The sequence below is a fragment of the Streptomyces sp. NBC_01197 genome, assembly GCF_036010505.1.
In the GTDB taxonomy this organism is placed as follows: Bacteria; Actinomycetota; Actinomycetes; order Streptomycetales; family Streptomycetaceae; genus Streptomyces.
In genome coordinates this window covers 2,316,043-2,774,739 of sequence record NZ_CP108569.1, presented here as the reverse complement: position 1 = coordinate 2,774,739, position 458,697 = coordinate 2,316,043, and the positions used below count along the sequence as shown (strand labels likewise).

The following is a 458,697-nucleotide window of genomic DNA, read 5'->3' as shown; positions in this document are numbered from 1 at the left end:
CGTCGGGGAGCAGCAGGACCACGCCGCTGACCGCGGACTGGGTCCCGCCTGCCCCAACTGCCCGTCCCAGCCTGGCTTCCGGCGGGGCTGGTGCTTGCTGTGCCATAACGGAACAGTCTCAGAAGCGGAGGTGTACTCCACCCTTCCGAACGGTCACTGTTACATATCGACCGGGCGCGTTCTACGCGCGTAGGGGCTAAAGTGCCCAGATGACGAGCCAGACCATGCAATCGCCCACCACGGATCAGATCGGCCGAGCCCCGAAGGTGCTCCTCCACGATCACCTCGACGGGGGCCTGCGCCCCGGCACGATCATCGAGATCGCCCACGCGACCGGGTACACGGCTCTCCCCGAGACGGACGCCGACAAGCTCGGCGTCTGGTTCCGCGAAGCGGCCGACTCCGGTTCGCTGGAACGCTATCTGGAGACCTTCGCGCACACCTGCGCCGTCATGCAGACCCGCGAGGCGCTGGTGCGGGTCGCCGCCGAGTGCGCCGAGGACCTCGCCAAGGACGGCGTCGTGTACGCCGAGGTCCGGTACGCCCCCGAGCAGCACCTGGAGGGCGGTCTCACCCTCGAAGAGGTCGTGGAGGCCGTTAACGAGGGGTTCCGCGAGGGCGAGCGGCTGGCCAGGGAGAACGGTGACCGGATCCGGGTCGGCGCCCTGCTCACCGCGATGCGGCACGCGGCCCGCGCCCTGGAGATCGCCGAACTCGCCAACCGCTACCGGGACCAGGGCGTCGTCGGCTTCGACATCGCGGGCGCCGAGGCCGGCTTCCCTCCCACCCGCCACCTGGACGCGTTCGAGTACCTGAAGCGGGAGAACAACCACTTCACCATCCACGCGGGTGAGGCATTCGGCCTGCCGTCGATCTGGCAGGCGCTCCAGTGGTGCGGCGCGGACCGGCTCGGGCACGGGGTGCGGATCATCGACGACATCGAGGTCGCCGACGACGGCACAGTGAAGCTGGGGCGGCTCGCCTCGTACGTACGGGACAAGCGCATCCCGCTGGAGATGTGCCCCACGTCGAACCTGCAGACCGGCGCCGCCGACTCCTACGGCCGGCACCCCATCGGACTGCTGCGGAGGCTGCACTTCCGGACGACCGTCAACACGGACAACCGGCTGATGTCGGGCACCACGATGACCCGTGAATTCGAGCACCTGGTCGACGCTTTCGGCTACACGCTCGACGACATGCAGTGGTTCACAGTCAATGCGATGAAATCCGCATTCATTCCTTTCGATGAACGCCTGGCCATGATCAACGACGTCATCAAGCCCGGATACGCGGAGCTCAAGGCCGAGTGGCTGTTCCGTCAGACCGCTGTGACCAGTGGTTCCGCGGCTGGGGCGCGCTGACCCTACCGTCGGACGGGCGGCCGGGAACGACCTTTCCGGCCGCTTCGCCGAGTTTGCGGGGGACGGGCCGGGCTGGCTACCTTGCGTAGCCGCTCGATTCCCCCTCTCCTCGCATCACAAGGACGTTCTCCTCATGAAGCAGTCTGCTGCCAAGACCCTCGGTGTCGCCGTTCTCGGTGCCGCTTTCGCCGCGGCCGCCGCCGGGTCCGCCTCCGCGGCCATCGTGCCGGTCACGCCGGATGTGACGGGCACGCTCGGTACGGTCACCAGCACGCTCCCGCTGGACAAGGTCACGTCGAAGATCCCGGCCGGCAAGGGGAACTCCGTGCAGTCCGGGCAGCACGCGGTCGGCGGTGCGAAGCGGGCGCTCCGGGGCGGCAGCGGTGCACAGGGCAACAAGGGCCTCCTCGGCGGCCTGCCGACCGGGACCGTGACGGACGCGGTGAGCAGCATCGGCCGCTGACGCCCGGCTGCCCCCGGCGCAGCCGAAGACGGGGCGCGCACCCAATTCCCAGGGTGTGCGCCCCGTCGGTCGTGTACGGGCCCGGGTCCGGGGTCAGCCGGGCGGCTTCCGGACTACCAGGCCGCCGACGGCGATTTCTCGCCGGGCAGCAGGATCCACAGCGCCAGATACAGCAGGAACTGCGGCCCCGGCAGCAGGCAGGAGACGACGAAGATCACGCGCATGGTGGTCGCGGAGGTGCCGAAGCGCCGAGCCAGCGCCGCGCACACTCCGCCGAGGACACGGCCTTCACGGGGGCGGACAAGACCGGACATGGTGGGCTCCTTCGCGAAGCGTCGCGGGAGCGGCTCCGTCGCGCTCCCTGTACATCCATCATGACGCCCGGTGGCGGAACAAAACATCGCTCTACGGGGCGATCCCGACCCTGGGAATCGTCGGGGTAACTACCTGGGGGGCCTCGTCCGGAAGAACGGCGACCCGTTCCGGGCGCCCCACCCGCCTGCGCCGCAGTCGGCACCGCACGGCAGGCACCACGAGTAGGTGCGCCAGCGCGACGCCCGCCGTGTTGAGCAGCAGCGAGTCGACATCGACCACCTGGCCGGGCACTCCGGTCTGCAGCAGCTCGATGGCCAGCGAGATCAGCGCGCCCGCCGCGACCGTACGGGCCAGCGATGCCCAGGGCGACACCCGCAGCCGGCCGCCGGCCAGCGGCAGCAGCACCCCCAGCGGGGCGAGCAGCAGCAGTGCCTCGCCGATCCTGCGGGCCGCCTCCAGGGGGCTCAGGGCCAGATCCGCTCTGATGCCGGCGAGCGGCGTGAAGTTCGAAGCGGTCACCCACATCACGTCCAGCGGGCGCAGGGTCAGCCAGCCGACAATCAGGAGATGCGCGGCGAGGAGGACAACCCCCACGACACGAAAACGGATGACGGAGCGACCGCCCGTACCTTGACGCACACCTCACAAGACGCGGCTACCGGTGGGATCGGTTCCGCTGACTTTGTCACCGTGCCGTCACCGAATCCACACCGGCCCCGCACCTGCACGGGGCCCGGGGCGGGGCAATGGCGAACGCGGCCCTACCTCCGTACGTCGCCCAGCTCCGGGGCGGCGTCCGGCCGGGTCTTCAGCTGCTGGGTGCAGGAGTACGCGCGCGGAGGGTCCCCGCCCGGGCCGCCGAGGACCACCGAGCCGTCCGTCTCCGCCGCCGCGCTCTCCGCGTACGTACAGACGATCTGGGCCAGCGCGTTGGCCGGCAGGTCCGCCGGGTCGCGGCTCAGCCGCAGCGCACCCGCCGGGTCGCTCTTGCGTCCCTCGCTCACCGAGAGGGACGCCTGCACATCCGTACTGAACCCGGCCTCCTTCTCGGACCCGCTGGGCTTCTCGCGCAGCTCGTCGAGGAGCTTCTCCGCGACCCGCACACCGTCGGAGAGGGTGCGGCCCTCCGCTATCTGCACCGTGCGGTCGACGGGGACCAGCCGGCTCCCGCAGACCAGGTAGACCCGGACCGGGATGCCCTGGGGCGCCGGGGACTCGCCACCGGCTGGGAAGTTGCACGGCACCCGCGACGGCGCGGCGCCGGCGTCCACCGGTACGGAGGTGTTCCGGATGCCGCACCCGGCCGTCAGGGCGCACAGCGCGGCCAGGCCCATCAGTATCGCTGCGGGATTCGCTCGTCCGGCCCTCATGCGCCGTCGCCTTCCTGGGCGTCGCGGGCAGGGTCAACAGGGTCGCGCGGCAGCCGCAGTTCGAAGACCGCGCCACCGTCCGCCGCGTTCGACGCGGTGATGTCGCCGCCGTGGATGTGCGCGTTCTCCATCGCGATGGAGAGGCCGAGCCCGCTGCCCTCGGAACGGGGCCGGGACGCGCTCGCCTTGTAGAAGCGGTCGAAGACGTGCGGGAGCACGTCCTCGGGGATGCCGGGGCCGTGGTCCTGCACCGCGATGACCAGCTCCTCGCCGTCGATCCGCACGGCGACCCGGACCGGCGAACCGCCGTGCTTCAGCGCGTTCCCGATCAGATTCGCCAGGATCACATCGAGACGGCGCGGGTCGAGCCGCACCATGATGCCGCGGTCCGCGTCCAGCTCCACCGCGTCGAGCCAGGCGCGCGCGTCGATGCAAGCGGTGATCTGGTCGGCGATGTCCACGTCGTCGAGCACCAGCCGGGCCGTCCCCGCATCGAAGCGGGTGACCTCCATCAGATTCTCCACCAGGGTGTTCAGCCTGCGGGTCTCGCTCACCACCAGCTCCACGGCGGGCGCGATCATCGGATCGAGGCTGTCCGCCTCCTCCTCCAGGACCTCCGAGACCGCGGTGATCGCGGTCAGCGGCGTCCGCAGCTCGTGCGACATGTCGGCGACGAAGCGGCGGCTGGCCTCCTCCCGCTCGCTCATGTTGCTGACCTTCTCCTCCAGGGCCGCGGCCGTCTTGTTGAACGTCCTGGACAGCTCGGCCAGCTCGTCGGTGCCGGAGACCCTGAGCCGGGTGTCGAGCTTGCCCTCACCGAGCCGCCGGGCCGCTTCACCGAGCCGCTGCACGGGCCGGAGCACCGTCGTCGCCGCTGCCTGGGCGAGCAGCGCCGAGCCGATCAGGGCCAGTGCGGTGGCGATGGCCAGGGACCAGGCGAGCGAGCTGAGGTCCTGCCGCTCCTGGTCGAGCGAGGTGAGCATGTAGCCGGTGGGCCCGCCCCCGATGATCTTCGCGCCGCTCACCAGGTACGGCTTCCCGCGCAGTGTGACGCGCTGCCAGAAGAGGTGATACGTCGAGCGCTCGTCCGAGCCGACCTTCTGCTGCCTGGCCACCGCTTCCTGCAGCTGGTGCGGCACATCGGCGAGCGTGAAGGTGTCCAGGTCGGAGTAGCCGATGACGGGCTTGCCCTTGGCCCGCTCGCCGACCAGCAGCACGCTGTAACCGGGATTGCTGGACCCGGCCATCCGTACCGCCGCGCTCTGCAGCTCGTTCTGCGTCGGCCGCAGCGGCAGCGAGGCCGCGTGGTTCTGCATCTCCTGCCGGAAGTCCTTGAGCGCGGAGTCCTGGGTACGGGTCAGCACCGCCTCGCGGTTGAGCCAGTACGCGATGCCGGAGGCGGAGACGGCGGCCGTGAGCGCGACCAGGGCGAAGACGACGACGAGGCGCAGCCGCAGGCTGGTGAGGCGCAGCCCGTGGAAGGACGGACGAGTCACTGAGGCGTGTCCAGCCGGTAGCCGACGCCGCGGACCGTACGGATCAGGGTCGGCGAGGACGGCACGTCCTCCACCTTGGCGCGCAGCCGCTGCACGCAGGCGTCGACCAGCCGTGAGTCACCGAGGTAGTCGTGCTCCCAGACCAGCCGCAGCAGCTGCTGGCGGGAGAGCGCCTGTCCGGGCCTGCGGCTCAGTTCGAGCAGCAGACGGAGCTCGGTCGGGGTGAGCTGGAGGTCCTCGCCGTTCTTCGTCACGGTCATCGCCGAACGGTCGATGACGAGACTGCCGAAGGCGGCGGAGTCGGTGGACTCACGCTCCCCGCGGCGCAGTACGGCGCGGATACGGGCGTCGAGCACCCGCCCCTGCACCGGCTTGACCACATAGTCGTCGGCGCCGGATTCGAGGCCGACCACCACGTCGATGTCGTCGTTGCGCGCGGTCAGCAGGATGATCGGCAGTTGGTCGGTGCGTCTGATCCGCCGGCACACCTCGAAACCATCGATTCCGGGCAGCATCACATCCAGCACGATCAGATCGGGCCGCTGTTCACGCAGCAGCTGGAGACCGTCCTCGCCGGTGGCGGCTGTGGCCACCCGGTGCCCCTGGCGTGACAGAGACAGCTCAAGAGCCGTACGGATGGCGTCGTCGTCCTCGATCAGCAACAGGAAAGGCACGAGGGCCATTCTGGCCCATGGGACAGGGGAGTTCGACCTCCGGCGGTGGTTACGTGACCGCCGTGACTCTGCGTGGAGGACCCTGTCACCGCGCGCCAGACATCCTGGGGTCCGTCCCGGAGCCCGTCCAGGGACCCGCCGAGAGCCCCCTCTGATGCTCCGCAGACCCCCGGTATGCCGCCTCTGTCACCACTGCCGCCACTCAGGACACCTCCCGCCCCACCCCTTGTGACGCGCCTGTGACAGTCGACAGACACCCTCATGAAACTGCGCAGGCAAGCTCTTCATCAACAGACCGAAGCACGACTCCACGGCGGGGGGCGCGAGATGAACACACTGCACAGCAACAACTCCGGCGCAGTAATCACGCGGCTCCACGACGTGGTGACCGCACGCAACAGTGAGAAGTCCGGTGCCGCGGGAGGGCGGGGGTGCTCTCGTGGCACCGGGCGTCAGCACCCGGCGTACATGACGGTGGTTGACGCACCCGCGGCGGTCGCGAAGGCGGCCGTGCCGAGCCAGGCGGCGGCGCACGGGGAGACCACGGGGGAGCGGTCCTCCGCGTCGGAGGCAGAGTTCACCGCCTACGTACAGGAACGCCGCGCCTCCCTGTACGCCACCGCATACCACCTGACCGGCGACCGTTTCGAGGCCGAGGACCTGCTCCAGAGCGCGCTCTTCTCGACGTACCGCGCCTGGGACCGGATCAGCGACAAGGCGGCCGTCGGCGGGTATCTGCGCCGCACCATGACCAACCTGCACATCAGCGCCTGGCGCAGGCGCAAGCTCAACGAGTACCCGACCGAGCAGCTCCCGGAGACGGTGGGCGACACGGACGCGATGCGCGGCACCGAGCTGCGCGCGGTGCTCTGGCAGGCGCTGGCCCGGCTGCCCGAGACGCAGCGCACGATGCTGGTGCTGCGGTACTACGAGGGCCGTACGGATCCCGAGATCGCGGAGATTCTCGACATCAGTGTCGGCACGGTGAAGTCCAGCATCTGGCGCTCCCTGCGCCGGCTGCGTGAGGACAACGTCCTCAGCTTCGGCCGTGACGAGCAGGAGTCCTTCGGCGCACTCGTCGCCTGAGGGGCCGGGGGAGGGACCGCTGTCCCGGGGGGAGACAGCGGGCGTTATGGGGGCGGGGCACGGGGCCCGGGGGAGCGCGGGGGAAGCGGAAGAGGGCCGGACAGGCCGGGGGCGCCTGTCCGGCCCTCTTCCCTATGTCCGGTCGAGGAGCCGCTTGATGAAGGGGGCGGCGTCCTGCGGCCTGTCCGCCTCGGTGACCAGGCGGTCCATGATCAGCGAGTACTGGTCGATCTCCTCCTGCTTGTCGAGGTAGACCGCGCCGGTCAGCTGTTCCAGGTAGACCTTGTCCGGCAGATCCGGTTCGTCGAACCTCAGGATGGTGATGGGGGTGCCGGCCGCCGCCATCGCGCCCACGCTGAACGGGGCGATCTGCAGTGTCACATTGGGAAGTTCGGCCACTTCGAGGAGATGTTCGAGCTGTCCGCGCATCACCTCGGCCCCGCCGAAGGGGCGGCGCAGGACGGCTTCGTCCACGACCGTCCACAGCACCGGCGCCTCGGTCCTGGTGAGCAGCTTCTGCCGCTCCATGCGGAGGTCGACCAGGCGGTTCACCTTGGACTCGGGAGCGCTCGGGTAGCCGAGGCGCGTGATGACCCGGGCGTATTCGGGTGTCTGGAGCAGGCCGGGGAGGAACTGGACCTCGTAGGTGCGGATGAGGGACGCGGCCTCCTCCAGGCCGACATGCAGCTCGAACCAGCTTTCCAGCACGTCGTTGTACCGGTGCCACCACCCCGGCAGGTTGGCCTGCCGGGTCATCTCCAGGTAGTCGGCCCGGGATTCCTCGTCCAGTACGCGGTAGAGGGTCAGCAGGTCGATGACGTCGCGCTGCTTGAATCCGACCTGGCCGCGTTCGAGCCGGGTGATCTTGGCGTCCGACGCCCGGATCGCCCTGCCCGCGTCCACGCGCGAGACCCCGCGGTCCTGCCGGAGCCGGCGCAGCCGTGCCCCCAGCAGGATGCGCAGGGCGGTCGGACCGGTGTGCTGGTGGTCCAGGTACCGCCTTATCGAAAGCTGTTCACTGGTCGGCCGCTGTATGGCGGTCATGCCAACTCCCGTAAGGCGACTGGACGGACACGAAGAGTGCCAGTCTCCCATCCGCCCCCGGGTCGCGTACAGCAGGATGGTCTCCGCCGCTACCGAGGGGCTCAGGTGGACAGTGCGTCGAACTCGCCGTCCTTGGCCCCGGCGATGAACGCGGCGATCTCCGCACGCGTGTACACCAGCGCGGGGCCCTGCGGGTGACGGGAGTTGCGCATCGCGACGCTGCCGTCGGGGAGCGCCGCGACCTCCACGCAGTTGCCTCCGGGGGCACTGTGCTGACTTTTCTTCCAAAGTGCGTTGTCGATCAGGTCGGATCGTGTTCCGTTCGCGATCTGTCGCATATTGATCACTCCTCGTCGGGGTGCGCACGCCTGACCAGGCGTCATGCATATGCAATTGCAGCTGCACTTGCCGCGGCAATTACGTCAGCCGGAACTGTAATTGCAGATGCAGTTGCGGCACCATCCCTCGGAGGGGGATAGTGGCAGCCGATCAACCCGCTTGTGACGTCTGGCTGCTGCTCCTCGGAGATCGCGATGACATCCCGCTCGACCGGACCAACCGGCTCTTTACCCGGGCCCACGGTGCACCGCCTGCTGGGCCGTGCGCTGTGCGACGCGTTCCGGCACGAGGAGACAGACGCCGCGTCCGTCCGCTTCACGGCCTGCGCGCTGCCGCCCGGAGGTCAGGCGGTCGGCGAGGGTCGCCGGTTCACCGGATCCCTGCTGCGCGACTGGTCGTTGAGCCCGCTCGTCGACAACGCGGCGCTCATCGTCTCCGAACTCCTCAGCAACGCCCTGCGGTACGGGCTCGGGGCCCTTCCCGCATGGTCGGCGCCCGGACAGGCGGTCTGGCTGGGGATGCTGCGCAGGCGTGGGACCGTGCTGTTCGCGGTCTGTGACCCCAGCACCGCCGTCCCGCGGATCAAGGAACCGGACTTCCTGGCCCAGTCGGGCCGCGGTCTGCACATCATCGACTGCCTCAGCGAGGCCTGGGGCTGGACCACTCCGGACAATGACGGGAAGGCGGTCTGGGCCGCGGTCTCGTGTCCTGCCGGGACCGGCCCCGACACCTCACCGGCCGGTCAGCGGGCGGTCGGCCCGTGGCCGGTACCCGCCGTCGGGCCGGTCGCGGCGCGTCGAACGGGCTGATGCCGCGGCACCAGGCCCCGCCCGGGAGTTGGCTGCCGGCCGTGGAGTGTCGAATTCGCGGTTCGAAGGGCCGGCGCCCGATGAGGGTGCGCCGGAGTGCGGCCGGGCTGGGGCAGGCGCTCAGACCGGCCGGGCCGACCTGGCCGGACGGGCGGGCCCCAGGGATCCGGCCGGTGTGCAGGCCGCCGCGAGGCGGCCCAGCGCCTCCCGCTTGTCGCACGGGTGCGCCCCCAGTCCCGACTGCCGTGCCACGATGCCCCGTTCGGACCGCATCAGCCGCCATCCCCGACGCAGCAGGAACGGCACCGACTTGCGCCCCTCGCGCAGATCCCGCATCAGCCGTCGCCGGAACGTGGTGGAAGGCCGCCCGCGCAGACAGAGCGCGTCCGCCAGTACGCCCAGCTCCTCGCACCGCCGCACGATGTCCGCAGCGAAGATGCCCTCCGCGATGAACACGGGTGCCGGGCCGATGCCGAGCGCCTCGCGACCGACGCGGGCGCTGGCGGAGATGTCGTACACCGGTACGTTCGTACGGCCCGTCCGGCACAGTTCCTGGATCGCGGCCACCGCCGCGTCCGCGTCCCACGACAGCGGTGAGTCCCAGTCGATGTCCGGGCTGCCGGGGACCTGCGGCAGCGTCGGGTCGCCGGCTTCCTTGTAGAAGTCGTCCAGGCGCAGGACGGGCAGGCCCGAACGCGCCGCGAGGGACGACTTGCCGGATCCGGAGGGGCCCGCGAGCAGGACGACGCGGGTCGGTATGGACTGGGAGTGACTCACGGAAGACCATTCTCCCGCATCCAGCGGTCCGGGCTACTCCCAGGAGTGAGGTTGCTGCGGTCCTGCTGCGGTCTTTGGAACGGAGGCCGCACAGCAACTACTCTTTGTGCTCATCCTCTTACTCTGCGAGTCAGGAATCCCATGGCATCACATGCAGCGCCCGCGCCCCGGCGGAACGCCCTGCTCCGTATCGGCCTCACCGTCACCGTGGCCGGTGCGGCGCTCGGTATGGGCGGTGCGGCCGCACAGGCCGCCACGCCCGCGGCCCCCGGCTCGGGCGGCCCCACCGCGCTTCTCGGCAGCCTCGGCCCGTCGCCGGTCCGGGTCCTGACCGGTGCCGTCGGTTACGCCACCGCGCCGGTGGCCAGCCTCCAGCTCGACCCGCTGGCCAAGACCGGGGTCGACCCGCTCGACAACGCGGTCGGCACCCAGGTGGCCGACTTCAAGCCCGTCTCGACGGCCCTCCTCACCTCCCCGCTGACCAGCGGCGGTGCGCTCAAGGACCTGCTGCCGGGCCGCTGAACCGGGCAGCAGGCCGGCCCGGTATACGGAGAGGCCCCCGCAGCCGCTGAACTCGGACGTTCAGCGGCGACGGGGGCCTTCCGGCTCCGCCGGCTCAGTACGACGAGCCCGACACGCCCAGGGCGCCCGTGGGGTGCCAGACAGTCTTCGTCTCCAGGAACGCCGTCAGCCGCTCCGTGCCGGGCATTGCCGTGAAGTCCACAGCCTGTGGACGCAGCACCCGCTTGAGGTTGTCCGCAGCGGCGATCTCCAGGTCGCGTGCCAGCTCGGCGTCCGCACCCGTCAGATCGATGGCGTTGACGTCCTGGTGCGCGGCGAGCGGCGCGGCGATCTCCGCCGTCTTCCCGGACAGCACATTGACCACCCCGCCCGGCAGGTCCGACGTCGCCAGCACCTCACCCAGCGAGAGCGCGGGCAACGGGGACGTCGCGGAGGCGATGACGACCGCCGTGTTCCCGGTCGCGATGACCGGGGCGACGACCGACACGAGACCCAGGAACGACGAGTCCTGCGGGGCGAGGACCGCCACCACTCCGGTCGGCTCCGGGGTCGAGAGATTGAAGAACGGGCCCGCGACCGGGTTCGCCCCGCCCACGATCTGGCCGATCTTGTCCGTCCAGCCCGCGTACCAGACCCAGCGGTCGACCGCCGCGTCCACCACGGCACCGGCCTTCGACTTGGAGATGCCGTCGGCGTCCGCCACTTCGCGTACGAACTGGTCCCGGCGGCCCTCCAGCATCTCGGCCACGCGGTAGAGGACCTGGCCCCTGTTGTACGCGGTCGCGCCCGACCAGCCGCCGAACGCCTTGCGCGCGGCGACGACCGCGTCACGCGCGTCCTTGCGGGAGGACTGCGGGGCGTTGGCCAGCCAGTTGCCCTTGGAGTCGGTCACCTCGTACACGCGCCCGCTTTCGGAGCGGGGGAACTTGCCCCCGACGTACAGCTTGTAGGTCTTGAAGACGCTCAGCCGGTTCTGCTGCTCGGTGCTCATCAGCGCTTGCCCTCCGGGCTCGACGGGGCGAGGTACGCCTCCAGGCCGTGCCGGCCGCCCTCGCGGCCGTAGCCCGATTCCTTGTAGCCCCCGAAGGGCGAGGTCGGGTCGAACTTGTTGAACGTGTTGGCCCACACCACACCGGCCCGGAGCTTGTTCGCGACCGCGAGGATGCGCGAGCCCTTCTCCGTCCAGATGCCGGCGGACAGGCCGTACTGCGTGTTGTTGGCCTTGGCGACGGCCTCGTCGGGCGTACGGAACGACAGCACCGACAGCACCGGGCCGAAGATCTCGTCGCGCGCGACGGTGTGCGCCTGGGTGACGCCGGTGAAGAGCGTGGGCGCGAACCAGTAGCCGGACGTGGGGAGTTCGCACGCGGGCGACCAGCGTTCGGCGCCCTCCGCCTCGCCCGTGTCCGCGAGCTTCTGGATACGCGCGAGCTGCTCGGCCGAGTTGATCGCGCCGATGTCGGTGTTCTTGTCCAGCGGGTCGCCCAGGCGCAGCGTGGAGAGCCGCCGCTTCAGCGCGTCCAGCACCTCCTCCTGCACCGACTCCTGGACCAGCAGCCGCGAGCCCGCGCAGCAGACCTGGCCCTGGTTGAAGAAGATGCCGGTGACGATGCCCTCGACGGCCTGGTCAATGGGGGCGTCGTCGAAGACGATGTTCGCGCCCTTGCCGCCCAGCTCCAGGGTGACCTTCTTCTCCGTACCCGCGACGGAGCGGGCGATGGCCTTGCCGACGGCGGTGGAACCGGTGAAGGCCACCTTGTCGACGTCCGGGTGCCCGACCAGTGCGGCGCCCGCGTCCCCGTACCCGGGAAGGATGTTGACGACGCCCTTCGGCAGGCCCGCCTGGCGGCAGATGTCCGCGAAGAACAGCGCGCTCAGCGGGGTCGTCTCGGCGGGCTTGAGCACCACGGTGTTACCGGTGGCGAGGGCCGGGGCGATCTTCCAGGCGAGCATCAGCAGCGGGAAGTTCCACGGGATGACCTGGCCCGCGACGCCCAGCGGCCGGGGGTTCGCGCCGCTGTGCCCGTCTGCCGTCCTCCGGCCGAACCCGGCATGGTCGAGCTTGTCGGCCCAGCCCGCGTAGTAGAAGAAGTGCGCGGCGACCAGCGGGAGGTCCGCGTCGCGGGTCTCCTTGATCGGCTTGCCGTTGTCCAGTGTCTCCAGGACGGCCAGCTCGCGCGAGCGCTCCTGGATGATCCGGGCGATACGGAAGAGGTACTTGGCGCGCTCGGAGCCGGGCAGCGCCGACCACTTCGCGAAGGCCTTGCGGGCGGCCTGTACGGCGCGGTCCACATCGGCGGTGCCCGCGCGGGCGACCTCCGACAGGACCTCCTCGGTGGAGGGGCTGACGGTCTTGAAGACCTTGCCGTCGGCCGCCTCGGTGAACTCGCCGTCGATGAAGAGCCCGTAGGACGGGGCGATGTCGACGACCGAACGCGACTCGGGAGCCGGTGCGTACTCGAACGCGGATGAGAGTGCCGCGGATGAAAGTGCCATGGTGATCAGTCCACCGTCACGTAGTCGGGACCGGAGTAGCGGCCGGTGCTGAGCTTCTGCCGCTGCATCAGCAGGTCGTTCAGCAGGCTGGAGGCGCCGAAGCGGAACCAGTGGCTGTCCAGCCAGTCGGCTCCCGCGGTCTCGTTGACCAGCACCAGGAACTTGATCGCGTCCTTGGTGGAGCGGATCCCGCCCGCGGGCTTCACGCCGACCTGGATGCCGGTCTGCGCGCGGAAGTCGCGGACCGCCTCCAGCATCAGCAGGGTGTTGGCGGGGGTGGCGTTGACCGCGACCTTGCCGGTCGACGTCTTGATGAAGTCCGCGCCCGCCATCATGCCGATCCAGGAGGCGCGGCGGATGTTGTCGTACGTCGACAGCTCACCGGTCTCGAAGATCACCTTCAGCCGGGCGGCCGTGCCCCCGGGCCGTACGCACTCGGCCTTGACGGCCTGGATCTCATCGAACACCGAGAGATAGCGGCCGGAGAGGAACGCGCCCCGGTCGATCACCATGTCGATCTCGTCGGCCCCCGCCGCGACGGCGTCCCGCACATCGGCGAGCTTCACCGGCAGCGCGGCCCGGCCCGCCGGGAAGGCGGTGGCGACGGACGCGACCTTCACGTCCGCGCCGTTCAGCGCGGCCTTCGCGGTGGCGGCCATGTCCGGGTAGACACAGACGGCGGCCGTCATCGGGGCCGTGCGGTCGGTCGGGTCGGGGTGGACGGCCTTGGCGGCGAGCGCCCGGACCTTGCCCGGGGTGTCGGCGCCTTCGAGCGTGGTCAGGTCGATCATCGAGATGGCCAGGTCGATGGCGTACGCCTTCGCCGTGGTCTTGATCGAACGGGTGCCGAGGGCGGCGGCGCGCGCTTCCAGGCCGACGGCGTCGACGCCGGGCAGCCCGTGCAGGAAGCGGCGCAGTGCGCTGTCGGATGCGGTCACGTCGGCGAGACCGCCGGCGGAGGGAGCGTCTCCCGGGCGGGAGGCGGGTCCTTCGCCGGGGGTGCCGGGGGAGGGGGCGGTGGTGGGCATGGTCACCAGATGAGCATATCTACGCGCGTAGCGACCTGTACAGAGGGGCGGTGATCCTCCTGGGCGCCCGGGCTCTTCCGGACGGTGCGCCCCGGCCCCTCCGGACGGCGCCTTCGGGTAGCGCCCCCGATCAGACGTCGTCCCCTTCGTAGGCCGTCAGTGCGGCTCGGCGCATCACGAACAGGCGGCGCAGGGATCCCTGATCCAAGCGCTTCTGCGTCAGTGCGACAGTGGTTCAGCTCACGGCGAGGAGTACGGCGAGCAGGATGGCGCCCGCCACGCTCGGGGCCATGATCTCGTAGGCCCAGCGGACCTCGGGGGTGCCCTGTGCCGTCGGCCGGTCGCTGCCGCGCTCCGAGAGCTCGCGCAGTTCGATGACCGACTGGTCGGAGGGCGCCCGGCCCTGGTCGGCGTCCGCGCCCTGGGCGAACGGATTACGGTTCTGGCGCTGCCCCGGACCGGGTGCGGCGGCCCGCATCTGCTGGATGTTGGCCCGCTTGCGGCGGCGCAGCGAGACCGGCACCGCCCAGAGCTGGTACTTCTTGCCGTCCGCGAACGCCTCGGTGGAGTACGCGGCCCGGATGTCGTCGACGCACGCCCAGGGAAGCGTGATCGAACGGAAGGGGTTACGGATCCTGAGCCGGTCGTCGTTGGCGTACACGGCGGGCCGCAGGGTGAAGGCGACGACCAGCGGGATCACGAAGAGCAGCGCGGCGAGGGCCAGCCAGGGGGTGTTCCCGTGGCCGCTGACCAGGGCGTCGATGCCCAGCCAGAGGGCGAGGGCGAGCAGCAGCACACCACCCGCGAGCCCGGCGAGTGACCGGTAGACCCGGTCGGCGTAGACCGGGTCGGGGGGCTTCGGTGTGGGGTGCTCAGGGGTCATGCACCGATTCTGCCTGACGGGCCGGGCGGGGGCGGCACGGCGGTCGGTGCGGCGGTGGCCGGGCTCCCGTACGCGGTTCTCCGGGTCCGTCGCGTACGTGCTCGGCCGTGCGGCTGCGGATGACAGCCCTCCCGGGGCTCGCCACGATGGTGGGGGCGCCGATCCCGTACTTGCCGGGCGACGCGTCCCAGCGATCTCGGTGTATCTCGGCCTTCGGGAAGGATCCCCATGACCAGCACCTCTGGCGCCGCCGGCATCCTCGCCGGCCTGGACGGCATCCGCGACGATCTTGAGGAGTTCTACCGCGACCTCCACGCCCACCCCGAGCTGGGCCTGGCCGAGCGGCGGACCGCGTCGCGGGTGGCCGAGCGGCTGCGGGAGTGGGGATACCGGGTGACCGACGGGATCGGCGGCACCGGCGTGGTCGGCGTCCTGGCCAACGGGGACGGCCCCACGGTGCTGCTGCGTGCGGACATGGACGCGCTCCCGGTCAGGGAGGACACCGGGCTGCCGTACGCGTCGACGGTGACCACCACGGACGCGGACGGTGCGGAGCTGCCGGTGATGCACGCCTGCGGGCACGACACCCATGTCACCTGCATGCTCGGCTTCGCCCGGCTGATGGCCGCCTCCCCGCAGGCGTGGCGGGGGACGCTGACCGTACTGTTCCAGCCGTCGGAGGAGAACGGCGACGGCGCCGACGCGATGGTCGACGACGGTCTCGTCGAGCGGATCCCCCGCCCGGACGTGGCTCTCGCCCAGCACGTGCTGCCGTATCCGGCGGGCTATGTGGGGGTGCGCCCCGGCTCGTTCCTGGCGGCGGCGGACAGTCTGCGCATCACGCTGTACGGGCGCGGCGGCCACGGTTCCATGCCACAGTTCACCGTCGATCCGGTGGTGCTGGCGGCGCTGTGCGTGGTGCGGCTCCAGACGGTCGTGTCCCGCGAACTCGCCCCCACGGCGCCCGCCGTGCTGACGGTCGGCAGCATCCAGGCGGGCGCGAGCCCGAACGTCATCCCCGACAGCGCCGTCATCCTGCTGAACGTCCGCACGTACGACGAGACGACCCGCCGTCAGGTGCTGGACGCGGTCGAACGCTGCGTACGGGCGGAGGCGACCGCATCGAACGCACCGAAGGAGCCGAGCATCGAGCGCATCACCTCGTTCCCGGCCACGGTGAACGACGCGGAGGCCGCCGAGCGGCTGGCGAAGGCGTTCGCGGCGCACTTCGGCGACGACGCGGGCACGATCGAACTCCAGACGGCCAGCGAGGACTTCAGCCAGATCCCGCGCGCCTTCGACGTGCCGTTCGCCTACTGGGGCTTCGGTGGCGCGGACCCGGAGAAGTACGCGGAGGCGGTCAGGAACGACACGGTGACCCAGGACATCCCGGTCAACCACAGTCCGCACTTCGCCCCGGTGCTGCAACCGACCCTGGACACCGGCGTGGCGGCGCTGACGGTCGCTGCGCTGGAGTGGCTGGGGGCGGGGACGGAATCGCCGGGCGGCGGGCGGGGCTGAGGCGGTCCTGACGCCGAGACGGATGAGGGCAGTTGCCGACGCGCGACCTGAACGCTTCCGTGAGGCGGGCGTCCGTCCGGCGCCCATGGCGAATCCGGCCCACCGACGACGGGGCCGCGCCGCGAGGGGCTGTTGCTAGGAGGCCTTGCTCAGGGCAGGACCGGTGCGCCAGACGCCGGCGAGTTTGGCCAGCGGTACGCCGAGTACCTCGCTGAGCCGGACGATGGTGCCGAACGCGGGCGTCGGCAGCCGGCCGGTCTCGATCTTGCGGAGGGTCTCCGGCGAGATCTCCGCCGCCAGGGCCACCTCGACGAGGCTCTGTCCGGCCCGGGCGGAGCGCAACGCGGCCCCGAGGCGTCGGCCCGCCTCGATCTGTTCGGGGGCGAGCGGATAACGAACCATGCGCACAGGCTAGAGCCGCAGATGTCCGGCGGCAACCACGCCGCCCACTGGTATAAATATACCTGTCGGTCGCCCCGGGGAATCGAGGATCGCAGTGATCGAGCACAAATCGCCCAAAGACATCGAGCGCATGCACGTCACCGGACAGTTCGTCGGCCAGGTGCTGGCTGAGCTCGGTGACCTCGCCGCAGTAGGGGTCAACCTGCTGGACCTGGAGCATCACGCTCGCCGCCGGATCAAGGAGCGGGGCGCGGAGTCCTGCTACTGGGACTACGAGCCCTCCTTCGGCAAGGGCCCGTTCCGTAACGTGGTGTGCCTCTCGGTCAACGATGCCGTACTGCACGGACTGCCACACAGCTACAAGCTGCGCGACGGGGACCTGCTGACCATGGATATGGCGGTGGTCATCGATGGCTGGGCCGCGGACTCGGCCCACTCCGTCATCGTCGGCACCCCGGCCGAGGAGGACCTGCGGCTGATCGAGGCCACCGAGGTCGCCCTCGAAGCCGCGATCAAGGTCGCCCAGCCGGGCAACAGGCTCGGGGACATCTCGGCGGCCATCGGCGCGGTCGCCGCCGAGTATGGCTACCCGGTCAACCTGGAGTTCGGCGGTCACGGTATCGGCCGCACGATGCACGAGGACCTGCACATCCCCAACGACGGCCGCCCTGGCCGCGGTTGGAAGCTGCGCCCCGGCCTGACGATCGCCATCGAACCCTGGTTCGCCGCCGGCACCAACAAGATCGTCTATGACCCGGACGGCTGGACGATCCGCTCGGCCGACGGCTCGCGCACCGCTCATTCCGAGCACACGGTCGCCATCACCGAGACCGGACCGCTCGTGCTCACCCGGCGCCCTCAGAGCAGTAAGGGGCGGGAAGGCCGACGGGAACCATCGGCGACCGGACGCTGACGAGGGCTTCATCGGGGATGAAGCCCGGGTGGCTGACTCCGCCCCGGACCGGCTCGGCACCTGAACCCGGACCGAACACGCACAGCCCTGGCAGAGCGATCTCCGTGCGGGACCCGCCAGGGCTGTCGTGCGCCGTGAAGCGGTACGTTGACGGCCGGCTTCGGGTCGGGTTCCTCAACTGTCAGCAGTGGATCGGCGGGCACGAAGACCGGTTCCGGCGGCGGCGACCGGTCTCAGCGGAACGCGGCCACATTGCGGGCGGCCCAGTCGGCGAAGGGGCGCGGGGCGCGGCCGAGTACCCGCTGGACGTCCGGGCTGACGCGCAGTTCGGCCGGGTTCGGGGAACCGATGATGTCCAGAGTGTCGTCGGCGAGCTCCGCCGGCATGCTCTGCGTCATGGCGGCCTTGGCCTCGTCGCGGGTGAGTTCGTGAAACCTCACCGGCGAGCCCAGTGCGGTGGCGATGGCCTCCGCCTGCCTGCGCGGAGTGATCACCTCCGGGCCGGTCAGCTCGTACACGCCGCCGCTGTGCCGGTCATCCAGCAGGCAGGCCGCCGCGACCGCGGCGATGTCCGCCGGGTCGATGACCGGCACACCGACGTCGCCGAAGGGTGCGGCGACGACCCGTTGCGCGCGGACGGACTCGGCCCACCATAGGGCGTTGGAGGCGAAGCCGCCCGGCCGCAGGATGGCCCACTCAACCCCGGACTCCCGCAACGCGTCCTCCAGTTCGCGCATCGCGATCCGCGTTGAGCCGAAGGGCCTGGTCGCCACGCCCAGCGTGGAGAGCAGGACGACCCGGCGAACCCCGCTGCCCGCAGCTTCGGCGATGAGGTCGGCGTGGCTGGCTCCATGGGCGTGCAGGTCGCCGGAGAGCAGCAGGAACAGCGCCTCCGCCCCGGCCAGCGCGGGTTTGAGCCCGGCCGGCTCGGCCAGGTCGGCCACCATGTGGCGGACGCCGTTCGGTACCGCCGCCGTGTGCCGCGACACCGCCGTCACTTGTCGGCCCGCCTCGGCCAGCGCCTGCGTCAACGGCCGGCCGATGTTTCCGGTAGCCCCGGTAACCACGATCATGATCAGCTCCTTGTCGGATGTCCTCTGTGGTCCTCACGCTAGGAGCGCGGACTAACTCTTCGTAAGGACATACCTTGAAGTAAGCTCATGGCATGACGGGAAGCGTGCAGCACAGACAGGCCGAGGTGGGGCAGCGGTATGACGTGTTTCACACCGACTGTCCCGCGCGCGACATGGTCGACCACGTGACCAGCAGGTGGGGCATCTGGGTGCTGATCTCCTTGCGGAGCAACGAGCTTCGGTTCTACGAACTCCGCGAGAGCATCCAGGGCATCAGCGAGAAGATGCTCGCCCAGACCCTGCGCGCGCTGGTCCAGGACGGCCTGGTCTGGCGGGAGGTCGAGCCGACGACGCCGCCTCAGGTCACCTACGGGCTGACCGAGTTCGGCCGGGACGTCGGCGAGCCGCTGACGGATCTCTTCGACCGGATCACCCGGCGGCTGCCGGCGCGCAGCGCGGGACGGCGCGGCGGGATCGTCGTCCGCCCCACCGCGTAAGCCTGATCGCGGGGAGCTATCAGTCAGTTGTACGGTGCGTGCGCCGTCGCCGTTGCCGGATGGACCAGGTTCCGGAGCTGGTCGACGGCGGTTCGGAGTGCTTCCAGTTCGGCGACGCGTTCCGCGTTCCGCTCGGCGACGGCGGCGTTGAGTCCGGCGAAGAACCGCGTGCGGTAGGCCAGGTCGGACTCGATGCGTTGCAGTTCCGCGAACAGGGCTGGCAGGCCGGGCCGTTGTGGGGCGAGTACGCGCATGATGCGGGGCAGGTGCCGTCGCAGGCGGATCTGCACGACTCCTGCGGCGAGGACGAGCCGGATCAGTGAGTAGGTCACGATGACTGCCCTCCATGGTCGGCCTGCCGGTGCCGCCTGCGCAGAACCCGGCAGTCGGTTTCCCTGCTGGCGTCGCCCTCGGCCTTGGCGACGGCTTCGGCGAGGTCGAACTCCTCGCACCGCGTGCATGGTTCGTCATCAGGTGTGGGTGTGAGTGTCACGATCCCAGCCTCCTGCGGCTCCGGCTCCGGGCATTGACCCGTGCGATCTCAACGGCAAGAAGCTCTATGCGAGTCGGTGTCCGAACCTCCTCGGGGACGGCCTCCCATTCGGCACCGCCGCTCACCGGCCGAAGCGACCAGTACGGGCCGGCCAGCCCCCGAAACTCCCCGGTTCTGTTGCCGTGCCCCGTATCGACCATGACCATGCCGAGATCTGGGACGCACGAGGGATCCTGCCCGTTCGGACTGTTCTGTGCAGCCACTACCACTCCTCTCCGTAGTCATTCCACTACCAAGCGGGCTCAGCGTGACCTACAGTTGAGATCTCTTCAACGTTCTGTATGCGGAGGGCACATTGGTGAACCGCAAGGAATTGAATCCCGAAGCAAGCCCGGCAGAGGCTTTCGGAGCGCGGCTGCGCAGATTGCGCGAGGCGCGTGGCTGGACTCAGGACGAATTCGCCGAGCTGGTCGGCTACTCGGGTAGGCATATTTCGGCAGTTGAAACTGGCCGCAAACCGCCAACTCTACGTTTTACACGCAGTACTGATGTCACGTTCGGGACCGTCGAAACCGCTGACTCGTTCGAGCGTGAATGGCGCGAGATCCGGCACGGCTCGCTACTGGAGGGCTTCCCGCAGTACGTGGGTTACGAGGGCCGGGCGGCGGAGATCCGCATGTTCACTCTTGGGATCATCCCCGGCCTGCTCCAGACTCCCGAGTACGCACGGGTGTTGGCGGACAGTGCCGTGCGGCGGGGTGCCATTACGCCCGACCAGGCGAATGAGCGGCTCTCGTTCCTGGCGGAACGACAGGCCGCACTGGCGCGGCCCCGGCTGCCCATGCTGTTTGTGACCCTGGATGAGAGCTGCATCCGTCGGCCCATTGGCGGTGCTGACGTCATGGATGCCCAGTTGGTCCGGCTGGTCGAGTTCGCCGAGCAGGCCAATACGCTGTTGCAGGTGGCACCGTACGAGATAGGCGAGCGACGCCCGTTCGACATGCCCGTGATCCTCCTGACGTTGCCGGACCGGTCCGTGATCAGTTACGCCGAGTCCCAGGCCCAGGGTTATGTGGACCGAGAGGCGCCATCGGTGATGCCCATGTTGACGGCCTACCATCAACTCCAGGCCGTATCGCTGTCTCAGGAGGCGTCCGTGGCCATGATCAACCAGTTGCGAAAGGGCACCCCATGACGACCGAATCCCCCCGCTGGTTCACGTCCTCGTACAGCAACAACGGCGGCGAATGCATCGAGGTCGCCACCAACCTGGTCACCTCGCGCGGCATGGTTCCCGTCCGTGACTCCAAGAACCCGGGCGGTCCGGTCCTGGGTCTCACCGCTGGTTCGTTCGCTTCCTTCGTTACGGGCGTCAAGGCCGGAGAGTTCGACGCCGTCTGACCGCCCCGGCCCCACGCGTACCGGCTGGGAGTGCCCCATCGTGCGACGGCGCGCGGTGGGGCTTCTCGCTGGCATGTCCCGAGCGCGCGGGGCGCAGACCGGCGGGGAGCCGGGTGCCGCCGTGGGGTCAGTTTTTCTGCGTGGCCCGCGGCTGGAGCGCGACGGGGCACGCGTAGTCCGACTCCGTCATCTTCCACCCGTCCCCGCGTACATGGACGCTGCGGTGCACGGGGGTGCTGCGCGCGGCACCTCCGGCGGCTTCCCCTGCCGGGAGGGGGGAGCCGGTCAGGGGCCACTGCGCCACCGTGCACGCCAGCTGGAGCATGGCCTGATGGTTCAGCGGGGCCCTGACGCCGAGGAGTTGGACGGAGAGGGTGCCGTCTTCGGTGGTGGACACCCGGGGCGCGTCCGTCAGGTGGGGCAGCTCCGTGGTGGCCGTCGCGGCCTCGCTCGCGGTCGGTCCCTCGAACAGCAGACGGACAACGGCTCTGAAGTTCCCGGCGTCGTCGGTCCGGCGGGGGTAGGCCGTCAGGTTTCCGTCGTGCAGGAAAAAGAGGGAGACGGTGGGGGCCGTCGAGCGTTGCGGGCTCGTGGAGAACATGCCGCTCGCCGGTTCCCCGGTCTCGATAACACCGGTCGGGGGGACGCCGCACGCCGCGAGCGTGACCGCGGCTGTGAGCCCGGACAGCAGCGCCGCCACCCGCGAGCCCCTCACCGGGCGCCCCCACCGACGTGGGCATCGGTATCGGCGTCGGCCTCGTCGCGGAGCAGCGGGAGTTCGACGGTGAACACCGCGCCGCCCCGGGGCAGGTTCGCCGCCCGGATGCGCCCCCCGTGCAGGCGCACGTTCTCCGCCGTGATGGCCAGGCCAAGACCGCTGCTCTGGCTCCTGGTCCGTGACGTGCTCGCCTTGTAGAACCGCTCGAAGACGTGCGGCATGGCCTCCTCGGCGATCCCCGGTCCGTTGTCGGTCACCTCGATGACGGCCCACGCCATGTCCGCACTCTCCTCCCGCACCCCCACAGTCAGCCGCACGGGTTGCGCCCCGTGCCGCAGCGCGTTGCCGACCAGGTTGGCCGTCACCACATCGAGCCTGCGCGGATCGACGCGCGTACGGAGCACACCCGGCCCGGGCAGCCGGGTCTCCACCTGCTCCTGCCACCCCCGGGAGGCGAGGGTGCGCCGTACGGACTCGGCCAGGTCGATCTCGTCCCGGTTGAGTTCGACCACCCCCGCGTCGAAGCGGGAGATCTCCATCAGGTCGTTCACCAGTCCGCTCAGCCGGCCCGTTCCCTCGCTGATGAGCCGCAGCGCGTCGCCCGTCTCCCCTCCCAGACTCAGCGCTTTCTCGTCCAGCACGTCGGTGACCGCAGACATCGCCGCCAGCGGGGTGCGCAGCTCGTGGGAGACGTCCGCCACGAAGCGGCGTGCCTGGGCCTCCAGACGGCGCAACTCACTGACGGTACGCTCCAGTTCGGCGGCCGTTTCGTTGAAGGACCGGGAGAGGTCGGCCAGTTCGTCGGAGCCGGTGACGGCCAGCCGTACGTCGAGGTGCCCCGCGGCCATCCGGCGCGTCGCCCCGCGCAACGCGCGTACAGGACGCAGTACGCCGCTCGCGGCGAGCAGCGCCAGGACGACGGCGAGGCAGAACGCCACCGCGGTGGCACGTTCGATGCCGCTGACCATGGCCTTGACGTACGCCTCTTCGGTGTTCTGCGGTACCTCCAGGTACATCACGATCCCGGAGAGCCTGGACTCCCTGCCCTCGCCCCAGGTGTACGTGATGGGCATACCGACGACGAGACGAGGGTGCCCGTCCACGTTCACCCGCTGGAACACCGCGGCACGTCTGTCCCTTACGGATCGGCGCAGTTCGGGGCTCAGCTCGTCGAAATCAGCGCTCGGCGCGTAGGCGCGGAGGCCGCCGTACGTGGCCATGACCCGCCACCCCGACGACGGGTTCGTGTACAGCACCTGGTTCACCGCGGACTGGAGAGCCGACCGGTCCGGGGCGGTGGGGAGGTAGGGCGCGACGGCGTTGACGCTCGTACGGAACTGGTGGATGACGGAGTCCTGGCTCTGCTGGAGCACTCCCGTGCGCGCCTCGCGGAAGGCGAGGAGGCCGGTGCCCAGGGCGCCGGTCATGGCCACCAGGACGAAGGCCGCCAGCAGGCGGGGGCGCAGGCCGCGCAGGGGGAGCGGGATGCGCGCCAAGGTCGCACGGAGGAACCGCAGGGGGTCGGTTCGCCGTACGTGGCCGGTTCCCCGTACGGGGCCCGTTCTCCGGACGGCCTCGTCGGCCTCGTCGGCCGTGGTGGCTTCGTGCAGATGCTCGGCCTCGCGTGCCCGCACGGTTCTCCGCGCTCGCGCGGTCTTCTGCATCCGCGCCGTCTTCTGTGTCCGCGTGGATATCCGGCCGCCGCTCATGGGGTGCCGAAGCGGTAGCCGAATCCGCGTACGGTCTGCACGTACTGGGGATTCCTGCCCTCCGCGAGCTTGTTGCGCAGTCGCTTCACGCAGGCGTCCACGAGCCGTACGTCGCCGTGGTAGCTGTGTTCCCAGACCGCTTCCAGCAGCTGCTGGCGGCTGAACACCTGGCCTGGCGAGGCCGACAGGGTCAGCAGCAGCCGCAGTTCGGAAGGGGCGAGGGCGACGGGTTCGCCGCGGTGCGTCACCACGAGGCCGGCCCGGTCCACGACGAGCTCGCCGTGCGTCTCCAGCCGGGGCCGGGCGCCGTCCGGTACCGACGTGTCCTGTCTTCGCAGTACGGCCCGTATCCGTGCGTCGAGCACCCGCGCCTGCACGGGCTTGACCACGTAGTCGTCCGCGCCGGCCTCCAGACCCACGACCACGTCGATGTCGTCCCCCCGGGCCGTCACCATGATGATCGGGACCTGGTCGCGGTCCCTGATCCGGCTGCACACCTCCAGGCCGGAGATGCCGGGCAGCATGAGGTCGAGTACGACGACGTCCGGCCGGAAGGGGCGGAGCTGTTCCAGCCCCTCTTCGCCCGTTCCCACGGCGAAGACCTCATGCCCTTGATGCCGCAGACCCAACTGGACGGCACTGCGGACATCGTGGTCGTCCTCGACGATCAGGATCCGTGGCATTTCGACAGTCTAAGCAGCTCGGATGGCGTGGCCGTCCTGAGGAAGACCCGCTCCGAGGGCCGTTACACAACGATCACAACGGCCCGGGGGTACGGGTGTTCCGGTCCGAATTGGCCGAAGCCGCCATGAAACCGCACGTCGTTACTCTTTTATTACAGTCCCCGCACATGGCGGTCAACTGAAATGGCCAGTTTGAGCTGCCATGCATTCGGCACGACAGCGGCAATCCGCACCCCCTACCGCCAGCACCGCGTCCGCCCATCGCGTCGGCCGTCGGCGCCGGACCTCCCATCGCCGGGGACACCCGCGCCGCCGGGGCCGGAGTCTGCTGGTCGGTGCGCTGGTGGCCGTCGGCCTGCTGGTCCCGGCGACGTACTTCCTGGGGGGCGGGCGGAGCGACGCGTCAAGCAGTGCGCCGCGCCCGCCGAGCACACACGTCGCCCGCACTCCCGCTCCCACCGCGCCGCCCCCCAAGCCCACCCCCTCTCCCACGCCGCCGCCTTCCCCGAGTCATACCCCGAGCCATCACGGGACCGAGGTCCCCTCGAAGGGCAGCGGGACATTCGTCACCGCGCAGGCCGGTGGCGCGACGGTGGGCAGCGGTTCCCACCCGCTGCGCTACGTGGTGGAGATCGAGACCGGCCTCGACACCTCGGCGTCCCAGGCGGCGAAAGAGATCGCCGGGATACTCGCCGCCCCGCGGGGCTGGACCCACGATCCGGACTACGCGTTCCAGCTGGTGAGCGCGGGGGCGCCGCACGATCTCACGGTGAAGATCGCGACACCGGGCACGGCGGACTCCCTGTGCTGGGCGGGCATCCACCAGGACACCGGAGGCGAGTACAACTGCGAGGTTCCCGGCGGGGTGGTGGTGAACCTCAGGCGCTGGGTCAAGGGCTCGCCCACCTTCGACGGGCCCATCCACGACTACCGGGCGCTGATCATCAACCACGAGATGGGGCACTTCCTCGGCTACTCGCACGTGACCTGCGCGGGCGCCGGACGGCTGGCCCCCGTGATGATGCAGCAGATCAAGGGCTTGCACGGATGCGTCGCCAACGCCTGGCCCTATGACAAGAACGGTGACCTGGTCACCGGGCCGCCCGCATGACCGAGGACGTATGACCGGGACGTATGACCGGGACGTATGACCGAGGCCGGTCACCGGGTCTGCGTCACCGGGTCTGCGTCATCGAGGCCGGTCATACGGGGATGCGTCACTGAGGCCGGTCGCCGAGGCCGGCCCTACGCGGTTGCGCCACCGAGGCGGGCCGCCACGGGGGGCGGCCGTTACAGCTCGGTCATGTGCTGAACCCATGGCCATGAACTGTCGGCGCCACTGTGAACTCCGCGTTCTTCCTAGTGCCTGTCGCGGCACTGGCTCCCAGGAAGCCCCCCCCTCTCGATCGGATGAAAGTCAATGAATCGATCCCGCACTGTCCGGAGACTGGCCGTGGCAGTGACCCTGCTGCCGCTGCTGGCGGCTTGCGGCACCGGCACCGGCTCGGAATCCCACTCGGCGAAGGGAGGGAAGACCACGGCCGGATCGTCGGGGCAGCTCGACATCCCCGCCGACGCGAACGCCGATCTCAAGAAGCAGTACCTCCTGGAGAACGCGATCGCGGCCTGCATGAAGAAGCAGGGGTTCACCTACACCGCCGTGGCCCCCGAGGACCCCGCCGCCTCCTGGACCACTGACGGGGCGGACTACGCGCTGACGAAGAAGTACCGGCAGAAGTACGGGTTCGGCATCTATTCGGGCATCGTCTACCCCAACGACGCCAGTTCACCGGGCAGTACGGCCGCTCAGAAGGACTCGGGCAGGACGCCCAACGCGGCCTACGTGGACACGCTCACTCCCGAGCAGAAGACCGCGTACAACAAGGCGTTGGGCACTCCCCCCGACCCGAAGACCGGGGAGAAGGGCTGGACCGGCTGCCAGGGAGAGGCCGACAGGTCGGTCTACGGCTCAGCGACGGCCCAGGAGCGGAGCACCAGAACCGCGAGCCAGAACCAGGCCAACGCGCAAGCGCTCAACGGCGATCCGAAGCTGGTCGGGCTGGCGCAGTCGTACGCCTCCTGTCTGACGAAGGACGGCATCTCCGTGACGACCACGCAGCCGACCGGCATCGGGGACATGGTCAGGCTCCAGGCGCTCAAGTCCGCTCCGGCCGGCGCCGGTGGTGTCTCCCCGGTCGGCGACGACGGGAACACCCGTAATTCCATGAGCAAGAAGGACGCTCTCCCTCTGCTCACCAAGGACATTCAGCTGGCGATGCAGGACCTGAAGTGCGGCAAGGAGTTCCGGGCCGCCTACTTCCCGAAGTTCCTGAAGGCCCCGACGAGCGGTGGCGGTGCCGGGTGAGGAAGCGCCCCAAGCTGATCGGCACCCGTTCCGGACAGCTGACCGTCGTCGTCGCCGCGGTGGCGCTGGTCGGAGCGGGCGGCTGGTTCGCCGGAACGCGGATGCAGTCGCCTGCGGACGCCGCCGCCGCGCACCGGCCGCCGACGGCGCGTCCGGTCACCGTCACGGTCGAGCGGCGCTCGCTGACCGCGAGTGTGGTGGCCCAGGGCTCGGTCGGGTTCGGCTCGCCGCGGAAAGTGACCCTGGCCGGGCTGGTCGGGTCCCCGGACGCCGGGGCCGGGTCCGGCGATTCGGGGGCCGGCGGCGGCGTCGCCCAGCGGGTCACCAAGGCACCCGCCGCCGGGGCGGAGTTGAAGGAGGGGGATGTGCTGATGCAGGTGAGCGGGCGGCCGGTGCTGGTGCTGCGGGGCACCGTGCCGATGTACCGCACGCTGGGCCCCGGCGCCTCCGGGGACGACGTCAGGCAGCTCCAGCAGGCATTGACCCGGCTGGGCTTCAACCCCGGTTCTGCCAACGGGACGTACGGGCAGTCGGACGCCGCGGCGGTGAGCCGCTGGTACAAGAGCAAGGGCTACCACGCCATGGAGCCCACCGTCGCCGACAAGCAGCAGCTGGGAACGCTCGAAGCGGCCGTGACCACCGCGCAGCAGGCCCTCCTCGCGGCACAGAATCCGGGCGGCGGCTCCGAGAAGACCGGCGGCTCCGATGGGACCGGTGACTCCAAGGGGGCCGGCGCCTCCGGGCGATCCGGCAGCGGCTCAGGCAGCGGCGCGGGCACCGGCGGGGACACCGCGAAGCTACAACTCAAGGCGGCTCAGCAGCAGTTGGACGCCGCCGACGCCGCGCTCTCCGCCTTCCAGGCCGGTTACGGAACCAAGGTCCCCGCCGGTGAGGTGGTCTTCCTGCCCGACCTCCCGGCCCGGCTGGACAAGGTCTCCGCAAAGACCGGGGACACCCCCTCCGGGCCGGTCGCCACGGTGACCAGCTCCAAGGTGGTGGTGCAGGCCGTGGTCCCGGCCGACGACGCCAAGCTGCTCCACAAGGGTATGCAGGCCCGGGTGGAGACCACCGACGGCACGAAGGTGGACGGAGAAGTGGTGGCACTCGCCGGCGACGTGCCGAAGGACGACCCGACCGATGCCGGCAAACAGCAGGGGACCCCGGACGGCGGGAGCGAGGACACCTCGGCTCCCGTACCGGTGCAGATCTCCGTACCGGCGGGGAAGCTGACCAAGAACGCCAGCGAATCCGCGAAGGTCACCATTGAGGTGGGCTCGTCGCACGGCAAGGTGCTTGCGGTGCCCGTCGCCGCGCTGCACACCTCTGCCGACGAGAAGGCCCGGGTGCAGGTCGTGCGCGGCGGCAAGGTGGTGGACGTCTCCGTCGAGGCCGGGCTCTCCGCGGACGGTCAGGTGGAGGTCACTCCGTCGTCCGGTGCCGCCCTGAAGGCCGGCGACCAGGTGGTGGTAGGGCGATGACCGGTCCGCCGTCCTCCGCCGCGCCCGATACGGACACCGTCATCCAACTGAACGCCGTGGACCGGACCTTCGACTCCGAACCGCCGGTGCACGCCCTGCGGGACGTGAACCTGACGGTCCGGCGCGGCGAGCACCTGTCGATCGTCGGCCCGTCCGGTTCCGGCAAGTCGACACTGCTCAACACCCTGGGGTTGCTGGACCGCCCCACCTCGGGCGCCTACTGGCTCGACGGGGTGGAGACCAACGCGCTCGGTGACCTGGAGCGCACCGCGTTGCGCGGCAGCCGGATCGGGTTCGTCTTCCAGTCCTTCCACCTGCTGCCGTACCGGACGGTCGACGAGAACGTCATGCTGGCCGAGACCTACCGCAGGCCGCGCCCCGGGCGCGGCCGGGCGGGCCGCGCCGCCAGGGCCGGGCAGGCACTGGAGCGGGTGGGTCTGGCGCACCGGGCCGGCTTCCGGCCCGACCGGCTCTCCGGCGGCGAGCGACAGCGGGTGGCGATCGCCCGGGCGCTGATGAGCGAGCCCGCCCTGCTGCTCTGCGACGAGCCCACCGGAAACCTCGACAGCGAGAACACCGGGTCGGTGCTGGACCTCTTCGGCCGGCTCGGCGAGCAGGGCATGACGCTGGTGGTGATCACTCACGAGGAGGCGGTCAGCCGGCGGGCCGACAGACGGGTGAGGATCAGCGACGGACGACTCACCGAGGAGCACCGATGAGGTCCCGGACACGCGATGTGCAAGCCGCGGCTGTGCAGGCTGCGGGCGGGCAGGCCGCGGGCCTGCAAACCGCGGACGTGCGAGCTGCGGCTCCCGTGGGCACAGCACGGGCCGGGGGTGCTGTCGAGCGTCCCTGGATGGACCTCAGGGACCTGTGGTCCGAGGCGCTGGCGGGGGTGCTCGCCCGGCCGATGCGCTCCGCCCTGACCACGCTGGGCACCGTGCTGGGCATCACCACCCTGGTCATCACCATCGGAATCTCGTCCACGGCGGGCAACCAGATCGTGGGCCGGTTCGACGCCCTCACCGCCACCTCGGTCACGGTGGGGGTGCCCTCCGTGGCCTCGGCCGGCTCCGGTCCGCTCGTGGAGTGGTCGGGTGTCGACGCGGTACGCAGGCTGGCCGGGGTCGAGTCGGTGGCGGCGATCGCCGACTCCCAGGAGACCGCGAGCGTCGAGGTGCGTTCCAACGACGTGGTCGCTCCCGGCGAGGTCAGCGGCCAGACCATGGCGGTCGTCGCCGCGTCTCCCACGCTGCCCGCCGCGGTACGGGGCGCGATGACCGCCGGGCGCTTCTTCGACGACGGGGACATCGCCCGGCACGACCGGGTGGCGGTCCTCGGCGACCAGGCGGCGCGGCTCCTCGGCATCAGCTCGGTCGAGGACGCTCCCGCGGTCTTCCTGAAGGGCCAGGCGTACACGGTGATCGGGATACTCGGCGGAGTGGAGCGGGAACAGCAGCTCGCCACCGCGGTGATCCTGCCGCCCACGACGGCCGCGGACCGGATGGGGCTGGGAACCGTGACCCGGGTACTGATCAACACCTCGCTCGGCGCGGCGAACCAGGTCGCCCACCAGGCACCGGTCGCGCTGGCCCCCGGCGCCGGGGCCTCCCTGACCGTGACGGCGCCTCCCGATCCGGCCAGGGCCCGCAAGGGAGTGCAGGGCGACGTCAACGGCCTGTTCCTGGTCCTCGGGCTGGTCTCGCTGGTGGTCGGGGCCATCGGTATCGCCAATGTGACGCTGGTGACGGTCATGGAGCGGATCGGGGAGATCGGCCTGCGCCGCGCCCTGGGGGCCTCGCGGCGGCAGGTCGCCGGCCAGTTCCTGGTGGAGTCGACGACCATCGGACTCCTCGGCGGTGTCGTGGGCGCCGCCCTGGGCATGGTCGTGGTGGTGATCGTCTCCGCCGTGAGGGAGTGGACCCCGGTCCTGGACGTCCGCCTCGCCATCGGAGCCCCGGTCGCCGGAGCCCTGGTAGGACTCCTGGCAGGCCTCTACCCATCACTGCGGGCCTCTCGCATGGAACCGGTCGACGCCTTGCGCTCCTAGGAGTGCACCACGGGAGACGGGGCAGGAGCGGTCGGTGAGGGCCGCGCCGGAAGCAGGCCCGCCGAGACCGTTCCGGTGGGGGACACCCCGGCGGACGCCGAAGGCCGGCATGCCACCGCGGTTCGGATGCGCTTGACTCGTACAAGAAGGCGCTGGCCGAACCGCAGAGGAGGAGATCACGAGTGAACTGGAAGCTTGGCGAGGAGTTCGAAACGCCTGAAGGGACGGTGCGGTGGGGAGCCATCGGCAGCGGGGACCCGATCGTGCTGGTGCACGGCACCCCGTACTCCTCTTTTCTCTGGCGGGACATCGCGCCGGCGCTCGCCCGTAGCCGCACGGTCTTCGTCTTCGATCACCTCGGCTTCGGGCAGTCGGACCAGCGCGAGGGCCAGGACCTCAGTCTGGCGGCCCACGCGAGGAACTTCGCCCGGCTCCTCGACCACTGGGAGCTGTCCCGCCCCAGCGTCGTCGCCCACGACATCGGCGGGGCCGTGGCACTCCGGACGCTGCTGCTGGAGGAGAGGGAGTACCGGGACCTGACCCTCTTCGACGCGGTGAGCGGCGGTGACTGGGAGCGAGGGCTCTTCCAGCTCATCCTGGAGCACCCAGACGTCTTCCAGCAGCTTCCCGACTACGCTCACGAAGCGCTCGTCGCCAGCCATATGCGGCACGCCACGCAGGTCGGCCTCCGGCCGGAAGTCCTCGACACGTTCCTCGCACCGTGGCGAGGGGCAGCAGGGCAGGCCGCGTTCTACCGCCAGTACAGCCAGATCAGGCAGGCGGACACCGCCGCGTACGAGAACCTGCTCGGCAGCATGTCGCTTCCGGTGCGACTCATCTGGGGCCGCGAGGACCGCATCCTCCCCCCGCATTACGCGGAGTGGCTGCACGCGCGCATCCCGCACGCCGAACTGCACTGGATCGAGGGCGCGGGCCACCTCCTCCAGGAGGACGCACCGGGGCAGTTGTCGGCCTTCCTCAACGCCGGGTTCCCCTCGGACGGATGAGGGGACGCGCGGGCCGGTAGCCCGCCGACAGACATGTCGGTGGACGGCGGACGACGGGCGTAAAGGGTGGGCGTGGGCCCAGGGCGGAGCGTCGTCCCACGTCCTTGGCGGGACGGAACCTCGGCGCGCCGCATCACGACAGGCTCAGGCCGAGGACAGCTGTTCTGCTATCTCTTTGACCCAAGCGGCCCTCTTCGATGGATCGTTGAGGGAGTTCGCCCACTCGTCCGGGGTCAGCCGGTGGTTGGTGGGGCCTGCTTTGAGAGCGATGAGAAGGGCTCTGGCCGAGTCCCGCATTTCGGCCGTCGTGTCGCCGCTCCCGCTGATGTCAGCGCCCGCCGCCAGCCCGTACAGTTTTCGCGCCATGGCCTGGCGTTCACCGTTCTGCACCTTCTTCCAGAACTTCAGGGCCTCCTTCAGGGCGTCCTCGCGGGATGCGGGCTCGGCCGCGGTCTCGTCCGCCGCCCAGCGTTCGGGGTGGCGGGCCCCGTCGTAGCGCTTCATGCCCGCGCGGCCCGCCTTGTAGGCGGTGACGCCGAGGATGAGGCCGGCCGCACCCGCGGCGAGGCCCCAGCCGACCGGGTTGCTCGCCAGGCCGGCTCCTCCGGCCGTGGCGGCGACCGCCGTCACGATGCCGCCCGCGGCCTTGGTGGACTCGCCCACGGCGGTGAAAGCCTGCTTGCCCATCTTGTTGCGCTGCTTGCCGAGCGCGTACGTGTGCACCGTGTTCATCGTGTTCAGGTCTTCGGCGCGCCGCACGTCTCCGGCGGCGTTCCGGGCGTTACCCATCGCTGCCCAGGCCGTATCGATGGCCTCGGAAACGCGCTCCAGGCGGTCTTCGCCCTCGTGGTCCCAGTGGGCATCCAGTGCGACGTAGGCCTCGGCCGCTGCCCATTCGGCTTCCTGCCGAGCCTGGTTCAGCCGGGCCAGCGCCCCCTCGTCGGTGCGGTCGGGCCTCCGGAGCTCTTTCAGGGCACGGTATTTGCGTGCCGTCAGGCCGAAGCGGCCCGCCGCGCGGGCGCCTTTCACCGCGCCGAAAGCACTGGAGGTGATACCGCTCGCCTCGGCCGCCGACATGGCGTGTGCCGCCTTCTCGGCCTTGGTCAGCTCCTTGGCGATACCGAGGGCGTAGTTTCCCGCGCCTGCGGCGCTGACGAGCGCGTCGCCCGTTTTGGAGTTGGCCTTCTTGGCCGCCGCGTGGAAGGCGGCCCCGCTCTTGTGCTTCTCGGCGTCCTTCTTGGCTTTGGCCGCCTCCATGCCACTGAGAAGGGCGCCGGCGGTCTCCGTGAAGAGGTTCTCGGACGCGGCGGCGGCCCCCGACGAGCCGGCGGAGTGTTTGAGGCCCTCGTTCACTGTGGCGGAGGCTTGCTGGGAGAAGCCCGCGTTGGCAGGGACCTGGACGCCCTTGACGAAGGTGTCGATGAATTCGAGATTCTTCTTGAGTTTGTCGAGGACCGCGGCGATCCGGCCGCGGTAACTCTTCGACCCGGTGGGCGCGTTGCCGTTCTCCGGTGCCTTTTCCTTCGCCCTGCCCCGGCCCCGGGCGCGCTGCACCGCTGCGGTCGCGGCTCGGTTGCCGGCGCTGGACTGGATCTGGAGGAGGGCGCGCTCCGCCGGTTTCCTGGCCGGGCTCCCGGCACGGCTCCGGTCCCAGCGCAGCCGGTTCGGCGTCAGGGCAGCCGCCGGCTGCCGAGTCGAGGTGCGGTGGGCCGGGGTGCTCATGGACGTACCTCTCCTGTGCCGGACCGGGGCGAGTGAAAAGTAGCCAGGCGTAGCCAACAGAAGGGGCACAGCGGGGAAATTCTTCACGGACGGTGTCAGTCGCACCTTCCGGGCCGGGATCAGCGGCCGCTGGGGGTGCTGCCCCGGCGGTTCGGCGGCAGACCGGTCTGACGCTGGAAGAACGCGGTGGAGTCGGCGGCGTCGGTGAAGCCGACGCGCTCGGCGCAGCGGGCGGCGGGCGGCCCGGTCCTCATCCGGGCAGATCCCGGAGGCCGGGCCGCCCCCAATTTGGCTGCTCCGCCGTCAGGCGCGGCAGCGCAGCATCTCGAACGCCGGGTTGGCCCGGTAGTCCGCCCAGAACTCGTCCCCGTACGCGGTGATCCCGGCGGGCGACACCTCGGTCGGTACCCAGGTGATCTCGCTGAACCCCGCCTTGGCCAGGGACTCTTCGAACACCTCGCGGCGTGCCAGGCCGGAGGTGAACGAGATCGGCGCCCCCTCCAGCAACGCCGTGGTCCTCACCCGGGGCCCGGTTCCGAACTCTTCACCCGTCAGCTCGGTGAGGAACCCGTACGCGCGTGGCGACGGCCCGGAAAAGTCGTAGTCCGGCGTCTGGTGGAGCATGAAGAACTCGCCACCGCTCCTCAGGCTCTCGTGCACCTTGCGGCACAGGTGCTCGAACTCATCGGCGGTCTCCGCGTAGTTGAGCAGCATCACCGCGGTCGCTATATCGAATCGCTCCACCGCGAGCGACAGGTCGGCCACATCGCCGACCTCGTAGCGCACACCCAGCGGGTCGGCCTGCTCGATTCCCTGCGCGGCGCCGATCATCTCGCCGGAGATGTCGACGCCGAACACGTCTGCCGCGCCGCGCCGCTTCAGCTCACGGCTGTAGAAGCCGGTGCCGCAGGCCAGGTCGATCACTTTCTTGCCGGCGACGTCCCCGACCAGACCGAGGAAGCTGGGCGCTTCCACGTACTGGGCCAGCGGCAGGGCCTTGAAGACCTCGAACGCCTCACCGATCTCGTCGTACGTCTGCTGTGCGCTCATCGCACACTCCTCCCGTTGTGGTGCCCTTGCCCCCCGGACACCCCGCCAGTCTCTCCAAACGCGGCAGCAGGCCCGTACTGGCAGAAGCTCCAAAGATCGGAGGGCTCGGGCGCCGGTCGCACGAACGCCGGCGGCGGGCTGCTTGGTCTGCCGACCGGCAGGTACGGCTGCGTCAACTGCCGCTGCCTGTCCGCGTGTTGAGCGCGCGGCCGGAGGGTTGGCCCAGGAGCTGTGGTCTACCGGGATGCGTCGGGGTAGACGGCGGTCGCACGGATTTCGACGAGAAGTCCCGGGCTGGCGAGGCCGCTGACGCCGATCAGCGACCAGGTCGGGAAGGGCGCCTTGATGAGGCGCTGCTTGGCTTCGGCGAAGCCGGGCATGTGCTGGTGGATGTCGACGTGGTAACTGGTCACGTCGACGAGGGCGGACAGGTCGAGGTTCTCCAGCCGGAGGATCTCCTCGATGCGCCGGATGGCGATCTCGGTCTGCTCCTCAATGGTGTCCGGGATGGTTCCGTCGGCGCGGCGGCCGATGGTTCCCGCGATGAACAGGAGGCCATCCGCGCGGACCGCGGCGGAGTAGCCGAAGCGCGCGAAGGCGTTGGTGGTCTCTCCGAAGACTTCGGAATCCTCGGGGATCTCGACGGTGTGGGTGGTCATTGCGATGAGTTTCCTTTTTCGTCGACTGGGTTTGTCTTCTGGCTCGGCCATGGAGTCGGGGGGCTCAGTTGCCCCACCGGGAGGAACCGCAGGCATGCTCCAGCCGGGTCTGGCCGAAAGCGTCGCGTTCACGGAGGAGTTCACCGGGAATCGCATACCTGGGCGCGTTCTTCGGATCCTTCGCTGCTTGCGCGACGATCGCGTCGGTGAGTGAGCGGACCATTTCCAGCCGTGGATAAGCGGTGTGGACGGCGTCGGCCTGCTCGTCGGTGACGGCGTCGAGGTGGTCGGTTCCGAGCGGCCCGCCGAAGTCGAGCGCGACGCCCTCGCGGACGAGTACGCAGAGCGTGCCGCGGCGTTCCGCGATGCCGGGCGAGGTGTGCAGGGCGATGGCCTGCCAGACCTGGTCGGCCTCGGCGGTGGACGTCCCCTGCTGAATGAGGAATTCGGCGGCCCGGTCGGCGCCTTCGACCTCGAAACGCTGGCGGTGCGGGCCGTCGGGCGCGACGCCCAGGTCGTGCATCGCGCAGGCGGCGAAGAGCAGGTCGTCGTCGTAGTCCCGGCCGGGGGCCAGGTCGCAGCGGGCGGCCGCCAGCCTGGCGAACAGGTAGGTACGGACACTGTGGTTGAACAGGGAGGGTGTGTGCACCGGCCGGATGAGGTTCACAACGGCGCCGGCGAGAGGTGTGCCGGGCAGTGTGACCAGGTCGGTGGCTTCCTCGTGGAGAGATCCGGTCATGACTTCATCGTCGCCGCGGCCCCGCCGCCCGACCAGTGGCAAAAATCCCTTACTTCGATAGGATTTTGCCACGGCGGCATCGAGTCGCGGTCCCGGCGCCGGACGGGATCACCCCGCCCGTCGCCATGACCGTCGGTCAGGGTTCTGAAGCGTCACCGCCGACGAAGTGTGAACTCGTCGACGCTGTGGCCCGGTTCAGGGTCCCGGGACTGGCTGCTGGGCGCGGTTGGCGCACCAGAAGGTGCGTCGGTAGGCGGTGGGTGTGGTGTCGAGTGCGCGGCGGAAGTGCAGACGCAGGTTGGCGGCTGTGCCCAGCCCGCAGTCGCTCGCCACCCGGTCCACGGGGTGGTCGGTGCTTTCCAGCAGTTCGCGTGCCCGGCTGAGCCGGGCATTGAGCAGCCACCGCAGTGGGGTCGTGCCGGTCTCCTCGGTGAACCGGCGGATGAAGGTGCGCTGCGACAGGCCGGCGTGGCGGGCGAGCACCGGCAGCGTGAGTGGCTCTTCGAGTCGCTGCAGGGCCCATCCCCGGGTCGCGGAGAGCGAGGCCTCACCGGCCACCGCGATGGGAGCGGGTACGTATTGAGCCTGCCCGCCGTCCCGGTGCGGGGCGGCGACCAGGCCGCGGGCGATCTCGTTGGCGATCCCCGCCCCCAGGTCGCGGCGCACGATGTGCAGGCAGAGGTCGATACCGCAGCACACCCCGGCCGAGGTGAGGACGTCCCCCTCGTCGACGTACAGAACGTCGCGGTCGACCGTGACGGCGGGGAAGTCCCGCTCGAGTTCCTCGATGTGTTTCCAGTGGGTCGTGGCGTGCAGGCCGTCCAGGAGGTCCGCCGCGGCCAGCGCGAAGGCTCCCGTGCAGATCGACACCACGCGCCGACCACGGCCGCGGGCCTCGGCCAGCGCGGCGAGCACGGCGTCCGGAGGACGGCCGACCGGCTCGAACCCCGGCACGATCACGGTGTCGGCGGCGCGTACCTGTTCCAGGCCCCCACTTGCGACCAGCGCGAACCCTGCGGTGGTGGTCACCTTCGCGTCGAGCGCGCACAGGGTCATCTCGTACGGGGTTTCCGGCCGGGCGTTGAAGATCTGCGTCGGGATCGCCAGGTCGAGCGGGGTGACCCCGTCCAGCGCGAGGACCGCGACTCGATGTACTGCCATGGCAGAATCCTAATGGAGTGGTGGATTTTTGCCACTGCCCGGAGAGGCCCGGAGAGGCCCGGAGAGGCCCGGAGAGGCCCGGAGAGGTGGGGCACGGCGGAGCCGCCCGGGACCGGCTGCAGGTGGGCCTGACTCCCGCACGAACTGCCGCCGAAGAGCACGAGACAGCCATCGCTCAGCCGGGATTCACGCGGAGTTGGTGTTGGCCGACTTGGATGAGCAGCTGCAGCCCGTACGCCAGGCATGAGCAACTGGAGCCGTACGCCCCAGCATCCGCGCCCACGTGAGGAACTCCATTGACGACCGATCCGGTCACCCCGAGGCCCGAGTCCGAGCCCGGCGGCAGCACCACGACGACGAGCGCCGCCACCCGCCGCCGGTTCCTCCAGAGTGTGGGGGCCACCGCCGGAGCGGTGGCGCTCGGCGGGATCGCCGGTGCGGGCCCCGGGTACGCCGCTCCGAACGCGGGGTACGTCTTGCCGAGGGGCTTCAAGGGCCAGATGTCGGACCTGAAGCACGTCGTGATCCTGATGCAGGAGAACCGGTCCCTCGACCACTACTTCGGCACCTTCCCCGGCATACGCGGCTTCAACGACAAGCAGGCCCTGCGGTTCCAGGACGGCACCACCGTCTTCCAGCAGAAGGACGGCAACGGCACCATCACCACCCCGAAGGCCGACGACGGCGCCTGGGGCAACGACCACGGCGCCTGGGGCGACGCCAACCACCGCAAGTGGGACATGTGGGTGCAGCACTCCGGCGCAAGTTGCATGAACTACCACAGCGACGCCTACATGAGCTTCTATCACTCGGTCGCCGCGCAGTACACCATCGCCGACCAGTACTTCTGCTCCGAGTTCGGTCCGACGGACCCCAACCGGAAGTACCTGTGGAGCGGCACCGCCAACGCTGAGACGGGCAACACCGACGAGTCCAACTACTCCCGTCCCTGGATCACCGTGGCCGAGCAGCTCCAGCAGGCCGGCATCGACTGGCGGCTCTACTCCGACAACAGCGGCAACGGGCGGCAGGGTTACGTCAGCAGCTGGGTCGGCGACTACGGCGACAACGAGCTGAAGTACTTCAAGGGATTCGACCCGGAGGGGCTGAGCGCCGACGACCCCAAGCTGCGGCCCGGCACCGGGCTGATCTGGCGCGGCAACGCCACGTACTACTCCGGCATGACATCACCGAGCGGCGATTCCGAGGCCAACCTCGACGCGGTGCTCAAGGACCTCCACGACGCCTGCCAGCCGGGCGCGGAGCACCCGTTGCCGGCGGTCTCCTGGATCGTGGCGCCGTACGGCTGGTCCGAGCACCCGGGCGCGGACACGATGCACGGCGAGCGCTACGTCAAGAAGGTCCTCGACATCCTGCAGGGCAACTCCGACATCTGGGACCACACCCTCTTCATCCTCAACTACGACGAGAACGACGGGAAGTTCGACCATGTGCTGCCGCCGTGGCCGGAGGCGGGCACGGCGCGGGAGTACGCCGGCGAGTACCCGCTCGGCTTCGGCGCGCGGGTGCCGATGCTGCTGGTCTCGCCGTGGACCCGCGGCGGCCACGTCGCATCGGAGGTCTTCGACCACACCTCGACGATCCGGTTCCTGGAGACCTGGGCTGCCCACCTCGGCAAGCCCTTCACCTGCCCCAACATCAGCGACTGGCGGCGCTCGATCGCGGGCGACCTGACCAGCGCCCTCGACTTCGCCCACCCGCAGCCTGGGCCGGCCGCCTTCGCGGACCCGCTCGCCGAACAGCCAGTGTCGATCAGCGCCGGCCACATGAAGCCGCGCCCGCTGACCTTCCATCCGCACGCGACCCTCGTGGAGGACCACGCGTCGGGGAAGGTCACCGCCACGATGACCCTGACCGGCGGCCCGAAGGGCAAGGCCGTGAGTTTCCAGGTGTTCCCGGACAAGCACCAGGCGTTCTCCAACACGCCGTTCACCGTCACCGCGGGCAAGCCGCGCGAGTACACCTGGGACACCACGGCCACCGACGGCGCGTACGCCTTCTCGATCTACTGCAACGACGGCTTCGTACGCTCCTTCGCCGGGCAGGTGGCACCGGCCGGCGCGAAGGGCGGTGGCCTCCCGCGCGTGCAGGCCGCCCTGCTCAAGGACGAGGGCACCGAGCACGGCGGCCAGGTGAAGCTCAGGCTGCACAACGACGGTACCGAGGCGGTGCGCTACACGCTCACCGCCCACGACTACCTCGGCGGCACCCGTAGCGTCACGGTGCGCGGCGGCAGGACGACGGACGTCAGGTGGCCGACCCAGCAGGGTTACTACGACGTGGTCCTCACCGTGGACACCGACACCAGCTGGACGCAGCGGTACGCGGGACGGATCGCCGTGTCCAGAGAGGGCTGATCAGCCAGAACATCCGTTGCGCGCGGCGTCCCGGCCCGCGCGCAACGGATGCACTCCGCAGCTCGGGGGAGCGGTGTCGGAAGCCTGTCGGCGGTGGTGGGTGATCTGTCGGCGGTATGTCGGTGGAGGGTGCGATCTTGGGCGGGCCGGTGCTCCCCATGAGCGTGCCGGCCCCGAGAGCAAGGAGCCTTTATCGTGTCTTCCGCATCCCAGAGCCGGCCGTGGGACGTTCACCGGCTGCCGACCGCCGAGGGCAGGACCTTCCTGGTCACCGGCGGCAACGCCGGGATCGGCTACTTCGTGGCCGAACAGCTCGCCGCCACCGGGGCCATCGTCGTACTCGGCAGCCGGGACGCCGCCAAGGCCGACGCCGCCATGGCCTCGATCCGCTCGCGCGTCCCCGGCGCGCACGTACGCCACCTTCCACTGGACCTCGCCGACCTGGGCTCCCTGAAATCCGCCGTGGACAGGCTGGACCTCGACCGTCTCGACGCGGTGGTCCACAACGCGGGGGTCGCGCTGGACGACCCGCCGCGCCGGGAAACCGGGGACGGTCACGAGCTGATGTTCGGCACCAACCACCTCGGCCACTTCGCTCTCACCCAGTGGCTGGCCCCCCTGCTGTCGGCGGCACCGGCGGGCCGCGTCGTGACGGTGGGAAGCTTCGCGGCGCGGTCCGAGCGACTGGACCTGGACGATCTGCAGTCGCTCCGGGACTACCGGCCCAAGCGCACCTACGGCCGGTCGAAGCTGGCGCAGATGTCCTTCGCCTTCGAACTCGACCGCCGCCTGCGTGCCGTCGACAGCACGGTGCTCAGCGTGGTGGCCCACCCCGGCGGCGCGCTGGACTCCCTCACCCCGTCCCGCCCGCCGGTACATGCGCGAACCCCCGGCGAGCGGCTGCGCGGCCTGCCCGCCGGGCTCCTGGTGCAGGGCAAGGACGCCGGAGCATGGCCCGTCGTACGTGCAGTCCTCGATCCGGCGGTGCGGGGAGGGCAGCTGTGGGGGCCGAGGGTCTTCGGCCTGCGCGGCACACCACGGTGCGAGCCGGTCCCCTCACATATGGCCGACCGGGCCGTCGCCGCCCGTCTGTGGGCCGCCGGCGGCGAGCTAACGGGCACCGACCCGCACCTCGGCTTCCGGTAGGCGGAGCCGCACGCGGGGGCGGTAACGGCCCGCCCCCGCCGGGGCCCCGTTCCTACAGCCCTGCCGCCCGCGACAGGTCAGCCTTGATCGCCGCCAGGACCCGGTCCGCCCGGGTCCTGGCCGCCGGGACGCCGTCGATGGAGTCCACCGGGAGGACCACCTCCAGGTAGCACTTGAGCTTCGGCTCGGTGCCGCTCGGGCGGACGATCACCCGGGCGCCCTCCAGCTGGTAGCGCAGGCCGTCCGTGGGCGGCAGGTGTTCCGTGCCGTCGGACAGATCCTCGGCGCTCGTTACCTTGAGGCCCGCCAGCTCCGTCGGCGGCTGCTCGCGCAGCCGGCGCATGGCGTCGGTGATCACCGACAGGTCCTCGACGCGCACCGAGAGCTGGTCCGTCGCGTGCAGCCCGTGCCGGACGGCCAGTTCGTCGAGCAGGTCGAGCAGCGTGCGGCCCTCGGCCTTCAGTACCGAGGCCAGTTCGGCGACGAGCAGGGCCGCCGTGATGCCGTCCTTGTCGCGCACGCCGTCGGGGTCGACGCAGTAGCCGAGCGCCTCCTCGTATCCGTACCGCAGGCCCTCGACGCGGGCGATCCACTTGAAGCCGGTCAGCGTCTCCTCGTACGGGAGCGACGCCGCCTCCGCGATCCGGCCGAGCAGCGACGACGACACGATCGACTCGGCGAACGTGCCGGTCACCCCGCGCCGCACCAGGTGCGCCGCGAGCAGCGCGCCCAGTTCGTCGCCGCGCAGCATCCGCCAGTCGCCCTCGTACGGGACGGCCACCGCGCAGCGGTCCGCGTCCGGGTCGTTGGCGATGACGATGTCGGGGGCGGCGCGGCGGGCGGTCGCGAAGGAGAGGTCCATCGCGCCCGGCTCCTCCGGGTTGGGGAAGGCGACCGTCGGGAACGCCGGGTCGGGCTCGGCCTGTTCGGTGACGAGCACCGGCTCCGGGAAGCCCGCCCTGGCGAACGCGGCGAGCAGGGTCTCCGTGCCGACGCCGTGCATCGCCGTGTAGACGGTGCGGGCGGTGCGGGGGGAGCCGGAGGTCAGTACGGCGTCCGTACGGGACAGATAGGCGCCCAGGACGTCATCGCCGAGGATCTCCCAGCCGCTCTCGGGGCGCGGTACGTCGTGCAGGCTCCGCACCGCGTCGATCCGCGCGGCGATCCCGGTGTCCGCCGGGGGCACGATCTGCGACCCGTCACCGAGGTAGACCTTGTAGCCGTTGTCGCGCGGCGGGTTGTGGCTCGCGGTGACCTCGACGCCCGCGACCGCGCCGAGGTGGCGGATGGCGAAGGCGAGGACCGGGGTGGGCAGCGGGCGGGGCAGCACGGCGGCGCGCAGTCCCGCGCCGGTCATGACGGCCGCGGTGTCCCTGGCGAAGTCCGCGGACTTGTAGCGGGCGTCGTAGCCGACGACGACCAGGCCGCCGGCCTGGCCCTGTGCCTTGAGGTACGCGGCGAGGCCGGCCGCGGCGCGTATGACGACGGCGCGGTTCATCCGCATCGGCCCCGCGCCCAGCTCTCCGCGCAGGCCGGCCGTACCGAACTGGAGGGTGCCGCCGAAGCGGGCGGCCAGCTCGGCGGTGGCGGCGCCGCCCTCCGTGTCGCCCGTGGCCGCCTCGATGAGCCGTGCCAGCTCTTCGCGGGTGTCGGGGTCGGGGTCCTCCGCCTGCCAGGTCTCGGCACGGGTGATCAGATCCTGCTGCACGGTGGTCTGCCTTTCGTTCCTCACGGTGGGTAGGGCTGGTGGTGCCCGTGACCGGGGCTCCGCCCCCAGGCCCCGCTCCTCAAGCTCCCCCGGCTACCGCCGGGAGGTACCACCGGCAGAGGCTGAAAGATGTCCTCAATCGCCGGACGGGCTTGATCCTGCTGCCATCGAGGAGCGGGGGCCGGGACGGGCGCGTCAGATCCGCTCCAGGACCTTCGAGAGCAGCGATCCCATCCGCGCGGCCGAGTCACGGCCGGCCTGCAGTACCTCTTCGTGGTTGAGCGGCTCGCCGGTCAGTCCGGCCGCCAGGTTCGTGACCAGCGAGATGCCGAGCACCTCGGCTCCGGCCTCGCGTGCGGCGATGGCCTCCAGCACCGTGGACATGCCGACCAGGTCGCCACCGAGCACCCGGACCATGTTGATCTCGGCGGGCGTCTCGTAGTGCGGGCCGGGGAACTGGACGTACACGCCCTCTTCCAGTGTGTTGTCGACCTCCTTGCACAGCGCGCGCAGCCGCGGCGAGTACAGGTCGGTGAGGTCCACGAAGTTGGCGCCCATGATCGGCGAGGTGGCCGTCAGGTTGATGTGGTCACTGATGAGGACCGGCTGGCCGGGGCGCATCCCGGCGCGCAGACCGCCGCAGCCGTTGGTCAGGACGACGGTCTTGCAGCCTGCCGCGACGGCGGTGCGCACACCGTGCGAGACGGCGGCGACCCCGCGGCCCTCGTAGTAGTGGGTACGGCCCAGGAAGACCAGCGCGCGCTTGCCTCCGACGGCGTACGAGCGGATGCGTCCGCCGTGGCCCTCGACGGCGGGCGGCGGGAACCCGGGCAGTTCTGTCACGGTGAAATCGGCCACGGGCGTGCCCAGGGCGTCGACGGCCGGCGCCCAGCCGGAGCCCATGACGAGGGCCACATCGTGGGTCTCAGCGCCGGTGAGCTCACGGAGGCGGGTGGCGGCGGCGTCGGCGGCGACAGTGGGGTTGTCGGCGGCGACCTGGAGGTCCGGGTTAACTGAAGCGTTCACGCCGAAGAGGGTAACCGTTCTGGGCCTACGCGCGTAGATGTCTCGGTGGACGGACTTGGGATCGTTGTCTTGTCGTTTCCGACGAACGCCCGGCGAGGGCCCCTGCGGGGCGCCCCCGCTGCCCTCAGCAGGGGCGCTTGCGGAGCTCCATCACATAGTCGTGCGGCGCTCCCGCGGACTCGGCGGCGTCGGCCAGCTCACCCAGGTACCGAGCCGACGGCAGCCCGCCCTCGTACCCGTTCAGTACATAGATCCAGGCGGGCTCCTCGCCCTCCATGGTGTCCACCCGGACCCGCATCCGCCGGTATATGTCGAGGCCGACGCCCTCCCAGCGGTCCATCGAGTCCTGGTCCATCGGGGCGATGTCGTAGACAGCGACGAAGACCTGCGAGCGCGGCGCCTCGACCAGGGTGGCGAGCGCGCCCTCCCAGCCCATGTGCTCACCGCCGAAGGTCAGCCGCCAGCCGTTGAGCCAGCCGGTGCCGCGCAGGGGGGAGTGCGGAGCGCGGCGACTCATCAGCCGCGCGTCGAGGTTGCCGGCGTACGCGGCGTAGAGCGACATGCTGTCGAGGGTACGACAGTGGGATTTCGGGGCCGGGTCACTTCGCCGCGACGGCCGTCCGGAAGAGTGCCCCGGGGCACGTCCGACCGGCCGGGGGCGCTCCGGGGGTGCCCCCGGGGTGAAGCATCTTGAAGAGTGCGGGACAATGAAGCACGTACTGCATTCCCCGGGGGCACCCCCCGGACCCCCGGCCGGGGCGGCAGTGCGGCCGGGGTGACAACGCGAGGCGGATTTTTCGTGACCCGGATCGTGATCATCGGCGGCGGACCTGGCGGATACGAGGCGGCCCTGGTGGGCGCCCAGCTCGGCGCGGAGGTGACCGTCGTCGACTGCGACGGACTCGGCGGCGCATCCGTGCTCACCGACTGCGTGCCCTCCAAGACCCTGATCGCCACGGCCGAGGTGATGACGACCTTCGACTCTTCGTACGAGGAGTTGGGCATCATCGTCGCCGACGACACCCCACCGCTGGAACGGGCGGCCCGGGTGGTCGGCGTGGACCTCGGCAAGGTGAACCGGCGGGTCAAGCGGCTCGCGCTCGCCCAGTCCCACGACATCACCGCATCGGTCACCAGGGCCGGCGCCCGGGTGATGCGCGGCCGCGGCCGGCTCGTCGGGCAGCAGGCGATGGACGGCTCCCGCCAGGTGGTCGTCACCGCAGCCGACGGCACCGAGGAGACGCTGACGGCCGACGCGGTCCTGCTCGCGACCGGCGGGCACCCCCGGGAGATCCCGGACGCGCAGCCGGACGGCGAGCGCATCCTGAACTGGACGCAGGTGTACGACCTGGACGAGCTGCCCGAGGAGCTCATCGTGGTCGGCTCCGGTGTCACCGGCGCCGAGTTCGCAGGCGCCTACCAGGCGCTCGGCTCCCGCGTCACGCTCGTCTCCAGCCGTGACCGGGTGCTCCCCGGCGAGGACCCGGACGCCGCCGCCGTCCTGGAGGACGTGTTCCGCCGCCGTGGCATGAACGTGATGGCCCGCTCGCGCGCCGCCGCCGCCAAGCGGGTGGGCGACCGGGTCGAGGTCACCCTGGCCGACGGCCGGGTCATCTCCGGCACCCACTGCCTGATGGCGGTCGGCGCCATCCCCAACAGTGCGGGCATGGGTCTGGACGAGGCCGGGGTCCGGCTGAAGGAGTCCGGCCACATCTGGACCGACAAGGTCTCCCGTACCAGCGCACCCGGCGTCTACGCGGCCGGTGACGTCACCGGGATCTTCGCCCTCGCCTCGGTCGCGGCCATGCAGGGCCGTATCGCGATGTACCACTTCCTCGGTGACGCGGTGCAGCCGCTGAACCTCAAGACGGTCTCCTCCAACGTCTTCACCGACCCGGAGATCGCCACCGTCGGTTACACCCAGGCCGACGTCGACTCGGGCAAGATCGTGGCGCGCGCCGTCAAGCTGCCGCTGCTGCGCAACCCGCGCGCCAAGATGCAGGGCATCAGGGACGGCTTCGTCAAGATCTTCTGTCGCCCGGGTACCGGCATCGTGGTCGGCGGGGTGGTCGTGGCCCCGCGGGCCAGCGAGCTGATCCACCCGATCTCGATCGCGGTCGACAACAACCTGACGGTGGAGCAGATCGCGAACGCCTTCACCGTGTACCCGTCGCTCTCCGGCTCGATCGCCGAAGTGGCACGGCAGTTGCACACCCGGAAGATGGCCGGCGAGGCCTGACGCGAGGGGCGTTCGCGCCCCGTATACCACTTGCTGACCCAATCTGTGCGCAACTTCTGTTTTTCGGCGCAAAGTGCTGAGAACTATCGGCCGGTCAGGTTACTGTCTGTTTCGTGTTCGCTGCTGAACGTCGCCAATTGATCCTTGAAATGGTGCGTGCCAACGGGGCCGTGTCGCTCCGTGAGCTCGCCCGTGTCGTCCAGACCTCCGAAGTGACCGTACGGCGGGACGTGCGGGCGCTGGAGGCAGAAGGACTCCTCGACCGCCGTCATGGCGGTGCGGTACTGCCGGGTGGTTTTACGCGAGAGTCCGGCTTTCCGCAGAAATCCCATCTCGCGACCGCCGAGAAGACGGCCATCGCCGATCTCGCCGCCGGGCTCGTCGAAGAAGGCGAAGCCATCGTGGTGGGCGCGGGGACGACCACACAGGAGCTGGCCCGCCGGCTCGCCCGCGTCCCAGGACTGACGGTGGTCACCAACTCCCTCCTGGTGGCCCAGGCGTTGGCCCATGCCAACCGGGTCGAGGTGGTGATGACCGGCGGCACGCTGCGCGGGTCCAACTACGCGCTGGTGGGCAGTGGTGCCGAGCAGTCCCTCCAGGGGCTGCGGGTCTCCCGCGCCTTCCTCTCCGGCAGCGGGCTGACCGCCGAGCGCGGTCTCTCCACCTCCAACATGCTCTCGGCCAGCGTCGACCGGGCACTGGTGCAGGCCGCCGCGGAGGTGGTGGTCCTCGCGGACCACACCAAGCTGGGCACCGACACCATGTTCCAGACCGTGCCGACGGATGTGATCACCCGGCTGGTCACCGATGAACCGTCCGCCCAGGACGACCGTGCGGCAACGGAGTTGCAGGCGCTGGCCGACCAGGGCGTCCAGATCGCGGTGGCCGGGCAGAGCGGCGGTGCGGGAGGTGAGACCGCACCCGGCGGGCGGCCGCCCCGCAGGGACATGCCGCTCCCCGGGCAGCGGCGTACGCACCCGGGCGGACCGGGCCCGCAGCCGCTGCGCAGCGCTGCCTCGCTCGCCGAGCAGCAACAGCACCAACAGCAGGCGCGGGTGGCCGACATGCGCCGCCGCTAGCTTCTGCCCGGCGGATCACGTGGCTGTCAGGCCGACGGGGTGTTGTGCGCGGCATGGGGCGGGGCTCTCACCCGGTATCAGCCAGGTGGGGAAGCGCTCAGTTGACGCCCCCGTCGAACTGGGTGCTGACGGCACCGCCCGTACCGGGGAACGACTTCTCTCCAGTCAGGTAGGGCTCATACTGCGTCCGGCCGAGCAGGTGGTCAGCGAAGTAGGCGCTCACGTAATCCTTGGTGATCCGGCGCTGCCGCTGCTCCGAGAGTTCCTTCTGATCGGTCTGGGGGGCGGTGGCTCCGAGGAACTGGGACTTGCAGGTGCCTGGCTTGCTGCCGGGAACGGCGTCGTCATGTGCGCTGACCTGGCCGCTGCTGGGTGACCACTGCTTGTTGTAGAAGTCGTGGACACCGCCCCGCACCGTGTACTGGCCTATCGGCGCGCTGTTGTCGTCCTTGTTCCAGTCGAAGAACTCTCCGGTGTTCACCTGGTCGCACGTGCCCCACATCACCGCGAACGATGTCTTGGTGATGGGATCGACGTCCCAGGTGGCGGTGGGCGCGAGAGTGAACGCCGCCTTGACGGACACGCCTTTGGGCCACGTATGACGGCTGCTGTCGGCGATCTCCTGCATCACTCCACCGCCGCCCATGGAGTGCCCGATCAGCCCCACGTTCTGCAAGTCCACATGGTTCTTGAAGTTCACCGGCGACGGGAGTCCGGACGTGGCATCGACGAAGCCGCCGCGCAGCGGGCCCCCGCCCGTCGACGACAGTTGCCGCCACATGCGCAACTGGGCGTTGATCAGTGCCGCGCGCTCCTGATAGACCGTGTCAGCCTGGCCGGGGGACGTCGAGTTGATGCCGTTCGCCCCGATGGAGACAACGACGAACCCCCGGCTTGCCAGATCACGGCCCAGGTAGTCGTATCCGAGATAGCTGGGGATCTGCCGCACCCCGGGTGCGCACGGCCAGGCCGACAGCCGGTCCGAGTCGGCCTTGATGATCGCCTCCTGCTTCGCCGCGTCGGCCGCGTCATCGCTCTGCTCGTCCTTCGCCAGCGCGGCTTGCGCCGCGGTGAGTGACGTGGAGGCGTCGGCGTCGGCGCAGGTATCCCAGAATCCGTGCTCGACCATGATCAGCGGGTGGGTGCCGGAGGAGATGTCGGCGGGGTAGTAAACGGCCCCGTCCAGCTCATTCCCGCCCACGTAGCCGAGAGACTCGGGCGGCTGAAAAGCCTCGTCGCCCAGGTTGTAGTGCACCTCGCTCACTCCGTGCCGCGCAGGCTGAGTACCGGCCCCACCGGCGGCAGCGAACGCCTCCGTCGAGGTGAAGCAAACAGCACAAGCGGTCAGGGGCGCGGCAAGCAGCAGCAATTTCGCACGCCCCGTGCGTCCAAGTTTCATGGGGTGGAGGGTAGGGAGGGAGTGTCAGGAAGCTGTCAGATTGCTGTTCTCAGCTGGTGCCGGGCCGGGCAGCGTGGCCGGCCGGGTTCACCCGACCGACGACCGAGCGAGCCCCCGGCCGGTGTATCCGGCCGGGGGCTCGACTCGCGGCTGCGGCTGACCCGTCGCGTCGTTCCTGCGGGATATCAGTCCTTGATCTCGCAGATCATGGCGCCGGACGAGACGGAGGCGCCGATCTCCGCGGTGAGGCCCTTGATGGTGCCGGAGCGGTGCGCGTTGAGCGGCTGCTCCATCTTCATCGCCTCCAGGACGACGACCAGGTCGCCCTCCTTGACCTCCTGGCCCTCCTCGACCGCGACCTTGACGATCGTGCCCTGCATCGGGGACGCGAGCGAGTCGCCCGAAGCGGCGGAGCCGGCCTTCTTGGCCGCCCGGCGCTTGGGCTTGGCGCCCGCGGCCAGACCGGTACGGGCCAGCGTCATCCCCAGCGAGGACGGCAGCGAGACCTCAAGGCGCTTGCCGCCGACCTCGACGACGATCGTCTCGCGCCCGGCCTCGTCCTCGTCCGCGTCGGACGGGGCGGCGAAGGGCGGGATCTCGTTGACGAACTCGGTCTCGATCCACCGCGTGTGGATACGGAAGGGGTCGGCCGTGAAGGCCGGGTCGGCGACGACCGCGCGGTGGAACGGGATGGCGGTGGCCATGCCCTCCACGGTGAACTCGTCCAGTGCGCGGGCGGCGCGCTGGAGGGCCTGCTCGCGGGTGGCACCGGTGACGATCAGCTTGGCGAGCAGCGAGTCCCAGGCGGGGCCGATGACCGAGCCCGACTCGACGCCCGCGTCGAGGCGGACGCCGGGGCCGGCCGGCGGCGCGAAGGTGGTGACGGTGCCGGGGGCGGGCAGGAAGCCGCGGCCCGGGTCCTCGCCGTTGATACGGAACTCGAAGGAGTGACCGCGCAGCTCGGGGTCGTCGTAGCCGAGCTCCTCGCCGTCGGCGATGCGGAACATCTCACGGACCAGGTCGATGCCCGAGACCTCTTCGGTGACCGGGTGTTCCACCTGGAGGCGGGTGTTGACCTCCAGGAAGGAGATCGTGCCGTCGACGCCCACCAGGAACTCGACGGTGCCCGCGCCCTCGTAACCGGCCTCCTTGAGGATGGCCTTGGACGCGGCGTACAGCTCGGCGTTCTGCTCCTCGCTCAGGAAGGGCGCGGGCGCCTCCTCGACCAGCTTCTGGTGGCGGCGCTGGAGTGAGCAGTCACGGGTGGAGACGACGACGACGTTGCCGTGCTTGTCCGCCAGGCACTGGGTCTCGACGTGCCGGGGCTTGTCGAGGTAGCGCTCGACGAAGCACTCGCCGCGGCCGAAGGCGGCGACGGCCTCGCGGACCGCCGAGTCGTAGAGCTCGGGGATCTCTTCGAGGGTGCGGGCGACCTTCAGGCCGCGCCCGCCACCGCCGAAGGCCGCCTTGATCGCGATCGGCAGGCCGTTCTCCTCGGCGAACGTCACGACCTCGTCGGAGCCCCCGACCGGGTCCGGGGTACCGGCGACCAGGGGCGCGCCGGCGCGCTGCGCGATGTGCCGGGCGGCGACCTTGTCGCCGAGGTCGCGGATGGCCTGCGGCGGGGGGCCGATCCAGGTGAGCCCGGCGTCGAGGACGGCCTGGGCGAATTCGGCGTTCTCGGAGAGGAAGCCGTATCCGGGGTGGATGGCGTCGGCGCCCGAGTCCTTCGCGGCCTGGAGGACCTTGCCCATGTCCAGGTAGCTGGCGGACGGGGTGTCACCGCCCAGGGCGAACGCCTCGTCGGCCGCGCGTACGTGCAGTGCGTCCCGGTCCGGTTCGGCGTAAACGGCTACGCTCGCGATCCCGGCGTCCTGGCAGGCCCGTGCGACACGGACAGCGATCTCGCCACGGTTGGCGATGAGCACCTTGTGCACGATGGCTCCCTCCTTGCTGTGTCATCCCCGCTCGCACCCGAGGCGGGTTTACTCGGCAGGTCATCGTGCCGAAGAGTTCGCTGAAACAAGCTGAGTTTAGGGACTGCCGACACCGCGTTTCGACCTGTCCCCATAGGTGAGCTTCCCCACACACGGTGTGACACGGGCGTCGGCAGTGCTGCGTATTCCCTTGTCACACCACGGTACGGAGGGTTCCCGGAACCCACAGTAGCCCCGCCATGTGGCTTAGGTCTCTGTCAGTCGGAACCGCTGCGGCTCGCGTTTCTTTGTGGAGTCCCTACGAAGGGGCGGGCGATTCTTTGCCGCCCGTTCTGACCGTTCAGACCCCTTGTCCCGGCGACTACCCGTTAGTAGCCTGCGCGGTGTCGCACATACTTGCGGTAACAAGCGGTATCTGACGGGGATTCGACTCGGACCTGAGTGGGATCCGACCGGGATCCGACTGCGATCCGACTGGGATCTGACTGGGGGTGGGCTCATGGCACGCAGGCCGGTGGCCTTGATGGCTGCGATCGTCCTCTTCCTTGAGGCGTTCGGGATCGCCTTCGTGAACCTGATACTCGGCAAGGTCGCCGACAACCAGAACATGTCCATGGCGGGCCTGAAGCCGAGCGCGATAAGCACCGGCTCCTGGGTGGCCGGGGGTGTCTTCGGCGCCTATCTGCTGCTCTGCGCGTTCTTCCCGTTGCGCGCCGGGATCACGGACCGCGCGCCCGGCCGCTTCGGCCGGATCCTGCTGATCACCTGCGCCGTGGTGCACGGCGTCCTGGGCGCGCTCACCTGGGGCCTGGTCGGCTGGCCGGCCTTCGTCGTGATGATCGTGGTGCTCGGGCTGATCGTGCTGACCCTGGTGGCGTACGACAGGGGCCGCCCGGAGCCGGAAACGGCCGGTGGCGAGCCCGAAGCGGCCGGAGGCGCCCCCGCGGCTGTCTGACGCGGTACCAGTGCCGCGGCACTAGGGTCGGCCGGGTGAAGATCCCCCGCCTGCTCGACGGCCGGCTGAAGTTCCGTCATCTGGTCCTCGTCGACGCGCTCTCCCGCCGGGGCAGCGTGGTCGGCGCCGCCGCCGAACTGCATGTGACGCAGCCCGCGGCGACCCGCAGCCTGCACGAGCTGGAGGACATCCTGGGCGTGCCGCTCTTCGAGCGCGGCCCCCGCGGTGTCACCCCGACGGTCTTCGGCGAGGCCTTCACCGCCCACGCGCGCACCGTACTCGCCGAGTTGACGCAGGCGGGCCGCCATGTGGTCGAGCTGGCCGACGCCGACCGCGGCACCGTGATCGTCGGTACTCACCTCGCCGGTTCGAACGTGCTGCTCCCGCGCGCCATCGCCGCGGTCAAGAAGGAGCGCCCCTACCTCACCGTGGTCGTCCGGGAGGCGTCACCCGAGGCCCTGCTGCTCGAACTGGAGGCCGGACGCGTCGACTTCATCGTGGGGCGGCTGACCGTACCGTCCGACGAGCGCACCGTGCGCCGCAAGCTGTACGACGAGTCGGTCGAGCTGGTCGTCAGGGCCTCGCACGCGCTCGCCGGGCAGCGGGCAGTGGATCTAGCCGAGCTGGCGCACTACCCGTGGATCCTGCCGGGTGCCGAGACCGCGCTGCGCCGGGAGATTGAGGAGTTCTTCGCCCGGCACGGGATCGCCCTGCCGATGAACAGGGTGGAGACCACGTCGTTCCTGACTGTGCGTCAACTCCTTCTGGAAACAGACGTGGTGGCGGCGCTGCCGAGCCTGATCATCCGCGATGATCCCAGGATCGTCCGCCTCGGCATCCCGCTGGAGCCGATCGGGCACAGCGTCGGACTGACCCTGCCCGCCGCCAGTACGCCGAGCCCCTCCGCCCGGGCGCTGATCACGGGCCTGGAGGAGGTCGCCGCCGGTATGGCCCCGCAGGGCGCCGGTGGCGACACTCCCGGCTGAGCCGGGTCCGGCCCTCAGCGGGCGGCCGTCCCCAGGAAGCGCTCCGCGTTGCCGTGGGTGATCAGCGCGCGGTCCGCCTCGGTGAGGAAGCCGCTCTTACGGACGACTTCGCCGACGGGGCGTTCGCCCAGCGGGTACGGGTAGTCGCTGCCCACCATCACCCGGTCGGGGCCGACCGTGTCGACCAGCAGCCGCAGCGCGCGGTCGTCGAAGACCACCGAGTCCACGTAGAAACGGCCCAGGTAGTGCGACGGCGGGAACTGCGAGGTGCCGATGACGTCGTGGCGGCCGTGCCACGCGTTCTCCATCCGGCCCAGCCAGAAGGCGAACGACCCGCCGCCGTGCGCGAAGCAGATCTTCAGCCGGTCGTCGATCCGGTCGAAGACCCCGCCCAGGATCAGCGCGAGGATCGACAGATGGGTCTCCGCCGGCATCGCGGTGAGCCACTGCGCCATCCAGCGGTCGAGCCGGGGCGAGCTGGCCATGTCCCAGGGGTGCACGAAGACCGGCACATCAATCGAGGCGCAGTGCTGGAGGAAGGTCACGACCCCTTCGCTGTCCAGGTCGAGATCCCCGACATGGTTGCCGATCTCCACCCCCCGGTGTCCGTTGGCGACGCTGCGCTCCACCTCGCGGCAGGCCGCGTCGGTGTCCTGCAGCGGCACCTGGCAGAACGGGATCAGCCGGTCCGGCGCCGGGGCGACGATCTCCAGGGCCAGATCGTTGAAGATCCGCGCGATCCTGGCGGCCTCGGCGCCGCTGCGGCCGTACTGGAAGAACGCCGGGGTGGGGGAGACCACCTGGGTCCGTACGCCGTCCGCGTCCATGTCGCGCAGCCGGGTCTTCGCGTCCCAGCAGTCCCGCTGGATCCGGCGGAACTCCCGGGTGCCCATCATGATCATGGCCTCGGCCTCGGACTCGATCCGCAGCCACGGCGCGTCCGGCCCGGCGTCGGCCGTCAGGTCCGGCCAGCCGCGCGGCACATAGTGGGTGTGGATGTCGATCGTGCGGTCCACGGTCAGCCCTTCCCGGGGTGGAGGGCGCCGCACTGCGGGCAGCTCCGGGCCTTCTCGTTGTCGTAGAACTCGGCGAACACCGGCGGCAGATCGGCGACGATGTCCCGGACCTGGAGCTCGGTCTCATGGACGAGAGCCGCGCAGTCAGGGCAGTACCACTGGAACCGCTCCACCGTCCCCTCCTCGCGCACCCGCTCGATGACCAGACCGATCGAGCCCGCGTCGGGCCGCTGCGGGGAGTGCGGGAGGCTGCCGGGCAGCAGCCAGGCCTCGCCCTCCTTGATGTGCACGGTCCGCGGGCCGTCCTCGGTCATGACGTTGACGTGCATATCGCCCTTGACCTGGTAGAACCACTCCTCGTACGGGTCGAGGTGGTAGTCGGTCCGCTCGTTGGGCCCGCCGACGATCTGGACGATGAAGTCCTCGCCGAGCGACATCGTCCTGTTGTTCACCGGGGGCTTGAGCAGGTGCTCGTGCTCCGTGATCCAGCCCTGGAAATCGATGACCGGGGGGATGGCGGTCATGAGGGCACCTCCGTGCTGTGCGTGTTCGTGCCGGGTGAGTCTGTGTGGTGCGTACGGGTATCCGTGATGTGCTCTGTGGTGTGCGCGCCGGGTGTCTCCGGTCCGCGCGGCAGATGGGCGATGGCCTGGATCTCTATCAGCAGATGCGGGTGCGGCAGCTGGTGCACCGCCACTGTGGTCCTCGTCGGGCCCTGCTCGTCGAAGTACTCGCCGTAGACCTCGTTGTAGCCGCCGAAGTCGTTCATGGAGACCAGATACGTGGTGAGCTGGGCGACGTCCGCGAGCTCCGCGCCCACCTCGGCGAGGATGGCCCGGATGTTCTCGATCACGGCGCGGGTCTGCGCCCTGATGTCCAGCCGGGTGGTGCCCAGTTCGTCGGCCTCGGCGCCCACGAAGGTGTTGTCCGGCCTGCGCGAGCTGGTGCCCGACACATAGACGGCATCGCCGACGACCTTCACGTGCGGGAACCTGCCGCGTGGGGTGGCCCGTCCCTTGATCACCTGTGCGCCGCCGGTCATCGGATCCCCTTCGGCGACACGGACTTCGCCGGCACGGACTTCGCCGGCACGGACTTCAGCGAGACCGAGCCGAGCCCGGCCACATCGCACGTCGTCACGCCCGCCGCCAGCGGGACCGCCGCCGTCGCCGCGCCCGCGAGAACGACGTGCCCGGCCCGCAGCGGGATGTTCCTTCGGCGGCACATGTCGAGCAGCGCGTGCAGCGCGTGCACCGGGTCGCCGAGGATGGCGGCCGTCGAACCGGTCACCTCGGCCGTGCCGGTACGCAGCCGGACCGCGCGGTTGGCCGCTTCGGCGACCGGGCGCCAGGGGCCGATCACATAGCCGGCCGCCGATGTGTTGTCCGCGACGACATCGCTGTAGGTGAAGCGGAAGTCCCGGTACCGGGAGTCGATGATCTCGATCGCCGGCGCCATCGCGTCCACACAGGACTCGATGTCCGTCAGCGGGTCGGCCAGGTTCACATCGCGGCAGAGCCGGTACGCGACCTCGGGCTCGGCCTTCGGATGGATGAAGCGGTCCAGCGCCACGTCGTCGCCGTCCGCGATCCGCATCGCGTCGGTCAGCCTGCCGACGATCACGTCCGACACGCCCATCTGGGCCATCTTGGCCTTGCTGGTGAAGCCCAGCTTCACCCCGGTGATGTGCTCGCCGCGCGCCTGCCTGAGGGCCAGCAGCGCCGCCTGGACCGCGTACGCGTCGTCGACGCCGAAGGTGTGGCTGTCGGCGAGGCTCCGGGTGTCGGCCCGGGACGTCTGCGCCGCGTCGAGCCGCGCCGCCAGCTCGTCCACGGTGGCCGCGGTGAGGGGATCGGGGCCGGTGGGGGTCGTGGTGGTTTCCTCCGCGGTCACTGGCCGCTCCCGTCCGTCAGGGACCCGCGCCGCGCGGCCAGGTCCAGTGCGATGTCCACGATCAGGTCCTCCTGGCCGCCGACCAGCTGCCGGCGGCCGGCCTCAAGGAGGATCTGCCGGGTGTCGAGCCGGTACCGCTCGGCCGCGCGCTCGGCGTGCAGCAGGAAACTGGAGTAGACGCCCGCGTACCCGAGGGTCAGGGTCTCCCGGTCGACCTGCACCGGGCGGCTGCGCATCGGCCGGACGATGTCGTCGGCCGCGTCCTGCAGCGCGAACAGGTCGCAGCCGTGCTCCCAGCCCATCAGGTCCGCGACCGCGACGAGCGACTCCGCCGGGCAGTTGCCCGCCCCCGCGCCCTGGCCCGCCAGCGCCACATCGACCCGGCGTGCGCCGCGCTCCACCGCTGTCACGCTGTTGGCGACGGAGAGCGAGAGATTCTCGTGGGCGTGGATGCCGATCTCGGTGGACGCGTCGAGCACCTCGCGGTACGCGTCGACCCGGTCGGCGACGTCCCGCATGGTCAGCCGGCCGCCGGAGTCCGTCACGTACACGCAGTGCGCGCCGTACGACTCCATCAGCGCGGCCTGTTTCGCCAGGCCTCCGGGGGAGTTGAGGTGGCTCATCATCAGGAAGCCCGAGACGTCCATCCCGTGCTCGCGCGCCCAGGCGATGTGCTGGGCCGCGACATCGGCTTCCGTGCAGTGGGTGGCGACGCGCACGCTCCGTACGCCCAGCGCGTGCGCCCGGCGCAGATGCTCGATGGTGCCGATACCGGGCAGCAGCAGGGTGGTGAGCTTCGCGTGGACCAGGACATCGGCGGCGGCCTCGATCCACTCCTCGTCGGTGTGCGCGCCGAAGCCATAGGTGGCGCTCGACCCGCCGAGCCCGTCGCCGTGTGCGACCTCGATGGCGGCGACCCCGGCCCGGTCCAGCGCGCCGACGATCCGGCGCACCTGGTCGACGGTGTACATGTGCCCCATCGAGTGCATACCGTCGCGGAGGGTCACATCCTGTACGTAGAGCTTCATGTGGTCACCCATCCTCGGAGTGCGGCGATCTTCTCGGCCGTGCGGACCGCGGCGGAGGTCATGATGTCGAGGTTGCCTGCGTAGCCGGGCAGGTAGTGGCCCGCGCCGACGACCTCCAGGAACACCGAGACCCGCACCCCGGTGACCCGCCGCCCGAGCGCCGGGACCAGGACCTCGGTGATGTCCTCGAACTGCACGTCCTGCTTGAGCCGGTAGCCGGGTACGTACGCACGTACCGCGTCGGCCATCTCCCGCACGGAGGCGGCGATCCGCTCCCGTACGCCGGCCGGCACGGCTCCCTCGACCAGGCAGTGCACCGTGTCGCGCATGGCGAGCGGCGGCTCGGCGGGGTTGAGCACGATGATCGCCTTGCCCACCGCTGCGCCGCCGACCACCCGGATGGCCTCGCTGGTGGTCTCGGTGAACTCGTCGATGTTGGCGCGGGTGCCGGGTCCCGCCGAGCGGGAGGCGATGGAGGCGACGATCTCGCCGTACGCGACCGGGGCGATCCGGGAGACGGCGGCGACGACCGGGATGGTCGCCTGGCCGCCGCAGGTCACCATGTTGACGTCCGGTGCTTCCAGGTGCTCGTCGAGATTGACCGGGGGCACCACGAAGGGGCCGAGCGCCGCCGGGGTCAGGTCGACCATCAACTTGCCGTGTTCTCGGGCGAGTTCGGCGTTACGGACATGGGCTCCGGCCGAGGTGGCGTCGAAGATCACCTTGATGTCGGCGAACTCCGCCATCTCCACCAGGCCCTCGACGCCCCGGTGGGTGGTGGCGACCTTGAGCCGGGCGGCGCGCGCGAGGCCGTCCGACGCCGGGTCGATGCCCGCCATCGCGCCCATGCGCAGCGTCTTCGACAGCCGCAGCACCTTGATCATGAGGTCGGTCCCGATGTTGCCGGAGCCGATGACGGCGACCGGGACGGAGCCGGCGGCCTCGCCGGATACTGATGCGTTCGCTGGGTCTTTCACTGTGTCTTCTCCTCGTCGGCGGTCCCGGCCGCCCCCTCGATGACGGCCTCGACCTCGCCGAGTCCGTCCAGCGCGAGCCGGAACCGGCCGGGCCCGGTGACCGGCACCATCGGCCCGAGCGCGCCGGACATGATCACGTCGCCCTCGCGCAACGGCCGCCCGCGCTCGATGAGTTCGCGTGCCAGCCAGGCCACCGCCACGACCGGTGAGCCGAGGCAGGCGTGACCGGCACCGAACGCGACCGGCTCGCCGTCCCGCTGGAGCGTCATCCCGACCCGGGCGAGGTCGAGGCCGGTCAGTGAGCACGGGGTGGTGCCGAGGACGATCGCGCCGCTGGACGCGTTGTCCGCCACGGTGTCGGTGATGGCCAGGTCCCAGCCGGCGATACGGGAGTCCACGATCTCGATGGCGGGGAGCACGAACTCGGTCGCCCGCAGGACGTCAGCGACGCCCGCGCCCGGCCGGTCGATGTCCCGGCCGAGCACGAAAGCGATCTCGCCCTCGGCGCGCGGCTGGAGGAACCGGCCGAACGGCAGCGGCTCGGTGTGGGCGTACACCATGTCGTCGAAGAGCACCCCGAAGTCCGGCTGGAACACGCCGAACTGCTGCTGTACGACGGGGGCGGTGAGCCCGATCTTGGCGCCGGTGACCCGTGCGCCGGCGGCGCTCCTCGCCTCGGCGAGCTGCCGCTGCACCTCATAGGCGGCATCCAGATCCGTGCTGCCGATGAACTCCCTGACGGGTGCGCACGGGGTACGGCCGGCGGCGGCCTCGGTGAGCCGCGCGACCGCCGAGCCGATCCGCGCGGAGGGCGCGGCGGCTTCCGAGAGGGGTCCGGCAGGGGCTTTGTGGGTGGTGGGGCGATCGTTCACAGCTGCACGCACACATTCGTCGGCTCGGTGTAGAAGTGCATCGAGGACGCGCCGCCCTCCCGGCCGATGCCGGAGATCCCGGTACCGCCGAAGGGGGAGCGCAGGTCGCGCAGGAACCAGGTGTTGACCCAGGCCATGCCGACGTCCATCGCCTGGGCCACCCGGTGGCCGCGGCGCAGGTCGTTGGTCCAGACGGAGGCCGCGAGGCCGTACTCGGTGTCGTTGGCGAGCGCGACGGCCTCCTCCTGGGTGTCGAAGGGGATCAGTGCGGCCACCGGGCCGAAGATCTCCTCCCGTACGGGGCGGTCGGCGTTGGTCAGCCCGGTCCAGAGAGTCGGCTCGATCCATGAACCGCCCGCCAGCTCCGGGCCCAGCTCCGGCACGCCGCCACCGGTGAGCACCTTCGCGCCGGCCTGCTCGGCCAGGTCGAAGTAGCCCAGCACCTTGGCGCGGTGGGCCTGCGAGATGAGCGGTCCTGTGGTGGTCCGCTCGTCGCCCGGTGAGCCGATGCGCAGGGCGCGGGCCCGTTCGGTCAGTCCGTCCGCGATGTCGGCGAACACCGAGCGCTGCACGTACACCCGCTCGGTGCACAGGCAGACCTGGCCGGTGTTGGTGAAGACGGACCTGGCCAGTCCGGTGAGCGCCTCGTCCATGTCGACGTCGTCGAAGACGATGGCGGCGTTCTTGCCGCCCAGTTCGAAGGAGACCGGGCGGACGCGTGGCGCGACGGTCTTCATCACGTGCGAGCCGGTGGCGGACGACCCGGTGAAGGTCACCCCGTCGATCCCCGGGTGGGAGGTCAGGTACGCGCCCGCGGAGTCGCCGCCGAAGCCGTGCACCACGCTGTACGCACCGGCGGGCAGGCCGGCTTCGGCCAGTACCTCGGCCAGCAGGGCCGCGGTGGCGGGTGTCTCCTCGCTGGGCTTGACGACCACCGCGTTGCCGCAGGCGAGCGCCGGGGCGACCTTCCAGGTCAGCAGCAGGAGTGGCAGGTTCCACGGCACGATGACCGCGACGACCCCAAGTGGCTTGCGCACCGCGTAGTTGAGGGCCTGCCGGCCACCGGGGAGGTCGGTGAGGAACGACTCCTGGCCCGCCGCCGCGACCACGTCCGCGAAGGCGCGGAAGTTCGCGATGGCGCGCGGGACGTCGAGCGTCCGCGCCTGGGTCACGGGCTTGCCGGTGTCGGCGACCTCGGCCGCCACGAACTCCTCGAAGCGTGCGTCGATCCGGTCGGCGGCCCGCCGCAGCAGAGCGGTCCGCTCCGCTACGGGCGTGCTCGCCCAGCCGTCGTGGAGGGCCCGCCTGGCCCCCCGTACGGCCCGGTCGACCAGCGATCTGTCCGCCTCGTGCACCCGGGCGAACACCCGGCCGGTGGCCGGGTCCACCGCGTCGAAGCCCCGGACTGCGCTCTTGGCGTCCTCCGGGCCCACGAACCGTCCGTCTACGAAGTTGCGGATCCACCGCCCTGCATCTGCCGTCATGCGTCCCACTGTGATCCGCCGAGCCATGCCGGACAAATGCACTTCCTGTGATTTGCCATAACAGGATCGGTATATCTGGTCAGCGGCCGAAGAGGCCTTGGGGCAACTCCCGGGCAGGCCCGGAGGGAAGCCTCCGCTATACCGAAATAGCTATGGGGTAGTCCGGAATCGGCATTTGTGTGTCATGGCACACGGCGCCACGATCCACGGAACAAGCGAGAGGTCACCCCGTGAACCCATCGAACCCGCCCCCCGTGAACCAGCCGCGCCCGGCGGAGAGCCCGGACGGCGGCGCCCCGTCCACGCCCGCCACGCCCGCCAGGACCGCCGTCGCGACGCTCGCCGGCACGACCCTGGAGTGGTACGACTTCTTCCTCTACGGCACGGCCGCCGCGCTGATCTTCAACAAGCAGTTCTTCCCGTCGCTCAGCCCCGCGGCCGGCACCCTCGCCGCCTTCAGCACCCTCGCCGTCGGCTTCGTCGCGCGGCCCCTCGGCGGACTGGTCTTCGGCCACTTCGGCGACCGGATCGGGCGCAAGGCCACCCTCGTGGTCTCCCTGGTGCTGATGGGGATCGGCTCGACCCTCATCGGTCTCATCCCGAGCTATGCCTCGATCGGCTTCTGGTCGCCGGTGCTGCTCGTCGCCCTGCGCATCGTCCAGGGCATCGGGCTGGGCGGTGAGGGCGCGGGCGCCACCCTGATGTCGATGGAGCACGCGCCTGGGACCAGGCGGAACCTGTACGCGGGCTTCCCGCAGATGGGGACCCCGGCCGGTCTGGTCCTGGCGAACCTCGTCTTCCTGTCCGCCAACTCACTGTTCGGCGACCACACGTTCACCTCGTGGGGCTGGCGGGTGCCCTTTCTGCTGAGCTTCGTCCTGGTCGCGGTGGGCCTGGTGATCAGGCTCCGGGTCACCGAATCCCCGTCCTTCCGCCGGGTGCTCGCCGAGGGCGCGGTGGTCAGGTTCCCGCTGGCGGAGTCCCTGAAAGTCGGCTTCCCCCGGCTGGTGCTGACGCTGCTCGCCGTGGTCGCCAACTCGGCTGTCGCGTACGTGTTCATGGTGTTCACGCTCTCGTACGGCAGCGAACACCTGCACTACGACAAGCAGTTCCTGATCCTGAGCGTGACCGCGGCGGCCGTGCTCTGGTTCGCGGCGATACCGGTGTGGACGACGTACGCGGACCGGCACGGCCGGCGCACGATGTTCATCGCGGGCTCCGCCGCCATCCTGGTCTGGTGCGTGGTCTTCTTCCCGCTGCTGAACACCGGCAACTCCGTGCTCGCCGTGGTCGCGCTCGTGGGGATGGGGCTCATCATCCCGGTGACCCACTGCGTACAGGGCTCCATCATCGCGGACACCTTCCCGGCCCGGGTCAGATACTCGGGGTCCTCGGTGATCCTGCAGAGCGGCGCCATCCTGGGCGGCGGTCTGGCCCCCGTGATCGCCACCGCGCTGCTGAACTCCAGCGGCACGTCCACCGGTGTGACCTGGTATCTCGCGGTGATCTGCGCGGTCAGCCTGGGCGGGGCGGTCGCGCTGTTCCGGCTGGTGCCGGAGGGCGCCACGGCGGACACGGTGGAACCGGCGGACACTGTTGCCGCGGACTCCCTCACCGGCTGACCGCCGGTGACCGACACAGGAGGTACGAGATGACGGGCTCGGGCGCAGGACTGACCGGGGCTGTACCGACCGGGACCGGGCGGACGGGAACCGGGCCGACCGGGACTGGCCCGACCGGTTCCGAGCTGATCCGGACGGGTCCCATCCGCTATGCGACGGCGGAGCGCTTCGGGCGTCCGCGTGCCGTCGCGGCGGGTGACACCCGCCCGTCCGGCGGCGAGATCTGCCCGCAGCCGCCGTCCCGGCTCGACGCGGTGATGGGCCCGCCCCGCGACGGCCGCCCCCAGGGCGAGGACTGCCTGAACCTGACGGTCACCACGCCGGCCAGGGACGGCGGGGCGCGCCCGGTGATGGTCTGGTTCCACGGCGGCGGGTTCAGCAGCGGCGCCGGGCTCATGGACTGGTACGACGGCGGCGCGCTCGCCGCCCAGGGCGACGTGGTCGTCGTGGGCGTCAACTACCGTGTCGGCGCGCTCGGTTACCTCTGTCTCGACGGCGTCAGCGAGGGGAACCTCGGTCTGTACGACCAGCTCGAAGCGCTCCGCTGGGTGCGGGAGCACATCGCGGAGTACGGGGGTGACCCCGGCAGCGTCACCGTCTTCGGCCAGTCGGCGGGCGGGATCTCGATCCGGCTGCTCATGGAGATGGACGAGGCCCGGGGGCTCTTCCGCCGGGCGATCCTGCAGAGCGCCCCGCTGGCGCTCACCGAGCGGTCCCGCGACGACGCAGCCGAGCTCGGCCGGATCTTCGCGGAGTATCTCGCCGCGCGGGGCGAGTCCCCTTCGACAGCGGGCCACGCGGCGCTCCTGGAAGCGCAGCGGGAGACCGCGGTTGCCCATCTGCGCAGGTCGGGCAGTGCGATGGAGCCACCCTTCAGCCCGGTCGACGGGGTGCTCACCCGCAACGGCGCCGCCTTCGCGGAGAACGTCCGCGGCCTGGACGTCCTGTACGGCTGGAACGCCGACGACATGACCGCCTTTCCCGGCGTGGAGGGCGAACCGGCGGAGCTCACCGCGCGGATGTACGCCGCCCCGCTCGCGGAGCTGGGCGGCCGGCTCGTACGGGCAGGCGCCCGCGTGCACGCCTACCGCCTCGACTGGCGCCCGGCGGGCTCGGCCTTCGGCGCCACGCACTGCGTCGAACTGCCGCTGCTGCTGGGCAGCGAGGGGGCCTGGCAGGGTGCCCCGATGCTGGGCAGCACGCCCTGGCCGGAGGTCGACGCGCTCGGCGCCGAGCTGCGCGCCACCTGGCTCGGCTTCGTACGGACCGGCGTTCCGGGCGCGGCGCCCGGACCGCTGCACTGCTCCGAGGGGCCGGTGCCGGGCCGGTAACCGCCGCCGCCCGGGCCCAGCCGCTCAGCCCCAGTTGCCGAGACCTGGCCGCTCAGTCCCGGCCGCTCAGACCCAGAGGTCCGTCAACGACACGTCCAGTCGGGTCAGCAGCTTGCGCAGCAGCGGCAGCGAGAGGCCGATGACATTGCCGTGGTCGCCCTCGATGGAGTCGATGAACGGCGCCGATCGGCCGTCGAGAGTGAAGGCCCCCGCGACATGGAGCGGTTCGCCGCTCGCCACGTACGCGGCGACCTCGGCGTCCGTCGGCTCGCCGAAGCGGACCGTGGTGGAGGCGGTGGCCGAGGCGCTGCGGCCGGTCGCGGTGTCGATCACGCAGTGGCCGGTCTGCAGGACGCCCGCCCGGCCGCGCATCGACATCCAGCGAGCGGTGGCCTCTTCCGCGTCGGCGGGCTTGCCGAGCGCCTCGCCGTCCAGCTCCAGCACGGAGTCGCAGCCGATGACGAGGGCACCGGCAGCGGCGTCGCGGGCGGCCACGGACCGCGCCTTGGCCTCGGCCAGTACGAGAGCCAGCTCGGCGGGGGTGGGCGCGCTGATCGCGTCCTCGTCCACGCCGCTGACGATCACCTCGGGGTCCAGACCGGCATTGCGGAGCAGTCCGAGACGGGCGGGCGATGCGGAACCGAGAACGAGCCGGCGCTGAGCAGTCATGGGCCCATCGTATGGCCCGTACGACCGGCCCCCGGAGCAGCCGGCCGCCTGGTACGGGGGCCGGATCAGCGCAGGCTCAGGACCGCCATCACGAGAATCATCGCCGCAGCGAGCACGAGACCGGCACGGCGCAGCATCGCCTGTACGTCTCGCAGCTCCTTGGGCGGTTTGTTCTCCGGATCGGACCACAGCATGCACTCGATGGTGCGGCCGGGAGGGGGTCCGGCGCCTGAGTACGGGTACTCAACCCGGCCCGCGGGGCCTCCCGCGGCGGGGAGACTCACCGGCGGGCCGCCGGCGAGTCTCCGTGCCCGGAGAGGCCCTACGCCGGCCAGTAGGTGCGAGCCCACGCCCGCGGCCCCGGCTGCTGTATCCGGTGCCGGGCGATACGTGCCGGATCGGACCACTCCTCGGGCGGCAGCGGCGGCCTTGACGGCTCGGCGACCGCAGCGGCGGCCCGTGCCTGGACCACCGCGACGGCGGCGGCCAGTTCCTCCGGGGTCGGGTTTCCCCGTACGACCTTGATCATGGCCGGGGTCCTTTCTAGAGCGGGATGTTGCCGTGCTTCTTGGGCGGCAGGGACTCCCGCTTCGTACGCAGCTGGCGCAGACCCCGCACGATGTGCCGCCGGGTGTCCGACGGCATGATCACCGCGTCGACGTAGCCGCGCTCGGCCGCCACATACGGGTTGAGCAGCGTGTCCTCGTACTCGGACATCAGCCCGGCCCGGGTCGCCTCGGCATCGTCCGCGGCCGCGATGGTGCGGCGGTGCAGGATGCTCACCGCGCCCTGCGCGCCCATCACCGCGATCTGCGCGGTGGGCCAGGCGACGTTCAGGTCGGCGCCCAGGTGCTTCGAGCCCATCACGTCGTACGCGCCGCCGAACGCCTTGCGGGTGATCACCGTGATCAGCGGGACCGTGGCCTCCGCGTACGCGTAGATCAGCTTGGCGCCGCGCCGGATGATGCCGCCGTACTCCTGGTCGACACCCGGCAGGAAGCCGGGCACGTCGACGAAGGTGATGACCGGGACGTTGAACGCGTCGCAGGTGCGGACGAACCGGGCCGCCTTCTCCGACGCGTTGATGTCCAGACAGCCCGCGAACTGCATCGGCTGGTTGGCCACGATGCCGACCGGGTGGCCCTCGACCCGGCCGAAACCGGTGATGATGTTCGGCGCGAACAGGCCCTGGGTCTCCAGGAACTCACCGTCGTCCAGTACGTGCTCGATGGCCGTGTGCATGTCGTACGGCTGGTTCGCGGAGTCCGGGACGAGCGTGTCCAGCTCCCGGTCCACGTCCGAGGTCTCCAGGTCCGCCTCCTCCGGGAAGGCGGGCGCTTCGGAGAGGTTGTTCGAAGGGAGGTAGGAGAGCAGCGACTTGACGTACTCGATCGCGTCCTTCTCGTCGCCCGCCATGTGGTGGGCCACGCCTGACGTGGAGTTGTGCGTCCGGGCGCCGCCCAGCTCCTCGAAGCCGACGTCCTCACCGGTGACGGTCTTGATGACGTCGGGCCCGGTGATGAACATGTGCGAGGTCTGGTCGACCATCACCGTGAAGTCGGTGATGGCGGGGGAGTACACGGCGCCGCCGGCGCACGGGCCGACGATCAGGCTGATCTGCGGGATCACGCCCGACGCGTGCACGTTGCGGCGGAAGATCTCGCCGAACAGGCCGAGCGCGGCCACACCTTCCTGGATGCGCGCGCCGCCGCCGTCGTTGATGCCGATGACCGGGCAGCCGGTCTTCATGGCGAAGTCCATGACCTTGATGATCTTCTCGCCGTACACCTCGCCGAGCGAGCCGCCGAAGATGGTGAAGTCCTGCGAGTAGACGCAGACCGGGCGGCCGTCGACCGTGCCGTAGCCGGTCACCACGCCGTCACCGTACGGGCGGTTCTTCTCGATGCCGAAGTTGGTGGAGCGGTGCCGGGCGAACTCGTCCAGCTCGGTGAACGACCCCTCGTCGAGGAGTAGTTCCACCCGCTCACGGGCCGTCAGCTTGCCCTTGGCATGCTGCTTCTCCACCGCGCGCGCCGAACCGGCGTGTGTCGCCTCTTCGATGCGGTGCTGGAGATCCGCCAGCTTCCCCGCGGTGGTGTGGACGTTGATCTCTTCCGGCTCGGACATCGGGATGCGGCTCCCTGGGTGTTCAGGCGTCTGACAGGGCGTTTTCGGCTTCTGGCCGTAGCGTATCGGCGCTGGTGCGCCTCGGCAGTGCGTCGTTTGCCACACCTACTCTGGGTTGCATGACGTCATCCGATGTACCTGACAACCGCTGGTCGGATCTGGACCGCCCGCCGCTGAACGCCCCGGCCCTGCGCCGCGCGCTGGTGCGGCCGGGGTCCCTGTGGACCTCACTCGACGTGGTCGCGGCCACCGGGTCCACCAGCACCGACCTCGTGGGGCGGGCCGCCGGACTGCCCGAGGGGGCGGTGCTGGTGGCGGAGGAACAGAGCGCGGCCCGCGGGCGGCTGGACCGCAAGTGGTCGGCGCCCGCGCGTTCCGGGCTCTTCTTCTCCGTACTCCTGCGGCCGGCCCCGCGGGTACCGGCCGAGCGCTGGGGGTGGCTGCCGCTGCTCACCGGCGTCGCGGTGGCCACCGGTATCTCCCGGGCGGCGGGGGTCGACACCGCGCTGAAGTGGCCGAACGACCTGCTCGTCACGGTCCCCGAGGACTCCGGCGAGCTTCGTCCGGAGGAGGCCCCGTCCGGCGCCGAGCGCAAGGCGGGCGGCATCCTCGCCGAGCGCACCGCGGACGGGGCGGTCGTGGTCGGGGTCGGCCTCAACGTCTCGCTCCGCGCGGAGGAGCTGCCCGTCCCCACCGCGGGCTCGTTGGCTCTCGCCGGCGCGGTCTCCACCGACCGGGACCCGCTGCTGCGTTCCGTGCTGCGCTCGCTCGAACAGTGGTACGGGGAGTGGCGTGACGCGGACGGCGACCCGGCCGCCTCACGGCTCCAGGAGGCGTACGCGGCGGGCTGCTCGACCCTGGGCCGCACCGTCCGGGCCGAGCTGCCCGGCGACACCTCGCTGACCGGGGAGGCCGTCGCCGTCGACGGCGACGGCCGGCTGGTGCTGGCCACGGAGGACGGGGTACAGGCGGTCGGCGCGGGTGACATCGTCCACCTGCGACCGTTCTGAGACCGGTCTGCACCGGTCTGAACCGCGGCAGGCACGTGAGCTACGGCACACCTGCCGTATGGTTGAGGCGATCCGCGGGCAGATCAGCACGGAGCGTCAGCCAGATCGGCAGGGCAGTGCGCAGGGAATGGGCAGGAGGCGGCAGGTGACCGTCGACAACATCTCGTCGGGCGCGGACGAGGAGCCTCCTTCTTCTCCGTACCGCACCCCCCACCATGAGGTCGATCACACCGCCGAGCCGACCAGTGATCCGCTCGCGATCCGTCTTGAGCAGCTGATCCTCGGCGCCGACCGCCGCTACACCCCCTTCCAGGCCGCGCGTACGGCCGGCGTCTCGATGGAGCTGGCCTCCCGTTTCTGGCGGGCGATGGGCTTCCCGGACATCGGCCAGGCCAAGGCACTCACCGAGGCGGACGTGCTGGCGCTGCGCCGGCTGGCCGGGCTCGTCGAGGCGGGGCTGCTGAGCGAGCCGATGGCCGTGCAGGTCGCGCGGTCCACCGGCCAGACCACCGCCCGGCTCGCCGAGTGGCAGATCGACTCGTTCCTGGCCGGTCTCACCGAGCCGCCCGAGCCGGGGATGAGCCGCACCGAGGTCACGTATCCGCTGGTGGAGCTGTTGCTGCCGGAGCTGGAGGAGTTCCTGCGCTATGTGTGGCGGCGCCAGCTCGCGGCCGCCACCGGCCGGGTCGTGCAGGTCGCGGACGATGAGGAGATGGTCGACCGGAGGCTCGCGGTGGGCTTCGCCGACCTCGTCGGTTTCACCCGGCTGACCCGGCGCCTGGAGGAGGAGGAGCTCGGCGAGCTGGTCGAGGCCTTCGAGACGACCTGCGCCGACCTGGTCGCCGCGCACGGCGGCCGGCTCATCAAGACCCTCGGCGACGAGGTGCTGTACGCGGCGGACGACGCGGGTACCGCGGCGGAGATCGCACTGCGGCTCATCGAGACCATGAGCAACGACGAGACCATGCCGGAACTGCGGGTCGGTATCGCCTTCGGCACCGTCACCACCCGGATGGGCGATGTGTTCGGCACGACGGTGAACCTGGCATCGCGGCTCACCTCGATAGCTCCCAAGGACACGGTCCTGGTGGACGGCGCGCTCGCCGAGGAGCTGGGGCGCCACGGTGACGCCCCGGTCTCCGAGTCGGAGGCGGCGGCCGAGACCGAGCGCGCCGAGAAGAGCGGCGAGGAGCCGCCCGTCTACCGCTTCGCCCTCCAGCCGATGTGGCAGCGGCCGGTGCGCGGGCTCGGTGTGGTCGAACCGTGGCTGCTCACCCGCCGTACGACCTGAGCACCGGGCCGGCCGCCGCTGGGGGCTGACGCCCACCGGATCCGCTGGCTATGGTGCGCGGATGACCTCAGAAATCTCAGATACTGGTACGGACGCGGCGGCCGGGCGGCGGTTCGGCGAGTACGTCGTCGTGCGCCGGCACGGCCATGTCGCCGAACTGGTCCTGGACCGGCCCAAGGCGATGAACGCCGTGTCGACCGCGATGGCACGGTCGATCGCGGCGGCCTGCGACGCGCTGGCGGCGGAATCCTCGGCGCGGACCGTGGTGGTGACCTCCACCCATGACCGGGCCTTCTGCGTGGGCGCGGACCTCAAGGAGCGCAACTCCCTCACGGACGCCGAGCTGGTGCGCCAGCGCCCCACGGCGCGCGCCGCGTACACCGGCGTACTGGAGCTGCCGATGCCCACCGTGGCCGCCGTGCACGGCTTCGCGCTGGGCGGCGGGTTCGAGCTGGCCCTGGCCTGCGATCTGATCGTCGCCGACGCGACCGCCGTGGTGGGGCTGCCCGAGGTGTCGGTCGGGGTGATCCCCGGTGGCGGCGGTACGCAGCTGCTGCCGCGCCGGGTCGGCGCCGCCCGCGCGGCCGAGCTGGTGTTCAGCGCCCGGCGGGTGGAGTCGGCCGAGGCGCGGGAGCTGGGCCTGGTCGACATCCTGGCCGACGACGCCAGGACCGGGGCGCTGGAGCTCGCGAGCCGGATCGCGGCGAATTCGCCGGTCGGGCTGCGGGCGGCCAAGCGGGCGCTGCGGCTGGGGCACGGTCTCGATCTGCGCGCCGGTCTTGAGGTCGAGGACGCGGCCTGGCGGTCGGTGGCCTTCTCCGGGGACCGGGCGGAGGGCGTGGCGGCCTTCAACGAGAAGCGGAAGCCGCAGTGGCCGGGGGAGTAGGGGCCTGCGGGGGCGGTCCCGTACGTCTGCATGTCACAGCCTGTGACGCATAACTACTCAAAAGCCGCACATCGTCCTTAAGCTGAAGTAATGGGTGACGATGTGCGGCTGCGGGCCGTGGTGACGCTGGCGCAGGCCATGGCGTCGGCGCACACCCCGCGTGCGTCCTGGCGGGCGGCGACGCTCGGTGCCTGCGAGGCGCTGGGCGGCAGTTTCGCCGCGCTCTCGCTCTGGGAGCGGGAGCTGGGCCGGCTCAAGGTGCTCGCCAATGTGGGGGAGCGCGCCGAGGACGAGGCCGAGTTCCCCGACGCCGAGACCTATCCGGTGAACCACTTCCCGGAGATCGCCGAATTCCTGCACGAGCGGTGGGCGAGCGGCGGCGAACCCAACGCCTGGGTCGAGACGGCCGACGGGCCGGCCGAGGACTCGGCCGGCTACTGCCATCAGCGGGTGGCCGCGCTGCGCAGGCGGGGGCGCAGCAGCTGTGTGGTCGCGCCGATAGTGCTGCGCGGCCGGGCCTGGGGCGAGCTGTACGTGGCCAGGCCGGTGGGGACACCGGTCTTCTGCCGGGCCGACGCGGACTTCGCTACGGTGCTGGCCGCGGTGGTGGCGGCCGGTCTCGCGCAGACCGAGCGCCTGGAGGAGGTCAGGAAGCTGGCCTTCACCGACCCGCTGACGGGGCTCGCCAACCGGCGCGCGGTCGACATCGGCCTGGACGCCGCTGTGGAGCGGTTCCTGGCCGACGGGACGGTGGTCAGCCTGATGGTCTGCGACCTCAACGGCCTGAAGCAGGTCAACGACACCCATGGCCACGCGGTCGGCGACCGCCTCCTGGAACGCTTCGGCTCGGTCCTCTCGGTCTGCGGCGCGATGCTGCCCGGTGCGCTGGCGGCGCGGCTCGGCGGTGACGAGTTCTGCCTGCTCTCGGTGGGCCCATCGGCGGACGCGGTGATCGCGGTCGCGGATGATCTCTGTGTGCGGGCGGCCGAGCTGGAACTCGGGGACGGGGTGGCGTGCGGGGTCGCGTCCACGGGCGACCCCATCGGGCCGCTGAAGTCCGCCCGCCGGCTGTTCCGGCTGGCGGACGCCGCGCAGTACCGGGCGAAGGCCGCCCGGTCGCCGAACCCGGTGGTGGCGGGGCGCGACGGTGCGGTCATGCGGCTGGCCGACACACCTCCGCCGAGCGGCGACCGGCGCCGCCTGCGGGGCAAGCGGCCGGACCCCGGTACGTAAGGAGGCCCGCCGGACGCGGGCGCCGGTCAGCCGGTACGGGCCCGGCGCGCGTCAGCCGGTGTGGGCCCGGCGCGCGTAGACGGCCGAGGCCGCGCCGATGCCCAGGAACAGCGATCCGCCGACCACGTACCCGGTGGTGTCCGTTCTCCCGGCCGCCGCCGGGAGAGCGCCGGTGTGCCGCTGCGCCTGATGTGCGGGGGCACCACCGGACCGCTGATCGTCTGTGGTGTGTGCCGACGGCACGAACCACAGGGCGCAGAGCAGGGCCCCCGCCGATGCGGCGGTCAACAGCGGCCGGCGGGCTGACACAGGATCGATCTCCCTTACTGCAAAGCTGAATTGGCGCTCCTGCGCGCTGATGCTAGTGAAAGCAGCGGGTCGCGGGAAAGTCGCGGACCCGAGGAGCCTTACGCTCCGTCGCATGACCAACGAAGAAACATCCCGCTATGTACGTCTCAAGGTCGAATTGGTGCTGCAGGTGCACGACGCCCCCGCGCTCTGTGAGGCCGCGCTCGAACGGATCGCGGACGACGCGGAAGGGGCGCAGCCCGGCATGTTCGGTGAGGACCGTACGCATGCCGACGCCGCTGTCAGGGAAGACGCCGCAGAAGCGGTCGCCCACCTGGTGGACCCGCTCGACCTGCTCGGTGAGGTGCCGGGGGTCGAGCTCGTCCAGGCCGGGTGGTCGAGCGAGCAGATCGACTACGACCCCGATTCGCTGGAATGGGACCTGGACGAGGAAGATGTGGCGGACGACGGGGCGGACGTGACTCCGTAACTTGGTAACTCCGTTGTGTGACAAGACATCTGTGTGACAAGGCATCCACGGGGGTAGCAGAACGGGATCCCGGAGTGCGGACACCGCACTCCGGGGGCCGCACTCCGGGGGCCGAGGGGCTTCCGGAACCGCACGTGTTGTTTCACACATCTTCACCGGATGGGGAACCGGCGCACCGGTGCAGATGTTCTTAAAGGGCAGACGTTCTTGAAGGGCAGTGCGGGCACAAGGCAGTGCGGGCACACAGTCACGGCGCTCAAGGTGACCTGCTCGGGGACTTTCGGGGTATTCGGCAACGATGGAGAAGCGTGTGATGACGGAAAGTAGGCGGCGCAAGGGCCTGATGGCTGCGTCCGCTCTGCTCGGCGGCGTACTGGTGCTGTCGGCCTGCAGTGGTGGGGACAGCAAGGCCGGCGGCTCTGACAGCGCGAAGAAGTCCTCGCAGAGCGCGGTCGACGCGGCGGCGGCGCAGGACACGTCCGACGCCCGAATAGCGATCACACCCAAGAGCGGTGCCGACAACGCGGGCATCAACAAGGACGCCAAGGTCGCCGTCACCTCGGGCAAGCTGACCCAGGTCTCGATGACCAGCTCCACGGGCACGACGGTCAAGGGCACCATCTCGGCCGACGGCGCCAGCTGGAAGCCGGACGCCCCGCTGGAGCGCTCGACCACGTACAAGATCGCTGTGACGGCCAAGGACGCCAAGGGCCGTCAGGCCCACGAGAACTCGTCGTTCACGACGGTCTCGCCCGCGCACAGCTTCATCGGCAACTTCACGCCCGAGGACGGTTCGACCGTCGGCGTCGGTATGCCGGTCTCGATCAACTTCGACAAGCCGATCACCAACAAGAAGGCCGTCGAGGACGCCGTCCAGGTGACGTCGAGCAGCGGCCAGGAGGTCGTCGGCCACTGGTTCAGCTCCACCCGCCTGGACCTCCGGCCCGACCAGTACTGGAAGGAAGGGTCGACCGTCACGATGAAGCTGGCCCTGGACGGGGTCGAGGGCGCCAGCGGCGTCACCGGCGTCCAGGACAAGACCGTCAGCTTCAAGATCGGCCGCAACCAGGTCTCCGTCGTGGACGCCGCCGCGCACACGATGAAGGTCACCCAGGACGGCAAGACGGTCAAGACCATCCCGATCTCGGCCGGCTCCCCCGAGCACACCACGTACAACGGCCAGATGGTGATCTCGGAGAAGTACAAGCAGACCCGGATGGACGGCTCCACGGTCGGCTTCACCAACGCCGACGGCAAGGGCGAGTACGACATCAAGGACGTCCCGCACGCCATGCGGCTGTCCAGCTCCGGAACCTTCATCCACGGCAACTACTGGGGTGCCAAGTCCGTCTTCGGCTCGGCGAACACCAGCCACGGCTGTGTCGGGCTCTCCGACACCAAGGGCGCCAACGACCCGAACACCTCGGCCGCGTGGTTCTACAACCACTCGCTCATCGGTGACGTGGTCGTGGTGAAGAACTCCCACGACAAGACGATCCAGCCGGACAACGGCCTCAACGGCTGGAACATGAACTGGTCGGCGTGGAAGGCCGGTTCGCAGGCCTGACCGGACCGGGCGCGAGCCCACCCCGTCCCCGTACGACGGCGGCCCCTCCCTTGCGGACGGGCCGCCGTCGGCGTTTCCCTTGCGGGGACGGGCCGCCGTCGGCGTTCCGGCTTCTCATCGGGCTCTCACACCGGCCTTATCCAGCCATCACGAGCGGGCCCTAATTTCACCGCATGTTCTTCACCTACCTCAGGCGCGAGCTGCGCCGACGCAGAAAGGCGGCGCTCGTCGTCGCCTCCGGGCTGGCCCTCGGGATTGCGCTGGTCATCGTCGTCAGCTCGGTCTCCGCAGGGATGGGCCAGGCGCAGGACAAGGTCCTGCAGTCCCTGTACGGCCTCGGTACGGACATGACGGTCACCAAGGCCGAGGCCCCCGCCGGGACCACCGGGGGCAACGCGCGGCCCAAGTTCCAGTTCGGAGCGAAAGGCAGCGGCGACGACTCGAAGCAGAGCAGCGACCGGGTGATGGTGCAGGGCTTCCAGACCCTGTCGTCGGCGACCGTCGGCAAGGTCGGCGAGCAGAACGGTGTCGCCGGAGCCGTCGGAGGGCTGAGCCTGAACGTGCTGAAGGTCAACGGCCAGTTCAAGCGCGGCGAGTACAAGCAGCGGGCGGGCGGCGGCACTGGCCGCCGGGGCGAGGGCGGCGGCGCCCCGCAGGGCGAGGTCCAGGGCGGCGGCGCCAACTTCGACGTCGACTCGTACACCGTGTACGGGACGGACGTGGCCCACCTCGGCCTGGGCCCGCTCACCTCATCGAAGATCACCAGCGGACGTACCTTCACCAGCGCGGAGTCCGACGCCAAGGTCGCCGTCGCCGACGCCTCGTATGCCAAGAAGAAGAACCTCAAGGCCGGTTCCACTGTGACCATCTCCTCGGTCACGTACAAGATCGTGGGCATCGCCACCCCCGACAGCGGGGACGCGGCGGCCAATCTCTATCTGCCGCTGAAGCAGGCCCAGACGCTCGCCGGTGCCAAGGACAAGGTCACCACGGTGTACGTCAAGGCCACCGACTCCCAGCAGATCTCCGGCGTCAAGTCCACGATCCAGAAGAACGTCCCCGGCACCACGGTCACTACGTCCGCCGACCTCGCGGACACCGTCTCCGGCTCGCTGTCCACCGCTTCCAACCTCGCCACCAACGTCGGCAAGTGGCTGTCGATCGCGGTCCTGATCGCCGCCTTCCTGGTGGCCGGTCTGCTCACCTCGTCGGCCGTCAGCCGCCGGGTGCGGGAGTTCGGCACGCTGAAGGCGCTGGGCTGGAAGAGCAGCCGCGTCACCCGCCAGGTCGTCGGCGAGGCACTGGTCAACGGGCTGCTCGGCGGGGTCATCGGGATCGCGCTCGGGCTGGCGGGCGCGTACATCGTGACCGCCATCAGCCCGACCCTGTCCGCGACGGTCGGCTCATCGGCCGGCGGCGGGCCCCGGGGCGGGTTCGGGGGCGGCGGCTTCGGCGGTGGCAGGCAGGCCGCTTCGAAGGCCCTCGACATCGCGCTCACCGCACCTGTCTCGGTCTCCATCATCGGCGTGGCGGTCGCCCTCGCCGTGGCCGGCGGACTCATCGCGGGCGGCTTCGGCGGCTGGCGCGCCTCCCGGCTACGCCCAGCGGACGCCCTGCGCCGCGTCGAGTAGTACCACCACCTACCTTCCGTACAGCAGGAGTTGAGACCGTTCCATGTACGAACTCAGCGGAGTCACCAAGCGCTACCAGCGCGGCAAGAAGAGCATCGACGCGCTCGCCGGCGTCGACCTGACCATCGAGGACGGCGGCCGGCTGGTCATCCAGGGCCCCACTGGCGGCGGCAAGTCCACCCTCCTCCAGATGCTCGGCGGCCTCGACCGGCCCACCGAAGGCAGCGTCGTACTGGACGGGGTGGACCTCGCGAAGCTCAGCGAGGCCAAGCTCACCAAGGTGCGCGCCCAGAACATCGGCTTCGTCTTCCAGTCCTTCAACCTGATACCGACACTCACCGCCCAGGAGAACGTCGAGACCGCGCTCGTACCGCTCGGCCTCAGGCCGTCCGAGCGGCGCGGGAGGGCGGCGGACGCCCTGGACTCCGTCGGCCTCGCCGAACGCTTCGGGCACCTCCCGTCCGAGATGTCGGGCGGTCAGCAGCAGCGCGTCGCCATCGCCCGCGCGCTGGTCAAGAACCCCAAGGTGCTGCTCGCCGACGAGCCGACGGGCAACCTGGACGAGGGGATGCGCGACGAGATCATGGAGGTGCTGGAAGTGCTCTGGAAGGAGCACGGGCTGACGTTCATCATGGTCACCCACGACACGGCGCTCGCCCGCAGGGCGCCCCGGGTCGCGACCATCCGCAAGGGCAAGGTCACCATCACCGAGAACGCGGCGGCTTAGGGTCTTTCGTTTGAATCATGCCCGGGTCCGCGTGGCGGCGCGGCGGGTCCGGCCTCCTCCGGCAGGCCGGACCTAACCTGTCGGCGGGCCGGCCGCGCGCGAGGCCCCGCACCGCTCGTATCCGCCGCACCCGCCGGGAGAGCCGCATGACCGTCGAGTACATCCGCTACCTGATTCCCGGGGGCCGGACCGCCGCGTTCGAAGCGGCCTACGCGCGGGCCGCCGTCCCGCTGGCCCGGTCCGAGTACTGCGCCGACTACGAACTGACGCGCTGCACCGATGAGCCGGCCGCCTACATCCTGCGCATCACCTGGACCTCGGCCGATGACCATATCGACCGCTTCCGGGGCAGCGAGGAGTTCCGGGCCTTCTTCGCCGAGATCCGGCCCTACGTCGAGCAGATCGAGGAGATGCGCCACTACGAGCCGACGGCGGTGCACGGCAAGGGCGCGGCGGTGCCCACCCTCTACGAGTGGGCCGGCGGTGGCGAGGCGCTGCGGCGGCTGACTGAGGCGTTCTACGTGCATGTGCTCAAGGACGGGCTCATCGGCCCGCTCTTCGCCGGGATGTCCGCCGACCACCCCGCCCATGTGGCCCTCTGGCTCGGCGAGGTCTTCGGCGGCCCCGCCGAGTACACCGAACACCACGGCGGCTACCCCGCGATGCTCGGCCACCACCTGGGCCGCAACATCAGCGAGCCGCAGCGCCGCCGCTGGATCTCGCTGCTGATGGACACGGCCGACGAGGTGGGGCTGCCGGACGACCCCGAGTTCAGGTCGGCGTTCACCGCCTATATCGAGTGGGGCACCCGGTTCGCCGTCGCCAACTCCGCGCCGGGCGCCGAACCGCCGCGCCGCGCGCCCGTACCGCACTGGGGCTGGGGGGTCGCGCCGCCGTACCGGCCGTGAGCCGGGCCGCCGCACCGGGTCGTGGCGATACGGTCCGCACCGGGTCGTGGCCGTACGGTCCGCACCGGGTCGCGGTGCCGCGCCTAGCGGCTGAGGTGCGGTGTCTCGTCCACGCCCCAGGACGCCAGCAGCCGCAGCGCCTCCACCGCGTCCGAGCCCGGTTCCGCGTGGTAGGCGATCAGGCTCTGCTCCTGGTCGCCCGGCAGATTCAGCGTCTCGTACGCCAGCGTCAGTGCGCCCACCAGCGGATGGTGCAGCCGCTTCACACAGTGCCCCTTGTCCCGCACGGTGTGCGCCGCCCACAGCACCCGGAACTCGTCGCTCTTGACCGACAGCTCACCCACCAGTGCGGACAGCTGAGGATCGTCGGGGAAGCAGCCCGCGAACAACCGGAGCGCGCTCACCATCTCGGCGGCCACACACTCCCACTCGGTGAACAGATCACGGGAGTTGGGATCGAGGAACACGATCCGCGCCATATTGCGCTCCTCGGCCGGCAGCGCCGTGAAGTCGCCGAACAGCGCCCGCGCCAGCCGGTTCGAGCCGAGGATGTCCATCCGCCGCCCCAGGACGTACGCCGGCACACCGTCCATCGCGTCCATCAGATGCTGCAGCTCGGGCCGCATCCGCTGGGGCCTGGCCGCAGCGGCCCGCTTCTTCCGCGGCTTCGGACCCGCCAGGTGCGTCAGATGCGCGCACTCCGCGTCCGAGAGCCGCAGCGCCCGCGCCACGGAGTCCAAAACATCGCTGGAGACATTGCTGCCGTGGCCCTGTTCGAGCCGGGTGTAGTACGCCACGGACACCCCGGCGAGCTGCGCCAGCTCCTCGCGCCGCAGCCCGGGAACCCTGCGGTGCCTGCCCAGCGCGGGCAGGCCCACGTCCTGCGGCTGGAGGCGGGCCCGGCGGGAACGGAGGAATTCACTGAGTTCGGCACGCTGGTCCATGCGTCCAGTATCCGTGGTCGTACGCGGACCATCCTGACCCTGCCAGTGGTACGCACGGCGGACGTAGGCACAGCAGGGAGACGGCAGGCTGTGTGTGAACGCTGAACCATCAGGCAGGCTGGGGCGACCACCGTATTTTTTCTGAGGAGAACGTTTCCGGATGACTGTCACCACCGTCGCCGCGTACGCCGCCCCCGCCCCGAAGGCCCCGCTGGAGCGCACCACCGTGCCGCGCCGGCCGGTCGGCGAGCACGACGTCCTGATCGACATCAAGTTCGCCGGTATCTGCCACTCCGACATCCACCAGGCCCGGGACGGCTGGGGCGAGGGCATCTTCCCGATGGTCCCCGGCCACGAGATCGCCGGAATCGTCGCGGAGGTCGGCCCCGGGGTCACCAAGTTCGCCGTCGGCGACCGGGTCGGTGTCGGCTGCATGGTCGACTCCTGCCGGGAGTGCGACAACTGCAAGGCCGGTCTTGAGCAGTACTGCGCCAAGGGCAACACCGGCACGTACAACGCCCTCGACAAGCAGGGTGAGCCCACCTACGGCGGCTACTCCACGCACATAGTCGTCGACGAGAACTACACCCTGCGCATCCCGGAGGGCATCGGGCTCGACGTGGCCGCGCCGCTGCTCTGCGCCGGGATCACCACATACTCGCCGCTCGCCCACTGGAACGCCGGGCCCGGCAAGAAGGTCGCCATCGTCGGCCTGGGTGGCCTCGGCCACATGGGTGTCAAGATCGCGCACGCGATGGGCGCCGATGTGACCGTACTGAGCCAGTCGCTGCGCAAGCAGGAGGACGGGCTGAAACTGGGCGCCGACCACTACTACGCCACCAGCGACCCGAAGACCTTCGACGAGCTGCGGGGCACCCTGGACCTGATCATCTCCACGGTCTCCGCGCCGCTCCCGCTCGACTCGTATCTGAGCCTGCTCAAGACGGACGGCGCGATGATCAACGTCGGCGCTCCCGAGGAGCCCGTCTCGCTCAACCTGTTCTCGGTCATCGGCGGCCGCAAGACCCTCGCGGGCTCCGGCATCGGCGGCATCCGCGAGACCCAGGAGATGCTGGACTTCTGCGCCGGGCACGGCTTCGGCGCGGAGATCGAGGTGATCGGCGCCGACCGGATCAATGAGGCGTATGAGCGTGTGATCAGCAGCGATGTGCGCTACCGCTTCGTGATCGACACCGCGACGATCTGACGTACCGCCGGGCTCCCCACTCCTCCGGGGCCGCGGTCCCGGCCCCGGAGGCGGACGCAGAACAGCAGAGCCCGCTCAGCCCACCAGCGCGCGGTACCCGGAGCCGAGCCGGTAGTCGCCCGGACGCCGCACCGTCAGCCCGGTCCACTGCCCGTGCCGGTGCACCGACCCGCCGCCGCTCGCCCGCAGCCAGGGCGAGTACGCGATCCGTACGGTCACCGTCCCCGGCCGCGGCACATGCACCACCAGCTTCGCGTCGCCGCCGCTCACGACGCTCGCGGGCGCCTCCACCAGCGGCGCCGCGCCGCGTACCCGGTAGATCCGCCAGTGCGCGTCGTGCCAGACCGGCTGGAGCCAGTGCGGCCGCGACCGTACGAGAGCGGCCTCGGCCTCCGCCGGGCCGTCGGGACGGCCGTCGTGCAGCACGACGTACCCGACGGCGAACCGGTCCAGCCAGGCCCGGTACGTGGCGGCGGTCAGCGACCCGTCGTAGAAGAGCCGCCCGCGCTCCACATCGAGCTGCCGGTTCCAGCCGCGGGCCATGTTCACGTGCGGGGCGAGCAGGGTGGCCTCGCGGTGGTTGCGCGCGGGCACCACCTCGACCCGGGTGCGGTCGGCGCGCAGCCCGTCCAGCGCGGTGACGACCCCGTGCGTGTCGGCGGCCCAGGCGGGCACGGTGGTGGAGACCCGCAGATCGTCGGCGGTCTTGTCGGCGAGCCAGTAGCAGTTGAGACAGAGCGCGGCGACCAGCACGGCGCACCGCACCCGGGTGCGCTCGGCGAGTACCGCGACCAGCAGCACCACCGGGCCCACCAGACCGACGAGCCGCTCCACGTTCGTCCCGATGGGCGAGGGGATCAGATACGTCAGGACGACGCCGACGCCGTACACCAGCGCGCTGCACCGCACGAGCCGGTGCCGCGCGGCGATTCCCAGCGCGGCGCACGCGACCAGCGGCATCCAGAGCTTCCCGGCGGCCATCGGCTGCTCGCCCTGGAACGGGAAGGCCAGCGTCGTCGCGGCGACCACCAGGAACGGCGGCAGCGCGAGCCCCAGCGCCCGGCGCCACTGCCGGTCGAGCAGCAGGGCCCCCGCGAGGACCACCAGGAACAGCCCGGCGACCGGACTCGCCATGGTCGCCAGCGCCGCGCACACGGGCGCCGCGACCCGGCGCTCGAGCCACACCACGGCGAGCAGCCCGATCGCCACCCCCACCGCGAAGGTGGTCCGGCCGGACGCGACGTTGCACCAGAGCGCGAGCGCACCGAGCAGGGCGGGCGCGAGCGGCCACCGCACACCGGTGCGTACGACGAGACGGGAGAGCACCCAGGTCCCGCCCAGCCCGGCCAGTACGGAGACGGTCCTGGCACCGCACCAGGCCATCAGATACGGCGTCAGCAGGCTGTAGTTGGCGGTGTGGGTCCCGCCGTACCAGAACAGGTTGTACGCCGACGCCGGATGCCGCGACGCGAAGCCGGCCCAGGCGAACTGGGCGGCCAGATCCCCGCCCCCGGTGGCCAGCACCGCCGCCCACACCGCGTACAGCGGAAGGACACAGCCGGTGGCCACCAGCGGCACGAACCACCACCGGCCGGAAGTCCGTCCGGAAGTCGCTCCGGAGCACCGCCCGGGCCGTGTGTTCCCCCCGGCGCGCAGCCTGACAACGCTCTCAGTCATCCCCACGGGGAAACCCTAGGGGGTGCGGCGCTCGAAGCCCCGGTGGTTCCCGGTCACTTCAGCGCGCTGCCCGCCGTCCACTTGTTCCAGGGGAGGTTCCAGCCGTTGATGCCGTTGTCCGGGGAGACGTTGCCGCCGCCCGCCGAGTTCTTGACGATGACCACGTCACCGACCAGCGAGTTGGTGTAGAACCAGCCGGCCGGGGTGGAGGTGTCCGTACCGCCCTGCGCGTCCCGCATCCCGACGCAGCCGTGGCTGGTGGCCTGCGCGCCGAACGTGCTCGGTGCGGCCCAGTAATTCCCGTGGATGAAGGTCCCCGAACGCGTCAGCCGCTGCGCGTGCGGCACGTCCGGGATGTTGTACTCGCTGCCGAGCCCGACCGTCGTGCTGTCCATCTTGGTCTGCTGGTACTTCTCCGAGATCACCATCGTGCCGTTGTAGGTGCCGTGGGCGGGGGAGCCGCTGGAGACCGGGATGGTCTTGAGCGGGCTGCCGTCGCGCTCCACGGTCATCGACTGCTTCGCCGCGTCCACGGTGGAGATCTGCGACCGCCCGACGGTGAACGAGAACGATTTGTCCTGCACCCCGTACACACCGGGGGAGACCTCGACGCCGGCCAGCTTCAGCCGCACCTCCACGACCGACCCGGGCGTCCAGTACTGCTTCGGCCGGAAGTCCAGCCGCTGCGGACTGAACCAGTGGCCCACGGCCTCCTCGCCGCCGCTCGACGTGATGCTGACGGCCGACTCGACGGCCTTCTCGTTCTTCACCGGTTTGTCGAGGTTGAAGGAGACCTCCATGCCGACACCGACCTTGGCGCTGGGCTCGGGGGTGAAGAACGCGATCACCGAATTGGCCTCGGAGACGGTGGTGAAGTGGGCGATCTTCGCCAGGGTCTTGCCGCCCGGGTCCTTGGCCTTCGCGGTGAGCACATACGGCGTGCCGCGGTCCAGACCCTTCCCGGGCCGCCAGGAGACCTTGGACGTGGCCATCTCACCCGGTACGGCCCGGCCGGTGTTCTGGTCCGTCAGAGTGACCGAGGTCAGGGTGCCGTTCTCGACGGCGGCCTGGATGTCCCCGGTATTGATGCCGACGTTCTTGGCTCCGTCCCCGGGTGTGGTGCTGATCCGGGCCCGGGGCGTACTCGTACTGGTGGGCTGCGGGGTCTTCGTACCGCCGCTGCCGCCGGACCCCGCGGAGCAGGCGGCGAGCGCCAGCGCTCCGATACTGAGCAGGGCCAGGAGTACGGCCCACCGGATCCGAGTGCGGCTGATCGGTATCAAAGCTCTCGCCTCCACTGCGACGAGGAAGGGCGGCCAGGCGAGTTGCCCGGACTTGGCGCGTCCTGTCGGCGTTCGGTTGCCTTTCGGCTGGCTTTCTGTCTGCAGTCTGCGGCAGCTGACGCGGAGTGACACTTCTGGTTGCGCCTACCGGGGGGTGCGTCCGCCCCGGCGGGACTGTCAGTGGCAGCCGGTACGGTCACGGATTCCGGGCGGTCGTCGGCCCGGACCAGCCCGGCAACACCGACAGGGAAGGCGCCCCACCATGGAGTTCCGTACCGACCGCAGCACCTTCGCGGAGACCGTGGCCTGGGCGGCCCGGGTGCTCCCGGCCAGGTCGCCGATGCCCGTGCTCGGCGGGCTGCTCCTGGCGGCGGAAGGCCCCACGCTGCGCGTCTCGGGCCTCGACTACGAGGCGTCGGCCTGCATCGACGTGCCGGTGGACACCGTGCGGCCGGGGAAGGCTCTCGTCATGGGGCGCAGGCTGCTCGACATCTGCCGGGTGCTGCCCGACGGGCCGGTCGAGTGCGCGGTCGAGGCGTCCCGCTTCACGGTGACCGGCGCCGGAACCAGCTTCGGGCTCTCCCTGCTGCCGCTCGGCGACTACCCGGCCCTCCCGGACCTCCCCGAGCTGCGCGGGGTGGTGGACGCGGCCGAGTTCGCGGCGGCGGTCGCGGATGTCGCGGTGGCCGCCGGCCGCGACGACGGCCTGCCGGTGCTGACCGGGATCAGGGTGAGCCTGGAGGGCGGCACGATGACGCTGGCCGCCACCGACCGCTACCGCGTCGCGGTGCGCACGCTCGGCTGGGAACCGGACTCCGGCGCCGCCCCGGCCGATGTCGTCGTACCGGCCCGCCGCCTGGCCGAGATCGCCCGTTCCCTCAGCCGTACGGGGACGGCCCGGGTGGCCCTGGGAGACGGCTCCATCGGTTTCGGCAACGCCGGGATGCGGACGACGGTGCGTCTGCTCGACGGCCGGCTGCCGCGCCACGACAAGCTGTTCACGATGGAGAGCCCGGTCGTCGCGGTGACGGAGCGCGCCCCGCTGCTGGAGGCGGTCCGACGCGTCGCGGTGGTCGCCGATGGCGAGAGCCCCGTACGCCTGGACTTCTCACCCGGAGCGGTCCATCTGCACGCGGGCTACGAGGACGACGTGGCATCGCAGCGCCTGCCGGCCCGCCTGGACGGTGCCGACGACATCACGGTCGCCTTCAACCCGGCTTATCTGACGGACGCGTTGAGCGCCATGGGCAGCCACTCCGTACGGCTCGACCTGCTCGGCCCCGGCCGGCGGGCCCTGCTGACCGGTCTCGCCGCCCCGGACGCCGAACCTGACGTGTCCCACCGGCACTTGCTGATGTCGGTGAAGCCGCTGGTGTGACCGGGGGGCCGGTACGGCGATACGGGGCGGTGCGCGACCGGGCTCCGCCCCTTGCCGCCGGGCGCTGCTCAGCGTCCTCAGGCGTCCGCCGACGGGGCCTTGGCCACACCGATCGGGCAGCTCACGCCCGTCCCGCCGATCCCGCAGTAGCCGGCCGGATTCTTGTCCAGGTATTGCTGGTGATACGGCTCGGCAGCGTAGAACTCGCGCCCCTCGGCCGGCTGGATCTCCGTCGAGATCGTGCCGTACCCCGAGCCCGTCAGGACCTGCTGGTACGCCTCGCGGGACGCGGCCGCCGCGGCGGCCTGGGCCGGGGAGTGGGTGTAGATCGCCGAGCGGTACTGGGTGCCCACGTCGTTGCCCTGGCGGAAGCCCTGGGTCGGGTTGTGGGACTCCCAGAAGATCTTGAGCAGGGTCGTGTACGGGACGACCTCCGGGTCGAAGACCACCCTGACCGCTTCCGTGTGACCGGTGAGGCCGGAGCAGACCTCCTCGTACGCCGGGTTTGCCGTGGAGCCGCCCTGGTAGCCGACGAGCGTCGTCCAGACGCCCTCCGTCTGCCAGAAGATGCGCTCGGCGCCCCAGAAACAGCCGAGGGCGAAGTCGGCGGTCTCCAGGTGCGCGGGGTACGGGCCGGCCAGCGGACTGCCCAGGACCGTGTGGCGGGCGGGCAGCTCGAACTCCGGGGTGTCCCGGCCCTTCAGGACCTGGTCAGGGGTGGGGAGCTGGGGGGTGCGGTTCAGGAACATCGGCTGCGGCTCCTCGGGGAGTATGGGTGCACCCCGTGCAACGCACGGGCCCCGGTCAGGATTCCTGCCGGTCGTCGGACGACGTCCTGCGCTCCAGCCACGCCGCCGTCTTCCTCCTGGACCGGAGCCAGAAGTAGACGCCGAAGCCGATCAGGACCAGCGGTATGAGGCGTGTCATCGGGCTCGCTCATTCCTCTTCGGGTTCCCGCGTGCGGGTGTGCGGTGCGGGTCTGCGCTGCGGCTGGGCGGCGCGGGGTGCCGTGCGGTGTGCCGTCAGCCTACTCAGCGGGGGAGGGTGGCCGGGCTGCCGCCGTTCGCCTCGTACCCCGCGACCGCCAGCGCCCGGTACACCGCGTACACGGCGGCCGGGTCCTGGTCGAGCGTCCACGGCAGCGCCCCCACATGGCCGTCGATGCGGACCAGCTGGTTCATCGCCTCCGACCAGCGTTCGGACCGGACCAGGAAGAGCACCAGCAGATGCCGTACGTGCGCGAGCATCGGGTCGTCGGCGCGGGCCGTGTGCACCGCGTGCATCGCTCCCTCCACCGCCCTGGTGACGACCGCACTCTGGTAGAAGCTGCGCACCAGCGTGACCTCGGGCAGGTGCTCGTACACGGCGAAGAGCGGGAGCGCGGCGAGCAGCGAGCCGCGGGGCGCGCGGGCCGCCGCCGCGTGCGCGAACTCGTCGGCCCGGTCCCGGGAGCCGTGCCACTTCTCGCACCAGTAGTGCAGTGCGGCCAGATGCGCCCCCAGGTGCTCGGGGGCGCGGTCGATCACCTTGGCCCACAACTCCTCGAACTGCGGCTCGGGGTAGGCGAGTCCACGCCCGACGGCCAGCTCCACGATGTACGGGACGGGGTCGCCGGGGGCGAGCAGCGCCGCTTCGCCGCAGACGGTGTGCGCCTCCTCCAGGAGGATCCGGAAGTCGTCAGTCCGGGCGTCGCCGGGTGACTCGGAGCGCCATGCCTGCTGCACCAGGAAGGCGGCGTGCACCTGGGCCGCGCCCGCGTCCTTGGGGGCCTCGGAGCGCCAGTTGCGCAGCCAGGCCCCGCCGACGCCGGGCCGCTGCGACAGTTCGAGCGAGGCCGCCCCCGCGAAGGCCTGCACCCGCTGCCAGCGCACTTCGCCCTGCGCGGCCGTATCCGCCAGCAGCTTGGCGGCGGGCCGCCAGTTCTGGGTGTGCTGCACCACCTCCAGCACATCGAGCAGATCCTGGTCCGGACCCGGCAGCCGGATGTCCAGCTCCTCCTGGCGCAGGAACCCGTAGGCGTCGGGGTCCGCGGCGTCCGGGGAGCCGGGCAGCACCTGGTGGATACCGCCGCGTCCGCGCAGCAGGAACGGGCCGAGCACTGCCGCGAACATGCACACCGCGAGCAGGAACCAGAGAATCTCCATGAGTCAAGCGAACCAGACACGACCGACATCTGACCACTACCCTCGGTGCTCATGAGCGACGAGCACAGCGTGCACCAGAATTTCGAGACCCTCGCCATTCACGCGGGGAACACCGCCGACCCCCTCACCGGTGCGGTCGTGCCTCCCATCTACCAGGTCTCCACGTACAAGCAGGACGGCGTGGGCGGGCTGCGCGGCGGTTACGAGTACAGCCGCAGCGGCAACCCGACCCGTACCGCACTCGAGGAGAACCTGGCGGCCCTGGAGGGCGGCCGGCGGGGGCTCGCCTTCGCCTCCGGCCTCGCCGCCGAGGACTGCCTGCTCCGTACGCTGCTGACGCCGGGGGACCACGTGGTCATCCCGAACGACGCGTACGGCGGCACCTTCCGGCTGTTCGCGAAGGTCGTGTCCCGGTGGGGCGTCGAGTGGTCGGTCGCCGACACCTCGGACCCGGCGTCGGTGCGGGCCGCCATGACCCCCCGTACCAAGGTGATCTGGGTGGAGACCCCCTCCAACCCGCTGCTCGGGATCACGGACATCGCGGCGGTCGCCGACGTTGCGCGCACGGCCGGTGTGAAGCTCGTCGTCGACAACACCTTCGCCAGCCCCTACCTCCAGCAGCCGCTCGCGCTCGGCGCGGACGTCGTCGTGCACTCGATGACCAAGTACATGGGCGGCCACTCGGACGTGGTCGGCGGTGCGCTGGTCGCCAACACCGACGAGATCGGTGAGGAGTTGGCGTACCACCAGAACGCGATGGGCGCGGTCTGCGGGCCGTTCGACGCCTGGCTGGTGCTGCGCGGGATCAAGACGCTCGCCGTACGGATGGACCGGCACAGCGAGAACGCCACCCGGATCGCGGAGATGCTCACCCGGCACCCGAAGGTCAGCGGCGTCCTCTACCCGGGGCTGCCCGATCACCCCGGCCACGAGATCGCGGCCAAGCAGATGCGGTCGTTCGGCGGGATGATCTCCTTCCGCGTCAGTGGCGGCGAGGAGGCGGCGGTCGCGGTCTGCGACCGGGCGAAGCTGTTCACGCTGGGTGAGTCGCTCGGCGGGGTGGAGTCGCTGATCGAGCACCCGGGACGGATGACGCACGCGTCGGTGGCCGGTTCGGCGCTGGAGGTTCCGGGGGACCTGGTACGGCTTTCGGTGGGCATCGAGTCGGCCGACGACCTGCTCGCGGATCTTCAGCAGGCACTGGGCTGACAGCTGCCGGGCCTGGATACGGGTGGTTGCCGGCCCCCAGCCACCCGCGTCCAGGCCGCCCCCGCTTCTCAGTAGCCCTCCACCGGCGGGGTCGTCCGGGCCGGGGGCGGCGCCCACGGCTGGGTCAGCGTCGCCCACACCACGAACACCACGAGCACTGTCGTCAGCAGCAGCCACACCACTCTCCGGGCCACCGTGCGGCGGCGCCGAATCCGGGTGCCGCGCTCCGCCGCGCGGAGCGCCAGGTCGGCGGGGACCGGCGGATGCGGCCCCTTCAGCATCCGCCGGACCATCTCCTCCTTGCGGTCCGGCAGGCTCATGGCGTCGCCACCTCGGGCAGCCGGGGCGCGGCCTGCTGCGGGGTACTGCGCAGGGTCGCCGTCGCATGGCCGCAGATCGCCCGGACCCGCTCGGCAGGCAGCCCCACCGCAGCGGCGACCTGTTCCTCGGCGATCCCCTCGTACAGCCGCAGCACCACGATGAGGCGCTCCTGCGGACTCAGCCGCCCCAGTACGCCGCCGCCCGCCGGGTTCGCAGGGCCGGGTCCGGCCGCCCGTCCCGGCAGGCGGCCCAGCAGCTGCGGCCGGTGGTGGCGCCAGGCGCTGTGGGCGAAACGGGCCGCCAGCTCCTGACGGGTGTGCTCGTACGGGTCGTCGCCGTGCAGCCGGTCCCAGTGCGCGTACGTATGGGAGAGCGCCGCCAGCAGCAGCCGCCGCGCCCGCGGGGTGTCGCCCGCCGGCTCGGCCGTCAGCAGTACGGCCGCATGGAGGAGCCGTCCGGCCGCGCCCGCGACGAAGGACTCGAACTCCTCGTCGCGGCGGCGTTCCCGTGCTGCTGTCCGCTCCCGCACAGTGCCTCCCTGCTCTCATCTGAGAGCAGGCCGCGGCACCCGGTCAAGAGTTCGGCGCGCCCGGCTCCTGGGGGCCTGCCGTACGGGTGGAGAGCGACGAGTTGAAGCGGGTCAGCAACGTGCAGAAGGATTCACGGTCCTCCTGCGTCCAGCCCTCGGTGACCTGGGCCATCAGCTCACGCCGCGAGGAGCGCACCTCTTCCAGGCGGGTCTCGCCGCGCGGGGACAGCTGCAGGACGACCGCACGCCCGTCCTCGGGGTGCGAGGTGCGCTTGACCAGACCGGTGTCGACGAGCGGGGCGACCTGCCTGGTCACTGTCGAGGAGTCGATGCCCATGCTGGCGGCCAGCGCCTTCACCCCCATCGGACCTTCCCGGTCCAGCCGGTTGAGCAGCAGGTAGGCCGCGCGGTCCATCGAGTTGCGCATCTGGCCGACGCCTCCCATCCGGGTCTGCTCGGCGCGACGGGCGAAGAGGGCCACCTGGTGCTGGAGGGCATCGAGGAAGCCGGGGTCGATATCAGAAGTCATGTCCTGAGAAAGGGGCATGGCCGGGGGCTCTCTTCGTGCGGTGGAAGGACAGTGGGGGACAGAGTACGCGGCCCGGAGCGGGCCCGTACCTGCGCTGCTTCAACCGTTGCGAACATGACGGCCGAGCCGTTGCCGGGCCGTCGGCTCCGGCGGCCGGGACGGCGCCGAGCTGCGAGACTTGGCGCCATGAGCTTCGGTACGTCACACCCCCTGCCGCCGCTGATCCTTGACGACGTCCTCGGAGCACAGAAGATGCTCTCCGGGGTGTCACGGACGACGCCGGTCGAGGGCAGCAGACATCTCTCGCGTCTCGTCGGGTCACCGGTCCGCTTCAAGTGCGAGAACCTCCAGCGGACCGGTTCGTTCAAGCTGCGCGGCGCCTATGTGCGGATCGCCGGGCTGACCCCCGAGGAGCGCGCGGCCGGGGTCGTCGCTGCCAGCGCGGGCAACCACGCGCAGGGCGTCGCGCTCGCCTCGTCGCTCCTGGGGGTGCGCTCCACGGTCTTCATGCCGATGGGCGCCCCGCTGCCGAAGGTCGCCGCGACCCGTGAGTACGGCGCCGTGGTCCGGCTGCAGGGGCAGGTCGTCGACGAGACCCTCGCCGCCGCCCAGGAGTACGCGCGGGAGACGGGCGCCGTCTTCATCCACCCCTTCGACCACGCCGACATCATCGCCGGGCAGGGCACGGTGGGCCTGGAGATCCTGGAGCAGTGCCCCGAGGTGCGGACGATCGTCGTCGGGATCGGCGGCGGGGGGCTGGCCGCGGGCATCGCGGTCGCGGTGAAGGCGCTGCGGGCCGATGTGAAGGTGATCGGCGTGCAGGCGGCGAACGCCGCCGCGTATCCGCCCTCGCTCGCCGAGGGGCGCCCGGTGTCGATCGACGCGATGGCGACGATGGCCGACGGCATCAAGGTGGGCCGCCCGGGGGACGTGCCGTTCGGGATCATCCGGGATCTGGTGGACGAGGTCCGTACGGTCTCCGAGGACGAGTTGTCCAGCGCGCTGCTGCTCTGCCTGGAGCGGGCCAAGATGGTCGTGGAGCCGGCCGGTGCCAGCCCGGTCGCCGCGCTGCTGAGCGACCCCGGGGCGTTCGAGGGGCCGGTGGTCGCGGTGCTGTCGGGCGGCAATGTGGACCCGCTGCTGATGCAGCGCATCCTCACGCACGGGATGGCGGCCGCGGGCCGCTTTTTGTCGCTGCGGCTCCGGCTGACCGACCGCCCCGGAGCGCTCGCGACGCTGCTGCGCGTGCTCTCGGTGGCCGACGCCAACGTGCTGGATGTGAGCCATGTGCGGACCGATCCGCGGCTCGGCCTGAGCGAGGTCGAGGTGGAGCTGCACCTGGAGACGAAGGGCCCCGAGCACTGCACCGAGGTCGGCGCCGCACTGCGGGAGTCGGGGTACACCGTCATCGGGTGAGGCCGACGGGAGCGGGTCGGCAGTGCGGGAGGCCCCCCACGGCGGGGGACCGCTGTGGGGGGCCTCCCGCACTGCCGGATCTGCCTGGTTCCACCGGAAAACGAGGAAACCTCTACTGAGACGCGATACATCGCGTTACTGTGTGGCGTGCGTCACCGCCGGAGGGGCGGTCTGGCTGCGTCAAATTTACGATGTGTCCGTAAAAGTGCCCAAAAACGCAACTTGGGGGAGCCCACATGCCTGGCGCCATTTACGCCGAGGGTCTGGTGAAGACCTTCGGCGACGTACGAGCACTGGACGGTGTGGATCTCGATGTGCCGGAAGGTACGGTCCTCGGCCTGCTCGGGCCCAACGGCGCCGGCAAGACGACGGCCGTCCGGGTCCTGACCACCCTGCTGCAGCCCGACAGCGGGCGGGCGGTCGTGGCGGGGACAGACGTACTCAAGCACCCCACGGAGGTGCGCAGGTCGATCGGTCTGTCCGGGCAGTTCGCCGCGGTCGACGAGTACCTCACCGGCCGGGAGAACCTCCAGATGGTCGGGCAGCTCTACCAGATGTCCGGACGCGACGCGAAGCGGCGTGCGGTCGAACTGCTCGACCGTTTCCACCTCGCTGACGCGGCCGACCGCCCCGCCAAGACGTACTCCGGCGGGATGCGCAGGCGGCTCGACCTCGCCGCCGCCCTCGTAGTGTCGCCGCCCGTGATGTTCATGGACGAACCGACCACCGGGCTCGACCCCCGGAACCGCCAGCAGCTCTGGGAGGTCATCCAGGACCTGGTGGCAGGCGGTACGACGCTGCTGCTCACCACGCAGTACCTCGAGGAGGCCGACCACCTGGCCCACGACATCTGCGTCATCGACCACGGCAAGGTCATCGCCCGCGGTACGTCGGACCAGCTCAAGGCGCGCACGGGCGGTGAGCGCGTCGAGGTCGTGGTCCACCGGCCCGGCCAGATCGGCCCCGCCCGCGAGGTGCTGGCCGCCCTGGGCAAGGGGGATGTCGCCGTCGCGGAGCACACCCGGAAACTGACCGTCCCGGTGGCGGGCGGCGCCAAGCTGCTCGCCGAGATCATCAGGGACCTGGACGGGCGAGGCGTCGAGATCGACGACATCGGGCTGCGCCGCCCCACGCTCGACGACGTGTTCCTCTCGCTCACCGGTCATGTGGCCGAGGCGGAGAACGGGACCGACCCCGGCCCCGGTGGCGGAGGCAGCACCCCCGCAGGCCGCACCCGCTCAGACCGCACCCCCGCGGGCAACGCAACCACGAGCGTCGAGGAGGCCGGCGAATGAGCGCCGTCACGGATGCCGCACCCAAGCCGCTCGCCCCGCGGCCGCGCGGCGGGATCATCCAGTCGGTCAACGACTCCCTGGTGATCGCGAAACGCAACCTGATCAGGATGACCCGTATCCCCGAGATCGTGGTCTTCGGCCTGGTCCAGCCGATCATGTTCGTGGTGCTCTTCAGCTACGTGTTCGGCGGGTCCCTGGTCGTCAACGGCTCGACCAGCGCGGTGGGTTACCGCAACTTCCTGATGGCCGGCATCTTCGCCCAGACCGTCACCTTCGCCACGGCCGGTGCCGGGGCGGGCATCGCCGACGACATGCACAAGGGCCTGATCGACCGGTTCCGCTCGCTGCCGATGGCCCGGGGTGCGGTGCTCACCGGACGTACGATCGCCGACCTGGTCCAGACGGCGCTCACCCTGGTGGTGCTGGCGATCGTGGCCGTGCTCGTCGGGTGGCGCACCCACGAGAACATCGGGAAGGTACTCGGCGGCTTCGGACTGCTGCTTCTGCTGGGGTACGCCTTTTCCTGGATCGGCGCGCTGATCGGCCTCTCGGTCCGCACACCGGAAGCGGCCACATCGGGCGGGCTCGTCTGGCTCTTCCCGGTGACTTTTGTCTCAAATGCGTTCGTGTCGACGGCCATGATGCCCGGCTGGCTGCAGCCGATCGCCGAGTGGAACCCCTTCAGCGCGACCGTCCAGGCCTGCCGGGTCCTCTTCGGCAACCCGGGCGTGTCGACGTCCGACGCCTGGCCCATGCAGCACCCGGTCTGGGCCTCGCTGATCTGGTCGCTGGTCATCTTCGCGGTCTTCCGCACCCTGGCGGTCCGCAAGTACCGCTCGGCAGCGGTCTGACCCGTACCGCCTGCGCGGTCGCGTACCGCCTGCACGACTGAGCCCCCGGCCGCGGTGCGCGGCCGGGGGCTCATGCGGTGCCCTGTATCCGGGTCAGTCCTGGATCAGCCCTGGATCAGCCCTGGAACGGCTCGGCCTTGAGGATCTTCACCGTGGCCGTCTTGCCGTTCGGCAGTTCGTACTCGGCGTTCTCGCCGACCTTCTTGCCGATCACGCCGGTGCCCAGTGGGGACTGGGGGGAGTACGTCTCGAAGTCCGAGCTCGCGTACTCGCGGGAGGCGAGCAGGAACGTCATCGTGTCGTCCTCGTCGCCGTCGAAGGCGATCGTCACGACCATGCCGGGAGCCGCTTCGCCGGAGTCCGCGGGGGCCTCACCGACCTTCGCGTGTTCGAGCAGCTGGGTCAGCTGGCGTACGCGCAGCTCCTGCTTGCCCTGCTCCTCCTTGGCCGCGTGGTACCCGCCGTTCTCGCGCAGGTCACCCTCCTCGCGGGCGGCCGCGATCTTGGTGACGATCTCCGAGCGTGCGGGACCCGACAGATACTCCAGCTCAGCCTTCAGCTGGTTGTACGCCTCCTGGGTCAGCCAGGTGACGTTTTCGCTGGTCTGGGTCACTGGTGCTCCTCGTAGGTACCGGAAATACAAAGCATCGCCCTACCCAGAAGGATGTGCCTCCAGGGGCGGGCGAAACCACGAGCCTAACAATTCAAGAGCCGAAGGGGGAGGACCGAAGCGTCGGGACTGGTCCGGAAGGGGCCCGCCGGGCGGGTCAGGAGGTGGTCTGGCAGCCGACGAGCTCGACGCTGGTGGCCCTGGACGTGGTCCGCACGGTGACGACCTGGTCGATCCGGGTCTTCTCCTGGTCGAACCTGGCGTCCTTGCGGCCGACCTCGTCACCGTCGGTGGCCCGCAGGCGCAGGGTGCAGGTCCCGTGGAGTCCGGCGTCCTTGCGGACCTCCAGATGGACGTCGACCGCGTGGTCCGACGCGATGCTCCAGGCGATGACCTCGCCGCTGACGGACTTGCCGCCGAGGGACTCGAAACCGAACCAGCCGACGACCCCGATCGCCACGGCGCCGAGCACGGCTCCGGTGATCTTCAGCTTGCGGTCCGCGCGCTGGTCCGCGGAGCGGCCGTAGCGGCCCTCGGGAAGCTGTTCGCCAACCGCCGTCATGATCGTTCCTCCAGTGCAGGGGATCCCGGAATTTTCCGACCCCTCAGTCGGTCACTATAGAAGCCGCCGATTGCGACGAATCACTGAGGATCCTGTCTTGACTGAGCAGCTTCGCCTGATGGCCGTCCACGCCCACCCCGACGACGAGTCGAGCAAGGGTGCGGCGACCATGGCCAAGTACGTGTCCGAGGGGGTGGACGTGCTGGTCGTGACCTGCACCGGAGGCGAGCGCGGCTCCATCCTCAATCCCAAACTCCAGGGCGACGCCTACATCGAGGAGAACATTCACGAAGTCCGTAAGAAGGAGATGGACGAGGCCCGCGAGATCCTGGGCGTCGACCAGGCCTGGCTGGGTTTCGTCGACTCGGGCCTGCCCGAGGGCGACCCGCTGCCCCCGCTGCCCGAGGGCTGCTTCGCGCTGGAGGACGTCGACGTGGCCGCGGGGCGGCTGGTGAGGCTGATCCGGGAATTCCGGCCGCAGGTCATCACCACGTACGACGAGAACGGCGGATACCCGCACCCCGACCACATCATGACCCACCAGGTCTCGATGGCGGCGTTCGAAGCGGCCGCGGACACCGAGAAGTACCCCGAGGCCGAGTTCGGCCCTGCCTTCCAGCCGCAGAAGCTCTACTACAACCAGGGCTTCAACAAGCCGCGCACCGTGGCGCTGCACGAGGCGCTGCTGGCGCGCGGCCTTGAGTCGCCGTACGCGGAGTGGCTGGAGCGCTGGAAGCAGTTCGAGCGCGCCGAACGCACTCTGACCACGCACATTCCGTGCGCGGACTTCTTCGAGATCCGGGACAAGGCGCTCATCGCGCACGCCACGCAGATCGACCCCGACGGCGGCTGGTTCCACGTCCCGATGGAGATCCAGCGGGAGGTCTGGCCGACCGAGGAGTACGAGCTCGCGAAGTCCCTCGTGCCGACATCCCTCCCCGAGGACGACCTCTTTGCGGGCATCCGGGACAATGCCTAGTTATGAGCGCTAGCCAGGCATTGACGCACCTCGTCCCTCTGGCCGAGGTCGACGACAACAAGGTGACTCCCGGGCTTCTCGGCTTCCTCGTCTTCGCGGCCCTGGCCGTGGGGGTGTGGCTGCTGATGAAGTCGATGAGCCGGCACATGGGCCGGGTGGCCTTCAAGGAGGCCCCGGAGCAGGAGCCGGTGACACCGGCCGGGAGCGAGAGCAAGCAGAAGCAGGGCTGAGGGGCTGGGGCTTCCGGGCCCGGCCCCGCGTACGGCCGAGCCTGTACGGCCCGAGCGGGTAAGGCCCCAGTGCGTACGGCCCGAGTGCGTACGGCTCCTGCCGTACGCACTCGGGCCTGTCGCGATGCCCGCAGGCTACGGCCGTGCCGCCGTCACCGGTACGCCCATGATCTCGCGGGCGTCCCGGCCCGGCACCATGCCGAGCAGCCAGGCCTGCCAGCCGTCGTCCAGCGACACCTCGCGCTCCAGGATCAGGGCGTACGCCTCCGCGCACTCGGTGAGACCGGGGTCGCGGGCCGGGTGCTCCGCCCGGATCAGCCGGGACAGCTCCTCCGCCGCAACCGCGGTGCCCACCTCCGAGCCGCCCGGCGACGCGTACGGCAGCAGTGTGCAGCGCAGGAAGCGGGCCCAGTCGCCGCCCCTCCCGTCGTCGTACGTCGCGAAGAGCGCCGCCGCCTCGTCGCAGAGCTGGAGCGCCTGGGCCGCGCGGTCGTTGCCCGCGTCGATCAGGGCCAGTTCCAGACAGGTCCACGCCTCGCCGTGTGCCACACCGATACGGTGGAAGTCGGTCCGCGCGTCGGCCAGCAGCTGGCGGGCGAAACCGCTGTTGCGGAGGTTGCCCGTCTGCGCCGCGCGCTGGTCGCGGGTGACCCGCCCCGAGTGGTGGCGGGCGCAGGCCAGCCCGTACACGTCGCGCATCCGCGAGAACATCGTCCGGGCCCGCTCCAGCTCCCGTACCGCCTGGTCGCGGTCGCCGCGCTCCTCCAGGGCCTGCCCCAGGTAGTAGAGCGTCCAGGCCTCGCCCCGGGCGTCCTCGTTGTCCCGGTGGCGGGAGAGCGCCTGGCGCAGCTGGTCCACCGCGACCGGCGCGTCACCGTCGACCAGCCTGGCCCGGGCCAGCTGGGTCATCGCCCAGGCCTCGCCCCGCCCGTCCCTGGTCTGCCCGTACGCGTCGAGCGCCGTCCGCAGCTCCTCGTCCGCCCGCGCCACGTCGCCCAGGCGCAGACAGAGCTGGCCCAGCTGGAAGTGCGTCCACGCCTCGCCGTGCAGCGAGTCGCTCTCCTGGTGCAGGGTGAGCGCCGTCGAGAGCAGCGTCAGCGCCTCCGGCAGATTCCCCAGATCGCGCTCAACCGCCGCCAGCGCGTGCAGCGACCAGGCGCGGTCCGCAGCCAGCTCCGGCCCGGCCTGGAGCGTGATCGCCTCCCGCAGCCGTGCCGCCGCCTCCGTCAGATTGCCCTGGTGGTGCAGGGTGATGCCGAGCGAGCAGAGCGCCAGCGCCTCGCCCGCACCGTGCTGCGCCTCGTGGTAGAGGTTGACGACCGAGGTCAGGGTCGTACGGGCCTTGTCCAGCTCGCCGAGCTGGCGGGCCGCGATCCCCGTACGCCACTGCACCGACCTGGCGAGCAGCCCCTGCCCGACGGCCTGCGTCAGCTCGCTGATCTCACCCAGCCGGTAGAGGTCGCCCCGCAGCAGGCAGTAGTCGCAGAGGGCGCCCAGCAGATGCAGCACCACGTCCTGGCCGACGCCCTCCGCCTGGCGCAGCGCGGAGGTGATGAAGCTCGACTCCTCGTCCAGCCAGCGCAGCGCCGCGTCCAGCGAGGTGAAGCCGTGCGGCCCGAACTGGCCTGCCCGGGTGGAGAGTTTGCCGTCCACCAGCCGGATCACCGCGTCCGCGAGCTCGGCGTAGCTCTGGATCAGCCGCTCCTGCGCCGCCGTGCGCTCCTGCGGCTGCTCCTCGTCATCGAGCCGGGCCTGCGCGAAGGCGCGCACCGTGTCGTGCAGCCGGTAGCGGCTGCCGCGCACATGGTCGATCAGGCCGGCCCTGGACAGCAGGGTCAGCAGCCGCCGCGCCTCCTGGTCGTCGGTGTCCAGCAGCGCGGCGGCGGCCGCCGCGCCCAGACTGGCGCGCCCGGCCAGCGCGAGCCGGCGCAGCAACCGCCGCCCCTGCTCGGGCTGGTCGCTGTAGCGCAGCGCCAGTGCCCGCCCGACCGGGTCGAGCTGCCGGTACGTACCGAGGTGCGCGGCGAGTTCGCGCGTCGACCGCAGGCCGAGCGAGGAGCCCGCCACCCGCAGAGCCAGCGGCAGACTGCCGCACAACTCCGCGACCAGACCGGTCGATTCGGCATCGTACGGGCTCTCCGGCTCCTCCGCGGTCTCCCGCAGCAGCTCCTCCGCACCCGCCGCGTCCAGCGCCTCCACCGGCAGCTGGTGCACCCAGGCCCGGATGTCACCGGGCAGTTCGAGCGGGACACCCGACGTCACCAGGACCAGGCTGTCCGAGCGCTCCGGCACCAGGGCGCGCACCTGGGCCGGGTCCGACGCGTCGTCCAGTACGACGGTGACCGCCAGCTCGGTCAGATGCTGGTGGTACAGCTCGCTCAGCCGCTTCAACTGCTGCTCCGGCGAGGAGCGTTCACGGAAGAGCAGCTGCTCGCGCGGGGCGCCGAGCCCGTTCAGCAGATGGAGCAGTGCGTCCCTGGTCGAGAGGGGCGCCTCGTCCCGGGTCGCGCCGCGCAGGTCGACCACGCAGGCCCCGCGGAACTGGTCCTTGAGCTGGTGCGCCGCGCGGACGGCGAGGGTGGTGCGCCCCGAGCCCGGGGCACCGTGCAGCACCACGACCGTCGGCCGGGTCTCGGTGGAGGCCCGGGCGGCGTGTACCCACTGGGCGATCTGCGCCATCTCCGTCCGGCGTCCCGCGAACGGCCCGTCAGCCACGGGCAGATGGCTGAACGACTGGTCGAGCGTGGACCGCCTGCGCGCCGCCGCGCTCTTGTCGGTGCCGCGCAACTGCGGCGGCACCGTGCTCTTGGGCTTCTTCTGGTTCTGGGGCACGGCGAGCATCCGCTGCTGGTCCAGGTACGGGCGGATGCCCCGTACCTCCAGCGCGGTCAGCCATTCGAGCCGCAGCTGCTCGGTCCCGCCGGGCTGCCCCTGGGCGCCGGCTCTGCGGTGGGCCGCGGGAAAGTGCGCGGCGGTCACCCTGGCGACGGTGGCGGCGGCCCCGGCGACGGCGACGACCACGCCCGAGCCGACCGCGGTCCCGCCGCCGGTGCCGAGGGCGAGGTCAGCGCCGCACGCGGCGATGGCGGCAACCACGGTGACCAGCACGGGCGTTGCCAGGGACGCGCGGTTGAAGTCCGCGGACAGTGGGTGCTGTTCGGCCTGCGCCGCGTCGAGTGCGCGGGTGTACGCGGCGTACTCGTCGGATGCGCTCTTGGCCAGCGAATCGAGCGCACCGCGCCCCCGCGCCAGCAGCGTCCCCGCGTCGGCCCGGCCACCCGCCCGCCGCACCTCCTCCTCCACGGCGCGCGCCAACAGCCGCTCCGCTTCCGCCCGATGGCCGTCCCGCATGTGCATTCCCCCTCCGGGATACTCCGTTCGGAATGCAAGTCTCCTTCGCGGGAGGCCCGAACGCGAGGAAACCGGGCCGCGGTCCGGGAAACGGCACCGGTTCCGCACGGCACCGACGTGTGCGGTCAGCGCCGGGGCCGCGCAGCCAGTGGGTGACGATCCCGATGAAGGCCCCGGCCGCGCAGTGGGCGCGCACTTCGACGGCCGGTGTGTCGGGTGCGCCGACGCCTGCCCCGGCCAGCTGTAGGCCGACCTGCTGGGCGATCAGGTGGTGCAGCCGGTTGATGAAGCGAGCCGAACCGCACGGACCGAGCATCCGGCGGTACAGCTCGGTGCGCCTCGACGTGGTGGAAGATCTCGACGAAGGCCCCGGGCATCTCCCGGAGCAGCGCGGGTCCGTACCAGCCCGTGCTGGGCTCCCCGTCCCGGTCGATCAGCAGGCCGTACTCGATCGCGCGGAGCACCGCCAGGGTGCGGTTGGGGCAGTTCAGCTTGGCCAGGACGTCGCCGACCAGCCGTCTGACGCCGTGCTCGCCGCCGCGGAGATGCGGATCGACGCCAGCCACCGGCTCGGCGACCACGCAGGCACCCTCGCCGAGCTCCGCGCGCTGCGCGACACCCAACCCGCTGCGCGAGGGCCTCTGGGAGAAGGAGATGACCGCTCTCCTGGAGTGCGGCCGGCGCGCCGACGCCCTCGACGTGTACCAGCGTGCCCGCCGCACACTCCAGGAGGAACTCGGTCTGGAGCCCGGCAGCACCCTGCGCAATCTCCAGCAGCTCATCCTCACCGACGGCACAGCCGCAGCCCACCCCCGCTCAGCCCACAGCCGGAAGCCGATCATGGCGCGTTCACGTCGATGGGCGGGCGACGGGCGCCGCTGGAATCAGCTCCGTCCCAGCATCTCCGCGTTGAGAACGGTACCGCCGAGGCTCCAGCCGCCATCGGCGACTTCCTCAAGGATCACGAGCGTGTTCGCCCGGGCGCGCTCACCGTAGACATCGACGAATGCGTCGGTAACGGCGTCCTGCAGCTTCTTCTTGGAACCGTCCGTCAGAGTGTCGGCCGGAACCTTGATATTGGCGAAGGGCATGAGATTTCCTTTCGTTACGTGGAATGCCAGTGGAATCCACAGGACCACCATTCAGCGTTCTGGCCGGTTATGACAGGGGACGTCATCCCCTGGATCCGCAGCCCGTTTCTCCTGCACACTCACGTCATGGGTTCTCTGAAATACGCGGAGCTCGGCGCGTTTCTCCGCTCCCGGCGTGAGCGGATCCGTCCCGAGGACGTGGGCCTCGTGGCCGGGCCGCGACGGCGCGTGCCGGGGTTGCGCCGGGACGAGGTGGCTCAGCTCGCGGGCGCATCGGTCGACTACTACAACGAGATCGAACGGGGCGCGGGGTCGCAGCCCTCGGAGCAGATGCTCGCCGCGATCTCCAGGGCGCTCCGGCTGACCCACGACGAGCGCGACTACTGCTACCGCCTCGCCGGCCGCCCGGTCCCGGCCGGGCACGGGCCGGCATCGCACGTCCATCCCGGCATGATGGACCTGCTCACCCGGTTGACCTCGGTCCCGGGGCAGGTCATCACCGATCTGCACGTCACTCTCGTGCAGAATCCCCTCGCTGTCGCGCTGCTCGGTGACCAGTCAGGGTTCCGGGGAAAGAGCGCGAGCTTCGTCTACCGCTGGTTCACGGACGCCGACGCGCGCCGGATCTATCCCGAGGAGGATCACGAGACGCAGTCCCGCACGTTCGTAGCCGATCTGCGTGCTGCCGCGGCGCGCCGTGACGCGAAGGACCCTGGGGCCCGGACCTTGATCGCGGACCTCGTCTCCCGCTCGCCCGAGTTCGCCGAGCTCTGGGCCGAGCATGACGTCGCCTTCCGCCGGTCCGACCGTAAGCGCATCAACCATTCCGCGTTCGGCCTGCTCGACGTCAACTGCCTCAACCTGTTCAGCGAGGACGGCCGGCAACGTCTGCTCTGGTTCACTCCCGCCCTCGGCACGGACAGCGCCGGCAAGCTGGACCTCCTCGCCGTCGTCGGGACGCAGGGGTTCATTGGAGGCGGCTTCCCCGGCCTGCCGTGAGGAGTCGGCCGTCATGAGGAATCGGCCGTCATGAGGGACCGGCCTGTCATGAGGAGCAGGAGGAGACAGCACTGTCAGATGGTTCCGCAGGGACGGTCGCTGGTCGCTGTGAGAGGCTGACCGTATGAACCGGCTGGCTGGTGTGACCTCGCCTTATCTGCTTCAGCATGCTGACAATCCGGTCGACTGGTGGCCCTGGACGCCGGAGGCCTTCGAGGAGGCCCGGCGGCGGGATGTCCCCGTCTTCCTGAGTGTGGGGTACAGCGCCTGCCACTGGTGTCACGTCATGGCGCACGAGTCCTTCGAGGACGGTGAGACCGCCGCGTACCTGAACGAGCACTTCGTGTCCGTCAAGGTGGACCGCGAGGAGCGGCCCGATGTGGACGCCGTCTACATGGAGGCCGTCCAGGCCGCCACCGGGCAGGGTGGCTGGCCCATGTCCGTGTTCATGACGCCGGACGGGGAGCCCTTCTACTTCGGTACCTACTTCCCGCCCGAGTCCCGCCATGGAATGCCGTCCTTCCGGCAGGTGCTCGAAGGCGTCACAGCTGCCTGGACCGACCGGCGCGGCGAGGTGAACGGGGTCGCCGCCAAGGTGGTGGAGGATCTGGCGGGCCGCTCCCTCACTCAGACGGCGGGCGGCCCGCCCGGCGCGGACGACCTCGCGCGGGCGCTGCTCGCGCTGACCCGCGAATACGACGCCGGCAACGCCGGGTTCGGCGGCGCGCCCAAGTTCCCGCCGTCCATGGCCGTCGAGTTCCTGCTGCGCCACCACGCACGTACCGGTTCCGACGGCGCCCTCCAGATGGCCGCCGACACCTGCGAAGCCATGGCACGCGGCGGGATGTACGACCAACTCGGCGGCGGGTTCGCGCGGTACTCCGTGGACCGGGAGTGGAAAGTGCCCCATTTCGAAAAAATGCTCTATGACAATGCCCTGCTCTGCCGCGTGTACGCACACCTCTGGCGGACCACCGGATCGGATCTGGCACGCCGAGTGGCCCTGGAGACCGCCGACTTCATCGCCAACGAACTGCGTACCCCTGAGGGCGGGTTCGCCTCCGCGCTGGACGCCGACAGTGAGGACGCGGACGGCCGGCATGTCGAGGGTGCCTACTACGTCTGGACACCGGCCCAGCTGCGTGAGGCGCTGGGCGAGCAGGACGGTGAGCGGGCCGCGGTGCTGTACGGGGTCACCGATGAGGGGACGTTCGAGGAGGGTGCGTCCGTCCTCCAGCTGCCGGGCGACGACGTCCCCGCCGAGCTGCGCGAACGGCTGCTCGCCGCGCGGAGTCTGCGCCCCCGGCCCGGCCGGGACGACAAGGTCGTCGCGGCGTGGAACGGCCTGGCCGTCGCGGCCCTCGCCGAGACCGGCGCCTACTTCGACCGTCCCGACCTGGTCGAGCGCGCCACCGAGGCCGCCGATCTGCTGGTGCGGCTGCACATGGGCGTCGGCGCCCGGCTCTCCCGTACGTCCAGGGACGGCCGGGCCGGTGCCAACTCCGGTGTCCTGGAGGACTACGCCGATGTCGCCGAGGGGTTCCTCGCGCTGGCCGGGGTCACCGGGGAAGGGGTCTGGCTGGAGTTCGCGGGATTCCTGCTCGATCTCGTACTCGACCAGTTCACCGGTGCGGAAGGCACCCTCTACGACACCGCGCACGACGCCGAGCCGCTGATCCGCCGCCCCCAGGACCCGACCGACAGTGCGACCCCGTCGGGCTGGACCGCCGCCGCCGGAGCACTGCTCTCGTACGCCGCGCACACCGGCTCCGAGGCCCATCGCACCGCCGCCGAACGGGCGCTCGGTGTGGTGAAGGCGCTCGGCCCGCGGGCGCCGCGCTTCATCGGCTGGGGGCTGGCGGTGGCGGAAGCCGCCCTCGACGGGCCGCGCGAGGTGGCGGTCGTGGGGCCCGCCGGTGACGCCGGTACGTCGGCCCTGCACCGCACCGCCCTGCTGGCCACCGCCCCGGGCGCGGTGGTCGCCGCGGGGGAGAGCGGCAGCGACGAGTTCCCGCTCCTCGTGGACCGGCCGCTGATCGACGGGCGCGCCGCCGCGTACGTCTGCCGGAACTTCACCTGCAGCGCGCCGACGCCCGATCCGGCCGTGCTGGCCGGGCAGTTGGGCGGGCAGCAACAGGGCGCGTAGTGACAACTGTGGCCGGGGCCCGTCTCCTTCGCTCCGAAGGGGGCAGGTCCCGGCCACTGGTGTGTGCGGTGGGGCCGTCAGTAGGCGACCAGCGAGATCGCCACGTACTGCGTGATGAACGCGGCCAGCGTCAGCGAGTGGAACACCTCGTGGAAACCGAACCAGCGCGGTGACGGGTCCGGGCGCTTGAGCGCGTAGATCACGCCGCCCGCGCTGTAGAGCAGCCCGCCGACGATGACGCAGACGAGGACGGCCACCCCGCCCGCCCGCATGAAGTCGGGCAGGAAGAAGACCGCGGCCCACCCCATCGCGATGTAGCAGGGCGTGTACAGCCAGCGCGGCGCACCGACCCAGAAGACCCGGAACGCTATTCCGGCGAGCGCCGCGCCCCAGACCGCCCAGAGCAGCGGCGCGGCCGTCGACCCGGGCAGCAGGAGCAGCGTCAGCGGTGTGTAGGTGCCCGCGATGATCAGGAAGATGTTCGCGTGGTCGAGCCTGCGCAGGATGGCCTCGCCGGTGCGGCCCCAGGTGCCGCGGTGGTACACGGCGCTCACCCCGAAGAGCATGCAGGCGGTGAGGATGTAGATCGCGCAGGCGACGCGGGCGCGGGTGGAGTCGGCGAGGGCCACGAGCACGAGCCCCGCGACGATCACCGCAGGGAACATCCCGGCATGGAGCCAGCCGCGCAGCAGCGGTTTCACCGGCTGGAGGCTCTCCGGGGTGAGCGCGGACGCTTCTGGGGCGGCGGGAGTCATATGGCGATGCTACCTACGTACCCGTAGGTTCCCGGGTTCGCGGTAGGCCGGGCTCGTGATGGCGGGGATGGCGGGGACGGTCAGGGCAGCGGGGGACGGCGGGATCGGCGCGGGCGGTGTCGAGAGTGGCGACGCTCACGTGAGAGACCCTCTGGACAGATGGGCGGATTGCGCGGATCATCAGATGAGTGCGAGCGGCACCGGATGAGCGGCTACGAAGCATCCGGGCCGTAGCCCCCAAGGGGCGAACAACCCTCAACCCCATCAAATACGTGCATTGGAGCAATCGTGGCGCGCGACATCGCGGCTCCCCCTGTCCTTCCGACCCAGCACCAGGAACTGATCTCGTGGGTGAACGAGATCGCCGAGCTGACGCAACCGGACAGTGTGGTCTGGTGTGACGGATCCGAAGCCGAGTACGAGCGCCTGTGCGGCGAGCTCGTGGCCAAGGGGACGTTCAAGAAACTCGACCCGATCAAGCGCCCGAACTCCTACTACGCCGCATCCGACCCGTCGGACGTGGCGCGCGTCGAGGACCGTACGTTCATCTGCTCCGCCAAGGAGGAGGACGCCGGCCCGACGAACCGCTGGAAGGCTCCCGCGGAGATGCGTGAGATCTTCTCCGGCTCGGGCGGCCAGGGCGGTGTGTTCCGCGGCTCGATGCGCGGCCGCACCATGTACGTCGTGCCGTTCTGCATGGGCCCGGTGGGCTCGCCGCTCTCCGCGATCGGTGTGGAGATCACCGACTCCGCGTACGTCGCCGTCTCGATGCGCACGATGACGCGCATGGGCCAGGACGTCCTGGACGAGCTCGGCTCCGACGGCTTCTTCGTGAAGGCCGTCCACACCCTGGGCGCCCCGCTCGCCGACGGCGAGGCCGACGTGCCGTGGCCGTGCAACTCCACCAAGTACATCTCGCACTTCCCCGAGGACCGGGAGATCTGGTCGTACGGCTCCGGGTACGGCGGCAACGCCCTGCTCGGCAAGAAGTGCTACGCGCTGCGCATCGCGTCCGTGATGGCGCGGGACGAGGGCTGGCTGGCCGAGCACATGCTCGTACTGAAGCTGACCCCGCCGCGCGGTGAGTCGAAGTACGTTGCCGCTGCGTTCCCTTCGGCCTGCGGCAAGACGAACCTGGCCATGCTGGAGCCGACGATCTCCGGCTGGACCGTGGAGACCATCGGCGACGACATCGCCTGGATGCGCTTCGGCGAGGACGGCCAGCTGTACGCGATCAACCCGGAGGCCGGTTTCTTCGGAGTCGCGCCCGGCACGGGTGAGCGGACCAACGCCAACGCCATGAAGACGCTGTGGGGCAACTCCGTCTTCACCAACGTCGCGCTCACCGACGACGGCGACGTCTGGTGGGAGGGCATGACCGAGGAGACGCCCGCGCACCTCACGGACTGGAAGGGCAACGACTGGACGCCCGAGTCCGGCACCCCCGCCGCCCACCCCAACGCCCGTTTCACCACCCCGGCCGGGCAGTGCCCGATCATCGCGCCCGAGTGGGAGGACCCGAAGGGTGTGCCGATCTCGGCGATCCTCTTCGGTGGCCGCCGCGCTTCGGCGGTTCCGCTGGTCACCGAGTCCTTCGACTGGAACCACGGCGTCTTCCTCGGTGCGAACGTCGCGTCCGAGAAGACGGCCGCCGCCGAGGGCAAGGTCGGCGAGCTGCGCCGCGACCCGTTCGCCATGCTCCCGTTCTGCGGCTACAACATGGGCGACTACATGGGTCACTGGGTCAAGGTCGGTGCTGACAAGGACCCGGCGAAGCTTCCGAAGATCTACTACGTCAACTGGTTCCGCAAGAACGAAGCGGGCAAGTTCGTCTGGCCCGGGTTCGGCGAGAACAGCCGCGTCCTGAAGTGGATCGTCGAGCGTCTGGAGGGCAAGGGCGAGGGCGTCGAGACCCCCATCGGTGTCCTGCCGGCCAAGGGTGCGCTCGACACCAAGGGCCTGGACGTCTCGGAAGCCGACATGGACTTCCTGCTCACGGTGGACAAGGACGTCTGGCGCGAGGAGGCGGCGCTGATCCCCGAGCACCTCAACACGTTCGGCGACCACGCGCCGAAGGAGCTGTGGGACGAGTACCGGTCGCTGGTGAAGCGCCTGGGCTGAGCCCGGCGGGCTCCGTCCGGAGCCCTGCTTGAGCCGCGCGGCGGGTCCACCCGACATCCGCCCTGACCTGTGGGGTCATCCCAGGCCCGCCGCGTACGGCCCGGCCCCCGAAGCCAGTCCTGGCTTCGGGGGCCGGGCCATTTTGCCGGGCGAGGAGCGGGGTGGGTTGGTGGCGCCCGGTCCGCGCGCCTCCGCGGCCCGCGAACCGGGGCCGGTCAGTGGGCGCCGGCGAGGTGCCGTGCCGCCAGGTGGGCGTCCATCCGCTCCGCCGAGAGGATCGCCACCGCGGTGTCCGCGCGGGATGCCGCCACCAGAAGGGCGCGGCCGGCCAGGTGGTGGGCCCGTGCGTGCAGGTCGGCGGGGGAGGCGTTGCTGAGGCCTGCGTGCCGGACCGGCGGGGCGCCGCGCAACCTGGCCACCTGCTCCGCGATGCGGTCGCCCTCGGCCGCCAGGCCCAGTTCGTCCGTCACCGCGAGGAGTGCGGCCAGATGGCCCGCGAGCTGGATGTCCAGCTCCTCGTCGCGGCTGCGGCGGGGATAGCCGGCGGCTGCGGACCCCTCGGCCACCGTGTGGACCGACTTGGTGCGGATCGGTTCGTACATGGGATGGCCTCCTCCTCGCGGGCAGGACTCCATCCTAGCGTCCTATATTAGATTCTGTCTAAAGTTGAGCCAGGTCGCGAAGTGCTGACGGAGTGCCCCCTCCCGTGAACCCTGGCCGATCCGGCCTCGGTCCGGCCTCGGATCGCCCCCGGAGGGTGCCGGCTACCGCTGCGAGTAGCCGTCCAGGAAGGTCCCGATCCGCGTCACCGCGTCCTCCAGCTCCTTCGCCGTGGGCAGCGTCACAATGCGGAAGTGGTCCGGCTCCGGCCAGTTGAACCCCGTGCCGTGCACCACCATGATCTTCTCGGCGCGCAGCAGGTCGAGCACCATCTGCCGGTCGTCCTTCACCTTGTAGACCTTCGGGTCCAGACGCGGGAAGAGATACAGCGCCCCCTTGGGCTTGACGCAGGTCACCCCGGGGATCTGCGTCAGCAGCTCGTACGCGGTGTCGCGCTGCTCCAGGATGCGCCCGCCCGGCAGCACCAGATCCTCGATCGACTGCCGGCCGCCGAGCGCCGTGGCCACCGCGTGCTGGGACGGCATGTTGGCGCAGAGCCGCATGTTCGCCAGGATCGTCAGGCCCTCGATGTACGAGGAGGCGTGCGCCTTCGGCCCGCACACCGCCATCCAGCCGGAGCGGAACCCGGCCACCCGGTAGTTCTTGGAGAGACCGTTGAAGGTCAGGACCATCAGGTCGGGGGCGATGGCCGCCGTCGGTGTGTGCGTGGCGCCGTCGTAGAGGATCCGGTCGTAGATCTCGTCCGAGCAGATGGTCAGGGAGTGACGGCGGGCGATGTCGGCGATGCCCCGCAGCAGCTCGTCGTCGTAGACCGCGCCCGTCGGGTTGTTCGGGTTGATGATCACGATCGCCTTGGTGCGGTCGGTGACCTTCCGCTCGATGTCGGCGAGGTCCGGCATCCAGTCCGCCTGCTCGTCGCAGCGGTAGTGCACGGCCGTGCCGCCCGCCAGCGAGACCGACGCGGTCCACAGCGGATAGTCCGGGGCCGGTACGAGCACCTCGTCGCCGTCGTCGAGCAGCGCCTGCATCGACATCTGGATCAGCTCGGAGACGCCGTTGCCGAGGTAGATGTCCTCGACGCCCAGCTCGATGCCCTTGGTCTGGTAGTGCTGCATCACCGCGCGGCGGGCGGACAGCAGCCCCTTGGCGTCGCCGTAGCCGTGCGCGTCGCCGAGGTTGCGGAGCATGTCCTCCAGGATTTCCGGCGGGCACTCGAAACCGAAGGCGGCCGGGTTGCCGGTGTTGAGTTTGAGGATGCGGTGACCTGCTGCCTCCAGCCGCATTGCCTCGTCGAGAACCGGACCCCGGATCTCGTAACAGACGTTGGCGAGCTTCGTTGACTGGATCACCTGCATGTCCGCAACCTTACGGTGACATATCGGCGACGGCCTGGTGTTTTCCCCCACAGGGGGGAGCTGCACGGAAGCGGCCCGTCCTGCCGGGGGTGCAGGACGGGCCGCGGTCCGGTGGGGCCTCCCGGCCCGGACGGTGGTGGCCGCTCAGGGCCGGCCGGGTGTACGGCGGACCGAGCGCCCCGCGAGCACGTCCGTGCGGCGGCCGTCCTCGATCACGAAGCGGCCGTCGATCAGGACATGCGGGATACCGGTCGGCAGGGCGCGCGGGGCCTCGAACGTGGAGCCCGCCGCGACCGTCTTCGGGTCGAAGAGGACCAGGTCGGCGCGGTAGCCCTCGCGGACCAGACCGCGGTCGGGCAGGCGCAGCCGGGCCGCCGGGCGTGAGGTGAGGTGCGCCACGCACTCCTCCAGGGACAGCACGCCCAGCTCCCGCACGTACCGGCCCAGGTACTGCGGGAAGGTGCCGTACGCGCGCGGGTGCGGCTTGTCGCCCTGGAGGATCCCGTCGCTGCCGCCGGTGTGCACTCGGTGGCCCATGATCAGCCGGACGTTCTCCTCGTGGCCGACGTGCTGGAGGATCGTCGAACCGAGCCGGTCCTCGATCAGCAGCCGCCGCGCGGTCACCCACGGCTCCTCGCCGCGCTCGTGCGCACTGGCCGCGACGGTCCGCCCGACATAGCCGCTCAGCGCGGGGTCGGACACCCCGGAGATCTCGATGGCGTCCCACTCGATGGGCACCCCGTGGCAGCCGTCGGCGCCCTCGACCTCCATGACCTGGCGGATCTTCCGGGCCGTCTCCTCGTCCCTGAGCCGCCCCATGATCGCGTCGGGGCCGCCCTCGCTCGCCCAGCTGGGGAGCATGGCGACGAGCGTCGTGCAGCCCGGGGTGTACGGGTAGGTGTCGAGGGAGATGTCAGCGCCGTCCTCCAGCGCCTGGTCCAGCAGGGCGAGCAGCTCGGGTGCCTTCCCCTTGTTCACGCCGAAGTTCATGGTGGCGTGGGCGAGGTGGAGCGCGCAGCCCGCGGCCCGGGTGAGGCCGACCATCTCCTGGTACGCCTGGAGCGCGCCGGTGCCGTAACTGCGGTGGTGCGGGCAGTAGTAGCCGCCGTAGGAGGCCACCACCCGGCAGAGTTCGGTGAGTTCGGCGTCGTCCGCGTACATGCCCGGCGTGTAGGTGAGCCCCGACGACATGCCGACGGCGCCCTGCTCCATGCCCTCGGCCACCAGCTGCTTCATCCGCTCGGTCTCGGCCGGGGTGGCGGGCCGGTCGTCCCAGCCCATCGCGTACATCCGCAGGGTGCCCTGCGGGATCAGATACGCCGCGTTCACCGCGATGCCCCGGTCGAGCCGGTCCAGATAGCCGCCGACGGTGTGCCAGTCGAAGTCGATGTCCGAACCGTCGCCGTTCCACCCGGTGATGGCCCGGCGGACCTCGGCGCGGGTGCGGTCGTCGACCGGTGCGTACGACAGGCCGTCCTGGCCGAGTACTTCCAGCGTCACGCCCTGCGCGGCCTTCGCCTCGTGGCCGGGGTCGCGCAGCAGAGCCAGGTCGGAGTGGGCGTGCATGTCGATGAAGCCGGGCGACAGGGCGAGCCCGTGCGCGTCGACCACCCTTGGCGCACTGGGCCGTTGGCCGGAGCCCTCGCGGACGATGGATGTGATGCGGCCGCCGTCTACGGCTACGTCGGCGCGGTACGAGGCGCCGCCGGTTCCGTCCACGACCCGGACGTCGCGGATGACGAGATCCATGACTCTTGCTCCCTTGCCCTGTGCTGCCTTGCCCTGCGCTGCCTGATTTCCCCCCGCGGTCCGCTCAGAAGTACGTACGGATGTAGTCCGTGACCGTGCCGTCCGCCTCAACGAGCGGGATCAGCTGCCACTTGTCGAAGGAGGTGCAGGGGTGCGAGAGCCCGAGCCCCACCCAGTCGCCGACCTCAAGGCGCGCCTCACCGGTGGTGCGCAGCCAGCCGTGCTGGTCGGAGAGGCCGGTGAGGGTGATACCGGTGGCGGGGCGTACCTCGCCGGTGCGCGCGTCGCGGACGGCCTGCGCCTGCGGCAGGTCGAGGTCGTACGCCGCGTCCCGCTTGCCCGCGTTGACGAACGCCTGCTCCCCGGTGGGTCGTGAGACGACCTGCGCCCAGAGCCGGAAGGCGGGCTGGAGCGCGCCCTCGGACGGCACCCGGTTGAAGGGCGTCAGATGCTTGTAGTGGCCGTCGTCGTGCGAGACGTACGCGCCGGAGCGCAGCAGCTTCAGTACGGGGACGGAGAGCGCGGGGACCTCGGCGAAGACGTCCGCCACCGCGTCGAACCAGGCGCTGCCGCCCGCGCTCAGCACGATCTCGTCCAGGCCCGCGAAGCGTCCCGCCCGGTCGAAGTCGGCTGCCAGCGCGACCAGTTCGCGCAGCCAGGCGCACACCCCCTCGCCGTCGGCGTCGGGCACCTCGCCCTCGTAACCGGCGACGCCCACCAGCCGCAGGGTGTCCGTCGCGGCCACCGCGTCGGCGACGGCCGCGCACCCGGCCGGGGTCCGTACGCCGGTCCGCGCACCGTCGCCCGCGCCCAGCTCCACCACCACGTCGAGCGGGCGGGTGGAGCCGCGCAGCGCCTCGTCCATCAGCTCGACCCCGCGTACCGAGTCGACGTAGCAGATGAAGCGGAAGGAGGGGTCGGCGGCCAGTTCGGCGGCGATCCAGCGCAGCGCGGGGGCGTCCACGATCTCGTTGGCCACGAAGATCCGCGCCACCCCGAAGGCGCGGGCGACCCGTACCTGGTGCGGGACGGCGAGGGTGATGCCCCACGCGCCGTGCTCGGCCTGCCGGTCGAAGAGCTGCGGGGCCATCGACGTCTTGCCGTGCGGGGCGAAGGCGAGGCCGTGCCGTGTGGAGTACGTCTCCATGAGGGCGAGGTTGTGCTCGACCGACTCTGCCGAGAGCGCGAGTACGGGGGTGGTGAACCCGCCGGTGAAGAGGTTGCGGCGCTCGGCCGCCAGGGCGGCGACGGTCAGCCCGTCGGCGCCGGGCGGCAGCCCTTTGAAGCGGTGGTCGACCACTTCCGCACCGATGGTCTCGCGCGCGTCCGCCGCATTCGCCCCGCCCGTCGTACCTGCCGCGCCCGCCATGGAACCTCCCAGAGAAGTGTGCGTTGCATCATGTGCAACGCTCATTGCGCATATCGCTCACCGCTGTCTAACATCCGAGCCATCGCCGGGTCAACGGAGCCCCCGGCCACCCACCACCGAGGAGCGAGAGCGATCGTGACCGCCCAGCACACCCCAGTGCCCCCAGTGGACGTCGTCTGTCTCGGCGAGTCCATGGTCACGTTCCTGCCCTCCCGGCCCGGCCGACTCGCGGACGTCCCCTCCTTCGACCGGGGCATCGGCGGCGCGGAGTCCAACGTGGCGTGCGCGCTGGCCGCCGCCGGGCACTCCACAAGGTGGATCAGCCGGGTCGGCGCCGACGGCTTCGGCGACCACCTGACCGAGACCGTCGGGGCGTACGGGGTCGACACCTCGGCCGTCCAGCGCGACCCGGACCGGCCCACCGGTGTCTACTTCCGTACCGCCGACGACCGGGACACCGACCACCACGAGGTCGTCTACTACCGGGCCGGGTCCGCCGCCAGCGCGATGGCGCCCGGGGTACTGGACCGCGCCGCGCTGTGGTCCGGGCAGGTGCTCCACCTCTCCGGGATCACGGCCGCGCTCTCGTCCGGCTGCCTGGCCCTGATGCGCGGCCTGACCGCGCCGGCGCCGGGCCGCCCGCTGGTCTCCTTCGACGTGAACTTCCGGCCGGGGCTCTGGCGCGACGCGGCCGGGGCCGGCCCCCGGGTGCTACTGGAGCTGGCGGGCGGGGCCGACGTGGTGTTCGTCGGTGAGGACGAGGCGGCGGCGGCCTGGGACGTACGGGGCGCGGCCGCGATCCGGGCGGCGCTGCCGGAGCCCGCGGTGCTCGTCGTGAAGCGGGGCGCTGCGGGGGCCACGGTCTTCGCCGGCGGCCCGCAGGGGGACACCGTCACCACTGTCCCCGCGCTGCGCGTCGACGTCGTGGCCCCCGTGGGCGCGGGCGACGCCTTCGCCGCCGGGTTCCTCTCCGGCACCCTCCGCGGCCTCCCGGTCCTGGACCGCGTCCGGCACGGCCATCTGATGGCCGCCGCCGCCCTCACCGTCCACGGCGACCTGGCCGGCCCGCCGTCCCGGGAGCTTGCCGACCGCCTCACGGCTCTCGACGACACCGCCTGGGGCACACTTCGGATCGGCCCCGGCTGGACCGAGACCGTGTCCGAGGTGACCGGCGCCGAAGAGGAGGTACGCACGCCATGAGCCAGACCGTAGACCGGGCGCTCTCCATCCTGCCGCTGCTCGCCCGGGGGCCCGCCGACCTCGGCCAGGTCTCGGAGAGCCTCGGCGTCCACAAGTCGACCGCGCTGCGGCTGCTCCGTACCCTCCACGAGCACGGACTCGTCTACCGCCAGCAGGACCAGCGCTACCGCCTGGGCACCCGCCTCTTCGCGCTCGCCCAGGAAGCCGTGGAGAACCTCGACATACGGGAGATCGCCCACCCCCACCTGGCCAGGCTCAACGAGGAGTGCGGGCACACCGTGCACCTCGCGGTGTACGAGGAGAACGAGGTCCTCTACATCGACAAGGTCGAGAGCCGCTACCCGGTCCGCATGTACTCGCGGATCGGCAGGCCCGTCGCGATCACCGTGGCGGCCGTCGCCAAACTGCTGCTCGCCGACCTCCCCGAGCCGGAGCGGCGCACCGTCGCCGAACGGCTCGACTACCCCACCTACACGGCCCGTTCGACACCGAACGCCGGCGCCTTCCTCAAGGAACTGGCCACGGTGCGCGAACAGGGCTGGGCCACCGACCTCGGTGGCCACGAGGAGTCCATCAACTGCGTCGGAGCCCCCATCCGGGGCGTGGACGGCCGGGTTGTCGCCGCCATGTCGATGTCGGCGCCCAATGTGGTCGTGACCGCAGAGGAACTCCTCACCCTGCTCCCGCTGGTGCGCCGCACGGCCGACGCCATCAGCGGCGAGTACGCGGGCACCGCACCGCAGCCGAAGACCGTCCCCCCGCACCACCCCCCGAAGGAAGCAAGGGCATGACCGAGAAGACCGCACTCACCCCCGCCACCCACACCACGCCGCCCGCGAAGTTCTCGCACGGCGTCCGCAAGGGCAACCTCCTCCAGGTCGCCGGCCAGGTCGGCTTCCTGCCGGCCGTCGAGGGCCAGGCACCCACCCCGGCGGGCCCGACCCTGCGCAAGCAGACCCTCCAGACCTTCGCCAACGTCAAGGCGATCCTGGAGGAGGGCGGCGCGACCTGGGACGACGTCATGATGATGCGCGTCTACCTCACGGACGTCGCGCACTTCGCCGAGCTGAACGAGATCTACAACGCGTACTTCGAGGAGCAGGGTCTTACCGCGCCCGCCTCGGCCCGTACGACCGTCTACGTCGGCCTGCCGCCCGGCCTGCTCATCGAGATCGACGCGCTCGCGGTACTCGGCTGACAACGCCGCACCCACAACCCGGCACGGCGCCCTTCCCCCTCCGGGGCGCCGTGCCGCGCTCCACCCTGCTCCGCCGCACCCTGTATCACCCTCTGCGCTGACCTGCGCACTGGCGTCCCCCGCCCTGAAGTCCCCGAGGAAACAACGGAGTTCCCCCATGTACTTCGCCGCTGGCACCCCCGCAGCGCCACCCCACACCGGCGGACTGCTCGCCGTCGTCGGCGGCACCACCGGTCTGCTGACCGTCGCCGTCCTGGGCATCGCGCTGCTCCTCTTCCTGATCATCAAGGTCAGGCTGCAGCCGTTCGTCGCGCTGCTCGGCGTCTCCATAGCCGTCGGCCTCGGTGCCGGACTCTCCGTCACCGAACTCTTCGGCACGGTCCAGAAGTCGTCGTCCGTCTCGATGATCGAGTCGGGCATGGGCGGCATCCTCGGGCACATCGCGATCATCATCGGCCTCGGTACGATGCTCGGCTCGATCCTTGAGGTCTCGGGCGGCGCGGAAGTACTGAGCGCCAGGCTGCTGAAGCTCTTCGGTGAGAAGCGCGCCCCGCTCGCGATGGGTCTCACCGGCCTCATCTTCGGCATCCCGATCTTCTTCGACGTCGGCATCTTCGTCCTCGCGCCGATCGTCTACGCGGCCGCCAAGCGGTCCGGCAAGTCCATCGTCCTGTACGCGATGCCGCTGCTCGCGGGCCTGTCGATGACCCACGCGTTCCTGCCGCCGCACCCCGGCCCGGTCGCCGCCGCCGCGCTGTTCCACGTCTCGCTCGGCTGGGTCATCCTGATCGGCGCCGCCTGCGGTATCCCCGCCGTGCTGGCCGCCTGGGTGTACGCGGCGTGGATCGGCAAGCGCCTCTTCGTCCCGGTGCCGCAGGACATGGTCGAGGCCGCCGCGGAGGCCAAGGCCGCGGTCGTCGCCGAGCAGCGGGCCCTGGGCGTCAAGCCGCAGGAGAAGCCGGTCCCGCTGGGGACGGTCCTCGCGATCATTGGGACCCCGCTGATCCTGATCCTGCTGGCGACGTTCTCCTCGATCGCCCTGGACCCCTCGACGCTCCGCTCGGTCCTGGAGTTCTTCGGACACCCCTTCGTGGCCCTGACGATCGCGCTCTTCCTCTCGTACTACCTCCTGGGCATCCGCCGCGGCTGGTCGCGCAAGTCCCTGGAGGCGGTCTCGACCGCCTCGCTCAAGCCGGTCGGCAACATCCTGCTGGTGGTCGGCGCCGGCGGCATCTTCGGCGCCGTCCTCAGCGGCAGCGGCATCGCGGGCGCACTGTCCAAGACCTTCAACGACGTGGGTCTGCCGGTCATCGTGCTGGCGTACCTGATCTCGCTGGTGCTGCGGGTGGCCCAGGGCAGCGCGACGGTGGCGATCGTGACCACGGCGGGCATCGTCCTGCCGCTGGTCGACGGCCAGCACCTCTCACAGCCGCACCTCGCCCTGATCATCATGGCCATCTCGGCCGGCTCGATCTTCGCCTCGCACGTCAACGACGGCGGATTCTGGATGGTCGCCAAGTACTTCGGCATCTCGGAACGGGACACGCTGAAGTCCTGGACGGTACTGGAATCGGTCCTGTCGGTGGCGGGCTTCGTGGTCGCCGCGGTGCTCAGCCTGGTGATCTAGGCGGTCCAAGGCTTACGCGGCCACTGCTGAGTCGTGCCGGCAGGAGCGAGGTCAGCGAGGCGGAAGCCGGTCGTACGTCTTGAAGGTGTAGTACGAAGACAGAGTGATCGCGTTCCCGGCCGCCGCCGGGAGCCCGAGCCGGTCGTTGACGAGACGCCCCAGCGGGCCACACCCGTCGGCCGCCGGGGCGGTGAAAACATCGTCGTACGCGTCGAACCTGATGACCGGCTGGTTCTTCGAGACCCACTCGGAGTCGCGCGCTCCAGGTGCAGCTCGATGGGGGAATCGCCACCGACGGCGCACCCCTTCGGCAGCAGGGGAACGGTGGCGGGCTTCGTGGTCACCGCGCTGCTCAGCCCGGTGACCGAGACCGTCCGGTCCGCCGCTGCGGAAAATCCCTTCTGGATCGCCGCGTGGGCCTGGCAGGATGCCACGATGAAACTCGACCAGGCACTCGTGGACGCCGCGATCGCGCAGATGGACCGCCGCTGGCCGGGGCGCGAGGACGCCGGGGCGGCAGCCGTCTACCTGGACGACGGCCGGATCCTCACCAGTGTCTGCTTCGACAACCTCAACGCGGGTGTGACGCTCTGCCATGAGGTCGGGGCGTACTGCCAGGCGTACACCCTGGACCGGAAGGTCACGGCGTCGGTGTGCGTCAACCGGATCGCGGGCAGGCTCGCCGTTCTGGCGCCGTGCGGGATCTGTCAGGAGCGGCTCGCCCTGTGGGGTCCCGGCGTCGAGTTGGCGGTCCCCGCTCCCGGCGACCCGGGCGGCTGGCAGGCGCGTACGCTCGCCGAGGTCAACCCGTACTACTGGGGCCGCGAGTTCGCCGACGGCGACTGGCCGTCGACCGAGGTGCACACCGGGTGACACCGCGGCGCCCCGGCAACGTGTTCGGTGACCGCTGCCGGGGTTTCGGGGCGGGGAACGCAGCGGTGGGCGGCCACGGCCGACCGCAGGCGGATCACAAGGTGACGCGCTTGCCGGACATGAACTCCGCGAGGCCCGAGACAGGGAGGACGCGGATACTCCGTTCCGCCCCGGGCAGGGCGTCCCGGTAGGCCACGAGGTCGCGTACGCCCGAGGTCACGACCACGCTGCTGACATGGCGGTCGGCGATGACCATGGTGAGGGCGTCCACCGTGTCGGGGCATTTCTCGGCGGGGATGGCGGCGAGCGCGTGTTACGGCCCTGGGGCGCGACCGTGTGGCCCCAGGTGCCGGGGCGCAGTCCCGGCCGGGGGCTACGCCATCTGTCGCCGCACCAGTTCGTGCAGCCGGCCGGCCGTGTCCGCGAGGAGTCGGGCCGGGGGGCCCTGCTGGACGATGCGGCCGTCCGCCATGACCACGACCCGGTCCGCGTCCATGACCGTCGACAGGCGGTGCGCGATGACGATGCGGGTCGCGTTCAGTGCGCGCGTGCTGTCGATGACGGTGCGCTGGGTCTCGTTGTCGAGCGCGCTCGTGGCCTCGTCGAAGAAGAGGATGCGGGGGCGCCGGATCAGCGCCTGCGCGATCATGAGGCGCTGCCGCTGCCCGCCCGAGATCGCGCCGCCCCCGGCGATCATCGTGTGCAGTCCCATCGGCATCTGCTTGATGTCATCGGCCAGGCCCGCCATCGCCGCTGCCTCCCACGCCTCCTCCTGCGTGAACACCTCCGCGCCGCAGATGCAGTCCAGGATCGAACCGGTCAGCGGCTGCGCGTTCTGCAGCACCACCCCGCACTGCCGGCGCACCGCCGCCTGGTCGAGCGCCGTGAGGTCCTGGCCGTCGTACAGCACACCGCCCGTGACCGGCCGGTCGAAGCCGATGAGCAGACGCAGCAGCGTCGACTTGCCGCAGCCGCTCGGGCCGACGACCGCCACGAACTCGCCGGGCCGGACGGACAGCGACACATCGTCCAGGACGAGCGGGCCGTCGTCCGTGTACCGGAAGGACACCCCGCGCGCCTCGATCTCGCCCGTCAGGGCGCCGGGCTGGGTGCTGGCGGCGCGCACTTCGGGCGCCTCGTCGAGTACCGGCTTGATCTGCTCGAACATCGGAAGGACCGCCGCCGCCGACAGCGCCGCGCCGGTGAGCTGCGTGACCGCGGTGAGCAGCATCGTCACCGCGGTGCTGAACGTGAGGAAGTCACCCGCCGACATGCTGCCCCGCGCCGGGCCCGCGAGCAGCATGAACATCACCAGGGAACACAACGGCAGATAGACGGAGTTGAGCACCGTGGTGAGGTTCTTGACCCGTCCCGCGCGCCGCTGCAGCTCCCGGCTGCGCGCGAACTCCCCGGCCCACGCGGCGTACGCGAAGCTCTCCGCGCCCGCGACGCGCAGCTTCGGCAGTCCGCGCAGCGTCTGGAACGCCTGGTTGTTGAGCTTGTTGCTGAGTACCACGAGGCGCCGCTGCCAGCGCAGTTCCCACAGCCCGAGGGCGAGGAAGACGGCCGCGATCACCGCCAGCATCCCGAGGGCGGCCAGGGCGAGTGGCACGCTGTAGCAGAGCAGCAGGACGAGGTTCAGCGCGCCGACCGTGCCCGCCTGCACCACCACAGGGCCCACGCCCGACAGGAGCCGGCGGATCGAGCTGATGCCCATCGCCGCGCTGGCCAGCTCGCCCGTGGAGCGCGAGGCGAAGAAGCGGGTGGGCAGCCGCAGCAGCCGGTCCCACACGGCCGGTTGCAGCGCGCCCTCGATCCGGCCCTCCATCCGCAGGATCGTCAGGTTCTGCAACAGCATGAATGCCGCCGATACGATGCTCGTCACCATCACCGCGACGGACACCTGGACGATCAGGTCCGACTCGGCGTTCGGCACGTACTCGCCGAGCACCCGCCCGGTCGCGACCGGCACCAGGGCGCCGATCGCGACCGTCACCAGGCCCGCGCCCAGCAGGTTCCGAACGTCGCCGCGGGTGCCGCGCGCACTGAACCGCAGCAGCCGCAGCGGGCTGAGCGGCCGGTCGGGCAGCGGCCGGTACAGCATCACGGCCCGCGGTTCGAACTCGTCGGCGTTGTCCTCGTCGATCCGGGTGGGCCGTCCGCTGGACGGATGCACGGCCTCGTAACCACCACGCCGCCAGAGCAGCGCGACCGGGGCGCCGGACGCGGCCCGGTGCCCCACCAGGGGGCCGGTGTTCTCGCGCCACCAGCGGCCGTCGAGGCGGACGGCCCGGCTGCGGATCCGCGAGGCGACCGCGATCTGCTCGACCGGGTCGATCCGGTCGCTCACGGCGCCGATCCGGGCGAGTTCGGTGAGTGTGATCCCGGCCGCGTCGGCGACCAGCTTGCACGCGGCATACGTCGCGTCGTCACCGTAACCGGCGGACGTTCGCCGTGAACTCCCCCTGCCCGGGCTGCCGATGGACGCGAGAAGAGTCCGGTCGGCGTTCTCGCGTACGGTCTCGCCCGCCTTGATACCGGCCGCCGTACGGGTCTCGTGCGCACTCTCCAGGCGCTCGATCCACCGGTCGAGTGCCGAGAGCAGCCGGAACTGCTGGTTGACCATGCGCTGCCACATAGACCCGTCGACCAGCAGGTCGCCGGCCGCGTCCGCGCTGTACGACGCCCCGTACTGGACACTGCCCGGCATGACCGGCAGCCACAGGATGTCGTCGTCGCCCACCGAGTCGTCGCCCGCGGTCCTGCCGTCGAGCGGAGCCTCGAACAGCACCCGCTGACTGCGGCCCACGCCCAGCGCGAAGGCGTGTTCCAGAAGGCTCAGGGCCGAGTCCTGGGTGTCGTACTGGCTGAGGTACTGCTGGTCGTACGCCCACGAGCCGTCGCCGTGGTCGGGGACCTGCAGTTCCCGCAGCGCGATACGGCGCAGTGCGCAGCCCTGCAACGGCCGCCCCACCAGCGTGTGCTGCGGGCCCTCGACCGGCCCGAGCAGCAGCGTCCCCGCTTCGAGCCGGCCCAGGAAGTGCCAGTGCCCCTGCGCGACGGTGTCCACCGCGAACAGGTCGAGCGCGCCCCCGACGACGAGCCACAGGACCTGCGGCCCCTCCAGCGGGAGGCTGCGCACGCCGGCGCAGTCCACCGGGGCGCCCAGCGCGCCGAACGCGGCGGTCACCTGGTCGCCCGGGGTGTGCTCCTGGTGCGGGTGCGTCACGTCAGTGCTCCCTGACCAGTTCGGCGTACGGGCCCCCGGCGGCGGCCAGCTCCTCGTGGCGGCCGCGCTCCACGACCTGGCCGTGGTCGAGTACCACGATCTCGTCGCTGTCGCGGACCGTGCTGAGGCGGTGCGCGATCACCACGCAGGCACAGCCGCGGCGCCGCAGATTGTCGATGATGAGCTGCTCGGTCTCGGCGTCCAGGGCGCTGGTCACCTCGTCGAGTACGAGGACGCTCGGCCGCCGGACCAGGGCCCGGGCGATTTCGAGCCGCTGGCGCTGCCCGCCGGAGAAGTTCCGTCCGTCCTGCTCGACCCGGCCCTGGATGGAGCCGGGCCTGCGCGCCACCACGTCGTACAGCGCCGCGTCCTTGAGCGCGTCGACGACCGCCTCGTCCGGGATCGACGGATCCCACAGGGCGACGTTGTCACGGACCGTGCCCTCGAAGAGGAACACGTCCTGGTCGACGAACGACACGGACGCCGTCAGCGCGCCCCGCGGGATGTCCTCCAGACGCTGTCCGTCGATCCGGATCGTGCCCTCCCACGGGCTGTACAGACCGGAGATCAGCCGCGACACCGTCGACTTGCCGCTGCCGGAGCCGCCGACGAGGGCGACCTGCTGCCCCGGTCCTACGGTCAGCGAGAAGCCCGTCAGGAGCGGCTTGTCCAGCGGGCTGTAGCCGAACGTGATGTCGTCCAGCGTGACGTGCCCCTTCAGACGGCGGGTGCTCGGCGCCGTTTCGGAGCGGGCGTACAGGGAGTCCACGGGGAAGCTCTCGACGTCCTTCAGCCGCGTCACGTCGGCGGCGAAGTCCTGGATGCGGCCCGCGACCCCGTTGAGGCGGGTGACCGGCGCGGTGAAACGCACCACGAGCGCCTGGAACGCCACCAGCAGCCCCACCGACAGATGCCCCTCGACCGCGCGCAGACCTCCGATCCACAGGATCAGCGCGCTGTTCAGCGTCGCCAGGGTCGGTGCCACGATGCCCAGCCACGCGCTCGGCACCCCGAGACGCTGCTGCTCCTCAAGGGTGGTGGCGTGCTGACCGGCCCAGCGCCGGAAGTAGCCGTTCTCGCCACCCGTCGCCTTCATCGTCTCGATCAGCTGAAGGCCCGTGTACGAGGTGTTGGTGAGCCGGGCCGTGTCCGCGCGCAGCTTCTGTGTACGCGTGGCGCGCAGCCGGATCACGATCCGCATCGCGATGACGTTCCCGAGCGCGATGCCCACGCCGACGAGCGTCAGCTGCGGGTCGTACGTCCACAGCAGCGCCGCGTACAGCAGCACCACCACACCGTCGACCCCGGCGGCGGTCAGATCGCGTGCGAGGGTCTCGGCGACCGCGTCGTTCGACTGGAGGCGCTGCACCAGGTCGGCCGGGCTGCGCTGGGCGAAGAACGTCACCGGGAGCCGCAGCAGATGGCCCAGGAAGCGTGCGCTGCTGAGCGTCGACGCGATGATGCGCCCGTGCAGCAGGTTCGCCTGCTGGAGCCAGGTGAGGACGGCGGTGAGCGCCACCATCGTCGCCATCGAGGCGAACAGAGCCCCCAGGAGCGACGTCTGATGGCCGAGCAGGAACATGTCGATGTACGTGCGGCTGAGCGCGGGCAGCGCCGCGCCGGTCGCGACCAGGAGCAGGCTGGCGAGGAGCGCGGCGAGCATCGTGCCCGTGGTGCCGCGCAGACGTGCGGGCAGCGCCCTCAGGACGCCCGGCCTGCGGCCGCCCTGGCGGAAGCCTTCGCCCGGTTCGAGGACGAGGACGACGCCGGTGAAACTGGTGTCGAAGTCCTCGGCGGGCACGAACCTGCGGCCCTTGTCCGGGTCGTTGATGTGCATGCCGCGCCGCCCGAAGCGCCGGCCCATGCCGTCGTAGACGACGTAGTGGTTGAACTCCCAGAAGAGGATCGCGGGCGCCTTGACCTCGGCGAGGGCGGCCGGCTCCATCTGCATGCCCCTGGCGGTCAGGCCGTAACTGCGCGCCGCCTTCAGGAGGCTGCTGGCCCGCGAGCCGTCGCGCGAGACGCCGCAGGCGATGCGGAGCTCTTCGAGGGGGACGTGGCGGCCGTGGTGGGCGAGGACCATGGCCAGGGACGCGGCGCCGCACTCGACGGCCTCCATCTGGAGGACGGTGGGCGTGCGGACGGTCCGCCTGCGCATCCGGGGCGCGGGCGCGGGACGTACCTTGCGGCGGCCGTGGCCGGCCGGTGGCAGCTGCTGCTGGGTGGCGGGGGAGGGGCTCACGGAAGCAGCCAATCGATCGGGTGCTGCCCGGCGAGGTGCACGGCGCCGGAGGCCGGGGTCATGGAGTCGAGCGCGTACGGCGGGCCGCCCGCTGACGACCAGGCGTAACCCGACCGGGTGGCGGCGGACTTGACCAGCTTCACCAGGACCGCGACCGTCGGGCCGCCTTTCGTGAACTGCCCGGCCAGCTGTTTGTCGCCGAGGAAGCCCGCTATCTGCTGCTGGGTCTGCGCGCCGTGCCCCACCGCCTGTACGCGTCCGCGCAGCATCCCGTACTGCTGGGACGGCGCCGACTGGACGGTGAGATCGACGTCCGCGCCGACCGGTACGGTCCCCGCGCTGTCCGCCCGGACGTACACCATGGCGAGCAGGGGATCTGTGGCGCTGTGGGTCTTCTCCACCGTGGCGACATCGGCGCCGGTGGTGACGACGGTGCCGATCCCGGCCGAGAGCGTGGTGACCCGGCCCGCGTCGATGGCGCGGACGAGCCGGTCGCCCTGTGATGTACGGACCTTGAGGACCGGTGCGCCGACGGCCAGGCGCTGCCCTTGCCTGGCGAGCACGCCGGTGACCTGACCGGTGACGGGGCTCTGGAGGACGTAACTGCCCTGCGCGTGCGTCAGGATGCCGGGTGCCCGCAGCGTCGACGAGACCGAGCCGGTCACCGCCCACACGGACGCGGCGGCCATCACGACGACCGTCACCACCAGGGCGAGCAGCCCCTGCGGTCGGGCGAGCCGCACGGGAAGGTCGAGTTCCTCGGGCGACTGCAGCTTGGACAGGGCCTGTTGGCGGAACTGCACGACGTTCTTCCCTAACGTTGCGGAGCCGGCGGGCCGACGGGCGCGGCTTCGCGCACACGGCCTGGAGCGCCGTCGAGCCCCGGAACCGGGGGGAGGTTCCGGGGCCCGTGTGGAGCTGTGGCTCAGGCGCCGGCGATGAGGCCGGTCACGGTGCCGGTGACGGCGCCCGTGTTGACACCCGTCAGACCGGAGACCGTGCCGACGACGCCGCCGACGAGGCCCGAGACCGGGGCGATGGAGTCGGCCGTGCCGGTCACGCTGTTGACGAGGCCACCGACGAGACCGCCGGAGACGTTGTCGAGGTCGGCGTCGGAGATCTCAAGGGTCTGAACCTGGGGGACGGAGTTCATGATGTGAGCGGCCTTTCTCAGGGGTAATTCGAGAAAGCGGGAACCAGTGGTGCAACTCCCGCAGTGCGGAGGATCAAAGCACGATGACGCCTCGCACATCCACTCGGAAGGTCCCCGTTCAGGGGCTGTGTGGTCACGAAATTGCGGCGGAGTGCAGGTCTGTTCACCAAGCCGGGACAGCCCCTTCACGGGATCCAAAGGTTCGCATTACCCGGGGCGCTGCGCATTTCACCAAAGTGGACACTCCCGCATTAATGGACAACGTCAATTCCGCGGGTTGTGCGTGTTCTCGGGACGCCGTGACCGGACTGCGCAGTCGGTGTGCAGGTTCACTGGAGATGCTCATGGCCCAGGTGAGGCGGCGGTGGCCCCCGGTGCCCCCGGGCGGGGCACCCTTCCCCGCGGCCCCCTCTTGCGTTAAGAATGCGCATGACAAACCGGAAGAACTTCGGTCACAGAGGGGACCCCCCACATGAAGAAGCCTCTCGTCGGCGCTCTGCTCGCTCTTTTCCTTATGGGCGCGGCAGCGACACCCGCGGTGGCGGCCACCAGCCGTCCCACGGTCAAAGCGGCCGACTTCGCGGGCACGGTGGCGCTGAGCAACTGCTCGGGCTCCGTCGTCCGCGTGCCGGACTCCCAGCCTGGCGATCCCGCGCTGGTGCTCTCCAACGGCCACTGCCTGGAGACCGGCTTCCCGGCCGCCGGCCAGGTCATCACCGATCAGCCGTCAAGCCGTAGCTTCTCGCTGCTCAACGCGGCCGGCCGCTCGGTCGCCACGCTCAGGGCGAGCAAGGTGGCGTACGCGACGATGACCGACACGGACATCTCGCTGTACCAGCTCACCTCCACGTACGCGCAGATACAGAGCAAGTACGGCATCTCGGCGCTTGAGCTCAACGCCGCCCACCCCGTACAGGGGACGGCGATCAGCGTGGTCTCCGGGTACTGGAAGAAGATCTACAGCTGCAGCGTGGACGGTTTCGTCTACCGCCTCAAGGAGGGCGACTGGACCTGGAAGGACTCGCTCCGCTACACCTCGGCCTGCAACACCATCGGCGGCACCTCGGGATCGCCGGTGGTCGACACCGCGACCGGCAAAGTCGTCGCCGTCAACAACACGGGCAATGAGGACGGCGAGCGCTGCACAGAGAACAACCCGTGCGAGGTGGACGAGAACGGCAACGTCACCATCCACCAGGGCATCAACTACGCCGAGGAGACGTACGGGATCGTGCCGTGCGTCGGCACCGGCAACAAGATCGACCTGAGCCGCTCGGGCTGCGCCCTGCCCAAGCCGTAGCAACAGGGGAGAGTGCGGCGGCGCCCGTCGGGGACCGACGGGCGCCGTTGTGCGCCCGCGGCCGGTCATACTGGGCGGTGAACCGAGAAGCAGGGGGCCCCGCACATGGCATGGACCGGGCAGCAGGGCGGCGCGCAGCCGGGACCGTACCCACCGCCACCGCCACCGCCGCAGCAGCCACCGCCGCAGCCCCAGCAGGCTTTCGGGCCGCCGCCCCCGCAGATGTACGCTCCCGTGCCGCCACCGGCGCAGCAGCAGCCCTCCGGCTCCGCTTCCTTCGCGGGTGGGCCCGACTTCCTCGCCGCGGACCGGCACAACGCCGTCGTGGTCGACAGTGAAGGGGTCTCCTTCGAACGGGGCGGCCGGACGGCGGACTTCGCCTGGAGCCATATCAGCTCGGTCCCGTACAAGGGTTCCTACGGGGGCACCACACTCATGGTGGCGGTGGTGCTGGGCGACGGCATGTTCTACGAGTGCGCGGTGAACGCCCGAAACAGCACCATGCTCCAGCAGTGGTTCGCGGAGCTGGCTCCGGTGCTCGGGTACTACCTCGGCGGACGACCGCAGTAGACCTCCCGGCCGCGTGCCGTCCATCCGCGGTGGGAGCACGCAAGGCGGCAGCGCCACCGGGGGAGCGGCGGCGCTGCCGAGCTGGGCCTAGCGCCGCGGCAGGCAACGTTTGCCCCGTCGCGACGCCCGGCACTTCCCCAAGTTCTCGGCTGCGCTCGAACAGGGGAGGCCCCAACTCTCGCCGCACCGGCCGAAAGCCCAAGTACGTCCAGTACGGGGGCTTCCGGCCGGCACGCCGAGAGAACGCACCGGACGCCGCTCCTTGACGGGCAAACCTTGCCTGCCGCGGCACTAGCGGTCGCTACAGGCTGTGGACGTGCGGTCCGACCGCGCCGGACCAGGAGTTTCCTGCCGTGGCGTCCCAGTTGGTGGACCAGGTCATCGCGCCGCGCAGGCCGGGATAGGTCTTCGAGGGCTTGAACGAGCCGCAGTTGCTGCCCTTGGTGAGGCAGTCGAGTGCGTTGTTGACGACGCTCGGCGCGACATAGCCGCTGCCCGCCGCGCTCGACGACGCGGGGACACCGATGCCGACCTGCGAGGGGGCGAGACCGCCCTCCAGCTGGATGCAGGCGAGCGCGGTGAGGAAGTCCACCGAGCCCTGCGAGTAGACCTTGCCGTCGCAGCCGAGCATGGAACCGCTGTTGTAGTACTGCATATTGACGACGGTCAGGATGTCCTTGATGGCGAGCGCCGTCTTGAAGTACTCGTTCGACGTCGACTGCATGTCGATGGTCTGCGGGGCCATGGTGACGACGAGCCCCGAACCAGCCTTCGTCGCAAGGGACTTGAGGGCCTGTGACATATAGGTGGAGTTGAGGCCGTTCTCCAGGTCGATGTCGACGCCGTTGAAGCCGTACTCCTGCATCAGCGAGTAGACGGAGTTGGCGAAGTTGGCGGCCGATGCCGAGTCGCTGACCGAGACGGTGCCGTTCTGGCCGCCGATCGAGATGACGACGGACTTGCCCGCCGCCTGCTTGGCCTTGATGTCGGCCTTGAACTGGTCGGCGGTGTAGCCGCCGAGCCCGGCGGAGTCCAGGTTGAAGGTGACGGCGCCCGGTGAGCTTCCGGTGTCGGCGAAGGCGACCGCGATGATGTCGTAGGCCGCCGGTACGTCGCTGAGCTTCTGGACTGCGGCGCCGTTGTTGAAGTTCTGCCAGTAGCCCGTGACGGCGTGGGCGGGCGGGGCGGCCGTGGCCACCCTGGCAGCCGTGGTGGCCGTACCGGCTGTGTTGCCTGCGGCCTGGGCCGTCGTTCCGGCGAAGGAGAGGGCCGCCGCCGCGAGCGCGGCCACGGCGGTACCCAGCCAGGCGCGGGTGGATCGTCTGGATTTCACGTACGGCCTCCAGGTGTGGGGGGTGGGGGCTGAGATACGGCTCGGTGGCCACCGCCGAATGCCACCAAGCTGGTCCAGACCAATTGCAATGTCAAGGGATCTGTCCGGACGGCGTCCTCTTCTCCACCGTTTCTCCGTCTTCCGGGGCCGGTTGCTCACCCGCCAAGATCCAATGAATCTTGGGCAGTTGTGGCTCTTCCGGCGTGTCCCCTGGATACAGTGCTGAGGCAGGAGCAACTCGCTGTGAACGGGGGACCACGACGTGCCGACCGCCATAGCTGTCACCAGCGGCGACCTCGCGCTGCCGCCGTCCGACCGGCACACCCCGCTCGCCGCCGTACTCCAGCCGCCCTCCGCGCAGTCACTCGAAGCCTCCATCGCGGATCTCCACGCTCTCCTCGAACAGCACGGATACGTCGTCGTGCCGTACGCGGCCGCGCTGCCCGCGCCGTATGTACAGCGGCTGCACGCCGTCCGCTCGGTCCTGGAGAGCGACCGCATCGCCCTGCTCCCCGTCGACCTGCCGCCGCTCGGTGTCGCGGTGCTCGCCCGGCAGCTGCGCCAGCTCTCCGTGTGCGACTTCAGCCCCGGTGTCCTCGCATCGGCGGCCCGGCTGCTCGCCCACTACATCTACGCGGGCGCGCAGCTCCCCACGGTCACACGGCTCGACCACGTACCGGTCTCCCTGACCGCACACGCCACATCGTGGCTGCCGGGCTCCGAGTTCGCCGTACTCGCCTCACCCGCACCGCAGTTGGCCAAGGTGACCGGCGCCGAGCCCGGACTGCTCGAAGGGCCGTCGTTCGCGACCCGGCTGCTCGTTGCCAGGGGCCGGCTCCAGTCCGACTGGGTGACCACGGTGCTCGCCCCCGCCTGGCGGGTCCAGGGCCATCTGGAGACCGCGCTGCCCGCCGACTCGGCCGGCTGGTGGGCCACGCCCCGGCTGGTGGAGTTCGCCGCGGCCATCACCGAGCTCTCCGTCCTCCACCGGCTGGTCTCCTCCGTACGCCGTGAACTGTGCCGGTGGTGCGGGCTCGAACTCATAGGAGACCGCTGCGGGTTCTGCTCAGCACCGTTCGCCGATCCGCACGCCCAGATCGAGAGGTTGCCCGCCCAGTGAACTCCCGCCAGCGCCGCGGCGTCGTCCTGTTGGTCCTGTCGGCCGTCTGCGCCGTCGCCGCGATCATCGGCGTGCTCTCGGTCATCCGCGACGTGAATGCGAAGGTCGGCCCCGAGGTCACGGCGTACCGCGTCCGGAGCGACATAGCCCCGTACAAACAGCTCACCCCGGGCGACTTCGAGGAGACCCGGATGCCGCGGCGGTGGCTCTCCGGCAACGCGGTGACCGACCTGGCCCAGGTGCGCGGCAAGATCGCCGTCACCCAGCTGCGCAAGGGCTCGCTGCTGCAGAGCGACATGATCGTGCAGCAGCCCGAACTCAGCGCGGGCGAGCAGGAGATCGCCATCATGATCGACGCCTCCACCGGGGTGGCGGGCAAGATCACACCGGGCTCCGAGGTCAACATCTACGCGACCTTCAAGGGCGACGACAAGGGCGTCCCCGACACCTCCAAGGTCATCGTCTCCAACGCGCGCGTCGTGGACGTCGGCAAGCTCACCGCCCTCGATCCCGGCCAGAACGAGAGCGACCGCTCCCGGCAGTCCACCGACGCCGTCCCGATCACCTTCGCACTCAAGACGCTCGACGCCCAGCGCGTGGCGTACGCGGAGTCCTTCGCCACCCATGTCCGGCTGGCGCTCGTCGCGGCAGGCGGCAGCCCGGCCGTCCCGCAGCGTGACCGCACCTACACCCTCGACGGCGACAAGTGAGGGACAGATGACGACTCGTATCCTCCCCGTGGCCGGTGACCCGGACGCGGCGCGCGCGGTGATCACCCTGCTCAGCCAGCTCCCCGACGCGGAACCCTTCCCGCCGGTCGCCGACTCGACCTCGCTGCTCGACCTGCTCGCCCGGCTGGCCGCCGAATCGCTCGACGAGCTGCCCGAGGTCGTCCTGGTCCACGAACGGATCGGCCCGGCCCCCGCGCTTGAGCTGATCAGGGAGGTCGCGCTGCGCTTCCCGGCGGTCGGCGTCGTCCTCATCACCGCGGACATCAGCCCGCTCCTCTACACGTCGGCGATGGACGCGGGCGCCCGCGGCCTCATCGGACTGCCGCTCGGCTACGAGGAGCTGGCGGCCCGGGTACAGAACGCGGCCTCCTGGTCCACCGGCGTACGCCGCCATCTCGGCGGCGGCCCCGACCCGGCCGCCGGGCCCGGCGGCACGGTCGTCACGGTCACCGGGGCGAAGGGCGGGGTCGGCGCCACCGTCACCGCGGTCCAGCTGGCGCTGGCGGCCCAGGCATCCGGCAGGTCCGTCGCCCTGGTCGACCTCGACCTCCAGTCCGGTGACGTCGCCTCCTACCTCGACGTACAGTTCCGCCGCTCCATCGCCGACCTCGCGGGCATCGCCGACATCTCCCCCCGGGTCATCCAGGACGCGGTGTACGCGCACCCGACCGGGCTCGGGCTGCTGCTGGCACCCGGCGAGGGCGAGCGGGGCGAAGAGGTCACCGACCGGGTCGCCCGGCAGGCGATCGGCGCGCTGCGCAACCGGTACGAGATCGTGGTCGTGGACTGCGGCACCCAGCTGACCGGCGCGAACGCGGCGGCGGTCGAAATGGCCGACCACGCGCTGCTGTTGGTCACCCCCGACGTGGTGGCCGTCCGGGCCGCCAAGCGGATGGTGCGGATGTGGGACCGGCTCCAGGTCCGCAAAGCGGAGGAGACGGTCACCGTCGTCAACCGGGCCACCCGGAGCGCCGAGATCCAGCCGGCGCTGGTCGAGCGCATCACCGGTACGAAGGCGGCCCGTGCCGCGATCCCGGCCGGGTTCAAGGAACTCCAGGCGGCGGTGGACGCGGGCCGGATGCAGGACCTGGACAGCCGCTCCGCGGTCAAGCAGGCCATGTGGGGCCTGGCCGGGGAGCTCGGGCTGGTGAAGGCGCCGGCCGCAGCCGCCCACGGCAGGGGCGGCCGGGGCGGCCGGCTGCGCGGCCGGGGCGGCAAGCTCGACAGCGACCGGGGCGCGGTGCTGGTCGAGTTCGCCGGGATGGCCCCGCTGATCGCTTTCGTCCTGGTGGCGATGTGGCAGTGCGTGCTGTGGGGCTACACGTTCTCCCTGGCGGGCAACGCGGCGGACGAGGCGGCGCGGGCGGCCACGGCCTCGTACGCGGTGGACGGTTCGACGGCGGGCTGCCGGGAGGCGGGCCTGAAACGGCTGCCGGCCAACTGGCGCGGAGCGGCGACGGTGTCCTGCGGCGCGTCGGGAAACCTGATGAAGGCGACCGTTCATCTGCGGACGCCGGTGCTCTTTCCGGGGGCCGGAAACTTTCCGTGGCCGGTGGACGGGAGCGCGGGGGCGGCGCTTGAGGGGGGAGGCGGGGGATGAAGCCTGCGCGGCGTACCGTCCACGGGGCCCCGCCCCGGGCCCCGGTCCTCGAACTCCCCCAGACTCCGTCCGGGGGGACCCCCAGGACGGGCTGGATCTTGTCGACGTGGGCTGGCCGAGAACAAGCCTGTCCGGCGCTTGAGGACCGGGGGCCCGGAGGCGGAGCCCCGGAAACCCGCACCCGACGCCGCGACGACCGTGGCACCGCCATCCTCGAATTCACCGGGATGCTCCCGATCCTCCTCTTCATCGGCATGGCAGCCATCCAGCTCGGCATCGTCGGCTACACCGCCAACCAGGCAGGCACGGCGGCCCGCGCCGCCGCCCGCACCGAAGCCCTGGAGGCCGGTACGGGGCGCGCCGCCGGACAGGACGCCGTGTCCGGCTGGCTCCAGGGCGACACCACCGTCAGCATCCGCGGCGGCGACACCGTGAGCGCGACCGCCACCATCGCCGTCCCGTCCGTGCTGCCGGGCTTCCACCTCTTCGGCCCGGTCCACCGCACCGTCACCATGCCGAACGACACCACAGCCGCCAGTGCCACAGCCGGGAACGACAGGGAGGCACCATGAGTCTGCGGGCCCGCATCGCCGCCCCCGAGGAACACGGCGGCGGCCGGGAGGACGGCCATCAGGTCGCCGTCTACCGTGCCAAGCTCCTGGAGGAGATCGACCTCGCCGAGATGTCCTCGCTGGCCGCCGCCGACCGGCGCGCCAGGCTGGAGCGTGTACTCGGCCACATCATCAGCCGCGAGGGCCCCGTACTCTCCACCGCCGAACGCTCCCAGCTGATCCGCCGGGTCGTGGACGAAGCGCTCGGCCTCGGCGTACTGGAACCGCTGCTCGAAGACGCCTCCATCACCGAGATCATGGTCAACGGCCCCGACTCGATCTTCGTGGAACGGGCCGGACGCGTCGAGCAGCTCCCGATGCGCTTCGCCTCGACCGAGCAGCTGATGCAGACCATCGAGCGCATCGTGTCGACCGTCAACCGCCGGGTGGACGAGTCCAATCCGATGGTCGACGCCCGCCTGCCGTCCGGCGAACGCGTCAACGTCATCATCCCGCCGCTCTCCCTGACCGGCCCCACCCTCACCATCCGCCGCTTCCCCCGCGCGTACCGCCTCCAGGAGCTGATCGCGCTCGGCACGCTGGACGAGCAGATGCTGCTACTGCTCTCCGCGTTCGTCCGGGCCCGCTTCAACGTGATCGTCTCCGGGGGCACCGGATCGGGCAAGACCACCCTCCTCAACGCGCTCTCCGGTCTCATCCCCGACCACGAGCGCATCATCACCGTCGAGGACGCGGCCGAACTCCAGCTCCAGCAGGCCCATGTCGTACGCCTGGAGACCCGGCCGGCCAACGTCGAGGGCAACGGCCAGATCACCATCCGCGACCTCGTCCGCAACTCGCTGCGGATGCGCCCCGACCGGATCATCGTCGGCGAGGTGCGCGGCGGCGAGACGCTCGACATGCTCCAGGCGATGTCGACAGGACACGACGGCTCGCTCGCCACCGTGCACTCCAACAGCGCCGAGGACGCGCTGATGCGGCTCCAGACCCTGGGTTCCATGTCCGAGGTGGAGATCCCCTTCGAGGCGCTGCGCGACCAGATCAACAGCGCGGTCGATGTCATCGTCCAGCTCGCCCGGCACGCCGACGGCTCCCGCAAGGTCAGCGAGCTGGTGCTGCTCGTCAGTCACGGGCGCGAGCGTTTCCAGATCTCCACGGTCTCGCGGTTCCGCGCGCAGCCGATGACCGCGGACCGGGTCGTGCACGGCCGGTTCGAGCATCTGCCGCTGCCGCGCAGGATCGCGGAGCGGCTGTACCTCGCGAATGAGGCGCTGCCGCCCGCGTTCGGCGTGGTGGAAGGCGTCGACCCGCTCAACACGAGAGAGGCGAGGTAGGGCAGCACCATGACCAACACCGCTCTGCTGGCGATCGGCGGCACGCTGCTCTGCGGTGTGCTCGCCGTCGCCGGTGTCCATGTGTACGCCAGGGGGAAGGCCCAGCGCGAAGCCCTGGTCGACCGGCTCTCGTACAGCGGACCGCACCCGGAGGGGCTGCGTGTCCGCCGCTTCGGCGGGGTCGACCGCAGACTCCGCGGGACGGCCTTCGGCAAGCGGCTCCAGCTGCGCCTGGCCGCGACCGGCCTGGATCTGACGGCGGGCGAGTTCGCCGTGTACGTCATCGGGGGAGTCGCCGCACTCTGGCTGGTCGCCTCCGCGGCGCTGGCCCCGTTCTTCGGCCCGGTCGCCGGCCTGGTCGCGCTGTGGGCGGGCAACACCTTCCTCAACTGGCAGCGCCAGAAGCGCATCGAGGCGTTCATCAACCAGCTCCCCGAGCTGTCCAGGATCCTGGCCAACGCGACCGCGGCCGGGCTCGCTCTCCGTACCGCCCTTGGCATGGCGGCGGAGGAGCTGGAGGCGCCCGCGGGCGAGGAACTGGCGACGGTCACCGCACAGCTGGCGCTGGGCAGGTCGATCGACGAGACCCTGGGCGAGCTGGCCGCCCGGCTGCCCTCCCGGGAACTGGTCGTCCTCGTCACCACCCTGGTCCTCTCCAACCGCGCGGGCGGCACGGTGGTCGGCAGCCTGCGCAACCTCACCGGGACGCTGGAGGAGCGCAAGGAGACCAGGCGGGAGGTCGTGACGATGCTCTCCGAGGTCAACGCCACCGCGTACACCCTGCCGCTGCTCGGCGTGGGCGCCATGATCATGCTCAACTCGATGGACTCCGGCTCGCTGGCCCGGATGACCGGCCACCCGCTCGGCCAGGCGGCCGTGCTCGTCGCGCTCGCCCTGTACGCCGTCGGGTTCATCGGTATGCGGCGCCTCGGCAAGATCGAAGTCTGAGGGAACGGGACGACAGCCATGGTGGGACTGGTGCTCGCCCTCGTACTCGGCGCGGCCGTCGCCGGGATGTTCCTGGGTGTCAGGATGTACCGCTCCGATGTGAAGGTCCCCAGCGATCTCGCCGTCGCACTCGAAGTCGGCGCCACCCGCGTTGGCGGCGCCGAGGCGGCGGTCGACCGGGCCGGGATGCGCTTCGCGCCCGCCGTGCTCAGGGCGATGGGCCCCAGGGCGGTGGAGAAGAAGCGCCGCAGGATCGACTCGGCGGGCAACCCGGGCGGCCTGACCGTCGACCGCTATGCGGCCCGTCGCGCGGTGTACGGCATCTTCGGCGGCCTCGCGGGTCTCGCGCTGCTCACCAACGGCAGCTGGTTCTTCGCTGTCTTCGCCTTCGCCTACGGGGGGTTCGCCGCCGACGCGACGATCTGGCAGGCCATCCGCAAGCGCAAGGACATCATCGAGCGGACCCTGCCCGACTTCCTCGACGTCCTCGCCGTGGTCGTCAGCGCGGGCCTCGGCTTCCGGCAGGCGCTGGAACGGGTCGCCGAGAGGTACGAGGGGCCCTGGGCCGACGAACTGCGCATCACACTGCGCCAGATGGACATGGGTGTCAGTCGCCGCCAGGCGTTCGACGAACTGCGCAGGCGCAACGAGTCCGAGCAGGTCTCGCAGTTCGTCAGCGCACTCCAGCAGGGCGAGGAGCTGGGCGCGCCGATCGCGGAGACCCTCATACAGATCGCCAATGACATGCGCCGCACCGACGCCCAGAACTCCCGCCGCCGGGCGGCGAAGGCGATCCCGCAGGCCACAGTGGTCACGCTGATCACCATGGTCCCGGCGACGCTCATCCTGATCGTGACGAACATGTTCCTGGGCTCCACCACCGACTTCGGTTCGCTGTTCGGGAACTGAGCGATGACACCGCGGTGGGCGCCGTTGATACGGAGGGTGGGATCCGGCCACTTTCCGTCAGCTGCTTCGAGGCCGCAACCCTTTGTGCCACCCTCTCCCCAGGGATATGACTTCGGGCCGAGTCCGAGGGAGGCGGAGGTCATGCACCGCACCGCCTCCGGCGCGAGCGACCAGCGTTTCGCCGTTGCCAGCGTCACCCGAACCAGCACCAACAGCCGTACGGCGAGAGCGGTATGGCTGGGAACGTCCGCACGGGAGTCCGGCCGCCATGGCTGAATTCCCGCGCGGTGAGGGGAGGCGGGGTGCCGCGTACGGCAGCCCTGCCGCAGACACGGAGTCGTACGTTCCCGAAGGGGCAGAGCATGGCGAAGGACATCACGCTCAAGGCGTATCTGGCACTCGGCACCTGGCGCGACACGGTCGTCTCCCGGATGCACAGGCGCGCGGGCGACAGCGGCGCGAGCATCGTGGAGTACGGCGGGCTGCTGGTGATCGTGGCGCTGATCGTGGTGGCGGTGCGGGGGCTGGGGCTGCAGAACATCATCTCGAAGGCGATCGGTACCGCCGTCAACTCCATCACCGGGGGCTGAGGGCGGGGACGCCCCGAGCCGGGGGCGACGGGGGCCAGACCATCCTCATCTACGTGGTCGTGGTGAGCGGGCTGCTCTTTCTGGCCTTCGCCTATTTCGCCTTCGCGCAAGCCGCCGAGGCCCGCAATGGTGCCCAGTCGGCCGCGGACGCGGCAGCGCTCGCGGCGGCCCAGGACGTCCGGAACCAGATGGCCGACGGCCTGACCGGTTCGCTGGGCCAGAAGGACGCATGGGCGGGCTGGCTTCTCGGCGACCACCCTGTCGCCGGTACGGGGAGTGCCGCGGCGGCCCGGCTCGCGGGCGACAACGACGCCACCCTCGACGGGCTCGCGCCGACGACGGTCAAGGGGTACCCCGCCTTCGAGGCGAGCGTCACCACCCGGTTCACCGTCGGCAAGTCCGTCATCCCCGGGACGGAGGGCAGGCACGCCAAGGCCCACGCCGTCGCGGTGATCGAGCCGCGCTGCTCCGTCACGCCCTCCGGCGACCTGGCGCTCGTCGAATTCGACTGTGGCCGCCGGCACTGGGAGATCGACCCGAAAAAGCTCGACACAATTGAACTGCCGCAGCCGAAGGACCTGTTCGCCGTCCGCCTGGCCGAGTGAGGATGAGTAGTAGATGAGTATGCGTCGCACCTTGAAGGCCCGCAGGGCGCTGGCCACCGTGGCAGTCGCAGCGGGTCTGGCGTTCACCGTGGCGGGCTGCGGAGGCGACGGCGGAGGTACGGACAAGGGGAGCGCGTCGTCCCCTGCGGCCGGTGCGAAGGGGAGCGGCAACACCGCGCAGCCCGCTCCGTCCGTGTCTGCCGACAAGACCCTGGCGCAGGTCAAGGGCGGCGCTGACATCACCCTGACCATCACATCGGCGGTGCGCGACACCGGTGGGTTCCTCACCGTCAGCGGAACGGTGAAGAACGGAAGCGGCAAGTACTGGCTCGAACCCAGCTGGGCGGGGGACGAGAAGGAGCTGGCCGCCAACTCCACGTCTATGGCCGGGGCCGCACTGGTCGACCAGGCGGGCAAGAAGAAGTACCTCATCCTGCGGGACACCGACGGCCGCTGCCTCTGCACGAAGTTCAGCGGCGGCATCCAGGCGGACGAGGAGAAGCCGTTCTACGCCCAGTTCCCCGCCCCGCCCGCCAGCACCAAGTCCGTGGAGTTCCAGATCGGCGACATGCCTCCCGCCACCATCGACATCTCCGACGGGCAGTGACCGATGAGACGACCACGCCGCCCCGCGGCCATCCTCGCCGCCGCCCTCCTGCTCACCGGGCTGACCGTCACCGGGGCGCAGGCCGCCGGGCCCAGCCCCAGCGCGCCCCCGGACAGTACGACGTCCTCGCCACCGCCCACGATCGACCCGGCCGCCCCCGGGCTGCGGCTCGGCGACGGAGCGACGCTCGCCGCCTCCCACGTCCTCGACATCAAGTCCGTCGTCGAGGACCTCGGTGGTGAGGAACGCCGTGAGGACACCAACGCCGATGTGACGTTCGCGCTCCAGGCCGAAGTCCTCTTCCCCAAGGACAGCCCCAAGCTCAATCCGGAGGCCAGGGCGCGCATCAAGGCCATTGCGGACGAAGCCCTGGCCCAGCACGCCACCAAGGTCCGGGTCTTCGGGTTCACGGACGACCTCGGCTCGTACGAGCACGGCAAGGTCCTCTCCAAGCGGCGCGCCGACGCCGTGCAGGAGGAGCTGGCCAAGTCGCTCGGCTCCGACGTCACGTTCGACATCCGCGGATACAGCGAGGACTACCCGATCGCCTCGAACGCCACCGAGGAGGGCCGTACGAAGAACCGCCGGGTCGAGATCTCCTTCCCCCGCGGCGAGAAGCCCGGGCCCGGGTCCGGCTCCGGCTCGTAGCTCCGCCGGAGACGATGCAGCAACAGCTTCTGCTGGTGGCCGAATTCGGTTGCCCCGTGTACCGGCGTGCGGGCACTGTGTCGCGAGGCCATTCGGCTCCGGGGTGCGCGATCCGGGGCGCGCGGTTATGGACGTGCGTTCCTGGGCGGGCGAACCGTGTCGTGCGGGGGTCCTGCGCCTACGGGGGTGGGGCCGGGCCCCCGCGCTCCAGGGCCGGGTCAGCGCCTGTGCCCGTGTCCGTGCCTGTGCCCGTGCGTGCCCGGGACGGCGGCGGCGCGGCCCGTGCCGGGGAGATCCCCGTTTCGTATACCCCGGCCCTCATCATGGACCGGTGATCAGTGTCCTTTTCGCCGTGCTCACCGCGCTCAGTAACGGCGCCGCTTCCGTGTTCCAGCGCCGTGCCGCCGCGAAGGTGCCCGACGACGAGGCGATGCACGTATCCCTCTTCGGGCACCTGATCCGCCAGCGGGTGTGGCTGGCCGGGGTCGGCCTGGTGATCGTCGCGGCCGTCTGCCAGGCCGTCGCGCTGGCCACCGGGCCTATCGCCGTGGTGCAGCCGATCTTCGTCATCGAACTGCCCGCGACCCTGCTGCTCGCCGGTCACCTCCTGCGCGTACGGCTGCCCCACACCATCTGGTACGGCGTGGCGGCCGTCACCGTGGGCCTCGCCCTCGGAATGGCCACGGCGGCTCCGGGCGGCGGTGACGAGACCGTGGACGGGCTGCGGTGGATCCCGGCGCTGATCCTCACCGGGATCTTCGAGGTGGTCCTGATCGGCGTGGCCCTCAAGACGCGCGGCAACCCCCGGGGGGCCCTACTCGGACTGGCCGCCGCCTGCGGCTACGCCCTGACCGCCGCACTCATGAAGGACGCCATGGCGCGGCTCGGCGATGCCGGCGGATGGGTCGAACTCCTCAAGGCCTGGCAGCTCTACGGAACGGCCGCGGCCGGCGTGGGCGCGCTCTTCCTGCTGCAGAACGCCCTCCAGGCGGGCACCCTGGTCGCCGTCCAGCCGATGCTCACCCTCGGCGACGCGCTCATCAGCATCCTGTACGGAGTGACCCTGTTCGGCGAGACCCTGCGGACCGGCTGGTGGCTGGTGCCGGAACTGGCCGCGCTCGGCCTGGTCGGCCTGGGCTGCGTCGAGCTGGCCCGGTCACCGCTGGCCTCTGGCAGCACCGGCCCGCCGTCCCGAGTGAAGTGAACGGCGGGCCGTACCGTTGCGCGTTACTCGGTGCACTCCACCTTGATGGCCGCCGCGGCGTTGTGCGCGTTCTCGCGTGCCGACGAACTCCAGTCGTCGCCGCGGTCGTGCAGCTTGACGCTCAGCACGCCCGAGTTGATCCGGTACGAGGGGGCCGCGATCCACTCGCCGCGGTGGCTCACCTGCGTGATCGTGAAATGGCCGAGCTGAGTGTCGCCCGCGGTGCTCGTGCCGTCGTGGACGGTGTAATACGTGGGCTGGCTGCCGACGTGTCCGACGTTGCTGTCGTTCGGTATGTAGACGCTGACCTTGCAACTGCCGGACTTCACGTCACCGGTCCGGAAGTTCCACACCGCGCTGTTGTCACTGTCGCTGGAGTCACCCGACATGGGAATCGAGCGGTACCAGCCCTCGCAGCCGCCTGAGGCGTACGAGCCGTCGTGGGTGGTCCAGCCCTTCTGGTCGTCGGTGTACTTGCCGCGTTCGGTGTAGGTGACAGAACTGTTGGAGCAGTGCATTCCGCCGATCGCGGAGTAGAGCACCTTGGGTGAGGACGGCGCCTTTTCCGGCGTGTTGGCGGCGCCGCTGCCCGACGAGGAGTCCGTCTTCGTGTCGATCTTCCCCTTGCCCGTGGAGGAGTCCGATCCGGTCGTGCTCTTCGAGGAATGTCCGTCCGTCTTGGTGCTCCCGGGGCCGCCGGCGGTGTCCGCCGACGCGGCTTCGTGGATGGGCGGAGCGTTCACGCCGCCCACCGGGCCGGATGTGCCCGGGCCCTTCGAGCCGCTCTTGCCCAGCGGCGCCTTGGAGGAGTCGGACTGCGGTACGTAGCCGTCCGCCCCGGCGCCGGGATCGGTGTATCCGGCGGCGGCGTTTCCGGTGTTGTGCTTGGGGCCGTCCCCGCCGGTGAACGAGGCGACGACGAACGGGAGGGAAAGCAGCACCACGCTTCCAGTCGCGGCAGCCGCGACCATCGGCCGGGAGACCTTTCCGGGTGTCGAATCATCGTCCTCCGCACTGGTGCCCCCGGGGCCGTTCCCACCTGCGGCGCTCAGGGCGGCGGTGGACTCGGTGGAGGTACGGGTACGGGTACGGCTCCGGGTGAGGGTGCCCAGTACGGAGGTGAGCGCCGGTATCCCCCGGGAGGTTGTGGCCGCGGCGGTCGCGGTGGCGGGTTCGGTGGCGGGGGTGGCCGTGGTTTCCGGCGCCGTGGTGGGCGTGGCCGTGGCTTCTTCCGGAGCCGCTGCCGGAGCAGGTTCCGCAGCCGGCGCGGCCTTCTCGGCCTGCGCGGATTTCTCGGCTGTCGGCGGGGCGGTCTTCTCGGCGGCCCCGGGCTCGGGCGCCGGGTCGCGTACTGGGAGGTGGGCCTGAGCGTCGGGGTGGGCGCGGGCCGGAGCGTGGGAGTGTGTGCCGGGCCCGTCGGCGGGCCGGAGTGCTGGGTGTGGAGCGGGGCGGCCGGCGAGCTGTTCGGGGCATGGGACGAGTCGGTCTGCCGGCGGGCGGCGGACGGCTCCGTCGTTCCGTCGAAGTGTGAGCCGTTCCGGTGCAGGTGTACGGAGAGCGGCGCACCGCCCCCCGGCGGCGGCCGGAACCGGTCCGACCCGCCCGGATTCGTCTCCGACGGCGGGGTGTGCACGGTCAGATCCACGCCGAACGTCCCGGCCAGCAGCGGCAGGAAGCTCTTCGACCAGGGGGAGCCCACGCTGTGTTCCCACCCGGCGACGGCCGCCTTCACGCCCCCGGTACTGCTGCGGAATTCCTGCCTCGACCATGGCCTGCCCGTGCCGTTCGGACAGCAGCGTCCTGACGGACTCCAGGCTGTTGCGGGTGAACCGCAGATTGCGCAGGGTGCCCATGAGCTGTGCCCGGTGCGCGTCGGGCCCGCTCGGCGCCGACACCGGGACGACCCCGAGTTTCTTATCCGTCCGTCAACCCACAGGTAATTCAACCCAGTCTCCTTGGACCAGGAAGGCCCTGCCCTCTTGAGCACCGTCACGTTCAGGCGCCCGCCGCGCCGGCCGGGCCCGCAGCTGCCGCAGGGCGAGCTGACCCTCCAGGAACCACCCGCGCTGCCCGAGTCCCAGAGCGCCATGAGCGGGGTCATCACCTATCTGCCCATGGCACTCAGCTCGCTCGGCATGGTACTGATCTTCATCAGACCCGGCGAGAGCAGCGGCATCCTCATGTGGGTCGCCATCGGGATGATGCTGCTGTCCGCGGTCGGTATGCTGATCAGCCAGTTCATCCGCGCGGCCGGGGACCGCAAGCGCCGGCTGCGCGGCGAACGACGTGACTACCTGCGCTACCTCGCCACCAGCCGCCGCCGTATCCGCAAGGCCATCGACGAGCAGCGGCGTGCCGATGCCTGGCACCACCCCGAGCCCGGCTCACTCGTCTCACTGGTGCGCGGCGGGCGGCTCTGGGAGCGCCGCACCACCCATGAGGACTTCGCCGAGATCCGGGTCGCCACCGGCACCCGTCAGCTCGCGCTCACCCTCAATCCGCTCTCCACCAAGCCCGTCGAAGACCTCGAACCGCTCTGCGCACACGCGCTGCGCCGCTTCATCCGGGCGTACTCGACGGTGCCGGGGCAGCCGATCGCGGTACGGATGCGCTCCTTCGCCCGGGTGGTCCTGCTGTCCGCCGGCAAAGCGGGTGAGGAAGCCCATGGCGCGGACCGGACCGCGACGGCCGAGCGGAACCTGGAGACCGCCCGCGGCGCCGCCCGCGCCATGGTCGGACAGCTCGCCGTCCTGCACGCCCCGGAGGATCTCGCCGTCGTGGTCGTCGCCGACGGCGGTGCGATCCCGGACTGGGAGTGGGTGAAGTGGCTCCCGCACGCCCAGCACCCGTCCGACACCGACGGCGCCGGCTCCTCCCGCCTCGTCGCCGAAGCCGTATCCGAACTGGAGCCGCTGCTGGGCGAGGAGTTCGGCGGGCGCCCGGCGTTCGAGCCGGGCGCCGAACCGAGCCGTGACGAGCCGTACACCGTCATCGTCCTGGACACCGCCTCGGTCCCCGCCGGGGCGCGCATCGCCGGAGCCGGGTACCGCAACGCCCTGGTCATCGACGTCCGCGGGGCCCTCGACGGCGCATCCGCACGTGGCACACTCCGCTTCCGCGTCACCCGCGACGACCTGTCGATGGTCACCACCGACCCGGACGGCAAGACCGTTGAGACGTCCGTGGGCCGCCCCGAGACCCTCGGCCCGCGCGCCGCGCGCGCACTGGCGGCGGCCGTGGCCCCGTACCGGCTGGGCGCCACCGCCCGCTCCGAGCAGCCGCTCCAGGAGGACATGGAGCTGACCGGTCTGCTCGGCATCCACGATCTGCACTCCGCCGACCTCGTACGGCTGCACGAGCGGCGCGCCCCCGGCGACCGGCTGCGCGTACCGATCGGCCTGGCCGCCGACGGCAGCCAAGTGGCCCTGGACATCAAGGAGTCGGCGCAGGGCGGCATGGGCCCGCACGGCATGCTCATCGGCGCCACCGGCTCCGGGAAGTCCGAGCTGCTGCGTACCCTGGTGCTCGGCCTCGCGCTCACCCACTCGTCCGAGACGCTCAACTTCGTACTCGTCGACTTCAAGGGCGGCGCGACCTTCCTCGGCCTCGAGCGGCTGCCGCACACCTCAGCCGTCATCACCAACCTCGCCGACGAGACCGCGCTGGTGGACCGGATGCGCGACGCCCTGCACGGCGAACTGATGCGCCGCCAGGAACTCCTGCGCAAGGCGGGCAACTACGCCTCGCTCCTTGAGTACGAGAAGGCCCGCGAAGGCGGCGCCGACCTCGCGCCGCTCCCCACGCTGTTCGTGGTGGTCGACGAGTTCAGTGAACTCCGCGCCGCCCACCGGGACTTCCTCGACCTCTTCGTCGTGATCGGACGGCTCGGCCGGAGCCTCGGCGTGCATCTGCTGCTCGCCTCGCAGCGGCTCGACGAAGGCCGTATCCACCAGCTGGAGTCGCATCTCTCCTACCGGGTGGGGCTGCGGACGTTCTCCGCGATGGAGAGCCGTGGCGTGCTCGGTGTCCCGGACGCGTACGAGCTGCCGCCGCAGCCGGGCAGCGGCCTGCTGAAGAACGACGTCGGCACGCTCACCCGGTTCAAGGCCGCCTTCGTCTCCGGGCCCTACCGGGTCGTCCGCCCCGCGGTACGCCAGGCGGTCGTCGCCGGACAGGTCGTGCCGTTCCAGGCGGGCTGGGTCCCGCCACGGCAACTGCCGCAGAGCGAACTTGAGCCGGGCGGCGCGGCCGCCGAGACGGCTGCGGCCGATGAGGCCACCGGCAGCCTGCTCACCATCGCCGTCGAGCAGCTGGAGAAGTCCGGCCCGCACGCCCACCAGGTGTGGCTGCCCCCGCTCGCCGAACCGCCCACACTCGACCTGCTGCTGCCCGCGCCCGGCTCTCCCGAAGCGCGACGCCCGCTCACCGTGCCGGTCGGCATCGTGGACCGGCCGTTCGACCAGCGGCGCGACGAGCTGACCGCCGATCTCTCCGGTGCGGGCGGGCACGTCGGTATCGCCGGTGGCCCGCAGAGCGGCAAGAGCACCCTCGTCCGTACGCTCATCACCGCGATCGCCCGCACCCACACCCCGCGCGAGGTGCAGTTCTACTGCCTGGACCTGGGGGGGGCGGCGGACTCTCCGCGCTCTCCGGACTCCCGCACGTCGGCGGCGTCACCGGCCGCCTCGACCCGGAGCGGCTGCTGCGCACGGTCGCCGAGATCACCGCGCTGATCGCCCGGCGCGAGCGCCAGTTCGCCGAGCACGGCCTGGGCTCCATGGCGGACTTCCGGCGCAAGCGCGCGGCCGGTGAGTTCGCCGACGACGCGTACGGCGACGTCTTCCTCGTCGTCGACGGCTGGAGCACGATCCTCCAGGACTTCATGGACCTGGTGCCGACCTTCACCCTCATCGCGTCCCGCGGGCTCAACTTCGGCGTCCACCTGATCATCGCCGCGACCCGCTGGGGCGAGATCGGCAGCGCCCTGCGCGACCAGCTCGGCACCCGCTTCGAGCTGCGGCTCGGTGACCCGGTCGACTCCGCGATCAACATGCGTGCCGCGGCGACCGTGCCGAAGATCCCCGGCCGCGGGCTCACAGACGAGCGGCTGCACTTCCTGGCCGCGCTGCCCCGTATCGACGGAGACCCCTCGGCCGAGACCCTCTCGGACGGAGTGGACGCGCTGGTCCGCGAGACGGCCGCCGGGTGGGACGGGCCCAAGGCACCGCCGGTACGGATGCTGCCGCTCGCCCTGCCCGCGTCCGAACTGCCCGGACCGGACGGTGACCTGCGCGTCCCGATCGGCCTCCGGGACGTCCAACTGGACCCCTTCCGGCACGACTTCGAGGAGAACCCGCACCTGGTCGTGGTCGGCGACGCCGAGTCCGGCAAGACCAACCTGCTGGCGCTGATCTGCGCGGCGGTCACCCGGCGGTACGAGCCCGGCGAGGCCCGTGTCATGGTCACCGACTACCGCCGCCGCCTCGCGGGCGCCGTACCGGAGGCGCACCGCCTCGGGTACGCCGTCGGCCCGGCCCAGCTCCAGGAGATGGTCAGCGGCTCGGCGCGCGCCATTGCCGACCGGGTGCCGGGCCCGGAGATCTCACCGGAGCGGCTGGCGAAGCGCGACTGGTGGAAGGGGCTGCGGCTGTTCGTCGTCATCGACGACTACGAGCTGATCGGCAGCGGCGGACCCGACCCGTTCGCCCCGCTGCTGCCGTATCTCGCACAGGGCGCCGAGGTGGGGCTGCACGTCATCGTGGCCCGCAGCGCCAACGGCGCGTCCCGCTCGATGATGACCGACCAGCTGCTGCGCCGCCTCATCGAGGCCAACACCCCGGTGCTCCAGCTGTCCTGCCCGCCCACCGAGGGGCAGATCATCACCGGCACGAAGCCGCGGCTGCTCCCGCCCGGACGCGGTCTGTACATCACGCGCCGCAGCACCGTGCAGGTGCAGACGGCGCTGCGCGACGAAGGGGTGGATCGGGAAGTGGCGAAGTAGAGGGCTGAGGGGCTCCGGGGCGTACGGCTCCGGAGCCCGTGGTGACAGGTAACGGCTGATGTTGTGCCCAGACGCGTGCGATGCGCGGCCGCACAGCCCTCCGGGGCGCAGGCCGTGCTGGAATACAGGGGGTGGTGGCCCCGGTTCCGACGGGGCCACCACTCTCTGTCCTGCCGGCCCGGCTCTGTCAGGCCGGTTCTGCCGGGGTCAGCGGTAGCAGGTGGTCACGAGGACGGTGTCACCCTCGTTGAGGACGGTCGGGGCGTGCGGCGAGAGCGAGACCACCGCGTCCTGCGGCTGCGGACAGTCGGCCTTCTTGACCCGGGTGAAGTTGGGCGTGAGGCGGAAGTGGACAAGGATCATCCTGGCCCGCGTCGAGGGCGCGCCGCCCAGGCTCTCCTTGGCGATGGTGCCGTCGCTGGTGCGGACGAGGAAGGTGGTGTTGTCGGCAGCGGCCGGTGCGGCCGGCTTCGAGGTGTGCGAGCTGCCGGCGACGCCCCCTACTGCCAGGGCGGTGCCGGCGCCGGCCACGACGAGGGCGGTGGCGATGCCCGCTATGGCCGTGGCCCGCTTGCGGCGGGCGCCGCGCGCGATCGCGGCCGTGTCGAAGTCCGGCGTCGCGGTGGTGTGTGCGAAGTCGTTCATGGCGTTCACCAGTTCCTGTTCGAAGGGTGTGCAGCCGAAAGGCTGTGAACCGTTTGAATTCATCAGATTCCTTCCGTGGGCTGCTGTGGTGAAGGGCTGGAGAGTGCGGGGAACTGGCCTCTGAGCTTGTCGATGCCACGAGCGAGCTGGGACCGCACGGTGCTCGGTGAGATCCTCAGGTCGGCGGCGATCTCGGCATCCGACAGATCGTGGAAGTACCGGAGTACCACGACCGTCCGCATACGCATCGGCAGACCCTGGAGGGCCCGCACCAACTGGTCCCTTGTGTCCACCTGCCCGTACTGGTCCCCGGAGGCGGCACGGTCGCCACCGTCCTGGTGCGGGACCGTGCGGCGGAATCTCCGCCACCGGTCGTTGGCCAGGTTCACCATGATCCGCCGCACATAGGCGTCCGGAGCGTCCTTGGCGGCGATGGTGCGCCACTTGCGGCAGGCCCGTTCCAGGGTCTCCTGGACCAGGTCCTCCGCTGTCTCGCGGTTTCCCGTCAAGACGAGGGCCCCGCGGAACAGTGCGGCCGACCGGGCGACGACGAAGCCATGGAAGTCGTTCTCGGCCTCCGACTCCGTCGGCCTGGGCTCGCTGTGTGCGGTACGGACACCGTGCTCGGTTGCCAGGTCCACATCCCCTCCCTTCCTGTCACCCCTCCTTGACGGGAAAGCCGTCTCATGTGCTGCACGCGCATCGTGAGACCTGGGTCACAGTGCCGTACGGGTCAGCTCGCCCCGCCCTGGCCGGCGCTGCCCATCGGGAAGACCTTGACGGGGGAGCCGGAGCCGTCGGTGACGGGCAGGCTGGCGCCGCCGGGCCATGCGAGGGAGAACGACTTCGTCTCGTCCGGCGGGGTCACCACAAGTCCGGTGACCTTGACGCCGGAGCCGCCCGTGTTGTTGAGCGGGTAACTGATGCCGAAGGACACCGACTCGCCGTTCTTGAGGACCATGGGGCTGGAACCCTGACCGCTGCGCTTGGCGGACAGATTCCCGTAGTTGGTCTTCAAATCGATGCCCGCGTATCCGGACAGGGCACAGTCCCGGCCGCCGCCGTTCTTGAACGTGACCGCGACCGATCCCTCCGTGTCGCCGCTGATGGTGCTGTCCGAGGCGGTGATGTCCATGTCGTCGGTGCGGCACTTGCCGGCCTTGGCGCCCGTGCCGGAGCCGGTCTTGGAATCCGTACCCTGCCCGCCCGTACCCTGTCCGCCGGAGCTCTTCCCGGCGGTGTCCTTCCCGCCCCCCTGCTCCGAACCGCCCGAGCCCGAATCGCCGGTCGAGGAAGCCGCGGAGGACTCGGAGGACGGTGACGAGCCGCCGCTCCGGGCCGCGCCGTTGTCACCGTTGCAGGCCGTGAGCGAGAGACCCGCAGCAACGGCCAGGGCGGCGAAGGTGAGGTTGCGAGCGAGCACCGTTTGTTCCTCAGTCTCGGTTGAGGTGCCGGCCGCTCGGTACGAGTCGGTACGAGTCGGTACGAGCGAGCGTTTCTGACCACCAGGACTGACCCGGCCCGGCTGACCGTTCCGCCGAACTGCTTTCTAAGACATCCCTGTTATACGTCGGACCGCGTCAACGCCCGGTGCCGACAGCAATCGATTCGATGACGCCCTGCCAGACCCTGCGATATCCCTCGCGAAGCGGCCCACCGACGAGGTTGAGGATGTGCGAGGCCGCATCGATCAACGGCTCGGCGTCTCCCGACTCACACAGATGCAGGTGCCCTTCGAGCAGGGCAGCCCCATGCTCTGCGTCCGCCTCCAGAAGACGCCGTGGCAGCCACTTTCCGCCGCCGACCCACGCGCGGTGGTGGTCGAAGAGCAGGTCTGCGGCGGCGTTGACTACGAACCCGGCCACAGCCAGGCGCTCAATGGGCTCGTCGGCGTCGCCGAGATCGTCCAGAGCGTCAGTCAGCCCGTACCGCTTCGTCTCGACCGCCTCGGGCTCAAGCGCCGGCGGACCGTTGCGGAGATCCGCTTCGGCCAGCGCCCGGGACCGTCCGGCCGCTCCCTCTCTGTCGACCAGGACAAGACCGGAGGCATACATGCTCTGCAGGACCGCGCGACGTGCGGCGACATCCGCGGCGAAGAGATCGACGAGACCGGCCCGGGTGTGGATGAACAGCTCCACGACACGGCCCTCGAACCGGAGCGTCTCCCGACGGGTCTCGCCACCGTCCCCGATGTGCACCGCGATGTCCAGGTCGCTGCTGGCGGTGGCCCGCCCCACGGCCGTGGACCCCGCCAGGACCACGGCAAGCGCATCAGGGAAACGGTCACGCACGAGCCGTCGGGCCAGGTCAATCGGGTCCGGATCCATGCCCGTCAGGTTTTCACGAACCTCGGCCGGCAGCGACGGACTTTCCGCCCGGGGTCGCGCAGGGCAGCGAGAAGCCCCACCGCGCGGGGTGGGGCGACTCTGGATCGTACGTGTTAGAGATTGGCGGCGACCTCGACGCAGTTACCGCCGTTGTTGCTGTACGAGGACTTGTACCCACTGGGGGATGGGGTCGTCAAGGGGTGCCCGAGCCGTCCCTCATGGGGACCGGACGCTTCGTCAGGCGATCGTCGACACCAGCACCCGCGCGCCTATCGCGAAGATCACGGCTCCAAAGACACAGAAGGCGACCATGCCCCCGCCGCCGGAGTAGCCATCGATGGCCATCCGCTGCGGCTTGGCCGGGTCGTAGAAGACGGTGACGGGCGTGCCGGGGCGGAGGCTGGTCCTCCCGCTCTTTCCCTGCGAGGACCTGACCTCCATCATCCGGCCGTTTCCGGTCTGGTACTGCACCACCGGGTGGTAGCTCGTCCCGCCTTCACCGGAACTCCTGGCCAGCCTGACGACGGTGCCGTAGGCCCGGGCCCCGTGGTGCCGCAGCCAGCGTGCCTTGAACAGGATCGTGCCGCCCACGGCTCCGAAGAGCAGGCCGAATGCCATGACGGATATCGCACCCTGTTCCGGGCCCATGAACTCTCATCTCCTTCTCGGCTGCGTGCCACGCGGAATGGCCGGGGCCGTTCCGTGCCTCACCAAGAACAGACGCCGGACCGGAACGCATGGTTCTCCATGACCCCTCTGGCTGCTGCCAGTGGGAGGTCGAAGACGCCCGTACACCCAACGGTTCAGACGCCCGCGCGCCAGCCCCTACGCCGTGCGCGCGGGAGCACCACCGCGAAGAACGCCGTGAGGGCGACGAGCCCCGCCGCGCCGCCGGCCACCGCGACCGCGCCCGTGTGGGCGCTGTCCCCAATGCCGGCCGCGAGCTGCGGAGCGGGCCCGGGCCGTGCGGGGCTGGGTGCGGACTTGGGCAGTACGGCCGTCACCGCGCCCGCCGGGTCGACCGTCCCGGCGCCCGTCAGTGACCGGCTGCCCGCCGCCCCCGGGTACGCCGTCGACGTCAGCCGGTCCGTGAGCTGCTGGGCGGTCAGGCCGGGGCGGTAGCTGTCCACCAGCGCGGCCGTGCCCGCCACGAAACCGGGCGCCAGGTCGGCCCCGCTGCCGCTGAAGTTCCCGCTGCCGCCGGGGCCGATGCTCATGAGGCTGGTGCCGGGGGCCGCGATGTCGGGGGCCGTCGCGGGCGCGGCCTTCTGGTCGGGGCCACCCCCGGGAGCCAGCCCGGCCACGGCCAGCACGTCGGGCAGCGCTGCCGGATAGGCGGCCGGAGTCGGGGCCCCGGACGAGTCGGTGATCCCATACGCGGGGGCCACGACGAGCACGTTGTGCCGTACCGCGTCCCGTACCGCCGAGGTGAGCCACGCACTGCCGCGCGTCAGTGCGATCGGCACATCCACCACCCGCGCCCCACCGGCCACCGCCGCCTTGATTCCGGCAGCCACCTTGTCGGCGGTCGCCGTCCCGTCCGTGCCGGTCACCCGGACCGCCAGGATCCGTGCATCGGGCGCGACCCCCGCGGACCCGACACCGGATTTCTGCCCGGCCGCGACGATCCCCGCCACGAACGTGCCGTGCCCGGCACAGTCCTTGCCCGCGGTCCCGCCCGATACGACATCGGGGCCGGCCGTCACCCGCCCGGCCAGCGCGGGCGCCCCGTCGGCATCGACCCCGGTGTCGACCACGGCGACGGTCACCCCCGCGCCGCGTGCGGAGGGCCAGGCCCGGGAGGGCGCGATGTACCGCTGCGGCCAGGGCGTCAGGTCGGAGTGCTTCTTCGACGGCCGGACGCAGCCGCCCGCCGAGGGCGGCACGGACGAGACGGCGGGCAGCGTCGGGGAGTCGTCGGCCACGGCGGGAGCGGCCGCCCCGGCCACGGTGGCCGCGCCCCCGATCAGGGCGACGAGGGCCGCTGTGGCCGGGAGTTGAGCGAGACGGAGCGGTATACGCGTGATCCTATCGACCGGGCGGCGCGGCCGGTCCTGCGTTCTCCGGCCCTGGTCCTGCTCGGCCGCTTCGTTGTCGCCACCCGGCGGCCGACAGCCCAAAGGCGGCGTCTCACACCACCAGGTCCTCCGGCAGCAGCATCCGCAGTTCCTGCGGCCCCGCCTCCGGCATCGTGCTGAGCCGCCCCGCCTGCCGCGTCATCATCGACTCAAGCACCCGCCGCGCGAACCTCGCGTTGCCGAAGTTCTCGTCACGCGGCACCTCCTCGAAGTGCCGTCTGAGCCGCGCCACCGTCTCCGGCGCGCAGTCGTACCCGTCGCGTTCGCACTGGCGCCGCACGATCTCCACCAGATGTTCCGCCGAGTACGCGCCGAACGTCACCCGGCGCGAGAAGCGGGAGCCCAGACCGGGGTTGGAGCCGAGGAAGCGGTCCATCTCGCGCTCGTAACCCGCGACCACCACGGCCGTGTCGTCCCGGTGGTCCTCCATCAGCTTCACCAGTGTGTCGACCGCCTCCCGCCCGAAGTCGGCGCCGCCGCCCGCCGGCCCGCCCTGGGTGAGGGAGTACGCCTCATCGATGAACAGCACACCCCCATGGCCTGTTCGAAGACCTCGCTGGTCTTGATGACGGTGCCGCCGACCACCTTCGCGACCAGATCGGCGCGGGCCACCTCCACCAGATGCCCGGAGCGCAGCACACCGAGCGCCGCGAGGATGCTCCCGTACAACCGCGCCACGCTGGTCTTTCCGGTGCCGGGCGGGCCCGCGAACACCAGATGGCGGGCGGTGGCCGGGACCGGGAGACCCGCCTCGCGGCGCCGCCGGGCCAGCCGGTTGAGGTTGACCAGGGTGGCGACCTGCTCCTTGACGGCACGCAGCCCGACCAGTTCGTCCAGCCGGGCGAGCGGGCCGCGCGGATCTCCGGGGGCGGCTCCCGGGGCGTCGTCGTCCACTGTGGCGTCGGGCTCGCCGTTGTCCTCGCTGGTCAGCCGGTCGAGTACCAGTTCGCCCTCGCTGGGTGTACGGCGCACGCCCGCACCCTTGTTACCGGTGATCGTGCACCCCGAGGCGCGCACCCGCAGCCGGCTCGCGGTCCGCAGCCCGTCGCCGCCGCCCTCGGTCAGGATGCACTCGGTCGGCTCGGCCGTCGCGTCGGCCCCGACGCTCGCGCCGTGTCGTCCGGCCTTACGGACCCGGACCCGGACGGCCGTCAACTCGGCCTCGGAACCATCTACTTCAAGGCCGTCGCGGCCCGCCCCGTCGACCTCGCAGTCGACCAGCATGACGACGCCGCCTGCCAGAACCGACACCCCGGCCCGCGCGGCGGACCGTACGGCAGTGCCCTGCAGTGCGGGACGGGCGCCGTCGACCCGGACACCGCAGCCGCCGGCCGAGGTCACCGCGGACGCCTCGATCTTCCCGCGCGCACCGCCGCGCAGCTCGATGCCGTGCCCCCCGGTGTCCGACACCTCGATCCGCCGCAGCACCGGGTCGGCGCCCTCCGCGACGACGATTCCATGCCCGGCGGCACCCGTCACCGTGACCCGGTCGAGCCGCGCGACGCAGCCGCCGGTGAGCATGACGCCGTCGGCCGCGCCCCCGGTGACTTCCGTACGCAGCACGGTCGTTGACGACCCGTCCTGTACGAGCAGCCCGGCCGAACGGGCCCCGGTGATGCGGGCGTCGGTGACGGTGCCCCGGGAGCGCCCGGTGACGGCGATGCCGTGTCCGCCGGGGCGGTCGATCCGTATCCGGTTCAGCTCGGGGTCGGTCCCGCCGGAAAGGGTGACGCCGTGGGTCGTGGAGCCGGTGGCCGTGCAGTCGGTCAGTACGGTCTGCGCGGCCGTCGATATATGGAAGCCGATGACACAGTCGTCGACCCGTACGTCCGTGAACCGCGTCGTCGCGTTCTCCTCGACCGCCACCCCGGGCTTCACGGTCCGCTCCACCGTGACATCCGTGAAACTGCCGCGCGCCCGTCCGTTGGCCAGTACGCCGTTGCCTCGGGCGTCCCGGACCGTGCAGCCGCGCACCTCGGTGGCCGCGTCCTCGCCCAGCACGATCCCCGAACTGCCCAGCCGCTCCAGTACACAGTGCTCGACGACGCTGGTCCGCGACGACAGGTCGACGATGCCCGCGCCCGCCGGATTGCTCACGGTGGTGTCGCGGATATGGCGAGCGAACCCTGGTCCCTGGAGAGCAGCGCGGCCCAGGAGTTACCGAACACCTCGCACTCCTCCAAGGCGGCCTGACCGTGCGGCACGTCCACCACGGGCTCGTCCTCGTCGCCGCCCCCGCCGGCGACCAGCCGAAGCCCGGAGAGCTTCACGGCCTCGGCGAGCACCTGTACGGCGGTGCCGCTGCGCGGTGCGATCTCGACGGTGCCGCCCGGTTCGTGTGCCACGACGGTGACCAGCTTCGTGACGACCAGGTTCTCGTCGTACCGCCCCGCCCTGACGCTGATCACCGAGCCGCCGCGCGCCGCGTTCAGCGCCTCTCCGATGGTGCGGTGGTCGCCCGCGCCTGCCGGGTCCACGACGATCAGATGGCGCGCCACAGGGGCTCCCTCGTGCTCGGTACTCCGGTCGGCCGACGGCCGACCGACCGGGCACCATCATGCCAAGGGGCGGAGTGTGGTGATCTCCGCCCCGGGCGCCTTGGCCCGCTCGCCCCCTGTCACCGTCAACTACCCTTCTGACGGCTCAGATCGACGACTGAGGGAGCGCCATGACCACACGGCCGGACGATCCTCCAGCTCAGCGGGCGTGAGCACGCGGTCCGCCGGGCCCTGGACGCGTCGGCCTTCCGGGGCAGTGACCCGCAGCAGAAGTTCCTGCCGGTCATCGAGCGCAACGCCCGCGAGCTGATCGGCGCACTGCTCGGCGGGGCCGCTCCGGGGACCGTGGGCCTCGCGGAGGGGTTCGCCAGCCGCTTCCCCGTCAACGTCATCGCCGGCATGCTCGGCCTGGCTTCGCCAATCTCCTGGCTTCGGGCTCGGACCGCTGCCGTACGACTGAATGATCACAGCCGGGATGCCGAATCGGCCCCGGGCTGTGATGCTGGGTCCGGTACCGCTGTCCCTGTCCCCTTGCCCTGTTCTTGCCCTTGTTCCCGCCTCTCGTCCTGTTCCTTCTTCACAACTCGGCCGGGGCGGGCGGTGGTTCACGTCTGCTCACCGGCTGCTTCACCCAGCCAGGTGAATCAGGGCAAGCATGCACGTTTCTGCACCGCAGTGCTTCTTATGGTGTGTCACGTTGCCCCGGCCCTGGCCGGCCGGCCCGTTGCCGCCGACCGAACCGATGCCACAGCGACCGACCGGGGGTCTGTCATGGATGCGAAGGATGAGCACACGGAACACGCAGAGCACGTCCACCCAGAGCACGCGGAGAAGTCAGAGCACACAGCGCAGTCGGAGCAAGTGGAGCCGTCCGGCCCCGGCCCTGCCGTCCGCTGTTACACCGCGGGCCGTTTCACCGTGGTCGAGCTGCGCGGCGAGATCGACGTCCTCGCGGCCGGCGACATCCGTGAGTGCACCGACGCCGCCACCGCGTCCCAGGGCGCGCGCGTGATTGTCGACCTCCGGCCCGCGACCTTCATCGACTGCGCGGCGCTGGGGCTGCTCTGCCGCGCCAGGCGGCGGGTGCTCGACCGTGGCGGCTCCATCGACCTGGTCTGCACCCGCGCGCTGCATCTGCGGATGCTGCGGGTCACCGGCCTGGCCCGCTACTTCCCGAGCAGCCCCACCGTGGCCGAGATCTCGGCCTGAAGGATCCGGCCCGCGGCGTCCGCGTCACCCCGGCGGACCGCCGCCACCAGCGCGGCGTGCGGTTCGTCCCCGTGGTTCGGGTCATGACCGCGCAGGCCGAGCAGCTCCACCAGCTCGATGAGCCCCTCCCGCAGCACGGGGGCGAACCGCGCGAAGAGATCCGTCAGTACGGGGTTGTGCGCGGAAGCGACCACCGCCGCGTGCAGGGCGATGTCCGCGTCCACGAAAGCCGCGTCGTCCGCACCCGAGGCCGCGGCCCGACGCCCCTCCAGGGCCGTGTCCAGTGCGGCCAGATCACCGTCCGTACGCCGGGCCGCGGCCAGCCGGGCCGCGTGGATCTCGACCATCGACCGGACCTCGTACACATCCGCGACGGCGGCCCTGCGCAGCCGCGTCGGCCAGTCCTCCGCAGGTTCGGTGGCGATGACGAAGACCCCCGCGCCCTGCCGGGGCCTGAGCAGCCCCTGCCCGGCCAGCGCGCGCACCGCCTCGCGGACCGTGGAGCGGCCCACTCCGAGCGTCCTGGCCAGCGTCGTCTCGCCGGGCAGCTTGGTGCCGACCGGCCAGTGGCCCGACGTGATCTGCGCGCGCAACTGTTCCGCGGCCTGCTCAACCAGCGGGCTGGGACGGAGCGAGGCCAGGGGTGGGGGTGATGACACGTACGGCTACCTCTCAGGTTGTCTGAGGAGTTGTTTCGTGGTTACTGTACCCGGCATGAAGCTGCGTGGTCTCCTTCTCGGCCGCCGCAGCGGGGCCTGACGACACGACCGGCACCCCGCTGCGGGGCTCTGCGCTGCCGGTCGTTCCGCAGAACGGCCGACGAGGCCGACGGCCGGACGGGCCGAAGAGAAGGAAGCCACCCATGCAGTTCCCGACCCTCCGCACGCCGCAGGGCCCGGTGCCGCCCGGCGCCCCCGGCTGGAACCCGCAGCGCGCCAGCGCCATGCCGTCCCACCGCTACCAGTCCGCCCACGAGCGGGTCTCCGTGCCGCTGGCCGACACCGATCGCGGCTGGCCCTCCCGCCGGTTCGAGCAGGCGCCGCTCTGGGTGCCGGTCGATCTGCGCGACGGCAACCAGGCGCTCGCCGAACCGATGGACCCGGCCCGCAAACGCCGGATGTTCGACCTGCTGGTGGCCATGGGGTTCAAGGAGATCGAGGTCGGATACCCGTCGGCCAGCCGTACGGACTTCGACTTCGTACGACAGCTCGCGGAGCCCGGCGTCGTCCCCGACGATGTCACCGTCGTCGTCTTCACCCCCGCCCGCGCCGACCTCATCGAGCGGACCTTCGCCTCCATCGAGGGGCTGCCGCGCGCCGTCGTGCACCTCTACACCGCCACCGCTCCCGTCTGGCGCGAGGTGGTCCTGGGGCGGACCAGGAACGAACTGGCCGCGCTGGTACGGAAGTCGGCCGGGCAGGTGGCCCGGCTGGCTGACGCCTCCGCCGGTTCCGTACGGTTCGAGTTCTCGCCCGAGGTCTTCAACCTCACCGAGCCGGACTTCATCCTGGAGATCTGCAACTGCCTGACCGAGCTGTGGGACGCCTCGCCGGACCGGCCGGTCATCCATAATCTCCCGGCCACCGTGGAGATCGCCACCCCCAACGTCTACGCCGACCAGATCGAGTACATGCACCGCAACCTGGAGCGGCGCGGCTCGGTCGTCCTGTCCGTGCACCCGCACAACGACCGGGGTACCGGCGTCGCCTGCGCCGAGCTGGCCGTGCTGGCCGGGGCGCAGCGCGTCGAGGGATGTCTCTTCGGCAACGGCGAACGGACCGGCAACGTCGACCTGGTGACCCTCGCGCTCAATCTGCACGCCCAGGGCGTCGACCCGATGGTGGACTTCTCGGACATCGACGAGATCCGGCGCACCGTCGAGTACTGCAACCGCCTCCCGGTGCACGAACGGCACCCGTACGGCGGCGAGCTCGTCTACACCGCCTTCTCCGGTACGCACCAGGACGCCATCAAGAAGGGGATGGCCCACCAGTCGGGCCGCGCGCTGTGGACCGTGCCGTATCTGCCGATCGATCCGGCCGACGTGGGCCGCGACTACGAGGCCGTCATCCGGGTCAACAGCCAGTCGGGCAAGGGCGGGATCGCGTATCTGCTGCAGACCGGGTACGGACTCGACCTGCCGCGCCGTCTCCAGATCGACTTCTCGTCGGTGGTCCAGCGGGAGACCGACGACAGCGGCGAGGAGATCAGCGGCAAGCAGCTGTGGGAGCTGTTCAGCGCGGTGTACCTCGCCCCCGGTGAGGACGGGCCGATGGTGCTCGGCGACTGGAGTACGGCCGAAGTGGGAGGGGGAGAGCACGAGTTCAGCTGCACGCTGAACGGTGTGCCGTACCGGGGCACCGGGAACGGGCCGCTCTCCGCCTTCACCGCGGCCCTCGCCCGGGCAGGGACGGAGGCCGGCATCCTGCACTACACGGAGCACGCCACCGGCACCGGCCCGGACAGCCCGGCCGTCGCGTACGCCGAGTGCCGGGTGGGCGGCCGGACGTACTGGGGCGCGGGACGGGACAGCTCCGTTCTGACCGCGTCGGTGCGCGCGGTGCTCGCCGCGGTGAACCGCGCCGCGCAGTCCGGCGCCCAGCCGGCCGGATAGCGGATCTGCACCCGGCCGCCCAGCCGGCCGGATAGCGGCGGAGCCGCACCCGGCGGCGCGTAAACCCGCTGGCAGGCCCGCCCCCGGGCCTGCCAGACTTGGTTCCCATGTCCAGGACCTTTGATGAGCTGGTGGCCGAGGCCGACTCCGTGTCCGTCGACGGCTGGGACTTCTCCTGGCTGGACGGGCGTGCCACCGAGGAGCGCCCGTCGTGGGGATACGCCCGCGCGATGGGGGAGCGGATGGGCCGGGCCTCGGCCGCCCTCGACATCCAGACCGGCGGCGGGGAGGTGCTGGCCGGGGTGGCGAAGCTGCCGCGGCTGACGGTGGCCACCGAGGCCTGGCCGCCGAACGTGGCCAAGGCCACCGCCCTGCTGCATCCGCTGGGTGCGGCGGTGGTGGCCGACCCGGACGAGCCGCCGCTGCCCTTCGCCGAGGGGGCCTTCGACCTGGTCGTCAGCCGCCACCCGGTGAAGGCCCACTGGCAGGAGATCGCCCGGGTACTGGCACCGGGCGGCACGTACTTCTCCCAGGAGGTCGGCCCGGCCAGCGTCTTCGAGCTCGTCGAGTACTTCCTCGGCCCGCAGCCCGAAGCGCGCAAGGGACGCGACCCGGAGGCGGCGCGCACCGCGGCGCTGGCGGCCGGCCTGGAGGTGGTCGATCTGCGGCTGGAGAGCCTGCGCACCGAGTTCTTCGACATCGGCGCTGTCATCTACTTCCTGCGCAAGGTGGTCTGGATGGTGCCCGGCTTCACCGCCGAGGCGTATCTGCCGCAGCTCCGGGCCCTGCACGAGCGGATCGAGGCCGAGGGACCGTTCCTCGCACACACGACACGCTTCCTCATCGAGGCCCGCAAGCCGCGTTGACGGGCCCGGACCATCATGACGACTCCGGGCCCCATGACGGCTCCGGCCCCATGGCGGCTCCGGCCCCCATGGCGGCCCCCCCATCTGCCGCCAGGTCTAAACTCGGCCGGGTGTCTGCCGCGCTGATCGTCGTACTCGCCGCCTGCTTCGGCGGCGCCGTGGGGACTCTGCTGCCGCGCCCCGCCTACCGCCTCGCGGTGGCGCCCGGGACCCCCTGGCACGGGGCCACCCCGTCGGGTCAGCCCATCGCCGGCTGGCTCGGCCCGGCGCGCGGGACCGGGGGCTGGTACGGACCCAGTACACCGGTGACCGCCGTGCTCACCGCCCTGTGCTGCGCTGCCCTCGCCGCGGCGGCCGGGCCCGTTCCCGAAGCGGCCGTCTGGGTGCTGCTCGCGCCCGCCCTCGTACTGCTGGCCCTGGTGGACCGCGCGGTACAGCGGCTGCCCGACGTCCTCACCCTGCCCATCGTGGCGGCGACCGCGGTCCTGCTGGGAGCCGCGGCGCTGCTGCCCGGCGCGCGGGGCTCCTGGACGGGCGCTCTGCTCGGCGGACTCGCCCTGGGCGGCGGCTACTTCGTACTCTTCCTCATCAACCCGAACGGCATGGGCTTCGGCGACGTCAAACTGGCGGCCGGTCTCGGGGTGGCACTCGGCTGGTACGGCTGGGGGGTCCTGCTGATCGGCGCTTTCGCCGGGTTCGTCTACGGCGCGGTGTACGGCGTCGGCCTGATCCTGCGAGGGCGCGCGGGACGCAAGAGCGCGATGCCGTTCGGCCCGTTCATGGTGGCGGGCGCGCTCACCGGTCTGCTGCTGGGCGGCTTCGGAGCGTAATTCCGGGCGCCCGGGTGCACGGCATGGCCCCAACACGACTTATGAAGGGTTATGGTGGAAACCCCCCCTCGGGCCGGTCCGTATCCCCCCCCACGGACCGGCCCGTTTTTTATGCCCTTTCCCGCGCCGCTTCCCGGCCCGCCCTTACCGCCACGCCGCTTCCGGCGGTCAGCTCCGGCCGGCCCAGATGTTGGTGCCCGCGGTGTCGACGGCGAACGAGTCGATCTCGGTCAGCTCCTCGGCGGAGAGCGGGGCCGCCGCGAGCGCCGCCACGTTCTCGTCCAGCTGCTTCACGCTGGAAGCGCCGATGAGCGCGGACGTCATCCGCGGATCGCGCAGCACCCAGTTGAGTGCCAGCTGCGCCAGGGACTGGCCGCGCCGCTTCGCGATCTCGTTGAGCCCGTTGAGCCGGCGTACGACCTCGTCCGAGAGCAGGCCCGGGTCGAGCGACTTGCCCTGAGTGGCCCGCGAGCCCTCCGGGATGCCCTTCAGGTACTTGCCGGTGAGCAGGCCCTGTGCGAGCGGCACGAAGGAGATGCAGCCCATGCCGGCCGTCTCCAGGGTGTCGAGCAGCCTTCCCCCAGACTCCGTCCGGGGGGACCCCCATTTCGCTTCGCTTCCCTCGATCCAGCGGTTGATCATGGAGTACGAGGGCTGGTGGATCAGGGCGGGGACCCCCATCTCCTTGAGGATGCGGGCCGCCTCCGCGGTCTGCTCGCTGTTGTACGAGGAGACCCCGACGTACAGCGCCTTGCCCTGCTGCACGGCGGAGGCCAGGGCGCCCATCGTCTCCTCAAGGGGAGTGTCCGGGTCGAAGCGGTGCGAGTAGAAGATGTCGACGTAGTCGAGACCCATCCGGGTGAGCGAGGCGTCCAGCGAGGACAGCAGGTACTTGCGCGAGCCCCACTCGCCGTACGGGCCGGGGTGCATCAGATAGCCGGCCTTGGTCGAAATGACCAGTTCATCCCGGTACGGGGCGAAGTCCTGGGCGAAGAGCTTGCCGAAGTTGAGCTCGGCGGAGCCGGCCGGCGGGCCGTAGTTGTTCGCCAGGTCGAAATGGGTGACGCCCGTGTCGAAGGCGCGGCGGAGGATCGCCCGCTGCGAGTCGAGCGAGCGGTCGTCGCCGAAGTTGTGCCACAGGCCGAGCGAGACAGCGGGGAGTTTCAGCCCACTGCGACCGCTGCGCCGGTACTCCATGGAGTCGTATCGGTCATCAGCGGCGTAATAACGAAGAGAATCAGTCACAGGCCCCTCCTTATCACGGACTTGTGACAGGCCGGGTTGGGCTGTCATGACCCCTGCGCAGTACTGTGGCGGCTCGGGCGATCGCCACCGCACGGAGCTCTGGACTCGGTGCTGTGCCGTCCCGGGGGACGCCTCCCGGGACCCCAGCCGGAAAAGCACGTCGGGCAGGGCGTCCGGCACGACATCGCGAGGTGAATCGCAGTGAACTTGCGCGACCTGGTGTACGGGCTCTACGCACGTCGGGTGGAAGGCCGCCTCGACCACGACCAGGTGCCCAAGCACATCGGACTCATCCTGGACGGCAACCGGCGCTGGGCCAAGGCGTCCGGAGGCACTGCCGCACAAGGCCACAAGGCCGGGGCCGACAAGATCACCGAATTTCTCGGCTGGTGCGCGGAGACCGAGGTCGAGGTCGCCACGCTCTGGCTGCTGTCCACGGACAACTTCGACCGCCCGCAGGAGGAGCTCACCGCGCTCTTCGGCATCATCGAGGACACGGTCAGGGGCCTCGCGGCGGACGGCCGCTGGCGGGTCCACCACGTCGGCGCGCTCGACCTGCTCCCCGGTCACACCCAGGCGGTCCTCAAGGAAGCCGAAGAGGCGACCACGGGCAACACCGGAATACTCGTCAATGTGGCGGTCGGCTACGGCGGGCGCCAGGAGATCGCCGACGCGGTCCGCTCGCTCCTGCTTGAGCACGCCGAGAAGGGCACATCCTTCGAGGAGCTGGCCGAGACCGTCGACGTCGAGCGCATCTCGGAACACCTCTACACGCGCGGCCAGCCCGACCCGGATCTGGTGATCCGCACCAGCGGGGAGCAGCGCCTCTCCGGGTTCATGCTCTGGCAGAGCGCGCACTCCGAGTATTACTTCTGCGAAGTCTTCTGGCCCGCCTTCCGCAAGGTCGACTTCCTGCGGGCGCTGCGCGACTACGCGGCCCGCCACCGGCGCTACGGCGCCTGAGCCTTCCCGGCCGGCGCCCGCCGTGCGCCCATGCGCTCTCTCCGCGCACCCTTTCGAGTGATGGCCTGAACATTTCGCTTTCCCGGTGTGGACACCCGGTGGCGCGCGGACGTCGCGCCGGTCAGCCGCGGGTGACGTGGGGGTGAAAACCTCCCGGTACGGACCGCCGCTGGCAGGAACCGGTCGTACGCCATGGCATGGCGGCGGGCGTTCGCGGGAATACCCCTTCCAGGTCGACGTCCGGTCCACGGATGTCGTATCTCAGTGAGCGGCCAGGTCCGCTCGCCCGGGAGGCCCTTTGCACCAGGAAGACCGTGCGGTGAGCGCGGGCGACGTGGAGGGCCGGGTCCGGCCTCCGCGCTGGTGGGGGCCCGCCCCGGTCCCAGCAGCCCGCGACGCCGTCGCTCCCCGACCTCAGGCTTGTGTCCAAAGGGGGTACGTCCTTCCGTGGTGACCAGCACTAAGCGCCGCATGCCCGACAGGCGCACTTATGTTCTTGACACCAGCGTCCTGCTGGCCGATCCCAGCGCCATGACCCGGTTCGACGAGCACGAGGTCGTGCTCCCGATCGTCGTGGTCACGGAACTGGAGGCCAAGAGGCACCATCCTGAGCTCGGCTACTTCGCCCGCCAGGCACTGCGCCTGCTGGACGACTTCCGGGTGAGGTACGGACGTCTCGACGCCCCTCTTCCCATGGGCGAGCTCGGCGGGACCCTCCGTGTCGAACTCAACCACTCGGATCCCAGCGTGCTCCCGGCCGGCTACCGGCTCGGGGACAACGACTCACGCATCCTCGCGGTCGCGCGCAACCTCCAAGCCGAGGGATTCGACGTCACAGTCGTCTCCAAGGACCTGCCGCTGCGCATCAAGGCCTCATCCGTGGGACTCCTCGCCGAGGAGTACCGCGCCGAACTGGCGATCACGGACTCCGGTTACACGGGGATGAGCGAACTGACCCTCTCGCCCGACCAGGTGGACCTGCTGTTCTCCGAGGACACCCTTTATGTACCGGAGGCCGCCGAACTGCCCGTGCACACCGGCATGGTGCTCCAGTCCGAGCGCGGCAAGGCACTGGGCCGGATCACGGCCGAGGGCAATGTGAGGCTCGTACGGGGCGACCGCGAGGCCTTCGGGCTGCACGGCCGCAGCGCCGAGCAGCGCATCGCGCTCGATCTGCTCCTCGATCCGGACATCGGCATCATCTCGATGGGCGGCCGGGCCGGCACCGGCAAGTCCGCGCTGGCGCTCTGCGCGGGTCTTGAGGCCGTCCTGGAGCGCAGGCAGCACCAGAAGGTGATGGTCTTCCGCCCGCTGTACGCGGTCGGCGGACAGGAACTCGGCTATCTGCCCGGCTCAGAGTCCGAGAAGATGGGGCCCTGGGCGCAGGCGGTCTTCGACACCCTCTCCTCGGTGACGAGCCGGGACGTGATCGAGGAAGTGGTCGGACGGGGCATGCTCGAAGTCCTGCCGCTCACTCATATCCGGGGCCGCTCACTGCACGACGCGTTCGTCATCGTGGACGAGGCCCAGTCCCTGGAGCGGAACGTCCTGCTGACGGTGCTCTCCAGGATTGGCTCGAACTCGCGGGTCGTGCTGACCCACGACGTCGCCCAGCGGGACAACCTGCGGGTGGGCCGGTACGACGGAGTGGTCGCCGTCGTGGAGAAACTGAAGGGGCATCCGCTCTTCGCCCACGTCACCCTCACCCGGTCCGAGCGTTCGCAGATCGCCGCACTGGTGACCGAAATGCTGGAGGACGGACAGCTCTGAAGGGTATTGCCAGACACCGGCCCGTACGGTACTGGTCAGTTGAAGCCGCCCGGCAAGGCGCAGGAGCCTAGCCGGGCGGTTCGCTGTTGCGCAGCAATCTCCAGAAAACTCGTGCGCCAAACGGGGTGTGAGCTTTAACACTCGGCCGACGTTTGCCTTGAAGCGTGGGCTTCGGGCAGAGTCTTGCTTCCGTCAGGCCCCGCATACGGCACACGTTCACCCTCAGGGGTGCAGCACCACACAACTCAACACTTGCCGCCGTATGCCGCCCGAGCACCACGCGGCACTTCCGTAAGGGAGTTGCCCACCGGGTCAGCGCCTCCCGTGACCTGTACGCCAGGGAGGCCCGCGCCAGGGGCACGATTGCGTCCGCGAGGTCACGAGCGGTCGCTGCTGGAAGGAAACCGTGTGAGCCGGATTTCGGTCCGGGGATTCGCGGTGGCGTCAGCCACTGCGGTCACCACCGTAGGAGCAGTTGTCGGCGTCGCATCGGGCAGCACGATGCCCGCAGGCGACAACATCGATGCAGCCTCCGCCGCGGACACGACGACTCTCGCAGACATTCCTGATGGCCAGCAGGCCCAGGTCGCTTCGCTGACCGAGCAGGCAGACACCCAGGCGGTGCAGGCCGACGCGGCAGCGAAGAAGTCCGCGGAGGAGTCGGCCCGCATCCAGGCCGCCAAGGACGCGAAGACCAAGAAGGAAGCTGCCGACGAGGCAGTTGCCAAGGCCAAGGAGGCCGCGAAGAAGCGTGCCGAGGAGAAGAAGCTGGAATCCAGCCGCTCCTCCGTTCGCGACGCGAGCAGCTTCTCTTCCCAGGGCTCGTACACGGCCGCACAGGTCCAGGCCATGGCGCGGCAGATGATGCCGTCCGACCAGTTCCAGTGCTTCAGCAACATCGTGAGCCATGAGTCCGGCTGGAACTACAAGGCGACCAACCCCGGTTCCGGTGCCTACGGTCTCGTACAGGCTCTCCCCGGCTCCAAGATGTCGTCCGCGGGCGCCGACTGGCAGACCAATCCGGCCACGCAGATAAAGTGGGGCCTGAACTACATGAACAGCCGCTACCACAGCCCCTGTGGTGCGTGGTCGTTCTGGCAGGCCAACAGCTGGTACTAGAGCGGCTCGTCCGCTCAACTTCATGGAGCCCCCCGCCGTCCTTCGGCGGGGGGCTTCCGTGCGTGTACGGTCGGCTCCGGATGAAGCGCGCGGTCGGGGGAAGAGGAAGAGGATGTCGAAACTACCGGACTGGCTGGGGCGCGTGGGCTCTGAACTCACTCATATGGGTGAAAGGTTGGAGGAACGCCGTTCCGCGGACGATGTGGACGGCGCCAACCACGTAACGGGGGCCACGTCGCACGGCGGGGGCGGCCATCCGGCGCCCGGGCAGGTGCCGCCGCCCCCGGACTACGCGCCGGCTGTGGCGGCCCGCCCCGATCCGGTGGCCGCCGTGCCGTGGGGTATGCGGGTGGCCGCCGAGGCGGGCTGGCGGCTCCTCGTCCTCGCTGGGGCCCTCTGGGTGCTGATGCGGGTCATCAGCGCCATCCAGCTGGTCGTCCTCGCGTTCGTCGGCGCGCTGCTCGTCACCGCGCTCCTCCAGCCGACGGTCGCCAGGCTCCGGCGGGCCGGTCTGCCGCGGGGGCTGGCCACCGCGCTGACCGCGATCCTCGGCTTCGTCATCATGGGCCTGGTCGGCTGGTTCGTGGTCTGGCAGGTGATGGAGAATCTGGACACGGTCTCCAGCCGGGTCCAGGAGGGTATCCAGGAGCTGCGGCGCTGGCTGCTGCACAGCCCGTTCCATGTGACGGACAAGCAGATCAACGAGATCGCCAAGAACCTGAGCGACACCGTCGGGACCAACACGAACGAGATCACGTCGGCCGGCCTCCAGGGCGTCACGGTCATGGTGGAGTTCCTGACCGGGATGCTGCTGGCGATGTTCTCGACCCTCTTCCTGCTGTACGACGGGGCGCGCATCTGGCAGTGGACGCTCAAGCTCGTTCCTGCGCAGGCCCGTCCTGGGGTCGCGGGCGCCGGGCCGCGTGCCTGGCGGACGCTGACCGCGTATGTGCGCGGCACGGTGATAGTGGCGCTGATCGACGCCATCTTCATCGGGCTCGGGCTCTTCTTCCTCGATGTGCCGCTGGCCGTGCCGCTGGCCGTCTTCATCTTCCTGTTCGCGTTCATCCCGCTGGTCGGCGCCGTGACGTCCGGTGCGCTCGCGGTGGTCGTCGCGCTGGTGACCCAGGGCCCCTTCACGGCGCTGATGGTGGTGATCGTGGTGCTCGCCGTGCAGCAGATCGAGGGCCATGTGCTCCAGCCGTTCATCCTCGGCCGTGCGGTGCGGGTCCATCCGCTGGCGGTGGTCCTCTCGGTAGCAGCAGGCGGCATGATCGCCGGGATCGGCGGAGCGGTGGTGGCGGTTCCGCTGGTGGCGGTGACCAACAAGGTGGTCGGTTACCTCCGCGCGTACAGCATGGAGACCGCGCTGAGGGCCGCGCCCCACCAGCAGCATCAACAGCAGCACCAGCAGCAGGAGACCCCGGCGGCGCAGGCCCCGGCGCCGCAGGAGTCCAGGCGCGAGCCCGGTCCGGAGCCGGTGCCCGACGTCCGGACCCCGGCGCTGGAGACGACCGAGCTTCCCGAGTGAGGAACGGGGCCGGAGACGGCACCGGAGCAGTTGTGTTCCACAGCCCTCATGGGCGAGCAAAAAGCCCCGGTGGTGCGTTTCCGCACGTCACCGGGGCTTTCGGGTGCCGTTGCCTTACTCGGCCAGGACGGCCTCGGCGTCGAGCGTCACGCCGACCGCCTGCAGGACTGAGGCGATCTTGAAGGCCTCCTGGATGGTCTCGCGGTCCACGCCCGCCTTGCGGAGCACCTGCTCGTGCGAGTCGAGGCACTGGCCGCAGCCGTTGATCGCGGAGACGGCGAGCGACCAGAGCTCGAAGTCGGCCTTCTCCACGCCCGGGTTGCCGATCACGTTCATCCGCAGACCGGCGCGGAGCGTCCCGTACTCCGGGTCCGACAGCAGGTGCCGGGTCCGGTAGAAGACGTTGTTCATCGCCATGACGGCCGCCGCGGAGCGGGCCGCGGTGTACGCCTCGGGGGAGAGGTTCGCCTTCGCCTCCGGCTCCAGCTCGCGCAGCACCAGCGGCGAGCGCGAAGCGATGGCGCAGGCGAGGACGGTGCCCCACAGCTGCTGCTTCGGCAGGTCGCTGTTGCCGATCACCGAACCGAGGTTCAGCTTCAGGTCCTTGGCGTAGTCCGGTACGGCGGACTTCAGTTCGTCGAGTGACATCGTGGAATCAGCTCACTCGCCCGAGAGGAGCGCGACCGGGTCAAGGGTGCTCTCGCCCTTGGTCCAGTTGCAGGGGCACAGCTCGTCGGTCTGCAGGGCGTCGAGGACCCGCAGGACCTCCTTGGGGTTACGGCCCACGGAACCGGCGGTCACCATCGTGAACTGGATCTCGTTGTTCTGGTCGACGATGAAGACGGCGCGCTGCGCGAAGCCGTCCTCGCCCTCGATGCCGAGGTCGCGCATGAGCTCGTGCTTCGAGTCGGCCAGCATCGGGAAGGGCAGGTCGGTGAGGTCCGGGTGGTCCTTGCGCCAGGCGTGGTGCACGAACTCGGAGTCACCGGAGAAGCCGAGGACCTGGGCGTCGCGGTCGGCGAACTCCTCGTTCAGCTTGCCGAAGGCGGCGATCTCGGTCGGGCACACGAAGGTGAAGTCCTTGGGCCACGCGAAGACGATCTTCCACTTGCCTTCGTAGGTCTTGTGGTCGATCTGCGCGAACTCCTTGCCGCTCTCCAGCGACACACAGGCGGTCAGGTCGAACTGGGGGAACTGGTCACCGACAGTGAGCACGTACTCTCCTTGCGGATGCGGAAATCCCTTTTGGGGCGTTCCTGGGGGGTTGGACGGGTTACAGAGTGACACAGGATCCATTGATCACAGAAATAGCTAGACTTGGTGGTTGTGATCGGAGGTACCTATCAGTGACCCACGTATATACGGGCGGAACCGCCCACAAGGGGAAGCAGCCCACCGTGGCGCAGTTGCGTGCCTTCGCGGCCGTGGCGGAGCATCTGCACTTCCGGGACGCGGCCGCCGCGATCGGCATGAGCCAGCCCGCCCTGTCGGGTGCCGTATCGGCGCTGGAGGACGCCCTCGGCGTACAGCTCCTGGAACGGACGACCCGCAGGGTGCTGCTTTCGCCCGCCGGGGAGCGGCTCGCGGTGCGGGCCGCTGCGGTGCTGGACGCGGTCGGCGAGCTGATGGACGAGGCCGACGCGGTACGGGCGCCCTTCACCGGGGTGCTGAGGCTCGGCGTGATCCCCACCGTCGCCCCGTATCTGCTGCCGACCGTGCTGCGGCTCGTCCACCGCGAGTACCCGGACCTCGACCTCCAGGTACACGAGGAACAGACGTCCTCGCTCCTGGAGGGGCTGGCCGCCGGGCGGCTCGACCTGCTGCTGCTCGCGGTGCCGCTCGGGGTGCCGGGGGTGGTGGAACTGCCTTTGTTCGACGAGGAGTTCGTCCTGGTGACCCCGCACGAGCACTGGCTGGCCGGGCGCACGGACATCCCGCGGGACGCCCTGCGCGAGCTGGATCTGCTGCTGCTCGACGAGGGGCACTGCCTGCGGGACCAGACACTGGACATCTGCCGGGAGGCCGGGCGCGCCGGCGGTGTGCCGGTGACGACGACGGCCGCCGGGCTCTCCACGCTGGTCCAGCTGGTGGCCGGCGGGCTCGGGGTGACGCTGCTGCCGCGTACGGCGGTACGGGTGGAGACGGGCCGTAACGACCAGCTGGCCACCGCCTACTTCGCGGAGCCCGCGCCGATGCGGCGGGTCGCGCTGGCGATGCGGGCCGGGGCGGCGCGCCAGGAGGAGTTCACCGCGTTCGCCGCCGCGCTGCGGGAAGGGGTGCGGCCGCTGCCGGTCTGGCTGGCCTGACGGCGAGGGGCCCGGTGTGTCCGGCGGGGCGCGGGGGCCCGGTGTGTCCGGCGGGGCCCCCGCGGCGGAAACCGCCCCCGCTACTCCGTGCGCAGCCCCTCGGGCCGCATCAGCCGCCACAGCGGCGGCAGGCTGAGCAGCGTCACCAGGACGACCACGCCGCCGCCGATACCCGACATCGCCGCGACCGCCGGCCAGTCGACCGAGACCGAGTGGCCGACCATCTGGAGCAGGACCGCCCCCAGACCCAGGCCCACGACCGTGGCGAGCAGCAGGCCCAGGGCGACCGGGACAGCCGTCTGCCACAGCACCGACCAGCTCATCGTGGAGCGGCGGGTGCCGAAGGCCGTCAGTGCGGCCAGCAGCTTCCGTCGGTCGCGCAGCTGCTCCAGGACCGAGACGAGCAGGCTCGCGCCGATCAGCAGGAGCACCGCCGCCGCGCCGATGTACAGGCCCTTGCGGACACTCGCGAAGCGGTTGTCCTCGCGTACCTCGTGCAGGGCGTCGACCGGGGTCAGCGGATTGACCTTCGCCACACCGTTACGGACCAGGTCGATGGCATCCGGCTCCGAAGGGTCGAGCGAGATGTAGTCCGTGTCGACCAGGGCAAGGTGCCGCAGCGCGGGCAGCGCCCCCGGCGTGAGCAGGACGCCCCCCGAGCCGGGACCGCCGGCCGGGGCGGCCGTGACCTGCACCGTGCGGGTTCCGGCCGGGACGGTCCACGTGAGGGCGCGGTCGTTCCGGTCGCTGAAGGGCGAGTGGATGAACAGCCGTCTGCCGGGCTCGGCGATCTTCGGGAGGTTGTCGTCCCAGCCACCGGAGGCGATGAACGCGTCGCCGTTCTCGCAGGACGGAAGAGCGGCCAGTACCCGGAGCGACGCGCAGTCGCCGGTGTACATATCGCTGGTCTGCTCAGCGTTCTCCGTCCCCCCGGCGGTGGCCCGGCTGACCGAGAGCACCTTCCGCACACCGTGCGTGGCGCGCAGCGCGTCGGCCGTCCGGCCCTTCGTGAAGTCGCTCTGCACGACCATCTGGACGCGCGAGGTGTCGGCCCCGGTCTCCTTGGTGTAGTCGCCGTCGATCCCCGCGAAAAGCATCTGGAGCGCGATGGCACCGGCGACCGCGACGGCGATGCCGTTGACGAGCCGGGCGGCGGTGCCGCTGGTCATCTGGAGCCTGCGGACGGCCAGTTGCCAGGCGGTGGTGCCACCGCCCAGACGGTTCACCACGGCTTCGATCAGCCAGGGCAGCAGCGCCGTCACGCCGATCAGCAGCAGCACGCTGCCGCCGATCACCAGAGTGCTGTTGAAGTGGCCCGAGGTGCGGCCCTTGCCCAGCATCGGTACCAGCAGGGCGAGTCCGGCGACCGGCGGGAGCACCCGCCACCAGACCCGGCGGCGGCGCTGGACCGAGGTGCGGACGACACCGAGCGGCTCGATGACCACACCGCGCAGTGCGAGCAGGGTGACCGCGACGGCCGCCGCGGGCACCGCGAGTGCGACCAGTACGGCCAGCGCCGCACTCGGGTTCAGGTCAGCCGGGAAGAGGTTGATCCCCGCCACGTCGATATCGCCGACGAACGCCCGGCCGATCAGGAAGAAACCCGCGCCGAAAACCACCCCGAGCAGGGAGCCCGCCAGCGCCTCGCCGGCCGCGATGCGGCGGGTCATCCGGGAGTCCGTACCGACCAGCCGAAGCGCGGCGAGCCTGCGGTCCCTGCTGTCGCTGCCGAAGCGCACGGCCGCGGCGATGAAGACACCCACCGGCATCAGCAGCACCACGAAGATGATCATGACGAGCAGTTTCAGGACCGGATCCATGGCCTCCTGGGGCGGCATATGCGCGAAGGCGGTGATGCGCCGCACAACGCCGGTTTCCTCCAGGGTGAGGTGGTTGTCGCCCGCGTAGTAGGCCAGTTCGTTCGGGCCGGTCAGACCCGCGTCGGTGACCGTGCCGGTGATCCGGTACGGGAGGCGCTCACGCAGCAGTGCGCCCTTGTCCGACGCCAGCAGCCTGCGCAGCGCGGGCGACACCAGCATCTCGCCGTCGCCGGGCAGCGCACCCGTGCCGGGCGGCAGCGGTGCGTCGGGGCCCTCGCCGCGCACCAGCCGGCCGCGGACGTCGGCACCCTTGTACACGGTGTCGGCGACCCCGAGGAGCATGGTGTCGTGGGCCGGCTTGTCGATCATGACCGCACCGAAGTCGTTGCGGTTGTCCTCCCGCGCGTTACGGGCGGCGAGCGCGCTCGGTATCGCGGTGGTGATCAGCAGCAGCGCCACGCCGAGGCCCACACCGACCGCGGTCAGCAGCGTCCGGATCCAGCCCTCACGGCCCCCACCGACAGCGAACTTCATGCCCATCGTGAGGTCTTGGGTCCAGCTCATACCAGGTGCTCCAGATCGCGGGACTTGCCGTCGCGTACGACGACCTCACGGTCCGAGTAGGCGGCGACGCGCGCTTCGTGGGTGACCAGGACCACGGCGGCGCTGGTGGAGCGGGCCGCCTGCGTCAGGAGTTCCATGACGCGCTCGCCGTTGAGGGAGTCGAGCGCGCCGGTCGGTTCGTCGGCGAAGAGCACGCGCGGCCCGGTCACCAGCGACCGTGCCACGGCCACCCGCTGGCCCTGTCCGCCGGAGACCTCGCCGGGGCGCTTGTGCCCCAGCTCGGCGACCTCCAGACGCTCCATCCACTCCAGCGCCCTGCGCTCGGCCTCTTTGCGCTTGGCCCCGTTCAGCCGCAGCGGCAGCGCGACGTTCTCCGTGCAGGTCAGTTCGGGGACGAGCCGGCCGAACTGGAAGACGAAGCCGAAGTCCGTACGGCGCAGCGCGCTCCGCTCGGCGTCCGACATCGCGGACAGCTCCAGCCCCTGGTACGTGATGGTCCCCGAATCGGGGCGGACGATACCGGCGAGGCAGTGCAGCAGCGTCGACTTTCCGGAGCCCGAAGGCCCCATGACCGCGACCACTTCGCCCGCGTGGACGGAGAACGCGGCGCCGTCGAGCGCGGTGGTCGGGCCGTACGCCTTGTGCAGGCCGTCGGCGTACAGCAGCGAACCGGCGGGGGTCATGGGCTTACCTCCTTGGCGAGCTGGCCGAGGCGCGCGGCGGTCAGTTCGAGCCAGCGCAGGTCGGCTTCGAGGTGGAACAGGGCGTGGTCGCAGATCAGTTGGTCGGCGAGGTCACCGTGGCGCTTGCGGTCCGTGAGGATGCGCATCAGACGCAGATGCTCCGCGCGCTGGGTGTCCAGCAGGTCGGCTGCGGGGCGGCCGGTGAGCAGTGCGAGGACGACCTTGGTGTAGAGCGTCGACTGGAGGTACGGCTCGGGCTTCTCGGGTGTGGCGAGCCACTGCTCGACATCGCTGATGCCGGCGTCGGTGATCGCGTACCGCTTGCGCTCGGGACCGCCCCCGGTCTCCATCGCGTCGACCTCGACGAGACCGTTCTTCAGGAGCCGGGACATCGTCGAGTAGACCTGCCCGTAGTGCAGCGGCCGGTCATGGCCGAACTTCTCGTCGAAGGCGCGCTTGAGGTCGTAGCCGTGGCGCGGCCCCGACTCCAGGATGCCGAGCAGCGTGTGGCCGATGGACATGTGCGAGGGCCTTTCTGATCTGAGGGCGGGGTTGACGGCGTTACTCGGTACGGAGGCCGTCGGGGCGCATCATGCGCCACAGCGGAGGAAGACTGAGCAGGGTGACGAGCAGGATCAGCGCGCCCCCGGCACCGGTCAGCGGGACGAAACCCCACCAGTCCGTGACGGACTTGCCGATCAGCCGCAGCAGCGCGGCGCCGAGCCCGAGACCGCCGCCGACGGCGAGCGCCAGGCCGAGGACCACGGGGACCGCGGTCTGCCAGAGCACCGACCAGCCCAGGGTGAGCCGGCGGGTGCCGAAGGCCACCAGGACCGACAGCAGCTTCCGGCGCTCGCGCAACTGCTCCAGCTGCGACACGAGCATGGAGGCGGCGATCAGCACCATGGTCGCGACCGCCCCGGCGAGCAGCCCGTTCTCGATGCTGGTGTACTGCTTGTCGCGGTCGGCCACTGTGAGGTCCCACACGCGCATGAGCGGGTCGATACGGGCCGCGGTGTTCCGTACGTACTCCGAGGCGTCCGGCACCGAGTGGTCGACCTCGACCAGGGCGCGCGTCTGGGCCGCCGTGAGCTGAGCCGCGCTGATCGCGGACGGTGTGACCAGGATGCCGTCGCGCTTCTCGCCCATCGGGTCGGTGCGGGCCATGACCGTGGGCGAGTCCTTCGGGAGCGTCCACAGCACGGGCTTGCTGTCCCGGCCGATGTTGAGCTTGCCGCCGGGCCGTACGGTCTTGTCCACCCAGGCGTTCATCTCCTGCTGCCCCTCGACGTGGGCGACGAAGGTGTCGCCGTCCTCGCAGGACGGAAGGCGCGCCAGCTCGCGCAGGGTCGGGCAGTCGCCCATGGTGATCATGGTGGTGGGCCAGGGGCCCGACGCGTTCGGATCGCCGCCGGGCTTGTCGGCGTAGGACTCGATGGTGCCGATGACCGCCTTGACGCCCTTGGTGCCCTGGAAGGCGTGGATCATCTGCCGGGCCCGTCCGGCGCTCGGATAGTCCGCCTCGACGTGCATCTGGGCGCGGCTCGGGTCCTGGTCCGTGTTCTTGGTGAAGTCGTCGTGCAGTCCGACGAAGTACATCTGGAGCGCGACCGCACCGGCGACGGCGACCGTGATGCCGCTGACCGCGCGGGCCGCCGATCCGCTGCTGAGCTGGAGCCTGCGGGTGGCCAGCTGGAACGGGACGGGGCCGCCCTTCAGCCGGGCGACGGCCGCCTCGACGAGCCAGGGCAGCAGCGTGGTCAGCCCGGCCAGCACCAGGATCGCGCCGATCGCGACGGGGTACGGATTGACGAGCACGGTCTCGCCGGTGATCCGGCCCGTGCTCAGCAGCACACCGAGGCCGGCGACCGGCATCACCAGACGCCACCAGAGACGGCGCCTGTCGGTGGCGCTCTGCCGGGCGACCCCGAGCGGTTCGACGGTGACCGACCGCATCGCGAACAGCGTGACCAGCACCGCCGAGACCGGCACGGCCAGCGAGATCAGCACCGCGAGCGCGGGGACAGGGGCCAGGTCGGACGGGAACGCGGACATCTTCCACAGCCGGATTCCGCCGATGAACCGCCGGCCCACGAGGAAGACCGCCCAGCCGAGCAGCACCCCCAGGACCGACCCGGCGAACGCCTCGCCCGCCGCGATCCGCCGCGTCATCCGGATGTCGGCGCCGACCAGCCGCAGCGAGGCGAGCCGCCGGTCGCGGCCGTCGCCGCCGAAGCGGACCGCGGTGGCGATGAAGATGGCGACCGGGGTGAGCAGCACGACACAGCCCAGGAGGGTGAGCACGACGAGCTGCGGGGAGAGCGGCGGGCTCAGCGGTCCACCGCCGAAGTGCGCGATCCGGGCGGAGCCCGTCCGCGTGGTCAGAGTGGAGCTGCCCGCGTAGTAGTACAGCTCGCCCGGATCGCTCAGCCCGCCTTGGCCGATGGTGCCGGTGATCCGGTACGGGAGGCGCTCGCGCAGCAGTCTGCCGTCGGCGGAGCCCAGCAGTTTCCTGAGGGCGGGCGAGACCACCATCGTGCCGGGGGCGGGGATCGCGGCGATGCCGGGCGGGGTGATCGGGTGGCTGCCGTCCGGGCGGAGCAGGTAGCCGGTCAGGGAGTTGCCGCGGTACTCGCTCTCGGCATGTCCGTACAGCAGTGTCGTATCGCTGCGCGGTACCGGATTCCCCGGTGCGGAGAGGGTGCGGGCGTCTCCGCGCGCCGACTGGGTGCTCACCGCGCTGGGCAGTGCGGACGCGGCGAGCAGCAGGGCCACCCCCAGGGCGACGCCGACGGCGGTGAGCGTGGTGCGCACCCAGGTCTCCCGGCCGCCGGTCACCGCGAACCGGACCCCCATGGCGAGGTCGTCCAGGCGGCTCATGCGGCGCTCTGCGCGAAGTGGTCGCGGGATTTGCCGTCGCGTACGACGACCTCACGGTCCGAGTAGGCGGCGACGCGCGCTTCGTGGGTGACGAGGACCACAGCGGCATCGGTGGAGCGGGCGGCCTGGGTGAAGAGTTCCATGACGCGCTCGCCGTTGAGGGAGTCGAGCGCGCCGGTCGGTTCGTCGGCGAAGAGCACGCGCGGCCCGGTCACCAGCGACCGTGCCACGGCCACCCGCTGGCCCTGTCCGCCGGAGACCTCGCCGGGGCGCTTGTGCCCCAGCTCGGCGACCTCGAGACGCTCCATCCACTCCAGCGCCCTGCGCTCGGCCTCCTTGCGCTTGGCCCCGTTCAGCCGCAGCGGCAGCGCGACGTTCTCCGTGCAGGTCAGTTCGGGGACGAGCCGGCCGAACTGGAAGACGAAGCCGAAGTCCGTACGGCGCAGCGCGCTGCGGCCCATGTCGTTCATCGCGGTGAGGTCGTGGTCCGCATACCGGATGGTGCCCGAGTCGGGGCTCACTATCCCGGCCAGACAGTGCAGCAGTGTCGACTTGCCGGACCCGGACGGGCCCATCACCGCGACGATCTCGCCTGGTGCGATGGCGAAGTCCGCACCGTCCAGGGCGGGGGTCGGTCCGTAGACCTTGTGAAGGTCTGTTGCGCTGAGCAACGGAGGCTGGGATGGCATGACCCGGACTATACGCAGTACGTATACCTGCGGTGTATACCGGGGGTGCATAGTGCTGGAAAATCCGGACAATCCAGGGTAATCAGGGCGACTTGAGGGGGAGATCGTCCAGGAGTGGCAACCTTGCGGGCTTCCTGCTCGTCGGTTCCCTATGACACAGGTGCTGATTGTCACGTGTGGAAAGGGCCCCATGGGGTGGTCCCTGTCCAAAGGTGCTCAGGAAGCGGTGTTAGCTTTCGACAGCTGGTCTGGGTGAGAGAAGGCGGAGTCACAGAGCGATGGGCCGTGCGGACGATCGACGAGCCCGGCAGCGCGGGGCGCGCCGGGGCAACTCAACGAAGCGCAAGCAGAGCGGGAAGAGCGGCATACGCAGGCTCTTCACCTGGAAGAAGGTCCTGGGCAGCTTCTTCGTTTTCTGCCTGCTGCTGATGGGCGCGTTCGTCGTGTTCTACATGTACGTGCCGGTGCCGAAGGCGAACGCCGACGCCGAGCTCCAGAGCAACGTCTACAAGCTCAGCAACGGCAAGGTGATCGCCCGCACGGGCAAGGTCAACCGGGAGAAGGTCGACCTCTCCGAGGTCCCCCTGGAGGTTCAGCACACCTTCGTCGCCGCCGAGAACAAGACCTTCTACCAGGACCACGGAGTCGACTTCAGGGGCACCGCCCGAGGGCTCTACAACACGGTCCAGGGCCGGAAGCAGGGTGGCTCGACGATCACCCAGCAGTACGTCAAGAACTACTACCTCAGCGCCGACCAGACGGTCACCCGGAAGCTCAAGGAGCTGGTGGTCTCCCTCAAGATCGACCAGAAGTTCTCCAAGCAGCAGATCCTCGCCGGGTACATCAACACCAGCTACTACGGCCGGGGCGCCTTCGGTATCCAGGCCGCGTCCCAGGCGTACTACGGGATCGACGCCAAGAACCTGAACGTGAGCCAGGGCGCGTACCTCGCCTCCCTGCTCCAGGCGCCGAGCCAGTACGACTGGTCGTCCGCGACCGCCGAGGGCAAGAAGCTGGTCAAGGAGCGCTGGGCGTACACCCTGAACAACATGGTCGAGAAGAAGTGGATCGACCCGGCCAAGCGCGCCGAGCAGAAGTTCCCGATTCCGCAGAAGCCGAAGCCCGAGAGCGGTCTGAAGGGCCAGACCGGGTATCTGGTCAAGGCCGCCAACCAGGAGCTCGAGGCGCAGGGCATCTCCGAGGCGCAGATCGATGCCGGCGGCTGGACGGTCACGCTCAACATCGACCCGAAGAAGCAGGCCCAGCTGGAGAAGACGCTCAAGGACCAGCTGACCAGCAAGCTGCACCCCAAGAGCAGTACGGTCGACGCGGACACCCAGGCGGGCGCGGTCTCGGTCAACCCGCACACCGGCGCCATCGAGGCGCTCTACGGCGGCGAGGACTACCTCAAGCACGAGTACAGCAACGCCAAGCGCGTCGACTACCAGCCCGCCTCCACCTTCAAGCCGCTGATCCTGGCGGCAGCCCTGGAGTCCGGCGCCAAGACGCAGCAGGGCCAGCCGATCAAGGCGAACACCATCTACAACGGTGACAGCCGCCGTCCGGTGGTCGACGCCAACGGCAACAAGGTCGGCTTCGCACCTCCCAACGAGGACAACCAGAGCTACGGCCAGATCACCGTCCAGACCGCCATGAACAACTCGGTCAACTCGGTGTTCGCCCAGATGGGCGTGGACGTGGGCCTCGACAAGGTCAGGAAGCTCGGCGTCGACCTCGGCATGAGTTCCCTGAAGAACGCGCAAGCGGTGCCCGCGATGACCCTCGGTTCCTACGGTGCAAGCCCGATGGAGATGGCCGGGATATACGCGACCTTCGACAACCACGGCAAGAAGGTCACCCCGACCATCGTGAAGTCGGCCAGCCTCCCCGGGCGGGAGCCGTTCAAGCCGCAGAAGGCTATCGGCGACCAGGTGATCAGCCCGCAGACGGCGGACGCGGTCACCTCGGTCCTGACCGGCGTGGTCGACCAGGGCACCGGTACCGTCGTCAAGAGGAAGTCACAGCCGGTCGCCGGTAAGACCGGTACGTCGGACAACAACAAGTCCGCCTGGTTCACCGGCTACACCCCGGACCTGGTGACCTCGGTCGGCATGTTCGGTGAGGCGGCCAAGCCGCGCGTGGAGAACGGCAAGAAGATCCAGCAGGGCGCCCAGGTCACCATCAGCGGCGCGGCCGGCAGTGGCACCCGGGTCAACGGTGGTGGCTTCCCGGCCGAGATCTGGGCGGCGTACACCTTCGGTCTCGATATGAAGCCGAGCAAGTTCAGCCTGGACACCGACCAGGGTGCGGCGATGGCACCGACCACTCCGCCGCCGTCGACCCCGCCGCCGTCCAGCCCCGCGTCCCCGCCGCCGTCCACCCCAGCGGCCCCGCCGCCGTCGTCGCCGCCGGCCTCACCGCCGCACAGTCCCGACCCGAGCAACAGCGGGACGGACGGCGGAGGCAACAACCCCTCCGCCGGGGGCAGCTCGAACGCCGGCACGTCGACGAACGGCGGAGGCGGCAACCCCACCACCGGGGGCAGTACGAACGCCGGCACGTCGACGAACGGCGGAGGCGGCAACCCCACCACCGGGGGCAGTTCGAACAACGGCACCTCGACCGGCACGAACAACGGCACCACCAACGGTGGGCCGCTGGACTGGCAGGGCTGACGCCGGAGCGGTACTGAGGACGAACGGTACTGACGACGAGCAGTACGACGACGGAGCAGGACCGGTGGCCCGGTCCTGCTCCGTTGCGGTTGCTGCGCTCGTACCGCATGGGCCCGTCCTTCGCGTACGAGTTGACGGGCGAGCGCGGCCTGTTGGGCGGCAGCTGCATGTAGTTCGGCCCGATCCGGTAGCGGTGCGTGTCCGGATACGAGAACAGCCGGCCCAGCAGCATCTTGGCCGGCGAAGGACCGATGTCCGGCACCATGTCGGACGGCTCGAAGGACGCCTGCTCGATATCGGACCGTTTGGTTCGGCCGGGGTTACGGGCCCGGACAGCGCTGAACCCGGTGGGGCTCCGGAAAAGCTCCCGGAGCCCCACCGGGTTAGCGGGCGGGGCCGGGACCCGGACTACTCGGGCGGCGCGGCCGGCACCTGGATCTCGAACCAGACCACCTTGCCGGTGGAGAGCCGGGTCGCCCCCCACCGCCGGGTCAGCCGGTTCACCAGGAACAGGCCCCGGCCGCCCTCGTCGGTGTCCCGGGCCTTGCGCTGGCGCGGCAGCTGCGGGGAGTCGTCGCCGACCTCGCAACGCAGTACGTCGGTACGCAGCAGCCGCAGTGTCACCGGCCGCTCCGCGTACCGCACGGCGTTGGTCACGACCTCACTGACCAGCAGCTCGACCGAGTCGGACATCTCATCGAGGCCCCAGCGCTCCAGGGCTCTGCGTACCAGCCGCCGGGCGCGGCCCGGGGCCTGCTCCTCCGGGTCGAGGAACCAGTACGCGACGTCGCTCGGCGCGATCCCGTCGAAGCGGGCCGCGAGCAGCGCGATGTCGTCGTCCCGGTCGCCCGGGCCCAGCATGTCCAGCACGTCGTCGCAGAGGGCCTCAAGGGGCGGCGAGTGGTCGGGGCCCGTCAGCTCGGCGGTGGCCGCGAGCCGCTCCCGCAGCTGCTCGATCCCGGTCCAGACGTCCCGCAGCCGCGACTCGACCAGGCCGTCCGTGTAGAGCAGCAGGGTGGCACCGGCGGGCGCGTCCAGCTCGACCGCCTCGAAGTCCACACCGCCCACCCCGATCGGGGCGCCCGGCGGGACCACCAGGACCTCCGCACGGCCGCCCAGATGCAGCAGGACGGGCGGCGGATGGCCCGCGTTGGCGATGGTGATCCGGTGCGCCACCGGGTCGTACACGGCGTACAGGCAGGTCGCCATCCGGTCCGAGCCGAGCCGCTGGGCCTGCTCGTCCAGATGGTGCAGCACCTCGGCAGGCGGCAGGTCCAGCTGCGCCAGCGTCTGGGCCGTCGTCCGGAGCTGGCCCATGATCGCGGCCGAGGTCATGGAGTGCCCCATCACATCGCCGACGACCAGCGCGACCCGGCTGCCGGGCAGCGGAATCGCGTCGTACCAGTCGCCGCCGACCCGCGCGGTCTCGGCCGCGGGCAGATAACGGGACGCCAGCTTGACGCCGGTCGGCTGGGGCAGCGAGTCCGGCAGCATGGTGCGCTGGAGCTCGTCGGCGATGTACGCCTCGCGCCCGTACAGCACGGCCTTGTCGATGCCCAGCGCGGTGTGGGTGGCCAGCTGGGCTGCGACCAGCAGGTCGTTGGGCTCGAAGGGGGGACGGTCGGGGCGGCGGACGAACACGGCGGCACCGATCACCCGGCGTCTGCCCCGCAGCGGGGCGAGGATCGTGCGGTGCCCGTTCGGTACGGTCCGGTCGGGGCCCAGCAGTTCCGGCAGCGCGGCGCGAGCCGCGGCGGAGTCACCGAAGACCGGCCGCACGCCCCGGAGCACTTCGGCGAGTGCGCCCCCTGAGGCCACCTCGCACAGCTGGGCGGTGAGCGGTTCCGGCTGCTCCTCGGAGTCTTCCTCGTCCACTAAACGGAGCCGGTCGGTACGGCGCAGCCGCAGCACGAACGGGACCACCGGGCGCTCGTCGCCCACCGGCAGCGGATCGCGGAGGAAGACGAGTATCGCGTCGGAGAACGTCGGCACGGTCGCTCTGCACAGGCCGAGGACGATCTCGTCGAGGTCAATGCCCCGGGCGATACGCCGGGTGGCAGCCCCCACGAACCGGAGTCTGTCGCCCTCGCTGCGTCCGGGTGAGACCGCGGGTGCCGGTGGGGGCGCGGGGATGGCCCCCGCGGCCGCCACGTCGGCGTCCTTCTGCCGGGGGCGAGTGGGTTCGTGCGGCCGGGCAGCCGTGGGCTGCCGGCCTTCGTGGGAGGTGGTGTGCTCCGTCACGCGAGGGATTCCGTCCGTCCGAGGCAGGTGTGCGATGCAACCGCTTCGAGGGGTCGTATACCCGCTGTCATGGCTGCACCCCCCTGTAGTGACATTCGGTCAGTTCAACTGCTGCACGGGTACGTTGTCTTGGGTTCGAGTCGTGGGGTCGTTGTAGGGCGCAGCCTTGCGGAGGACGATCCTACGTTTGATCCCCGGGGGCGCATCAAGGGTCTCACGACGGCACGTACGCGGGCGTGCGGTCCCAGTCGTCCGGAAGCACGGGCACGGTCCACCGCGGATCCGGCCGCCACGCCTCCCAGCCGTCGGTGAACGGCGACCCCCACGACTCGATCAGCCCGACCGCCGCCCGGCCCGCCCGCCGCACCCGCCGGGCCTGCCCGGCGCCCATCAGGCCGACCTGCTGGGCCTGGGCGAACTCGTCCTCGTCCAGCCACTGCCAACTGCGGTCGGGCAGCACCGAGATGTCCAGGAAGTGGTCCTCGGAATCGACGCCGCCGGCCCACCGGCGGTGCGGTTCCTCCAGATTCACGTACCAGCTCTTGAAGCGCCAACCCCGGTCCCACCACAGCCATACGGACCAGGGCTCACGGGGCCGCACCAGTTTCAGCACACCCATGCCCCACCAGTGGTCGCGCACGACGGTGCGCGGCTTGGTGTACCGGGTGGCGAGCGGCTCCCGGTGCACGGGAGTCCCGTCGGCGAGTGCGGGTTTCATGCACTCGGTGCCGGGTGCCAGCCAGACCGCGAGCAGGTCGTCCGTGTCCTGCACGACGGTCACCGGGCGGCAGATGTGCAGGTGGTCGGACGCGTTGTCGCGGTAGCGCCAGAGAATGTGGTCCCCGGGCGTCCAGTGTTGTGTTCCTCCTGCACCTGTCATGCGGAGATCTTAGGAGTACGGACGGTGCGGCGCAGCGATGCGGGTCACCGGATATCCGGGGGCACCGCTTCCGGGCCCCTCAAGCGCCGGGTGGACCGGTTCTCACCCCCGCCGGCAGGCGCGCGGCCCCCACCTGCTCACGGCCGCTGTTCGCGGGTCGCGGGCCGCGTCATGCTCAGGACGTCCAGCGCCGCGTCCAGTTGCTCCGCCGTCAGGTCGCCACGCTCCACGTACCCCTCGTCCAGCACGACGTCCCGGATGGTCCTGCGCTCGGTCACCGCCCGCTTGGCGACCTTCGCGGCCTCCTCGTACCCGATGTACTTGTTCAGCGGCGTGACCACCGACGGCGAGGACTCCGCGTACTCCCGGGCCCGCTCCGGGTGCGCGGTGATCCCGTCGACCGTGCGGTCCGCGAGCAGCCGGGAGACGTTGGCCAGCAGCCGCACCGACTCCAGGACGTTCTTGGCGATGACCGGGAGCATCACGTTCAGCTCGAAGTTGCCCGCCGCCCCGGCCGCGGCGACCGTCGCGTCGTTGCCCGTGACCTGCGCCGCCACCATCAGCACCGCCTCCGGGATCACCGGATTGACCTTGCCGGGCATGATGGACGAACCGGGCTGGAGGTCGGGCAGCGAGATCTCGGCGAGGCCGGTTCGCGGGCCCGAGGCCATCCAGCGCAGATCGTTGGAGATCTTCGTCAGCCCGGCTCCGATCGTCCGGAGCTGGCCGGACGTCTCGACGAGCCCGTCCCGGGCGCCCTGCGCCTCGAAGTGGTTGCGGGCCTCGGTCAGCGGCAGCCCCGTCGTCCGGGCCACCTCGGCGATGACGGCGGCCGAGAAGCCGGGCGGGGTGTTGATGCCGGTGCCCACCGCCGTACCGCCCAGGGGCAGTTCGGCGAGACGGGGCAGCGAGGAGTTGAGCCGCTCGACGCCGTACCGGATCTGCGCCGCGTACCCGCCGAACTCCTGGCCGAGCGTCACCGGTGTGGCGTCCATCAGATGCGTACGCCCGGACTTGACCACGTCCGAGAACTCCCCGGCCTTGCGCTCCAGCGCCTCGGCCAGGTGGTCGAGCGCCGGGATCAGGTCACGGGTGACGGCCGCCGTCGCCGCGATGTGGATCGACGACGGGAAGACGTCGTTGGACGACTGCGAGGCGTTCACATGGTCGTTGGGGTGCACCTGGCGCCCCAGCCGCTCGGTGGCGAGCGTGGCGAGGACCTCGTTCATGTTCATGTTGGAGGACGTGCCGGACCCCGTCTGGAAGACGTCCACCGGGAACTCGCCGTCCCACCGCCCGTCGGCGACCTCGGCCGCCGCCTCCTGGACCGCCCGCGCGAGATCCTCTTCGACGACCCCGAGCCCGGCGTTGACCTTCGCGGCCGCGGCCTTGATCCGGGCCAGCGCCTCGATGTGTGCCCGCTCCAGGGTCTGGCCCGAGACGGGGAAGTTCTCCACGGCCCGCTGGGTCTGGGCGCGCCACTTGGCGCCGGCGGGGACCCGTACCTCGCCCATGGAGTCGTGCTCGGTCCGGTACTGCTCAGTCATCGTCGTACCTCCACATCGGACAGCAACGTCTGACGGAAGGGTGTTCCCGGCCGCGTACAGAAGATCCCCCCCACGCCGCCGTCCGGCGGTGCGGGGGGACCGGTGGTCTGCTACGCCTGGCCGGGGGCGCGGACCGGGATGCTGAGGATGGTGGGGGACTCGGCGGGCGCCTGGAAGAAGTCGTTGCCCTTGTCGTCCACCACGATGAACGCGGGGAAGTCCTCGACCTCGATCTTCCACACGGCTTCCATGCCCAGCTCCTCGTACTCCAGGACCTCGACCTTCTTGATGCAGTCCTGGGCGAGCCGGGCCGCCGGGCCGCCGATCGAGCCGAGGTAGAAGCCGCCGTGGCTGCCGCACGCGTCGGTAACCTGCTGCGAGCGGTTCCCCTTGGCGAGCATCACCCTGGAGCCGCCGGCGGCCTGGAACTGCTCCACGTACGAGTCCATCCTGCCCGCCGTGGTCGGGCCGAACGAGCCGGACGCGTAACCCTCGGGGGTCTTGGCGGGGCCCGCGTAGTAGACCGGGTGGTCCTTCAGGTACTGCGGCATCTCCTCGCCGGCGTCCAGCCGCTCCTTGATCTTGGCGTGCGCGATGTCGCGCGCCACGACCAGCGGCCCGGTCAGCGAGAGCCGGGTCTTGACCGGGAACTTGGTCAGCTCGGCGAGGATGTCGTCCATCGGCCGGTTCAGGTCGATCTTCACGACGTCGCTGTCCTGCAGGTGCTCGTCGGTGGTGTCGGGCAGGAAGCGCGCCGGGTCGGTCTCCAGCTGCTCCAGGAAGACACCCTCGGCGGTGATCTTCGCGACGGCCTGCCGGTCGGCCGAGCAGGACACGGCGATGGCGACGGGCAGCGAGGCGCCGTGCCGGGGCAGCCGGACGACGCGGACGTCGTGGCAGAAGTACTTCCCGCCGAACTGCGCGCCGATGCCGATCTTCTGCGTCAGCTCGAAGACCTTCTGCTCAAGGTCCGTGTCGCGGAAGCCGTGCCCGGTGGGGGAGCCCTCGGTGGGCAGCTCGTCCAGGTAGTGCGCGGAGGCGTACTTGGCGGTCTTCAGCGCGAACTCGGCCGACGTGCCGCCCACGGTGATCGCCAGGTGGTACGGCGGGCACGCGGCCGTCCCGAGGGACCGGATCTTCTCCTCCAGGAACTTCATCATGGACGCCTCGTTGAGGACGGCCTTGGTCTCCTGGTAGAGGAACGACTTGTTGGCGGAGCCGCCGCCCTTGGCCATGAAGAGGAACTTGTACGCGCCGCCGTCGGTGGCGTACAGCTCGATCTGCGCGGGCAGGTTCGAGCCGGTGTTCTTCTCCTCCCACATGGTGAGCGGGGCCATCTGCGAGTACCGCAGATTGAGCTTCGTGTACGCGTCGAAGATGCCGTGGGACAGGGCTTCCTCGTCGCCGCCCGAGGTCAGCACGGACTGGCCGCGCTTGCCCATGACGATCGCGGTGCCGGTGTCCTGGCACATCGGAAGGACGCCCGCGGCCGCGATGTTGGCGTTCTTCAGCAGGTCCAGCGCGACGAACTTGTCGTTGGACGAGGCCTCGGGGTCGTCGACGATCTTGCGCAGCTGAGCGAGGTGGGCCGGGCGCAGATAGTGCGAGATGTCATGCATGGCCGCGGCGGCGAGCGTGCGCAGCGCCTCGGGCTCGACCTTGAGGAACGTACGCCCGTCGGCTTCGAAGGTGGAGACGCCCTCGGCGGTCACCAGCCGGTACGGCGTGGTGTCCGCTCCCACGGGAAGCAGATCGGAGTACGCAAACTCTGGCATGACGGCCATTCCTCACTCGGCAGACGCGGGCTGGCCTCCATCGGCACAGCATTCACCAGCGTAGAACCACGGGAGGGGTGCACGGTGGTGAGGTAGGACTCACCTCCTGTGCGGGGGCCGTATCCGGTCCCGCGGGGAGGGCTGCGGGAGATGGCCGGCCCCGCCCCGCCCCCGTCCTGGGCCGAGTTGAGCGCCCCTTGCACTAGTCGCGATCTATCGCGTTTGGGTACGCTGGGGCGGTGGACCTCGAAAAGCACGCCCAGCAGCCGCGGCCCGTCGGCATCCGCGCGTCCGACGCCGACCGCGACCGGATCGCGGACATCCTCAGGGACGCCCTGGCCGAGGGGCGCCTCGACGCCGATGAGCACTCCGAGCGGATCGAGTCGGTCTACCGCGCGAAGACCCTCGCCGAGCTGGAGCCGCTGGTGCAGGATCTGCCGGCCGCCACCACCGGCAGCCGCCCCGGCCCCGGTGCCGCGCAGTACGCGGTCGCGGACGACCCGGAGGCCCCGGTCACCGCGGAGAACCTGGTCGCGGTCTTCTCCAGCTCGACCCGGAAGGGCCGTTGGCGCATCGGCCGCAGGACGAACGCCTTCTCGCTTTTCGGCAATGTCGAGATCGACCTCACCGAGGCGCTGTTCGAGCAGCGCCTGACCGTCATCAACGCCACCGCGATCTTCGGCAACGTCGAGGTCAGGGTCCCGGAGAACGTCACACTGCGCGGCAGCGGCACCGGGATCTTCGGCAACTTCGAGGTCGACACGCTCGAATCGGAGAACCCGGAGGCGCCTGTCGTGGTGGTGAACGGGTACGCGGTCTTCAGCAACATCGAGGCCAAGCCGAAGCGGGGCAAGCTGGTGGCGGACCTGCGCACCCTGGTCGACAAGAAGCTGCGCAAGCACCTCGGGTAGCACGCGCCGGGCAGCCCGGAAACGCCGGGCGCTCCGGGCCGGGCACGCGCCGGGACCGTCGCCGCCGACGGGTTCGTGACGGCCGGAACCCAGTGCATAGGCGTGCGCACAGCGGGTAGGGACTGCAGCATCGTCTCTCGCTCGCGAAGCCGTCGTCAGGAGTAGACCGTGCTGCATCCGCCGCATCAGTCCTTGCAGGTAGCTGCCGTGCCGCCGCAGCGCGTTCCGGCACGGGAGGATCAGGCAGGGCCCTGGCATTCGGAGGCGGTGTGCCGCCGGGACGAGGCGGGACTCTTCTTCGCGCCGTCGAAGGAGCCGACAGCTGCCAGACTCGCCCGCGAAGAGGCGGCGAAGCGGGTCTGCGCCCGCTGCCCGGTGCTTGTGGAGTGCCGCGAGCACGCGCTGGCGCAGCCCGAGCCCTACGGGGTCTGGGGCGGGCTGACGGCCGCCGAGCGCCGTGTGGTCCTCGCCCGGCGCAGGCGCCGCGAAGTGGAGCTCAGGAGCACGGTCCAGGACCCCATGGCACAGGCGGGCTGACCGGACGGCGGGACGGCGCGGAACGCCGCCTGCGCAGGTATCACTTGCACGGGACCGCGTTGACAGGCATCACCTGCACGGGACGGCGTGGACAGGCGTACGGGACCACGTACACAGGCATAGGGAAGGGGCGCCCCCAGCCGCACACGGGGGGCGCCCCTTCCTGCTTGGTTCTGCTCGGTCCTACTTGGCGCGGTCGAAGTCGACCGTGCTGTACGCGCGCAGCTTCGACAGCCGGTGTGTCGAGTCGATCTGACGGATCGTGCCCGACTTGGAGCGCATGACCAGCGACTGGGTCGTCGCGGTCTCGGCCCGGTAGCGCACCCCGCGCAGCAGTTCGCCGTCGGTGATGCCGGTGGCCACGAAGAACACGTTGTCACCGCTGACCAGGTCGGTCGTGGAGAGCACCCGGTCCAGGTCGTGGCCCGCGTCGAGGGCGCGCCGGCGCTCGGCGTCGTCCTTGGGCCAGAGCTTGCCCTGGATCGTGCCACCGAGGCACTTGATCGCGCAGGCGCTGATGATGCCTTCGGGCGTACCGCCGATGCCCATCAACAGGTCGACGCCGGTCCCTTCCCGTACGGCCATGATCGAGCCGGCGACGTCGCCGTCCGAGATGAACTTGATCCGGGCGCCGGTCTCCCGGATCTCCTTGACGATGCCCTCGTGGCGGGGGCGGTCGAGGATGACCACGGTCACGTCCTCGGGCGAGGAGTGCTTCGCCTTGGCGACCCGGCGGATGTTGACCGAGACGGGGGCGTTGATGTCGACGAAGTCGGCGGCCTCGGGGCCGGTGACCAGTTTGTCCATGTAGAAGACAGCGGACGGGTCGAACATGGAGCCGCGGTCGGCGGCGGCCAGTACCGCGATGGCGTTCGGCATGCCCTTGGCGTTGAGCGTGGTGCCGTCGATCGGGTCGACGGCGATGTCGACCTCAGGACCGGTGCCGTCGCCGATGTGCTCCCCGTTGAAGAGCATCGGGGCTTCGTCCTTCTCGCCCTCGCCGATGACGACGACGCCGTTCATGGAGACGGTGGAGACGAGGGTACGCATCGCGTTCACCGCGGCTCCGTCCGCGCCGATCTTGTCGCCGCGCCCGACCCAACGGCCGGCGGCCATCGCGGCGGCCTCGGTGACCCGCACGAGCTCCAGGGCGAGGTTGCGGTCGGGGGCCTCCGGGGAGACCTCCAGCTGAGAAGGGAGATGATGCTCGGTCATCGGCACGCACCTTTCTGATACGACGACGGCCGTATGTAGAGGGTTCGTTCGATTCTATCGTCCGGCCGACAAAATGAGCACCGGGGCCCACGCATGAGCAGCGCGGCCACCTGAGACCATGGGTCCGTGGCAGGTACGCGAAGCAAGCAGACAGTGCGCGGAATGATCCAGTCGATGGCGGTCATCCTGGCCGCAGTCGCGGTCATCTACGTGTTCGTTCCGCACGGTGGCACTTCGGAGCCGGTGAAGCCGGTCGACTACCGCGTGGAACAGCTCTCGGCGCAGCGCGCGGCGCCGTATCCGGTGCAGGCGCCGGTCGGGCTGCCGAAGGGCTGGAAGGCGACCTCGGTCTCGTACGCCCAGGACAGCGGCCATGCGTGGCACCTGGGGTTCCTGGATCCGGAGCAGCAGTACGTCGCGGTGGAGCAGGGCACCGGGCCGTCGGACAGGTTCGTCGCGACCGTGAGCAAGGACGCGTCGAAGACGTCGCAGACCCAGCAGGTGGGGGGCGACACCTGGCAGCGCTGGAAGGGCCCCAAGTACAACGCGCTCGTACGCCGGGAGCACGGCTCGACGACGGCGGTGACGGGGACGGCGCCGTACGGGCAGCTGGCGCAGATGGCGGCGGCGCTGAAGGCCGAGAAGCCGGATACCCCCGGGAAGCAGGGGAGTTCCGCGAAGTCTGAGGGCTCCGTGAAGCAGTGAAGCGGTGAAGCAGGTGGCATGGAGAGGCCGCCGTACCCCTCGGGTGCGGCGGCCTCTCCATGTGCCGTGCGGGATGTGCCGTGCGGGTGGCTCAGACGGTGGTGATGACCTCGTCGAGCGGGAGGCGCGGGGAGCGCGGGAACCAGGCGTCGTCGCCCGGCTTGCCGATGTTGACGATCATCAGCGGGGTGTGGTCGTCGTCCAGGAACTCCTTCTGGACACCGGCGGGGTCGAAGCCCGTCATCGGACCCGCGGCCAGACCGGCGGCGCGCACGCCGACGATGAAGTAACCGGCCTGCAGGGTGGCGTTGAGGTGGGCGGCCTGCTCGCGGACCGGGCGCTCCGAGAAGAACGCGTCCTTGGCCTGCGGGAAGTGCGGGAACAGCTGCGGGAGCTCCTCGTGGAACTCGTTGTCCGCGGAGAGGATCGCTACCAGCGGGGCGCCGGCGGTCTTCGGCTGGTTGCCCTCGGCCATGTGCTGCACCAGGCGCTCACGGGCCTCGGCGGAGCGGACCAGGGTGATGCGCAGCGGCGACTGGTTGAAGGCGGTCGGACCGTACTTGACCAGGTCGTAGATCGCCTGAACCTGCTCCTCGGTCACCGGCTCGTCGGTGAAGGTGTTCGCGGTGCGGGCCTCACGGAAGAGGAGGTCCTGGGCGGCGGGGTCGAGAACGAGCGACATCTTTCGTACCTTCCGGACATGCAGTGGATCAAGGGATGCTCCGACTGTACGTCCAGGATGTATTAAGATTCAACTAAATCCGGCCCGTCGTGATCGTCCTCACAACGTACGGACCACCCACAAGGCGGCCGGCCTGTGCCTGGTATCCGTGCCCTGCCCTGTGCCCGTTACGGGATCGCGCCGGGCGCTCTCAGCCCTCGCCCGGTTCCGTACCGTCCCCCAGTGCCGCGTCCAGCCGGGCCCGCGCGCCCTCCAGCCAGCCGCGGCACACCTTGGCCAGTTCCTCCCCGCGCTCCCACAGTGCCAGGGACTCCTCCAGGGTCGTCCCCCCGGTCTCAAGACGCCGTACGACTTCGATCAGCTCGTCGCGAGCCTGCTCGTACCCGGGGGCCGTTCCATCCGTCTTCGCCTCTGCCATCTCATCCACCCTGATCTCATCCACCCTGATCTCGTCGGCCACATTCACCCGGCCCTGTCCACTCCGGCCCTGTCCACGCTGAATCCCACTGCGGCGGGCTCACCGTGGTGGGCTCACCGTGGTGGGCTCACCGTCACGCCCAGCTCGCCCCCGGCGACCCTGGCCCGCAGTGGCTCGCCGTCCGTGACCTCGCCGGGTGCGCGCACCACCGCCCCGTTCTCGCGCTGCAGCACCGCGTACCCCCGCTCCAGCGTCGCCGCCGGGGAGAGCGCCACGACGCGGGCACGGGTGTGGGAGAGCTCCGAGTCCGCGCGGTCCAGCAGATGCCGCAGCGTCCGCCGGCTGCGCTCCACGAGGGCGTCGACGGCTTCCTCGCGCTCCTCGACCATCCGCTGCGGCCGCTCCATCGACGGCCTGGCGAGGGCGGCGGCCAGCCCGCGCTGCTCCCGGTCGAGCAGCCCCTGCATGGTCCGCAGCGAGCGGTCCCGCAGCAGCCGTACGCGCTCCAGCTCCTCCCCGACGTCCGGTACGGCCTTCTTCGCCGCGTCCGTCGGGGTGGACGCACGGACATCGGCCACCAGGTCGAGCAGCGGTGAGTCCGGCTCGTGGCCGATCGCCGACACCACCGGCGTACCGCACGCGGCCACGGCGCGGATCAGCTGTTCGTCCGAGAAGGGGAGCAGATCCTCCACGCTGCCCCCGCCCCGGGCCACGATGATCACGTCCACGCCGGGCAGCCGGTCCAGCTCCTGCACGGCCTCAACCACCTGGGGCACCGCGTGCACCCCCTGCACCGCCACGTTCCGCACCTCGAACCGGACGGCCGGCCAGCGCCGCCGCGCGTTCTCCAGGACGTCCCGTTCCGCCGCGCTCGCGCGCCCGGTCACCAGACCGATCAGCTGCGGCAGAAACGGAACGGGCCTCTTGCGGTCCAGGGCGAAGAGTCCCTCGGCGGCCAGTGTCCGCTTCAACTGCTCAAGGCGGGCGAGCAGTTCACCGATCCCCACCGGCTTGATCTCCACGGCCCGCAGCGACAGCTGGCCGCGCGGTGCGTACCACTCCGGCTTCGCGTGCACCACGACCCGCGCACCCTCCGACACCACGTCGGCGACCGCGTCGAAGACCTGGCGGAAGCACGTCACGGACACCGAGATGTCGTACGAGGGGTCGCGCAGCGTCAGGAACACCACCCCCGCGCCCGGCCGGCGCGAGAGCTGGGTGATCTGCCCCTCGACCCACACCGCGCCCAGCCGGTCGATCCACCCCCCGATGAGCCGTGACACCTCGCCGACGGGCAGCGGCGCGTCCGCACTCGTATTCAGAGCCATGTACGCAGGTTAAGCGGTGCCACTGACAGCCCGGCCGCCACGCGCGGCCTGGTACGGCCAGGCACGGCGAGGCGGCGTCGCGGGTGGCGAGGCCACGGTGCGGCGAGGGCCGGCCGTCACACCTCGCGTCCGACCCGGCTGCCCCGCTGCACCCCGAGCACCATGAGCCCGGCCACCAGCCAGATCAGCCCGACCCACTGGGCCGTGCTCGTCGCCTCCACGATCACCGCGATCGTCACCGCCGCGCCCAGCACCGGCAGCAGCACATGCCGCCACCAGACCGGCGGCCCCTCACCCTTCCGTACCGCGAACCAGCCCACCACCGACGCGTGCAGCAGCAGGAACGCGGTCAGTGCCCCGATGTCGACCACCGAAACCAGCCGGTCCAGGCCGTCGTCGCGGCGCGCCGCCCACACCGCTGCGATCAGCGTCACCACCGCTGCCAGCAGCACAGCGAGCCGCGGCACCCCGGACGGGCCGTTGACCCTGGAGAGGACGTGCGGCAGCCGCCGGTCGCGGCCCATCGCGAAGAGCAGCCGGCTCGCCGCCGCCTGGCCCGCGAGGGCGGCGAAGGCTGCGCCGATCGCCTTGCTCACCGCGACCAGGTCGTGCAGCCAGCTGCCGACCGACGCGTCCACCGTGTCGTAGAAGGCCGAACCCTGCGCGGCGGGCTTCGCGGCCAGCTGGGCGGAGGACATCGGCTCCAGGACCGCCGCCAGATACGACTGCACGATGAAGAGCACCCCCGCGAGCACCAGGCAGAACAGCACCGCCCTGGCGACCTTCGCCGACCCGCCGGTGACCTCCTCGGCGAACGTGGCGATCGCGTCGAAACCCAGATACGAGAGCACCGCGACGGAGACCGCCCCGAGCACCGCCGTCAGCGAGAACCCGGTGTCGCCGGTGAAGGGCGTCAGCCAGCCGCGCTGTGCGCCGTCCTGGATGAGCACCACGATCGCGGCCACCACGAACACCGCCAGAACCGCGATCTCCAGCATGAGCACCGCGAAGCCGACCCGGGCTGCCGCCCGTACGCCCCACAGGTTCAGCGCCGTGGTCACCACCACGGCGAGCGCGGTCCACACCCACCGCGACACGGAGGGCACCAGCGAGTTCATCGCGATTCCCGAGAAGAGGTACGCGACGGCCGGGATCAGCAGATAGTCGAGCATCGCCATCCACCCGGCGATGAACCCGGGCCCCTGGCCGAGCCCCTTGCGCGCGTACGCGAAGACCGAACCGGCCAGCGGGACGACCCGCACCATCTGCGCGTAACTGAACGCGGTGAAGGCCATCGCGATCGTCGCCGCGATGTAGACGAGTACGACGGCGCCGTGCGACTTGGCGTCGAGGGTGCCGAAGATGCCGACCGGGGCCATCGGGGCGATGAAGAGCAGCCCGTACACGACCAGATCCCGGAACCCGAGATTCCGGTGTAGTTCCGGCGTCTTCACACCAATGCCCGCAGCCGTCTCGTCAGAAGTCATGGCATCAGTCTTCCCACAAGTGCGGACCCCGTCCCACCTGACACGGCCCAAGCCCAGCGGCGCGCCGGGCGGCGCCCCGCCGGCCCACCGCCCGGCGCGGGGCAGGCCGTTACGATGGACGGCATGACTGCTACGCCCAGCCCGTCACCCGCCGCCACCCCGACCGGAGACGCCGCGCGGGGCAGCGGCGCCCGCCGAGTCCTGCTGGCCGCCCCGCGCGGGTACTGCGCGGGTGTGGACCGCGCCGTGATCGCCGTCGAGAAGGCCCTTGAGCAGTACGGTGCGCCGGTCTACGTCCGCAAGGAGATCGTCCACAACAAATACGTCGTGCAGACGCTGGAGAAGAAGGGCGCCGTCTTCGTCGACGAGACGCAGGAGGTGCCCGAGGGTTCCATCGTCGTCTTCTCCGCGCACGGTGTCGCCCCGGTCGTCCACGACGAGGCCGCCCAGCGCAGCCTCGCCACCATCGACGCCACCTGCCCCCTGGTGACGAAGGTCCACAAGGAAGCCGTCCGCTTCGCGAACGACGACTACGACATCCTGCTGATCGGCCACGAGGGCCACGAGGAGGTCGTGGGCACGAGCGGCGAGGCGCCCGAGCACATCACGCTCGTGGACGGCCCCGAGGACGTCGCCAACGTCACCGTGCGCGACGAGTCCAAGGTCGTCTGGCTCTCCCAGACCACGCTCTCCGTGGACGAGACGATGGAGACGGTCGACGCGCTCAAGGAGAAGTTCCCGCAGCTGATCTCGCCGCCCAGCGACGACATCTGCTACGCCACGCAGAACCGCCAGACCGCGGTGAAACAGATGGGCGCGGACGCCGACCTGGTCATCGTCGTCGGCTCCAAGAACTCGTCCAACTCGGTACGGCTGGTCGAGGTCGCCCTCGGCGCCGGTGCCCGCGCCTCCCACCTGGTGGACTTCGCGGGAGAGCTGGACGAGGCCTGGCTGGAGGGTGTCACCACGGTCGGCGTGACCTCGGGCGCCTCCGTCCCGGAGATCCTGGTCGACGGCGTACTGGAGTGGCTCGCCGCCCGGGGCTTCGGCGACGTGGAGATCGTGAAGGCGGCCGAGGAGTCGATCACCTTCTCGCTGCCCAAGGAGCTCCGCCGCGATCTGCGCGCCGAGGCCGCCGACCTGTCGGGCAAGTAGCCGCGGCGGGGCCGGGGCTGCTTTCGGGACTGGGGGCCCGGGACCGCTGGGACTCCGGGGACCATTGGGGTTCCCGGGACCGCTGGGGTCCCAGGGACCACTGCCGGAACGCCCCCGAAGCCGCTCCGGGCAAGTGACGGAGGGCTCCACGCCGTAACGTGGAGTCATGCAGATCTTCGGTGTGGACATCGGCGGATCCGGGATCAAGGGCGCTCCCGTTGACCTGGACCGCGGAGACCTGGCGCAGGAGCGCCACAAAGTGCTGACCCCGCATCCGGCCACACCCGACGGTGTGGCCGACGGGGTCGCCGACGTGGTCAGGAACTTCGACTGGTCGGGCACGGTGGGGATCACCTTCCCCGGCGTGGTCACCGACGGCACGGTGCGTACCGCGGCCAATGTCGACAAGAGCTGGATCGACGTCGACGCGGTCAAGCTCATCGGCGGCAAACTCGGTCTCCCGGTGACCGTGCTGAACGACGCCGACGCCGCGGGTATCGCGGAGATGACCTTCGGAGCGGGGCGGGGCCGCAAGGGCACGGTCGTCCTGCTCACCTTCGGTACGGGGATCGGTTCGGCGCTCTTCCACAACGGCGGCCTGGTCCCCAACACGGAGCTGGGCCATCTCGAACTGCACGGCCACGACGCCGAGACGCGCGCGTCGACGAAGGCCAAGGAGGACGAGGACCTGAGCTGGCACCACTGGGCGCACCGGGTGCAGAAGTACCTGGAGCACGTCGAGATGCTGTTCTCGCCCGAGCTGTTCATCATTGGCGGCGGTGTGAGCCGCAAGGCCGGCAAGTTCCTGCCCCTGATCGAGGGGATCCGGGCCGAGATCGTGCCCGCCGAGCTGGAGAACAACGCGGGCATCGTGGGCGCGGCAATGGCGGCGTCGTCGTTGAGCACGGAGGCGGCGGCACGGGAGGCGTAGCACGGAGGGGGCGGCGGGCGTGGCGGCAACGGTCAGCCGTCGCCCGCCCGTCAGCGACCGCCTGGCCCGCCAACCAGGCCAGGCCAGGCCGACCAGGGCAGGCCCGGCAACCAGGCCAGGCCAGGCCGACCAGGGCAGGCCCGGCAACCAGGTCAGGCCAGGTCAGCGGTAGCGGCGCCGGATCATCCGGATCTTCCGTACGGTGGCGATCACGCCGGCGACGAGCGTCCCGCCGTACAGCCAGCCGGCATTCAGCGCGAGTGTCGTGATCAGGGCGACGATGCGGCCGCCGGCCCCACCGGTGCCCCCGGCGATCGGCAGCGAGCCGAAGGCGAACGAGATCGGCACGCTGATCGGCGCGGTCACCAGGTCGGCGGGGCGCACCCAGAGAGCGATCAGGGCCGCGACCGGCAGGAAGAGCAGCCCGTACATCAGCGGCCCGCCGTCGAACAGCAGCGAGTCCAGGCAGCCGAGCAGGAACATCACCGCTGCCCCGAAGATTCCGCCGCCGAGACCGGTCAGCCGGGGGTTGGGGAACCGGCGCAGCGCGATCACCACCGGCGGCGCCGGACGGGCGGCCCGTACCGGGGCCGCCCGGTAGACGGTCGCCGGCGCGGGCGCCACGATGCTGCTCTCGGAAGGACCGTCGGCTTGCGTCGTACGAATCCTGGGTCGCTGCTCCACGTGACCAAAGTAGGTCGCAAGGCAGGAGGAATCCGGCGTTGGACACGCGCTTTGGGCGAGCTTGGCGAACAGTTCGATCCGACGGGGCGCCGGGAGCCGCACGACACGCCCGTAAACTGGGGGATCGGCCCACCTCCGGGCCGGTACATCAGCTCTCGCTACGGGAAGTCGCCAACGTGTCGCTCACGATCGGAATCGTCGGTCTGCCGAATGTCGGCAAGTCGACCCTGTTCAACGCCCTGACCAAGAACGACGTGCTGGCGGCCAACTACCCGTTCGCCACCATCGAGCCGAACGTCGGCGTCGTCGGGGTCCCCGACAGCCGGCTGGCCGTGCTGGCCGAGGTCTTCAGCTCGCAGAAGGTCATTCCGGCGACCGTCGACTTCGTCGACATCGCGGGCATCGTCCGGGGGGCGAGCGAGGGCGAGGGGCTGGGCAACAAATTCCTGGCCAACATCCGCGAGTCCGATGCGATCTGCCAGGTCATCCGGGCCTTCAAGGACGAGAACGTCGTCCACGTCGACGGCAAGGTCTCGCCCAAGGACGACATCGAGACGATCAACACCGAGCTGATCCTCGCCGACCTCCAGTCGGTGGAGAAGGCGGTCCCGCGCCTCACGAAGGAGTCCCGCCTCCAGAAGGAGAAGGTGGCGGTGCTGGCAGCAGTCGAGGAGGCCCAGAAGATCCTCGAAACGGGCACCACGCTCTTCGCCGCGGGCATCACGGCCGACACCGAGAAGGGCCGCCTCCTGCACGAGCTGCACCTGCTCACCACCAAGCCCTTCCTGTACGTGTTCAACGTCGACGAGGACGAACTGGTCGACGAGGACTTCAAGAACGAGCAGCGCGCCCTGGTCGCCCCCGCGGAGGCGATCTTCCTCAACGCCAAGATCGAGTCCGAGCTGATCGAACTGGACGACGCGGAGGCGCTGGAACTCCTCCAGTCGATGGGCCAGGAGGAGCCGGGCCTGGCCACTCTGGGCCGCGTCGGCTTCGCCACGCTGGGCCTCCAGACCTACCTGACGGCGGGCCCGAAGGAGTCCCGCGCCTGGACGATCAAGAAGGGCGCCACGGCCCCGGAGGCGGCCGGTGTAATCCACACCGACTTCCAGAAGGGCTTCATCAAGGCCGAGGTCATCTCGTTCGCGGACCTGGTCGAGATGGGCTCGGTGGCCGAGGCCCGGGCCAAGGGCAAGGCCCGGATGGAGGGCAAGGAATACGTGATGCAGGACGGGGATGTGGTGGAGTTCCGCTTCAACGTGTAGTTGATCTAGCGAAAGGCCGTCTGACCTGCGGCGGAGCGGGTTGGGCGGCCTTTGCGGTCCGCACGAAGTCCGCAGCGTGCTGGATGAGTCCGGTACGCGGGAACCGGAGGGACGGGTGGGAAGAAATAGCCGGTCGACCCAAAGGCAGCGGCTGTTGCGAGGCTCGGTGCATCGGCTAGAATAATGGCAATCGACCCCCTCCCAAGCCTCTCCACGATGCTCAAATGGGAGGGGCCTCTTTCTTTCCGGGGTGCGAGTGAAGCCGAGCCTGTCCGTGGGGGAGCAGGTCACACTCCTGGCCCGCCGTGGCCTCGTCATCGACGACGAGGCCGTCTGTACGACGTTCTTTGGCTCGAACAACTACTACCGATTCTCCGGCTACGCTCGCTACTTCCAGCGAGCCCCCCACATGGGCGACGATGCGTTCACGCCGGGCACGACGTTCGCTGAGATCCGCCGCATCTACGAGGCCGATGAGGCGCTACGCACCGCGCTCAGCCAACCTCTCGCACGGGTCGAACTCCTGCTGCGCACGCATGTTGCTCGAGTGATCGCCGACGTGCATGGTCCGTACAGCAGCTTCCTCGAGGAAAGCTTCTACACCGACGTCGGCAAGGCTGAGCCGACCGTCGAGTCGTGCCTGCGCGACATCGACCGGAGCAAGGACCGCCACATCCTGCGGTACAGGGGCACCGAAGATGACCGTGTCGACTACAGCAAGCTGCCTGTGTGGTCCGCCGTTGAAGCGTGGTCGTTCGGGACGCTGTCCAAGGCCATCGAGCGCGGAGCTGGCGGCGCACTGGCCGACGCCGTGGCGACCAGCGTCGGGGTCGCGAAGGCCGGGTTCGCCTACCGTGTGAGGTCGTTGGTCTACCTGCGCAACCGGTGCGCCCACCACAGCCGGCTGTGGCATCACTCGGTTCTCGACGCCGGCCCTACGCCGAACAACGTGCGTAACAAGGCGAAGCGGATGGTGGGACAGTTCGAGCCGCGTTCGGTTCTCGATGTCATTGCCTCGCTCGACGACGTGGCCATACGCGGCAAGGTCGCTGATCCGGTGCTCCCGCAGGTCGTCAAGCAGTACCCTCGCGACTGCTTGTTCTGGGATGGACTGGCACGGCCTCAGAGCCCGCGCGACCACAGAGCGTGAATCGGTCCTGTGTAGGGACGATCTCCAAGTAGGGGTGTGTGGTGGCATCCAGTCTGGTCTCGGTCGGATTGGTTCCTGCACCCCTGACACCCGCCATCGATGAGAGTGACCTCTCGTTGGCCGGTCAGCCGGTGGAGCCAGGTGCCGGGCGGATACCCGGCTGCCGATCTGCGGATCCCGGCGATGTTGGAGGCACGCTGCAGAGATGATGACCAAGAGGCATCTAGCCGCGAGCAGGGAGGGAAAAGTGGATCGGAACGAGAAGAAGAGACTCCGCGAGCGCATCGGAGAGCACCTCGACCTATCCGGCGTGCGGCTGACGGACGACGAGGCAGTGTTTCTGAGCGATTTCATCGACGAGTACGACGAGAAGTACCGAGGTCGCAGTGAGACCCGCACGAGGAGTTATCCGGGCTGGAGCTCTGACGGGAAGTACGTCCGCACGGAGAGGGTTACGGACACCTTCACCGACGAGGTCGGCGTCCGCACGGACCATGAATATTGGGACGACGACGGACACAGCGGCCAGTCCACGCACTACATCACGGACGCCCGGGGGATCCTGAACTGGTTCAAAGAGCGAGGCTGAGTTCCGTCTGCGCTGGCGAAGCCCCAGTCGGCGAGCGGTGAAAGGCCGCCTGACCTGCAGCGGAGTGGGTCGGGCGGCCTTTGCAGTCCACGCAGAGTCCGCAGCGTGCTGGATGGGTCCGACACGCGGGGGAGCGGCTACGCCGCTTTGTCGACCTGTGGCTGGGCATCGGCGGACTGGTCCGCGTACGCCTTGTCGACGGCGGCCCGGGTCCGCTCCTCGGAGTCGGGCCACAGGTGGGTGTAGATGTTCAGCGTCATGGCCGCGTTGGTGTGGCCGAGGCGCTCGGAGACCGTCTTCACGGACTCGCCGTGCTTGATCAGCAGGCTGGCGTAGTGGTGCCGGAGGGCGTGGGGTCCGGTGCCCTTCGGTATGCCGGCCTTCGCGCAGGCGGGCCGCCAGGACCGGGTCTGTCAAACGAGCGGTGTAACTCGGGTTGTTGAGGGTTACTGGCGGGCTGCGGAGAGTCGGCCGTCGAAGGTGATGTCGAAGGCGTTCAAGGCTGTCTTCCAGCGCATGGTCCAGCGGGCTTGGCCCTTGCCGGTCGGGTCGAGCGACATGATTGCCATGTAGACGCATTTCAGTGCGGCCTGCTCGTTGGGGAAGTGGCCGCGGGCTTTCACCGCCCGTCGGATCCGCGCGTTCACGGACTCGATCGCGTTCGTCGTGCAGACGATGCGGCGGATTTCGGTGTCGAAGCGGAGGAAGGGAGTGAACTCCTCCCACGCGTTCTCCCAGAGCCGCACGATCGCCGGATACTTCTTGCCCCACGCGTCGGCGAACTCCGCGAACCGCTCGAGTGCGGCGTCTTCGGTCGACGCGGTGTAGACGGGCTTGAGGAGTTTCGCGATCTTGTCCCAGTCCTGGCGGGCGGCATAGCGGAAGGAGTTCCGCAGCAGGTGGACCACACAGGTCTGCACGACCGTCTGCGGCCAGACGGTCTCGACCGCGTCGGGCAGGCCCTTGAGTCCGTCGCAGACGAGCATAAGGACGTCGTTCACGCCGCGGTTCTTGATCTCGGTGAGGATGTGCATCCAGTGCTTGGCGCCCTCGCCGCCGTCGCCGGCCCACAGCCCGAGAATGTCGCGCCGACCCTCGGTCGTGACCGCCAAGGCCACGTAGATGGGCCGGTTGGCGACCGCGCCGTCGCGGATCTTCACGTGGATGGCGTCGATGAAGACCACCGGGTAGACGGCGTCGAGCGGCCGGTTCTGCCATTCGGCCATGCCCTCGAGAACCTTGTCGGTGATCGTGGAGATCGTCTGACGGGACACGTCGGCGCCGTAGACCTCGGCAAGGTGGGCCTGGACCTCGCCGGTGGTCAGGCCCTTCGCCGCGAGCGAGATGACCATCTCGTCCACGCCGGACAGACGCTTCTGCCGCTTCTTGACGATCTTCGGCTCGAAGGAACCCTCACGGTCGCGGGGCACAGTTATCTCCACCGGGCCGACATCCGTCAGCACGGTCTTGGATCGGGTGCCGTTGCGGGAGTTGCCACCGTTCTTCCCGGCGGGATCGTGTTTGTCATAGCCGAGGTGGTCGGTGATCTCGCCCTCGAGAGCCGACTCCAGGAGCCGCTTGGTCAGCTGCTGGAGCAGCCCGCCCTCGCCGGTCAGCTGAAGGCCCTCGGCCTGAGCCCGGCCCACCAGCTCGTCAATCAACCGGTCGTCCACAGGCTTCGACGGAACCGCCTCAGACGGCTCGACAGGATCGGCCTCGGTCACGTTGTCGCTGGTCATCGATGCATCTTCCATGATCGGGAGTTACACCGAACGTTTTACAGTCCCGATGCCTTCTATGAAGCAGCAGTCGATCAGCAGGTAGATTCAACCTGAGTAGGCGCCGAGGGGTCAGACATCCTTGATCTGTACGCGGTCGCCGCACAGTTTCGACCAGTCGTCGCGGTCCGAGGTCAGCACGAGTACGGGTGCCGGAGAGCGGAGCGCCATCGCGGCGACGAGGGCGTCGATGGCGTACTTGTGGCCGTGTAGGCCGCCGGCATCGCTCAGTAGCTGCACAGCGGTGAGGCTGTCCGCTTGGGTGACGTCTTGGACCTGAAGGCGGGAGAGCAGCCAGCGCAGCCGGGCGGTGTCCGTTTTCCCGTAGACGGCCTCGACCACCGTCAGGGCAGATACGAGGACGGGCACGCCCACGCGTCGAGCGGCCTCGATTCGGGTGATCGTCTGGCGATCGTTGCGCAGTAGCAGCGACAGTGCCTGGGAGTCGAGCACCAGGGACCTGGCCGCGGGCTCCTTCATGCGGCGCTGTCGTTCGACGCGTAGGGCGCCGGTGAGTCACCGAAAAGTTCGCTCTGCGCGGCCTGGACTTCGGCGTCGCTCAGTGGCTCGTGCTCGGTTTCGTAGGCGGCCACGATCTCGGCGAGGCCGTCCATGGCGAGCTGATGCTGGACCGCCGCGGTCACGTACGCGGACACGCCGCGCTTGCCGGTACGTGTGCGCAGAGCACCTAGGAGTTCCGCGGGCATCGAGACGGAGATGTTCTCCGTGCCTCCGGGGCGGGGTGACTTCATGGTCGCCAGTCTAGTACAGAAAGTATTACAGCGCCTGGAATGCTGTGCGGCCCGTACCCGAAGTGGGCGTCGATGCGTAGTCTTGGCGCTTCGAGACCTTCTTGTACTTTGCAGTGAATCCCGTGCTGGGATGGTGCTGGGATGCGCTCACATAACCGCAGGTCAGACGGGATGTGGTGGAGCTCCGCTTCAATGTGTAGCGGGTGACTTACCGTCACGTCACTGATCTGGCAAAAGTGCAGGTCAGAAGGGGTCTGACTCTTCGGGGTCGGGCCCCTTCGTTCTCCCCGTGCTGGGGTGGCGCTGGGGTAGCTGACCCCTAGCCACGATGTGATCTGCGCTGTAGGGAGAGAACGGGTTTGCTGAGGCGAGTGCCAAGTACTGGGGCGGTCAGACTGTGCTCTTCGTGTCCTCATCGCTCATTCTGCTGAGGCCCCGGCATTATGGGCGGCCCCGCGAGTACAGCTGGCGCAGCAACGGATGTGGCTGTGCGCTGACTCCTGCCCTGGCAGCCGATGGAGCTGGCAGCGCACCCGCTGTCTGATGTTCACGCACGCCCGTGCACCGCGAGGGCGGATGCGGGACTGTTCTGCCTGGAGGGTCTCAACCTCCGGATAGTGATCGATTTCGGGCGCTGCACCCCTGCCTCTGAGCTAGGTGTCACCCGCCTCCCTGATATCATTTCCGACTTGGAATTGATATCATTGCTGGATTGTAGATCTGCGGAGGGAGTGCTGATGGCCAGGACTGTGATCGATCTGGACGACGAGATCGTCGACCAGGCGATGAGGATGTACGGGGTGAAGACGAAAGCCGCCGCAGTGCGGGCGGCCATGGAGGAGGGGGTGAAGCTACGGCTGCGCCGGGAGTTGTTCGACGCCATGGACGAGGGCGAGTTCGAGGACGTGTTCGCGGAAATCCGTTCGCAGACGGGGCCTCGGAATCCCGATGGATCTCTGAAGCGCGAAGGTGGGACCTCGGCGGCGTGAACGGGCGCTATCTCATTGACAAGTCGGCTCTGGCCCGCCGAGGTAAACCGGCGGTGCGGGCGCGGCTGGATGCGCTGGACCGCGATGGGCTCCTGGCGGTGTGTGCCCCGACCGAGTATGAAGTTCTGTACTCGGCGCGCGGAAAGCCCGAGGCTCTGCGACTGCGCACCCTGCTCCGTGGATTCGACTACCTGCCCTGCAATGATGAGGAGTTCGAGCGGGCACTCGAGATCCAAGCTCTGGCCCTGAACGCCGGCTTTCACAGGGCGCTGTCGTTGGCCGACGTCCTCATCGCGGCAACCGCCGAGCGGCATCGAGCCACGGTCCTGCACTACGACGGCGACTTCGACATGGTTGCTTCGGTGAGCGGTCTGCAAGCCGAGTGGGTTGTGGAGTCAGGCACCGCCGACTGAACCGGGAACGACACCACGTCGGCGGCCTGGCGGACATTCAGGTCAGACAGGGCCCGGCTCTTCCGAGTCGGGCCCCTCGTTATTTCCCGTGTGGAATGGTGCTGGGAAACCGGCTTCCGGAAGTGCGCGGGGACTGCCGCGGTGGAGAGGGGACGAACACGGTATGGCCGACGAACACGGTATGGCCGAGGACGATGTGGATGACGTGGAGGAGCGGCTGCGCGCCGTGTGTCTGGGGCTGCCCGAGGTGGTCGAGGGGGCCAATCACCACGGTGAGCCGGCGTGGCGGATTCGGCGGCGGACGCTGGCCCAGATCTCGGAGCGGCACCCGGCAGGGAGGCGGAGCTTCTGGGTGCCGGCTCCGGTGGGGGCCAAAGAGGCGATGATCGCCGCCGAACCCGACCGGTTCTTCTCGCCGCCCTACGGTGGGCGCGACTGGGTCGGTGTCTACCTCGATGCGCCGGTCGACTGGGCGGAAGTGCGCGAGCTCGTCGTCGACGCGTACCGGCTCATCGCGCCCAAGAAGCTGGTGGACGGGCTGGGGGAGGTGTGACCCTCCGCCGCCGGTAGCCGCTCGGGCCGTCTCAGGCGCGGCGGATGAGCGTGACTCCGTCCCTCACGGTCAGCATCACGGACTCGCACCGTGGGTCGGCGGCGACGGCGTCGTTGAACTGCCGGAGTGCCCGGACATCGGAATCGGTGCTGTCCGCATCGATGATCTCCCCGCGCCACAGCGTGTTGTCGCACGCGATCAGTCCCCTTGGGGCGAGCTTGGGCAGCGTCGCGGAGTAGTACGAGTGGTAGTTCGGCTTGTCCGCGTCGATGAAGACCAGGTCCAGCGGCTCCTCGATCCCGGCGATCGTGTCGAGTGCGGGACCGACCCGCACGCTGATGACGTCGGCGTAGCCGGCCTCCGCGATGTTCTTCCGGGCGACCTCTGCCCGCTCCGGGTCGATCTCACAGCTGATCACCCGCGAGTCATCGGGCAGGGCGACGGCCATGGACAGCGCCGAATAGCCGGTGAAGGTGCCGATGTCGAGGATCAGTTTCGGCTGAATAGAGTGGATGAACATCCGCAGCAGACCGCTCACGAGGCGGCCGCTGACCAAGTGGCCCATGCCCATGTCGTTCCCGGTGACGCCGGCCAACTGGGCCGGGTCCGGGGCCGAGTGGGCCTCCGCGTACTCGTCGATGCCGGGCAGGGTGATGGGGGGCAGGGTGAACATCTCTTCCTCCTGGGTGGGTGATGGACGTCGTTCCTACGGGTCAGGCGGGTCAGGCGGGGCAGGTCGGGACGGGCGGGTCAGGTCGGGTCGTACGCGCTCCGCCAGCCGTGCGTGTTCGCGTGCAGCCAGGCGTCGAAGTCCGCCGGCGTCAGAGTGGACCAGTCCGGGGAATCCGCGATGCGCATCCTTCCCAGGTGCTTGCCGAGTTCGGTGAGGGTGTTGCCGGCGCCGCACCGCGCGGTGTCGAAGGCGGCCAGTGCCTCCGCCCAGGTCTTGTGTTCCTGGCAGGCGCGTTCGAGGGAGCAGGCGTCCTGGATCGCTTTCACGGCGCCGGCGCCGGTGTGCGGGCGGGCGATCGCGCCGGCGTCACCTGCCAGCAGCAGGGCGCCCTTGGTGTAGCGGGAGACCGTGGTGTCGTACATGGGGTTGATGGACAGTTCGTGCCGCTCGGTGCGCCGCACCGCTTCGGCCCATACGGGCGGCAGTTCGCGGGTGATGAGCTCGTCGAGGTACGTCGCGGTGGTCTCGGTGACCCGCCCCCGGGGGACCGGGGCGGCCCCGGCCGGGTAGAGGTCGTCGGGCACGCTGCCGTACAGCGCCCAGTTCTGCCGGAAGCCGCCGGTACCGGCGTCGGGAATGCGGTAGAACACGGCGTGGCCGCCGTGGAAGCCCACCGCGACGAAGTCGTCGAGCAACGGGGACTGCGGGCCGTCCGCCCCCCGGTCGGCGGGGTAGTCGCCGCGCCACACGGCGTACCCGGCATACCGCACGGCGGCCTCCGGTGCGACGACCGGCCGCACCGTGGAGCGGTAGCCGTCGGCGCCGACGACGGCGTCGTACGTTCCGGCGGGACGGTCGTTGATCCAGAGCCCGACGCCGTCGTCCTGCTGCCGGACGCCGGTGACCACCGCGCCCTCGTGGTAATCGCGGTCCGGCACCTGTCCGCGCAGCCCTCGCCAGACCAGCGCCCAGCTCGCCATGATCGACGGGTACGGCTGACGGCCGACCACCCGGCCCTCGGCCGACCGCTCCGCGCGGGTGAGCCAGATCAGCTCGGGACGCTCCAGCACCCGCATGCCGGAATCGAGGTATCCCGCGTCGAGCAGCTCACCGTAGAGCGAAGCCGGGAGGGTGATCCCGGCGCCGCGGTCACGCAAGCCGCCCCGGCTGCGCTCCAGCACGGTGACCTCGCAGCCTGCCCGCGCCAGGGCGACGGCCGTGGCGCAGCCGGCGATACTGCCGCCCACGACGGCGACCCGACTTCCTCGTATGCGCATGGTTGCCTTCTCCTCAGTGGACGTGACGGCATCGGGACATGACGGCGGCGGGACATGACGGCTCGGCTCTACGGGCCGGGCTCGGGGTGTACGGGGTGTCCGGTGCGGTGCCAGCGGGTGAAGCCACCCGCGAGGTGATGTGCCTGCCGGTTCTGCTCCCGGAGCAGCCGGACGCATGCGGCCGAGGCCACGCAGAAGGGCCCGTGGCAGTAGGCGATGATCTCGGCGTCGCACGGTAGTTCGCCCAGTCTGCTCAGGAGTTGACCGGACGGGAGGGAGAGGGCGCCGGGTACGTGCCCCATCGCGTAGTCGTCGCTCGGGCGGACGTCGATGACCAGCGCCCCGCCGGCGACCCGGGCGGTCAGTTCGTCCGCGGTCACCGGCTCCAGCTCGCTCAGGTCGCCGAGTTGGTCGTCGATGACGCTGCGCAGGTCGGCCAGGCGCCGCTCGGTGAACTCCTGGAACACACCGAGGAACCGGGCCACTTCGTCGTCGGCCAGGCGGTACAGCACGCGCGTGCCGACCTTCCGGCTGTTGATCAGGTGGGCCGAGCGGAGCTGCTGCAACTGGGCCGAGGTGTTCTTGAACGGGATGCCGGACTCCTGGGAGAGCTGTTCGACGGTGCGTTCGCGCCCGTCGAGCAGGTCGAGCAGGCGTAGCCGCAGGGGGCTGGCCAGTACCTTGCCGACCCGTGACAGCTCCGCGTAGATCGGGGCGCTCAGCTGATGTGTGTTCAGCTTCTGTGTGTTCAGCTCGGACATGACAGACCTATCGTGTGGTGCCGGACCGGGTCGTGGCCGGTTCGAGGACGTGGCGGTTGCGCCCGGCGCCCAGGCCGGCGACCAGCTCGCCGGCCGTGACGACCAGCAGCAGGACGAGCGCTGCTGTGAGGCCGGCGGATGCGGTGATCAGCACCCCGCCGACCAGCGGCCCCAGGATGGCGATGAGGTAGCCGACACCCTGGGCCATGCCCGAGAGGCCGACGGCCGTGTCGGCGTCCTGGGCGCGCAGCCCGATGAAGGTCAGCCCCAGCGCGAACCCGGCTCCCTGGGACAGGCCGAGCAGCACCGCGGCGACCCACGCGCCGGCGGAGATCGGCGCCAGTACCAGCGCGATCAGCCCGCCGGCGTTGAGTACGGCGACGACGACCGCGATGCCCCGCTGGTCGGGCAGCCGTCGGATCAGTACCGGAATCGAGAGGGAGCCTGCCACCTGGATCAGGGAGGTGACCGCCTGCACGAGGCCGCCCTCGGTGAGCGTCATGCCCCGCTGGTGGCAGATCGTCGGCAGCCAGCCCAGGACGAAGTAGAAGGACAGGCCCATGAATCCGAAGAAGGCGGTGACCTGCCAGGCCAGTCCGTCCCGCCACAGCGCGGCGGGGATCCGGGGTCGTCCTGCGGCGGCGGCGCGCTGCCGCAGGACGGGCAGCCAGGCCACGCAGGCGACGACCGCCACCGGGACGGTGATCCAGGCGAGCGAGGCCAGCCAGTGTGTCCCCCCGCCGCCGCTCAGCCGGGGGGCGAGCGCCGAGGCGCCGGCCGCGCCCAGCGTCAGGACGATCGTGTAAAGGGTCATCACCGGCGCGAGCCGGCTGCTGAACCTCCGCTTGATCAGACCGGGGATGGTGCCGTTGATCGCCCCGATCGCGGCGACCGCCAGCAGGGTGCCGAGGAAGAGCCCGGCCTCGCTCCGCTCCGTACGGATCAGGTTGCCGACGAGCAGCACGACCAGGCCGGTCGCCACCAGGCGTTCCTCGCCCATCCGGCGGACCAGCGCGGGGCCGGCGAAGGCGAAGAGCGCGAGACAGACCGTGGGCAGCACGGTCAGGCCTGTCCGGCTCAGACCGGAGAGGCCCAGATCGGACGCGATGGGGGTCAGGAGCGCCGATACCGCCGAGATCGGGGCCCGCAGATTCAGGGAAACCACGATCAGCGCCGCCAGCAGCCACCACATCCGCCCGCGCGATGTGGGCTCGTCCAGTGCCTCTGTGGTTAAAGCCGAGGTTCGGGATTGGGACGACACATTCACCACACCCAAGTTCTATAGGACTTTAGAATATGGGAATGCTACCCCCGGAGTGGCGGCAGGTTGAAGAGGTCCGGCGCGATCGCCGCGCCGTGCGCGCGCCTAATTTATCCAGGTACGGCATGGTGTGGCTCCTTTTCTGAGGGAGAGTGCTGGGCGCGTGAGGTCTGGGGGGAGAGGGCTGGGTGCGCGAGCTGCCGGGTGTCAGGCGAAGGGGAGGTGGACCGGGTGTGAACTGAAGAATCCTCTCGGGGGCCGCCCCTGTCGTGGGTCAGATGGCCGAGTACGGGTGGGATTTATGGAGGCGTTCGGGAACTTCGAGTTCGAAGGCGTTCGAAGGCAAGTGTTTTGATGAGGTTTTGAATGCCCGAAATATCATGTTCGATTGCGTTGTATTTATCAGGGGTGCTGCGCATCCTGATTTGGTACTGTGATCGCTGATGTCTGAGCTGTCATCAGGGGGATTGACGTGTTCGATCAAGTGGCTGTGAAGTCTGCCCACACAGATTCAGTCGCGGTGCTGATCGCGGGAGACCGCCCGGTATACAGAGCGAGTCTGAGAAGTCTGCTGGACGGTGTCGACGCCCTGGAAGTGGTCGATGATGTGGACATGGGGCCCAATACCGTGGCCGCAATTCACCGCTTATGCCCCGACGTGGTGATATTGCATGTGGCCCCGTCGAGCGCCGCCACCGTAGAAATGATCACCTCCATTGCGGAGCGCTGCCCGGGTACGGCCGTGCTGATCGTGAGCATCGCCCATGACCGGGAGACCTTCCTCGCCGCCATGCGCGCGGGTGTACGTGGCTATCTGTCCCGGGGCGCGCCCCCACAGGATCTGGTGCTGGCCATCAGGATCGTCCAGTCCGGAGGCCTGGTCTTCGACTCCAGTACGTCGGAATGGGTCACCGAGCATCTGGCCCAGCCCGCGAGGGTGGTCAAACCCTTCCCGGAGCTGACCGACCGCGAACTGGAGGTGCTGGAACTCGTCGCGGACGGCCTGGGTACGGCGGCGATCGCCCACCAACTCGGGCTGTCCATCAAGACAGTGCGCAACTACTTGTCGCGGATATTCGCCAAGCTGCGCCTGGTCGACCGAGCCGAAGCCGCGGTCAGGGCCAGACAGGCCGGTCTCGGTCACTGAACCGGACGGCGAGTGGCGGTGGGTGCCCGCCGGTGACACCCACCACCACGGCCGGCCCGTCAGGACACCGCGCGGGGTGCCTTCCGCGCCACGATCACCCGGTTGTAGAGCTCCTCCGGTTCGGTGGCGACGATCTCGGCCTGGCCGAAACCCGCGTCGAGAAGACAGTCCCGCCAGAATTCCGGTGTGGTGAGGATTTCTCCGTCCTCCCGCAGGAACCGGGGCAGCAGATCGAGCTGGAGCAGCATGCGTTCGAAGCTCGCCTCCCGCATGTAGTACTTGGCCTTGTCGGTCAGCAGCTCCAGGACATCGGTGGCCCGCGCCTTGCTGCCGGCCGGCCCCATCACCCGGCAGAACTGGTCGGCGTTGATGAACACGCCCCCCGGGCGCAGCACGCGCAGCAGCTCCGCCGCGGCCTTCGGGTAGGTGTCGAGTTCGAGGTGGTGCAGCGCGAAGCTGCTGATGGCCACATCGAAGCTCTCGTCGGGGAAGGCCGACAGGTCCTCGGCCGCTCCGTCCTGGAAGGAGACCAGCTGGTCGTCGGCGAACTTGACCACCGCCTCCTCGACCATGGCGGGGGCGGGGTCGACCCCGGTGATCCTGGCCTTGGGCAGCGCCGTACGGCACAGCGAAGTGAGCCGCCCGGTGCCCGAGCCGATGTCGAGGATGTCGGCGGTGTCCTCCGGCAGTTGGTCCACCGCCGCGGACAGCAAGGCCACATTGGACGCGTCGGTGCTGAGCACCTTGTCGTAGTCGATCTTGACGTCGTTCCAGTGAGTCGTGTCCGATGCCATAACGGTCCACCCTTCATTCGTCCGGTACTTGTCAGTGCCCACGGTGCGGTCGCGGCGTCACTCGGCGGCGAGGCCGAAATCCGCGCGCCAGCCGAACAGATCGGTCAGCTCTTGGTCATGTGTGCTGAACTCGCCCCGCTCGTCGCGTACGACGTGATCGCGGTGGCGTGACTGGTTGACGACGACGGCCGTCCGCGGTGCGCGATGGCGGGCGTAACTCCTCAGTGCCCCGGGGATGTTCGCGGTGCGGGACAGCAGCCCGCCCAGTACGGCCGCGTCCTCCAGTGCCATGCCCGCGCCCTGTCCGGCCCCCGGTGACATCGGGTGCGCGGCGTCGCCGAGGAGGCTGACCCGGCCCCGGCTCCAGTCGGCCACGGGTTCCCGGTCGTTGATGTCGGTGACCACGACCGGCGCGTCGGGATCGGTGCTCCGGACCACGTCCACGATCGCCGGGTGCCAGCCGCTGATCAGGGTCAGAAGATCGGCCCAGGCCTCCTTCGGGGACTTGGCGGGCCAGACACCGGCCGGTGCGGCCACCTTCGCCGTCCAGTACAGCCGTCCGGAACCGATCGGGGCGGCGAAGACGCCGATGCCGTCGCCGGTCACGATGAACCCGTGCGGGAACTCCTCCGGCGCGGGGGAGCGCCCTCGCAGGGTCGTGTATCCGCAGTAGCGGGGAGGCTCCGCGCCGAGCAGATACCGCCGCACCACGGAGTGCAGCCCGTCGGCGCCGATGAGGGCAGCCGCCGTCGTCGGTTTCCCTTCGGACAGAGCGACCTCGACCCTGTCACCCAGGTCGGTGCAGCCGGTCACGCTGATCCCGTGCCGTATCCGTACTCCGGCGTCGGCGGCGTACCGCAGCAGCAGGGACTGCAACGCCGTGCGCAGCAGCGACACTTGCGGCGCGCCGAACTTCCCGGCCAGCTCGCCCACCCGGTCGGTGGTGACGACCACGCCGCGGGTGTCGACGATCGGGCGGACCTCGTCCGGCTCCGGTACGTGCCCGGCGGCCCGCACCGCCGGGGCGAGCGAGGTGTCGATCTCCGCCAGTGCGTGCAGCGCGTTCGGATACAGCACGAGGCCGGCGCCCGCGTCCCGCAAGGTCGCGGTCCGCTCGATGACCGTCACGGGCTTTCCCGTGCGGCGGAGTGCGATGCCGAGGGCGAGGCCGCCGATGCCGCCGCCCGCGATGACCACGGACTGTTCAGCCATTGCCGGTTCGTCCCTTCTGTCGGTCGAGCGGCGAAAGCCAACGTCCCACCGGGGCGCCGAACGTGCCCTGCTCCCGGTCGTAGGCGATCTGCCCGGACTTGACCGTGACCTGCACCTGGCCGGTGAACGTCCAGCCCTCGTACGCGGACCAGCCGCACTTGGCTGCGATGTCCGGCGCGGACAGCAACCAGCGGCGTTCCGGATCGAAGACCACCAGGTCACCGTCGGCCCCGGCGTCCAGCCGCCCCTTGCCGGTCAGCCCGAACAGCTCGGCCGGTCTCTCCGCCAGGTGGCGCACCAGCCGGCGGACAGCGGTGTCCTGGTCCTCGTCCGGCCAGCGCCGCCGCATCCCGGTCCACACCGCGGTGGCCAGCTCCTGCACGCCGGGCAGCCCCGGCGGCGCGTCGGCGACCGGGAGTTCCTTCTCGGCCCTGGTGTGCGGCGCGTGGTCGCTGCCCAGCGTGGCCACCTCGCCGGCCCGCAGGGCCGCCCACAGCCGGTCCTGGTCCCGCGGGCCGCGGATCGCCGGGGCCAGCCGGGTCCGCGCGCCGCCCCGCACGGTGTCGGCGTCGGTGAACGAGAGGTGGTGGGCGGTGAGTTCGAAGGTGACCGGCAGTCCGTCGGCGGCCGCCGCCGCCACCAGGTCGGCCTCCTCAGCGCTCGACAGGTGCAGGATGTGCGCCATGGTGCCGTGGCGCCGCACCAGTTCCAGCACCCGGACGACCGCCGAGATGGGACTGGAGCGGGGCCGCCACCGCTCGTAGTCCCGGTAGGAGCTGGGGGGACCGCCCCGCCAGGCGTCCAGCAGGTCGTGCAGCCGCTGGTCCTCGGCGTGCAGGACGAGCCGCACCCCGGAGCCGGCCGCGGCGGCGAACACCTTGTCGAGGGCGGCGGGGTCGCTGAAGACCGTGGGCGCGGTGTGGTGCCCGGCCATGAACACCTTGGCGCTGCGGGCGATCGCCGGATCGAGGCCCGCCAGGACCTCGGGGTGCAGCGGGTCCGCGCCGATGTGGAAGGCGAAGTCGACCAGTGAACGCCCGGTGATCTGCCGCGCCTTGGCGACCACCGCGTCCGGGTGGAGGGCCGGGGGGCGCGTGTTCGGCATATCCATCACGGTGGTCACGCCACCGGCGACCGCGGCGCGGCTGCCGTGCTCCCAGTCCTCCTTGTGCTCAAGACCAGGGGTACGGAAGTGGACATGCGAGTCGATCAGGCCGGGGAGGACGTACCGGCCCGCCGCGTCCAGGACGCGGACGTGGCCGGGCGCGGAGTCGGCGATCCCGATGATCCGTCCGTCCGCGACGAGCACCACGCCCCGGCGGACGCCGGTGGGGGTCACCACCCGCCCGTTGACCACCGCGAGCTGCGCGTTCACCCGAGCCATGTGGCGCTCACCAGCTCCCGGCACAGGTCGTTGGTGGGGCCCATGTGGGCGACCGCGCGGGCATCGGCCATCAGCCGGTTGATGCGGTTGGTGACCACGTACCCGGCGGAGCCCAGCAGGCGCGCCACCTCGACGCCCACCTGCTCGGCCGTCTCCGATGCGAACAGCTTGCTGTGGAGGGTGGCCAGGCCCGGATCGGCCGCGTCCCGCCGCCCGGACCGGTCGATGACGGCGCGCGTCGCCTCGATCCGGGTGGCCAGGTCGACGAGCCGGAAGCGGGTGACGCCGTCGGGTGGTTGCGGGCGGCGGTTGACCTGTTCGACCGCGAGGTCCAGCAGCGCCGACGCGATACCGAGGGAGACCGCGCCCAGCGTCGCCCCCGTCCTGCGGACCCCGGCGATGAGGCGGGTCGCCTCACCGACCGGGCCGAGCTGGTCCTCGTCGCCGACGACGCAGTCGTGCAGTGACACGAACCCGGTTGCCGAGCCGCGCATCCCGACCAGGTCGAGGCTCTGGTCGGGGCGCACCCCTTCATTGCCGGCCGGTACCAGGAAGAACGTCTGGCCGGCCGAGCCGTAGCCGCCGCTCGGCTCGTCCACGCTGTCGGAGGTCCGCGCGAGGATGAGGTAGAGCCCGGCCACCCCGGCGCTGGTGGTGAAGGACTTGGCGCCGTTGAGCCGCCAGCGGCCGTCTTTCAGCCGGACAGCGGTGGTGTTGAGGCGCTTCTTGGCCGCGCCCGCGCCGGGTTCACTCCATCCGGACGCGGCGAGCAGATCGCCCTTGGCCAGTGCGGGCAGCAACCGGGCCTGCTGTACCGCGTCGCCCCATTCGGCGATGCGCGCGCTGACCGCGTAGTGCTGGAACAACATGATCGCGGCCGAGGGATTGACCCGCGCCACCTGGGCGACGACGTGGTTGATCAGTGTGGCGTCCCCGCCGGACCCGCCGTACGCGGAGGGCACCGCGATGCCGAGCAGACCGGTCTGCTCCAGCTCGGCCAGGAGCGTCTCGTCGGGCCGGCCGTTGGAGGCGCTGCGCGCCGCCGCCGCGTCGAGGCGCTCGACGAGAGCGGCCGGCAGTGCGGCTTCGGGGTCGATCACCTGTAGAGCGAGAGACATGCGGCGATCTCCTTCGGCTGGAGGCCGGCGAGGGGCTCGATCGGAAACGAACCGAGGGTGGTGGTGCGCTTGCCGCGGACCGTGATCCAGGTGAGTTCCGGCTCGTCGGCGCCGTCGCGCACCGTGGCGGTGACGCGCGAGCTCCCACCTGAGGTGACGATGTCGACCGTGCCGTCGGGCATGGCCGCCTGCTGCGCAGCGGCCCAGGGGACGGTGCCCTTGATCCGGACGGCCGCGGCGAGGCAGGCGGCCCCGGTCAGCGCGATCGTCGGGTGCCAGGTGGGCACCGAGATCGCGCGGACGGCGAGCTTGCCGCTCTCGGCCGCCATCACCGCGGCCACCTTGGGGAAGGCGCCGTCGGCGGGCCAGCCGAGCAGGGCCGCGGCCGCCCGCCGGATCCGTACCAGCCGGTCGAACAGCCACTGGTCGTCGGCGAACAGGTCCTCCGTGCGGGACAGCCCCAGGGTGGAGGCCGCCACGAAGGCGTACGGGTTGCCCATGGACACCAGGGAGACCGGCACCGGCTTGCCGTCCAGCTCGACCGTCGTGGTGGCCGCGCCGGTCAGCAGCAGTTCGCTGAGCGGTTTCGGCGCCGGCTGGACGAAGTGGATGTCGAACAGCGCCGAGTCCCGGCCGGCCTCGGTGATCTCGCACACGATGTGGTCGCCGTTGTTGCGGACCATGACGCGCACCCGCAGCCCCGGGCTCAGCCGGGGCAGCGAACCGGACTCGGCACCGGCGACGATGGACGCGAGGATGGAGTGCCCGCACGAGCCGCGCAGGTCGAACGCGGCCGGCCCCAGGGGAAGGGCCTGTACGAACCGGTAGTCCAGGTCGAACAGCGGGTGCTCGGCGGGCTCGACCAGCGCGAACTTCAGGATGTGCCCGGCGCCGATGGTGTCGAGCCACTTCCGGGCCACGGCGAGCCGGTCGAGTAACGAATCGTCGGTGCGCGGCAGTCGGCGCGCGTCGAGGACGAGGGTGGGGCACGGACTCCCGTGCGCGTAGACGACGTGCCCGATCATGACGCCACGACCTTGGGTTCCCGGGGCGGTGAGACGGACGGTGCGACGCTGAACTGCTCGCGCCAGAGCTCGTAGACCAGCAGGGCCCACAGAGCGAGGGCGGAGGTGTTGCCCGGCCGGGCGGCCTGCTCCGCGAAGAGCCGGTCCACGGCGCGGGGGTCGAGTTCGCCGGACCGCCGTAACCGGTCGGTGGCCAGCAGATCCCTGGCGTAGTCCCAGAGTGGCCAGCCGGGTGTCAGCATGGCGGCGATCGGCAGGGTGAACGGCTGCTTCTCGCGGGTCAGTACGGCATCGGGGAGGAGCCCCCGCGCGGCGTCGTACAGGGCGCGCTTGACCTTCCCGCCGTGGATACGGTCCCGGTCGGGCAGCCGCACCGCGTGCCGGACGACGCTCTGCTGGCAGAACGGCAGCCGGACCTCGACGGCGCTGGCCATGCTGAGGTGGTCGACCCGCCGGAGATGGTACGCCGGGAGCCGGTAGCCGATCTCGAACGCGGTGATCCGGTCGAGTACGGTGCCGGGCCCGGACCGCAGTGCCTCGGCCGCCGACTCGGGCAGCGCAGGGGCGGAGCCGGCCGCGGCGGCGTAGTCCGCGGTGTAGAGCCGCTTGCGCCGGGCGGCCGGCAGGACGGCCAACTCGTCGAGATACGCCTCGTACCAGGGCTTGCCCACCCCGGCGGCCTCCGCCGCCGCCCGCATGCGCCGGTACCCGCCGAACACCTCGTCCGCGCCGTCGCCGGTCAGCGCCACGGTGAAACCGGCCTCCCGCACCGCGGCGAACAGTGCGTAGCTGCTCACGGTGATCGGATCGGCGTTGGGCTGGCCCAGGTGCCACACGACCCGCGGCAGCAGCTCGGGTAACTCCTCCGGTACCAGCTCCACTTGGTGGTACCGGGTGCCGGCGTGGTCGGAGACCTGGCGCGCGAAGTGCCGCTCGTCGTCGGGCCATGAGCCGGTGTACGCCATGTTGAACGTGTGCAGCCCAGGCGCCTTGCCGGTGGCGAGGGTGGTCACCAGGCTGGAGTCCAGGCCCCCCGAGGTGATCGAGGCGACCGGCACATCCGCCTCAAGCAGCCCGTCGACCTCCCGGTGCAGAAGCGCGCGCAGGTCGCCGGACGGGTGGCCGGCCTCCGGCCCTGGCTGCGGCCGGCGGTGCACGCGCAGCCCTCCCGTCCGGTCGAAGACAGCCGTGACGGCCGGTGGCAGCACCGCGACGTCCCGGAACATCGTCTGCTCGCCGAACGGCGTCTTGGTCGCGAGGTAGGAGTCGAGGCCGGGCGTCCAGATGCTGGTGGACACCTGCGGGAACGCGAGGAGCGCAGGGATCTCGGAGGAGAAGTACAGCGCGCCCCGGCGCTCGTCCCAGTGGTAGAAGAGGGGCTTCATGCCCAGGTGGTCGGTGACCAGCACCAGCCGCGGTTCGGCGCGCAGGTCCAGGACGGCGATGGCGTACATGCCGTCGAGGTGGTCGACGAACGCGTCCCCGTACCGCTCGTAGAGCGCCGGGAGTACCGATCCGTCGCAGTGGTCGGTGAAGCGGTGGCCGAACGCGCCCAGCCTGCTGCGCAGTTCGGCGTGGTTGTAGATCTCGCCGTTCAGGACGACGTGGACGGCGCCGGACGCGGACCGGTAGGGCTGGCGGCCGCCGGTGGGGTCCATGACGGCGAGCCGGTTGCTGCCCAACGACCAGGTGGGGCCGGTCGAGCAGCCCTGCGAGTCGGGGCCGCCATGACGTTGCAGTTCGCTGACTCTGGCCAGATCGTCCGACGGTACGACCGAGTTGAAAGAGCCGTAGATACGGCACATTCCGCTACCTCCTGTCCGGTAGGCACGGTGGCCATCGAAGCCGGGTGGTGCCGCAGTGTCGTGAGTCATCTGGCCCGGGCGGCGTGGGAACTCCGCACCCGCCATGAATCCCATAGGGGCCGGGAGGGGTCGGGATATCTGACTCATGGCGATAGGACAGCTCACCTGGCAGCGTGCTGGAAGGTCGGCGACGATCAGGCCGCTCGTCGTCACTGGCACCGGCGTACGCCCGGCGCATTCGGCCTCCGTAAGGAGAGAGCACTGGGCGAACCGGCAGCGGAGGTAAGGAGATTCAACAGGCGCAGCACCGCCCATCGAGCCAGGAAGGTCCGCAGGACAAGCTGCATCAGCAGCGCCAGTCGCTTCGAGCAGGAAGGCCTCAATGTGAACGCTCAGCCCGTTGTTGGCGTGGTCGAGAAGAGTGATGGTGGGGAGTCCGTGACGTCGGCGGCCCTGACCCGGCTGCCGCTCACCGACATCTTGCAGCCTGATTCCCCTCGCCTGTCCGGGCTCAACGACGAGCACGCCCGTCTGCTGGCGAACTCCGATGCCGCGCTGCCGCCCATCCTTGTCAACCGCTGCACGATGCGCGTCGTCGACGGCGCCCACCGCCTCCTGGCGGCCAAGCTGCGAGGCCAGGAGTCCATCGACGTCGACTTCTGCGACTGCGACAACGACGAGGCGTTCGTACTCGCCGTCGAGAAGAACGCGACGCACGGGCTGCCGCTGTCGCGGGCCGAACGTTCGGCGGCCACCGAGCGGATACTCGGCGCCTACCCGGAGTGGTCCGACCGTGCGATCGCCGCGGTCGTGGGGCTGTCGCACAAGACGGTGGGGTCGATCCGACGGCGTTTCAGCAAGGACTCCGAGCCGGTGACCCATCGCCGCGGCAGGGACGGCAGGCTGCGGCCGGTCAACGGTGCCGCGGCCCGGGCCAGGGTGAGCAGCCTGCTCGCGGACCGGCAGGGGGCTTCGCTGCGCGAAATCGCACGGGAGGCAGGGGTCAGCCCGGACACCGTACGGAACGTACGGGACGACTCGCGCCGCGCCGAGGCACTGACGGCGCCCGAACCCCGGAGCGTGCCGGGTCCGGACCACGAACGGCACGACGCGCCCAAGCGGACCAGCGCCTGCGTCCGGATCCAGGCGTCGTCGGGGCCGGCGGACCGGTCCGTGCTGGTGCGCAGCCTGCGCAGCGATCCCTCACTGCGGTTCTCCGAATCGGGGCGCGTCCTGCTGCGCCTGCTTGACCTGTACGCGCTGGACCCGGACGACTGGGCCCGGATCAGCGGGGATCTGCCCGCGCACCGGGCGTCCGACATAGCGCAGTTGGCCCGGGAGTGCGGCCGCATCTGGCAGAACTTCGCGGCCGCGGTGGAGCAGCGCCAGCGTGAGGCGGTGGAGGCGTAGGGCCGTTCATGTGGATCAGGCCGGGCCTGCGGGGTCCGGCACGTGCATCTTGGGCCGGACAGGCCCTTGGCGGGGCGGACCGTCCGCGCCGCCGGCAGATGCGGCGTTCGGCAATGGCGCGGACCGTCGCGAGGACAGCGGGACCGGACAGAGAGGAACCAGCAATGCCCCTGGTACAAGTGAACTGGTGGAAGGGCGTCGGAGCGGCCGAGCGCCGTCAGCTCGTCGAAGAGGTGACGGAAACGGTCGCGCGGATCGCGAAGTGCCCCGAGGCCGCCGTCACCGTGATCATCAACGATGTCGAGACGGACCACTGGGGCCGCGGCGGGACGCTGGCCTCCGAACTCTGAGCGAACGGCCGGGCCGCTCCAGGCCCGGCCGTTCCGCCCCGGTTTACAGGAAGTCACGGTCGGATTGCTGGGAAGATTCCCCACTTGGACGGCAGCCCGTGCAGCAGCTCCTGTCACGCCTGCACACTTCTCTGACCGCTTCCTGACATCGCGTGGCTAATGTCCGGCGCATGCGTACAGGATCTCATCGCCCATGCGGTCAGCAGGGCAGCACCCGCAGGACCCTCCGCCGCGCGATCGGGGCCACCGTCACGGTGTCGGCGGCCGTCGTCGCACTGGTCACGCCGGCCGCGGCCGCCAACGCCGCATCGCATAACGCGTCGTCCAGCAGCGGCGGCGCGTCAGGACCGGATACCACCACCACCCACGCCGGCGCCATGACCACACAGGAGCGCAACCGGACAAGCGCCTACTGGAGCCCCGAGCGGATGAAGCTGGCGAGCGCTGTGATCCCCGAGATCACCCCCATACCCGAGGACGACGACACGCCGGAGGACCCGCGGCCCCTTCCCGCGAACACGCCGGATTCCGGGTCCGTGTGGACTCACGGCGGGGCGGTGGAGAAGAACGTCGGCCGCCTGTTCTTCACCTTCTCCGACGGCTACGACGGCAGTTGCACCGCGACGGTCGTCACGAGCGCCAACCGCAGTACCGTCGTCACGGCGGCACACTGCCTGAGAGGCGTCGGCTCGCCGTCCGGCGACGACACCTGGAACCACAACTTCTACTTCGTGCCCGGCTATCGCAATGGAACGAAACCGCTCGGCGGCTTCAGCATCAGGACCATGGCCACCTCTTCCCGCTGGAACGCCGACCCGGACACCACGGCATCGTCGGACGTCGCTGCCGCCGGTTACGACGCGGGTCTCCTCGTGGCGAACCCGGCTGCCGGGGGACAACCGGTCGCGGACATCACCGGAAGCCAGCACATCGGGTTCGGTCAGCCCGTCGAGGGCGAGTTCATCCATGCCTTCGGATACCCGAGCAACGGACTCAACGACCCCAAGGACAAGTACGTCGGGTCCCGCATGATCCACTGCGCGGGCACGAGCCAACCTGGTCCCAAGGCCCCCCTGCTGTGGGGTGAGACCTGTGACATGTCGGCCGGATCGAGTGGTGGACCGCACCTGGCCCACTTCGACCCCCGCACCGGCACCGGCACCGTCGTGGGTATCACCACCACCAGTGAGGAACTCGCGGGCGGACCCGCCCCCACGCTCTACGCCACGCGCTTCGGTGACAGCGCCCACCGCCTCTACGACTGGGCGCAGTCGCATCAGGGCCCCCGCTGAAGCGCGGTTCGGCTTCTGCCGCCGGGTCATCAGCTGCTCGACGCATAAACGCAACTGACCGCATTCCGTCGTTCGACGGTGATATTTCGGTGTGCCCGCATTCCGGCAGGGCCGGATGAATTCCCATGGACGACCGGGAAATATCCCCCTGCGACCCTGCGGCATGTCTCCGGCCCGGCCCCCGTACGTGTGGAGACCGGGCCGGAGACATGTCGTATCACCGGGGTTTGCGGCCCGACTGGACGTTGAGGCCGCCGCCGGCCGCCAGCCGTACCGGCTTGGCGGGCCGGAGGCCGGCGGCGCGCTGCCAGGAGGCCATCTGCGACGGCGACCAGGTGCCGGACTCGCTGGCCAGCGCGAAGTAGAAGTCCCGCAGCGCGGGGAGCTGCTGGGTCTTGCCCCCGCCGTTGGCGGCGGGGAACTCGGCGATGGTGTAAACGCCGTTGGGCCGCAGCGCCCGGGCCACCTTGGCGGCGAGTTCGCGGTTCTGTTCGTCACTGAAGTGGTGCGCGACGCCGATGATCACCACCGCGTCGTAGCACTCCACGCCGAAATCGTCGGTCAGCGCGTTGCCGGCCTGGTGACGTACCCGGTCGCCCATCCCCTCCTCGGCCAGCAGCGGCGCGGCGTGCCGCACCGCGTCCGGCAGGTCGAGGACGACGGCGCTGAGCGACGGGTGGCGGCGGCACAGCGCGACCGAGTAGGCCCCGTGCGAACCGCCGATATCGAGCATGTCGGTGGCCCCTTCGGGGACCGGAACGGCCTTGGCCACCAGGTCGGTCTGGCCGGTGGTCAGGCACTTCATGCCGCGCTGGTAGGAGTCCCACACGTCATCGCTCATGCCGGTGTGGAAGTCCAGCGGCTTCCCGCTGCGCAGGTACTCGTCGGCCCGCGACATCAGCGCCAGCTCGTAGAACTGCAGCAGCAGCTTGTCGTTCACCGCGTGCGGGCTCGTGGTGACCAGCCATTTGCGGGACAGCGGGCTCAACTCGTACTGATCGCCCCTGGCGCGCAGATATCCGGACGCCGTCAGTGCGGGCAGCAGTTTCGCGGTGCTGTCGGGGTGGGTACCGCAGCCGGCCGCGATCTTTTCGGCGGTGGCGGGGCCGTCGGCCAGCGCGTCGAACAGGCCGACCTTGACGGCCGCCATGATGACGTGGACGTACGTGCCCGCTACCTGGGTGTCGAGGACGGGCCGCGCGATCAAATTGAACTTGACCAGCAGCCATTCAAGTGGATTGCTTGCCATTAAGCCGAATCGCATGGGCCGAGCATAACGTGGGATTCCCGGCCGGGTAACTCTTCCACGTTGGTGAATTCCCGTCCCACGCAGGGTTGTTGGCTCCGTCCCGATTATTTCCGTCGCCTATTTCAACGCGATACGGCCGGCCCTTGTTCGGCCACCGGGCTGCGCAGCGCCAGCCAGAGGACGGTGCCCGTGCCGAGCACGCCGAAGGCGGCGATGACGAGCCCCGGCCGGGCGTGGGAGCCCAGCGCCCCGGACACCGCGATGACCACGCCCTGCACTGTCATCAGCCCGCTCGTCTGGACAGTGAACAGCCGTCCGCGCAGGGCCGGTTCGCTCTCCCTGAGGACCAGTGGGTCGATGCCCTGGTTGCAGGCGAACCCGGCGCCGGAGAGTAGTAGAAGTACGCCGGCCAGGGGGAGGGGCGGCCCTAACGCGTAGGGGACCAGGGCGAGTTGGGAGAGCACCGCCAGGGGCAGGGCGAGTCGGCCGCGGGTCCCGGGGCGTAGCCGGGCGACGAGCAGCTCGCCGAGTACCGTGCCGGCCGCGTAACCGGTGAAGAGGACGCCGGCTCTGGTGACCGGTGCGTGTGCCTGAGCGGTGTAGGCGACGGCGAGCCCGTCACCCACCGCGGAGAAACCGGGGACGGCCCAGGTCAGCAGGATGAGGCGGCGCAGTGGCGGGTTGCCGCTCAGGTAGCGCAGCCCGGCGGCGGAGGCGCGGACGACGGTACGCAGGGTGCGTTCGCCGTCGGGGTCGGCGGCCGGGGTGGCCCGGGTGCCCCAGCCGATGAGCGCGGCGGACAGCAGGAAGCTGGCCGCGTCGCTCGCCAGCAGCCACAGCGGGCCGACAGCGGCGACCAGGACGCTGCCGAGGGCGAAACCGGAGACCACGGCGGTCTGGCTGATGGTACGCAGCAGCGAACGGCCGACCGGGAAGAGGTCGGCGTCGAGCAGATGGGTCAGGCCGGCCGCGCGGGCCCCCTGGAAGAGCGGGGCGACGAACCCGGTGACGAGGAGCAGCCCGAGCAGCGCGAGAACCGGCAGCCCCGGGACGAGCATGGCCGCGATGCAGGCGGCGCTCAGCAGATCGCAGCAGACCAGCAGCCGGCGGGGCGGGAACCGGTCGGCCAGCGAGGACAGCAGGGTGCCGCCGACCGCGTAGGGCAGGAAGGAGCAGACCAGCACCAGCGCGGAGAGGAACGCCGAGCCGGTGCGCTGGAAGATCAGGACGGACAGGGCGACTTCGGCGGCCAGGGTGCCGGCCATGGACACCGCGTGGGCGGTGAGGACGACGGGCATGCCGGGGACGCGCAGCACCGCGCTCATTCCGGTGGCGCTTCGGGTGGGCGGTAGCGTCCGGGCCACGTGTCTGCCTCTTGTGGTGGGTCCGTGGGGGTACCTCGTGGGGCCCCGACAGCCGGACCCCACGAGGTGTTCCCCGGGTTGTGCCCGGGGGTGGTGCATGGCGCTGGTCTTCAATGCGCCGAGCGGTGCTCAGTCGCTTCCGTCAGTGGCTTCGGTACGGGACCGGCACCGGAGCCGTCCCGTCACCAGTGGGGTCAGTGGGCGTGACGCATGATGGTCTCCTCTCGGTGCGGGCGGCGGGGACATCGCCGCGGGACCTGCTCGGAGGAAGAGGGCCCGTGGCGAGACTCGGGTGGTGCGGCCGGGGCTCAGAGCGCCACGTGGAGCTCGAACATCCCGTGCTCGGTGACGTTGGGCCGGGGGTGCGGCTCGGCGAGGAGGCGTGCGCCCGGGTAGCGGTGTCCGATGGTGCCGAACACGGTCCGGGCGATCACGGTGGCCACCTGGGCGCCCAGGCAGGCGTGCGGTCCGCGGCCGAAGGAGAGATGACGGTTGGGGGCGCGGTCCCAGTGCACCGCGTCGGCGTCGTCGAACGTCCTCGGGTCACGGTTGGCGGCACCGAGGAACATGGACACGATCTGGCCCTTGCGGATCTCCTGGCCGCCGAGCACGGTGTCCTCGACGCAGGCGCGGCTCTCGACGTGCACGGGGCCGGCGTACCGGACGAGTTCGTTGACGGCGAGGTCGTTGTCGACCGGTCCGCGCTGCTCCGGCGGCAGGCGCAGCAGCGCGTGCAGTCCGGTGGTGAGGAAGCGGCTCGCGGTCTGGAAGCCGGCCTGGAGTACGACACGCAGCGAGTTGTGCAGTACGTTCCGTTCGACGCCGACCTCCTTGGCGCGACGCACCACGTGGGCGGTCAACCCCTCAGGCAGCGGTGCGTCGATCCAGGTGCCGACCAGCGCGGAGAGTTCGGCGCGGGCGGCCACCCCGGGCTCGTAGCACTCGGGCCGCAGGCTGGAGTCCATGCTGTCGACGATGGTGTGCGAGCGGGGGACGAACCAGGCGGGGTCGACGTCCGGGACGCCGAGCAGCCCGGTGACGGCGTACAGGGTGAGCGGTTCGGCGATCTTCGTGACGAAGTCGAAGCCGGCGGCCCCCTCGACCCCGGCGAGGAGTTCGTCGAGCCTGGCCCGGATGCGCTGTTCGACCCTGTCGAGGCCTGCGGTCCTGAAGCCCTCCAGCATCAGGTGCCTGATACGGGTGTGCTCGGGCGGGTCGAGCGTCTGGAGGCTGAGCAGGGAGGGCGGGGTGTCCACTCCCACCCGGCGCCAGTCCTGGCAGAACCGGTCGGCGTCGCGCAACGCGGTGAACGCCTCGTCGTAGCCGGTGATGAGCCAGGCGTCGATGTCCGGGTCCCACAGCACCGGTGAACGTCCGTACCATTCACGGTAGATGGGGTGAGGGTTCAGCAGCGCGCTCGGTTCGAGCAAACTCCAGATGGTGGCGTCGGCCATGTGTCTGACTCCCTTCCCGCGTCGCTCGCCGCAGCAGCCCGCTCGTGGCGGCGCCGCGTTCTTGCCTGAACAGAGGGGCGGGGGTGCCGGTGGATACATGAGGCGCGGATTTTCTTTTTCCCGGGCCTTCCGGCGGGCCGTCCGGCGGTCCGGTCCTGCTGACCCGCAGACAGTCCGCTGGGCCCTAATCGGGATCCCCCTGCGCTTTCAACGTGGTGCGGATGCCGGCCAGAATGCGGCTGCGTGTCGGCCCGATGGAGCCGCGGGCCATTCCGGACGCCGCGGCGATGGCGTCGTAACTGAGCGGGGGCTCCGCGAAGAGCAGCCCCAGGAGCACCTTGTGTTCTTCCGGCAGGCTCCGGACGGCGGCCCGCAGCCGGGCGCTGTCGACCCGGGCGAGGGCCTGCTCCTCCGGGGACGCGGAGGTCAGCGCGGCGGCCACGGTCAGCTCGGCCGGGTCCGGCACACTCAGGGTGCGGCGGCTCTGCCGGGAGTGCTGAATGGCCTCCCGCTTGGCCACGGTCACGAGCCAGGAGGCCACCCGGCCGGGCTGCTTGAGGGTGCCGATGTGCTCGACCAGGCGCTGCCAGGTGAACTGGCAGACGTCCTCGGAGTCCGCGTGGCTGAGGCCGTGCGAGCGCGCCACGGTCCACACCACGGGGCTGCAGAGGCGGACGAGGCGCTCCCACGCGGCGGCGTCGCGTGCGCGGCAACGGCCCACCAGCGCGTCGAAGTCCGTCGAACCGCGCTGCTCCGGAAGCTCCGCGACGCCGCTTGCCACATGCTCGGCCTGACCAGTCCTGCCGCCTCCCATGGAAGCCTCCTTTTGGCCTGTGGGCCGGAAGTCGGTTCAGCGAGTGCTCTCGAATGCGCCTGTCAACGAAGGTTGTCGGGGGTGCTCCGGTACGCGTACCGCGCGCACCGGAGGACGGCGGCGGCGCCGCACCAGCACGCGGGGCGGCCCGGGTCGAGTGACGCGGGAAGGGATCGGGGCCGGCACGGCAGAGCTCGCGGCGACCCGGGGTGCGGTACCCCGCGGGGGCCAACGGGACTGCGCCGACGGGGCATTGGAACAGGCGGGCTCCGGCGGCAGGAGAAGCGCTGCTCCGCGGCCGACGGCAGCCAGCCGAGGAGTCTTCCCTGCCGTTGCGGCGATTTCAACAGGGCTCTGCGCGGAGGTACGTGGATGCGAGCGGGGCACCCCGGTTGGTCGGGGCGCTCGCCCGGGCGCTGGCCACCACCCCGTACCAGATGGTTGGCAACCTGCACCCAGGCTGCTAGATTGCTAGCATGACTGCTGAAGAGGTTCGGCAGTTCAACGTCTATCTGCCGGTAGAACTCATCCGGCAGGTGAAGCATCACGCCATCGACCGCGAACTGTCATTGTCGGCGCTGGTTGCCGAGGCGCTGCGTTCTCATCTCGCGCGCCAGGGGCAGAATCAAGACGGAACCGTTTCGTGAGAGGAGTTCTGATATGACGACCCGGGGTGTCGAAGGCGTCTACGTTGAGACCCACAGCTGGGGGAAGACCGCCAAGTTCCTGGAGTCGTTGGGCTTCAAGGTCGAGTTCGCGACCGAGCACGGTTCCGGGATGCTCAAGAACGACGACGGGCCGTACTTCGTCGTCGGTGAGATCCCCGAGGACCGTAAGCCGCAGACGCAGCTCATCCTCCGCGTCGAGGACGCGGAGACCTTCAAGCCCGACCCGATCGTCGAGGTGGTCTCCCCGTTCGAGGAGACCCATTACGGCACTCAGCGGATGGTGGTGCGCGACCCGGACGGGCGCGAATGGAGCATCGAGGCGCCGCTCAAGAGCTGAGCGGTCTGTCGCGAGGCGGGGGTGGCCGGCGGCCGCCCGCTCCTGGTGGTATCCCCCGACGTGTGGCGTGCTCCCGTCTCGCCGAACGCCCCCGATTCCTTTTGAGGTCGGGGGCGTTCCCTTTTTCCGGCCCGTGAATAGGGGAGAAACGGTGATGGCTTCGGTAAATGCGTTGCGTACCTGGCCCACCGGTGCTGCGCCCCTTAACCGCGCTCATTCGTGGCGGAAAGCTTTCGAACAGGGTGGCGAATTGCTGGAACGGCTGGAACGGCGGCAAACAGCCCGCTAGAAATGGCCGACTCTCGACCTGTGTTGCGTGGCCCCCCTTGTGCGAGGATGCTAGCAATCTAGGGTGGTAGTCACGCAGTAGTCACGTAGTCACGTACGCAGTCACGAAACGAGATGCGGGGTTATCGATGGTCAGCGAAAAGATCTCGACCAGGACGGCGGACGCCTCGGTGCCGTCCCCACCGCCGCGGCGTGGTCTCGGCATGTTCGTCGTGATGATCGGCGTGCTCATCTCCGCGGTCGACGGCACGATCGTGGTGCTCGCCCTGCCGGCGATCGAAGAGGACCTGAACATCACGTTGGCGGCCGTCACATGGGTGGTCGTCGGCTACCTGCTCGTGGTCACCGTGCTCTCCACACAGCTGGGCCGGTTCGGTGACATGTTCGGCCGGGTGCGCATGTACAAGGCCGGCTTCCTGGTGTTCACCATCGGCTCGGTGCTCTGCGCGATGGCCTGGAACGCGCCGAGCCTCATCGGCTTCCGGCTCCTCCAGGGCGTCGGCGCCGCACTGATCGCGGCCAACAGCGGCGCGATCATCTCGGAGCTCTATCCGCCGCAGGAACGCGGCCGCGCCTACGGCTTCAACGCCTTCGGCTTCTCGTTCGGCTCGGTCCTCGGTGTCCTGCTCGGCGGCGTCGTGGTGACCTATGTGTCGTGGCAGTGGATCTTCTGGATCAACGTACCGATCGGCGTCGTCGCTCTGGTGCTGGCGCAGAAGGTGCTGCGCGACCACGGCGAGCGGCAGCGCCGGAAGTTCGACTTCGCCGGCATGATCACGCTGGGCCTGGGCCTCTTCGGGGTGCTCTGGGCGATGACCGGTCTGGCCTCCCGCCCGCTCGACGGGACCCTGATCGGGTACCTGGCCGGCGGCATCGTGCTCCTGGTGGCCTTCGTCTTCGTCGAGCTGAAGCAGAAGGAGCCGACGCTCGATCTGTCGCTGTTCCGCATTCCGACGATGGCGCCGTCCCTGCTGGCCTCACTGCTCCAGGGCGTCGGCAGCTTCGCGGTGCTCTTCCTGGTCATCATGTACCTCCAGGGGACGCGCGGGATGGACCCGATCGACGCCTCGCTGCTGCTGGTACCGGGCTATGTGGTCGGCGCGGTGGTCGGGCCCTACTCCGGGCGGCTCACCGACAAGCTCGGGTCCGTCATCCCGGCGACCATCGGGCTCGGTATCTCGGTCGTGGCGATGGGGATCTTCGCCCAGATGACCGCGACGAGCAGCCTGTGGCTGGCCGCCATCGGCAACCTCGTGATCATGATCGGGGGCAGCTTCTTCTTCCCGGCCAACAGCACCGCCGTGATGAGGGCGGCCCCGCCCGACCGGCTGGGCATCGCCTCCGGTGTGCTGCGCACCTTCTCCAGCATCGGCATGGTCTTCTCGTTCACCACGGCCATGCTCGTGGCCTCGCACTCCATCCCGCGGAACATGGCGTTCGCGATCTTCGTCGGCACCAGCAAGCTGGACGGCAAGCTGGCGGTCGCCTTCGCCGAAGGCCTGCGGGCCGCCTTCTACACCATGATGGGGATCATGATCCTCGCGGCGATCTTCTCGGCCCTCCGCGGCACCGGCCGCAAGAGCCGCGTGTAGCGGACCCCGTTGCGCCGCCGGGGGCCGCCTCCCGGTCCCCAGTGCCGGGCCTCGCGCATTCCCCGGCGGCGGGGAGCAAGGCAACTGTCGACCGACAAGTTCGCGGGAGAATGGTGATCAGTACAGCGATGTTGAATTCACCTGGCGTCACGCGTAATCCACCCGGCGTCACGCGCACCACGGTGCTGCTCGCAGGTGACCACCCGATCTACCGATCAGGGTTGCGCATGCTGCTCGACGAGGTGGAGTCGTTCCATGTCGTCGGAGAGTCCGGAACAGGTTCAGACGCGGTGGCCATGGCGCACACCCTGCGCCCCCAGGTCGCAGTGATGGACATCGTCCAGCCCGGCCAGAGCATCGCCGAGGTGATCACCCCGATCACCAGCTGCTGCCCGGACACGGCCGTACTCATCATCAGTCCGCTCGACGAACGGGAGGCCCTGCTCTCCGCGATGCGCGCCGGGGCCCGCGGCTATCTGCTCAACGGCGCGCGCTGGCAGGACCTGGTGCTCGGGGTGGAGATGGTGCGTGCGGGCGGGCTGGTCTTCGACTCCTGCGCTTCCGAGTGGGTGCTGGAGCACCTCAGCCGGCCGCTGTCGTCCGGGGCGCGCTACTCCGGGCCGGGGGCCGGCCGGTACGACATGCCCCGACTGGTCCGGCAGGCCGGTCCGGCCGGGCCACCGGAATCCCGGCTTCCGGGCGCACGCCGCCCGCCCGTGAGGGCCGGGGCCCAGCCCGGTACCCGGCTCTGACTCGACGGCACGCAACGCGGACGCCGAGCGGGAAATCCGGGTGTCCGACTGGGCGCAATCCCCGGTCGGACACCCGTACTCGGCCGGCGGCCCGCACGGTAGCGTTGCCAGCACTTTCTCGTCGCACTTCACGAAGGAGCACGGCGATGAACCAGCGTTTCCACGCGTTACGGGTGGCCGACGTGATCGTCGAGACGGAGGACACCCGCTCGTTCGTGTTCGAAGTCCCCGACGACCTCGCAGAGGAATTCCAGTACCGGCCGGGGCAGTTCCTCACCGTGCACATTCCCGATGCCGAGCACGGATCCGTTCCCCGCTGCTATTCGCTGTCGAGCTCGCCGCACACCGCGGACCCCTTGATGGTGACGGTGAAGCGGACGCCGGCTGGCCGCGGCTCCGACTGGCTGCTGGGCAGCGTGCGCGTCGGCAGCGTGGTGAACGTCCAGCCGCCGGAGGGCCGGTTCACCCCCGCATCGCTCGACGGCGACTTCCTGTTCCTGGCCGCCGGAAGCGGCATCACCCCGGTGATGTCGATCATCAAGTCGGCACTGGCCGCCGGTTCGGGCCGGCTCACCCTGATCTACGCCAACCGCGACGAGCGGTCGGTGATCTTCGGGGAGCAGCTGGCCGGCCTGGCGGCCGCCCACCAGGACCGGTTCACCGTCCGGCACTGGCTGGAGTCCCGCCAGGGGCTGCCGGACGCGGCAGGGCTGCGGGTGCCGGCCGGACCGTGCCGCGACCGCGACGCGTTCGTGTGCGGCCCGGAGCCGTTCGTGGCCGGTGCGGTCGACGCCCTGGCCGCGCTGGGGGTTCCGCCCGAGCGGATGCACCTGGAACAATTCCGACCGCCGGACCGCACCGCGTTCCCGGAGCCGCCGACCGGCGTGGATCTCTCGGCGCGTACGACACGGAGCGTCAAAAGCCTTCAGATGATGCTGCCTTGACGCAGGACGCCGTCCACCGGAGCGGGGCGGCCTCCTGCGGACCTCGCGCGGTGACGCCGGGCCGCCGGCACGGCGGGCGGCGACGTCCCGCACCGCCGCTGAACGGCATTCACCTCTATGAGCGGACCCGGATCGGAGATCGGTGATGGCGAAACGGCTGCGCATGCTGATGCGGATGGGGAACCTGACCCGGACGGGCCAGGTCGGTGACGGCCGGGAGGAGGCACTCGCCGACTATGTGCTCTCGCACGCGGTCCCCGGGGACGTCGACGACGCGATCCGGCTGATCGACGAGTACGCCTACAAGCAGGCCTCGCTGATCAACATCGGGGACGAGAAGGGGCTGCTGCTGGACGCAGCGGTGCGGCGGGTCAGGCCCAGGCTGCTGCTGGAGCTCGGTACGTACTGCGGGTACAGCGCGCTGCGGATGGCCAGGGTGATGCCGCCGGAGGCCCGGCTCTGTTCGATCGAGTTCAGCGCCGCGAACGCATCGGTCGCCCAACGCATCTGGAAACACGCCGGGTTGGGCGACCGGGTCAGGGTGCTGCACGGCACGCTCGGGGACGACGGCCGCACCATCGAGCGCCTCACCACCGAGCACGGCTTCGGCCCGGGCCGGCTGGACTTCGTCTTCGTCGACCACATCGCCGCGGCCTACCTGCCGGATCTGCAACGCATCCTCGGCCGGCGGTGGCTGCACCCGGGCTCGATGGTGCTGGCCGACAACATGAAGGTGCCGGGCGCGCCGCGCTACCGCGCGTATCTGCGGGAACGGGAGGGTACGGAGTGGCGCACCCGTGAGCGCCACACCCACGTCGAGTACCAGTCGTGGGTCAAGGACCTGGTGCTGGAGTCGGAGTACCTGCCGACCGAGGTTGCCGCCGGGTCCGGCGGCACCGGCCCCACCCCGGCGTGACGACGGACGGGCCCCCGGCCGGAGCCGGGAGCCCGCGACCATGAGGCCCTTGCGGCCCAACGGAAAGGAACCATCTGTGACGGCGACGGCGGACAAGACCGCGATCAGGACGGCGTTGTGGCGGGCTCTGCACGTCCAGGCCGATCCCGGGCCGCATGTGTTCGAGGACGAACTCGGCGCACGGCTGGTGGCGCCGGGCGATGACTGGCGGTCCCGGCCGGACATGGATCCGGTACGCAGCGCCCGGGCCCGGGCGTCCATCGTGGCCCGGGCCCGGTTCACCGAGGACCTGGTCGTCGAGCAGGCGGGCCGGGGCGTCGACCAGTACGTCATCCTCGGCGCCGGCCTCGACACCTTCGCGCAGCGGCGGCCGCCGGGCGCCGGGGGAGTGCGGGTCTTCGAGGTGGACCAGCCGGAGACGCAGGCCTGGAAGCGGGCGCGGCTGATCGAGCTGGGTTACGGGGTTCCCGAGGGGCTGTGCATGGTCCCCGTGGACTTCGAGGCGGACGACGACTGGTGGCAGCGCCTGACCGAGAACGGCTTCGACGCCGGCCGGCCGGCGGTGCTGGCCTGCTCCGGCGTCACCATGTACCTCAGCAGGGACGCGGTAGCCGCCACGCTCCGCAAGGCCGCGGCCCTCGCCGGGGGCTCCGCCGTGGCCATGACGTTCATGCAGCCGGCCGACATGGTCGACCCGGAGGAGCGGGCCGCACGGGAAGGGGTGGAGCGCGCCGCGCGCGCCGACGGGACGCCGTTCCGCAGCTTCTTCGGCCCGGAGGACATCCTGGCGCTGGCCAAGGAGGCCGGGTTCCGGGACGCCGGGCATGTCTCCGCGGGCGATCTCGCCGAGCGCTACTTCACCGGCCGGGCCGACGGCCTCCGGCCTTCGACCATCGAGGAACTGCTGCTCGCCACCACCTGACGTAACGAGAACCAGCCTGCGTGTCCTGCCGGAAAGACAGGACACGCAGGCTGATTCCGTACCGGCGCCGGGGCTGCCGGGCGCGGAAACGACTCCGGGCCTGCCGCAGGTGCGCGGCAGGCCCGGAGCCCGATTGGGCGGGGGCGGTATCAGAGCGTGCGGCACCGGATGGGCGCGGTATCAGCTCTTGCCCTGGACGTACGCGTTCGCACGGCGCTCGAACTCCTCCGGGCTCACGTCCTCGGTACGGGTGGCGAGCGTCCAGCGGTGGCCGAACGGATCGACGACCTGTCCGGTCCGCTCGCCGAAGAAATGGTTCTCGATCGGGCGCTTCTCCTCGGCCCCGGCCTGCACGGCCTGGGCGAACGCGGCGTCCACGTCCGCCACGAACAGGTACAGGGTGACCGGCGTGCCGCCGAGGACCTTGGGACCGGGCAGACCGGCCGCGGGGGACTCGTCGGACAGCATCACGACGGTGCCGCCGATCTGGATCTGCGCGTGCGGCACCGTCCCGTTGGGCGCGGTGTAGCGCTGCAGCTCCTTCGCCCCGAAAGCCCGGGTGTAGAAGGCGATCGCCTCGTCCGCGTCGGCCACGGACAGGTACGCCGTCAGTTCGGCGTAGCCGTCCGGAATCGGCTTGACCACGGTTGACCTCCAAAGGTGCGTCGGATGAGGGCGCGGCGGCTACCGCGCGCCCGCGGTGATCTGGTCCAGCGCGTCGAGGAACGTCCGCAACTCCTCCTCGGTGCCGAGTGAGACCCGCAGATGACCGGGGAAGCCGAACATGCCGGTGTCGCGCACGAGGACGCCGTGATCCCTGGCAAGGATGTCCTGCGCTTTGCCGGAGGCGGCGACCGCGACAGCCACGAAGTTGGTGACCGAGGGCAGGTACCGGTACCCGCGGCGGTCGAGCTCGGCGCAGAACCAGCGGCGCCGCTCCTCGCTCTCCTGCCGGACACGGCCCAGGAACTCCTGGTCCGCGAGGGCCGCCACCGCCGCCGCCTGCGCGGCACGGTTCACGCTGAACGGCAGTACGGTCAGCGTCCGGCGCACCTCGGCGATCAACTCGGCGGGACCGAGCGCATAGCCGATCCGCAGGGCCGCGAGACCGTAGGCCTTGGAGAAGGTGCGCAGCGCGAGCACCGGGGTGCCGTCCCGCAGCCGGCTCCTGGCCTGCGGCTGTTCCGTGGGGCCGAACTCGTGGTACGCCTCGTCGAAAACGAGCGGGGTGCCGCTGCTGCGCGCCGCACCGACCAGCGTGTCGAGCGCGGGCCCCGGCAGCGCGGTGCCGCACGGGTTGTGCGGGTTGCACACATAGCCGATGCCGTGTTCGGGGAGCCGCTCCGCGAACGCGGCGGGGTCGATCCGGGGGCCGTCCAGCGGTACCTGGACGGCGCCCCGGCCGATACGCTCCAGCGCCGCCAGGTAGCCGGGGAAGGTACCCGCGGGGACGAGACCGGGGAGCTCCAGGTCGCCGAGGGTGAGCGCGGTCGCCAGCACCAGCTCGTCGCTGCCGTTGGCCACCGCGATCTGCTCCTCCGGCAACTCCCAGTACTGGCTCAGGCGTTGGACGAGCCCCTCGCGCTCCGGCGACGGGTAGCGGTTGATCCGGTCGAGTTCCCCCGTCACTGCCACGACCGCAGCCGGGCTCGCGCCGAACGGACTCTCACTGAGGTGCAGCCGCACCATCGAATCCGCCGACGGCACACTGGTGTTGTAGGTCTGGGCCGGTTGTCGGACCGGAGCGCTCATGGACGGACCCTCCCGTCCTGGCGGCGCGGCGGCCGGTCTGGGCACCTCACAGGTGATCTCCCACCAGGATCCCGAAGCAGTAACTCCCCACCACTGCCTCCTGGGTGAGGAAGCAGTGCTCGCTGCCGGCCGGTATCCGCATCACCGCGGGCGAGACCAGCGTGTGGCGCACACCGTCGAGTCGGACCTCGATACGGGCCTGGCCCGGTTCGGGCGAGACGAGGAAGTAGAGCTCGTCGACATCATGGGTGTGCGGAGCGGCGACGGGCTTGCCCACCAGCTTGCTGAGCTCGCCCCCGGCGAGTTGCACCGGCAGCCCGCCGAACATGTCCGCGGTGACGTAGAAGGGCGCCGGCTGGTGGTGCCCGGCGACCGCGAGTGGGATGGGCAGCGCGGTGATGATCTCCGCATCCGGCGCGGTCGCCGGGTCCTGTACCGTCACGACGCCTCCAGGACGAACAGGTACGTGTGCGGAGCACCGAACGGCACGGTGCGGCGCAACTGCATCCCGCCCCGCTGGAAGAGCTGCTCGTACTCCTCACGGGTGTGGATGGGGACGCCCATCAGCGCGTGGGCCAGTTCGAAACCGCTGGAGAAGACCGGCAGCCGGGAGCCCTCGCCCTCGCTGCGCGGCCGGATCGTGGTGTCGGCCAGCAGGAAGGTGTGCGCCTGAGGGAAGGACTTGCGCAGCCGGGGGATGACCTCCTCGCGGCGCTTCGGATCGGCCAGCAGGTCGTGCAGGAACATGAAGCTCATCACGATGTCGGCGGCGCCGCTGCCTTCGACCTCGTGCTCCTTGAAGAGGATGTCGAGTACGTCCGCGCAGACCGGCTGCACGGTGCCGTCCAGGCCGTACCTGGCGACCGTCCCGCGCGCCAGCTCGGTGGCGGGCCGGCTGATGTCGATGCCGATCCCGCGGCTGCCCGGCCGGTTCTTGACCAGCCGGGAGACCCGCTCGCTGACGCCGGCGCCGAGGTCGACCAGGGTGCCGAAATCGATGCCGGCGATCTCCTCGTCGAGGATGTGGCGCATCAGCGCGGTGTCCGCCTGGGCGGAGCCGAGCGCGACCATGCCCTCGTCGCGCTGGAGATCGACGCCGAACCGGCGGTCGCCGCGGGCGAGCGGCGCCGCGTTGGCGAAGACGTCGTGGTAGCCGCCGACGCCCCAGGTGAAGAAGCCCAGGGCCCGGGCGATGTCCTCGCTGACCGTGGTCGCCTGGACCCGGTCACCGTGGACATCGAGGTACCCGAACGATTCCGCGGCCTGGACGAGCGCCCGGAAGACGGCGCTGTCGAGAGCGTTCTTCTCGCAGAACGCGGAGACGTCGAGCGTCCCCTCTGCTGCCAACTGCTGGAAAACTCCGAGCTGTTCCAGTGCGTGCACCACGTGCGCGCAGATATAGCCGTTGAACGCGGTGTCCGGATTCAACGGGGTCAGCGCCTGGCCTTGCCATTCCGCAGGGAGTGCGTATGCCGACGACAATTCACACCTCTCAGATCTCACCGCGGATACCGGTACACCGGCGGGGGCGGTGCGGATGACCGCCGCCGCCGACACCGTCCCGCGGCTGGGGAGTGGCGGGCAGCGTGGGGCCGCCCGCCACGGGAAACGTGCTCAGGCCGGCATCTGCGCCAGGTTGGTGGCGAGGGAGAAGGGGGTCAGGTCGACCTCCGGCTTGACGCCGCGGTGCAGGTCGCGGACGATCCGTCCGGCGGTCGGCGCGTGGGCCAGGCCGTGGCCGGTGAAGCCCGCCGCGAAGAGGAGCCGCTCGTGCTCGCCCTCGCCCCGGCCCATCAGCGCCGACTTCGTGGGGGTGACGTCCAGTGTCCCGGTCCAGGCGCTGTGCAGCTTGGCGCCCGCCGCCCTGGGGTACCACTTCGGCAGCTCATCGACGGCCGCCTCGAACCACAGGTCCCGCAGCCCCTTCTGCTTGGAGATGCGCTCCAGGCCGACCAGGAAGCCCTTGCCCCGCCCCATCGTCTTCAGACCGGAGACGGGGTGGAAGGTGAAGGGGGTATCGACCTCTTCGTCGGAGATCGGGTCGGTGTAGAGCAGCTCGGCGAACTGGCCCCACACCGGCAGCTCCATGCCGGCGAGCTTGGCGACGTCGCCGCCCCACGGACCGGCCGCGATGACGATCGCGTCCGCCGTGAACTCACCAGCGGTGGTGGTCACTTCGCCGGTGCGGGCATCGATACCGGTCACCTCGGTACCGGAGAGGAGCCGGGCGCCGAGCTCCGTCGCCGCGTCCGCGTACCCCTTGACCATCGCTTCCGGCTTGATGCGGTAGCACTCCGGGGACCAGACCGCCGCCTCGATGGTGCTCGCGTCCAGCCAGGGGTTGTACTCGACGGCCTGGGCGGGGGTGAGCAGCTGGACGTCGGCGCCCACCTCGCGGTGGGCCGGCAGTAGGGCCTCGATCTCGGCCGTCTGCTCGGGGCTGGTCAGGATCGTGAGCAGCCCGAGGCGCTTCATCCCGAGGTCGGTGTTCATCGTCGCCGCGAACGAGTTGAAGTCGGGCAGGCTCCGGACAGCCAGTTCGGTGTCGTGCGGCTTCTTCGGGAAGTAGGTGCGGAACGCCCGCGCGGTCTGCGACGTGGTGGCCGTGCCGAACTGGTCCTTCTCCAGCAGGAGCACGTCGATGCCGGCCTTGGCGCAGTGGTAGGCGATGGACACGCCGATCACGCCGCCGCCTATGATCAGCAGTTCGGTGGAGTTCTTCCGGTCAGGCATGCGCACTCCTCGTGATGGTCGGACGGAACGTCCAGGTGTCGCCCCCCAGTTCCCACGGGAACAGCTGCAGGTTCCAGGCACCGAGGGCGTTGGTGTAGGTGGCCATGTGGGAGAGCAGCGCGATGAATTCCTCCTTGGAAGTGGTCTCCTCGATGACGGCGACCACCTCCTGGGTGAGGTCCCACAGCGTGTTCAGCCCGCAGTAGCCGAGGAATTCGGTGGGCTTGACGAGCAGGATCCTGGCCATCTCGACCAGTGCGGAGAACGGCACATCGGTCAGCCGGGCGGCCCGCACCAGCCCGGTGTGGGACACGTAACCCAGCGGCCTGGTCTCCCCGTTGATGCAGACGAGCGAGGTCAGTACCGAGCCCTTGGTCCCGGCTCCGCTGTCGAAACGGCCCTCGTGCGCGGCGATCAGTTCATCGGGCGGCTCGGTCATCACCCGCTCGGTCTCCGCGGCGATCCGCTCGATCAGGTCGCGCACCCGGGCGGACTCCGCCGGCATGCGCTGAACCCCGTGACCGGCCTCGCCGCCCACCCGCCGCACCTGAGCGAGGATCGGGGCGCCATTGCCGTGCACGGCGTCCCAGACCATCTGGCCGATCTTCGGCAGCGCGTCGAGGTCCTCAGGGACGACGGAACCGATCGGCGCGGTGGGCATGGGTTCCGTCAGGTCGCCGTACTTGATGGTGAGGTGCTGCACCGCGGAACAGAACACGGTGCCGTCGGGCTGGATCTTGCGGTCGACCTTGTAGTCGGGCACGGCGTGCAGGAGGTCGTGCGCCGGCGGAACGTGATAGATACAGTCACCGGCCACGAGCGCATGGCCCTGCAGCGTCCGATACGGAAGTGACGCCCAGAGCGGCTCGACGATCTGGGCGTTGCGGCCTTCGTCGAGAGTGATGCGTACCCTGGCGCCGATCGACTGCCAGGCGATCTCAATTTGGCGCATTATTCCTACCCCGTTCTCCTCGTTCCTCCAATTGGTGCATGCGTTCAATAGGTTTGGAGGATCGGTCGGATAGTGACGTTGGGACGTTAGCAGCGGCCGGAACAGCTCGGTAGGGAAAACCGTCCCCCACCCTCGGATAGCTGCTGACTTTGTCACGTCGATATCCCGGCGATAAAGTCGGTGTTTGTCAGTCTGCCGGGCCGCTCTGTGCCTTTGTCGGTATTTCGGGCCCGACCTGACATAGCCGGGACCGGTTTTTTACGCCGCACCGCTCGCCGCACGGTTTGTCGCGCTGCTCGGAGCCGGCGCGGACGGCGTGAGCGCGAACGGTGTGAGGTCGAGACCGGGGGAGCGGCCGAAGTACAGATCGCGGATGATCCGGCCGGTGGCGGGCGCCTGGCCGAGATCCTGCCCGGTGTACCCGGCCGCGACGAAGATCCGCTCGTGCGCGCCGCTCGCTCTGCCGATGCACGCCGTCCTGGCCGGGGAGACGTCCACCGTCCCGGTCCACATGGTGTGCAGCCCGGTGCCCTTGAGCTTCGGATACCGCGTGCCCAGCTCATCGGCGGCCTCCTTGAACCACACGTCCCGCATGTCCTGCCGCCGGGAGACGCGCTCCAGGCCGACCACGAAGGAGCGGCCGGCCCCCAGCGTCTTCAGCCCGGACGCCGGGTGCACGGTGAAGGGGGCGTGGAGCTCCCCGTCGGCGAGGACCGGGTCGGTGCGGTACAGCTCGGCGGACTGCGCCCACAGCGGGAGTTCGAGACCGGCCGACGCCGCGAGTTCGCCGCTGCCGGCCTCGGCCGCGAGGACGACGGCTTCTGCGGCGAACTCGCCGCGGGTGGTGGTGACGCGACCGCTCCTCGCGTCAAGACCGGTCACCGTATGACCGGTCAGCAGCCGGGCGCCGTGCTCCCGCGCGCCCGCGGCATAGCCCCCCGCCACTCTGTCCACGTCGAGGAGGTAGGACTGCGGGCACCAGATCGCCGACTCGGCGCCGGCCGGGTCCAGCCAGGGGTTGTACGCGCGGGCCCGGTCCGGGGGCAGCGGTTCCAGTTCCACGCCCACGGCGCGCTGGGCCGCCAGCTCCCGCTCAAGCTCGGCGGCTTCCCGGCGGCCGGTCGGCACCACCAGCCAGCCGACGCCGGAGAGCACCAGGTCGGCGCCACCGGCCGGGGTGAACGCCCGGTAGTCCGCGAGGCTGCGCACCGTCAGCTCGGAGTTGTGGACCTTCCCCGGCTGATACGTGCGTACCGGGCGGGCGGCAGGCGCGGCGCCGGCATCGGCGGTGTCCGGTCCGAGCAGGATGACATCGATGTCCGCCCGTGCGCAGTGATAGGCGATCGAAAGCGCCGTCACTCCGCCGCCGATGATGAGCATGTCGGTGGTGTTCCGCCGGCCAGGCATATGCGCCCCCTGTCGATGAGGATATTCCCCGTGTAATGGAGTTGGTAAGGGAGTTGACGTAATGCAGTTGACGTAATGGAGTTACGCAAGGTCGGACCGGTAATCGGTCCTGGCCAGCAAACGCACGAGATTCGCGATGGAAGCGAGCGTGACGTGCCGGTGCCAGCCCGGAAAGGACCGGCCGCTGAAATCCCAGATTCCGACGTGCTGGGAAACCGATTCCAGGTCGCGGTCCACCCGGCGTACGAGTCTGGAGAGTTTCAGCACGGTGGCGGCCGACACGGTCGTCAATGTCGTCAGCCACAATTCCTCGCACACGTTCTCCCCCACCGGGCTGACCGCGATCAGCCGCAGCGGCGCCTCCGCCCCCGGGTGGGGGTGCTGGGAGCCGACGGGCCACTGGACGCCGACGGTGGTGATCAAGTGGCCTTTCTCGACCGCGGGATCGGGGCCGTCGACCGGCCGGCGGCGGAACCGGGCCACCTCCACGATCCGGCGCGCGGTGAGCGGCCCGTGCGTGCGGTGCCCGGCCAGCGCCGGGTCGTTGATCTGCAACGGCATGGCCGCCGGGATCCGTACGAGCAGGGGCACTTCCGCGGCGTGCAGCGGCTGGAGGATCTGTACGTGTTCCATGTCGCGCCCGTCGAGCACCACCGGCCGGTCGGGGCCCCCGGTGCGGGCCAGGACGTGCAGCAGGGCGTGGGCCGTGCACTCGCCGAGCGACTCGGCGCTGATGTCGTCGGGCATCCCCGCCCGCGCGCGCCGGTGCGCGTCCTCCGCCCAGTCCTTGGGCACTTGGAGGCGCCAGCTCACCGGGGTGCCGACCGTCTCGGACACCGCGAGGACGCCGACCGCCTGCTGGCCGTTGACGGCCTTTCCCCGGGTCGGGCAGAAGCGCCGGCTCACCGCCACCGCCTGCCGGCCCGCCTTGGGGATGAGCACCGGGCGGATCACCCAGGCCTCCGGCTCCATGGTCCGCGCCACGTACCGGGTGAGCGCGGTGCGGACGGGTTCCCAGTTCCAGGTGGAGTCACTGATGAAGTGGTGCAGCCGCTGGTCGATCCCCGGACCGTCGACGGAGGCCGCGATGTTCCGGATGCTCTTGCGGCCGGGCGTGCCCAGCAGTCCCCGCAGATACTGCCGGGCTCTCAGCCGCTGGTCGCGCCGGGTGAGCGTGGCGAACAACTCGTCGCAGACCCGGTCGAGGAGGATCTCCGTCGCGTCGGACGGCCCGGTGCGGCCCAGCAGGGGCGTCGGGTCGCCCAGGGCGCGCGGTGCCGGCGCCGCCGGGGCGGGCAGCGCGGGGGAGGGGCTCTCCGGGCCGGCGCCGTACGGGACCTCGGGTGTTTCCCGCAGTCCCCGGCGCAGCCGGTTCAGCACGTCGACGACGGTGCACGGCTCCAGTTCGAATTCCTGCGCCACCTGGTGGACCGGGGTGGAGAGCCGCGAGGACGGTGCCTTCCCGGGGAGTTCGGTGTACCGCGGCGGTGCCGCCGGGCGGGGGCGCTGCAGCGGGACCAGATTGGTCGGCTGCGGGTCGGGGACGTCCAGGAGGCCGCGGAGCGCGCGTACGGTCCTCGGGTCGAGGCCGGTCACCGAGGCGATCGTGGGATCCGGCCAGTGCGGGCGCGAGTTGAGGATCCGGGTGGCCGCGGCCGTACGGTCGTCGAAGGAGAGGGGCATACCGTGCCGGGCGTTGGACGACACAGCGGCGACGAACGCGTCCTCCTCGTCCCCGTCGAAGAAGACCACTTCGATCGACTGGTCACCGCGCAGTTCCGCGGCCTTCAGCCGGTGCATTCCGTCCAGAATCCGCATGGTCTCGCGGTGTACGAAGATGGGCGGGAGTTTGACCGGCGAAAGAGCGAGCGTGGTGACGTATTCCTTGTTCTCGCCGCGTGCTCTGAGGTTTTCCCCGTGCCGTAGAATGCGAATGGGAATTGTGCAGGTCTGCACGGCCGTTGGCTGCTCGGGTGGCGAAAGGGCCTCACCCGTGCTGTCGGCTTGAGTGACCGCGGCTTGTTCCCAGCGCATCGGTGTCCCCTCATCCAGTAAATCCGGTTTCGGTGTACCTGGAGAAAACGTAATGGTGGGGTGGCCGGCCGGTGCGCCGCACACCCGGCGCGCGGCGCGCGAGGGAACTCCGGCACGCAGTAACGGATTTGGAGAGATTCCCCCGGCGGATCCCCGGCTCATGCTGAATAGGCGGATCTTGTCGCCAGGCTATACAAGCCGTCGATGGACAACAAGTGGGTGAGTTGATCACCGCGTCGAACGCGCTGTTGGATTTCTTCTCCCCAGTCGGACGGAGTACCGGAATACCCAGTCGGACGGAAGGTGCTGAAATCACGGAATGGGCGGTGGTGGCGGTCGGTCGCCGTTCCGGACGCTACGTCGACCGGGCCCCGCCCGCAACCAGTTCCTACTGCGGCCCGGGCGGCTTGACAGCATTCCCGGAACGGCGATAAAGACGGCCGGCGCCACACCCCGATCCGCTGTCGGGCCATCCCGGATCCACCGTCCGCGGGCGACCTGATGTGGAAGCACCTCACCTGACACAGTTCCCCGGGGGCCATTGGCCGCGCCGCCTGCGGGCCATAAGACTGAGGCGCAGTCAGCCGGCCACTCGATCGACGGAGCTCGACCGGGCGGCTGCGCAGACGAGGTGGATTTCGCCGGGGCCCCATGCCCCCATCCCCATCAGACCGTGTGCACCTCCCGCCGCAGGGTGGCCGTGCGCGGGCCACATGTCAGCTGCCCGCGCGCAGCCGGACATCCGTCGAGCAAGTCCGGGAGATCACCGTGCTCACTCGTTCATCACCCAAGGACGCACCGGCCGCCGCCGCATGCGACCTGGAGCTGGGTCCGGCGAGGCAGCAGCCCCAGTGGCCCGACGCGGCACTGGTCCGGCGGGTCCGCGGTCAGCTCGCCACTCTTCCCGGGCTGTTCGAAGCCCAGCAGGTGCTCGCGCTGCGCACCCGCCTCGCTGCCGTCGCCAACGGTGCGGCCCAGGTGGTGCAGGCGGGGGACTGTGCGGAGGATCCCGCCGACTGCACCCCCGCCGACATCGCCCGCAAGTCCGAGCTGCTGGAACTCCTCGCGGTCCGTATGGAGCAGAACACCGGCCGGCCGGTGCTGCGGGCCGGCCGGCTGGCCGGTCAGTTCGCCAAGCCCCGTTCGGCGCGGACCGAACGGGTGGGCGACCTCGAACTCCCCCCGTACCACGGGCACATGGTGAACGGACCCGAGCCCACCCCGGAGCGCCGCCGCCCCGATCCGACCCGCATCCTCTCCGGCTACCGGATCGCCGACTCCGTCATGCGGTACCTCGGCTGGGCCGACCGGGGCGCGCACCCGCACCCCGGGCCCGAGGTGTGGACCAGCCACGAGGCCCTGCTGCTCGACTACGAGCTGCCGATGGTGCGCCGCTCGGCGGCGGGCCGGGCATGGCTGTCCTCCACCCACTGGCCGTGGATCGGCGAGCGCACCCGGCAGGTCGACGGGGCCCATGTCGCGCTGCTCGCCCAGGTCGTCAACCCGGTGGCCTGCAAGGTCGGCCCCACCATGACGACCGGTGAGCTGCCGGCCCTGTGCGAACGGCTCGACCCGCGCCGGGAGCCGGGCCGGCTCACCCTGATCACCCGGATGGGAGCCGACGAGATCAGCGGCCGGCTGCCCGCCCTCGTCGCGGCGGTACGGGCAGCGGGCCACCCGGTGATCTGGCTGTGCGACCCGATGCACGGCAACACCTTCGCCACACCCGACGGGTTCAAGACCCGGCTCCTGCACCGGATCGTGCAGGAGGTGACCCGCTTCCAGGACGCGGTCGGCGCCGCCGGCGGCGTCGCCGGTGGCCTGCACCTGGAGACCACCCCGGACGACGTCACGGAGTGCGCCCGGACCTGGGAGGACGTCCCGCACGTCGGGGACAAGTACACCAGCCTCTGCGATCCGCGCCTCAACCCGGACCAGGCCGTCGAGGTGGTCTCGGCGTGGCGGGCGTGAGCCCCGGCCGGCTCGCAACGGACTTGCGGGAAACGGAACTTCCTCGTGCACACCCAGCAATGGAGGTCTCAACCATGGAGGACGCAATCGCCCTGGTCACCGGGGCGGCGGGCGGGATCGGCGCCGCTGTCGTCCGCGCGCTGGGCCGGCGCGGCGTACGGGTGGCCGCGGTGGACCGGGACGCCGGACGGCTGAACGAGGTGGTGGGAAAGATGGTCGCCGACGGCCTGTCCGTCGAGGCGTTCCCCGCCGACGTCACCCGGGCCGCCGAGGTGGAGGAACTGGTGGCCGGCGTGGAGAGCGCGCTGGGACCGGTGGACCAGTTGGTCAACGCCGCCGGTGTGCTGCGCCTGAGCCCGGTGCTACGGCAGGCGGACGAGGACTGGGCCGCGACCTTCGCCGTCAACACCACCGGCGTGATGCAGGTGTCGCGCGCGGTGGTCAACCGTATGGTGCCCCGCTCCCGCGGCGCGATCGTCACCGTGGCGTCCAACGCGGCCGGCACGCCCCGGATGGACATGGCGGCCTACGCCGCGTCGAAGGCCGCCGCGACGATGTTCACCAAGTGCCTGGCCCTGGAGGTCGCCGGCCACGGCATCCGCTGCAACGTCGTCGCCCCCGGCTCCACCGACACCGCGATGCTCCGGTCCATGTGGCACGACGAGACCGGCCCGCAGACGACGATCGACGGCCGGCCCGACGCGTACAAGGTGGGCATCCCGCTGGGCAAGCTGGCCCGGCCCGCGGACATCGCGGACGCCGTGGTCTTCCTGCTCTCCGAACAGGCCGGGCACATCACCATGCACGACCTGACCGTCGACGGCGGCGCCACCTTGGGCGTGTGAGGAACCTTGGGCGTGAAGGAGATGGTCATGGCAGGAATACCCCCCATTGAGCCCTACCCGATGCCGGCCGCGGGCGACCTGCCCGAGAACGTCGCCGGGTGGGAGGCCGACCCGGACCGGGCGGTACTGCTCATCCACGACATGCAGCGCTACTTCCTGCGCCCGTTCCCGGACACCGTCCGCAAACAACTGGTGCGCAACACGGCGCAGCTCCGGGAGCACTGCGCGAGCCTCGGCATCCCGGTCGCCTACACCGCCCAGCCGGGCGGGATGACCGACGACGACCGCGGTCTGCTCAAGGACTTCTGGGGACCCGGTATGCAGGTCGACCCCGCCGACCGCCGGATCGTCGACGAACTGGCGGCGGGCCCGGACGACTGGCAGTTCACCAAGTGGCGCTACAGCGCCTTCTTCCGGTCGGACCTGCGCGAGCGCATGGCGCGGCACGGCCGCGACCAGCTCGTCATCTGCGGTGTGTACGGACACGTCGGGGTGCTGATGACCGCGGTCGAGGCGTTCACCCACGACATCGAGACGTTCCTCGTCGCCGACGCGATCGGGGACTTCTCCGCGGACCACCACCGGATGACCCTCAGTTACGCCGCCCAGCGCTGCGCGGTGGTCACCACGGTCAAGGAGTTCTGCGCATGACCGACACCACACCCGCCGCGCAGGACCTGCTCGACCTCGTCCTGTCGCCGCGGCCACCGGCGTTCGCGCTGATCCACCGCCCGGAGCGGACCGACGGGACGGTCCTGGACATCCTCGTCGGCGACGTGTCCGAGGTGGCCGCCCTGGCCGACATCCCGCTGCCCGGGCGGGCCGGGGGCCCGGGGGACGCCGTGCTGGTGATGATGCCGTTCCGGCAGCTCGCCGAGCGGGGCTTCGCCTGCACCGACGACGGCGAGCCGCTGCTCGCGATGACCGTCACCGCGCAGGCCGCGGTGGACCGCCACGAGGCACTGGCCCAGCTGCCCGACCTGCCGACCCGGCTCTCCGGCCAGCACTTCGACATCTCCGACGACGCCTACGCCGACCTGGTGCGGACGGTCGTCGCCGAGGAGATCGGCCGGGGCGAGGGCGGCAACTTCGTCCTCAAGCGCTCCTACATAGCGGAGATCACGGACTACACACCCCGGCACGGCCTGTCGCTGTTCCGCCGGCTGCTCCAGCAGGAGAGCGGCGCGTACTGGACGTTCATCGTGCACACCGGCGACCGGACGTTCGTCGGCGCCACCCCGGAGCGGCACATCAGCGTGCACGGCGGCACCGCCGTGATGAACCCGATCAGCGGCACCTACCGCTACCCGCCGGGCGGCCCGGACCTGCCGGACGTGCTGTCCTTCCTCGACGACCGCAAGGAGACCGACGAGCTCTACATGGTCCTCGACGAGGAGCTCAAGATGATGGCCGGGATCTGCGACGGAGGGGGCCGCGTCGTCGGCCCGTACCTCAAGGAAATGGCCCGGCTGGCGCACACCGAGTACTTCATCGAGGGGCGCACCACCCGCGACCCGCGCGAGATCCTCCGGCAGACGATGTTCGCCCCCACCGTGACCGGCAGCCCGCTGGAGAACGCCTGCCGGGTCATCAGCCGGTACGAGCCGACGGGCCGCGGTTACTACAGCGGGGCCGTCGCGCTCATCGGCCGCGACAGCGGCGGCGACCGCACGCTGGACTCCGCCATCCTGATCCGCACCGCCGACATCGACCGGGGCGGCCGGCTCCGGATCGGGGTCGGGGCGACCCTGGTCCGTCACTCCGACCCGGCGTCGGAGGTCGCCGAGACGCGGGCCAAGGCCGCGGGGCTGCTCGCCGCGTTGCAGGCTGACCGGCCCGCGCGCCTCGCCGACGACCCGCGCGTCCAGGCCGCGCTGGCCCGCCGCAACACCGGCATCGCCGACTTCTGGCTGACCCACGCGGACCGCCGGAAGAGCCCCTGGCCAGCGATGCGGGGCCGCCGGGTGCTGGTCGTCGACGCCGAGGACACCTTCACCGCCATGCTGTACCACCAACTCGGCGCACTGGGGCTCGATGTGACGGTACGACGGTTCGACGATGCGTACACCTTCGACGGATACGACCTGGTCGTCATGGGCCCGGGGCCGGGCGACCCACTGGAAGCCGGACACCCCAAGATCGACCGGTTGCGCGAGGCGATCGGCCGGCTGCTGGCGGAGCGACGGCCGTTCCTCGCGGTGTGTCTCAGCCATCAGGTGCTCAGCGCCCGGCTCGGGCTCGATGTGATCCGCAAGGAGGTGCCGAACCAGGGCCTCCAGCAGGAGATCGACCTGTTCGGCCGCCCGGAACGGGTCGGCTTCTACAACTCCTTCGCCGCCCGCAGCGACGACGACAAGATGGAGTGCCCGGGGACCGGCGTGGTGGAGATCAGCCGCGATCCGGCGACGGGGGAGGTGCACGCGCTGCGCGGGCCCCGGTTCGCCTCGGTGCAGTTCCACGCGGAGTCGGTGCTCACCGTCGACGGCGTCCGCATCACCGCCGACCGGATCGGTGAAGCCCTGGGCCAGTGACGTACGAAGGAGACGGGGAAGGGGGCCCCGCCCGGCCACCGCCGGGCCGGGGCCCCCTTGCCGGGGCGGCGTCAGCGGGACGCCATGACCTCACTCCTTCAGCGCCCGATCCACCAGCGGCCCCGCAGCGCCCGTGTAGCGGGCCGGGTCGCACAGGCTCTCCAACTCCCCGGCGGTCAGCCGCCCGACGAGCTCCGGGGCGTCGGCGAGCACCGCGGACAGCGGGCGGCCGGACCGTTCGGCGACTGCGGCGGCCTCGGTCAGCAGGTCACGTGCGGCGGCCCTGCCGAGGGTGCGGCCAAGCACGGCGGCGATCCGTTCCGAGACGACCCGGCCCCCGGTGAGGGCGAGATTGCCGCGCATCCGGTCCGGCCGCACCCGCAGCCCTTCGGCCAGTTCCACCGCGGTGTGCGCCGATCCGCCGGTCAGCCGCAGGCACTCGCGCAGCAGCTGCCACTCCGCGTGCCAGCCGCCGGCCGACCGCTCGTCCTCGACCGACAGGCACTGCGTCAGCCCGGCCGACAGCACCGGGACCTGGAGCGCCGCGCTCCGTATGAGTGTGGCGAGCACCGGATTGCGCTTGTGCGGCATGGCGGACGAACCGCCGCGGCCGGGAGCCCCCGGTTCGGTCAGCTCCGCGATCTCGGTGCGGGAGAGGGTCTGCACATCGAGCGCGATCTTGCCCAGCGTGGCGGCGGTGAACGAGAGCGCCGCGGCGAGATCCGCGATCGGGGTGCGCAGCGCGTGCCAGGGCAGCCGAGGCCGGGCGAGCCCGGTCTCATCGGCGAACGCGTCGGCCAGGGCGTCGGCGTACCCGCCGGGATCGGCGGCGCCCTCCGCGCCCGCGTGGGTGAGGTAGCCGGCCAGGGTGCCGGCCGCTCCGCCGAGCGCCACCGGCAGACCGTCCCGCAGCACCCGGTCCACCCGTTCGGCGGCGTCCAGCACCAGGCTCCGCCAGCCCGCGGCCTTCAGCCCGAAGGTGGTGGGAACCGCGTGCAGGGCCAGGGTCCGGCCGGCCATCACGGTGTCCCGGTGGCGGCCGGCGAGGCGGGCCAGTGCCTCCGCAGTCCGCCCGAGGTCCCGCCGGACCAGCCGCAGCGCCCGGTCGGCGACCAGCATGGCGGCGGTGTCGAAGACGTCCTGGCTGGTGGAGCCGAGGTGCACATACCCGGCGGCGGCGGGATCGTCGGCGGCGACGACCGCGGTGAGTGCCTTCACGAGGCCCACCACCGGGTTGGCTGTCTCCCTTGCCTGCACGGCGAGTTGACGCAGGTCGAAACGGTCGGCCCGGGCCGCGGCGGTGATCGCGGCAGCGGCAGGCGCGGGCAGGGTGCCCAGCCGGGCCTGGGCCCGGGCCAGGGCCGCCTCGGCGTCGAGCATGGCCTGGAGCCACGCCCCGTCGCCGACGGCGGCCTCGACGGGTGTGCCGGCCCGCACGGGGGAGAGCAGGCCGGCATCGGGATCGGAGTGGGGCGGCGGCGTCTTCATATCGGCAATCCCGTTATCGGTACTCCCGGTATCGGTACTCCCGTCATATCGGTACTCCCGTCAGGTCGGTCGGGTCGCTCACCTGGCCGACCGCGGCCGGTTCACGTACCACCGGCGGTACGGCGAGCAGGGCTCGGGCGATGGAGTCGGCGTCGCCGAGCGTCACCGAGTCGGCCCCGGGCCGGATACCGGCCGCGGTGACCCAGTGCACCGCCTCGGTGGGGACGCCGTAGGCGAAGCGGCGCGGGTGGGCCTGCCCGCGCGCGTCGAGCAGCCGGTAGGGGCGCTCGGTGACGGCGAGCCCACCGGTCTCGTGGCTGCCGCCGTGGGCGTCCGGGACGCGGTAGGCGGCGCACTGCTCGGTGCGCAGCAGATGGAGCAGGAGCGGATCCGCGGTACGGCGGAGGTCGGGCACGGGCAGCCGGGCCTCGATGAGTACCCCGGACCGCACCGCGGGCCCCGGGGCGAGGGGCGAGTTGGCGACGAAGCCCGGTGCGGCGGTGTCGATACGCACCTCTGTGCCGGGCCCGGTGACGTCCAGGACGCCCGCCTCGATGAGGGCGATCATCTCCTCGATGCGCGACACCGGTGGGCCGATGGAGAGGAAGGCGTTGAGGGGGGTGTACCACCCGTCGAGCTCGTCCCGGTGCGAGTCGCCCTCCAGGCCGCCGTGGTCCACCGCGAGCCGGATCTCGTTGCGCAGGTCGCGGAGCACGTCCAGGGCAGCCTTCAGCGGCCCGCTGACGTTGCCCGCCTTCGCCTCCGCCACGTCCCGGGCGAGGTACGCCAGCAGCCAGCTCCGGAACTCGGTACGCCCGCCGAACTCCGTACCGGCGCATGGCCGGGCGATCCGCTCCCAGTCCCACCGGTCCGCAGGGGCGATGCCGTGGGCGTCCAGCACCCGGGCCCGCTCGACCGGGTCCGGCAGCGCCACGTACCGCTCCGAGAGGCCGTCCCCTTCTGCCTGCCGCCCCCGGGACGCCAACAGGGCGCCGTAGTAGACCGCTTCGACCTCACGTGAGATCAGCGGCCACAGGTCGGTGCCGAAGCGGACCTGGCCGCCCGTGCGGGTACGGCGGCGCAGCCCGTTGAGGAATCCGGGCGTCAGCAGCCTGGACCGGTACCGGCCGAACGCGCCCTTCTCGTTCTCCCCACGTGCGTGGTGGGGGACCCCGCGGCGGGAGAAGGCGTAGAGGCGGGGCTCCTCCCCGGACGGCCGGTAGCGCAGCCGGCCGCCGTCGCGGACGAAGACGCCGCCGCGGCCGGCGGTGAGCAGCGCCAGATAGTCGAAGAAGTTCAGCCCGAGGCCGCGCAGCAGCACCGGGCGGCCCGGCGCCGCCGCGTTCAGGCCGGTGTCCGCGGGGTTGCCGGGCGGCAGATAGGTGAGGTGATGAATGCGGGCCAGGCTGGCCGTCCGCTCCTCCCGCGGGGTCAGCCGGGCCGGGAGGTGGCCCTGGGCCAGCACCACGGCGTCCAGGTCGTCGAGCCGGGTCCGGTTCTCCAGCCGGACCCCCTGCGCGCCGCCGGGCAGGCCGTGGGTGTCGGCCATGGCCACGGCACGCGACCGGTGTACCTGGACGCGCACATGGCCGGGGGCGAGGGAGACCACCCGGCGGAAGGCGTCCCTGAGGTAGTGCCCGTACAGGGCCCGGCTGGGGTACGAGTCGGGTCCCAGCTGCCGTGCCTCCGCGAGGATGTCCTCGTCTTGGTCGGCCGGGGACCCCAGCATCGCCACGTCCTGTGCCCATGTGTGGAGGCTGGGACCCGGCTCGACCGGCCCGGCGGCGCGCACGCTGGCGTCCGTGTAGACGGTGATCTGTGAGGCCACGGTGTTGGCCAGCAGATGCCGGGACTGCCCGGTCCGCCAGACGGCGCCGGCGCCGGGGGCCTCCGGGTCGACGACGTGCACGGTGATGGCGGGGAGTCCCGGGTCATGCCGGGCGTTGGCGCACAGCCGCTCCAGGACGGACAGGCCGCGGGGGCCGGCGCCGATGATGCACAGCTTCAAGTGCCGGCCGGTCACCGGGCCGCCTCCTGGCGAAGGAGGGCGGGCGGGGCTGCGGTGAAGTCCCGTGCGCCGTGCATCCACGCGAGGCGGTCGTGCAGGTCGGTGGGCGACATCCCGGACAGCGCCTCGTTCCTGGCCGTGGCAGCCGCCCCGGCCGGGTGCCACAGCGCGATGCTCGCGCGGGAGATCCGCTGCACCGCGGCGGTGCGGTCGCGCCGCAGAAGGTTGTACTCCGCGAAGCACCGGGCGAAATCCGCTCCGCCGCCGTCCAGCAGGTCGCCCAGTACCACCGCGTCCTCAAGTGCCTGGCAGGCGCCCTGGGCCGCGTAGTGCAGCATCGGATGGGCCGCGTCCCCGAGCAGGGCGACCGGGCCGTCGGTCCAGTCGTCGACCGGTGCCCGGTCGATCAGCACCCAGGACTTCCACTCCTCACCGAGGGCGAGGAGCTGCCGCGGTGTCTTGTCGAGCACCATGAACAGGTCATGTACGACGTGCTCTCCCACCGGCACGCCGGCGAGCGCCCGGGTGGCGCCACCGTCGTAACTGGCCGCCAGGTTGAGGTACTTGCCCCCCGCGATCGCGTAGTGCACGAAGTGGCACCTGGGCCCTGCCCACCACGTCACGGCGTTCCACCGCAGCTGCTCCGGCACCTGGTCCATCGGGATGATCGCGCGGTAGACGGTGATGCCGGAGACACGGGGCGGACCGTCGCCGACCAGCTGCCCGCGGAGCGCGGAGTGGATGCCGTCCGCCCCGATCAGCGCGTCACCGGTGATCCGCTCCCCGTTCTCCAGGACGGCCGTCGCGGATGTGCCGTCCTGCTCGTACCCGGCGACCGGCCGGCCCGGGCATAGCTCGATCCGCGCCGCGTCACGGCAGGCCGCGAGCAGCAGCCCGTGGAGCTCGCCGCGGTGCACGACCACGTACGGGTTGTCGAACCGCTGCCGGTATCCCTCGGTGAGGGGCACGCTGGTGACGTGCTCACCGGTGACGCCGTCCATCAACCGCAGCTCGTCCACGTGCACCGCGTGGGACCGGACCTCGGCGCCCAGCCCGAGGCGGGCCAGGGCGTGCATCCCGTTCGGCGCCAGCTGGAGCCCGGCGCCGAGTTCGGCGAAGTGCTCGCCGCGTTCGAGCACCGCCACGTCGTGGCCGCGCCGCGCGACGCTCAGCGCGGCGGCCAGCCCACCGATGCCGCCGCCTGCGATGACTACCTTCGCCATTGCTATCGGCCCCGGTTCCCGTTGCTCAGCGCCTCGGCCAGCTCAAGCCGCTTGATCTTGGTGGTGGCGGTCTGCGGCAGATCGGCCTGGCACCACTGGACAGGCTCAGCCATCGGGGCCAGTCCGGCCGTGGCGCGGGCCCACGCGAGCATGTCGAGCGGTTTGTTGTCCCGGGTGCACACCACCGGGACCGCCGTGCCGTCCGGGCCGGGCACGATGATGACCTCCACCAGTTCGTCCAGTGCGGAGAAGAGGGCGTCCTCGGCGGCCAGCGTGCTGCCGAAGCCGGGGATGACATCGACCTCGCGGTCGAGCAGGTGCAGACAGCCCCACCGGGTGCGGTAGCCCACGTCGCCCATCCGCCACCAGGTGTCGTGCTCCTGCCTGGCGTACCGCTCGGATTCGCCCAGGTACGTCAGGACCCTGCCGTTGGTGCGGACCTCGATGTATCCGGGGGACGCCTCGGACACCGGCTGCCCGTCCCGGCTGACCACCCGGACCGTGGTCATGCCGGGGAACGCGTGGCCGACGCAGCGGCCGTCGGCGCCCTTGCCGCGCCGACGGGTGAAGACCCGCCCGACCACCGGCCCGGCCTCGCTCTGGCCGTAGAGCTGGGCGAAGAGCGGCATCCGGTGCCGGGAGGCCCGCAGCATCCGCTGCACGGTCCGGGGGTGGATGGCGTCGAAGGTGCTGCTGAAGTACTTCACCTGCGCCAGCGGCCGCCGCGGGTCGTCCGCCAACTCCTCCCACCGCATGAACGTGTTGGGGTGGGCCTCGACCACTCCCGGGCGCAGCCGTGCGAACAGGTCGGCGGTCCGCCGCGGGTCGTCGTCGGCCAGCAGGACGAGCGGGAAGCCGCGCAGCAGCGCGATGGCCATCGCGGTGAAGAGCCGGGAGTGCACGAAGGACACATGCATCGCCACCGGGCGCCGCTTGCGGACCGGGGCGACCGCAGCGGCCTGCGGCCGGTAACGGGCCTGCAGCGTCCACCCGGTGTGCACGGCCAGCTTCGGCAGGCCGGTGGTGCCGGACGTGTGAGTGATCAGCGTCGGATGGTGGGCGGACACGGTGACCGGCGCCACCCGCTTCGCACCGGCCAGGTCGTGCAGCCGCAGCGCGTCGGGGTGGTCGCCCGCGGCGAGCAGCACCCGGCGCGCGTGGTCGAAGACCGCGGCGGGCAGCTCGCCGTCCAACTTGGCCTGGTCCGTGACGAGATAGGGCCGATCGACCCGGCGTACCAGCTCGGCGACGGTCGCGCCGTCGAGCTTCGGCGACAGCAGCACCGGCACCGCGCCGATCCGGGCCACCATGCAAGCCAGCAGGGTGATGTCGAAGCTGTTCGTCTTGTAGACGACCACCCGGTCCCCCGTGCGGACCCCGGCCGCCCACAGCCGGGACGCGAAGTCGTCGACCATGTCCGCTGTTTCGGCGACGGTCAGCCGACGGCCCAGCTCGGGCGCCAGGTCCAGATCGTGGTCGAGGGCCACGACGTTGGCCGGATAGCGGGCGGCCGCCCGGTCGAAGAGCGTGCCCAGCCGGATTCCGCGATTTCCCACTCGTTGCAGCAGCATGTTCCGCCCCTCCGCCCGGTCACGCCTTCTCGACGATTGCCTTGATGCGGCGCAGCGTGACCTGAAGGTCGCCGGCCAGCTTCCCGGTCCAGTCGGCGAAAAACTTCTTCCTGGTGGTCTCGTCCATCTCCGCGGTGATCCCCCGGATCCCCTCGGTCGCGGCGCCCATGCGCAGGCCGTGCACCAGGACGCAGCCGTCGCCGTCCGGCGTGATCTCGTACGACCAGACGCTGTCCTGCGGGGTCCCGGTGCTGTCCCGCATGGCCCAGCGGAAGGCTCGCCCGGGCTCGGCGGTGACCACCTGCGACTCGGTGCGCCAGGTGCCGCGTACGACCGGTGCCCACGCGACGACGTCCTCGGCACGCAGGTTCTCGCCGCGGAAGACGGCGCCCACCGTCGCGGGTCGGCCGGACACCCACACACCACCCGTGCACTCCGGGCTCCACTCGGTACTCCGCGGCAAATCGCTGACCACCGCGTACACCTCGGCTGGCGTCGCGGCGATCTGTATGCGCGCCCGGACATCGAACAACAGCGGGCTCTCGGTATTCGTTGGGGTCATGGCTCCGAATTTCGTGCGGGGGGCGCCGGCAGTCAAAGAAGGAGCCGTGGGTGCGTCAAGTCGGCCCCTCCTGTACGAGTTGACGAAGCGCCAGGCTGTTTTCCCGCGCGCGGGGGCGCCGGTGCCAGAATCGGCGGCGAGCGAACCGAGGAGGCCCCGCCCGATGGAACGCCGATGGTGGACGCTGCTGGTGGTGTGCGCGTCGATGTTCATGCTGCTGATCGACGTCAACGTGGTCGTCGTCGCCCTGCCGGACATCCAGCACGCGCTCGACGCGAGCTTCGGCAGCCTGCAGTGGATGACGGACGCCTACGCCCTCACGCTGGCCGCGCTGCTGCTCACCGCCGGATTCCTCGCCGACAAGTACGGCCGGCGGCGGGTGTTCGCCGTCGGCCTGGTGATCTTCACCGGCGGCTCGCTGCTCTGCGGCCTCGCGCCGAACGCGTCGATGCTCGTCCTGTGCCGCGCGGTACAGGGGATCGGCGGCGCGATCCTGTCGGCCACCTCCCTCGCCCTGCTCGCCGGTTCCTTCCAGGGCAGGCAGCGGGGGGTCGCCTTCGGCGTCTGGGGCGCGGTCGCGGGCGTCGCGACCGGTCTGGGTCCGGTACTCGGCGGTGTGCTCACCGGCAGCGTCGGCTGGCGGGGCATCTTCCTGGTGAACGTGCCGGTCGGTATCGCCGCGCTGGTCATCACGGTGTGCAGGGTGGACGAGTCCCGCACCCCGGGGAGCGGCCGGATCGACTGGCCGGGCGTGGTGACCCTGACCGCCGGGCTGTTCAGCCTGGTCTACGGGCTGATCACGGCGGGCGAAGCCGGCTGGGGCGGGCGCGCCGTGCCCCTCTGGCTCGGCCTGGCGGTGCTCTGCCTGGTGGCGTTCGCGGTGGTCGAACGGCGGGTGCGGGAGCCGATGTTCAGCCTGGCGCTGCTGCGTATCCCGACCTTTGCCGGCGGCTCGGTGGCGGCCTTCGCGATGAACGCCTCGCTGTACGCGGTCTTCCTCTATCTCGTGCTCTATCTGCAGAACGGACTCGGCGGCAGCCCGCTGGTCACCGGTGTCCGGCTGCTGGCGGGCTCCGCCTGCACCTTCGTCGCAGCCTTCGCCGCCGGCCGGCTGAGCAGCCGGGTGCCGGTGCGGTGGCTGATCGGCCCGGGTCTGGGCCTGGTGGGCGCGGGACTGCTGATGATGCGGGGCCTGACCGCCGGGTCCGACTGGACCCATCTCATACCCGGACTTGCCGTCTCCGGCATCGGCGCCGGCCTGGTCAATCCGCCGCTCGCCTCGACGGCGGTGGGTGTGGTGCCGCCGCAGCGGTCCGGGATGGCCTCGGGAGCCAACCAGACCTTCCGGCAGATCGGTATCGCGGTCGGGGTCGCCTGCTACGGCACGATCTTCGTGGCGTCCCTGCACACGACGCTCCAGCAGCGGCTGGCCGGAGTCCCGGCGCTGCGCGGCCGGGTCGGTCAGATCACCGGTGCGGTGCACCGGGGGACCGCCGATCAGGCGGTGGCACTCGCACCGCCGGACGTCCGCGGCGCGCTGGCCGACGCGATCCGCACCGGCTACGCCGACTCCCTCAACGCCGTGCTGCTCGCCGGCGGGCTGCTGGCGCTGGTGGGCGGCGCGCTGGCCACCGTACTGATCCGCAGCCGGGACTTCCCCGCGTCCCCAACCTCACGGGTCAGTACACCTAGTGCCTGCCGCGGCACTAGCTCCGAGCCAGCAGGAACGACTCCCCGACCTCCGGCAGCAGACCGTCCGGGCGCCCGGTGAAGTAGCGCTCGGTGAGGTCCGCCGTCGACAGGTGCCGCACCTCGCGGAACCCGGCCTCGCGCGCCAGTTGAAGCATCTCGTCGGCGGTGAAGCAGCTGCGGAACCGGATCGGGTGCCGCGGCCTCTCCCCATCGGCGGTGACCGTCTCGGGCGGCAGCAGGAAGGTCATGGCGAAGGTCGAGCCCGGGGCCGTCTTCGCCGCCTTGGCGAGGGTGTCCGCGACCGCGTCCTTGGTGAGGTACATGCTGACTCCGGTGCTGGCCAGCACCGCCGGCCGGCCCGGGTCGAAGCCGGACTCGACCAGCCGCTCCCACCAGTCCTCGTCCGCCTCGAAGTCGACCGGCACCATCCGCAGCCATTCGGGTACGCCGTAGCCGAGCTCGCTCAGCCGCTTCCGCTTCCACTCCTGCGGGCCGTACTGGTCGATCTCGAACACCCGCATCTCGGCGGCACGTTCCGGCTGCCGCTGGGCGAAGGTGTCCAGACCGGCGCCGAGGATCACGTACTGCCGCACGCCGTCGGCGAACCGTTCGGCGACCAGGTCCTCCACGAACCGCGCCCGGGCGACGACGCCCGCGCGGAACCCGCTGGTGGCGTTCTTGCCCATGTCGGGGCGGCGGCGCCAGTTCTCACCCGGCGCGACGAGTTCCAGACCGATCTCGTCCTCAAGGACATGCGGGGGCTCGTCCACCTGGACGTGCATGGCCCGCCACAGGGCCACTCGCGCGGCTGTCGACTCGGGCGCGACGGTTCGCTGGGCAGGCATGACGTACTCGCTCTCGGTTCGTGGTCACCGATCACGCCAGGGCAGGCATCACGCCCGCGCCATTTGTGAGGGGGCGGTTCCACCCTGCCCGGCCGGTGTTCAGGCCGCCCGCACCACCCTGCCGCGTTCACCCGATGGGATGACGCTGCTCGGCTCCCGCGCGGGAGCCGAGCAGCGTGAGATCACTTCTGTTCGTCGCGGAGCAGGCGCCACACGGCCGTCCCGGTGGTGACGCCGAGTGCGAGAGCGCCCAGCCCCCAGGCGGGACCGGTCCGCTCGCGGCCGAGCGCGCGGTCGACGGAGAGCGGTCCCGGGCCGTCCCAGGCCAGGCAGGTCGCGGCCGTGGCCAGTACCAGCGGGTACTCGTAGCCGCCGTTCTCGGCCCACAGGCCCTGCCGCCGGTGCACGGCCGCGGCGTTGACCATCTCCCCGATGAGGGCGGACGCGGCCAGCGGGGTGGCTGTGCCGGTCACCAGGCCCACGCCCGCGGCCAGTTCGGTGACTCCGGCGATGGTTGCCATCATTCGGCCGTTGCGGTAGCCGAACGACTCGAAGGTCTCCGCCGTCCGCTCGTGGCCCGCGCCGCCGAACCAGCCGAACAGCTTCCGGCCGCCGAAGCCGATGGCCAGTCCGCCGACGACGCCCCTGATGATCAACCGGCCCGTGCTCGCCATCGTCGTCCTTCCGTGTTCCCGGCCCGCGCCGGGAATCGAGGTGTCCGCCGTGCGCCGGCCGGGAAGTGGCCGGAGGCTGTAAATGCTAACGCTCCGGTCTCCGGGCCGCCCGGTGACCGCAGTGTGCGAGTGGGGAGATTCCCCGCTCGCACATAGCCTCGGCCGCTACGACGACGGCTGGCTCTTCGCCGGGTACATCCCGGTGAGGGGCTTGGACGGCGGGGGAGGGGCCGCCATTTCCAGTACCTCGGGCGAGAGCGGGATCTCCAGGCTCCGGTCCGAGCCGGCCAGCGCCCGTTCGACCGCCCGGTGGATCTCCGTCTTGTCCGCGCCCAGGTAGAGCCCGGCGGTCAGCCGCACCGGGTCGCCGCTGTAGTAGTTCACGTACTGCATGAGCCGCTGACCGAACCCGTCGCCGGCCACGTCCCAGGCGAGCTTGAACAGCCGGACCCGCTCCTCCGCAGGGACGCCCGGACGGCCCCGCACGAACCGGTCGATGAACGGGCGCAGTTCCTCGTTGGCGAAGTCCCCGCCGGACGGCGCGTAGAAGAAGTTGCCCGCCGCCAGTATCTGGATGACCTCGACCATCCGGCGGTGCGTCGGCGCGGTCTGCATATGGAAGGCCATGATCCCCGGCAGATACGGCACCCAGGTACCGTCGGGCAGTGGCGCGGCCATGGCTTCGGCGCCGTAGAACAGCGTCCGCAGGGTGTCGAGCCGGGAGATCAGGTCGCCCAGCTTCTCCTGGACATGCAGGAAGTTGTCGATCCCGGTCGCGTCGGCGATCTTCGTCGCGATGCCGCACAGCAGCTCCAGCGAGGCCAGGCTCCGGGCGCCGTTGACCACCAGGACACTCGGGTCGCTGCCGAGCACCCGGTTCACCAGATCACGGCTGCCGGGCCGGCCGTCGACGACGACCCGGTCCCACGGGACCAGCACATCGTCGAAGACGGCGATGCAGTCCATCTCCTCGAACCGGCTGCTGAGCGGGTGGTCGAACTCCGTCCGTCCGGCCGGTGCCACGGGTTCGCGGCAGATGAACTTCAGCCCGGGTGTGTCGATGGGTACCGCGAACACCACCGCGTAGTCGTCGTCGCCCGGGGCGATGCCCCCGAAGGGGACGACCACGAGCTCCTCCGCGAACGGTGCCATGGTGCTGAGCATCTTCGCCCCGCGGACGACGATTCCCTCGTCGGTCTCCCGTACCTTCCCCAGGTGCAGGAACGGGTCCTCCTGCTGGGACGAGGTCTTCGACCGGTCGATCGCCGGGTTGATCAGCACATGCGTCAGGAAGAGGTCGTTGTCCCGTACCCGCTCGTAGTACCTGCGGGCGTTCTCGCCGAACCGCTCGTCCAGTTCACCGAAAACCGGCGCGTTGGTGTTCCAGCCCAGGACGAAGGCGTTCATGAAGTCCGGCGTCCGGCCCATCATCCCGAAGGTGTGGTCGGCGCGTAGCTGGAAGTGCCGCCGCTTGGCGACCAGTTCCTCCTTGCTCCGGCTCGGCTGGAACGAGCGCGACAGCCGTTCACCCGTCGTGGGGGACACATAGGTGCAGACGTCGACGTACCGCGGGTCCAGCTGGAGGTCGTACTGCTCCGCGATGGTCCGCAGCGGGCCGGCGAAGACCGGCTCCTCGGTGACGTGCGCGATGCGGCGGCCGTTGAGATAGATCTCGGGGTTGAGCGACTTCAGATTGTCGAGGTACTGCTTCCCCGTCCGTGCGGGCACGATGTCCTCCTTGTCGGGTGGTGGTGGGCAGGTGCGGATCAGCCGGGGAAGGCGCCCTGGAGCAGGGCGAGGTCCCGGCCCGCCGCGCGGGCCTGTTCCTCGGCGGCGATCCGGGTGCGCGAGGCCAGCTCGGTGAACCGGTCCAGCGCCGGATCGAAGCCGACGAGGGTCAACTCGCGTTCCACCACGGTGAGTCGCAGGTTCCAGACATCGCTGAAAATGCGGCGCATCCAGCCGATGGCGTGGTCCCAGCCGTCCCGCGGGGTCCCCGGCCCGTAGGCGCCGCCCCGGGCGGTCAGCAGCACCGCCGGTCTGCCCGTCAGGGGTTTCTCCCCGCTGGGGGCCATCCGCGGATCGGTGATGACGAGGTCCACCCAGGTCTTCAGGTGCTGGGAGACACCGAAGTTGTAGAGGGGCGCCGCGAAGATCATGGCGTCGGCGGCGATCAGCTCGTCGGCCAGCGACGCGGCCAGCGCCACGGCGTCCCGCTGCTCGGGCGTGTGCCGGTCCGGGGGAGCGAACTGGGTCGCCACCGCGGCGGCCCAGGCGGTCGGCGGCAGCGGGGCCTCACCGAGGTGGCGTCGGACCACCGGTACGTCCGGGGCGGCGGCGCGCCACTCCTGCTCAACGAGGTCGGCGAGCGTGCCGGTGCTGGACTGGGTGCCGAGGATGCTGGTGTCCAGCCGGAAGAGAGACATCACGAACTCCGAGGTCGGGTGGGTGCGGGCGCGCCGGGAACATCAGCCCCGCCCCTGCGGGCGGCGTCCGGGAACGGCTGGAGGCGAGGCCGGCCGGTGTTCTCCTGCGCAGGTCGATGCCCCGTCCGAGAGTCATCGCGAATCCGTCGCCTGTCAATGAAGGCGGGAAATGTTCCAGGCGTTTGTCCGACTGGGTAATTTCCCCAGTCGGACAAGGGGGTCCGGCGCTTCGCTGATCATTGACGATGAACTCACACGGTTGCCACAATCGTCACGAATCTTGTGCGGGCATGCCGACGTTCGCGTGCCCATATGGAGGTGGCAACATGAAGTTGAGCCCGGATTTTCGCGCCGATCTCGCCACGGGGGTGGTGGACCGGGAAATCTACACCAGCGAGAAGATCTTCGAGCTGGAGAAAGAAAGGATATTCGCCCGGAGTTGGCACTACGCCTGCCTTACCCGTGATCTGAAGAAGCCCGGCGATTACTTCACGGTTTCCATCGCCGATCAGCCGGTGCTCGTGATACGGGGCAATGACGGGGAGATCCGCGCGTTCCACAACGCCTGTACCCACCGGGGCGCGATCCTGACCGGCGAGCGGTGCGGCAACCAGGGCCAGGTTCTCAAGTGCATGTACCACGCCTGGGCGTTCAATCTGAAGGGCGATCTCACCGGTGTGCCCTACGAGGAGGGCTACGGACCGGACTTCGACCGCGGTGCCTACGGCCTGAAACCGGTGCACTGCGACACCTTCCACGACCTGGTCTTCGTCGCGCTCCGGCCGACGGTGCCGTCACTCACCGACTTCCTCGGCGAGATGAGCGACCACCTCGCGCCGTATGTGCAGGGCATCGAGCCGATCGGCCGCAACAGCTGGATATACCAGGGCAACTGGAAGTTCTGGCACGAGAACTTCCAGGACGACTATCACGCCGAGTTCACCCACCGCAGCATCCGCGACCTGCTGGCCGGCACCACCGCGCGCGGCTGGAACTGGGGCGCGGCGCCGGGGCACTCGGTCCTCCAGTGGGCCTTCCCTCCCCTCGACCCGCCGAAGTACGCCCGCGCCCTCCAGCGCTTCAGCGGCGTGGACTTCTCGGACGGCACCATGCCGGTCGGCTGGAGCAGCATGCTCGCCCAGGGACCGCCCGGTCCGCCCGAGGGCTTCGAGGGCGGCGGGCCGCCGGAGGGCTTCGAGGGCTTCGAGGGCGGCGGGCCGCCGGAGATCCGGCAGGAAGTGCTCGCGCTCTTCCCCAACCTCGACGTCCAGCCCGGCCCCAAGGACACCCCGCGCGGCATGAAGGCCGGGTACATCCAGACGGTCACCCCGCTCAGTGTCGACAGCGCCCGGGTCGACATCACCGTCTACTCGGACATCGAGGACGACGAGGCGACGCGGCAGGAGCTGCTGGAGAACCTTGCCGACACCCAGGGCTCGTGGGGCAAGCTCAGCTGCGACGACACCGAGGCGGCAGCCCGCTGCCAGATCGGCGTGCGCGGCGAGGGCGGCCAGTACAACCTCTTCACCCGTGGGGTCGCGCCCGGCCGTGGCGGTGAGGGCGCCGACGTCCGGGACGAGTACTCGCAGCGCGAATTCTTCCGGGTCTACCAGCAGTACCTCCAGGACGAGTCGTGAGCAGCCCGACGACGGAAGGAAGGCGCGACGCCGTTATGGCCACTGTGGTATCGACCTCACCCGGCCTGCGCAGCGAGGTCGAGGACCATTACGTGTCCTACGCCCTGACCATGGACGACAAGCGCCCCAATGACTGGGTCGCCCTGTTCCTCGGCACCGGGCTGTACGCCGTCGGCACGCACAACAACGTCTCGACGACCGGCATGTGGTGGTACACCGACCGGGGACTGGGCGCTCTCAAGGAGCGGGCCGCCTATATGAACGGTTATCTGCGCCACAACCCGACCCGCACCCTGCACACCGTCACCAACGTGCGCGCCCGGGAGACCGATGACGGCCGGATCAAGGCCGAGGCGTATGTCGTCCTGTACGTCACCGACCGCATCGAAATGTCCCGCTTCCATGTCTGCGGACGCTACGACGACGTCCTCACGCGGACGGACGAGGGGCTCCGCTTCGTCGAGCACCGCGTCGTCCTCGACCCCGAGACCCTGCCCGGCAACATGGGCGTACTGCTCTGATGCCGCTGCGCCGGGAGCCGGGCGGGGAGAGACGGGTGGCGCGCGTCGAGGTGGATCTGACCCGTTGTGCGGGGTACGGCCACTGCGTGGACGCCGCTCCCGAGGTCTTCCGGATGAGTGACGTCGCGGAGGTCGCCGAGGTACTGCGGCCCGAGCCAGGACCCGAACTGGCCGACTCCGTACGCGAAGCGGCGCGGGTCTGCCCGGCCAACGCGGTGTTCCTGTTCAAGGACCGGTCGCCCGGGTCGGACGGAGACGAGCCGGCCGGATGAGCGGGTGACCCCGTCGGCGGCCTGAGCTCCGCTCGATGTCAGTGGGGGCACGTCCTGCCCGATGGCACCCTTACCGGGGGCCGTCGGGCATTCGTGTGTACGGCGCCGCGCCCGGACCGGGGCCCGCGGGCATCCGTGTGTCCGTCCGGTCGCCGCGTCCGGACCCGAGCCCCCGGGCGCCGTGCCACTGGGCACGGTGGACCGGGGGCTCCGGTTCAGTGCCGGCTCCCGGTGCGCTCCGGGAGCCGGACGGCTGTCATCCGTGTCCGACGACCCGGTCCAGCCAGCACCTGGCCGCCGTCTGGTAGATGCCGGTGTCCGGCACCAGGTTCAGGCCGTGCCCGGAGTTCGGGAGCAGGAGCGCTTCGAAGCTGGGCGCGGAGGTCCAGAACGGCGCCTCCTGGGCGCGCAGGGCCGCCGTGGACGTGCAGTCCTCGTAGCCGGCGCCGCACATCAGCGGGTCGTGGTCGCCGAGGGCGAACATGACCGGGACGTTGATCGCCTTGCTGACCGACGGATCGGTGATCAGCGGGTCGCTCGCCTCGCCGAAGACATTGGCGTCCTTGGTGAGTTCGTCCGTGGCGAGCACACCCGGGTCCATCGGCTGGTCGGCGTAGAAGACGGTCTTGCGGCTGCCGGGCTTGGTGGTGGCGTAGCCCGCGTCGTACTGGTGCCGGCCGCCGATCACCGGGTCGGTGTTCGGGTCCTGGCCGTTGTCGATGATCGCCTGGGTGCCCGCCGGGTTGTTGTAGTGGCCCAGGGCGGTGACCAGCAACGCGTTGACGTCGTGGTACGTCGAGGCCTCGATCTCCGACACCGCGGAGCCGAGGGAGTAACCGCCCATCACCACCTTGCTGAAGGCGGTTCCGCCTATTCGGCCGGCCCGCAGGTCCTGTACGACCTTGTGCATCTGTCCGGCCTCGACGGTCAGGTTCAGCTGGGAGCTCGGCGGGACTGTGCTGTTCCCCGTGCCGAGCCGGTCGACGACGAAGGTGGCGTACCCGGCCCGGTTCAGCATCCGGCTGAACGAGTAGGTGCCCGGCTTATAAGGAAAGTCCCAGTAGTTGTGGTTGTACGTGGCGCCGTGCACCATCGCCACCACGGTGCCCGGTGACGTCCCGGCCGGACGGCACAGCTCGCCCCACATGTGCCCGGTGCCCGAGCCCAGCGGGACTGTGACGGTGGTGGCCTGGCAGTCCGGGGTGGCGGCTTCGGAGGCGGTGGCGGAACCCGCGACGCCGATTGAGAGAAGCGTCACCGCGGCAGATACCGCCGCGACACGCCGGAATGCGGAGACCGTCCGCTTCTTCATCGAGTCCGTCCTCACTTCGTCGAATCTGTCGAGACCGGCGGCAGGTGCCGGTCGCACCGGCCGGACCGGTCGGACCGATCCGGCCATTTCCGTTATCGCTGTTCCGTATTCGGAGAAAGGGAGGAGGCATCCGGAAATGCCTTTCCGGCGTCGTGTCTCACAGCGTCGGCGCGAAAACCCCGTCGTGCTACGCCGGTCTGCTCGCGAGCAGGAACGGGGAAACAGGAACGGTGAAAAGGGATCGCGCACGCGTTGATTTCCCCTGGGCCGGCCACAATCGGGCCTGCGATACTGCGCGAGCATAATCGCCCGATGTCGCGCCCGGATACCCTTCCCAGTTGGTCAGATTTCCGCGTGGTTCCCGGCGCGACGCGCTCATGGCGACGCCCGCCAGCCCGCCGCCCTCAGGAATCCGCGGCCAGGTGGCGCGGAGGACGCCGGTGGCGGCCCTCGGGCTCCGGCACGAGGGCGATGCTGACGCGGGGGCCCCGCCGTCCGACCAGCGACACCGACATCGCGCGGGACGCCGTCATCACCAGGACGATCGCAGCGACGACCAACGTCACCGCAGCCCCGCCCAGCGCGATCGCCGGACGTGGGCCCCATGTCTGCGCCACCCAGGTCGCGGCAAGGGTGCCGAGGAACCAGCCCGCCCGGTAGACGAGTTGGAAGATCGCCATCACCCGGCCGCGGAACTCCGGCAGCGTCTGGAGCTGCGCCAGGCTGAGCAGGCCCGCCCGCAGGACGAGGGAGACCACCCCGACCGGCAGCAGCACGAGGCCCAGGGTCAGCAGGGACGGCATGGCCGAGGTGGCGAGTTCGAGTACCCCGAGCAGCAGGCTGCCCACCAGCACCGTGCCCAGCACGACATTGGTGCGCCAGGTCAGCCAGCCCCCGACGAGGGAGCCGACCGAGATGACGGCGAGCAGGATGCCGTACGCCCCGGCCTGCGCCGTGAGTTCGGTGGAAGTCAGCAGGAGCAGCAGAGAGGGGAGACTCGTGCCGAAGAGGCCGACGGTACCGATGACGAGCAGCAGAAGCGTGAGGCCGGGACTGTGCCACACGTACCCCCACGCGCTGCGCACCCGGGGGCGCCCGCCCGTACGGCGGGGACGGACGTGGAGTTGTGCCGGGCGGACGAGGAGGAGCGCGGTGAGCATCGTCAGATAGGAGAGCCCGTTCAGCAGCATCACCCCGCCCAGGCCCACCGCTCCCATGAGAGGGCCCGCCAGGGAGGAGCCGACGACCAACGACAGGTTGAGGATGACGTTGTTGAGCGTGACCGCCCGCCTGAGCAGGGCATCGCCCGCGACTTCCGAGACGAAGACCTGCTCCGTCGGCAGACCGATCGCGTTGATGGTGCCGACGCAGAGCGCGCCCGCCACGAGGTGCCACACCGCGAGTGAGCCGCTGCGCGCCAACATGCTGAGCAGCAGGGTCAGCAGAGCCAGCAGCGAGTGGGTGCACAGCAGAACCCGGCGCGGCGGGAAGCGGTCGGCGGCCAGGCCGCCCACCTGGCTGAACAGCAGCATCGTGAAGATCGGCGCTGCGGTGACGACGCCGAGCGCCAGGGCGTTGTGGCTGAGCTGGTACGTGAACCAGCCCAGCGCCACGAGCTGAGTGTTGGTGCCGATCTGGGACACGATCAACCCGGCGTAGTACAGCCGTGGATTGCGGGACGCCAGGAGCCCCGGCGCCCGTACACCCGGGGTCGGGCGGGTCGTCCCGGCCGGGGTGGTTTCGGCCGTTCCGCGTGCTGCCCCGTCCGTTGGTCCGCCCGGCCCGCGTGCCGCCCCGTCCGCTGACCCGTCCGTCGTCCCGCCCGTTGTCCCGTCCGTCATCCGGCGACCTGCGCGTACAGGCCGGAGACTCCCTCCACGAAGGCACCGGCCGACAGCCGTTCCTCCGCCAGCGCTCGCACGGCCTGCCGGTCGCTGTCCAGTGCCTCGCGGATGTCCGTCATGACGAGGGACGGGTCGCGGTCGCTGTCGGCGCCGGTGAGGTTGTACCGCAGGAGGGAGGCGATGTTGTCCGCCGTGACGGGGCCGGCGTAGTGGTGGCCCGCGCAGAGGGTCGGAATGCCCGTCGCCATGGCCTCCATCGCACCGCGTCCGAGCGAGATGACCACGTCCATCTCCCCGAGCAGGTTGGGTATCGACTGGCACGGAACGTGGTTGATGAGGATGATCTCGCTGCCGAAGCGGTCGCTCGTGTCCCAGAACCCCGGGCCGTCGCCCGCCACGTACACGAGCAGCTCCTCGCGGTCCATGTTCTCGATGATCCGGCCGAGGAGGGCCTCGCGCCCGGAGTCCATCCGGCAGTAGAGCAGGACCCGGGGCCGCCGCGCGCCGCTCGTGGTGAGAACGGCGGGGAAGCGCTCCAGGTCGATGCCCTGGTGGAGGAGGACCGCCCGGTCCGCGGGAAGGTACTTCTGCTGCAGTGACAGCGCGTTCTCCGTCATGCAGAGGAAGCGCGCGCACCGCGAGACGAGGTAGTCGGACGAGCGGCGGCCCGCGTGGTGGACGATCCTGAACGCCGGTATGCGTTCATCGAAGTGCATCAGCATCTCGTCGGGCACCTCGTCGACCAGGATCAGATCGGTCTTGCCCGACGGATCGATCTCCTCCGTCACGGTGACGGAGTCCATGCCGCGGAACGTCGAGGTCAGCGCGAAGCTGTCGGGGGTGTCGACGATGAGCAGTACGGTGTGGCCCGCTCTGCTCATGGTCCCGATCAGGTCGAGGACGAAGCTTTGCTGGCCGTAGGTGTGGAAGCGCCCGTGCTGGCTGTACTTTCCGTCGTAGATCGCGTTGCTGCCGGTGGCGAGCAGGTAGGTGATGTGCACGCTTCCTCATCGGGTTGCTGAGTGTGGGGGGGCGTGGAGCGTGGACGGTGCCCTGTGCCGGGCACGCCCCGGGGCGGCGGCTCGGTACGGAGCCGCCGCTCGTTCACCGGAGGTGGTGGCGGGGTGTCCTGTCGGGGGGATCAGGCGCGCCGGCCGAGGCGCGCGGGCGGAGGGCGGGGTCAGGCACCCTTCGGGTACTGCTCGAAGCCGAAGCGCCGGTCGAACTCGTCCTGGCGGTCCTTGTCGAAGAAGCGCACCATCTTGACCATCGGTCCCCAGCGCTCGTCCAGGCTCATGCCCTCGATGCTGAAGCCGTGCTTGAGCTGGAAGATCATCGCGCTGCGGTTGCTCGGGTGGTGCTCGGACGTCACCCGCTCGTATCCGAGCGCCTGCAAGTACTCCAGCAGCTTGACGTAGCAGAGGGCGGCGACGCGCTGCGCGCGGTATTCGGGCAGCATCCCGCTGGTGCCCAGGTAGAAGGTGTCGGGGTCCGCCATGCGGCCCTTCATCCACCCCATCACCTTTCCCTCGCCGTCCTCGATGAGGATCCGCTCCTGGTGGAGCGTCCGGTATTCCGCGGCCAGTTCCTCCGACTTGGGGCGGTACGGGTAGGCCTCCCGGTCGGGGAAGACGGACGCGTAGATCTGTCCCACCGCCTCCCGGAACGTCGCTTCATCGACGCACCGGCCGGTTCCGCTGCCCGCGCCCGGGAGCCGCACGGGAAAGAAGCGGCGGCGTATGTCGTCGATGGTTTCGACGGTGTCGAGGGTGCTGGTCCTTTCGAGGGTGTCGAGGGTGTCGGAAGAAGCCATGGAGTTCACTTTGGGTCTGTCCTGTGTCATGGACGGGCGGCACGGTGGCCGCGGCGGGCAGCACGGGACGGCGCGGTGCGGGCCCGTACGGTGGGAAGGACGGCGTCCGGGGGGCAGAAGGTTCCAGCGGTCGGCCGGTCAGTTGATCAGGGGCCCGGGGAGGGCATGTACTCCCCAACTGCGCTGCTGCGCGGACGTGTCATGCGGCACGTCACACGCCAACTCCTCAACTCCCCGTCTGTGGATGGTGTCCCCTTCCGTTTTCTCGCATCACAGGATCCGATGATCGAAACGGCGGAAAAGTTCACCACCCCGGCGAGACCGTCGAGGAGCTCGTGGGAGTACCTCGCGAAGGGCCACTCAGAGGCTTGTTGGTCCGTTGCGGTTGGTACGCCCTGGCGGTGGCGCGACCAACGGCGCGTCGCCGGGGGGCGGTGTCCAACGCCCCCCGGAATCCCCCTGAGATCAGGGTTTTCTGCCGGGTGCGATACGGTCCAGATCGATCTCGACGGTGACGGGAACGGTCCGCCTCAGCACGCCGCGCACGATTCCGGCCGGGGCGTACGTCCCGGTCGGACCGTCCAACTCGTATACGTGCGCGACGGGAACGGAACTCTCGTCCTCGACGCGCCAGTAGTGCCTGATCCCGGCCTCTGCGTACTTGCGCAGCTTGACCGTCCGATCACGGTGGGCGGACTCGGGTGAGACGACTTCGACCACGAGCAGCACGTCCGCCGGTGCGTACCATGTCCGGTCCGGATCGTACGGAGCGCTGGTCAGCAGAAGGTCCGGCTCGGGACGGTTGCGGGCGTCCAGGCGGATCGTCATCTCCCGCTCGACCTCGATACCGTCAGGCACCTGCTGCATCAGTGCCGTGGTCAGGCCAGTGACGACACGGCCGTGCCAGGACCGCTGCGGGGACATCATGAAGACGAGTGCTCCGTCGATCAGCTCGGTGTGGCGTGGTGCTTCCGGCAGCCGGTCCAAATCCTCCGCGAACCAGCCCTCGGCGCGAGGCGGAAGCATCCAGTCGGGGAGCGCGGTCATGCTCCAACCCTAGCGGCCGTGCTACCTGGCGGCCATGAGATCCCTTGCAGGCGGCGGGATCCCTTCACGAGAAGATCCGGCCACTTCCGATTACTGAGCGGGCGGCCCTACCGTGCCAAATTTGTCCTCCGGGTGCCCAGGCTGCTTCCGCGGGACTCCCCGGCGGGCCGCCCGCTCCAGTGAGTGCAGTGCGAGCAGCAGGACGCCGATGTCGTCCAGGTAGACCGGATCGGGGAGGAGGTCCACCGGGCTGATCGTGTAGATCAGCGCACCCCAGAAGGCGAGCTTGTTCTGCAGCGGGATGCCCGCCTCGCGCAGGAAGCGCCGGGCGCGGAACAGGCGTACGGCGAGGGCGACCGTGACCGCAAGCATTGCCAGAAGTGCGAGCGCGACGACTGCCAGCAGCGCTTTCGGATGGAAGTCCATGTGAGTACGGGTACCCGGCGGCCGGAACGCCACGCTGATGCGACCGGGGTGTGTGGAAAGTAGTTGGACAGGGAAACTTGCAAGGCTGCCTGTCTAACTTTTACGGTGGGGTCATGGCCACCTCTCACGACGACCCCACCCCCGAGCAGATCGCAGCGGAGCTCGCGGTCGCTCTCGGGCACGTCGCGCGGCGGCTGCGGCGGACGTCTCCCGGGCTTGAGCTGACGCACTCCCAGCGGTCGGCCCTCTCCCTGCTGGACCGGGAGGGCTCGATGACCACGGCCGCCCTGGCCCGCGCCGAACTCGTCAGGCCCCAGTCCATGCGGCTGACCGTCGCCGCCCTGGAAGCCCGTGACCTGGTGGAGCGCGCCCCCGATCCGACGGATGGGCGGCAGTCGGTCATGTCGCTCACCGATCTCGGCCGCCGCACGCTCGAAGGCGTACGCGCCGACAAGCAGGGCTGGCTCGCGCTCGCCATCAGCGATGAACTGGACCCGGCGGAGCGGCGCACGCTCACCGACGCCGTCGCACTGCTCGAACGGCTGGTGCAGAGGTGACGGATGCGGGCATAGGCGCGGACGCGGACATAGGTACAGGCGCGGACACAGGTACAGGTGCGGACCCGGTCACGGGCAACCGTCGGGGCACCGGCCCGGCCCTCGCCGCCGCCACCGGCCCCGCCCCCAGCGCCGGATTCGGGGCCCGCCTCACCGCCCCCCTGCTGCTCGGCTCGCTGCTCAATCCGCTCAACACCACCATGATCTCCACCGCCCTGGTGTCGATCGGCCATCACTTCGGGATCGGCGCTTCCAGCACCGTCTGGCTGGTGTCCGTGCTCTACCTGGCCAGCGCCGTAGCCCAGCCCGTGCTTGGCAGGCTCGCCGATTCCATCGGGCCGCGCCGGGTCTTCCTCGCCGGGCTCGCCATCGTGGCCGCCTCCGGGCTCGTCGGTGCTGTCGCCCCCGGCTTCGGCTGGCTGATCGCTTCCAGGCTGCTTCTCGGAATCGGCACGTCCGCCGCCTATCCGGCTGCCATGGCCGTACTGCGCTCCGAGTCCCGCAGACTCGGCCGCCCCACCCCCCGTACCGTCCTTGGCCGCCTCTCCTTCGCCGCGCTCGGCAGCGCGGCGGTCGGCCCCACCCTCGGCGGGCTGCTCGTCGCCACCTGGGGCTGGCGGGCGATCTTCGCCATCAATGTGCCGCTCGCGTTCATCGCGTTCGTCTGCGCCATGTGGTGGATCCCCAAGGACGACGGCCGGCCGGTGGCCGCCGGCGCGACGCGCGAACCCGCCGGGCTCGACCCGCTCGGCATCGTGCTCTTCACCGGCACCCTCACCGCCCTCGTCTTCTTCCTCCTCGACCTGTCCCACCCGGTGTGGTGGCTGCTCGGCCCCGTCGCCGTACTCGCCGCCGTCCTCACCTGGTGGCAGCTGCGGTGCCCGAACCCCTTCATCGATCTGCGGATGCTCGGCCGCAACCACGCACTCGCCCGCACCTATCTCCGGCACGGCCTGAGCTATCTCGTCATCTACTGCGTGATGTACGGATTCACCCAGTGGCTGGAGGAGGGTCGCGGCTTCTCCTCCCTGCACACCGGTCTGCTGATGCTTCCCATGTCCGTGGCCGCGCTGGTGTGTTCGCTGCTCGGAGCCCGTACGAAGGGGATCCGGGCGCCGCTCACCACCGCCGCCGTACTGGTCACGGCGGGCAGCGCCCTGTTGATCCTCGCCACCGGCGCCACCCCGGTCGCCGTACTGCTCCTCACCGGGGCCTGCTTCGGCATCCCGCAGGGGCTGATCGGCACCAGCAACCAGGCCGCCGTCTACCAGTACGCCCCCGCCGACGCGGTCGGCTCGGCCGCCGGCCTCCAGCGGACCGCTCAGTACATCGGCGCCATCACGGCCTCCAGCCTCATCGCCCTCGCCTACGGGCAGCGGGCGAGCGACGGCGGACTGCATCTGATGGCCGCCGTCTCCGTTGTCCTCGGTCTGGTGCTCGTCGCACTGACCGTCTCCGACCGGGCGCTCCGTGCCCGTAACCGAAAGTGAGCCACTCCATGACAGCCACCACCCTCGACACCCGGACCGCGCTGATCCTCGTCGACCTCCAGAAGGGCATCGTCGGCCTGCCGACCGTGCACCCCGCCGCCGAGATCATCGAGCGTGCCGCGCGGCTGGCCGACGCCTTCCGCGCGCACGACCTGCCGGTCGTCCTCGTACGCGTCACGGGCGGCGCACCCGGCCGCAACGAGTCGCCCGCCCGGCAGGGCACGCCCCCGGCGGACTGGGCCGAGCTGGTCCCCGAGCTGAACCAGCAGGACACCGACATCGTTGTCACCAAGCAGACCTGGGGCGCCTTCTACGGCACTGACCTCGACATGCAGCTGCGCCGCCTGGGCGTCACCCAGGTCGTCCTGGGCGGGATCGCCACGGCCATCGGCGTCGAGTCGACGGCCCGCTCGGCGCAGGAGCACGGGTACCACGTGACCGTCGCCACCGATGCCGTCACCGACATGGACCCGGAGGCCCACCGCAACGCCGTCGAGCGGATCTTCCCGCGCCTCGGCGAGACGGACACCACCGACGCGGTCATCAAGCTGCTCGGCTGATCACCGGCCCGATCACCCAACGTGGTTGCGACGCACCGCCGTTCAATTCGATGCGGTGCGCCGCAGCCGCGTTCGTCGTTCCCCGAGGCCCCACCGGCTCGCGCTGAGCGCCGATCGCCGATCGCCGATCGGTCAGCGCTGAACGAAGTCGACCAGCTGTGCCCTGCCGACGGAGGGTTTCGCCGGGCACTCTTCATCACTTCGGGTGAAACTCAGGCCCCTGCTTGCGGCCAACAACCCACGGTTGTCACGCTGTTGCGGTCTGTCAACCTGCATGGGGGAGTGGCCAGTGACTTTCGGTGAGCAGCCGGCCTATCTGCGCGTCGCGAGTGATCTTCGGCAGAAGATCACCGACGGCTCGCTGCCACCGCACACGAGACTGCCCTCACAGGCCCGCATCCGCGAGGAGTACGGGGTCTCCGACACGGTCGCACTCGAAGCGCGCAAGGTACTGATGGCCGAGGGGCTGGTCGAGGGCCGCTCCGGATCCGGCACGTATGTCCGGGAGCGCCTCGTCCCGCGCCGCATCGCCCGCTCCGGCTACCGGCTGCCCGACGGTGCGACGCCGTTCCGTCAGGAGCAGGCCGACGAGAGCGTGCGCGGCACCTGGGAGTCCAGCAGCGAGCAGGACTTCGCGGACACCGACGTCGCGCTGCGGCTCGCCATTCCTTCGGGTGAGCGGGTGATGCGCACGCGGTACGTCTACCGCGACGCAGGCGAGACGATGATGCTGTCCACCTCCTGGGAGCCGCTGGCGATCACCGGGCGTACACCGGTGATGCTCCCCGAGGAGGGGCCGCTCGGCGGCTGCGGCGTCGTGGAACGGATGGGCGCGATCGACATCGTCGTGGACAACGTCGTCGAGGAGGTCGGCGCCCGGCCCGGTCTGGCCGAGGAACTTCTCGCACTCGGCGGCGTGCCCGGTCATGTGGTGGTCGTCATCTCCCGTACGTACTACGCGTCCGGGCGGGCGGTGGAGACGGCGGACATCGTCGTCCCGGCCGACCGCTACCGCATCGCGTACCACCTGCCGGTGAAGTGAGCCGCCGGGCCGGGTGATGCCCGGCCCGGTTGACGCGGGGCCAGTTGACGCCGTTTCTTGACGGGGAGTTGGGCGAGCTGGGCCCGAATCCGTTGCGGCGCCTGCTCTCTTGGGTAACTGAAGGGTGTCCGTGGTGCGGCCCCGAGTGGGCCCGGCGGTGGCCTGACGCTCCGTCGTGTACTCAATGGAAATTGCAGAGTGGCTTGTTGCGTACCTCTTTGTGAGAATGCGTATTCGCTCGGTAAGGGTCAGGCGTACGCTCGGGCATATGCAGACTGCGGTTTCCTGGGGATCAGAGATGGCCTGCACGCCGGCGTACGACGGGGGCACGCGATGACGGACAACGGGAATGCCATGCTTCTGTGGCAGGTGATACGAGAGGACGACAACGGCAATCGCTATCGCGTCGGAAGGTACGCGACGAGGGACGAGGCGCAGCAGACCGCCGACGCCCTCGGTGCCGGCGGGCACCGGCAGATGTACTGGATCGAACGCATCGGCCAGAGTGTGCAGTAGAGCGAGGCAGTGGCCCCGCGACGGGTGTCCGGGGTCCTGGGCGGACCGGGACCCCGCCGGGGTCTCGATACGCTCGGCTCCATGGCTGATCGCATCGTCGTGGGTGGAGCGTTGTACGACCAGGGGCGGCTGCTCGCCGCGCGCCGCAGCGCGCCGCCCGAGCTGGCGGGCCGCTGGGAGCTGCCCGGCGTTCATTAGGCAAGTGGGTTGTCGGGTGTGGAGGTGTCGGCTGAGTGCCGGTCGGCGTCGGCAGATCCTCCCGCCCCAGTAGTGTCCTTTCAGCCAGATTCTGGATGAGAGGGAAGAGGGCGCTGTCAGTGCTGATTGACACGGTGGCCTGGGTGCGGATCGAGGGTGGTCGGATCCTGTGCGGGCGTCCGCGCGGGAAGGACGTTTTCTACATCCCGGGCGGCAAGCGGGAGGGCGCGGAGAGCGACCTGGAGACCTTGGTTCGTGAGATCAAGGAGGAGCTGACGGTCCTGCTCGATCCAAAGACCGTCGTCCATGCGGGGACGTACGAGGCGGGGGCGCCCGGCCTCCTGAACGGCACCGTGGTGCGCATGGCCTGCTATACCGCCGAGTACCAGGGAGACCTGATGCCGAGCAGCGAGATTGAGGAGGTGGCCTGGTTCTCGTACGCCGACCGGAACCTTGTGCCGCGTGTCGATCAGATGCTCTTCGACGACCTGAAGGCTGGCGGCATGCTCGCCTGAGTCGCCCGAACAATTCGCTGTGCCCCGAGAAGGCGTGTCCGTAGGGTTGGTGCATGGCGGATGAGAGTGAGCGGTCCGTGCAAGCGGCCGTCGACGGGGAGTTGCGGCTTCTCGACCCTGAGGTGCGTGCTTCGCAGGCCGTTGTCCTGGAGCTTCTGGATGCGAAGTTCACCGAGATCGGGGCTTCTGGACGCCGGTGGGACGCGGAGTCGATCCTCACGGTGACGAATGGCGGAACGGTGTCCCCGGATTCTCCGGTCAAGGTCAGTGAGATGTCCGGCGTCGTCCTCGCCCCTGGCGTCGTTCACCTGACGTACTTCGCCGACAACCAGGGCCGCCGGGCATGGCGGAGCTCCCTGTGGCGCCTGACGGAGACGGGCTGGCGGATGTATTTCCACCAGGGCACCTTGGCGAACTGAGTGGGTGTGTCATCAGCGGTGCGGCCGCCGCCGCGCGGGCAGGCTGGTGACCCGCGTGGGGCCGGCTCCCTCGCGGGCGGCGTGCAGCTCCAGGTCGAGCTCGGCGACCAAGCGGCGTAGAGCTGCTGTCACTTCGCGCTCCTTTGCCAGCGCGGACGCGGTCTCCGTCAGCTTCTGTTGCAGCCGGGCGTTCTCCTCGGCAAGGGAACTGGTGAGGGCCGGGGTGTGGTTCTGCGCACGCACGCTCGCCTGGAACTCCTCGACCAGGTCCTTGTGGTCGCCATAGAGGGCGTCCCGGCGCAGGCCGGATTCATGCAGAAGCTCGGTGACGGTGAGACGACCGGATTCCGAGCGCAGTGGGGCGCCTCCCAGAAGGCGATCGGCTGCGGCTCGGATTGCGGAGCGTTCGGCGCTGAGGTCACGGGGGCGGCGGGTGGTCATTTCGAAGCTCCTTCGGTGCGGTTCTGCTCGTGACGGTGGACGAGCGAGGTGATGCGTTCGGCCTGTGCCGAGGCCCGGTCACGCAGAGGCTGGGGTGCCAGCGGGTCGGACGCTGCCGCCTCCCAGCCGCGGAGATCCTGCTTGCGGTGGGCGATGTCCCGGTCGGTGAAGGCCAGATTGGTGCAGGTGGACCGGCATTCGCTCTCGTCGGGCCCGGCCGGTTCGGGCAGACCCTGGGTGAGGCGGGCGGTGCGGCAGGCGGCCGTTTCGGAGCGCCATACGCAGGTCATGCCCTCACCGTGGTGCACCTGGGGGTCCGTTCCGGCGAGGAGTCGCGCGGCACTGCGAGGGCTGATGACCGTGCGGCCGGGGAAGTCGACGACTTCGGTGATCCTGCGGCGGTATTCGTCGGCGGATGGTCCGCTGACGTGCTCACCCGCCGCGAGTCGTTGGGCGTCGTCGCTGATCTGCTCCAGGACGAGTTCGAGCTTCTCGACCGCTACGTCCTGCAGCCACTCGGTGTCGGGTGCGCCCGCGTAATTGAGCGTCACCTTGGTGTCGACGTGCCCGTACTGGAGAGCGGCGGCGATGAGGCCGCGCGGGCGGCGGACGATGAAATGGGCCAGAGTACGGCGGAAGCGACTGGAGTTGAGGTTTCCCGAGGGGTCGTCGGGGATGGGCGCGCTGCCGTCTGCACGGCGAAAGGTCTGGTTCACCCAGGCTGCGAAGTCGGCGATGTCCCGGTTGATCGAGTGGCAGGTGCGGGCATGCGTCGTGGACGGTCGGAAGACGCCCGTGCGCAACTGCGCGGGGAAGAGATAGGGCTGGGCGTGCAGGGATTCCAGCAGGGCGGTGGCCTGATGGACAACCTCGACGACCACCCACGGGCGGGTGGGCTCCGCGAACTCCGGTGTGTCGGGAGCGCGGTCGTAGCCTTTGCCGCGGTGGCCGTGGATGACGAGCTGTCCGGTCGTCTCGTCCGCGCCGCGGCAGTCGCGGCGCAGCGACAGTACTTCTCCCGGGCGCATCCCGGAGAGGTAGCAGACGACGGTGAACAGGGCGCCGATCAGTCGGCGCCACAGCCCAGGCAGCTCAGCCACGGTGAGGGGCGAGTCACGCCAGGGGCTTCCCTGGATCCGCCCCGTGATGACACCCACCGTGCTGTGCGTGGCGACGGGCAGTCCTTGTCCGGCCAGCCAGCGCTTCTGGGCCGGACTGAACTGGCCCTTGTCGTCCATGCCGATGAGGCGGAGCACGTGGCCGTAGTTGATCCCAGGGCCGTCGGGACCAGATGTGCCCGGTAGGGGAGTGCCGGTACGTCGGCAGAAGTCCGCGTACTTCTGAAGGCGCGGCCCTGTGGTTCCTGTGTAGATCGCCTGGGATGGGTGCTCGCCTCGGCACAGTGCCGCGTATTCCTGCCAGGCGTCGCGGATGTCCGGACCGATCTGCTCGACCATGTGCAGCGACCACGCGAGTAGCGCCTCCATCGTGTCCTCGTGGATACGGGGGCGCTTGTTCTCGCCGCCTGCCGCACGGTGGCCGACGAGTTCGTTGGCGGCCTTCCCCGCCCAGGGAAAACCGGTGGCTAGGCGGCACGGAGCGGGAAGGACGTCGCGAAACAGCCAGAGGGTGCGTAGCGCGCTCACTGCGTTCGCCTTCAGCCGGGGTGGCGTGCTTGTCCCGATGACATGGCGCAGGTAGGTGTCAAGGTCATGGCCGGTGACGTCGGTGATCTGCCCACGGTCCTGGGCGTGCATCCAGTGGGCGAACAGCCGCAGGCCGCGGACCAGCATGGGCAGGGAGCCGATGCCGATGTACTCGGCGGGCCGCTGGCGTCCGCCGGGTTCCACGGGCTGGGGGTGGTCGAGCGCGGCCAGCAGGACGGTGCGGAACTGGCGGCGGAGCGCTCCGGGGAAGACGAGCAGGTTGAGGTGGCCGACATCCGTGTGGGCGTCCCGGTGGGCGGGGCGGACGTTCCAGACGTCGTCACCGAAGTGGGAGAGGAGGGAGGTGTCGGTGCCGAGCCGGACGGGACGGTTGCGCAGCACGGGGACGTCGTCGTCCGGCCAGGGAACGGGGGCGTCCTTCACCGGGACGTACAGGTGGGCGGGCTGGGTCATCGCAGGTCGGTCCGTCCGTCCAGAAGAGAGGTGACCAGGGCGTGGTGCTGATCTGTGACTGAGGCACGTGCGTGGCCGTGTTCCGCAGGGCTGTAGTGGCCGAGGATGTCGCGCAGCCGGGCCAGCGGTGTTGCGTAACGGGTCTCCCACACCTGCGGATCCAGATTGGGGCGAAGTGCTTCCAGCCGGTCGTGCAGCGCGACCTGTACCGGTAGGTGGTGCGGCAGGGCCCGTGCGTTCGGGCAGTTCAGGCAGGAGTGGAGGAACGAGGCCGGGCACGCCTCTCCGGCGGGAGCGTGCGGGCTGTCACGGTGGTCGCGGCAGGCGACGACCGCGGTGTCGCGTTCGGCGGCGAGCATGCCCCGCAGCGTCTCCGGGGCGAGGCCGGCTTCCGCGGCTGCCGTCGGCAGGTCCTCGGCGGCCAGGGCGAGCAGGCGGGACGGGAGCACGGTGACCTCAGCGGTCACGCGAGCTTTGGCCACCTCGGCCTGGAGGACTTCGGCGACAAGGGTCCGGCTCTGGTCCCGGACGGTCTGGCTACGGCGCAGGTAGTGATCGCGCAGGGTCCGTGCGGTGTGCGACACGGGACGGCGCTGGATTTCCAGAGCGGTCTGGCGAATGCGCCGCACGTCGATGGCAGGGGGCCGGCCCTCCTCCGCGCGGTTGACGGTGGGGAAGCCGCGGCTCCGTGCCCAGCGCTCCACACGGACTTCGTCGGACCACAGCGTGTCCGACTTCCCCGCAGTGGCGAACCGGCGATAGGCGAAGGCGCCGGGCAGGCCGCTGATCAGCCGAGCCGGAGCGGTCAGTTCCACCAGGAGTTCGTAGAGCCGCAGCGGGGAGTGGAACAGGGCCTCGTCCTGCGCGGGCCGTTCCAACACGGTCCGAAGGGACACCGGAAGGTTTTCGACGGCTGCCACCCGGTGCTCGCGGTCCGGGCCGCGTCGGGGCTTCCGCTGCTCTACCAGGACGACCGTCGTCTCACCGCCACCGCCACCGCCACCGCCACCGCCACCGCCACCGCCACCGCCACCGCCACCGCCACCGTCCGGCCGCTGGTGCAGAGCGGGCCATTTCCCGATCGTGCCGATGTTCTCCGCCGTCAGCGCGGACAGGAGCAGGGCGAATGCGGTGGCCTCCTGCTGCGACAACGTCAGCATGCGCATCACCGTGGCCACTCCACCGCACCGCTGCACGGCCGGGCTGCCGCCGCCGTCGCTCCGTCGGGGAAGATCACCGGTCCGCACGATCACGTTCAGGAGGTGCGCCAACTCGGCGGCAGGGTCTCCCTCGTCGACCTCGCCGGAACGAAAGCGTTCCAGTAAGCGAATCCCGGCCCGGACTCGGTCCCGGGACAGACGGACGTCCCGCCGTAGCGCCGTCGTGATCTGCTGCCACTCGCCCTCGGAGTACGCCGTGATCTGCTCGGACACCTGCTTGACGGGCAGTCGCGTCTCGAACAGCTCACGTCGCGCGGGCTCGGGAAGTTCCGTACAGCCGCGCAGCGCGATCCGCAGGCGGGCCACGCAGGTCCGACGGGTCTGCGGATCCTCGTACCGGGACGCGAAGGCGCGGATGTGCTCGGCCGTGATGTCCGACGGATGCCCCGGCGGCGGTTCGCACTCAGCGAGGGACCGAGCGAAGTCTCGTACGACCTGGTAGCCGGTGCGGAAGGATCTCGCTCGCTTGACCCCGCTGCGAGGACCCGCCCGTTCGGCCAGTCGTCGGACCAGCCAGTTCCGTACCGGCTCGGTGACCGGCAGGTCGGAGCAGTCGAACCGGACGGTCCGCCCGGTGCTCTCCTCGTGGAAGAGCACCACCGCACCTGCCACCCCGCCGGGCAGTCGCTCGGGCGGCGACCAACCGGAGGGCGGGAGCGCCGCCCGGCGCCCGCCCCTCACCGCGCTCCTCCGGCCGCGACGACAGGGCCCACGACCGACCCGCCGTGCCGTGCGAAGATCCTCACCAACGTGTCCACGCCCGACCGCTCGTCGTCGTCCAGGAGCGCCATCAGGTACGAGACCTGCAGGCCGGTGAAGGGCTCCAGGTAGTACTCGCGTGTGGTGTCGGGGTGCCGGTGCCCGAGCAGCACGGCCAGCTGCAGCCAGATGTCGCCGAGCTGGTCGCGGAAGTCCTCGATCTCGTCGGGGGAGAAGCCCTCCAAGCGGCGCTCCTCCAGGAGCGAGAGAATCGAGAACCACTTCAGGGCGAAGGAATGCCGGCACATGTGGGGTGTCACCCACAGGGGACATTCGCGCCGCACCTGCTCCTGCTGGTCCTCGCCCACCCGCCCGTCGGGATCGGTCTTACACAGCCACGCCTCGGCCACCCGCCGGTTCGCGGCGTCGAAGGTGTCCTCCCAGCTGTGCGGCTTCTTCGGCAGGCCGTTCACCGAAAGCCACACCCACAGTGGTTCCAGACCCTGTGGATTCCGCCGGAACAGCAGACGACGGTCGTCCGGCGACAACTCGTCCAGGGCCACGGTTTCCGAACCGTCCGCCGTAGTCACGCGCAGTTTCCGGGCACGGGAATCATGGCCGGTGACGATGCGTACGCCGTTGAGCCGGTCGTACCGCCCTTCCCGCTGCGCCCTGCTGATCACCTCGGCCCGGGAGCCCTCCAGCGGATCCAGGTAGCCGTCGACCGATCGCAGCACCTGCCGGGGAATCCAGTACGTTCGGCCCTCGCGCCCGCCCTTGACGCACTTCGCCGCGAGCCACGCCGTCCCCATCCGCTCGCCGCCCGATCCGGGGAGCTCGACATCGAGCACGCTCGCCCACTCGCGCAGCCGCAGCCCGGTCCCGTACAGGCCGTCGACGAAGGCGGTGTCCCGGTCCTCGTTGAACCCACCGGTCTGTCGCCCCGCGCGTCGCAGGCCGTCGAATCCGTATCCGCGCAAACCGATGTCGCGCCACTGCTCCAGGGCGTCCCGAAGCAGCCACTTCACCTGACGGCTCGTGGAACCGGCCGGGCGCAGCGGATCGCGGCGCCCTCGGCTGTACGCCTGCCGCGTGGAGGTCTCGTCGTCGGTGCGGACGGTCGCGACCGGGTTGGTGATGCCGAACCTGGAACTCGCCCAGCTGTAGAAGCTGTTGAGCCCGGCTCGGTCGGTGTCGAACGAGGTGGGTCGCACGCGTTCGGTGTTCCGCGTGTCCGTGATCCGCCAGTCCTTGAACGCCTCGACGTCCCGGACGGTGGCCCGGTCCCAGGTCGTGCCGACGGCATCGAGGAAGTCCAACCACACGACGAGTGCGTAGGCGTAACGTCTCCAGGTTCCGGGCTGGGACGCCGCCATCCGGCCCTCCCGGAAGAAGAGGTTGATCCGGAAGTCGGGGCGGCCCGACGGCGGCAGGATGACGGGGGTGCCGTGACGGGCTCCGTTACGGACAGCTCGCTCGTGCAGGTCTCCGAGAGCGGGGAGCCCCAGGACCTCGGTATCGGGAGGCCGGGAGTTGAAGTCGTAGAAGTCAACGGTCCAGCTTTCGAGGATGTTCACGTGCGCAGCTCCGAGAGTAATGCGTAATGAACCGACAGATGAGAACAGCCTAGAGAACCGGCGGAAAGCTCGAGCCGGGGGAGAGCGCCGGGCAGGCGCTGGTACGTGAACTGCGCGAGGAACTGGGCGTCGAGACGGAGCCGCTGGAGCGTATCCCCGGCGAATGGCCGCTCGGCCGCGGCCTCGTGCTGCATGTGTGGACCGCGCGGCTGATCTCCGGTGAGGTGCGTCCGCTGGAGGACCACGACGCGCTGCGCTGGCTCGGCCCGGACGAGATCGACACCGTCGACTGGCTGGACCAGGACCGCCCCGCGGTGGCCGAGGCGGCGCGCCGTCTGAGGGCCGGGCTCCAGGGGTGACCTCATGGTTGACTCCCCGGCTGACCTCACGGGCGACGCGGGCCGGAGCCCGCGCACTGCGCTTACGCACCCCGGGCTGGTAGGCCCGCGCTGATCCGCCCGCGCTGACGCGCAGACGCTGGTCCGCCCGCGCTGACGCCCAGACGCTGGTCCGCCCGCTCTGATGTGCGCCGTTCGTGGCCCTGTACGGCATATGGCACGGCGTAGCCGATATCCATCGGTGATACAGGGTATGTGCTGGTTAGCACCTGTTTGTCAGAGCGTATGTCCGTGGTCGGCCTGGGGAAGTGATCGCTTGATCGACACCGAAGGCGGATGCGCCGAGTGGACCTTCCCCGCCGAGCCCGATGCCGTACGCGTCGCGCGCCGGGCGGTCCGGGACACTCTGCGCACCTGGGAACTCGACGGCCCGTTCGGTGATGTCGCCACGCTGCTCGTGAGTGAGCTGGTGACCAACTCCATGCGGCACGCCTCCGGCCCCATCGGGGTCAGGGTCGCGCGACTGGATCAAGCCACGCTCCGGGTGGAGGTTTCCGATCCGCTTCCGGATGCGCCCCGCGAGAGGACGGCGGGACCGGACGACGAGAGCGGCCGGGGGCTGCAGCTCGTGGCCTGTTCGGCGCAGCGTTGGGGGACTGCGCGCGGCAGATCGGGCAAGACGGTGTGGTTCGAGCTGGCTCAGCCTGGTTAGGAGAAGGGTGGGATTCGATCGCGGCCGGAGTGTCCGAAAGTGACTGAGACCGTGCTGTGATCGTGAACGCCGTGCCGCTGGGGACCGTAGTGCTGAATACTGCGGGTGCCACCTTGGTCGGTTCGGTGCGTGGTGAGCTGGAGGGGACGGTCGCGTGAGCGATATATCCGGTGCGACGGGCGATGTCGTATGGCAGAGCAGTCCGCCCGGTTCGATCTATGACTACATCAGGGTTGCGTCGTTCTCGATCGGGGCCGACGGGCTGGTGGAACAGTGGAGCAAGCGGGCCGAAGAGCTGTTCGGGGTAGACGCGCGTGACGCCGTGGGCGTGGACCCGGTCGAGGTCTTCCTGCCCGTGGAGGTACGCGGCAGAGGGCACGGCAGGGTCCGCGAAATCCTCGACGGCAAGGAGTGGACCGGTCTGGTCCCCTTCCGGATGCCGGACCGCCCGGAGACGCAGGGGCTCGCCGAGCTCTATGTGATGCCCACGGAGTCGGCCGACGGCGGAAGGGCCGCTGTCTGCATCATCGTTGATGTCAGGGTGCTGCGGCGGATCGAAACCGACCTCGCGTCCTCGCAGGCCATATTCGGCCAATCTCCCTTCGGCTTCCTGCTGTTCGGTACGGACCTCACGGTGCGCCGGGTCAACAAGCGGTTCGCGGAGCTTTTCGGTGACGAGGTGGCGGAGCACCGCGGCCGTACGGTCCACGACTATCTAGCCCGCGCCGAGGCCGACCGGATGACCGCGGCGCTGAAGCGGGTCCTGGAGTCCGGGCGCCCCGTCACCGACCTCCAGCTGATCGGCTCGGCGCCCGGCAGCACCGAGCGCAGGCACTGGTCGGTCAACCTCTACCGCGTGCACAGCGGGGCCGGTGTCCCCATCGGCGTCGCCGGCCTCGGCACCGATGTCACGCGCCGTCATGTCGCGGCCCGCGAGGCCGCCAACGCCCGGCGCAATCTCGCCCTGCTCAACGAGGCGGGCTCCAGGATAGGGAATTCGCTCGATCTGGAGACCACCGCCAGAGAACTCCTCGACGTGTCCGTCCCCGGCTTCTGCGACCTGGCGTCGGTCGACCTGTACCAGGGCCTGCTGGCCGGTGACGAGTCCCCGAAGGGCAGTGCCGACGGCAGCGCCGAACTGCGCCGCGTCGCCTATGCCAGCGCGGTGTCCGACGTCCTGCTGAAGGAATCGGACGACGGGCCGGCGCTCGGCGCCGTCCACCACTACGCCTTCCACTCGCCGTGTGCGAGCGCCCTGCGCACCGGAAAGGTGCGCTCCGTACCGGGCTCCCCGGGCAGCCACGTACAGTCCACCCTCGCCGTGCCGATGGTCGCGCACGACACGGTGGTCGGTCTGGTGCAGTTCTCCCGTACGAAGGGGAGCGAGCCGTTCGGGGAGCGGGACCGTTCGCTGGCCGTGGAGCTGGCCGCGCGCGCCGCGGTCTGCATGGACAACGCCCGGCTGTACCGGCGCGAACACGAACGGGCTTTGATACTGCAGCGTTCCCTGCTGCCGCCCGGCGATCCAGAGGCGGCCGGGCTCGACATCGCCTGCCGCTATCTGCCCGGCAACACGGCGAGCGAGGTCGGCGGCGACTGGTTCGACGTCATCGAGCTGCCCGGACACCGCACCGCGCTGGTCGTCGGCGACGTCATGGGCCACGGGCTGCGGGCCGCCGTAGCGATGGGTGAACTCCGCACCGCCGTACGGACGCTGGCCCTGCTCGACCTGGAGCCCGCCGAAGTACTCGAAGCGCTGGACGAGATCGCCCGCGGCCTCGGCACCCCCAGCGGCACCCAGCAGGCCTCGCGCGCCGCGCACAAGACACGTGAGGCCGACCTCTCCGAGGTCTATCTCGCGACCGCCGTCTACGCGGTGTACGACCCGGTCACCCGGCGCTGCACCTTCGCCAACGCCGGTCATCTGCCCCCCGTCCTGGTCGAACCGGGTGAACAGGCCCTGCTGCTCGACGTACCGCCCGGTATGCCGCTGGGCGTCGGCGGCGAACCGTTCGAGGAAGTCGAGGTCGAGATCCCCGAGGGCGCACTCCTCGCGCTCTACACCGACGGCCTGGTCGAGTCCCGTGAACATCCGCTGGACGAGGGGCTGAGCGCCTTCCGCGACGCCCTCACCCACTCGGAGCGCCCGCTTGAGGACGTCTGCGACCATGTGCTCAACACGCTGGACACCCAGCACGGCGAGGACGACATCGCGCTGCTGATGGCCCGTATCCAGGGCCTGCCGTCCGACGCGGTCGGCGACTGGCAACTGCCCCGCGAGCCCCGCTCGGTGGGCCGGGCCCGCGAGCTGGCCCGGGGGCAGCTGATTGCCTGGGGCCTGGAGGACCTGGTCGACACGACCGAACTCCTGGTCAGCGAACTGGTCACCAACGCCCTGCGGTACGGCGAAGGCGAGATCAGGCTCCGGCTGCTGCTCGACCGCACACTGGTCTGCGAGGTCTGGGACGCGGGCCTGGTCCAGCCACGCCGACGCCGCGCCCGTGATACGGACGAGGGCGGCCGGGGGCTCCAGCTGGTCGGACTGCTCAGCGCGGCCTGGGGCTCACGGCGGACCCCGCGCGGGAAGACGGTCTGGTTCGAACTGGCCCTGCCGGACGGCATGGCAGCGCCGGAGCTGAGCGTGGAGCAGCTGCTGAGCATGTACTGAGGGGAGGCCGGCCCGGCGGCTCGCCCCTCGGGCGGGCAGGGCGGCCCTGCCGCCGCTACTCGGACGCCCCCGGACCTTCAGGCCCCGGGGCGTCCGGAGCCCGCTCGCGCAGGAGCTGGAGGAAGGCCCGCGCCGCCGGTGAGGCCCCGGCGGCGAGCCACACCGCCTGGACCGCCCTGGGCGGCACATCGGTCAGCGCCACCGTGCTCACCGCGGGCATCCGGGCGGCCGTCGGCGCGGAGACCAGTCCGATGCCGAGGCCGCGCGCCACCAGCTGTTCCAGCAGCGCCATGGTGTCGGCCTCGAAGGCGACCGTGCGGGGGACACCGGCCGCGGCGAAAGCGGCGTCGTTGTGGCGGCGGATGCCGGAACCGGGCGGCATGTCGACCATGGGCTCCTCCGCCAGGCGGGCCGGAGCGACCCGGGGCGCCCCGGCCAGCCGATGCCCGTGCGGGACGATGGCGACCAGATCCTCGTGCGCCAGGACCCGCACCGCGAGCCCGGTCGTTCTCTCCGGCCTGCTGTCCACGAAGGCGATGTCGCAGGCGTGCTCGCGCACCTCGCTCAGCAGGTCCCTGACCATGCGGGCGCGGAGTGTGACGCGTACCGCCGGATACCGGTCCCGGTAGGCAGCGAGCAGGTCGGGCAGATCGACGGCGGCCAGCGGGGTGATGGTGCCGATGCTCAGCCGGCCGCGCACCTCGCTGCCGCACGCGATCACTTCGCTGCGGGCCCGCTCGACGGCCGCCAGCGCTTCCCTGGCAGGCCCGAGGAACACCTCGCCGGCCGGAGTGATCTGCACCCGGCGGCTGGTGCGTTCGAAGAGCCGGGCGCCCAACTCGTCCTCAAGCCGGGCGATCTGATGGCTGAGCGCGGACTGGACCACGAAGCAACGGTGTGCCGCGCGGGTGAAACTGCCGGTCTCGGCAACAGCGACGGCGTAGGCGAGCTGGCGGAGTTCCATGGATTCATCGTGATACGAGATCGCTGTGATGGCAACCATCTGTTGGACTCATTCTCGCTGCTCAGCCAGCATGAACAGGAGCCGGAACCGCCCCGCTCCGCAGGTGCTCCGAGAGAGCCCGCGTACGAGCACTCCCGGAAGGAAACGGACGTGGCCTCCTCCTCAGCCTCCTCTCCGACCCCCCAGCCGCTGCCGCCGTCAGAGACTCCGGACCTCCGTCCGGGCACGGACACCGCCGACGGCGCGGGACGCGGCACGCTCCTGCTGATGTCCGTGGCCGTGGGGCTGTGCGTGGCGAGCAACTACTACGCCCAGCCGCTGCTGGACACCATCGCCCGCGATCTGCACCTGTCGTCCACCGGCGCCTCGCTCGTGGTGACGGTCTCCCAGATCGGCTACGCCCTGGGTCTTGTCCTGCTGCTCCCGCTCGGTGACCTGCTGGAACGCCGCCGACTGGTGTGCGGCCTGACCCTGGCGACGGCGTGCTCCCTGGTGCTGACCGCGATCGCGCCGAACGCCGTACTGCTGCTGGCCGGCACCGCACTCACCGGGCTCCTGTCGGTGACGGCGCAGGTCCTGGTGCCGTTCGCCGCCGACCTGGCCGCCCCGGAGCAGCGCGGCCGCGCGGTGGGAACGGTGATGAGCGGCCTGGTCCTGGGCATGCTGCTCGCCCGCACCGCGTCCGGCGCGCTGGCCGAGGTCGGCGGCTGGCGCACGGTGTACTGGGCCGCCGCCCTGGCGATGCTCGTCCTGACCGCGGCACTCCACCGGGCGCTCCCGCAGTACCGGGGATCGGCCGGCCTCGACTACCCGCAGCTGCTGCGCTCCACCGCCCGGCTGCTGGCGGACGAACCGGTGCTGCGGACACGGGCGTTGATCGGCCTGCTGGCCTTCGCCTGCTTCAGCGCGCTGTGGACGTCCCTCGCCTTTCTGCTGTCCGGCCCCGGTTACGGCTGGTCGGACGCCGAGATCGGGCTGCTCGGCCTGGCCGGCGCGGCAGGTGCGATCGCAGCCCAGCTGGCCGGCCGGCTGGCCGACCGCGGACGTACCACCCTGACCACGGTGACGAGCGCGCTGCTGCTGCTCGGCTCCTGGGGGCTGCTGGCCCTGGGAGCGCACAGCCTGGCCGCGCTGATCGCCGGGATCGTGCTGCTCGACCTGGCACACCAGGGCGTACACATCACCAACCAGTCGCTGATCTACGCCCTGCGGCCGGATTCCCGTGGCCGCATCACCTCCGCGTACATGACGTGCTACTTCGTCGGCGGCGCGCTCGGCTCGGCCCTGGTCGGCGCGGCTCACTCGCACGCGGGATGGAACGGGGTGTGCGTACTGGGCGCGGTGATGGCCTCGCTGCTGTGCGTGGTGTGGGCGTGGAGTACGGCCACGGTGCAGGCTTGGTGGCGGGGTCAGCCCCGGCTGAGGGCGGTGTGGGCGGTCGCCGGGGGCGCGTGCATAGCGGTGGGTGTGCTGCTGCTCATCGCCTTCGCTGTGCGGTTCCGCTGACGGGCTCATCTGCCATGAATTACGGTGCGTAGTGGGGGCGTTACGGAAAGAACCGTCCGAGTGGGACGGGCGCCCCGGAAGGAGCGCCATGCCGCAGCGACGCCTTGTCACCAGCCGCAGCCAGGAGCCGCGCCAGCGGTTCGCGGAGGAGTTACGGAAACTGCGCGCCGAGCGGGGCGTCAATCTGCGGCAGCTCGGCGAGCGGCTGGGCTGGGACCACTCGCTCTTCGGGAAGATGGAGAAGGGGGAGACGCTGGGCGGGCCTGAGGTGGTCCAGGCGTTGGACCATTACTTCGGTACGCAAGGGTTGTTGCTCGTTCTGTGGGAGCTGGCCACGGGGGACCGTACGCAGTTCCGGGAGCGGTACCGGAGGTATATGACCCTGGAGGCTGATGCGGTCAGCCTCTGGCACTTCGCGGTGAGCGTGCTGCCCGGTCTGCTTCAGACTCCCGGGTATGCGCGGGCGATTCTGGCAGCGGGCGGGATTCAGGAGCCTGAGCTGAAGCAGCAGGTGGAAGCGCGGATGGGGCGGCGGGAACTGCTGGAAGGGCCGGGTGCGCCTCCGTTTCGCGTCATCGTGTCCGAGGTGGTGCTGCGGACCGCCCCGAGCGATGTGAACGCATGGAGAGAGCAGTTGGAGTACTTGGTCGAGGTGATGGAGCGCCCGAACATCACGCTTCATGTGCTGCCTTTCAGTGCAGGTATGCATGGCTTGGACAGCACCGCCGTGAAGTTCCTGCGACTGCCGGACTCGCGAACCGTGGCCTATGTCGAAAACGCCTATCGGGGCGAACTCATCGAAGAATGCGGACCGGTTGAGCACCTGCAACGTGCGTACGATGCAATGCGCGACCTGACGCTGTCCCCGGCCGAGTCGCGGAAGTTCGTCCTGCGCATGTTGGAGGAAGTGCCGTGCGATCCCTCGATCTGAGCATCACCAAGTGGCGTAAGAGCAGTTACAGCAACTCGACCGGAGGCGATTGCATCGAGGTGGGCGACGGCTGCGCCACCGTCGTGCCGGTCCGGGACAGCAAGAACCCGGACGGACAGGTGCTCGCGTTCGCCGTGGGCGGCTGGGCTTCATTCGTCTCCGCTGTGAAGAGCGGCGAGATACGCGCCTGATCACCTGTCGCCACCCATCCGGCCTCGGGTCCCGGCGCCGCCGAAGCGGACCGGGGCGCCGCCCGCCCCGAGCGGCCCGCCGATGACGATGCCGCCGAGCAGCGCGCCGCCCGGGTCCCCGCCGGGCCGGGTCCCGTAGGTCCGTACGTCCTGCTCGGCCAGGTACTGGGCCTGTCCGGCCAGGGAGTCGGCCTGCTGGGCGCCGACCAGGGCGCGCTGGACCTCGGTGGCGGCGAGCGTGCCGGACTCCTCCAGGTGGCGCTGGGCCTCCGCCAGCCGGGTGCGGGCCTGGCTGCCGATCGCGCCGCGGTGGGTCGTGAGGTAGTCGGCCGCCGCACCGGTCCTGGAGCGCGCCGTCAGCGTGGCCGCTTCGAGGAGTCCGACGGTCCGGCGGGGGCCGATCGCCTTGTCCAGTGACGCGTGGGCCTCCCCGACCCGGCGCAGCGCGTCGACCGGGTCGTACGGGCCCGCCGACTGCTCCTGCCGTACCCCCGCCGTGACCGTCTCCGCGCGCTCGATCCGGCTGTGCAGATCGGCGCCGGCGGCCCCTGCGGCGGTGGCGCCGGGCAGGGCGCGGGCCTCCGTCAGGTCCGCCTCCGTCTCGGTGAGCGCGCCGGCCAGCCGGACCTCCGCCTCGGCCACCTCCCCGGCCAGCCGGTCGACCGCGTCGATGAGGGTGGCCGCCTGGCCCACCGCGCTCTCCGCGGCCCGTACGTACAGCGCGGCCTCCGCGTACTCCCCGGTGTCCACCGCCTGCCGGGCCCGGTTGAGGCCGTTGGTCGCGAACAGCAGCCGGTCCTTGGCCTGTTCGACGTTCCCGGCGACCGGCGCGGACGCCGGTTCGGCGTACTGCTCGCGCAGCGCGGTCAGGGTGGACCCGGCTGCTCCGGTGCGGGCGGCGGCCGTCCGGAAGGCCGTCTCCGCCGCTGCCAGTGCCTGCGGGGCATCCTGTTCCAGGGCGCGCAGCCGGTCGAAGTCCGCCGCCTCCTCGTCGAGGCGCCGGCCGGCCTCCGTGCACCGCGCGACGAGTTCCTCCAGCATCTGCCGCCGGGCCGCTTCGTCCTCGGGGCACGAGTCGTCGAGCTGCTGGCGCAGCCGGAACGCCCTGGCCAGCTCGGTCCTGGCATACGTCAGCGCCGCCGTGTACGGCTCCGCCGCCCCGTCCCCGAACCGGGCGATGGCCAAGCCGAGTTCCTCCGTACTCGTCCGGACCGCGTCGTCCGTCCCGGCCAGCAGTTTCCCGGCCTCCGTGTCCAGCTGCGCCAGCGCGATCCCCCCGGTACCGCTCCAGCCCTGCTGCTGTGCGCTGCCCGCGGGGGTGGTCCTGGTCTCGGCGCGCCGCCTTCTGCGGGTGTACGCGTAGATCGCCAGGCCGCCGACCACGACCACCAGCGCGAGCGGCACCAGCAGGGCGCCGTTGCCCATGCCCACGGTGCTGTGGCCGCCCGGATCGGAGGCACCCGGAGTGATGGCGGGGGTGGGCACGGGCTGCCCGGCGACGATGGCGCTGTATCCGTTCGCGGCCCCGATCGCGGTGCCCGCCCAGTCGTGCTGGGCGAGCGGCGGATCGATGGCCTTACGGGCGACGGCCTCCAGCTGGGCGTTGGTGAACTTGGTGGTGCCGCTCTGCCCGGTGTACGCGTACTGGCGCGCCTGCGTGCCGATCGCCAGCAGGATGTCGTCCTGGCCGAGGCCGTTGCGGCTTGCAGTGGCCCGTGCCCGGTCCTGCGCGGTCCGCCCGGAGAAGTCCTTGACGTAGACGACGAAGAGCTGGATGTGCCGCTTCTCGTACAGCGCGTCGATGGCGCGTGCCACCGCGCCCCTGCGGTCGCCGAGCGCGTTGACCTGGTCGGTGATCTGCCCCTTCGCCGAGAGGACGGGCGGGTCGGCCGCATGCGCTGCCGGTGACGGGGCCACCAGCAGGAACACCACGGTGAGCACCGCGGCCAGCGTGGCGATGACGGCAGTGTGTGGCCGTGCGGATGGCTCGTGCGGCGTCACATTGGGGAGCGTATGGCCGTCCTGGGCGCCCCGCGACCGCAGCTACTCTGCGGGGCATACCGTACGAGCTTGTGGGGGGCATGGGTGCAGGTACGACACATCGGCGGCCGGAACTGGGCCGTCCGGAGTTGGGCCGTCCGGAGTTGGGCCCCCCGGAGCGGACGAACGCCGCGGGGGCCGCGCCGCACCTGGCTCACCTGGCTCAAGCGGACCGCACTCGGGGTCGCCGTACTCCTCCTCATCCCCGCGCTCACCGCGGGCATCGCCCTGCGCGCGAACTACGCGGGCGACTACCGCGACGGCACCCGCACCCGCGGCCGGGACGCCATCTGGCTGGGCCACGCCTGGGTCGACGGCCGGAAGAAGGACGCCGACGTGGCCGCGCTCGCGGCCCGGCTGCGGGGGACAGGCCTGCGGGACCTCTACGTGCACGCCGGGCCCCTGGAGCACGACGGCACCCTGCCGCCCGCCCGCTACGCCGGGGCCAAGTGGCTCATCGGCGCCGTACACCGCGAGCTCCCCGGCGTACGGGTCCAGGCCTGGCTCGGCGACCAGCTGGCCACCGAGAGCCCGGAAGGACTCGACCTCACCCGGGCCGCGTCCCGCAGCGCGATCGTGGATTCCGCGCGCGGGGTCATCGACGCGGGGTTCGAGGGGACGCACTTCGACCTGGAGCCGCTGCACTCGGGCGACCGTGACTATCTGGCGCTCCTCGACCGGCTGCGCGCTCTCACCAGGGCCCGGGGTGTCCTGCTCTCGGTGGCCTCCCACCAGATAGACCCGCTGCCCGCCCTGCACACCGTCGCGGGCGCGCTCACCGGGCATCCCAAGTACTGGTCGCAGAAGTTCTTCGGCGAGGTGGCCCGCCGGGTGGACCAGATCGCCGTCATGTCGTACGACACCGCGCTGCCGCTCCAGAGCCTGTACGGCGGCTATGTCGCCGAGCAGACCACGCTGGCTCTCGAAGTCACCCCGGAAGCAACCGACTTGCTGATGGGGCTGCCCTTCTACCACGAGACCAAGCCCGGTCATCTGGCGTCCGCGGAGACGGTCGCGGCAGCGGTGCGCGGGGTGCGGCTCGCGCTCGGCAGGCAGGACCGCGACCGGGAGCACTTCGGAGTCGCGCTGTACGTGGACTTCGCAGCGACGGAGGCCGACTGGACGGCGTACCGGAAGGGCTGGAACTGAGGGTGCCGGAGCGGGGCCGGGCGGGGACGCCGGCCCCGGTTCGGCCCGGCTCACTCGCGGCGGCGGCCGATCTTGTTCCCCAGCCAGACCAGCGGGTCGTACTTCCGGTCGACGGCCCGCTCCTTGAGCGGGATCAGCGCGTTGTCGGTGATCTTGATGCCCTCCGGGCAGACATCCGTGCAGCACTTGGTGATGTTGCAGTAACCCAGGCCGTGCTCCTCCTGCGCGGTCCGCTTCCGGTCGAGCCCCGCTTCGGCCGCGGCGTCCAGCGGGTGCATGTCCAGCTCGGCCACCCGCATCAGGAACCGCGGACCGGCGAAGGCCGCCTTGTTCTCCTCGTGGTCGCGCACCACATGGCAGGTGTCCTGGCAGAGGAAGCACTCGATGCACTTGCGGAACTCCTGCGAGCGCTCCACATCCACCTGCTGCATCCGGTACTCGCCCGGCTTCACCCCCTCCGGCGGAACGAACGCCGGCACCTCCCGGGCCTTCGCGTAGTTGAAGGACACATCCGTCACCAGGTCCCGGACGACCGGGAAGGCCCGCAACGGGGTCACCGTGATGGTGTCCGTCCGTGCGAAGACCGACATCCGCGTCATACACATGAGCCGCGGCCGCCCGTTGACCTCCGCGCTGCACGAACCGCACTTGCCGGCCTTGCAGTTCCAGCGCACCGCCAGATCGGAGGCCTGGGTCGCCTGGATGCGGTGGATGATGTCGAGGACCACCTCGCCGTCGTTCACCTCGACGGTGAAGTCCCGCAGCTCCCCGCCGTCCGGGTCCCCGCGCCAGACCCTGAAGCGTGCTTCGTACGAACTCACTCGTACAACTCCTCTTCGGCGAGGTACTTGACCAGCTCGTCCCGCTCGAAGAGGGCGAGCAGGTCCTGACGGATCGGCACGGTCTGCTTGCGGACCAGCACGATCTGGCCCGTGTCCGGCTCGGCCGGGACCGGATCGGCCCCCGCCGGGCCGGCCAGCCGGCAGAGCAGATTGATCCCGCGCCAGCCGCGCTCCATGTCGGGACAGTCCTCGCGGGTGTGCCCGCCGCGGCTCTCGGTCCGCTCCAGCGCGGCGCGCGCGATGCACTCGCTGACCAGCAGCATGTTCCGCAGGTCCAGCGCGAGGTGCCAGCCCGGGTTGAACTGCCGGTGCCCCTCGACCCCGGCCCGGCGGGCCCGTACCCGCAGCGCCGCCAGCTTCTCCAGGGCCTGCTCCATCTCTGCCTCGCGGCGGATGATGCCGACCAGATCGTTCATCGTCTGCTGGAGTTCCTGGTGGAGGGTGTACGGATTCTCCGCCGCCGCTGGGCCGGGCCCGTTCCCGGTGTCCGGGCTTTCGGCGCTGAAGGGCCGCAGCGCCTCGGCGGCCGCCGCGTCGATCCGGTCCTCGTCGATCTGCGGCCGTACGGTGAGCGACGCCGAGTGGCGTGCCGCGTGCAGCCCGGCGCGGCGGCCGAAGACCAGCAGGTCGGAGAGGGAGTTCCCGCCGAGCCTGTTGGAGCCGTGCATCCCGCCCGCGACCTCGCCCGCCGCGTAGAGCCCCGGCACACCGAGCGCGGCCGCGGTCTCCGAGTCGACCGCTATACCGCCCATCACGTAGTGGCAGGTCGGACCGACCTCCATCGCCTCCGCGGTGATGTCGACATCGGCCAGCTCCCTGAACTGGTGGTACATCGAAGGCAGTCGGCGTTTGATGACCTCGGCGGACATCCGCGTCGACACATCGAGGTAGACGCCGCCGTGCGGTGAGCCGCGGCCCGCCTTGACCTCGGAGTTGATGGCGCGGGCCACCTCGTCGCGCGGCAGCAGCTCGGGCGGGCGGCGGTTGCCGTCCGGGTCCTCGTACCAGCGGTCGCCCTCCTCCTCGGACTCCGCGTACTTCTCCTTGAAGACATCGGGGATGTAGTCGAACATGAACCGCTTGCCCTCGCTGTTGCGGAGCACCCCGCCGTCGCCGCGCACCGACTCGGTGACGAGCAGCCCCTTCACCGAAGGCGGCCAGATCATCCCGGTCGGGTGGAACTGCACGAACTCCATGTTCAGCAGCGGTGCGCCCGCGAGCAGCGCCAGCGCGTGGCCGTCGCCGGTGTACTCCCAGGAGTTCGATGTGACCTTGAACGACTTGCCGATGCCACCGGTGGCGAGGACCACGCTGGGCGCTTCCAGGACGAAGAACCGGCCCGACTCGCGCTGGTAGCAGAAGGTGCCCGCGACCCGCTCGCCCGTGGCGGAGGCGCCGTCGGGCGCGGTCGTGGAGGCGGCCGTCGTGGGAGAGGTGTCATCCGGCGCCGAGGTGAGGATCCGGGTGACCGTGCACTCCTGGAAGACCTTCAACCGCGCCTCGGGGTCGCCGAATTCGCGCTCGTCCTCCTGCTGGAGCGAGACGATCCTCTGCTGGAGGGTGCGGATGAGCTCCAGGCCGGTACGGTCGCCGACATGGGCGAGGCGCGGGTACTCGTGGCCGCCGAAGTTGCGCTGGGAGATCTTTCCCTCGGGTGTGCGGTCGAAGAGCGCGCCCCAGGTCTCCAGCTCCCAGACCCGGTCCGGGGCCTCCTGGGCGTGCAGCTCGGCCATCCGCCACTGGTTGAGGAACTTCCCGCCGCGCAGGGTGTCGCGGAAGTGCACCTGCCAGTTGTCGCCCGAGTTCACATTGCCCATGGAGGCCGCGATCCCACCCTCGGCCATGACCGTATGGGCCTTGCCGAAGAGCGACTTGCAGATCACGGCCGTCCTGGCGCCCTGTTCGCGGGCGGCGATGGCGGCGCGCAGCCCGGCGCCGCCCGCGCCCACGACCACGACGTCCCACTGCTGCCGGTCGAGCTGAGTCGTCATCCAAAAAACCTCATCTAGAAGAACCTCGGATCGTCGAAGACACCGGAAGCGACCAGATAGACGTAGAAGTCGGCGACCGCGATGCTGACCAGCGAAGCCCAGGCGAGCTGCATATGACGGGCGTTCAGCGTGCTGACCCAGCCCCAGAGCCGGTAGCGCACCGGATGCCGGGAGAAGTGCTTCAGCCGGCCGCCCACGATGTGCCGGCAGGAGTGGCAGGAGGCGGTGTACGCCCAGATCAGCGCGGCGTTGACCAGGAAGACCACGGAGCCGAGGCCCATATGGCCCCAGTGGTACCGCTCGTCGCGGAAGGTCAGCACCGTGTCGTACGTCAGGATCCCGGCGATGACCACGGCCGCGTAGAAGAAGTACCGGTGGATGTTCTGCATGATCAGCGGGAAGCGGGTCTCGCCGCTGTACTTCTTGTGCGGTTCGGCGACCGCGCAGGCCGGCGGGGAGGCCCAGAAGCCCCGGTAGTAGGCCTTGCGGTAGTAGTAGCAGGTCAGCCGGAAACCCAGTGGGAAGATCAGGATCAGGATGGCGGGGGAGATCCCCCACCAGCTGCCGAAGAGGTCCCAGTCAGGTCCGTGCCGCATGGGCACGCACTTCTGCGCCAGGCAGGGGGAGTAGAAGGGTGAGACGTAGGGCGCCGTGTAGTAGTCGGCGTTCGCGAAGGCCCGCCAGGTCGAGTAGACGACGAAGGCGAGCAGTCCCGCGGCGGTGGCCGCGGGCGAGAGCCACCAGCGGTCGGTCCGCAGATGGCGGGCGGCGATGGCGGCGCGCGATGCGTCGTGCACGCCCGTGCCGGGACTGGGCCGGGGTTCCGTACCTGTTGCCAACGGGGACTCCACTTCGTCGGCCGATCTGGGGTCAGGGGGCGTGCCGGTCGCGAGCGCCGATCCCCTCGTCGTCCACGTAGTCGCCGGCCGCGGAGGACGCGGCGGACGACCAGAGGGCAGCGTCGTACGGGGCGTCGGAGATGGTGACCAGATCGGGGCCGGCCGCAGGGTACGCGGCCGGTACGGCTGCACGCAGCAGGGCGAGGCTCTCGCGCAGATGGCCGGCGTCCGTACGGACCCGGCGGACCTCCAGGCCGCTGCCGAGCCGCTCCTCCAGCAGGCCGAGCGAGCGAACCAGCTCATCGAGAGAGCGCTGAGCAGCGGTCAAATCATCGTGCAGGGGCATGACTTGCCTCACTTCCGCCGGTGCGGACGGCAAACGATCGCGCGTCGGAGAGTGTCGCGCGTCACATCCCGCTTGTGAAGGGATACGGACGGATCCGCCGGAGTCGCGGGTGCGCCCGGCGGCGCGCGGCGCGTGCGAGCGCCCCCATTGACCCGCCCGCGCGGTGCGTGCGAGCGCCCGCATTGCTCCGCACGGGTGGGGTTCGCGCGGCGCCCCGCCGTGTCTCCCACGGACGGCGCCGGGCCTCCCCTTCAGTGAAGGGGTCATAGGTGTGATCAACATGAAATGCCACCAAACCCGAAGATTCGCGCTCATTCCCAGCAGGACTGAGCGGGGTCGGCCCCGGAGGTATCAGCCATGTCCCACGTCGGCGTCCCACACGGGAGAGCGAAGCGTCGCAGCGTCGCGCTCCTCGCTACCGGTGTACTCGCGCTGCCCGTGCTGGCCGGGTGCGGTTCGAGTGATGAGCACAGCGGCGACGCGAAGGCGGTGGCGCCGGACATCGCGACGGCGTCGCGGGCCCGGGTCGCCGACGGCGGCACCGTGCGCTGGGCGGTCGACGCGATGCCCGCCACGCTGAACACCTTCCAGGCCGACGCCGACGCGACCACCTCACGGATCGCGGGCGCGACGCTGCCCTCGCTGTTCACGCTCGACCGCTCGGGGCGGCCGAAGCTCAACGGCGACTACCTGGAGTCGGCCGACGTCATCAAGAAGGAGCCGAAGCAGGTGGTCCGCTACCGGATCAACCAGAAGGCGGTCTGGAGCAACGGCCGGGAGATCGGGGCGCCCGACTTCGTGGCCCAGTGGCGGGCGCTCAGCGGCAGGGACTCGGGGTTCTGGACCGCGCGCAACGCCGGGTACGACCGGATCGAGAAGATCGAGAAGGGCAAGAACGACCTGGAGGTCCAGGTCACCTTCAACAAGCCGTATGCGGACTGGCGTTCGCTCTTCACGCCGCTGTATCCGAAGGAGGTCATGAGCACCCCGGACACCTTCAACGACGGGGCGCGCAAGGCGCTCGCGGCGACGGCGGGGCCGTTCGGCATCAAGAGCGTCGACGGGGATGCCAAGCAGATCAAGCTCGTCCGCAACCCGCACTGGTGGGGACAGGAGGCCAAGCTCGACTCGCTCGTCCTGACCGCCGTACCGGCCGGGGAGCGCACCGCGGCCCTCACGGCGGGCTCCGTTGACCTGGCGGACGTCGACGGACAGGCCGCAGGGCGGATCACCCTCGCGGGCAAGGACGGGAGCAACGGGCAGCCGCTGACCCACGGCCCCGGCAGCGATGTGCAGCCCGCCGACGCCCTGCTGAACTGGGCGGCGGCGCACGGCGCGGACGGCCCGGAGGTCCAGGAGGCCGCGAGCCGGGCCGCCGAGCAGACCCGCAAGGACCGCCAGGAGTACGCGCGGCAGCAGGCGGCCCTGCACGGCTATGTGGTCCGCAAGTCCCTGGAGCCGGCCTTCACCCAGCTGGCCATGAACGGCAGCTCAGGACCGCTCCAGGACGAGCGGGTGCGCCGGGCGGTCGCCAGGGCGCTGGACCGCAAGGAGATCGCGTCCGACGTACTGAAGCCGCTCGGGCTGCCCGCCCTGCCGCCCGGCAGCCATCTGGCGCTGGCGGGCCAGGAGGACTACGCGGACAACAGCGGGGCCGTCGGCGGCCATGACCCCCGGCAGGCCCAGGCGCTGCTGGCCGACGCGGGCTGGACGGCCAAGGGCGCGCGCGAGACCGACCAGGGCACCAAGGCGGGCAGCAAGCCCGACGCTTCGGGCAAGCCCGCGGAGTCCGGCAAGCCGGAGGCCTCGGGCAAGCCGCAGGAGTCCGCGAAGCCGCAGGAGTCCGCGAAGCCGCAGGAGTCCGCGAAGCCGCAGGAGTCCGCGAAGCCGGACGCGGCCACGAAGCCCGAAGCGGCCGGGCAGCCCGCGGCCGGCTCTCTCGACGACTCGAAGGCCGGCGGCGACTCGAAGTCCGGTGCCGCGAACGGCGACGAGAAGCACCAGGTGGCGGGCGCGTACGCCCCCAAGGGCACCGCGGCTCCGGCCGCCGCCGCACCCGCCGCCGCGCTCGGCAAGAACGGCAAGCCGCTGACCCTGCGCTTCGTGCTGCCGTCGGGACCCGGCTCGGAGGTGATCAACAGCGTCGGCGCCAAGATCACACAGGAGCTGGACGCGGTGGGTATCCGTACGGTGGTCAGCAAGGTCGACAGCGCCGGTTACTTCAAGGACCACATCGCGTCCGGCGACTACGACCTGGCCCTCTACTCCTGGCCCGCCACCGCCTACCCGGCCACCGACGCCCGGCCGATCTACGCCAAGCCGGCTGTCGCGTCCGACGGCTCGCTCATGGTCGACCAGAACTACACCCGGGTCGGTACCGAGCGCACCGACCAGCTCTTCGACCGCGCGTCCGGCGAGCTGAACGAGAAGGCCGCCCGGGACCTGGTGAAGCAGGCCGACGCCCATATCTGGGCCACCGCAGGATCGATTCCGCTCTATCAGCGCCCGGAACTCGTCGCGGCGAAGCGGGGTCTCGCGAACGCCGGAGCCTTCGGTTTCGCCACCCCCGTCTACCAGGACATCGGCTTCCTGAAGTCCGCCAAGAGGTCCTGAGCACCTACCGGAACCGATCCCGTATTCCACCCGGTGATTCCGCGTCACCGCAGGTCGTGACGGTGATCGCGGGTCCTGGCCGGGAACCGGACCTGACACCTCCACTTGCCCGCCGGCCCTGTCGGCGGGCAAGCTGGTGTCCCGCGCCGCAGGCCGGCCCGCGAGACCAGTCCCGCCCCCGCACGACCCTTGGTACGCAAGGGCCGGGGGCCGGTAACCGTCGCCCGGGAAGCCCCAGGCGCGCAGGCCCCGTACCATGGGACTGGCCGTGGCGCGTCCGCCCGGCGGGCGTACCAGGACAGACGCCGCATCCCACGAGCTGAGAGAAGCGCAAGCCACCCATGCCCACGCGCCACGACATCCGTAACGTAGCCATCGTCGCCCACGTCGACCACGGCAAGACCACCCTGGTCGACGCCATGCTCAAGCAGGCCGGCGCCTTCGCCGCGCACGCCGCCGAGCACCTCGACGACCGCATGATGGACTCGAACGACCTGGAGCGTGAGAAGGGCATCACGATCCTGGCCAAGAACACGGCCGTGAAGTACCACCCCAAGGATGGCGGCGACGTCATCACGATCAACATCATCGACACCCCCGGCCACGCCGACTTCGGCGGTGAGGTCGAGCGCGGTCTCTCGATGGTGGACGCGGTCGTTCTCCTCGTCGACGCCTCCGAGGGACCGCTGCCGCAGACCCGCTTCGTGCTCCGCAAGGCCCTGGACGCCAAGCTGCCGGTCATCCTCTGCGTGAACAAGACGGACCGCCCGGACTCCCGGATCGACGAGATCGTCAACGAGACGTACGACCTCTTCCTGGACCTGGACGCCGACGAGGACCAGATCGAGTTCCCGATCGTCTACGCGTGCGCCCGTGACGGCGTCGCCTCGCTGACCAAGCCCGAGGACGGCACCGTCCCGCAGGACAGCGACAACCTGGAGCCGTTCTTCTCCACGATCCTCTCCTCCGTCCCGGCGCCGGAGTACGACGAGGACGCCCCGCTCCAGGCGCACGTCACCAACCTCGACGCGGACAACTTCCTCGGCCGTATCGCGCTCTGCCGCGTCGAGCAGGGCGAGCTGCGCAAGGGCCAGACGGTCACCTGGATCAAGCGCGACGGCACGCAGTCCAACGTCCGCATCACCGAGCTGCTGATGACCGAGGCGCTCACCCGCAAGCCGGCCGAGAAGGCGGGCCCGGGCGACATCTGCGCCATCGCCGGTATCCCGGACATCATGATCGGCGAGACGCTGGCCGACACGGAGAACCCGATCGCGCTGCCGCTGATCACGGTGGACGAGCCGGCCATCTCGATGACCATCGGTGCGAACACCTCGCCGCTGGTCGGCAAGGGCGGCAAGGGCCACAAGGTCACCGCCCGGCAGATCAAGGACCGTCTGGACCGCGAGCTGGTCGGTAACGTCTCGCTCCGCGTCCTGGACACCGAGCGTCCCGACGCCTGGGAGGTCCAGGGCCGTGGTGAGCTCGCGCTCGCCATCCTGGTCGAGCAGATGCGCCGCGAGGGCTTCGAGCTGACCGTCGGCAAGCCCGAGGTCGTCACCAAGCAGATCGACGGCAAGACGCACGAGCCGATCGAGCGCATGACGATCGACTCGCCCGAGGAGCACCTCGGCGCCATCACCCAGCTGATGGCGACCCGCAAGGGCCGTATGGAGACCATGACGAACCACGGTTCGGGCTGGGTCCGCATGGAGTGGATCGTGCCGTCCCGCGGCCTCATCGGTTTCCGTACGGAGTTCCTCACGCAGACCCGCGGCACCGGCATCGCGCACTCGATCTTCGAGGGCCACGAGCCGTGGTTCGGTGACCTGCGCACCCGCCACAACGGTTCGCTGGTCGCGGACCGCGCGGGCGTCGTGACGCCGTTCGCGATGGTCAACCTCCAGGAGCGCGGTGTCATCTTCACGGAGGCCACCACGGAGGTCTACGAGGGCATGATCATCGGTGAGAACTCGCGTGCCGACGACATGGACGTGAACATCACCAAGGAGAAGAAGCTCACCAACATGCGTGCCGCCTCCGCGGACACCACGGAGAACGTGGTGCCGGCCAGGAAGCTGTCGCTGGAGCAGTCGCTGGAGTTCTGCCGCGACGACGAGTGCATCGAGGTGACCCCGGAGACCGTGCGTATCCGCAAGGTCGTCCTGGACCAGAAGGAGCGCGGCCGCAGCGCCTCACGCGCCAAGCGCTGACGCCTCCCCGGACCAGCCCCTGGTTCCGGACCTCGCCCGGCCCTCCACCGCTACTACTGGTGGGGGGCCGGGCGTTCGTCGTCGGGCGGCCCCCCACCGGGCGGCTGATCAAGGCATCTGATCGCCGGGCTTCCCGTACCGCCGGAAACCACTGGTCTCCACGGACCACGGGCCGAGCGCCACGGTGTCGCCGAAGATGTACGGGGCCTTCTGCCGGTACCGGTCCCCGCAGGGGTCGGAGTGAACTTCGATCGTTCCGGTGCGGGGATCGACGATCATGTACAGCCCGATCCCCATGGCCTGGTACTCGGTGAGCTTCTCACCGTAGGCGTTCTCCGGGTTGGACGGCGAGACGATCTCGATGACGGCCAGGACCTGAGTGGCGTCGACGGCGAGACCTGCTTCGTCCAGTACGTCCTCGGGGATGACGAGGGCGTCCGGGCGCCGCATACGGCCGATCTCGGGGTGTTCGATCTCCGGCCCGTTTTCGCAGATGTAGCCGGGATGAGTGGCGGGGAGCTGCTCATTGAGCTGATTGCGGATGCGGCGGACCGTGCCCTCATGGCGCTTCGACGGACTCATCATGGCGAGGAACGGCCCGCTTGGGCCGATCTCGACATTCCACGACCCCTCAAGCCGCTCGGCGTAGGCGGTGAGATCCTCGGCGATCGCGCGCATCTTCGCGTAGTCCATACGCGAAGGGTAGCCAGAGTGGCACCCGGGCGTGACGACGGCCCGGGTGACCCCGTTGGGGCACGCAGGCCGTCGTCGTGTGCGGGGGAGCGGCAGGTGTCAGTTCCCGGAGTTGTCGGCGTCGCCGTTGGCGTCGGCCGAAGCGGCGGCGTGCTCGGCGTCGTCGACCTTCTTGCGCATCTGCGGGAGCTGGTCCCCAGAGGCCGGGGAACTGCTGCTGGAGGCGGCTGGGGCAGCCTTGCCCGGTGTGGTGGCGGACGAGCAGGCCGTGGTGGCCAGGAGCGGCACCGCGACGGCGGCAGCCGTCACCAGTACGGACAGACGTCGGCGGTTCATGCGGCGGGCGCCGCCTTGTCCTTCGCGCCGCCGTTGTTCGCCGCGCACCAGGTGGCGACGGACTTCAGGTCGGGCTGCTTCCCCTTGAGGGTCGTCAGAAGGCCCTCGCGGGTGGCGAGGCGGTCGCCGAGAAGCTTGGCGATGGCTGTGTGGTTGTCCTTCTTGGCGTCGGTGATGCGCTGCTCCAGGTACGTGATGGAACCGCGGGTACCGACGGTGCCCTCCATCCGCTTGATCCGCTTGTCAATCCGCTTCTCCAGCCGGGGGACCCGACGGCAGAGCTTCTTCGCCCCGTCATCCTTGGGGCCGTTGGCGTGCGCGGCGGTGGATCCCGTCTTGGCGGGGGCCGCGCCGTCGGCGGCGTACGAGGGCGCCGCGGCTGCTGTCGCGGCGAGGACGAGGCCGGCGAAGGCCGCGGTCATGGTCGCTGTGCGACGCTGCATGAGATCGCTCCACTCTCTTCAACTGCCCGGATATGGCTGAGCCCGCCCCAGGTGTGGGACACAGCGGCGGGCTGCGTGAGAGCGAAGGTAGGAACCGTTCTTGTGGTTTCTTTGTGAGCCGGTCAGCTGCCGGCCGGAGACCCGGCACAGCCCGTGGATCCCCAGGGGCGTGGCGGTAGGTCTCAGGCCGGGGGCCGTGACGCGGACCCCGCTCGGGCTCTCGCCATGGTGCTGTCCGTCAGCCAGTCCCGGCGCTGCGGCACCACCGCGCCGGGCCCATCGGGGCGGGCGAGGGAGAAGGTGATCTCGAACCGGGCCCCGCGGCCGGCGGGACCGTCCAGCACCTGAAGACCCCCGTGGTGCAGGTCGATCTGCTGGGCGACCAACGTCAGGCCCAGACCCGACCCCGGGCTGTCGGAGCGCCGGTGGAAGCGCTGGAAGATCGCCTTCCGCTGCTCGGGCGGTACGCCGGGCCCCTGGTCGTCCACCGTGAGAACGACCGTCGGGGCGCCGCTGTCACCGGCTGCCCGCAGCGCCACGGCCACGTGTGCGCTGCCGTCCGCGGACCGGCCGTGCGCCAGGCTGTTGGCGAGCAGGTTGTCCAGCAGCGAACGCAGCCCGGGCTGCCATCCCTGCACCGTCAGGCCCGGACCGCTCTCGCACGTCACATCCGCATCGGGATGTGTGCGGCGCAGGTCGGACACGGCCGCGTCGGTGAGCTCGGCCAGGTCGACGGGCGTGAACGCGTCCGCCTCGACCAGGTCTCCCTGAGCGAGAGCCCGCAGCATCAACAGCAGCCCCAGCAACCGTGCGTGCCCCCGCCGGAGATCCGCCACGGTCTCGGCACGGTCGGCGGGATCGAGGTGCTGGAAGGCGTCGAGGATGTCGAGGTTGGTCTGCATGCTCATCAGCGGGGTCCGGAGCTCGTGGGACGCGGCGGCGGAGAACGAACGCGCTGTGGCCAGGGCCTCCGCGGTGCGGGCCGCCTGTTCGTCGTAGCGTGCGAGAAACGTCTGCAGCGTGCGCGCGAGATCGTCGACCTCGGTGATCCGGGTCGGCGTGTGTTCCAGGCGGGCCGCACTGGTATGCGGGTCCAGGCCGCTGGTGCGCTGCTGCAGGCGCCGCAGCGGTCGCGTGGCTCCGGCAGCCAGCGCCCACGCCAGGGCCGCGGAGAGCGGTGCGGCGAGCAGCGAGACGGTGATGACCCGGCTGCGTACGAGCTGGAGCTGTCCCTGGCTCGCGGCTTCGGGCGAGAAGAGCCACAGTGTTCCGCGGACGCCGTCCTGGGGGTCGGCCACCGGGACCGTCAGCGCGCGCCATGTCCTGCCGTGGGAACGGACTGTGACGGGATGGCCTGTCGGGGCCGGCAGACGCACGGCGGGGCCGGGTTGCGGACCGTCCACGACGGTGCCGTCCGGGCCGGTCAGGCGGATACCGATGTCCAGCGCCGAGGTGAATAGCGCGTGCTGGCGGGCCTGTTCGGCGCGCGGACGGTCCTTGGAGGTGGCGCGGAGCAGACCGCGTGCAGCCGACGCGACGCTGTGCGCCCGCTCACCGAGCCGGCGGTCGGCCTGCGTGTGCAGATCCCTGCCGACCAGGCCCACCAGTGCCCAGCCCGCTGCCCCCACCAGGAGCGGCACCACAGCCCCCACCACGATCGCGATCCGGGTGGACAACCTCATGACCCGTTCCTCTTCCCGCTGCCCCCGACGCTCTCGTCATCACGCAGTACGAAGCCCACGCCACGCACGGTGTGCACGATGCGAGGGCGTGCGTTCGCTTCCAGCTTGCGGCGCAGATAGCTGACGAAGGTGTCCACCGCGTCGTTGCGGATCTCGAAGTCGTAGCCCCACACCCGGTCCAGCAGCTGTTCGCGGGAGAGGACCAGACCGGCGTTACGGGCCAGGACTTCGAGCAGTCCGAACTCTCGCCGGGTCAGCTCCACCGGCCTGCCGTCCAGACTGGCGGTGCGCGCGGCGGCATCGAGCAGCAGGCCACCGACGCGTACGGAGTCGGTGGCGCCAGGCGGCCGGCGGCGAAGCAGCGCGTGCAGTCGCAGTACCAGTTCATCCAGGGCGAACGGCTTGACGAGGTAGTCGTCTCCGCCCGCCTGAAGCCCCGCCACCCGGTCCGCCACCTCGTCGAGGGCGGAGAGCATCAGCACCGGTATGTCGTTGCCGGCGGTCCGCAGGTGCCGGCAGACCTCGATGCCGTCGAGGCCGGGCATCGAGATGTCCAGGACCACGACATCCGGAGTCTCGTCCGCCACCTTGGCCAGCGCGCTCCGGCCACCGTCCGCCAGGTCGACGGTGAATCCGTTCAACCGCAGACCGCGCCCCAGCGACCGCCGGATCGAGATGTCGTCGTCCACCAGCAGGACCCGCCCACAGCCGGCTGTCGCACCCATTACCGCCTCCGCCCGTCGCCGTACCGACCGCCGAGACGCAGTCGGCGCACCTGGCCCACCGCCTTCCCGTACCGCCGGAAGCCGGTCCATACGCGAAGGGTAGCGAGAGCGACGTCCAGGCAGCTTCGGCCCCGGCGTGAGCGGTCATCGGATCACCGGGAACACAGAGCGCTTGCGGGGCCTGAGCCCTCTCTGTTGGGATGCGATACCCGTGCGGCTTGTGAGGGCGTCAAGTGCCCCTGCGGCGGCAGCACAGGACAGCACAGCGCCCCGCACGGTGGGTACGGGGCGCTGTCGGAGCGGCCAGGACCGGAGTTCGAGCCGGGCGCAGAGGGTCAGGCCGCGACCGTGGGCTCCTCGGGGAAGTGGCACGCCGTCAGGTGACCGGGCTTGCTGTCCGTCAGCTGGACGAGCGGCGGCTCGTCGGTGGCGCACTTCTCCGTCGCCTTCCAGCAGCGCGTACGGAACCGGCAGCCGCTCGGCGGGTTCAGCGGCGACGGGACGTCACCGACCAGCCGGATGCGGTTGTCCTCCTTCTCCGTGCCCTCCTCGGAGACCGTGGCCTCCGGGACGGCGGAGAGCAGCGCCCGCGTGTACGGGTGCCGCGGGGCGCTGTAGAGCGTCTCGCGGTCCGCGATCTCGACGATCTTGCCGAGGTACATGACGGCGACGCGGTGCGAGAAGTGCCGGACGATCGCCAGGTCGTGGGCGATGAAGAGGAAGGAGATCCCCATCTCCTTCTGGAGCTTCTGAAGGAGGTTGACGACCTGGGCCTGGATGGAGACGTCGAGTGCGGAGACCGGCTCGTCCGCGACGATGAGCTTCGGCTCCAGGGCGAGGGCGCGGGCGACGCCGATGCGCTGGCGCTGGCCGCCGGAGAACTCGTGCGGGAAGCGGTTGTAGTGCTCCGGGTTGAGACCCACGATCTCCAGGAGCTCACGGATCCGGTGCTCCCGGCCGCCCTTGGGATTGATGTTGTTGACCTCCATCGGACCACCGACGATCTTGCCGACGGTCTGACGGGGGTTGAGCGACGAGTAGGGGTCCTGGAAGATCATCTGGATCTCGGAGCGGACCGGCGCCAGTTCCTTGCGGGAGGCGTGCGTGATGTCCTGGCCCTGGTACGTGATCTTGCCGGCCGTCGGCTCCATCAGCCGGGTTATCAGCCGTCCGGTGGTGGACTTGCCGCAGCCGGACTCGCCCACCAGGCCGAGCGACTCGCCCTGGTGGACGGCGAAGTCGAGGCCGTCGACCGCTTGGACGTCCGCGACCTTGCGCTTGAACGGGAATCCGCCCATCACCGGGAAGTACTTGGTCAGGCCGGTGACTTCGAGCAGGGGGGTGTCGGTGGTCATGTTCGTTCGTTTCCCTTTGGCTCTGGGTCAGCTCAGCCGGGGCTGGATCTGGTCGGCGAAGATGTCCTTCTTCTGGGCTGGGCTGAGGTGACAGGCGGAACCGCGCCCCGCGGCGAGTTCCAGAGGCGGCCTCTCGGTGGAGCAGATGTCGCCCTCGACCTGGTCCTTGAAGGTGCACCGGGGGTGGAAGCGGCAGCCGGTCGGCGGGTTCAGCAGGCTGGGCGGCGTGCCCGGGATCGGCATCAGCGGGATGTCGACCGGACCCTTCAGGCTCGGCATCGAGCCGAGCAGCCCCCAGGTGTACGGGTGCTGGGGCGCCCGGAGCACCTCACGCTTGGTGCCGCGCTCCACGCAGCGGCCGCCGTACATCACCAGCACGTCGTCCGCGATGTCGGCGATCACGCCGAGGTCGTGGGTGATGAAGACGATGGCCGTGCCGAACTCCTGCTGGAGGTCCTTGAGGAGGTCCATGATCTGCGCCTGGACGGTGACGTCCAGCGCGGTCGTCGGCTCGTCGGCGATCAGCAGCTCGGGGTCGCAGACCAGCGCCATCGCGATCATCGCGCGCTGCCGCATACCGCCGGAGAACTGGTGCGGGAAGTCGTCGACCCGCAGGTCCGGCTGCGGAATGCCGACCCGGGTGAGCATCTCGATCGCCCGCTTCCGGGCCTCCTGCTTGGAGGCGCCGGTGTGCTTCCGGTACGTCTCGCTGATCTGCCGGCCGACGGTGTGGAACGGCGAGAGCGAGGCCAGGGCGTCCTGGAAGATCATCGCCATCTTGTTGCCGCGCAGCTGTTCGAGCTCCCGCTCACTGGCGCCGAGCAGCTCCTTGCCGTCGAGCGTGATCTCGCCGCTCATCTGGGTGCGTTCCCGGTCGTGCAGGCCCAGGATCGTCAGGTTGGTGACGGACTTGCCGGAGCCGGACTCGCCGACGATGCCGAGGGTCTTGCCCTTCTCCACGTCGAAGGAGAGGCCGTCGACGGCCTTGACTGTGCCGTCCTCGGTCGAGAAGTGGACCTGTAGGTCCCTGACAGAGAGGAAGGGCTGCTGATCGGTGCTCGTCACGAGGACGCTCCAGGAAGTGTTGCGGGGATCGGGGGTGGGGCGGAGAGGGGCGGGAGCGGGTCAGGCGAGACGGATCCGCGGGTCGATGAGGCCGTAGATGGCGTCCACGAAGATGTTGAAGAAGACGATCGCCGCTGCTGCCACGAGCGTGACGCCCAGGAGCATGGGCAGGTCGCTCGTGTCGACGGACTGCACCGCGAGACGGCCGATCCCCTGGATGCTGAAGACCTGTTCGGTGATGATCGCGCCGCCGATCAGCGTGCCCAGGTCGATGCCGAAGATGGTGACGATCGGCCCCATGGCGCCGCGCCAGGCGAAGCGGAAGAAGACCGAAGCCCGGGAGAGTCCCTTGGCGCGCGCCGTGCGGACGTAGTCCTCGGTGAGCTGTTCGACCAGCTGAGAGCGGGTCATACGGGTGTAGTTCGCCGTGAAGATGATGGAGAGCACCAGCCACGGCAGCAGCAGCCCGGACGCCCACTTGACCGGGTTCTCCGTGATCGGCGTGTAGGACGGCTGGTCGAGCAGCCCCATCTGCTGGACCAGGATGAACATCGCGATGTAGCCGACGAAGTAGATCTGCAGCGAGGAGCCGAGCAGCGAGACGGAGCTGGCGATCTTGTCGAGCGCCTTGCCCTGCTTGACGGCGGCGATCATGCCGGCGCCGATGCCGATGATCAGGAAGAAGAAGGCGGAGCCCAGCGCGAGCGAGATCGTCAGCGGCAGCCGGTCCAGGATCGTGCCGAGGACGGGCTGGCGGTTGGTGAAGGAGTAACCGAGGCAGGGGGCCGGGCAGTGGCCGTAGTTGCCGTAGTCCCGCCCCGCGAAGATGCCGACCAGCCAGTGCCAGTACTGGACGGGCATCGGGTCGGCTATCCCCAGGTTCAGCCGGATCTGCTTGAGCAGCTCGGGCGTGCAGGTCTTGCCGCAGGCCAGGCGCGCCGGGTCACGGGGGATCGCGTAGAAGAGGTAGAAGACGATGGCGCTGATGACCAGCAGGATGACGATAGCGCCGGTCACGCGGCGGAGAAGAAATCGAAGCATGGGGTCGTGACTTTCCGGGTGGGGCGCCGTCGCCGAGGTGTAGGGAGCGGGGGAGGGCCGGGGGCCGGGGGCGGGCAGCCGATCGGGCCGCCCACCCCCGGACGACGTGCTACGCCGTGGTGTACATCTTGCAGATAGCCATACCGGTCGCGCCTGCGTCGTAGTACATGCCGCCGACCTTGGAGCCGTGGAACCAGTTACGGATCGGCCAGTAGTCCGGCACACAGGCCGCCAGTTCCATGATCTGGCGGTCGAGGGCGCCCCAGGCTGCGTTTGCCTTCTTCGGGTCGGTGATCTGGGCGTCCGCGTCGATGGCCTTGTTGACGCTCGCGTTGTTCAGCTGAGGCCAGTTCGAGGCGCCGTTGGCGATGACTCGTCCGTCGAAGGTGGGCTGGAGGGCGGTGTAGCCGCCCGGCCAGTCGGCGGACCAGCCGGCCGCGAACATGTCGTAGGTGTTGTCGATTTGGGCGATCTGCGTGTAGAAGGTCGTCTTGTCAACCTGCTTGGTCACCGGCTTGAAGCCCGCCTTGGTGAGGGCGACCTTGATCGCCACCGCCTGCTTTATGGCGTAGTCGGACGACTGGAAGGCGATGACGACCTTCTGGCCGAGCTTGCCGGCCTCCTTGAGCATGGCCTTGGCCTTGACCGGGTCTCCGGTCGGCTTCTTCCGCTTGCCGTAGAGGTCGAAGTCGATGTGGCCCGGGGTGAGCGGGCTGATGATCGTGGTGGCGATCTCGGAGGAGGCGGTGCCACCGCGGATCAGCTGGCACTGCTGCGACGGCCACGCGTAGTTGAGCGCCTGGCGGACCTTGACGTCCTTGATCCGCGTCGTGTTGATGGCGTAGTAGTACGTCGCGTTGTCGAGGTGCGTGAAGACACGCTTCTTCATCGCCGGGTCGCCGAGCACCTTCTGCATGCGCTCGGGGGCGACCTCGTTGAACATCGACACGGTGTGCTGGTCGTTGCCCTGGTCGGCGATGTAGCGGTCCGTGGACGCGAGCAGCTGGAAGCCGAACTGCAGCTGCCACTTGTCGGGGTACGCGTTGCGGATCGGGTCCGTCTTCGGGTCCCAGTGCGGGTTGCGGGAGATCGACATCGACTTGCCGGGCTGACGGGCGTCGATCTTGTACGGACCGCAGGAGAACGGCTTCTTGTCGTAGTCCGCCTTGGTGTCGTGCTTCTTCGGCACCAAGGAGAAGGCGCGCATTCCGAGCGTGAGGTTGAAGTCGGAGCGGGCGGTGTTGAGGTGGAAGGTAACGGTGTTGCCGCTGATCTCGATCGAGTCGAGGTGCTTGCCGTCGTAGGGGCCCTTGTAGTCCTTGCCGCCGACCAGCCACTGCTGCGGGTAGCGCGGACCGTACGTGATGAAGGTGGCGAAGAGCCGCTCGAAGGTGTGGCGGACGTCCTCGATCGTGACGGGGGAGCCGTCCTCCCACTTGCCGCCGTCCTTCAGCGTGAAGGACCAGGTCTTGCCGCCGTCCTTCATCGTGCCGGCGTCCGTGGCGAGGTCGCCCACCAGGGTGGAGGTGCCGTCGTTGGAGATCTTGTAGCCGACCAGGCCGCGCATGAAGAGCGGGGTGATCCAGCCCTCGTAGCTGGACCAGATCTGCGCCGGGTCCAGGTGGTCGCAGTCGAGCTGGTCCATCGTCCAGATCGTGCCGCCCTTGACCGCGCCCGGAACCTCGGGGGCGGGACCGACGGAGTCGGCCTTGGTGCCTATGACGATCTTGCTGGCCTTGCCCTTGCTGACGTCCGGGGCGCCCTTGTCGCTGCCGCCACCGCCACCGCCGCCGCTGCTGCATGCGCTGAGGACGGTGGAGCTCGCGGCCGCCACCCCGGTGGCGATGAGGAAGTTTCTACGGGAGAAAGACATGGCGTATCGGTCCTTGGTGTCGGTGGACGAGGCAGGTGCTACAGGCCGGACCACGGCGGCCGGGCTGTTGGAGCGGAGGTTCAGCGCCTCGACTTGGGGTCGAGCGCGTCCCGTACCGAGTCGCCGAGCAGATTGAAGGCGAGCACGAAGATGACCATGGAGATGCCCGGGAAGAGCATGAAGGTGATGTCGTTCGTGTAGTAGGACGAACCACGGGCGATCATGACGCCCCAGTCGGGGGTCGGGTCGATCATGCCGACACCGAGGAAGGCAAGGCCCGCCTCTGCCGTCACCATGGCGGGCAGGGCCAGGGTGGACTGGATCAGGATCGGCGTCCAGAGGTTCGGAAGCAGTTCCTTGAAGATGATCCGGGCGGGGGACGCGCCGGTCACCTTGGCTGCTTCCACGAACTCACGCTCACGCAGGGCCAGTACCTGACCACGCAGCAGACGCGCCATCGATGCCCAGCCGAAACCCGCGAGGACGATGATCAGCGAGACCGCCCGCAGCGAGGTAGGGATGTCGTCGTCCGGGCGGACGAAGAGCCCGTAGACCACCGGCATGAAGGCGATGAAGAAGAGGGTCGACGGGAACGACAGCAGGATGTCGATGATCCGGCCGATGAGGTAGTCCGTCTTGCCGCCCAGATATCCGGCCGTCACGCCGATGACCACCCCGACGACCGTCAGGAGGATCGTGATCGCCGAGGCGATCAGTAGCGAGGTGCGGATTCCGTAGAGCAGGAACGTGAAGACGTCCCGTCCCAGCGAAGGCTCAAGCCCGAACCAGAAGTCGCTGCTGATGCCGCCATTGGGCTTGATCGGGTAGGCGAAGCCGTTGAGCAGCCCGGGGGTGTCCTGGCCGTACGTCTCGTACGGGTTCTTCCCGTAAAGCTTCGCTATCAGCGGTGCAGCGATGCCGATCACGAAGAAGAACACGACGACGCAGACGGATATGACGCCTGTCCTGTCGCGCTTGAATCGCCGCCAAGCCAGTTGGCGTGGGCTCCGGGCTTCGGCGCCCTTGTTGGGGCTGTCGGGCTGCCGGGACTCCTCAACGATGCCGATGGAAGTGGTGTCCACCGGAACGAGGGGGGCCGGGGATGGCGTGGTCATCGAACTCCTGTCCCCGTACGGAAAGCGGCATCCTCCGGGCAGGAGGAGCTAAGGGGTTGGAACGGACCCAATCAATCGAGTTGACAACGGTCAATGCGCGTAGCAACTCCACACCTGGTCTTTAGGTTCTTGACGCTGTTTTGGGAAAGAAAAGGTGTCCTATCGGTGGACAGCTGATTTATGAAAGCCGCAAATCATGTGATCACGGGCGGCTGTGTCCGGTCAAAGGTGTGTCCATTTCGTTATGCGGGGCATCCGGGCGTTTCTGGTGACGGATGGACACAGACGGCCGCAGTGAAGGTGCATTGATGCTGCTATCCAGTGATATTGGGCCCTAAGCATGATTTAGGACCTAGAGGAGGCACTCCATGCGCGGAGCCGCACACGCCAAGTGGGCCGCATGCGCGGTCGCCGTCGCACTCGCGGCGACGGCCTGCGGCGGCGGAGGAAGCAGTGGCGGAAGTGGCGGGGCGAACGGGGTGCTCAGCTCCTCCTGGGGTGATCCGCAGAACCCGCTGGAGCCGGCGAACACCAACGAGGTCCAGGGCGGCAAGGTCCTCGACATGATCTTCCGGGGCCTGAAGAAGTACGACCCGAAGACCGGCAAGGCCGAGAACATGCTGGCCTCCAGCGTCACGACCAAGGACTCGGTCAACTTCAAGATCACGATCAAGAAGGGCTGGACGTTCAGCAACGGCGAGAAGATCACCGCCAAGTCCTTCGTCGACGCCTGGAACTACGGCGCGGATCTGAAGCACAACCAGAAGGACGCCTACTTCTTCGCCTATATCGACGGTTACGACAAGGTCCACCCGGACTCCGGCAGCGCGAAGGCCTCTACGCTCTCCGGGCTCAAGGTGGTCAACGACACCACCTTCACGGTGAAGCTGAACCAGAAGTTCTCCACGTTCCCCGACACCCTCGGGTACCCGGCCTTCGCCCCGCTGCCCACGGCGTTCTACAAGAACCACTCCGCCTGGCTCTCCAAGCCGATCGGCAACGGCCCGTACACCGTGGACTCGTACACCAAGGGCTCGCAGATGAGCCTGCGCAAGTGGGACAAGTACCCGGGCTCCGACAAGGCGCAGAACGGCGGCGTCGACCTCAAGGTCTACACGGACAACAACACCGCCTACACCGACCTGACCGCGGGCAACCTCGACCTGGTCGACGATGTCCCCGCCGCGCAGCTCAAGAACGTCAAGGCCGACCTGAACGGGCGCTACATCAACACCCCCGCGGGCATCATCCAGACCCTCGCGTTCCCCTTCTACCGCCCCGAGTGGAACACCGCGGGCGCCAAGAAGGTGCGGATCGGGCTGTCGATGGCGATCAACCGGCCGCAGATCACCAAGACGATCTTCCAGAACACCAGGACCCCGGCCACCGACTGGACCTCCCCGGTCCTCGGCGCCAGCGGCGGTTACAAGGCCGGGCTCTGCGGTGCCTCCTGCACGTACAACCCCACCGAGGCGAAGAAGCTGGTCAAGGAGGGCGGCGGCATCCCCGGCGGCCAGCTGAAGCTCTCGTACAACGCGGACACCGGCTCGCACAAGGAGTGGATCGACGCCATCTGCAACAACATCAACAACACCCTCGGCAACGACAAGGCGTGTGTCGGCAACCCGATCGGTACCTTCGCCGACTTCCGCAACCAGATCACGGCGAAGAAGATGACGGGCCCGTTCCGGGCCGGCTGGCAGATGGACTACCCGCTGATCCAGAACTTCCTGCAGCCGCTGTACTACACCAACGCCTCGTCCAACGACGGCCACTGGACCAACAAGTCGTTCGACAACCTCGTCAACCAGGCCAACGCGGAGACCGACAAGGCGACAGCCGTCAAGAAGTTCCAGGACGCCGAAGGTGTGGTCCGGGACAACATGGCGGCCATCCCGCTCTGGTACCAGAACGGCAGCGCCGGCTACTCCGACCGCGTCTCGAACGTCGCGCTGAACCCGTTCAGCGTGCCGGTCTACAACGAGATCAAGGTCCACTGACGCCTGAGGAGGCACGGCCCGGCGCGCCGAGCGCGCCGGGCCGCACACCTTCCCGGAACGACGACCCCCGGAGCCCCTCATGGGACGTTATGTGATCAGGCGTCTGCTGCAGATGATCCCGGTCTTCATCGGCGCGACGCTGCTGATCTTCCTGATGGTGAACGTGATGGGCGACCCCGTCGCGGGACTCTGCGGCGACCGCGCCTGCGACCCGGCGACCGCCGCCCAGCTGCGCAGCGAGTTCGGCCTCGACAAGCCCGTGTGGCAGCAGTACCTGACCTACATGGGCAACGTCTTCACCGGCGACTTCGGCACCGCGTTCAACGGTGAGAAGGTCACCGACCTGATGGGCAGCGCCTTCCCGGTCACCATCCGGCTCACCATCGTCGCCATCATCTTCGAGGTGATCATCGGCATCGCCCTCGGTGTGATCACGGGGCTCAAGCGCGGACATCCGGTCGACTCGTCCGTCCTGCTGCTCACCCTGGTCGTCATCTCGGTGCCGACCTTCGTCACCGGTCTGCTGGCCCAGCTGCTGTTCGGGGTGCAGTGGGGGCTCATCAAACCCGCGGTCTCACCTGCGGCCCCGTTCAACGAGCTGATCCTCCCCGGGTTGGTGCTCGCGTCCGTGTCACTCGCGTACGTCACCCGGCTGACCAGGACCTCGATCGCGGAGAACCGGCGCGCCGACTACGTCAGAACGGCCACCGCCAAAGGGCTCCGCAAGCGCCGCATCATCGTCCGGCACCTGCTGCGCAACTCGCTGATCCCCGTCGTGACCTTCATCGGGACCGACATCGGGGCCCTGATGGGCGGTGCCATCGTCACCGAGCGCATCTTCAACATCCACGGCGTCGGCTACCAGCTCTACCAGGGCATCGTCCGCCAGAACAGCCAGACCGTCGTCGGCTTCGTCACCGTCCTCGTCATCGTCTTCCTGGTGGCGAACCTCATCGTCGACCTCCTCTACGCCGTTCTCGACCCGAGGATCCGGTATGCCTGAGCCGCAGAATTCCGACGAAGCGATCTCCGCCGCGGGGGCCGGCGGCGCCACCGACCTCGCCATGGGTGAGGGCGTCACGCTGGAGAACCCGCAGGACGGGGGCGGACCCGGGCCCGACGAACCGGCCCGCAGTCTCTGGTCCGACGCCTGGCGCGACCTGCGCCGCAACCCCATCTTCATCATCTCGGGGCTGATCATCATCTTCCTCGTGGTGATCTCGATCTGGCCCCAGCTCATCGCCACCCAGAACCCGCTCGCCTGCAACCTGGACAAGGCCCAGGAGGGCCCCCAGCCCGGCCACCCCTTCGGCTTCACCGGACAGGGCTGCGACGTCTACACCCGTACGGTCTACGGCGCCCGGCAGTCCGTGACGGTCGGTGTCTGCGCGACGGTCGGGGTGGCCCTCATCGGCAGCGTCCTGGGCGGCCTCGCCGGCTTCTTCGGCGGCGCGGGCGACGCGGTCCTCTCCCGGGTCACCGACATCTTCTTCGGTATCCCGGTGGTGCTCGGTGGTCTGGTGCTGCTGTCCGTGGTCACCAGCAGCACCGTCTGGCCGGTGATCGGCTTCATGGTGCTCCTCGGCTGGCCGCAGATCGCGCGGATCGCGCGCGGCTCCGTCATCACCGCCAAACAGAACGACTACGTCCAGGCCGCGCGGGCGCTCGGCGCCTCCAACTCCCGGATGCTGCTGCGCCACATCGCGCCGAACGCGGTCGCCCCGGTGATCGTCGTGGCGACCATCGCACTCGGTACGTACATCTCGCTGGAGGCGACCCTGTCCTTCCTCGGCGTCGGCCTGAAGCCCCCGACCGTCTCCTGGGGCATCGACATCTCCGCGGCCTCCCCGTACATCCGCAACGCCCCGCACATGCTGCTCTGGCCGGCCGGTGCGCTGGCGGTCACGGTGCTCGCCTTCATCATGCTCGGCGACGCGGTGCGCGACGCCCTCGACCCCAAGCTGCGCTGAGGAGTCCGGACCATGCTGCTCGAAGTACGCGATCTGCACGTGGAGTTCCACACCCGCGACGGGGTCGCGAAGGCGGTGAACGGCGTCGACTGCACGGTGGACTCCGGTGAGACGCTCGCCGTCCTCGGTGAATCGGGCTCGGGCAAGTCGGTCACCGCCCAGGCCGTCATGGGGATCCTCGATATGCCACCGGGCAGGATCGCGGGCGGCGAGATCCTCTTCCAGGGGCAGGATCTGCTGAAGCTCAAGGAGGAGGAGCGGCGCAAGATCCGCGGCGCGAAGATGGCGATGATCTTCCAGGACGCCCTCTCCTCGCTCAACCCGGTGCTCAGCGTGGGGGAGCAGCTCGGCGAGATGTTCATCGTCCACAAGGGCATGTCCCGCAAGGACGCAAGGGCCAAGGCCGTCGAGCTGATGGCCACGGTACGGATCCCGGCGGCCAAGGAGCGGGTCGGCCAGTACCCGCACCAGTTCTCCGGCGGGATGCGCCAGCGCATCATGATCGCCATGGCGCTGGCCCTGGAGCCGGACCTGATCATCGCCGACGAACCGACCACGGCCCTCGACGTGACCGTCCAGGCGCAGGTGATGGACCTGCTCGCCGAACTCCAGCGGGAGTTCAACATGGGGCTGATCCTGATCACCCACGACCTGGGCGTGGTGGCGGACGTCGCGGACAAGATCGCGGTGATGTACGCGGGCCGGATCGTCGAGACATCGCCGGTCCACCCGATCTACAAGGCACCGGCCCACCCGTACACCAAGGGCCTCCTCGAATCGATCCCGCGCCTCGACCAGAAGGGCCAGGAGCTCTACGCGATCAAGGGCCTGCCCCCGAATCTGCTGCACATCCCGCCCGGCTGCGCCTTCCACCCCCGCTGCCCGCTGGCCCAGGAGGTGTGCCGCACCGACGTACCGCCCCTGTACGAAGTGTCCCCGGAGCGCCGGAGCGCCTGCCACTTCTGGAAGGAGACGCTCAATGCACGCTGACCACCCGCGGCGCGACGTGGAACGTGAGGAGGCCGAGGCGCAACGCGACCTGATGGAGAAGTCGCACGCGGAGATCGCCTTCCACGAGAAGGAGCCCATTCTCGAAGTCCGCGACCTGGTCAAGCACTACCCGCTCACGCAGGGAATCCTGTTCAAGAAGCAGGTCGGCGCGGTCAAGGCCGTCGACGGGGTATCGTTCGCGCTCACCCGGGGCGAGACACTCGGCATCGTGGGCGAGTCCGGCTGCGGCAAGTCGACCGTGGCCAGGATGCTGGTCAACCTGGAGCCCCCGACGCACGGTTCGATCCGTTACAAGGGCGAGGACATCACCAAGATGTCCGGGCGCGCGCTCAAGGCCGTACGCCGGAACATCCAGATGGTCTTCCAGGACCCCTACACCTCGCTCAACCCCCGGATGACGGTCGGCGACATCATCGGGGAGCCGTACGAGATCCACCCCGAGGTCGCGCCCAGGGGCGACCGGCGCCGGAAGGTCCAGGACCTGCTGGACGTCGTCGGGCTCAACCCGGAGTACATCAACCGCTATCCGCACCAGTTCTCGGGCGGCCAGCGCCAGCGCATCGGCATCGCGCGCGGCCTCGCCCTCAACCCCGAGATCATCGTGGCCGACGAGCCGGTCTCCGCGCTCGACGTGTCCGTGCAGGCGCAGGTCATCAACCTGCTGGGGCGGCTCCAGAAGGAGTTCGACCTGGCGTACGTGTTCATCGCGCACGACCTGTCGATCGTCCGGCACATCTCCAGCCGGGTCGGCGTGATGTACCTGGGGCGGATCGTCGAGGTCGGCTCGGACGCGGAGATCTACGAGCACCCCACCCACCCGTACACACAGGCGCTGCTCTCGGCGGTGCCGGTGCCCGACCCGGAGGCACGGGACCGGCGCGAGCGGATCATCCTGGTCGGCGATGTGCCGTCGCCCGCCAACCCGCCGTCCGGCTGCCGCTTCCGTACCCGCTGCTGGAAGGCGCAGGAGCGGTGCGCGCAGGAGGTGCCGGCGCTTGCGGTGCCCGAGGTGTTCCGGACCGTGGAGGGGCCGGTTCACCACGACTCGGCCTGCCACTTCGCCGAGGAGATCCAGGTCGTGCCGGACACCGGGGGCGGACCGGACGAGGGCCCGACGTGGCCGCCGGAGGAGGGCCCGGCCGACCCCTCCGGGCCCTCCTCCGGTTCGTCTCCAGGACCCTCGTCCGGCGCGACGCCCGCATAGCGTCTCTACGAGGCGTCCGCGGCCTCCACCCCGGGAGCGCCAGGACCGCTCTGGTCCGCCTCCAGGTCCCGCAGCGCCGGGTCGAGGATGATCTCCTCCTCGCGCTCCGTCGTCGGGTCCTCGGGGAAGTGGCAGGCCGTCAGGTGCCCGTCCCGGCTGCCGTCGATCCGTACCAGCGGGGGCTCCTCGGTCGCGCACTTGTCCTGCGCCTTCCAGCAGCGGGTACGGAACCGGCAGCCCGACGGCGGCGAGATCGGCGACGGCACGTCGCCCGCGAGCCGGATGCGCTGGTGGGCCGCGCGTTCCTCGTCGCTGACGAGCGCGGCCTCCGGGACCGCCGAGAGCAGGGCGTGTGTGTACGGGTGGCGCGGCTGCTGGTAGATGGAGTCCCGGTCGCCCACCTCGACGATCTTGCCGAGGTACATGACGGCGACGCGGTCCGAGAAGTGCCGGACGATCGCGAGGTCGTGAGCGATGAAGAGGAACGCGATGTCCAGCTCGCGCTGGAGTTCCTGGAGGAGGTTGACGACCTGGGCCTGGATGGAGACGTCGAGCGCGGAGACCGGTTCGTCGGCGACGATGAGCTTCGGTTCGAGTGCGAGGGCGCGGGCGACGCCGATGCGCTGACGCTGGCCACCGGAGAACTCGTGCGGGAAGCGGTTGTAGTGCTCGGGGTTGAGGCCCACGATCTCCAGGAGCTCACGGATCCGGTGCTCCCGGCCGCCCTTGGGGCGGAGGCCGTTGATCTCCATCGGGCCGCCGATGATCTTGCCGACGGTCTGGCGGGGGTTGAGCGACGAGTAGGGGTCCTGGAAGATCATCTGGATCTCGGGGCGGACCGGTGCCAACTGCCTGCGGCCCGCGCGGGTGATGTCCTGGCCCCGGTAGACCAGCCGGCCGGCGGTCGGTTCGAGCAGCCGGGTCAGCACCCGTCCGGTGGTGGACTTGCCGCACCCCGACTCGCCCACCAGGCCGAAGCTCTCGCCGGCGTGCAGCGAGAGGTCGATGCCGTCGACGGCCTGGACGGCGCCGATCCTGCGCTTGAAGGGGAAGCCGCCCATGATGGGGAAGTGCTTGGTCAGCCCCTCGGCGGAGAGCAGTACCTCACCCTGGCGGGGCGCCTTGTCGCGGGGAGCGGGAATGGTGGCCTCGTGCGCCATGTCGTATCGCTTCCTAGGTGTGGTGCCCTGGCCCCGGCCGGTGGGTCCGGCCGTGGCTTGATCCATCAACTCCCTTGCCAGCGGTGCGATATGGGCTCCTCGTTGCTCCGCCCCCGCTGTCCGGAATCATCGCAGCTGAGCGGAGCGTGGCCCGGCGTGACGACGCGAGTCAAGGGCCTGGCGGCGTCGGGGGCGCAGTCCCCGTGCTTCTTGGGCGAAGTTTTTGCGGACTGACGCGCATACGTGCTGGACATGCTGTCCGGCCAGGCGACAAATGCCGAAAAAGCATGATCGAAATCTTTGACAAGGCGGCAACTCGCCCGTCATGAGACCGATATGCGGAACCGTCAGGCTGGAGAGCGTACGGCCGTGCGGGTGCCGTGGTCCGGCCGGGGCGAGATGCCGCCCCGGCCGGTCGTACCCCGGCCGTCCCGTGCGGGCCGCGCCGCTAGCGCGGTGCCAGGCCCAGGGACCGCTTGAGGAAGTCGACCTGGAGCAGCAGCAGATTCTCCGCCACCTGTTCCTGCGGCGTCATATGCGTGACCCCGGAGAGCGGCAGCACCTCGTGCGGGCGCCCCGCGGCGAGAAGCGCCGACGAGAGCCGCAGGGTGTGGGCCGCGACGACGTTGTCGTCCGCCAGGCCGTGGATGACCATCAGCGGCCGGGCCCGATTCTCCGGCGCCGAGAGGCCGTCGTCGGTGACGAGCGCGCTCGCCGCGTACACCTCGGGCTGCTCGCCCGGATCGCCGAGATAGCGCTCGGTGTAGTGCGTGTCGTACAGCCGCCAGTCGGTGACCGGGGCGCCGGCGACAGCCGCGTGGAACACGTCGGGGCGGCGCAGCACCGCGAGTGCGGCGAGATAGCCGCCGTACGACCAGCCGCGGATGGCCACCCGGTCCAGGTCCAGCGGGAAGCCCTGGCCGGCCAGGCCGTGCAGGGCGTCGATCTGGTCGTCGAGCGTGAGTGTGAAGTCGTCCTTGATGGCCTTCTCCCACGCGGGGGAGCGGCCCGGGGTGCCCCGGCCGTCCGCGACGACCACCGCGAATCCCTGGTCGGCGAACCACTGCGACGTGAGGTGCGCGTTGTGCGCGGCGACCACCCGCTGGCCGTGCGGGCCGCCGTACGGGTCGAGGAGCACCGGGAGGGCGCCGTCGGATTCCCGGTGGCCGCTCGGGAGCAGGACGGCGCACGGAATTTTTCGTGCGCCCCCTTCGGTGAGCCTCACGCGGGGGGTGAGGCCCGGCGTCTCCGCGTAGGAGGCGACCGTCGCCACCTCCTTGCCGTCCCGCAGCACCCGGACATCCGTGCCCGGCCGCTCCGTACGGGCCGACAGAAGCACCGTGACACCGCCGGAACGCACCGCCGAGTGCACGCCGGGCCCCGCCGAAAGACGCTCGACCCCCAGCTCGTTGACCCGGTAGACATGGATCTCACCGGTCTCGGGGTCGGCGGCGGCCTCGCCCGCCGACGCGGAGACCAGTACGTCGTCAACGGAGACGTCCAGCACCGCCCGTACGTGCAACTCCGGTCCTGTGAGCAGCCGGTCGCCGACCGCGAGCACCCGGGCGCCGCCCTCGTCGGCGATCCGGACCAGCCCGCCGGCGGCCGACCTGGCGGGCACCCCGGGGAAGAGGTCGAGCCACACCGGGTCCTCGTCGACATGCAGGGTCCTGGTGGTGCCTGACTCCGTGTCGACCCCCAGATAGCGCTGGCTGCGCTGGTCGCGGGCCTGGACGAGCAGCAGCGGGGCGCCGTCGGACGACCAGTGCACGGCCGCCAGATACGGGTGCCGTACGCGGTCCCAGACCACCTCGGTGCGGGTGCCGTCGAGGGCGTAATGGAAGAGCCGTACCTCGGCGTTGGGGGTGCCGGCCGCCGGATATCCGACCTGCGCGGGCTCCTGCCCGGGGTGCGCCGGATCGGCGATCCACCAGCGCTGTACGGCGCTTTCGTCGGCCCGCGCCACCAGGAGGCTCCGCGAGTCGGGCGCCCACCAGAAGCCGCGCGAGCGCTGCATCTCCTCGGCCGCGACGAACTCCGCGAGCCCGTACGTGATGTGCGCGCCCTCCGGCTCGGCGAGCGCCCTGTCGTCCGCGGAGTCCGCACCGTCCGCCGGCTTCGTCCCCACGACGCGCAGCGCGCCGCCGGTCACATAGGCGACAAGGCTGCCGTCCGGGGACGGCCTGGGGTCGATGACCGGCCCCGGGACCCGGATCTCCCGGGTGCCGCCGACCCGCAGCCCGGCTGTGAACAACCGTCCGGACAGGGCGAACACGGCCAGTTCGGCCGCTTCGTCGACCGCGTACCCGACGATGCCCGCCGAGCCCTCCCTGCTCCGCTCGCGGCGCGCCCGCTCCCCGGCCGAGAGCTGCTCGGCCGCACCGCCGAGCAGCGCCTCCGGGTCGGCGGCGACGCGCTCCCGTGCGCCCTGTGCGAGGTCGAGCACCCAGAGCCGGTTCGCCCGGTCCGTTCCGGTGGGGGAGCGCAGGTAGACGACCCGGTTGCCGTCGGGCGACACCGTGAAGGCGCGTGGGGCACCGAGCGTGAAGCGCTGGGTCCTGGCGAACCGGCGCGGAAAGGAGTGTTCGTTCGATGTCATGCGACTGAACCTAGCGCCGCGCCAGCGCCGCGCCAGCGCCGCGCCAGCGCTGCGGCAGGACGGGTGGCGGAGCGTCTCCGGCGGCGGGCATGTGCCGACCGGTTCTGCCGGGGGCGTACGTCCATGCGCCCCTCGTGCTGCCGTGCATCGATCATGCAAGCCGCCGGATAGTTATGATCCGTAGCGCTAGGTGGGTATGAGGCTACCGGCAGTTGTGTCATGCCCTTGGACCGTACGGAAGTGGAGGTGAACCGTCATGGCGCTCTCGATCTCGGCGGTGGTGCTGCTGATGATCATCGTCGTGCTCATGGTCAGGAAGTCGGGGCTCAAAGCGGGGCACGCGCTGGTCTGCGCGCTCCTGGGCTTCTATCTGGCCAGCTCGTCCGTGGCACCCACCATCCACTCGCTCACGACCAATGTGGCCGGGATGATCGGCGGTATCAAGTTCTGAGACGGCGGTCGGGCGGTTCGGGGAGCGGACACGGCTCGTAGGCTGTTCCTATGACGGACCTCCCCGACCGGCCGACGGACCTCCCTGGCCGGCGCCTGCTGCTGGTGCACGCGCACCCCGACGACGAGTCGATCAACAACGGCGCCACCATGGCCGCGTACGCCGCCGAGGGTGCCCACGTCACCCTGGTGACCTGCACTCTCGGCGAGGAGGGCGAGATCATCCCGCCCGGACTCGCACACCTGGCGTCCGACCGCGATGACGGTCTGGGCGCCCATCGCATCGGCGAACTGGCCGCCGCGATGCGGGAGCTGGGCGTCACGGACCACCGCTTCCTCGGCGGCCCGGGCCGCTTCCGGGACTCGGGGATGATGGGTGTCGCGCAGAACCACCGCGAGGGCGCCTTCTGGAACACGGCGGTGGACGACGCGGCCGCCTACCTCGTCGAGGTGATCCGCTCCGTACGGCCGCAGGTCCTGGTGACGTACGACACCAACGGCGGCTATGGCCATCCCGACCACATCCAGGCCCACCGCGTCGCGATGCGCGGTGCCGATCTCGCGGCCGAGCCCGGCTTCCGGCCGGACCTCGGTGAACCGCACACGATCGCGAAGATCTACTGGAACCGGGTGCCGCGGTCGGTGGCCGAGGAGGGCTTCGCCCGGCTGCGGGCGGCCGGTGCCGGGTTCCCGGGGATCGCGGATGTCGGTGATGTGCCGGGGGTCGTGGATGACGCGGTCGTCACCACGGAGGTCGACGGGACCGCGTACGCCGACGCCAAGTCGGCCGCGATGCGGGCGCACGCCACCCAGATCGCGGTGGACGGCCCGTTCTTCGCGCTCTCCAACGACCTGGGCCAGCCGCTCTTCACGCGCGAGTGCTATGAACTGGTGCGGGGCACGTCCGGAGCGCCGGACGGCGAGCGCGAGACGGACCTCTTCGCGGGCATCACGGCGGACAGCGCGGCGAGCGCGACGGCCGGCAGCGCGGGAGCGGCAAGCAGCGCGGCGAGCGCTACGGCGGGCAGCGCGGGAGCGGCAAGCAGCACAACGGGCAGCACAGGAGCGGACGAATGAGTATGAACCAGGGCTATACGGGCATGGCGGCCCCGCCGAACCCCCGCCGTATCGCTGCCTACTTCGGGCTGGCCGTCCTCGGTGCGCTGACCGGACTCGCGGGCGCGCTCGTGCAGGCGGGCTGGTTCCCCGGTGGCCTGGTGCTCGCGCTGCTGGGCGCCGCGGCCGTGTTCTACGGCGGCCGGGTCGCGACCGGTACGGCGATCGGGGCCGGGGCCCCCGCCGTCGGGTGGCTGGTCGCCGTCATACTGCTGACCGCCACCCGCCCGGAGGGCGACTTCGTCTTCGGTGCGGGAACGGCCTCGTACGTCTTCCTGCTGGGTGGGATGGTGGCCGCTGTGATCTGTGCCACCGTGCGCAAAGTGCCGCGGCCGGAGCCGGATTCCGCCCGACCTGGCAAGTGATGTGCCGCTTCGCCCGGTGAACCGGGCGCGGCCGCCGGGCTCTCGGAACGTCGCATTCCACTGGGTGGGGGGTGTGATCGCGCCGCGGCCAGTATGGTGGTGCGCGCCGCCGAACCTCCCGCACAAGTAAGAACGGGCGGCGGAGCCAACCGGGAGAACCTGCCTTGAGTCGTGAAACTGACAGTTCGTCCACCGGTCCCCAGCGACGTGGAGGGGCCGCGTACCCCTCGGGCACGCCGCCGTACGGAACCCGCCAGTCTCCGGAGGAGGCCGCACCGCCGGCCCCCGAGCCGCAGCCGGACGAGCCCAGGACCGAGACCACGCTGACGACGCGTATCCGGATCAACATCCCTGGCTCGCGGCCGATCCCGCCGGTCGTCATGCGGACGCCGATGGGCGAGAGCGAACCCATCAACGGTGCTGACGGCGGCGCCGACCAGGAGCGCACCGCGGCGATGCAGCTGCCGCCCGAGCCCGCTCCTGAGCCGGAGGCCGAGCAGCCGTCGGCCGGGCGGCGGCCCACCAGCGACTGGTTCGCGCCGCGCAAGCCCGCCGCACCTTCAGCGCCTTCCGGGGCCAACGGAACGGCCGGAGCGCCGCGTTCCGCCGGGCTGTCGGGTCCGTCAGGGCCGTCCGTACCCGCCGCCCCCGGGCCCGGAGCGCAGGACGGCGGCGCACCCGGCGCCGGCCTGCCCTACTTCTCCGAGCCGCCGCAGCGGAACACCGGCGGACCCGGTACGCCCGGCACATCAGGTCTCTCCGGCCCTCCCGGGTCCCTCGGCTCGCTCGGGCCGCTCGGCCCCTCCGGGCCGACCACCGGACCCGCCACCGGCACCAGTCCGCTGACGCCGCCGCTCGGCGACGACCCGTCCGCTCTCCGGGGCACCGGGACGCCGCTGTCGGACGACACCGCCGTACTGACACCGCAGCAGCCCGCGCCGGAGTTCGGCACCGGCGGCCCGCCGGCCGGCGGCAACGTCTCGGGCTCCACGCTCAGCAGCGGTGTCCCGGTGGCCCCGTCCGACCGCCGTGCGCCGTTCCCGCCCGGCCCCGGCAGCGGTACGGCTCCCGGTACGGACGGCCCCGACGGGCCGCGGTTCTCCGGCGGCCCCGCTCCGTACGGCCAGTCCGAGCACCCCGGCGTGGTCCCCAGCCCGGCGCCCGCCCCGGTCCGCAAGGCCGCACCGGCCAGGAAGGGCCGCTCGAAGCTGGGTCTCATCGGTGTCGGCATCGTCGTGCTCGCCGGTGTGGCGTACGGCGCCGGGCTGCTGATGAACCACTCCGACGTACCCAAGGGCACCACCGTGCTCGGCGTCGACATCGGCGGCGGCACCAGGGACCAGGCCGTCAACAAGCTCGACAGCACGCTCGGCACCCGGGTCAACTCCCCGATCCAGCTGAGCGTCGACGGCCACAGGACCGAGCTCAGGCCGGCCACGGCGGGGCTCACCCTCGACACTCAGGCCACCGTGCGCGGTGCCGCGGGCAGTGACTACAACCCCGTCTCGGTGATCGGCTCGCTCTTCGGCAACCGGCGCCAGGTCGAGCCCGTCCTGCCGACCGACGACGAGAAGCTCGGCGTCGCGCTCACCGATCTGGCGGGTGTCTCCGGCTCCGCGTCCGACGGCACGATCAAGTTCGAGCCCGGCAAGGCCGTCGCCGTACCCGGCAAGGCGGGCAAGACGCTGGACGTCAACAAGTCGATGGTCGCCGTCCGGGACGCGTTCCGCGCGCAGGTCCAGACCGGGAAGCCGCACACCGTGCAACTCCCCGTCGTGGTCAGGCAGCCGACGATCACCAAGACCGAGATCGACCGGGCCATGAAGGACTTCGCGCAGCCCGCGATGTCCGGTCTGATCACGATCAAGGCGGGTGGCAAGCAGATCCAGTTCGGGCCGGAGAAGTCGCTCCCCAAGATCCTCTCCATGAAGCCCGTCAACGGCCGGCTCGAACAGACCTACAACCGGACCGCCATCACCCAGCTCCTGGAAGGCGTCTTCGACGGCGTCATGATCACCAAGGGTGACGGGCAGAAGCACCCGGTCTCGGCGACGGACGTGGCGCAGGCCATGCAGACCGCGCTGCTCGGCAAGACGCCCGCGGAGCGCACCGCCACGATCAGCCTCAACCCGAGCTGACCGCGGCAGCTGCCACGCACATCCGGACTGCCCGGCCCCCGCCGACCACCTGACGCCGACCGACAGCGTCAACACACCGGCGGGGGCCGTGTCATGGCCCCGGTATGACATCTGTCATCGACGACTCACGACAGGCTGCTCTGCCGCCAGGGCCCCCGTTGCGCGACGCTGGTCCCATGACGAAGACGACAGCACCGCCCACCACCGTGGCGAGCTTCGAGAACGTGAACAAGAGCTACGGCGAGGTGCACGCCGTAGCCGGGCTCACGCTTGATCTGCACCCCGGCGAGACCGTCGCACTCCTCGGTCCCAACGGGGCGGGCAAGTCATCGGCGCTCGACCTCCTGCTCGGACTGCGCAATGCCGACTCGGGCACCGTCCGGGTCTTCGGCACCACCCCGGAGCAGGCCATCAGGGACGGCCGCGTCGGCGCGATGCTGCAGAGCGGCGGCCTGATGGAGGAGGTCAAGGTCCGCGAGCTGGTCCAGCTGGCCTGCGACCTGCACCGCCACCCGCGTCCGGTCGCCGACGTACTCGACCGCGCGGGCATCACGCAGATCGCCGACCGCATGGTCAACAAGCTCTCCGGCGGCCAGGAGCAGCGAGTCCGCTTCGCGCTGGCGACGGCGGGGGACAACGACCTGATCGTCCTCGACGAGCCGACCACCGGCATGGACGTCTCCGCGCGGCACGCCTTCTGGGCCACCATGCGCGAACAGGCCGACCAGGGCCGTACGGTCCTCTTCGCCACGCACTACCTGGAGGAGGCGGACGCCATCGCCGACCGCGTCCTGGTCCTCCACAAGGGCCGGCTGCTCGCCGACGGGACCGCGTCCGAGATCAAGGCCAAGGCCGGTGCCCGGCGGATCGCCTTCGACCTGGAGGGCGCCATCGACGAGGACGCGCTGCGCGGTCTCCCGTTCCTGACGGCCTTCGACGTCTCCGGCCGCACCGTCCGTATCCAGTCGTCCGACGCCGACGCCACCGTCCACGCGCTGTACGGACTCGGGCTCTACCCCCGCAACCTCGAAGTCGCGGGCCTCGGCCTGGAGCAGGCCTTCGTCGCCATCACCGAGGCCGAGGAGGCCAAAGCAGTATGAGGACCCTGGTCAAGCTCGAAATCATCCGGACCCTGCGGAACCGGAAGTTCATGTTCTTCTCGATCCTCTACCCCTCGATCCTCTACCTGATCATCTCCAGCGGGGCGTCGTCGGGCCGGGTGAGCGGAACCGGCCTCACCCTGCAGAACTTCTACGTGGTCGCGATGGCCTCCTTCGGCGCGCTCACCGCCGTCCTCATGGGCAACAGCGAACGCATCGCGAAGGAGCGCGAGAAGGGCTGGGTGCGCCAGCTGCGCCTCACCTCGCTGCCGGGCCGTGGCTACGTCCTCGCGAAGATCGGCAGTGCGGCCGTGGTCACGCTGCCGTGCATCGTCGTCGTCTTCATCGTGGCGGCGATCGCCAAGAACGTACGGTTCGACGCCTGGCAGTGGCTCGCCCTGACCGGAGTCATCTGGGCCGGCAGCCTGGTCTTCGCCGCGCTCGGGGTCGCCATCGGGTACATCGCCAGCGGTGACGCGGTCCGGCCGATCACGATGATCATCTACTTCGGCCTCTCCATCCTCGGCGGCCTCTGGATCCCCACGACGACCTTCCCGACGTGGCTGCAGAACATCGCGGAGTGGCTGCCCACCCACGCGTACGCCGGTCTCGGCCAGGCCATCGAGCTGGGCAACGCCCCGCACGCCAAGGACGTCGTCATCCTCTTCGTGTACTTCCTCATCTTCGCGGGCGGCGCCGCCTGGCTGTACCGGAAGGACACACTGAAGGCGTGAACCAGGAACGAGCGGTCGGCATCGGGAAGGTACCGGAGAACACCAGGGAAGCCGCCAGGAAGATGCTCTGGATCGGCATCTGGCTGATCTTCCTCGGGACCCCGCTGAACGCGCTGCTCGACGGCCGCTACCCGGCCGCCGGGCAGGCGCTCGGCTGGAGCGGGCTGACCGTCTTCGTCGGCCTGTATCTCGTCACCGTCTTCCGGAACACCAGCCGCATGCTCTCGCCGAGGACGGTCCACCTCAGCCTGGCAGTCCTCGGCGCGCTCGCCATCGGGCTCAACCTCGCCCTCGGCTCCCCCTGGCTCGTGCTCTTCGTGTACGTGGCGGTGAACTGCGGCGCGGTCCTGTCGTTGCGCAGGGCGACCTGGGGAATCCTCGGGACCACGGCGCTGATGTGCCTCCTCTCGCTCCGCGACGACCATCCGCTGGAGCTCGCGGGGCCGTTGCTCATCCCGGCGCTGCTCGGCGGATTCGCGATGACCGGGGTGCGGCAACTGATCCGTACGACGGTCGAGCTGAAGGAGGCCCGCGCCACGGTCGCCCAGCTCGCCGCCAACGAGGAGCGGCTGCGGATGGCCCGCGACCTCCACGACCTCCTCGGCCACTCCCTGTCGGTGATCACCCTCAAGTCCGAGCTGGCCGGCCGGATGCTGCCCGGCCGGCCGGAACAGGCGGCCACCCAGGTCGCGGACATCGAGCAGGTCAGCCGACAGGCGCTGACGGACGTACGGGAAGCGGTCACCGGCTACCGCCGCCCCACCCTGCCCGGCGAACTGGCGGGCGCCCGTACCGCGTTGGCTGCCGCAGGCATCGTGGCCGATGTGCCCACCGATGTGCCGGACGACTGCCGGACCGGCGACCTGGACGAGGACCAGGAGGCCGCCCTGGCCTGGGCGCTGCGCGAGGGCATCACCAACGTCGTACGCCACAGCGCGGCCCGCCACTGCACGGTCGCGCTCAGCTCCCGGCAGACCCTGGGCGGCCGCCGTCTCGAACTCGTGGTGCGTGACGACGGCAGGAACGCCGTGGCAGGCCCGCACGGCAACGGACTCACCGGCCTGGCCGAGCGCCTCGCCAAGGCAGGCGGCACGCTCGGTACGCAGGCCGGTCCTGGCTTCACCCTCACCGCCCGTGTCCCCATAGGATCCGGGGCATGATCAGGCTCTTGCTCGCCGAGGACCAGGCCATGGTCCGGGAGGCCCTGGCCGCGCTGCTCGGCCTGGAGCCGGATTTCGAGGTCGTGGCCCAGGTGGCCCGCGGCGACGAGATCCTGGCCGCCGCCCGGGCCCACGCCGTGGATGTCGCGCTGCTCGACATCGAGATGCCGGGCATGACCGGCATCGAGGCGGCGGCCCAGCTCCACCGTGAACTGCCCGCGCTCAAGGTCGTCGTGCTGACCACCTTCGGCCGCCCCGGCTATCTGCGCCGGGCCATGGAGTCGGGCGCCCACGCCTTCCTGGTAAAGGACGCCCCCGCGGCGCAACTGGCCACCGCCGTACGGAAGGTGCTCGACGGTGAGCGGGTCATCGACCCCACGCTGGCGGCCGCGGCGCTCTCGGACGGCGCGAACCCGCTGACGGACCGCGAGCGCGAGGTGCTGCGCGCGGCGGCGGACGGCTCGACCAACGCGGAACTGGCGGCGGCGCTGCACCTGTCGCAGGGGACCGTCCGCAACTACCTCTCGACGGCGATCCAGAAACTGACGGCCCGCAACCGGGCCGAGGCGGTGCGGATCGCCCGCGAGAAGGGCTGGCTCTGAAGGGCCGTTCCGCCGTCGTGGTGAGGTGCGACAGCGGCGGCCGGGCGGCCTCGCGTCTCAGTGAGCCGGCGTACGTCGCTCGTAGACCGTCACCCGGCGTCCGCGGTCCTGTTTGTCGGCCACCGGCCTGAAGTACTTCTTCAGCACGGCGGTCTTCGTCCTGTCCCGTGCGCCCGCCACCGGTTTCGCCACCTCCGGGGTGTCCGTCACCAGCAGGATCCACCGCTGGGCCAGCATCGCCGTACGTATCCGGCCGGGGTCGGCCTCCAGGCCTTTCAGGGTCCCGGACCCCTCCGGGCTCTGCACCAGAGCTATGTCCTGCAGCCCCGAAAAGGCGCTCGGGGAAACGGACTTGGTGTCCCGGCGCGCCGACGGGACGAAGAGCACCGCGTTCCCGGTCTGCTTCAGCCGCCGTACGTCCGATGCCACCGCCAGGACGTCGTCCACCCGGCTCGACGGAGACCGTTTGGCCAGCGACTGCGGCAGCAGCGCCACCGTCGCTACGGCGATCACCGCGGGGAGCACCCACACCGACGCTCTCGGGTGCCGGGGCCTCACCGCCTGTACCGCCGAGCCGATACCCGTACCGATCAGCAGCGCGAGACCCAGCAGACTGAAGAGGATGTACCGGTCCAGGAACAGCGGCTGGATCAGCGAGAGACCGATGAGGCCGATCTGCGGCACCGCCAGCAACGGCAGCCCGACGGCCGTCACCGAAAGCGGGCTCGCCCGGGGCCGGTCGAGGAGTACGCAGGCTCCGCCGGTCACCAGCAGAACCGCCGGGCCGATCAGCATGTGCCAGGTCAGCGGCGGTATCCAGGACACCTGTGCGGACTGGCCCCGGCTGAAGAGGATTAACGGCAGCACACAGACCGTGGCGGCCGCGGCGGCAGTCGCCCAGCGTCTCCACACCGTGCGGCCGGCCCGGCTCCAGGCCAGCGTCGCCATATGTGCCGGGAGGATCAGGAGCGAGAGCCAGTTCAGCAGCCCGCCCAGCAGGACGGTGAAGCCGTACACAGCCCAGTACGCCGTCCGGCCCCGCCCCTGCAGCAGGGCCACGAGCAGCGCTGTGGAAATCCCGGCCCCGGCCGCGACCAGGGCGTACGGCCGCCCCTCCTGGAGGTAGAACTGCACGGCCGGAAGCAGCCCGAAGGCCATCCCGCCCGCCAGCCCCGCCCACATACCGGCCAGCCGGCGGCCGACCACCGCGACGCATGCCGCCGCCACCCCGGTGGCCAGTACCGAGGGCAGCCGCAGCGTGGTGGTGCTGGGGCCGAAGCACTCGAACAGCCAGTGCATCAGGAGGTAGTAGCACCCGTGCACGACGTCGACGTTCCCCAGCATGTGCCAGATCTCAGCCGTGGAGCGCTGGGCGACCTGCCAGGTCGCGGCCTCGTCCCGCCACAGACTCTCCTGTCGTGACAGGCCCCACAGGCCCAGACAGAAGGTCCACAGCATCGGTACCGACCAGACGAGGACGCGGCGACGGTCCGGGCCGGCCGGGGCCGCGGCGGACGTCGGCCCGGCCCCCGGGAAGCAGGGCGACGAACGCGATATGTGTACAAGGGACATGAAGGAGGGCTTCCGGGGTTGTCTTCACAGCGGCTGCGGTACAGGGCGGAGGGTGAGAGCCGCGAAGCCCCCTCCCCGGTACGAATCGTAAGCACTTGCGATATCCGCCTGTGCGGCCGCTGTGAAGACATCCCCCGGGCCGCTGTCCGGCGGACGGACGGTACGGACCGGAGAAGCGGCTACGGGTGCATCCTGGCGCCCTTCAGCACCTTGTCCACCGCGTTGCGGGGTCCGTACACCGCGAGCCCCACCAGATCGAGCCGGTCGCGCCCGACCGCCCGGACCGCCGCCCGGTTGTCCCGGTCGTTGCCCGTGCGGAACAGATCGCGGGTGAAGACGGCGCGGGGGAGCGCGCGGGACAGGGCCCGGGAGTGGGCGGTGGTCAGCGTCTGGCCGGAGCCCTCGAAGACCAGCACGGGCTGCCGGAACATCGGCAGATAGGCGGTGCCGTCGGCGTCGGCGTACGGTCCGCCGATCACCTCGGGCACCGTCGGGCCGAGGCCGCTGACCAGGAAAGCGGTGACATTCAGCCGCTGCCAGGTCTCCAGGTCCTCGTGCAGCAGTACGGCGATCTTGGTGTCGAAGCGGACCGGAGCGCCGTCCAGGGCGCTGCTGCCCGCCAGGCTGTCGGCGCCGAGGCTGTCGGCGCCGAGGCCCGGGCCGGCGAGGTCGGGGCCGGCGAGGTCGGGAGCGGTGGGGGCGGGAGCGGCGTGGCCGGGGGCGGTCTCGGTTCTCATGCTCCGAGACTGCCGAGTGGTCCCGCGCACCGTCTTGTACGTTCTTTGCATGGTGTCCGGGCCGGAGGTCTCCGCATGGCGCCCGCCCGTGGCGGGTGTCGTGGAGGTCTTCCACGCCCACTTCACCGAGCACGCCTACCCGATGCATGTCCACGACGCCTGGACCCTGCTGATCGTCGACGACGGGGCGGTGCGGTACGACCTCGACCGGCATGAGCACGGCACCCCGCACGACACCGTCTCGCTGCTGCCTCCGCACGTGCCCCACAACGGTTCGCCCGCCACCCCGCGCGGCTTCCGCAAGCGGGTGCTCTATCTGGACATGACGCAGCTGGACGCCGGGTACATCGGCGCCGCCGTCGACCGGCCGGACCTCGTCGACCCGGTGCTGCGCAGCCGCGTCGGCCGGCTCCACACGGCCCTGGCCTCGCGGGGCGAGGAACTGGAGGCGGAGAGCAGGCTGGCCCTGATCAGCGAGCGGCTGCGCGGACACCTGCGGCCCGGCACCGCCACCCGCCGCCGGGAGGAGGACGGCAGGTCCGTCGCGGACCGGCTGCGGGAACTGCTCGACGAACGGCTGGTCCAGGGGGTGACGCTGCGGGAAGCCGCCGCAGAGGTGCACGCCCACCCCGCCCATCTGGTACGGGCGTTCAGCGCAGCCTTCGGTATCACCCCGCACCAGTACCTGACGTCACGCCGGGTCGACCGGGCCCGGGGGCTGCTGCTCGAAGGGGTGCAGCCCGGCGAGGTGGCTGTGGCCACCGGGTTCTACGACCAGTCCCATCTGACCCGGCACTTCAAGCGCGTCGTGGGCATCGCCCCGGGACGGTACGCCCGCACCGGCCCGACGTCGCGTACCGCCGGTTGAGTGGCCGCCGGTTCAGCGTCCGTTCAGCTGGGCTGCCGTCAGTTGAGCATCGCGCGGGCCGACCTCGCCTGTCGGCGTACCGCCTCGGCCGCTCCCGGGTCGACCGCCGCGACCATCTCCGCGTACTCCTCCATCTCCACCGCGCCGCGCACGAAGTCCCCCCGCTCGACCAGGAGTTGGGCGTGCTCGTAGCGCAGCCGCGCCGGGTGGGCGGGCAGCAGCAGGGAGAGTTCGATGGCCCAGAGCTGGACGTCCGTGCGCTCCGGGCGGGCCGCCGCCCAGGCGCGGATGTTGTTCAGGACCCGCAGGATGATCTCCAGCGGGCCGGCCGGGGCGAGCATGGACGGGTCGAAGGGCGCCCCCGTCGCCCCGGCGACCAGGGCGCCCGCGTCCTCGCCGCTGAGCAGCCGGCCGCCCCCGAAGGGATCGGCGAGCACCTGCTCGTCCGGCGGGCCCGACGGATCGCCGAAGCCGACCACGAAGTGGCCGGGCAGCGCCACCCCGTACACCGGGGCCCCGGCCCGCCGCGCGACCTCGGTCCACACCACCGAGAGCAGGATCGGCAGCCCGCGCCTGCGCCGCAGCACCTCGTGCAGCAGCGAGGACTCCAGCCGCTGGTAGTCGGCGGCGGCGCCCCGGAAGTCGTGCTGTACGCCGAGGAGTTCACCGAGCGCGGTGGCCCAGGCGCGGGCTCCGGTCACCCCGAACGGCACCATCCCCGCCAGCCGGTCCAGTTCGATCTGGGCCGTGTCGATGCCGTCCTGGCCGAGCGAGGGATCGGCCTCGGTGCCCACCAGCAGGCACAGCAGGGCGAGATCGGGCCGCTCGGCGCGGGCCTCCTCGGCGAACTGCTGGCGCCAGTCGGTGGATTGCTCGTCCATATGAGTCTCGTACCCGCCTATGCCGTGGGGATGTGCTGCCGGTAGTGGTGGTAGCTGTGGTGGGTCCGGAAGCCCATACCGTCGTAGAGCGCACGGGCCCCGGTGTTCTCCTCCTCGACCTGGAGCCAGGCCGCCGACGCGCCCTCGTCGAGCGCCCGGCGGGCCAGCGCGGTCATGACGGCGCTCGCCAGCCCCTGGCGGCGGGCCGCCGGGTCCACCTCCACCGCCATGAACCCCGCCCACCGGCCGTCGACCACACAGCGGCCGATCGCCGCGGGCACTCCGCCGGGACCGGCGACCGAGGCGAACCAGGTCGAAGGGCCGCTGCCGAGCACTTTCAGAACGGCCGGACCCGGGGTGCTGAGGCGCTGGTAGCGGGCGAGCCAGGACGCGTCGCAGGACCGGGAGAGCGAGACCCGCGAGACCGGGTCCTCCAGCGGGCGGGCCGGATCTCCGATCGGGGCCAGCGCCGCGGTCCGGACGAGCGCGCTCACCTCACGGGTCCAGCCGCGCTGCTCAAGGGCGGCGGCGAGCAGTTCCTGGGTGCCCTCGCTCCCGGTGGATACCTGGATGTACGCGGGCAGACCACGCTCCGTGTACCAAGCGGTCACCCGCTCCAGTGCCTCGTCCAGCGGCCGGCCCGGATCGCCGAGCGGCAGTACGGAGTTGGCGCGGCGGGTGAAGCCCTCCCGTCGCCCGGCCTCCGCCCCCCAACGACGCGCTTCGCGCGGCACCTCCCCGACTGCGGCCCGCAGCTGCCAGTCGCCGAGCTGCTCGCTCTCCACCGGCTGCCAAGCCCGGGCCGTCGCCCGTGCCAGTTCGGGGAAGGTCGCAGACGGGCCCCGTCTGCGCGCGGGCGCCGGTGGCACGATTTTTCCGGCCACGAGCGCCGATTCCGGGATGCGGACCGACACGCCCGAACGCTGTGTGATGGACAGCACACCTGCGTCCCATGATGTGAGAACACCCACCGTGTCGGTGAACTTCGCACCTGGTGCGGCCTCGTTGGCCAGCTGTCTGACTGATACCCGTTTGCCCACGTCAACAGGTGTAATTCGGACCTCGAGCCGTCCGCCGGTAGTGAATTCCACAGCTCTCTCCGCCCCTCCTGTTCGGATCGCGCCCAGGAACGGAGATACTAGGTGCGGGCATCGACGACGCCGCGCTCCCGCGCAGAGCAGCCCTACCGAGGAGGAACGACAGCGTGACTTACGTCATCGCGCAGCCTTGTGTCGACGTCAAGGACAAGGCGTGCATCGAGGAGTGCCCCGTCGACTGCATCTACGAGGGCTCCCGGTCCTTGTACATCCACCCGGACGAATGCGTCGACTGTGGTGCCTGTGAGCCGGTCTGCCCGGTGGAAGCGATCTTCTACGAGGACGACACCCCGGAGGAGTGGAAGGACTACTACAAGGCGAACGTCGAATACTTCGACGAGCTCGGCTCGCCCGGTGGCGCCTCCAAGCTCGGCCTGATCGAGCGCGACCACCCCTTCATCGCGGCGCTGCCTCCGCAGAACGGCTGACCCCGTAGCGACCCGGTCCCGTACGGCGAACTTCGCCGTACGGGACCGCGGCATTTGCTGTGGCGGCCGGTTCGTCCGGCGGCGGCCTGCCCGGCCGGCCCGGGCAGCCCGCGGCGCCCCGGCTCGCGCAGCCCAAGACCGCGCGGTCCCCGCCCGCGCAGCTCCGTACGTACGAGAAAGTGAAGCCCGTGTCCGCACTCTCATCGCGCCTCCCCGCCTTCCCCTGGGACAAGCTGGAGCCGTACAAGGCGACGGCTGCCGCCCACCCGGACGGCATCGTGGACCTCTCCGTCGGCACACCGGTCGACCCGGTCCCCCCGATCGTGCGCGAGGCGCTCGTCGCGGCGGCCGACTCACCGGGGTATCCCACGGTGTGGGGGACCACGGAGCTGCGCGACGCGATCAGCGGCTGGTGCGAGCGCAGGCTCGGCGCGCGCGAGGTCGTGCACACCAACGTGCTGCCCGTCGTCGGCTCCAAGGAGCTGGTGGCCTGGCTGCCCACGCAGCTCGGCCTGGGGGCCGGTGACCGGGTGGCGTACCCGCGGCTCGCCTACCCGACATACGAGGTGGGCGCGCGGCTCTGCGGCGCGGAGCCGGTCGTGTACGACGACCCGACGGAGCTGGACCCCGAGGGGATCAGGCTGCTCTGGCTCAACTCGCCGTCGAACCCGACCGGCCAGGTTCTCGGCCGGGACGAACTGGTCCGGATCGTCGCCTGGGCGCGGGAGCACGGCATCCTGCTCGCGAGCGACGAGTGCTACTTCGAGCTGGGCTGGGAGACCGAGCCGGTCTCCGTGCTCCACCCGGATGTCTGCGGCGGTACGTACGAGGGCCTGATCGCCGTCCACTCGCTCTCGAAGCGCTCCAACCTGGCCGGCTACCGTGCCGCGTTCATCGCGGGCGACGCCGCCGTACTCGGCGAGCTGCTGCAGATCCGCAAGCACGGCGGGATGATGACGGCCGCGCCCGTACAGGCCGCGGTGGTGGCCGCGCTCGGCGACGACGCCCATGTGACGGAGCAGCGGTCGCGGTACCTGGCCCGGCGCACCGCCCTGCGGACCGCGCTGGAGGCGCACGGCTTCCGGATCGAGCACAGCGAGGCCAGCCTCTATCTGTGGGCGACCCGCGACGAGGAGTGCTGGGACACCGTCGCCCACCTCGCGGAGCTGGGCATCCTGGTGGCGCCCGGTGACTTCTACGGGGTGGCGGGCGAGCGTTTCGTCCGCGTCGCGTTGACGGCCACGGACGAGCGGGTGGCCGCGGCGGTCAAGCGGCTGGGCGAGAAGTAGCCCGCCGACGTAATCCTGTCGGCAGTGACGCGGTCCTTACGCGGTAGGGGCCCCGGGGAGTGAGCTGTGAACTCCCCGGGGCCCCTACCTGTCGGCCGACTACTGCCGGCCCAGTGCTGCTGGCCGATTCCTACTGGCCGATTCCTACTGGCCGAGCGGCAGACCGCCGCCGACCGGCAGCTTGCCCGCGGACGGGAGGGTGCCGCCGGCGCTCTGCGCGGTGCCGCCGACCAGGGTGCCTGCGGAGCCCGCGGTGTCGCCCGCGGCCTTCTGGGCGGCGGGAGCGGCGGTCTTGCCGACGGCGCCGACCGTCTTGCCTGCGGCCGGGACGGTCTTCTTGACGGCCTTGCTGCCGGTGTCACCGGCCATACCGGTGGTCGTCCGGGCCGCACTGTCGACGGAGTTGCCCAGGCCGGCGCCGTCGAGTGCGGTCACGCCGCCCAGGTTCGGGGCCTGCGGGAGTTCCGCGGCGCTTGCGACGCCGGCCGCACCGACCACGGGGGCCGCGCCCGCCGCGATCAGCAGCGCGGTACGGGCGATCCGACGGGTCAGGGAGAGGGACATGGTGCTCCTTGAGCGGGAGGGGACTTGACTGTCCGGCGTTCGGACGCTGTGACAACCGCTCGGGGGGAGGGGGAAGTTGCGGTGCACCAAGGTAAAGAGTCTGCAATGTGTCGCATTATCGGTTTCGGATAAAAACGGACAAACGGTGGCTCGCCGACAAGGCTGCTGAACCGTCACTCCCCTTGGCCCCCTTGGGGTCCCCGGAGAGCGGCCGAGGGTGCCGGGAGGCAGCGCGAAAGACGTTCCCGGCGGGCCGAGGGAGCCGCTTCCGGGTGAGGGGTCGCGCGTCTGTACGGGGCGCTTCCGGCGCTATTTCGTGAGGGTGATGCGGACTTCGGCGGCGCCCTGGCCCGCACTCCGCCCTGTGGAGACGGCCTGCGCGGCGTCCGTCCTGCGCCAGGGCGCGTGGCTCGTCGCCGCCGTCCACTCCTGGCCCGCGTAGGAGACCTGCTGGATGTGGAGCGCGGCCGAGTTGGCCACCGCCCAGTACGCCAGCTCCCAGCCGCGCTGCTGGACGGACCCGGCGCCGGGTCCCCCGACGGCCCGCGCCGTGGTCGTACGGACCGGCAGCCGGACCTCCGAGGGCGCCGACGGCTGCGCCGACTTCCCGGCGGGCAGCACGCCCGCCCCGAAGTCCCGCTTCAGCGCGGCGCGCACCGCGGCAGGATCACCCGGCAGGCTGCTCTTCGTCGCCGCGCAGGAGAACGAGGCGGGCGCCTGGCCGGTCAGCGCGGCCGCGAGCAGCTCGGCGTCCGGCTCGTGCTTCGCGTACGCCTGCGGGAAGCCGCTGCGCTGCACCTCCTGCGCGGCGACCGTCAGCGGCAGCCGCGAGTAGCCGGGGATCTTCCCGAGGTGCTCGTAGAACTTCCCGGACGCGTAGACCGGGTCCATGATCTGCCCGGCCGTGCCCCAGCCCTGCGACGGCCGCTGCTGGAAGAGACCGAGCGAGTCCAGGTCGCCGTGGTCGAGATTGTGCAGCTCCGACTCCTGGAGCGCGGTCGCCAGCGCGATGGTCACCGCGCGTTCCGGCATTCCGCGCGAGGTTCCCACTGCCGTGATCGTCGCCGCGTTGACGGCCTGCTCGGGGCTCAGCCGGTAGCTGCTCCCGTTACCGGCCTGTGCGGTGCAGCGCGGACCGGTGCTGCCTCCGCTGATGTACTGCACCAGGACATAGCCCGCCAGCGCCAGCAGCACGGCGAGGGCGGCCACGATCCGGAAGAAGCGGCCGCGGCGTGGCGCGGCAGAGGGCTGGGGCACGAGGCCCACCGTACTGGAGCCCGGGTTAGGGTCGGAGCCATGTCAGAGACCCCGCTTGACCTCGCACTCGACGCCCCGGCCCTGACCGCACAACTGGTCGACTTCCCGTCCGTGAGCGGCACCGAGAAGCCACTCGCCGACGCGGTGGAGGCGGCGCTGAGGGCGCTGCCGCACCTGACCGTCGACCGGTACGGCAACAACGTCGTCGCCCGGACGCACCTCGGCCGCGCCGAGCGGGTCGTGCTGGCCGGACACCTCGACACCGTGCCGATCGCGGACAACGTCCCGTCGCGGCTCGACGAGAACGGCGTCCTGTGGGGCTGCGGCAGTTGTGACATGAAGTCGGGCGTGGCGGTACAGCTGCGGATCGCGGCGACGGTGCCCGAGCCCAACCGGGACCTCACCTTCGTCTTCTACGACAACGAAGAGGTCGCGGCCGAACTCAACGGCCTCAAGCACGTGTCCGAGGCGCACCCCGACTGGCTCGCGGCGGACTTCGCCGTCCTGCTCGAATCCTCCGACGGCGAGGTCGAGGGCGGCTGCCAGGGCACGCTCCGGGTCATCCTGCGCACCAAGGGCGAGCGCTCCCACTCGGCGCGCGCCTGGATGGGGTCCAACGCGATCCACTCCGCCGCCCCGATCCTGGCGAAGCTGGCCGCGTACGAGCCGCGCAGGCCGGTGATCGACGGCCTGGAGTTCCACGAGGGCCTCAACGCCGTACGGATCGAGGGAGGCGTGGCCAACAACGTCATCCCGGACGCCTGCACGGTGGTGGTCAACTTCCGTTACGCGCCCGATCGCAGCGAGGAGCAGGCGCTGGCGTACGTGAAGGAGTTCTTCGCCGACTGCGACATCGACGAGTTCATCGTCGACGACCACACCGGCGGCGCGCTCCCCGGCCTCTCGCATCCGGCGGCGGCGGCCTTCATGGCGGCGGTCGGCGGCGAGGCCCGCCCGAAGTTCGGCTGGACGGACGTGTCGCGCTTCAGCGCGCTCGGGGTTCCCGCGGTGAACTACGGCCCCGGCAACCCGCTGCTCGCGCACAAGCGCGACGAGCGGGTCGACATCACGAGGATCTCGCAGACAGAGGAACGACTCCGCTCCTGGCTGACGGACTGAATTTCCCCGTACGTCACATGTGCGGACCTAGGCTGTCGGGGACACGCAATGCGGAGGGAGCACAACATGGGCAACCCTGAGGGAGCACCGGCGCCGGAGGAACAGCGGCTCGGCCCGGTGGTGCGCCGCCGGGACCAGGTTCAGCCCGGCACCACCGACCAGCGGCTGCTCGACACCATGGAGAAGGGACCGGCCGACTGGCTGCACACCGACCCGTGGCGGGTCATGCGCATCCAGTCGGAGTTCGTGGAGGGCTTCGGCGCGCTGGCCGAACTGCCCAGCGCGATCAGCGTCTTCGGGTCGGCCCGTACCGCGCCGGGTTCGCCGGAGTACGAGGCGGGGGTACGGATCGGCGGCGCGCTGGTGGACGCGGGCTTCGCGGTGATCACGGGCGGCGGACCCGGCGCGATGGAGGCGGCCAACAGGGGCGCCAGGGAGGCCAACGGCGTCTCGGTCGGGCTCGGCATCGAGCTGCCCTTCGAGCAGGGCCTCAACCCGCACGTCGACATCGGGGTGAACTTCCGCTACTTCTTCGTCCGCAAGACGATGTTCGTGAAGTACGCGCAGGGCTTCGTGGTCCTGCCCGGTGGCCTCGGCACCATGGACGAGTTGTTCGAGGCCCTGACCCTGGTCCAGACCCGGAAGGTGACCAGGTTCCCGATCGTGCTCTTCGGTACGGAGTACTGGGGCGGCCTGGTCGACTGGCTGCGCGGGACCGTGGTGGCCCAGGGCAAGGCGTCGGAGCACGATCTGCTGCTGTTCCACGTCACGGACGACGTGGACGAGGCAGTGGCCCTGGTGACCAAGGAGACGGGGCTGTAGGCGGGTTCCCCCGGTCACCGACCGCCGGGCCTTCCATCTGGATCGTGCCGGGCTCGCGGGTCCCGGCATGATCCGGACGGGAGGCGTCAGGCCAGCCCCCGCCGGGCCACCGCCGGCGCCCGGTGGCCCGCGATCGTCGCCACCATGTCCAGTACCTGCCGGGTCTCGGCCACTTCGTGCACCCGGTACACCTGCGCCCCCAGCCATGCCGAGACCGCTGTCGTGGCCAGCGTCCCGAGCAGCCGTTCCTTGACCGGCTTGTCGAGCGTCTCGCCCACGAAGTCCTTGTTGGACAGGGAGACCAGAACCGGCCACCCCGTCGCGGTCATCTCGCCCAGCCTGCGGGTGGCCTCCAGCGAGTGCCGGGTGTTCTTCCCGAAGTCGTGGCCGGGGTCGATCATGATCCCGTCGGGCCTGACGCCCAGCGAGACCGCCCGCTCCGCGAGGCCGATCGTGACCCGCAGGATGTCGTCCATGACGTCGTCGTATGTGACCCTGTGCGGCCGGGTGCGCGGTTCGGCGCCGCCCGCGTGCGTACAGACCAGGCCGGCGCCGAACCGGGCGGCGACAGCGGCCAGTTCCGGATCGACCCCGCCCCACGCGTCGTTCAGCACATCCGCGCCCGCCTCGCACACCGCCGCACCCACGTCATGGCGCCAGGTGTCCACGCTGATCACCACATCGGGGTGGCGCCGGCGCACCTCGGCGACGAAACCGACCGTACGCCGCGCCTCCTCCTCGGCCGTCACCTCCTCGCCGGGACCGGCCTTGACCCCGCCGATGTCGATGATGGCCGCCCCTTCGGACACCGCCTGCTCCACGCGGGAGAGCGCCGGCTCGTCGCGGAAGGTCGCTCCCTGGTCGTAGAACGAGTCCGGGGTCCGGTTCACGATCGCCATGATCACCGGTTCGTGCGCGTCGAACTCGCGCCGTCCCAACCGCAGCATCCGTCTGCCCCTCACCCTCTGAGTTCACCCGCTGAGTCGCCTGCGACCCTAACGGCCTGCCGAGGGGCGGGCCCTACCGGCCAGGTACGCATGGCACGATCGGACCCGCACGGTTCCGCTGTCCGGGGAGAGGCTCACTCGTGTTCTGGTTCTTGCTGATCGCGATGGTCGTGGTGGTCGCCGCGGTCACCCTCGCGGTGATCGGCGGCGGTGACGGCGCCGTACTGTCCGATGCTTCCCCCGAACTGCCCGTCGATCCGCTGCCCGCCGCCCGCCCGGTCGGCCGCGCGGACATCGAGGCGCTGCGGCTGCCGATGGTGGTGCGCGGCTACCGGATGTCCGACGTGGACGACGTGCTGGGCAGGCTGGGCGCCGAACTGGCCGAGCGCGACGCGCGGATCGCCGAGCTGGAAGCGGCGCTCGCCGGTGCGCGGGCCGCTGCCGTCAACGACGAGGACCCCGGGCGATGAGTTCGGACGCCGTCTTGGGAGCCGACGGAAAGCTGCGCTGCCCGTGGGGGGTGTCCACCGGGGACTACGTCGAGTACCACGACAGCGAGTGGGGCCGCCCGGTCCACGGCGACGACGCGCTGTACGAGCGGCTCTGCCTGGAGGCGTTCCAGTCGGGGCTCTCCTGGATCACCATCCTGCGCCGCCGCGAGGGGTTCCGTAAGGCCTTCTCCGGGTTCTCCATCGCCGAGGTGGCCGCGTTCACCGACGGGGACCGGGAGCGGCTGCTCGCGGACCCCGGGATCATCCGCAACCGCGCCAAGATCGACGCGACCCTCGCCAACGCCCGGGAGCTCGCGGGCTGGGAGCACGGGGCGCTCTCCGGGCTGATCTGGTCGTACGCACCGGATCCGGCCACCCGCCGGGCGCCCCGCCGCATCGCCGACATCCCGGCGGTGACGACGGAGTCCACGGCGCTCGCCAGGGAACTCAAGAAACGCGGCCTGCGCTTCATCGGCCCGACCACGGCCTACGCCCTGATGCAGGCGTGCGGCCTGGTCGACGACCACCTGGCGGACTGCTTCGCCCGGAGGGCCCCCGCGGGCGGCTGACGCGCGGGGGCGGGCTGACCGGCGGGGAGGCTGACCCGCGCCACGGCTTGAACTGCGCCACGGTCTGAACTGCGCGAGCGGCTGGTCCGCGTCGGCGGCCGACTCGCGCCGGTGGTGCTCAGCGCCCCAGATACCGCGGCTTCGTCTTGCCGACGAAGGCCTCGACCGCGATGAGGTGGTCCTCCGAAGCTCCCGCACGCGTCTGGAGTTCGTCCTCCTTCTCCAGCGCCTCGCGGAGCGGGTGGCCGGCCCCGTAGGCGAGGGACTCCTTGATCGCGGCCAACGCGACCGTCGGGCCGTCGGCGAGCGCGCGGGCCACGGCCAGCGCCTCCGACGCGAGATCGGCCTCAGGTACCAGCTTGTTGGCGATGCCCAGCTCGTACGCCTCCTGCGCGCCGAACGAGCGCGGGAACAGCAGCAGATCGGCCGCGCGGCTCTGGCCGATCAGCCGGGGGAGCGTCCAGGAGACGCCCGAGTCCGCGGTGAGCGCGACACCCGCGAACGACGTGGTGAATTTCGCGGTGTCGGCCACGACCCGGTAGTCGGCGGCGAGCGCGAACCCGAGGCCCGCTCCCGCGGCGACGCCGTTGACCCCGGCGACGACCGGCTTCGGCATCTCCGTGAGGGCCCGCACGATCGGGTTGTAGTGCTCCTGCACGGTGGACATGGTGCGCCCGGTGCCCGCCTCGCGGTCGGCCGTCAGCGAGGAGATGTGCTCCTTGAGGTCCTGCCCGACGCAGAAGGCGCGCCCGGTGGCGGTGAGCAGTACGGCCCGTACCTCGGAGGCCGCCGCCGCGGTCTGCACCGCGTCGCGCAGGGCCGCCTTCGCCTCGGTGTTCATCGCGTTCATCGAGTCGGGACGGTTGATGGTGACCGTCGCGAGTCCGTCGGTCACCTCGTAGAGCACGGTGTCCGCCATGGGGCCCTCCACTGCTGGGTGTCGGCTGCTGATGGGGCTGATTCGTCGTCCGCAGCTCAGCATGCCGGAGATCATCCGCGGCGAACATGTGACCTGCGTCAAACAATGCTGGTCAAGAATGGTGGACGAGGCGGCGCAGTATCGCAGGGGGAACGCCGAATTGAGTGGTTTTGGGGAAGTGCGTTGCGCAAGCGATGCAGACCGATGTTGGTCATCGGGTCCTGGGATGCGGGATAATGGCTGGGAAGCAATATGTTCGATGCCGGTGACACCTGGGTTGTCGGCTGCGATGAGCTGGTTTCAGGAAGGGGAACGAGCATGGCGGCCATGAAGCCGCGGACGGGCGACGGCCCGCTCGAGGTGACCAAGGAGGGGCGGGGCATCGTCATGCGCGTTCCGCTCGAAGGCGGCGGACGACTCGTTGTCGAGCTGACTCCGGACGAGGCCGATGCACTCGGCGACGCGCTGAAGAAGGTCGTCGGCTGACGCGGACGCCCCCAATGTTCTCTCCACTGCCCCGGCTCCGGCCGGGGCAGTGGTGTTTGGTGCTGTGGTGTCCGTTCTTTCCGGGACGACGGCGCGTTCAGGCCAGGCGTACGGCGCAGAGCAGCCCGTCGCCGACCGGGAGCAGTGAGGGCAGCAGCTCCTGGCTCTCGCGTACCGTGCGCAGCAGGTCGCGCAGGTGCAGGACTTCGGCGGGCTGGGCGGCGGAGTCGACCGTGCGGCCGTCCGCGAAGACCCCCTCGAAGCACACCAGTCCACCGGGCCGCAGCAGGCGCAACGATTCAGCGAGCACGTCCAGCGACTCCAGCCGGTCGCCGTCGCAGAACACGAGGTCGTATCCGCCGTCCGCGAGGCGCGGCAGTACGTCGAGGGCGCGGCCGGGGATGAAGCGCGACCGGTTCGCCGCGAAGCCGGCCGAGCGGAACGCCTGACGGGCGAAGCCCTGGCGCTCGGGCTCCGGGTCGACGGTGGTCAGCACGCCGTCCGGACGCATTCCCTGCAGCAGATAGATGCCCGAGACGCCGGTGCCCGTACCGATTTCGGCCACCGCTTTCGCGTCCGTGGTGGCGGCGAGCAGCCGCAGCGCCGCACCGGTGCCGGGCGAGACCGAGGGCAGGCCGGAGTCGCGGGCCCGGTCACGGGCCCACCGCAGGGCTTCGTCCTCGGCGACAAAAGCGTCGGCGAAGGCCCAGCTCGTCTGCCGGTTGGCGGTAATGGCCCTCTCCTGTCCCCGTAGTTGGCGCACTCGTGACTGTATCCGCTGCGCCCGGGAACCCGCAGATGGGACCGGGCGTTGTAGGAGGGCAGGGGGGACGCGGATGTATGAGGATTCCGGCAATCAGTCTTATCCGGAGCTAACGGGCGAGGTGGCTATGGTAGGGGCTCCACTGGACACCACCAGAGCCGACAGGGGAGGTGCGGCTGCGCCTGTGGATCGGGGAGGAGTGCTGCGGCGCTTTCTCAGGTCGGCGGGTGAGCCGAAATCCGTGACCGACATTGCTGACAGCTCCAGCGCTGCTGACTCCGTACAGACCGCGACCTTCGCCTCAGACGCGGACGCGCAGACATGGACTCCGCCCTCGTGGGAGGAGATCGTCAGTACGCACAGCGGCCGGGTCTACCGGCTCGCCTATCGCCTGACGGGCAACCAGCACGACGCCGAGGACCTCACGCAGGAAGTGTTCGTCCGCGTCTTCCGCTCGCTGTCGACGTACACCCCGGGCACTTTCGAGGGCTGGCTGCACCGCATCACCACCAACCTCTTCCTGGACATGGTCCGCCGCAAGCAGCGGATCCGCTTCGACGCCCTCGGGGACGACGCGGCCGAGCGGCTGCCGAGCCGTGAGCCGTCGCCCCAGCAGGTCTTCCACGACACCCACTTCGACGCGGACGTCCAGCAGGCGCTGGACACTCTCGCTCCGGAGTTCCGCGCGGCCGTGGTCCTCTGCGACATCGAGGGGCTGTCGTACGAGGAGATCGCCGCGACGCTGGGCGTCAAGCTCGGCACCGTACGCAGCAGGATCCACCGCGGCCGTTCCCACCTGCGCAAGGCCCTCAAGCACCGTTCGCCCGAGGCCCGTCGCGCCGAGCAGCGCGCGCTGGCCGGGGTGGCACCCGGCCTGGACGGAGAGGACGGGACCGCGTGAGTGGATCCAGTCCGACCCCGGCCGAGCAGCACCTCGGGGACCGGCTCGCCGCACTGGTCGACGGTGAGTTGAAGCACGACGCCCGCGAGCGGGTGCTCGCGCACCTGGCCACCTGTGCGAAGTGCAAGACCGAGGCCGACGCGCAGCGCCGGCTGAAAAGCGTCTTCGCCGAGACCGCGCCCCCGCCGCCCTCCGAAGGGCTGCTCGCCCGCCTCCAGGCGATGCCCGGCGGACCCGGCGGCGACCCCGGCCGTGGCCCTTTCAGCGGCCGCTTCACCGACGAGTTCTTCGGACCCCGGGCGTCGGACGGGCGCCCCTCGGGCCCCCGGATCGAATCCTTCGGCTATGTGCCCGTCGGACCACATGCCACCACGATTCCGGACGGCGGTCCGGCCGGCGGTTTCCGGGTCCACCCGGTGGGCCGGAGCGATCAGGAGCGGTCGGCCTGGCGCGGTCGGCGATTCGCGTTCGCGGCCGCCAGCGCGTTCTCGCTGGCCGCCATCGCACTGGGCGGCACGCTGCCGTTCGACGGCGCGGAGTCCCCGGTGTCGCACACCGACGGGCCGCCCAACAACGTCACACCGATGATCGCCACGGACCCGGTCGGCATCGGCGCGGACCTGCGCCACCGCCGTACCCACGACGGCGCCCAGCCGGCCAACGGCGGGCGGGCCCCGGTCCTGCCCACCGCTTTCGCCGGGCGTCACTCGGCATCCGCATCGGGCGCGCGTCCGGCCCGGCAGTCCCTGTACTCGCTCACGACGCCCCTGGTCACCGTCTCGTCGCTGTCCGCAGTCCGCCCCCCGATGGCGGCAGCCACCCCGCCCGCACAGCCGAGCGCGCAGTCAAGCCCCACAGCCACGCCGCCGGCGCTCCCGGCCGCTCCCGGCGCCTCGGGTCTGCCGGCTTCGACCGGGCACTGAGCGGGCTCCGGCGCCTGGAAACCTGGTTGAATCCCTGAAAGGCTGCCCGCCACAGGGCACGCGGAGTGCGGGGCGGGTGCGGGGAGAGCATGGACGACGGGAAGCCCACCGGGGCGCCAGGACACATATCCGGGGCCGGGTCGCCCCTGAGTGAGCCGCTGCCCCAACTCCAGCCCGCGTCGCCGCCCGTTCGGAGCGGAGGCCCTGCCGGTCACCCACGGCCTCTGCACGACCCGGCCCCCTACGGCACCCCGCCCTACGGCGGCCCGGGCCCCTGGGCCCCCGCACCGCCCGTCCAGCGGCCCGTCCCCACCCCGGCAGGCGGCACTCCCGTCCCACCGACCTACCCGGGTGCCGCGCAGCCTCCGCAGCACCACGTACCGCCGATGCATCACCAGCCCCTCCCACCACAGCAACCGCACCACCCACAGCCACACCACCCACAACCACCACAGCAACCGCACCACCCACAGCCACACCACCCACAACCACCACACCAGCCGGTGCAGCACCCCGCCCAGCTGCCCGTACAGCAGCCCTCGCAGTGGCTGCGCTACGACCCGTGGGGCGCGCCCCCTTCACCGCCTCCGCCGTCCGCCGGGGAGATGCGGCACCGGCGCGGAGCGGTCGTGGTCATGGTGGTGGTCGCGCTGGTCACCGGTGTCATCGGCGGCGGTCTTGGCGCGTACTCCGTGCTGAACGGCTCGTTCTCGGACGTCCGGCTCCCCCAGGCCGGCAAGGAGAGCCCCGCCCGGGCGCCGGGCACCGTGGCGAGGATCGCGGAGAGCGCGCTGCCCGGCGTGGTCACCCTGCATGTGAGGGGCAGCGCCGAGGCGGATACGGGTACCGGCTTCGTCCTCGATCGCGAGGGGCGCATCCTCACCAACAATCACGTGGTCGAACCCGCGGGCTCCACGGGCGACATCACCGTCACGTTCAGCGGCGGCGAGACCGCCAAGGCCCAGGTCGTCGGCCGGGACAGCGGCTACGACCTGGCCGTGGTCAAGGTCACCGGGGTGTCCGGGCTCACCCCGCTGCCGCTGGGCAACTCCGACAACGTGCAGGTCGGCGACCCGGTCGTCGCCATCGGTGCCCCCTTCGACCTCCCCAACACAGTGACCTCCGGCATCATCAGCGCCAAGGACCGCCCGATCACGTCGGGCAGCGGGAAGAACGACGGCAGCGACGTCAGCTATGTCGACGCGCTCCAGACCGACGCCCCGATCAACCCGGGCAACTCGGGCGGCCCGCTGGTGGACGCCAGGGCCCGCGTCGTCGGCATCAACAGCGCCATCCGCGCCGCCGACGGCAGCTCGGACTCCGAGAGCGGCCAGGGCGGCTCGATCGGGCTCGGGTTCGCGATCCCCGTCAACCAGGCGAAGCGCGTCGCCGAGGAGCTCATCAACCACGGCAAGGCCGCGCACCCCGTGATCGGTGTCACACTCGACATGAAGTACGCGGGCGACGGCGCCCGGGTGGCGGACCGGGCGAACGACGGCGGCCCGGCAGTGGCGGCGGGGGGCGCGGGGGCGGCCGCCGGCATCAAGCCGGGGGACATCGTCACAGGTGTGGACGGTGAACCGGTGCACAGCGCACCCGACCTGATCGTCAGGATCCGGGCACACCGGCCGGGCGACAAGCTTGCCCTCACCGTCCGCCGGGACAGCCGGGACCGGCCTGTGACCTTGACTCTTGGATCGGCCGACGGCAGATGAAAGACCGGTGGAAGGTACCGTCCGGACATCTTCGCCGGGTACCGTGGTCGGGGCCCGGACCACACCCCGACCTGCGGGCCGCGGAGAACACCAGGAGCAAAAGTGTTCAATGACGTAGGCCCCCTCGAGATCGTGACGCTCGTGGTCCTCGCCGTGATCGTTTTCGGCCCGGACAAGCTGCCGAAGGTCATCCAGGACGTCACTCGTACGATCCGGAAGATCCGCGAGTTCTCCGAGAGCGCCAAGGAGGACATCCGCACCGAACTCGGCCCCGAGTTCAAGGACTTCGAGTTCGAGGACCTGAACCCCAGGACGTTCGTGCGCAAGCAGCTCATGGACGGCAGTGACGAGCTCGGGCTCAAGGAGATCCGCAGCAGCTTCGACCTGAAGAAGGAGATCTCCGAGATCACCGACGTGGTGAACGGCAGGTCGAGCAGTGACGAGAGTGACACGGAGACCGCGGCCGAGATCGCCCCGAGTAGCGCCAATGGCTCATCGACAGGCCCGGACCTGCTGAAGAAGAGCGGCCCTGACCTGCAGAAGAAGAGTGTGACGGTCGACACCGAAGAGCGTCCGCCGTTCGACGCCGACGCCACCTGAGTATTCTCCATCTGTCCGGCAGTGAGGGCGCCCGTGGGGGTGGGCCGCTTCGGACGCTGAGGATCGAGGAGGCGGCCGGCACATGGAGACGACGAGCCGGACAGGGACCCACGCGGTCGACGACTATCTGAGGGCGCCCTTTTCCTGGTACGGACTGGACGAGGCGTTCACCGGCTCGCGGCGGCTCATGCAGGTGGGCGTCGCGGCGGACGGCACGGTCCAGCACGGCTCCCTGGGGCACGGTGACGAGCCCGCCGTGAGACCGGACGCACAACCGGAGAAGGAACACTTCGCCGCCGTGGTGACCATCGCGTCCAGCCCCGTGCGGCGCAGCGGGGACGGCACGGGCGTGCTGGAGGCCACCACGGTCTCCTCTGCGGCCTGGCTCGCGGGCTCCGGCCTGCTGGCCTGCACCTGGCCCGCGCACCTGGACCACTCCCTGCGCGACGACTGGGTCGACCAGCAGACCGAGGCCGCGTTCGAGCTGGCGGACGACCTGTCAGGCCCGGAGTGGACGGAGCTGACGCTGCCGGTGGACGGGGCGCCGACGCCGTTCGCCTACCGCGAGACCGAGTTCGGCTGGGTACTGGCCGGGGCCACCGCGACCGGGGTGCACCTGGGGGCGTACGGGCGCGGGATGAGTGCGTACGGGCTGGGCTTCGCCGTGGTCAGGGACATCACTACGTACGTGTGACGCGACAGCGGCCACATCAGGGATCAGGCCTTGCCGCGGAAAGCGCCATGGCAGCCGGCCCACCACGACAGCGGCGCACCACGACAGCAGCACACCGCGACAGCGGCACACACCCGGGGGCGGCCGCCGAAGCGGACCGCCCCCGGGCGCGTCGTGTGTGTCGCGTCAGAACTTGTTGCGCGGAGTGACCCCGAGCGACATACCCGCGAGGCCCCGCTGGCGGCTGCTCAGCTTGCCCGCGATCGCGCGCAGCGCGGCGCCCGCCGGGGAGTCCGGGTCGGTCAGCACCACGGGCTTGCCCTCGTCGCCTCCCTCGCGCAGCCGTACGTCGATCGGGATCGAGCCGAGCACCGGCACGGTCGCCCCGGTCGTCTTCGTCAGACCCTCGGCCACCCGCTGCCCGCCGCCCGTGCCGAAGACGTCGACCATCTCGTCGCAGTGCGGGCAGGGCAGGCCCGACATGTTCTCGACGACACCGACGATCTTCTGGTGAGTCTGCACGGCGATGGAGCCGGCCCGCTCGGCCACCTCGGCCGCGGCCTGCTGGGGGGTGGTGACCACCAGGATCTCGGCGTTCGGCACGAGCTGCGCCACCGAGATCGCGATGTCGCCGGTGCCCGGCGGCAGGTCGAGCAGGAGCACGTCGAGGTCGCCCCAGTAGACGTCCGCCAGGAACTGCTGGAGCGCGCGGTGCAGCATCGGGCCGCGCCACACGACCGGGGCGTTGCCCGGGGTGAACATGCCGATCGAGATGACCTTCACACCGTGCGCCGACGGCGGCATGATCATGTTCTCGACCTGGGTGGGCCGGCCGTCCGCACCGAGCATCCGGGGCACGCTGTGCCCGTAGATGTCCGCGTCGACCACGCCGACCTTCAGACCGTCGGCGGCCAGCGCGGCGGCCAGATTGACCGTGACCGACGACTTGCCGACGCCGCCCTTCCCGGACGCGACCGCGTACACCCTGGTCAGCGAGCCGGGCTTGGCGAAGGGCACCTCGCGCTCAGCGGTGCCGCCGCGCAGCGAGGCGGCGAGCTCCTTGCGCTGCTCGTCGCTCATCACGTCCAGTTCGACGCTGACCGCTGTCACACCCTCGACACGGGCGACCGCGTCGGTGACGTTGGTGGTGATGGTCTCGCGCATCGGGCAGCCGGAGACGGTGAGGTAGACCGTGACAGCGACCGCCCCGTCCGCTCCGATGTCGACCGATTTGACCATGCCGAGTTCGGTGATCGGACGGTGGATCTCGGGGTCGTTCACTGTCGCCAGTGCTTCACGCACCGCGTCTTCCATAGCCATGCGTCGATGGTACGGCGCCCACCGCCGGCCCGGGAAAGAGCGGTCAGTGGTCGGCTTCGTCACTTTCCCGCGGGAATATCTGACGCCGCTCCGCCATGTCCTTCACCAGGTCCTGGAGTTCGGACCGGATCCAGTCACGGGTGGCGACCTCGCCCAGGCCCATCCGGAGCGCGGCGATCTCCCGGGTGAGGTACTCGGTGTCGGCGATGGACCGTTCGTTCTGGTTGCGGTCCTGCTCCAGATTGACCCGGTCCCTGTCGTCCTGGCGGTTCTGCGCGAGGAGGATCAGCGGGGCCGCGTACGACGCCTGGAGCGAGAGCACCAGGGTCAGGAAGATGAAGGGGAACGGGTCGAAGCGCAGCGCGTGCGGCGCCCAGGTGTTCCACACCACCCAGATGACGATGACGACCGTCATCCAGACGATGAACCGCCCGGTCCCCAGGAACCGCGCGACCCGCTCCGATGTCCGCCCGAAGGACTCCGCGTCGTACTCCGGCAGCCAGCGCCGCTTCGGTGTGAGCGGCTGATCGAGGCGGCCCCTGGGCGTCGGCTCAGCGGTCATCGGTGGCCTCCGCGGGGCGGTCGTCCGGACCGGGGCGGCCGTCCGGATCAGGGCGGCCGTCGTCCTCGGCGGGCCGGTCGTCTTCCGTCTGCCGGTCGTCGGGCACTCCGGAGTCCTGGTGGAAGTCGGTCTCGCGCCAGTCGCTCGGCAGCAGATGGTCGAGCACGTCGTCGACGGTGACCACCCCGAGCAGCGAGCCGCTCACGTCCACGACGGGCGCCGCGAGCAGGTTGTACGCGGCGAGATAGCTGGTCAGTACCGGCAGCGTGGCCTGCGGCGGCAGCGGCGGGAGGTCGCTGTCGACGATCGCGCCGACCAGGGTGAACGGCGGATCGCGCAGCAGCCGCTGGAAGTGCACCGCGCCCAGATACTTCCCGGTCGGCGTCTCGTCCGGCGGCCTGCACACGTACACCTGCGCGGCCAGCGCGGGGGAGAGGTCCTCCTTGCGTACGCGGGCCAGCGCGTCGGCGATCGTCGCGTCCGGGCGCAGCACGATCGGTTCGGTCGTCATCAGACCGCCCGCGGTCCGCTCCTCGTAGGAGAGCAGCCGCCGTACATCGGCGGCGTCGTCCGGCCGCATCAACGTCAGCAGCCGCTCCTTGTCCTCCTCGGGCAGCTCGCTCAGCAGGTCGGCGGCGTCGTCCGGGTCCATCGCCTCCAGCACGTCAGCGGCGCGCTCCTCCTGCAGCTTGCCGAGGATCTCCACCTGGTCGTCCTCGGGCAGCTCCTCCAGTACGTCGGCGAGCCGGTCGTCGTCCAGGGCGGCGGCCACCTCCGCCCGGCGCTTGGGCGAGAGATGGTGCATCACATTGGCGAGGTCGGCCGGGCGCAGCTCCTCGAAGGTGGCGACCAGGCTCTCCGCGCCCTGCCCCTCCTCCTCCAGCGAGAAGCCGGTGACGCCGGACCACTCGACGGTCAGGGTCTCGCCCTTGCGCCGCAGCGCGCCGGCCTTCCCCTTCCGTACGAAGACCTTGTCGATCTCCCAGTCGCGGCGGGCCGGAAGCTGCTGCACGGACACGTCAAGGACGGTCACCTGCTCGTCCGTCCCGGTCAGCCGCACCCGCCGGTCGAGCAGCTCACCGAGGACCAGCCGTTCGGTGGGGCGCTGTTCGAAGCGCCGCACATTGACCACTCCGGTGGTGATGACCTGGCCCGACTCGATACCGGTGACCCGGGTCATCGGCAGGAAGATCCGGCGGCGGCCGACCACCTCGACGACGAGTCCGAGCAGCCGCGGCGGGCGGGTGCCGACGCGCAGCATCGCCACGAGGTCGCGTACCCGGCCCACCTGGTCGCCGTTCGGGTCGAAGACGGAGACTCCGGCAAGGTGCGAGACGAAGATCCGGGGGACGCCCGCCGCCATCCGCGCCTCCTCTTCGTACGCTCCGTACGGTGCCTGTTTCGTGCCGTTGCGGCGCCTTGTCCGGGCTTCACGTTAGCCCGTCCCGTTCCGGGCCGCCCCGGCAGAGGGTCCGGATGGCTCTCTGCCCGTTCAACCGGTGGGGCCCGGGTACGCTGCGGTCTCCTGGTGAGGACACACGTATGAGAGGCAGTGCACGTGGCTGCATTCCCCCCGGCCGCCCGGGCCCGCAGGGCAGGACTGGCAGGCGCGCTCTGCGCCGCCCTGGCGGTGTCGCTCGCGGCCTGCTCGGCCGATGCCCCGGACGCGGGCACCAACGGCGTCGGCAAGCTCTCCGCGAAGGAGATCGAGACCAGGGCGCGCACGGCGGCGGACGCGGCCAAGGCGGTACGGGTCGCCGGCACACTGATCGGCAAGGGCGGCTCGTACCAGCTGAACATGCGGCTCACCACGGACGGCGGCACCGGCTCGGTCACCTCGAAGAGCAGTACGTTCGCGCTGCTGCGGATCGGTGACGCGCTCTATGTGAAGGCCGGCGCGGGCTTCTGGAAGCAGACCGACGGCAGGGGCGGCGCCGCCGCCGCGGGCAAGCTCGACGACAAGTACGTCAAGGTGCCGAAACGGGACCCCGCGTACGGGCAGTTCCGCGGGTTCACCGACATGCACACGCTGCTCGACGGGCTGCTGGGGCTGCGCGGCTCGCTGGGCAAGGGAGACCGGACCAAGGTGGGCGGTGTCCCGGCGGTCCAGGTCACCGGGGGCGGCGGACAGGGCGGCACGCTCGATGTGTCGCTGAAGGGGACCCCGTACCCGCTGCGGTTCGAGCGGGCGGGTGGCGCGGGCACGGTCCAGCTGACGGAGTGGAACAGGAGCGTCACGCTGACGGCACCGGGCAAGGACTCCACCGTGGACTACGGTCAGGACCTGCCCAAGTCGTAGCGGCGGGGCGGCTCATGACCGGCGGCGTTTGCGCTTGAGTAGCAGTTTCGGGAGGCCCGCCGGGATCTCCTGACGGGTCGTCGCCGGTGTCGGGAGCGGGACGGCGGCGAGCGATCCGTCCGGCAGCTCCGTGGTCGCCTCGCGCGGTACGAGCCGCACCACGCGGCACTCCCGGGCCCAGCGCTCCACCATCGCCTCGCCGTCCGGGGCGTTCAGCCGCTTGCCCTTGAGCTCGGCGACGGCCGCCTCCCACGCGTCGGAGCGGGGCGCGAGCTCCGCCGTCACCGCGCTCCAGGCGACCAGCCGGCCGCCCTTGTCCTTGCTGCGCACCGTGACCTCGGCCGCCGCGCCGTCGGCCAGCCCCGGCAGCGGCTGCTCCCCGGGGCCGTCCCCGACGAGCAGTGCGGCGCCGTCGTGCCAGACGTGCCAGAGCGCCCGCTCCGGCCCGGTCCCTCGCACCCAGATGAGGCCGGACTTCTTGGTGGCCTCCTCGACGAGGGCCCGCTCAAGGAAGGTCTGTGTCATGGGCCCAGGATAAGGAGTCCTCGTCAGACCGGTTTCCGTACGTTGCTGATCCTGTCCCTGGCCCACCGGTAAACCAGAGCTACCGCAGCGACGATCACCGGAACGATGGCGTAGGCCGCGGCGAAAGGCGCGACAAGGAGGGTGAGCACGAGTGCGATCACCGCATGGCTGCGGGCGCGTCCGGTGAGAAGCCGCGCGCCCGCCGCGGTTCCGATCAGGTAGGTGACCAGCACGAGCGAGGACGGGATTCCTACGATGTCCTCGGTCCCCCAGTTGCCGAGGTAGCTGACGAGCAGGCCGGCCGCGCCGATCCCGCCCACCAGGAACACCCCGTTCGCAGGCACCTCGCGGGTGTTGAGCCGGCTCAGAGGGCGGGGAAGCCAGCCGTCACGGCCGAGTGCGTATCCCAGCCGGGAAACGGAGGCGATGAAAGCGTTGGTGGTACCCAGACTGATCACCGTCGCGAGAACTGCTGCTGCGACGGTCGCGCTGAATCCCAGCCCCGTACCCAGCACTTGGCCGACCGCGATGCGGTCCAGTTTGCTGTTGCCGTAGGTACCGGTGCCGACGACGGCGAAAGAGACGCCCAGGTAGAGCACGATCACTACGACGACTGTGGTCAGCGTGGCTCGGGTCAGGTCTCGCCGGACGTCGCGGAACTCTCCGGCGAGATGGGCGACCGCTTCCCAGCCTGCGAAAGCGAAGAACAGAATGACTGCGGCCTGCGCCACTCCGGACAGGCCGTGCGGCGCGAACGACGTGAAGGCGTCCGCCCTGACGTGCGGAACCGCCGCCAGTGTGGCGGCCAGGAGCAGGAGCGCCACCCCGCCGGCCAGGCCGAGCTGGACGCGGCCGCTGAGCCGCAGACCCACCAGGTTGGCGCCGACCGCCAGCGCCAGAATGACCGCGGCGATCAGGAATGCGTAGGACTGGTGGATGCGCAGTGCTGTGGCGACGTAGTAACCACCGGTCAGGGGCACGATCGTCTGGCCGATCGAGCCGGCGGTGAAGTAGAACCAGCCGGCGAGGCCGCCGGCTGTCGGGCCGAAGGCCCGGGTGGCGTACGTGGCGATCCCCCCAGCATCCGGGTACCTGGTGGCCAGGGCGGCGAACGTCATGGCCAACGGCAGGCCGAGGAGCCCCATGAAGAGCCAGGAGAGCAACGACGCCGGACCCGCCATCGAGGCGGCCTGGCCGGGCAGGACCAGGACGCCGGCTCCGAGTACCGCGCCGACGTACAGCGCTACCGCCTGCCCGAAGCCGATGCGGTGACGCGTCGACCGGCTGCTCGATTCGTGCTGCGGTGCCACTTTGGGTGCCTGATTGGCGGAGCTCACTTCTGTGCCTCCCTGGCCGCGGGGTTCGAAGTCGGCTTGAAGCGCTGCCGGTGACCAGGATCAGGCTTACGGTGACCCTCCTTCCAGTGGCATGATTGCCGATATGCGCACGGATTTTGCCGCACACCAGGTGGCCGTCGCCGTCACTCCGGGCGCACCCATCTTCGAACTCGCCGTGCCGTGCGAGGTCTTCGGCATCGACCGGCCGGACCTCGCCGATCCCTGGTACGAGCTGCGCCTGTGCGGGATCGATCCGGACACCCCTGTTGCCTGCGGATTCGTTGCTCAGGGAACCGGTGACATGGCCGATCTGGCGCAGGCCGACACTGTGGTGATCCCCAGCTGCGCGAATGTGCACGACTCGCCTCCCGCGCCACTGGTGGAAGCCGTGCGAGCCGCCCACGCTGCGGGAGCCCGTATCGCAGCGATCTGCTCCGGCGCATTCGTCCTGGCCGCGGCAGGGCTGCTGGAGGGCCGGCGCGCCACGACCCATTGGATGCACGCGGAGGAACTCGCCCGGCGTCACCCCGGGATCCATGTCGACCCGAAGGTGCTGTACGTGGAGGACGGTGGCGTGTTCACCTCGGCCGGCACCGCCGCGGGCATCGACCTGTGCCTGGAGCTCGTACGCATCGATCACGGGGCAACGGTCGTGAACACCCTGGCCCGGCGGCTTGTTACGCCGCCGCACCGTGAGGGCGGTCAGGCTCAGTACGTCGAATTGCCCGCCGTGGCACGCGACGACACTCGTCTGGCGCCCCTGCTGGAGTGGGCACGCGCACGGCTCGACCTGCCCCTCACCCTCGACGACCTCGCACAGCGGGCCAACCTCAGCCGCCGCACGCTGGCCCGCCGCTTCGAGGAGACCGTCGAGATGCCGCCGCTCCGCTGGCTCCAACAGGAGCGCATCCGGTATGCCCAGCACCTGCTCGAGACCACCGCACTGTCGGTCGACCGGGTGGCGGCCGGCAGCGGTCTCGGCAGCGCGGCGAACCTGCGGCGCCACTTCATCAGGCAGGTCGGACTCCCCCCTCAGGGCTACCGCCGCGCCTTCCAGGGCCGGGCCGGCACCGCGGCTGTGAGGGCCGGCTAGCCCGGCACGGCCCAGCGGGCCCGGGGCGGCCCGGTGCGGGCCCTTCAGAGCCAGCCGTTCCGCTTCAGGGTGCGGTGGATGCCCACACACAGGGCCAGGATCCCCACCATCACCATGGGGTAGCCGTACCGCCAGTGGAGTTCGGGCATGTGCTCGAAGTTCATGCCGTAGACGCCCGTGATCATCGTCGGCACGGCGATGATGGCGGCCCACGCGGTGATCTTGCGCATGTCCTCGTTCTGCGCGACCGTCGCCTGAGCCAGGTTCGCCTGGAGGATCGAGTTGAGCAGGTCGTCGAAGCCGACGACCTGCTCCTGGACCCGCGCCAGGTGGTCGGCGACATCGCGGAAGTACTTCTGGATGTCCGGGTCGACGAGCCGCATCGGCCGCTCGCTGAGCTGCTGCATCGGTCGCAGCAGCGGCGAGACCGCCCGCTTGAACTCCAGCACCTCACGCTTCAGCTGGTAGATGCGCCCCGCGTCGGTGCCACGTGAAGTCCCCTTCGCGGGCTCGGAGAAGACATCGATCTCGACCTCGTCGATGTCGTCCTGCACAGCGGACGCGACCGCCAGATAACCGTCGACCACCTGGTCGGCGATGGCGTGCAGCACGGCCGATGGGCCCTTGGCGAGCAGTTCGGTGTCCTCCTGGAGCCGGTGGCGCAGCGCGCGCAGCGAGCCCTGGCCGCCGTGCCGGACGGTGATGACGAAGTCCCGGCCGGTGAAACACATCACCTCGCCGGTCTCGACCACCTCGCTGGTGGAGGTGAGTTCGGTGTGCTCGACGTAGTGGATGGTCTTGAAGACGGTGAAGAGGGTGTCGTCGTACCGCTCCAGCTTCGGCCGCTGGTGTGCGTGCACCGCGTCCTCCACGGCGAGCGGGTGCAGCCCGAACTCGGCCGCGATACCGGAGAACTCCTCCTCGGTCGGTTCATGGAGACCGATCCAGGTGAAACCGCCCGACTCGTGGGCGTGCTTCAGGGCCTCACGCGGCGTCAGGCACTTCTTGCCCGCTTCACGTACGCCGTCCCGGTAGACCGCGCAGTCCACCACCGCGCTGCTGGCCGATGGGTCTCGGGTCGGGTCGTAATTGCTGTGCGTGGAGCTGCCCTTGCGCAGGGAGGGACGGACCGCTGCGCGCAGGTCACGGATCATCGACATGGCGGGACTCCTTCACGGAGAGGCCGTCGGCGGGCGTGGCACTGCCCGGAATGGGGGCGTATCGAGGTGTTGGTCTCATACGTCCGCAAAGCGGGCGGAACCGCGGCGTCGCGGTGACGGCGTTCGCTACAGACACGGATCAGACAGAAGCGAGGTGCTCTTCCGGCGTGCGAAATGCCATGAGACTCAGAAGGTTTCCCGGTGTTGCGGCCGGGTATGCAGGGTCTCAGGTCACAGAGAACACAAACAATGCGCGGAAGAGCGGCTTGTGCTGCACGGTCGACTCGGATCTCGATCCATCGCAGTCCCACCTCCTCCGGCCGGTCCCCCGTGGGGGACGATGATGCTGCCCTGACCAGCGGCCAAGACTATCAGTCGGCTGAAGCGTCAAGCCCCCACTTTGCCTGTTCGATACGCGCTCTATGCTCTGGCTCATGGCAGATGTTCTCGCTCTGGTCGAAGCCCGGCTGCGCTCAGCGCTGGGCGAGCCGGACGCCCGCGCGGCCGTGACGTTCCTCGGTACGGACCGGATCGAGGTGCTGCGCTTCATGGATGCCCGTGATCCGGCCGTCGTCCGCTACGCCACGCTCGGGATGTCCGCGCACCCCATGTCCGACCCCACCGCCACCCTCGCCGACCCGGTTCAGGGGCCGCGCGCCGAGCTGGTCCTCTCGGTGCGTGCCGGACTCGCCGACACCGACAAGGTGCTCCGCCCGCTCGCGGTGCTGGCCGCTTCGCCGCAGGTCGAGGGCGTCATCGTGGCGCCGGGCGCTTCGCTCGACGTCGGTGAACCGCTGTGGAGCGACGCGCCGTTCAGCTCGGTGCTGGTCGCCGAGCCCGGCGGGCTGGTCGAGGACCTGGAGCTGGACGCGCCGCTGGACCCGGTCCGCTTTCTGCCGCTGCTGCCGATGACGGACAACGAGGCGGCGTGGAAGCGGGTGCACGGCGCCGCGGAACTCCAGGAGCGCTGGCTGGCACGCGGAACGGACCTGCGCGATCCGCTGCGCAGGTCCGTTCCGCTGGACTGATCGGCCGGCTGGGCCCGGTTCTGTTCTGCTGGACTGTCAGTCGGGTTCCGTTCCGGCCTGACTGTTCGTCCGGCCGGTTCAGTTCACGAAGGCGGACACACCGTCCTCGGTCGCGTGGACCGGTTCCAGCTCCTCGGCCTCGTGGGTCAGCGCCGTCCGCCGTACCCATACGACCAGCGCGCCCAGCACCGCGGCGGCCGCGGCCACCACGAAGGGGATGTGGATGTCGGTCCAGCCCTCGATGTGCGGGGCGAGGAAGGGTGCGGCGGCCGCCGCGAACCAGCGGACGAAGTTGTAGCCCGCACTCGCCACCGGGCGCGGCGCGTCCGAGACGCCGAGCGCCAGTTCCGTGTAGACGGTGTTGTTGAGGCCGATGAAGGCACCGGAGAGGATCGTGCAGACGATGGCCGTCGTGTGACTGCCGTAGCCGAGGACCACCAGGTCGGCGGCGAGCAGTACCAGTGAGGCACCCAGCACCTTGAGGGTGCCGAAGCGCTTCTGGAGCCGGGGCGCCACGAGTACGGAGAACACCGCGAGCAGCAGGCCCCAGCCGAAGAAGACCGCGCCCGACTTGTACGGCGTCATGTTCAGCACGAACGGAGTGAAGGCCAGCACCGTGAAGAACGCGTAGTTGTAGAAGAAGGCCGATCCGGCGACGGAGGCGAGTCCGCCGTGGCCGAGCGCCCTGATGGGATCGAGCAGCGAGGTCTTCCTGGCCGGCTTGGGCTGTTCCCTCAGCAGGAACGAGATGCAGACGAAGCCGATGGCCATCAGCGCCGCGGTGCCGAAGAAGGGGTAGCGCCAGCTGGCGTTTCCGAGCAGCGCGCCGACCAGCGGCCCGCAGGCCATCCCGAGGCCGAGCGCTGATTCGTACAGCAGGATCGCGGCGGCGCTGCCGCCCGCCGCCGCGCCGACGATGACGGCGAGCGCGGTGGAGACGAAGAGCGCGTTGCCAAGCCCCCAGCCGGCCCGGAAGCCGACCAGTTCCCCGACCGAGCCCGAGGTGCCCGAGAGGGCGGCGAAGACCACGACCAGGGCGAGCCCGGCCAGCAGGGTCTTCTTACCGCCGATCCGGCTGGAGACCCAGCCGGTGACCAGCATCGCGACGGCGGTGATCAGGAAGTAGGAGGTGAAGAGCAGCGAGACCTGGCTCGGTGTGGCCTGCAGCCCCTTGGCGATGGACGGCAGGATCGGGTCGACCAGTCCGATCCCCATGAAGGCCACGACCGAAGCTCCCGCCGTGGCCCAGACGGCCATCGGCTGGCGCAGGATGCTTCCGGCCCCTTCGTCGAACGGATCCTCTCCTGGCATGGGACGCCCTCACTCTCGGTTGGAACCTGGCGCCTGATCGCCGCGCCAGAACGTTGTGTTATACACATAATAAGTTAGTGAGGCTAATGAATGCAACATGCATCTAGTTTCCGCACGTGTGCGCGGCGGACGGGTGATCGTCCTTGACGTGCTGACCGCCGGGGAGGACCGTTGGGAGGTATGAGGGGCGAACCCAGTTGCCCGAAGTGTGGCGGCCGGGTCAGGGCACCCGGCCTCTTCGCCGACGCGTGGCAGTGCGACGTGGACGGCGTCATCTATCCGCTGCAGCCGGTTCTCCCGCCCAGCGTCGACGCGCTGGAGGTGGTGGCCAGCCGCGCGCGGGTGCCTGTGTGGATGCCGTGGCCGCTGCCCATCGGCTGGCTTTTCACGGGCGTGGTAAGCGCGGGCGACGACCGCAGCGGGGGCCGCGCCACCGCCGTGGCCTGCTCGGGCCCGGGCCCGCTCGAAGGCCCGGGGGAGCTGCTGCTGGTGGCCGAGGAGCTGGGCGTCGGGCTTGGCGCGCGGTACGCGGGCATCGAGGGCCCCGACCCCGGCCAGTACATCGACGTCAATAAACCCCCGCAGGCCAAGGTGCTCGCCGCGGGCCGCCCCACCCCGCTCTGGCGCATCGAGTCCCCCACCGATCGTGCGGTCTTCGCGGGGGAGGCGCGCGGGCTCTGGCTGTGGGCGATCCTCTGGCCCGAGCAGTCGGGGCTGCTGATGTACGACGAACTGGTCCTCACGGACCTGCGCGAAGTCGGCACGGAAGTGGAACTGCTGCCGTGCGGGGCGCTCTCCCCGCGCATCCTGGGCTGACGGCGGGCTGACGGGCCTGCGCGAGCCGGTGCAGCCGGTAGGCCCGTGGGGTGGAGCTGAGTGATGCGGGCCCTCCGTGACCCGGCCCGGACAGCTTCGTACGCCGGTTACCCTTGAACGTCCCCTGTTGGACGGACCGTCCTACGTCCCCGAGCTCCGGAGTCCCGTGTCGTGCGCATCGATCTGCACACCCACTCCACGGCCTCGGACGGTACGGACACCCCCGCGGAGCTGATGCGCAACGCGGCCGCCGCCGGACTCGATGTCGTCGCCCTCACCGACCACGACTCGACCCGCGGCCACGCGGAGGCCCGCGCGGCGCTGCCCGCAGAGCTGACCCTCGTCGCGGGCGCCGAGCTCTCCTGCCGGCTCGCCGGTACCGCCGAGGCCGACGGCATCGGTCTGCACATGCTCGCGTACCTCTTCGACCCCGACGAGCCGGAGTTCCTGCGCGAGCGCGAACTCGTACGGGACGACCGCGTCCCGCGTGCGCGCACCATGGTCCGCAAGCTCCAGGAGCTGGGCGTCCCGATCACCTGGGAGCAGGTGGCGCGCATCGCCGGAGACGCCTCGCTGGGCCGTCCGCACATCGCCACCGCCCTGGTGGAGCTGGGGGTCGTCGAGACCGTGTCCGACGCCTTCACCGGCGAGTGGCTGGCCGACGGCGGACGCGCGTACGCCGAGAAGCACGAACTCGACCCCTTCACCGCGGTCCGGCTGGTCAAGCAGGCCGGCGGCGTCACCGTCTTCGCCCACCCGCAGGCCGTCAAGCGGGGCAGGGTGGTGCCCGAGTCCGTGATCGCGGATCTGGCCGCCTGCGGCCTCGACGGCATCGAGGTCGACCACATGGACCACGACGAGCCCACCCGGGCCAGGCTGCGGGGGCTCGCCGCCGACCTGGGGCTGCTGATCACGGGCTCCAGCGACTATCACGGCAGCCGGAAATTCGTGGAACTCGGGGCGTGTACGACGCATCCCGATGTCTACGGCGAGATCACCCGGCGCGCGACCGGGGCCTTCCCGGTGCCGGGCGCCGGCGGACACTCCGCCTAGCAACGCCCCGCCCCGCCCGGACCGTACGCGGGTCCGGTGCCCGATGGCTCCCGCCCTCTCCCGTTCTGTCACCTTCCGGTGTGCCGCTCTCCGGCGGCACTCCGCGGTGCCACCTCCGTACCGGCCCGCATCCGCGCGTTCCGGTACCACCGTCCCCGCTCACTCTCTCCACGCAAGCAAGGCCCTCACTGTGTTCGACGTCGCCGTTTTCGGATCCCTCTTTGTCACGCTTTTCGTGATCATGGACCCCCCTGGCATCACCCCGATCTTCCTCGCCCTCACCGCGGGCCGACCCGCCAAGGTCCAGCGCCGGATGGCCGGGCAGGCGGTGGCGGTGGCCCTCGGGGTGATCACCGTCTTCGGTCTGCTGGGCCAGCAGATCCTGGACTACCTGCATGTCTCCGTACCGGCGCTGATGATCGCCGGCGGGCTGCTCCTGCTGCTCATCGCGCTCGACCTGCTCACCGGCAAGACCGACGAGCCGACGCAGACGAAGGACGTCAATGTGGCTCTCGTGCCGCTGGGGATGCCGCTGCTGGCGGGGCCCGGTGCGATCGTCTCGGTGATCCTCGCTGTGCAGCACGCGTCCACCGTGGCGCAGCAGGTGTCCGTGTGGGCCGCGATCGTCGCCATGCACGTGGTGCTCTGGGTGACCATGCGGTACTCACTGCTGATCATCCGGGTCATCAAGGACGGCGGTGTGGTGCTGGTGACCCGGCTCGCCGGAATGATGCTGTCCGCGATCGCGGTGCAGCAGATCATCAACGGCATCACGCAGGTCATCAAGGCCGGATGAGCGCGCCCATCGCCTGACCTGCATCGCCTGACCCGCATGGCCCGGTCCCGACGCCCGGTGGGGGACGCACAGCGCCCCCGTGCATCTGCACGGGGGCGCTTCGTCTGAAAAATCTTCCGCTGTTACGAGGCCGACGATTCGGCCGGGCGGATGTAGATGCGCTGGCCGATTGCGGCGGCCTGCTGCACGATCCGGTTGACGGAGGCGGCGTCTACGACGGTGCTGTCCATGGCGGAGCCATCGACGTCATCGAGTCGCATGATTTCGAAGCGCAAGGCTTCTCCCTTCGTCTGATCCTCCTGCTAGGAGAACTACTGGTGCGGGTTCCCACAGTCTCGTCCCGCGCTGAGTCCGGACGGTTGCCCGTCCGTTAAGAGGTGATTGCGTGATTAGCGTGCAACACGTTCCGTAGGTGACAACGGGTTGCCCCCGGCAAACATTCCCTACGCTAAATAAAATTTTCGTCAGCCTAACGACCGATGGGTCGGGCCGCAGGTTGTGCTCACTCCGTGACGCCACAGAGAATGAACCCCGTATGAACGATCCAGATATCAGCGCCCAGCTGGAGCGCACCAACGCGCTCCTCCAGCGCGTGCTCTCCGAGGTGTCCAAGACACCCTCCACGCACGCGATCTTCGTCGACGCCGGATATGTGTACGCAGCCGCCGGCCTGCTGGTCACCGGGAATGAGGACCGCAGATCGTTCGACCTGGACGCGGAGGGCCTGATCGAGGCGTTCATCGACAGGGCGCGGACCATCTTCGCGGACAGCAGGCTGCTCCGGGTGTACTGGTACGACGGCGCCCGGCGCCGTATCCACACCCCCGAGCAGCAGTCCATCGCCGAACTCCCGGACGTCAAGGTCCGCCTCGGCAATCTGAACGCCAACAACCAGCAGAAAGGCGTCGATTCCCTGATCCGCACGGATCTGGAATCGCTCGCCAGGCACCGCGCGATCAGCGATGCCGCGCTGGTCGGCGGCGACGAGGACCTGGTCTCCGCCGTCGAGGCCGCCCAGGGGTACGGGGCGCGGGTCCACCTCTGGGGCATCGAGGCGGGGGAGGGCCGCAACCAGGCCGAGCCGCTGCTCTGGGAGGTCGACAGCCAGCGGACCTTCGACCTGGACTTCTGGAAGCCGTACGTGGGGCGCCGCCCGGTCACGGTGTACGAGGAGGGGACGCCGCCGCCGTCCCGCGAGGACGTCCGCTTCATCGGTGCGCAGATCGCGGCGACCTGGCTCTCCGAACGCGGCCGCCAGACGCTGGCCGAGCTGCTGCCGGGGCGCCCCTATCTGCCGGGTCCGGTGGACCAGGATCTGCTGGTCGACGCGGAACGGCTGCTCCAGCGGTCGCTGCGCGGCCACGGCGACCTGCGGCGGGCGCTGCGGGACGGCTTCTGGAACCACCTTCAGTCGCAGTACTGACCGGCTGCGGTACCGGCCAGTCGCAGTACTGACCGGCTGGGGTACCGGCCAGTCGCAGTACTGATGAGCTGATCAGCCGCAGTGCCGGTCCCAGAACGCGGTCAGCGCCTCGGCCGTCCGCTCGGGCCGGTCGGTGTTGGGGGAGTGCTCGGCGCCCGCGATGACGCTCCGTACCGCCCCGAGCCGTACGGCCATCTCGTCCAGCAGCGGCACCGGCCAGGTGTCGTCGCTCTCGCCCGACACGACATGCCGGGCGAGCGGGAGGGCGGCGAGCTCGTCCACCCGGTCCGGTTCGGTCGACAACTGCCGCCCGGTCGCCATGAGCTGGGCCGGATTGTGCATCAACCAGCGCCGCCGCAGGGCCGGTTCACCGTCCGTGTCGGCGTCCTGCGGCGGACCCATCGCGCGCATCGCCTCCCACACCTGCTCCATCCCCAGCCTGGCGAGCGCGTCGGTCAGCAGCTTGATCTTCTGCTGCTGGGCGGCGGTGACCTCTGCGGGGCCGGACGAGATCAGCGTCAGGGACGCGAACGGCGCCGGGTCGAGCAGCACCGCCGCACGGGCGATCTGCCCGCCGAGCGAGTGCCCGACCAGATGTACGGGGGTGCCGACCGCCGCTGCCTGTGCGAGTAAGTCCCGGGCCAACTCACCCTGTGTGTAAGCCGCTTGGTCGTCCGGGCCCGGGGTCTCGTACTGCCCCCGCCCGTCGACGGCGACCACGCGGTAGCCCGCGGTGGCGAGCGGCTGGAGCATCGCGGTGAAGTCCTCCTTGCTCCCGGTGAACCCGGGGAGCAGAAGGACGGTGGGCCGGGGCTCCGGGGCAGCGGACCCCGCGGCGGGAGTCACCAGCGATGCGAAGGTGCCGCGAGATGTCCGCAGGGGGCCGGCGTGAGTGCCGGCGGGCGGCGCGAAGGTGAGAGGCCTGCTCATGACATGAGGCTAGCGTCTCCGGCAGTGCCGTTCCCGGAGAGGCGGAACTCCGGGGCCGGACACACCAGTGGCCCGGACCCCGCTCACAGGGTCCGGGCCACCAGCGATCGGTCTCAGCTCTCGGGCTGTGCCGCCTTCGGCGCCCTCGTGCGGCGGCGCCTCGGCTTCGCCTCAGCCGTCTCCGGCTCGGCCGCTGCGGCTGCCGGAGCCTCGGCCTCGGCGGCCTTCGTACCGGTCGCCTTGGCCGTCCGGGTCCGGGTCCGCTTCGGCTTGACCGCGGCAGGTGCCTCAGCCTCGGCCACCGGTGCTGCCGGAGCCACCACAGCTGCCTCGGCGACGGCGGTCTGGGTGTCAGCGCCGCTCGACCGAGTCCGGCGGCGGCGGCGCGGCGCGCGTACCTCGTCGGCGTTGTCGGCCTGGTCCGCCGGTGCGGACCGCTCGGTCACGGCCTCCGCCGCGGGGGCGGCGGCGCCGGACTCCGTGAGCGGTGCGCCGTTGCGGGTGCGCCTGCGCTGGCGGGGAGTACGCGGGGCGCGCTCCTCCTTCACGGCGGGAGCGGGCACGGACGCCTTGCGGCCGCGGCCGCCGGTCTCGCCCAGGTCCTCGACCGCTTCCGCGCCGAGCCCGGCGCGCGTACGGTCAGCGCGCGGCAGGACACCCTTCGTACCGGTGGGGATACCCAGCAGCTCGTAGAGGTGCGCCGAGGTGGAGTAGGTCTCCTCCGGCTCGTCGAACGGCAGGTCAAGCGCCTTGTTGATCAGCTTCCAGCGGGGGATGTCGTCCCAGTCGACCAGGGTGATCGCCGTACCCGACTTGCCCGCTCGGCCGGTGCGGCCGATGCGGTGCAGATACGTCTTCTCGTCCTCGGGGGACTGGTAGTTGATGACGTGCGTCACATCGTCGACGTCGATACCGCGGGCCGCGACGTCGGTGCAGACGAGAACGTCGACCTTGCCGTTGCGGAAGGCGCGCAGCGCCTGCTCGCGGGCGCCCTGGCCGAGGTCACCGTGGACCGCGCCAGAGGCGAAACCGCGGGTGGCGAGCTGCTCGGCGATGTCGGCGGCCGTCCGCTTCGTGCGGCAGAAGATCATCGCCAGACCGCGGCCGTCCGCCTGGAGGATGCGCGAGACGAGCTCGGGCTTGTCCATGGAGTGCGCGCGGAAGATGTGCTGGGTGATGTTCGCGACCGTCTGGCCCTCGCCGTCCGGCGAGGTGGCGCGGATGTGCGTCGGCTGCGACATGTAGCGGCGGGCCAGGCTGATGACCGCGCCGGGCATGGTCGCCGAGAACAGCATCGTCTGACGGCGCGCCGGCAGCATGCTCATGATGCGCTCGACGTCGGGGAGGAAGCCCAGGTCCAGCATCTCGTCGGCCTCGTCCAGGACGAGCGCGCGGATGTGACCGAGGTTGAGCTTCTTCTGACCCGCCAGGTCGAGCAGCCGGCCCGGGGTGCCGACGATGATGTCGACGCCCTTCTTCAGCGCTTCGACCTGCGGCTCGTAGGCCCGGCCGCCGTAGATGGCGAGCACCCGGACGTTACGGGCCTTGCCGGCGGTCTGCAGGTCGTTGGTGACCTGCTGGCACAGCTCGCGGGTGGGGACGACGACGAGCGCCTGGGGGGCGTCGGTCAGCAGCTCGGGCTTGGCCCGGCCCGCCTCGACGTCCGCGGGGACGGTGACGCGCTCCAGGAGCGGCAGTCCGAAGCCGAGCGTCTTGCCGGTGCCGGTCTTGGCCTGGCCGATGACGTCGGAGCCGGCGAGCGCGACGGGGAGCGTCATCTCCTGGATGGGGAAGGGGGACGTGATGCCGACGGCCTCAAGGGCTTCGGCGGTCTCGGTGAGAATACCGAGGTCTCGGAACGTAGTCAGGGTGCTGCCTCTTCTGTGAGACGCGGACCGAGGCGAACAAGGGGGTCGTACCGTGCCGACTGGCGCGGGACCACTGCCTTCGCTCAAGCGCTCGTGCCGCTGAGGGGGCCCCTCACATCGAATTGGTGAGGGCGGTCAGATGGAGCCGATCGGGCCACCGACCGGGCATCCTCATTCGGATGACCCACCGAACATGCTGAACATTCGACAGGCGCATTACCACTGTACCCCCAAATCCCGCAGGTGCGTTGGGTGAATTCATCAGGAGACCAAAGCCACACTGGTCCACCGCGCCCACACCGACCTCTCCCGGCACCGTGTTCCCCCCGGTCACAGGGGCCCCGCCCGGTCTCCGCCCGATTCTCACCAGGGGCGCGCCCGCACCTTCCGTACATCCCGGCCCGCATCCCGCCGGGGGCCGCGCTCGGCAATTCATCCCTGGCGGACGGAGCGCTATTGTGCGGTCCATGCAGACGCCTGACACCGCCAAGGAACAGACCGGTATCGCCGCGCAGAACTGGGAGACGGCGTCGGCCGACCCGAGGTACCACGCAGCGGTCGTTGACCTGCTCGGCGCGCTCGCGTACGGAGAGCTGGCGGCCTTCGAGCGCCTCGCCGAGGACGCCAAGCTCGCGCCGACGCTGGGCGACAAGGCGGCCCTGGCGAAAATGGCGTCCGCCGAGTTCTCCCACTTCGAGCGGCTGGCCGAGCGGCTGTCCGCGATCGATGTGGAGCCCACGGCGTCCATGGAGCCTTTCGCCCAGGCCCTGGACGACTTCCACCGCCAGACCGCGCCGTCGGACTGGCTGGAGGGCCTGGTCAAGGCGTACGTCGGCGACTCGATCGCGAGTGACTTCTACCGCGAGGTGGCGGCCCGGCTGGACACCGACACCCGCGAGCTGGTGCTCGGTGTGCTCGACGACACGGGGCACGGCAACTTCGCCGTCGAGAAGGTACGGGCGGCGATCGAGGCGGAGCCCCGGGTCGGCGGCCGCCTGGCGCTGTGGGCGCGACGTCTGATGGGCGAGGCTCTGAGCCAGGCCCAGCGGGTGGTGGCGGACCGGGACGCGCTCTCCACGATGCTGGTGGGCGGTGTCTCCGACGGCTTCGACCTGGCGGAGGTCGGCAGGATGTTCACCAGGATCACCGAGGCCCACACCAAGCGGATGGCCGCACTGGGCCTGGCCGCCTGACCGGATCCCCCGGCCCGCGCAACTCGGGCCCTCCCGGGGCTGGGCGGCGGCCGTGGCGCGGGCTACACCGCCGCTGACCGCCGGATCCGGTGGCCCGGGCGGAGCAGCAGGGAGAGCACCACCGCTCCGATCACCACCGCGCCCAGCAGGACCACCGGGCCGTGGCCGGGGCCGAGTGCGGAGCGGGTGAGGAAGGCGCCGAAGAGGGCGCCGACCGGGCCCGTGGCCAGCACCACGTGCCGGGACGGCAGGCGGGTGGGCAGCTTCCGTGTCGCGTACCAGGCCAGCGCCAGGCCGAGCAGTACTGATGCGAGGGCTTCCCAGAGCATGTCGTCCCTTCCGCGCGCCGCTGTGAGTCAGCTGTGAGCCGACTGATCCTTTACTGATGTCGGTCTTACCCGGCGGCCGTGGAACGCAATCCTTGGCGCCGCCGGACCACACGCACGGGAACGGCCCGGCGGTCGTGTTGACCGCCGGGCCGTTCCCGTCGTCCGTCCTGCCGCTGTGCGGCCTGCGGAGCTCTGCCTAGAGAGCGCCGAACCCGACCCGGCGGGTCGCGGGCTCGCCGAGCTCCACGTACGCGATGCGGTCGGCAGGTACCAGGACCTTGCGGCCCTTGTCGTCCGTGAGGCTGAGCAGCTGCGCCTTGCCGGCCAGCGCGTCGGCAACCGAGCGCTCGACCTCCTCGGCGGACTGCCCGCTCTCCAGAACGATCTCCCGGGGTGCGTGCTGAACCCCGATCTTGACCTCCACGGCTATGTCCCTCCGACGGTCGTGCGGTGCGCGGTCAGCCGCGCCGTACGCAGCACACATTAGCCGGGCCCGGCGGCCCGTAAGACGTCAGCACCGCACGCCCGCAGCGAACACGGCCCCGGCCCGGGTCAGCTCTGGTCGCTGCCGTGCAGCGGGAAGCCCGCGATGCCGCGCCAGGCCAGCGAGGTGAGCAGCTGCACCGCCGTGTCGCGCGGGATGCCCGACTCGCTGGAGAGCCAGTAACGGGCCACCACCTGGGAGACACCGCCGAGAGCCACGGCCAGCAGCATCGACTCCTCCTTGGAGAGCCCGGTGTCCCCGGCGATGATGTCCGAGATCGCCTCGGCGCACTGGAGCGAGACCCGCTCGACGCGCTCGCGCACGGCCGGCTCGTTCGTCAGATCGGACTCGAAGACCAGCCGGAACGCGCCGCCCTCGTCCTGGACGTACGCGAAGTAGGCGTCCATCGTCGCCGCCACGCGCAGTTTGTTATCCGTGGTCGACGCCAGGGCCGTACGGACCGCCTGGAGCAGCGACTCGCAGTGCTGGTCCAGCAGGGCCAGGTAGAGATCGAGCTTGCCCGGGAAGTGCTGGTAGAGCACGGGCTTGCTGACACCGGCACGCTCGGCGATGTCGTCCATCGCCGCAGAGTGGTAGCCCTGCGCGACAAACACCTCCTGGGCGGCGCCCAGCAGCTGATTCCGTCGTGCGCGGCGCGGCAGCCGCGTACCCCGCGGACGTGCTGCCTCGGTCTGCTCGATGGCTGTCACGCCGCCTCCCAATGATTGAACAAGCTCAGTTGAACAAGCACACGCTGGTGCGTCGCTGCCCGCCATCGTACTTTTGGGTAACCCGGCTGTGTGTTGTGCGGACGCAGAATTTCACGGACCGGACGGCCGGGGAAGCGCTGTCACCGGTAGTCGTCCTCGTCGACGGGAACCACCCGGGCCTGCTCGCTGGCGTCCGCTTCGTTGGCATTCGCGGGATCGATGCCGGTCAGCGGGTCGTCCTCCTGCGGAGTGAGATCCTTCCGCTGCTCCGCGGCGTCGGCCGGATCGGCCTCGACGTCCTCGGCGTTCTGGGGTTCCGGGTCCGTCCCGGTGCCGTCGGAGATCTTGGCATTCTCGGCATCGGAGTATCGGGGGTCCGTCCTGTGGCTCCGCTCGGTCGGCATGATTGCATCCCCTTCCCTCCCTACCGAGAGTAGGAGCCCTGGGCCCTGAGCGCGATGCGTCTGTGACCGCCAACACACGGATACCCGTGTGATCGTCTCGTAACATCGCCTTATGTCTTCGACCGAGCTGCCCGGAATCGCGGCCGCCGTCCCGGCCACAGGGGCGAGCACCGTACGGATCGCGGCGGGAGAAGCCCTGCGGACCGTCACGCTTCCCGGGCTGACGCTGACCGTGCGGTCCCGGCCCCCGGCGCGTGCGGGACTGCCGCCCGCGCTCCTCGTGCACGGGCTCGGCGGTTCCTCGCAGAACTGGTCGGCGCTGATGCCTCTCATCGACGACATCGTGGACAGCGAGGCGCTCGATCTGCCCGGGTTCGGCGACTCGCCGCCGCCGGACGACGGGAACTACTCGGTCACCGGGCACGCCCGTGCGGTGATCCGGGTGCTCGACGCGAGCGGCCGGGGCCCGGTCCATCTCATCGGCAATTCGCTGGGCGGCGCGGTCACCACCCGAGTCGCCGCCCTGCGCCCCGATCTGGTGCGCACCCTCACCCTGATCTCGCCCGCACTGCCCGACCTGCGCGTCCAGCGCACGGCCATGCCCACCGCGCTGCTCGCGGTGCCAGGGGTCGCCGGTCTCTTCCAGCGGCTCACCAAGGACTGGACACCCGAGATGCGTACCCGCGGCATGCTCGGGCTCTGCTACGGCGACCCGTCGCGCGTCAGCGACGACGGCCTGCGCAACGCGGTCGAGGAGATGGAACGGCGCCTTCGGCTGCCGTACTTCTGGGATGCCATGATCCGGTCGGCGCGCGGCATCGTCGATGCGTACACACTGGGCGGGCAGCACGGGCTGTGGCGTCAGGCGCAGCGGGTGCTGGCCCCTACGCTGCTGGTGTACGGAGTCCGGGACCAGCTCGTCTCGTACCGTATGGCCCGCAAGGCGGCTGCCGCTTTCCGCGGTTCCCGGCTGCTGTCGCTGCCCGATGCCGGGCATGTGGCCATGATGGAGTACCCGGAGCTGGTAGCGACTGCCTTCCGGGAGTTGCTGGACGACAACAACAGCAGTGGGAGCTGATCCGGGGAGTGGGACGTCACAGCCGTCGGGACGATGCGCCGCAGAGTGTGCCTCAGGGTGTGCCTCGGAGCGTGGAGGACGTCTCCGGCGATACCGCCGTTGACGGGGCGAGCCCCGGCGCCCAGGCAGGTGCGGGTGCGGGGACCGGACGCCGCAGGAGGACTTCCGGGGAGACGGCGCCGCCGCAGGTGCGCGGCGGCCATCCCCAGCAGTCCGAGTGGGACGCACCGGGTCCCGAGCGGTACGGGTCCTGGCAGGGCGTCCAGCAGCGGCGCCCCCAAGTCCCCGGCCCCCGCAAGGAGTTCGTCGAGGCCTTCACCAACCTCTCCGGTGCGGAGTCGGGTACCGGCGGTCCCGGTGCCGTCACCAGTTCCAGCCCGGTCACCGGTGCCACCCCGGTCGCCGGCTCCAGAACTCTCGACACCTCCGGAACGCCCGCCGGCTCGGCGGCTCCCGACGGCTCCGGCGTCAGCGGCAACGGAACCGGTGACACCGCAACAGGCAAGGACGGCACCGAGGGCAAGGGCGGCAAGGGCCGTACCTTCGCCGGGATCGCCGCTGCCGCCGTGATCACCGTCCTCGGGGTCGTGGTGGCCGGCCAGGTCATGGGCGGCGGCGACAGCCGCGGCGACAACCGGGCCACGGGCCCGGGCAGCCGGGCGACCGGCGAAGGGGCCGCCTCGCGCGGTGACAACCGGGTGAAGCCGAAGGCCGCCACGGTGCCGCTGACCTACACGCAGAAAATGTCCAAGCTGTATCCGCTCTCCCCGAAACTCAAGGCGTCGGGTGATTTCTCCGTGGTCGGGGGATCGGCCAAGGCGCCGGGCCATGGGCGCAAATACCGCTACCAGGTGGAGATCGAGAAGGGAATGGCACTCGACGGCACGCTGTTCGCCGACGCGATCCAGAAGACCCTGAACGACAAACGGAGTTGGGCGCACAACGGCGCCAAGACATTCGAACGTATTTCGTCCGGGCGGCCGGATTTCGTGATTACGCTGGCAAGTCCCGTCACCACCGCCGACTGGTGTGCCAAATCCGGTCTCGACACCCTCGAAGAGAATGTGTCCTGCGATTCGGCTGCCACCGACCGCGTAATGATCAATGCGTACCGCTGGGCCCAGGGATCGAAGACCTACGGGGACAGCAAGATCTATGCGTACCGGCAGATGCTGATCAACCACGAAGTCGGCCACCGGCTCGGCCACAACCATGTGACCTGCCAGACCCCCGGTGCGCTCGCGCCGGTCATGCAGCAGCAGACCAAGTCGCTGGACATCGGCGGGATCAAGTGCCGGGCCAACCCCTGGGTGTATCCCACTGGCTGAGACGGCCGTCTCGCCCTGGCGTCCATCCACGTTGACATCAGTCGGCGGGTCGTTCATATTTCTCGGCATGTCGCGTCCCGAGTCCCCCGATCACACCGCCTTTGAGCTGGTGCTGTTCGGCGTGACCGGGCACTGCGTCGCCGACATTCTCTGTCGCTGACACCGCCTGCCCCGGCGCGTGTCGGCCGTTTCCCCTGCCGCGCCCGGGCCTCTTCCACCCGCAGGCGCGGCATTTCTGTTTCCCCGGTGCTCTCTTCCGGCGCTGCTGCCTGTGCGGATCCCTGTCACTTTCCGCGTTCAGCACACTTCAGCACACCGAGAGGTGCTTCCCCGATGCGTCATCTGTCCCCGCGCACAGCGTCCGTGGCGGCCGCGAGTCTGGTTCTGGCCCTGGGCGCTGCCGCCTGCGCCGGCCCCAAGGACAGCGCCGGCGCCACGTCCGGAGCCCAGGGCGCGCCCCACAAGGGCGGCGAGCTCACCGTCCTCAACAGCGCGCCGCAGGAGGACTTCGACCCCGCGCGCCTCTACACATCGGGCGGCGGCAACGTCCCCTCGCTCGTCTTCCGTACGCTCACCACCCGCCACCGTGCCAACGGCGCCGACGGTGCGAAGGTCGTCCCCGACCTCGCGACCGACATCGGCAGGCCCAGCAAGGACGCCACCGTCTGGACGTACACCCTCAAGAAGGGGCTGCGGTACGAGGACGGCACCCCCATCACGTCCGGGGACATCAAGTACGGCATCGAGCGGTCCTTCGCCGCCGAACTGTCCGGCGGGGCGCCGTATCTGCGCGACTGGCTCATCGGCGGGGCCCGGTACCAGGGCCCGTACAAGGCGGGAGCCGACGGGAAGAAGGGCAAGAGCCTCGACTCGATCGTGACGCCCGACGACCGCACCATCGTCTTCCATCTGAACAAGCCCGAGGGCGAGTTCCCGTATCTGGCGACGCAGACCCAGACGACCCCCGTACCGAAGGCCAAGGACACCGGCACCAAGTACGAGGAACACCCGCTGTCCTCGGGCCCGTACAGGGTCGTCAAGAACGAGAACGACGGTGAGCGGATCACCCTCGCGCGCAACACCCAGTGGTCGGCGAAGACCGACAGCGAGCGCAAGGCATACCCCGACACCATCGACGTCCGCTCCGGGCTCGACTCCTCGGTCATCAACCAGCGGCTCGCCGCCTCCCAGGGCGCGGACGCCGCCGCCGTGACCACCGACACCAACCTCGGCCCGGCCGAGCTGGCGAAGGTCAGCGGCGACAAGAAACTCGCCGCGCGCGTCGGCACCGGCCACTTCGGCTACACGGACTACATCGCCTTCAACCCGGAGGTGAAGCCGTTCGACGACCCGAAGGTGCGCCAGGCCATCTCGTACGCGGTGGACCGCTCCTCGGTGATCAACGCGGCGGGCGGCTCCGCGCTCGCCGAGCCGGCCACCACCTATCTGCCCAACCAGAAGTCCTTCGGCTACACGCCGTACGACCACTTCCCGGCAGGCGCCACCGGCAACCCGGCCAGGGCGAAGGCGCTGCTGAAGGAGGCCGGTTACGCCAAGGGCCTGACCGTCACCCTGACGCACTCCAACGCCAAGGACTTCGAGACCAGCCCGGAGATCGCCACCGCCCTCCAGGAGTCCCTGAAGAAGGCCGGTATCACGGTCAGGCTCCAGGGCCTTGAGGACAACGACTACAAGGACAAGACCAAGAACGCGAAGACCGAACCGGGCTTCTTCCTCGCCCACTGGGGCGCCGACTGGCCGTCCGGCGGCCCCTTCCTAGCCCCGATCTTCGACGGCCGCCAGATCGTCAGGGACGGCGCCAACTTCAACACCGGCTTCCTGGACGACCCTTCGGTCAACAAGGAGATCGACGCCATCAACAAGCTGACCGACCTGAAGGCGGCCGCCCGGCGCTGGGGCGCGCTCGACGAGAAGATCGGTGAGCGGGCGCTGACCGTGCCGCTCTTCCACCCGGTCTACAAGCGGCTCTACGGCCAGGAGATCAGGAACGTCGTGATCAGCGACTGGACCGGTGTGCTCGACATCTCGCAGGCAGCGGTCAAGTAACCATGTCCCAGACCCTGTTGGCCGACGGAGCGGGGACCGCGGCCGCGGCCCCCGCCTCCGGGGCCCGTCAGTTCTGGCGGCGGCTGCGCGGACAGCGCGCCGCCACCGCGGCGGCGGTCGTCGTCGCCCTGCTCGTCCTGGCCGCGCTCGCCGCGCCGCTGCTCACCGCCCTGGAGGGCCAGGATCCCAACGTCTACCACCTGTCCCTCATCGACTCGGCGCGCGGCGGCGTCCCCGTCGGTCCGCTCGGCGGCATGAGCGCCGGCCACTGGCTCGGCATCGAGCCGCAGACCGGCCGCGACCTCTTCGCCCGGCTGGTCTACGGGGCCCGGGTCTCGCTCTCCGTCGCTTTCGCCGCGACCCTCGTACAGGTACTGCTCGGTGTCGCCTTCGGGATCGCGGCGGGACTCGGCAACAAGCTCGTCGACAACGTCCTCAGCCGGATCACCGACGTCGTCGTGGCGATGCCGCTGATGGTGCTCTCGCTCGCGCTGATGGCGATCGTCCCCGACACCTTCCCGCGGCCGGTGCTGGTCGCGCTCGTCATCGGCCTCGTCGCCTGGGGCGGTACGGCGAAGATCGTCCGTGCCGCGACGCTGAGCCTCAAGTCACTCGACCATGTAGCGGCGGCCCGGCTCAGCGGCTGGAACCAGTGGCAGATCGCCCGCCGCGAACTCCTGCCGACGCTGGCCGCGCCCGTCATCACGTACGCAGCCCTGCTCTTCCCCGCCAACATCTCGGCCGAGGCCGCGCTGTCCTTCCTCGGGGTCGGCGTCAAACCGCCCACCCCGTCCTGGGGGCAGATGCTCACATCGGCCGACGTCTGGTACCAGGCCGCGCCGCAGTATCTGCTGCTCCCGGCCGGGATGCTCTTCCTCACCGTCGTCTCGCTGACGGTGCTCGGCGACGGCGTACGGACCGCACTCGACCCGCGCGCCGCCTCCCGGCTGCGCATCGGCACCGGACGCAAGCGCGAGAAGGGGGCGGCGGCGTGAACATGACGGGCTTCCTGCTGCGGCGCCTCGCCGGCGCCGCCGTCACCCTCCTCGCGATCTCCGTGATCATCTACGCGGTCTTCTACGTCGCACCGGGCGACGTCGCGCAGATCACCTGCGGTCCGCGCTGCTCACCGGTCCAGGTGCACCAGGTCAGCGAGCAGCTGCGGCTGGGCGACCCCCTCTATCTGCAGTACGGGCACTTCCTCCAGGGCGTCTTCGCCGGGCGGGACTTCTCCACCGGCACCTCGGTGCTGCACTGCGACGCGCCCTGCCTCGGCCTCTCGTACCGCACCGACCAGCAGGTCACCCAGCTGATCCTCACCAAGCTGCCGGTCACCGCCTCCCTCACGTTCGGTGCGATGGTGATGTGGCTGATCCTCGGGGTCGGCACCGGTGTGCTCTCCGCCTGGCGGCGCGGGCGGCCCACCGAGCGGCTGCTCACCGGGATCACCCTGGCCGGTACCGCGACACCCGTCTTCGTCATCGGCCTGGTGCTGATGATCGTGGTGTGCGGGACGCTGGGATGGCTGCCGTATCCGCAGTACGTACCGTTCTCCGACGACCCGCAGCAGTGGGCGTGGAACCTGCTGCTGCCCTGGCTCTCGCTCGCGCTGATCGAGTCCGCCAAGTACGCGCGGCTGACCCGGGCCTCGATGCTGGAGACGCTGGCCGACGACCATGTGCGGACTTTCCGCGCGTACGGGGTCAGCGAGCGCCGCATCATCGGACGGCACGCGCTGCGCGGGGCGCTCGCACCCGTCATCGCGCTCAACGCCAATGACTTCGGCTCGATGTTCGGCGGCGCCGTACTGACCGAGTCGCTCTTCGGTATCCCCGGGATCGGACGCGAACTCGTCCACGCCGTCAATGTGGTGGACCTGCCGGTGGTGGTCGGCATGGTGCTGGTCACCGGCTTCTTCGTGGTGCTCGCCAATGCCGCAGCGGACGTGCTGTACGCGGTGGCCGACCGACGGGTGGTCCTGTCATGAGTTCCGTCCTGAACCCTGCTGTGAGTCTGGTCGACGTCAGGGACCTCTCGGTCACCTTCGACGGGTCCGTACGGGCCGTCGACGGACTGTCGTTCACGCTGGAGGCGGGCGGCGCGCTCGGCGTCGTCGGCGAGTCCGGGTCCGGCAAGAGCGCGTCCGCGTACGCCTTGCTCGGGCTGCACCGGGGGAGCGGCGCGCAGGTCACCGGGTCGGTGACGGTGGCCGGTGTGGACGTGCGGAACGCGTCGGACGCGGAGCTGCGCGGACTGCGCGGCGGGAAGGCCGCGATGGTCTTCCAGGACCCGCTCTCCTCGCTGGACCCCTACTACGCGATCGGCGACCAGATCGCCGAGGTGTACCGGGTCCATGTGAAGACCTCACGCCGGGCCGCCCGTGCGCGGGCGGTCGAGGTGCTCGACCGGGTGGGCATCCCGGACGCGGTCCGGCGCGCCAGGTCGCGACCGCACGAGTTCAGCGGCGGGATGCGTCAGCGGGCACTGATCGCGATGGCGCTGGCCTGCGAGCCGCGGCTGCTGATCGCGGACGAGCCGACGACCGCGCTGGACGTCACCGTGCAGGCGCAGATCCTCGATCTGCTGCACGGGCTGCGGCAGGAGACCGGAATGGGGCTGCTGCTCGTCACCCATGACGTGGGTGTCGCGGCGGAGTCGGTCGACGAGGTGCTGGTGATGAAGGAGGGGCGGGCGGTCGAGCGCGGGCCGGTGGCGGAAGTGCTCGGATCACCTCGCGAGCCGTACACCAGGGCGCTGCTGGCCGCGGTGCCACGGGTGGAGGCCCATCAGCGGGCGCAAGTACCGGACGTGAAAACTCAGCAGGTTCAGCGGGCGGCGGCACCGCCGGTGCGCGTACCGGGGGTGGCGGCCGGGGGTGTCCCGGAGCGGGTGGCCGCCGGCGCCGGGGGAGCCCCGCTGGTCGAAGCCGTCGGCGTACGGCGGGTGTTCGGCCGGGGCAGGTCCGCGCTCGCGGCCGTCGACGGGGTGTCGCTCGCCGTCCACCGCGGCGAGACCCTGGGCATCGTCGGCGAGAGCGGCAGCGGCAAGACCACACTCGGACGGATGCTCGTCGGGCTACTGGAGCCCACGTCGGGGCGCCTGCACCGGGCGGGCCGGGTGCAGATGGTCTTCCAGGACCCGGTGTCCTCGCTCAACCCCCGCCGCTCCATCGGCGAATCGGTCGCGGACCCGCTGCGGGCGCGCGGCGACCGGGACGAGTCGCTGATCCGGGACCGGGTCCGCGACCTGCTGGGCCGGGTCGGTCTGGACGCGGCTCAGTACGGGCGCTATCCGCACGAGTTCAGCGGCGGCCAGCGCCAGCGGGTCGGGATCGCGCGGGCGCTCGCCGCCGAGCCGGAGCTGATCGTCTGCGACGAGGCGGTCTCCGCGCTCGATGTGACGACCCAGGCCCAGGTCACGGCCCTGCTGGCCGAGTTGCAGCGGGAGCTGGGGCTAGCCCTGGTCTTCATCGCGCACGACCTCGCGGTGGTACGGCAGGTCAGCGACCGGGTCGCCGTGATGCGACAGGGCCGGATCGTCGAGGAGGGCGAAGCGGACACGGTGTACGGCGCCCCGCAGGACCCGTACACCAAGCAGCTGCTGGCCGCCGTCCCCACGCTCGACCCGGTGCTCGCCGCGGTGCGCCGCGCGGCCCGTACGGAGCTCGCTCCGGCCTGACCCCGAGTGACCGAGAGGCACCGTAGCGCCACGGAACGCTATCGGTGGGAGAAAGTTACGACGGTTCACCCCTTCTGGTGGCGCGATGGACAACCGTCCATCGCGCCACCTCTCTGTCCGCTTACGGTCGTCCCGCTGCGAGTCGCCGTCACCAACGGCGGCTGTCTGGAGGGAGAACGGGGGTGTGCTCGTGCGGACAGGACTGCTTACGGACGGTGGTTATCCGTATGCGACAGGTGAGTCACGGCTCTGGTGCGACCGGCTGGTGCGCGGTCTTGAGCAGCACGAGTTCGATGTCTACGCCCTGAGCCGCAGCGCGCACCAGGAGGCGGCCGACCGCGTCGAACTGCCGCCGCAGGTACGGCAGGTGCGCACCGCCCCGCTCTGGACCGAGCCGGTGGCGGGCCGCCCCTACGGGCGCCGCGACCGGCGCCGCTTCGCCGGACACTTCGGCGAACTGGCGGCCGCCGTCTGCGGCGGCGGGCCGGACTTCGCGGCCGGTCTCTACGGCCTGGCCGAACTGGCCAGGGAGCGCGGCGGCCTGCATACGGCGCTCCGCTCCGAGACCGCCCTGCGCGTCCTGGAGTCCGCCTGTCGCGCGCCCGGCGTGAACCGCACCGTGCAGGCCGCCGGGGTCCCCGACCACCTCGCCTTCGCCGACCTCGTCGAACGCGCGCTGCGGCCGCTCTCCCTCGACTGGTACACCGAGGACGCCCTGGGGGCGGTGGACCTCTGCCACGCCACGGCCGGCGGCACTGCCGCGCTGCCGGGACTGCTGGCCAAACGCTTCTTCGGGGTTCCGCTGCTGGTCACCGAGTACGGGGTCCAGCTCCGCTCGCACTTCCTCGCGGGCGGCGACCGGAGCGCGCCGGTAAGGGCGCTGCTCGCCGCCTTCCACCGCGCACTCGCCGCCGAGGTGTACGGGCAGGCCGCGGTGATCACGCCCGGCAACACGCACGCACGCCGCTGGCAGGAGAAGTGCGGCGCCGACCCGGCGCGGCTGCGCACGGTCTACCCCGGCATGGAGGCCGCACGCTTCGCCTCCGTGGGCGAGGGCCCGGACGCGGGCGACCCGGCGACCCTGGTCTGGGTCGGGCGCATCGAGCCCGCCAAGGATCTGATCTCACTGCTGCACGCCTTCGCCGAGGTGCGCAGGGAGGAACCGGGCGCGGTGCTGCGGATCGTCGGAGCCCCGGCCGAAGGCCCCGATGGCGCGGCCTATCTCGCCCACTGCCGGGCGCTGGCCGCGCAGTTGTTCCCCGACGAGGCGGTCGGCGCCCATGCCGTCGGCTCCAACCCCGTGGCCTTCGATGAGATCGGCGGCCCGGAGACCCCCGAACTCGCCGACGCCTACGCGGGGGGCGCGGTCGTCGTGCTCTCCAGTGTGGTGGAGGGGTTCCCGGTGAGCCTGGTGGAAGCGATGTTCTGCGGCCGGGCGACGGTCTCGACGGACGTCGGGGCGGTGGTCGAAGTCATCGGCGGTACGGGACTCGTGGTGCCGCCGCGCAACCCCCGGGCCCTGGCCGATGCCTGTCTCGCGCTGCTGCGCGACCCGGCGCGCCGGGAGCGGCTGGGGGCGGCGGCGCGTGCGCGGGCGCTCGAACTCTTCACGGTCGAACAGAACCTGGCGGCATTTCACGGCATTTACCTCGACCTCATCTCGCACTGCCCGGTCCGGCGTGCGCCGGAGCACGACACGGGGGAGCCCAGACCGTTCTCGTATCCGGCGGAGTCGCATGTCCCGGGGAACTGGACGGCGGGGGGCGCTGCCCACACCCCGAGCTGGGCGGAGCCGTGGCCGGGGGTGGGGGCGCGCTCCGGAGCTGATGCCGGTGCAAATGCCGGTGCCCAGCCGGGTGCTGTGCAGGCCGGTGCGGTGCCGGTGTCGCGGGCTGCGGGTGCGGCGGCCGCGAGGGGGGAGGGCAGCCGATGAGCGGGGGCGTACGCCGGAGCGCGTTTGTCTGTGGTGACGATGGAGGCACGGCCGGTATGGATCCCGGCACGCCCTGCGGGCCGCTCCGGCGCACGCTCCGGCTCAGGTTCAGCGCCGAGTGCGCGCCTCGGCGCGGGCCTGGCCTCGTGTCCTCCCATCTCCCGTTCCGGCCCCCACGCAGACTCCGGCCCCCACGCACCTGCCAGCGCCGAGAGGTCGCCGTATGAGCACCCCCCGTACCACCGGACCGCAGCCTCTCGACGGACCCCAGCCCCCCGGTGGGCCGCGTCCGCCCGCCCGCGCCGAGGTCTGGGACGACCGCTCCGGGGCCGTGTCGGGCGAAGCCGCCGGGCTGCCCGAATCCCCGGTGCGCAAAGGCGTACGCGGTCCCGCCGACCCCGTACGGGCGCTGATGCACCGGCACCGCGAACTGTGCGAGCAGGCCGTCGACCCGCTGGAGATCGCCGCCGGTCTCGAAGCGCACGGGATCACCGACCGGACGGCCGCCCGCTTCCGGCACCGGGACGTCTTCTCGCTCGCCGACGAGCTGTACGCCCGGGTCCCCCGGGGCGCGGACGCCGACGGTGCCGAACCGGCGCGCACTCCGGCAGCCGTTCCGCGCGCCCCTTTCGACGGACTGCTGCCCGGCGCCTGCGCCGTCGCGACGGCCATCGTGGCCGGGCTGACCCACGGCGGCGGCAGGCTCGCGGCCGAGGCGGCCGGGACGGCCCTCACCGGGCTCGCCCTCGCCGTCACCCTGCGCCGGGGCCCGTTGTGCGCCAGGGGGCGTACGGTGCCGGCCGCGCGCCTGTACGTCTGCTGGCTGATCGGCTACGCGCTCTGCGGCGACGGACTCCTCGACCAGTTCCTGCGGGGCGGCCCCGACGGACCGTGGCCGCTGTCCGGGATCGCCGTCACGGGTCTCGCCGTGGCCGTCGCGCCCGCCGCCTGGTGTGTGCGGCTCTTCGCGCGACTGGCCGGGCGGAAGCTCGCAGCCAGCCGCGGCACCGCGGAGTTCGCGGCGCACACCAGGCCGCTCGTGGTCGCCGTCACCCTGCTCTACGCGGCTGTTCCCGCCGGCCTGCTGCTGGTCCCCGGCTTCAGCCCGGGAGCCGCGGCCCTCGCCGTGCTGCTCCTCATCTCCCGGCTGCTCACCGTCCACGGCCTCCCCGACGGCGCGGCCGCCGCGCTCGCATCCGCCTGCGCCGGGGAGGCGCTCGCCCTTGCGTCCGTCCTCATCGGCCGCCTCCCCGGCTGCCGGTTCATCGCCGCGCCCGTCGACGCCCTGGGTGCGGCAGCCGTATCCGCCGTCGTCTGCGGAGCGGTGGCACTCGCCCTGCTGGTGCACGCCACCGCCGCACTCTCCCGTGCCTCGGCGCACGCCTGAAGCGGCGGCCGGCCACCCGCCGGACCGCCGCCCCCGAAACTCCCGCGGAGCCGACGCCGCGGGCCGACCACCCGGCAACACCTCAGTAAGGAGAACGAAAAATGAGCCCCGACCTTCCAGCACCGTCCCGTCGGTACCGAGAGGCGGCCGCGCGATGAGGGTGCTGCTGCTCGGAGCCAACGGATATCTCGGCCGCTATGTGGCCGACCGCCTGCTCGCCGATCCCGCCGTGCACCTCACGGCCCTCGGACGCGGCGACGACGCCGACGTCCGCTTCGACCTCGCCAGCGGCAGCCCGGGAGCGCTCACCCGCTTCCTGGACGCCGTGCACCCCGGGGTCGTCATCAACTGCGCCGGAGCCACCCGCGGCGGCGCCCGCGATCTGACCCGGCACAACACCGTCGCCGTCGCCTCCGTCTGCGAGGCGCTGCGCCGCAGCACCTGCAACGCGCGGATGGTGCAGCTCGGTTGCGCCGCCGAGTACGGACCGAGCCAGCCCGGTTCGTCCACCGCCGAGGACGCGGTCCCGCGCCCCGGCGGCCCGTACGGGGTCTCCAAGCTGGCCGCCAGCGAGCTGGTGCTCAACTCGGGCCTCGACGCGATCGTCCTGCGGGTCTTCTCACCGGTCGGTCCCGGCACCCCCGCGGGCTCCCCGCTGGGCCGGCTTGCCGAGGCGATGCGCCGTGCGATGCAGGCGGGGGACAAGGAGCTGAAGCTCTCCGGGCTCGGCGTCCAGCGCGACTTCGTCGATGTCCGGGACGTGGCGCGCGCCGTCCATGCCGCGTCGCTCTCCGCCGCCCAGGGCGTCGTCAACATCGGTACGGGCCACGCGGTGAAGCTGCGCGACGCCGCCGCAGTCCTGGCCAGGGTCGCCGGATTCGGCGGCACGCTCCACGAGCTCGACGCGCCCCAGCACCGCCACTCGGGCCTGGTCGCGCCGCGCCCCTCCGAGCCGGTCATGGACCATCTGGCCGCGCCGTCCCCGTACCCGGACGGCTGCGGCGGCTGGCAGCAGGCGGACGTGCGCACCGCCCGTGACCGGCTCGGCTGGCGCCCTCGCATCAATCTGGAGGAGTCGCTCGCCGATATCTGGATGGAGGCGGCATGCCGCATCTGACCCCGGGCGCGACTCTCTCGGCCGAGCTGGGCTTCGGCGTACCCGGGTACGCGCACCCGCTGGTCGCGCCGGTCGAGTGGGCCGAACTGGCGCGCCCGGGCACGCCGTTGCACTGGGTCGTCCTCAACGTCGCCAACGGCCCCGGCACCCGGCCCGACCCGCACTGCCTGGCGGCGGCGGGCCGGCTCCGTAACGCGGGCACGCGTGTGCTCGGCCATCTCGACATGGCCCATGGCACCCGTACCTTCGGGGAACTGATCGCGGAGGCCCACCGGTTCGCCGACTGGTACCGCACCGACGGGTTCTTCCTCGACCGGGCCCCGGCCGACCGCGCCGACCTGCCCGAGACCCGGCGGATCGCGGATGCCCTCAGGTCGGTGGCGGGGCTCGGCGGCCGTCTCGTACTCGGACACGGCGTGCACCCGTACCCCGGATACGCCGAGACCGCCGACCAGCTGGTCACCTTCAGCGGCCCCTGGACGGACTACCGCTGGTCGCAGGTGGCGGAGTGGACGGCCGATTACGACCCGTCGCGGTTCGCCCACTTCGTGCACGGCGTCCCGCGCACGCATCTGGAGGAAGCCGTCCGGATCGCCCGCTGGCAGGGGGCGGGCACGATCTTCTTCACGGACCGGACGGACCGGACCGATCGCGCCGACCGCACCGGCGAGACCGATCGCACCGGCGGGGCGGAGGGCGCTGCCGACGGCTCCGTCACAGGCCGGCCCGAGGAGAGCGCCCCATTCGAGGCACTGCCCGGCTACTGGGACGAAATCGTCTCGCGGATCGGACCTGGTGTCTCGGAATGAGGAGGGGCGTGGCAGTGTTACGGAAGAACCATCGTACGTAGATACCGACCAACGGAGTCCCCGTGTCGCTGCCACCCCTGGTCGAGCCAGCTGCTGAACTCACCGTCGATGAGGTCCGCAGGTACTCCCGCCACCTGATCATCCCCGACGTGGGGATGGACGGACAGAAGCGGCTGAAGAACGCCAAGGTGCTCGCCGTGGGCGCGGGCGGCCTCGGCTCGCCCGCCCTCATGTATCTGGCCGCTGCCGGTGTGGGCACGCTGGGCATTGTGGAGTTCGACGAGGTCGACGAGTCGAACCTGCAGCGCCAGATCATCCACAGCCAGGCCGACATCGGCCGTTCCAAGGCCCAGTCGGCCAAGGACACGGTTCTAGGGATCAACCCCCTGGTGAATGTGATCCTTCACGAGGAGCGGCTCGAAGCCGAGAACGTGATGGACATCTTCTCGCAGTACGACCTGATCGTGGACGGCACGGACAACTTCGCCACCCGCTACCTGGTCAACGACGCGTGCGTGCTGCTCAACAAGCCGTACGTCTGGGGCTCGATCTACCGCTTCGACGGTCAGGCGTCGGTCTTCTGGTCCGAGCACGGGCCCTGCTACCGCTGCCTCTACCCGGAGCCGCCGCCGCCCGGCATGGTCCCCTCCTGCGCCGAGGGCGGCGTGCTCGGCGTGCTCTGCGCGTCGATCGGCTCCATCCAGGTCAACGAGGCGATCAAGCTGCTCGCCGGCATCGGTGAGCCGCTGGTCGGCCGGCTGATGATCTACGACGCCCTGGAGATGCAGTACCGCCAGGTCAAGGTCCGCAAGGACCCCGACTGCGCGGTCTGCGGTGAGAACCCCACCGTCACCGAGCTCATCGACTACGAGGCCTTCTGCGGCGTCGTGTCCGAGGAGGCCCAGGAGGCGGCGGCCGGTTCGACGATCACTCCCAAGCAGCTCAAGGAGTGGATCGACACCGACGAGAAGATCGAGATCATCGACGTCCGTGAGCCGAACGAGTACGAGATCGTCTCGATCCCGGGCGCGAAGCTGATCCCGAAGAACGAGTTCATCATGGGCACCGCCCTGTCGGACCTCCCGCAGGACAAGAAGATCGTCCTGCACTGCAAGACGGGTGTCCGCTCGGCCGAGGTACTGGCCGTGCTGAAGTCCGCGGGCTTCGCGGACGCCGTCCACGTGGGCGGCGGCGTGATCGGCTGGGTCAACCAGATCGAGCCGGAGAAGCCGGTCTACTAGACCGGAGCACCACTGCGTCGAAGGGGCGGCCCGCACGGGATGTGCGGGCCGCCCCTTCTTCTGCGCGCTCCCGCTTCTGTGCGCCCCCGCTTCTGTTCCGTGCTCCCGGGCACGGCTGTGCCGCTGTGCTGCCGTCGGGTCGGCGCTACTGTGAGAGAGGGTCGACAAAAGCCGCATATCCGCCATCCGCCAGATGGGATCTGCCCATGCCGCTCGCCCGCAGCCTTACGCGTCTGCTCGTGGAGCGGGACACGACGCGCAGGGAGCGTGCCCTGTTCCTGGTGTTTCTGCTCGTTGTGCTGGCCGTGATCGTGGGCGTGGAGTCCGTGACCCCCGGAGACCTGCGGGTGGTGCTGTTCGCGAGTCTGGTCCCGCTCGTGGGGGCCCTCGTGCTGAGCGTTCTGGCCACGGCAGCGCTCGCCACCCTGGCCGGCATCAGCATCGCCGTCTCGTACCCCCTGTTCGCACCGCACGAGCACAACCCGGCGCAGATGGCCGTCGTGCTCGCCGCTACCTGGACGGTCGGGATGCTCGCGCTGCTGATCGCGCGGCTCGGCTCCCAGCGCCAGTCTCTGCTGGAGCGGACCCGCGGAGCCGCTGAGGCCGTCCAGCTCGCGCTGCTGCGGCCGTTCCCGCTGCGCACCAAGGACTTCGAGGCGTACGGGGCCTACCTCGCGGCGGACGAGTACGCGCGGGTGGGCGGCGACCTGTACGAGCTGATCGAGTCGCCGTTCGGGACCCGGGTGCTCGTCGCCGACGTGCGCGGCAAGGGGCTCGACGCGATCAACGCGGGCGCGGCCGTGCTGAGCGCCTTCCGGGTGGCGGGATACGAGGAGCCGGGACTGTCGGAGCTGACCCGGCGCATGGAGAACATACTGGACCGCTACAACGAGTACGCCGAGACCATCGGCCAGGAGCCGCGCCATGTCACCGCGCTGCTCGTGGAGTTCGCGCCGGACCGGCAGCGGATGCGGCTGGTCAACTGCGGTCATCTGGAGCCGTTCGCCGTCTGCGATTCCGGTGCGCGGCAGGTCGGTCTGGGGGAGGCCGGACTGCCGCTGGGGCTCGGCTTCCTGGTCCCCGACGGGGAACGGGCGCGTTCCGTCGTGGAGACGCGACTGCCGTACGGGGACCGGCTGCTGCTGTTCACGGACGGGGTCACGGAGGCCCGGGACGGCCGCAGGGTGTTCTATCCGCTGGCCCGGCGGCTGGAGAACTGGACCGGTCTGGAACCGGCCGCTCTGGTACGGGAGATCGAGCAGGATCTCCACCGGTACGTCGGCGGGCGGCTCCAGGACGACGCGGCGATCATGGTGATCGCCGCCCGCTGAGCCGGTCCGGGGCCGGGGCACAAGGGACACAAGGGGGCCCGTACGGGCCGCACTTCGAGCGTCGCGCTCGCCGCGGGGCCGGGACATTTGTCCTGCCGGAGTGCGGACTCTTCGCTCTGCCGCCGGAGGCACCCGGCGCGGGAAGCTTCTCGTGTCGGAAACGAAGCCTCAGGGGGAACCGGAAATGACCGCAGTGAGCACGGAGCAGAGCACCGCACAGAGCACCGCACAGAGCACGTCGCGGATTACGGAGCAGAACACGGCGCCGAGCGCGCCCGTTCCGGTCGCCGCACCCGCCCCGGTCGAGATCAAGCCGCTGCCCAACTGGTACTTCCCGATCGTCGGCACCTTCGCGGGGGTCTTCGACATCGCCCGGGCCTACCCCGTCGCGTACTGGCTGATCCCGGTCGTCGCCGTGCTGAACCTGACGCTCTCGCTCACGGTCCTGCGGACCCGGATGCGCTTCATGCGGGCGCTCTGGAAGAACAAGCGCACCCGGCTGCTGGCGGTCGGCCTGGTCGCGCTGCGATTCGCGGTCCGGGGTGCGCTGGGGCTGGCCGGATTCGCTGTGGGGGCGGCCGCCGGCAGCGTACTGATCGGTGTGGTGATGGCCGTACTGGGCACGGCGATGGCGTGGGGCGACCAGTGGCTGATCCTGCGGACGCTGGAGCGGAGCCGGACGCAGGGCGCCTGAACGACGGCGCGGACCGCGGGCCCGCCGGCCCCCGCTCCCGCCCCGGACGGCCTCCTAGAGCGCCCCCCTGCGCGTCAGATAGTTGAAGCACAGCCAGCCGGGCAGCACCGGAAGCCAGAACGTCAGCAGCCGGAAGAGCAGCACGGCGGCAGCAGCGGTCCCCGGGTCGACGTGAGCGATGATCAGCGCACCGGTCAGCGCCGTCTCGACGGCCCCGACCCCGCCGGGGGTCGGTACGGCGGAGCCCACCGCGTTCGCGGTCAGGAAGACCACCGCGATGCTGGCGTAACTTATGGTCGAGCCGCCGCCGAAGGCCCGGATCGAGGCGTCGAGGCACATCACGAACGTGCCGGTCAGCAGCAGCATCCCGCCGATACCGGTGACCAGCTTGCGGGGCTGCTGAAGTACGTCGAGCATGCGCGGCACCACCCCGGCGAACAGCGAACGCACCCGCGTGACAACGAACTTCCGCAGGAACGGCACCGCCGTCACCACCAGGGCGAGCACCGCGGCCGTCAGCAGACCGGCGATCACCGTACGGGACGGGGTCAGCGACGGGGTCTGTTCGGTGCCCGTCACATAGCCGAAGATCATCAGCAGCAGGATGTGGCTGCCGAGCCCGAAGAGCTGCGAGGCACCGACACTGGCCACCGCGAGCCCGGGGCGCACGCCCGCGCGCTGCAGGAAACGGGTGTTGAGCGCCACACCGCCGACCGCCGCGGGCGCCACCAGCTTCACGAAGGACCCGGCGACCTGCGCCGACACGGCCCGCAGGAACGGCACCTTCTCCGGTACGAAGCCGAGCAGGCTCATCGCCGCCGCCACGTAACTCACCGCGGAGAACAGCACCGCCAGGGCGACCCAGCCCCAGCGGGTGGTGGTGATCAGCTGGTGGTAGGGGATGTTCGCGAGCTGCGAGAGCAGGAAGTACGCGGCGACGGACCCGGCGATGACCGTGAACAGGGTGCGGACCTTGACGCGTTCGAGCCGTACCGGTTCGGCGTGCGCCTGCGGACGGATCAGCAGCACCTGGTGGCGGATCTGCGAGAGCAGGTCCTCCTCACGCGCTCCGTCCAGCGCGTCGTCGATGGCCTCCTTCTCGGCCTTCTTCTCGGCACGTGCGGCCTTGCGGCTGTCGCCCGGTTCCGCTTCGGGCCCGGCCTTCGCCCGTTTCGCCGTCTCCGACGCCTCGATCACGGCTTCGCGCTCGCGCTGCGCCCGCTCGCGCGCCAGCTGGCGCAGGGTCGCCCGGGTGGACCGGCTCAGCGCCAGCGGCTGGAGCAGCGGCAGGCTGTCGGCCACCTTGTCGGGTCCGATGACCGCCACTGCGGACGCGACCGAGCGCTCGGCCCCGGCCCGCAGCCCCAGCGTGGTGAGCAGCTGCGCGATGTCCATGCGCAGCACGATGTCGCTCGCGGCGATCTCGCCGCCGCGCAGATCGGTGAGGATCACCCGGCCCGCCCGGTCCACCAGGATCGCTTCGCCGACGAGCCTGCGGTGCGCGATGCGCCGGGACTGCAGGGCCTGCATCTGCCGCCAGGTGTTCCGCATCAGCTCGTCGGTGATCTCCTCGTCGGGCAGCGAGTCGAGGGAGCGGCCGCCGGTGTGCTCGTACACGAGCATCACCGCGTCGGGGCCCAGCTCGGACGTGGCGATCAGCTTCGGTGCGTTGGCCCCGGCGGCGATGGCCGCGTACGCGAGGAGCGCCTCCTGTTCCAGGGCCTGGCGCAGCGACTGGATGGAGCGGCCGGTGGAGATGGACCGCAGGGTGAGACGGCGCCACACCCGGTAGAAGAAACCCTGCGCCTGCTGCTCCCGGTCGACGACCGTGACATCGAGCGGCCCGCCGTCCTCCAGCGTGACGAAGTAGCGGCGGCCCCGGTCGCCCTGCTCAGCCGAGTCGGGGATGTCCTCGGCGCGCATCGCGCTGATCGGATTGAAGCCGACGTGCCGCAGCCCGGCGAGCAGCTGGCGGCCGGTCGGGCGGACGTTGGGCGAGCCGACCGCGTACAGCGTGCCGTAGGCGACGGTCCAGCCCAGCAGGATCGTCACGATGATCGAGAAGGGGGTGGTCTGCCGGCCGACCAGCACAGCGAAGGCGTTGACCAGCAGCACCACCCAGAGCGCCACCCGCCAGCGCGGCCTGCGGGCCATGCCGACTGCCGTCATATAGGCGATGACGGGGGCGAGATAGCCGTGCACGGGGTCGGTCAGCGTGCCGTTGGCGAGGGACTGGGTGAGCGCCTCGGTGATCGACTTGGGTGCGGCCTTGGCGACCCAGAGGTCGGTGGCGAGCGCCGCGCCGTGGGCGAGTACGGCGGCCAGCACGCCGTCCGCGATCCGCAGGCCGTCGCGTTTGACCAGCCGTTCGATCGCGAAGGCGACCGGCAGGATCAGTATGGCGATGGACGAGAAGAGACCGGCGAGCTTGAGCAGCAGATCGGGGGTCTGGACGGTTCCGTTGTGGATGTCCTGGGCGAGCCCGGATGTCGTGCCGTGGGCGAAGGCGGCGATGGCGAGGACCAGCGCGATGGCCAGGATGCCGGTGAGCAGGCGCAGCAGATCGGACGGGCGGTGCACCCGGGCGGCGAGCAGCGGCTCGTCGCCGGAGACCCGGTCGATGGGGGTCGACCCGCCGAACTCGGGCGGTGCGGCCGGGCCGGGGTGCGATCCGGTGGCGGGCGGTGCGGCCGGGCCGGGTTGCGATCCGGTGGCGGGCTGCGATCCGGGCTCCGGGTGTGATCCGGGCCCGGATTCCGTACCGTCGGCCGCGCCGGGGTCAGCCCCCGGCCGGCCCTGGCGGCCCGGGCCGTCGCCCCGCCCCGGGCCCGTCTCCGGTCCGCCCGGAGGGGTTTCGGAGTCGGGGGCGTTCGCCGCCTCCGGTGGCTCCTGCACGCCTGGCCCCTCCGTCGGTTCCTTCTTGTCTCGTATCACTGCGCTCCACCTCGGGGTGCTGGGCCCGTGGGCAGAGCGGCCGGGCGCTGCTCCCGGGAAGCCCGGCCACCGCCCGGACGATGGTGGCATGTCCGGGCGGCCGGGGAGGGCATCAGGGCCCCTTTGTGGAAAATGGCCCGCTCTGTGGCAGGCCCGGCGCGTTGTCGGTGCTGTGGTGCAGGATGGGCCGGGTGAGTGCTGAGCTGCCGGAGTACGCGGAACGGGTGCTGGACGTCGCGGAGCTGATCCCGCCCGGCCGCGTGATGACGTACGGGGACATAGCCGAATGGCTGGGAGAGGGTGGCCCGCGCCAGGTGGGCCGGGTGATGGCCCTCTACGGCGGCGGAGCCCCGTGGTGGCGAGTGGTGCGTTCGGACGGTGCGCTGCTCACGGGCCACGAGGTGCGGGCGCTGGAGCACTACCGCGCTGAGTCCACCCCGTTGCGGGACGCGTCGCGGGCCGCGCGGGAAGCGGACGGCCACCTGCCGCGCCTGGACATGCGGCGGGCGCGGTGGGACGGCGGCGACGGGGCTCATGTCTGACAGCTTCCGCCATTCGGCCCTCCCGCGGGTGGTCTGAGACCCGTACGGAGTACAGTCGCCGGTCGCTGTCGTCCCGGCCACAGTCGTCCCGGTCACCCGGCCGGGCGGCGTAGCGTCGGCGGGGCACCCAGGGCACCGCGGCGCACACTCCGCACCCGTTCTTCCCGTCCGCACACCCACGCACCCCTTCCAGGACCGGCGATCCACGTGAGCACCTCCACTTCCCACCGGGTACGGCAACGGGCCCCGGGCGCGTACCGACTGGTGCGCACCCCGCCGGGCACGGTCGATCCACCCGTACTGGACGCACGGCAGCGTGCGGTGGTTGATCACCGCACCGGGCCGCTGCTGGTCCTGGCCGGGCCGGGCACGGGCAAATCCACCACGCTGGTGGAGGCCGTGGCCCGGCGCATCGCCGAGGGGGCGGACCCCGAACGGATTCTCGTCCTCACGTTCAGCCGCCGGGCCGCGGTGGAGCTGCGCGACCGGATGGCCGTACGGATCCAGGGCGGCGGGCACGGACCGCTCCCCGGTGCCGGGGTGTCCGGTGCCGGATCCAGGGTCGGCACCTACGGTCCGCAGGCGACCACCTTCCACTCCTTCTGCTACGCCCTGGTCCGCGCCCACCAGGACGCCGACCTCTTCGCCGAACCACTGCGGCTGCTGTCAGGACCCGAGCAGGACGTCGCGGTACGGGAACTGCTGGCCGGCCAGATCGACCTGGGCCGGATCCGCTGGCCCGACGAGCTGCGGGCCTGCCTGACGACGCGCGGCTTCGCCGACGAGGTGCGCGCGGTGCTCGCCCGCAGCCGGGAGCTGGGCCTCGGCCCGGAGACCCTGGCCGCGTTCGCCGACCGCACGGGGCGCCCCGACTGGCACGCGGCGGCCGGGTTCCTCGCCGAGTACCTGGACGTCCTCGACGCGCAGGGCGTCGTCGACTACGCGGAGCTGGTGCACCGCGCGGTGCCGCTCGCCGAACGCGCCGATCTCCGCTATGACGCGGTCTTCGTCGACGAGTACCAGGACACGGACCCGGCCCAGGTCCGGTTGCTGCGCGCGCTGGCGGGCGGCGGCAGGACCCTGGTCGCGTTCGGTGACCCGGACCAGTCGATCTACGCGTTCCGCGGCGCCGACGTGAACGGCATCCTGGACTTCCCCGACGCCTTCGCCCGTACGGACGGCTGCCCGGCCCCGGTCGAGGTGCTGACCACCTCACGCCGCTCCGCCACGGTCCTGCTGACGGCGACCCGGCTGCTCACCCAGCGGATGCCGCTGCCCCGGCTGCCCGCCGACAAGGTCCGCGCGCACCGGGGGCTCTCGGCGGTACGGGCCGGGGGCCGGGTCGAGGCGTACACCTATCCGACGGCCGGCACCGAACTGGACAACATCGCGGACATCCTGCGCCGGGCCCATCTGGAGGAGGGCGTGCCGTGGAACGACATGGCGGTCCTGGTCCGTGCCGGCGGCCGTTCGATCCCGGCGGTGCGCCGCGCGCTGACCTCGGCCGGGGTCCCGCTGGACATCGCGGGCGACGACGTACCGCTGCGTCATGAGCCCGCGGTGACCCCGCTGCTGACGGCGCTGCGGGCGGTGGCGGAGGCGGCGCTGGACCGGGCCGGCAGTGGTTCCGGCGATGAGAACCCGGCTGACGCCCCCGCGGCCGGGGCCCCCGCGGCCCGGCTGACCACCGATGCGGCCATCGCGCTCCTCACCTCACCGCTCGGCGGCATGGACACCGCCGACCTGCGCAGGCTCGGCCGCGCTCTGCGCGACGAGGAACGGGCGGGCGGGAACCGGCTGCCCGCGCCGTCCGACGAACTGCTCGCCCGCGCGCTGGCCGAGCCCGGACGGCTGATCGCGCACGACCCGGCGTACGCCAGGGACGCCCAGCAACTGGGCAAGCTCCTGACCAGGACCCGCGCGCTCCTGGAGAACGGCGGCACCGCCGAACAGGCCCTCTGGGAGCTGTGGAGCGGCACCGGCTGGCCCCGGCGCCTGGAGCGCGCGACGCTGCGGGGCGGCGCCGCCGGGCGCAACGCCGACCGCGACCTGGACGCCGTCTGCGCGCTCTTCGACACCGCGGCCCGCGCCGAGGAACGCACCGGTGGGCGCGGCGCGCTGAACTTCCTCGAAGAGGTCGACGCCCAGGACATCGCCGCCGACACCCTGTCGAAGCGGACCGTGCGCCCCGAGGCGGTCCAGCTCATGACCGCGCACCGCGCCAAGGGCCTGGAGTGGGGCCTGGTCGTCGTCGCCGGTGTGCAGGAAGGGCTGTGGCCCGACCTCAGGCGGCGCGGCTCGCTCCTTGAGGCGGACCGGATCGGGCACGACGGGCTCGCCGAACCGCTCAGCCCCGGTGCGCTGCTCGCCGAGGAGCGCAGGCTCTTCTACGTCGCGGTCACCCGCGCCCGCGACCGGATCGTCGTGACCGCGGTGAAGGCGCCGGCCGACGACGGGGACCAGCCGTCGCGCTTCCTCACCGAGCTGGGGGTGGAGCCGAAGGACGTCACCGGCCGCCCCCGGCGCCCCCTCGCGGTGGCCCCGCTGGTCGCGGAGCTACGTGCCACGACCGTCGACCCGAAGGCGTCCCCCGAGCTGCGCGAGGCCGCCGCCCACCGGCTCGCCCGGCTGGCCGCGCTCGCGGACGAGGAGGGCCAGCCGCTGGTGCCCGCCGCGCACCCGTACCGCTGGTGGGGGCTGTACGAGCCGACGCACTCCGCGGTCCCGGTGCGCGACCCCGCGCAGCCGGTCGCGCTCTCCGGCAGCGCGCTGGACCAGCTCGCGAACACCTGCTCGCTCCAGTGGTTCCTGGGCCGCGAGGTGAAGGCGGACGCGCCCGCCACCGCCGCCCAGGGCTTCGGCAACGTGGTGCACGTCCTCGCGGACGAGGTGGCGTCCGGGCGCACCCCCGCCGACCTGGCCGTCCTCATGGAACGGCTCGACTCGGTCTGGAACTCGCTCGCCTTCGACGCCCCCTGGAAGTCCGGCCAGGAGAAGGAGAACGCCCGCGCCGCGCTGGAACGCTTCCTGCGCTGGCACGTCATGGACCGTGCGGGCCGCGCCCCGGCCGCCACCGAGCACCCCTTCGACGTGACCCTGGAGGCCGGTGAGTACCAGGTCCGGATCCGCGGCTCCATGGACCGGGTCGAGCAGGACGCCGAGGGCCGTGCGTACGTCGTCGACTTCAAGACCGGCAAGCAGGCGCCCACGAAGGACGAGGTGGCCCGCCATCCGCAGCTCGCGGTGTACCAGCTCGCGGTGCGCGAGGGCGCGGTGGACGAGGCTTTCGGCGGCCGGCGCCCCGAGGCGGGCGGCGCCGAACTCGTACAGCTGCGGCAGGCCGCCGCCAAGAAGGAGGGCGGTGACGCGCTGCCCAAGGTCCAGTCCCAGGAGCCGCTCACGGGGGAGTGGGTCGGCGACCTGCTGGCCACCGCTGCCGGAAAGGTGCTGGACGAGCGCTTCACCCCGACGACGGGCAGCCACTGCACACACTGCGCGTTCCGCGCCTCGTGCAGCGCCCTGCCCGAGGGGCGCCACATCGTGGAGTGACGGGCGCCCGGCCGCGCGGTGCCCGGCTTCGAATGTCACAGGGCGCCGTTAGCCTTTCTGAGGTGACCCCACGCATCACCGGTCCCGAGCAGCTCAAGGAGCTTCTCGGCATCCCCTTCACCCCGGAGCAGACGGCCTGCATCACGGCGCCGCCCGCCCCGCAGGTCATCGTGGCCGGAGCCGGATCGGGGAAGACCACGGTGATGGCCGCGCGGGTGGTGTGGCTGGTGGGGACCGGCCAGGTCGCGCCCGAGCAGGTGCTCGGGCTGACCTTCACCAACAAGGCGGCGGGCGAGCTGGCCGAGCGGGTCCGCAAGGCACTGGTCCGCGCCGGCGTCACCGACCCGGACGCCCTCGGTACCGGCCCGCCGGGATCGTCAAACGGCCGCCACCCCTCCGTGCCGACGGAGAGCGCCGATCCGTACTACTCGCCGGGCGAGCCGCGCATCTCGACGTACCACGCCTTCGCCGGACAGCTGCTCACCGACCACGGGCTGCGGATCGGCCTGGAGCCGTCCTCCCGGCTGCTCGCAGACGCCACCCGCTACCAGCTGGCCGCGCGGGTGCTCAAGGAGGCACCGGGGCCCTATCCGGCGCTGACGAAGTCCTTCTCCTCGCTGGTGAGCGACCTGCTGGCGCTGGACGGCGAGCTGGCCGAGCATCTGGTGGCCCCGGAGGCGCTGCGTACGTACGACACCGGGCTGCTGGCCGCGCTGGAGGGCGCCAAGCTGACCAACGCGGAGCTGCGCAAGGTCCCGGAGGCCGCCGGGGCCCGCCGCGAACTGCTCGATCTGGTGAACCGCTACCGCGCGGCCAAACGGAGCCGCGATCTGCTCGACTTCGGCGACCAGATCGCGCTCTCCGCCGAACTGGCGCTGACCAGGCCCGAGGTGGGCACCATCCTGCGCGACGAGTTCCGGGTGGTGCTGCTCGACGAGTACCAGGACACCTCCGTCGCCCAGCGGCTGCTGCTCTCCGGCCTCTTCGGGGGCGGCAGCGGCCATGCGGTGACCGCCGTGGGCGACCCCTGCCAGGCGATCTACGGCTGGCGCGGCGCCTCCGTCGCCAATCTGGACGACTTCCCCGAGCACTTCCCGTACGCCGACGGGAGCCCCGCCACCCGCTTCTCGCTGAGTGAGAACCGGCGCAGCGGCGGCCGCCTGCTCGACCTGGCCAACGGCCTTGCGGCGCCGCTGCGCGCGATGCATGCGGGCGTCGAGGCGCTGCGGCCCGCGCCAGGCGCCGAGCGGGACGGCATGGTGCGGTGCGCCCTGCTCCGTACGCACGAGGAGGAGATCGGCTGGCTGGCGGACTCGATCGCGCATCTGGTGCGTACGGGCAAGGACCCGGGCGAGATCGCGGTGCTCTGCCGTACCGCCGGTGACTTCGCGGAGATCCAGGGCGCGCTGGTGGCGCGGGACGTGCCGGTCGAGGTGGTCGGCCTCTCGGGACTGCTGCACCTGCCCGAGGTCGCCGACCTGGTCGCGGTCTGCGAGGTGCTCCAGGACCCGGGGGCCAACGCTTCGCTGGTCCGGCTGCTGACCGGGCCGCGCTGGCGGATTGGGCCGCGCGACCTGGCGCTGCTGGGCCGCCGGGCGCGGCTGCTTGTGCGGTACGACAGTGCGGCGGGCGACGAGGGCGCCGACCCGGACCAGCGGCTCGCCGAGGCCGTCGAAGGGGTCGACCCGGCCGAGGTGGTCTCGCTGGCGGACGCGCTGGACACGTTCCTGACCGGTGGCGGGGGCGCGGAGGCGGGTTCCGTGGACGGGCCGGGCGGCGGACGGACGGACGACGGGCTTCCGTTCTCCGCGGACGCCCGGGTGAGGTTCGCCCGCCTCGCCGCCGAACTGCGCGATCTGCGGCGCTCGCTGGCCGAGCCGCTGATGGACGTACTGCACCGGGTGCTCGCCACGACGGGCCTGGAGGTCGAGCTCTCGGCCTCCCCGCACGCCCTGGCCGCCCGCCGGCGGGAGACCCTCTCCCACTTCTTGGACATAGCGGCCGGCTTCGCGTCGCTGGACGGCGAGGCGAGCCTGCTGGCCTTCCTGGGCTTCCTGCGGACCGCGGCCCAGTACGAGAAGGGCCTGGACAACGCGCTGCCCGGTGGCGAGAACACCGTGAAGGTCCTCACCGCCCACAAGTCCAAGGGCCTCGAATGGGATGTGGTCGCCGTCCCGGGCCTGGTGGCCAGGCAGTTCCCGAGCGAGCAGTCCCGTGAGGCGTGGACGGCGCAGCCGAAGGTGCTGCCGCACGCGCTGCGCGGCGACGCGGCGACGCTCCCCGGGGTCGGCGCGTGGGACGCCAAGGGTCTTGCCGCATTCAAGGCGGCGATGAAGTCCCACCAGCACACGGAGGAACTCCGCCTCGGCTACGTCACGTTCACCCGGCCCCGCTCGCTGCTTCTCGGCTCGGCCCACTGGTGGGGCCCGAGCCAGAAGCGCCCGCGCGGCCCGTCGGACTTCCTGCTCGCGCTCCAGGAGCACTGCGCGGCGGGGTACGGCGAGACGGAGGTCTGGGCGGACGCCCCGGAGGAGGACGAGGAGAACCCGGCGCTGCGGGAAGCGGCGGCGGACCGGGCCTGGCCCCTGCCGCTGGACGAGACGTCCCTGCACCGCCGCAGGGCAGCGGCCGAACTGGTCCTGGACCAGCTCAACGAGGTGGCCGACCAGGATCACCTGAACACCCCGTCCGTTCCCCACGCCCGAACCCCGCTCACCCCCGAGGACGCCCGCACCATCACCTCCTGGGACCGCGACCTCGACGCCCTCACGGACGAGCTGCTCCGGGCCAGACGCACCGTGCGCGACGTCCCCGTACCGCTCACCCTCACCGCCACCCAGCTGCTGCGCCTCGCCGAGGACCCCGACGCGTTCGCGCACGAGCTGGCCCGTCCCATGCCGCGCCCCCCGCAGCCCGCCGCCCGCCGCGGCACCCGCTTCCACGCCTGGGTCGAGTCGCGCTTCGAGGAACTGCCGCTGCCCATGCTCGGCCCCGACGAGCTGCCCGGCGGTGACGACGACGAGCCGGAGATCGCCGACGAGCGCGATCTGGCCGAGCTGAAGGCGGCCTTCGAGCGCACCCCGTACGCCGGGCGCACGCCTCACCGGGTCGAGGCCCCCTTCACGCTCACCCTCGCCGGCCGGGTGATCCGCGGCCGGATGGACGCCGTCTACCGCACCTCCCGCGACACCTACGAGATCGTCGACTGGAAGACCCACCGGGCCCACACCGCCGACCCGCTCCAGCTGGCCGTCTACCGCCTGGCCTGGGCCGAGCAGCACCACATCCCGCTCACCTCGGTCACGGCCGCGTTCCTCTACGTACGGACCGGAGAAGTGATCAGGCCCACACCGCTGCCCGGCCGGGCCGGTCTGGAGCGGATCATGCTGGGAGATCCACCGGGCGAGCCACCCCGACCGGCCGGTTAGGCTCGACGGCATGAGCGACACCCCGGACAGCGCCGTCCGCACGTACATAGACCAGCACCGAGGGCACTTCCTCGAAGACCTGGCCGACTGGCTGCGTATCCCCTCCGTCTCGGCGCAGCCGGAGCACGCAGCCGATGTACGCCGCAGCGCCGACTGGCTGGCCGCCAAACTCAAGGAGACCGGCTTCCCGGTCACCGAGATCCTCGATACGCCCGGCGCCCCCGCGGTCTTCGCCGAGTGGCCTTCGGACAACCCGGAAGCGCCGACCGTCCTCGTCTACGGTCACCACGACGTCCAGCCCGCGGCGGCCGGCGACGGCTGGCACACCGACCCCTTCGAGCCGGTCGTCAGGGACGGCCGGATGTACGGCAGGGGCGCGGCCGACGACAAGGGCCAGGTGTTCTTCCACACACTCGGAGTCCGGGCCCACCTCGCCGCCACCGGCCGCACCGCCCCCGCAGTCAACCTCAAGCTCCTCGTCGAGGGCGAGGAGGAGTCCGGCTCCCCGCACTTCAGGGCGCTGGTCGAGCAGTGGGCCGAGCGTTTCGCGGCCGACGTGGTGATCGTCTCGGACACCGGTATGTGGTCCGAGACGACCCCGACCGTCTGCACCGGAATGCGCGGCCTCGCCGAGTGCGAGATCACCTTCGACGGCCCCGACCAGGACATCCACTCGGGCTCGTTCGGCGGCGCCGTCCCGAACCCGGCCACCGCGGCGGCCCGGCTGGTCGCCGCGCTGCACGACGCCGACGGGCGCGTCACCGTCCCCGGTTTCTACGACGGTGTCGCGGAGCTCACGGACGCCGAGCGCGAGCTCTTCGCGGAGCTGCCCTTCGACGAGGCCGAGTGGCTGCGTACCGCCAAGTCCCGTGCGGCGGCCGGTGAGCGGGGCCACACCACGCTGGAGCGGATCTGGGCCCGCCCGACCGCCGAGGTCAACGGTATCGGCGGCGGCTACCAGGGCGCGGGCGGCAAGACGGTCGTCCCGTCATCGGCCATGGTGAAGCTCTCGTTCCGGCTGGTCGCGGGACAGGACCCGGTCCGGACCGAGAAGCTGGTCACCGAGTGGGCGGCCGGCCGGGCGGAGCCGGGGATCCGCCAGAAGATCACGTTCAGCGCCGGCACCCGCCCGTGTCTGACCCCGCTGGACCACCCGGCGCTCCAGTCGGTCGTACGGGCCATGGGCCGGGCGTTCGACGAGAAGATCCGCTTCACCCGGGAGGGCGGCTCGGGCCCGGCCGCCGATCTCCAGGACGTCCTCGGCGCCCCGGTGCTCTTCCTGGGCATCTCCGTGCCGTCCGACGGCTGGCACGCACCGAACGAGAAGGTCGAACTCGGCCTGCTCTTCAAGGGCGTGGAGACCACCGCCCATCTGTGGGGCGATATGGCCGCCGCCCTGCGATGAGAACGCCGAACCGAACCACCCAGTCATGAGGGGGAGTTGGAAGCACCTGTGAGCAACTTCAGCAATGCCACCGAAGGCCGCGCGAGCGAAGGCGGGACCACTGACGGCGGGGCCACCGACGGCCCTGCCGACGGGGCCCGTTCCGAGGAGGCCAGTACCGCAACGGATCCGCACCGGCCGATCGCTCTGACGGACCCGAGCGGCGTCGACCGGGCCGCCCACCACCGCCTCGACGAGGCGTGGCTCGCGGCGGCCTGGAGCCACCCGACGACCCGGGTGTTCGTGGTCTCCGGCGGCCAGGCGCTGATCGACGAGACGTCCGACGGCCGTACCGAACTGCTCAAGACCCCGTCGTTCGAGGCCCCCCTCACCGAGGAGCACCGCTACTTCCTCGGCACGGACGCGGACGGAGTCCGGTACTTCGCGCTCCAGAAGGACACCCTCCCCGGCCGGATGGACCAGTCCGCCCGGCCGGCCGGGCTGCGCGAGGCGGGGCTGCTGCTCTCGCCGCTCGACGCCGGACTCCTGGTGCACGCGGTGGCGCTGGAGAACTGGCAGCGGCTGCACCGGTTCTGCTCCCGCTGCGGCGAGCGCACCGTCATCGCCGCCGCCGGTCACATCCGGCGCTGTCAGGCCTGCGGGGCTGAGCACTACCCGCGTACCGACCCGGCCGTGATCATGCTCGTCACCGACGAGCAGGACAGGGCGCTGCTCGGCCGGCAGGTGCACTGGCCCGAGGGCCGGTTCTCCACGCTCGCCGGTTTCGTCGAGCCGGGCGAGTCCATCGAGGCCGCCGTGGGGCGCGAGGTGTTCGAGGAGGCGGGTGTCACGGTCGGCTCGGTGCAGTACATCGCCAGCCAGCCCTGGCCCTTCCCGTCCAGTCTGATGCTCGGCTTCATGGCGCAGGCCACGACGTCCGAGATCACCGTGGACGGCGAGGAGATCAGCGAGGCCCGCTGGTTCTCGCGGGACGACCTGCGGTCGGCGATCGAGTCCGGCGATGTGCTGCCCCCGGCCGGTATCTCGATCGCGGCCCGGCTGGTGGAGCTCTGGTACGGCAAGCCGCTGCCGAAGCCGCTGGCCTGACCTGGCAGGAGTACGGAGCAGCCCCGCAGACGGACGGCGTCAGTGGCCTTGGTGGCCCTGGCGGCCCACCGGGATCCAGCCCGGGGTGTCGTCCTCGTTGCGGGGCTGCAGTTCGACCTTGATGTGGTGGGTGTTGTCACGGGTCACCGACCCGCTGCCGCCCACGGTGACCACACCGATCCGCAGCTTCCCCTCGCCGCCGGCCTCCCGGCTCACCTGCACCGCGATCTCCAGCGTCACCCGCTCCACGCTCAGGCGCAGCGTGCTGTCCCCGATCCGGCGCTGCGCCTCCGCCAGCTCGGACCTGACCTGGCTGATCAGGTCCGCCAGCCCCGCCACTGGTGCGGCTCCGGTCCCGTCATTCATTGCTCCCCCTTGTGCAGCCCGGGTCCCATTGTCGCGCCCTGCCCCTACTCTGGGGAAGCATGGAGGGGGAGCCGATAGGATTCAACGCGCTTATGGATCAACAGAGTTGGCGGCTGCGATTACGTGCGGAGCTGCCCGGGGGCGAGCCGGGGGAGGTGCTCGGTGCCGGAGTCCTGCTCGGCCGGGACCTGGTGCTGACCTGTGCCCATGTGGTGCCGGGCCCCACCGAGCCGGTACGGGTCGAGTTCCCGGTCCTGGGCGGTGAGCCGAACGGCGTGTCGCGCTCGGCGCGGGTGGTCGAAGGCCACTGGGTGGAGCGGTACGGGCGCGACGAAGGGGATCTGGCGCTGCTGCGGCTCACCGAGCCCGCCCCGGTGACCTCCACGGCCGTACTCCACCGCGACCCCGCCCCGTACGACACCCGGGTGACGGTGGACGGGTTTCCCAGGCACCGCTCGGGCGGGCTCTGGGTGGACGCCGTGCTCAAGGGGCCCGGGGGCCACGGCGACGAGTGGGTGCAGATCAACCCGGTCGACTTCCACGACCCGGACCCGCGCGGTTTCAGCGGCGCCGGAGTCACCGAGGCCGGGACCGGCCGGCTGCTCGGGATCATGGTCGCGGTGTACGACACCCCGGCGGACCGGAGCCCGTTCTTCCACTTCTATATGATCCCGGCCGCGACCATCGCCGGCCATCTCCGGCTCGTCGCGGAACACCACATGACAGGTCCGCAGGTCATTCCGCCCCGGCTGTCGGTGGCACCGGGAGACCAGCGCACCGGCCGCCCGCTGGGCCTCCAGCAGACCCTGACCTGCTGGCTGAACGGTGACGACGACAGCTGGGACATCGAGACCGTCTTCCTGCGCGAGGACGACAAGGAGGCCGACGTCGCGCTCCGGACGACCCTGGGCCTGGCCGACCGGGAGCGGTCACCCGGGCTCTCGGCCACGGCGAGCAGCCGGCCCGGCGGTCCCGCGGTCCCGCGCCGCGGCAGCATCAGCCTGGCGGTGGCCGCGGCCGGGCGCTCCCGGGAGCAGCTCGCCCAGGACCTGGACCCGCAGCCACCACGGCAGTTGACCTCCGTCGTCGTCTCGCTGCCCGACCGGGCGGCCGCGGACCCCGGCGAGACGGCCGGGCTGCTGCGCCGGCTGACGGACCGCGGGTCCAGGCTCCTGCTCGTACTGCACGGCCCGGCCCCCGTACTGACCGGTGAGCTGCTGCCCGCCGGACGCGCAGCGCAGTGGCTTGAGCGGCTGACGGACCGTGCGGACAGGCTCTCCGGCACCGAGCGCACCATCAGGGACCTGATCCGGAGGCTGGAGCCGCGCGTCACCGGGCTGCCGGCACCGCCCGCACGGCACGGCGCCCGGGCCCAGCTGTGGACGACGCAGCTCGCGGCCGAACTGGAGCGGACACAGGCGCAGGAGGTGGCGCCCGCGGAGGGCGAGGCGGGAGTGGCCGCGCTGCTGCAGATGCTGTCGTACGCCGAACAGTCCGTACTGAGCGCGCTGCTGCGGGCCGAAGACGTCGAACAGCGGCTGCGCGCCGCCCTCGACCGGATGCTGGACCTGCGCGGTCTGCTCGCCGCGGGGCAGGCCCGGCTCGCCGACCACCAGCGGGCCGAGGATGCCGTGGCGGTGGACCAGTACCGGCGGGCGCAGCAGCTGCTGACGGAGGGGCCGAGCAGCCTCGACGACGTGGAGCGGGCGGTGGCGGCGTTCGTGACGACCGTGCACGCGCGGCTGGACGGCGGCCCCGGCCCGGAAGAGGCCCTTCAGCGGCGGGACGCCGACAACGGCACCGCGGCCGCCGGAGAGGAGCGGACCCGTTGACCCCGTGCCCCCACCCCGGCTGCGGCAGCCGGATCACCCCCGCCGGCTACTGCCAGCGCAGCGGCAGACGCGTCGACTCCGCGACCGGCCACCACGCCGGAGGCGCCCGGCCGCCCGGCCCGCGCCGGGAGCAGCCCGCGGCTCCGGCCGCCGCCGCTGTGCTGCTCCCGCCCCCGGAGAAGGACCACGACCCGCTGGTACTCCCCGAGGTGCGGCCCGTGGCCACGGTGGCCGTCCCGTACGACACCGGCCGGCTGCGGAGGCTGGGCCTCGGCCCCGGCCGGATGCTGGCCGGGCAGTACCGGCTGATCAGGAGCATCGGGTACGGAGGCATGGGCGAAGTGCATCTCGCCGAGGACACCCGGCTGGAGAACCGCCCCGTGGCGGTCAAGTTCCTGCACCAGCAGCACGACGGGAACGACGGGGGCCCTCCCAGCGCGCGCCGCGAGGACATCAGGCTCAACGAGAAGGCGATGCGCAGCGAACGCCAGGAGCTCGTCGCCCTCAACCACCCCGATCTCATCCGGGTGTTCAACTACGGCAGCCACGACCCCGCGGGCGAGTTCCTGGTGCTCGAATACGCCAGCGGGCTGACCCTGGAGGAGGTCAGAGTCCGGGTCGTCAACGATCCGGACGCCTTCGGCGGAGTGCGCTTCCACGAGTTCGTGCTCGGCTACGGCATCCGCATCCTGAACGCCCTCAGCTACCTCCATCAGCAGAAGGGCAAGGTGTACGGCGATCTCAAGCCGCACAACGTCATGCACTGCGGCACCGAGATAAAGATCGTCGACGTGGGGAGCGTCCGTCAGGAGCGGGCCGAGGGGCCGGTCACCCCCGGCTACTTCGCGCCGGGCGTCGGCCCGGACGGGGAATCCCGCTTCCAGGACGACCTGTTCAGCCTCGGCGTGACCCTGCGCGAACTCAGCGCCGCCGCGCCGCCCGCGCGGGGGCTGGGGCCCGAGTCCCTGCGCAGGGCGCTGGACCGCGCCACCCACGCCGACCGCAGGGCCAGATTCGCCACCGCCGACGAGATGGCGCTCCAGCTCCGCGGGGTGCTGCGCGAACTGCGCTCCCTCCGTACCTCCCAGGAGTCCTTCGAGCCGTCCCCCGTCTTCGTCCAGTCCGCCCACGCCCTCGACGGCGCGATCGGCTCACCGCCCCCGCTCGGCCACTGGGCGAACGGCGCACCCCCGGCCCCCCTCGGCCCGGTGCCGCCGGAACCGGGCGAGATGGCCTGCGGGCTGCCCGTACCGAAGCCCGACCCGCACGACCGGAACGCGCCCCGGCTCGGCCGGCTCGCCGAGGACGACGCGACCGCGCTGCTCCAGCGCACCAGCGGCTGGGAACCTTCGGCCGAACTCCATCTGCTGCGCTGCCGGCTGTACCTGGCGCTGGCGGTCGCAGCCGACGACACCCGGCCGCTGAGGCGGGCGTACGCGGAGATCAGCCGGGCCCGGCGCTCCATCACCCCGGGCTGGGCCCCGTACGACTGGCGGATCGACTGGCATCTGGGCCTGCTGGCGCTCGCGGCGGGGAACACCGACGGCGCGGGCCTGCGGTTCGACGCCATCTACGACGCGATCCCCGGCGAGTACGCGCCCAAGATCGCGCTCGGCTACTGCGCGGAGCGCCGGCGGGAGTGGCCGCAGGCGCTGCGGCTCTACGACGCGGTCCGCCGCCGCAACCACTCCCTCGGCGGCGCGGCCTTCGGGTGCGCCCGGGTACTGCTGGCCGCGGCGAACGACGCGGCGGCGGGGGGCACCGGCACGGAGGGCGGCACCGGTACGGCGGACGGCATCGGTACGGCGGATGACTCCCGTACCGCGCCCGCCACCGCCACCGTGGCCGCCACCGGCAGCCCGGCCACCCGTGCCGACCGGGGCGAGGGGCTGGCCGGTGCCCTGGCCGCGCTGGAACTCGTCCCGGCGCACTCGCGCCATCTGACCGCGGCCCGGACCGCCATCGTCCGGATCAAGGCGGCCCGGGCCCGGAACTCGCCACCCGACGACGACGCGCTCAAAGACGCCCTGCACCGGCTCGGACCGCTCTTCCACGAGCACGGCCTGACCGACCACCGGGCCCGCCAACGCCTGGAGACGGAGCTCTGGGAGACGGTGTTGGCCCGCGTCCCGCACCGGACGCCGGCCGAGTTCACGGCGCAGCTCGACAGCCGCCTGACGGCCCCGGAGAGCCCCCAGGAGCTGGCCGAGATGCTCTCCCTGCTCTACCGCGGCCTCGCCGACCAGGCCAGGCGCTCCGACCTGCCGGACAGCAACGAGATCGCGGAAGCCCTCATCGACCGGGCCAACAGCGTCCGCCCGCTGGGCTTCCGCCACGACAGGAGGCACCCATGGCTGGGGAAGGCACACCGGCAGCGCATCCGGGACCGGCTGAGCCCGCGGTCTTCCTCGAAGTGAGCCAGGTCCCCGAACTGCCGGTGCCGGACCCGGGACAGGAGGCGCGGATGTACGCCGTCGTCACCGTGACCGTCCGGCGCCCGGCCGCTCCGGACACCCGGCGGGCGGCGGCGCCCGACCAGGGACCCCGCCACGCAGTGGTGTTCCTCATCGACCACTCGTCGTCGATGGTGAACCCGCCCACCCGGATGGCGACCGCCAGGAACGCGGCGGCCGCCGCCGTACACGCCGTGCCCGACGGCGCGTACTTCGCGGTCGTCGCGGGCCGCGACCGGCCCGCCACCGTCTACCCGGAGCAGCCGCCCGGCGGGCGCACCCTCGCTGTCGCAGACGACATGAGCCGGCGGGCGGCGGAGGACGCCCTGCGCGCCTGCCACCCGGGCGGCGGCACCGCGATCGGCAGCTGGCTGGGGCGGGCCCGGGAGCTCTTCGCCGGACTCCCCGGCGGCGGCGCCGACTTCGTACGCCACGCCCTGCTGCTCACCGACGGCAGGAACGAACCGGGCTACGAGTCCCGCGAGGAGCTGACCGCCGCCATCGCGGACTGCGCCGGGCAGTTCACCTGCGACGCGATCGGCATCGGCGACGGCTGGGACACCGGTGAGCTGCTCCTGATCACCACCGGCCTCAACGGCACGGCGCACGCCTTCGAGGAGACCGACCCGACCGGCCCGCTCCCCGCCAGGCTGCACGACCTCACCAGACAGGCGGCGGAGCGCGACCTCACCGGACTGCGGCTGCGGCTCTACCGCAGTGACAACGCCGAACTGCGCTCCATCGCACAGGTCCACCCGACGCGGCGGACGCTGCGGCCGGTGGAGGAGACCGAGTTCCTGCGGGAGTTCGCCACCGAACCCTGGGGCGACGAGACCCGCTCGTACCTGCTCTCGCTCAGCGCCCGGCACACCGCCGGGGCCGAGGGCGCGGAGCTGATGCTCACCGAGGTGGAGCTGGTACGGGACGCCGCTGCCCGGCCACCGGTCGGACTGCCGCCGTCCCGGCCCGTGGTGGTCCGCTGGTCGGGCGACCACGGCCTGTACAGCAGGGTGCACCCCCACGTCGGCCACTTCCTGCACCAGGAGGACCTGGTCCGGTACTTCGAGGAGGGCTGCGCCGCGCTGCGCGCCCATGACCACGGGGCCGCACGCCGGGCCCTCGGCCGGGCCTGGCAGCTCGCAGTGGAGGTCGGCGACGACGCCATGCGGGGGCACCTGGAGAAACTGGTCGAGCCCGGTGCGGACGGTGAGGTGGAGCTGCACGCCCGCATCAGACGGTTCGACATCGAGACCGCCCGGATCCGCGCCAGTTACACGAAGAGCCACCGGTGAGAGGCGCGGGCCGGGTGACTCCGGCACTCGGGGCGCTGCGCCGGCTGCTCTGCCTGGCCCCCGTGCCGGCCGGGCAGAGCCCCGCCTTCCTCCGCGACCGGCTGATCGTGCTGCCCCTGCTCACGGTGATCGCGTTCGGGTCGCTGTCCCTGGCGTACGGGGACGTGCACGGCGACTCGTCCCGGATCGCCGACCGAACAGGACCCGCCCTGGTGGAGCTGACCCGGGCCGAAGTCGCCCTGGACCAGGCACAGAAGGAAGCCGATTCGGTCCTCCAGGGGCCGGAACTGATCGGACTCGGCCAGACCTATCCGACCCTGATCACCAGGGCCACCCAGAACCTCAACGAGGCCGCCCAGTCACCGGCGCTCAGCGCCTCCCAGCGGCAGGGCCTCCAGGTGGTGTCGGGGCTGGTGGTCGACTACAACGGCTACATCGGCACCGCCGACCGAAACCGGGACGACCCCACGCTCAAGAAGGCGTATCTCTCGTACGCGCTCAGCATGCTCTGCGAGACGACGGGCGGTACCGGCGGCACGGGCGGCACTGACGGCACCGGTGGCGCGGGCACCCCGGCGGGCTGCGCCGACCGCGCCGACCGCACCGTACGCGGTTATGAGGCGACCACCATCCAGGACCGCATCGGCTCGCTGGAGCGGAGCCTGCGCGCGGATCTGGACCACGAGGCGGGCTGGGGCACAGGACCGGTGACCCTCGCAGCCGTCGCCTGCGCCGCGTACGTCCTGCTGGCGGTCGGCCTGTTCCGGACGCTCACCTTCCTGAAGGCGCGGTTCCGGCTGCTGAGCCTGCCGCTGGCAGCGACCGTACTGCCGCTGCTCGCCGTGCCTGTGCTGGTACTGGGCTCCGTGCAGGTGCAGCACGGACAGGCGGCCGTGCGGCGGATCGCCGACGGGGAACTGGCCCGGGTGTCCTCCGCCGCACCGGCGGTCCAGCTGTCACGGACCGCCGGCACGGCGGCCGCACCGGGCTCGATCGACGAGCTGCAGCAGCGGATCGCCGGCGCGATGCGCCGGGCGCACAGCGCGGGCTGGGAGTCGGTGACGGGGTTCATCCTGCCGGCCGGCCTGCTCGGCGCGGCGGTCACCGGCTGGGCGCTCCTGGCCTACCGGCGCGACTACGTACGGGTCCCGAGGCGGGAGGACTTCCGGTGACGCGGACGAATCACGGCACCCGCACGGGGCCGTCCGGCGGGGGAACGGGGCAGGCGGGCGGCGCGGAGCGAGGCGGGGGCGCGGGCCGGACGCCTGCGGCGAAGCGGGCCGGGACCGGCCCGCGCCGTCGGCGCCGTCGGCGTCTGCTGCTGGCCGCCACGCTGACCGTGCTCGCCGCCGCGCTCGGCGGCGGCTGCTCCGGCGGCGCCAAGCAGACGGTTGTCGTCCTCGGACCGTGGACGGGGAGCGAAGCGGCCGCGTTCACCAGGACGCTGGACCTGCTGGACAACGGCACCCCGTATACCTACAGCTACCAGGGCACCAGCTCGCTGCGCGAGACGCTGGTCGCGCAGCTGGAGGCGGACGCGCCGCCGGACGTGGCGATCCTCAACAGCCAGGGCGAACTCCAGGAGTACGCGCGCGAGGGCGCGCTGACGCCGCTGGCCGGGGACCTGGCGAGCAGGGCGTACCCGCCCTGGGCCCCCGAACTGGTCGTCAACGGCACCAGGCACACCTACTGGGTCCCGCTCAAGGTCGACATCAAGAGCCTGGTGTGGACCAGGACGAACCAGCCGGTCAGGCCGCACAGCTGGTGCCTCGGGATGAGCGCACAGGCCACCACGGGCTGGCCGGGCACCGACTGGATCGAGGACATCCTGCTGCACAGGTCCGGTCCCGACGTGTACGAGCAGTGGGCCACCGGCGTCCTGCCCTGGACCAGCTCCGAGGTACGGGACGCGTGGAGCACCTGGGCCTCGCTGATGGCCGGGCAGAACACCAGGAGCGCGCTGGACATCCCGTACACCGGGAGGGGCGGCACGGGTCTGCTCAACTCCGGTACCTGCACGGAGGAGCACGCGGGGACCTTCATCCGCTATCTGTACGGCCCTGACATCACATTCAAGCCATCGGCCGACACGATTCCCGGGCTGGGCCGCCACAAGGACGCATACGAGGTGTCGGCCGACATGGCCGCGGTGTTCCGCGACAGCCCGGCGGCGATGCGACTGCTCAGCAAACTGGCCGGCCCTCAGGGCCGCAGGATCTGGCTGGCCCAGGCCGCACCGAAGCTGAAACCGCACTTCCCCAGCGCCTCGGACCCCCAGCCCACCGACCCGCTCGGCCGCAAGGCGGCGACGCTCCTCACCGGCGGAACGAGCGAGGCGCCGACGCACAAGCTGTGCTTCGACGCCTCGGACGCGATGCCGCCCACCCTGCGCGACGCCTTCCAGCACGCGGTGCTGAAGTTCCTCAGCACACCGGACAGCGCCACCCAGAACAGACTGCTGACACAGCTCGAACAGGAACGCCGCAGACTGGCGGGCACGGACCTGCTGCCGGGAGTGTGCGGGAGCCCGGCATCCTAGAACCGGCAGTGTGGTGATCATCGGGTTCTCGGCGGTTGCCGGGGCCAGAGCGGAGGCAGCGGCGTGCAGGTGTACATCAGTGCCGACATGGAGGGCGTCACGGGACTGGTGGGTGCCCAGGACGTGCAGATCGGCGGGCAGGACTACCAGCACGGCCGGGTCATGATGACCGAGGACGTGAACGCGGCCGTGCGTGGCGCGCTCGCGGCCGGTGCCACGAGGGTGCTGGTGAATGACGCACACGGATCCATGCGGAACCTGCTGGTGGATCAGATGCACCGCGAGGCGGAGCTGGTCAGGGGCAAGCCCAAGCGGATGGGGATGCTCGAAGGTCTGGACGGTGACTTCGACGCGGTGCTGTGCGTCGGCTACCACTCACGTGCCGGTGCCCTGGGCGTGCTCAGCCACAGTTATATGGGTCACGAGATCGAGGACATGTGGCTGGACGGCCGACCCATGGGAGAGATCGGGTTCGCGCATGCCACGGCCGCTGCACTCGGGGTGCCCGTGGTGATGCTTTCCGGCGATGACGCGGCCTGCGATGAGGCGACGGCCTGGGACGCCCAGGCCGTCACGGCTCCGGTCAAGTACGCCAGGGATCGCTTCAGCGCTCGGATGAGGCCTGCGACCGAAGCGCGCAAGGCCATCGAGGAAGCCGCCACTGAGGGGGTGCGCCGTGCCGACTCCCGCCCACGGCTGCCGCACACGGAAGCCGCAGCGACCTTGGCGGTGCGGTGGCAGTCGGCCACCATTGCCAGCCAGCTCGAAGTGATCCCCGGAGTCAGCCTGCGGGACTCGCGCACTGTCGAGGTCGCGGGGGCTGTTCCGCAGCTCTACCGACTCTTCGGTGTCTTCATGCGGGTAGCGGCGTCACTGACCGACCAGCAGCCGTACTGCTGAGCAGCCGGACAGACCGAGCAGAGCCGGGCAGAGCCGGGCAGAGCTGAGCGGCCGGACAGAGACGAGACCCGCGCCCGTGGTTCCTGGGCGGGGTCGCGTGCGTTGCTCCCGGGTCAGACGCCGAGCGCCTGTTTGACCTGGGCAAGGCTCGGGTTGGTCATCACGACCTCAGCGCCACCGTCGGCGGGAACTACCTGAACCGTCGGGACGGTCTGGTTGCCGCCGTTCGCCTTCTCCACGAAGGCCGCGGAGTCGGCGTCGTGCTCGATGTTCACCTCGGTGTACGCGATGCCCTCGCGGTCCATCTGGCCCTTCAGCCGACGGCAGTAGCCGCACCATGTGGTGCTGTACATCGTCACAGTGCCCGGCATGTCTCTCGCGCTCCTCTGCTGCTGCTTCGCCCGCAGCTGTCTGTGCTGCTTCGTCCGATACATGGGGATTCCCGGGGCGTGGCCCCGGGAAGTCACATGCCGTAGAACGTACGTGACCCGGTCACCATTCCCGCATTAGTACGACTGCGACCGGTGCCCTGTGGACAACGGACCCGCCGGTCTCGTGGGACCTGGCAGCATGGCGGGGTGACAGCAGCAACGCACGCCTCTCTCTTCCCGCAGGTTCCGGACTCCGCCGACGCGGTGCTCGAAGGTCTCGACCCCGAGCAGCGCGAAGTCGCGACGGCCCTGCGCGGTCCGGTGTGTGTGCTGGCCGGAGCCGGTACGGGCAAGACGCGCGCGATCACGCACCGCATCGCCTACGGGGTGCGCGCCGGGATACTGCAGCCTTCCACGGTGCTCGCCGTCACCTTCACCAACCGCGCGGCCGGGGAGATGCGCGGGCGGCTGCGCCAGCTCGGCGCGGGCGGTGTCCAGGCGCGTACGTTCCACTCGGCCGCGCTGCGCCAGCTCCAGTTCTTCTGGCCCAAGGCGGTCGGCGGCGAGGTGCCCCGGCTCGTCGAGCGCAAGGTCCAGCTGGTCGCCGAGGCCGCGGCGCGCTGCGGTGTCCGGCTCGACCGCAATGAGCTGCGGGACGTGACGGGCGAGATCGAGTGGTCCAAGGTCACCCAGACCGTGCCCGCCGACTATCCGGCGGCCATCGCGAAGTCGGCCCGCGAGGCGCCCCGGGGCCCGGCCGAGATCTCCCAGATCTACGCGATGTACGAGCAGCTCAAGCGGGACCGGGGAGTGATCGACTTCGAGGACGTGCTGCTGCTGACCGTCGGCATCCTCCAGGACCGGCACGACATCGCCGACCGGATCCGCAGTCAGTACCAGCACTTCGTGGTCGACGAGTACCAGGACGTCAGCCCGCTGCAGCAGCGGCTTCTCGAACTGTGGGTGGGGGACCGGGAGGATCTGTGCGTCGTGGGCGACGCCAGCCAGACGATCTACTCGTTCACCGGCGCCACCCCCGACCACCTGCTCAACTTCCGGGTCCGCCATCCGCAGGCCACGGTGGTGAAGCTGGTCCGGGACTACCGCTCGACACCGCAGGTCGTCCACCTGGCCAACGGGTTGCTGGCCCAGGCGCGCGGCCGCGCCGCCGAGCACCGCCTTGAGCTGATCTCGCAGCGCTCCCCGGGGCCCGAGCCGGTCTACAAGGAGTACGGGGACGAGCCCACCGAGGCCGAGGGCACCGCGCGCCGGATCCGGGACCTGATCGCCGCGGGCGTCCCCGCGTCCGAGATCGCCGTGCTGTACCGGATCAACGCCCAGTCCGAGGTCTACGAGCAGGCGCTGGCCGACGCGGGGGTTCCCTACCAGCTGCGCGGAGCCGAGCGGTTCTTCGAACGGCCCGAGGTGCGGGAGGCCGGCGTCGCGCTGCGCGGAGCCGCCCGGGCCGGTGGCAACGACCCGCTGCTCGACGACGCGGTGGATCTGCCGTCCCAGGTGCGGGCGGTGCTCGGCACCAAGGGGTGGCGGGCGGAGGCTCCGGCGGGGTCCGGGGCGGTCCGTGACCGCTGGGAGTCGCTGGCTGCGCTGGTGCGCCTGGCCGAGGACTTCGCCAGGGCCAGGGAGGGGGCGACCCTCTCGGACCTCGTCGCCGAGCTGGACGAGCGGGCGGCCGCGCAGCACGCCCCGACCATCCAGGGCGTCACGCTGGCCTCGCTGCACTCGGCCAAGGGCCTGGAGTGGGACGCGGTGTTCCTGGTCGGACTGACCGAGGGGATGATGCCGATCACCTACGCCAAGACCGACGAGCAGGTCGAGGAGGAGCGCCGGCTGCTCTATGTGGGCGTCACCAGGGCCCGGCTGCACCTCACGCTCTCCTGGGCGCTGTCCAGGTCGCCCGGCGGCAGGGCCTCCCGCCGCCCCAGCCGCTTCCTCAGCGGACTGCGACCGGGCTCGTCGGGCGGTGCTGCCGCCGGGCTGCGCGGCGGCGCCGGTGGCGGTGGCGGGATCGAGCGGGGTGCGGCGGTCCGCCGCAAGCACCGCGGGCCGGTGCGGTGCCGGGTCTGCGGCAAGAGCCTGACCGACGGCGGCGAGATGAAGCTGATGCGGTGCGAGGACTGCCCTTCCGACATGGACGAGGCGCTGTACGAGCGGCTGCACGAGTGGCGCTCGGTCCAGGCGGCGGAGACGGGACAGCCCGCGTTCTGCGTGTTCACCGACAAGACCCTGATGGCTATCGCGGAGGCCGTGCCGTCCAGCGAGACGGAGCTGACGCGGATCGCCGGCGTCCCGGCCCGGAAGATCGCCCGGTTCGGGGCCGATGTGCTGAAGATCTGTGCAGGTCAGGAACGCGCGGACGACGACGGGGAAGACTGACCGAAACTCGTTGAAAAAATAGTTTGCGCACGCCCCGGGAACCCCCTTAGGTTCTTAACCACGGGAACAGCGACTTCTCTGAAGCCCTGGTTCCGTGCTGTACTTCACTACAGCTGTACTTGACCTACATACGAATGGGACGAGGCCCCCGGGCCCAGCTCCCCGAGACGCCGAGAGGAGGCGAGACCAGTGGCAACCATCACGAAGACCAAAATGACCGACCGCTCGGTCGTCGTCACCTGCCTGCTCGGCTCCTCTCTCCGTGGAACCGGTCTGTCCGGCGTCTCTGCCGTCAGCCCTGTTTCCCTGGCGAGCCTTCCCATTCGGGACCGTAATGAGCGACCGACCCAGGCACCGGAAGCAGCAGTAGCAATCGCGGGGATGCCGTCCTATGCGTTTGCGGCAGCCGGTGCCGAATTCGGGACGCAGGCAACGCAGCATCACACGATGTGGGCCTTCCGTGGGCTCGAACCCTGGAGTGATCCAGTCTGATTCAGCATCAGGCAGGCGCCTTCAGGGCCGCGGAACCCCACCCGGGATCCGCGGCCCTTTTGTTTGTACTGGGCCACCAGACGACCTTCGGTCAAACAGACCGGAACGACCAGACGAGGAATGAAATCACCGTGCAAATCGAAGCGCACGCCCCGTCCGTACCGCCCTCACAGACGCTCTCGCCCCCTGTTGCCCCGGAGGATCCCACCGTGTTCCCGCTCACCGCGCTGACCGTTCTCGACGACGCCATCGAGAACCTCGATGTGCCCGTTCCCTGCCGTGCCTACGACCCGGAGGTCTTCTTCGCCGAGACCCCGGCCGATGTCGAGTACGCGAAGTCGCTCTGCCGTACCTGCCCGCTCGTCGAGGCCTGCCTCGCCGGCGCCAAAGAGCGTCGCGAGCCGTGGGGTGTCTGGGGCGGAGAGCTTTTCGTCCAGGGCGTCGTCGTCGCCCGCAAGAGGCCGCGTGGCCGCCCGCGCAAGAACCCGGTCGCGGCATGAAACTCACCGGCCCCGGAACGATTGACCGCCCCCACAAGCTCGATCCCCAGAAGCAGGACCCGATGACCACTTCCACCAGCGAGCCGTCCGGCTCCGCCACACCAGTCGTCAGCACTATCGGCGCGACCGCGTCGCGTCAGAACAGGACCCGTGAGATGCAACTCATCCCAGAAGCCATGGCTCGTGCTCATATCCACGAGCGCCGCAGGGAGGCCGATGTCGAACGTCAGGCCCTGCGCCTGATGACCGCCCGCCGTATGCAACGCCGTGCCGAGCGCGTGTCGTTGCGCGCCCGCCGTGCGCTGGCCATGGCCGTCATGCAGTAACAGGCGTCAGGCAGTAACAGCCGTCGTACCGCGGTAAAGAAGAAGAACTGAGCAGTGGTGCCGGTAGTGCAGCGGGCCATGCTCAGCAGCACGGCAGACGCGCGGGAAGCGCGGAGCACATCGGGGCATCGGGGGCCGGTCGGCGCGACCGGCCCCCGGGTATATCCGGGAGTCGCCGATACGGTCCGGCGGTCAGGCATGAGCCTGGGCGGGAGGCAGTTCCTCCTCCGGGACTTCGCCCGTGACCTGTTCCGTGACCTGTTCCGTGAGTTGATCCGCGGGTTGTCCTGTGGCTTGATCCGGGAACTCGGCTTCCACGGTCTCCGGCAGGAACCCCGGCACCCAGGCTTCGAGTTCGTCCCGGAGCCGCACGGTCGCACCCAGCTGGCAGAGCACCCCGATGGTGCTCAGTGTCACCCGGTGGATCAGCAGATAGGACGGCGGCAGATTGAGCTGCTTGCCCAACTGGTGGGCGGGGGAGCGGGGATCGGCGATCCTGGCCGCCTGCGCGCGCATCCACCCCCGGCTGAACGTGAACTCGTCGGCCTGCACCGGCTCGATGATCGGTACCAGGTAGTCCAGCACCGCCTCCGGGTCGAGATCGATGGACTCCTTGACGAACCCCTCCTCGCAGAGCATCTCGTAGACGGCGGAGGCCTCGCCCTCGATGGTCATCCGCAGGGCGTGGCCGATCGTGGCGGGAAGCCCGCCCGGCAGCCGGTCCACGGTCCCGAAGTCGAGCACTCCCAGCCGCCACTGCACCGGGGCCCCCTCTGCGGCGTCCTCGTCCTCAGCGATCCCGTCGCCGTCCTCCGGGACCGCGTCCTCCGCGCTCGCCCCCTCAGCCGTTCCGTCCTCAGCGGTCCCGCCCCCAGGGGGCCCGTCCTCAGCGGTCCCGTACTCCTCGGCGGGGAGCAGCCGGAAGTTGCCGGGATGCGGGTCGGCGTGCAGCAGTCCCGTGCGGGCCGGGCCCGAGAAGAGAAAGCGCGCGAGCAGCTGCCCGGCCCGGTCCCGCTGTTCGTCCGTGCCGTCCGAGATCACCTCGGCCAGCGGGATTCCGTCGATCCACTCGGTCACCAGTACCTGATCGCTCTGGTACACCACATCGGGCACCACCACGTCCGGATCCCCGGCGAACTCCTCCGCGTGCTCCCGCTGCGCCTCCGCCTCCAGCTCGTAGTCCAGCTCCTCCGAGACCCGGTCGCGCAGTTCGGCGATGAGTGGCTTGATGTCCATGCCGGGGATCAGCGGCCCGAGCAGCCGGGCGAAGCGGCTCAGCTGGGTGAGATCCGACAGCAGGGCCTCTCCGGCCCCGGGATACTGCACCTTGACCGCCACCCGGCGCCCGTCGTGCCACACCGCTCGGTGCACCTGGCCGATGGACGCGGCGGCGGACGGCTTGTCGTCGAACTCGACGAACAGCTCGCGCCACTCCGTCCCCAGCTGAGCCTCCAGCACGCCATGCACCGTCTGCACCGGCATGGGAGGGGCGGATTCCTGGAGCTTGGTCAGCGCCGCACGGTAGGGCCCCGCTACCTCCTCGGGCAGGGCGGACTCGAAGACGGAGAGGGCCTGCCCCATTTTCATGGCCCCGCCCTTCAGCTCGCCCAGGACCTTGAAGAGCTGCTCGGCCGTGCGCTGCTGCACCTCGCGTGCCACGATCTCCGCGGATCTGCCGCCGATGCGCTTGCCCAGGCCCCAGGTGGCGCGGCCGGCGAAACCGAGTGGGAGTGCCGCCAGCTTGGCGGTACGTGTGACCGCTTTCCGGGGAAGATCAGACATGCGCCCCTCCAAATCCCAGACTGCCGTGGAGCGTACGGCGGTTACCCGGCCATTGTGTCGTGCGGAGCCCCGGCCGCCGAGGCGCGCTCCCTCTCAGTCTGCCCACCCGCACCACAACGGCAGTCGGGGTGGGGTGCGATACGGGCCGATCGCCAGTCCAGCAGCGGCAGGGACGCCTCCCACCGCGCCCCTGTCGACGCCGGCAGCTCGCCGTCGAGAAACGCCAGCGCGTGTGCCGCCGCCAGCCCCGCCACCGCTGTGGCCAGGCTGAGATCGCACGCAGGCACGGAGCCGCGCCTGCCCGAGCGCCACTGCGCGACCATCCGGGGCCAGCCCGGGTCACGCTCGCCCCGCCGCAGCGCCAGGCAGCCCGAGCACGCGGTGCCTCCCGGCAGGACGAGTGGCCCCACCACTCCCGTCCCTTCGAGCACGCCCGTATAGAGATGAGGTGTACCCGACGCGATCCACCCCGCGGAGAGTGCCGGATCGGGCACGTAGGCATCGAGTCCGTCACGTGGTGCGATGACGATCAGGGACAGCCCAGGTCCGCCATCGCCGCCAGGTGCGGCGGCCGAGGCCCGTGGTGGCGGCCCGGGCGCGACCCGCCGGATCAGCCGGCGCGCGGCCGAGTCCCGCCGCTCCCCGACGGCCTCGGCCGGAAGACCACCCGGCGCCACGTCCCCCGGGGCGACCGTGCCGCCATCCAGCACATCGACCCGGCCCACCCCGGAGGCCGAGAGCAGCGCCGCCACCGTGGCCCCGACCCGGCCCGCACCCCGTACCTGGACCCGTATGGCCCGCCGGGCCGCGAGACGGGCCGTACCGCCGCCCGGTTCCGGATGGACCAGCGAGAGCGATGCCAGGTCGGGGCGGAGCCGGTCCAGCGTGCCGGGCCGTTTCCGTAACGCGTCGACCGCCGCGCCCCCGGTTGCCGCATCGTCGATCAGCCCCGCCTTCGTCAGCCGGGCCACCAGCTTGTCCACCTGGCCGTCCGGCAACCGCATGGCCCGGGCCTCTTCCCGCAGCAGCTCCATCCCGCGAGTGCCGTCCAGCAGCCCGAGGAGGCAGCCGGTCGCGGGGTCCACCGGGCCGAGCACCACCGCCTGTGCGGGAGTCACCCCGAACTGCACGGATTGCCGGTCCCGCCATGCGCGCCGCAGCGCGGGCTTCACCATCGGATGCATCGCACGCCCCCCGTTCACGGTCCGCCGGGCTGTCCCGGCGGCTCTGTTGTCAGCATGCCCCCAGGTCGTCGACGGTGCGGAAAGTTATCCACAGGACCGGTGGGCTAATACTTCGAATGCTGCACTCTGTGAATGGATCAAGGTTCAACCGCCATGGGCGCGGGACTTCCCGCACTGACAGCGGGTAACGTCGGGGCGTGCCCGTCGACCCTCTGCACACCGCCGGAAGTCCACCGCGCAGCGCGAAGAGCCAGCCGCCCCGCGGCCCGGCGACGAGCCCGGTGGAGGTCCGCAGGAGTTCCCGGCGCAACAGGACGGTCTCCGCGTACCGGGAGGGCGACCGGACCATCGTGCTCATCCCCGCCCGGATGTCGGACGCCGAGGAACAGCGCTGGGTGACCGTGATGCTCGACAAGCTGGCGGCCCAGGAGAGCAAGCGCGTCCTCGGCGACACCGAGCTCGCCGACCGCGCGGCGCGGCTGTCCGAGCAGTACTTCGCCGGCCGGGCCCGCCCCGATTCCGTGCGCTGGGTGACCAACCAGAACACCCGGTGGGGTTCCTGCACCCCGGCGGAGGGCAGTATCCGGCTCTCGCACCGTCTCCAGGGGATGCCGGAGTACGTTGTCGACTACGTGCTGCTCCACGAGCTGGCCCATCTTCTGGTGCCCGGGCACGGACCCAGCTTCTGGCGGCTCCTGGAGGCGTATCCGCGAACCGAGCGGGCCCGGGGCTATCTCGAAGGGGTGGTGGCCGCCGAGCGGCTGCCCCATCTGCCCGCCGCCCGTGGTGAGTGACAGCGCCCCCGCAGCCTGGCGCCCGTGGCCGGGGCGATATCCGCCGCCGTCCGCGAGTGACCAGGGCGGCTCCGTGCCGGCTCTTCCCGGCGGCTCTGTACCGGCTGCGTACCGGGTCCGTCCCGGCTTGGCCGGATGTCGGTCCCAGCCGTTAGCCTGGCGCGACGGAAACATATTCGGGATGGGGGACGGTCGTTACGTATGGCCAGGCAATTCCAACGCGGCCACAAGGCCAGGATCAGTGACCTGACAGCGGGCACGGACCTGTACGTGGGTGTGCAGATCGCGGGCGCCGGACTGACCTTCGACATCAGCTGCTTCGGACTCGACGCCGACGAACAGCTCTCGGACGACCGGTACTTCATCTTCTTCAACCAGCCGAAGTCCCCGGAGGAGTCGATCCAGCTCCTCGGCGCACAGGCCGGTGACACCGAATCCTTCCGGATCACGCTCGACCGCATCCCCGCGACCGTCCAGAAGCTCTCGTTCACCGCGACGATCGACGGCGCAGGCCAGATGTCGCAGATCGGGCCCGGGTACATCCGTATCGTCGCCGGTGGCGACGAGGTCGTCAGATACGCCTTCACCGGCTCCGAGTTCACCACCGAGCGCGCCGTCATGCTGGGCGACTTCTATCTGAAGGACGTCTGGCGGTTCGCGGCCGTCGGCCAGGGCTTCGACGGCGGACTCGACGCGCTGCTGAGGAACTTCGGCGGTGAGGTCGCCGATGAGGAGCCCACCGCGCCGCAGCAATCCGCCGCCCCGCCCGCTTTCGCGCCGCCCGCCGCCGCTCCCGACCCGGCCCCCTCCTTCGGCGCCCCGGCAGCTCCGCCCCAGGCCCCGCCGGTTCGGACGCCGGAGCCCGCGCCCTCGTCCGGGGGAACGGCGACCCCGCCTCCGCTGCCGACCCCGACCCCGCCTCCGCTGCCCGCGCCGGCCCCGCCGCCGATGCACTCGGCGCCCACCATGGCCGCGCCGATGCATCTGCAAGGGGGTGCCACCCCGCCGCCCGCCCCTGCTCCGTACGCACAGCCGCCCCAGCTTCCGCAGCAGCAACAGCCGCCGCAGTTCGGCCAGTTCCCGGGCCAGGGCCAGCCGACGGGTGCCCCGGCCCCGTACGGCGGCCCCCCGGGGCAGCCCGCTCCGTACGGGCAGTCCGCCCCCTACGGACAGCATCCGCCGACCATCGCGGTCCCCGGGCTGCAGGCCGCTTTCCAGAAGTACCGCGAAACGGACACGGGTCAGCGCTGGACCCCGCAGAACAAGTACCTGATGCGGGCCGACCTGACGGTCAGTGATACCCCCGTCCTCGCCCGGCAGGGCAGCATGGTGATGTACCAGGGCAAGGTCGACTTCAGCTACAAGGGAGCCGGTTTCGCCGGGCGGATCGTGGGCCATGCCACCGGCCAGGAGATGCAGTTGATGCGCTGCACCGGCCGTGGTCAGGTCTTCTTCGCCGAGAACAGCACCCATCTGCACCCCATCGAGCTCCAGGGCGACGGCATCTGCGTCTCGGCGGAGAACGTGCTCGCCTTCGACGAGACCCTGCAGTACGAGGTCCGCAGGATCGAGGGCCACGGCATTCCCGGCGGAGCGCTGTTCACCATGCAGTTCCAGGGCACCGGCACCGTGATCGTGAAGACGCACGGTGTGCCTGTGGTCCTGCCGGTCACGCCGACCACCTTCGCCGACTGCAACGCGGTCGTCGCCTGGTCGTCCGCCTCGCAGGTGATCGTCTCCAGCCAGGTGCGGCTGCGGCAGAACGCCTACGCGGGCGACAGCGGCGAGAGCGTGAACCTCCAGTTCCGGGGCGCCCCCGGGAACTTCATCATCGTCCAGCCGTACGAGGTCTGAGGGAGTCCGTCATGAACCAGCAGCTCGCGGGCTACGCCCCGTCCCCCGTCACGGCCCGCATGGAGAACCACGGCAGCAAGATGCTGAAGGTCGCCATGCAGACAGGCCAGGACCTGCTCGCACGGACCGGATCGATGGTCGCGTACGAGGGGTTCGTGCAGTACGAGCCCAATCCGCCCGCCGTCCGCCAGATCGCCCGTGACTGGATCACCGGTGAGGGCGCTCCGCTCATGAAGTGCTCGGGCGACGGCCTGCTCTACCTCGCCGATTACGGTGCGGATGTCGTCGTCATCAACCTCGACAACGACGCGCTCTCGGTCAACGGCAGCAATCTGCTCGCCTTCGACGCGAGCCTCACCTGGGGAGTGGAGCGGGTCAAGGGCATGGCGAAGTTCGCCGGTCAGGGCCTGTGGAACATCCAGGTGTCCGGCAGCGGCTGGGTCGCCATCACCTCACGCGGCACACCGATAGTCGTCGACTGCGGAAGGGGCGAGGACGAGACATATGTCGACCCGGACGCCCTGGTGGCCTGGTCGCCGAATCTCAAGGTGAAGGGAAAACGCAGCTTCAAGGCTGGTTCGCTGATCGGGCGGGGCAGCGGGGAGGCGTACCAGATGGCCTTCTCCGGGCAGGGCATCGTCGTCGTGCAGCCCAGCGAGGACAGCACCGACCGTCTGCGGATCCGGAACTGAGGGGGAGCGAGAACATCATGCAGAGCCCGCTTTTCAGCTACACGGAACAGCAGACCCAGGACCGGTACACGGTGCAGAACCCGCAGTTGCTGCGGGTCTCGCTGACCGGGCACGACGACGTACTCGCCCGCAAGGGCGCCATGGTCGCGTACCAGGGGCTGATCGAATTCGACGGTGAGTACCAGTCGAACATGCAGCAGCACGCGCGGGCCTACACGGGCGAGGGGCTCGACCTGATGCGCTGCCACGGGCAGGGCACGGTCTACTTCGCCAATCTGGCGCAGCATGTCCATCTGGTCGATGTCGACCAGGACGGGCTGACGGTGGACAGCGCCTATGTCCTGGCGATGGACTCCAGCCTGAACCACACGGTCGTCGCGGTCGACAGCCAGTACGGCATCTCGGGATCCGGCAAGTACCAGCTCAACATCACCGGCCGGGGCAGGGTCGCGCTGATGACCTCGGGGCAGCCGCTGATGATGCAGGTCACGCCGGACAAGTACATCAACGCCGATGCGGACGCGGTGGTCGCCTGGTCGTCCGGTCTGCGGGTGCAGATGCAGGCGCAGACGCACTCCTCGGGGGTACGGCGGCGGCGCGGCAGCACCGGTGAGGGCTGGGAACTCAGCTTCCTGGGCCAGGGCTTCGCGTTCGTCCAGCCCAGCGAGGTGATGCCGCCGCAGCACGCGAACATCGGGGACGGAGTGCTGGCACAGTTCGGCATGGGGCAGCAGGGCGCGCACGGTCAGAACCAGGGCAACGTCTGGAACTGAACACCGCGGAGAACGCGAAGAACCGGATGGAGGCGGTCTCCTCGGAGGCCGCCCCTTGTCCGTCAGCGGTTGCCGCCGCTGCTCAGAGCGTTGCCTCTCCGAGCGCCGTGCGGGCGGCGTCCACCAGCCGCCGGACCGACGCGTCGGCGACGCCCGCGACCTCGTCGTAGGCGAACCACCGCAGGTCCAGCGACTCGTCGCTGATCAGTTCCACGGCTCCCGGCGGGACCAGGGCCGCGTACTGCACATCGAAGTGCTGGGTGCAGGGCGGCGGAATCGGGTGCCGGTCCAGCCTCAGCGGGCCGCCGGGCAGCAGCGTCAGCCCCTGGATGCCGGACTCCTCGGCCGCCTCGCGCAGGGCGGCTCCCGCCACCGTTGTGTCGCCCGGCTCGCAGTGCCCGCCCATCTGGAGCCACATCCGCAGCTTCCGGTGCAGGGTGAGCAGCACCTGCCCGCGCTCCGGAGCAAGGACCAGAGCGCTCGCGGTGAGATGCCCGGACCCGCACGCCTTCCACATCCCGTCCGGGTGGGCCGACAGATGGTCCAGATAGCTCTGGCGAAGCTCGTCGTGCCCCTGGTGACCCTTCAGTACGCGGACTGCGTCGTCGTGGAGGGTGCCCTGGTGAGTCACTGGCCGGAGCCGTCCTTCTTCTCGTCGTTGTCGTCGTTCGCGCTGTCCTTCGGCCCGGGCTTCTCGCCGGTGCCGTTCTCCGGGCCGGCGTCTGCGCCGACGTCCGTGCCGGCGCCGTCCTTGGTCAGATCGGTCTTGCCGGTGCCCGCCGTGCCGCCTGCGGCCTCGCCGAGCATCTTGTCCAGCTCGGAGAAGTCCAGATGCTCGTGGTGGACGAAACCGTCCGGGTCGTCCAGGTCGGAAGCGGTCGGCAGCATGTCCGGGTGCTCCCACAGGCCGTCGCGGCCGTCGACACCCCGCGCGTCCGTGAGCGAGGCCCACAGCCGCGAGGCGTCCCGCAGCCGGCGCGGACGCAGCTCAAGGCCGATCAGCGTGGCGAAGGTCTGCTCGGCCGGGCCACCGGACGCCCGGCGCCTGCGCAGCGTCTCGCGCAGCGCGTCCGCCGAGGTCAGACGGGTCTTCGCGGCCTCGTGGACCACGGCATCCACCCAGCCCTCGACCAGCGCGAGTGCCGTCTCCAGGCGGGCCAGCGCGGCCTTCTGCTCCGGGGTGTCCTCCGGCTGGAACATGCCCTGCTGCAGGGCTTCCTGCAACTGCTCGGGGTGCGAGGGGTCGAGCTGGCCGACGACCTCCTCCAGTTTCGAGGTGTCGACCTTGATGCCGCGGGCGTACCCCTCCACCGCGCCGAACAGATGCGAGCGCAGCCACGGCACGTGGGCGAAGAGCCGCTGATGGGCGGCCTCGCGCAGCGCCAGGTAGAGCCGCACCTCGTTCTTGTCGATGCCCAGGTCCTTGCCGAAGGCCTCGATGTTCAGCGGGAGCAGCGCTGCCTTGCCGGCCGGTCCGAGCGGCAGACCGATGTCGGACGAGCCGACCACCTCGCCCGCGAGGACTCCGACCGCCTGCCCGATCTGCTGGCCGAACATGGCTCCGCCCATGGACCGCATCATGCCGAGCAGCGGGCCCGCCATGGCCTGCATCTCCTCGGGCAGCACACCGCCCATGGCCTCCCCGACACGCTCCGCGACCGGGTCGACGAGCTCCTTCCACACCGGCAGCGTCGCCTCGACCCACTCGGCGCGGCTCCAGGCGACGGCCGTACCGGCCCCGGAGGGCAGCGAGGTCACGCCGTCCAGCCACAGATCGGCCAGCCGTACGGCCTCCTCGACCGCCGACCGCTCGGCCGGGCCCACACTGGTGTCCTTGGTGCCGTCGGGCGTGCCCTGGGCGACCGTCTGCCGGGCGATGTCCTTGGCCATGTCCCAGTTGACCGGGCCGCCCTCGTAGCTCAGCATCTGCCCGAGCTGCTGGAAGGCCGCGCCGAGGTCGTTCGGGTTCATCGAACCGAACATCGCCGCGAACGGATTGTCACCACCACTGCCGGGACCGAACCCGAGTGGATTCTGCGGGGAGCTTCCGCCGCCCCGGCCGCCCTTGCTCTTGCCCTCGTCGCCGTCCTCCGGCTCCTCCGGCGGAAGGCCGAATCCGAATGGAGTGTCACTCACGGGTTTCCTCGGCTCGTAGGGCCGTCGGCCGACTGGCCGACAGCGATTGCCCGACAACACCACCCAGGGTAGAGGGTGACCGCCCGGTCAGCCCGGGTCCGACCGGGCGGCTCCCCCGGACACCGGTGCCCGATGAGGGCTCAGTGCTTGGCTGACGCATGGGCTGCGGCAGGATGGACGCCACCTGGTCCGTACGTGTCAGTTCGCGTACGTACTGAAGACAACCGCTGGAGACGCCCGGTGAGTTCCCCAGATCCACAGGTTCGCGCAGCGCGAAACCTCTCAACCAAGCCCTCCAGGGGGCCCGTCGTCGCGGTCACCGGAGCCGCCTCCGGTATCGGTGCCCTGCTGACCCGGCGGCTGGCCGAGTCCGACGAGGTCAAGCGGGTCGTGGCCATGGACGAGCGGCGCGGCGACGTGGCCGAGGCCCACTGGCACATCCTCGACGTGCGCGACCCGGCGATCGCCGAGAAGCTGCGTGGCGCAGACGTCGTGGTGCACCTCGCGCTGGACCTCGATCTGGAGACCGACGCGGCGGCCCGGTCCGCCTACAATGTCCGCGGCACCCAGACGGTCCTCACGGCCGCCGCGGCCGCCGGTGTCCACCGCGTCGTGCTCTGCACGTCGGCGATGGTCTACGGCGCGCTGCCGGACAACGACATCCCGCTCTCCGAGGACGCCGAGCTGCGGGCGACCGCCGAGGCCACCGGCGTCGGTGACCTGCTGGAGATCGAGCGGCTCGGCCGCCGCGCGCCGCGTGCGCACCCGGGTCTGAACGTCACCGTGGTCAGGCCCGCGGTCCTGGTGGGCGGTACGGACACCGCGCTGACGCGTTACTTCGAGTCCCCCCGGCTGCTCGTGGTCGCGGGGACCCGCCCCACCTGGCAGTTCTGCCATGTGGACGACCTGGTCAGCGCCCTGGAGTACGCCGCGCTCGAAAAGGTCGACGGGGAGTTCGCGGTCGGCTGCGACGGCTGGCTGGAGCAGGACGAGGTCGAGGAGCTCAGCGGTATCCGCCGGATGGAACTGCCGTCCGCCGTCGCGCTCGGCGCCGCCGCCCGGCTGCACCGGATCGGCCTCACCCCGTCGCCCGCCGGTGACCTGGCGTACACGATGCACCCCTGGGTGGTCAGCGTCGGCAGGCTGCACGACGCGGGCTGGCGGCCCCGGTGGACCAACGAGGACGTCCTCGCGGAGCTCCTGGAGGAGGTCGCCGGGCGGCACACCGTCGCCGGCCGCAGGCTCGGCCGCAAGGACGCCACGGCCGCGGGCGCGGCAGGCGCGACGGTCGCGCTGCTCGGTACGGCGGCGCTGGTGCGCCGGGCCCGGCGGGCCCGCCGGGGCCGCATCTGAGGGCGGTGGCCCGCGCCGGGCGGGCGGACCGCCATCATGCGGGCCAGCTGGCGAGCCGTCCTACAGGACCACTTGGCGGCCCGTCCTGTAGGACGCTCCAATGGGCCCCCGTCGCTACCGGTCGAAACCGCCCTTACGTGCTGTCGGCCCCGTACGGCACCATTGACGTCATGGCACTCACCGACGACCACCCCGGCGAACACGCGGCTCAGGACCCCATCCGGCTGCTGGCGATCCGTGACACCCCGCTCAGCATCGACGAGGTGTTCAGGGCCGTGGGCGACGAGGCGGCCGGCGGCACCGCGCTCTTCGTCGGTACGGTGCGCAACCACGACGGCGGCACCGACGTCGACGCCCTCGGATACTCCTGCCACCCCTCCGCCGAGGACGAGATGCGCCGGGTCGCCGAGCGGGTCACCGAGAAGTTCCCGGTGCGGGCGCTCGCCGCGGTCCACCGCGTGGGCGATCTCGCGGTGGGCGACCTCGCCGTGGTGGCCGCTGTGTCGTGCGCGCACCGGAGCGAGGCGTTCGAGGCGTGCCGGATGCTCATCGACGATCTGAAGCACGAAGTGCCGATCTGGAAACACCAGACGTTCTCGAACGGCACGGAGGAGTGGGTCGGCATCTGACCCCGCCCAGGGCCGGGCCGCCACTACCGGGTGACGCTTTCCGCCATGTGATCGATTTGCGTAACGGGACCCCTGCCGCGAGCGTTGTAGCAGCAGATGACTAATCTGCTGATCAGTCGGTTCGCGACTGTTCACGGGGGTCCGGAGGTCGGTATGGGTGCACTCGCCTGGCTGCTGATTCCGCTCTTCGCCGCGGTCGGATCCGCCCTGTGGGGCAGGTGGGCCACGCGGCAGCGCAAGGCCGGTGACGGCGCCGAACTCGCCGGCTACGCCCGGTTCCGAGAGGCGATGGACAAGGCGAACGCCGGCTCCGACACCCTCTGACTCCACTGGTGCCGCGGCCTGCTCCGCCCTGGCCGGGATCCGCGCCCCGGCCCCGAGCGGTGCGCCACAGACTGGTCCCGTACTGTCGTTCCATGCCACGCCGCACCCTGACGCTGCTCACGTCCACTCTCGTGCTGATCGCGCTGCTGTGCGGCGGAGTGTTCCTCACCGTCCCGTACGCCGAGATGGGCCCGGGGCCGACCGTGAACACGCTCGGCAAGGCGGGCGGCCAGCCGGTCCTGCAGGTCTCCGGCCACAAGACGTACCCGACGAGCGGTCACCTCAACATGGTGACGGTCAGGGTCACGCGGTCCGACTACCAGATGAACCTGGTCGAGGCGGTCTACGGCTGGCTCGCGCACGACAGCCTGGTCGTTCCGCACGACACCCTCTACCCGGACGGCACGACCGAGCAGCAGTCGACCCAGCAGAACGCCGAGGAGTTCAGCCAGTCACAGGAGAGCGCCAAGGTCGCGGCCCTGGACGAGCTGGGTATCCCCGTGAAGTCGCGGACCGTGGTCTCGACGGTGGTCAAGGGCAGTCCCGCGCAGGGCAAGCTGCACGCGGGCGATGTGATCAAGGACGTGGACGGCAAGGCCGTGGCCGAGCCCGGTGACGTGGCGAAGCTGGTCACCCGGCACAAGCCGGGCCAGTCGGTCGTCTTCACCGTCGTGCCGGCCGGTACCGCCGCGGCCGCGGAGAAGGCGGGCGCCGAGCCGAAGGGCACGAAGAACGTGTCCATCGTCACCGCGAAGGCCCCCGCGCCGGACCCGGGCCGGGCCATCGTCGGCATCCAGGCGGGCACCGACCACACCTTCCCGTTCCACATCGACATCAAGCTCGCCGATGTGGGCGGCCCCAGCGCCGGGCTGATGTTCTCCCTCGGCCTCGTCGACAAGCTGACGCCGGGCGACCTGACCGGCGGCAAGTTCGTCGCGGGTACGGGCACCATCGACGACAAGGGCGTGGTCGGGCCGATCGGCGGCATCGAGATGAAGCTCGTCGCCGCGCGCCGGGCGGGCGCCCAGTACTTCCTGACGCCCAGCGACAACTGCGCGGCCGCTGCAGCCGACACCCCGTCGGGCCTCACCCTGGTGAAGGTGAAGGCGATGAAGGACGCGAAGCAGGCGATGGACAAGATCCGCGCAGGAGACACCGCAGGGCTGCCCAGCTGCTCCGCGAAGTAGCCACGCAGGCTGTGTGCGTACCCGCGTGAACAGGCGCGTACGCACACAGCCGGATCGCCACGGGGCGGAGCGGCCCGGTCCGGACGAGAGGCAGTCCTTATGCCTCGAACGTCACCGAGAGCGCCTCGGCGAGGCCGGGGACCAGCTCCGCGCCGGTGAGCACCTCGTTCGGTGAGTCCTTCGCGCGCAGCCGCAGGGCCGACTCACGGGTGCCGTCCCGCAGTACCGCCACGGTCATCCGCACCTCCTGCCGGTCCGGGTGCTGGGCCACCCACGCCGTCAGCTGCGCCTCGTCCATTCCGTCCGGTACGGACGCTTCCGCCGACGGCGGCAGCATCAGCCGCTCCACCGTCATCGCACAGCCGGCCACCGCGTCGGGCCAGGCGATGGTGGCGAGGAACTCGTCGAGCGGAGTGGTGTCCGGGATCTCGTCCTGCTCGACGGGGGTCAGCGACGCGGCGGGCTCGCCGTCGTCGAGACCGAGCTGGGCGGCCAGGCCCGGTTCCTGGGTACGGAGCTTCGCGGTGTCCACGAGTGCGAAGAGTCGGGCGGGCTGGTCCCAGCCGAGGCCGGACGCGTACTCGTCGATTTCGAGTACGGCCACGGTGAGCGGACTGGCGGCCATCGGAGGGCCTGAGGGCGAAGAAACGTTGGGCATGGGCAATATCCTGCCCTCTTCCACCCCGGGAACGGGAACTGGGTAAAGCCTCAGTAAGTTGCATGAGTGGGCTCTACGATCGCGGGGCCTGCTCCACACAACCGCAAACTTCGAGGTGCGCACGTTGGCTTTCCAGATGCCGGACCGCGGCGGAGGCCCGACCGGGCCACGGATCAGAGTGGGACGGCCGTCCCGCCGCGCCCGGACCCTGCTGATGACCCTGGGCGTACTGATCGTCCTGGCCATGGCGTTCATCATGTTCGCCGGGTTCTGGACCGACTGGCTCTGGTACCGGTCCGTTCACTACTCATCCGTCTTCACCACCACCCTGTGGACGAAGATCGGGCTCTTCCTCGTCTTCGGCGTGGTGATGGGGGCCGCCGTCGGCCTCAACATCTGGCTGGCGCACCGGCTCCGGCCGCCGCTGAGCGCGATGTCGCTGGAGCAGCAGAACCTCGACCGCTACCGGATGGGCATCGCCCCGTACAAGAGGTGGCTGCTGCTCGGGGTGACGGCGGTCGTCGGGCTGATCGCGGGTGCCTCCGCCTCCGGGCAGTGGCGCACCTGGCTGATGTTCGTCAACGGTGTGCCGTTCGGTCAGAAGGACCCCCAGTTCAAGCTGGATGTGTCGTTCTACACCTTCGACCTGCCCTGGTACCGCTTCCTGCTCGGTTTCGGCTTCGCCGCCGCGGTGCTCTCGCTGATCGCCGCCGCACTGGTGCACTACCTGTACGGCGGGCTGCGCGTCACGAGCCCCGGCGCGCGCGCCACATCGGCGGCCACCGGCCATCTGTCGGTGCTGCTCGGCATCTTCGTGGCGTTCAAGGCCGTGGCGTACTGGCTCGACCGGTACGGACTCGCGGTGAAGTCCAGTGACTTCAAGGCCACGGGCAACTGGACGGGCCTGCGGTATGTGGACGCCAACGCCTATCTCCCGGCGAAGACGATCCTGTTCTGCATCGCGGTCATCTGCGCGCTGCTGTTCTTCGCGACGCTCTGGCGCCGCACCTGGCAGCTGCCGGTGATCGGTTTCGGTCTGATGGTGCTCTCCGCGATCCTGATCGGCGGGCTCTACCCGGCGATCGTGCAGAAGTTCACGGTCCAGCCGAACGAGCAGGCCAAGGAAGCGCCGTACATCCAGAAGAACATCAAGGCCACGCGCCAGGCGTACGACATCGACGGCACCGCCGTCGACAACTACTCCGGCAAGAGCAGTACCAAGGACACGACCAAGCAGCGTGGCGACGCGAACTCGGCGGCCAGCTACCGGCTGATCGACCCGAACGTCGTCTCGCCGACCTTCCAGCAGCAGGAGCAGAAGCGGAAGTACTACGGCTTCCCCGCGACACTGGACGTGGACCGGTACAAGGGCCAGGACACGGTGGTCGGCCTGCGCGAGCTGAACATCGCGGGCATCCCGAAGCACAACTGGATCAACGACCACTTCACATACACGCACGGCTACGGCGCGATCACTGCCAAGGGCACGGCCACGGACAGCAACGGGGCCCCGGTCTTCACCGAGTCCGGCCTGCCGACCTCGGGCACTCTCCCCGCCTACCAGCAGCGGATCTACTACGGCGAGAAGACCACTCAGTACTCGATCGTCGGGGGCCCGCAGAAGGAACTCGACTACGAGAACAACGGTGAGAAGAACACCAGTTACACGGGCAAGAGCGGGGTGGACATTTCCAACCCGCTGAACCGCGCCGCGTACGCGGTGGCCTTCAACGAGCCGCAGATGCTCTACTCGGGAGCCATCGGCAAGGGTTCGAAGATCCTCTACAACCGCACGCCGAAGCAGCGCGTCGAGGCGGTCGCCCCCTGGCTGACCATCGACGGCGACTCCTATCCGGCGGTGGTGGGCGGGAAGATTCAGTGGGTCGTCGACGCGTACACCACGACCAACGGATATCCGTACGCCTCGCGTACGACGCTCGGTGACAGTACGGCCGACTCGCTGACCGACAACCAGCGGGCGGTGGTCGCCCAGCAGAACCGGGTCAACTACATCCGCAACTCGGTGAAGGCCACGGTCGACGCCTACACCGGTGAGGTGAAGCTGTACCAGTGGGACACCAAGGACCCGGTCCTCAAGACCTGGATGAAGGCGTTCCCGCACACGGTCGAGCCGCAGGCGGACATCCCGGCGGATCTGAAGGCGCATCTGCGCTATCCGCAGGACATGTTCAAGGTGCAGCGCGAGCTGCTGGCGCGCTACCACGTCACGGACCCCAAGCAGTTCTACACCGGCAGTGACGCCTGGCAGGTGCCCAACGACCCGACGACCAGGGACAACAGGGCCGTACCGCCCTACTACCTGTCGCTGAGGATGCCGGGCCAGAAGGGCGACCAGCAGCATTTCTCGCTCACCACGACGTTCACCCCCAGCGGGCGTCCCAACCTGGGCGGCTTCATGGCAGTGGACGCGGACGCGGCGAGTCCGGACTACGGCAAGATCAGACTGCTCAGAGTCACTTCCGAGGTGCCGGGCCCCGAACAGGTGCAGAACAAGCTCAACGGTTCGTCCGAAGTCGGCACCTTCGTCCGGGACATGAAGGGCGCCGACTCGGACATCGAGTACGGGAACCTGCTCACGGTGCCGCTGGACGGCGGGTTCCTCTACGTCGAGCCGGTGTACGCCCAGGGCAACAACGCGCACTATCCGCTGCTGAAGAAGGTGGCCGTCTCGTACGCGGACGCCGACTCACCGGACGGGGACACCACGGCGTTCGAGAACACCCTGGGTCAGGCGCTGGACAAGGTCTTCGGGGTGGCCGGCCAGGAGACGAACCCGCCGCCGACCGGGAACACCACGAGACCGCCGGCCAACGACACGGTGAAGAAGGCCATCGCCGACGCCCAGCAGGCGTACGACGACGGCCAGGCGGCGTTGGCGAAGAAGCCGCAGGACTGGACCGCCTACGGCAAGGCGCAGAAGGACCTGCAGGACGCCCTCCAGCGGGCCTCCGCCGCAGGGGCCAAGGTCAAGCCGAGCGGCAAGACCGGCTGACCGCTGACCGGTCCCGGGCCTGACCAGGGGGTAAAAGCCCTGATCAGGCCCGACCGCGGGCCGGTAAGGCGGCCCTCCGTGCCGTGGTACGGTTGCAACACAACGGCGCGGGGTGGAGCAGCTCGGTAGCTCGCTGGGCTCATAACCCAGAGGTCGCAGGTTCAAATCCTGTCCCCGCTACTGAAGTCGAAGGCCCGGATCTCGAAAGAGATCCGGGCCTTCTTCATGCGTGTCCGAGGCGGCTGCCCGGTTGCCTGTGCGTGCGACTCCTGTGAAGAAGGCGTTGCCTACGGGAAGTTGGGACTCGTTCATGTTTCACTTACCGCGCTGCGGGAAGTCGACAAAACGCTGTAGTGACCTAGTCGACTGCGATATACCAGGTGTGCGCGAGTTGCACGTAGTGGGACGATGGTGCTTATGGGGGACAGGGCAACTCTGTTGGAGACAGGGCGGTTTGTGCAGAAGCACGCCGAAGAGGGCCGCGACGTCGTCGACGCGGAGGAAACGGCCGACGCCGAGACGGAGGCACGGCACCGGAGCGGTGCCGAGAGTGGTGAGACCGCGTCGATGAGCGTACTGGGTGCGCTGCTGCTGCGCCGCGGGGACCTCGACGGCGCGGAGCGCTGGCTGCGCGCCGCCACCGGGGAGGGGGACCGGGCCGCGGCCAACAACCTGGGCGTACTGCTGCACCAGCGCGGCTACGCGGACGAGGCGGCCGGCTGGTGGCGCATCGCCGCTGTCGCGGGCTCCGCCGCCGCGGCCCACGCGCTGGGCAGGCACCACCGGGAACGCGGCGACGAGCCCGCTGCTGAGTACTGGCTGCGCCAGTCCGCCGAGTCGGGACACGCGCTGGGGGCGTACGCCCTCGCGGACCTGCTGGAGCACCGCGGGGACATCGGCGCGGAGCGGTGGCTGCGCGCCGCCGCCGAGCAGGGCCACCGGGAGGCCGCCTACCGGCTGGCGCGCGCGCTGGACCGGGCCGCCACGGGCGAGGCCCCGGCGGCCGAGGCTGAGCGCTGGTACCGGCAGGCCGCCGCGCGAGGCCACCGGCGCGCCGCGCTGCACCTCGGCGTGATCCTGGAGAAGCGCGGCGACCTCAAGGAGGCCGGCCGCTGGTATCTGACGTCCGCCAAGGACGGCGAGGCCCGCGCGGCCTGCGCGCTCGGCTTCCTGCTGCGCGACGCGGGCGACACGGAGAGCGCCGCCGTCTGGTGGCTGCGTGCCGCCCAGGAAGGTGACGGGAACGCGGCCAACGCGCTGGGCGCGCTGCACGCCGCCCGGGGCGAGAAGCAGACCGCTGAGCGCTGGTACCGGGCCGCCATGGACGCGGGCGACGTCAACGGCGCGTACAACCTGGCCCTGCTCTGCGCCGCTCAGGGGCGGACGGCGCAGGCCGAGCAGTGGTACCGCCGCGCCGCCTATGCCGGGCACCGCGAGGCGGCCAACGCGCTCGCCGTCCTGCTCCTGCAGAACGGCGACCCGGCCGGCGCCGAGCCGTGGTTCTCCAAGGCGGCCGAGGCGGGCAGCGTGGACGCCGCCTTCAACCTGGGCATCCTGCACGCGGGCCGGGACGACGACCGCGGCGCCTTCGTCTGGTACGAGCGGGCGGCGGCGGCCGGGCACACCGAGGCCGCGCTCCAGGTCGGCATCGCGCTGCTCAGGGATGGCGAGGAGCACACGGCGGAGCGCCACCTGCGCTGCGCGGCGGGCGGCGGCAGCACCGAGGCGGCCTTCCGGCTCGGCGCGCTGCTCGACGCCCGGATGCCGCCGCCGGGCCCGCCCGTGCTGGGCGAGCCCGTCACCGAGAAGAGCGAGTGCGAGGAGTGGTACGAGCGCGCCGCCGAGCAGGGGCACCGCCGTGCCCAGGTCCGGGTCGGCATGCTCGCCGCCTCCCGCAACGACGTCGAGGCCGCGGCGGGCTGGTACCGCGAGGCCGCCGAGGCGGGCAGCCGCAACGGTGCCTTCAACCTCGGGCTGCTGCTGGCCCGCGAGGGCAACGAGCGCGAGGCCGGTCTCTGGTGGGCCAGGGCCGCCAACGCCGGGCACGGCCGGGCCGCCCTTCGCCTCGCGCTGCTCGCCATCCGCCGCGGCGAGCTGGGCGAAGGGCAGAAGTGGTGCAACCGGGCCGTGGAGCTCGGCCCGGCCGAGGTCGCCGAGCGCGCGGCGCGGCTCAGCGAGGCCCTGCGCCAGGAGCTCACCGCGTAACAGCGAGGCCGGTCGTGCACGTCTCACAGCGCGGCCGGCCGTGAGCAGCAGCCGAGCGCGCATGTTCCGGCGGGCCGAGCACGACCGGTCTGGCCCTGCCTGCGGGAACGGATTTGCACTGGTCGTCCGTCCCCACGTAGAGTTACGAACACAACGGCGCGGGGTGGAGCAGCTCGGTAGCTCGCTGGGCTCATAACCCAGAGGTCGCAGGTTCAAATCCTGTCCCCGCTACTGAAGACCCAAGGCCCGGACTCGGAAGAGTCCGGGTCTTCGGCATGTTCGGCCGCCCGCCCGGCGTATCAGGGCTTGTGGCCCACCGCCTCCGAGTACAGCGAGCGGTCCACCACCTTGTCCTCGGGCAGCGGGTCGCCCTGCTCGACCCCGGCGTCCCGGTACGTCTTCTGGAGCCGGTCCGCCGTGCCCTTGCGGATCTCCCAGTCCATCCGGAGCGACGGCGTCGAGGTCAGCACCGACTTGTCGGTCTTCAGCAGCTTGGCCAGCGAGGCCGTGAACCCCTTGTCGGCCTTGTAGTCGCCGGCGAAGTACGTGTTCACCGTCCGGATGTACGCCCGCAGGAAGGCGACGCCCGCGTCCGGGTCCTTGGTCAGCAGGTTCGGGCCGAAGAGCAGCCCGCCGAGCGGTTCGCCCAGCGGCTGGCCGCCCAGGAAGGTGTACCTGGGGTTCCCGTCGACCTTGCGCCAGACCGGGTCGAGCAGCCAGGCCGAGTCGACTCCGCCGTTCTGCAGCGCTGTCAGGACGTCCGCCGAGCCGAGCTGCTGGAAGCTGATCGAGTTCAGTTCGCCGCCGTGCTTCTGGAGGGCCTTCTCCATCGCGTAGGTGACGACCGACCCCTTGCCGATCATCGTCCCCATCCTGCTGCCCTTCATGGTCACCGACGAAGGGGACTGACCGTCCTTGAGCCGGGCCCACAGGCCGCTCTTGGACGCCGGGTCGGGGGTGAAGTTACCGGCGACCCACTTGATGTCGAAGCCGCCTCTGATGCCGTTCATCACGGCTGCCTCGGGTGCCGCCCACTGCGCGTCGATATCGCCCTTGGCGAGGAGCGGGAGCCCGTCCGGCGTCGGCAGCACCTTCAGCCGGACGTCCAGTCCCTCCTTCTTGAACTCGCCCTTCTCGACCGCCACTTCGAGCGGTGCGACGTACTCCGCCGCCAGCGTGCCGGTCGCGACGACCAGCTTGCGCTTCTTCGCCAGCGGCCGGGGGGCGGGAGCGCCCTTCGCGCAGCGGGCCGGCGCCCGCCCGGGGGCGAGGTCGGCCGGGTCGGTCCACCCCTTGGCGCAGCCCGCGACGGCTCTCACCGTGCGGGGCTCCGTGGCGGGCGCCGGGCCGCCGTTGTCGTGTTTCGCGCACCCGGCGGCGGCGAGCAGGGAACCCGCGGCGAGAAGGGTGGTGCAGAGCGTGCTGATACGCATGGAGCCTCCGTACGTACGGACATGGGGGCTGCGGGGGGTCCCGTCGGTGGACGGTCCGGTGTTCGGGACTGGCTCAGGACTGGCTGCGGCCGCGGTCGCGCGGGGCCCATGGAGTGAGCAGCCGTCCGGCGATCCGCACCAGCTCGGAGAAGAGCACCCCGAGGACGGCCACACAGACGATCCCGACGAACATCACGTCGTTCTGGAAGAGCGCGCGGGAGTCGAAGATCAGATGCCCGAGGCCGTTGGACGCGGCGATCTGCTCCGACGCGACGATGACGAGCACCGCCACCCCCGCCGCGATCCGGGCCCCGACGAGCACCGCGGGCAGTGAGGCGGGCAGCAGGACGTGCCGGAACATCTGCCACGGTGACGCGCCGAACACCTGTCCGGCGTCGCGGTGGCCTGCGGGCACGGCGAGCACCGCCGCCATCGTGGAGATCCAGACGAAGAAGAAGACCGTGGCGGCGACCAGCGCGATCTGCGGGCCCTCGCCGAGTCCGAACATGTTGAGGAAGACGGGCAGCAGAGCGAGCTTCGGGACCACGTAGAGCGCGTCGAGCAGTGGCTCCAGGGCCGCCCGTACGAGCGCGAGCGACCCCATCAGCAGGCCGAGTACGTATCCCGACACGGTGCCGATCGCATATCCGCCGAGCACCCGCTTGAGGGTGGCCCACACATCGGGCCAGAGTGCGCCCTGAGCGGCGCGGTCCCAGCCGTCGGAGAGGATGGTGGAGGGCGCCGGATAGACCCGGTCGTCGATCCAGGACCGGTCCGCCGCCAGCTGCCAGAGCAGGATCAGGACGACGGGTACGGCGACGGCGAGTGCCAGTTCCAGGGTGCGGCGCCTGCGATGGGTGCGTACGGGGTGCAGCTCCTGCGGGCCCGGCCGTCTGACCAGCAGCCCTTCCTTCGGTGTCTTGACCGCTGTGCTCATGCGGGGACCGCCTCTCCGCGTACCTCGCCGCGCAGCAGCTCCCACAGCTCGGACTTCAGCTCGGTGAACTCGGGGGCCGACCGCATGTCGCCGGTCCGGGGCCTGGGGAACGGCGGCCGGCGCTCGGCGATGATCCGGCCGGGACGCGCCGACATCACCAGGACCCGGTCGCCCAGGACGATCGCCTCTTCGAGGCTGTGGGTGATGAAGAGAGCCGTGGTGCGGGTGGTCTGGGTGAGTTCGAGCAGCTCGTCCTGGAGGATGGTGCGCAGCTGTGCGTCGAGGGCCGCGAACGGCTCGTCCATCAGCAGGATCTCGGGCTCCACGGCGAGGGCGCGGGCGATGGCGACGCGCTGGCGCATACCGCCGGAGAGAGCCGCCGGGTAGGCGTCGGCGAAGTCGGCGAGGCCGATGCGCGCCAGCCAGTCGCGGGCGCGGCGGTCGGCCTCCTTGCGCGGGACGCGCTGGATGTCGAGGCCGAACCGGACGTTGGCCAGGACGTCCTTCCAGTCGTAGATGCCGTAGTCCTGGAAGATCATCGCGGCCGGGCGGGCGGACGAGGTGCGGATGGCCAGCTCACCGGTGCTGGGGCGCAGCAGCCCGGCCGCGATCCGCAGCAGGGTGGACTTGCCGCAGCCCGAAGGGCCGACGATGCAGGTGAACTCGCCGGCGTCGATGTCCAGATCCACCGGTCCGAGTGCGTTCAAGGCGGTGCGGCCGCGGCCGAAGGTGCGGGTGAGGGACTGGACGTGGAGTTTGGCGGACCGGCCGGGCGCCGGGTCGCCCGACGTCGGTAGGGCGGACGTGGGACTGCCGGGCGCCGGCTTGCCGTGCGCTGGTTCGGAGGTGACTGGCTGGGCGGTGAGTGGGGGCGGGTGCGGGTCTCCCACGGGGCGTCTCCTTGCGGAGGGTGCGGACGGGTGATCGCCGCAGGATATGACGGGTAGTCAGATACTGGAAGAGGTGTGCACACGGCGGAGCCCCGGGGCATTCGCCCCGGGGCTCCGCTGGATGTAAGGGTCAGGCTGCCGCGCAGGCCGGGCAGACGCCCCGGTATGTCACCTCTACGTCGGAGATCGTGAAGCCGAAGCGCTCCGCGTCCGGGAGGTCCCGCAGGGGGTTGCCCGCGGGGCGCACGTCGCGGATGGAGCCGCACTGGGCGCAGACCAGGTGCTGGTGCGGCCGGTGCGCGTTCGGGTCGTACCGCTTGGCGCGGCGGTCCGTGGAGACTTCGATCACCTCGCCGAGGACGACCATCTCGCCCAGGGTGTTGTAGACCGTCGCCCGGGAGATCTCCGGCAGCCTCGTCGCGGCGCGCGCGTGCACCTCGTCGGCGGTCAGATGAACGTGGTCCCCGTCGAGGACCTCGGCCACGACGCGGCGCTGGGCGGTCATCCGCCAGCCGCGGTCGCGCAGGCGTTCCAACAGGTCACTCATAAGGCCCAGCCTAACAGGAGAGAAGGCCAAGTCCGAACGGATGTGACTTTGGACCACTCCTTGACTTGGACAGAGTCCATCATGGGATCCAGTGCAGCATGTCAGGGGCCAGGACCTGTCAGGTGTGAGGCAGGAGAACCCGCGTGAGTCCGTCGAGCGTGGTGACTTCCCGACCGTGCCGTGCGAGCCGGGTGGGTCAGGAGGCGACCAGTGCCGCCGCCTCGCGCCTGTCCGGCGCCCAGCAGCGGATGATGTCGCGCACCGACACGATGCCGACCGGGCCGACGCCGTCGAGCACGATCAGGTGGCGGAAGCCGCCGTTCGACATCGCCTCGGCCGCTTCCTCCAGGGTCCAGGAGGGCGCGGCGAAGACGACGTCCGTGGTGGTGTGGGCGCCCGCCGTCTCCCGGTCGGGGTCGAGGCCACCGCCGACGGCGTTGAGGATGTCGCGCTCGGTCAGAATGCCGACTCCGCAGGTGTCGGGGTCGAATACGACAGCCGCGCCGATACGGCGTGCGGACATCAGAGTGGCGGACTGTCGGAGCGTGTGTGCGGGGCCGATGGTGAGGACCACCGTGCTCATGGCGTCGCGGACGAACATGGCGAGTGCCACCTCCTGGAGGAATCCAGCATGCGCGTGAATTCACAAGTTCACAAGTGGGGGACTCTCAGAGTCGCATCAGCTCATGAACACGGCAAGGGTCCGGGAGGGTGAAGTCCTGGGCGGATGTTCGGCGTTCAGTACCGCTGGTTGAGATAGCCCAGCAGATCCTGGTGGAGCAGCCCGTTCGACGCGGCCGCGTTGCCACCCTCGACCCCGCGTACCCCGTCCAGGCTGGTGAACTCGCCGCCGGCCTCCTGGACGACGATGGCGGTGGCCGCCATGTCCCAGAGCGACAGCTCCGGCTCGGCGCAGATGTCCACCGAGCCCTCGGCGACCATCATGTACGGCCAGAAGTCCCCGTACCCCCGGGTCCGCCAGCAGTCCCGGGTCAGGTCGAGGAAGCCGTCGAGGCGCCCCTGCGCCTCCCAGCCGCTCAGCGAGGCGTACGCGAACGAGGCGTCCGAGACCTTGGAGACCTTGGAGACGTGCAGCCGGGTGGCCGAGGTCAGGCTGCGCCCGGTGTACGCGCCGCCGCCCTTCGCCGCCCACCAGCGGCGGCCCAGCGCGGGTGCGGAGACCACGCCGACCACCGGCTCGTGGCCTCCCTCGCCCGCGACAGCCAGGGAGATCAGAGTGGCCCAGACCGGGACCCCGCGTACGTAGTTCTTGGTGCCGTCGATCGGGTCGATGATCCAGCGACGGGAACCCGTACCCGACAGGCCGTACTCCTCACCGAGGATCGCGTCGCGGGGCCTGGCGCGCTGGAGCTGTCCGCGGATCAGCTCCTCCGCGCCCTTGTCCGCCTCCGTCACGGGGGTCATGTCCGGCTTCGTCTCGACCTTCAGGTCGAGGGCCTTGAACCGGTCCATGGTCGCCGCGTCGGCGGCGTCCGCGAGGACATGGGCGAGGCGCAGATCATCGTGGTAGTCGGGCATGGCGTCACAGTATCCACCGGGCCCCCGATCGAGCCACAGGGCCCTGCCGGCCGTGGTGCCGCGGACGAACGCGCCGTCCTCCGTCTTCGGCGATGCGCCGCGGGATGCTGCGGGCGGAGCGAGCGGCGCGGGGCGACGACGATCCGCAGACCGGGCAGGAACGGGTCTGCCGTGATGAGCGGCAGCGAGCAGGTGCTTGACCACCGCTCACAGCATGACGTGTTTGACCTGGGTGTAGTCCAGCAGCCCGGCGAGGGAGAGGTCGCTGCCGTAACCGGAGTGACGTACGCCGCCGTGCGGCATCTCCGACACGGTCGTGCCGTGGGTGTTGACCCAGACGATCCCTGCCTGCAGCGCGCGGCTCGCGCGCATGGCCCGGTCGTGGTCGCTCGTCCAGACGCCGGCGGCGAGCCCCTGGGGGACCGCGTTCGCCATGTGGAAGGCCTCGGATTCGTGGGTGAAGGGCTGGACGGTGACGACCGGTCCGAACACCTCGCTCTGGACGATCTCGTCCTGCTGCCTGACTCCGGCGACCACGGTGGCCTGGTGAAAGAATCCGGGGCGGGCCGGCGCCGCGCCGCCCGTTATGACCTCAGCGTGGTCCGGGAGCGAGTCCAGCAGGCGGCGTACGTTGGCAAGTTGGGCGGTGTTGTTGAGAGGACCGAAGTCGGTGTCCGGGTCGTCGGGGTCACCCGGCACCTGCCGCTCGGCCCGCTCGGCGAACGCGGCGAGGAAGGCGTCGTGGATCCGGTGGTGGACCAGGATCCTGGTGGCGGCCGTGCAGTCCTGGCCCGCGTTGTAGAAGGCGAGCGACGACAACTGCTCGACCGCCTCGCCGAGATCGGCGTCCTCGTGGATCACCACCGGGGCGTTGCCGCCGAGTTCCAGGTGGAGCCGTTTGAGACCGGCGGCCGCGGCGGCCGCGATCTGCTGTCCGGCGCGGACACTGCCGGTGACGGCGACCAGCCGGATGCCGGGGTGGACGACCAGGTGGCGCCCGGTGTCACGATCGCCGCACACGACGTTGAGCACACCGGGCGGCAGATGCTCGGCGGCCAGCCGGGCGAGGAGTGTGGCCGAGGAGGGGGTGGAGTCGGACGGTTTGAGGATGACGGTGTTCCCGGCGGCGAGCGCGGGCGCCACCTTCCACGCGGCCATCATCAGCGGGTAGTTCCACGGGGTGATCTGGGCGCAGACGCCGACTGGCTCGCGGCGCAGTACGGAGGTGCGGCCCGGGGTGTACTCCATGGCGGCGGCGCCCGGGAGATTCCGGGCGGCTCCGGCGAAGTACCGCATCCCGTCGACGATCGCGGGCAGTTCGTCCGCCAGGAACAGAGCGCGCGGTTTGCCGGTGTCGGCGACCTCGGCGCTCGCCAGGACGCCGGCCTGTCCCTCCAGTGCGTCGGCGATGCGCAGCAGCGCGGTCTGGCGTTGCATCGGGGTGGTGGCCGACCAGCAGTCGAAGGCCTCCTGCGCCGCCCGCTGGGCCGTGTCGACGTCCTCAGCGCCGGAGAGCGGCGCTGTGCCGTGGACGCGTCCGGTGGTCGGGTCGATCAGGCGCAGAGTGGCTCTGGAGGCGGCGGGCACGTCCTTGCCGCCGATGTGGTTCAGGACGGTGGTGCGGTAGGTGTGGTCAGCCACGGCGCAGGGCCTCCTCGGCGGCGGCGCGGCCGGTGCGGACGGCGCCTTCCATGTATCCGGCGACCCACTGATCGGAGCCGCAGACGTAGAACGGGGGCTCGTGGGTGCTGTGCAGCGGGCCGACCGCCGTGACCTCGCCCGGCGGCCACTGGGTGACATAGCCCTGAGTCCACGGATCGGTTCCCCACAGCCGCAGGTAGCAGGCGAGCGGGTGGTGGGCTTCGTCGCCGTACAGGGCGGCCACCTCGGTGAGCAGTTCGGCGGTGCGCAGCTGGGGCGGGGCGCCCAGCAGGACGCCGTAGCGTTCGGGCGGTATCAGGGCGGAGAGGACGCCCTCGCCCTGCGGCCAGGTACTGCCCAGGACTCCCTCGGACTCGGACAGGCCGCTCAGCCCCTTCGCGCGCCAGAAAGGACGGTCGTAGACGGCGGCGAACTTGGCGGCCACCGCCTGGCGTTGGCGGTGCAGGGATGCGAGGCGCGCCTCGCTCACCCCGGTGACGGAGACGGAGCGCAGAGGTCCCACGGGCAGGGCGCTCACCACCGCGGCGGCGGTGAGGGTTTCACCGGTGGCCGTGCGTACGGTGCAGCGGCCGGGGCGTATGTGCAGGGCGACGACGGGTGAGCCGAGGCGGATACGCGGGCCGAGTGTGCGGCCCATGACCTCGGCGAGGGTGGCGGAGCCCTCGGCGAGCCGCATTCCCTCCCAGTCGTCGTAGTCGTAGTCGCCCGAGCCGGAACCGGGTACCGCGGCGCTCTTGCGCAGGGCGGCGAGGAGCGAGGTCCGCTCGTAGGAGCCACCGGCGAGGGCCAGTTGGCCGATGTCCCACAGGCGTACGACGGCGGGCGTGGCGTGCCGCGAGCGCAGCCAGTCGGCCACCGACAGCCGGTCGAGGGCGGCCGCCTCCGGATGTGACCAGGGGTCGTCGGGGCCGACGGTGGCGGCCAGGGCCGTGAACTCCGCGCCGAGCCGCTCGTGCAGGGCCGCGTCGCCGGGGCCGAACCAGTGCGGCGGATCACCGGCCGAGCGGCCCTCGGGGGTTGCGCGGGTGATGCGGCCCGGCTCGGCGACATAGCTCGGGACCAGCTTCAGGCCCATTTCCTCCGCCAGTTGAAGGTAGGCGGTGTGGGCGCGGCCCACCACTTCACCGCCCAGCTGGACGGTGCGGCCGTCGGGCAGCCGGGCCTGTTCGACCCGGCCGCCGACGCGGTCCCGGGCCTCCAGGACCAGTACGTCGGTGCCGGCGGCCGCCAGGTCCCGGGCGGCGGCGAGCCCGGCCAGCCCGGCGCCGAGCACGATCACGTCATGATGCATCAGTTTCGCTTTCGTCAGTGCGTCAGGAACGCTTGCGGGCGGTCAGACCAGGACCAGGCAGTGCTCCGGCCGCCAGCCGACCTCCACGGTCTCGCCGCCGCACCAGCGGTCCTCCATGCGCGCGCGGGCCGTGTTCTGCTCCAGCACCGACAGCGTGACGCCGGGCGCCAGTTCGATCAGGTAGGTGGTGGTGGGCCCGCTGTAGACGGTGTCGCGGACGATGCCGCTCAGCACCGACATGCCGGGTTCGAAGTCGGACAGCCAGATCTTCTCGGGGCGTACGGACACGCTGACGGCGGTGCCGTCCGTGATGCCGGTGCGGCTGCCGACATCCAGGGCGGGGCCATGGACGAGGGCGACCTCGCCGTTCCGGTAGGTGCCGTTCATCAGGTTGGAGGTGCCCAGGAAGGAGGCGACGAAGGTGCTGGCCGGGTGCTCGTAGACGTCCTCGGGGCTGCCGCACTGCTCGACGCGGCCATCGTTCATCACGGCGATCCGGTCGGACATGGTCAGCGCCTCATCCTGGTCGTGGGTGACGAAGACGAACGTGATGCCGACCTCGCGCTGGATCTGCTTGAGCTCCACCTGCATCTGCCGGCGCAGTTTCAGGTCGAGGGCGGCCAGCGGCTCGTCGAGGAGCAGGACAGCGGGCCGGTTGACGAGGGCACGGGCCAGGGCGACGCGCTGCCGCTGACCGCCGGAGAGGGTACGGGGCTTGCGCTCGGCGAGACCGCCGAGCTGCACCAGGTCCAGCATCTCGCCTACGCGCTGGCGGACCTGTGCCCGGTCCACGCCCTTGCGTTTGAGGCCGAAGGCGATGTTGTCGGTGATGCTCAGGTGGTCGAACAGGGCATAGCTCTGAAAGACGGTGTTGACGTTGCGCTTGTTGGGTGGCAGCCCGGTCACGTCCTCGCCGGCGAGCAGCACCGACCCCTCGGTGGGGTCGCTGAACCCGCCGATCATGCGCAGCGAGGTGGTCTTGCCGCAGCCGGAGGGGCCGAGCAGGGAGAAGAAGTGGCCGGCTTCGATGTCGAGGTCGAGGTCGTGTACGGCGTAGGAGTCCGAGAACTGCTTGGAGACGCCGTCGAGCCGGACGGCCGGGGTCGCGTCGGTCTCGTCCATGGAGGTCACTCTCCGGAGAGGATGTCGAGGCCGCCGCGGCGGCCGAAGAGGCGCGGAAGGAACAGGGCCAGGGCGATCAGCCCGATGGATCCGGCGAGCATCAGGGTGCCGACGGCGTTGATGGTGGGCTGCACTCCGAAGCGGATCGCCGAGTAGATGCGTACCGACAGCGGCTGGGGGTCTACGCCGGTGGTGAAGTAGGCGAGGACGAAGTCGTCGAAGACAAGCGCGAAGATCAGTACGGCACTGGCGAGAACGGCCGGCAGCAGGGCGGGCAGAGTGACCAGGCGGACCGCCTGCCAGCGGGTGGCGCCGAGATCCATCGCGGCCTCCTCTACCTCGGGGTTCAGCGCGGCGACCCTGGAGCGGAGGATCACCGTGACGTAGGAGATGGAGAACGTGATCTCCGACAGCATCACCGTGCCGGTGGACAGCGTCACGCCCAGGCCCTTGAACAGCAGCATCGACGCGACGCCGGTGACGATCTCCGGGGTGATCAGGGGAACGAGCATGATCAGGCCGGCGAGCGAGCCGAGCCGCGTGCGACAGCGCACCAGACCGAGCGCGAGGGCCACACCGATGAGGACCGCACCGGCCATCGCCACCAGGGAGATCCGCAGGCTGGTGACGAGGGAGGAGATCAGGACGTCGTCGTGGACGAAGGCGCGGTACCAGCGCAGGCTGAATCCGCCGAAGACGGTCAGGGATCTCTCGGAGTTGAAGGAGAACAGGGCTACTACGCCGATGGGCAGGTAGAGCAGTGCGAAGAAGAGCGCCGTGACGGTGACGAGGACGCGCGGCCGGCGGTCGGCGCGGCCGCGCCGCGTTCGGGAGCGTGCCGCGGGCCGGGTGGGGGCGGTGGCGGAGGGCAGCCGCAGCAGGGTCATCGGCGGGCCTCCGCTTCGTCCTTGCGGGTGCGCCGCAGGTAGCCGAACATCCCGATCAGCAGGACCAGCATCAGCAGCATGGTGAGCGCGGAGCCCAGTGGCCAGTTCTGGCCCTGGAAGAACTTGTCCTGAATGAGATTGCCGATCATGATCTGGTCCGGGCCTCCCATGAGTTGTGCGCTGACGAAGTCGCCCATGGCGGGCAGGAAGACCAGGACGAGCCCGGCCGCCGCGCCCTGTCGGGTGGCGGGCAGGGTGACGAAGAGGAAGGTCCGCACCGGGCCGCCGTACAGATCGCGGCCGGCCTCGATGAGGGAGACGTCCAGGCGTTCCAGTGCCGCGTACAGCGGGATGATCATGAAGACCACGAAGCCGTAGACGAGTCCCGCGACCACGCCTGCACCGGTGTTGAGGATCTTCGTACTGTTGTCGGCCAGCCCCACCGCGCGCAGGGCGCGCAGCACGGGCCCGTCGTCGGACAGGACCACCGACCAGCCGTACATACGGACCAGGTAGTTGGCGAAGAACGGCACCACGATCGCGGCGATCAGCGCGTGTTTGCACCGGCCGCCGTACAGGGCGACGGTGTACGCCACCGGGTAGGCGATCAGCAGGCAGATGACGCAGGTCAGCACGGCGTAGCCGAGGGATCGCGCCAGGACTTCGGTGTAGGCGGGGTCGGCGAGGGCGCGGACACCGGCAAGGTCGAAGCCGAAGCGCGGGTTGCCGAGTTCGTCGGTGGTACCGACTGCGAGTACGGCGACGAGCACCAGCGAGGCTACGAGGAATCCGGTCATCCACAGGGTGCCGGGCAGCATGAGCCAGGTCCACATCCGGGTGCCGGTGGCGTCCGGGCCGCGACGGCGGACGTGTGACGAGCGGTGACGCAGCAGTGCCATGTCTCAGCCCGCCTTCACATGGGTCCAGGCGGTGTCGCGGGCGTCCTCCGCCATGCGGCTGCCGTTGCGGAAGAAGAGGTCCGCCTTGAGGTCGTCCTCGGTGACCAGGCACTCGGGGAAGGGCTTGACGAGGTCGGCGTAGACCTTCTCGGAGCCGGCCACCGGCATCGGGTAGCCGATGTACTCGATGTTCTTCTTCACGTTCTCCGGCCGCAGCATGTAGTCGATGAACAGCATCGCGGTGCCGGGGTGGGGGGCGTTCCAGGGGATGGCGTAGCAGTCGGAGTTGATCGGCGCGCCCTCCTTGGGGGCCTCGAAGCCGAAGACGGAGGGGTCCTTGGCCTGGTTGAGCATGGCGGCCATGTCCCCGCTCCACGCCTGGGTGATGGTCGCGTTGCCGTTGAGGAGGTTGTTGTAGCTGTCGCTGGAGAAGCCACGCAGCCGTGGGCGGAGGGTGCCCAGCAGTGAGGTGATGCGGCCGAGGTCGCCGGTGTCTCCGGTGCTGACGTCCAGGCCGAGTTCCAGCGCGCCCATGCCGAGGACCTCGTCGCGGTCGTCGAGCAGGAACACTTTGCCCCTGCCCTCGTCGTTCCAGAGATCCTTCCAGGACCCGGTCAGCGCGCCGAGCCTGTCGCGGCGCCAGCCGAGGCCGGTCTTGTAGGCGGTGAAGGGGACCGTGTGCGCGGAGCCCGGGTCGTACCAGGGGTCGGCGAAGTAGCTGTGCCTGCCGAACACGGCGTGGGAGTTGGTCAGCTGACCGTGATCGATACGGCGCAGCCGTCCGCCTCGTACGAGACGCTGGGCCCACTTGGCGGTGGGGAAGATGACGTCATAGCGATTGCCGGCATTGAGCTTGGCGACCATGCCCTCCATCGAGTCGAAGTTCGACTGGACGACCTTGACGCCGTGCTCCTTTTCGAAGCCCCTGAAGACGGACGGGTCGACGAAGTCGGCCCAGTTGAAGTAGACGAGATCGCCGTCGACGCGTGCCCTGACCGGGGCGAGGGCCTTGGCGCCGGGCGTTTTGGCGGGCATGAACCCGCAGCCGCCGACCGCGGCGCCCAGCAGGCCGCAGGCGCCTGCCCGCAGCATGACGCGTCGGGACGGTGGGGGTACCTCGGGGGACATGGAGCTTCCTCTCCTTCGAGGAACGGCAAACTCCAGGGCGGACCGGTGGGTCGGCTCACGGAGGCCCTGACTCCGTAGTGAAGACCGGTCTGGGGAAAGTGCGAGAGTGCGTCAGCGGGCGAAGGGTAAGCCCGGCGCGAGGAACACGGGGTACGTGTGCGGCCCGGCCGCCGTGGCGGAGGGCCTCACCGTGCCTCACCATCGAGGTCGTCCCGGACCCGGTGGGCGAACCAGCCCACGGCGGCCTCGCGGTGCGAGAGCGGTCCAGGCTCGAACCCGGGCGTGGACAGGCCGGCCTGTACGCGTTCCACCAGTTCGGCGTCCTCGTCGTTGGTGACCCAGCCGATGTGGATGTTCAGCCGCCGGGCCAGCCTGGTGCGCAGGCTCTCGCCGCGCCGGGTGTAGAAGGCGCCGGGGATCGCCGCCCGGTCCTGGGCGGTGGGAAGGGCGGTCCACGCGAGCACGTGGTCAGGGTAGAAGTCGATGAGCGTGTTCGGATAGATCACGGCGTAGCGCCACACGCGCCGGTCGGCCTCGGTCAGTCCCGGCATCGGGCTGGCCAGCCGCTGATAGAGCCGCTCCGTCCAGTTCGAGGACGGCTTGTCGCGCAGCGGCGACTCGAAGAGGACGTAGTTCTCCTGCACGTCCACCGTGTACGCCTGGTAGTCCAGGAGCCGCATCAGCGAGGGATGAGCCACGGGGACGTGGTAGCCCTCCAGGTAGTTGTCGACGATCACTTTCCAGTTGGCGTTCTGCTCCTCCCCACCGGTGAGGTCGTGGATGCGGTGCTTGCCCACGGGCGTCAGGCCGGGTCCGGCGTAGCGGCCCATGGCCTCGGCGAGACCGGCGCAGGTTTCGGAGAGCGGAGCCGCGTCGAGGTCGAGGTTGACGAAGACGAAGCCGAGGAAGGACTCCACGTTGACCCGGTGCAGCCCGAGCCGGGGTTTGTCCAGGCAGGGGATCCGGCGCGCCTCAGGGGCGCCGACGAGTCGTCCGTCCAGCTTGTAGGTCCAGCCGTGGTACGGGCAGCGGATCGCCTTGCCCGACGGCTCCGGGCCGGCGACCAGGCGGGTGCCGCGGTGGCGGCAGACGTTGAGGTGAGCGGCGAGGCCGCCGTCCTCGGTCCGGACGACCAGAACCTCCCGGCCCGCGGCGGTCGCGGTGAGGCGGGCGCCGGGACCGGGGAGGTCGGATTCGTGGCAGGCGAGCTGCCAGGACCTGGCGAAGACGCGTTCGGCCTCCGCCGAGGCGATAGCCGGATCGGTGTAGTAGTGGGCGGGCAGGGCCTGGCCCGGGTGCTCGGGGGCCGGCTCCGGGGGAGGGGCAGGCGGGGTGGCTGCCCGGGTGGTCGGGGGTCGCATGGTGTCCTCCTCCGCGCCGCAGGGGCGGCGATGGGCGGTGAGGCTGTGGCCGGGACGAGCAGCAGATTCCGTCCCGGGGGACCTGCTGGGGGCACGGCTGACTGATTGGTTAGTCAGACTGGGGCGGACCGAGAACCAAGTCAAGACTTGTGGGCTGACTAATTAGTTAGTTAGTCTCGTTGAAGGCAGATGCGCCGGCTCCAGCAGACGGCTGTCCGGGCGCATCCCACGGGCCTGCGGAGCGTTATCCGCACACCCCTCGTCCTCGTGGTGCACGGCCCCCGCCGCGTACCCGGCGCAGCTCCCCGCCGTTCTCTTCGACGCGGAGCCCCCTACCCGCCATCGCCGCGCCACCCGTTCCCGGTCACGGGCAGGGTGCGACCCCGGAGGCACGCATGAGCGCTCGCCGAAGTCTCGTATGGCTCGGCCTCACCCCGGAGCCCGAACAGGAGCTGCCCTCCGCGGTGGCCGCCCTGCGGGCCCCGGCGGCCGGTCGCCCGCCCTCGGCCCTCGTCGCCGCCGAGCGACGCCGTGTCGAGCGGCTGGTGCTGCGCGGCACACACCGCGGCTGGCTGCGCTACCTCGGCGAAGTCACCGCTCTGGTGGTCGAGGCAGCGGAGGGATCCGCGGCCGCCGATCCACAGCCCGCCCTGGTGGCCGGCGAGGTCGTCCTCGACCACCACCGCATGCTGATCGGCCTGCCCGGCCCCGGCTACCGGAACACCGCCTCACAACGGCGCGCCCTGGCAGGGGCGTTGGCGCGGCTGAGAGCACGCTCCGCCCCCATTCCCTCCGGCCACTCCGAGCCTGGGAGCACCGCATGACCGGCGTCTTCTCTCTGCTCCCCGAAGGACGGAACAGCCTGCTCACGCACCCGGCGTCGGGAGACCTCGCCCAGTACGTCGCGGCGGGTGGTTACGCACCGGTGCCGAGGCCGGGCCGGTTGCTCGAGCAGATCGCCGCCGTGGGGCTGCGCGGGCGCGGTGGTGCCGGTTTCCCCGCGGCCGTCAAGCTGCGAACCGTCCGCCACTCGCCCGGCCCGGCCGTCGTCGTCGCCAACGGCGAAGAGGGCGAGCCGGGCTCCGTCAAGGACCGCTGGCTGCTGCGTCACCGTACCCACCTGGTGCTGGACGGCGTCCGACTGGTGGCGGCCATGGCCGGTGCCGGACGAGGCTTCGTCTACCTATCCGACGCCCTCGCCGAGCGGGCCGTCCGCCAGGCACTCACCGAGCGGCCCAGCAGCCTGCGTATCGACGTCGTCCGGACCCGGCACACGTACGTCGCCGGGGAGGAGACCGCGGTCGTACGACGCATCGGCGGCGGCCCGGCGCTGCCCACGGCCAAACCCCCGCGCCCGTTCGAAAGGGGCGTCGGCGGCGTCCCCACCCTCGTCGCCAACGTGGAGACCCTGGCCCGCATCGCGGTGCTGCACTCCCGCCCCGCTACCGCGGCCGCCGTCGCCGGCACTCATCTGGTGACCCTTTCCGGGACAGGTGGCGCGAGCGCGCTGGTCGAGGCGCCCGCCGGCACGCATCTGAAGGCTCTCGCCGGCATGTTCGGGCACAGCAGAGCCGACGCGGTCCTGCTGGGCGGCCTGTTCGGCGGACTGCACGGCGCGGGCTGGCGGGACCTCCCGCTCGATCACGACGGGCTGGCCACGGCGGGCGGCGCGCTCGGCTGCGGGGCGCTGCACTTCCTGCACCCCGGGGACTGCCCGGTCGCCGTGGCCGCCGAGGCCACCGCCTACCTCGCGGCACAGAGTGCCCGGCAGTGCGGGGTGTGCGTCTCAGGTACCGGGGCGCTGGCCGGAACGCTCGCGACCCTCGCACACGGCGGGGCCGGCGACGACACTACCGAAAAGCTGCGGCGCTGGTCCCGGCAACTGCCCGGCCGGGGCGCCTGCGGGCTGCTCGACGCCGCTGCGCGCATCGTCGCCAGCCTGCTGGCGCACTTCCCCGACCGGGTCGACGACCACCGATGCTCACCCTGCCCCGTATGCGCCGGCCCGGCGCCCGACGACGGCCGCCGGTTCGTGGTGGCCGTTCCCTGACCAGGCTCATCCGACTCACCCGCCGCCCGAACCAGGGCACCGAAAGGAAGGACCGCACCATGAAACTCCTGCTGGACTCCACCCGCTGCCAAGGCTACGGCCTGTGCCAGGAACCCGCGCCCGAGTTGATCGACCTCGACGAGTGGGGCTACGCGCAGGTGCGCGGCACCACCGTGCCGCAGGAGGGCGAGGACGCCGCGGCGGCAGCCGTCGCCGCCTGCCCCAACTTCGCCCTGCGGCTGGGGAAGTGACATGGGACGCGACCTGTCGGCACTCTTCGATCCGGTCTCCGTCGCCGTCGTCGGAGCCAGTGACGACCCCGCCAAGTACGGCCACGCCATAGCCGCCCAGGCCATCCGCGCGAACGGGCGCCGCCCCGTCCACCTGGTCAACCGCCGCGGCGGTACCGTACTCGGCCGCACCGCGGCCCCCAGCCTGACCGCGATCGGTGAAGACATAGACCTGGCCGTCGTCTCGGTGCCCGCCGCCGGCTTCGATGACGCCATCGACGAGGCCCTGGGCTGTGGGGCCCGGGCCATCGTCGCGATCACCGCGGGTTTCGCCGAGACCGGCGAGGCGGGTCGGATGCGCCAGCAGGCCGTCGCCGAACGCGTGCGTGCCGCCGGCGCCGTCATGATCGGCCCCAACTGCCTGGGCCTGGCCGACAACACCACCGACCTCTTCCTTGCCTCCGACACCTTCACCCCCGGCGGTGTCGCCCTCCTCAGCCAGAGCGGCAACCTCGCCCTCGAACTCCAGCTGCGCTTCCGCCCGCACGACCTCGGCTTCTCCCGTTTCGTCTCGCTGGGCAACCAGGCCGACGTCACCCTCGTCGACCTGCTCGCCGACTGCTCCCGTCACGAGGGCACCCGGGCCATCGCGGTCTACGCGGAGGACTTCGCCGACGGACGCGCCTTCGCCGAGGCCGCCGCCGGCGCGGGGAAGCCGGTGGTGCTGCTGACCGCCGGGCGCGGAGACGCCTCCGCACGCAGCGCACAGTCCCATACCGGAGCGCTGACGACATCGGCCGACGTGGTGACAGCGGCCTGCCGGGACGCCGGCGTGCAGCTGGTCGCCACCCCACGTGAACTCACCGTCGTACTGGCCGCGCTGGACGGCGGCCGGCGAGCGGCCGGCCGCCGGGTCGCCGTGCTCACGGACGGCGGTGGCCACGGTGTCGTCGCCGCCGACGCGGCGGAGGCGGCCGGGCTGACCGTCCCCGAACTGCGGCCGCCGACGCGGCAGCGCCTGCGGGAGGCACTGTGGGAGCAGTCGGCCGTCGCGAACCCGGTGGACCTGGCAGGTATGGGTGAGCAGGACCCGGGCTCCTACGCCCGGACCGTCTCCGCACTGCTGGCGGCCGAAGAGGTCGACGCCGTCCTGATGACCGGCTACTTCGGCGGCTACGCGGCCGCGGACGGCGGGCCCGGCGGAGGCGGTGGAGCGCTGGCGGACGGCGAACAGGCGGCCGCCAGCCTCATCGCAGCCCACCACCGCGCCACCGCGAAACCGCTGGTGGTGCAGTCGATGTACCCCCGCTCCCCCACCTGCCGCACCCTCACCGCAGCCGGTATCCCCGTATTCGAGGCCACCGAGGACGCCGCTCGCGCCCTGGCCGCGACGGCGACGCCGGCCACGCCAGGGGCCGGCGGTGTCACGCCCCTTCCCCGGCCCGCCGCACCCCTGCGCGAGACCGGCTACTTGCGGACTCGAAGAGCACTCGAAGCCGCCGGGCTCCCCTTCCCCGCGGCCCGGGAGGTCCATGGTGAGGCAGAACTGGCCGCTGTCACCAGGGAGTTCACCGGACCCTACGCACTCAAGACCCTGCACTCGCTGCACAAGTCCGACGCGGGCGGCGTGGCACTGGGCCTCGCCGGTCCCGACGAACTGCTCGCCGCTTTCCGGGAAATGCACACCCGGCTGGGGGCGCCCTCGTACTCCGTGGAGGCCATGGCGGACCTGTCCGACGGTATCGAGCTGATCGTCGGCGTCAACCGCGACCCGCGCTTCGGCCCGGTCGCCATGGTCGGCCTCGGCGGCGTTCTGGCGGAGGCGCTGCACGATGTCGCCTTCACCCTGGCCCCCGTGTCCGCCGACCGTGCCGGAAGACTGCTGCGCGGGCTGCGCACCGCCGCACTGCTCGACGGTGTCCGTGGCCGGCCTCCCGTCGACGTCACCGCGGCCACGGCCGCCGTCGAAACGATCACCGCGTTCGCCGCCGCCCACCCCGAGATCGCCGAGATCGAGGTCAACCCGCTTCTCGTACGCCCGCACGGCGTCCTCGCCCTGGACTCCCGGGCCGTACTCGCCTGATCCGCCCGGCTCGCCCGGCCCGGCTCATCGCCCCCGCACGCCGTCACCCGACCGAAGAGGCCCCCATGGACATGCGCTACACCTCCGAGCAGGCCGACCTGAAGCGGCGAGCCGCCGACTACGCGCGGCTGCTGATGCGGTACGAGGACCAGTCCGAGCAGGCGGGCGGACCCCTGCCGCAGCAGCTCGTCGCCGAACTGACCCGGGCCGCCATGGACGCCGGCGTCTACGCCATCAACATGCCCGCCGAATGGGGCGGCCCCGGGCTGAGCCTGCTCGACCAGGTCATCGTCGAGGAGGAGTTCGGCAAGGTCACCAACTGCCTGTGGGACATCCCGTGGCGGCCCGCCAACGTCCTGGCGCACGGCGATGAGCGGCAGCGCGAGAAGTACCTCCTGCCGATCATCCGCGGCGAGAGGTTCGACGCGTTCGCCGTGACCGAGCCGGGGGCCGGCTCCGACCCCTCCTCCGGCACCTCCACGGCCACCCGGACCGACGGCGGCTGGCTGCTCAACGGCGAGAAGTGGTTCGTCACCTGCGGGGACATCGCCGATTTCCTGCTGGTCCAGGCGGACGCGGGCCCCGATCGGCTGGCCACCCTGTTCTTCGTGGACAAGGCCGCGCCCGGAGTCGAGATGACCCGCCTGCCCCGCTTCATGCACTCCGCGGTCAACGGGCATCCCGAGTTCACCTTCACCGAGGTCTTCGTCCCCGATGAGGACGTTCTCGGGGGTGTCGGCAACGGATACGAACTGACCAAGGAGTGGTTCACCGACGAACGCCTGATGATCGCGGCGCGCACCACCGGGGCGGCCGAGCGTGCCCTGGAGCTGGCGCGTGGATGGGCCGTGGAGCGCGAACAGTTCGGGGCGCCGATCGCCTCGTACCAGCTGATCCAGGGCATGCTCGCCGACTGCGCCGTCGACATCGCCGTCAACCGCGCCTACACCCACCAGGTCGCCTGGGAGGCGGACCAGCCGCAGACCGACCGCAAGACGCTGCACGCCAAGGCCTCCACCGCCAAACTCGCCGCCAGCGAGGCGGCCGGCCGGGTCGCCGACCGCTGTCTGCAGATCTTCGGCGGACGCGGGTACGACCGCACCTACCCCGTCGAACGCATGTACCGGGAGCTGCGCGTCGACCGCATCTGGGAGGGCACCTCCGAGATCCAGCGGCTGATCATCGCCAACGAGCTGATCAAACGCGGTACCCGTGCCCTGGCCCTGCCCGCCCACTGACCCCTCCTGAGCCCTTCCGCACCTTTCAACGAACAGCGAGGATTTTCATGGACTTCCGCCTCACGGCCCGCCAAGCGCAGCTCAAGGCCGACGCGCGCGGGCTCACCGAGCTCATCGCCACCTACGAGCAGCAGTGCGAGGAGGAAAACGGCCTGCCCGCCGACGCGCACGCCCGCATCCGGGACGCGGTCCTCGACACGGGGCTCCAGGCCGTCAACATGCCGGCCGAATGGGGCGGCGCCGGACTCACCATCGCCGAACAGGTCACCGTGCAGGAGGAGCTGGGGCGCCTGACGGGTGCCCTGTGGGACATGGTGTGGCTGCCTGCCAACGCTCTCAGGTTCTGCACCCCGGAGCAGCGGGAACGCTTCCTGATACCGGTGATCAGGGGCGAGCGGCGGGACTGCTGCGCCGTCACCGAGCCAGGCGCGGGTTCGGACCCGCAGAACCTGGCCACCACCGCCACCGGGAACGACCAGGGCTGGGTCCTCAACGGCGAGAAGTGGTTCGTGACCGTCGGAGACCATGCCGACTTCATGATCGTTCTCGCCGCGGCGGGCCCGGAGCGCGCCCCGACCCTGTTCCTCGTCGACAAGGACACCCCCGGCATCGAGATGACGCGCGTACCGCGCTGGATGCACACCTTCGTCTACGAGCACCCCGAGTTCACCTTCACCGACGTCCAGGTGGGCGAGGACGCCGTGCTCGGCGGCATCGGCGAGGGGTACGACATCACCCGTTCCTGGTTCACCGAGGAGCGCCTGATGATCGCGGCGCGCACCACCGGGGCGGCCGAGCGTGCCCTGGAGCTGGCGCGTGGATGGGCTGTGGAGCGCGAACAGTTCGGGGCGCCGATCGCCTCGTACCAGCTGATTCAGGGCATGCTCGCCGACTGCGCCGTCGACATCGCCGTCAACCGCGCCTACACCCACCAGGTCGCCTGGGAGGCGGACCAGCCGCAGACCGACCGCAAGACGCTGCACGCCAAAGCGGCCATCGCCAAACTCGCGGCGAGCGAAGCCTCGGGCCGGGTGATCGACCGGTGCCTGCAGATCCATGGCGGACGCGGCTACGACCGCGCATACGCCGTGGAACGCATGTACCGGGAGCTGCGCGTCGACCGCATCCGGGAGGGCACCTCCGAGATCCAGCGACTGATCATCGCCAACGAACTCGTCAAACGCGGCACCGGGGTCCTGGACCTTCCCACCGCCTGACACACCGATGACACGGATCGCCTGGACACCACGCGCGCCATCGCTGAGTCGCTGTACGCGGAGTTCCGCGAGCCGCTGTATCCGCCTCCGCCCTTGTTGTCCCGCATGGTGGACCTGCCGGTACGGAAGCCGGGGCGCGGCTTCCGTACGTACGCGGCACAGCCGCGAAGCGAGGCGGCAGTGCCGGCGGGGCGGCGGTGAGGAAAGATGGGCACGTCGTACGACCATCGAACGAGGGAGGTTGCAGGTGTCGACCAAGGTGCGCACGGCAGACACGCGCGAGCGCATCCTGACCGCGGCCTGCGAGGTCATCGCGGAGGTCGGCTTCGAGAAGATCAGGATGCGCATGGTCGCTGAGCGGGCAAGTGTGTCGACCGCGCTGCTGCACTACCACTTCGACACGCGCGAGAAGCTGTTCACCGAGGCGATGACCCACTCCTTCGCCCACAGCGCCGTCGATGTCGAACGCGACGCGGGGACGGCGCCGGCCGCGGTCATCCTCTCCCGCATCCTGCGCAACCTGCTGCCGGCCGACCCCGAACTGCAGCAGGACTGGCGGCTGTGGCAGGAACTATGGGTCCGGGCTCTGCGCGACGACACGACCCGAGTCTTCGCCGTGGACCTGTACGCGCAACTGCACGCTTGGGTGGCCGACGCGGTGCGCCGCGGCATCGCCGAGGGCGAGTTCACGCCGACCGACGTGGACGACCTCAGCACGCTCGTCCTCTCCCTCAGCGACGGCTATGGCATCCGCCTGATGCTGCGCGACCCCACCGTTACCCTGGACACGGCGCGCACCTCTATCTGGCGCCATGTCTCCGCCGCGCTCGGCCTGCCGGAGACGATGCCGGCCGGGTGAGTCGGCTCACGGGGCGGCCGTCCGCCGGTGGCGTCGTACGTCTTCGGCGATGCCCTGCGGGATGCTGCGGGCGGAGTGAGCGGCGCGGCTACTTCTTGAGCCAGCCGACCTTGGTGTAGTCGATGTCGGCGAGGCCGGACGCACCGTAGTTGGCCAGGCCCTTGCGGATGGCGTCGATCTGCGGGCGCTGGTACAGCTCGATCGAGTGGCCGAGCTTCCAGATCTCCACGTCGGCCTCGTTGTAGAGCTTGATGGCCTTGGCGCGGTCTGTGGCCTCGCCGGCCTGCTTCATCAGCGCGTCGATCTCCGGGGAGCCGACCGAGCCGAAGTTCTGGAAGAGGTTCTTGCCCTTCGGCTGCTGGAAGACCGGGTAGATCTTGCTGGTGTAGGCCTCGTCGACATTGCGGAAGCTGGCGAGGTCGAAGTTGCCGGTGTTCACGAACTTGGTGAAGTAGTCGTTGGCCGGGACCTTCTTGATCTCGACCCGTACGCCCACCGCGGCGTACATCTGCTGCACCAGTTCGGCCTGGTCCGTCTGCGACGAACTGCCGCCCGCGCTCAGGACGTAGTCGAGGGTGAGCTTCTTGCCGTCCTTGGTGCGCGGCTTGCCCTCGCCCGCGCTCTTCCAGCCCGCCTCGTCCAGCAGCTTCTTCGCCTTCTCGGGGTTGAACTTGTCGAACTCGCTGGTGTTGTCCCGGTAGCCCTGCTGGTTGGGCATGAAGAAGTGGTTGTTCAGCGGCTCCAGTTGGAAGGCGAGGTCCTTGGCGAAGCTCGCGTTGATGCCCTTCCGGTCGGTCGCAGCCTGGAGGGCGTGGCGCACCCGGATGTCCTTCAGCGGACCGCGGCCGCCGTTGAGCGTGATGTGCACCTCGTCCCAGCGCGCCCCGCGCCGGATGTCGGTGTCCGGGTCCTTCGCCAGCCGCTTGTAGTCCTCGGGCTGCAGCGCGGGGGCCTCGTCCACCTCCTTGTTGAGGTAGGCCTCGGTGTTCGCACTGAGGTCGAGGACGCGGTAGACGATGGAGGCGAGCTTCGGCTTGTTGCCCCACCACTTGGGGTCCGGGACCAGGGTGACGGTCTGTCCGGTCCTGTCGTACGAGCCGACCTTGAAGGCGGCGCCGGTGACCGGGGCCTTCTGCGTCCAGCCCGTGTTGAACTTCTGCGGGGTGTCGATGTACGCGGCCGGGTACAGCGGGTCGAAGAGGCGCTGCCAGTCGGCGTACGGCGTGGAGAAGGTGATCTTCACGCCGTGCGCGTCGGCGCCCTGCTCGACCTTGGATATCTGGCTGTAACCCGTGGTGTCGGCCGCCTCGTACGCCTTGTCGGTGCCGTTCAGCGCCTTCCACTGGGCGTGGAAGTCCTGCCAGCTCAGCGGTTTCCCGTCGGACCACTTCGCCTTCGGGTTCAGCTGGTAGGTCACCACCTGGGGGCTGGTGGAGGTGACCTTCGCCGAGACCACGAAGTTCGGGTTGGGGTGACCGACTCCCTTGGCGTCCATGTCGAACAGGTCGGGCAGGATCGCCGAGTCGAGGTCCGCGCCGTCGCCCTGCTGGCCGTCGACCTGGTTGACGTTGTACTGCGCGATCCACTGGTCGATCCCGAACCGCAACGACCCGCCCTGCTTCAGGTCGCTCAGCGGATGCGCGTTGATGCTCTGGCCGTCCGCCTGCGGAGCCGCCTGCTTCTTGGCCGAGTTGCCTCCGTCGTCGGAAGAACTGCAGCCCGCCACCGCCAGTGTGGCCGAGAGGGCTGCTGCGATGGCGACAACGCTGGTTCTGCGCATCGGTGTTCTTCCTTCGGTTCAAGGTGACCTGATCGAGGCCACAGGCTTCCGAGACGGTAAGGCGAGCCCGTGGCCCGACGGGAGAGCAACGGTGATGCTGTTATGCATTCTTTGCATGCGCGCAACAAATTATGGTCAAGCTGGATCAACAAGCCGACGAAAAGCACCCGTTACACAGCACCGGACGATCGGAACACGATCAATGCCGGACAAAGGTACCCATGGGGCCAGCCGCGGCCGTGATCCCACGAAGATCCCCAGCGCCGAACCCCAGCGGAGGACCAACACCCGTGGCCGCCTTCCTGGCCAAGCGACTCGGCTACTACGCCGTCCTGTTGCTTGTCGCCATCTGTCTGTCGTACCTGCTGGCCTCGCTCGCGCTCGATCCGCGCGCGTACTACGAGGGGCGCCAGCCGCCCCTTTCGCCCAGCGCCGTCGACCATCACCTCACCGTGCTCGGCGTCAACGACCACACACCGCTCCTCACCCGCTTCACCAGCTGGGCCGGACACGCCGTGCGCGGTGATCTCGGACAGACCATCGACGGGGCCTCCGTGGACGCGGAGTTCGGCCGCCGGATCGGGGTCAGTCTGCGGCTGCTGCTCCTGGGCAGCATCCTCGGTACGGTCATCGGCGTCCTCGCCGGGGCCTGGACCGCCGTACGCCAGTACCGGCTCTCCGACCGCACGGTCACCCTGATCTCCTTCATACTGCTCTCCACGCCGGTGTTCCTGCTCGCGGTACTGCTGAAGATCGGCGCGATCTGGTTCAACCAGAAGACGGGCACCGACGTCATCGAGTTCACCGGCGAGAAGACCCCCGGCCTTGACTCCGGATTCCTGGCCGTGCTGAAGGACCGGTCGGTGCACCTGCTGCTGCCGACCGTCTCCATCGCGCTCGGCACCATCGCCAGTTACAGCCGCTACCAGCGCTCCACGATGCTCGACGTCCTCGGCTCGGACTATCTGCGCACCGCCCGGGCCAAGGGCCTCTCCCGGCGCACTGCGCTGCTCAAACACGGGCTGCGGACCGCGCTGATCCCCATGTCGACGTACTTCAGCTTCGGGTTCCTGGCGCTGTTCACCGGCGCCACCTTCACCGAGACGATCTTCGGGTGGCACGGCATGGGCGAGTGGTTCGTCTCCTCCATCGGCAAGAACGACGTCAACTCGGTCGTCGCCGTCAACGCGTTCGCCGCCGTGCTGGTGCTGCTCTCCGGCTTCCTCGCGGACGTCCTGCACGCCGCACTCGACCCGCGCATCCGGAACGCCTGAGGAGTACGGACACATGACCGCTGTCATAGAGACCGCCGCCGCCGACGCGGCGGGCCAGGGTGCGGAGCCGATACGTCCCGCCGGGCGCGCCGGAGTGGTACTGCGCCGATTCGTACACAACCCGGGTGCGCTCGCCGGAGGCGTCATCCTGGTGCTGCTCTTCGTGCTGGCCTTCGCCGGCCCTCTGGTCAGCCGCTGGGACTACAGCCACGTCGACTACACCGCACTGCGGCAGGGACCGAGCGCCCGGCACTGGTGGGGCACCAACCGCATCGGGCAGGACGTCTTCGCGCAGACCATCCGGGGGCTCCAGAAGTCCCTGCTGATCGGCCTGCTGGTGGCGCTGTTCTCCACCGTCCTGGCCTCGCTGACCGGTGCCTGCGCCGGGTACTTCGGCGGCTGGACCGACCGGATCCTGATGTTCTTCGTCGATCTGCTGCTGATCTTCCCCTCCTTCCTCATCATCGCGATCGTCTCGCCGCGGCTGCAGGACGGCGGCTGGTTCGCCTTCGTCGGGCTGCTCGCCGTCTTCGGCTGGATGATCACCGCACGGGTGGTCAGATCGATGACGCTGTCGCTGAAGGAGCGTGAATTCGTGCGCGCCGCGCAGTACATGGGCGTCGGGCCGTTCCGGATCATCTGGCGCCATGTGATGCCGAACATCGCCTCCTTCCTCATCATCGACGCGACCGTCGCGGTGGGCGGCGCGGTGATGAGTGAGACCGCGCTGTCGTACTTCGGGTTCGGCGTCCAGTCGCCCGACGTCTCGCTGGGCACGCTCATCGCCTCCACGACAGGGGCGGCCGTCACCTACCCGTGGATGTTCTTCTTCGCAGCGGGGCTTCTGATCATTTTCGTACTCGCGGTGAACCTGGTGGGCGACGGGCTGCGCGACGCGCTGGACCCGACCTCGCGCGGGCGCCGCAGCCGCAAGGGGGCAAAGCGATGACCTCGGTATCCGACACCTCGGTACGCGACACATCGGTACCCGGTACGCCGGTACTCGAAGTGAGCGACCTGGAGGTCGACTTCGACGGCGCCCCCGCCGTACGCGGTGTGAGCTTCTCGCTCCGGCGCGGTGAAGTGCTCGGTCTGGTGGGGGAGTCGGGGTCCGGGAAATCCGCGACAGCGCTCGCCGTACTCGGGCTGCTGCCCGGGAACGCGGCCGTACGCGGATCGGTCAGGCTCGACGGCACGGAACTCGTCGGCGCATCCGACCGCGCGCTGTCCGCGGTGCGCGGCAGCCGCATCGGCATGGTCTTCCAGGACCCGCTCTCCGCGTTCACCCCCGTCTACCGGATCGGCGACCAGATCGCCGAGGCCGTCCGCGCCCACCAGGACGTGTCGCGTGAGGTGGCCAGGGCGCGCGCCGTCGAACTGCTCGACCTCGTCGGCATCCCGGAGCCCGCGCTCAGGGCACGGTCGTATCCGCACGAGTTCTCCGGCGGAATGCGCCAGCGCGCCATGATCGCGATGGCGATGGCGAACGACCCCGACGTGATCCTCGCCGACGAGCCCACGACGGCACTCGACGTCACCATCCAGGCGCAGGTGCTCGATGTACTGCGCACCGCGCAGCGCGAGACCGGCGCCGCGCTGGTGCTGGTCAGCCATGACCTTGGGGTGATCGCGGGTGCGGCGGACCGGGTGGCGGTGATGTACGCGGGGCGGATCGTGGAGAGCGCCCCCGCCGAAGAGCTCTTCGAGCGGCCCCGGATGCCGTACACGCTGGGCCTGATCGGCGCGGTGCCCCGGCTGGACACCGCCGGTGAGGTACTGGTGCCGATCCCCGGTTCACCGCCCACGGCCGGGAGCACGGGCCCCGGCTGCCCGTTCGCGCCGCGCTGCCCGCTGGCCGGTGAGCCCTGTCTGGCCAAGGAGCCCGCCCTGCGGACCGTGGACGGGCACGCGGTCGCGTGCGTACGCGCCGACGAGATCGCGGCGAAGCGGCTGGGCCCGCTCGATGTGTTCCCGGTCCCGGAGATCCCGCCGGCCGGGGCCGCAGACGAAGAGGACCGTAGCGCCGGACAGACCGCCACCGTGCTGAGCGTGCGCGGGCTCGTCAAGACGTTCCCCGTCCTGAAGGGGAGCGCCTTCAAACGGCGGGTCGGCACCGTGCACGCCGTGGACGGGGTAGATCTGCGGATCAGCCGCGGCGAGACCCTCGCCCTCGTCGGGGAGTCCGGTTCCGGAAAGTCCACCACGCTCTTCGAACTGCTCAACCTGGTCCGCCCCGAGGGCGGCGAGATCGAGCTCTTCGGGCAGTCGCTCGACCGGCTCGGTACGTCAGCCCGCCGGGCCCTGCGCGGGCAGGTCCAGATCGTCTTCCAGGACCCGATGGCCAGCCTCGACCCCCGGATGACGGTCGGCGACATCGTCGCCGAACCGCTGCGCGCCCAGGGCACGGACCGCAGGACGGCGGCGGGGCGCGTCCCCGGGCTGCTCGGACAGGTCGGCCTCGACCCGGCGCACGCCACCCGCTTCCCGCACGAGTTCTCCGGCGGCCAGCGGCAGCGCATCGGTATCGCCCGCGCCCTGTCCGTCGGGCCGAAGCTGCTGGTCCTGGACGAACCGGTCTCCGCGCTCGACGTGTCCGTACAGGCGGGCGTCCTCAACCTGCTGCGACGGCTCAAGTCCGAGCTGGGTCTCGCCTATCTCTTCGTCTCGCACGACCTGTCCGTGGTGCGGCACATCGCGGACCGGGTGAGCGTCGTCTACCTCGGGCGCACCGTCGAGTCCGGGACGGTCGACGAGGTCTTCGAGCGGCCCAGACACCCGTACACCCAGGCACTGCTCTCCGCCGTGCCGCTGCCCGACCCGGTGCGCGAACGCGAGCGGCAGCGCACCAGGATCCTGCTGCCCGGCGACCCGCCCAGCCCCACCCACCGCTACGAGGGCTGCCGCTTCCGGGCCCGCTGCCCCGTCTTCGCGCGGCTCGGCGCGGACGAGCGGTCGCGCTGCGAGAACGAGGTGCCGGCGGACCGGGAGCACGCCGCCGACCATGTGGCGGCCTGTCACTTCCCCGCGGTGCGCGAGGTGGTGTGAGCCGCCGGGGTCAGTGGGCGGACCCGGAGATCTGCAGCCCGATCACGCCCACGATCACGAACGCGATCGAGACGAGCTTGAGGGTGGAGACGATGTCGCCGAGGAAGACCATCCCGTAGATGGCGGTGCCCGCAGCGCCGATTCCGGTCCACACGGCGTAGGCGGGCCCGACGTCCAGCTTCCGCAGTGAGAGCGTCAGCAGCCCGAAGCTGCCCAGCGCGAAGGCGGCGAAGGCGACCGTCGGCCACAGCCGGGTGAATCCGTGCGAGAGCTTGAGACACACGGCGAAGCCGGTCTCCAGGAGTCCCGCGACCACGACCAGCAGCCACGCCATTCAGTGCCTCCCCCGTCATCATGTGCTGCCCCGCTCGGCCTCACTTGCAGCGATTATGCATTCAGCCAGGTCGGCCGGGCGGCAAACCGGTGGATCAGTCGCCCTCGCGCCGCTCCCGGGTCGCCAGCAGCCTGCGCAGCGAATCCAGCCGCGCCGGGTCGGCGTGCCCCCCGGCCACCCAGGCGTCCAGGGCGCACTCCGGCTCGTCGTGGCTGCAGCCGCGCGGGCACTCCTCCGTACCCGGCACCAGATCGGGGAACGCGAGGATGACCCGCGAGGGGTCCACATGGTGCAGCCCGAAGGAGCGCACCCCCGGGGTGTCGACGACCCAGCCGCGATCGTCCGGCAGCGGGAGTGCCAGAGCCGAGGTCGTGGTGTGCCGGCCGCGGCCGGTGACCGCGTTGACATGGCCGGTGCTGCGCCGCCGGTCCTCCGGCACCAGCGCGTTGACCAGCGTCGTCTTGCCGACGCCCGAGTGCCCGACGAAGGCGGTGACCTTGTCGTTCAGGAAGTCCCTGACCCGGTCGGCCGCCGCACCCCTCGCCAGCTCGTCGCGGCTGGTCACGACGTACGGGATGTCGAGCGCACCGTACGAGGCCAGCAGTTCGTCCGCCGACGCCAGATCGGACTTGGTGAGGACGAGCAGCGGCGAGAGCCCGCCGTCGTACGCGGCCACCAGACAGCGGTCGATCATGCGGGGGCGCGGTTCGGGGTCGGCCAGGGCGGTGACGATCGCCAGCTGGTCGGCGTTGGCGACGACGACCCGCTCGAACGGGTCGTCGTCATCGGCCGTGCGGCGCAGCACCGACGTCCGCGGCTGGATGCGCACGATGCGCGCCAGGGTGTCCTTGGCGCCGGAGAGATCCCCGACGATCATGACCTGGTCGCCCACCACGGCGGCCTTGCGGCCCAGCTCGCGGGCCTTCATCGCGGTCACCGCGCGCCCGTCGACCAGACAGGTGAGCCGGCCCCGGTCGACCGTGAGGACCATGCCCTCGGCGGCTTCCTCGTGCTTCGGGCGGATGTTCGTACGGGGGCGGTTGCCCTTGGGGTTGGGGCGGACGCGGATGTCGTCCTCGTCGGGGTTCTTGCCGTATCGGCGCATCGCGTCAGGCCTTGAGCATTTCGGTCCACATCTCAGTGAAGTCGGGGAGAGTTTTGGCGGTTGTCGCCACATTTTCAATCTTTACGCCGTCCACGGCGAGCCCGATGACCGCGCCGGCCGTCGCCATGCGGTGGTCGTCGTATGTGTGGAAGACGCCGCCGCGCAGCGGGCGCGGGCGGATCCGGAGCCCGTTGGCGGTCTCGCTGACATCGCCGCCGAGTCCGTTGATCTCCGCGGTCAGTGCGGCAAGCCGGTCGGTCTCGTGCAGCCGCAGATGGGCAACGCCGCGCAGCGTGGACGGCGAGTCCGCGAGAGCCGCGACGGCCGCGATGCCCGGGGTGAGCTCGCCGACCTCGCTCAGGTCCACGTCGATGCCGTGGATCTGGCCGGAGCCCGTGAACACCAGGCCGCCCTCGGTCAGTTCGCAGCCGCCACCCATCTCGGTGAAGATCTCCCGCAGTGCGTCTCCCGGCTGAGTGGTGCGCGCGGGCCAGTCGGGGATGGTGACCCGGCCGCCGGTGACCAGGGCGGCCGCCAGGAACGGCTGGGCGTTGGAGAGGTCGGGCTCGACGGTCAGGTCCCGGCCGAGCAGGGCGCTGGGGGAGACCCGCCAGACGTTCGGCTCGCCGCCCGTCTCCGGCTCGTCCACCTGGGCGCCGACCGCGCGCAGCATGTCCACGGTCATCCGGATGTGCGGCAGCGAGGGCAGCGTGGCACCGGTGTGCCGTACCTCGACGCCCTGGTTGAAGCGCGGCGCGGAGAGCAGCAGCGCCGAGATGAACTGGGACGAGGACGACGCGTCGATCTCGACCCGGCCGCCGTCCAGCGCCCCGCCGCCGTGCACCGTCAGCGGGAGCGCCCCGCGCCCGTCGTCGTCGATCCGGGTACCGAGCGCGCGCAGCGCGTCGACGACACCGTGCAGCGGGCGTTCGTACGACCGGGGGTCGCCGTCGAAGCGGACGGGACCGTCGGCGAGCGCGGCGACCGGCGGCAGGAAGCGCATGACCGTACCGGCGTTGCCGACGTCGATGGTGGCCGGGCCGTGCAGCCCCGCCGGGATCACCCGCCAGGCCTCGCCCGTACCGCCCGTGGCGTCCACCGCGGCGGAGCTGGACGACACGGTCTCCTCGATACGGACGCCCAGTGCCCGCAGGGCGTCGGCCATCAGGAGCGTGTCGCGGGAGCGCAGCGGGCGGCGCAGCCAGCCCGGTTCGGCGGCCAGGGCGGCCAGCACGAGTCCGCGGTTGGTGACCGACTTCGATCCGGGCACGGTCACCGTCGCGTCGACGGCTCCGGACGCGTACGGAGCGGGCCAGTGAGCGGTGTGCACGGAACTTTCGGTCATGCCCTCACTTTACTGATGGCCGGACGACCGGGGCGCCGCCCGTCTCACAGGCCCAGCAGCCAGCGCCCGCCGCCGATGAGCGAGCAGAGCGAGACGAGGTGGAAGACCAGCAGCCACACCGTCGGCGGGAGATGAGTGAGCCGGCCGAGCTGGTCGGCGTCCGAATCGCCCGCATGGCCGCGCACCCGCTTGCGCTGGAGCTCGAAGGCCGGGCGCACCCCGCCGATGAGCAGGAACCAGACAGCCGTGTACGCGAAAGCCGCCTGCACCTCGGCGCTGGTCAGCCAGGAGATCAGGACGAACGCGGCGCCCGTGACGATCACGGTGAGCGCCCCGTACGCGTTGCGGATCATCACCAGCATCGCGAGAAGGAGGACGCAGGCGGCCCAGAGGAAGAGCGTGATGTGGTCGGCGGCGAGCAGCCAGGCACCGCCGAGCCCCAGCAGCGGCGGGGCCGTGTATCCGGCGCCCGCGGTGAGGATCATGCCGGGGCCGGACGGCTTGCCGCGGCTGACGGTGAGGCCACTGGTGTCGGAGTGCAGCCGGATGCCGTCCAGACGGCGCCCGGTGACCAGGGCGATCAGCCCGTGGCCGCCCTCGTGGGCGATGGTGACGGCGTTGCGGGTGAGCCGCCATATGCGGTGCGGGAGGACCGCGAGCAGTGCGACGACGCCGGTGACGATCACCAGCCACTGGTCGGGGTCGGACTGAGCGGCGAAGACGCGGTCCATGGTGGGGAGGGGCTCCTCGGAAGACGGGGGTCGTGGCAGTCTGGCAAATATGTGCGGACGGTTTGCAGCGAGTCGTGGACCCGAGGATCTCGCAGGGGTCTTCGGGGTGGAGAAGGGGGATGCCCCCTGGCAGTCGGAGACGGTGGGCCCGGACTGGAACGTGGCACCGACGAAGACGGTCCAGGCGGTACTGGAGCGTCCCTTGAAAGACGCCGCGTCGCGCTGTCCGGTTCGCCAGCTGCGGAATCTCAGGTGGGGACTGGTGCCGTCCTGGGCGAAATCACCCGAGGGCGCCGCCCGGATGATCAACGCGCGGGCCGAGACGGTCCAGGAGAAGCCGTCGTTCCGGCGGGCCTTCGCCGCGCGCCGCTGCCTCGTCCCCGCCGACGGCTATTACGAGTGGATGACCGAACCGGACGAGCGGCAGCTAGAGGTCGAGGGCAGGAAGAAGCGGGCACGCAAGCAGCCCTACTTCGTGACGCCCGCCGACGGTTCGGTGATGGCCTTCGCCGGTCTGTACGAGTTCTGGCGGGATCCGTCGCTGCCCGGCGACGACCCGCAGGCCTGGTGGGCTACCTGCACGATCCTGACGACCGAGGCGGAGACCACCCCGCTCGCGCTCGCCGGGCCGGGGCAGGGACACGGACAGCCGGCCGGGGACGAGGCCGGGCCGGCCGCCCCGCGGTCGCTGGCCGCGATACATCCCCGGATGCCGCTCGTACTGCCCCCGGACCGCTGGGACGACTGGCTGGACCCCGCACACACGGACCCGGCCCGGCTGACCCCGCTCCTTGAGCCGCCGCCCGCCGGACTCGTACGGGCGTACCCGGTGTCCACGGCGGTCAGCAATGTTCGTAACAACGGCCCGGAGCTGCTGACCGCACTGGAGGCCCCCGAGGAGGGCACACTCTTCTGATGTGACTCAGAGCATGATCGTGGAGAGTGTCGACACCCCCGCCGGTGAAGCCCGCATCACCTGGCATCCCGCCGCCCGCCCGCACCTGGTGATCGCCCTCGGCCATGGCGCCGGCGGCGGTATCGAGGCGCGCGACCTCCAGGCGCTGGCCGCCGCGCTGCCACCGCTCGGGGTCGGCGTCGCGCTCGTCGAGCAGCCCTGGCGGGTCGCGGGACGGAAGGTCGCCCCCGCGCCGAAGACCCTGGACACCGGGTGGCGCGCGGTCTGGCCCACGCTGCGCAGACCCGGACTGCCGGTGGTCGCGGGCGGGCGCAGCGCCGGGGCGCGGGTGGCCTGCCGGACCGCGGGGGAGCTGGGCGCCCGGGGTGTCCTGGCGCTGAGCTTTCCGCTGCACCCGCCGGGAAAGCCGGAGAAGTCCCGGCAGAAGGAGCTGACCGGGACCGGGGTCAGCACCCTGGTCGTCCAGGGCGCCAGGGACCCGTTCGGCAGACCCGCCGAGTTCCCGGGCGCCACCGGGTTCACCGCGGACTTCGAGCTGGTGGAGGTGGCGGACGCCGATCACGGCTTCGCCGTACCGAAGCGGGCCGCCACCGGTCAGGAGCAGGCGCTCTCGACCATCACGGACGCGGTGGGCCGGTGGGCCGTGCGCCTGCGGGAATGCTGAGTCGGGGAGCGCTGTTGTGGGGAACATCGGTGCTGGACACCGGTACACACAAGCTTGTACGTGGAGAGGGAGTCCGTCGCATGGGTTCGACCATCTGCCCGCGCCGCCCGAACGCCGCTGACCTGGAGTGGACCGTGCTTTCGGCAGCCCAGGGCGCTGCTTCCCGGGCGGCGGGCGGACCGGATCGTCGTCTATCCTCCGATTCGAGTGGGTCCGCATTCGGATCCGCCAAGGCGTTGGAGGAGGTGGGTCCGGTCACTGGGACCGACACAGGGACCGAAGACGGCCATGCGGAAGAGACGGCCGCGGAGCGCAATGCCCGCTTCGAGCGGGATGCCCTCGGCTTCCTCGACCAGATGTACTCGGCCGCGCTGCGCATGACGCGCAATCCGGCCGATGCCGAGGACCTGGTGCAGGAGACCTACGCGAAGGCGTACGGCTCGTTCCACCAGTTCCGGGAGGGGACCAACCTCAAGGCGTGGATGTACCGCATCCTCACGAACACATTCATCAACTCGTACCGCAAGAAGCAGCGTGAACCTCAGCGCAGTGCCGCCGAGGAGATCGAGGACTGGCAGCTCGCCCGGGCCGAGTCGCACATGTCCACGGGGCTGCGCTCCGCCGAGTCGCAGGCGCTCGACCACCTGCCCGACTCGGATGTGAAGTCCGCGCTCCAGGCGATCCCCGAGGAGTTCCGCATCGCCGTGTATCTCGCCGATGTCGAGGGCTTTGCGTACAAGGAGATCGCAGACATCATGGGGACACCCATCGGGACGGTCATGTCCCGGCTGCACCGGGGCCGCCGCCAGCTGCGCGGCATGCTGGAGGACTACGCACGCGACCGCGGGCTGGTCCCCGCGGGCGCCGGAGAGTCGAACGAAGCGAAAGGTTCGGGCTCATGAGCTGCGGAGAGCCGCACGAAACGGACTGCTCCGAGGTCCTGGACCATCTTTACGAGTTCCTCGACCACGAGATGCCGGACAACGACTGCACCAAGTTCGAGGTGCACTTCGAGGAGTGCTCCCCGTGCCTGGAGAAGTACGGCCTGGAGCAGGCCGTGAAGAAGCTGGTGAAGCGCTGCTGCGGCAGTGACGACGTACCGGCGGACCTCCGGTCCAAGGTCATGGGGCGCATCGATCTGATCCGCTCGGGTCAGGCGGTGCCCGACCAGGACATCACCGTCACCGACCGGTCGGCGGCCGCCCAGGAGTGACCGGCCGCCGGGACGGCAGGGCCGCCCGGCCGGCGCGCACAACTACACACACGGAGCGGGACCGCGGCGCGTACGCCACGGTCCCGCTCTATGTCATGCCCGCCCTCATCCGGTTTCCGGCCCAGGCTGTCACCCGATGGGCTGCTGATCCGCCGATGCGGCCCCCCGGCCGCCCGCTCGCGCCTATTCTCCCCAACCTGTACGGACTCCGGAGCCGTACGGACCACGGAGGAGGAGGCCGCCATGCGGGCACTGCCGCGGACCGCGTGGGTCTGCGTCCTGTGCGCGGTCCTGGGCGCCGCCGGCTGTGTGCTGCCCGCCGTCACCGGTCCCGCCACGCCCTGGACGGCCGTGGCCCTGCTCGCCGCCGTGTACGCCGGATGCGAGCTGCTGGCCCGCAGGTCGCCGGGGGCCGGGTCGTTCTTCGCCGTGCTCCTCGCCGCCGCCCTGATCCTGCCGCCCGCGGCCGCCGCACTCACCGCCGTGCCCGGGGCGCTGCTCGGCGCCACCGAGCACCCTCCGTACGGTGTCCGGCGCGTCTGGCACGCCGCGCAGCTCGCCATCGCGGTGCGGGCCGCCGCGGGGGGTTCCGCGCTCTTCGGGGCGGAGCGCGGGACCCCCGGCCTCCCGTACGCCCTGCTGCCCGCACTAGCGGCCGCCCTGGTCCTCTGTCTGGTCCTGACCGCACTGGACGGCGCCGTACGGGCCACCGCCGAGCGGCTGCCCCTCCGTACCGCACGCCAGGCGCTGGCGCGCTCACTCGCCCCGTACACCGTGCACGGGCTGGCCGGGCTCATGATGGCGGTCCTGTGGCGCAGCCCCTTCGGGCCGCCCGCCGCACTGTTCGTACTGCTGCCCATGTACATCTCCAGCTGGGTCTTCGCGCAGTACCACCGCGAGCGCGCCGCCCACCGGGCGACGATCCGGGCGCTGGTCCAGGCCGTCGACATCAAGGACCAGTACACCCGCGGCCACAGCGAACGCGTCGGCCAGGCGTCCGCGATGATCGCCGGGGAGCTGGGCATGGCCGGCGACCGTCTTGAGGCACTGCGCTTCGCCGGGATCCTGCACGACGTGGGCAAGCTCGGGGTGCCCACCAGGCTGCTCAGGAAGGACGGGCCGCTGACGCCCGAAGAGCGCCGCGTCATCGAGCTGCACCCCGAGTACGGACACGAGATGGTCCGTGGCATCGGCTTCCTCGGCGAGGCCAGGGCCGCCATCCTCCACCACCACGAACGGCTCGACGGCTCCGGCTATCCGTACGGGCTCTCCGGGCAGCAGATCCCCGAGTTCGCCCGGGTCGTCGCCATCGCCGACGCCTTCGACGCCATGACGTCCACCCGTTCCTACCGCCGGGCCAGACCCGTCGACGCCGCCCTGCGGGAGCTGCTGCGGTGCGCGGGGACACAGTTCGACCCGTTGATGGTCCAGGCTTTCGTACGGGCGCTGGCGCGAAACGGCTGGCACCCCGCCGTCACCGCCGACGAACCGGACGACTGCCCGCACGGCGCCGTACCGCCTGCCCGGACCACGGCGCCCGGCCCACCGGCCGACGTGGAGCACCCCGCGTGAGCGCCCGTACGCCCTGCCCTGTGCGCCTCGTCCATGGCGCCGCCGCCCTGGTCGCCGCGGCCGGTCTCGGCTGGACCCTCTGGCACGGCGTCGGCGACGCGGACACCGCGCTCGCCTTCGGAATACTCGTCGCGGCGGGCGAACTCACCCGTCGCACCGGCCCCGGCAGCGAGCGTGAACCCGCCCCGCTCGGCGCCGCCGGAGCCCTCGCCTACGCCCTGCTCGGCCAGAACGGCGGCCACCCCACCGTCCACGGCGTCCCCCAGGTCGTCGCCGTCGTCGTGGCGGGGGTGCTCGCCGGCACCGCCCCGCACGTCGCGCGCGGGCGCGGCCCCACCGCCGACCAGATGGCCCGCCGGGTGCTCACGGTCGCCTTCGCCGCCGCCTGCTTCCAGCCGCTGTGCGGCCCGGGACGGACAGCCGAGTGGGCGGTGCGCGGCCCCTCGTACGCCGTCGTACTGCTCCTGCTGCTCGGCCTCACCGCCCTCTGCGACGCCGTCCTGGCCGCCGCGATGGCCCGGGCACGCACCCGCTGTCCGTCCCCGGGTTCCGGCCCCCGCCCGACCGGGGGAGTCCGCATCGCGCCGCTGCTCCGCGACGAACTGCGCGCACTCGCGGGCATCGGCTCGGCCGTCTGCGCCACCGGTGTCGTGATGGCGCTCGGCGTCGCGGTCGCCGGGCTGTGGGCGCTGCCCGTCTTCTCCGTACCGCTGCTGCTCACCCAGCTCTCGCTGCGCCGCCACGCACTGGTCCGGACGACCTACCGGCAGACCATCACCTCGCTCGCCCGCGCCACCGAGATCGCCGGATACACCCCGCACGGCCACGCCCGCCGGGTCGCCGGGCTCAGCCGGGCCGTCGGCCGGGAGCTGGGGCTGTCCGAGCCGGTGCTGACCGTCCTGGAGTACGCGGCCCTGATGCACGACATCGGCCAGCTCTCCCTCGTCGACCCGGTACCCGGCGGCGCCACCGCACCGCTGCCGCCCGCCGAGCAGCGCAGGATCGCGCTGCTCGGCGGTGCCGTGGTCCGCCAGACCGGGGTCGACGCCAAGGTCGCCGTCATCGTGGAGCGGCAGGCGGACCCGTACCGGGAGCAGCCGCTCACCGCCCGGATTGTCCGGGCCGTCAATGCGTACGAGGACCTGGCCGGGGAAAGTGAAGGAGTGAGAGGTGCGGGCCGGCCGCTCGATGCGCTGGAGCGGCTGCGTCTGGGGACCGCTCACGACTACCAGCCGGAAGTCGTGGAATCCCTGGCCCGTGTGCTCTCCCGGGGCGGTGTCGCCTGACGGTGTCCCGGGGGCGGGTCCCGGGCCCCGGAGCGGGTAACCAGTGGGTAATGAGCGCCGCTCCGACCGGGCATGGTTGGATGCGAAGAGAGGGCGTCCGGGGGAATCGGAGCCCGGGAAGCAGAGACCTTTCAGCTACCGGCAGGCGGGAATCGTGAGGATCTTCGGGAAGGTACGGCATCGGCCCTCCGCATCCTGGCGGCAGGCCACGGACCGCGCGTTCACGCTGATCGGCGACGGTCGGTACGAGGACGCGGGAGCCCTGCTCACCCGCGCGGCCGATCTCGAACCATGGCTGTCCGAGTCCTGGTTCAATCTGGCCCTGCTGCACAAGTTCCGGCACGACTGGGACCGCGCGCGGACCGCCGGCCTGCGCGCCGTGGCGCTCCTGGACCGCGAGGCGGGCGCCCCGGACTGGTGGAACGTCGGGATCGCGGCTACCGCGCTGCAGGACTGGCCGCTGGCCCGCCGGGCCTGGCAGGCGTACGGGCTGCGGGTCCCGGGCGAGCCCGCGGCCAGCGGTGAGCCCGTCGGTATGGACCTCGGCTCCGCCGCCGTGCGGCTCTCTCCGGAGGGGGAGGCCGAGGTGGTCTGGGGCCGCCGACTCGACCCCGCCCGCATCGAGGTGCTCTCCATCCCGCTGCCGTCGTCCGGCAGGCGCTGGGGCGAGGTCGTCCTGCACGACGGTGTCCCGCACGGCGAGCGCGTCACCGCCGCGGGCCCCTCGTACCCCGTCTTCGACGAGATCGAGCTGTGGGCGCCGTCGCCGGTGCCGACCTGGGTGGTGCTGCTCGAAGCGGCGACCGAGGCCGACCGGGACGCCCTGGAGCAGCTGGCGGCCGACGCCGGGTTCGCCGCCGAGGACTGGTCGTCGTCCGTCCGGCTGCTCTGCCGTGCCTGCTCCGAGTCGCAGATGGAGAGCGACGAGGGCGAGGGCGAGCACCCTCCCGACCCGCATGACCACAGCGAGCCCGGCCACCCCGGCCCGCTCGGCCACCGCACGGCGGGCGGGCTCTGGGTCGCGGAGCGGGAGTGCGGCATAGCCGCCCCGGCGGGACTGGTCCGCGGACTGCTCGACGGCTGGGTCGCCGACAGCCCGGACAGCCGCGAGTGGCGGGACCTCGAAGAGGTCTGCTAGCGCCTCCCGTCCGGATCAGGCCCCTTCCTGTTACCGGCCGCACGCCAGCAGAGGGCCGGTCTAAGCTGTACGGGATCGATCCGGGTTTTTGAGGAAGGCGTACGGCGGACATGTCGCAGGAGCAGACGGACCAGCAGGTAAATGACGGTTTCGTCGTGGACACCGAGGACTGCGAGGAGCGCGAGGAGGCCCACCGCGCCCGCGGTACCGCCCGCCCCATCACCGTCGTGGGCAACCCGGTGCTCCACCGGGAGTGCAAGGACGTCACGTCGTTCGACGCCGAGCTCGCCCAGCTGATCGACGACATGTTCGCCAGCCAGAAGGCCGCCGAAGGCGTGGGCCTGGCCGCGAACCAGATCGGTGTCGACCTCAAGGTCTTCGTCTACGACTGCCTCGACGACGACGGCAACCGCCATGTCGGAGCCGTCTGCAACCCGGTGCTCACCGAGACCCCGGCCGACCGCCGCCGGCTCGACGAGTCCAACGAGGGCTGCCTCTCCGTCCCGACCGCGTACGCCGAGCTGGCCCGCCCGGACTACGCGGAGGTCACCGGACAGGACGCCGACGGTAACCCGGTGAAGGTGCGCGGCACCGGCTACTTCGCCCGCTGCCTCCAGCACGAGACGGACCACCTGTACGGCTACCTGTACATCGACCGCCTGTCCAAGCGCGACCGCAAGGACGCGCTCCGGCAGATGGAGGACGGCACGCCGCGCTACGAGACCGTCCCCAACCTCTGACCTGAGCTGACCTGGCGGGGGCCCGGGCCGGGCTCGGGTCAGGCCGTGCCGACCGGGCCCCGGAACGTCCGCCGGTAGGCGTTCGGGGTGGTGCCGAGCGTACGGAGGAAGTGGTGGCGCAGCCCCGCACCCGTACCGAAGCCGACCCGGCCCGCGATCGAGTCCACCGTCTCGTCGGACGCCTCCAGCAACTCCTGTGCCAGCAGCACCCGTTGGCGCAGCAGCCAGCGGTACGGTGTCGTCCCCGTCTCCTGTTGGAAGCGGCGGGCGAAGGTGCGTGGTGACATCAGGGCGCGGGCCGCCAGTTGTTCCACGGTCTGCTCCTCGTCCAGATGCTGTTCCATCCAGCCCAGTACATCGGCGACACTGTCGGCCCGCTCCGGGCTCACCGGGCGCTCGACGAACTGGGCCTGGCCTCCGTCGCGATGGGGCGGCACCACCATCCGCCGGGCGATTTTGTTGGCGACGTGCGGGCCGTGCTCCTTGCGGACGATGTGCAGGCAGGCGTCGATGCCGGCCGCCGTCCCGGCCGACGTGATGACGGGGTCCTCGTCCACGTACAGCACATCGGGTTCCACCCTGGCCAGCGGGAAGGCGCGGGCCAGCTCGTCCGCGTGGCGCCAGTGCGCGGCGCAGCGGCGGCCGTCGAGCAGTCCCGCCGAACCGAGCACGAAGACACCGGAGCAGACGCTGAGCACCCGGGCGCCGCGGTCCACCGCCCGGCACAGCGCGTCGAGGAGGGCCTGCGGGTAGGCGCGGTTCCCCCGGGACTCCGCGGCCGGCACCGCGATCAGATCGGCCTCTTCGAGCCGTTCCAGGCCGTGTTCGGTGCTGAGCGTGAACCCGGCGTGCGTCTGCAGGACGGGCCCTTCGGCGGACGCCACCGCGAAGTCGTACACCGGCAGCCCCTCGTCGCTCCGGTCGAGGCCGAACGCCTCGCAGACCACGCCGAGTTCGAACGGATTCACGCCCTCCATCAGGACCACGACGACGTTCTTCATCATGGGTCCAGCGTGGCAGCAATTCGACGGTGCATGTCAGTCCTGCCACTGATTTTCCCGGGCGTCCGGCGTCACAGTTGACGCATGAACACATTCCTGGACTACCTGACCGTGCTCGCCGTCTTCGTCATCCTGGCGCTGCCCTCGCTGATCTGGCACGCCTACGAGCGCCGCATCGACCGCGAGCTCGCCCGGCGCGGGCCGGCCGGCGGCACGGACCGGGAGGCCGCTCCCGCGCCGCTGCCACCCGGACCGGGAGCGCCCGGCCGGGACGGGCGGCGCCCCCGCGCCGTGGCGCACACCACCTGGTGAGACCCGCCCAGCCCTGTCGGCCGGCTGGATCTACTCTGTGATCTCTCAGAGGAACGATCCAGGGAGGGGACATGCGCAGAACTGCGCTGTTGGCCACGGTATTCAGTGCCGCGGCTGTAGGGGTACTGGGGGCTCCGGCGGCTCACGCCGAGGGCAAGGGGGACATCAGGGTCACGAAGACCGTGGTGAACAACGGGGGCAACGTCATCGTGGGGGTGCATGACGTCAAGACCTTTCCGGTCACCTTCACGGTCAAGGACAACTCCGGGGTGAAGGGCGTCAGCCACGTCAGCGTCTTCAACTCGAAGAACGGCTACGACAGCGGGGACTGGACCGGGAACACCTGCCACAAGTCGAGCAGCACGACATCGGTCTGCACCGAGACCTTCGAGGTGCACCCGGCCTGGCTGAAGTCGTCGGTGGACATCGATCCCAACGAGCTCGCGGGCACCTGGCAGGTCAACGCCACCGTCCAGGCGAAGGACGGCGACTACTGGATCCACGACAGCCTCGCGCACTTCGACTTCAAGCGTGCGTCGACGCTCACGGCCGACGCCACCCCCGAGCCGGTCGCCAAGGGCGGCAAGCTGACCGTCATGGGCAAGCTCGCGCGGGCCAACTGGAACGACCTCAAGTACCACGGCTACACGAAACAGAACGTGAAGCTCCAGTTCAAGAAGGCAGGGGCGTCCGCGTACACCACGGTCAAGACGGTACGGACCAGCTCAACGGGCACCCTGAGCACCACGGTCACGGCGACCGCATCGGGGACCTGGCGCTGGGACTTCTCCGGTACGCACACCACCATGGCGATCACCTCCGCAGGTGACACCGTGAAACTGCGCTAGGCCGAACGGCACTGGCCGCACAGCCGGGTGGCGCGCCCGCGGAATACTGCGGACGCGCCACCCACCGGCCGTTACTAGAAGTCGTCGTCGAAGGAGACCGAGCCCTCGACCGCGACCTGGTACGCCGAAGGGCGCCGCTCGAAGAAGTTCGTCAGCTCCTGCACGCCCTGCAACTCCATGAAGGAGAACGGGTTCTCCGAGCCGTACACCGGAGCGAAGCCCAGCCGGGTCAGCCGCTGGTCGGCGACGCACTGGAGATACTCGCGCATCGACTCGGTGTTCATCCCCGGCAGCCCGTCGCCGCACAGGTCCCGGCCGAACTGCAGCTCCGCCTCGACCGCTTCGCGCATCATGTCGGTGACCTGCCGGCGCAGCGCGTCGTCGAAGAGCTCGGGCTCCTCCTTGCGGACCGTGTCTACCACCTCGAACGCGAAGTTCATGTGCATGGTCTCGTCACGGAACACCCAGTTGGTGCCCGTCGCCAGACCGTGCAGCAACCCCCGCGAGCGGAACCAGTACACGTACGCGAAGGCGCCGTAGAAGAACAGCCCCTCGATGCACGCCGCGAAGCAGATCAGGTTCAGCAGGAAGCGGCGGCGGTCCGCCTGTGTCTCCAGCCGCTCGATCTTCTCCACGGAGTCCATCCACCGGAAGCAGAACTGCGCCTTCTCGCGGATGGAGGGGATCTCCTCGACCGCGTCGAAGGCCGCCGCGCGGTCCTCCGGGTCGGGCAGATAGGTGTCGAGCAGCGTCAGATAGAACTGGACGTGCACGGCTTCCTCGAACAGCTGGCGCGAGAGATACAGCCGAGCCTCGGGGGAGTTGATGTGCTTGTAGAGCGTCAGCACGAGGTTGTTGGAGACGATCGAGTCGCCCGTCGCGAAGAACGCGACCAGCCGGCCGATCATGTGCTGCTCGCCCGGCGAGAGCTTGGCCAGGTCGGTCACGTCCGAGTGGAGGTCGACCTCCTCGACCGTCCAGGTGTTCTTGATCGCGTCGCGGTAGCGCTCGTAGAAGTCCGGGTAGCGCATCGGACGCAGGGTCAGCTCGAAGCCCGGGTCGAGCAGGTTCTTCTCGGACTTCGGGTGTTCGTCACTCATTACTGGCAGGCCTCGCAGGACTCGGGGTTCTCAAGGGAGCAGGCGATGGCGTCCGCTTCGGCGGCGGCCGGATCCTGCTGTGCGGGGATGGGGACGGCGGCGGAGCGCGCCGCCCGCGCGATGCGCGTCGCCGGACGCGAACGCAGGTAGT

418 protein-coding genes, 2 tRNA genes and 13 pseudogenes (2 of these 433 cut by a window edge) are annotated in these 458,697 nt (G+C 70.7%); 219 read left to right on the top strand and 214 right to left on the bottom strand.

What is annotated here, in order from left to right; translation table 11 throughout:
• Positions 1–106: the 5' end (the start) of an alpha/beta hydrolase gene (locus OG452_RS12520; protein ID WP_327295711.1), read on the bottom strand. It extends 656 nt beyond the left edge of the window; 106 of the gene's 762 nt are visible here — the first part of the coding sequence; its start codon is at positions 104–106; its stop codon lies off the left edge, out of view.
• A gap of 103 nt (positions 107–209) precedes the next feature.
• Between OG452_RS12520 and OG452_RS12515 the strand changes: the two genes are divergently transcribed.
• Together OG452_RS12515 and OG452_RS12510 are read left to right on the top strand one after the other, a co-directional pair.
• On the top strand, positions 210–1,364 hold the full coding sequence (locus OG452_RS12515) for an adenosine deaminase (RefSeq protein WP_327295710.1): 1,155 nt from the start codon (positions 210–212) through the stop codon (positions 1,362–1,364).
• Positions 1,365–1,497: 133 nt separating this feature from the next.
• Positions 1,498–1,827 carry an ATP-binding protein gene (locus OG452_RS12510; RefSeq protein ID WP_327295709.1) on the top strand — a complete coding sequence of 110 codons (330 nt, stop codon included), beginning with the start codon at positions 1,498–1,500 and terminating at the stop codon, positions 1,825–1,827.
• 113 nt (positions 1,828–1,940) lie between these two features.
• Here the strand turns inward: OG452_RS12510 and OG452_RS12505 are convergent, their stop codons facing one another.
• From OG452_RS12505 to afsQ1, 5 genes are all read right to left on the bottom strand, one after another.
• Positions 1,941–2,141, bottom strand: coding sequence for a PspC domain-containing protein (locus tag OG452_RS12505; protein ID WP_327295708.1), 201 nt, complete (start codon positions 2,139–2,141; stop codon positions 1,941–1,943).
• A gap of 91 nt (positions 2,142–2,232) precedes the next feature.
• Positions 2,233–2,781, bottom strand: a complete 549-nt coding sequence (locus OG452_RS12500) for a VanZ family protein (RefSeq protein ID WP_327295707.1) — start codon at positions 2,779–2,781, stop codon at positions 2,233–2,235.
• A gap of 122 nt (positions 2,782–2,903) precedes the next feature.
• Positions 2,904–3,512: a hypothetical protein gene (locus tag OG452_RS12495; protein WP_327295706.1), complete on the bottom strand. Its 609-nt coding sequence runs from the start codon at positions 3,510–3,512 to the stop codon at positions 2,904–2,906.
• Positions 3,509–5,008 carry a HAMP domain-containing sensor histidine kinase gene (locus tag OG452_RS12490; protein WP_327295705.1) on the bottom strand — a complete coding sequence of 500 codons (1,500 nt, stop codon included), beginning with the start codon at positions 5,006–5,008 and terminating at the stop codon, positions 3,509–3,511. Before OG452_RS12490 ends, OG452_RS12495 begins: the two co-directional genes overlap by 4 nt.
• On the bottom strand, positions 5,005–5,682 hold the full coding sequence (afsQ1, locus tag OG452_RS12485) for a two-component system response regulator AfsQ1 (RefSeq protein ID WP_266853934.1): 678 nt from the start codon (positions 5,680–5,682) through the stop codon (positions 5,005–5,007). The genes OG452_RS12490 and afsQ1 overlap by 4 nt, the downstream gene beginning before the upstream one ends.
• Before the next feature lie 327 nt (positions 5,683–6,009).
• On the opposite strand from afsQ1, the gene OG452_RS12480 reads away from it, so the two are divergent.
• Complete coding sequence (locus OG452_RS12480) at positions 6,010–6,768, top strand: SigE family RNA polymerase sigma factor (protein ID WP_327295704.1); 759 nt, start codon at positions 6,010–6,012, stop codon at positions 6,766–6,768.
• A 132-nt stretch (positions 6,769–6,900) separates the two neighbouring features.
• Here the strand turns inward: OG452_RS12480 and OG452_RS12475 are convergent, their stop codons facing one another.
• Positions 6,901–7,812, bottom strand: a complete 912-nt coding sequence (locus OG452_RS12475) for a helix-turn-helix domain-containing protein (protein ID WP_327295703.1) — start codon at positions 7,810–7,812, stop codon at positions 6,901–6,903.
• Between the two features lie 101 nt (positions 7,813–7,913).
• Positions 7,914–8,150, bottom strand: coding sequence for a DUF397 domain-containing protein (locus OG452_RS12470; protein WP_327295702.1), 237 nt, complete (start codon positions 8,148–8,150; stop codon positions 7,914–7,916).
• A gap of 195 nt (positions 8,151–8,345) precedes the next feature.
• On the opposite strand from OG452_RS12470, the gene OG452_RS12465 reads away from it, so the two are divergent.
• Positions 8,346–8,960 carry an ATP-binding protein gene (locus OG452_RS12465; RefSeq protein WP_327295701.1) on the top strand — a complete coding sequence of 205 codons (615 nt, stop codon included), beginning with the start codon at positions 8,346–8,348 and terminating at the stop codon, positions 8,958–8,960.
• A 120-nt stretch (positions 8,961–9,080) separates the two neighbouring features.
• Here the strand turns inward: OG452_RS12465 and OG452_RS12460 are convergent, their stop codons facing one another.
• Positions 9,081–9,737 carry a uridine kinase family protein gene (locus OG452_RS12460; RefSeq protein ID WP_327295700.1) on the bottom strand — a complete coding sequence of 219 codons (657 nt, stop codon included), beginning with the start codon at positions 9,735–9,737 and terminating at the stop codon, positions 9,081–9,083.
• A 141-nt stretch (positions 9,738–9,878) separates the two neighbouring features.
• Between OG452_RS12460 and OG452_RS12455 the strand changes: the two genes are divergently transcribed.
• Positions 9,879–10,259, top strand: a complete 381-nt coding sequence (locus OG452_RS12455) for a hypothetical protein (protein WP_327295699.1) — start codon at positions 9,879–9,881, stop codon at positions 10,257–10,259.
• A gap of 94 nt (positions 10,260–10,353) precedes the next feature.
• Here the strand turns inward: OG452_RS12455 and OG452_RS12450 are convergent, their stop codons facing one another.
• The 4 genes from OG452_RS12450 to OG452_RS12435 all read right to left on the bottom strand — a co-directional run bounded on the left by OG452_RS12450 (position 10,354) and on the right by OG452_RS12435 (position 14,666).
• Entirely contained in the window at positions 10,354–11,250 is an 897-nt protein-coding gene (locus OG452_RS12450; RefSeq protein WP_327295698.1) for an aldehyde dehydrogenase family protein, read from the bottom strand.
• Positions 11,250–12,755, bottom strand: coding sequence for an aldehyde dehydrogenase family protein (locus OG452_RS12445; RefSeq protein WP_327295697.1), 1,506 nt, complete (start codon positions 12,753–12,755; stop codon positions 11,250–11,252). The genes OG452_RS12450 and OG452_RS12445 overlap by 1 nt, the downstream gene beginning before the upstream one ends.
• A gap of 5 nt (positions 12,756–12,760) precedes the next feature.
• Complete coding sequence (gene deoC / locus OG452_RS12440; protein WP_327299600.1) at positions 12,761–13,783, bottom strand: deoxyribose-phosphate aldolase; 1,023 nt, start codon at positions 13,781–13,783, stop codon at positions 12,761–12,763.
• A 235-nt stretch (positions 13,784–14,018) separates the two neighbouring features.
• On the bottom strand, positions 14,019–14,666 hold the full coding sequence (locus OG452_RS12435; protein WP_327295696.1) for a PH domain-containing protein: 648 nt from the start codon (positions 14,664–14,666) through the stop codon (positions 14,019–14,021).
• Positions 14,667–14,894: 228 nt separating this feature from the next.
• Here OG452_RS12435 and OG452_RS12430 point away from each other — a divergent pair, with 228 nt between their 5' ends.
• Positions 14,895–16,187, top strand: a complete 1,293-nt coding sequence (locus OG452_RS12430) for an amidohydrolase (RefSeq protein ID WP_327295695.1) — start codon at positions 14,895–14,897, stop codon at positions 16,185–16,187.
• 135 nt (positions 16,188–16,322) lie between these two features.
• Here the strand turns inward: OG452_RS12430 and OG452_RS12425 are convergent, their stop codons facing one another.
• Complete coding sequence (locus OG452_RS12425; RefSeq protein WP_327295694.1) at positions 16,323–16,589, bottom strand: helix-turn-helix domain-containing protein; 267 nt, start codon at positions 16,587–16,589, stop codon at positions 16,323–16,325.
• Positions 16,590–16,683: 94 nt separating this feature from the next.
• Here OG452_RS12425 and map point away from each other — a divergent pair, with 94 nt between their 5' ends.
• Entirely contained in the window at positions 16,684–17,502 is an 819-nt protein-coding gene (gene map, locus OG452_RS12420) for a type I methionyl aminopeptidase (protein WP_327295693.1), read from the top strand.
• A gap of 233 nt (positions 17,503–17,735) precedes the next feature.
• On the opposite strand, the gene OG452_RS12415 is transcribed toward map, so the two are convergent.
• Positions 17,736–18,575, bottom strand: coding sequence for an SDR family oxidoreductase (locus OG452_RS12415; RefSeq protein WP_327295692.1), 840 nt, complete (start codon positions 18,573–18,575; stop codon positions 17,736–17,738).
• Positions 18,576–18,667: 92 nt separating this feature from the next.
• Here OG452_RS12415 and OG452_RS12410 point away from each other — a divergent pair, with 92 nt between their 5' ends.
• Positions 18,668–19,072, top strand: a complete 405-nt coding sequence (locus tag OG452_RS12410) for a winged helix-turn-helix transcriptional regulator (protein WP_327295691.1) — start codon at positions 18,668–18,670, stop codon at positions 19,070–19,072.
• Positions 19,073–19,095: 23 nt separating this feature from the next.
• Here the strand turns inward: OG452_RS12410 and OG452_RS12405 are convergent, their stop codons facing one another.
• Complete coding sequence (locus OG452_RS12405) at positions 19,096–19,404, bottom strand: hypothetical protein (RefSeq protein ID WP_327295690.1); 309 nt, start codon at positions 19,402–19,404, stop codon at positions 19,096–19,098.
• The gene (locus tag OG452_RS12400) at positions 19,401–19,565 is read right to left on the bottom strand and encodes a hypothetical protein (RefSeq protein ID WP_327295689.1); all 165 of its coding nucleotides are present in this window, start codon (positions 19,563–19,565) and stop codon (positions 19,401–19,403) included. The genes OG452_RS12405 and OG452_RS12400 overlap by 4 nt, the downstream gene beginning before the upstream one ends.
• 358 nt (positions 19,566–19,923) lie before the next feature.
• On the opposite strand from OG452_RS12400, the gene OG452_RS12390 reads away from it, so the two are divergent.
• Positions 19,924–20,760: a helix-turn-helix domain-containing protein gene (locus tag OG452_RS12390; protein WP_327295688.1), complete on the top strand. Its 837-nt coding sequence runs from the start codon at positions 19,924–19,926 to the stop codon at positions 20,758–20,760.
• Complete coding sequence (locus tag OG452_RS12385) at positions 20,757–20,966, top strand: DUF397 domain-containing protein (protein WP_327295687.1); 210 nt, start codon at positions 20,757–20,759, stop codon at positions 20,964–20,966. The genes OG452_RS12390 and OG452_RS12385 overlap by 4 nt, the downstream gene beginning before the upstream one ends.
• A gap of 127 nt (positions 20,967–21,093) precedes the next feature.
• On the opposite strand, the gene OG452_RS12380 is transcribed toward OG452_RS12385, so the two are convergent.
• Genes OG452_RS12380 through OG452_RS12370 form a run of 3 tightly spaced genes read right to left on the bottom strand, consistent with a single transcriptional unit; the run spans position 21,094 to position 24,076 of the window.
• Positions 21,094–21,666 carry a hypothetical protein gene (locus tag OG452_RS12380; protein WP_327295686.1) on the bottom strand — a complete coding sequence of 191 codons (573 nt, stop codon included), beginning with the start codon at positions 21,664–21,666 and terminating at the stop codon, positions 21,094–21,096.
• Between the two features lie 11 nt (positions 21,667–21,677).
• Entirely contained in the window at positions 21,678–23,393 is a 1,716-nt protein-coding gene (locus OG452_RS12375) for a HAMP domain-containing sensor histidine kinase (RefSeq protein WP_327295685.1), read from the bottom strand.
• Complete coding sequence (locus OG452_RS12370) at positions 23,390–24,076, bottom strand: response regulator transcription factor (protein WP_327295684.1); 687 nt, start codon at positions 24,074–24,076, stop codon at positions 23,390–23,392. Before OG452_RS12370 ends, OG452_RS12375 begins: the two co-directional genes overlap by 4 nt.
• A 202-nt stretch (positions 24,077–24,278) precedes the next feature.
• On the opposite strand from OG452_RS12370, the gene OG452_RS12365 reads away from it, so the two are divergent.
• From OG452_RS12365 to OG452_RS12340, 6 genes are all read left to right on the top strand, one after another.
• Positions 24,279–25,187 (top strand): DUF3152 domain-containing protein, encoded by a 909-nt coding sequence (locus OG452_RS12365; protein WP_327295683.1) that lies wholly within the window; start codon positions 24,279–24,281, stop codon positions 25,185–25,187.
• 342 nt (positions 25,188–25,529) lie between these two features.
• Positions 25,530–26,441, top strand: coding sequence for a hypothetical protein (locus OG452_RS12360; protein WP_327295682.1), 912 nt, complete (start codon positions 25,530–25,532; stop codon positions 26,439–26,441).
• Positions 26,438–27,919, top strand: a complete 1,482-nt coding sequence (locus OG452_RS12355; protein WP_327295681.1) for a peptidoglycan-binding protein — start codon at positions 26,438–26,440, stop codon at positions 27,917–27,919. Before OG452_RS12360 ends, OG452_RS12355 begins: the two co-directional genes overlap by 4 nt.
• Positions 27,916–28,638: an ABC transporter ATP-binding protein gene (locus OG452_RS12350; protein ID WP_327295680.1), complete on the top strand. Its 723-nt coding sequence runs from the start codon at positions 27,916–27,918 to the stop codon at positions 28,636–28,638. Before OG452_RS12355 ends, OG452_RS12350 begins: the two co-directional genes overlap by 4 nt.
• Before the next feature lie 137 nt (positions 28,639–28,775).
• Positions 28,776–29,969 (top strand): ABC transporter permease, encoded by a 1,194-nt coding sequence (locus OG452_RS12345; protein ID WP_327295679.1) that lies wholly within the window; start codon positions 28,776–28,778, stop codon positions 29,967–29,969.
• A 182-nt stretch (positions 29,970–30,151) separates the two neighbouring features.
• Complete coding sequence (locus tag OG452_RS12340; protein ID WP_327295678.1) at positions 30,152–30,976, top strand: alpha/beta fold hydrolase; 825 nt, start codon at positions 30,152–30,154, stop codon at positions 30,974–30,976.
• A 144-nt stretch (positions 30,977–31,120) separates the two neighbouring features.
• Here OG452_RS12340 and OG452_RS12335 read toward each other — a convergent pair whose 3' ends face one another.
• From OG452_RS12335 to OG452_RS12310, 6 genes are all read right to left on the bottom strand, one after another.
• Positions 31,121–32,698: a hypothetical protein gene (locus OG452_RS12335; RefSeq protein WP_327295677.1), complete on the bottom strand. Its 1,578-nt coding sequence runs from the start codon at positions 32,696–32,698 to the stop codon at positions 31,121–31,123.
• Positions 32,699–32,817: 119 nt separating this feature from the next.
• Positions 32,818–32,952, bottom strand: a complete 135-nt coding sequence (locus OG452_RS12330; protein WP_327295676.1) for a hypothetical protein — start codon at positions 32,950–32,952, stop codon at positions 32,818–32,820.
• 49 nt (positions 32,953–33,001) lie between these two features.
• A complete protein-coding gene (locus OG452_RS12325) occupies positions 33,002–33,748 on the bottom strand; it encodes a class I SAM-dependent methyltransferase (protein ID WP_327295675.1) in 747 nt (248 codons plus the stop codon).
• Positions 33,749–33,984: 236 nt separating this feature from the next.
• Entirely contained in the window at positions 33,985–34,407 is a 423-nt protein-coding gene (locus OG452_RS12320) for a RidA family protein (protein ID WP_327295674.1), read from the bottom strand.
• 64 nt (positions 34,408–34,471) lie between these two features.
• A complete protein-coding gene (locus OG452_RS12315) occupies positions 34,472–35,146 on the bottom strand; it encodes an HD domain-containing protein (RefSeq protein WP_327295673.1) in 675 nt (224 codons plus the stop codon).
• 195 nt (positions 35,147–35,341) lie between these two features.
• On the bottom strand, positions 35,342–36,307 hold the full coding sequence (locus OG452_RS12310) for a GlxA family transcriptional regulator (protein WP_327295672.1): 966 nt from the start codon (positions 36,305–36,307) through the stop codon (positions 35,342–35,344).
• Positions 36,308–36,603: 296 nt separating this feature from the next.
• On the opposite strand from OG452_RS12310, the gene OG452_RS12305 reads away from it, so the two are divergent.
• Together OG452_RS12305 and OG452_RS12300 are read left to right on the top strand one after the other, a co-directional pair.
• Complete coding sequence (locus OG452_RS12305; protein ID WP_327295671.1) at positions 36,604–38,685, top strand: alkaline phosphatase family protein; 2,082 nt, start codon at positions 36,604–36,606, stop codon at positions 38,683–38,685.
• Positions 38,686–38,880: 195 nt separating this feature from the next.
• Positions 38,881–39,831, top strand: a complete 951-nt coding sequence (locus OG452_RS12300) for an SDR family NAD(P)-dependent oxidoreductase (protein ID WP_327295670.1) — start codon at positions 38,881–38,883, stop codon at positions 39,829–39,831.
• A gap of 52 nt (positions 39,832–39,883) precedes the next feature.
• Here the strand turns inward: OG452_RS12300 and OG452_RS12295 are convergent, their stop codons facing one another.
• The 3 genes from OG452_RS12295 to OG452_RS12285 form a co-directional block, all read right to left on the bottom strand.
• Positions 39,884–41,539: a phospho-sugar mutase gene (locus OG452_RS12295; RefSeq protein ID WP_327299598.1), complete on the bottom strand. Its 1,656-nt coding sequence runs from the start codon at positions 41,537–41,539 to the stop codon at positions 39,884–39,886.
• Between the two features lie 195 nt (positions 41,540–41,734).
• Complete coding sequence (locus tag OG452_RS12290) at positions 41,735–42,565, bottom strand: purine-nucleoside phosphorylase (protein WP_327295669.1); 831 nt, start codon at positions 42,563–42,565, stop codon at positions 41,735–41,737.
• A gap of 124 nt (positions 42,566–42,689) precedes the next feature.
• Positions 42,690–43,127: a gamma-glutamylcyclotransferase gene (locus OG452_RS12285; RefSeq protein WP_327295668.1), complete on the bottom strand. Its 438-nt coding sequence runs from the start codon at positions 43,125–43,127 to the stop codon at positions 42,690–42,692.
• A 237-nt stretch (positions 43,128–43,364) separates the two neighbouring features.
• Between OG452_RS12285 and OG452_RS12280 the strand changes: the two genes are divergently transcribed.
• Complete coding sequence (locus OG452_RS12280) at positions 43,365–44,804, top strand: NAD(P)H-quinone dehydrogenase (RefSeq protein ID WP_327295667.1); 1,440 nt, start codon at positions 43,365–43,367, stop codon at positions 44,802–44,804.
• Positions 44,805–44,917: 113 nt separating this feature from the next.
• The gene (locus OG452_RS12275) at positions 44,918–45,883 is read left to right on the top strand and encodes a DeoR/GlpR family DNA-binding transcription regulator (protein WP_327295666.1); all 966 of its coding nucleotides are present in this window, start codon (positions 44,918–44,920) and stop codon (positions 45,881–45,883) included.
• Positions 45,884–45,980: 97 nt separating this feature from the next.
• On the opposite strand, the gene OG452_RS12270 is transcribed toward OG452_RS12275, so the two are convergent.
• Together OG452_RS12270 and OG452_RS12265 are read right to left on the bottom strand one after the other, a co-directional pair.
• Complete coding sequence (locus OG452_RS12270) at positions 45,981–47,282, bottom strand: poly(ethylene terephthalate) hydrolase family protein (protein WP_327295665.1); 1,302 nt, start codon at positions 47,280–47,282, stop codon at positions 45,981–45,983.
• Between the two features lie 185 nt (positions 47,283–47,467).
• Positions 47,468–49,219, bottom strand: a complete 1,752-nt coding sequence (locus OG452_RS12265; RefSeq protein WP_327295664.1) for an acetyl/propionyl/methylcrotonyl-CoA carboxylase subunit alpha — start codon at positions 49,217–49,219, stop codon at positions 47,468–47,470.
• 499 nt (positions 49,220–49,718) lie between these two features.
• Between OG452_RS12265 and OG452_RS12260 the strand changes: the two genes are divergently transcribed.
• Both OG452_RS12260 and OG452_RS12255 read left to right on the top strand, forming a co-directional pair.
• Entirely contained in the window at positions 49,719–50,174 is a 456-nt protein-coding gene (locus OG452_RS12260; protein ID WP_327295663.1) for a hypothetical protein, read from the top strand.
• 35 nt (positions 50,175–50,209) lie between these two features.
• Positions 50,210–51,160, top strand: a complete 951-nt coding sequence (locus tag OG452_RS12255) for a LysR substrate-binding domain-containing protein (RefSeq protein ID WP_327295662.1) — start codon at positions 50,210–50,212, stop codon at positions 51,158–51,160.
• Between the two features lie 14 nt (positions 51,161–51,174).
• On the opposite strand, the gene OG452_RS12250 is transcribed toward OG452_RS12255, so the two are convergent.
• The 8 genes and pseudogenes from OG452_RS12250 to OG452_RS12215 form a co-directional block, all read right to left on the bottom strand.
• A complete protein-coding gene (locus OG452_RS12250; RefSeq protein WP_327295661.1) occupies positions 51,175–52,176 on the bottom strand; it encodes an amidohydrolase family protein in 1,002 nt (333 codons plus the stop codon).
• A 2-nt stretch (positions 52,177–52,178) separates the two neighbouring features.
• A complete protein-coding gene (locus OG452_RS12245) occupies positions 52,179–52,700 on the bottom strand; it encodes a 3-hydroxyanthranilate 3,4-dioxygenase (protein ID WP_327295660.1) in 522 nt (173 codons plus the stop codon).
• Positions 52,701–52,792: 92 nt separating this feature from the next.
• Positions 52,793–53,218 (bottom strand): annotated as a pseudogene (locus tag OG452_RS12240) (RidA family protein); the annotation flags it as partial.
• Entirely contained in the window at positions 53,215–54,069 is an 855-nt protein-coding gene (locus OG452_RS12235; RefSeq protein ID WP_327295659.1) for a 2-keto-4-pentenoate hydratase, read from the bottom strand. The pseudogene OG452_RS12240 and the gene OG452_RS12235, both read right to left, overlap by 4 nt.
• Positions 54,066–55,097 carry a 4-hydroxy-2-oxovalerate aldolase gene (gene dmpG, locus OG452_RS12230; protein ID WP_327295658.1) on the bottom strand — a complete coding sequence of 344 codons (1,032 nt, stop codon included), beginning with the start codon at positions 55,095–55,097 and terminating at the stop codon, positions 54,066–54,068. The genes OG452_RS12235 and dmpG overlap by 4 nt, the downstream gene beginning before the upstream one ends.
• Positions 55,094–55,981, bottom strand: coding sequence for an acetaldehyde dehydrogenase (acetylating) (locus OG452_RS12225; RefSeq protein WP_405565567.1), 888 nt, complete (start codon positions 55,979–55,981; stop codon positions 55,094–55,096). Before OG452_RS12225 ends, dmpG begins: the two co-directional genes overlap by 4 nt.
• 89 nt (positions 55,982–56,070) lie before the next feature.
• A complete protein-coding gene (locus OG452_RS12220; RefSeq protein ID WP_327295656.1) occupies positions 56,071–56,946 on the bottom strand; it encodes a 2-keto-4-pentenoate hydratase in 876 nt (291 codons plus the stop codon).
• Entirely contained in the window at positions 56,943–58,430 is a 1,488-nt protein-coding gene (locus OG452_RS12215; protein WP_327295655.1) for a 2-hydroxymuconic semialdehyde dehydrogenase, read from the bottom strand. The genes OG452_RS12220 and OG452_RS12215 overlap by 4 nt, the downstream gene beginning before the upstream one ends.
• Positions 58,431–58,684: 254 nt before the next feature.
• Between OG452_RS12215 and OG452_RS12210 the strand changes: the two genes are divergently transcribed.
• Both OG452_RS12210 and OG452_RS12205 read left to right on the top strand, forming a co-directional pair.
• Positions 58,685–60,052, top strand: a complete 1,368-nt coding sequence (locus OG452_RS12210; RefSeq protein ID WP_442810151.1) for an MFS transporter — start codon at positions 58,685–58,687, stop codon at positions 60,050–60,052.
• A 29-nt stretch (positions 60,053–60,081) separates the two neighbouring features.
• On the top strand, positions 60,082–61,383 hold the full coding sequence (locus tag OG452_RS12205) for a carboxylesterase family protein (RefSeq protein ID WP_327295653.1): 1,302 nt from the start codon (positions 60,082–60,084) through the stop codon (positions 61,381–61,383).
• 66 nt (positions 61,384–61,449) lie between these two features.
• Here OG452_RS12205 and OG452_RS12200 read toward each other — a convergent pair whose 3' ends face one another.
• The 4 genes from OG452_RS12200 to OG452_RS12185 all read right to left on the bottom strand — a co-directional run bounded on the left by OG452_RS12200 (position 61,450) and on the right by OG452_RS12185 (position 64,179).
• Positions 61,450–62,052: a nucleoside triphosphate pyrophosphatase gene (locus OG452_RS12200; RefSeq protein ID WP_327295652.1), complete on the bottom strand. Its 603-nt coding sequence runs from the start codon at positions 62,050–62,052 to the stop codon at positions 61,450–61,452.
• Positions 62,053–62,117: 65 nt separating this feature from the next.
• Positions 62,118–62,246, bottom strand: coding sequence for a morphogenic membrane protein MmpB (gene mmpB, locus OG452_RS12195; protein WP_266853824.1), 129 nt, complete (start codon positions 62,244–62,246; stop codon positions 62,118–62,120).
• A gap of 128 nt (positions 62,247–62,374) precedes the next feature.
• On the bottom strand, positions 62,375–62,581 hold the full coding sequence (locus OG452_RS12190) for an acyl-CoA carboxylase epsilon subunit (protein ID WP_327295651.1): 207 nt from the start codon (positions 62,579–62,581) through the stop codon (positions 62,375–62,377).
• Positions 62,582–62,595: 14 nt separating this feature from the next.
• Complete coding sequence (locus tag OG452_RS12185) at positions 62,596–64,179, bottom strand: acyl-CoA carboxylase subunit beta (RefSeq protein ID WP_327295650.1); 1,584 nt, start codon at positions 64,177–64,179, stop codon at positions 62,596–62,598.
• 119 nt (positions 64,180–64,298) lie between these two features.
• On the opposite strand from OG452_RS12185, the gene OG452_RS12180 reads away from it, so the two are divergent.
• From OG452_RS12180 to OG452_RS12165, 4 genes are all read left to right on the top strand, one after another.
• Complete coding sequence (locus tag OG452_RS12180) at positions 64,299–65,189, top strand: biotin--[acetyl-CoA-carboxylase] ligase (protein WP_327295649.1); 891 nt, start codon at positions 64,299–64,301, stop codon at positions 65,187–65,189.
• A gap of 127 nt (positions 65,190–65,316) precedes the next feature.
• Positions 65,317–66,480, top strand: coding sequence for an adenylate/guanylate cyclase domain-containing protein (locus OG452_RS12175; RefSeq protein ID WP_405565570.1), 1,164 nt, complete (start codon positions 65,317–65,319; stop codon positions 66,478–66,480).
• 61 nt (positions 66,481–66,541) lie between these two features.
• Positions 66,542–67,366: an enoyl-CoA hydratase/isomerase family protein gene (locus tag OG452_RS12170; RefSeq protein WP_327295647.1), complete on the top strand. Its 825-nt coding sequence runs from the start codon at positions 66,542–66,544 to the stop codon at positions 67,364–67,366.
• 90 nt (positions 67,367–67,456) lie between these two features.
• Positions 67,457–68,599, top strand: a complete 1,143-nt coding sequence (locus OG452_RS12165; RefSeq protein WP_327295646.1) for a GGDEF domain-containing protein — start codon at positions 67,457–67,459, stop codon at positions 68,597–68,599.
• 51 nt (positions 68,600–68,650) lie between these two features.
• Here the strand turns inward: OG452_RS12165 and OG452_RS12160 are convergent, their stop codons facing one another.
• Positions 68,651–68,908, bottom strand: a complete 258-nt coding sequence (locus OG452_RS12160; RefSeq protein WP_327295645.1) for a hypothetical protein — start codon at positions 68,906–68,908, stop codon at positions 68,651–68,653.
• Positions 68,909–69,020: 112 nt separating this feature from the next.
• Here OG452_RS12160 and OG452_RS12155 point away from each other — a divergent pair, with 112 nt between their 5' ends.
• The 5 genes from OG452_RS12155 to OG452_RS12135 all read left to right on the top strand — a co-directional run bounded on the left by OG452_RS12155 (position 69,021) and on the right by OG452_RS12135 (position 74,210).
• Positions 69,021–69,377 carry a hypothetical protein gene (locus OG452_RS12155; protein ID WP_327295644.1) on the top strand — a complete coding sequence of 119 codons (357 nt, stop codon included), beginning with the start codon at positions 69,021–69,023 and terminating at the stop codon, positions 69,375–69,377.
• A 298-nt stretch (positions 69,378–69,675) separates the two neighbouring features.
• The gene (locus OG452_RS12150; protein ID WP_327295643.1) at positions 69,676–70,944 is read left to right on the top strand and encodes a L,D-transpeptidase; all 1,269 of its coding nucleotides are present in this window, start codon (positions 69,676–69,678) and stop codon (positions 70,942–70,944) included.
• 173 nt (positions 70,945–71,117) lie between these two features.
• Complete coding sequence (locus OG452_RS12145; RefSeq protein WP_327295642.1) at positions 71,118–72,575, top strand: ABC transporter permease; 1,458 nt, start codon at positions 71,118–71,120, stop codon at positions 72,573–72,575.
• Positions 72,576–72,618: 43 nt separating this feature from the next.
• Entirely contained in the window at positions 72,619–73,302 is a 684-nt protein-coding gene (locus OG452_RS12140) for an ABC transporter ATP-binding protein (RefSeq protein WP_327295641.1), read from the top strand.
• 146 nt (positions 73,303–73,448) lie between these two features.
• On the top strand, positions 73,449–74,210 hold the full coding sequence (locus OG452_RS12135; protein ID WP_327295640.1) for a group II truncated hemoglobin: 762 nt from the start codon (positions 73,449–73,451) through the stop codon (positions 74,208–74,210).
• Positions 74,211–74,293: 83 nt separating this feature from the next.
• Here OG452_RS12135 and OG452_RS12130 read toward each other — a convergent pair whose 3' ends face one another.
• Positions 74,294–75,154 carry a helix-turn-helix domain-containing protein gene (locus OG452_RS12130; RefSeq protein ID WP_327295639.1) on the bottom strand — a complete coding sequence of 287 codons (861 nt, stop codon included), beginning with the start codon at positions 75,152–75,154 and terminating at the stop codon, positions 74,294–74,296.
• Positions 75,155–75,314: 160 nt separating this feature from the next.
• Here OG452_RS12130 and OG452_RS12125 point away from each other — a divergent pair, with 160 nt between their 5' ends.
• On the top strand, positions 75,315–76,361 hold the full coding sequence (locus OG452_RS12125) for an NAD(P)-dependent alcohol dehydrogenase (RefSeq protein WP_327295638.1): 1,047 nt from the start codon (positions 75,315–75,317) through the stop codon (positions 76,359–76,361).
• Between the two features lie 75 nt (positions 76,362–76,436).
• On the opposite strand, the gene OG452_RS12120 is transcribed toward OG452_RS12125, so the two are convergent.
• Positions 76,437–77,939, bottom strand: a complete 1,503-nt coding sequence (locus tag OG452_RS12120; protein ID WP_327295637.1) for a hypothetical protein — start codon at positions 77,937–77,939, stop codon at positions 76,437–76,439.
• Between the two features lie 152 nt (positions 77,940–78,091).
• Positions 78,092–79,321 (bottom strand): L,D-transpeptidase, encoded by a 1,230-nt coding sequence (locus OG452_RS12115; RefSeq protein ID WP_327295636.1) that lies wholly within the window; start codon positions 79,319–79,321, stop codon positions 78,092–78,094.
• A gap of 262 nt (positions 79,322–79,583) precedes the next feature.
• Between OG452_RS12115 and dnaN the strand changes: the two genes are divergently transcribed.
• Positions 79,584–80,699, top strand: coding sequence for a DNA polymerase III subunit beta (gene dnaN, locus OG452_RS12110; protein ID WP_327295635.1), 1,116 nt, complete (start codon positions 79,584–79,586; stop codon positions 80,697–80,699).
• A 77-nt stretch (positions 80,700–80,776) separates the two neighbouring features.
• Here the strand turns inward: dnaN and msrA are convergent, their stop codons facing one another.
• The 3 genes from msrA to OG452_RS12095 form a co-directional block, all read right to left on the bottom strand.
• Positions 80,777–81,448 (bottom strand): peptide-methionine (S)-S-oxide reductase MsrA, encoded by a 672-nt coding sequence (msrA, locus tag OG452_RS12105; protein ID WP_327295634.1) that lies wholly within the window; start codon positions 81,446–81,448, stop codon positions 80,777–80,779.
• A gap of 55 nt (positions 81,449–81,503) precedes the next feature.
• A complete protein-coding gene (locus OG452_RS12100; RefSeq protein ID WP_327295633.1) occupies positions 81,504–81,626 on the bottom strand; it encodes a hypothetical protein in 123 nt (40 codons plus the stop codon).
• Positions 81,627–81,730: 104 nt separating this feature from the next.
• Entirely contained in the window at positions 81,731–82,843 is a 1,113-nt protein-coding gene (locus OG452_RS12095) for a hypothetical protein (RefSeq protein WP_327295632.1), read from the bottom strand.
• Between the two features lie 51 nt (positions 82,844–82,894).
• Here OG452_RS12095 and OG452_RS12090 point away from each other — a divergent pair, with 51 nt between their 5' ends.
• A complete protein-coding gene (locus tag OG452_RS12090) occupies positions 82,895–84,052 on the top strand; it encodes a cystathionine gamma-synthase (protein ID WP_327295631.1) in 1,158 nt (385 codons plus the stop codon).
• A gap of 68 nt (positions 84,053–84,120) precedes the next feature.
• Here OG452_RS12090 and OG452_RS12085 read toward each other — a convergent pair whose 3' ends face one another.
• The 3 genes from OG452_RS12085 to OG452_RS12075 are packed head-to-tail and all read right to left on the bottom strand — an operon-like array spanning position 84,121 to position 85,449.
• Positions 84,121–84,372, bottom strand: coding sequence for a hypothetical protein (locus OG452_RS12085; RefSeq protein WP_327295630.1), 252 nt, complete (start codon positions 84,370–84,372; stop codon positions 84,121–84,123).
• Complete coding sequence (locus tag OG452_RS12080; RefSeq protein WP_327295629.1) at positions 84,369–84,902, bottom strand: sigma factor-like helix-turn-helix DNA-binding protein; 534 nt, start codon at positions 84,900–84,902, stop codon at positions 84,369–84,371. The genes OG452_RS12085 and OG452_RS12080 overlap by 4 nt, the downstream gene beginning before the upstream one ends.
• A 43-nt stretch (positions 84,903–84,945) precedes the next feature.
• Positions 84,946–85,449, bottom strand: coding sequence for a MarR family winged helix-turn-helix transcriptional regulator (locus OG452_RS12075; RefSeq protein ID WP_327295628.1), 504 nt, complete (start codon positions 85,447–85,449; stop codon positions 84,946–84,948).
• A 168-nt stretch (positions 85,450–85,617) separates the two neighbouring features.
• Between OG452_RS12075 and ilvA the strand changes: the two genes are divergently transcribed.
• The 3 genes from ilvA to OG452_RS12060 all read left to right on the top strand — a co-directional run bounded on the left by ilvA (position 85,618) and on the right by OG452_RS12060 (position 88,993).
• Positions 85,618–86,847: a threonine ammonia-lyase gene (ilvA, locus tag OG452_RS12070; RefSeq protein ID WP_327295627.1), complete on the top strand. Its 1,230-nt coding sequence runs from the start codon at positions 85,618–85,620 to the stop codon at positions 86,845–86,847.
• Between the two features lie 236 nt (positions 86,848–87,083).
• Positions 87,084–88,142, top strand: a complete 1,059-nt coding sequence (locus tag OG452_RS12065; protein WP_327295626.1) for an ATP-binding cassette domain-containing protein — start codon at positions 87,084–87,086, stop codon at positions 88,140–88,142.
• Entirely contained in the window at positions 88,139–88,993 is an 855-nt protein-coding gene (locus OG452_RS12060; RefSeq protein ID WP_327295625.1) for an ABC transporter permease, read from the top strand. Before OG452_RS12065 ends, OG452_RS12060 begins: the two co-directional genes overlap by 4 nt.
• A 115-nt stretch (positions 88,994–89,108) precedes the next feature.
• Here the strand turns inward: OG452_RS12060 and greA are convergent, their stop codons facing one another.
• Together greA and OG452_RS12050 are read right to left on the bottom strand one after the other, a co-directional pair.
• Positions 89,109–89,606: a transcription elongation factor GreA gene (greA, locus tag OG452_RS12055; protein WP_327295624.1), complete on the bottom strand. Its 498-nt coding sequence runs from the start codon at positions 89,604–89,606 to the stop codon at positions 89,109–89,111.
• Between the two features lie 154 nt (positions 89,607–89,760).
• Entirely contained in the window at positions 89,761–90,165 is a 405-nt protein-coding gene (locus OG452_RS12050; RefSeq protein WP_327295623.1) for a DUF4307 domain-containing protein, read from the bottom strand.
• A gap of 97 nt (positions 90,166–90,262) precedes the next feature.
• On the opposite strand from OG452_RS12050, the gene mca reads away from it, so the two are divergent.
• Together mca and OG452_RS12040 are read left to right on the top strand one after the other, a co-directional pair.
• The gene (mca, locus tag OG452_RS12045) at positions 90,263–91,144 is read left to right on the top strand and encodes a mycothiol conjugate amidase Mca (RefSeq protein WP_327295622.1); all 882 of its coding nucleotides are present in this window, start codon (positions 90,263–90,265) and stop codon (positions 91,142–91,144) included.
• Between the two features lie 2 nt (positions 91,145–91,146).
• Positions 91,147–91,374 carry a hypothetical protein gene (locus tag OG452_RS12040; protein ID WP_327295621.1) on the top strand — a complete coding sequence of 76 codons (228 nt, stop codon included), beginning with the start codon at positions 91,147–91,149 and terminating at the stop codon, positions 91,372–91,374.
• A 135-nt stretch (positions 91,375–91,509) separates the two neighbouring features.
• Here the strand turns inward: OG452_RS12040 and OG452_RS12035 are convergent, their stop codons facing one another.
• Positions 91,510–94,725 carry a tetratricopeptide repeat protein gene (locus OG452_RS12035; RefSeq protein WP_327295620.1) on the bottom strand — a complete coding sequence of 1,072 codons (3,216 nt, stop codon included), beginning with the start codon at positions 94,723–94,725 and terminating at the stop codon, positions 91,510–91,512.
• 408 nt (positions 94,726–95,133) lie between these two features.
• Between OG452_RS12035 and OG452_RS35410 the strand changes: the two are divergent.
• Positions 95,134–95,499: pseudogene (locus OG452_RS35410) on the top strand (BTAD domain-containing putative transcriptional regulator); the annotation flags it as partial.
• 110 nt (positions 95,500–95,609) lie between these two features.
• On the opposite strand, the gene OG452_RS12025 reads toward OG452_RS35410, so the two are convergent.
• On the bottom strand, positions 95,610–95,816 hold the full coding sequence (locus OG452_RS12025; RefSeq protein ID WP_327295619.1) for a tautomerase family protein: 207 nt from the start codon (positions 95,814–95,816) through the stop codon (positions 95,610–95,612).
• A 126-nt stretch (positions 95,817–95,942) separates the two neighbouring features.
• Here OG452_RS12025 and OG452_RS12020 point away from each other — a divergent pair, with 126 nt between their 5' ends.
• Positions 95,943–96,815, top strand: a complete 873-nt coding sequence (locus OG452_RS12020) for a helix-turn-helix transcriptional regulator (protein WP_327295618.1) — start codon at positions 95,943–95,945, stop codon at positions 96,813–96,815.
• A gap of 124 nt (positions 96,816–96,939) precedes the next feature.
• Positions 96,940–98,961, top strand: a complete 2,022-nt coding sequence (locus OG452_RS12015; protein WP_327295617.1) for a thioredoxin domain-containing protein — start codon at positions 96,940–96,942, stop codon at positions 98,959–98,961.
• 77 nt (positions 98,962–99,038) lie between these two features.
• Here OG452_RS12015 and trhA read toward each other — a convergent pair whose 3' ends face one another.
• On the bottom strand, positions 99,039–99,716 hold the full coding sequence (gene trhA / locus OG452_RS12010; protein WP_327295616.1) for a PAQR family membrane homeostasis protein TrhA: 678 nt from the start codon (positions 99,714–99,716) through the stop codon (positions 99,039–99,041).
• Between the two features lie 288 nt (positions 99,717–100,004).
• On the opposite strand from trhA, the gene OG452_RS12005 reads away from it, so the two are divergent.
• A complete protein-coding gene (locus tag OG452_RS12005; protein ID WP_327295615.1) occupies positions 100,005–101,837 on the top strand; it encodes a phosphoenolpyruvate carboxykinase (GTP) in 1,833 nt (610 codons plus the stop codon).
• 215 nt (positions 101,838–102,052) lie between these two features.
• On the opposite strand, the gene OG452_RS12000 is transcribed toward OG452_RS12005, so the two are convergent.
• The 4 genes from OG452_RS12000 to OG452_RS11985 all read right to left on the bottom strand — a co-directional run bounded on the left by OG452_RS12000 (position 102,053) and on the right by OG452_RS11985 (position 106,931).
• Positions 102,053–102,439, bottom strand: coding sequence for an SCO4983 family protein (locus tag OG452_RS12000; protein ID WP_327295614.1), 387 nt, complete (start codon positions 102,437–102,439; stop codon positions 102,053–102,055).
• Positions 102,440–102,601: 162 nt separating this feature from the next.
• On the bottom strand, positions 102,602–103,813 hold the full coding sequence (locus OG452_RS11995; protein WP_164262923.1) for a pyridoxal phosphate-dependent aminotransferase: 1,212 nt from the start codon (positions 103,811–103,813) through the stop codon (positions 102,602–102,604).
• A 144-nt stretch (positions 103,814–103,957) separates the two neighbouring features.
• Positions 103,958–105,562: an N-acyl-D-amino-acid deacylase family protein gene (locus OG452_RS11990; protein ID WP_327295613.1), complete on the bottom strand. Its 1,605-nt coding sequence runs from the start codon at positions 105,560–105,562 to the stop codon at positions 103,958–103,960.
• A gap of 64 nt (positions 105,563–105,626) precedes the next feature.
• Positions 105,627–106,931 (bottom strand): alanine racemase, encoded by a 1,305-nt coding sequence (locus OG452_RS11985; protein ID WP_327295612.1) that lies wholly within the window; start codon positions 106,929–106,931, stop codon positions 105,627–105,629.
• A 30-nt stretch (positions 106,932–106,961) separates the two neighbouring features.
• Between OG452_RS11985 and OG452_RS11980 the strand changes: the two genes are divergently transcribed.
• The 5 genes from OG452_RS11980 (at position 106,962) to OG452_RS11960 (ending at position 111,829) form a co-directional block, all read left to right on the top strand.
• Positions 106,962–108,131 (top strand): sugar kinase, encoded by a 1,170-nt coding sequence (locus OG452_RS11980; RefSeq protein WP_405562545.1) that lies wholly within the window; start codon positions 106,962–106,964, stop codon positions 108,129–108,131.
• Entirely contained in the window at positions 108,128–108,922 is a 795-nt protein-coding gene (locus OG452_RS11975; RefSeq protein ID WP_327295610.1) for an IclR family transcriptional regulator, read from the top strand. Before OG452_RS11980 ends, OG452_RS11975 begins: the two co-directional genes overlap by 4 nt.
• Complete coding sequence (locus tag OG452_RS11970) at positions 108,919–109,329, top strand: RidA family protein (RefSeq protein WP_327295609.1); 411 nt, start codon at positions 108,919–108,921, stop codon at positions 109,327–109,329. The genes OG452_RS11975 and OG452_RS11970 overlap by 4 nt, the downstream gene beginning before the upstream one ends.
• 157 nt (positions 109,330–109,486) lie before the next feature.
• Positions 109,487–110,956 carry a GntP family permease gene (locus tag OG452_RS11965; RefSeq protein ID WP_327295608.1) on the top strand — a complete coding sequence of 490 codons (1,470 nt, stop codon included), beginning with the start codon at positions 109,487–109,489 and terminating at the stop codon, positions 110,954–110,956.
• 276 nt (positions 110,957–111,232) lie between these two features.
• Entirely contained in the window at positions 111,233–111,829 is a 597-nt protein-coding gene (locus OG452_RS11960; RefSeq protein WP_327295607.1) for a cytidine deaminase, read from the top strand.
• 94 nt (positions 111,830–111,923) lie between these two features.
• Here OG452_RS11960 and OG452_RS11955 read toward each other — a convergent pair whose 3' ends face one another.
• The 5 genes from OG452_RS11955 to OG452_RS11935 form a co-directional block, all read right to left on the bottom strand.
• Complete coding sequence (locus tag OG452_RS11955) at positions 111,924–112,100, bottom strand: hypothetical protein (RefSeq protein WP_327295606.1); 177 nt, start codon at positions 112,098–112,100, stop codon at positions 111,924–111,926.
• Positions 112,101–112,202: 102 nt separating this feature from the next.
• Positions 112,203–115,058 carry an NHLP bacteriocin export ABC transporter permease/ATPase subunit gene (locus tag OG452_RS11950; protein WP_327295605.1) on the bottom strand — a complete coding sequence of 952 codons (2,856 nt, stop codon included), beginning with the start codon at positions 115,056–115,058 and terminating at the stop codon, positions 112,203–112,205.
• A 1-nt stretch (position 115,059) separates the two neighbouring features.
• Positions 115,060–117,216, bottom strand: coding sequence for an NHLP family bacteriocin export ABC transporter peptidase/permease/ATPase subunit (locus OG452_RS11945; RefSeq protein WP_327299597.1), 2,157 nt, complete (start codon positions 117,214–117,216; stop codon positions 115,060–115,062).
• An 80-nt stretch (positions 117,217–117,296) separates the two neighbouring features.
• Positions 117,297–118,103, bottom strand: coding sequence for an HlyD family efflux transporter periplasmic adaptor subunit (locus OG452_RS11940; protein ID WP_327295604.1), 807 nt, complete (start codon positions 118,101–118,103; stop codon positions 117,297–117,299).
• 122 nt (positions 118,104–118,225) lie between these two features.
• Positions 118,226–118,453: a type A2 lantipeptide gene (locus OG452_RS11935; RefSeq protein ID WP_327295603.1), complete on the bottom strand. Its 228-nt coding sequence runs from the start codon at positions 118,451–118,453 to the stop codon at positions 118,226–118,228.
• 472 nt (positions 118,454–118,925) lie between these two features.
• Between OG452_RS11935 and OG452_RS11930 the strand changes: the two genes are divergently transcribed.
• Positions 118,926–119,753: a S1 family peptidase gene (locus tag OG452_RS11930; protein ID WP_327295602.1), complete on the top strand. Its 828-nt coding sequence runs from the start codon at positions 118,926–118,928 to the stop codon at positions 119,751–119,753.
• 105 nt (positions 119,754–119,858) lie between these two features.
• Positions 119,859–120,323, top strand: coding sequence for a hypothetical protein (locus tag OG452_RS11925; RefSeq protein ID WP_327295601.1), 465 nt, complete (start codon positions 119,859–119,861; stop codon positions 120,321–120,323).
• 301 nt (positions 120,324–120,624) lie between these two features.
• Here the strand turns inward: OG452_RS11925 and OG452_RS11920 are convergent.
• A pseudogene (locus OG452_RS11920) lies at positions 120,625–121,620 on the bottom strand (chitinase); the annotation flags it as partial.
• A gap of 298 nt (positions 121,621–121,918) precedes the next feature.
• Between OG452_RS11920 and OG452_RS11915 the strand changes: the two are divergent.
• From OG452_RS11915 to OG452_RS11860, 12 genes are all read left to right on the top strand, one after another.
• Positions 121,919–122,776 carry a hypothetical protein gene (locus OG452_RS11915; RefSeq protein ID WP_327295600.1) on the top strand — a complete coding sequence of 286 codons (858 nt, stop codon included), beginning with the start codon at positions 121,919–121,921 and terminating at the stop codon, positions 122,774–122,776.
• Positions 122,773–123,486 carry a Flp pilus assembly protein CpaB gene (cpaB, locus tag OG452_RS11910; protein WP_327295599.1) on the top strand — a complete coding sequence of 238 codons (714 nt, stop codon included), beginning with the start codon at positions 122,773–122,775 and terminating at the stop codon, positions 123,484–123,486. The genes OG452_RS11915 and cpaB overlap by 4 nt, the downstream gene beginning before the upstream one ends.
• A 7-nt stretch (positions 123,487–123,493) precedes the next feature.
• Positions 123,494–125,107 carry an AAA family ATPase gene (locus tag OG452_RS11905; RefSeq protein ID WP_327295598.1) on the top strand — a complete coding sequence of 538 codons (1,614 nt, stop codon included), beginning with the start codon at positions 123,494–123,496 and terminating at the stop codon, positions 125,105–125,107.
• Positions 125,108–125,334: 227 nt separating this feature from the next.
• Positions 125,335–125,679, top strand: coding sequence for a TadE/TadG family type IV pilus assembly protein (locus OG452_RS11900; protein ID WP_327295597.1), 345 nt, complete (start codon positions 125,335–125,337; stop codon positions 125,677–125,679).
• The gene (locus OG452_RS11895; RefSeq protein ID WP_327295596.1) at positions 125,676–127,013 is read left to right on the top strand and encodes a CpaF family protein; all 1,338 of its coding nucleotides are present in this window, start codon (positions 125,676–125,678) and stop codon (positions 127,011–127,013) included. The genes OG452_RS11900 and OG452_RS11895 overlap by 4 nt, the downstream gene beginning before the upstream one ends.
• A 9-nt stretch (positions 127,014–127,022) precedes the next feature.
• A complete protein-coding gene (locus tag OG452_RS11890) occupies positions 127,023–127,961 on the top strand; it encodes a type II secretion system F family protein (protein ID WP_327295595.1) in 939 nt (312 codons plus the stop codon).
• Positions 127,962–127,979: 18 nt separating this feature from the next.
• Positions 127,980–128,870, top strand: a complete 891-nt coding sequence (locus OG452_RS11885; RefSeq protein WP_327295594.1) for a DUF5936 domain-containing protein — start codon at positions 127,980–127,982, stop codon at positions 128,868–128,870.
• Positions 128,871–129,232: 362 nt separating this feature from the next.
• The gene (locus OG452_RS11880) at positions 129,233–129,460 is read left to right on the top strand and encodes a hypothetical protein (protein WP_327299596.1); all 228 of its coding nucleotides are present in this window, start codon (positions 129,233–129,235) and stop codon (positions 129,458–129,460) included.
• A complete protein-coding gene (locus OG452_RS11875; protein WP_327299595.1) occupies positions 129,457–130,065 on the top strand; it encodes a pilus assembly protein TadG-related protein in 609 nt (202 codons plus the stop codon). Before OG452_RS11880 ends, OG452_RS11875 begins: the two co-directional genes overlap by 4 nt.
• A 13-nt stretch (positions 130,066–130,078) precedes the next feature.
• Entirely contained in the window at positions 130,079–130,672 is a 594-nt protein-coding gene (locus tag OG452_RS11870) for a hypothetical protein (protein ID WP_327295593.1), read from the top strand.
• A 3-nt stretch (positions 130,673–130,675) separates the two neighbouring features.
• Complete coding sequence (locus OG452_RS11865; protein ID WP_327295592.1) at positions 130,676–131,320, top strand: OmpA family protein; 645 nt, start codon at positions 130,676–130,678, stop codon at positions 131,318–131,320.
• Between the two features lie 331 nt (positions 131,321–131,651).
• A complete protein-coding gene (locus OG452_RS11860) occupies positions 131,652–132,524 on the top strand; it encodes a DMT family transporter (RefSeq protein WP_327295591.1) in 873 nt (290 codons plus the stop codon).
• Positions 132,525–132,547: 23 nt separating this feature from the next.
• Here the strand turns inward: OG452_RS11860 and OG452_RS11855 are convergent, their stop codons facing one another.
• Positions 132,548–133,465, bottom strand: coding sequence for a hypothetical protein (locus OG452_RS11855; RefSeq protein WP_327295590.1), 918 nt, complete (start codon positions 133,463–133,465; stop codon positions 132,548–132,550).
• A gap of 1,038 nt (positions 133,466–134,503) precedes the next feature.
• On the opposite strand from OG452_RS11855, the pseudogene eccCa reads away from it, so the two are divergent.
• Positions 134,504–138,525: pseudogene (gene eccCa, locus OG452_RS11850) on the top strand (type VII secretion protein EccCa).
• 207 nt (positions 138,526–138,732) lie between these two features.
• On the opposite strand, the gene OG452_RS11845 reads toward eccCa, so the two are convergent.
• The 10 genes and pseudogenes from OG452_RS11845 to OG452_RS11800 all read right to left on the bottom strand — a co-directional run bounded on the left by OG452_RS11845 (position 138,733) and on the right by OG452_RS11800 (position 146,073).
• A complete protein-coding gene (locus OG452_RS11845) occupies positions 138,733–139,170 on the bottom strand; it encodes a hypothetical protein (protein ID WP_327295589.1) in 438 nt (145 codons plus the stop codon).
• Positions 139,171–139,232: 62 nt separating this feature from the next.
• Complete coding sequence (locus OG452_RS11840; protein ID WP_327295588.1) at positions 139,233–139,811, bottom strand: SigE family RNA polymerase sigma factor; 579 nt, start codon at positions 139,809–139,811, stop codon at positions 139,233–139,235.
• A gap of 92 nt (positions 139,812–139,903) precedes the next feature.
• Positions 139,904–140,593: a DUF4232 domain-containing protein gene (locus tag OG452_RS11835; protein WP_327295587.1), complete on the bottom strand. Its 690-nt coding sequence runs from the start codon at positions 140,591–140,593 to the stop codon at positions 139,904–139,906.
• 157 nt (positions 140,594–140,750) lie between these two features.
• Positions 140,751–141,497, bottom strand: coding sequence for a nucleotidyltransferase domain-containing protein (locus tag OG452_RS11830; RefSeq protein WP_327295586.1), 747 nt, complete (start codon positions 141,495–141,497; stop codon positions 140,751–140,753).
• Between the two features lie 116 nt (positions 141,498–141,613).
• Positions 141,614–141,694, bottom strand: a pseudogene (locus OG452_RS11825) (DUF397 domain-containing protein); the annotation flags it as partial.
• 40 nt (positions 141,695–141,734) lie between these two features.
• Positions 141,735–142,145: a DUF3592 domain-containing protein gene (locus OG452_RS11820; RefSeq protein WP_327295585.1), complete on the bottom strand. Its 411-nt coding sequence runs from the start codon at positions 142,143–142,145 to the stop codon at positions 141,735–141,737.
• Positions 142,146–142,300: 155 nt separating this feature from the next.
• On the bottom strand, positions 142,301–143,422 hold the full coding sequence (locus OG452_RS11815; protein ID WP_327295584.1) for a S8 family serine peptidase: 1,122 nt from the start codon (positions 143,420–143,422) through the stop codon (positions 142,301–142,303).
• A 205-nt stretch (positions 143,423–143,627) separates the two neighbouring features.
• Positions 143,628–144,799, bottom strand: a pseudogene (locus OG452_RS35405) (AAA family ATPase).
• Positions 144,800–144,886: 87 nt separating this feature from the next.
• Positions 144,887–145,672 (bottom strand): annotated as a pseudogene (locus OG452_RS35400) (right-handed parallel beta-helix repeat-containing protein); the annotation flags it as partial.
• Positions 145,669–146,073 carry a hypothetical protein gene (locus tag OG452_RS11800; protein WP_327295581.1) on the bottom strand — a complete coding sequence of 135 codons (405 nt, stop codon included), beginning with the start codon at positions 146,071–146,073 and terminating at the stop codon, positions 145,669–145,671. The gene OG452_RS11800 and the pseudogene OG452_RS35400, both read right to left, overlap by 4 nt.
• 177 nt (positions 146,074–146,250) lie before the next feature.
• Here OG452_RS11800 and OG452_RS11795 point away from each other — a divergent pair.
• Both OG452_RS11795 and OG452_RS11790 read left to right on the top strand, forming a co-directional pair.
• Positions 146,251–146,484: pseudogene (locus OG452_RS11795) on the top strand (cytochrome P450); the annotation flags it as partial.
• Positions 146,485–146,844: 360 nt separating this feature from the next.
• Positions 146,845–147,282, top strand: coding sequence for an STAS domain-containing protein (locus tag OG452_RS11790; protein WP_327295580.1), 438 nt, complete (start codon positions 146,845–146,847; stop codon positions 147,280–147,282).
• Here OG452_RS11790 and OG452_RS11785 read toward each other — a convergent pair.
• Positions 147,240–147,941, bottom strand: coding sequence for a FadR/GntR family transcriptional regulator (locus OG452_RS11785; protein ID WP_327295579.1), 702 nt, complete (start codon positions 147,939–147,941; stop codon positions 147,240–147,242). The genes OG452_RS11790 and OG452_RS11785 overlap by 43 nt on opposite strands.
• Before the next feature lie 203 nt (positions 147,942–148,144).
• On the opposite strand from OG452_RS11785, the gene leuA reads away from it, so the two are divergent.
• The 3 genes from leuA to OG452_RS11770 all read left to right on the top strand — a co-directional run bounded on the left by leuA (position 148,145) and on the right by OG452_RS11770 (position 151,592).
• Positions 148,145–149,896: a 2-isopropylmalate synthase gene (gene leuA, locus OG452_RS11780; protein WP_327295578.1), complete on the top strand. Its 1,752-nt coding sequence runs from the start codon at positions 148,145–148,147 to the stop codon at positions 149,894–149,896.
• A gap of 107 nt (positions 149,897–150,003) precedes the next feature.
• The gene (locus OG452_RS11775) at positions 150,004–150,762 is read left to right on the top strand and encodes a class I SAM-dependent methyltransferase (RefSeq protein ID WP_327295577.1); all 759 of its coding nucleotides are present in this window, start codon (positions 150,004–150,006) and stop codon (positions 150,760–150,762) included.
• Between the two features lie 68 nt (positions 150,763–150,830).
• Positions 150,831–151,592, top strand: coding sequence for an A24 family peptidase (locus tag OG452_RS11770; protein WP_327295576.1), 762 nt, complete (start codon positions 150,831–150,833; stop codon positions 151,590–151,592).
• Positions 151,593–151,760: 168 nt separating this feature from the next.
• Here OG452_RS11770 and mgrA read toward each other — a convergent pair whose 3' ends face one another.
• Positions 151,761–152,885: an L-glyceraldehyde 3-phosphate reductase gene (gene mgrA, locus OG452_RS11765; RefSeq protein WP_442809994.1), complete on the bottom strand. Its 1,125-nt coding sequence runs from the start codon at positions 152,883–152,885 to the stop codon at positions 151,761–151,763.
• A 153-nt stretch (positions 152,886–153,038) separates the two neighbouring features.
• On the opposite strand from mgrA, the gene OG452_RS11760 reads away from it, so the two are divergent.
• The 4 genes from OG452_RS11760 to OG452_RS11745 all read left to right on the top strand — a co-directional run bounded on the left by OG452_RS11760 (position 153,039) and on the right by OG452_RS11745 (position 158,220).
• Positions 153,039–153,800, top strand: a complete 762-nt coding sequence (locus tag OG452_RS11760; RefSeq protein WP_327295574.1) for an isoprenyl transferase — start codon at positions 153,039–153,041, stop codon at positions 153,798–153,800.
• 447 nt (positions 153,801–154,247) lie between these two features.
• Positions 154,248–155,570 carry a PhoH family protein gene (locus OG452_RS11755; RefSeq protein ID WP_327295573.1) on the top strand — a complete coding sequence of 441 codons (1,323 nt, stop codon included), beginning with the start codon at positions 154,248–154,250 and terminating at the stop codon, positions 155,568–155,570.
• Positions 155,571–155,978: 408 nt separating this feature from the next.
• A complete protein-coding gene (locus tag OG452_RS11750) occupies positions 155,979–156,689 on the top strand; it encodes a transglycosylase SLT domain-containing protein (RefSeq protein WP_327295572.1) in 711 nt (236 codons plus the stop codon).
• Between the two features lie 112 nt (positions 156,690–156,801).
• Positions 156,802–158,220: an AI-2E family transporter gene (locus OG452_RS11745; RefSeq protein WP_327295571.1), complete on the top strand. Its 1,419-nt coding sequence runs from the start codon at positions 156,802–156,804 to the stop codon at positions 158,218–158,220.
• Positions 158,221–158,334: 114 nt separating this feature from the next.
• Here OG452_RS11745 and OG452_RS11740 read toward each other — a convergent pair whose 3' ends face one another.
• Together OG452_RS11740 and OG452_RS11735 are read right to left on the bottom strand one after the other, a co-directional pair.
• The gene (locus tag OG452_RS11740) at positions 158,335–158,868 is read right to left on the bottom strand and encodes an alkyl hydroperoxide reductase (protein ID WP_327295570.1); all 534 of its coding nucleotides are present in this window, start codon (positions 158,866–158,868) and stop codon (positions 158,335–158,337) included.
• A 12-nt stretch (positions 158,869–158,880) separates the two neighbouring features.
• A complete protein-coding gene (locus OG452_RS11735) occupies positions 158,881–159,435 on the bottom strand; it encodes a peroxiredoxin (protein WP_327295569.1) in 555 nt (184 codons plus the stop codon).
• 131 nt (positions 159,436–159,566) lie between these two features.
• Between OG452_RS11735 and OG452_RS11730 the strand changes: the two genes are divergently transcribed.
• A complete protein-coding gene (locus OG452_RS11730; RefSeq protein WP_327295568.1) occupies positions 159,567–160,526 on the top strand; it encodes a hydrogen peroxide-inducible genes activator in 960 nt (319 codons plus the stop codon).
• A gap of 80 nt (positions 160,527–160,606) precedes the next feature.
• On the opposite strand, the gene OG452_RS11725 is transcribed toward OG452_RS11730, so the two are convergent.
• Genes OG452_RS11725 through OG452_RS11705 form a run of 5 tightly spaced genes read right to left on the bottom strand, consistent with a single transcriptional unit; the run spans position 160,607 to position 167,162 of the window.
• Positions 160,607–162,910 carry an ABC transporter permease gene (locus OG452_RS11725; RefSeq protein ID WP_327295567.1) on the bottom strand — a complete coding sequence of 768 codons (2,304 nt, stop codon included), beginning with the start codon at positions 162,908–162,910 and terminating at the stop codon, positions 160,607–160,609.
• Complete coding sequence (locus tag OG452_RS11720) at positions 162,907–163,593, bottom strand: ABC transporter ATP-binding protein (RefSeq protein WP_327295566.1); 687 nt, start codon at positions 163,591–163,593, stop codon at positions 162,907–162,909. Before OG452_RS11720 ends, OG452_RS11725 begins: the two co-directional genes overlap by 4 nt.
• Positions 163,590–164,114, bottom strand: coding sequence for a PadR family transcriptional regulator (locus OG452_RS11715; RefSeq protein WP_327295565.1), 525 nt, complete (start codon positions 164,112–164,114; stop codon positions 163,590–163,592). Before OG452_RS11715 ends, OG452_RS11720 begins: the two co-directional genes overlap by 4 nt.
• A gap of 40 nt (positions 164,115–164,154) precedes the next feature.
• The gene (locus OG452_RS11710) at positions 164,155–166,473 is read right to left on the bottom strand and encodes an FtsX-like permease family protein (RefSeq protein WP_327295564.1); all 2,319 of its coding nucleotides are present in this window, start codon (positions 166,471–166,473) and stop codon (positions 164,155–164,157) included.
• Positions 166,470–167,162, bottom strand: a complete 693-nt coding sequence (locus tag OG452_RS11705; RefSeq protein WP_327295563.1) for an ABC transporter ATP-binding protein — start codon at positions 167,160–167,162, stop codon at positions 166,470–166,472. Before OG452_RS11705 ends, OG452_RS11710 begins: the two co-directional genes overlap by 4 nt.
• Positions 167,163–167,440: 278 nt before the next feature.
• Here OG452_RS11705 and OG452_RS11700 point away from each other — a divergent pair, with 278 nt between their 5' ends.
• Positions 167,441–169,837, top strand: a complete 2,397-nt coding sequence (locus tag OG452_RS11700; RefSeq protein WP_327295562.1) for a transglycosylase domain-containing protein — start codon at positions 167,441–167,443, stop codon at positions 169,835–169,837.
• Between the two features lie 88 nt (positions 169,838–169,925).
• On the opposite strand, the pseudogene OG452_RS11695 reads toward OG452_RS11700, so the two are convergent.
• The 5 genes and pseudogenes from OG452_RS11695 to OG452_RS11675 form a co-directional block, all read right to left on the bottom strand.
• Positions 169,926–170,132: pseudogene (locus tag OG452_RS11695) on the bottom strand (catalase); the annotation flags it as partial.
• 113 nt (positions 170,133–170,245) lie between these two features.
• Positions 170,246–172,078 carry a SpoIIE family protein phosphatase gene (locus OG452_RS11690; protein ID WP_327295561.1) on the bottom strand — a complete coding sequence of 611 codons (1,833 nt, stop codon included), beginning with the start codon at positions 172,076–172,078 and terminating at the stop codon, positions 170,246–170,248.
• Positions 172,079–172,292: 214 nt separating this feature from the next.
• Positions 172,293–172,958, bottom strand: coding sequence for a cytidylyl-2-hydroxypropylphosphonate hydrolase (gene fomD, locus OG452_RS11685; protein ID WP_327295560.1), 666 nt, complete (start codon positions 172,956–172,958; stop codon positions 172,293–172,295).
• Between the two features lie 137 nt (positions 172,959–173,095).
• Positions 173,096–174,505 carry a class II fumarate hydratase gene (locus tag OG452_RS11680; RefSeq protein ID WP_327295559.1) on the bottom strand — a complete coding sequence of 470 codons (1,410 nt, stop codon included), beginning with the start codon at positions 174,503–174,505 and terminating at the stop codon, positions 173,096–173,098.
• A gap of 110 nt (positions 174,506–174,615) precedes the next feature.
• Positions 174,616–176,280 (bottom strand): fumarate hydratase, encoded by a 1,665-nt coding sequence (locus OG452_RS11675; protein WP_327295558.1) that lies wholly within the window; start codon positions 176,278–176,280, stop codon positions 174,616–174,618.
• Between the two features lie 239 nt (positions 176,281–176,519).
• Here OG452_RS11675 and OG452_RS11670 point away from each other — a divergent pair, with 239 nt between their 5' ends.
• Together OG452_RS11670 and OG452_RS11665 are read left to right on the top strand one after the other, a co-directional pair.
• Positions 176,520–177,191: a DUF1707 SHOCT-like domain-containing protein gene (locus tag OG452_RS11670; RefSeq protein ID WP_327295557.1), complete on the top strand. Its 672-nt coding sequence runs from the start codon at positions 176,520–176,522 to the stop codon at positions 177,189–177,191.
• A 168-nt stretch (positions 177,192–177,359) separates the two neighbouring features.
• Positions 177,360–177,728, top strand: a complete 369-nt coding sequence (locus tag OG452_RS11665; RefSeq protein WP_327295556.1) for a WhiB family transcriptional regulator — start codon at positions 177,360–177,362, stop codon at positions 177,726–177,728.
• 183 nt (positions 177,729–177,911) lie between these two features.
• Here OG452_RS11665 and glpX read toward each other — a convergent pair whose 3' ends face one another.
• A complete protein-coding gene (glpX, locus tag OG452_RS11660; RefSeq protein ID WP_327295555.1) occupies positions 177,912–178,943 on the bottom strand; it encodes a class II fructose-bisphosphatase in 1,032 nt (343 codons plus the stop codon).
• A gap of 126 nt (positions 178,944–179,069) precedes the next feature.
• Between glpX and OG452_RS11655 the strand changes: the two genes are divergently transcribed.
• Positions 179,070–179,648 carry a DUF4245 domain-containing protein gene (locus tag OG452_RS11655; RefSeq protein ID WP_327295554.1) on the top strand — a complete coding sequence of 193 codons (579 nt, stop codon included), beginning with the start codon at positions 179,070–179,072 and terminating at the stop codon, positions 179,646–179,648.
• 91 nt (positions 179,649–179,739) lie between these two features.
• Here OG452_RS11655 and OG452_RS11650 read toward each other — a convergent pair whose 3' ends face one another.
• From OG452_RS11650 to OG452_RS11635, 4 genes are all read right to left on the bottom strand, one after another.
• Complete coding sequence (locus OG452_RS11650) at positions 179,740–180,330, bottom strand: malonic semialdehyde reductase (RefSeq protein WP_327295553.1); 591 nt, start codon at positions 180,328–180,330, stop codon at positions 179,740–179,742.
• A 190-nt stretch (positions 180,331–180,520) separates the two neighbouring features.
• Complete coding sequence (locus tag OG452_RS11645) at positions 180,521–180,748, bottom strand: exodeoxyribonuclease VII small subunit (RefSeq protein WP_327295552.1); 228 nt, start codon at positions 180,746–180,748, stop codon at positions 180,521–180,523.
• A 113-nt stretch (positions 180,749–180,861) separates the two neighbouring features.
• Positions 180,862–182,076 (bottom strand): exodeoxyribonuclease VII large subunit, encoded by a 1,215-nt coding sequence (xseA, locus tag OG452_RS11640; RefSeq protein ID WP_327295551.1) that lies wholly within the window; start codon positions 182,074–182,076, stop codon positions 180,862–180,864.
• A 116-nt stretch (positions 182,077–182,192) separates the two neighbouring features.
• Complete coding sequence (locus tag OG452_RS11635; RefSeq protein ID WP_327295550.1) at positions 182,193–183,563, bottom strand: APC family permease; 1,371 nt, start codon at positions 183,561–183,563, stop codon at positions 182,193–182,195.
• A 123-nt stretch (positions 183,564–183,686) separates the two neighbouring features.
• On the opposite strand from OG452_RS11635, the gene OG452_RS11630 reads away from it, so the two are divergent.
• Both OG452_RS11630 and ppgK read left to right on the top strand, forming a co-directional pair.
• On the top strand, positions 183,687–184,718 hold the full coding sequence (locus tag OG452_RS11630; RefSeq protein WP_327295549.1) for a 4-hydroxy-3-methylbut-2-enyl diphosphate reductase: 1,032 nt from the start codon (positions 183,687–183,689) through the stop codon (positions 184,716–184,718).
• A 166-nt stretch (positions 184,719–184,884) separates the two neighbouring features.
• Complete coding sequence (ppgK, locus tag OG452_RS11625; protein ID WP_327295548.1) at positions 184,885–185,649, top strand: polyphosphate--glucose phosphotransferase; 765 nt, start codon at positions 184,885–184,887, stop codon at positions 185,647–185,649.
• A 162-nt stretch (positions 185,650–185,811) separates the two neighbouring features.
• Here ppgK and OG452_RS11620 read toward each other — a convergent pair whose 3' ends face one another.
• Entirely contained in the window at positions 185,812–186,276 is a 465-nt protein-coding gene (locus OG452_RS11620) for a DUF6542 domain-containing protein (protein ID WP_405565573.1), read from the bottom strand.
• Between the two features lie 233 nt (positions 186,277–186,509).
• Between OG452_RS11620 and ychF the strand changes: the two genes are divergently transcribed.
• The 3 genes from ychF (at position 186,510) to OG452_RS11605 (ending at position 189,337) form a co-directional block, all read left to right on the top strand.
• Positions 186,510–187,598 carry a redox-regulated ATPase YchF gene (gene ychF / locus OG452_RS11615; RefSeq protein ID WP_327295547.1) on the top strand — a complete coding sequence of 363 codons (1,089 nt, stop codon included), beginning with the start codon at positions 186,510–186,512 and terminating at the stop codon, positions 187,596–187,598.
• 274 nt (positions 187,599–187,872) lie between these two features.
• Positions 187,873–188,748, top strand: coding sequence for an Abi family protein (locus OG452_RS11610; RefSeq protein WP_327295546.1), 876 nt, complete (start codon positions 187,873–187,875; stop codon positions 188,746–188,748).
• A gap of 205 nt (positions 188,749–188,953) precedes the next feature.
• Positions 188,954–189,337, top strand: coding sequence for a hypothetical protein (locus tag OG452_RS11605; RefSeq protein ID WP_327295545.1), 384 nt, complete (start codon positions 188,954–188,956; stop codon positions 189,335–189,337).
• Positions 189,338–189,474: 137 nt separating this feature from the next.
• Here the strand turns inward: OG452_RS11605 and OG452_RS11600 are convergent.
• From OG452_RS11600 to OG452_RS11585, 4 genes and pseudogenes are all read right to left on the bottom strand, one after another.
• Positions 189,475–189,729 (bottom strand): annotated as a pseudogene (locus OG452_RS11600) (tyrosine-type recombinase/integrase); the annotation flags it as partial.
• 54 nt (positions 189,730–189,783) lie between these two features.
• Complete coding sequence (locus OG452_RS11595) at positions 189,784–191,076, bottom strand: IS256 family transposase (protein ID WP_327295544.1); 1,293 nt, start codon at positions 191,074–191,076, stop codon at positions 189,784–189,786.
• A gap of 111 nt (positions 191,077–191,187) precedes the next feature.
• The gene (locus tag OG452_RS11590) at positions 191,188–191,595 is read right to left on the bottom strand and encodes a PIN domain-containing protein (protein ID WP_327295543.1); all 408 of its coding nucleotides are present in this window, start codon (positions 191,593–191,595) and stop codon (positions 191,188–191,190) included.
• Positions 191,592–191,867, bottom strand: a complete 276-nt coding sequence (locus OG452_RS11585) for a hypothetical protein (protein WP_173315592.1) — start codon at positions 191,865–191,867, stop codon at positions 191,592–191,594. Before OG452_RS11585 ends, OG452_RS11590 begins: the two co-directional genes overlap by 4 nt.
• 737 nt (positions 191,868–192,604) lie before the next feature.
• Here OG452_RS11585 and OG452_RS11580 point away from each other — a divergent pair.
• From OG452_RS11580 to OG452_RS11570, 3 genes are all read left to right on the top strand, one after another.
• The gene (locus OG452_RS11580; RefSeq protein ID WP_327295542.1) at positions 192,605–192,856 is read left to right on the top strand and encodes a type II toxin-antitoxin system VapB family antitoxin; all 252 of its coding nucleotides are present in this window, start codon (positions 192,605–192,607) and stop codon (positions 192,854–192,856) included.
• Positions 192,853–193,269, top strand: a complete 417-nt coding sequence (locus tag OG452_RS11575) for a PIN domain nuclease (RefSeq protein WP_327295541.1) — start codon at positions 192,853–192,855, stop codon at positions 193,267–193,269. The genes OG452_RS11580 and OG452_RS11575 overlap by 4 nt, the downstream gene beginning before the upstream one ends.
• A 163-nt stretch (positions 193,270–193,432) precedes the next feature.
• Complete coding sequence (locus OG452_RS11570) at positions 193,433–193,822, top strand: MmcQ/YjbR family DNA-binding protein (RefSeq protein ID WP_327295540.1); 390 nt, start codon at positions 193,433–193,435, stop codon at positions 193,820–193,822.
• A 31-nt stretch (positions 193,823–193,853) separates the two neighbouring features.
• Here the strand turns inward: OG452_RS11570 and OG452_RS11565 are convergent, their stop codons facing one another.
• From OG452_RS11565 to OG452_RS11550, 4 genes are all read right to left on the bottom strand, one after another.
• Positions 193,854–194,495 (bottom strand): O-methyltransferase, encoded by a 642-nt coding sequence (locus OG452_RS11565; protein WP_327295539.1) that lies wholly within the window; start codon positions 194,493–194,495, stop codon positions 193,854–193,856.
• Between the two features lie 77 nt (positions 194,496–194,572).
• Positions 194,573–195,772 carry an FAD-dependent monooxygenase gene (locus tag OG452_RS11560; RefSeq protein WP_327295538.1) on the bottom strand — a complete coding sequence of 400 codons (1,200 nt, stop codon included), beginning with the start codon at positions 195,770–195,772 and terminating at the stop codon, positions 194,573–194,575.
• Between the two features lie 68 nt (positions 195,773–195,840).
• Entirely contained in the window at positions 195,841–196,533 is a 693-nt protein-coding gene (locus OG452_RS11555) for an ArsR family transcriptional regulator (protein ID WP_327295537.1), read from the bottom strand.
• Between the two features lie 7 nt (positions 196,534–196,540).
• A complete protein-coding gene (locus OG452_RS11550; RefSeq protein WP_327295536.1) occupies positions 196,541–197,698 on the bottom strand; it encodes an MFS transporter in 1,158 nt (385 codons plus the stop codon).
• Positions 197,699–198,266: 568 nt separating this feature from the next.
• On the opposite strand from OG452_RS11550, the gene OG452_RS11545 reads away from it, so the two are divergent.
• A complete protein-coding gene (locus tag OG452_RS11545; protein WP_327295535.1) occupies positions 198,267–198,941 on the top strand; it encodes a response regulator transcription factor in 675 nt (224 codons plus the stop codon).
• Positions 198,942–199,000: 59 nt separating this feature from the next.
• On the opposite strand, the gene OG452_RS11540 is transcribed toward OG452_RS11545, so the two are convergent.
• From OG452_RS11540 to asnB, 6 genes are read right to left on the bottom strand one after another with little or no spacing between them, the layout of a single operon-like run.
• On the bottom strand, positions 199,001–199,735 hold the full coding sequence (locus OG452_RS11540) for a class I SAM-dependent methyltransferase (RefSeq protein WP_327295534.1): 735 nt from the start codon (positions 199,733–199,735) through the stop codon (positions 199,001–199,003).
• Between the two features lie 57 nt (positions 199,736–199,792).
• A complete protein-coding gene (locus OG452_RS11535) occupies positions 199,793–200,947 on the bottom strand; it encodes an FAD-dependent monooxygenase (protein ID WP_327295533.1) in 1,155 nt (384 codons plus the stop codon).
• Positions 200,940–202,331: a dihydroorotase gene (locus tag OG452_RS11530; RefSeq protein WP_327295532.1), complete on the bottom strand. Its 1,392-nt coding sequence runs from the start codon at positions 202,329–202,331 to the stop codon at positions 200,940–200,942. The genes OG452_RS11535 and OG452_RS11530 overlap by 8 nt, the downstream gene beginning before the upstream one ends.
• On the bottom strand, positions 202,319–203,449 hold the full coding sequence (locus tag OG452_RS11525) for an acyl-CoA dehydrogenase family protein (protein WP_327295531.1): 1,131 nt from the start codon (positions 203,447–203,449) through the stop codon (positions 202,319–202,321). Before OG452_RS11525 ends, OG452_RS11530 begins: the two co-directional genes overlap by 13 nt.
• Entirely contained in the window at positions 203,428–204,474 is a 1,047-nt protein-coding gene (locus tag OG452_RS11520; protein WP_327295530.1) for a PrpF domain-containing protein, read from the bottom strand. Before OG452_RS11520 ends, OG452_RS11525 begins: the two co-directional genes overlap by 22 nt.
• Positions 204,471–206,279, bottom strand: a complete 1,809-nt coding sequence (asnB, locus tag OG452_RS11515; RefSeq protein WP_327295529.1) for an asparagine synthase (glutamine-hydrolyzing) — start codon at positions 206,277–206,279, stop codon at positions 204,471–204,473. Before asnB ends, OG452_RS11520 begins: the two co-directional genes overlap by 4 nt.
• A 384-nt stretch (positions 206,280–206,663) precedes the next feature.
• Here asnB and OG452_RS11510 point away from each other — a divergent pair, with 384 nt between their 5' ends.
• The 3 genes from OG452_RS11510 (at position 206,664) to OG452_RS11500 (ending at position 209,331) form a co-directional block, all read left to right on the top strand.
• Positions 206,664–207,689: a ParB N-terminal domain-containing protein gene (locus OG452_RS11510; protein ID WP_327295528.1), complete on the top strand. Its 1,026-nt coding sequence runs from the start codon at positions 206,664–206,666 to the stop codon at positions 207,687–207,689.
• A 164-nt stretch (positions 207,690–207,853) separates the two neighbouring features.
• Positions 207,854–208,039, top strand: a complete 186-nt coding sequence (locus OG452_RS11505) for a tautomerase family protein (RefSeq protein WP_327295527.1) — start codon at positions 207,854–207,856, stop codon at positions 208,037–208,039.
• A 170-nt stretch (positions 208,040–208,209) separates the two neighbouring features.
• Positions 208,210–209,331: a trypsin-like serine peptidase gene (locus OG452_RS11500; RefSeq protein WP_327295526.1), complete on the top strand. Its 1,122-nt coding sequence runs from the start codon at positions 208,210–208,212 to the stop codon at positions 209,329–209,331.
• Positions 209,332–209,548: 217 nt separating this feature from the next.
• Here the strand turns inward: OG452_RS11500 and OG452_RS11495 are convergent, their stop codons facing one another.
• The 4 genes from OG452_RS11495 to OG452_RS11480 form a co-directional block, all read right to left on the bottom strand.
• A complete protein-coding gene (locus tag OG452_RS11495) occupies positions 209,549–210,595 on the bottom strand; it encodes a class I SAM-dependent methyltransferase (protein ID WP_327295525.1) in 1,047 nt (348 codons plus the stop codon).
• A 107-nt stretch (positions 210,596–210,702) separates the two neighbouring features.
• Entirely contained in the window at positions 210,703–211,944 is a 1,242-nt protein-coding gene (locus tag OG452_RS11490) for an MFS transporter (RefSeq protein ID WP_327295524.1), read from the bottom strand.
• A gap of 308 nt (positions 211,945–212,252) precedes the next feature.
• Positions 212,253–213,398: a cytochrome P450 gene (locus tag OG452_RS11485; RefSeq protein WP_327295523.1), complete on the bottom strand. Its 1,146-nt coding sequence runs from the start codon at positions 213,396–213,398 to the stop codon at positions 212,253–212,255.
• 184 nt (positions 213,399–213,582) lie between these two features.
• Positions 213,583–214,212, bottom strand: a complete 630-nt coding sequence (locus OG452_RS11480; protein WP_327295522.1) for an RNA polymerase sigma factor — start codon at positions 214,210–214,212, stop codon at positions 213,583–213,585.
• Between the two features lie 476 nt (positions 214,213–214,688).
• On the opposite strand from OG452_RS11480, the gene OG452_RS11475 reads away from it, so the two are divergent.
• The 7 genes from OG452_RS11475 (at position 214,689) to OG452_RS11445 (ending at position 220,631) form a co-directional block, all read left to right on the top strand.
• The gene (locus OG452_RS11475; RefSeq protein WP_327295521.1) at positions 214,689–214,859 is read left to right on the top strand and encodes a CopG family transcriptional regulator; all 171 of its coding nucleotides are present in this window, start codon (positions 214,689–214,691) and stop codon (positions 214,857–214,859) included.
• A gap of 13 nt (positions 214,860–214,872) precedes the next feature.
• Positions 214,873–215,217, top strand: coding sequence for a VOC family protein (locus tag OG452_RS11470; protein WP_327295520.1), 345 nt, complete (start codon positions 214,873–214,875; stop codon positions 215,215–215,217).
• A gap of 416 nt (positions 215,218–215,633) precedes the next feature.
• Entirely contained in the window at positions 215,634–217,097 is a 1,464-nt protein-coding gene (locus OG452_RS11465) for an MFS transporter (protein ID WP_327295519.1), read from the top strand.
• A gap of 128 nt (positions 217,098–217,225) precedes the next feature.
• Positions 217,226–217,849: a response regulator gene (locus tag OG452_RS11460; RefSeq protein WP_327295518.1), complete on the top strand. Its 624-nt coding sequence runs from the start codon at positions 217,226–217,228 to the stop codon at positions 217,847–217,849.
• Positions 217,850–217,995: 146 nt separating this feature from the next.
• Positions 217,996–218,793 (top strand): FAD-binding oxidoreductase, encoded by a 798-nt coding sequence (locus tag OG452_RS11455; RefSeq protein WP_327295517.1) that lies wholly within the window; start codon positions 217,996–217,998, stop codon positions 218,791–218,793.
• Positions 218,794–218,938: 145 nt separating this feature from the next.
• Complete coding sequence (locus OG452_RS11450) at positions 218,939–219,709, top strand: O-methyltransferase (RefSeq protein ID WP_327295516.1); 771 nt, start codon at positions 218,939–218,941, stop codon at positions 219,707–219,709.
• Between the two features lie 40 nt (positions 219,710–219,749).
• Entirely contained in the window at positions 219,750–220,631 is an 882-nt protein-coding gene (locus OG452_RS11445) for a class I SAM-dependent methyltransferase (protein ID WP_405562673.1), read from the top strand.
• Positions 220,632–220,811: 180 nt separating this feature from the next.
• Here the strand turns inward: OG452_RS11445 and OG452_RS11440 are convergent, their stop codons facing one another.
• The 8 genes from OG452_RS11440 to OG452_RS11405 all read right to left on the bottom strand — a co-directional run bounded on the left by OG452_RS11440 (position 220,812) and on the right by OG452_RS11405 (position 229,293).
• A complete protein-coding gene (locus OG452_RS11440; protein WP_327295514.1) occupies positions 220,812–221,276 on the bottom strand; it encodes a VOC family protein in 465 nt (154 codons plus the stop codon).
• Positions 221,277–221,315: 39 nt separating this feature from the next.
• The gene (locus OG452_RS11435; RefSeq protein ID WP_327295513.1) at positions 221,316–222,383 is read right to left on the bottom strand and encodes a pyridoxal phosphate-dependent aminotransferase; all 1,068 of its coding nucleotides are present in this window, start codon (positions 222,381–222,383) and stop codon (positions 221,316–221,318) included.
• 46 nt (positions 222,384–222,429) lie between these two features.
• Positions 222,430–222,825, bottom strand: coding sequence for a cupin domain-containing protein (locus tag OG452_RS11430; protein ID WP_327295512.1), 396 nt, complete (start codon positions 222,823–222,825; stop codon positions 222,430–222,432).
• Positions 222,822–223,811 carry an SAM-dependent methyltransferase gene (locus tag OG452_RS11425; RefSeq protein WP_327295511.1) on the bottom strand — a complete coding sequence of 330 codons (990 nt, stop codon included), beginning with the start codon at positions 223,809–223,811 and terminating at the stop codon, positions 222,822–222,824. Before OG452_RS11425 ends, OG452_RS11430 begins: the two co-directional genes overlap by 4 nt.
• Positions 223,812–223,997: 186 nt before the next feature.
• Entirely contained in the window at positions 223,998–225,116 is a 1,119-nt protein-coding gene (locus tag OG452_RS11420; RefSeq protein WP_327295510.1) for an NAD(P)/FAD-dependent oxidoreductase, read from the bottom strand.
• The gene (locus tag OG452_RS11415) at positions 225,109–226,068 is read right to left on the bottom strand and encodes a hypothetical protein (protein ID WP_327295509.1); all 960 of its coding nucleotides are present in this window, start codon (positions 226,066–226,068) and stop codon (positions 225,109–225,111) included. The genes OG452_RS11420 and OG452_RS11415 overlap by 8 nt, the downstream gene beginning before the upstream one ends.
• A gap of 258 nt (positions 226,069–226,326) precedes the next feature.
• Positions 226,327–227,475 (bottom strand): NAD(P)/FAD-dependent oxidoreductase, encoded by a 1,149-nt coding sequence (locus tag OG452_RS11410; protein ID WP_327295508.1) that lies wholly within the window; start codon positions 227,473–227,475, stop codon positions 226,327–226,329.
• Between the two features lie 81 nt (positions 227,476–227,556).
• The gene (locus OG452_RS11405) at positions 227,557–229,293 is read right to left on the bottom strand and encodes an IS701 family transposase (protein ID WP_327295507.1); all 1,737 of its coding nucleotides are present in this window, start codon (positions 229,291–229,293) and stop codon (positions 227,557–227,559) included.
• A 984-nt stretch (positions 229,294–230,277) separates the two neighbouring features.
• Here OG452_RS11405 and OG452_RS11400 point away from each other — a divergent pair.
• From OG452_RS11400 to OG452_RS11385, 4 genes are all read left to right on the top strand, one after another.
• Positions 230,278–231,480: a 3-deoxy-7-phosphoheptulonate synthase gene (locus OG452_RS11400; protein ID WP_327295506.1), complete on the top strand. Its 1,203-nt coding sequence runs from the start codon at positions 230,278–230,280 to the stop codon at positions 231,478–231,480.
• Positions 231,481–231,554: 74 nt separating this feature from the next.
• A complete protein-coding gene (locus tag OG452_RS11395) occupies positions 231,555–232,325 on the top strand; it encodes a 2,3-dihydro-2,3-dihydroxybenzoate dehydrogenase (RefSeq protein ID WP_327295505.1) in 771 nt (256 codons plus the stop codon).
• A gap of 27 nt (positions 232,326–232,352) precedes the next feature.
• Positions 232,353–232,976, top strand: coding sequence for an isochorismatase family protein (locus OG452_RS11390; RefSeq protein WP_327295504.1), 624 nt, complete (start codon positions 232,353–232,355; stop codon positions 232,974–232,976).
• Positions 232,973–234,856, top strand: coding sequence for an anthranilate synthase family protein (locus tag OG452_RS11385; protein ID WP_327295503.1), 1,884 nt, complete (start codon positions 232,973–232,975; stop codon positions 234,854–234,856). The genes OG452_RS11390 and OG452_RS11385 overlap by 4 nt, the downstream gene beginning before the upstream one ends.
• Before the next feature lie 90 nt (positions 234,857–234,946).
• Here the strand turns inward: OG452_RS11385 and pcaB are convergent, their stop codons facing one another.
• From pcaB to OG452_RS11360, 5 genes are read right to left on the bottom strand one after another with little or no spacing between them, the layout of a single operon-like run.
• Complete coding sequence (pcaB, locus tag OG452_RS11380; RefSeq protein ID WP_327295502.1) at positions 234,947–236,344, bottom strand: 3-carboxy-cis,cis-muconate cycloisomerase; 1,398 nt, start codon at positions 236,342–236,344, stop codon at positions 234,947–234,949.
• A 43-nt stretch (positions 236,345–236,387) separates the two neighbouring features.
• Complete coding sequence (locus OG452_RS11375) at positions 236,388–238,367, bottom strand: FAD/NAD(P)-binding protein (RefSeq protein WP_327295501.1); 1,980 nt, start codon at positions 238,365–238,367, stop codon at positions 236,388–236,390.
• Positions 238,364–239,575, bottom strand: a complete 1,212-nt coding sequence (locus OG452_RS11370) for an FAD-dependent monooxygenase (protein WP_327295500.1) — start codon at positions 239,573–239,575, stop codon at positions 238,364–238,366. Before OG452_RS11370 ends, OG452_RS11375 begins: the two co-directional genes overlap by 4 nt.
• Before the next feature lie 2 nt (positions 239,576–239,577).
• A complete protein-coding gene (locus OG452_RS11365; RefSeq protein ID WP_327295499.1) occupies positions 239,578–241,146 on the bottom strand; it encodes a class I adenylate-forming enzyme family protein in 1,569 nt (522 codons plus the stop codon).
• 19 nt (positions 241,147–241,165) lie between these two features.
• Complete coding sequence (locus OG452_RS11360; protein ID WP_327295498.1) at positions 241,166–241,708, bottom strand: SRPBCC family protein; 543 nt, start codon at positions 241,706–241,708, stop codon at positions 241,166–241,168.
• Positions 241,709–241,871: 163 nt separating this feature from the next.
• Here OG452_RS11360 and OG452_RS11355 point away from each other — a divergent pair, with 163 nt between their 5' ends.
• Entirely contained in the window at positions 241,872–243,479 is a 1,608-nt protein-coding gene (locus OG452_RS11355) for an MFS transporter (protein ID WP_327295497.1), read from the top strand.
• Here the strand turns inward: OG452_RS11355 and OG452_RS11350 are convergent.
• The 4 genes from OG452_RS11350 to OG452_RS11335 form a co-directional block, all read right to left on the bottom strand.
• Positions 243,415–244,245 (bottom strand): class I SAM-dependent methyltransferase, encoded by an 831-nt coding sequence (locus tag OG452_RS11350; protein WP_327295496.1) that lies wholly within the window; start codon positions 244,243–244,245, stop codon positions 243,415–243,417. The genes OG452_RS11355 and OG452_RS11350 overlap by 65 nt on opposite strands.
• 182 nt (positions 244,246–244,427) lie before the next feature.
• Positions 244,428–244,919 carry a DoxX family protein gene (locus tag OG452_RS11345; RefSeq protein WP_327295495.1) on the bottom strand — a complete coding sequence of 164 codons (492 nt, stop codon included), beginning with the start codon at positions 244,917–244,919 and terminating at the stop codon, positions 244,428–244,430.
• A gap of 165 nt (positions 244,920–245,084) precedes the next feature.
• Complete coding sequence (locus OG452_RS11340; RefSeq protein ID WP_327295494.1) at positions 245,085–246,647, bottom strand: 4-hydroxyphenylacetate 3-hydroxylase family protein; 1,563 nt, start codon at positions 246,645–246,647, stop codon at positions 245,085–245,087.
• Positions 246,648–246,685: 38 nt separating this feature from the next.
• A complete protein-coding gene (locus OG452_RS11335; protein WP_327295493.1) occupies positions 246,686–247,345 on the bottom strand; it encodes an FMN-dependent NADH-azoreductase in 660 nt (219 codons plus the stop codon).
• A gap of 326 nt (positions 247,346–247,671) precedes the next feature.
• Between OG452_RS11335 and OG452_RS11330 the strand changes: the two genes are divergently transcribed.
• The 3 genes from OG452_RS11330 to OG452_RS11320 are packed head-to-tail and all read left to right on the top strand — an operon-like array spanning position 247,672 to position 249,775.
• Positions 247,672–248,982: an aromatic ring-hydroxylating oxygenase subunit alpha gene (locus tag OG452_RS11330; protein WP_327295492.1), complete on the top strand. Its 1,311-nt coding sequence runs from the start codon at positions 247,672–247,674 to the stop codon at positions 248,980–248,982.
• A gap of 35 nt (positions 248,983–249,017) precedes the next feature.
• Positions 249,018–249,503, top strand: a complete 486-nt coding sequence (locus tag OG452_RS11325) for an aromatic-ring-hydroxylating dioxygenase subunit beta (RefSeq protein WP_327295491.1) — start codon at positions 249,018–249,020, stop codon at positions 249,501–249,503.
• 35 nt (positions 249,504–249,538) lie between these two features.
• Complete coding sequence (locus OG452_RS11320; protein ID WP_327295490.1) at positions 249,539–249,775, top strand: ferredoxin; 237 nt, start codon at positions 249,539–249,541, stop codon at positions 249,773–249,775.
• Between the two features lie 256 nt (positions 249,776–250,031).
• On the opposite strand, the gene OG452_RS11315 is transcribed toward OG452_RS11320, so the two are convergent.
• The 6 genes from OG452_RS11315 to OG452_RS11290 all read right to left on the bottom strand — a co-directional run bounded on the left by OG452_RS11315 (position 250,032) and on the right by OG452_RS11290 (position 256,217).
• The gene (locus OG452_RS11315; RefSeq protein ID WP_327295489.1) at positions 250,032–251,033 is read right to left on the bottom strand and encodes an alpha/beta hydrolase; all 1,002 of its coding nucleotides are present in this window, start codon (positions 251,031–251,033) and stop codon (positions 250,032–250,034) included.
• A 458-nt stretch (positions 251,034–251,491) separates the two neighbouring features.
• Complete coding sequence (locus OG452_RS11310) at positions 251,492–252,928, bottom strand: MFS transporter (RefSeq protein ID WP_327295488.1); 1,437 nt, start codon at positions 252,926–252,928, stop codon at positions 251,492–251,494.
• Positions 252,925–253,932, bottom strand: a complete 1,008-nt coding sequence (locus OG452_RS11305) for a hypothetical protein (protein WP_327295487.1) — start codon at positions 253,930–253,932, stop codon at positions 252,925–252,927. The genes OG452_RS11310 and OG452_RS11305 overlap by 4 nt, the downstream gene beginning before the upstream one ends.
• A 179-nt stretch (positions 253,933–254,111) precedes the next feature.
• Positions 254,112–254,744: a GNAT family N-acetyltransferase gene (locus tag OG452_RS11300; protein ID WP_327295486.1), complete on the bottom strand. Its 633-nt coding sequence runs from the start codon at positions 254,742–254,744 to the stop codon at positions 254,112–254,114.
• A 465-nt stretch (positions 254,745–255,209) separates the two neighbouring features.
• A complete protein-coding gene (locus tag OG452_RS11295; protein ID WP_327295485.1) occupies positions 255,210–255,791 on the bottom strand; it encodes a Uma2 family endonuclease in 582 nt (193 codons plus the stop codon).
• 90 nt (positions 255,792–255,881) lie between these two features.
• Entirely contained in the window at positions 255,882–256,217 is a 336-nt protein-coding gene (locus OG452_RS11290) for a YkvA family protein (RefSeq protein WP_327295484.1), read from the bottom strand.
• Between the two features lie 113 nt (positions 256,218–256,330).
• On the opposite strand from OG452_RS11290, the gene OG452_RS11285 reads away from it, so the two are divergent.
• The 8 genes and pseudogenes from OG452_RS11285 (at position 256,331) to OG452_RS11250 (ending at position 261,514) form a co-directional block, all read left to right on the top strand.
• Positions 256,331–256,774 carry a MarR family winged helix-turn-helix transcriptional regulator gene (locus OG452_RS11285; RefSeq protein WP_327295483.1) on the top strand — a complete coding sequence of 148 codons (444 nt, stop codon included), beginning with the start codon at positions 256,331–256,333 and terminating at the stop codon, positions 256,772–256,774.
• Positions 256,771–258,264 carry an MFS transporter gene (locus OG452_RS11280; protein WP_442809992.1) on the top strand — a complete coding sequence of 498 codons (1,494 nt, stop codon included), beginning with the start codon at positions 256,771–256,773 and terminating at the stop codon, positions 258,262–258,264. Before OG452_RS11285 ends, OG452_RS11280 begins: the two co-directional genes overlap by 4 nt.
• An 8-nt stretch (positions 258,265–258,272) precedes the next feature.
• Positions 258,273–258,824 carry an isochorismatase family protein gene (locus tag OG452_RS11275; protein WP_327295482.1) on the top strand — a complete coding sequence of 184 codons (552 nt, stop codon included), beginning with the start codon at positions 258,273–258,275 and terminating at the stop codon, positions 258,822–258,824.
• 289 nt (positions 258,825–259,113) lie between these two features.
• Complete coding sequence (locus OG452_RS11270; protein ID WP_327295481.1) at positions 259,114–259,866, top strand: GntR family transcriptional regulator; 753 nt, start codon at positions 259,114–259,116, stop codon at positions 259,864–259,866.
• 333 nt (positions 259,867–260,199) lie between these two features.
• Entirely contained in the window at positions 260,200–260,382 is a 183-nt protein-coding gene (locus OG452_RS11265; protein WP_327295480.1) for an SPOR domain-containing protein, read from the top strand.
• An 81-nt stretch (positions 260,383–260,463) separates the two neighbouring features.
• Positions 260,464–260,571 (top strand): annotated as a pseudogene (locus tag OG452_RS11260) ((deoxy)nucleoside triphosphate pyrophosphohydrolase); the annotation flags it as partial.
• Between the two features lie 122 nt (positions 260,572–260,693).
• Positions 260,694–261,095: an NUDIX hydrolase gene (locus OG452_RS11255; protein WP_327299592.1), complete on the top strand. Its 402-nt coding sequence runs from the start codon at positions 260,694–260,696 to the stop codon at positions 261,093–261,095.
• Positions 261,096–261,148: 53 nt separating this feature from the next.
• Positions 261,149–261,514, top strand: coding sequence for a nuclear transport factor 2 family protein (locus tag OG452_RS11250; protein ID WP_327295479.1), 366 nt, complete (start codon positions 261,149–261,151; stop codon positions 261,512–261,514).
• A 12-nt stretch (positions 261,515–261,526) separates the two neighbouring features.
• Here the strand turns inward: OG452_RS11250 and OG452_RS11245 are convergent, their stop codons facing one another.
• The 4 genes from OG452_RS11245 to OG452_RS11230 are packed head-to-tail and all read right to left on the bottom strand — an operon-like array spanning position 261,527 to position 267,571.
• On the bottom strand, positions 261,527–261,955 hold the full coding sequence (locus OG452_RS11245) for a hypothetical protein (protein WP_327295478.1): 429 nt from the start codon (positions 261,953–261,955) through the stop codon (positions 261,527–261,529).
• Positions 261,952–264,075 (bottom strand): integrase, encoded by a 2,124-nt coding sequence (locus OG452_RS11240; protein ID WP_327295477.1) that lies wholly within the window; start codon positions 264,073–264,075, stop codon positions 261,952–261,954. Before OG452_RS11240 ends, OG452_RS11245 begins: the two co-directional genes overlap by 4 nt.
• Positions 264,072–265,976, bottom strand: a complete 1,905-nt coding sequence (locus OG452_RS11235; RefSeq protein WP_327295476.1) for a hypothetical protein — start codon at positions 265,974–265,976, stop codon at positions 264,072–264,074. The genes OG452_RS11240 and OG452_RS11235 overlap by 4 nt, the downstream gene beginning before the upstream one ends.
• Entirely contained in the window at positions 265,973–267,571 is a 1,599-nt protein-coding gene (locus tag OG452_RS11230) for an integrase (RefSeq protein ID WP_327295475.1), read from the bottom strand. Before OG452_RS11230 ends, OG452_RS11235 begins: the two co-directional genes overlap by 4 nt.
• A 59-nt stretch (positions 267,572–267,630) precedes the next feature.
• On the opposite strand from OG452_RS11230, the pseudogene OG452_RS11225 reads away from it, so the two are divergent.
• The 3 genes and pseudogenes from OG452_RS11225 to OG452_RS11215 all read left to right on the top strand — a co-directional run.
• Positions 267,631–267,930 (top strand): annotated as a pseudogene (locus OG452_RS11225) (NUDIX domain-containing protein); the annotation flags it as partial.
• A gap of 295 nt (positions 267,931–268,225) precedes the next feature.
• On the top strand, positions 268,226–268,621 hold the full coding sequence (locus OG452_RS11220) for an ATP-binding protein (RefSeq protein WP_327295474.1): 396 nt from the start codon (positions 268,226–268,228) through the stop codon (positions 268,619–268,621).
• Positions 268,622–268,775: 154 nt separating this feature from the next.
• A complete protein-coding gene (locus tag OG452_RS11215) occupies positions 268,776–271,289 on the top strand; it encodes a SpoIIE family protein phosphatase (protein ID WP_327295473.1) in 2,514 nt (837 codons plus the stop codon).
• A 55-nt stretch (positions 271,290–271,344) separates the two neighbouring features.
• On the opposite strand, the gene OG452_RS11210 is transcribed toward OG452_RS11215, so the two are convergent.
• Complete coding sequence (locus OG452_RS11210; RefSeq protein WP_327295472.1) at positions 271,345–272,253, bottom strand: LysR family transcriptional regulator; 909 nt, start codon at positions 272,251–272,253, stop codon at positions 271,345–271,347.
• Positions 272,254–272,403: 150 nt separating this feature from the next.
• On the opposite strand from OG452_RS11210, the gene OG452_RS11205 reads away from it, so the two are divergent.
• The 3 genes from OG452_RS11205 (at position 272,404) to OG452_RS11195 (ending at position 274,881) form a co-directional block, all read left to right on the top strand.
• Entirely contained in the window at positions 272,404–273,759 is a 1,356-nt protein-coding gene (locus tag OG452_RS11205) for an MFS transporter (protein WP_327295471.1), read from the top strand.
• An 88-nt stretch (positions 273,760–273,847) separates the two neighbouring features.
• A complete protein-coding gene (locus OG452_RS11200) occupies positions 273,848–274,690 on the top strand; it encodes a helix-turn-helix domain-containing protein (RefSeq protein WP_327295470.1) in 843 nt (280 codons plus the stop codon).
• Positions 274,672–274,881 carry a DUF397 domain-containing protein gene (locus OG452_RS11195; protein WP_327295469.1) on the top strand — a complete coding sequence of 70 codons (210 nt, stop codon included), beginning with the start codon at positions 274,672–274,674 and terminating at the stop codon, positions 274,879–274,881. Before OG452_RS11200 ends, OG452_RS11195 begins: the two co-directional genes overlap by 19 nt.
• Here the strand turns inward: OG452_RS11195 and OG452_RS11190 are convergent, their stop codons facing one another.
• On the bottom strand, positions 274,882–276,882 hold the full coding sequence (locus tag OG452_RS11190; protein ID WP_327295468.1) for a TPM domain-containing protein: 2,001 nt from the start codon (positions 276,880–276,882) through the stop codon (positions 274,882–274,884).
• 99 nt (positions 276,883–276,981) lie between these two features.
• On the opposite strand from OG452_RS11190, the gene OG452_RS11185 reads away from it, so the two are divergent.
• Positions 276,982–278,070, top strand: coding sequence for a hypothetical protein (locus OG452_RS11185; protein WP_442810150.1), 1,089 nt, complete (start codon positions 276,982–276,984; stop codon positions 278,068–278,070).
• A gap of 50 nt (positions 278,071–278,120) precedes the next feature.
• Here the strand turns inward: OG452_RS11185 and OG452_RS11180 are convergent, their stop codons facing one another.
• From OG452_RS11180 to OG452_RS11165, 4 genes are read right to left on the bottom strand one after another with little or no spacing between them, the layout of a single operon-like run.
• Complete coding sequence (locus OG452_RS11180) at positions 278,121–278,891, bottom strand: succinate dehydrogenase/fumarate reductase iron-sulfur subunit (RefSeq protein ID WP_327295466.1); 771 nt, start codon at positions 278,889–278,891, stop codon at positions 278,121–278,123.
• Complete coding sequence (locus OG452_RS11175; protein ID WP_327295465.1) at positions 278,888–280,903, bottom strand: fumarate reductase/succinate dehydrogenase flavoprotein subunit; 2,016 nt, start codon at positions 280,901–280,903, stop codon at positions 278,888–278,890. The genes OG452_RS11180 and OG452_RS11175 overlap by 4 nt, the downstream gene beginning before the upstream one ends.
• A gap of 14 nt (positions 280,904–280,917) precedes the next feature.
• Entirely contained in the window at positions 280,918–281,742 is an 825-nt protein-coding gene (locus OG452_RS11170; RefSeq protein ID WP_327295464.1) for a hypothetical protein, read from the bottom strand.
• Positions 281,743–281,773: 31 nt separating this feature from the next.
• A complete protein-coding gene (locus OG452_RS11165; protein ID WP_327295463.1) occupies positions 281,774–282,088 on the bottom strand; it encodes a hypothetical protein in 315 nt (104 codons plus the stop codon).
• A 357-nt stretch (positions 282,089–282,445) separates the two neighbouring features.
• Between OG452_RS11165 and OG452_RS11160 the strand changes: the two genes are divergently transcribed.
• Complete coding sequence (locus OG452_RS11160) at positions 282,446–284,701, top strand: ABC transporter substrate-binding protein (RefSeq protein WP_327295462.1); 2,256 nt, start codon at positions 282,446–282,448, stop codon at positions 284,699–284,701.
• Positions 284,702–285,042: 341 nt separating this feature from the next.
• Positions 285,043–286,914, top strand: coding sequence for a translational GTPase TypA (gene typA, locus OG452_RS11155; RefSeq protein ID WP_327295461.1), 1,872 nt, complete (start codon positions 285,043–285,045; stop codon positions 286,912–286,914).
• 108 nt (positions 286,915–287,022) lie between these two features.
• Here typA and OG452_RS11150 read toward each other — a convergent pair whose 3' ends face one another.
• The 10 genes from OG452_RS11150 to OG452_RS11105 all read right to left on the bottom strand — a co-directional run bounded on the left by OG452_RS11150 (position 287,023) and on the right by OG452_RS11105 (position 297,242).
• Positions 287,023–287,607, bottom strand: coding sequence for a Uma2 family endonuclease (locus tag OG452_RS11150; RefSeq protein WP_327295460.1), 585 nt, complete (start codon positions 287,605–287,607; stop codon positions 287,023–287,025).
• Between the two features lie 99 nt (positions 287,608–287,706).
• Positions 287,707–287,943 carry a hypothetical protein gene (locus tag OG452_RS11145; protein ID WP_327295459.1) on the bottom strand — a complete coding sequence of 79 codons (237 nt, stop codon included), beginning with the start codon at positions 287,941–287,943 and terminating at the stop codon, positions 287,707–287,709.
• Positions 287,940–288,386, bottom strand: a complete 447-nt coding sequence (locus OG452_RS11140) for a hypothetical protein (protein ID WP_327295458.1) — start codon at positions 288,384–288,386, stop codon at positions 287,940–287,942. Before OG452_RS11140 ends, OG452_RS11145 begins: the two co-directional genes overlap by 4 nt.
• Before the next feature lie 182 nt (positions 288,387–288,568).
• Positions 288,569–290,068 carry a sensor histidine kinase gene (locus OG452_RS11135; protein ID WP_327295457.1) on the bottom strand — a complete coding sequence of 500 codons (1,500 nt, stop codon included), beginning with the start codon at positions 290,066–290,068 and terminating at the stop codon, positions 288,569–288,571.
• Entirely contained in the window at positions 290,065–290,793 is a 729-nt protein-coding gene (locus tag OG452_RS11130; protein ID WP_327295456.1) for a response regulator transcription factor, read from the bottom strand. Before OG452_RS11130 ends, OG452_RS11135 begins: the two co-directional genes overlap by 4 nt.
• Before the next feature lie 335 nt (positions 290,794–291,128).
• Positions 291,129–292,148, bottom strand: coding sequence for an ABC transporter ATP-binding protein (locus OG452_RS11125; RefSeq protein WP_327295455.1), 1,020 nt, complete (start codon positions 292,146–292,148; stop codon positions 291,129–291,131).
• 27 nt (positions 292,149–292,175) lie between these two features.
• The gene (locus OG452_RS11120; protein ID WP_327295454.1) at positions 292,176–293,213 is read right to left on the bottom strand and encodes an ABC transporter ATP-binding protein; all 1,038 of its coding nucleotides are present in this window, start codon (positions 293,211–293,213) and stop codon (positions 292,176–292,178) included.
• Positions 293,214–293,273: 60 nt separating this feature from the next.
• Positions 293,274–294,254, bottom strand: coding sequence for an ABC transporter permease (locus tag OG452_RS11115; RefSeq protein ID WP_327295453.1), 981 nt, complete (start codon positions 294,252–294,254; stop codon positions 293,274–293,276).
• A gap of 109 nt (positions 294,255–294,363) precedes the next feature.
• Entirely contained in the window at positions 294,364–296,127 is a 1,764-nt protein-coding gene (locus OG452_RS11110; protein ID WP_327295452.1) for an ABC transporter substrate-binding protein, read from the bottom strand.
• Between the two features lie 80 nt (positions 296,128–296,207).
• Complete coding sequence (locus OG452_RS11105) at positions 296,208–297,242, bottom strand: ABC transporter permease (RefSeq protein WP_327295451.1); 1,035 nt, start codon at positions 297,240–297,242, stop codon at positions 296,208–296,210.
• A 368-nt stretch (positions 297,243–297,610) separates the two neighbouring features.
• On the opposite strand from OG452_RS11105, the gene OG452_RS11100 reads away from it, so the two are divergent.
• The 5 genes from OG452_RS11100 (at position 297,611) to OG452_RS11080 (ending at position 303,427) form a co-directional block, all read left to right on the top strand.
• On the top strand, positions 297,611–299,242 hold the full coding sequence (locus tag OG452_RS11100; RefSeq protein WP_327295450.1) for a peptide ABC transporter substrate-binding protein: 1,632 nt from the start codon (positions 297,611–297,613) through the stop codon (positions 299,240–299,242).
• Between the two features lie 79 nt (positions 299,243–299,321).
• A complete protein-coding gene (locus OG452_RS11095; RefSeq protein WP_327295449.1) occupies positions 299,322–300,245 on the top strand; it encodes an ABC transporter permease in 924 nt (307 codons plus the stop codon).
• Positions 300,238–301,212, top strand: coding sequence for an ABC transporter permease (locus tag OG452_RS11090; RefSeq protein WP_327295448.1), 975 nt, complete (start codon positions 300,238–300,240; stop codon positions 301,210–301,212). The genes OG452_RS11095 and OG452_RS11090 overlap by 8 nt, the downstream gene beginning before the upstream one ends.
• 12 nt (positions 301,213–301,224) lie before the next feature.
• The gene (locus OG452_RS11085) at positions 301,225–302,202 is read left to right on the top strand and encodes an ABC transporter ATP-binding protein (protein WP_327295447.1); all 978 of its coding nucleotides are present in this window, start codon (positions 301,225–301,227) and stop codon (positions 302,200–302,202) included.
• Positions 302,192–303,427: an ABC transporter ATP-binding protein gene (locus OG452_RS11080; RefSeq protein WP_327295446.1), complete on the top strand. Its 1,236-nt coding sequence runs from the start codon at positions 302,192–302,194 to the stop codon at positions 303,425–303,427. The genes OG452_RS11085 and OG452_RS11080 overlap by 11 nt, the downstream gene beginning before the upstream one ends.
• A gap of 5 nt (positions 303,428–303,432) precedes the next feature.
• Here the strand turns inward: OG452_RS11080 and OG452_RS11075 are convergent, their stop codons facing one another.
• Together OG452_RS11075 and OG452_RS11070 are read right to left on the bottom strand one after the other, a co-directional pair.
• Positions 303,433–304,587 (bottom strand): ABC transporter ATP-binding protein, encoded by a 1,155-nt coding sequence (locus OG452_RS11075; RefSeq protein WP_327299591.1) that lies wholly within the window; start codon positions 304,585–304,587, stop codon positions 303,433–303,435.
• Positions 304,588–305,035: 448 nt separating this feature from the next.
• Positions 305,036–307,186, bottom strand: coding sequence for a S9 family peptidase (locus OG452_RS11070; RefSeq protein ID WP_327295445.1), 2,151 nt, complete (start codon positions 307,184–307,186; stop codon positions 305,036–305,038).
• 256 nt (positions 307,187–307,442) lie between these two features.
• Between OG452_RS11070 and OG452_RS11065 the strand changes: the two genes are divergently transcribed.
• The 8 genes from OG452_RS11065 to OG452_RS11030 all read left to right on the top strand — a co-directional run bounded on the left by OG452_RS11065 (position 307,443) and on the right by OG452_RS11030 (position 314,851).
• Entirely contained in the window at positions 307,443–307,637 is a 195-nt protein-coding gene (locus OG452_RS11065; RefSeq protein WP_327295444.1) for a hypothetical protein, read from the top strand.
• Between the two features lie 50 nt (positions 307,638–307,687).
• A complete protein-coding gene (mshB, locus tag OG452_RS11060) occupies positions 307,688–308,713 on the top strand; it encodes an N-acetyl-1-D-myo-inositol-2-amino-2-deoxy-alpha-D-glucopyranoside deacetylase (protein ID WP_327295443.1) in 1,026 nt (341 codons plus the stop codon).
• On the top strand, positions 308,710–309,117 hold the full coding sequence (locus OG452_RS11055) for a DUF6113 family protein (protein WP_327295442.1): 408 nt from the start codon (positions 308,710–308,712) through the stop codon (positions 309,115–309,117). Before mshB ends, OG452_RS11055 begins: the two co-directional genes overlap by 4 nt.
• Before the next feature lie 164 nt (positions 309,118–309,281).
• A complete protein-coding gene (locus tag OG452_RS11050; RefSeq protein ID WP_327295441.1) occupies positions 309,282–311,255 on the top strand; it encodes a hypothetical protein in 1,974 nt (657 codons plus the stop codon).
• Between the two features lie 176 nt (positions 311,256–311,431).
• Positions 311,432–312,355 (top strand): ABC transporter ATP-binding protein, encoded by a 924-nt coding sequence (locus tag OG452_RS11045; RefSeq protein ID WP_327295440.1) that lies wholly within the window; start codon positions 311,432–311,434, stop codon positions 312,353–312,355.
• Positions 312,352–313,089: an ABC transporter permease gene (locus tag OG452_RS11040; RefSeq protein WP_327295439.1), complete on the top strand. Its 738-nt coding sequence runs from the start codon at positions 312,352–312,354 to the stop codon at positions 313,087–313,089. The genes OG452_RS11045 and OG452_RS11040 overlap by 4 nt, the downstream gene beginning before the upstream one ends.
• Positions 313,086–314,249, top strand: coding sequence for a sensor histidine kinase (locus tag OG452_RS11035; RefSeq protein ID WP_327295438.1), 1,164 nt, complete (start codon positions 313,086–313,088; stop codon positions 314,247–314,249). Before OG452_RS11040 ends, OG452_RS11035 begins: the two co-directional genes overlap by 4 nt.
• A complete protein-coding gene (locus tag OG452_RS11030; protein WP_405562796.1) occupies positions 314,246–314,851 on the top strand; it encodes a response regulator transcription factor in 606 nt (201 codons plus the stop codon). The genes OG452_RS11035 and OG452_RS11030 overlap by 4 nt, the downstream gene beginning before the upstream one ends.
• Positions 314,852–314,908: 57 nt before the next feature.
• On the opposite strand, the gene OG452_RS11025 is transcribed toward OG452_RS11030, so the two are convergent.
• Together OG452_RS11025 and OG452_RS11020 are read right to left on the bottom strand one after the other, a co-directional pair.
• Positions 314,909–316,309, bottom strand: coding sequence for a glycosyltransferase family 39 protein (locus OG452_RS11025; RefSeq protein ID WP_327299589.1), 1,401 nt, complete (start codon positions 316,307–316,309; stop codon positions 314,909–314,911).
• A gap of 293 nt (positions 316,310–316,602) precedes the next feature.
• On the bottom strand, positions 316,603–317,160 hold the full coding sequence (locus OG452_RS11020; protein ID WP_442809990.1) for a DUF2000 family protein: 558 nt from the start codon (positions 317,158–317,160) through the stop codon (positions 316,603–316,605).
• 49 nt (positions 317,161–317,209) lie between these two features.
• Between OG452_RS11020 and OG452_RS11015 the strand changes: the two genes are divergently transcribed.
• Positions 317,210–318,028 carry a helix-turn-helix transcriptional regulator gene (locus OG452_RS11015; protein WP_327295437.1) on the top strand — a complete coding sequence of 273 codons (819 nt, stop codon included), beginning with the start codon at positions 317,210–317,212 and terminating at the stop codon, positions 318,026–318,028.
• A gap of 38 nt (positions 318,029–318,066) precedes the next feature.
• On the opposite strand, the gene OG452_RS11010 is transcribed toward OG452_RS11015, so the two are convergent.
• Both OG452_RS11010 and OG452_RS11005 read right to left on the bottom strand, forming a co-directional pair.
• Positions 318,067–318,909, bottom strand: coding sequence for a transglutaminase-like domain-containing protein (locus OG452_RS11010; RefSeq protein WP_327295436.1), 843 nt, complete (start codon positions 318,907–318,909; stop codon positions 318,067–318,069).
• A 17-nt stretch (positions 318,910–318,926) separates the two neighbouring features.
• Positions 318,927–320,000, bottom strand: a complete 1,074-nt coding sequence (locus OG452_RS11005; protein ID WP_327295435.1) for a GNAT family N-acetyltransferase — start codon at positions 319,998–320,000, stop codon at positions 318,927–318,929.
• Between the two features lie 113 nt (positions 320,001–320,113).
• Here OG452_RS11005 and fdxA point away from each other — a divergent pair, with 113 nt between their 5' ends.
• Positions 320,114–320,434: a ferredoxin gene (gene fdxA, locus OG452_RS11000; RefSeq protein WP_164267011.1), complete on the top strand. Its 321-nt coding sequence runs from the start codon at positions 320,114–320,116 to the stop codon at positions 320,432–320,434.
• 188 nt (positions 320,435–320,622) lie between these two features.
• Entirely contained in the window at positions 320,623–321,723 is a 1,101-nt protein-coding gene (gene dapC / locus OG452_RS10995; protein ID WP_327295434.1) for a succinyldiaminopimelate transaminase, read from the top strand.
• A 144-nt stretch (positions 321,724–321,867) separates the two neighbouring features.
• Here dapC and OG452_RS10990 read toward each other — a convergent pair whose 3' ends face one another.
• Together OG452_RS10990 and OG452_RS10985 are read right to left on the bottom strand one after the other, a co-directional pair.
• Positions 321,868–322,287 (bottom strand): ATP-binding protein, encoded by a 420-nt coding sequence (locus OG452_RS10990; RefSeq protein WP_327295433.1) that lies wholly within the window; start codon positions 322,285–322,287, stop codon positions 321,868–321,870.
• Positions 322,288–322,596: 309 nt separating this feature from the next.
• Positions 322,597–323,544, bottom strand: a complete 948-nt coding sequence (locus OG452_RS10985; protein ID WP_327295432.1) for a hypothetical protein — start codon at positions 323,542–323,544, stop codon at positions 322,597–322,599.
• A gap of 39 nt (positions 323,545–323,583) precedes the next feature.
• Between OG452_RS10985 and dapE the strand changes: the two genes are divergently transcribed.
• Together dapE and OG452_RS10975 are read left to right on the top strand one after the other, a co-directional pair.
• A complete protein-coding gene (dapE, locus tag OG452_RS10980; RefSeq protein WP_327295431.1) occupies positions 323,584–324,663 on the top strand; it encodes a succinyl-diaminopimelate desuccinylase in 1,080 nt (359 codons plus the stop codon).
• Positions 324,664–324,729: 66 nt separating this feature from the next.
• Positions 324,730–325,485 carry a TIGR00730 family Rossman fold protein gene (locus tag OG452_RS10975; RefSeq protein ID WP_327295430.1) on the top strand — a complete coding sequence of 252 codons (756 nt, stop codon included), beginning with the start codon at positions 324,730–324,732 and terminating at the stop codon, positions 325,483–325,485.
• 86 nt (positions 325,486–325,571) lie between these two features.
• Here the strand turns inward: OG452_RS10975 and folP are convergent, their stop codons facing one another.
• Positions 325,572–326,432 carry a dihydropteroate synthase gene (folP, locus tag OG452_RS10970; protein WP_327295429.1) on the bottom strand — a complete coding sequence of 287 codons (861 nt, stop codon included), beginning with the start codon at positions 326,430–326,432 and terminating at the stop codon, positions 325,572–325,574.
• A 140-nt stretch (positions 326,433–326,572) separates the two neighbouring features.
• Between folP and OG452_RS10965 the strand changes: the two genes are divergently transcribed.
• Together OG452_RS10965 and OG452_RS10960 are read left to right on the top strand one after the other, a co-directional pair.
• Positions 326,573–326,902 (top strand): DivIVA domain-containing protein, encoded by a 330-nt coding sequence (locus OG452_RS10965; RefSeq protein ID WP_327295428.1) that lies wholly within the window; start codon positions 326,573–326,575, stop codon positions 326,900–326,902.
• The gene (locus OG452_RS10960) at positions 326,899–327,492 is read left to right on the top strand and encodes a DNA-3-methyladenine glycosylase I (protein WP_327295427.1); all 594 of its coding nucleotides are present in this window, start codon (positions 326,899–326,901) and stop codon (positions 327,490–327,492) included. Before OG452_RS10965 ends, OG452_RS10960 begins: the two co-directional genes overlap by 4 nt.
• 118 nt (positions 327,493–327,610) lie before the next feature.
• Here the strand turns inward: OG452_RS10960 and OG452_RS10955 are convergent, their stop codons facing one another.
• Complete coding sequence (locus OG452_RS10955) at positions 327,611–328,411, bottom strand: enoyl-CoA hydratase/isomerase family protein (RefSeq protein WP_327295426.1); 801 nt, start codon at positions 328,409–328,411, stop codon at positions 327,611–327,613.
• 318 nt (positions 328,412–328,729) lie between these two features.
• On the opposite strand from OG452_RS10955, the gene OG452_RS10950 reads away from it, so the two are divergent.
• On the top strand, positions 328,730–328,897 hold the full coding sequence (locus OG452_RS10950) for a DUF3117 domain-containing protein (protein ID WP_003966491.1): 168 nt from the start codon (positions 328,730–328,732) through the stop codon (positions 328,895–328,897).
• Between the two features lie 97 nt (positions 328,898–328,994).
• On the opposite strand, the gene OG452_RS10945 is transcribed toward OG452_RS10950, so the two are convergent.
• Complete coding sequence (locus OG452_RS10945; protein WP_327295425.1) at positions 328,995–329,660, bottom strand: O-methyltransferase; 666 nt, start codon at positions 329,658–329,660, stop codon at positions 328,995–328,997.
• Positions 329,661–329,787: 127 nt separating this feature from the next.
• On the opposite strand from OG452_RS10945, the gene sigE reads away from it, so the two are divergent.
• From sigE to OG452_RS10920, 5 genes are all read left to right on the top strand, one after another.
• Positions 329,788–330,561 carry an RNA polymerase sigma factor SigE gene (sigE, locus tag OG452_RS10940; RefSeq protein ID WP_203600723.1) on the top strand — a complete coding sequence of 258 codons (774 nt, stop codon included), beginning with the start codon at positions 329,788–329,790 and terminating at the stop codon, positions 330,559–330,561.
• Positions 330,558–331,484, top strand: a complete 927-nt coding sequence (locus OG452_RS10935) for an anti-sigma factor family protein (protein ID WP_327295424.1) — start codon at positions 330,558–330,560, stop codon at positions 331,482–331,484. The genes sigE and OG452_RS10935 overlap by 4 nt, the downstream gene beginning before the upstream one ends.
• Positions 331,485–331,987: 503 nt before the next feature.
• The gene (locus tag OG452_RS10930) at positions 331,988–333,199 is read left to right on the top strand and encodes a S1C family serine protease (RefSeq protein ID WP_442809989.1); all 1,212 of its coding nucleotides are present in this window, start codon (positions 331,988–331,990) and stop codon (positions 333,197–333,199) included.
• Between the two features lie 102 nt (positions 333,200–333,301).
• Positions 333,302–333,799, top strand: a complete 498-nt coding sequence (locus OG452_RS10925) for a sec-independent translocase (RefSeq protein WP_327295423.1) — start codon at positions 333,302–333,304, stop codon at positions 333,797–333,799.
• Between the two features lie 82 nt (positions 333,800–333,881).
• On the top strand, positions 333,882–334,493 hold the full coding sequence (locus tag OG452_RS10920; protein WP_327295422.1) for a hypothetical protein: 612 nt from the start codon (positions 333,882–333,884) through the stop codon (positions 334,491–334,493).
• Positions 334,494–334,658: 165 nt separating this feature from the next.
• Here the strand turns inward: OG452_RS10920 and OG452_RS10915 are convergent, their stop codons facing one another.
• From OG452_RS10915 to OG452_RS10905, 3 genes are read right to left on the bottom strand one after another with little or no spacing between them, the layout of a single operon-like run.
• Complete coding sequence (locus OG452_RS10915; protein WP_327295421.1) at positions 334,659–335,792, bottom strand: Mrp/NBP35 family ATP-binding protein; 1,134 nt, start codon at positions 335,790–335,792, stop codon at positions 334,659–334,661.
• A gap of 43 nt (positions 335,793–335,835) precedes the next feature.
• Positions 335,836–336,354 (bottom strand): DUF1003 domain-containing protein, encoded by a 519-nt coding sequence (locus OG452_RS10910; RefSeq protein ID WP_327295420.1) that lies wholly within the window; start codon positions 336,352–336,354, stop codon positions 335,836–335,838.
• Positions 336,344–337,717, bottom strand: a complete 1,374-nt coding sequence (locus tag OG452_RS10905; RefSeq protein WP_327295419.1) for a magnesium transporter MgtE N-terminal domain-containing protein — start codon at positions 337,715–337,717, stop codon at positions 336,344–336,346. Before OG452_RS10905 ends, OG452_RS10910 begins: the two co-directional genes overlap by 11 nt.
• A 195-nt stretch (positions 337,718–337,912) precedes the next feature.
• Between OG452_RS10905 and OG452_RS10900 the strand changes: the two genes are divergently transcribed.
• Complete coding sequence (locus tag OG452_RS10900) at positions 337,913–338,653, top strand: hypothetical protein (protein ID WP_327295418.1); 741 nt, start codon at positions 337,913–337,915, stop codon at positions 338,651–338,653.
• A gap of 12 nt (positions 338,654–338,665) precedes the next feature.
• Here the strand turns inward: OG452_RS10900 and OG452_RS10895 are convergent, their stop codons facing one another.
• On the bottom strand, positions 338,666–339,178 hold the full coding sequence (locus OG452_RS10895; RefSeq protein WP_327295417.1) for a hypothetical protein: 513 nt from the start codon (positions 339,176–339,178) through the stop codon (positions 338,666–338,668).
• Between the two features lie 23 nt (positions 339,179–339,201).
• Entirely contained in the window at positions 339,202–340,515 is a 1,314-nt protein-coding gene (locus OG452_RS10890; protein WP_327295416.1) for an APC family permease, read from the bottom strand.
• A 103-nt stretch (positions 340,516–340,618) separates the two neighbouring features.
• On the opposite strand from OG452_RS10890, the gene OG452_RS10885 reads away from it, so the two are divergent.
• A complete protein-coding gene (locus OG452_RS10885) occupies positions 340,619–341,608 on the top strand; it encodes a helix-turn-helix domain-containing protein (RefSeq protein ID WP_327295415.1) in 990 nt (329 codons plus the stop codon).
• Positions 341,609–341,652: 44 nt separating this feature from the next.
• On the opposite strand, the gene OG452_RS10880 is transcribed toward OG452_RS10885, so the two are convergent.
• Entirely contained in the window at positions 341,653–342,768 is a 1,116-nt protein-coding gene (locus OG452_RS10880) for a magnesium and cobalt transport protein CorA (RefSeq protein ID WP_327295414.1), read from the bottom strand.
• A 434-nt stretch (positions 342,769–343,202) separates the two neighbouring features.
• Here OG452_RS10880 and OG452_RS10875 point away from each other — a divergent pair, with 434 nt between their 5' ends.
• Positions 343,203–343,796 carry a suppressor of fused domain protein gene (locus tag OG452_RS10875; protein ID WP_327295413.1) on the top strand — a complete coding sequence of 198 codons (594 nt, stop codon included), beginning with the start codon at positions 343,203–343,205 and terminating at the stop codon, positions 343,794–343,796.
• Positions 343,797–343,874: 78 nt separating this feature from the next.
• Here OG452_RS10875 and OG452_RS10870 read toward each other — a convergent pair whose 3' ends face one another.
• Complete coding sequence (locus tag OG452_RS10870) at positions 343,875–345,107, bottom strand: MFS transporter (RefSeq protein ID WP_327295412.1); 1,233 nt, start codon at positions 345,105–345,107, stop codon at positions 343,875–343,877.
• Between the two features lie 180 nt (positions 345,108–345,287).
• On the opposite strand from OG452_RS10870, the gene OG452_RS10865 reads away from it, so the two are divergent.
• From OG452_RS10865 to OG452_RS10855, 3 genes are all read left to right on the top strand, one after another.
• Complete coding sequence (locus tag OG452_RS10865) at positions 345,288–345,923, top strand: DUF6758 family protein (protein ID WP_327295411.1); 636 nt, start codon at positions 345,288–345,290, stop codon at positions 345,921–345,923.
• Between the two features lie 171 nt (positions 345,924–346,094).
• Complete coding sequence (locus OG452_RS10860) at positions 346,095–346,976, top strand: PHP domain-containing protein (RefSeq protein ID WP_327295410.1); 882 nt, start codon at positions 346,095–346,097, stop codon at positions 346,974–346,976.
• Between the two features lie 190 nt (positions 346,977–347,166).
• Positions 347,167–347,772 carry a MarC family protein gene (locus OG452_RS10855; RefSeq protein WP_327295409.1) on the top strand — a complete coding sequence of 202 codons (606 nt, stop codon included), beginning with the start codon at positions 347,167–347,169 and terminating at the stop codon, positions 347,770–347,772.
• Between the two features lie 122 nt (positions 347,773–347,894).
• Here the strand turns inward: OG452_RS10855 and OG452_RS10850 are convergent, their stop codons facing one another.
• Positions 347,895–348,032, bottom strand: coding sequence for a hypothetical protein (locus OG452_RS10850; protein ID WP_327299889.1), 138 nt, complete (start codon positions 348,030–348,032; stop codon positions 347,895–347,897).
• Between the two features lie 275 nt (positions 348,033–348,307).
• Here OG452_RS10850 and OG452_RS10845 point away from each other — a divergent pair, with 275 nt between their 5' ends.
• Entirely contained in the window at positions 348,308–349,195 is an 888-nt protein-coding gene (locus OG452_RS10845; protein WP_327295408.1) for an NYN domain-containing protein, read from the top strand.
• Between the two features lie 72 nt (positions 349,196–349,267).
• Here OG452_RS10845 and OG452_RS10840 read toward each other — a convergent pair whose 3' ends face one another.
• Positions 349,268–350,125: an alpha/beta fold hydrolase gene (locus tag OG452_RS10840; protein WP_327295407.1), complete on the bottom strand. Its 858-nt coding sequence runs from the start codon at positions 350,123–350,125 to the stop codon at positions 349,268–349,270.
• Between the two features lie 113 nt (positions 350,126–350,238).
• Entirely contained in the window at positions 350,239–351,903 is a 1,665-nt protein-coding gene (locus OG452_RS10835; RefSeq protein WP_327295406.1) for a DEAD/DEAH box helicase, read from the bottom strand.
• A gap of 557 nt (positions 351,904–352,460) precedes the next feature.
• On the opposite strand from OG452_RS10835, the gene OG452_RS10830 reads away from it, so the two are divergent.
• Entirely contained in the window at positions 352,461–353,186 is a 726-nt protein-coding gene (locus OG452_RS10830) for a ferritin-like fold-containing protein (RefSeq protein ID WP_327295405.1), read from the top strand.
• 62 nt (positions 353,187–353,248) lie between these two features.
• On the opposite strand, the gene OG452_RS10825 is transcribed toward OG452_RS10830, so the two are convergent.
• The 4 genes from OG452_RS10825 to OG452_RS10810 form a co-directional block, all read right to left on the bottom strand.
• Positions 353,249–353,515, bottom strand: a complete 267-nt coding sequence (locus tag OG452_RS10825; protein WP_327295404.1) for a hypothetical protein — start codon at positions 353,513–353,515, stop codon at positions 353,249–353,251.
• 196 nt (positions 353,516–353,711) lie between these two features.
• The gene (locus OG452_RS10820) at positions 353,712–353,939 is read right to left on the bottom strand and encodes a DUF3107 domain-containing protein (RefSeq protein ID WP_266853361.1); all 228 of its coding nucleotides are present in this window, start codon (positions 353,937–353,939) and stop codon (positions 353,712–353,714) included.
• Positions 353,940–354,067: 128 nt separating this feature from the next.
• Positions 354,068–354,709 (bottom strand): TetR/AcrR family transcriptional regulator, encoded by a 642-nt coding sequence (locus OG452_RS10815; RefSeq protein WP_327295403.1) that lies wholly within the window; start codon positions 354,707–354,709, stop codon positions 354,068–354,070.
• Between the two features lie 140 nt (positions 354,710–354,849).
• Positions 354,850–355,053: a hypothetical protein gene (locus OG452_RS10810; protein WP_405565583.1), complete on the bottom strand. Its 204-nt coding sequence runs from the start codon at positions 355,051–355,053 to the stop codon at positions 354,850–354,852.
• 172 nt (positions 355,054–355,225) lie between these two features.
• Here OG452_RS10810 and OG452_RS10805 point away from each other — a divergent pair, with 172 nt between their 5' ends.
• The 14 genes from OG452_RS10805 to OG452_RS10740 all read left to right on the top strand — a co-directional run bounded on the left by OG452_RS10805 (position 355,226) and on the right by OG452_RS10740 (position 371,776).
• Positions 355,226–356,191, top strand: coding sequence for an alpha/beta fold hydrolase (locus tag OG452_RS10805; protein ID WP_327295401.1), 966 nt, complete (start codon positions 355,226–355,228; stop codon positions 356,189–356,191).
• Positions 356,192–356,262: 71 nt separating this feature from the next.
• Positions 356,263–357,519 (top strand): DUF3152 domain-containing protein, encoded by a 1,257-nt coding sequence (locus OG452_RS10800; protein WP_327295400.1) that lies wholly within the window; start codon positions 356,263–356,265, stop codon positions 357,517–357,519.
• A 67-nt stretch (positions 357,520–357,586) separates the two neighbouring features.
• Positions 357,587–357,679 carry an Ms4533A family Cys-rich leader peptide gene (locus tag OG452_RS10795; protein WP_327295399.1) on the top strand — a complete coding sequence of 31 codons (93 nt, stop codon included), beginning with the start codon at positions 357,587–357,589 and terminating at the stop codon, positions 357,677–357,679.
• Between the two features lie 173 nt (positions 357,680–357,852).
• Entirely contained in the window at positions 357,853–359,586 is a 1,734-nt protein-coding gene (locus tag OG452_RS10790; protein ID WP_327295398.1) for an ABC transporter substrate-binding protein, read from the top strand.
• A 2-nt stretch (positions 359,587–359,588) separates the two neighbouring features.
• Complete coding sequence (locus tag OG452_RS10785) at positions 359,589–360,581, top strand: ABC transporter permease (RefSeq protein WP_327295397.1); 993 nt, start codon at positions 359,589–359,591, stop codon at positions 360,579–360,581.
• 2 nt (positions 360,582–360,583) lie between these two features.
• Entirely contained in the window at positions 360,584–361,573 is a 990-nt protein-coding gene (locus OG452_RS10780; protein ID WP_327299587.1) for an ABC transporter permease, read from the top strand.
• On the top strand, positions 361,570–363,264 hold the full coding sequence (locus tag OG452_RS10775; protein ID WP_327295396.1) for an ABC transporter ATP-binding protein: 1,695 nt from the start codon (positions 361,570–361,572) through the stop codon (positions 363,262–363,264). The genes OG452_RS10780 and OG452_RS10775 overlap by 4 nt, the downstream gene beginning before the upstream one ends.
• A 190-nt stretch (positions 363,265–363,454) precedes the next feature.
• Positions 363,455–365,197: a DUF3492 domain-containing protein gene (locus OG452_RS10770; RefSeq protein WP_327295395.1), complete on the top strand. Its 1,743-nt coding sequence runs from the start codon at positions 363,455–363,457 to the stop codon at positions 365,195–365,197.
• A 223-nt stretch (positions 365,198–365,420) separates the two neighbouring features.
• Positions 365,421–366,584 (top strand): hypothetical protein, encoded by a 1,164-nt coding sequence (locus OG452_RS10765; protein WP_327295394.1) that lies wholly within the window; start codon positions 365,421–365,423, stop codon positions 366,582–366,584.
• Positions 366,585–366,738: 154 nt separating this feature from the next.
• Positions 366,739–367,701, top strand: coding sequence for an NAD-dependent epimerase/dehydratase family protein (locus tag OG452_RS10760; RefSeq protein ID WP_327295393.1), 963 nt, complete (start codon positions 366,739–366,741; stop codon positions 367,699–367,701).
• Positions 367,689–368,510 carry a spherulation-specific family 4 protein gene (locus OG452_RS10755; protein ID WP_327295392.1) on the top strand — a complete coding sequence of 274 codons (822 nt, stop codon included), beginning with the start codon at positions 367,689–367,691 and terminating at the stop codon, positions 368,508–368,510. Before OG452_RS10760 ends, OG452_RS10755 begins: the two co-directional genes overlap by 13 nt.
• A 62-nt stretch (positions 368,511–368,572) precedes the next feature.
• A complete protein-coding gene (moeZ, locus tag OG452_RS10750; protein ID WP_327295391.1) occupies positions 368,573–369,751 on the top strand; it encodes an adenylyltransferase/sulfurtransferase MoeZ in 1,179 nt (392 codons plus the stop codon).
• Between the two features lie 206 nt (positions 369,752–369,957).
• Positions 369,958–371,082 (top strand): PP2C family protein-serine/threonine phosphatase, encoded by a 1,125-nt coding sequence (locus OG452_RS10745; protein WP_327295390.1) that lies wholly within the window; start codon positions 369,958–369,960, stop codon positions 371,080–371,082.
• A gap of 184 nt (positions 371,083–371,266) precedes the next feature.
• Entirely contained in the window at positions 371,267–371,776 is a 510-nt protein-coding gene (locus OG452_RS10740; protein ID WP_327295389.1) for a hypothetical protein, read from the top strand.
• A gap of 54 nt (positions 371,777–371,830) precedes the next feature.
• Here the strand turns inward: OG452_RS10740 and OG452_RS10735 are convergent, their stop codons facing one another.
• Entirely contained in the window at positions 371,831–374,671 is a 2,841-nt protein-coding gene (locus tag OG452_RS10735) for a flippase-like domain-containing protein (protein WP_327295388.1), read from the bottom strand.
• Between the two features lie 221 nt (positions 374,672–374,892).
• On the opposite strand from OG452_RS10735, the gene OG452_RS10730 reads away from it, so the two are divergent.
• The 5 genes from OG452_RS10730 (at position 374,893) to nudC (ending at position 384,720) form a co-directional block, all read left to right on the top strand.
• Entirely contained in the window at positions 374,893–375,252 is a 360-nt protein-coding gene (locus tag OG452_RS10730; RefSeq protein WP_327295387.1) for an MGMT family protein, read from the top strand.
• Between the two features lie 207 nt (positions 375,253–375,459).
• A complete protein-coding gene (locus tag OG452_RS10725) occupies positions 375,460–378,801 on the top strand; it encodes an ATP-dependent helicase (RefSeq protein WP_327295386.1) in 3,342 nt (1,113 codons plus the stop codon).
• A 62-nt stretch (positions 378,802–378,863) separates the two neighbouring features.
• Positions 378,864–382,229: an ATP-dependent helicase gene (locus tag OG452_RS10720; protein WP_327295385.1), complete on the top strand. Its 3,366-nt coding sequence runs from the start codon at positions 378,864–378,866 to the stop codon at positions 382,227–382,229.
• Between the two features lie 10 nt (positions 382,230–382,239).
• Positions 382,240–383,634, top strand: coding sequence for a dipeptidase (locus OG452_RS10715; protein WP_327295383.1), 1,395 nt, complete (start codon positions 382,240–382,242; stop codon positions 383,632–383,634).
• A gap of 180 nt (positions 383,635–383,814) precedes the next feature.
• A complete protein-coding gene (nudC, locus tag OG452_RS10710; protein WP_327299586.1) occupies positions 383,815–384,720 on the top strand; it encodes an NAD(+) diphosphatase in 906 nt (301 codons plus the stop codon).
• 39 nt (positions 384,721–384,759) lie between these two features.
• On the opposite strand, the gene OG452_RS10705 is transcribed toward nudC, so the two are convergent.
• Positions 384,760–385,086, bottom strand: coding sequence for a trypco2 family protein (locus OG452_RS10705; protein WP_327295382.1), 327 nt, complete (start codon positions 385,084–385,086; stop codon positions 384,760–384,762).
• A gap of 92 nt (positions 385,087–385,178) precedes the next feature.
• On the opposite strand from OG452_RS10705, the gene OG452_RS10700 reads away from it, so the two are divergent.
• The 6 genes from OG452_RS10700 (at position 385,179) to OG452_RS10675 (ending at position 394,102) form a co-directional block, all read left to right on the top strand.
• A complete protein-coding gene (locus tag OG452_RS10700) occupies positions 385,179–386,918 on the top strand; it encodes a S1 family peptidase (protein WP_327295381.1) in 1,740 nt (579 codons plus the stop codon).
• Entirely contained in the window at positions 386,915–389,335 is a 2,421-nt protein-coding gene (locus OG452_RS10695; RefSeq protein ID WP_327295380.1) for a serine/threonine protein kinase, read from the top strand. Before OG452_RS10700 ends, OG452_RS10695 begins: the two co-directional genes overlap by 4 nt.
• Complete coding sequence (locus OG452_RS10690) at positions 389,269–390,663, top strand: vWA domain-containing protein (protein ID WP_327295379.1); 1,395 nt, start codon at positions 389,269–389,271, stop codon at positions 390,661–390,663. Before OG452_RS10695 ends, OG452_RS10690 begins: the two co-directional genes overlap by 67 nt.
• A 14-nt stretch (positions 390,664–390,677) precedes the next feature.
• A complete protein-coding gene (locus OG452_RS10685; protein WP_327295378.1) occupies positions 390,678–391,835 on the top strand; it encodes a hypothetical protein in 1,158 nt (385 codons plus the stop codon).
• The gene (locus OG452_RS10680; RefSeq protein ID WP_327295377.1) at positions 391,832–393,202 is read left to right on the top strand and encodes an extracellular solute-binding protein; all 1,371 of its coding nucleotides are present in this window, start codon (positions 391,832–391,834) and stop codon (positions 393,200–393,202) included. Before OG452_RS10685 ends, OG452_RS10680 begins: the two co-directional genes overlap by 4 nt.
• Positions 393,203–393,265: 63 nt before the next feature.
• A complete protein-coding gene (locus OG452_RS10675) occupies positions 393,266–394,102 on the top strand; it encodes a M55 family metallopeptidase (protein ID WP_327295376.1) in 837 nt (278 codons plus the stop codon).
• 113 nt (positions 394,103–394,215) lie between these two features.
• On the opposite strand, the gene OG452_RS10670 is transcribed toward OG452_RS10675, so the two are convergent.
• Positions 394,216–394,473: a mycoredoxin gene (locus OG452_RS10670; protein WP_327295375.1), complete on the bottom strand. Its 258-nt coding sequence runs from the start codon at positions 394,471–394,473 to the stop codon at positions 394,216–394,218.
• 207 nt (positions 394,474–394,680) lie between these two features.
• Here OG452_RS10670 and OG452_RS10665 point away from each other — a divergent pair, with 207 nt between their 5' ends.
• The 4 genes from OG452_RS10665 to OG452_RS10650 all read left to right on the top strand — a co-directional run bounded on the left by OG452_RS10665 (position 394,681) and on the right by OG452_RS10650 (position 398,185).
• A complete protein-coding gene (locus OG452_RS10665) occupies positions 394,681–396,867 on the top strand; it encodes an ATP-dependent DNA helicase UvrD2 (RefSeq protein ID WP_327295374.1) in 2,187 nt (728 codons plus the stop codon).
• Between the two features lie 213 nt (positions 396,868–397,080).
• Positions 397,081–397,359 (top strand): hypothetical protein, encoded by a 279-nt coding sequence (locus OG452_RS10660; protein ID WP_327299585.1) that lies wholly within the window; start codon positions 397,081–397,083, stop codon positions 397,357–397,359.
• Positions 397,360–397,490: 131 nt separating this feature from the next.
• The gene (locus OG452_RS10655; protein WP_266853311.1) at positions 397,491–397,859 is read left to right on the top strand and encodes a WhiB family transcriptional regulator; all 369 of its coding nucleotides are present in this window, start codon (positions 397,491–397,493) and stop codon (positions 397,857–397,859) included.
• A complete protein-coding gene (locus OG452_RS10650) occupies positions 397,856–398,185 on the top strand; it encodes a hypothetical protein (protein ID WP_327295372.1) in 330 nt (109 codons plus the stop codon). Before OG452_RS10655 ends, OG452_RS10650 begins: the two co-directional genes overlap by 4 nt.
• Positions 398,186–398,377: 192 nt before the next feature.
• Here the strand turns inward: OG452_RS10650 and OG452_RS10645 are convergent, their stop codons facing one another.
• Positions 398,378–399,967, bottom strand: coding sequence for an ABC1 kinase family protein (locus OG452_RS10645; RefSeq protein ID WP_327295371.1), 1,590 nt, complete (start codon positions 399,965–399,967; stop codon positions 398,378–398,380).
• Between the two features lie 41 nt (positions 399,968–400,008).
• A complete protein-coding gene (locus tag OG452_RS10640; protein WP_327295370.1) occupies positions 400,009–401,151 on the bottom strand; it encodes a TOMM precursor leader peptide-binding protein in 1,143 nt (380 codons plus the stop codon).
• A 197-nt stretch (positions 401,152–401,348) separates the two neighbouring features.
• Between OG452_RS10640 and OG452_RS10635 the strand changes: the two genes are divergently transcribed.
• From OG452_RS10635 to OG452_RS10620, 4 genes are all read left to right on the top strand, one after another.
• Positions 401,349–401,945, top strand: coding sequence for a M48 metallopeptidase family protein (locus tag OG452_RS10635; protein ID WP_327295369.1), 597 nt, complete (start codon positions 401,349–401,351; stop codon positions 401,943–401,945).
• Positions 401,946–402,146: 201 nt separating this feature from the next.
• Positions 402,147–403,799 (top strand): TerD family protein, encoded by a 1,653-nt coding sequence (locus OG452_RS10630; protein ID WP_327295368.1) that lies wholly within the window; start codon positions 402,147–402,149, stop codon positions 403,797–403,799.
• An 11-nt stretch (positions 403,800–403,810) separates the two neighbouring features.
• Entirely contained in the window at positions 403,811–404,491 is a 681-nt protein-coding gene (locus OG452_RS10625) for an AIM24 family protein (protein WP_327295367.1), read from the top strand.
• A gap of 17 nt (positions 404,492–404,508) precedes the next feature.
• Positions 404,509–405,264 (top strand): AIM24 family protein, encoded by a 756-nt coding sequence (locus OG452_RS10620; RefSeq protein ID WP_327295366.1) that lies wholly within the window; start codon positions 404,509–404,511, stop codon positions 405,262–405,264.
• 82 nt (positions 405,265–405,346) lie between these two features.
• Here OG452_RS10620 and OG452_RS10615 read toward each other — a convergent pair whose 3' ends face one another.
• Both OG452_RS10615 and OG452_RS10610 read right to left on the bottom strand, forming a co-directional pair.
• Positions 405,347–405,895: an NUDIX hydrolase gene (locus OG452_RS10615; RefSeq protein ID WP_327295365.1), complete on the bottom strand. Its 549-nt coding sequence runs from the start codon at positions 405,893–405,895 to the stop codon at positions 405,347–405,349.
• Positions 405,892–407,400, bottom strand: a complete 1,509-nt coding sequence (locus OG452_RS10610; protein WP_327295364.1) for a zinc-dependent metalloprotease — start codon at positions 407,398–407,400, stop codon at positions 405,892–405,894. Before OG452_RS10610 ends, OG452_RS10615 begins: the two co-directional genes overlap by 4 nt.
• Positions 407,401–407,640: 240 nt before the next feature.
• Between OG452_RS10610 and OG452_RS10605 the strand changes: the two genes are divergently transcribed.
• The 4 genes from OG452_RS10605 (at position 407,641) to OG452_RS10590 (ending at position 410,893) form a co-directional block, all read left to right on the top strand.
• Entirely contained in the window at positions 407,641–408,753 is a 1,113-nt protein-coding gene (locus tag OG452_RS10605) for an SDR family oxidoreductase (protein ID WP_327295363.1), read from the top strand.
• A 170-nt stretch (positions 408,754–408,923) separates the two neighbouring features.
• Positions 408,924–409,382: a molybdenum cofactor biosynthesis protein MoaE gene (locus tag OG452_RS10600; protein ID WP_327295362.1), complete on the top strand. Its 459-nt coding sequence runs from the start codon at positions 408,924–408,926 to the stop codon at positions 409,380–409,382.
• 153 nt (positions 409,383–409,535) lie between these two features.
• Complete coding sequence (locus OG452_RS10595; RefSeq protein ID WP_327295361.1) at positions 409,536–409,706, top strand: hypothetical protein; 171 nt, start codon at positions 409,536–409,538, stop codon at positions 409,704–409,706.
• A gap of 92 nt (positions 409,707–409,798) precedes the next feature.
• Positions 409,799–410,893, top strand: coding sequence for a YlbL family protein (locus tag OG452_RS10590; RefSeq protein ID WP_327295360.1), 1,095 nt, complete (start codon positions 409,799–409,801; stop codon positions 410,891–410,893).
• Positions 410,894–410,990: 97 nt separating this feature from the next.
• Here OG452_RS10590 and OG452_RS10585 read toward each other — a convergent pair whose 3' ends face one another.
• Positions 410,991–411,551, bottom strand: a complete 561-nt coding sequence (locus OG452_RS10585; RefSeq protein WP_327295359.1) for a PPA1309 family protein — start codon at positions 411,549–411,551, stop codon at positions 410,991–410,993.
• A 136-nt stretch (positions 411,552–411,687) separates the two neighbouring features.
• Between OG452_RS10585 and OG452_RS10580 the strand changes: the two genes are divergently transcribed.
• From OG452_RS10580 to OG452_RS10565, 4 genes are all read left to right on the top strand, one after another.
• Positions 411,688–414,564, top strand: coding sequence for a UPF0182 family membrane protein (locus tag OG452_RS10580; RefSeq protein ID WP_327299584.1), 2,877 nt, complete (start codon positions 411,688–411,690; stop codon positions 414,562–414,564).
• 106 nt (positions 414,565–414,670) lie between these two features.
• Positions 414,671–414,744 (top strand) — tRNA-Met (locus OG452_RS10575).
• A gap of 228 nt (positions 414,745–414,972) precedes the next feature.
• Positions 414,973–416,769, top strand: coding sequence for a tetratricopeptide repeat protein (locus OG452_RS10570; protein ID WP_327295358.1), 1,797 nt, complete (start codon positions 414,973–414,975; stop codon positions 416,767–416,769).
• Between the two features lie 157 nt (positions 416,770–416,926).
• A tRNA-Met gene (locus OG452_RS10565) sits at positions 416,927–417,000 on the top strand.
• 68 nt (positions 417,001–417,068) lie between these two features.
• On the opposite strand, the gene OG452_RS10560 is transcribed toward OG452_RS10565, so the two are convergent.
• The 13 genes from OG452_RS10560 to OG452_RS10500 form a co-directional block, all read right to left on the bottom strand.
• Entirely contained in the window at positions 417,069–418,202 is a 1,134-nt protein-coding gene (locus OG452_RS10560; RefSeq protein WP_327295357.1) for an ABC transporter substrate-binding protein, read from the bottom strand.
• Positions 418,203–418,275: 73 nt separating this feature from the next.
• Positions 418,276–419,139, bottom strand: a complete 864-nt coding sequence (locus tag OG452_RS10555) for an ABC transporter permease (protein ID WP_327295356.1) — start codon at positions 419,137–419,139, stop codon at positions 418,276–418,278.
• On the bottom strand, positions 419,136–419,846 hold the full coding sequence (locus OG452_RS10550) for an ABC transporter ATP-binding protein (protein WP_327299583.1): 711 nt from the start codon (positions 419,844–419,846) through the stop codon (positions 419,136–419,138). The genes OG452_RS10555 and OG452_RS10550 overlap by 4 nt, the downstream gene beginning before the upstream one ends.
• 313 nt (positions 419,847–420,159) lie before the next feature.
• Positions 420,160–420,576, bottom strand: a complete 417-nt coding sequence (locus OG452_RS10545) for a Fur family transcriptional regulator (RefSeq protein ID WP_327295355.1) — start codon at positions 420,574–420,576, stop codon at positions 420,160–420,162.
• Positions 420,577–420,772: 196 nt separating this feature from the next.
• On the bottom strand, positions 420,773–421,177 hold the full coding sequence (locus OG452_RS10540) for a CBS domain-containing protein (protein WP_327295354.1): 405 nt from the start codon (positions 421,175–421,177) through the stop codon (positions 420,773–420,775).
• 137 nt (positions 421,178–421,314) lie between these two features.
• On the bottom strand, positions 421,315–422,115 hold the full coding sequence (gene hisN / locus OG452_RS10535) for a histidinol-phosphatase (protein WP_327295353.1): 801 nt from the start codon (positions 422,113–422,115) through the stop codon (positions 421,315–421,317).
• A gap of 207 nt (positions 422,116–422,322) precedes the next feature.
• Positions 422,323–423,756, bottom strand: a complete 1,434-nt coding sequence (locus OG452_RS10530) for an aminobutyraldehyde dehydrogenase (RefSeq protein WP_327295352.1) — start codon at positions 423,754–423,756, stop codon at positions 422,323–422,325.
• Entirely contained in the window at positions 423,749–425,068 is a 1,320-nt protein-coding gene (locus OG452_RS10525) for a flavin monoamine oxidase family protein (protein WP_327295351.1), read from the bottom strand. Before OG452_RS10525 ends, OG452_RS10530 begins: the two co-directional genes overlap by 8 nt.
• A gap of 42 nt (positions 425,069–425,110) precedes the next feature.
• Complete coding sequence (locus OG452_RS10520; protein ID WP_327295350.1) at positions 425,111–426,190, bottom strand: ABC transporter ATP-binding protein; 1,080 nt, start codon at positions 426,188–426,190, stop codon at positions 425,111–425,113.
• A 5-nt stretch (positions 426,191–426,195) separates the two neighbouring features.
• Positions 426,196–427,077, bottom strand: coding sequence for an ABC transporter permease (locus tag OG452_RS10515; RefSeq protein WP_327295349.1), 882 nt, complete (start codon positions 427,075–427,077; stop codon positions 426,196–426,198).
• The gene (locus tag OG452_RS10510) at positions 427,074–427,976 is read right to left on the bottom strand and encodes an ABC transporter permease (protein ID WP_327295348.1); all 903 of its coding nucleotides are present in this window, start codon (positions 427,974–427,976) and stop codon (positions 427,074–427,076) included. The genes OG452_RS10515 and OG452_RS10510 overlap by 4 nt, the downstream gene beginning before the upstream one ends.
• Positions 427,977–427,979: 3 nt before the next feature.
• Entirely contained in the window at positions 427,980–429,104 is a 1,125-nt protein-coding gene (locus OG452_RS10505; protein ID WP_327295347.1) for a polyamine ABC transporter substrate-binding protein, read from the bottom strand.
• 185 nt (positions 429,105–429,289) lie between these two features.
• Positions 429,290–430,465, bottom strand: a complete 1,176-nt coding sequence (locus tag OG452_RS10500) for an aromatic ring-hydroxylating oxygenase subunit alpha (protein WP_327295346.1) — start codon at positions 430,463–430,465, stop codon at positions 429,290–429,292.
• A gap of 395 nt (positions 430,466–430,860) precedes the next feature.
• Between OG452_RS10500 and OG452_RS10495 the strand changes: the two genes are divergently transcribed.
• The 8 genes and pseudogenes from OG452_RS10495 to OG452_RS10460 all read left to right on the top strand — a co-directional run bounded on the left by OG452_RS10495 (position 430,861) and on the right by OG452_RS10460 (position 438,142).
• Positions 430,861–431,289: a hypothetical protein gene (locus OG452_RS10495; protein WP_327295345.1), complete on the top strand. Its 429-nt coding sequence runs from the start codon at positions 430,861–430,863 to the stop codon at positions 431,287–431,289.
• Complete coding sequence (locus OG452_RS10490; RefSeq protein ID WP_327295344.1) at positions 431,286–432,515, top strand: NADH-ubiquinone oxidoreductase-F iron-sulfur binding region domain-containing protein; 1,230 nt, start codon at positions 431,286–431,288, stop codon at positions 432,513–432,515. Before OG452_RS10495 ends, OG452_RS10490 begins: the two co-directional genes overlap by 4 nt.
• 59 nt (positions 432,516–432,574) lie before the next feature.
• Positions 432,575–432,766, top strand: a complete 192-nt coding sequence (locus OG452_RS10485) for a ferredoxin (RefSeq protein WP_327295343.1) — start codon at positions 432,575–432,577, stop codon at positions 432,764–432,766.
• A 1-nt stretch (position 432,767) separates the two neighbouring features.
• Entirely contained in the window at positions 432,768–434,828 is a 2,061-nt protein-coding gene (locus tag OG452_RS10480; RefSeq protein WP_327295342.1) for an acetate--CoA ligase family protein, read from the top strand.
• Positions 434,829–434,893: 65 nt separating this feature from the next.
• Positions 434,894–436,066, top strand: coding sequence for an acyl-CoA dehydrogenase family protein (locus OG452_RS10475; protein ID WP_327295341.1), 1,173 nt, complete (start codon positions 434,894–434,896; stop codon positions 436,064–436,066).
• A 47-nt stretch (positions 436,067–436,113) separates the two neighbouring features.
• Positions 436,114–437,283: an acyl-CoA dehydrogenase family protein gene (locus tag OG452_RS10470; RefSeq protein ID WP_327295340.1), complete on the top strand. Its 1,170-nt coding sequence runs from the start codon at positions 436,114–436,116 to the stop codon at positions 437,281–437,283.
• 21 nt (positions 437,284–437,304) lie between these two features.
• Positions 437,305–437,484: pseudogene (locus tag OG452_RS10465) on the top strand (hypothetical protein); the annotation flags it as partial.
• A gap of 46 nt (positions 437,485–437,530) precedes the next feature.
• Positions 437,531–438,142 carry a TetR/AcrR family transcriptional regulator gene (locus OG452_RS10460; protein WP_327295339.1) on the top strand — a complete coding sequence of 204 codons (612 nt, stop codon included), beginning with the start codon at positions 437,531–437,533 and terminating at the stop codon, positions 438,140–438,142.
• A gap of 88 nt (positions 438,143–438,230) precedes the next feature.
• Here OG452_RS10460 and OG452_RS10455 read toward each other — a convergent pair whose 3' ends face one another.
• Entirely contained in the window at positions 438,231–439,922 is a 1,692-nt protein-coding gene (locus OG452_RS10455) for an ABC transporter family substrate-binding protein (protein ID WP_327295338.1), read from the bottom strand.
• Between the two features lie 290 nt (positions 439,923–440,212).
• Here OG452_RS10455 and OG452_RS10450 point away from each other — a divergent pair, with 290 nt between their 5' ends.
• Genes OG452_RS10450 through OG452_RS10440 form a run of 3 tightly spaced genes read left to right on the top strand, consistent with a single transcriptional unit; the run spans position 440,213 to position 444,241 of the window.
• Positions 440,213–441,196 (top strand): ABC transporter permease, encoded by a 984-nt coding sequence (locus OG452_RS10450; protein ID WP_327295337.1) that lies wholly within the window; start codon positions 440,213–440,215, stop codon positions 441,194–441,196.
• Between the two features lie 13 nt (positions 441,197–441,209).
• Positions 441,210–442,145 carry an ABC transporter permease gene (locus OG452_RS10445; protein WP_327295336.1) on the top strand — a complete coding sequence of 312 codons (936 nt, stop codon included), beginning with the start codon at positions 441,210–441,212 and terminating at the stop codon, positions 442,143–442,145.
• A complete protein-coding gene (locus tag OG452_RS10440; RefSeq protein WP_327295335.1) occupies positions 442,142–444,241 on the top strand; it encodes an ABC transporter ATP-binding protein in 2,100 nt (699 codons plus the stop codon). Before OG452_RS10445 ends, OG452_RS10440 begins: the two co-directional genes overlap by 4 nt.
• Positions 444,242–444,251: 10 nt before the next feature.
• On the opposite strand, the gene OG452_RS10435 is transcribed toward OG452_RS10440, so the two are convergent.
• From OG452_RS10435 to OG452_RS10420, 4 genes are all read right to left on the bottom strand, one after another.
• A complete protein-coding gene (locus OG452_RS10435; RefSeq protein ID WP_266853266.1) occupies positions 444,252–444,575 on the bottom strand; it encodes a DMT family transporter in 324 nt (107 codons plus the stop codon).
• 94 nt (positions 444,576–444,669) lie between these two features.
• Positions 444,670–445,680, bottom strand: a complete 1,011-nt coding sequence (gene rsgA, locus OG452_RS10430) for a ribosome small subunit-dependent GTPase A (RefSeq protein WP_327295334.1) — start codon at positions 445,678–445,680, stop codon at positions 444,670–444,672.
• 4 nt (positions 445,681–445,684) lie between these two features.
• Positions 445,685–447,025, bottom strand: coding sequence for a 3-phosphoshikimate 1-carboxyvinyltransferase (gene aroA, locus OG452_RS10425; RefSeq protein ID WP_327295333.1), 1,341 nt, complete (start codon positions 447,023–447,025; stop codon positions 445,685–445,687).
• A 44-nt stretch (positions 447,026–447,069) separates the two neighbouring features.
• Entirely contained in the window at positions 447,070–447,756 is a 687-nt protein-coding gene (locus tag OG452_RS10420; RefSeq protein WP_327295332.1) for a M50 family metallopeptidase, read from the bottom strand.
• A gap of 49 nt (positions 447,757–447,805) precedes the next feature.
• Between OG452_RS10420 and OG452_RS10415 the strand changes: the two genes are divergently transcribed.
• The 8 genes from OG452_RS10415 to def all read left to right on the top strand — a co-directional run bounded on the left by OG452_RS10415 (position 447,806) and on the right by def (position 455,285).
• Positions 447,806–448,672 (top strand): SOS response-associated peptidase, encoded by an 867-nt coding sequence (locus OG452_RS10415; RefSeq protein WP_327295331.1) that lies wholly within the window; start codon positions 447,806–447,808, stop codon positions 448,670–448,672.
• Between the two features lie 13 nt (positions 448,673–448,685).
• Positions 448,686–449,336: an alpha/beta hydrolase family protein gene (locus OG452_RS10410; protein ID WP_327299582.1), complete on the top strand. Its 651-nt coding sequence runs from the start codon at positions 448,686–448,688 to the stop codon at positions 449,334–449,336.
• Between the two features lie 245 nt (positions 449,337–449,581).
• Positions 449,582–450,238: a sigma-70 family RNA polymerase sigma factor gene (locus OG452_RS10405; RefSeq protein ID WP_266853257.1), complete on the top strand. Its 657-nt coding sequence runs from the start codon at positions 449,582–449,584 to the stop codon at positions 450,236–450,238.
• Positions 450,235–450,549 carry a mycothiol system anti-sigma-R factor gene (gene rsrA / locus OG452_RS10400; RefSeq protein ID WP_266853255.1) on the top strand — a complete coding sequence of 105 codons (315 nt, stop codon included), beginning with the start codon at positions 450,235–450,237 and terminating at the stop codon, positions 450,547–450,549. The genes OG452_RS10405 and rsrA overlap by 4 nt, the downstream gene beginning before the upstream one ends.
• 243 nt (positions 450,550–450,792) lie before the next feature.
• Positions 450,793–452,121: an HD-GYP domain-containing protein gene (locus OG452_RS10395; protein WP_327295330.1), complete on the top strand. Its 1,329-nt coding sequence runs from the start codon at positions 450,793–450,795 to the stop codon at positions 452,119–452,121.
• Positions 452,118–453,407 (top strand): HD-GYP domain-containing protein, encoded by a 1,290-nt coding sequence (locus OG452_RS10390; RefSeq protein ID WP_327295329.1) that lies wholly within the window; start codon positions 452,118–452,120, stop codon positions 453,405–453,407. Before OG452_RS10395 ends, OG452_RS10390 begins: the two co-directional genes overlap by 4 nt.
• A gap of 154 nt (positions 453,408–453,561) precedes the next feature.
• Positions 453,562–454,545 carry a tetratricopeptide repeat protein gene (locus OG452_RS10385; RefSeq protein WP_327295328.1) on the top strand — a complete coding sequence of 328 codons (984 nt, stop codon included), beginning with the start codon at positions 453,562–453,564 and terminating at the stop codon, positions 454,543–454,545.
• A 110-nt stretch (positions 454,546–454,655) separates the two neighbouring features.
• Positions 454,656–455,285 (top strand): peptide deformylase, encoded by a 630-nt coding sequence (gene def, locus OG452_RS10380; protein WP_327295327.1) that lies wholly within the window; start codon positions 454,656–454,658, stop codon positions 455,283–455,285.
• 38 nt (positions 455,286–455,323) lie between these two features.
• Here the strand turns inward: def and OG452_RS10375 are convergent, their stop codons facing one another.
• Entirely contained in the window at positions 455,324–456,289 is a 966-nt protein-coding gene (locus OG452_RS10375) for a helix-turn-helix domain-containing protein (RefSeq protein WP_327295326.1), read from the bottom strand.
• Positions 456,290–456,370: 81 nt separating this feature from the next.
• Between OG452_RS10375 and OG452_RS10370 the strand changes: the two genes are divergently transcribed.
• On the top strand, positions 456,371–456,598 hold the full coding sequence (locus tag OG452_RS10370; RefSeq protein WP_327295325.1) for a hypothetical protein: 228 nt from the start codon (positions 456,371–456,373) through the stop codon (positions 456,596–456,598).
• Between the two features lie 71 nt (positions 456,599–456,669).
• A complete protein-coding gene (locus OG452_RS10365) occupies positions 456,670–457,446 on the top strand; it encodes a hypothetical protein (protein WP_327295324.1) in 777 nt (258 codons plus the stop codon).
• Positions 457,447–457,520: 74 nt separating this feature from the next.
• Here OG452_RS10365 and OG452_RS10360 read toward each other — a convergent pair whose 3' ends face one another.
• Together OG452_RS10360 and OG452_RS10355 are read right to left on the bottom strand one after the other, a co-directional pair.
• Positions 457,521–458,546 carry a ribonucleotide-diphosphate reductase subunit beta gene (locus OG452_RS10360; RefSeq protein ID WP_327295323.1) on the bottom strand — a complete coding sequence of 342 codons (1,026 nt, stop codon included), beginning with the start codon at positions 458,544–458,546 and terminating at the stop codon, positions 457,521–457,523.
• On the bottom strand, positions 458,546–458,697 hold the end of the coding sequence (locus OG452_RS10355; protein ID WP_327295322.1) for a ribonucleoside-diphosphate reductase subunit alpha. 2,212 nt of this gene lie beyond the right edge of the window; the window shows 152 of its 2,364 coding nt (coding positions 2,213–2,364); its start codon lies off the right edge, out of view; its stop codon occupies positions 458,546–458,548. Before OG452_RS10355 ends, OG452_RS10360 begins: the two co-directional genes overlap by 1 nt.

Coding starts and splice junctions, on each gene's coding strand:
- OG452_RS12515 (WP_327295710.1), top strand. CDS start 210: ATGACGAGCCAGACCATGCAATCGCCCACCACGGATCAGATCGGCCGA.
- OG452_RS12510 (WP_327295709.1), top strand. CDS start 1,498: ATGAAGCAGTCTGCTGCCAAGACCCTCGGTGTCGCCGTTCTCGGTGCC.
- OG452_RS12505 (WP_327295708.1), bottom strand. CDS start 2,141: ATGTCCGGTCTTGTCCGCCCCCGTGAAGGCCGTGTCCTCGGCGGAGTG.
- OG452_RS12495 (WP_327295706.1), bottom strand. CDS start 3,512: ATGAGGGCCGGACGAGCGAATCCCGCAGCGATACTGATGGGCCTGGCC.
- OG452_RS12480 (WP_327295704.1), top strand. CDS start 6,010: ATGAACACACTGCACAGCAACAACTCCGGCGCAGTAATCACGCGGCTC.
- OG452_RS12475 (WP_327295703.1), bottom strand. CDS start 7,812: ATGACCGCCATACAGCGGCCGACCAGTGAACAGCTTTCGATAAGGCGG.
- OG452_RS12470 (WP_327295702.1), bottom strand. CDS start 8,150: ATGCGACAGATCGCGAACGGAACACGATCCGACCTGATCGACAACGCA.
- OG452_RS12465 (WP_327295701.1), top strand. CDS start 8,346: ATGACATCCCGCTCGACCGGACCAACCGGCTCTTTACCCGGGCCCACG.
- OG452_RS12455 (WP_327295699.1), top strand. CDS start 9,879: ATGGCATCACATGCAGCGCCCGCGCCCCGGCGGAACGCCCTGCTCCGT.
- OG452_RS12450 (WP_327295698.1), bottom strand. CDS start 11,250: ATGAGCACCGAGCAGCAGAACCGGCTGAGCGTCTTCAAGACCTACAAG.
- OG452_RS12445 (WP_327295697.1), bottom strand. CDS start 12,755: ATGGCACTTTCATCCGCGGCACTCTCATCCGCGTTCGAGTACGCACCG.
- deoC (WP_327299600.1), bottom strand. CDS start 13,783: ATGCCCACCACCGCCCCCTCCCCCGGCACCCCCGGCGAAGGACCCGCC.
- OG452_RS12435 (WP_327295696.1), bottom strand. CDS start 14,666: ATGACCCCTGAGCACCCCACACCGAAGCCCCCCGACCCGGTCTACGCC.
- OG452_RS12430 (WP_327295695.1), top strand. CDS start 14,895: ATGACCAGCACCTCTGGCGCCGCCGGCATCCTCGCCGGCCTGGACGGC.
- OG452_RS12425 (WP_327295694.1), bottom strand. CDS start 16,589: ATGGTTCGTTATCCGCTCGCCCCCGAACAGATCGAGGCGGGCCGACGC.
- OG452_RS12415 (WP_327295692.1), bottom strand. CDS start 18,575: ATGATCGTGGTTACCGGGGCTACCGGAAACATCGGCCGGCCGTTGACG.
- OG452_RS12410 (WP_327295691.1), top strand. CDS start 18,668: ATGACGGGAAGCGTGCAGCACAGACAGGCCGAGGTGGGGCAGCGGTAT.
- OG452_RS12385 (WP_327295687.1), top strand. CDS start 20,757: ATGACGACCGAATCCCCCCGCTGGTTCACGTCCTCGTACAGCAACAAC.
- OG452_RS12375 (WP_327295685.1), bottom strand. CDS start 23,393: ATGAGCGGCGGCCGGATATCCACGCGGACACAGAAGACGGCGCGGATG.
- OG452_RS12370 (WP_327295684.1), bottom strand. CDS start 24,076: ATGCCACGGATCCTGATCGTCGAGGACGACCACGATGTCCGCAGTGCC.
- OG452_RS12365 (WP_327295683.1), top strand. CDS start 24,279: ATGCATTCGGCACGACAGCGGCAATCCGCACCCCCTACCGCCAGCACC.
- OG452_RS12350 (WP_327295680.1), top strand. CDS start 27,916: ATGACCGGTCCGCCGTCCTCCGCCGCGCCCGATACGGACACCGTCATC.
- OG452_RS12345 (WP_327295679.1), top strand. CDS start 28,776: ATGGACCTCAGGGACCTGTGGTCCGAGGCGCTGGCGGGGGTGCTCGCC.
- OG452_RS12335 (WP_327295677.1), bottom strand. CDS start 32,698: ATGAGCACCCCGGCCCACCGCACCTCGACTCGGCAGCCGGCGGCTGCC.
- OG452_RS12330 (WP_327295676.1), bottom strand. CDS start 32,952: ATGAGGACCGGGCCGCCCGCCGCCCGCTGCGCCGAGCGCGTCGGCTTC.
- OG452_RS12325 (WP_327295675.1), bottom strand. CDS start 33,748: ATGAGCGCACAGCAGACGTACGACGAGATCGGTGAGGCGTTCGAGGTC.
- OG452_RS12320 (WP_327295674.1), bottom strand. CDS start 34,407: ATGACCACCCACACCGTCGAGATCCCCGAGGATTCCGAAGTCTTCGGA.
- OG452_RS12315 (WP_327295673.1), bottom strand. CDS start 35,146: ATGACCGGATCTCTCCACGAGGAAGCCACCGACCTGGTCACACTGCCC.
- OG452_RS12310 (WP_327295672.1), bottom strand. CDS start 36,307: ATGGCAGTACATCGAGTCGCGGTCCTCGCGCTGGACGGGGTCACCCCG.
- OG452_RS12285 (WP_327295668.1), bottom strand. CDS start 43,127: ATGTCGCTCTACGCCGCGTACGCCGGCAACCTCGACGCGCGGCTGATG.
- OG452_RS12270 (WP_327295665.1), bottom strand. CDS start 47,282: ATGAAACTTGGACGCACGGGGCGTGCGAAATTGCTGCTGCTTGCCGCG.
- OG452_RS12260 (WP_327295663.1), top strand. CDS start 49,719: ATGGCACGCAGGCCGGTGGCCTTGATGGCTGCGATCGTCCTCTTCCTT.
- OG452_RS12245 (WP_327295660.1), bottom strand. CDS start 52,700: ATGACCGCCATCCCCCCGGTCATCGATTTCCAGGGCTGGATCACGGAG.
- dmpG (WP_327295658.1), bottom strand. CDS start 55,097: ATGAAGCTCTACGTACAGGATGTGACCCTCCGCGACGGTATGCACTCG.
- OG452_RS12225 (WP_405565567.1), bottom strand. CDS start 55,981: ATGATCAAGGTGCTGCGGCTGTCGAAGACGCTGCGCATGGGCGCGATG.
- OG452_RS12215 (WP_327295655.1), bottom strand. CDS start 58,430: ATGACGGCAGATGCAGGGCGGTGGATCCGCAACTTCGTAGACGGACGG.
- OG452_RS12205 (WP_327295653.1), top strand. CDS start 60,082: ATGACGGGCTCGGGCGCAGGACTGACCGGGGCTGTACCGACCGGGACC.
- OG452_RS12200 (WP_327295652.1), bottom strand. CDS start 62,052: ATGACTGCTCAGCGCCGGCTCGTTCTCGGTTCCGCATCGCCCGCCCGT.
- mmpB (WP_266853824.1), bottom strand. CDS start 62,246: ATGCTGTGGTCCGATCCGGAGAACAAACCGCCCAAGGAGCTGCGAGAC.
- OG452_RS12190 (WP_327295651.1), bottom strand. CDS start 62,581: ATGATCAAGGTCGTACGGGGAAACCCGACCCCGGAGGAACTGGCCGCC.
- OG452_RS12185 (WP_327295650.1), bottom strand. CDS start 64,179: ATGTCCGAGCCGGAAGAGATCAACGTCCACACCACCGCGGGGAAGCTG.
- OG452_RS12180 (WP_327295649.1), top strand. CDS start 64,299: ATGACGTCATCCGATGTACCTGACAACCGCTGGTCGGATCTGGACCGC.
- OG452_RS12175 (WP_405565570.1), top strand. CDS start 65,317: ATGGGCAGGAGGCGGCAGGTGACCGTCGACAACATCTCGTCGGGCGCG.
- OG452_RS12170 (WP_327295647.1), top strand. CDS start 66,542: ATGACCTCAGAAATCTCAGATACTGGTACGGACGCGGCGGCCGGGCGG.
- OG452_RS12165 (WP_327295646.1), top strand. CDS start 67,457: ATGGGTGACGATGTGCGGCTGCGGGCCGTGGTGACGCTGGCGCAGGCC.
- OG452_RS12155 (WP_327295644.1), top strand. CDS start 69,021: ATGACCAACGAAGAAACATCCCGCTATGTACGTCTCAAGGTCGAATTG.
- OG452_RS12150 (WP_327295643.1), top strand. CDS start 69,676: ATGGAGAAGCGTGTGATGACGGAAAGTAGGCGGCGCAAGGGCCTGATG.
- OG452_RS12145 (WP_327295642.1), top strand. CDS start 71,118: ATGTTCTTCACCTACCTCAGGCGCGAGCTGCGCCGACGCAGAAAGGCG.
- OG452_RS12140 (WP_327295641.1), top strand. CDS start 72,619: ATGTACGAACTCAGCGGAGTCACCAAGCGCTACCAGCGCGGCAAGAAG.
- OG452_RS12135 (WP_327295640.1), top strand. CDS start 73,449: ATGACCGTCGAGTACATCCGCTACCTGATTCCCGGGGGCCGGACCGCC.
- OG452_RS12130 (WP_327295639.1), bottom strand. CDS start 75,154: ATGGACCAGCGTGCCGAACTCAGTGAATTCCTCCGTTCCCGCCGGGCC.
- OG452_RS12125 (WP_327295638.1), top strand. CDS start 75,315: ATGACTGTCACCACCGTCGCCGCGTACGCCGCCCCCGCCCCGAAGGCC.
- dnaN (WP_327295635.1), top strand. CDS start 79,584: ATGGAGTTCCGTACCGACCGCAGCACCTTCGCGGAGACCGTGGCCTGG.
- msrA (WP_327295634.1), bottom strand. CDS start 81,448: ATGTTCCTGAACCGCACCCCCCAGCTCCCCACCCCTGACCAGGTCCTG.
- OG452_RS12100 (WP_327295633.1), bottom strand. CDS start 81,626: ATGACACGCCTCATACCGCTGGTCCTGATCGGCTTCGGCGTCTACTTC.
- OG452_RS12095 (WP_327295632.1), bottom strand. CDS start 82,843: ATGGAGATTCTCTGGTTCCTGCTCGCGGTGTGCATGTTCGCGGCAGTG.
- OG452_RS12090 (WP_327295631.1), top strand. CDS start 82,895: ATGAGCGACGAGCACAGCGTGCACCAGAATTTCGAGACCCTCGCCATT.
- OG452_RS12085 (WP_327295630.1), bottom strand. CDS start 84,372: ATGAGCCTGCCGGACCGCAAGGAGGAGATGGTCCGGCGGATGCTGAAG.
- OG452_RS12075 (WP_327295628.1), bottom strand. CDS start 85,449: ATGCCCCTTTCTCAGGACATGACTTCTGATATCGACCCCGGCTTCCTC.
- ilvA (WP_327295627.1), top strand. CDS start 85,618: ATGAGCTTCGGTACGTCACACCCCCTGCCGCCGCTGATCCTTGACGAC.
- OG452_RS12065 (WP_327295626.1), top strand. CDS start 87,084: ATGCCTGGCGCCATTTACGCCGAGGGTCTGGTGAAGACCTTCGGCGAC.
- OG452_RS12060 (WP_327295625.1), top strand. CDS start 88,139: ATGAGCGCCGTCACGGATGCCGCACCCAAGCCGCTCGCCCCGCGGCCG.
- OG452_RS12050 (WP_327295623.1), bottom strand. CDS start 90,165: ATGACGGCGGTTGGCGAACAGCTTCCCGAGGGCCGCTACGGCCGCTCC.
- OG452_RS12040 (WP_327295621.1), top strand. CDS start 91,147: ATGAGCGCTAGCCAGGCATTGACGCACCTCGTCCCTCTGGCCGAGGTC.
- OG452_RS12035 (WP_327295620.1), bottom strand. CDS start 94,725: ATGCGGGACGGCCATCGGGCGGAAGCGGAGCGGCTGTTGGCGCGCGCC.
- OG452_RS12025 (WP_327295619.1), bottom strand. CDS start 95,816: ATGCCCTTCGCCAATATCAAGGTTCCGGCCGACACTCTGACGGACGGT.
- OG452_RS12020 (WP_327295618.1), top strand. CDS start 95,943: ATGGGTTCTCTGAAATACGCGGAGCTCGGCGCGTTTCTCCGCTCCCGG.
- OG452_RS12015 (WP_327295617.1), top strand. CDS start 96,940: ATGAACCGGCTGGCTGGTGTGACCTCGCCTTATCTGCTTCAGCATGCT.
- trhA (WP_327295616.1), bottom strand. CDS start 99,716: ATGACTCCCGCCGCCCCAGAAGCGTCCGCGCTCACCCCGGAGAGCCTC.
- OG452_RS12000 (WP_327295614.1), bottom strand. CDS start 102,439: ATGTACGAACCGATCCGCACCAAGTCGGTCCACACGGTGGCCGAGGGG.
- OG452_RS11995 (WP_164262923.1), bottom strand. CDS start 103,813: ATGCAGGTGATCCAGTCAACGAAGCTCGCCAACGTCTGTTACGAGATC.
- OG452_RS11990 (WP_327295613.1), bottom strand. CDS start 105,562: ATGGATCTCGTCATCCGCGACGTCCGGGTCGTGGACGGAACCGGCGGC.
- OG452_RS11985 (WP_327295612.1), bottom strand. CDS start 106,931: ATGGCGGGCGCGGCAGGTACGACGGGCGGGGCGAATGCGGCGGACGCG.
- OG452_RS11980 (WP_405562545.1), top strand. CDS start 106,962: ATGTGCAACGCTCATTGCGCATATCGCTCACCGCTGTCTAACATCCGA.
- OG452_RS11975 (WP_327295610.1), top strand. CDS start 108,128: ATGAGCCAGACCGTAGACCGGGCGCTCTCCATCCTGCCGCTGCTCGCC.
- OG452_RS11970 (WP_327295609.1), top strand. CDS start 108,919: ATGACCGAGAAGACCGCACTCACCCCCGCCACCCACACCACGCCGCCC.
- OG452_RS11965 (WP_327295608.1), top strand. CDS start 109,487: ATGTACTTCGCCGCTGGCACCCCCGCAGCGCCACCCCACACCGGCGGA.
- OG452_RS11960 (WP_327295607.1), top strand. CDS start 111,233: ATGGGGGAATCGCCACCGACGGCGCACCCCTTCGGCAGCAGGGGAACG.
- OG452_RS11945 (WP_327299597.1), bottom strand. CDS start 117,216: ATGCGCAGGCGGACCGTCCGCACGCCCACCGTCCTCCAGATGGAGGCC.
- OG452_RS11935 (WP_327295603.1), bottom strand. CDS start 118,453: ATGAACTCCGTCCCCCAGGTTCAGACCCTTGAGATCTCCGACGCCGAC.
- OG452_RS11930 (WP_327295602.1), top strand. CDS start 118,926: ATGAAGAAGCCTCTCGTCGGCGCTCTGCTCGCTCTTTTCCTTATGGGC.
- OG452_RS11925 (WP_327295601.1), top strand. CDS start 119,859: ATGGCATGGACCGGGCAGCAGGGCGGCGCGCAGCCGGGACCGTACCCA.
- OG452_RS11905 (WP_327295598.1), top strand. CDS start 123,494: ATGACGACTCGTATCCTCCCCGTGGCCGGTGACCCGGACGCGGCGCGC.
- OG452_RS11900 (WP_327295597.1), top strand. CDS start 125,335: ATGCTCCCGATCCTCCTCTTCATCGGCATGGCAGCCATCCAGCTCGGC.
- OG452_RS11895 (WP_327295596.1), top strand. CDS start 125,676: ATGAGTCTGCGGGCCCGCATCGCCGCCCCCGAGGAACACGGCGGCGGC.
- OG452_RS11890 (WP_327295595.1), top strand. CDS start 127,023: ATGACCAACACCGCTCTGCTGGCGATCGGCGGCACGCTGCTCTGCGGT.
- OG452_RS11885 (WP_327295594.1), top strand. CDS start 127,980: ATGGTGGGACTGGTGCTCGCCCTCGTACTCGGCGCGGCCGTCGCCGGG.
- OG452_RS11880 (WP_327299596.1), top strand. CDS start 129,233: ATGGCGAAGGACATCACGCTCAAGGCGTATCTGGCACTCGGCACCTGG.
- OG452_RS11870 (WP_327295593.1), top strand. CDS start 130,079: ATGAGTATGCGTCGCACCTTGAAGGCCCGCAGGGCGCTGGCCACCGTG.
- OG452_RS11865 (WP_327295592.1), top strand. CDS start 130,676: ATGAGACGACCACGCCGCCCCGCGGCCATCCTCGCCGCCGCCCTCCTG.
- OG452_RS11845 (WP_327295589.1), bottom strand. CDS start 139,170: ATGAACGACTTCGCACACACCACCGCGACGCCGGACTTCGACACGGCC.
- OG452_RS11830 (WP_327295586.1), bottom strand. CDS start 141,497: ATGGATCCGGACCCGATTGACCTGGCCCGACGGCTCGTGCGTGACCGT.
- OG452_RS11820 (WP_327295585.1), bottom strand. CDS start 142,145: ATGGGCCCGGAACAGGGTGCGATATCCGTCATGGCATTCGGCCTGCTC.
- OG452_RS11790 (WP_327295580.1), top strand. CDS start 146,845: ATGGATGCGAAGGATGAGCACACGGAACACGCAGAGCACGTCCACCCA.
- leuA (WP_327295578.1), top strand. CDS start 148,145: ATGCAGTTCCCGACCCTCCGCACGCCGCAGGGCCCGGTGCCGCCCGGC.
- OG452_RS11775 (WP_327295577.1), top strand. CDS start 150,004: ATGTCCAGGACCTTTGATGAGCTGGTGGCCGAGGCCGACTCCGTGTCC.
- OG452_RS11770 (WP_327295576.1), top strand. CDS start 150,831: ATGGCGGCCCCCCCATCTGCCGCCAGGTCTAAACTCGGCCGGGTGTCT.
- mgrA (WP_442809994.1), bottom strand. CDS start 152,885: ATGACAGCCCAACCCGGCCTGTCACAAGTCCGTGATAAGGAGGGGCCT.
- OG452_RS11745 (WP_327295571.1), top strand. CDS start 156,802: ATGTCGAAACTACCGGACTGGCTGGGGCGCGTGGGCTCTGAACTCACT.
- OG452_RS11740 (WP_327295570.1), bottom strand. CDS start 158,868: ATGTCACTCGACGAACTGAAGTCCGCCGTACCGGACTACGCCAAGGAC.
- OG452_RS11725 (WP_327295567.1), bottom strand. CDS start 162,910: ATGAGCTGGACCCAAGACCTCACGATGGGCATGAAGTTCGCTGTCGGT.
- OG452_RS11720 (WP_327295566.1), bottom strand. CDS start 163,593: ATGACCCCCGCCGGTTCGCTGCTGTACGCCGACGGCCTGCACAAGGCG.
- OG452_RS11715 (WP_327295565.1), bottom strand. CDS start 164,114: ATGTCCATCGGCCACACGCTGCTCGGCATCCTGGAGTCGGGGCCGCGC.
- OG452_RS11710 (WP_327295564.1), bottom strand. CDS start 166,473: ATGAGCCGCCTGGACGACCTCGCCATGGGGGTCCGGTTCGCGGTGACC.
- OG452_RS11705 (WP_327295563.1), bottom strand. CDS start 167,162: ATGCCATCCCAGCCTCCGTTGCTCAGCGCAACAGACCTTCACAAGGTC.
- OG452_RS11700 (WP_327295562.1), top strand. CDS start 167,441: ATGGGCCGTGCGGACGATCGACGAGCCCGGCAGCGCGGGGCGCGCCGG.
- fomD (WP_327295560.1), bottom strand. CDS start 172,958: ATGACAGGTGCAGGAGGAACACAACACTGGACGCCCGGGGACCACATT.
- OG452_RS11680 (WP_327295559.1), bottom strand. CDS start 174,505: ATGACTGAGCAGTACCGGACCGAGCACGACTCCATGGGCGAGGTACGG.
- OG452_RS11675 (WP_327295558.1), bottom strand. CDS start 176,280: ATGCCAGAGTTTGCGTACTCCGATCTGCTTCCCGTGGGAGCGGACACC.
- glpX (WP_327295555.1), bottom strand. CDS start 178,943: ATGACCGAGCATCATCTCCCTTCTCAGCTGGAGGTCTCCCCGGAGGCC.
- OG452_RS11650 (WP_327295553.1), bottom strand. CDS start 180,330: ATGTCGCTCGTTCTCGACCCCGCCGCCCAGGACCTCCTCTTCCGTGAG.
- OG452_RS11645 (WP_327295552.1), bottom strand. CDS start 180,748: ATGGCAGAGGCGAAGACGGATGGAACGGCCCCCGGGTACGAGCAGGCT.
- xseA (WP_327295551.1), bottom strand. CDS start 182,076: ATGGCTCTGAATACGAGTGCGGACGCGCCGCTGCCCGTCGGCGAGGTG.
- OG452_RS11635 (WP_327295550.1), bottom strand. CDS start 183,563: ATGACTTCTGACGAGACGGCTGCGGGCATTGGTGTGAAGACGCCGGAA.
- OG452_RS11630 (WP_327295549.1), top strand. CDS start 183,687: ATGACTGCTACGCCCAGCCCGTCACCCGCCGCCACCCCGACCGGAGAC.
- ppgK (WP_327295548.1), top strand. CDS start 184,885: ATGCAGATCTTCGGTGTGGACATCGGCGGATCCGGGATCAAGGGCGCT.
- OG452_RS11605 (WP_327295545.1), top strand. CDS start 188,954: ATGATGACCAAGAGGCATCTAGCCGCGAGCAGGGAGGGAAAAGTGGAT.
- OG452_RS11595 (WP_327295544.1), bottom strand. CDS start 191,076: ATGACCAGCGACAACGTGACCGAGGCCGATCCTGTCGAGCCGTCTGAG.
- OG452_RS11590 (WP_327295543.1), bottom strand. CDS start 191,595: ATGAAGGAGCCCGCGGCCAGGTCCCTGGTGCTCGACTCCCAGGCACTG.
- OG452_RS11585 (WP_173315592.1), bottom strand. CDS start 191,867: ATGAAGTCACCCCGCCCCGGAGGCACGGAGAACATCTCCGTCTCGATG.
- OG452_RS11580 (WP_327295542.1), top strand. CDS start 192,605: ATGGCCAGGACTGTGATCGATCTGGACGACGAGATCGTCGACCAGGCG.
- OG452_RS11570 (WP_327295540.1), top strand. CDS start 193,433: ATGGCCGACGAACACGGTATGGCCGAGGACGATGTGGATGACGTGGAG.
- OG452_RS11565 (WP_327295539.1), bottom strand. CDS start 194,495: ATGTTCACCCTGCCCCCCATCACCCTGCCCGGCATCGACGAGTACGCG.
- OG452_RS11560 (WP_327295538.1), bottom strand. CDS start 195,772: ATGCGCATACGAGGAAGTCGGGTCGCCGTCGTGGGCGGCAGTATCGCC.
- OG452_RS11555 (WP_327295537.1), bottom strand. CDS start 196,533: ATGTCCGAGCTGAACACACAGAAGCTGAACACACATCAGCTGAGCGCC.
- OG452_RS11540 (WP_327295534.1), bottom strand. CDS start 199,735: ATGGCATCGGACACGACTCACTGGAACGACGTCAAGATCGACTACGAC.
- OG452_RS11535 (WP_327295533.1), bottom strand. CDS start 200,947: ATGGCTGAACAGTCCGTGGTCATCGCGGGCGGCGGCATCGGCGGCCTC.
- OG452_RS11530 (WP_327295532.1), bottom strand. CDS start 202,331: ATGGCTCGGGTGAACGCGCAGCTCGCGGTGGTCAACGGGCGGGTGGTG.
- OG452_RS11525 (WP_327295531.1), bottom strand. CDS start 203,449: ATGTCTCTCGCTCTACAGGTGATCGACCCCGAAGCCGCACTGCCGGCC.
- OG452_RS11520 (WP_327295530.1), bottom strand. CDS start 204,474: ATGATCGGGCACGTCGTCTACGCGCACGGGAGTCCGTGCCCCACCCTC.
- asnB (WP_327295529.1), bottom strand. CDS start 206,279: ATGTGCCGTATCTACGGCTCTTTCAACTCGGTCGTACCGTCGGACGAT.
- OG452_RS11505 (WP_327295527.1), top strand. CDS start 207,854: ATGCCCCTGGTACAAGTGAACTGGTGGAAGGGCGTCGGAGCGGCCGAG.
- OG452_RS11500 (WP_327295526.1), top strand. CDS start 208,210: ATGCGTACAGGATCTCATCGCCCATGCGGTCAGCAGGGCAGCACCCGC.
- OG452_RS11495 (WP_327295525.1), bottom strand. CDS start 210,595: ATGCGATTCGGCTTAATGGCAAGCAATCCACTTGAATGGCTGCTGGTC.
- OG452_RS11485 (WP_327295523.1), bottom strand. CDS start 213,398: ATGGCCGACGCCACCATCTGGAGTTTGCTCGAACCGAGCGCGCTGCTG.
- OG452_RS11480 (WP_327295522.1), bottom strand. CDS start 214,212: ATGGGAGGCGGCAGGACTGGTCAGGCCGAGCATGTGGCAAGCGGCGTC.
- OG452_RS11475 (WP_327295521.1), top strand. CDS start 214,689: ATGACTGCTGAAGAGGTTCGGCAGTTCAACGTCTATCTGCCGGTAGAA.
- OG452_RS11470 (WP_327295520.1), top strand. CDS start 214,873: ATGACGACCCGGGGTGTCGAAGGCGTCTACGTTGAGACCCACAGCTGG.
- OG452_RS11465 (WP_327295519.1), top strand. CDS start 215,634: ATGGTCAGCGAAAAGATCTCGACCAGGACGGCGGACGCCTCGGTGCCG.
- OG452_RS11460 (WP_327295518.1), top strand. CDS start 217,226: ATGTTGAATTCACCTGGCGTCACGCGTAATCCACCCGGCGTCACGCGC.
- OG452_RS11455 (WP_327295517.1), top strand. CDS start 217,996: ATGAACCAGCGTTTCCACGCGTTACGGGTGGCCGACGTGATCGTCGAG.
- OG452_RS11450 (WP_327295516.1), top strand. CDS start 218,939: ATGGCGAAACGGCTGCGCATGCTGATGCGGATGGGGAACCTGACCCGG.
- OG452_RS11445 (WP_405562673.1), top strand. CDS start 219,750: ATGAGGCCCTTGCGGCCCAACGGAAAGGAACCATCTGTGACGGCGACG.
- OG452_RS11435 (WP_327295513.1), bottom strand. CDS start 222,383: ATGAGCGCTCCGGTCCGACAACCGGCCCAGACCTACAACACCAGTGTG.
- OG452_RS11420 (WP_327295510.1), bottom strand. CDS start 225,116: ATGCCTGACCGGAAGAACTCCACCGAACTGCTGATCATAGGCGGCGGC.
- OG452_RS11415 (WP_327295509.1), bottom strand. CDS start 226,068: ATGCGCCAAATTGAGATCGCCTGGCAGTCGATCGGCGCCAGGGTACGC.
- OG452_RS11410 (WP_327295508.1), bottom strand. CDS start 227,475: ATGCCTGGCCGGCGGAACACCACCGACATGCTCATCATCGGCGGCGGA.
- OG452_RS11405 (WP_327295507.1), bottom strand. CDS start 229,293: ATGCGGATTCTGGACGGAATGCACCGGCTGAAGGCCGCGGAACTGCGC.
- OG452_RS11395 (WP_327295505.1), top strand. CDS start 231,555: ATGGAGGACGCAATCGCCCTGGTCACCGGGGCGGCGGGCGGGATCGGC.
- OG452_RS11390 (WP_327295504.1), top strand. CDS start 232,353: ATGGCAGGAATACCCCCCATTGAGCCCTACCCGATGCCGGCCGCGGGC.
- OG452_RS11385 (WP_327295503.1), top strand. CDS start 232,973: ATGACCGACACCACACCCGCCGCGCAGGACCTGCTCGACCTCGTCCTG.
- pcaB (WP_327295502.1), bottom strand. CDS start 236,344: ATGAAGACGCCGCCGCCCCACTCCGATCCCGATGCCGGCCTGCTCTCC.
- OG452_RS11370 (WP_327295500.1), bottom strand. CDS start 239,575: ATGGCGAAGGTAGTCATCGCAGGCGGCGGCATCGGTGGGCTGGCCGCC.
- OG452_RS11365 (WP_327295499.1), bottom strand. CDS start 241,146: ATGCTGCTGCAACGAGTGGGAAATCGCGGAATCCGGCTGGGCACGCTC.
- OG452_RS11360 (WP_327295498.1), bottom strand. CDS start 241,708: ATGACCCCAACGAATACCGAGAGCCCGCTGTTGTTCGATGTCCGGGCG.
- OG452_RS11355 (WP_327295497.1), top strand. CDS start 241,872: ATGGAACGCCGATGGTGGACGCTGCTGGTGGTGTGCGCGTCGATGTTC.
- OG452_RS11350 (WP_327295496.1), bottom strand. CDS start 244,245: ATGCCTGCCCAGCGAACCGTCGCGCCCGAGTCGACAGCCGCGCGAGTG.
- OG452_RS11345 (WP_327295495.1), bottom strand. CDS start 244,919: ATGGCGAGCACGGGCCGGTTGATCATCAGGGGCGTCGTCGGCGGACTG.
- OG452_RS11335 (WP_327295493.1), bottom strand. CDS start 247,345: ATGTCTCTCTTCCGGCTGGACACCAGCATCCTCGGCACCCAGTCCAGC.
- OG452_RS11330 (WP_327295492.1), top strand. CDS start 247,672: ATGAAGTTGAGCCCGGATTTTCGCGCCGATCTCGCCACGGGGGTGGTG.
- OG452_RS11325 (WP_327295491.1), top strand. CDS start 249,018: ATGGCCACTGTGGTATCGACCTCACCCGGCCTGCGCAGCGAGGTCGAG.
- OG452_RS11310 (WP_327295488.1), bottom strand. CDS start 252,928: ATGACGGACGGGACAACGGGCGGGACGACGGACGGGTCAGCGGACGGG.
- OG452_RS11300 (WP_327295486.1), bottom strand. CDS start 254,744: ATGGCTTCTTCCGACACCCTCGACACCCTCGAAAGGACCAGCACCCTC.
- OG452_RS11295 (WP_327295485.1), bottom strand. CDS start 255,791: ATGACCGCGCTCCCCGACTGGATGCTTCCGCCTCGCGCCGAGGGCTGG.
- OG452_RS11290 (WP_327295484.1), bottom strand. CDS start 256,217: ATGGACTTCCATCCGAAAGCGCTGCTGGCAGTCGTCGCGCTCGCACTT.
- OG452_RS11285 (WP_327295483.1), top strand. CDS start 256,331: ATGGCCACCTCTCACGACGACCCCACCCCCGAGCAGATCGCAGCGGAG.
- OG452_RS11275 (WP_327295482.1), top strand. CDS start 258,273: ATGACAGCCACCACCCTCGACACCCGGACCGCGCTGATCCTCGTCGAC.
- OG452_RS11265 (WP_327295480.1), top strand. CDS start 260,200: ATGACGGACAACGGGAATGCCATGCTTCTGTGGCAGGTGATACGAGAG.
- OG452_RS11250 (WP_327295479.1), top strand. CDS start 261,149: ATGGCGGATGAGAGTGAGCGGTCCGTGCAAGCGGCCGTCGACGGGGAG.
- OG452_RS11245 (WP_327295478.1), bottom strand. CDS start 261,955: ATGACCACCCGCCGCCCCCGTGACCTCAGCGCCGAACGCTCCGCAATC.
- OG452_RS11240 (WP_327295477.1), bottom strand. CDS start 264,075: ATGACCCAGCCCGCCCACCTGTACGTCCCGGTGAAGGACGCCCCCGTT.
- OG452_RS11210 (WP_327295472.1), bottom strand. CDS start 272,253: ATGGAACTCCGCCAGCTCGCCTACGCCGTCGCTGTTGCCGAGACCGGC.
- OG452_RS11200 (WP_327295470.1), top strand. CDS start 273,848: ATGCCGCAGCGACGCCTTGTCACCAGCCGCAGCCAGGAGCCGCGCCAG.
- OG452_RS11175 (WP_327295465.1), bottom strand. CDS start 280,903: ATGACGACTCAGCTCGACCGGCAGCAGTGGGACGTCGTGGTCGTGGGC.
- OG452_RS11165 (WP_327295463.1), bottom strand. CDS start 282,088: ATGCCCCTGCACGATGATTTGACCGCTGCTCAGCGCTCTCTCGATGAG.
- OG452_RS11160 (WP_327295462.1), top strand. CDS start 282,446: ATGTCCCACGTCGGCGTCCCACACGGGAGAGCGAAGCGTCGCAGCGTC.
- typA (WP_327295461.1), top strand. CDS start 285,043: ATGCCCACGCGCCACGACATCCGTAACGTAGCCATCGTCGCCCACGTC.
- OG452_RS11150 (WP_327295460.1), bottom strand. CDS start 287,607: ATGGACTACGCGAAGATGCGCGCGATCGCCGAGGATCTCACCGCCTAC.
- OG452_RS11145 (WP_327295459.1), bottom strand. CDS start 287,943: ATGAACCGCCGACGTCTGTCCGTACTGGTGACGGCTGCCGCCGTCGCG.
- OG452_RS11140 (WP_327295458.1), bottom strand. CDS start 288,386: ATGCAGCGTCGCACAGCGACCATGACCGCGGCCTTCGCCGGCCTCGTC.
- OG452_RS11135 (WP_327295457.1), bottom strand. CDS start 290,068: ATGAGGTTGTCCACCCGGATCGCGATCGTGGTGGGGGCTGTGGTGCCG.
- OG452_RS11130 (WP_327295456.1), bottom strand. CDS start 290,793: ATGGGTGCGACAGCCGGCTGTGGGCGGGTCCTGCTGGTGGACGACGAC.
- OG452_RS11125 (WP_327295455.1), bottom strand. CDS start 292,148: ATGACCACCGACACCCCCCTGCTCGAAGTCACCGGCCTGACCAAGTAC.
- OG452_RS11115 (WP_327295453.1), bottom strand. CDS start 294,254: ATGCTTCGATTTCTTCTCCGCCGCGTGACCGGCGCTATCGTCATCCTG.
- OG452_RS11110 (WP_327295452.1), bottom strand. CDS start 296,127: ATGTCTTTCTCCCGTAGAAACTTCCTCATCGCCACCGGGGTGGCGGCC.
- OG452_RS11105 (WP_327295451.1), bottom strand. CDS start 297,242: ATGACCACGCCATCCCCGGCCCCCCTCGTTCCGGTGGACACCACTTCC.
- OG452_RS11100 (WP_327295450.1), top strand. CDS start 297,611: ATGCGCGGAGCCGCACACGCCAAGTGGGCCGCATGCGCGGTCGCCGTC.
- OG452_RS11095 (WP_327295449.1), top strand. CDS start 299,322: ATGGGACGTTATGTGATCAGGCGTCTGCTGCAGATGATCCCGGTCTTC.
- OG452_RS11090 (WP_327295448.1), top strand. CDS start 300,238: ATGCCTGAGCCGCAGAATTCCGACGAAGCGATCTCCGCCGCGGGGGCC.
- OG452_RS11085 (WP_327295447.1), top strand. CDS start 301,225: ATGCTGCTCGAAGTACGCGATCTGCACGTGGAGTTCCACACCCGCGAC.
- OG452_RS11080 (WP_327295446.1), top strand. CDS start 302,192: ATGCACGCTGACCACCCGCGGCGCGACGTGGAACGTGAGGAGGCCGAG.
- OG452_RS11075 (WP_327299591.1), bottom strand. CDS start 304,587: ATGGCGCACGAGGCCACCATTCCCGCTCCCCGCGACAAGGCGCCCCGC.
- OG452_RS11070 (WP_327295445.1), bottom strand. CDS start 307,186: ATGACATCGAACGAACACTCCTTTCCGCGCCGGTTCGCCAGGACCCAG.
- OG452_RS11065 (WP_327295444.1), top strand. CDS start 307,443: ATGGCGCTCTCGATCTCGGCGGTGGTGCTGCTGATGATCATCGTCGTG.
- mshB (WP_327295443.1), top strand. CDS start 307,688: ATGACGGACCTCCCCGACCGGCCGACGGACCTCCCTGGCCGGCGCCTG.
- OG452_RS11055 (WP_327295442.1), top strand. CDS start 308,710: ATGAGTATGAACCAGGGCTATACGGGCATGGCGGCCCCGCCGAACCCC.
- OG452_RS11045 (WP_327295440.1), top strand. CDS start 311,432: ATGACGAAGACGACAGCACCGCCCACCACCGTGGCGAGCTTCGAGAAC.
- OG452_RS11040 (WP_327295439.1), top strand. CDS start 312,352: ATGAGGACCCTGGTCAAGCTCGAAATCATCCGGACCCTGCGGAACCGG.
- OG452_RS11030 (WP_405562796.1), top strand. CDS start 314,246: ATGATCAGGCTCTTGCTCGCCGAGGACCAGGCCATGGTCCGGGAGGCC.
- OG452_RS11025 (WP_327299589.1), bottom strand. CDS start 316,309: ATGCTGTGGACCTTCTGTCTGGGCCTGTGGGGCCTGTCACGACAGGAG.
- OG452_RS11020 (WP_442809990.1), bottom strand. CDS start 317,160: ATGAGAACCGAGACCGCCCCCGGCCACGCCGCTCCCGCCCCCACCGCT.
- OG452_RS11015 (WP_327295437.1), top strand. CDS start 317,210: ATGGTGTCCGGGCCGGAGGTCTCCGCATGGCGCCCGCCCGTGGCGGGT.
- OG452_RS11010 (WP_327295436.1), bottom strand. CDS start 318,909: ATGGACGAGCAATCCACCGACTGGCGCCAGCAGTTCGCCGAGGAGGCC.
- OG452_RS10990 (WP_327295433.1), bottom strand. CDS start 322,287: ATGTCCCTCTCCCTGACCCGTCGGATCGCCCGTACCGCGCTGCTGATC.
- dapE (WP_327295431.1), top strand. CDS start 323,584: ATGTCAGAGACCCCGCTTGACCTCGCACTCGACGCCCCGGCCCTGACC.
- OG452_RS10975 (WP_327295430.1), top strand. CDS start 324,730: ATGGGCAACCCTGAGGGAGCACCGGCGCCGGAGGAACAGCGGCTCGGC.
- folP (WP_327295429.1), bottom strand. CDS start 326,432: ATGCTGCGGTTGGGACGGCGCGAGTTCGACGCGCACGAACCGGTGATC.
- OG452_RS10960 (WP_327295427.1), top strand. CDS start 326,899: ATGAGTTCGGACGCCGTCTTGGGAGCCGACGGAAAGCTGCGCTGCCCG.
- OG452_RS10955 (WP_327295426.1), bottom strand. CDS start 328,411: ATGGCGGACACCGTGCTCTACGAGGTGACCGACGGACTCGCGACGGTC.
- OG452_RS10950 (WP_003966491.1), top strand. CDS start 328,730: ATGGCGGCCATGAAGCCGCGGACGGGCGACGGCCCGCTCGAGGTGACC.
- sigE (WP_203600723.1), top strand. CDS start 329,788: ATGGTAGGGGCTCCACTGGACACCACCAGAGCCGACAGGGGAGGTGCG.
- OG452_RS10920 (WP_327295422.1), top strand. CDS start 333,882: ATGGAGACGACGAGCCGGACAGGGACCCACGCGGTCGACGACTATCTG.
- OG452_RS10915 (WP_327295421.1), bottom strand. CDS start 335,792: ATGGCTATGGAAGACGCGGTGCGTGAAGCACTGGCGACAGTGAACGAC.
- OG452_RS10910 (WP_327295420.1), bottom strand. CDS start 336,354: ATGACCGCTGAGCCGACGCCCAGGGGCCGCCTCGATCAGCCGCTCACA.
- OG452_RS10905 (WP_327295419.1), bottom strand. CDS start 337,717: ATGGCGGCGGGCGTCCCCCGGATCTTCGTCTCGCACCTTGCCGGAGTC.
- OG452_RS10895 (WP_327295417.1), bottom strand. CDS start 339,178: ATGACACAGACCTTCCTTGAGCGGGCCCTCGTCGAGGAGGCCACCAAG.
- OG452_RS10885 (WP_327295415.1), top strand. CDS start 340,619: ATGCGCACGGATTTTGCCGCACACCAGGTGGCCGTCGCCGTCACTCCG.
- OG452_RS10880 (WP_327295414.1), bottom strand. CDS start 342,768: ATGTCGATGATCCGTGACCTGCGCGCAGCGGTCCGTCCCTCCCTGCGC.
- OG452_RS10875 (WP_327295413.1), top strand. CDS start 343,203: ATGGCAGATGTTCTCGCTCTGGTCGAAGCCCGGCTGCGCTCAGCGCTG.
- OG452_RS10870 (WP_327295412.1), bottom strand. CDS start 345,107: ATGCCAGGAGAGGATCCGTTCGACGAAGGGGCCGGAAGCATCCTGCGC.
- OG452_RS10865 (WP_327295411.1), top strand. CDS start 345,288: ATGAGGGGCGAACCCAGTTGCCCGAAGTGTGGCGGCCGGGTCAGGGCA.
- OG452_RS10850 (WP_327299889.1), bottom strand. CDS start 348,032: ATGCGACTCGATGACGTCGATGGCTCCGCCATGGACAGCACCGTCGTA.
- OG452_RS10845 (WP_327295408.1), top strand. CDS start 348,308: ATGAACGATCCAGATATCAGCGCCCAGCTGGAGCGCACCAACGCGCTC.
- OG452_RS10840 (WP_327295407.1), bottom strand. CDS start 350,125: ATGAGCAGGCCTCTCACCTTCGCGCCGCCCGCCGGCACTCACGCCGGC.
- OG452_RS10835 (WP_327295406.1), bottom strand. CDS start 351,903: ATGACGCTCCCCGTCGCGCTCGCCGGCTCCGACGTCATCGGCCAGGCC.
- OG452_RS10830 (WP_327295405.1), top strand. CDS start 352,461: ATGCAGACGCCTGACACCGCCAAGGAACAGACCGGTATCGCCGCGCAG.
- OG452_RS10825 (WP_327295404.1), bottom strand. CDS start 353,515: ATGCTCTGGGAAGCCCTCGCATCAGTACTGCTCGGCCTGGCGCTGGCC.
- OG452_RS10805 (WP_327295401.1), top strand. CDS start 355,226: ATGTCTTCGACCGAGCTGCCCGGAATCGCGGCCGCCGTCCCGGCCACA.
- OG452_RS10795 (WP_327295399.1), top strand. CDS start 357,587: ATGTCGCGTCCCGAGTCCCCCGATCACACCGCCTTTGAGCTGGTGCTG.
- OG452_RS10790 (WP_327295398.1), top strand. CDS start 357,853: ATGCGTCATCTGTCCCCGCGCACAGCGTCCGTGGCGGCCGCGAGTCTG.
- OG452_RS10785 (WP_327295397.1), top strand. CDS start 359,589: ATGTCCCAGACCCTGTTGGCCGACGGAGCGGGGACCGCGGCCGCGGCC.
- OG452_RS10780 (WP_327299587.1), top strand. CDS start 360,584: ATGACGGGCTTCCTGCTGCGGCGCCTCGCCGGCGCCGCCGTCACCCTC.
- OG452_RS10775 (WP_327295396.1), top strand. CDS start 361,570: ATGAGTTCCGTCCTGAACCCTGCTGTGAGTCTGGTCGACGTCAGGGAC.
- OG452_RS10765 (WP_327295394.1), top strand. CDS start 365,421: ATGAGCACCCCCCGTACCACCGGACCGCAGCCTCTCGACGGACCCCAG.
- OG452_RS10760 (WP_327295393.1), top strand. CDS start 366,739: ATGAGGGTGCTGCTGCTCGGAGCCAACGGATATCTCGGCCGCTATGTG.
- OG452_RS10755 (WP_327295392.1), top strand. CDS start 367,689: ATGCCGCATCTGACCCCGGGCGCGACTCTCTCGGCCGAGCTGGGCTTC.
- OG452_RS10745 (WP_327295390.1), top strand. CDS start 369,958: ATGCCGCTCGCCCGCAGCCTTACGCGTCTGCTCGTGGAGCGGGACACG.
- OG452_RS10740 (WP_327295389.1), top strand. CDS start 371,267: ATGACCGCAGTGAGCACGGAGCAGAGCACCGCACAGAGCACCGCACAG.
- OG452_RS10730 (WP_327295387.1), top strand. CDS start 374,893: ATGGGCCGGGTGAGTGCTGAGCTGCCGGAGTACGCGGAACGGGTGCTG.
- OG452_RS10715 (WP_327295383.1), top strand. CDS start 382,240: ATGAGCGACACCCCGGACAGCGCCGTCCGCACGTACATAGACCAGCAC.
- OG452_RS10705 (WP_327295382.1), bottom strand. CDS start 385,086: ATGAATGACGGGACCGGAGCCGCACCAGTGGCGGGGCTGGCGGACCTG.
- OG452_RS10700 (WP_327295381.1), top strand. CDS start 385,179: ATGGATCAACAGAGTTGGCGGCTGCGATTACGTGCGGAGCTGCCCGGG.
- OG452_RS10690 (WP_327295379.1), top strand. CDS start 389,269: ATGGCTGGGGAAGGCACACCGGCAGCGCATCCGGGACCGGCTGAGCCC.
- OG452_RS10670 (WP_327295375.1), bottom strand. CDS start 394,473: ATGCCGGGCACTGTGACGATGTACAGCACCACATGGTGCGGCTACTGC.
- OG452_RS10660 (WP_327299585.1), top strand. CDS start 397,081: ATGACCGACCGCTCGGTCGTCGTCACCTGCCTGCTCGGCTCCTCTCTC.
- OG452_RS10650 (WP_327295372.1), top strand. CDS start 397,856: ATGAAACTCACCGGCCCCGGAACGATTGACCGCCCCCACAAGCTCGAT.
- OG452_RS10645 (WP_327295371.1), bottom strand. CDS start 399,967: ATGTCTGATCTTCCCCGGAAAGCGGTCACACGTACCGCCAAGCTGGCG.
- OG452_RS10640 (WP_327295370.1), bottom strand. CDS start 401,151: ATGCATCCGATGGTGAAGCCCGCGCTGCGGCGCGCATGGCGGGACCGG.
- OG452_RS10630 (WP_327295368.1), top strand. CDS start 402,147: ATGGCCAGGCAATTCCAACGCGGCCACAAGGCCAGGATCAGTGACCTG.
- OG452_RS10625 (WP_327295367.1), top strand. CDS start 403,811: ATGAACCAGCAGCTCGCGGGCTACGCCCCGTCCCCCGTCACGGCCCGC.
- OG452_RS10620 (WP_327295366.1), top strand. CDS start 404,509: ATGCAGAGCCCGCTTTTCAGCTACACGGAACAGCAGACCCAGGACCGG.
- OG452_RS10600 (WP_327295362.1), top strand. CDS start 408,924: ATGGCACTCACCGACGACCACCCCGGCGAACACGCGGCTCAGGACCCC.
- OG452_RS10595 (WP_327295361.1), top strand. CDS start 409,536: ATGGGTGCACTCGCCTGGCTGCTGATTCCGCTCTTCGCCGCGGTCGGA.
- OG452_RS10590 (WP_327295360.1), top strand. CDS start 409,799: ATGCCACGCCGCACCCTGACGCTGCTCACGTCCACTCTCGTGCTGATC.
- OG452_RS10585 (WP_327295359.1), bottom strand. CDS start 411,551: ATGCCCAACGTTTCTTCGCCCTCAGGCCCTCCGATGGCCGCCAGTCCG.
- OG452_RS10580 (WP_327299584.1), top strand. CDS start 411,688: ATGCCGGACCGCGGCGGAGGCCCGACCGGGCCACGGATCAGAGTGGGA.
- OG452_RS10570 (WP_327295358.1), top strand. CDS start 414,973: ATGGTGCTTATGGGGGACAGGGCAACTCTGTTGGAGACAGGGCGGTTT.
- OG452_RS10560 (WP_327295357.1), bottom strand. CDS start 418,202: ATGCGTATCAGCACGCTCTGCACCACCCTTCTCGCCGCGGGTTCCCTG.
- OG452_RS10555 (WP_327295356.1), bottom strand. CDS start 419,139: ATGAGCACAGCGGTCAAGACACCGAAGGAAGGGCTGCTGGTCAGACGG.
- OG452_RS10545 (WP_327295355.1), bottom strand. CDS start 420,576: ATGAGTGACCTGTTGGAACGCCTGCGCGACCGCGGCTGGCGGATGACC.
- OG452_RS10540 (WP_327295354.1), bottom strand. CDS start 421,177: ATGTTCGTCCGCGACGCCATGAGCACGGTGGTCCTCACCATCGGCCCC.
- hisN (WP_327295353.1), bottom strand. CDS start 422,115: ATGCCCGACTACCACGATGATCTGCGCCTCGCCCATGTCCTCGCGGAC.
- OG452_RS10525 (WP_327295351.1), bottom strand. CDS start 425,068: ATGCATCATGACGTGATCGTGCTCGGCGCCGGGCTGGCCGGGCTCGCC.
- OG452_RS10520 (WP_327295350.1), bottom strand. CDS start 426,190: ATGGACGAGACCGACGCGACCCCGGCCGTCCGGCTCGACGGCGTCTCC.
- OG452_RS10515 (WP_327295349.1), bottom strand. CDS start 427,077: ATGACCCTGCTGCGGCTGCCCTCCGCCACCGCCCCCACCCGGCCCGCG.
- OG452_RS10510 (WP_327295348.1), bottom strand. CDS start 427,976: ATGGCACTGCTGCGTCACCGCTCGTCACACGTCCGCCGTCGCGGCCCG.
- OG452_RS10505 (WP_327295347.1), bottom strand. CDS start 429,104: ATGTCCCCCGAGGTACCCCCACCGTCCCGACGCGTCATGCTGCGGGCA.
- OG452_RS10500 (WP_327295346.1), bottom strand. CDS start 430,465: ATGCGACCCCCGACCACCCGGGCAGCCACCCCGCCTGCCCCTCCCCCG.
- OG452_RS10495 (WP_327295345.1), top strand. CDS start 430,861: ATGAGCGCTCGCCGAAGTCTCGTATGGCTCGGCCTCACCCCGGAGCCC.
- OG452_RS10490 (WP_327295344.1), top strand. CDS start 431,286: ATGACCGGCGTCTTCTCTCTGCTCCCCGAAGGACGGAACAGCCTGCTC.
- OG452_RS10485 (WP_327295343.1), top strand. CDS start 432,575: ATGAAACTCCTGCTGGACTCCACCCGCTGCCAAGGCTACGGCCTGTGC.
- OG452_RS10480 (WP_327295342.1), top strand. CDS start 432,768: ATGGGACGCGACCTGTCGGCACTCTTCGATCCGGTCTCCGTCGCCGTC.
- OG452_RS10475 (WP_327295341.1), top strand. CDS start 434,894: ATGGACATGCGCTACACCTCCGAGCAGGCCGACCTGAAGCGGCGAGCC.
- OG452_RS10470 (WP_327295340.1), top strand. CDS start 436,114: ATGGACTTCCGCCTCACGGCCCGCCAAGCGCAGCTCAAGGCCGACGCG.
- OG452_RS10455 (WP_327295338.1), bottom strand. CDS start 439,922: ATGCGCAGAACCAGCGTTGTCGCCATCGCAGCAGCCCTCTCGGCCACA.
- OG452_RS10445 (WP_327295336.1), top strand. CDS start 441,210: ATGACCGCTGTCATAGAGACCGCCGCCGCCGACGCGGCGGGCCAGGGT.
- OG452_RS10440 (WP_327295335.1), top strand. CDS start 442,142: ATGACCTCGGTATCCGACACCTCGGTACGCGACACATCGGTACCCGGT.
- OG452_RS10435 (WP_266853266.1), bottom strand. CDS start 444,575: ATGGCGTGGCTGCTGGTCGTGGTCGCGGGACTCCTGGAGACCGGCTTC.
- rsgA (WP_327295334.1), bottom strand. CDS start 445,680: ATGCGCCGATACGGCAAGAACCCCGACGAGGACGACATCCGCGTCCGC.
- aroA (WP_327295333.1), bottom strand. CDS start 447,025: ATGACCGAAAGTTCCGTGCACACCGCTCACTGGCCCGCTCCGTACGCG.
- OG452_RS10420 (WP_327295332.1), bottom strand. CDS start 447,756: ATGGACCGCGTCTTCGCCGCTCAGTCCGACCCCGACCAGTGGCTGGTG.
- OG452_RS10415 (WP_327295331.1), top strand. CDS start 447,806: ATGTGCGGACGGTTTGCAGCGAGTCGTGGACCCGAGGATCTCGCAGGG.
- OG452_RS10410 (WP_327299582.1), top strand. CDS start 448,686: ATGATCGTGGAGAGTGTCGACACCCCCGCCGGTGAAGCCCGCATCACC.
- rsrA (WP_266853255.1), top strand. CDS start 450,235: ATGAGCTGCGGAGAGCCGCACGAAACGGACTGCTCCGAGGTCCTGGAC.
- OG452_RS10395 (WP_327295330.1), top strand. CDS start 450,793: ATGCGGGCACTGCCGCGGACCGCGTGGGTCTGCGTCCTGTGCGCGGTC.
- def (WP_327295327.1), top strand. CDS start 454,656: ATGTCGCAGGAGCAGACGGACCAGCAGGTAAATGACGGTTTCGTCGTG.
- OG452_RS10375 (WP_327295326.1), bottom strand. CDS start 456,289: ATGATGAAGAACGTCGTCGTGGTCCTGATGGAGGGCGTGAATCCGTTC.
- OG452_RS10370 (WP_327295325.1), top strand. CDS start 456,371: ATGAACACATTCCTGGACTACCTGACCGTGCTCGCCGTCTTCGTCATC.
- OG452_RS10365 (WP_327295324.1), top strand. CDS start 456,670: ATGCGCAGAACTGCGCTGTTGGCCACGGTATTCAGTGCCGCGGCTGTA.
- OG452_RS10360 (WP_327295323.1), bottom strand. CDS start 458,546: ATGAGTGACGAACACCCGAAGTCCGAGAAGAACCTGCTCGACCCGGGC.